Annotated in this window: 453 protein-coding genes, 10 tRNA genes, 1 other RNA gene and 4 pseudogenes (1 of these 468 only partly in view); 249 read left to right on the forward strand and 219 right to left on the reverse strand. The window is 42.8% G+C overall.

The annotated features are described in order from the left end of the window. Positions 1-5 precede the first annotated feature (5 nt). Positions 6-644 carry a histidinol phosphate phosphatase domain-containing protein gene (locus LI82_RS08880; protein WP_048195117.1) on the forward strand — a complete coding sequence of 213 codons (639 nt, stop codon included), beginning with the start codon at positions 6-8 and terminating at the stop codon, positions 642-644. A 163-nt stretch (positions 645-807) separates the two neighbouring features. Here LI82_RS08880 and LI82_RS08885 read toward each other — a convergent pair whose 3' ends face one another. Genes LI82_RS08885 through LI82_RS08900 form a run of 4 tightly spaced genes read right to left on the reverse strand, consistent with a single transcriptional unit; the run spans position 808 to position 3,562 of the window. Continuing rightward, positions 808-1,395 carry a hypothetical protein gene (locus LI82_RS08885; protein ID WP_236622720.1) on the reverse strand — a complete coding sequence of 196 codons (588 nt, stop codon included), beginning with the start codon at positions 1,393-1,395 and terminating at the stop codon, positions 808-810. 46 nt (positions 1,396-1,441) lie between these two features. Next, complete coding sequence (locus tag LI82_RS08890; protein ID WP_048195118.1) at positions 1,442-1,987, reverse strand: XTP/dITP diphosphatase; 546 nt, start codon at positions 1,985-1,987, stop codon at positions 1,442-1,444. Next, complete coding sequence (locus tag LI82_RS08895) at positions 1,980-2,552, reverse strand: Kae1-associated kinase Bud32 (RefSeq protein WP_048195120.1); 573 nt, start codon at positions 2,550-2,552, stop codon at positions 1,980-1,982. The genes LI82_RS08890 and LI82_RS08895 overlap by 8 nt, the downstream gene beginning before the upstream one ends. Further along, positions 2,552-3,562: a bifunctional N(6)-L-threonylcarbamoyladenine synthase/serine/threonine protein kinase gene (locus tag LI82_RS08900; protein WP_048195122.1), complete on the reverse strand. Its 1,011-nt coding sequence runs from the start codon at positions 3,560-3,562 to the stop codon at positions 2,552-2,554. Before LI82_RS08900 ends, LI82_RS08895 begins: the two co-directional genes overlap by 1 nt. Positions 3,563-3,676: 114 nt before the next feature. Between LI82_RS08900 and LI82_RS08905 the strand changes: the two genes are divergently transcribed. The 5 genes and pseudogenes from LI82_RS08905 to LI82_RS12950 all read left to right on the forward strand — a co-directional run. Further along, entirely contained in the window at positions 3,677-3,952 is a 276-nt protein-coding gene (locus LI82_RS08905; protein ID WP_048195124.1) for a hypothetical protein, read from the forward strand. Between the two features lie 492 nt (positions 3,953-4,444). Further along, a complete protein-coding gene (locus tag LI82_RS08910) occupies positions 4,445-4,849 on the forward strand; it encodes a hypothetical protein (RefSeq protein WP_236622721.1) in 405 nt (134 codons plus the stop codon). Between the two features lie 740 nt (positions 4,850-5,589). Further along, positions 5,590-6,180, forward strand: coding sequence for a helix-turn-helix transcriptional regulator (locus tag LI82_RS08915; RefSeq protein ID WP_048195126.1), 591 nt, complete (start codon positions 5,590-5,592; stop codon positions 6,178-6,180). Further along, on the forward strand, positions 6,177-7,163 hold the full coding sequence (locus LI82_RS08920) for a hypothetical protein (protein WP_048195128.1): 987 nt from the start codon (positions 6,177-6,179) through the stop codon (positions 7,161-7,163). Before LI82_RS08915 ends, LI82_RS08920 begins: the two co-directional genes overlap by 4 nt. An 85-nt stretch (positions 7,164-7,248) precedes the next feature. Then, positions 7,249-7,365: pseudogene (locus LI82_RS12950) on the forward strand (IS5/IS1182 family transposase); the annotation flags it as partial. A gap of 153 nt (positions 7,366-7,518) precedes the next feature. On the opposite strand, the gene LI82_RS08925 reads toward LI82_RS12950, so the two are convergent. The 7 genes from LI82_RS08925 to LI82_RS08955 all read right to left on the reverse strand — a co-directional run bounded on the left by LI82_RS08925 (position 7,519) and on the right by LI82_RS08955 (position 14,665). Beyond that, positions 7,519-8,640: a DNA topoisomerase IV subunit A gene (locus tag LI82_RS08925; protein ID WP_048195130.1), complete on the reverse strand. Its 1,122-nt coding sequence runs from the start codon at positions 8,638-8,640 to the stop codon at positions 7,519-7,521. A 1-nt stretch (position 8,641) separates the two neighbouring features. Further along, positions 8,642-10,510, reverse strand: coding sequence for a DNA topoisomerase VI subunit B (locus LI82_RS08930; protein ID WP_048195132.1), 1,869 nt, complete (start codon positions 10,508-10,510; stop codon positions 8,642-8,644). Between the two features lie 253 nt (positions 10,511-10,763). Continuing rightward, on the reverse strand, positions 10,764-11,195 hold the full coding sequence (locus tag LI82_RS08935; protein WP_048195134.1) for a nucleoside deaminase: 432 nt from the start codon (positions 11,193-11,195) through the stop codon (positions 10,764-10,766). A gap of 79 nt (positions 11,196-11,274) precedes the next feature. Next, positions 11,275-12,495 carry a U32 family peptidase gene (locus tag LI82_RS08940; RefSeq protein WP_048195137.1) on the reverse strand — a complete coding sequence of 407 codons (1,221 nt, stop codon included), beginning with the start codon at positions 12,493-12,495 and terminating at the stop codon, positions 11,275-11,277. Positions 12,496-12,784: 289 nt separating this feature from the next. After that, on the reverse strand, positions 12,785-13,609 hold the full coding sequence (locus tag LI82_RS08945; protein WP_048195139.1) for an HNH endonuclease: 825 nt from the start codon (positions 13,607-13,609) through the stop codon (positions 12,785-12,787). Between the two features lie 172 nt (positions 13,610-13,781). Further along, complete coding sequence (locus LI82_RS08950) at positions 13,782-14,252, reverse strand: GyrI-like domain-containing protein (RefSeq protein ID WP_048195141.1); 471 nt, start codon at positions 14,250-14,252, stop codon at positions 13,782-13,784. Positions 14,253-14,326: 74 nt separating this feature from the next. Further along, complete coding sequence (locus tag LI82_RS08955) at positions 14,327-14,665, reverse strand: hypothetical protein (RefSeq protein WP_048195143.1); 339 nt, start codon at positions 14,663-14,665, stop codon at positions 14,327-14,329. A gap of 209 nt (positions 14,666-14,874) precedes the next feature. Here LI82_RS08955 and LI82_RS08960 point away from each other — a divergent pair, with 209 nt between their 5' ends. Then, entirely contained in the window at positions 14,875-15,237 is a 363-nt protein-coding gene (locus LI82_RS08960; RefSeq protein WP_135607207.1) for a hypothetical protein, read from the forward strand. Between the two features lie 36 nt (positions 15,238-15,273). On the opposite strand, the gene LI82_RS08965 is transcribed toward LI82_RS08960, so the two are convergent. The 9 genes from LI82_RS08965 to ahbA form a co-directional block, all read right to left on the reverse strand. Then, positions 15,274-16,053: a dihydroorotate dehydrogenase electron transfer subunit gene (locus LI82_RS08965; protein ID WP_048195147.1), complete on the reverse strand. Its 780-nt coding sequence runs from the start codon at positions 16,051-16,053 to the stop codon at positions 15,274-15,276. Next, the gene (locus LI82_RS08970) at positions 16,053-16,955 is read right to left on the reverse strand and encodes a dihydroorotate dehydrogenase (RefSeq protein WP_048195149.1); all 903 of its coding nucleotides are present in this window, start codon (positions 16,953-16,955) and stop codon (positions 16,053-16,055) included. The genes LI82_RS08965 and LI82_RS08970 overlap by 1 nt, the downstream gene beginning before the upstream one ends. Positions 16,956-16,977: 22 nt before the next feature. Next, positions 16,978-17,907 (reverse strand): hydroxymethylbilane synthase, encoded by a 930-nt coding sequence (hemC, locus tag LI82_RS08975; protein ID WP_048195151.1) that lies wholly within the window; start codon positions 17,905-17,907, stop codon positions 16,978-16,980. A gap of 25 nt (positions 17,908-17,932) precedes the next feature. After that, complete coding sequence (hemL, locus tag LI82_RS08980) at positions 17,933-19,201, reverse strand: glutamate-1-semialdehyde 2,1-aminomutase (RefSeq protein ID WP_048195153.1); 1,269 nt, start codon at positions 19,199-19,201, stop codon at positions 17,933-17,935. 132 nt (positions 19,202-19,333) lie between these two features. Then, positions 19,334-20,308, reverse strand: coding sequence for a porphobilinogen synthase (hemB, locus tag LI82_RS08985; RefSeq protein ID WP_048195155.1), 975 nt, complete (start codon positions 20,306-20,308; stop codon positions 19,334-19,336). An 11-nt stretch (positions 20,309-20,319) separates the two neighbouring features. Continuing rightward, a complete protein-coding gene (gene hemA, locus LI82_RS08990) occupies positions 20,320-21,588 on the reverse strand; it encodes a glutamyl-tRNA reductase (RefSeq protein ID WP_048195157.1) in 1,269 nt (422 codons plus the stop codon). 92 nt (positions 21,589-21,680) lie between these two features. After that, a complete protein-coding gene (locus LI82_RS08995; protein ID WP_048195159.1) occupies positions 21,681-22,361 on the reverse strand; it encodes a precorrin-2 dehydrogenase/sirohydrochlorin ferrochelatase family protein in 681 nt (226 codons plus the stop codon). After that, positions 22,362-22,841 (reverse strand): siroheme decarboxylase subunit beta, encoded by a 480-nt coding sequence (ahbB, locus tag LI82_RS09000; RefSeq protein WP_236622722.1) that lies wholly within the window; start codon positions 22,839-22,841, stop codon positions 22,362-22,364. Beyond that, a complete protein-coding gene (ahbA, locus tag LI82_RS09005) occupies positions 22,831-23,286 on the reverse strand; it encodes a siroheme decarboxylase subunit alpha (protein ID WP_048195161.1) in 456 nt (151 codons plus the stop codon). Before ahbA ends, ahbB begins: the two co-directional genes overlap by 11 nt. Before the next feature lie 269 nt (positions 23,287-23,555). Between ahbA and LI82_RS09010 the strand changes: the two genes are divergently transcribed. From LI82_RS09010 to LI82_RS13220, 10 genes are all read left to right on the forward strand, one after another. Continuing rightward, positions 23,556-24,116, forward strand: coding sequence for an archaellin/type IV pilin N-terminal domain-containing protein (locus LI82_RS09010; RefSeq protein ID WP_048195163.1), 561 nt, complete (start codon positions 23,556-23,558; stop codon positions 24,114-24,116). 14 nt (positions 24,117-24,130) lie between these two features. Continuing rightward, positions 24,131-24,691 carry an archaellin/type IV pilin N-terminal domain-containing protein gene (locus LI82_RS09015; RefSeq protein WP_048195165.1) on the forward strand — a complete coding sequence of 187 codons (561 nt, stop codon included), beginning with the start codon at positions 24,131-24,133 and terminating at the stop codon, positions 24,689-24,691. 137 nt (positions 24,692-24,828) lie between these two features. Further along, complete coding sequence (locus tag LI82_RS09020; protein WP_048195166.1) at positions 24,829-25,527, forward strand: hypothetical protein; 699 nt, start codon at positions 24,829-24,831, stop codon at positions 25,525-25,527. After that, positions 25,512-25,985 carry a hypothetical protein gene (locus LI82_RS09025; RefSeq protein WP_048195167.1) on the forward strand — a complete coding sequence of 158 codons (474 nt, stop codon included), beginning with the start codon at positions 25,512-25,514 and terminating at the stop codon, positions 25,983-25,985. Before LI82_RS09020 ends, LI82_RS09025 begins: the two co-directional genes overlap by 16 nt. 4 nt (positions 25,986-25,989) lie before the next feature. After that, the gene (locus tag LI82_RS09030; RefSeq protein ID WP_048195168.1) at positions 25,990-26,463 is read left to right on the forward strand and encodes a flagellar protein FlaF; all 474 of its coding nucleotides are present in this window, start codon (positions 25,990-25,992) and stop codon (positions 26,461-26,463) included. A 1-nt stretch (position 26,464) separates the two neighbouring features. Continuing rightward, positions 26,465-27,181 carry an ATPase domain-containing protein gene (locus tag LI82_RS09035; protein WP_048195169.1) on the forward strand — a complete coding sequence of 239 codons (717 nt, stop codon included), beginning with the start codon at positions 26,465-26,467 and terminating at the stop codon, positions 27,179-27,181. A 33-nt stretch (positions 27,182-27,214) separates the two neighbouring features. Continuing rightward, positions 27,215-29,047, forward strand: coding sequence for a type II/IV secretion system ATPase subunit (locus LI82_RS09040; RefSeq protein WP_081955802.1), 1,833 nt, complete (start codon positions 27,215-27,217; stop codon positions 29,045-29,047). A 13-nt stretch (positions 29,048-29,060) separates the two neighbouring features. Beyond that, positions 29,061-30,680 (forward strand): archaellar assembly protein FlaJ, encoded by a 1,620-nt coding sequence (flaJ, locus tag LI82_RS09045; RefSeq protein ID WP_048195171.1) that lies wholly within the window; start codon positions 29,061-29,063, stop codon positions 30,678-30,680. A 1-nt stretch (position 30,681) separates the two neighbouring features. Then, on the forward strand, positions 30,682-31,581 hold the full coding sequence (locus tag LI82_RS09050) for a hypothetical protein (RefSeq protein ID WP_048195173.1): 900 nt from the start codon (positions 30,682-30,684) through the stop codon (positions 31,579-31,581). Positions 31,582-31,830: 249 nt separating this feature from the next. Beyond that, on the forward strand, positions 31,831-31,992 hold the full coding sequence (locus tag LI82_RS13220; protein WP_167879768.1) for a hypothetical protein: 162 nt from the start codon (positions 31,831-31,833) through the stop codon (positions 31,990-31,992). 312 nt (positions 31,993-32,304) lie between these two features. Here LI82_RS13220 and LI82_RS09055 read toward each other — a convergent pair whose 3' ends face one another. From LI82_RS09055 to ahbD, 10 genes are all read right to left on the reverse strand, one after another. After that, positions 32,305-33,117 carry a CheR family methyltransferase gene (locus tag LI82_RS09055; RefSeq protein WP_048195175.1) on the reverse strand — a complete coding sequence of 271 codons (813 nt, stop codon included), beginning with the start codon at positions 33,115-33,117 and terminating at the stop codon, positions 32,305-32,307. Beyond that, positions 33,108-33,770, reverse strand: a complete 663-nt coding sequence (locus LI82_RS09060) for a chemotaxis protein CheD (protein WP_048195177.1) — start codon at positions 33,768-33,770, stop codon at positions 33,108-33,110. The genes LI82_RS09055 and LI82_RS09060 overlap by 10 nt, the downstream gene beginning before the upstream one ends. Further along, the gene (locus LI82_RS09065; RefSeq protein WP_048195179.1) at positions 33,767-34,369 is read right to left on the reverse strand and encodes a chemotaxis protein CheC; all 603 of its coding nucleotides are present in this window, start codon (positions 34,367-34,369) and stop codon (positions 33,767-33,769) included. Before LI82_RS09065 ends, LI82_RS09060 begins: the two co-directional genes overlap by 4 nt. Further along, positions 34,362-37,766, reverse strand: coding sequence for a chemotaxis protein CheW (locus tag LI82_RS12540; RefSeq protein ID WP_052402859.1), 3,405 nt, complete (start codon positions 37,764-37,766; stop codon positions 34,362-34,364). The genes LI82_RS09065 and LI82_RS12540 overlap by 8 nt, the downstream gene beginning before the upstream one ends. After that, the gene (locus LI82_RS09075; RefSeq protein ID WP_048195181.1) at positions 37,756-38,814 is read right to left on the reverse strand and encodes a protein-glutamate methylesterase/protein-glutamine glutaminase; all 1,059 of its coding nucleotides are present in this window, start codon (positions 38,812-38,814) and stop codon (positions 37,756-37,758) included. Before LI82_RS09075 ends, LI82_RS12540 begins: the two co-directional genes overlap by 11 nt. Positions 38,815-38,828: 14 nt before the next feature. Next, the gene (locus LI82_RS09080; protein ID WP_048195182.1) at positions 38,829-39,191 is read right to left on the reverse strand and encodes a response regulator; all 363 of its coding nucleotides are present in this window, start codon (positions 39,189-39,191) and stop codon (positions 38,829-38,831) included. 17 nt (positions 39,192-39,208) lie between these two features. Continuing rightward, positions 39,209-40,009, reverse strand: coding sequence for a CheF family chemotaxis protein (locus tag LI82_RS09085; protein ID WP_048195183.1), 801 nt, complete (start codon positions 40,007-40,009; stop codon positions 39,209-39,211). Continuing rightward, positions 40,006-40,485 carry a chemotaxis protein CheW gene (locus LI82_RS09090; protein WP_048195184.1) on the reverse strand — a complete coding sequence of 160 codons (480 nt, stop codon included), beginning with the start codon at positions 40,483-40,485 and terminating at the stop codon, positions 40,006-40,008. The genes LI82_RS09085 and LI82_RS09090 overlap by 4 nt, the downstream gene beginning before the upstream one ends. 43 nt (positions 40,486-40,528) lie before the next feature. Further along, positions 40,529-42,484, reverse strand: a complete 1,956-nt coding sequence (locus LI82_RS09095; RefSeq protein WP_048195185.1) for a methyl-accepting chemotaxis protein — start codon at positions 42,482-42,484, stop codon at positions 40,529-40,531. A gap of 767 nt (positions 42,485-43,251) precedes the next feature. Next, entirely contained in the window at positions 43,252-44,292 is a 1,041-nt protein-coding gene (gene ahbD, locus LI82_RS09100; RefSeq protein WP_048195186.1) for a heme b synthase, read from the reverse strand. Positions 44,293-44,477: 185 nt separating this feature from the next. On the opposite strand from ahbD, the gene LI82_RS13705 reads away from it, so the two are divergent. From LI82_RS13705 to LI82_RS09200, 21 genes are all read left to right on the forward strand, one after another. Then, positions 44,478-44,603, forward strand: a complete 126-nt coding sequence (locus tag LI82_RS13705; protein WP_081955803.1) for a CcmD family protein — start codon at positions 44,478-44,480, stop codon at positions 44,601-44,603. Positions 44,604-44,618: 15 nt separating this feature from the next. Next, positions 44,619-44,999 (forward strand): cytochrome c maturation protein CcmE domain-containing protein, encoded by a 381-nt coding sequence (locus LI82_RS09105; protein WP_048195187.1) that lies wholly within the window; start codon positions 44,619-44,621, stop codon positions 44,997-44,999. 49 nt (positions 45,000-45,048) lie between these two features. Next, positions 45,049-45,906 (forward strand): polyprenyl synthetase family protein, encoded by an 858-nt coding sequence (locus LI82_RS09110; protein WP_048195189.1) that lies wholly within the window; start codon positions 45,049-45,051, stop codon positions 45,904-45,906. Positions 45,907-45,934: 28 nt separating this feature from the next. After that, on the forward strand, positions 45,935-47,128 hold the full coding sequence (locus LI82_RS09115; RefSeq protein WP_048195191.1) for a radical SAM protein: 1,194 nt from the start codon (positions 45,935-45,937) through the stop codon (positions 47,126-47,128). A 229-nt stretch (positions 47,129-47,357) separates the two neighbouring features. Beyond that, positions 47,358-47,684: an ATP synthase archaeal subunit H gene (ahaH, locus tag LI82_RS09120; RefSeq protein ID WP_048195192.1), complete on the forward strand. Its 327-nt coding sequence runs from the start codon at positions 47,358-47,360 to the stop codon at positions 47,682-47,684. After that, complete coding sequence (locus tag LI82_RS09125) at positions 47,677-49,617, forward strand: V-type ATP synthase subunit I (protein ID WP_048195193.1); 1,941 nt, start codon at positions 47,677-47,679, stop codon at positions 49,615-49,617. The genes ahaH and LI82_RS09125 overlap by 8 nt, the downstream gene beginning before the upstream one ends. 4 nt (positions 49,618-49,621) lie before the next feature. Further along, positions 49,622-49,861 (forward strand): ATP synthase, encoded by a 240-nt coding sequence (locus tag LI82_RS09130; protein ID WP_048195194.1) that lies wholly within the window; start codon positions 49,622-49,624, stop codon positions 49,859-49,861. Positions 49,862-49,913: 52 nt separating this feature from the next. Next, a complete protein-coding gene (locus LI82_RS09135; RefSeq protein ID WP_048195195.1) occupies positions 49,914-50,465 on the forward strand; it encodes a V-type ATP synthase subunit E in 552 nt (183 codons plus the stop codon). A gap of 7 nt (positions 50,466-50,472) precedes the next feature. Continuing rightward, the gene (locus LI82_RS09140; RefSeq protein WP_048195197.1) at positions 50,473-51,546 is read left to right on the forward strand and encodes a V-type ATP synthase subunit C; all 1,074 of its coding nucleotides are present in this window, start codon (positions 50,473-50,475) and stop codon (positions 51,544-51,546) included. Next, a complete protein-coding gene (locus LI82_RS09145) occupies positions 51,546-51,845 on the forward strand; it encodes a V-type ATP synthase subunit F (RefSeq protein ID WP_048195199.1) in 300 nt (99 codons plus the stop codon). The genes LI82_RS09140 and LI82_RS09145 overlap by 1 nt, the downstream gene beginning before the upstream one ends. Further along, a complete protein-coding gene (locus LI82_RS09150) occupies positions 51,836-53,572 on the forward strand; it encodes an ATP synthase subunit A (protein ID WP_048195201.1) in 1,737 nt (578 codons plus the stop codon). Before LI82_RS09145 ends, LI82_RS09150 begins: the two co-directional genes overlap by 10 nt. Before the next feature lie 2 nt (positions 53,573-53,574). Further along, complete coding sequence (locus LI82_RS09155; protein WP_048195203.1) at positions 53,575-54,960, forward strand: ATP synthase subunit B; 1,386 nt, start codon at positions 53,575-53,577, stop codon at positions 54,958-54,960. A gap of 21 nt (positions 54,961-54,981) precedes the next feature. Next, entirely contained in the window at positions 54,982-55,599 is a 618-nt protein-coding gene (locus LI82_RS09160) for a V-type ATP synthase subunit D (protein ID WP_048195206.1), read from the forward strand. A 395-nt stretch (positions 55,600-55,994) separates the two neighbouring features. Beyond that, positions 55,995-58,094, forward strand: a complete 2,100-nt coding sequence (locus tag LI82_RS09165) for a FlaD/FlaE family flagellar protein (protein ID WP_048195208.1) — start codon at positions 55,995-55,997, stop codon at positions 58,092-58,094. A 35-nt stretch (positions 58,095-58,129) separates the two neighbouring features. Continuing rightward, on the forward strand, positions 58,130-58,660 hold the full coding sequence (locus LI82_RS09170; protein WP_236622723.1) for a DUF7287 family protein: 531 nt from the start codon (positions 58,130-58,132) through the stop codon (positions 58,658-58,660). Between the two features lies 1 nt (position 58,661). Next, positions 58,662-59,297: a DUF7288 family protein gene (locus tag LI82_RS09175; RefSeq protein ID WP_048195210.1), complete on the forward strand. Its 636-nt coding sequence runs from the start codon at positions 58,662-58,664 to the stop codon at positions 59,295-59,297. A gap of 20 nt (positions 59,298-59,317) precedes the next feature. Then, positions 59,318-60,142 (forward strand): hypothetical protein, encoded by an 825-nt coding sequence (locus LI82_RS09180; protein ID WP_048195211.1) that lies wholly within the window; start codon positions 59,318-59,320, stop codon positions 60,140-60,142. A 9-nt stretch (positions 60,143-60,151) separates the two neighbouring features. After that, positions 60,152-60,634 (forward strand): DUF7266 family protein, encoded by a 483-nt coding sequence (locus LI82_RS09185; protein WP_048195213.1) that lies wholly within the window; start codon positions 60,152-60,154, stop codon positions 60,632-60,634. Positions 60,635-60,647: 13 nt separating this feature from the next. After that, positions 60,648-61,454, forward strand: coding sequence for a DUF7289 family protein (locus tag LI82_RS09190; protein ID WP_236622724.1), 807 nt, complete (start codon positions 60,648-60,650; stop codon positions 61,452-61,454). 14 nt (positions 61,455-61,468) lie between these two features. Continuing rightward, positions 61,469-62,983 (forward strand): DUF7289 family protein, encoded by a 1,515-nt coding sequence (locus LI82_RS09195; RefSeq protein ID WP_048195214.1) that lies wholly within the window; start codon positions 61,469-61,471, stop codon positions 62,981-62,983. Positions 62,984-63,365: 382 nt separating this feature from the next. Continuing rightward, entirely contained in the window at positions 63,366-64,847 is a 1,482-nt protein-coding gene (locus tag LI82_RS09200) for a DUF7289 family protein (RefSeq protein WP_048195215.1), read from the forward strand. An 81-nt stretch (positions 64,848-64,928) separates the two neighbouring features. Here the strand turns inward: LI82_RS09200 and LI82_RS09205 are convergent, their stop codons facing one another. The 4 genes from LI82_RS09205 to LI82_RS09220 form a co-directional block, all read right to left on the reverse strand. Further along, positions 64,929-65,504, reverse strand: a complete 576-nt coding sequence (locus LI82_RS09205) for a glycerophosphodiester phosphodiesterase (protein ID WP_048195216.1) — start codon at positions 65,502-65,504, stop codon at positions 64,929-64,931. 101 nt (positions 65,505-65,605) lie between these two features. Further along, on the reverse strand, positions 65,606-66,691 hold the full coding sequence (locus tag LI82_RS09210) for a mechanosensitive ion channel family protein (RefSeq protein ID WP_081955804.1): 1,086 nt from the start codon (positions 66,689-66,691) through the stop codon (positions 65,606-65,608). A gap of 29 nt (positions 66,692-66,720) precedes the next feature. Beyond that, on the reverse strand, positions 66,721-69,723 hold the full coding sequence (locus tag LI82_RS12545) for a response regulator (RefSeq protein ID WP_052402861.1): 3,003 nt from the start codon (positions 69,721-69,723) through the stop codon (positions 66,721-66,723). 301 nt (positions 69,724-70,024) lie between these two features. Beyond that, positions 70,025-70,378, reverse strand: a complete 354-nt coding sequence (locus LI82_RS09220; protein ID WP_048195219.1) for a hypothetical protein — start codon at positions 70,376-70,378, stop codon at positions 70,025-70,027. A 248-nt stretch (positions 70,379-70,626) separates the two neighbouring features. Here LI82_RS09220 and LI82_RS09225 point away from each other — a divergent pair, with 248 nt between their 5' ends. From LI82_RS09225 to pspAB, 3 genes are all read left to right on the forward strand, one after another. Next, positions 70,627-71,109: a hypothetical protein gene (locus LI82_RS09225; protein ID WP_135607205.1), complete on the forward strand. Its 483-nt coding sequence runs from the start codon at positions 70,627-70,629 to the stop codon at positions 71,107-71,109. A 282-nt stretch (positions 71,110-71,391) separates the two neighbouring features. Beyond that, positions 71,392-72,276, forward strand: coding sequence for a zinc metalloprotease HtpX (gene htpX, locus LI82_RS09230; protein ID WP_081955805.1), 885 nt, complete (start codon positions 71,392-71,394; stop codon positions 72,274-72,276). After that, positions 72,276-72,848, forward strand: coding sequence for a PspA-associated protein PspAB (gene pspAB / locus LI82_RS09235; RefSeq protein WP_048195221.1), 573 nt, complete (start codon positions 72,276-72,278; stop codon positions 72,846-72,848). The genes htpX and pspAB overlap by 1 nt, the downstream gene beginning before the upstream one ends. 39 nt (positions 72,849-72,887) lie before the next feature. On the opposite strand, the gene pspAA is transcribed toward pspAB, so the two are convergent. Then, positions 72,888-73,166 (reverse strand): PspA-associated protein PspAA, encoded by a 279-nt coding sequence (pspAA, locus tag LI82_RS09240; protein ID WP_048195223.1) that lies wholly within the window; start codon positions 73,164-73,166, stop codon positions 72,888-72,890. Next, on the reverse strand, positions 73,163-73,861 hold the full coding sequence (locus LI82_RS09245; RefSeq protein ID WP_048195225.1) for a PspA/IM30 family protein: 699 nt from the start codon (positions 73,859-73,861) through the stop codon (positions 73,163-73,165). The genes pspAA and LI82_RS09245 overlap by 4 nt, the downstream gene beginning before the upstream one ends. A gap of 178 nt (positions 73,862-74,039) precedes the next feature. Between LI82_RS09245 and LI82_RS09250 the strand changes: the two genes are divergently transcribed. The 4 genes from LI82_RS09250 (at position 74,040) to LI82_RS09265 (ending at position 76,695) form a co-directional block, all read left to right on the forward strand. Next, positions 74,040-74,543, forward strand: coding sequence for a hypothetical protein (locus LI82_RS09250; RefSeq protein WP_048195227.1), 504 nt, complete (start codon positions 74,040-74,042; stop codon positions 74,541-74,543). A gap of 190 nt (positions 74,544-74,733) precedes the next feature. Then, complete coding sequence (locus LI82_RS09255; protein WP_048195229.1) at positions 74,734-75,057, forward strand: hypothetical protein; 324 nt, start codon at positions 74,734-74,736, stop codon at positions 75,055-75,057. A 252-nt stretch (positions 75,058-75,309) separates the two neighbouring features. Continuing rightward, on the forward strand, positions 75,310-75,882 hold the full coding sequence (locus LI82_RS09260) for a hypothetical protein (protein ID WP_135607203.1): 573 nt from the start codon (positions 75,310-75,312) through the stop codon (positions 75,880-75,882). Positions 75,883-76,416: 534 nt separating this feature from the next. After that, positions 76,417-76,695: a hypothetical protein gene (locus LI82_RS09265; RefSeq protein ID WP_048195233.1), complete on the forward strand. Its 279-nt coding sequence runs from the start codon at positions 76,417-76,419 to the stop codon at positions 76,693-76,695. A gap of 94 nt (positions 76,696-76,789) precedes the next feature. On the opposite strand, the gene LI82_RS09270 is transcribed toward LI82_RS09265, so the two are convergent. From LI82_RS09270 to LI82_RS09290, 5 genes are all read right to left on the reverse strand, one after another. Continuing rightward, positions 76,790-77,737 (reverse strand): ribonuclease HIII, encoded by a 948-nt coding sequence (locus LI82_RS09270; RefSeq protein ID WP_052402864.1) that lies wholly within the window; start codon positions 77,735-77,737, stop codon positions 76,790-76,792. 237 nt (positions 77,738-77,974) lie between these two features. Beyond that, a tRNA-Thr gene (locus LI82_RS09275) sits at positions 77,975-78,049 on the reverse strand. 72 nt (positions 78,050-78,121) lie between these two features. Continuing rightward, entirely contained in the window at positions 78,122-78,643 is a 522-nt protein-coding gene (locus tag LI82_RS09280; protein WP_081955806.1) for a chorismate--pyruvate lyase family protein, read from the reverse strand. A 32-nt stretch (positions 78,644-78,675) separates the two neighbouring features. Further along, entirely contained in the window at positions 78,676-79,017 is a 342-nt protein-coding gene (locus tag LI82_RS09285; protein ID WP_330217378.1) for a DUF5611 family protein, read from the reverse strand. Positions 79,018-79,081: 64 nt separating this feature from the next. Then, complete coding sequence (locus tag LI82_RS09290) at positions 79,082-79,780, reverse strand: radical SAM protein (protein ID WP_048195234.1); 699 nt, start codon at positions 79,778-79,780, stop codon at positions 79,082-79,084. A 196-nt stretch (positions 79,781-79,976) separates the two neighbouring features. Here LI82_RS09290 and LI82_RS09295 point away from each other — a divergent pair, with 196 nt between their 5' ends. Next, positions 79,977-80,273, forward strand: a complete 297-nt coding sequence (locus LI82_RS09295) for a hypothetical protein (protein ID WP_048195236.1) — start codon at positions 79,977-79,979, stop codon at positions 80,271-80,273. A gap of 74 nt (positions 80,274-80,347) precedes the next feature. On the opposite strand, the gene LI82_RS09300 is transcribed toward LI82_RS09295, so the two are convergent. The 9 genes from LI82_RS09300 to ala all read right to left on the reverse strand — a co-directional run bounded on the left by LI82_RS09300 (position 80,348) and on the right by ala (position 88,402). Beyond that, positions 80,348-81,340 (reverse strand): methanogenesis marker 2 protein, encoded by a 993-nt coding sequence (locus LI82_RS09300; RefSeq protein WP_048196210.1) that lies wholly within the window; start codon positions 81,338-81,340, stop codon positions 80,348-80,350. 43 nt (positions 81,341-81,383) lie between these two features. After that, a complete protein-coding gene (gene nifB, locus LI82_RS09305; RefSeq protein ID WP_135607216.1) occupies positions 81,384-82,259 on the reverse strand; it encodes a nitrogenase cofactor biosynthesis protein NifB in 876 nt (291 codons plus the stop codon). A gap of 138 nt (positions 82,260-82,397) precedes the next feature. Next, positions 82,398-82,748: a 6-carboxytetrahydropterin synthase QueD gene (gene queD, locus LI82_RS09310; protein ID WP_048195240.1), complete on the reverse strand. Its 351-nt coding sequence runs from the start codon at positions 82,746-82,748 to the stop codon at positions 82,398-82,400. After that, positions 82,748-83,467 carry a 7-carboxy-7-deazaguanine synthase QueE gene (locus tag LI82_RS09315; protein WP_394297412.1) on the reverse strand — a complete coding sequence of 240 codons (720 nt, stop codon included), beginning with the start codon at positions 83,465-83,467 and terminating at the stop codon, positions 82,748-82,750. Before LI82_RS09315 ends, queD begins: the two co-directional genes overlap by 1 nt. Beyond that, entirely contained in the window at positions 83,464-84,021 is a 558-nt protein-coding gene (locus tag LI82_RS09320; RefSeq protein WP_048195242.1) for a DUF366 family protein, read from the reverse strand. Before LI82_RS09320 ends, LI82_RS09315 begins: the two co-directional genes overlap by 4 nt. A 20-nt stretch (positions 84,022-84,041) precedes the next feature. Next, positions 84,042-84,740: a 7-cyano-7-deazaguanine synthase QueC gene (gene queC, locus LI82_RS09325; RefSeq protein ID WP_048195245.1), complete on the reverse strand. Its 699-nt coding sequence runs from the start codon at positions 84,738-84,740 to the stop codon at positions 84,042-84,044. A 145-nt stretch (positions 84,741-84,885) separates the two neighbouring features. Beyond that, complete coding sequence (locus tag LI82_RS13225; protein WP_167879767.1) at positions 84,886-85,038, reverse strand: hypothetical protein; 153 nt, start codon at positions 85,036-85,038, stop codon at positions 84,886-84,888. 353 nt (positions 85,039-85,391) lie between these two features. Then, a complete protein-coding gene (locus tag LI82_RS09335; protein ID WP_152567536.1) occupies positions 85,392-87,101 on the reverse strand; it encodes a DUF7507 domain-containing protein in 1,710 nt (569 codons plus the stop codon). A 320-nt stretch (positions 87,102-87,421) separates the two neighbouring features. After that, complete coding sequence (gene ala, locus LI82_RS09340) at positions 87,422-88,402, reverse strand: alanine dehydrogenase (RefSeq protein WP_048195251.1); 981 nt, start codon at positions 88,400-88,402, stop codon at positions 87,422-87,424. Between the two features lie 115 nt (positions 88,403-88,517). On the opposite strand from ala, the gene mptN reads away from it, so the two are divergent. The 4 genes from mptN to truD are packed head-to-tail and all read left to right on the forward strand — an operon-like array spanning position 88,518 to position 92,347. Next, the gene (gene mptN, locus LI82_RS09345; protein ID WP_048195253.1) at positions 88,518-89,447 is read left to right on the forward strand and encodes a tetrahydromethanopterin:alpha-L-glutamate ligase; all 930 of its coding nucleotides are present in this window, start codon (positions 88,518-88,520) and stop codon (positions 89,445-89,447) included. A 33-nt stretch (positions 89,448-89,480) separates the two neighbouring features. Then, positions 89,481-89,828, forward strand: coding sequence for a peptidyl-tRNA hydrolase Pth2 (gene pth2, locus LI82_RS09350; protein WP_048195255.1), 348 nt, complete (start codon positions 89,481-89,483; stop codon positions 89,826-89,828). A gap of 18 nt (positions 89,829-89,846) precedes the next feature. Further along, positions 89,847-91,016, forward strand: a complete 1,170-nt coding sequence (locus tag LI82_RS09355) for a transglutaminase-like domain-containing protein (RefSeq protein ID WP_052402865.1) — start codon at positions 89,847-89,849, stop codon at positions 91,014-91,016. 11 nt (positions 91,017-91,027) lie between these two features. After that, the gene (gene truD, locus LI82_RS09360; RefSeq protein ID WP_048195257.1) at positions 91,028-92,347 is read left to right on the forward strand and encodes a tRNA pseudouridine(13) synthase TruD; all 1,320 of its coding nucleotides are present in this window, start codon (positions 91,028-91,030) and stop codon (positions 92,345-92,347) included. Positions 92,348-92,478: 131 nt separating this feature from the next. Here the strand turns inward: truD and pyrG are convergent, their stop codons facing one another. The 3 genes from pyrG to LI82_RS09375 are packed head-to-tail and all read right to left on the reverse strand — an operon-like array spanning position 92,479 to position 94,994. After that, positions 92,479-94,080, reverse strand: a complete 1,602-nt coding sequence (gene pyrG / locus LI82_RS09365) for a glutamine hydrolyzing CTP synthase (protein ID WP_048195258.1) — start codon at positions 94,078-94,080, stop codon at positions 92,479-92,481. Between the two features lie 15 nt (positions 94,081-94,095). After that, a complete protein-coding gene (locus LI82_RS12550) occupies positions 94,096-94,773 on the reverse strand; it encodes a DUF7524 family protein (protein ID WP_052402867.1) in 678 nt (225 codons plus the stop codon). A gap of 38 nt (positions 94,774-94,811) precedes the next feature. Continuing rightward, positions 94,812-94,994 (reverse strand): methytransferase partner Trm112, encoded by a 183-nt coding sequence (locus tag LI82_RS09375; RefSeq protein ID WP_048195261.1) that lies wholly within the window; start codon positions 94,992-94,994, stop codon positions 94,812-94,814. A 114-nt stretch (positions 94,995-95,108) separates the two neighbouring features. Here LI82_RS09375 and LI82_RS09380 point away from each other — a divergent pair, with 114 nt between their 5' ends. Continuing rightward, on the forward strand, positions 95,109-96,050 hold the full coding sequence (locus LI82_RS09380; RefSeq protein WP_048195263.1) for a nucleoside recognition domain-containing protein: 942 nt from the start codon (positions 95,109-95,111) through the stop codon (positions 96,048-96,050). Positions 96,051-96,161: 111 nt separating this feature from the next. On the opposite strand, the gene LI82_RS09385 is transcribed toward LI82_RS09380, so the two are convergent. From LI82_RS09385 to LI82_RS09455, 15 genes are all read right to left on the reverse strand, one after another. Beyond that, complete coding sequence (locus LI82_RS09385; RefSeq protein WP_048195264.1) at positions 96,162-96,512, reverse strand: F420H2 dehydrogenase subunit FpoO; 351 nt, start codon at positions 96,510-96,512, stop codon at positions 96,162-96,164. Position 96,513: 1 nt separating this feature from the next. Continuing rightward, positions 96,514-97,968: a F(420)H(2) dehydrogenase subunit N gene (fpoN, locus tag LI82_RS09390; protein WP_048195266.1), complete on the reverse strand. Its 1,455-nt coding sequence runs from the start codon at positions 97,966-97,968 to the stop codon at positions 96,514-96,516. A 4-nt stretch (positions 97,969-97,972) separates the two neighbouring features. Next, the gene (gene fpoM, locus LI82_RS09395) at positions 97,973-99,460 is read right to left on the reverse strand and encodes a F(420)H(2) dehydrogenase subunit M (RefSeq protein ID WP_048195268.1); all 1,488 of its coding nucleotides are present in this window, start codon (positions 99,458-99,460) and stop codon (positions 97,973-97,975) included. Then, entirely contained in the window at positions 99,460-101,457 is a 1,998-nt protein-coding gene (gene fpoL / locus LI82_RS09400; protein ID WP_201770317.1) for a F420H2 dehydrogenase subunit FpoL, read from the reverse strand. The genes fpoM and fpoL overlap by 1 nt, the downstream gene beginning before the upstream one ends. A 2-nt stretch (positions 101,458-101,459) precedes the next feature. Then, positions 101,460-101,762 carry a F420H2 dehydrogenase subunit FpoK gene (gene fpoK / locus LI82_RS09405; protein WP_048195271.1) on the reverse strand — a complete coding sequence of 101 codons (303 nt, stop codon included), beginning with the start codon at positions 101,760-101,762 and terminating at the stop codon, positions 101,460-101,462. Next, complete coding sequence (gene fpoJ / locus LI82_RS13590; protein WP_259370104.1) at positions 101,762-102,112, reverse strand: F420H2 dehydrogenase subunit FpoJ; 351 nt, start codon at positions 102,110-102,112, stop codon at positions 101,762-101,764. The genes fpoK and fpoJ overlap by 1 nt, the downstream gene beginning before the upstream one ends. After that, positions 102,105-102,374, reverse strand: coding sequence for an NADH-quinone oxidoreductase subunit J (locus LI82_RS13595; protein ID WP_135607201.1), 270 nt, complete (start codon positions 102,372-102,374; stop codon positions 102,105-102,107). Before LI82_RS13595 ends, fpoJ begins: the two co-directional genes overlap by 8 nt. A 1-nt stretch (position 102,375) precedes the next feature. After that, positions 102,376-102,783 (reverse strand): F420H2 dehydrogenase subunit FpoI, encoded by a 408-nt coding sequence (gene fpoI / locus LI82_RS09420; RefSeq protein ID WP_048195275.1) that lies wholly within the window; start codon positions 102,781-102,783, stop codon positions 102,376-102,378. A gap of 4 nt (positions 102,784-102,787) precedes the next feature. Then, positions 102,788-103,822, reverse strand: coding sequence for a F420H2 dehydrogenase subunit FpoH (gene fpoH / locus LI82_RS09425; RefSeq protein ID WP_048195277.1), 1,035 nt, complete (start codon positions 103,820-103,822; stop codon positions 102,788-102,790). A gap of 5 nt (positions 103,823-103,827) precedes the next feature. After that, complete coding sequence (fpoD, locus tag LI82_RS09430; RefSeq protein WP_048195279.1) at positions 103,828-104,952, reverse strand: F420H2 dehydrogenase subunit FpoD; 1,125 nt, start codon at positions 104,950-104,952, stop codon at positions 103,828-103,830. 9 nt (positions 104,953-104,961) lie between these two features. Beyond that, entirely contained in the window at positions 104,962-105,438 is a 477-nt protein-coding gene (gene fpoC / locus LI82_RS13455; RefSeq protein WP_048195282.1) for a F420H2 dehydrogenase subunit FpoC, read from the reverse strand. Positions 105,439-105,447: 9 nt separating this feature from the next. Then, positions 105,448-106,002 (reverse strand): F(420)H(2) dehydrogenase subunit B, encoded by a 555-nt coding sequence (fpoB, locus tag LI82_RS09440; RefSeq protein WP_048195283.1) that lies wholly within the window; start codon positions 106,000-106,002, stop codon positions 105,448-105,450. Beyond that, complete coding sequence (fpoA, locus tag LI82_RS09445; protein ID WP_048195285.1) at positions 105,990-106,385, reverse strand: F420H2 dehydrogenase subunit FpoA; 396 nt, start codon at positions 106,383-106,385, stop codon at positions 105,990-105,992. Before fpoA ends, fpoB begins: the two co-directional genes overlap by 13 nt. A gap of 282 nt (positions 106,386-106,667) precedes the next feature. Continuing rightward, positions 106,668-107,174, reverse strand: coding sequence for a hypothetical protein (locus LI82_RS09450; protein WP_048195287.1), 507 nt, complete (start codon positions 107,172-107,174; stop codon positions 106,668-106,670). 24 nt (positions 107,175-107,198) lie between these two features. Continuing rightward, a complete protein-coding gene (locus LI82_RS09455) occupies positions 107,199-107,618 on the reverse strand; it encodes a DUF22 domain-containing protein (RefSeq protein WP_048195289.1) in 420 nt (139 codons plus the stop codon). A gap of 289 nt (positions 107,619-107,907) precedes the next feature. Between LI82_RS09455 and LI82_RS09460 the strand changes: the two genes are divergently transcribed. The 6 genes from LI82_RS09460 to cofC all read left to right on the forward strand — a co-directional run bounded on the left by LI82_RS09460 (position 107,908) and on the right by cofC (position 113,359). After that, complete coding sequence (locus LI82_RS09460; RefSeq protein ID WP_048195291.1) at positions 107,908-108,069, forward strand: 4Fe-4S binding protein; 162 nt, start codon at positions 107,908-107,910, stop codon at positions 108,067-108,069. Beyond that, positions 108,066-109,337 (forward strand): phytoene desaturase family protein, encoded by a 1,272-nt coding sequence (locus tag LI82_RS09465; protein WP_048195292.1) that lies wholly within the window; start codon positions 108,066-108,068, stop codon positions 109,335-109,337. The genes LI82_RS09460 and LI82_RS09465 overlap by 4 nt, the downstream gene beginning before the upstream one ends. A gap of 243 nt (positions 109,338-109,580) precedes the next feature. Continuing rightward, positions 109,581-110,570, forward strand: coding sequence for a 7,8-didemethyl-8-hydroxy-5-deazariboflavin synthase subunit CofG (gene cofG, locus LI82_RS09470; RefSeq protein ID WP_048195294.1), 990 nt, complete (start codon positions 109,581-109,583; stop codon positions 110,568-110,570). Beyond that, a complete protein-coding gene (cofH, locus tag LI82_RS09475) occupies positions 110,570-111,640 on the forward strand; it encodes a 5-amino-6-(D-ribitylamino)uracil--L-tyrosine 4-hydroxyphenyl transferase CofH (protein ID WP_048195296.1) in 1,071 nt (356 codons plus the stop codon). The genes cofG and cofH (LI82_RS09475) overlap by 1 nt, the downstream gene beginning before the upstream one ends. Continuing rightward, positions 111,640-112,710 carry a 5-amino-6-(D-ribitylamino)uracil--L-tyrosine 4-hydroxyphenyl transferase CofH gene (gene cofH / locus LI82_RS09480; RefSeq protein WP_048195297.1) on the forward strand — a complete coding sequence of 357 codons (1,071 nt, stop codon included), beginning with the start codon at positions 111,640-111,642 and terminating at the stop codon, positions 112,708-112,710. The genes cofH (LI82_RS09475) and cofH (LI82_RS09480) overlap by 1 nt, the downstream gene beginning before the upstream one ends. A gap of 1 nt (position 112,711) precedes the next feature. Then, positions 112,712-113,359 (forward strand): 2-phospho-L-lactate guanylyltransferase, encoded by a 648-nt coding sequence (cofC, locus tag LI82_RS09485; RefSeq protein WP_048195299.1) that lies wholly within the window; start codon positions 112,712-112,714, stop codon positions 113,357-113,359. Here the strand turns inward: cofC and cutA are convergent. Continuing rightward, a complete protein-coding gene (gene cutA / locus LI82_RS09490) occupies positions 113,336-113,650 on the reverse strand; it encodes a divalent-cation tolerance protein CutA (RefSeq protein ID WP_048195301.1) in 315 nt (104 codons plus the stop codon). The two genes, cofC and cutA, sit on opposite strands and share 24 nt — an antisense overlap. 304 nt (positions 113,651-113,954) lie before the next feature. Here cutA and LI82_RS09495 point away from each other — a divergent pair, with 304 nt between their 5' ends. Beyond that, positions 113,955-114,128 (forward strand): 4Fe-4S binding protein, encoded by a 174-nt coding sequence (locus LI82_RS09495; RefSeq protein WP_048195303.1) that lies wholly within the window; start codon positions 113,955-113,957, stop codon positions 114,126-114,128. After that, entirely contained in the window at positions 114,125-115,345 is a 1,221-nt protein-coding gene (locus LI82_RS09500; protein WP_048195304.1) for an NAD(P)/FAD-dependent oxidoreductase, read from the forward strand. The genes LI82_RS09495 and LI82_RS09500 overlap by 4 nt, the downstream gene beginning before the upstream one ends. 100 nt (positions 115,346-115,445) lie before the next feature. Here the strand turns inward: LI82_RS09500 and LI82_RS09505 are convergent, their stop codons facing one another. The 6 genes from LI82_RS09505 to LI82_RS09530 form a co-directional block, all read right to left on the reverse strand. Beyond that, on the reverse strand, positions 115,446-116,885 hold the full coding sequence (locus tag LI82_RS09505; RefSeq protein ID WP_048195305.1) for a TrkH family potassium uptake protein: 1,440 nt from the start codon (positions 116,883-116,885) through the stop codon (positions 115,446-115,448). A gap of 19 nt (positions 116,886-116,904) precedes the next feature. After that, entirely contained in the window at positions 116,905-118,239 is a 1,335-nt protein-coding gene (gene trkA / locus LI82_RS09510) for a Trk system potassium transporter TrkA (protein ID WP_048195306.1), read from the reverse strand. 128 nt (positions 118,240-118,367) lie between these two features. Beyond that, a complete protein-coding gene (gene dnaJ / locus LI82_RS09515; protein WP_048195307.1) occupies positions 118,368-119,567 on the reverse strand; it encodes a molecular chaperone DnaJ in 1,200 nt (399 codons plus the stop codon). Positions 119,568-119,633: 66 nt separating this feature from the next. Next, on the reverse strand, positions 119,634-121,493 hold the full coding sequence (gene dnaK, locus LI82_RS09520) for a molecular chaperone DnaK (RefSeq protein WP_048195309.1): 1,860 nt from the start codon (positions 121,491-121,493) through the stop codon (positions 119,634-119,636). A 95-nt stretch (positions 121,494-121,588) separates the two neighbouring features. Beyond that, positions 121,589-122,167: a nucleotide exchange factor GrpE gene (grpE, locus tag LI82_RS09525; protein WP_048195310.1), complete on the reverse strand. Its 579-nt coding sequence runs from the start codon at positions 122,165-122,167 to the stop codon at positions 121,589-121,591. A gap of 153 nt (positions 122,168-122,320) precedes the next feature. Continuing rightward, a complete protein-coding gene (locus tag LI82_RS09530) occupies positions 122,321-122,734 on the reverse strand; it encodes a hypothetical protein (protein WP_048195311.1) in 414 nt (137 codons plus the stop codon). Between the two features lie 136 nt (positions 122,735-122,870). On the opposite strand from LI82_RS09530, the gene LI82_RS09535 reads away from it, so the two are divergent. The 6 genes from LI82_RS09535 (at position 122,871) to LI82_RS09555 (ending at position 126,126) form a co-directional block, all read left to right on the forward strand. Continuing rightward, positions 122,871-123,794, forward strand: a complete 924-nt coding sequence (locus LI82_RS09535) for an ATP-grasp domain-containing protein (RefSeq protein WP_048195312.1) — start codon at positions 122,871-122,873, stop codon at positions 123,792-123,794. Next, entirely contained in the window at positions 123,791-124,774 is a 984-nt protein-coding gene (locus LI82_RS09540; protein WP_048195314.1) for a hydantoinase/oxoprolinase family protein, read from the forward strand. Before LI82_RS09535 ends, LI82_RS09540 begins: the two co-directional genes overlap by 4 nt. A 22-nt stretch (positions 124,775-124,796) precedes the next feature. Further along, positions 124,797-125,429, forward strand: coding sequence for an amino acid kinase family protein (locus tag LI82_RS09545; RefSeq protein ID WP_048196219.1), 633 nt, complete (start codon positions 124,797-124,799; stop codon positions 125,427-125,429). 101 nt (positions 125,430-125,530) lie between these two features. Beyond that, entirely contained in the window at positions 125,531-125,695 is a 165-nt protein-coding gene (locus LI82_RS12810; RefSeq protein WP_081955807.1) for an HVO_2753 family zinc finger protein, read from the forward strand. 9 nt (positions 125,696-125,704) lie between these two features. Then, a complete protein-coding gene (locus LI82_RS09550) occupies positions 125,705-125,974 on the forward strand; it encodes an elongation factor 1-beta (RefSeq protein ID WP_048195316.1) in 270 nt (89 codons plus the stop codon). 80 nt (positions 125,975-126,054) lie between these two features. Beyond that, positions 126,055-126,126: transfer RNA gene (locus tag LI82_RS09555), tRNA-Ala, on the forward strand. A 139-nt stretch (positions 126,127-126,265) separates the two neighbouring features. Here the strand turns inward: LI82_RS09555 and LI82_RS09560 are convergent. Beyond that, positions 126,266-126,607, reverse strand: coding sequence for a HepT-like ribonuclease domain-containing protein (locus LI82_RS09560; RefSeq protein WP_048195318.1), 342 nt, complete (start codon positions 126,605-126,607; stop codon positions 126,266-126,268). Beyond that, entirely contained in the window at positions 126,604-126,915 is a 312-nt protein-coding gene (locus LI82_RS09565) for a nucleotidyltransferase family protein (protein WP_048195319.1), read from the reverse strand. Before LI82_RS09565 ends, LI82_RS09560 begins: the two co-directional genes overlap by 4 nt. A 93-nt stretch (positions 126,916-127,008) precedes the next feature. Between LI82_RS09565 and LI82_RS12955 the strand changes: the two genes are divergently transcribed. The 18 genes from LI82_RS12955 to LI82_RS09645 all read left to right on the forward strand — a co-directional run bounded on the left by LI82_RS12955 (position 127,009) and on the right by LI82_RS09645 (position 145,324). Beyond that, the gene (locus tag LI82_RS12955) at positions 127,009-127,215 is read left to right on the forward strand and encodes a hypothetical protein (protein ID WP_135607200.1); all 207 of its coding nucleotides are present in this window, start codon (positions 127,009-127,011) and stop codon (positions 127,213-127,215) included. A gap of 287 nt (positions 127,216-127,502) precedes the next feature. Next, positions 127,503-128,888 carry an ATP-binding protein gene (locus LI82_RS09575; protein ID WP_048195321.1) on the forward strand — a complete coding sequence of 462 codons (1,386 nt, stop codon included), beginning with the start codon at positions 127,503-127,505 and terminating at the stop codon, positions 128,886-128,888. Between the two features lie 191 nt (positions 128,889-129,079). After that, positions 129,080-129,436, forward strand: coding sequence for a nucleotidyl transferase family protein (locus LI82_RS09580; protein ID WP_052402869.1), 357 nt, complete (start codon positions 129,080-129,082; stop codon positions 129,434-129,436). A 214-nt stretch (positions 129,437-129,650) separates the two neighbouring features. Then, complete coding sequence (locus tag LI82_RS13140) at positions 129,651-129,806, forward strand: hypothetical protein (RefSeq protein ID WP_160174973.1); 156 nt, start codon at positions 129,651-129,653, stop codon at positions 129,804-129,806. A 115-nt stretch (positions 129,807-129,921) separates the two neighbouring features. Beyond that, the gene (locus tag LI82_RS12815) at positions 129,922-130,098 is read left to right on the forward strand and encodes a hypothetical protein (protein WP_330217379.1); all 177 of its coding nucleotides are present in this window, start codon (positions 129,922-129,924) and stop codon (positions 130,096-130,098) included. A 188-nt stretch (positions 130,099-130,286) separates the two neighbouring features. After that, complete coding sequence (locus LI82_RS09585) at positions 130,287-131,270, forward strand: polysaccharide biosynthesis protein (RefSeq protein ID WP_048195322.1); 984 nt, start codon at positions 130,287-130,289, stop codon at positions 131,268-131,270. 13 nt (positions 131,271-131,283) lie between these two features. Continuing rightward, complete coding sequence (locus tag LI82_RS09590; RefSeq protein ID WP_048195323.1) at positions 131,284-131,943, forward strand: NAD-dependent epimerase/dehydratase family protein; 660 nt, start codon at positions 131,284-131,286, stop codon at positions 131,941-131,943. Continuing rightward, a complete protein-coding gene (locus LI82_RS09595) occupies positions 131,943-132,323 on the forward strand; it encodes a polysaccharide biosynthesis C-terminal domain-containing protein (protein WP_048195325.1) in 381 nt (126 codons plus the stop codon). Before LI82_RS09590 ends, LI82_RS09595 begins: the two co-directional genes overlap by 1 nt. Beyond that, positions 132,320-133,453 carry a non-hydrolyzing UDP-N-acetylglucosamine 2-epimerase gene (wecB, locus tag LI82_RS09600; protein WP_048195327.1) on the forward strand — a complete coding sequence of 378 codons (1,134 nt, stop codon included), beginning with the start codon at positions 132,320-132,322 and terminating at the stop codon, positions 133,451-133,453. Before LI82_RS09595 ends, wecB begins: the two co-directional genes overlap by 4 nt. A gap of 49 nt (positions 133,454-133,502) precedes the next feature. Then, positions 133,503-134,735 (forward strand): glycosyltransferase family 4 protein, encoded by a 1,233-nt coding sequence (locus LI82_RS09605; RefSeq protein ID WP_048195329.1) that lies wholly within the window; start codon positions 133,503-133,505, stop codon positions 134,733-134,735. Positions 134,736-134,764: 29 nt separating this feature from the next. Next, a complete protein-coding gene (locus LI82_RS09610) occupies positions 134,765-135,847 on the forward strand; it encodes a glycosyltransferase (protein WP_048195332.1) in 1,083 nt (360 codons plus the stop codon). Between the two features lie 21 nt (positions 135,848-135,868). After that, on the forward strand, positions 135,869-137,233 hold the full coding sequence (locus LI82_RS09615; protein ID WP_048195334.1) for a P-loop NTPase family protein: 1,365 nt from the start codon (positions 135,869-135,871) through the stop codon (positions 137,231-137,233). Between the two features lie 2 nt (positions 137,234-137,235). Further along, entirely contained in the window at positions 137,236-138,336 is a 1,101-nt protein-coding gene (locus tag LI82_RS09620; RefSeq protein WP_048195336.1) for a glycosyltransferase family 4 protein, read from the forward strand. 135 nt (positions 138,337-138,471) lie between these two features. Further along, positions 138,472-139,647, forward strand: a complete 1,176-nt coding sequence (locus tag LI82_RS09625) for a glycosyltransferase (protein ID WP_048195338.1) — start codon at positions 138,472-138,474, stop codon at positions 139,645-139,647. 6 nt (positions 139,648-139,653) lie between these two features. Then, a complete protein-coding gene (locus LI82_RS09630; protein WP_048195339.1) occupies positions 139,654-140,823 on the forward strand; it encodes a glycosyltransferase family 4 protein in 1,170 nt (389 codons plus the stop codon). Continuing rightward, the gene (locus LI82_RS09635) at positions 140,824-142,056 is read left to right on the forward strand and encodes a glycosyltransferase (RefSeq protein WP_048195340.1); all 1,233 of its coding nucleotides are present in this window, start codon (positions 140,824-140,826) and stop codon (positions 142,054-142,056) included. Further along, positions 142,043-144,262 (forward strand): DUF2206 domain-containing protein, encoded by a 2,220-nt coding sequence (locus LI82_RS09640; protein WP_048195341.1) that lies wholly within the window; start codon positions 142,043-142,045, stop codon positions 144,260-144,262. Before LI82_RS09635 ends, LI82_RS09640 begins: the two co-directional genes overlap by 14 nt. A gap of 123 nt (positions 144,263-144,385) precedes the next feature. Next, positions 144,386-145,324: an IS5-like element ISMeme1 family transposase gene (locus tag LI82_RS09645; protein WP_048195342.1), complete on the forward strand. Its 939-nt coding sequence runs from the start codon at positions 144,386-144,388 to the stop codon at positions 145,322-145,324. Between the two features lie 439 nt (positions 145,325-145,763). On the opposite strand, the gene LI82_RS09650 is transcribed toward LI82_RS09645, so the two are convergent. From LI82_RS09650 to LI82_RS09660, 3 genes are all read right to left on the reverse strand, one after another. After that, positions 145,764-147,287: a flippase gene (locus LI82_RS09650; RefSeq protein WP_048195343.1), complete on the reverse strand. Its 1,524-nt coding sequence runs from the start codon at positions 147,285-147,287 to the stop codon at positions 145,764-145,766. Between the two features lie 246 nt (positions 147,288-147,533). Continuing rightward, positions 147,534-148,901, reverse strand: coding sequence for a mannose-1-phosphate guanylyltransferase/mannose-6-phosphate isomerase (locus LI82_RS09655; RefSeq protein ID WP_048195346.1), 1,368 nt, complete (start codon positions 148,899-148,901; stop codon positions 147,534-147,536). 85 nt (positions 148,902-148,986) lie between these two features. Then, a complete protein-coding gene (locus tag LI82_RS09660; protein ID WP_081955809.1) occupies positions 148,987-150,018 on the reverse strand; it encodes a glycosyltransferase family 2 protein in 1,032 nt (343 codons plus the stop codon). 823 nt (positions 150,019-150,841) lie between these two features. On the opposite strand from LI82_RS09660, the gene LI82_RS12555 reads away from it, so the two are divergent. Both LI82_RS12555 and LI82_RS09670 read left to right on the forward strand, forming a co-directional pair. Next, the gene (locus LI82_RS12555; protein ID WP_052402871.1) at positions 150,842-156,052 is read left to right on the forward strand and encodes a TIGR04279 domain-containing protein; all 5,211 of its coding nucleotides are present in this window, start codon (positions 150,842-150,844) and stop codon (positions 156,050-156,052) included. Positions 156,053-156,242: 190 nt separating this feature from the next. Next, positions 156,243-156,518, forward strand: coding sequence for a hypothetical protein (locus LI82_RS09670; RefSeq protein ID WP_048195347.1), 276 nt, complete (start codon positions 156,243-156,245; stop codon positions 156,516-156,518). Between the two features lie 66 nt (positions 156,519-156,584). On the opposite strand, the gene LI82_RS09675 is transcribed toward LI82_RS09670, so the two are convergent. Further along, a complete protein-coding gene (locus tag LI82_RS09675; RefSeq protein ID WP_052402872.1) occupies positions 156,585-157,421 on the reverse strand; it encodes a CPBP family intramembrane glutamic endopeptidase in 837 nt (278 codons plus the stop codon). Position 157,422: 1 nt separating this feature from the next. Beyond that, entirely contained in the window at positions 157,423-158,307 is an 885-nt protein-coding gene (locus LI82_RS09680; RefSeq protein ID WP_048195349.1) for a DUF1616 domain-containing protein, read from the reverse strand. A gap of 302 nt (positions 158,308-158,609) precedes the next feature. Between LI82_RS09680 and LI82_RS09685 the strand changes: the two genes are divergently transcribed. Then, a complete protein-coding gene (locus LI82_RS09685) occupies positions 158,610-159,908 on the forward strand; it encodes a PGF-pre-PGF domain-containing protein (RefSeq protein WP_048195351.1) in 1,299 nt (432 codons plus the stop codon). Positions 159,909-160,019: 111 nt separating this feature from the next. Here the strand turns inward: LI82_RS09685 and LI82_RS13145 are convergent, their stop codons facing one another. After that, positions 160,020-160,163 (reverse strand): hypothetical protein, encoded by a 144-nt coding sequence (locus tag LI82_RS13145; RefSeq protein WP_160174974.1) that lies wholly within the window; start codon positions 160,161-160,163, stop codon positions 160,020-160,022. A gap of 212 nt (positions 160,164-160,375) precedes the next feature. Beyond that, positions 160,376-161,554, reverse strand: coding sequence for a tRNA uracil 4-sulfurtransferase ThiI (gene thiI / locus LI82_RS09690; protein WP_048195353.1), 1,179 nt, complete (start codon positions 161,552-161,554; stop codon positions 160,376-160,378). Between the two features lie 267 nt (positions 161,555-161,821). Between thiI and LI82_RS13230 the strand changes: the two genes are divergently transcribed. The 3 genes from LI82_RS13230 (at position 161,822) to LI82_RS13235 (ending at position 162,589) form a co-directional block, all read left to right on the forward strand. Further along, complete coding sequence (locus tag LI82_RS13230) at positions 161,822-161,959, forward strand: hypothetical protein (RefSeq protein WP_167879764.1); 138 nt, start codon at positions 161,822-161,824, stop codon at positions 161,957-161,959. A gap of 9 nt (positions 161,960-161,968) precedes the next feature. Further along, positions 161,969-162,121: a hypothetical protein gene (locus LI82_RS13150; protein WP_160174975.1), complete on the forward strand. Its 153-nt coding sequence runs from the start codon at positions 161,969-161,971 to the stop codon at positions 162,119-162,121. A 330-nt stretch (positions 162,122-162,451) separates the two neighbouring features. Continuing rightward, the gene (locus LI82_RS13235) at positions 162,452-162,589 is read left to right on the forward strand and encodes a hypothetical protein (RefSeq protein ID WP_167879472.1); all 138 of its coding nucleotides are present in this window, start codon (positions 162,452-162,454) and stop codon (positions 162,587-162,589) included. A 149-nt stretch (positions 162,590-162,738) separates the two neighbouring features. On the opposite strand, the gene LI82_RS09695 is transcribed toward LI82_RS13235, so the two are convergent. Next, on the reverse strand, positions 162,739-163,215 hold the full coding sequence (locus LI82_RS09695) for a toprim domain-containing protein (RefSeq protein ID WP_236622725.1): 477 nt from the start codon (positions 163,213-163,215) through the stop codon (positions 162,739-162,741). Between the two features lie 151 nt (positions 163,216-163,366). On the opposite strand from LI82_RS09695, the gene LI82_RS09700 reads away from it, so the two are divergent. Further along, on the forward strand, positions 163,367-163,573 hold the full coding sequence (locus tag LI82_RS09700) for a hypothetical protein (protein WP_048195355.1): 207 nt from the start codon (positions 163,367-163,369) through the stop codon (positions 163,571-163,573). An 82-nt stretch (positions 163,574-163,655) separates the two neighbouring features. On the opposite strand, the gene LI82_RS09705 is transcribed toward LI82_RS09700, so the two are convergent. The 9 genes from LI82_RS09705 to LI82_RS09745 all read right to left on the reverse strand — a co-directional run bounded on the left by LI82_RS09705 (position 163,656) and on the right by LI82_RS09745 (position 173,520). Continuing rightward, positions 163,656-163,946: an acylphosphatase gene (locus LI82_RS09705; protein WP_048195357.1), complete on the reverse strand. Its 291-nt coding sequence runs from the start codon at positions 163,944-163,946 to the stop codon at positions 163,656-163,658. Between the two features lie 21 nt (positions 163,947-163,967). After that, positions 163,968-165,875 (reverse strand): threonine--tRNA ligase, encoded by a 1,908-nt coding sequence (locus LI82_RS09710; protein ID WP_048195359.1) that lies wholly within the window; start codon positions 165,873-165,875, stop codon positions 163,968-163,970. 111 nt (positions 165,876-165,986) lie between these two features. Continuing rightward, entirely contained in the window at positions 165,987-167,075 is a 1,089-nt protein-coding gene (locus LI82_RS09715) for an AI-2E family transporter (RefSeq protein ID WP_048195361.1), read from the reverse strand. A gap of 76 nt (positions 167,076-167,151) precedes the next feature. After that, positions 167,152-169,200 carry a phosphoadenosine phosphosulfate reductase domain-containing protein gene (locus LI82_RS09720; RefSeq protein WP_052402874.1) on the reverse strand — a complete coding sequence of 683 codons (2,049 nt, stop codon included), beginning with the start codon at positions 169,198-169,200 and terminating at the stop codon, positions 167,152-167,154. Positions 169,201-169,350: 150 nt separating this feature from the next. Then, positions 169,351-170,721, reverse strand: a complete 1,371-nt coding sequence (gene gltA / locus LI82_RS09725) for an NADPH-dependent glutamate synthase (protein WP_048195363.1) — start codon at positions 170,719-170,721, stop codon at positions 169,351-169,353. After that, positions 170,712-171,563: a sulfide/dihydroorotate dehydrogenase-like FAD/NAD-binding protein gene (locus tag LI82_RS09730; protein ID WP_048195365.1), complete on the reverse strand. Its 852-nt coding sequence runs from the start codon at positions 171,561-171,563 to the stop codon at positions 170,712-170,714. The genes gltA and LI82_RS09730 overlap by 10 nt, the downstream gene beginning before the upstream one ends. 237 nt (positions 171,564-171,800) lie before the next feature. Beyond that, positions 171,801-171,873, reverse strand: a tRNA-Asp gene (locus LI82_RS09735). Positions 171,874-171,952: 79 nt separating this feature from the next. Continuing rightward, a tRNA-Tyr gene (locus tag LI82_RS09740) sits at positions 171,953-172,061 on the reverse strand. 253 nt (positions 172,062-172,314) lie between these two features. Further along, a complete protein-coding gene (locus tag LI82_RS09745; protein ID WP_048195367.1) occupies positions 172,315-173,520 on the reverse strand; it encodes a methionine adenosyltransferase in 1,206 nt (401 codons plus the stop codon). A gap of 321 nt (positions 173,521-173,841) precedes the next feature. Between LI82_RS09745 and hisG the strand changes: the two genes are divergently transcribed. From hisG to hisB, 3 genes are read left to right on the forward strand one after another with little or no spacing between them, the layout of a single operon-like run. Continuing rightward, on the forward strand, positions 173,842-174,696 hold the full coding sequence (gene hisG, locus LI82_RS09750; protein WP_048195369.1) for an ATP phosphoribosyltransferase: 855 nt from the start codon (positions 173,842-173,844) through the stop codon (positions 174,694-174,696). Positions 174,697-174,708: 12 nt separating this feature from the next. Beyond that, positions 174,709-175,449 carry a 1-(5-phosphoribosyl)-5-[(5-phosphoribosylamino)methylideneamino]imidazole-4-carboxamide isomerase gene (hisA, locus tag LI82_RS09755; RefSeq protein ID WP_048195371.1) on the forward strand — a complete coding sequence of 247 codons (741 nt, stop codon included), beginning with the start codon at positions 174,709-174,711 and terminating at the stop codon, positions 175,447-175,449. Between the two features lie 24 nt (positions 175,450-175,473). Continuing rightward, complete coding sequence (gene hisB / locus LI82_RS09760) at positions 175,474-176,049, forward strand: imidazoleglycerol-phosphate dehydratase HisB (protein WP_048195373.1); 576 nt, start codon at positions 175,474-175,476, stop codon at positions 176,047-176,049. A 49-nt stretch (positions 176,050-176,098) separates the two neighbouring features. On the opposite strand, the gene LI82_RS09765 is transcribed toward hisB, so the two are convergent. From LI82_RS09765 to LI82_RS12565, 11 genes are all read right to left on the reverse strand, one after another. Next, a complete protein-coding gene (locus LI82_RS09765; RefSeq protein WP_048195375.1) occupies positions 176,099-178,201 on the reverse strand; it encodes a MutS2 family protein in 2,103 nt (700 codons plus the stop codon). A gap of 23 nt (positions 178,202-178,224) precedes the next feature. Further along, positions 178,225-179,058, reverse strand: coding sequence for a hypothetical protein (locus tag LI82_RS09770; RefSeq protein WP_048195376.1), 834 nt, complete (start codon positions 179,056-179,058; stop codon positions 178,225-178,227). Continuing rightward, on the reverse strand, positions 179,055-180,146 hold the full coding sequence (locus tag LI82_RS09775; RefSeq protein WP_236622726.1) for a helix-hairpin-helix domain-containing protein: 1,092 nt from the start codon (positions 180,144-180,146) through the stop codon (positions 179,055-179,057). The genes LI82_RS09770 and LI82_RS09775 overlap by 4 nt, the downstream gene beginning before the upstream one ends. 126 nt (positions 180,147-180,272) lie before the next feature. Continuing rightward, complete coding sequence (locus tag LI82_RS09780) at positions 180,273-180,788, reverse strand: ArsR family transcriptional regulator (protein ID WP_048195380.1); 516 nt, start codon at positions 180,786-180,788, stop codon at positions 180,273-180,275. An 87-nt stretch (positions 180,789-180,875) separates the two neighbouring features. After that, the gene (locus tag LI82_RS09785; RefSeq protein WP_048195382.1) at positions 180,876-181,601 is read right to left on the reverse strand and encodes a sugar phosphate isomerase/epimerase family protein; all 726 of its coding nucleotides are present in this window, start codon (positions 181,599-181,601) and stop codon (positions 180,876-180,878) included. A gap of 199 nt (positions 181,602-181,800) precedes the next feature. Beyond that, complete coding sequence (locus tag LI82_RS09790; protein WP_048195385.1) at positions 181,801-182,967, reverse strand: DUF7289 family protein; 1,167 nt, start codon at positions 182,965-182,967, stop codon at positions 181,801-181,803. Continuing rightward, complete coding sequence (locus LI82_RS09795; RefSeq protein ID WP_048195387.1) at positions 182,961-183,389, reverse strand: type IV pilin; 429 nt, start codon at positions 183,387-183,389, stop codon at positions 182,961-182,963. The genes LI82_RS09790 and LI82_RS09795 overlap by 7 nt, the downstream gene beginning before the upstream one ends. 13 nt (positions 183,390-183,402) lie before the next feature. Continuing rightward, on the reverse strand, positions 183,403-185,214 hold the full coding sequence (locus LI82_RS09800; protein ID WP_048195389.1) for a type II secretion system F family protein: 1,812 nt from the start codon (positions 185,212-185,214) through the stop codon (positions 183,403-183,405). After that, positions 185,211-186,848: a type II/IV secretion system ATPase subunit gene (locus LI82_RS09805; RefSeq protein WP_160174976.1), complete on the reverse strand. Its 1,638-nt coding sequence runs from the start codon at positions 186,846-186,848 to the stop codon at positions 185,211-185,213. Before LI82_RS09805 ends, LI82_RS09800 begins: the two co-directional genes overlap by 4 nt. A gap of 166 nt (positions 186,849-187,014) precedes the next feature. After that, positions 187,015-187,518, reverse strand: coding sequence for a type IV pilin (locus tag LI82_RS12560; protein WP_052402878.1), 504 nt, complete (start codon positions 187,516-187,518; stop codon positions 187,015-187,017). A gap of 1 nt (position 187,519) precedes the next feature. After that, the gene (locus LI82_RS12565; protein WP_052402879.1) at positions 187,520-188,206 is read right to left on the reverse strand and encodes a type IV pilin N-terminal domain-containing protein; all 687 of its coding nucleotides are present in this window, start codon (positions 188,204-188,206) and stop codon (positions 187,520-187,522) included. A gap of 284 nt (positions 188,207-188,490) precedes the next feature. Here LI82_RS12565 and LI82_RS12570 point away from each other — a divergent pair, with 284 nt between their 5' ends. The 4 genes from LI82_RS12570 to LI82_RS09835 all read left to right on the forward strand — a co-directional run bounded on the left by LI82_RS12570 (position 188,491) and on the right by LI82_RS09835 (position 194,456). Then, on the forward strand, positions 188,491-191,346 hold the full coding sequence (locus tag LI82_RS12570; RefSeq protein ID WP_052402881.1) for an outer membrane protein assembly factor BamB family protein: 2,856 nt from the start codon (positions 188,491-188,493) through the stop codon (positions 191,344-191,346). A gap of 368 nt (positions 191,347-191,714) precedes the next feature. Further along, on the forward strand, positions 191,715-192,629 hold the full coding sequence (locus tag LI82_RS09825; protein ID WP_160174977.1) for an ABC transporter substrate-binding protein: 915 nt from the start codon (positions 191,715-191,717) through the stop codon (positions 192,627-192,629). A gap of 29 nt (positions 192,630-192,658) precedes the next feature. Further along, on the forward strand, positions 192,659-193,684 hold the full coding sequence (locus tag LI82_RS09830) for a FecCD family ABC transporter permease (RefSeq protein ID WP_048195391.1): 1,026 nt from the start codon (positions 192,659-192,661) through the stop codon (positions 193,682-193,684). Beyond that, positions 193,677-194,456 carry a heme ABC transporter ATP-binding protein gene (locus tag LI82_RS09835; protein WP_048195393.1) on the forward strand — a complete coding sequence of 260 codons (780 nt, stop codon included), beginning with the start codon at positions 193,677-193,679 and terminating at the stop codon, positions 194,454-194,456. Before LI82_RS09830 ends, LI82_RS09835 begins: the two co-directional genes overlap by 8 nt. 57 nt (positions 194,457-194,513) lie before the next feature. On the opposite strand, the gene LI82_RS09840 is transcribed toward LI82_RS09835, so the two are convergent. After that, entirely contained in the window at positions 194,514-195,290 is a 777-nt protein-coding gene (locus tag LI82_RS09840) for a PGF-CTERM sorting domain-containing protein (RefSeq protein WP_048195394.1), read from the reverse strand. Positions 195,291-195,629: 339 nt separating this feature from the next. After that, positions 195,630-197,639 (reverse strand): PKD domain-containing protein, encoded by a 2,010-nt coding sequence (locus LI82_RS09845; RefSeq protein ID WP_048195396.1) that lies wholly within the window; start codon positions 197,637-197,639, stop codon positions 195,630-195,632. A gap of 449 nt (positions 197,640-198,088) precedes the next feature. Between LI82_RS09845 and LI82_RS09850 the strand changes: the two genes are divergently transcribed. The 6 genes from LI82_RS09850 to LI82_RS12585 all read left to right on the forward strand — a co-directional run bounded on the left by LI82_RS09850 (position 198,089) and on the right by LI82_RS12585 (position 212,485). Beyond that, entirely contained in the window at positions 198,089-199,609 is a 1,521-nt protein-coding gene (locus tag LI82_RS09850) for an outer membrane protein assembly factor BamB family protein (RefSeq protein WP_048195398.1), read from the forward strand. A gap of 316 nt (positions 199,610-199,925) precedes the next feature. Then, the gene (locus LI82_RS09855; RefSeq protein ID WP_048195400.1) at positions 199,926-201,881 is read left to right on the forward strand and encodes an outer membrane protein assembly factor BamB family protein; all 1,956 of its coding nucleotides are present in this window, start codon (positions 199,926-199,928) and stop codon (positions 201,879-201,881) included. A gap of 82 nt (positions 201,882-201,963) precedes the next feature. Continuing rightward, positions 201,964-203,697 carry an outer membrane protein assembly factor BamB family protein gene (locus LI82_RS09860; protein WP_048195402.1) on the forward strand — a complete coding sequence of 578 codons (1,734 nt, stop codon included), beginning with the start codon at positions 201,964-201,966 and terminating at the stop codon, positions 203,695-203,697. Between the two features lie 917 nt (positions 203,698-204,614). Then, positions 204,615-208,874, forward strand: coding sequence for an outer membrane protein assembly factor BamB family protein (locus LI82_RS12575; protein ID WP_160174978.1), 4,260 nt, complete (start codon positions 204,615-204,617; stop codon positions 208,872-208,874). A gap of 186 nt (positions 208,875-209,060) precedes the next feature. Then, positions 209,061-209,870, forward strand: coding sequence for a hypothetical protein (locus LI82_RS12580; RefSeq protein ID WP_081955814.1), 810 nt, complete (start codon positions 209,061-209,063; stop codon positions 209,868-209,870). Between the two features lie 14 nt (positions 209,871-209,884). Further along, positions 209,885-212,485, forward strand: a complete 2,601-nt coding sequence (locus LI82_RS12585; protein ID WP_052402888.1) for an outer membrane protein assembly factor BamB family protein — start codon at positions 209,885-209,887, stop codon at positions 212,483-212,485. 109 nt (positions 212,486-212,594) lie between these two features. On the opposite strand, the gene LI82_RS09880 is transcribed toward LI82_RS12585, so the two are convergent. From LI82_RS09880 to argC, 5 genes are read right to left on the reverse strand one after another with little or no spacing between them, the layout of a single operon-like run. Continuing rightward, the gene (locus LI82_RS09880; RefSeq protein WP_048195404.1) at positions 212,595-213,938 is read right to left on the reverse strand and encodes an ADP-dependent glucokinase/phosphofructokinase; all 1,344 of its coding nucleotides are present in this window, start codon (positions 213,936-213,938) and stop codon (positions 212,595-212,597) included. Between the two features lie 9 nt (positions 213,939-213,947). Then, positions 213,948-215,408, reverse strand: coding sequence for an ADP-specific phosphofructokinase (gene pfkC / locus LI82_RS09885; RefSeq protein WP_048195406.1), 1,461 nt, complete (start codon positions 215,406-215,408; stop codon positions 213,948-213,950). Between the two features lie 38 nt (positions 215,409-215,446). Further along, a complete protein-coding gene (gene argJ, locus LI82_RS09890) occupies positions 215,447-216,631 on the reverse strand; it encodes a bifunctional ornithine acetyltransferase/N-acetylglutamate synthase (protein WP_048195407.1) in 1,185 nt (394 codons plus the stop codon). 10 nt (positions 216,632-216,641) lie between these two features. Continuing rightward, positions 216,642-217,106: a CBS domain-containing protein gene (locus tag LI82_RS09895; RefSeq protein ID WP_048195409.1), complete on the reverse strand. Its 465-nt coding sequence runs from the start codon at positions 217,104-217,106 to the stop codon at positions 216,642-216,644. Between the two features lie 22 nt (positions 217,107-217,128). Continuing rightward, positions 217,129-218,142: an N-acetyl-gamma-glutamyl-phosphate reductase gene (argC, locus tag LI82_RS09900; protein WP_048196247.1), complete on the reverse strand. Its 1,014-nt coding sequence runs from the start codon at positions 218,140-218,142 to the stop codon at positions 217,129-217,131. 406 nt (positions 218,143-218,548) lie between these two features. Here argC and LI82_RS09905 point away from each other — a divergent pair, with 406 nt between their 5' ends. Both LI82_RS09905 and LI82_RS09910 read left to right on the forward strand, forming a co-directional pair. Further along, positions 218,549-219,433, forward strand: a complete 885-nt coding sequence (locus LI82_RS09905; RefSeq protein ID WP_048195410.1) for a DUF1616 domain-containing protein — start codon at positions 218,549-218,551, stop codon at positions 219,431-219,433. A 1-nt stretch (position 219,434) separates the two neighbouring features. Beyond that, entirely contained in the window at positions 219,435-220,271 is an 837-nt protein-coding gene (locus LI82_RS09910) for a CPBP family intramembrane glutamic endopeptidase (RefSeq protein ID WP_236622727.1), read from the forward strand. 221 nt (positions 220,272-220,492) lie between these two features. Here the strand turns inward: LI82_RS09910 and LI82_RS13155 are convergent, their stop codons facing one another. Beyond that, a complete protein-coding gene (locus LI82_RS13155; protein ID WP_160174979.1) occupies positions 220,493-220,744 on the reverse strand; it encodes a hypothetical protein in 252 nt (83 codons plus the stop codon). A 351-nt stretch (positions 220,745-221,095) separates the two neighbouring features. On the opposite strand from LI82_RS13155, the gene LI82_RS09920 reads away from it, so the two are divergent. Continuing rightward, a complete protein-coding gene (locus tag LI82_RS09920; RefSeq protein WP_048195414.1) occupies positions 221,096-221,524 on the forward strand; it encodes a nucleoside 2-deoxyribosyltransferase in 429 nt (142 codons plus the stop codon). A gap of 18 nt (positions 221,525-221,542) precedes the next feature. Here the strand turns inward: LI82_RS09920 and LI82_RS09925 are convergent, their stop codons facing one another. From LI82_RS09925 to acs, 4 genes are all read right to left on the reverse strand, one after another. Continuing rightward, on the reverse strand, positions 221,543-222,145 hold the full coding sequence (locus tag LI82_RS09925) for a TIGR00296 family protein (protein WP_048196251.1): 603 nt from the start codon (positions 222,143-222,145) through the stop codon (positions 221,543-221,545). Positions 222,146-222,165: 20 nt separating this feature from the next. After that, positions 222,166-223,410 (reverse strand): phosphoglycerate kinase, encoded by a 1,245-nt coding sequence (locus LI82_RS09930; protein ID WP_048195416.1) that lies wholly within the window; start codon positions 223,408-223,410, stop codon positions 222,166-222,168. A 115-nt stretch (positions 223,411-223,525) separates the two neighbouring features. After that, positions 223,526-224,593 (reverse strand): phosphotransacetylase family protein, encoded by a 1,068-nt coding sequence (locus tag LI82_RS09935; RefSeq protein WP_048195418.1) that lies wholly within the window; start codon positions 224,591-224,593, stop codon positions 223,526-223,528. Positions 224,594-224,642: 49 nt separating this feature from the next. Beyond that, positions 224,643-226,733 carry an acetate--CoA ligase alpha subunit gene (gene acs, locus LI82_RS09940; protein ID WP_048195420.1) on the reverse strand — a complete coding sequence of 697 codons (2,091 nt, stop codon included), beginning with the start codon at positions 226,731-226,733 and terminating at the stop codon, positions 224,643-224,645. 225 nt (positions 226,734-226,958) lie between these two features. Between acs and LI82_RS09945 the strand changes: the two genes are divergently transcribed. Further along, positions 226,959-227,522 (forward strand): flavodoxin family protein, encoded by a 564-nt coding sequence (locus LI82_RS09945; RefSeq protein WP_048196253.1) that lies wholly within the window; start codon positions 226,959-226,961, stop codon positions 227,520-227,522. A gap of 113 nt (positions 227,523-227,635) precedes the next feature. After that, on the forward strand, positions 227,636-229,375 hold the full coding sequence (locus LI82_RS09950) for a chloride channel protein (RefSeq protein WP_052402890.1): 1,740 nt from the start codon (positions 227,636-227,638) through the stop codon (positions 229,373-229,375). A 102-nt stretch (positions 229,376-229,477) separates the two neighbouring features. Here LI82_RS09950 and LI82_RS09955 read toward each other — a convergent pair whose 3' ends face one another. The 3 genes from LI82_RS09955 to cgi121 all read right to left on the reverse strand — a co-directional run bounded on the left by LI82_RS09955 (position 229,478) and on the right by cgi121 (position 232,469). Next, positions 229,478-230,770 carry a tRNA (N(6)-L-threonylcarbamoyladenosine(37)-C(2))-methylthiotransferase gene (locus tag LI82_RS09955; protein ID WP_048195422.1) on the reverse strand — a complete coding sequence of 431 codons (1,293 nt, stop codon included), beginning with the start codon at positions 230,768-230,770 and terminating at the stop codon, positions 229,478-229,480. Between the two features lie 11 nt (positions 230,771-230,781). Continuing rightward, positions 230,782-231,870, reverse strand: a complete 1,089-nt coding sequence (glpX, locus tag LI82_RS09960; protein ID WP_048195424.1) for a class II fructose-bisphosphatase — start codon at positions 231,868-231,870, stop codon at positions 230,782-230,784. An 89-nt stretch (positions 231,871-231,959) separates the two neighbouring features. Further along, positions 231,960-232,469 (reverse strand): KEOPS complex subunit Cgi121, encoded by a 510-nt coding sequence (gene cgi121 / locus LI82_RS09965; RefSeq protein WP_048195426.1) that lies wholly within the window; start codon positions 232,467-232,469, stop codon positions 231,960-231,962. Between the two features lie 181 nt (positions 232,470-232,650). Here cgi121 and thrC point away from each other — a divergent pair, with 181 nt between their 5' ends. Next, on the forward strand, positions 232,651-233,859 hold the full coding sequence (gene thrC / locus LI82_RS09970; protein ID WP_048195428.1) for a threonine synthase: 1,209 nt from the start codon (positions 232,651-232,653) through the stop codon (positions 233,857-233,859). Between the two features lie 42 nt (positions 233,860-233,901). Then, a complete protein-coding gene (leuS, locus tag LI82_RS09975; protein WP_048195430.1) occupies positions 233,902-236,784 on the forward strand; it encodes a leucine--tRNA ligase in 2,883 nt (960 codons plus the stop codon). Between the two features lie 168 nt (positions 236,785-236,952). Here the strand turns inward: leuS and LI82_RS09980 are convergent, their stop codons facing one another. Beyond that, positions 236,953-237,561 carry a hypothetical protein gene (locus LI82_RS09980; protein WP_048195432.1) on the reverse strand — a complete coding sequence of 203 codons (609 nt, stop codon included), beginning with the start codon at positions 237,559-237,561 and terminating at the stop codon, positions 236,953-236,955. Between the two features lie 239 nt (positions 237,562-237,800). Here LI82_RS09980 and LI82_RS09985 point away from each other — a divergent pair, with 239 nt between their 5' ends. Genes LI82_RS09985 through LI82_RS09995 form a run of 3 tightly spaced genes read left to right on the forward strand, consistent with a single transcriptional unit; the run spans position 237,801 to position 239,664 of the window. Next, positions 237,801-238,310 carry an ArsR family transcriptional regulator gene (locus LI82_RS09985; RefSeq protein ID WP_048195433.1) on the forward strand — a complete coding sequence of 170 codons (510 nt, stop codon included), beginning with the start codon at positions 237,801-237,803 and terminating at the stop codon, positions 238,308-238,310. After that, positions 238,307-239,095, forward strand: coding sequence for a DUF7839 domain-containing protein (locus tag LI82_RS09990; RefSeq protein ID WP_048195435.1), 789 nt, complete (start codon positions 238,307-238,309; stop codon positions 239,093-239,095). The genes LI82_RS09985 and LI82_RS09990 overlap by 4 nt, the downstream gene beginning before the upstream one ends. Before the next feature lie 38 nt (positions 239,096-239,133). Then, on the forward strand, positions 239,134-239,664 hold the full coding sequence (locus LI82_RS09995; protein ID WP_048195437.1) for a metallophosphoesterase family protein: 531 nt from the start codon (positions 239,134-239,136) through the stop codon (positions 239,662-239,664). 23 nt (positions 239,665-239,687) lie between these two features. Here LI82_RS09995 and LI82_RS10000 read toward each other — a convergent pair whose 3' ends face one another. The 13 genes and pseudogenes from LI82_RS10000 to LI82_RS10065 all read right to left on the reverse strand — a co-directional run bounded on the left by LI82_RS10000 (position 239,688) and on the right by LI82_RS10065 (position 253,309). Continuing rightward, entirely contained in the window at positions 239,688-239,924 is a 237-nt protein-coding gene (locus tag LI82_RS10000; protein WP_048195439.1) for a hypothetical protein, read from the reverse strand. 104 nt (positions 239,925-240,028) lie between these two features. Further along, a complete protein-coding gene (locus LI82_RS10005) occupies positions 240,029-240,595 on the reverse strand; it encodes an RPA family protein (protein ID WP_048195441.1) in 567 nt (188 codons plus the stop codon). Continuing rightward, on the reverse strand, positions 240,596-241,858 hold the full coding sequence (locus LI82_RS10010) for a replication protein A (protein WP_048195443.1): 1,263 nt from the start codon (positions 241,856-241,858) through the stop codon (positions 240,596-240,598). Between the two features lie 106 nt (positions 241,859-241,964). Beyond that, positions 241,965-243,803, reverse strand: a complete 1,839-nt coding sequence (locus LI82_RS10015; protein ID WP_236622749.1) for a cation:proton antiporter domain-containing protein — start codon at positions 243,801-243,803, stop codon at positions 241,965-241,967. 195 nt (positions 243,804-243,998) lie between these two features. Beyond that, positions 243,999-245,402 (reverse strand): annotated as a pseudogene (mtbB, locus tag LI82_RS10025) ([dimethylamine--corrinoid protein] Co-methyltransferase). 26 nt (positions 245,403-245,428) lie between these two features. Further along, a complete protein-coding gene (gene mtbC, locus LI82_RS10030) occupies positions 245,429-246,097 on the reverse strand; it encodes a dimethylamine corrinoid protein MtbC (RefSeq protein WP_048195446.1) in 669 nt (222 codons plus the stop codon). 123 nt (positions 246,098-246,220) lie between these two features. Next, entirely contained in the window at positions 246,221-246,379 is a 159-nt protein-coding gene (locus tag LI82_RS13160) for a hypothetical protein (protein ID WP_160174980.1), read from the reverse strand. Positions 246,380-246,391: 12 nt separating this feature from the next. Next, positions 246,392-246,688, reverse strand: a complete 297-nt coding sequence (locus tag LI82_RS10035; protein ID WP_048195448.1) for a hypothetical protein — start codon at positions 246,686-246,688, stop codon at positions 246,392-246,394. A gap of 1 nt (position 246,689) precedes the next feature. After that, on the reverse strand, positions 246,690-247,736 hold the full coding sequence (locus LI82_RS10040; protein ID WP_048195450.1) for a DMT family transporter: 1,047 nt from the start codon (positions 247,734-247,736) through the stop codon (positions 246,690-246,692). 130 nt (positions 247,737-247,866) lie between these two features. Next, complete coding sequence (locus LI82_RS10045) at positions 247,867-248,517, reverse strand: corrinoid protein (RefSeq protein ID WP_048195452.1); 651 nt, start codon at positions 248,515-248,517, stop codon at positions 247,867-247,869. A 41-nt stretch (positions 248,518-248,558) separates the two neighbouring features. Then, positions 248,559-250,049, reverse strand: a pseudogene (gene mttB / locus LI82_RS10055) ([trimethylamine--corrinoid protein] Co-methyltransferase). An 809-nt stretch (positions 250,050-250,858) separates the two neighbouring features. Then, a complete protein-coding gene (locus LI82_RS10060) occupies positions 250,859-252,481 on the reverse strand; it encodes a methylamine methyltransferase corrinoid protein reductive activase (protein WP_048195458.1) in 1,623 nt (540 codons plus the stop codon). 222 nt (positions 252,482-252,703) lie between these two features. After that, complete coding sequence (locus LI82_RS10065; RefSeq protein ID WP_048195460.1) at positions 252,704-253,309, reverse strand: hypothetical protein; 606 nt, start codon at positions 253,307-253,309, stop codon at positions 252,704-252,706. 334 nt (positions 253,310-253,643) lie between these two features. Here LI82_RS10065 and LI82_RS10070 point away from each other — a divergent pair, with 334 nt between their 5' ends. Continuing rightward, positions 253,644-253,958 carry a DUF6951 family protein gene (locus tag LI82_RS10070; RefSeq protein ID WP_048195462.1) on the forward strand — a complete coding sequence of 105 codons (315 nt, stop codon included), beginning with the start codon at positions 253,644-253,646 and terminating at the stop codon, positions 253,956-253,958. Positions 253,959-254,012: 54 nt separating this feature from the next. On the opposite strand, the gene LI82_RS10075 is transcribed toward LI82_RS10070, so the two are convergent. Together LI82_RS10075 and LI82_RS10080 are read right to left on the reverse strand one after the other, a co-directional pair. Next, complete coding sequence (locus LI82_RS10075) at positions 254,013-254,876, reverse strand: RPA family protein (protein ID WP_048195464.1); 864 nt, start codon at positions 254,874-254,876, stop codon at positions 254,013-254,015. 5 nt (positions 254,877-254,881) lie between these two features. Beyond that, complete coding sequence (locus tag LI82_RS10080; RefSeq protein ID WP_048195466.1) at positions 254,882-256,183, reverse strand: Single-stranded DNA binding protein; 1,302 nt, start codon at positions 256,181-256,183, stop codon at positions 254,882-254,884. Positions 256,184-256,403: 220 nt separating this feature from the next. Between LI82_RS10080 and LI82_RS10085 the strand changes: the two genes are divergently transcribed. Beyond that, positions 256,404-256,625 carry a histone family protein gene (locus LI82_RS10085; protein ID WP_048195467.1) on the forward strand — a complete coding sequence of 74 codons (222 nt, stop codon included), beginning with the start codon at positions 256,404-256,406 and terminating at the stop codon, positions 256,623-256,625. A 16-nt stretch (positions 256,626-256,641) separates the two neighbouring features. Here LI82_RS10085 and LI82_RS10090 read toward each other — a convergent pair whose 3' ends face one another. The 11 genes from LI82_RS10090 to LI82_RS10140 all read right to left on the reverse strand — a co-directional run bounded on the left by LI82_RS10090 (position 256,642) and on the right by LI82_RS10140 (position 265,391). Next, positions 256,642-257,148 (reverse strand): COG2426 family protein, encoded by a 507-nt coding sequence (locus LI82_RS10090; RefSeq protein WP_048195468.1) that lies wholly within the window; start codon positions 257,146-257,148, stop codon positions 256,642-256,644. A gap of 7 nt (positions 257,149-257,155) precedes the next feature. Further along, positions 257,156-258,127 carry a replication factor C small subunit gene (locus LI82_RS10095; RefSeq protein WP_048195469.1) on the reverse strand — a complete coding sequence of 324 codons (972 nt, stop codon included), beginning with the start codon at positions 258,125-258,127 and terminating at the stop codon, positions 257,156-257,158. Between the two features lie 149 nt (positions 258,128-258,276). Continuing rightward, positions 258,277-258,609 (reverse strand): DUF4870 domain-containing protein, encoded by a 333-nt coding sequence (locus LI82_RS10100; RefSeq protein WP_048195470.1) that lies wholly within the window; start codon positions 258,607-258,609, stop codon positions 258,277-258,279. A gap of 16 nt (positions 258,610-258,625) precedes the next feature. Further along, entirely contained in the window at positions 258,626-259,423 is a 798-nt protein-coding gene (gene rnfB, locus LI82_RS10105) for an Rnf electron transport complex subunit RnfB (protein WP_048195472.1), read from the reverse strand. After that, on the reverse strand, positions 259,420-260,010 hold the full coding sequence (gene rnfA, locus LI82_RS10110; protein ID WP_048195474.1) for an Rnf electron transport complex subunit RnfA: 591 nt from the start codon (positions 260,008-260,010) through the stop codon (positions 259,420-259,422). The genes rnfB and rnfA overlap by 4 nt, the downstream gene beginning before the upstream one ends. Position 260,011: 1 nt before the next feature. Next, positions 260,012-260,623 carry an Rnf electron transport complex subunit RnfE gene (rnfE, locus tag LI82_RS10115; protein ID WP_048195476.1) on the reverse strand — a complete coding sequence of 204 codons (612 nt, stop codon included), beginning with the start codon at positions 260,621-260,623 and terminating at the stop codon, positions 260,012-260,014. An 11-nt stretch (positions 260,624-260,634) separates the two neighbouring features. After that, positions 260,635-261,207 (reverse strand): Rnf electron transport complex subunit RnfG, encoded by a 573-nt coding sequence (gene rnfG, locus LI82_RS10120; protein ID WP_048195478.1) that lies wholly within the window; start codon positions 261,205-261,207, stop codon positions 260,635-260,637. Further along, positions 261,200-262,129: an Rnf electron transport complex subunit RnfD gene (gene rnfD, locus LI82_RS10125; RefSeq protein WP_048195480.1), complete on the reverse strand. Its 930-nt coding sequence runs from the start codon at positions 262,127-262,129 to the stop codon at positions 261,200-261,202. Before rnfD ends, rnfG begins: the two co-directional genes overlap by 8 nt. A gap of 1 nt (position 262,130) precedes the next feature. Further along, positions 262,131-263,489 (reverse strand): Rnf electron transport complex subunit RnfC, encoded by a 1,359-nt coding sequence (gene rnfC, locus LI82_RS10130; RefSeq protein ID WP_081955817.1) that lies wholly within the window; start codon positions 263,487-263,489, stop codon positions 262,131-262,133. Between the two features lie 13 nt (positions 263,490-263,502). Continuing rightward, the gene (gene mmcA, locus LI82_RS10135) at positions 263,503-264,978 is read right to left on the reverse strand and encodes a methanogenesis multiheme c-type cytochrome (protein ID WP_048195482.1); all 1,476 of its coding nucleotides are present in this window, start codon (positions 264,976-264,978) and stop codon (positions 263,503-263,505) included. Positions 264,979-264,989: 11 nt separating this feature from the next. Then, entirely contained in the window at positions 264,990-265,391 is a 402-nt protein-coding gene (locus LI82_RS10140) for a hypothetical protein (protein WP_048195484.1), read from the reverse strand. Between the two features lie 125 nt (positions 265,392-265,516). On the opposite strand from LI82_RS10140, the gene LI82_RS10145 reads away from it, so the two are divergent. Further along, a complete protein-coding gene (locus tag LI82_RS10145) occupies positions 265,517-266,545 on the forward strand; it encodes an FAD:protein FMN transferase (protein ID WP_048195486.1) in 1,029 nt (342 codons plus the stop codon). 171 nt (positions 266,546-266,716) lie between these two features. On the opposite strand, the gene thpR is transcribed toward LI82_RS10145, so the two are convergent. After that, positions 266,717-267,262, reverse strand: a complete 546-nt coding sequence (gene thpR, locus LI82_RS10150; RefSeq protein WP_048195488.1) for an RNA 2',3'-cyclic phosphodiesterase — start codon at positions 267,260-267,262, stop codon at positions 266,717-266,719. A 123-nt stretch (positions 267,263-267,385) separates the two neighbouring features. Here thpR and LI82_RS10155 point away from each other — a divergent pair, with 123 nt between their 5' ends. Further along, positions 267,386-268,279 carry a DNA integrity scanning protein DisA nucleotide-binding domain protein gene (locus tag LI82_RS10155; protein WP_048195490.1) on the forward strand — a complete coding sequence of 298 codons (894 nt, stop codon included), beginning with the start codon at positions 267,386-267,388 and terminating at the stop codon, positions 268,277-268,279. Between the two features lie 20 nt (positions 268,280-268,299). Here LI82_RS10155 and LI82_RS10160 read toward each other — a convergent pair whose 3' ends face one another. Further along, positions 268,300-269,343, reverse strand: a complete 1,044-nt coding sequence (locus tag LI82_RS10160) for an mRNA surveillance protein pelota (protein ID WP_048195492.1) — start codon at positions 269,341-269,343, stop codon at positions 268,300-268,302. A 49-nt stretch (positions 269,344-269,392) separates the two neighbouring features. Continuing rightward, on the reverse strand, positions 269,393-271,390 hold the full coding sequence (gene rqcH / locus LI82_RS10165) for a ribosome rescue protein RqcH (RefSeq protein WP_048195494.1): 1,998 nt from the start codon (positions 271,388-271,390) through the stop codon (positions 269,393-269,395). Between the two features lie 142 nt (positions 271,391-271,532). Between rqcH and priS the strand changes: the two genes are divergently transcribed. The 9 genes from priS (at position 271,533) to LI82_RS12965 (ending at position 277,054) form a co-directional block, all read left to right on the forward strand. Beyond that, complete coding sequence (gene priS / locus LI82_RS10170) at positions 271,533-272,705, forward strand: DNA primase catalytic subunit PriS (RefSeq protein WP_048195496.1); 1,173 nt, start codon at positions 271,533-271,535, stop codon at positions 272,703-272,705. Beyond that, positions 272,695-273,405 carry a hypothetical protein gene (locus tag LI82_RS10175; protein ID WP_048195498.1) on the forward strand — a complete coding sequence of 237 codons (711 nt, stop codon included), beginning with the start codon at positions 272,695-272,697 and terminating at the stop codon, positions 273,403-273,405. The genes priS and LI82_RS10175 overlap by 11 nt, the downstream gene beginning before the upstream one ends. Positions 273,406-273,434: 29 nt before the next feature. After that, a complete protein-coding gene (locus tag LI82_RS10180; RefSeq protein ID WP_048195501.1) occupies positions 273,435-273,713 on the forward strand; it encodes a 50S ribosomal protein L44e in 279 nt (92 codons plus the stop codon). Beyond that, positions 273,710-273,895 carry a 30S ribosomal protein S27e gene (locus LI82_RS10185; protein WP_048195503.1) on the forward strand — a complete coding sequence of 62 codons (186 nt, stop codon included), beginning with the start codon at positions 273,710-273,712 and terminating at the stop codon, positions 273,893-273,895. The genes LI82_RS10180 and LI82_RS10185 overlap by 4 nt, the downstream gene beginning before the upstream one ends. Positions 273,896-273,906: 11 nt before the next feature. Further along, the gene (locus tag LI82_RS10190) at positions 273,907-274,707 is read left to right on the forward strand and encodes a translation initiation factor IF-2 subunit alpha (protein ID WP_048195505.1); all 801 of its coding nucleotides are present in this window, start codon (positions 273,907-273,909) and stop codon (positions 274,705-274,707) included. 7 nt (positions 274,708-274,714) lie between these two features. After that, entirely contained in the window at positions 274,715-274,885 is a 171-nt protein-coding gene (locus LI82_RS12825) for an RNA-protein complex protein Nop10 (RefSeq protein ID WP_081955818.1), read from the forward strand. Then, a complete protein-coding gene (locus LI82_RS10195) occupies positions 274,878-275,651 on the forward strand; it encodes a proteasome assembly chaperone family protein (RefSeq protein ID WP_048195507.1) in 774 nt (257 codons plus the stop codon). Before LI82_RS12825 ends, LI82_RS10195 begins: the two co-directional genes overlap by 8 nt. Positions 275,652-275,660: 9 nt before the next feature. Further along, a complete protein-coding gene (locus tag LI82_RS10200) occupies positions 275,661-276,884 on the forward strand; it encodes a TIGR00375 family protein (RefSeq protein ID WP_048195509.1) in 1,224 nt (407 codons plus the stop codon). 51 nt (positions 276,885-276,935) lie between these two features. Further along, positions 276,936-277,054 (forward strand) — tRNA-Ser (locus tag LI82_RS12965). 47 nt (positions 277,055-277,101) lie between these two features. Here LI82_RS12965 and LI82_RS12830 read toward each other — a convergent pair. Next, positions 277,102-277,443 carry a hypothetical protein gene (locus LI82_RS12830; RefSeq protein WP_081955819.1) on the reverse strand — a complete coding sequence of 114 codons (342 nt, stop codon included), beginning with the start codon at positions 277,441-277,443 and terminating at the stop codon, positions 277,102-277,104. Between the two features lie 170 nt (positions 277,444-277,613). Between LI82_RS12830 and LI82_RS10210 the strand changes: the two genes are divergently transcribed. Continuing rightward, positions 277,614-278,498 (forward strand): ATP-grasp domain-containing protein, encoded by an 885-nt coding sequence (locus LI82_RS10210; protein ID WP_236622728.1) that lies wholly within the window; start codon positions 277,614-277,616, stop codon positions 278,496-278,498. 55 nt (positions 278,499-278,553) lie between these two features. On the opposite strand, the gene LI82_RS12590 is transcribed toward LI82_RS10210, so the two are convergent. After that, positions 278,554-279,399, reverse strand: coding sequence for a protease inhibitor I42 family protein (locus tag LI82_RS12590; protein ID WP_052402892.1), 846 nt, complete (start codon positions 279,397-279,399; stop codon positions 278,554-278,556). Between the two features lie 120 nt (positions 279,400-279,519). After that, positions 279,520-280,212 carry a DNA alkylation repair protein gene (locus LI82_RS10225; protein ID WP_236622729.1) on the reverse strand — a complete coding sequence of 231 codons (693 nt, stop codon included), beginning with the start codon at positions 280,210-280,212 and terminating at the stop codon, positions 279,520-279,522. A gap of 102 nt (positions 280,213-280,314) precedes the next feature. On the opposite strand from LI82_RS10225, the gene LI82_RS10230 reads away from it, so the two are divergent. Together LI82_RS10230 and LI82_RS10235 are read left to right on the forward strand one after the other, a co-directional pair. Then, positions 280,315-281,424 carry a hypothetical protein gene (locus tag LI82_RS10230; protein WP_052402894.1) on the forward strand — a complete coding sequence of 370 codons (1,110 nt, stop codon included), beginning with the start codon at positions 280,315-280,317 and terminating at the stop codon, positions 281,422-281,424. Positions 281,425-281,439: 15 nt separating this feature from the next. Beyond that, positions 281,440-282,597 carry an ABC transporter permease gene (locus tag LI82_RS10235; RefSeq protein ID WP_048195515.1) on the forward strand — a complete coding sequence of 386 codons (1,158 nt, stop codon included), beginning with the start codon at positions 281,440-281,442 and terminating at the stop codon, positions 282,595-282,597. Between the two features lie 480 nt (positions 282,598-283,077). Here the strand turns inward: LI82_RS10235 and cofD are convergent, their stop codons facing one another. Beyond that, entirely contained in the window at positions 283,078-283,998 is a 921-nt protein-coding gene (gene cofD / locus LI82_RS10240) for a 2-phospho-L-lactate transferase (RefSeq protein WP_048195517.1), read from the reverse strand. A gap of 64 nt (positions 283,999-284,062) precedes the next feature. On the opposite strand from cofD, the gene LI82_RS10245 reads away from it, so the two are divergent. From LI82_RS10245 to LI82_RS10280, 8 genes are all read left to right on the forward strand, one after another. After that, positions 284,063-285,259, forward strand: coding sequence for an HD domain-containing protein (locus LI82_RS10245; RefSeq protein WP_048195518.1), 1,197 nt, complete (start codon positions 284,063-284,065; stop codon positions 285,257-285,259). A gap of 18 nt (positions 285,260-285,277) precedes the next feature. Beyond that, positions 285,278-285,628 carry a prenylated flavin chaperone LpdD gene (lpdD, locus tag LI82_RS10250; protein ID WP_048196265.1) on the forward strand — a complete coding sequence of 117 codons (351 nt, stop codon included), beginning with the start codon at positions 285,278-285,280 and terminating at the stop codon, positions 285,626-285,628. Next, complete coding sequence (locus LI82_RS10255) at positions 285,628-286,203, forward strand: UbiX family flavin prenyltransferase (RefSeq protein WP_048195519.1); 576 nt, start codon at positions 285,628-285,630, stop codon at positions 286,201-286,203. The genes lpdD and LI82_RS10255 overlap by 1 nt, the downstream gene beginning before the upstream one ends. Positions 286,204-286,421: 218 nt before the next feature. Beyond that, positions 286,422-286,499, forward strand: a tRNA-Pro gene (locus LI82_RS10260). A gap of 132 nt (positions 286,500-286,631) precedes the next feature. Then, positions 286,632-286,910 carry a ubiquitin-like small modifier protein 1 gene (locus LI82_RS10265; protein ID WP_330217380.1) on the forward strand — a complete coding sequence of 93 codons (279 nt, stop codon included), beginning with the start codon at positions 286,632-286,634 and terminating at the stop codon, positions 286,908-286,910. Between the two features lie 41 nt (positions 286,911-286,951). Further along, on the forward strand, positions 286,952-287,344 hold the full coding sequence (gene crcB, locus LI82_RS10270) for a fluoride efflux transporter CrcB (RefSeq protein ID WP_048195522.1): 393 nt from the start codon (positions 286,952-286,954) through the stop codon (positions 287,342-287,344). Further along, entirely contained in the window at positions 287,334-287,693 is a 360-nt protein-coding gene (crcB, locus tag LI82_RS10275; RefSeq protein WP_048195523.1) for a fluoride efflux transporter CrcB, read from the forward strand. The genes crcB (LI82_RS10270) and crcB (LI82_RS10275) overlap by 11 nt, the downstream gene beginning before the upstream one ends. Before the next feature lie 22 nt (positions 287,694-287,715). Continuing rightward, positions 287,716-288,036, forward strand: a complete 321-nt coding sequence (locus LI82_RS10280; RefSeq protein WP_048195524.1) for a DUF190 domain-containing protein — start codon at positions 287,716-287,718, stop codon at positions 288,034-288,036. A 14-nt stretch (positions 288,037-288,050) separates the two neighbouring features. On the opposite strand, the gene LI82_RS10285 is transcribed toward LI82_RS10280, so the two are convergent. The 3 genes from LI82_RS10285 to LI82_RS10295 all read right to left on the reverse strand — a co-directional run bounded on the left by LI82_RS10285 (position 288,051) and on the right by LI82_RS10295 (position 289,871). Further along, a complete protein-coding gene (locus LI82_RS10285) occupies positions 288,051-288,317 on the reverse strand; it encodes a YhbY family RNA-binding protein (RefSeq protein ID WP_048195526.1) in 267 nt (88 codons plus the stop codon). An 89-nt stretch (positions 288,318-288,406) separates the two neighbouring features. Beyond that, complete coding sequence (locus LI82_RS10290) at positions 288,407-289,108, reverse strand: RAD55 family ATPase (protein ID WP_048195528.1); 702 nt, start codon at positions 289,106-289,108, stop codon at positions 288,407-288,409. 229 nt (positions 289,109-289,337) lie between these two features. Continuing rightward, entirely contained in the window at positions 289,338-289,871 is a 534-nt protein-coding gene (locus tag LI82_RS10295) for a MogA/MoaB family molybdenum cofactor biosynthesis protein (RefSeq protein WP_048195530.1), read from the reverse strand. A gap of 321 nt (positions 289,872-290,192) precedes the next feature. Here LI82_RS10295 and LI82_RS10300 point away from each other — a divergent pair, with 321 nt between their 5' ends. From LI82_RS10300 to pheS, 6 genes are all read left to right on the forward strand, one after another. Next, positions 290,193-290,711, forward strand: coding sequence for a 50S ribosomal protein L16 (locus LI82_RS10300; RefSeq protein WP_048195532.1), 519 nt, complete (start codon positions 290,193-290,195; stop codon positions 290,709-290,711). 32 nt (positions 290,712-290,743) lie between these two features. Next, positions 290,744-291,355 (forward strand): translation initiation factor IF-2 subunit beta, encoded by a 612-nt coding sequence (locus tag LI82_RS10305; RefSeq protein WP_048195533.1) that lies wholly within the window; start codon positions 290,744-290,746, stop codon positions 291,353-291,355. A gap of 113 nt (positions 291,356-291,468) precedes the next feature. Then, positions 291,469-291,675 (forward strand): DEAD/DEAH box helicase family protein, encoded by a 207-nt coding sequence (locus tag LI82_RS10310; RefSeq protein WP_048195534.1) that lies wholly within the window; start codon positions 291,469-291,471, stop codon positions 291,673-291,675. A gap of 71 nt (positions 291,676-291,746) precedes the next feature. Next, positions 291,747-292,958, forward strand: a complete 1,212-nt coding sequence (locus LI82_RS10315) for a radical SAM/SPASM domain-containing protein (RefSeq protein WP_048195535.1) — start codon at positions 291,747-291,749, stop codon at positions 292,956-292,958. Positions 292,959-293,026: 68 nt separating this feature from the next. Further along, positions 293,027-294,325 carry a tryptophan--tRNA ligase gene (locus tag LI82_RS10320; RefSeq protein WP_048195536.1) on the forward strand — a complete coding sequence of 433 codons (1,299 nt, stop codon included), beginning with the start codon at positions 293,027-293,029 and terminating at the stop codon, positions 294,323-294,325. A gap of 23 nt (positions 294,326-294,348) precedes the next feature. After that, positions 294,349-295,830, forward strand: a complete 1,482-nt coding sequence (gene pheS / locus LI82_RS10325) for a phenylalanine--tRNA ligase subunit alpha (RefSeq protein ID WP_048195539.1) — start codon at positions 294,349-294,351, stop codon at positions 295,828-295,830. Between the two features lie 97 nt (positions 295,831-295,927). On the opposite strand, the gene LI82_RS10330 is transcribed toward pheS, so the two are convergent. From LI82_RS10330 to larE, 4 genes are read right to left on the reverse strand one after another with little or no spacing between them, the layout of a single operon-like run. After that, positions 295,928-297,070, reverse strand: coding sequence for a DUF362 domain-containing protein (locus LI82_RS10330; protein ID WP_048195541.1), 1,143 nt, complete (start codon positions 297,068-297,070; stop codon positions 295,928-295,930). Positions 297,071-297,075: 5 nt separating this feature from the next. Beyond that, on the reverse strand, positions 297,076-297,636 hold the full coding sequence (locus tag LI82_RS10335) for a DUF531 domain-containing protein (RefSeq protein WP_048195543.1): 561 nt from the start codon (positions 297,634-297,636) through the stop codon (positions 297,076-297,078). A gap of 3 nt (positions 297,637-297,639) precedes the next feature. Continuing rightward, positions 297,640-298,074 (reverse strand): GNAT family N-acetyltransferase, encoded by a 435-nt coding sequence (locus LI82_RS10340; protein WP_048195544.1) that lies wholly within the window; start codon positions 298,072-298,074, stop codon positions 297,640-297,642. A 2-nt stretch (positions 298,075-298,076) separates the two neighbouring features. Continuing rightward, positions 298,077-298,898 carry an ATP-dependent sacrificial sulfur transferase LarE gene (gene larE / locus LI82_RS10345; protein ID WP_048195545.1) on the reverse strand — a complete coding sequence of 274 codons (822 nt, stop codon included), beginning with the start codon at positions 298,896-298,898 and terminating at the stop codon, positions 298,077-298,079. 132 nt (positions 298,899-299,030) lie between these two features. Here larE and LI82_RS10350 point away from each other — a divergent pair, with 132 nt between their 5' ends. The 10 genes from LI82_RS10350 (at position 299,031) to LI82_RS10395 (ending at position 307,158) form a co-directional block, all read left to right on the forward strand. Further along, complete coding sequence (locus tag LI82_RS10350) at positions 299,031-299,474, forward strand: hypothetical protein (protein WP_236622730.1); 444 nt, start codon at positions 299,031-299,033, stop codon at positions 299,472-299,474. Between the two features lie 40 nt (positions 299,475-299,514). Beyond that, positions 299,515-300,639: an ATP-binding protein gene (locus LI82_RS10355; RefSeq protein ID WP_236622731.1), complete on the forward strand. Its 1,125-nt coding sequence runs from the start codon at positions 299,515-299,517 to the stop codon at positions 300,637-300,639. 13 nt (positions 300,640-300,652) lie between these two features. Then, positions 300,653-302,248 carry a VWA domain-containing protein gene (locus tag LI82_RS10360; protein ID WP_048195546.1) on the forward strand — a complete coding sequence of 532 codons (1,596 nt, stop codon included), beginning with the start codon at positions 300,653-300,655 and terminating at the stop codon, positions 302,246-302,248. A 56-nt stretch (positions 302,249-302,304) separates the two neighbouring features. Beyond that, positions 302,305-302,877 carry a hypoxanthine/guanine phosphoribosyltransferase gene (hpt, locus tag LI82_RS10365; RefSeq protein WP_048195548.1) on the forward strand — a complete coding sequence of 191 codons (573 nt, stop codon included), beginning with the start codon at positions 302,305-302,307 and terminating at the stop codon, positions 302,875-302,877. Beyond that, a complete protein-coding gene (dph2, locus tag LI82_RS10370) occupies positions 302,864-303,859 on the forward strand; it encodes a diphthamide biosynthesis enzyme Dph2 (RefSeq protein ID WP_236622732.1) in 996 nt (331 codons plus the stop codon). The genes hpt and dph2 overlap by 14 nt, the downstream gene beginning before the upstream one ends. 7 nt (positions 303,860-303,866) lie before the next feature. Then, positions 303,867-304,472 carry an METTL5 family protein gene (locus LI82_RS10375; RefSeq protein ID WP_048195550.1) on the forward strand — a complete coding sequence of 202 codons (606 nt, stop codon included), beginning with the start codon at positions 303,867-303,869 and terminating at the stop codon, positions 304,470-304,472. Between the two features lie 149 nt (positions 304,473-304,621). Beyond that, positions 304,622-305,413 (forward strand): exosome complex RNA-binding protein Csl4, encoded by a 792-nt coding sequence (locus LI82_RS10380; protein ID WP_236622733.1) that lies wholly within the window; start codon positions 304,622-304,624, stop codon positions 305,411-305,413. A 33-nt stretch (positions 305,414-305,446) separates the two neighbouring features. Beyond that, entirely contained in the window at positions 305,447-305,722 is a 276-nt protein-coding gene (locus LI82_RS10385; RefSeq protein ID WP_048195551.1) for a DNA-directed RNA polymerase subunit L, read from the forward strand. 86 nt (positions 305,723-305,808) lie between these two features. Beyond that, on the forward strand, positions 305,809-306,963 hold the full coding sequence (gene pscS / locus LI82_RS10390) for an O-phospho-L-seryl-tRNA:Cys-tRNA synthase (protein ID WP_048195552.1): 1,155 nt from the start codon (positions 305,809-305,811) through the stop codon (positions 306,961-306,963). Positions 306,964-307,086: 123 nt separating this feature from the next. Continuing rightward, a tRNA-Gly gene (locus tag LI82_RS10395) sits at positions 307,087-307,158 on the forward strand. Positions 307,159-307,197: 39 nt separating this feature from the next. Here LI82_RS10395 and LI82_RS10400 read toward each other — a convergent pair. Further along, positions 307,198-307,377 (reverse strand): hypothetical protein, encoded by a 180-nt coding sequence (locus LI82_RS10400; RefSeq protein WP_135607199.1) that lies wholly within the window; start codon positions 307,375-307,377, stop codon positions 307,198-307,200. Between the two features lie 136 nt (positions 307,378-307,513). On the opposite strand from LI82_RS10400, the gene LI82_RS10405 reads away from it, so the two are divergent. The 11 genes from LI82_RS10405 (at position 307,514) to LI82_RS10455 (ending at position 317,855) form a co-directional block, all read left to right on the forward strand. Continuing rightward, on the forward strand, positions 307,514-308,089 hold the full coding sequence (locus LI82_RS10405; RefSeq protein WP_048195555.1) for a 7-cyano-7-deazaguanine synthase: 576 nt from the start codon (positions 307,514-307,516) through the stop codon (positions 308,087-308,089). Continuing rightward, positions 308,064-309,044: a hypothetical protein gene (locus LI82_RS10410; RefSeq protein WP_048195556.1), complete on the forward strand. Its 981-nt coding sequence runs from the start codon at positions 308,064-308,066 to the stop codon at positions 309,042-309,044. The genes LI82_RS10405 and LI82_RS10410 overlap by 26 nt, the downstream gene beginning before the upstream one ends. Next, positions 309,044-309,982 carry a CBASS oligonucleotide cyclase gene (locus tag LI82_RS10415; protein ID WP_048195558.1) on the forward strand — a complete coding sequence of 313 codons (939 nt, stop codon included), beginning with the start codon at positions 309,044-309,046 and terminating at the stop codon, positions 309,980-309,982. Before LI82_RS10410 ends, LI82_RS10415 begins: the two co-directional genes overlap by 1 nt. Continuing rightward, positions 309,982-310,644, forward strand: coding sequence for a hypothetical protein (locus LI82_RS10420; protein ID WP_048195559.1), 663 nt, complete (start codon positions 309,982-309,984; stop codon positions 310,642-310,644). The genes LI82_RS10415 and LI82_RS10420 overlap by 1 nt, the downstream gene beginning before the upstream one ends. A gap of 52 nt (positions 310,645-310,696) precedes the next feature. Next, positions 310,697-311,314 (forward strand): SLATT domain-containing protein, encoded by a 618-nt coding sequence (locus LI82_RS10425; RefSeq protein WP_048195561.1) that lies wholly within the window; start codon positions 310,697-310,699, stop codon positions 311,312-311,314. 181 nt (positions 311,315-311,495) lie between these two features. Further along, positions 311,496-312,758, forward strand: a complete 1,263-nt coding sequence (locus LI82_RS10430; RefSeq protein WP_048195563.1) for a rhodanese-like domain-containing protein — start codon at positions 311,496-311,498, stop codon at positions 312,756-312,758. After that, positions 312,755-313,717, forward strand: a complete 963-nt coding sequence (gene egtD / locus LI82_RS10435; RefSeq protein WP_048195565.1) for an L-histidine N(alpha)-methyltransferase — start codon at positions 312,755-312,757, stop codon at positions 313,715-313,717. Before LI82_RS10430 ends, egtD begins: the two co-directional genes overlap by 4 nt. Then, positions 313,714-314,895, forward strand: coding sequence for an aminotransferase class V-fold PLP-dependent enzyme (locus LI82_RS10440; protein WP_048195567.1), 1,182 nt, complete (start codon positions 313,714-313,716; stop codon positions 314,893-314,895). The genes egtD and LI82_RS10440 overlap by 4 nt, the downstream gene beginning before the upstream one ends. Continuing rightward, positions 314,892-315,308 (forward strand): SufE family protein, encoded by a 417-nt coding sequence (locus tag LI82_RS10445; protein ID WP_048195569.1) that lies wholly within the window; start codon positions 314,892-314,894, stop codon positions 315,306-315,308. The genes LI82_RS10440 and LI82_RS10445 overlap by 4 nt, the downstream gene beginning before the upstream one ends. Before the next feature lie 622 nt (positions 315,309-315,930). Then, positions 315,931-316,515: a metal-dependent hydrolase gene (locus tag LI82_RS10450; protein WP_048195571.1), complete on the forward strand. Its 585-nt coding sequence runs from the start codon at positions 315,931-315,933 to the stop codon at positions 316,513-316,515. 77 nt (positions 316,516-316,592) lie between these two features. Then, positions 316,593-317,855, forward strand: coding sequence for a serpin family protein (locus tag LI82_RS10455; RefSeq protein WP_048195574.1), 1,263 nt, complete (start codon positions 316,593-316,595; stop codon positions 317,853-317,855). A 52-nt stretch (positions 317,856-317,907) separates the two neighbouring features. Here LI82_RS10455 and LI82_RS10460 read toward each other — a convergent pair whose 3' ends face one another. The 3 genes from LI82_RS10460 to LI82_RS10470 all read right to left on the reverse strand — a co-directional run bounded on the left by LI82_RS10460 (position 317,908) and on the right by LI82_RS10470 (position 319,734). Continuing rightward, a complete protein-coding gene (locus tag LI82_RS10460; protein WP_052402934.1) occupies positions 317,908-318,375 on the reverse strand; it encodes a phosphate-starvation-inducible PsiE family protein in 468 nt (155 codons plus the stop codon). 179 nt (positions 318,376-318,554) lie between these two features. Then, positions 318,555-319,070, reverse strand: coding sequence for a GNAT family N-acetyltransferase (locus LI82_RS10465; RefSeq protein ID WP_048196274.1), 516 nt, complete (start codon positions 319,068-319,070; stop codon positions 318,555-318,557). A 61-nt stretch (positions 319,071-319,131) separates the two neighbouring features. Next, positions 319,132-319,734 carry an IMPACT family protein gene (locus LI82_RS10470; protein ID WP_048195576.1) on the reverse strand — a complete coding sequence of 201 codons (603 nt, stop codon included), beginning with the start codon at positions 319,732-319,734 and terminating at the stop codon, positions 319,132-319,134. Between the two features lie 128 nt (positions 319,735-319,862). On the opposite strand from LI82_RS10470, the gene LI82_RS10475 reads away from it, so the two are divergent. From LI82_RS10475 to comE, 10 genes are all read left to right on the forward strand, one after another. Next, the gene (locus LI82_RS10475) at positions 319,863-320,996 is read left to right on the forward strand and encodes an aldo/keto reductase (RefSeq protein WP_048195577.1); all 1,134 of its coding nucleotides are present in this window, start codon (positions 319,863-319,865) and stop codon (positions 320,994-320,996) included. Between the two features lie 87 nt (positions 320,997-321,083). Beyond that, entirely contained in the window at positions 321,084-323,081 is a 1,998-nt protein-coding gene (locus tag LI82_RS12595; RefSeq protein WP_052402896.1) for a PAS domain-containing sensor histidine kinase, read from the forward strand. A 271-nt stretch (positions 323,082-323,352) separates the two neighbouring features. Beyond that, entirely contained in the window at positions 323,353-326,073 is a 2,721-nt protein-coding gene (locus LI82_RS12600) for a sensor histidine kinase (RefSeq protein ID WP_269078537.1), read from the forward strand. Between the two features lie 46 nt (positions 326,074-326,119). Continuing rightward, on the forward strand, positions 326,120-326,353 hold the full coding sequence (locus LI82_RS10490) for a cytochrome b5 domain-containing protein (RefSeq protein WP_048195578.1): 234 nt from the start codon (positions 326,120-326,122) through the stop codon (positions 326,351-326,353). 183 nt (positions 326,354-326,536) lie between these two features. Further along, positions 326,537-327,781 (forward strand): cysteate synthase, encoded by a 1,245-nt coding sequence (locus LI82_RS10495; protein ID WP_048195579.1) that lies wholly within the window; start codon positions 326,537-326,539, stop codon positions 327,779-327,781. Between the two features lie 11 nt (positions 327,782-327,792). Next, positions 327,793-328,557: an ATP-binding cassette domain-containing protein gene (locus LI82_RS10500; RefSeq protein ID WP_048195580.1), complete on the forward strand. Its 765-nt coding sequence runs from the start codon at positions 327,793-327,795 to the stop codon at positions 328,555-328,557. Further along, the gene (locus LI82_RS10505) at positions 328,554-329,252 is read left to right on the forward strand and encodes a GTP-binding protein (RefSeq protein WP_048195581.1); all 699 of its coding nucleotides are present in this window, start codon (positions 328,554-328,556) and stop codon (positions 329,250-329,252) included. The genes LI82_RS10500 and LI82_RS10505 overlap by 4 nt, the downstream gene beginning before the upstream one ends. A gap of 3 nt (positions 329,253-329,255) precedes the next feature. After that, positions 329,256-329,882 carry a (Fe-S)-binding protein gene (locus tag LI82_RS10510; protein ID WP_048195583.1) on the forward strand — a complete coding sequence of 209 codons (627 nt, stop codon included), beginning with the start codon at positions 329,256-329,258 and terminating at the stop codon, positions 329,880-329,882. A gap of 5 nt (positions 329,883-329,887) precedes the next feature. Beyond that, on the forward strand, positions 329,888-330,385 hold the full coding sequence (comD, locus tag LI82_RS10515; RefSeq protein ID WP_048195585.1) for a sulfopyruvate decarboxylase subunit alpha: 498 nt from the start codon (positions 329,888-329,890) through the stop codon (positions 330,383-330,385). Continuing rightward, complete coding sequence (comE, locus tag LI82_RS10520) at positions 330,382-330,945, forward strand: sulfopyruvate decarboxylase subunit beta (RefSeq protein WP_048195586.1); 564 nt, start codon at positions 330,382-330,384, stop codon at positions 330,943-330,945. Before comD ends, comE begins: the two co-directional genes overlap by 4 nt. Here the strand turns inward: comE and LI82_RS10525 are convergent. The 6 genes from LI82_RS10525 to LI82_RS10550 all read right to left on the reverse strand — a co-directional run bounded on the left by LI82_RS10525 (position 330,914) and on the right by LI82_RS10550 (position 337,667). After that, positions 330,914-332,191 (reverse strand): methanogenesis marker 16 metalloprotein, encoded by a 1,278-nt coding sequence (locus LI82_RS10525; RefSeq protein WP_048195587.1) that lies wholly within the window; start codon positions 332,189-332,191, stop codon positions 330,914-330,916. The two genes, comE and LI82_RS10525, sit on opposite strands and share 32 nt — an antisense overlap. A 17-nt stretch (positions 332,192-332,208) precedes the next feature. Further along, complete coding sequence (locus LI82_RS10530) at positions 332,209-334,209, reverse strand: cation:proton antiporter (protein ID WP_048195588.1); 2,001 nt, start codon at positions 334,207-334,209, stop codon at positions 332,209-332,211. Between the two features lie 136 nt (positions 334,210-334,345). After that, on the reverse strand, positions 334,346-335,482 hold the full coding sequence (locus LI82_RS10535; RefSeq protein WP_048195589.1) for a hypothetical protein: 1,137 nt from the start codon (positions 335,480-335,482) through the stop codon (positions 334,346-334,348). Between the two features lie 99 nt (positions 335,483-335,581). Further along, entirely contained in the window at positions 335,582-336,535 is a 954-nt protein-coding gene (locus tag LI82_RS10540) for a tyrosine--tRNA ligase (RefSeq protein ID WP_048195591.1), read from the reverse strand. A gap of 119 nt (positions 336,536-336,654) precedes the next feature. Further along, on the reverse strand, positions 336,655-337,386 hold the full coding sequence (locus LI82_RS10545; protein ID WP_048195593.1) for a tRNA(His) guanylyltransferase Thg1 family protein: 732 nt from the start codon (positions 337,384-337,386) through the stop codon (positions 336,655-336,657). A gap of 8 nt (positions 337,387-337,394) precedes the next feature. Further along, on the reverse strand, positions 337,395-337,667 hold the full coding sequence (locus tag LI82_RS10550; RefSeq protein WP_048195595.1) for a PRC-barrel domain-containing protein: 273 nt from the start codon (positions 337,665-337,667) through the stop codon (positions 337,395-337,397). A 253-nt stretch (positions 337,668-337,920) separates the two neighbouring features. On the opposite strand from LI82_RS10550, the gene LI82_RS10555 reads away from it, so the two are divergent. From LI82_RS10555 to LI82_RS10570, 4 genes are all read left to right on the forward strand, one after another. Further along, on the forward strand, positions 337,921-338,346 hold the full coding sequence (locus tag LI82_RS10555) for a hypothetical protein (protein WP_048195596.1): 426 nt from the start codon (positions 337,921-337,923) through the stop codon (positions 338,344-338,346). A 199-nt stretch (positions 338,347-338,545) separates the two neighbouring features. Further along, on the forward strand, positions 338,546-339,307 hold the full coding sequence (locus tag LI82_RS10560) for a ribonuclease H-like domain-containing protein (protein WP_048195597.1): 762 nt from the start codon (positions 338,546-338,548) through the stop codon (positions 339,305-339,307). A gap of 49 nt (positions 339,308-339,356) precedes the next feature. After that, positions 339,357-341,162 carry an excinuclease ABC subunit UvrC gene (gene uvrC / locus LI82_RS10565; RefSeq protein ID WP_048195598.1) on the forward strand — a complete coding sequence of 602 codons (1,806 nt, stop codon included), beginning with the start codon at positions 339,357-339,359 and terminating at the stop codon, positions 341,160-341,162. A 194-nt stretch (positions 341,163-341,356) separates the two neighbouring features. Continuing rightward, positions 341,357-342,058, forward strand: a complete 702-nt coding sequence (locus LI82_RS10570) for a YkgJ family cysteine cluster protein (RefSeq protein WP_048195599.1) — start codon at positions 341,357-341,359, stop codon at positions 342,056-342,058. A gap of 6 nt (positions 342,059-342,064) precedes the next feature. On the opposite strand, the gene LI82_RS10575 is transcribed toward LI82_RS10570, so the two are convergent. The 6 genes from LI82_RS10575 to LI82_RS10600 form a co-directional block, all read right to left on the reverse strand. Continuing rightward, positions 342,065-343,171: a TIGR04013 family B12-binding domain/radical SAM domain-containing protein gene (locus LI82_RS10575; RefSeq protein WP_048195601.1), complete on the reverse strand. Its 1,107-nt coding sequence runs from the start codon at positions 343,169-343,171 to the stop codon at positions 342,065-342,067. Positions 343,172-343,181: 10 nt separating this feature from the next. Further along, entirely contained in the window at positions 343,182-344,300 is a 1,119-nt protein-coding gene (locus tag LI82_RS10580; protein WP_048195603.1) for a site-2 protease family protein, read from the reverse strand. A gap of 18 nt (positions 344,301-344,318) precedes the next feature. After that, complete coding sequence (locus tag LI82_RS10585; RefSeq protein ID WP_048195605.1) at positions 344,319-344,732, reverse strand: DUF126 domain-containing protein; 414 nt, start codon at positions 344,730-344,732, stop codon at positions 344,319-344,321. Beyond that, positions 344,719-345,906, reverse strand: a complete 1,188-nt coding sequence (locus LI82_RS10590) for an aconitase X (RefSeq protein ID WP_048195606.1) — start codon at positions 345,904-345,906, stop codon at positions 344,719-344,721. Before LI82_RS10590 ends, LI82_RS10585 begins: the two co-directional genes overlap by 14 nt. A gap of 24 nt (positions 345,907-345,930) precedes the next feature. After that, a complete protein-coding gene (locus tag LI82_RS10595; RefSeq protein ID WP_048195608.1) occupies positions 345,931-347,196 on the reverse strand; it encodes a UbiD family decarboxylase in 1,266 nt (421 codons plus the stop codon). 539 nt (positions 347,197-347,735) lie between these two features. Next, a complete protein-coding gene (locus tag LI82_RS10600) occupies positions 347,736-348,200 on the reverse strand; it encodes a DUF5806 family protein (protein ID WP_048195610.1) in 465 nt (154 codons plus the stop codon). 256 nt (positions 348,201-348,456) lie between these two features. On the opposite strand from LI82_RS10600, the gene LI82_RS10605 reads away from it, so the two are divergent. The 4 genes from LI82_RS10605 to LI82_RS10620 all read left to right on the forward strand — a co-directional run bounded on the left by LI82_RS10605 (position 348,457) and on the right by LI82_RS10620 (position 351,329). Beyond that, a complete protein-coding gene (locus LI82_RS10605; protein ID WP_048195612.1) occupies positions 348,457-349,626 on the forward strand; it encodes an ABC transporter permease in 1,170 nt (389 codons plus the stop codon). Further along, a complete protein-coding gene (locus LI82_RS10610; RefSeq protein WP_048195613.1) occupies positions 349,619-350,281 on the forward strand; it encodes an ABC transporter ATP-binding protein in 663 nt (220 codons plus the stop codon). The genes LI82_RS10605 and LI82_RS10610 overlap by 8 nt, the downstream gene beginning before the upstream one ends. Positions 350,282-350,286: 5 nt before the next feature. After that, positions 350,287-350,778, forward strand: coding sequence for a Fe-S-containing protein (locus LI82_RS10615; RefSeq protein ID WP_048195615.1), 492 nt, complete (start codon positions 350,287-350,289; stop codon positions 350,776-350,778). A 140-nt stretch (positions 350,779-350,918) separates the two neighbouring features. Then, positions 350,919-351,329 (forward strand): universal stress protein, encoded by a 411-nt coding sequence (locus LI82_RS10620; RefSeq protein ID WP_048195617.1) that lies wholly within the window; start codon positions 350,919-350,921, stop codon positions 351,327-351,329. Positions 351,330-351,418: 89 nt separating this feature from the next. On the opposite strand, the gene LI82_RS10625 is transcribed toward LI82_RS10620, so the two are convergent. Beyond that, positions 351,419-352,228, reverse strand: a complete 810-nt coding sequence (locus tag LI82_RS10625; RefSeq protein ID WP_048195619.1) for a sugar phosphate isomerase/epimerase family protein — start codon at positions 352,226-352,228, stop codon at positions 351,419-351,421. A gap of 94 nt (positions 352,229-352,322) precedes the next feature. Between LI82_RS10625 and LI82_RS10630 the strand changes: the two genes are divergently transcribed. From LI82_RS10630 to LI82_RS10680, 11 genes are all read left to right on the forward strand, one after another. Further along, complete coding sequence (locus LI82_RS10630) at positions 352,323-353,357, forward strand: peptidase U32 family protein (protein ID WP_048195621.1); 1,035 nt, start codon at positions 352,323-352,325, stop codon at positions 353,355-353,357. Then, complete coding sequence (locus LI82_RS10635; protein WP_048195623.1) at positions 353,354-353,740, forward strand: DUF5402 family protein; 387 nt, start codon at positions 353,354-353,356, stop codon at positions 353,738-353,740. Before LI82_RS10630 ends, LI82_RS10635 begins: the two co-directional genes overlap by 4 nt. 187 nt (positions 353,741-353,927) lie before the next feature. After that, positions 353,928-354,833: a tetrahydromethanopterin S-methyltransferase subunit E gene (mtrE, locus tag LI82_RS10640; protein ID WP_048195625.1), complete on the forward strand. Its 906-nt coding sequence runs from the start codon at positions 353,928-353,930 to the stop codon at positions 354,831-354,833. Continuing rightward, on the forward strand, positions 354,830-355,549 hold the full coding sequence (mtrD, locus tag LI82_RS10645) for a tetrahydromethanopterin S-methyltransferase subunit D (protein ID WP_048195627.1): 720 nt from the start codon (positions 354,830-354,832) through the stop codon (positions 355,547-355,549). Before mtrE ends, mtrD begins: the two co-directional genes overlap by 4 nt. 1 nt (position 355,550) lies before the next feature. Continuing rightward, the gene (gene mtrC / locus LI82_RS10650; protein WP_048195629.1) at positions 355,551-356,363 is read left to right on the forward strand and encodes a tetrahydromethanopterin S-methyltransferase subunit MtrC; all 813 of its coding nucleotides are present in this window, start codon (positions 355,551-355,553) and stop codon (positions 356,361-356,363) included. Next, the gene (locus tag LI82_RS10655) at positions 356,360-356,683 is read left to right on the forward strand and encodes a tetrahydromethanopterin S-methyltransferase subunit B (RefSeq protein WP_048195631.1); all 324 of its coding nucleotides are present in this window, start codon (positions 356,360-356,362) and stop codon (positions 356,681-356,683) included. The genes mtrC and LI82_RS10655 overlap by 4 nt, the downstream gene beginning before the upstream one ends. Before the next feature lies 1 nt (position 356,684). Beyond that, positions 356,685-357,410, forward strand: coding sequence for a tetrahydromethanopterin S-methyltransferase subunit A (mtrA, locus tag LI82_RS10660; RefSeq protein ID WP_048195633.1), 726 nt, complete (start codon positions 356,685-356,687; stop codon positions 357,408-357,410). A 5-nt stretch (positions 357,411-357,415) separates the two neighbouring features. Beyond that, positions 357,416-357,652, forward strand: coding sequence for a tetrahydromethanopterin S-methyltransferase subunit F (locus LI82_RS10665; protein ID WP_048195635.1), 237 nt, complete (start codon positions 357,416-357,418; stop codon positions 357,650-357,652). Next, positions 357,649-357,876: a tetrahydromethanopterin S-methyltransferase subunit MtrG gene (gene mtrG / locus LI82_RS10670; RefSeq protein ID WP_048195637.1), complete on the forward strand. Its 228-nt coding sequence runs from the start codon at positions 357,649-357,651 to the stop codon at positions 357,874-357,876. The genes LI82_RS10665 and mtrG overlap by 4 nt, the downstream gene beginning before the upstream one ends. 14 nt (positions 357,877-357,890) lie before the next feature. Next, entirely contained in the window at positions 357,891-358,847 is a 957-nt protein-coding gene (gene mtrH / locus LI82_RS10675) for a tetrahydromethanopterin S-methyltransferase subunit H (protein ID WP_048195639.1), read from the forward strand. A 457-nt stretch (positions 358,848-359,304) separates the two neighbouring features. Next, positions 359,305-360,756, forward strand: a complete 1,452-nt coding sequence (locus tag LI82_RS10680; protein ID WP_052402899.1) for a DUF4139 domain-containing protein — start codon at positions 359,305-359,307, stop codon at positions 360,754-360,756. A gap of 68 nt (positions 360,757-360,824) precedes the next feature. Here the strand turns inward: LI82_RS10680 and hdrB are convergent, their stop codons facing one another. After that, a complete protein-coding gene (hdrB, locus tag LI82_RS10685) occupies positions 360,825-361,715 on the reverse strand; it encodes a CoB--CoM heterodisulfide reductase subunit B (RefSeq protein ID WP_048195641.1) in 891 nt (296 codons plus the stop codon). A gap of 27 nt (positions 361,716-361,742) precedes the next feature. Further along, positions 361,743-362,237, reverse strand: coding sequence for a CoB--CoM heterodisulfide reductase subunit C (gene hdrC, locus LI82_RS10690; RefSeq protein ID WP_048195643.1), 495 nt, complete (start codon positions 362,235-362,237; stop codon positions 361,743-361,745). A gap of 340 nt (positions 362,238-362,577) precedes the next feature. On the opposite strand from hdrC, the gene glnA reads away from it, so the two are divergent. The 8 genes from glnA (at position 362,578) to LI82_RS10730 (ending at position 371,480) form a co-directional block, all read left to right on the forward strand. Next, positions 362,578-363,927 (forward strand): type I glutamate--ammonia ligase, encoded by a 1,350-nt coding sequence (glnA, locus tag LI82_RS10695; RefSeq protein WP_048195645.1) that lies wholly within the window; start codon positions 362,578-362,580, stop codon positions 363,925-363,927. Positions 363,928-363,997: 70 nt separating this feature from the next. Further along, positions 363,998-365,050 (forward strand): class II glutamine amidotransferase, encoded by a 1,053-nt coding sequence (locus LI82_RS10700; protein ID WP_048195646.1) that lies wholly within the window; start codon positions 363,998-364,000, stop codon positions 365,048-365,050. Continuing rightward, a complete protein-coding gene (locus LI82_RS10705; RefSeq protein ID WP_048195648.1) occupies positions 365,047-366,558 on the forward strand; it encodes a glutamate synthase-related protein in 1,512 nt (503 codons plus the stop codon). The genes LI82_RS10700 and LI82_RS10705 overlap by 4 nt, the downstream gene beginning before the upstream one ends. A gap of 4 nt (positions 366,559-366,562) precedes the next feature. Further along, positions 366,563-367,306: a GltB/FmdC/FwdC-like GXGXG domain-containing protein gene (locus tag LI82_RS10710; protein ID WP_048195649.1), complete on the forward strand. Its 744-nt coding sequence runs from the start codon at positions 366,563-366,565 to the stop codon at positions 367,304-367,306. A 4-nt stretch (positions 367,307-367,310) separates the two neighbouring features. Next, on the forward strand, positions 367,311-368,327 hold the full coding sequence (locus LI82_RS10715) for a Coenzyme F420 hydrogenase/dehydrogenase, beta subunit C-terminal domain (RefSeq protein ID WP_048195651.1): 1,017 nt from the start codon (positions 367,311-367,313) through the stop codon (positions 368,325-368,327). A 139-nt stretch (positions 368,328-368,466) separates the two neighbouring features. Further along, positions 368,467-369,690 (forward strand): exodeoxyribonuclease VII large subunit, encoded by a 1,224-nt coding sequence (gene xseA, locus LI82_RS10720; protein WP_048195652.1) that lies wholly within the window; start codon positions 368,467-368,469, stop codon positions 369,688-369,690. Positions 369,691-369,694: 4 nt separating this feature from the next. Next, positions 369,695-369,976, forward strand: a complete 282-nt coding sequence (xseB, locus tag LI82_RS10725) for an exodeoxyribonuclease VII small subunit (protein ID WP_048195653.1) — start codon at positions 369,695-369,697, stop codon at positions 369,974-369,976. A 121-nt stretch (positions 369,977-370,097) separates the two neighbouring features. Next, positions 370,098-371,480: an ATPase domain-containing protein gene (locus LI82_RS10730; RefSeq protein WP_048195655.1), complete on the forward strand. Its 1,383-nt coding sequence runs from the start codon at positions 370,098-370,100 to the stop codon at positions 371,478-371,480. Between the two features lie 69 nt (positions 371,481-371,549). On the opposite strand, the gene LI82_RS10735 is transcribed toward LI82_RS10730, so the two are convergent. Further along, entirely contained in the window at positions 371,550-371,789 is a 240-nt protein-coding gene (locus LI82_RS10735) for a MarR family transcriptional regulator (protein WP_048195656.1), read from the reverse strand. A 109-nt stretch (positions 371,790-371,898) separates the two neighbouring features. Between LI82_RS10735 and ffs the strand changes: the two genes are divergently transcribed. The 3 genes from ffs to LI82_RS10750 all read left to right on the forward strand — a co-directional run bounded on the left by ffs (position 371,899) and on the right by LI82_RS10750 (position 372,691). Continuing rightward, an RNA gene (gene ffs, locus LI82_RS10740) (signal recognition particle sRNA) lies at positions 371,899-372,213 on the forward strand. 79 nt (positions 372,214-372,292) lie between these two features. Then, positions 372,293-372,377, forward strand: a tRNA-Ser gene (locus LI82_RS10745). Between the two features lie 68 nt (positions 372,378-372,445). Further along, the gene (locus LI82_RS10750) at positions 372,446-372,691 is read left to right on the forward strand and encodes a hypothetical protein (RefSeq protein WP_048195660.1); all 246 of its coding nucleotides are present in this window, start codon (positions 372,446-372,448) and stop codon (positions 372,689-372,691) included. Here LI82_RS10750 and LI82_RS10755 read toward each other — a convergent pair. Beyond that, the gene (locus tag LI82_RS10755; RefSeq protein WP_048195662.1) at positions 372,688-373,020 is read right to left on the reverse strand and encodes a ribonuclease P protein component 4; all 333 of its coding nucleotides are present in this window, start codon (positions 373,018-373,020) and stop codon (positions 372,688-372,690) included. The two genes, LI82_RS10750 and LI82_RS10755, sit on opposite strands and share 4 nt — an antisense overlap. Before the next feature lie 59 nt (positions 373,021-373,079). Next, on the reverse strand, positions 373,080-373,745 hold the full coding sequence (locus tag LI82_RS10760; RefSeq protein WP_048195663.1) for an MBL fold metallo-hydrolase: 666 nt from the start codon (positions 373,743-373,745) through the stop codon (positions 373,080-373,082). A gap of 261 nt (positions 373,746-374,006) precedes the next feature. Between LI82_RS10760 and LI82_RS10765 the strand changes: the two genes are divergently transcribed. Continuing rightward, positions 374,007-374,402: a DUF1699 family protein gene (locus tag LI82_RS10765; RefSeq protein WP_048195665.1), complete on the forward strand. Its 396-nt coding sequence runs from the start codon at positions 374,007-374,009 to the stop codon at positions 374,400-374,402. A gap of 87 nt (positions 374,403-374,489) precedes the next feature. On the opposite strand, the gene LI82_RS10770 is transcribed toward LI82_RS10765, so the two are convergent. Together LI82_RS10770 and LI82_RS10775 are read right to left on the reverse strand one after the other, a co-directional pair. Next, positions 374,490-374,909: a secondary thiamine-phosphate synthase enzyme YjbQ gene (locus tag LI82_RS10770; protein WP_048195667.1), complete on the reverse strand. Its 420-nt coding sequence runs from the start codon at positions 374,907-374,909 to the stop codon at positions 374,490-374,492. 13 nt (positions 374,910-374,922) lie between these two features. Continuing rightward, positions 374,923-375,102, reverse strand: a complete 180-nt coding sequence (locus tag LI82_RS10775) for a hypothetical protein (RefSeq protein WP_048195670.1) — start codon at positions 375,100-375,102, stop codon at positions 374,923-374,925. 109 nt (positions 375,103-375,211) lie between these two features. On the opposite strand from LI82_RS10775, the gene LI82_RS10780 reads away from it, so the two are divergent. After that, positions 375,212-375,712, forward strand: coding sequence for a hypothetical protein (locus tag LI82_RS10780; protein ID WP_048195672.1), 501 nt, complete (start codon positions 375,212-375,214; stop codon positions 375,710-375,712). Positions 375,713-375,734: 22 nt separating this feature from the next. Next, positions 375,735-377,123, forward strand: a complete 1,389-nt coding sequence (locus LI82_RS10785; protein ID WP_048195675.1) for a DHHA1 domain-containing protein — start codon at positions 375,735-375,737, stop codon at positions 377,121-377,123. On the opposite strand, the gene LI82_RS10790 is transcribed toward LI82_RS10785, so the two are convergent. Then, positions 377,124-377,882, reverse strand: a complete 759-nt coding sequence (locus LI82_RS10790) for a DUF128 domain-containing protein (RefSeq protein ID WP_048195677.1) — start codon at positions 377,880-377,882, stop codon at positions 377,124-377,126. It abuts the gene before it with no gap. A 91-nt stretch (positions 377,883-377,973) separates the two neighbouring features. Beyond that, entirely contained in the window at positions 377,974-378,705 is a 732-nt protein-coding gene (locus tag LI82_RS10795) for a glucose-6-phosphate isomerase family protein (RefSeq protein WP_048195680.1), read from the reverse strand. Between the two features lie 201 nt (positions 378,706-378,906). On the opposite strand from LI82_RS10795, the gene LI82_RS10800 reads away from it, so the two are divergent. From LI82_RS10800 to thiC, 9 genes are all read left to right on the forward strand, one after another. Further along, positions 378,907-380,376, forward strand: coding sequence for a metallophosphoesterase family protein (locus tag LI82_RS10800; protein WP_048195682.1), 1,470 nt, complete (start codon positions 378,907-378,909; stop codon positions 380,374-380,376). Next, positions 380,373-383,039 carry an AAA family ATPase gene (locus tag LI82_RS10805; protein ID WP_048195684.1) on the forward strand — a complete coding sequence of 889 codons (2,667 nt, stop codon included), beginning with the start codon at positions 380,373-380,375 and terminating at the stop codon, positions 383,037-383,039. Before LI82_RS10800 ends, LI82_RS10805 begins: the two co-directional genes overlap by 4 nt. Positions 383,040-383,149: 110 nt before the next feature. Further along, positions 383,150-383,920, forward strand: a complete 771-nt coding sequence (locus LI82_RS10810; protein WP_048195685.1) for a hypothetical protein — start codon at positions 383,150-383,152, stop codon at positions 383,918-383,920. 26 nt (positions 383,921-383,946) lie between these two features. After that, on the forward strand, positions 383,947-387,471 hold the full coding sequence (gene smc / locus LI82_RS10815) for a chromosome segregation protein SMC (protein ID WP_048195686.1): 3,525 nt from the start codon (positions 383,947-383,949) through the stop codon (positions 387,469-387,471). Continuing rightward, the gene (locus tag LI82_RS10820) at positions 387,468-388,289 is read left to right on the forward strand and encodes a segregation and condensation protein A (RefSeq protein WP_236622734.1); all 822 of its coding nucleotides are present in this window, start codon (positions 387,468-387,470) and stop codon (positions 388,287-388,289) included. The genes smc and LI82_RS10820 overlap by 4 nt, the downstream gene beginning before the upstream one ends. 16 nt (positions 388,290-388,305) lie before the next feature. Then, positions 388,306-389,409, forward strand: a complete 1,104-nt coding sequence (gene scpB / locus LI82_RS10825; protein WP_048196282.1) for an SMC-Scp complex subunit ScpB — start codon at positions 388,306-388,308, stop codon at positions 389,407-389,409. A gap of 113 nt (positions 389,410-389,522) precedes the next feature. Continuing rightward, complete coding sequence (locus LI82_RS10830; protein WP_048195687.1) at positions 389,523-390,074, forward strand: TATA-box-binding protein; 552 nt, start codon at positions 389,523-389,525, stop codon at positions 390,072-390,074. Next, entirely contained in the window at positions 390,075-391,004 is a 930-nt protein-coding gene (gene aglJ, locus LI82_RS10835) for an S-layer glycoprotein N-glycosyltransferase AglJ (RefSeq protein WP_048195688.1), read from the forward strand. A gap of 369 nt (positions 391,005-391,373) precedes the next feature. After that, positions 391,374-392,657: a phosphomethylpyrimidine synthase ThiC gene (gene thiC, locus LI82_RS10840; protein WP_048195690.1), complete on the forward strand. Its 1,284-nt coding sequence runs from the start codon at positions 391,374-391,376 to the stop codon at positions 392,655-392,657. A gap of 252 nt (positions 392,658-392,909) precedes the next feature. On the opposite strand, the gene LI82_RS10845 is transcribed toward thiC, so the two are convergent. After that, the gene (locus LI82_RS10845; protein ID WP_048195692.1) at positions 392,910-393,185 is read right to left on the reverse strand and encodes a hypothetical protein; all 276 of its coding nucleotides are present in this window, start codon (positions 393,183-393,185) and stop codon (positions 392,910-392,912) included. Between the two features lie 317 nt (positions 393,186-393,502). Here LI82_RS10845 and LI82_RS10850 point away from each other — a divergent pair, with 317 nt between their 5' ends. The 3 genes from LI82_RS10850 (at position 393,503) to LI82_RS10860 (ending at position 395,107) form a co-directional block, all read left to right on the forward strand. After that, positions 393,503-393,928, forward strand: coding sequence for a peptidylprolyl isomerase (locus tag LI82_RS10850; protein WP_048195694.1), 426 nt, complete (start codon positions 393,503-393,505; stop codon positions 393,926-393,928). Between the two features lie 157 nt (positions 393,929-394,085). Further along, entirely contained in the window at positions 394,086-394,829 is a 744-nt protein-coding gene (locus LI82_RS10855) for a hypothetical protein (protein WP_048195696.1), read from the forward strand. 65 nt (positions 394,830-394,894) lie between these two features. After that, positions 394,895-395,107 carry a DUF1059 domain-containing protein gene (locus LI82_RS10860; RefSeq protein WP_048195698.1) on the forward strand — a complete coding sequence of 71 codons (213 nt, stop codon included), beginning with the start codon at positions 394,895-394,897 and terminating at the stop codon, positions 395,105-395,107. A 49-nt stretch (positions 395,108-395,156) separates the two neighbouring features. On the opposite strand, the gene LI82_RS10865 is transcribed toward LI82_RS10860, so the two are convergent. After that, the gene (locus LI82_RS10865) at positions 395,157-395,513 is read right to left on the reverse strand and encodes a winged helix-turn-helix transcriptional regulator (protein ID WP_048195700.1); all 357 of its coding nucleotides are present in this window, start codon (positions 395,511-395,513) and stop codon (positions 395,157-395,159) included. 90 nt (positions 395,514-395,603) lie between these two features. Here LI82_RS10865 and LI82_RS10870 point away from each other — a divergent pair, with 90 nt between their 5' ends. The 9 genes from LI82_RS10870 to LI82_RS10910 all read left to right on the forward strand — a co-directional run bounded on the left by LI82_RS10870 (position 395,604) and on the right by LI82_RS10910 (position 402,669). Beyond that, on the forward strand, positions 395,604-396,263 hold the full coding sequence (locus tag LI82_RS10870; protein WP_048195702.1) for a nitrite/sulfite reductase domain-containing protein: 660 nt from the start codon (positions 395,604-395,606) through the stop codon (positions 396,261-396,263). Positions 396,264-396,396: 133 nt separating this feature from the next. Beyond that, on the forward strand, positions 396,397-397,185 hold the full coding sequence (locus tag LI82_RS10875) for a DUF166 domain-containing protein (protein ID WP_048195704.1): 789 nt from the start codon (positions 396,397-396,399) through the stop codon (positions 397,183-397,185). A gap of 27 nt (positions 397,186-397,212) precedes the next feature. Continuing rightward, entirely contained in the window at positions 397,213-397,533 is a 321-nt protein-coding gene (locus LI82_RS10880) for a CGGC domain-containing protein (protein WP_394297413.1), read from the forward strand. Between the two features lie 30 nt (positions 397,534-397,563). Further along, positions 397,564-397,932 carry an ATP-binding protein gene (locus tag LI82_RS10885; protein WP_048195709.1) on the forward strand — a complete coding sequence of 123 codons (369 nt, stop codon included), beginning with the start codon at positions 397,564-397,566 and terminating at the stop codon, positions 397,930-397,932. Between the two features lie 6 nt (positions 397,933-397,938). Further along, positions 397,939-398,913, forward strand: coding sequence for a formylmethanofuran dehydrogenase (locus LI82_RS10890; protein WP_048195710.1), 975 nt, complete (start codon positions 397,939-397,941; stop codon positions 398,911-398,913). Positions 398,914-399,030: 117 nt separating this feature from the next. Next, positions 399,031-399,522 (forward strand): metal-dependent transcriptional regulator, encoded by a 492-nt coding sequence (locus LI82_RS10895; RefSeq protein ID WP_048195712.1) that lies wholly within the window; start codon positions 399,031-399,033, stop codon positions 399,520-399,522. A 299-nt stretch (positions 399,523-399,821) separates the two neighbouring features. Continuing rightward, the gene (feoB, locus tag LI82_RS10905) at positions 399,822-401,858 is read left to right on the forward strand and encodes a ferrous iron transport protein B (protein WP_048195716.1); all 2,037 of its coding nucleotides are present in this window, start codon (positions 399,822-399,824) and stop codon (positions 401,856-401,858) included. Beyond that, entirely contained in the window at positions 401,855-402,019 is a 165-nt protein-coding gene (locus tag LI82_RS13240) for a hypothetical protein (RefSeq protein WP_167879762.1), read from the forward strand. Before feoB ends, LI82_RS13240 begins: the two co-directional genes overlap by 4 nt. Next, a complete protein-coding gene (locus LI82_RS10910; RefSeq protein WP_048195717.1) occupies positions 402,016-402,669 on the forward strand; it encodes a metal-dependent transcriptional regulator in 654 nt (217 codons plus the stop codon). Before LI82_RS13240 ends, LI82_RS10910 begins: the two co-directional genes overlap by 4 nt. 13 nt (positions 402,670-402,682) lie before the next feature. Here the strand turns inward: LI82_RS10910 and LI82_RS10915 are convergent, their stop codons facing one another. From LI82_RS10915 to LI82_RS10925, 3 genes are all read right to left on the reverse strand, one after another. Continuing rightward, entirely contained in the window at positions 402,683-403,054 is a 372-nt protein-coding gene (locus LI82_RS10915; RefSeq protein ID WP_201770318.1) for a cupin domain-containing protein, read from the reverse strand. Positions 403,055-403,167: 113 nt separating this feature from the next. Next, positions 403,168-403,362, reverse strand: a complete 195-nt coding sequence (locus tag LI82_RS10920; protein ID WP_048195720.1) for a helix-turn-helix transcriptional regulator — start codon at positions 403,360-403,362, stop codon at positions 403,168-403,170. An 18-nt stretch (positions 403,363-403,380) separates the two neighbouring features. Then, on the reverse strand, positions 403,381-403,773 hold the full coding sequence (locus LI82_RS10925) for a DUF2178 domain-containing protein (protein ID WP_048196284.1): 393 nt from the start codon (positions 403,771-403,773) through the stop codon (positions 403,381-403,383). Positions 403,774-404,021: 248 nt separating this feature from the next. Here LI82_RS10925 and LI82_RS10930 point away from each other — a divergent pair, with 248 nt between their 5' ends. The 4 genes from LI82_RS10930 to LI82_RS10945 all read left to right on the forward strand — a co-directional run bounded on the left by LI82_RS10930 (position 404,022) and on the right by LI82_RS10945 (position 410,633). Continuing rightward, positions 404,022-405,248 (forward strand): nucleotidyl transferase family protein, encoded by a 1,227-nt coding sequence (locus LI82_RS10930; RefSeq protein WP_048195722.1) that lies wholly within the window; start codon positions 404,022-404,024, stop codon positions 405,246-405,248. A gap of 147 nt (positions 405,249-405,395) precedes the next feature. Then, positions 405,396-409,529, forward strand: coding sequence for a DUF7286 family protein (locus LI82_RS10935; RefSeq protein ID WP_236622735.1), 4,134 nt, complete (start codon positions 405,396-405,398; stop codon positions 409,527-409,529). After that, positions 409,526-410,125 (forward strand): sarcinarray family MAST domain-containing protein, encoded by a 600-nt coding sequence (locus LI82_RS10940; protein ID WP_048195724.1) that lies wholly within the window; start codon positions 409,526-409,528, stop codon positions 410,123-410,125. Before LI82_RS10935 ends, LI82_RS10940 begins: the two co-directional genes overlap by 4 nt. 97 nt (positions 410,126-410,222) lie before the next feature. After that, on the forward strand, positions 410,223-410,633 hold the full coding sequence (locus LI82_RS10945) for an HIT family protein (RefSeq protein ID WP_048195726.1): 411 nt from the start codon (positions 410,223-410,225) through the stop codon (positions 410,631-410,633). 454 nt (positions 410,634-411,087) lie between these two features. On the opposite strand, the gene LI82_RS10950 is transcribed toward LI82_RS10945, so the two are convergent. From LI82_RS10950 to LI82_RS10980, 7 genes are read right to left on the reverse strand one after another with little or no spacing between them, the layout of a single operon-like run. Then, positions 411,088-412,119 (reverse strand): class I SAM-dependent methyltransferase, encoded by a 1,032-nt coding sequence (locus LI82_RS10950; RefSeq protein ID WP_048195728.1) that lies wholly within the window; start codon positions 412,117-412,119, stop codon positions 411,088-411,090. Between the two features lie 50 nt (positions 412,120-412,169). Next, positions 412,170-412,868: an ATP-binding cassette domain-containing protein gene (locus LI82_RS10955; RefSeq protein ID WP_048195730.1), complete on the reverse strand. Its 699-nt coding sequence runs from the start codon at positions 412,866-412,868 to the stop codon at positions 412,170-412,172. An 8-nt stretch (positions 412,869-412,876) separates the two neighbouring features. Then, on the reverse strand, positions 412,877-413,818 hold the full coding sequence (locus LI82_RS10960) for an ABC transporter ATP-binding protein (RefSeq protein WP_048195732.1): 942 nt from the start codon (positions 413,816-413,818) through the stop codon (positions 412,877-412,879). Further along, entirely contained in the window at positions 413,815-414,681 is an 867-nt protein-coding gene (nikC, locus tag LI82_RS10965; protein ID WP_236622736.1) for a nickel ABC transporter permease subunit NikC, read from the reverse strand. The genes LI82_RS10960 and nikC overlap by 4 nt, the downstream gene beginning before the upstream one ends. Continuing rightward, positions 414,668-415,660 carry a nickel ABC transporter permease gene (gene nikB / locus LI82_RS10970; RefSeq protein ID WP_330217381.1) on the reverse strand — a complete coding sequence of 331 codons (993 nt, stop codon included), beginning with the start codon at positions 415,658-415,660 and terminating at the stop codon, positions 414,668-414,670. The genes nikC and nikB overlap by 14 nt, the downstream gene beginning before the upstream one ends. Positions 415,661-415,710: 50 nt before the next feature. After that, positions 415,711-417,273: an ABC transporter substrate-binding protein gene (locus LI82_RS10975; protein ID WP_236622737.1), complete on the reverse strand. Its 1,563-nt coding sequence runs from the start codon at positions 417,271-417,273 to the stop codon at positions 415,711-415,713. Then, on the reverse strand, positions 417,266-418,126 hold the full coding sequence (locus LI82_RS10980) for a class I SAM-dependent methyltransferase (RefSeq protein WP_330217382.1): 861 nt from the start codon (positions 418,124-418,126) through the stop codon (positions 417,266-417,268). The genes LI82_RS10975 and LI82_RS10980 overlap by 8 nt, the downstream gene beginning before the upstream one ends. A gap of 321 nt (positions 418,127-418,447) precedes the next feature. Here LI82_RS10980 and LI82_RS13460 point away from each other — a divergent pair, with 321 nt between their 5' ends. Further along, positions 418,448-418,597: an HIT family protein gene (locus LI82_RS13460; protein WP_236622751.1), complete on the forward strand. Its 150-nt coding sequence runs from the start codon at positions 418,448-418,450 to the stop codon at positions 418,595-418,597. A 435-nt stretch (positions 418,598-419,032) separates the two neighbouring features. Then, positions 419,033-419,167 (forward strand): hypothetical protein, encoded by a 135-nt coding sequence (locus LI82_RS13600; RefSeq protein ID WP_269078527.1) that lies wholly within the window; start codon positions 419,033-419,035, stop codon positions 419,165-419,167. A gap of 92 nt (positions 419,168-419,259) precedes the next feature. On the opposite strand, the gene LI82_RS10990 is transcribed toward LI82_RS13600, so the two are convergent. From LI82_RS10990 to LI82_RS11000, 3 genes are all read right to left on the reverse strand, one after another. Next, positions 419,260-422,184 carry a DUF3427 domain-containing protein gene (locus LI82_RS10990; protein ID WP_048195744.1) on the reverse strand — a complete coding sequence of 975 codons (2,925 nt, stop codon included), beginning with the start codon at positions 422,182-422,184 and terminating at the stop codon, positions 419,260-419,262. A 172-nt stretch (positions 422,185-422,356) separates the two neighbouring features. Next, complete coding sequence (locus LI82_RS13465; protein WP_236622738.1) at positions 422,357-422,581, reverse strand: NUDIX domain-containing protein; 225 nt, start codon at positions 422,579-422,581, stop codon at positions 422,357-422,359. Positions 422,582-423,393: 812 nt separating this feature from the next. Continuing rightward, entirely contained in the window at positions 423,394-423,900 is a 507-nt protein-coding gene (locus tag LI82_RS11000; protein WP_048195746.1) for a hypothetical protein, read from the reverse strand. A gap of 93 nt (positions 423,901-423,993) precedes the next feature. On the opposite strand from LI82_RS11000, the gene LI82_RS11005 reads away from it, so the two are divergent. After that, complete coding sequence (locus tag LI82_RS11005) at positions 423,994-424,164, forward strand: ATP-binding protein (protein WP_280176628.1); 171 nt, start codon at positions 423,994-423,996, stop codon at positions 424,162-424,164. A 246-nt stretch (positions 424,165-424,410) separates the two neighbouring features. After that, positions 424,411-425,451 carry an arsenite methyltransferase gene (arsM, locus tag LI82_RS11010; RefSeq protein ID WP_280176627.1) on the forward strand — a complete coding sequence of 347 codons (1,041 nt, stop codon included), beginning with the start codon at positions 424,411-424,413 and terminating at the stop codon, positions 425,449-425,451. Between the two features lie 105 nt (positions 425,452-425,556). Here arsM and LI82_RS11015 read toward each other — a convergent pair whose 3' ends face one another. Next, on the reverse strand, positions 425,557-426,240 hold the full coding sequence (locus LI82_RS11015; protein ID WP_048195750.1) for a HEAT repeat domain-containing protein: 684 nt from the start codon (positions 426,238-426,240) through the stop codon (positions 425,557-425,559). Positions 426,241-426,819: 579 nt separating this feature from the next. On the opposite strand from LI82_RS11015, the pseudogene LI82_RS13710 reads away from it, so the two are divergent. From LI82_RS13710 to LI82_RS11060, 9 genes and pseudogenes are all read left to right on the forward strand, one after another. Further along, positions 426,820-427,206, forward strand: a pseudogene (locus LI82_RS13710) (PAS domain-containing protein); the annotation flags it as partial. Positions 427,207-427,245: 39 nt separating this feature from the next. Continuing rightward, on the forward strand, positions 427,246-428,853 hold the full coding sequence (locus tag LI82_RS13715; RefSeq protein WP_394297416.1) for a GAF domain-containing protein: 1,608 nt from the start codon (positions 427,246-427,248) through the stop codon (positions 428,851-428,853). Positions 428,854-428,958: 105 nt separating this feature from the next. Beyond that, positions 428,959-429,750, forward strand: a complete 792-nt coding sequence (locus LI82_RS11030) for a helix-turn-helix transcriptional regulator (protein ID WP_048195754.1) — start codon at positions 428,959-428,961, stop codon at positions 429,748-429,750. 434 nt (positions 429,751-430,184) lie between these two features. Beyond that, positions 430,185-432,089 (forward strand): uroporphyrinogen decarboxylase family protein, encoded by a 1,905-nt coding sequence (locus LI82_RS11035; RefSeq protein WP_048195756.1) that lies wholly within the window; start codon positions 430,185-430,187, stop codon positions 432,087-432,089. A 194-nt stretch (positions 432,090-432,283) separates the two neighbouring features. Beyond that, complete coding sequence (locus LI82_RS11040; RefSeq protein WP_330217383.1) at positions 432,284-434,242, forward strand: hydantoinase/oxoprolinase family protein; 1,959 nt, start codon at positions 432,284-432,286, stop codon at positions 434,240-434,242. Between the two features lie 5 nt (positions 434,243-434,247). Beyond that, positions 434,248-435,858 (forward strand): TCP-1/cpn60 chaperonin family protein, encoded by a 1,611-nt coding sequence (locus LI82_RS11045; protein ID WP_048196290.1) that lies wholly within the window; start codon positions 434,248-434,250, stop codon positions 435,856-435,858. Positions 435,859-435,879: 21 nt separating this feature from the next. Further along, positions 435,880-436,917 carry a methylcobamide:CoM methyltransferase MtaA gene (gene mtaA / locus LI82_RS11050; RefSeq protein ID WP_048195757.1) on the forward strand — a complete coding sequence of 346 codons (1,038 nt, stop codon included), beginning with the start codon at positions 435,880-435,882 and terminating at the stop codon, positions 436,915-436,917. Positions 436,918-436,948: 31 nt separating this feature from the next. Continuing rightward, positions 436,949-437,263, forward strand: a complete 315-nt coding sequence (locus tag LI82_RS11055; protein ID WP_048195759.1) for a DUF6951 family protein — start codon at positions 436,949-436,951, stop codon at positions 437,261-437,263. 61 nt (positions 437,264-437,324) lie between these two features. Beyond that, the gene (locus LI82_RS11060) at positions 437,325-438,422 is read left to right on the forward strand and encodes a methylcobamide--CoM methyltransferase (RefSeq protein ID WP_048195761.1); all 1,098 of its coding nucleotides are present in this window, start codon (positions 437,325-437,327) and stop codon (positions 438,420-438,422) included. Between the two features lie 376 nt (positions 438,423-438,798). Here the strand turns inward: LI82_RS11060 and LI82_RS11065 are convergent, their stop codons facing one another. From LI82_RS11065 to LI82_RS11090, 6 genes are all read right to left on the reverse strand, one after another. Beyond that, entirely contained in the window at positions 438,799-443,886 is a 5,088-nt protein-coding gene (locus LI82_RS11065) for a cobaltochelatase subunit CobN (RefSeq protein ID WP_048195763.1), read from the reverse strand. 586 nt (positions 443,887-444,472) lie between these two features. Further along, positions 444,473-444,545: transfer RNA gene (locus LI82_RS11070), tRNA-Gln, on the reverse strand. Between the two features lie 53 nt (positions 444,546-444,598). Further along, positions 444,599-445,690, reverse strand: coding sequence for an OBG GTPase family GTP-binding protein (locus LI82_RS11075; protein ID WP_048195764.1), 1,092 nt, complete (start codon positions 445,688-445,690; stop codon positions 444,599-444,601). 55 nt (positions 445,691-445,745) lie between these two features. Continuing rightward, positions 445,746-446,963 (reverse strand): molybdopterin molybdotransferase MoeA, encoded by a 1,218-nt coding sequence (locus LI82_RS11080; protein WP_048196292.1) that lies wholly within the window; start codon positions 446,961-446,963, stop codon positions 445,746-445,748. A 44-nt stretch (positions 446,964-447,007) separates the two neighbouring features. Next, positions 447,008-447,886: a branched-chain-amino-acid transaminase gene (gene ilvE / locus LI82_RS11085; protein ID WP_048195766.1), complete on the reverse strand. Its 879-nt coding sequence runs from the start codon at positions 447,884-447,886 to the stop codon at positions 447,008-447,010. 168 nt (positions 447,887-448,054) lie between these two features. Continuing rightward, positions 448,055-448,570: a hypothetical protein gene (locus tag LI82_RS11090; RefSeq protein WP_135607265.1), complete on the reverse strand. Its 516-nt coding sequence runs from the start codon at positions 448,568-448,570 to the stop codon at positions 448,055-448,057. A 254-nt stretch (positions 448,571-448,824) separates the two neighbouring features. Here LI82_RS11090 and LI82_RS11095 point away from each other — a divergent pair. Continuing rightward, positions 448,825-448,899: transfer RNA gene (locus LI82_RS11095), tRNA-Arg, on the forward strand. A 394-nt stretch (positions 448,900-449,293) separates the two neighbouring features. After that, positions 449,294-450,916, forward strand: a complete 1,623-nt coding sequence (locus tag LI82_RS11100) for a glycosyltransferase family 4 protein (RefSeq protein ID WP_330217384.1) — start codon at positions 449,294-449,296, stop codon at positions 450,914-450,916. Between the two features lie 233 nt (positions 450,917-451,149). Here the strand turns inward: LI82_RS11100 and LI82_RS11105 are convergent, their stop codons facing one another. The 6 genes from LI82_RS11105 to LI82_RS11130 all read right to left on the reverse strand — a co-directional run bounded on the left by LI82_RS11105 (position 451,150) and on the right by LI82_RS11130 (position 456,987). After that, positions 451,150-452,739, reverse strand: a complete 1,590-nt coding sequence (locus tag LI82_RS11105) for a Mur ligase family protein (protein ID WP_135607264.1) — start codon at positions 452,737-452,739, stop codon at positions 451,150-451,152. Further along, positions 452,736-453,899, reverse strand: a complete 1,164-nt coding sequence (locus LI82_RS11110; RefSeq protein ID WP_048195770.1) for a poly-gamma-glutamate biosynthesis protein PgsC/CapC — start codon at positions 453,897-453,899, stop codon at positions 452,736-452,738. Before LI82_RS11110 ends, LI82_RS11105 begins: the two co-directional genes overlap by 4 nt. 95 nt (positions 453,900-453,994) lie before the next feature. After that, a complete protein-coding gene (locus tag LI82_RS11115) occupies positions 453,995-454,480 on the reverse strand; it encodes a hypothetical protein (RefSeq protein WP_135607263.1) in 486 nt (161 codons plus the stop codon). A 17-nt stretch (positions 454,481-454,497) separates the two neighbouring features. Beyond that, entirely contained in the window at positions 454,498-455,310 is an 813-nt protein-coding gene (locus LI82_RS11120; RefSeq protein ID WP_048195772.1) for a hypothetical protein, read from the reverse strand. 29 nt (positions 455,311-455,339) lie between these two features. Next, positions 455,340-455,813, reverse strand: coding sequence for a hypothetical protein (locus LI82_RS11125; protein WP_048195774.1), 474 nt, complete (start codon positions 455,811-455,813; stop codon positions 455,340-455,342). A 73-nt stretch (positions 455,814-455,886) separates the two neighbouring features. Next, on the reverse strand, positions 455,887-456,987 hold the full coding sequence (locus LI82_RS11130) for an outer membrane lipoprotein-sorting protein (protein ID WP_048195777.1): 1,101 nt from the start codon (positions 456,985-456,987) through the stop codon (positions 455,887-455,889). A gap of 145 nt (positions 456,988-457,132) precedes the next feature. Between LI82_RS11130 and LI82_RS11135 the strand changes: the two genes are divergently transcribed. After that, positions 457,133-457,501 (forward strand): hypothetical protein, encoded by a 369-nt coding sequence (locus LI82_RS11135; protein ID WP_135607262.1) that lies wholly within the window; start codon positions 457,133-457,135, stop codon positions 457,499-457,501. A 23-nt stretch (positions 457,502-457,524) separates the two neighbouring features. On the opposite strand, the gene LI82_RS11140 is transcribed toward LI82_RS11135, so the two are convergent. Then, a complete protein-coding gene (locus LI82_RS11140; RefSeq protein ID WP_048195781.1) occupies positions 457,525-457,947 on the reverse strand; it encodes a Rossmann-fold NAD(P)-binding domain-containing protein in 423 nt (140 codons plus the stop codon). 369 nt (positions 457,948-458,316) lie between these two features. Here LI82_RS11140 and LI82_RS11145 point away from each other — a divergent pair, with 369 nt between their 5' ends. Further along, a complete protein-coding gene (locus LI82_RS11145; RefSeq protein WP_135607261.1) occupies positions 458,317-458,730 on the forward strand; it encodes a PaaI family thioesterase in 414 nt (137 codons plus the stop codon). Here the strand turns inward: LI82_RS11145 and LI82_RS11150 are convergent. From LI82_RS11150 to LI82_RS12605, 3 genes are all read right to left on the reverse strand, one after another. After that, positions 458,710-459,396 (reverse strand): HAD family hydrolase, encoded by a 687-nt coding sequence (locus tag LI82_RS11150; protein ID WP_048195786.1) that lies wholly within the window; start codon positions 459,394-459,396, stop codon positions 458,710-458,712. The two genes, LI82_RS11145 and LI82_RS11150, sit on opposite strands and share 21 nt — an antisense overlap. A gap of 181 nt (positions 459,397-459,577) precedes the next feature. Continuing rightward, a complete protein-coding gene (locus tag LI82_RS11155) occupies positions 459,578-459,970 on the reverse strand; it encodes a response regulator (RefSeq protein WP_048196299.1) in 393 nt (130 codons plus the stop codon). Positions 459,971-459,980: 10 nt separating this feature from the next. Continuing rightward, positions 459,981-461,373, reverse strand: partial view of a sensor histidine kinase gene (locus tag LI82_RS12605; protein WP_052402912.1) — the 3' portion only. The gene runs 83 nt beyond the window's last position; only the last 1,393 of its 1,476 coding nucleotides appear in the window; the start codon falls outside the window, past its right edge; the stop codon is at positions 459,981-459,983.

Raw genomic sequence — 461,373 nt, forward strand, 5'->3', positions numbered from 1 at the left:
AAAAAATGATAGACCTACACACACACACCGTTTTCAGTGACGGAGAACTCATCCCAAGCGAACTTGTCCGCCGGGCGGTAACCTTCGGATACCGTGGCATCGGAATAACCGACCACGTTGATTACACTAACATAGAACATGTACTCTCATGTGTAAAGAAAGCAAAATACATGGAAGAGGTCATGGACATCAGAGTAATCACCGGAGTTGAGCTCACACACGTCCACCCTGCAAAGATAGCACCCCTTGCAAGAATGGCAAAGGAACTGGGAGCAGAGATAGTGGTAGTTCACGGAGAATCACCGGTCGAGCCTGTTGCGCCTGGAACCAATGCCGCATCTGTGATATGTGAAGATGTTGACATCCTCGCACACCCGGGATTCCTCACCACCGAGGAAGCACAGCTGGCAATTGACAACGATGTCTGCATTGAGATCACCGCAAGGAGCGGTCACAATAGAACAAACGGCCACGTTGCAAGGATATGTACTGAGATCGGCGCCACCATGGTGGTCGATACCGACACCCACAGTCCCGATAATCTCATCACAAAAGAGACAGCTCTGAAAGTGGCCATGGGAGCCGGACTCACAGAAAGTCAGGCAAAGCAGGTGCTTGAGAACTCTGTACGATTCATCGAATGATGGCGGAACTCTTTAATTTACACCCTTAAGAACAACATTCACCCATGCCGGGCATTCCGGCATATAATCTTTTTTTATCTATATTTGGTCCTTAAATATAGCCTCTGCAAATATGCAAATTCAAAAAGCAGAAGTATTCAATACTTTTTAAAAGTAGTTAATATCAGAAATGGCTTAGAGTTTGCTTTTTACCATCAAAAACCAGTTCGAAGGTAAAATCCCCAGTTATCGGACCCTCTATCACTACGCCCTCACTAATGTTACCATACGAATAGCCATCCTCATCGAATACCCACTTGCCGTCATCAAAAATACCTTTCCTGAAATTTACAGGTTCACCGCTGATAAGAACACGTGTTTTAACTCCGCTGGCATAGCTGCAGAGAATGGTGTAATCTTCCACAGACCATGCCGTGTTCGTAAGGTTCCCATCAGCATCAGGGTCCGGATCAACTCCGAAAGCGACATAATTCACATGTTCCGGCATGGAAAGTTCCACAGTGCACATCGAACCATCCGTACCCTTTGAAGTAATCTCTCTTGCATAACCATGCTGTATAGAGGAGATCTTCAGGGCAGCATCTTCCAGCTGCCTGTCAACATCAGCATCATCCATTACCGGAGAAATATTGTTCCATGAAACTGCTGCGAGCACGACCACAAGAGCAGTGATCGCAAGATAGACCACCATCTTCAACGGGATGGTATCCACACCACGCGTGTCTTCGAGAAAACGTTGAAGGCCGCTCACAATCAATCACCTGAAAGATCTAATATGCCCAATGGAACTAGCAGCATCAGTCCAGCCACTCGAAGAACTTGTCAAGCGCCCTGCGCCTGTGGGAAAATGTGTTCTTGATCTCGGTACCAAGCTCACCGAAGGTCTTTCCCTCGTACTCGAATATCGGATCATATCCGAAGCCACCGGTACCGCGCTCCTCAAAGGCGATCTTTCCTTCCACAGTGCCTGTGAAAACGGAAGGTTCTCCGCCAGGTTCACAATAACCGATAACTGACTTGAAAACAGCAGTCCTGTCTTCCTCATCTTCCATGAGCTTGAGGACCTTCTGGTTCCCAAGGTTGTCTTCCACAAATGCGGAATAAGGACCCGGAAAACCGTTCAGCGCATTGATGAACAGACCGGAGTCATCCACCATAACAGGATGTTTCAGCTTTTCAGCAGCCCATTTTGCACCGTATGCAGCAATAGGCTCAAGATCATCTTCCTGGAGTTCGGGATAGCCATCCGCATTCTGCATCAGCTCAATATCCTTTGCAGCCAGTATCTCCTTTGCTTCTCCGAACTTTCCCTTATTTCCAGTAACGAATACCATTTTACGCATAACGACCCCTCTTTTCGATCTCTTTTATCCGAAGCAGAACCTCATCTGCTTTGTCAAGTTTCCTTCTGTAACCACGACAGAATGCTTCTATCAGCTCTTCATAATTTGCATGTGTACTTTCAAATGTCTGGAACAGTACATGGATATCCACACCTCTGGACTCCACTGAACCGTCAACAAATGCCAGGCCAAAATCTATCAGGTAGATACGATCATCCTTTACGATCATATTGGAAGTTGTAAGATCACCATGGATGATCCCGCCGCTGTGAAGCCGGCCAATCACCTCGCCTACAAGCTCACATAGGTCAGCGTCCACCAGATACTTCAATGGCTTTCCATCGATGAACTCCATCTCAATTGTATAATCATAGATATCATGAATGATCGGAGTCGCAACACCACACCGCCTTGCTTCCGACATAAGGCGTGCTTCCGCTCGCGTCCTTTCCTTACGGATCCGCTCATCCAGTTCCTGAACCCTGTATCGTTTAGGTATGCGTTCCTTGACCACGAAACCATCTTCAAGGCTTACATTAGCCTCAGCACCACTTCTCAGATACATCAAAACACCTCCTGATGCTTATCCGCGATCCAGGTAACATCCACGGTATCCGGCCTGAAGCTCGGGTCAACATGTGAGTTTTCAATAGGAGTGGTGGTTCCTGATTTGAACATAAGTAGGCCGGTATATGCGATCATTGCACCGTTGTCACCCATGAACTTCCTTTCCGGAACATAGAAGCGTGCTCCGCGGTCATCACACATAACATCCAGCATTTCCCTGAGCCTCATGTTCGCACCTACACCGCCTGCAAGAAGCACCTCGCTCTTGCCAGTATGTGCAAGTGCACGCTCTGTAACTTCCACAAGCATTGCAAAGGCATTCTCCTGGAAAGAATAGCACACATCCTCAATGGATGAGGATTTTAGTGCGTCTTTAGCAGCTGTCGAAAGCCCGGAAAAGGAGAAGTCCATGCCTTTGACGACATAAGGCATTTTGACATATCCCGTAGCATTCTTTGCATATTCCTCGACCTTCGGTCCACCGGGATGGCTTAAGCCTGCACTCCTTGCAAACTTATCCAGTGCGTTACCGATTCCGATATCAAGGGTCTCACCGAATATTCGATACTTGCCAGCCCTGTGTGCAAGGACCTGGGAATTACCCCCGCTTACATACAGTACGACAGGATCTTTTGCCGGTGTCTTCCACCTGCCGATCTCAATGTGACCAATACAGTGATTTACTCCCACCAGGGGAATATCAAGGGACATTGCAAGTGCTCTTGCAGATGTGGCAACCGTCCTGAGACATGCACCAAGGCCCGGACCCTGTGAGAATGCAATTGCATCAATGTCCTTTGGATGGTGGCATTTTCCCCTGAATTCCTTCAGGAGCCTTTCGATAACAGTAGATGCATACATCGCATGATGCTGGGCAGCTTCCCTGGGATGGATTCCACCGGTAGCCGGACGATAGGTCTCGGTGACCTCTGCGATAACATCGTCTTCGTCAACAATAGCTGCACTCAGGTTCCATGCTGTGCCTTCTATACCAAGAACTGTGGTCAATAAATAAGTCTCCTTGAAAAGTAATGTCGTTTTTTGTGTGTATTAACCTTGCTTCCTTACATATAACTTACCAGTTGAGAAACGTTTTAGTAGTTAGCAAACCAATCCATCACCATGGAAGAGAAGAGCAAAACAACCACAAAAACAAACAGCAAACCAGAGATCACTACCGAGGAACTCCTGCGGAACATCGGTCAGCCACATCTTGGGACACACATACCACCATCACTAAGTAATGAACTTCCTGCCCTTGATGGAATTGAGTTCATGCCACACAAGACAGCCGGATTACAGTCAGCTGCAGATATGTGGATCGACAAAGCAAGGATCAGCGATAACCTTCACAAAAAAGCTATTGTGGAAAAGATCCTGAAGGGTAAAACACTCTGAGTCAGACACTTTAGGGTAAGATGGTCTGAACAAGAGATCATTTTTAATCTGGGTTTTGACGTTTCATAAATTGAAGAGAACTACTATTCTTCCTGAATTCAAGTGAGGGTTTGGCATTAAAACAAGCTCTCCCATTTTATTATAAAAGTGACACATCGAGATTTTTACCTCTGAATAGCAGGAGCAGGAAAAATTAAATGGATCTTATTTGTCCATTCAGATCAAAAACCGAGAATAACTATCAAAGGTTGATTTAAAGAGAACATATTCTCTCAAAATATCGAGCTTGCCCATAAAGTCCCTTACCTTAGAATCAAAAACATGACTTTGTAGTCAAATGCCATACATTGTGATTAAAATCGATGATTCAGTTCAAGAAAAAGGACACCTACAAGACCCTTTTGTTAAATTTTTTCCAGTGGCTATTTTTTTATAAATGTAATTGATATAATGATACACCAAATCATTATGGCGGATTGGGGGAAAGAACGGATGAATAGAAAAGACGGATTGCTAGTGTTATGTATTGGTATGGTATTGTGTCTATGTCTGATACCGCCAGCAATGGCTTCGACTGAAGAAGAAAACAACACCCCAGCCAAAGATGCTGCTCAATTAAAGATGGAAGAGTTGGAGGCTGAGCTAGGTGAAGAAGGAATGCAAGAAGTCCAGGAATATTTGGAACTACAGGCATCTTTGCCACATGTGGTAAAGGCGTCTCCTTATTCATATATTGCCTTTGCTGCAACTGATGAGGAAAGTCAGATTGCATATATGACTGGAATAGATGAGTCTGATTTAACTGAAGAAGAAAAAGAAAAGCTAAAAGCAGAATTGCAAGATGTCTGGGATCGATATCCTGATGATTTCAGAATTGAAGACAATGTGCCCTTATAGGTAATTGATGGGATAATGACAGAAAGGTTCATTGAAGCTCAAGAATTTACAGAGGATGATTTAGATAAAACGGAATTAATCGAACTGCAAAGTAATCAGTTTCAATTCACCGCTCCTTTGCTCGGCATGCTTGTGATAAGCCTGCTTATAGTAACGATGTGGTTCAGGCGATCTTAAATGGAGTTTGGATTAAAGGAGGTACCTTGGGAGAATTGTACATCTAGGAAATTATGTCAAAGAATAGCTGAGTTATAGTAATTTGAATAAGGATGCTGTGTTCCTTATTGAAGAACATCTACATTTTTCACGATTTTCAAACAATTGAAGGCTTTGTAGGTTACTAATTTATTTGAGTTTGTAGTCAAAAAAGGACTTTATAGACAGATACCCAACTTTGTAGGCAAGAGGACTTTGTAGGCAAGAGGACTTTATAGGCAAGTCCCAAAATATCAGACATTTTTAATCCGGATATTAAGCCAAAACCCGATTATTTTGAACTTTTCTTTACGTTCAAACCATTTCTGATTTTGCCATACCATCAATTTATTGATAAAAAACCATACAAAAAAAGCACTATCTTAAAATAACATTGTGAAGTAATCTATTGTAATAAATTTGATTTTCAACATCAAGAAGCAGTGGTCTTACAAATATGAGACGTCCCGGCTTCCTGTCAGAGTCAAATTATATCATTCGTTTCACACTTACATGATTTTGTAGAAAGTGAGATGGTGTAATTGATGAAGTCCGGAATCAGAACAACAGTAACAGCGGGGATCTTCATAATATCAAGTATAGTTGTGATCAACGTACTTCTGGTAAACAACCCCGTTGTCATACAAATAGAAGGCGATGCTTTCAAGATAGTAGATATTCCCTATAAATATACTGTGAATGAGGCATATGTTTTGCTGATTTCAGCATTTGTTTGTGGGTTTAGTCTTGCATTGATACTCCTTGATAATGGTATATTTCAAAGCGATCTGCAGGAGCAGGAATCCATGGAAGAAAGATCATTGTTGGATACATCATTGCAGAATGGATCTTTTAAGGATATATCATTGGAAAATTTTCAAGAACCTGAGAAAAGCGATTTTTCAGGCATTATATTGAAAGCCCTTACCGGGGATGAAAGAAAGACCGTTGAAATTATCCTGAATAATGGAGGCCGTATCCTTCAAAATGAACTTGTGAACTCACTCGATTTTTCAAAGGCCAAAGTGTCAAGGATCCTCATCAATCTTGAAAAGCGTGGAATTGTCAGGAAAAATAAGTATGGACTTACCAATTGCATCTCACTGGCTGACGACATAAGGGGTGAAATTAAATGAGAAAAGATTTTTTATTAGCAACAGGAATGTCCTTCCTTCTTCTAGCTGCAGGAGTTTACTGGTATTTCTGGACATTAGATGATGTTTCCATTGTTGGCGCCGATGCTCCTGATTACATTGGCATTAAAACCACTGGGCAGCTACAAGTAGTACTTATGAATAATGAATCATATCCGGTTGATGTGTCTATTGATATTGAAAATGCTTTTGTAGATCCCGATGGGATTAGCCGTTCATATTTTGATGGTATGCTGATCATATCAAATCCTGAAAACCCTGACTACCTTCAGTATAAGAGTTTTGATCCGAGTGGTGGTAAAATAACCCTACAACCAGGTGAAAATGTTATCGAGATGACTATTGGATACTACATACCAGATGGTTATGATCTGAATGTAAAAGTATATCAGAACCACTGGCTTTTAGATGAAGCTACAACTCATATAGAGGTTTTGGAAACTGTACTTCCTAATCTTTCAATTGAATTGGATTCGGAAATGATTGCAATTGATGAAGTCGAAATATACAGAGTAGATGCTTATATTTCAAATGACAATACAATACGTGGTAATACTCCAGTAGTTGCTACCAATATTAGTATTATCGATAACGCTACAGGAACCATTCTTTTAAGCTATGAGGATTCAATTAGGGCAGATGCAAACTCTACAAAGCATATTATTAACTGGAACACTTCCTCATGGAATATTTCTGATTGGGATGCCAGTCCTACAGTAATTATTGAATTATCTCCAAATGCTTCTTCACCGTATTTGTATAGACCTCTGGAAACTGTTGTTAGAGGGAAAATGGATGAGAGTTACAGGGTAAACTTTACAGCAGTATGGGAGAATCAAGTTATGACCAGAGAATTGGTCATCCCTCCTTCTTTAAATTCCGACAAAATTAATAGCAACATTGAAAATGACTCTGAAGGCGATTTTACTGTTGCACCCACCCCTCCTGAAATTATGCTCCAATGATACATGCCACCTGATATAGTAGAGAATTCCGATAAACCTTTTCAACTGAACCAAAATTAATAGCCAATTAAAATAATTTTACATTATGTCCTTAACGAACTTTGCTTTTAAAGAAGAGTACAAGTATCTTGCTAATCTCGGTGACAAACTCTCTGAAATCGAATATCTCATCGATTGGAAACCATTTCGTCCAATTATAGCAGGAAGCCATTGCGAATATAGGAAGTGTTCCGTAAGCAACTACTGTAAATTAAAGAAAACAGGAAAGTTCTTAGTTGTGCTTGAATCTGCCAAAATTCAAAAACAACTAAGGACAAGATTTTTTTAAACGAAATGACAAAAGGAAGAGGACGGATCAGATAATATCCATCTCACTCAGCCTGTTTGGAAGATAAGTATCCGTCACGAAATCAAGACCTTTTCCTGCAAAAGCTTGTTGTTCGGCCTTTTTCTTAATGCTAAGTTGCAGGCTTATCTGTTCTTTCCAGTAGTCGTTTGCAAACCTCGGATCGGTCAGCTCACTTCTCAATGCATCGATATCCTTGTCGGTCAGCTTGTCAGTGGAAAGTTCGTATTCCACGATATCGGATGGCTGTACACCTATGAACTTGGCTGCAGGTGTTGCCATGAACTCCGAAAGGTGAGCACTTTTGATAGCGCCGTATGCAACCGATGCGAAGATCCTGTAGGACCAGGGGTCACCATCAGTAAAGACCACAACAGGGATACCCAACTCTTCGTTCATCCTCTTAATAAGGCGACGCGTTGACCTTGCAGGCTGTCCCTTAAGGTGCACAAGGATAGCATTGTACTTCTCATCAAAGCCGTTCTCAATAAGCCTGGCATACATACCACCAGTCTCGATGGCAATGATGAACTTGGCATCGTGGTCAAGGAACTCGATGTTCTCAACGTTGAACGGGATCTGATAGCCGCTCTCACCGATATCTTCCTGGCAGTGTATGACACGTGCACCACGCTTTGTTTCTTCCCTTATCCTGATAGGACCGAACATGGTAGCACCATCCTCCTCAGGACGCATGTGGAAATATTCCCTCTGGAGAGCTGTGATAATCTCAAGGTCCTCGATCAGCCTGTTACTCTCAGCCTGCTCGCGGAACTTGGCAATATCCCAGTTCTCTGAGATGTAATACAACTCCCTTAAGGTCGAACCACGGTCCTGTGCCAGGTGGTTCTTTACAAGGAAATCTATCGAATGCACAGTCTTGAGAAGCTGGAAAGCACCTTTGACGGTCTTAGCGGTCCTCTGTGTCTCACGATTACCATAGACCCAGACATCGCTTTCCTCACTATACTCGATGTTGTTCTTGGTACGACTTGAAATACTGACGTTCGGGACGACCTCGTCCACGAACTGGTCGTACAGATTCTCAGTCAACCCGAGAAGGCGGTTCTTTGCCAGAAGATCATGCTGTTTTTTCTGTTGTGAATATTTTGATTCTACATCATCTGCCATATCAGATCACCCCTTTGATAGCCTTTGCACCGGTGACAAGTTCTTCCTCGAGACCCTCCACGATCAATTGCGGAAGCCTTGAAACTTCAGCTTCGGTAATGGTTTCCAGATCGTAGGTCACTGCCTTGGAAGCTTCAGGAGAAAGCTTCAGGGTCCACACATAATCAAAATCACTACCCATTGAGATGATCTTTGGTTCGGGCACAACACCCTTGATCTCGTACGGGAGCATGTCATGAAGCTTGAACTCAGCAAGCTTACTACCATAGTTCTTCACTGTTACGGACACATTCGCACTGCCATCACCATTCAGGTTAACCTTCCGCATCACAAGGAGATTACCCATTACCTTTGCGACCACAGGATTAATGTCAGGAATTTCCCGATCAAGGGTCTCGGCAAGTTTCTGTGCCATCTTTGGAAGCACTTTGGTGATAATGACCTCTTTTTCCCGCCTCTTCTTCAAGGCACCCTGGCGGTTCAGGTAGCGGTTCAGCTTCCTTGACACTTCTTTGATAGCAAGCTCCACCTCATCCCTTATCTCAGGGATCTCCGCAATGGCATCCTTGGACTCGGAAGTGAAAGGAACATTGGTAGATGCAACGTGAACAAGAAGCACCACAGGTCCGGTTGGCATACCGCCACCTGGCTGGTTAAGTCCATACTGTTTCCACTTGATGCCTTCTACTGCATGAGTTGTTACGCAACCACCCTGCTGGTAGAGAAGGGGAACACGGTTAGCAAACCTCATTATATCGATACGGTCATCCTTCTGAAGATCCCCGCCATATGCAATACCCACTTCCACAACGAACGGGTTTCCTGAGAAAACTGAAGCTGATCGTGTGGTTGTTGCGATAAAGTCGACATTGAACTCCTTCTCAAGACCTTTGTAGATCAGATCCTCACCTATCGGGGACAGGCAATCGGTCGGTGGTGACATGATCTTGACTTTCTTGAATGCATCCAGCAGTTTCTTAGACATATCCCTTGATATTTCCGAAGGAGGAAGCTCGGGATCAAGTCCGGCTGCTTTGCAGATCTCTTCAGCAGTGAGCAAACCGATCTTGGAAAAAGAATATCGCAAAAATGGCGCAAGCTTCTGGCGCTCGGTATAGCGAAGCATCTTCATAAGCGTACCAAGTTCGATACCATGAGGATGTGGCAGGATCTCCTTTGCAGGTACAGGAAGCTTGTCTGTAGCCCTTTCGAACATGACCTCATTGCCGTCAGGTTCTATCAATGTGAGCCGGGCATGAGGATTTACAATGGCAGTAGCCTTCAGGTATTCATAGATAGACTGCCTGCGCCCTTTGACATAGGATGCTTCCATTTCCAGTTCCACACGAGTACCATGAGGACGGTCCCAGTCAATGACCTCATCACGAAGGATCTCCGGATCATTGGTACTGGTATTGATCATAAGTTCATAGTAGTGAGCAGGGGAACCACTGCCGATCTTGGAGATGATCTTGGTAGGATGGCCTGCTGTCAGCTGGGCATAAAGGACAGAAGCGGATATTCCGATACCCTGCTGTCCACGGCTCTGCTTCAATGCATGGAAACGTGATCCATACAGCAGTTTTGCAAATACCTTTGGGATCTGCTCTTTAACGATACCCGGACCATTGTCCTCTATTATAATGGAAACGTTATCCTTTCCCACCCGTTCGATATGAAGCAGGATATCCGGGAGGATCTCCGCTTCCTCACATGCATCAAGGGAGTTATCTACTGCTTCTTTTACGGTTGTGATCAGACTGCGGGGAGCTGAATCAAAACCAAGGATCTGCCTGTTCTTCTCAAAAAATTCCGCAACACTTATCGCTTGTTGCTTCTTTGCAAGTTCTTCTGCAATTGGGGCTGCCATAAAATATTCATCCTGCTCTGGTAAAAACTGATAGGAATAACAACGGTACATATCCTGAGAAAATTCAGGACCTATTGACTGTGATCAGTAAAAAAAGGAATACAAGATATTTATTAGTTTGCAGCCATCACGAATTTTGGTATTAGTACTACAAACCGATTTAGTCAAAATATTTCCACGAAAAGATTAGATCGATGAAGACTGCATCGATCACCACATTAAGCAGAATAGATCAGATCATGCCATATCAGGATCATTCACCAATATCTTCGTTCCAGAGTTCCGGATTCTTATTAATGAAATCGTCCATCATGGCAACACATTCATCGAGATCAAGGTCGACCACTTCAACTCCATGAGATTCCATAAATTCCTTTGCACCCGGGAAGGTCCTAGATTCACCAACGATGACCTTTTTTATCCCAAATTGTACAACAGCACCGGCACAAAGATAGCAAGGCATCAAAGTTGAATACAGAATTGAACCCCTATAATGCCCGATCCTGCCTGCATTCCTCAGGCATGAAATTTCAGCATGTGCCATCGGATCCCCCTGCTGAACACGTAAATTGTGACCTTGACCAATAATACTACCATTCCTGACAAGAACTGAACCAATAGGAATTCCGCCATCATTAAGTCCCGATCTTGCTTCATCTATTGCTACTTGCATAAATTTATCCATAACATCACACCCTGGCAATCAAATTAAAACATATTAACACTTAAAATAAATAATACTAGAAATAAATTACTGCTTAAAATTAAGCCGGCACTTCCAGCTTATAAACCCGGTCATTCTCACGTACCTTGCCCTCAATAGCGAGACCTACCACATCCCCTGGTTTCGCATTCTGGACAGGACCATCGTCATTCCTTATCTCTTTGACCTTCTGCTCAAGATAGGTATTCTTACCTTCAATGAGGATATCATCACCTACTTCAAGACTGGTCTCCAAAAGCTTCACTTCTGCAGCACCCTGTTTCCGGTAGTAGTTGGTTACAACTCCTACAGCCTGTCTTTTAATAACAGAGATGTTCATATCCCGCTCGATAGCCATACCATCTGGACCGGGAACACCGAAATAGAAGCCTGTGGAAAAGCCCCGGTTAAACACCGATGCCATCTCTTCTTTCCAGCTAGCGGCTTTTTCCTGAGTGTAAGTACCTTCCCTGTACGCATCAAGTGCTTCACGGTAACACCGGGAAACCGTTGAAGTATATCTTGTATCCCTCAACCGGCCTTCAACCTTGAAAGCATCAACACCTGCATCGATGAGTTCAGGAATATGTTCTATCATGCAAAGATCCCTTGCACTCAGCAGGTACTTACCTTCAATATCAACTTCACTTCCATCCTCACCGACCAGCTTCCAGCCCCAGCGACACGGCTGAGAACATTCTCCGCAATTGCCGGACTTGCCAAGAATATAGGCTGAAAGATAGCACCTGCCCGATATTGCCTGACACATGGCGCCATGTATGAAAACCTCCAGTTCAGTATCGGTGTTCTGCCGGATATCCTTTATCTGCTCAAGACTGAGCTCCCTTGCAAGCACCACACGGGAAGCCCCAAGGGATGCATAGAAATTGACAGTCTGCCAGTTGGACACGTTTGCCTGTGTGGAAATATGAACCCTCAGACCCGCATCCACCGCTTTTGTTATCACAGCAGGGTCCCAGGCAATAACAGCATCAACATCAGATGATGCCACTGCATCGATCACTTCATCAAGCTCGGGAAGGTCATCGGGATAAATCACAGTGTTCAATGTAAGATAAGCATTCATGTCCTGCTCTTTAACATCGGTAACAAATGAGTTCAGGTCATCAAGAGTAATATCACAGGCCCTTGCCCTGAGACTGAACCTGTCAACGGAAAAATAAACGCCATCGGCATAATCCTTACATGCAGAAAGGGATGCACGGTTCTTTACACCCATCATAAGTTCCGGGATCTTGCCGGATTTTGCAGGCTGGTTCATGGCTTAGCATCGTAAGTGATGGTTTAAATTAGTTATCGTTAGAGTTCTGCATTCGTGCAGACGCTGACAAAATACAAAAAAAGGAGAGTGATTCAGATCAAAATACTTCTTCATAATAAAAGCATGATGATTTCAAGAACACTGAAAAATAGGGATGCAGTAACAAAAATACATTCCCTTCTAATCCCTACTTTAGTCTTATGATTAAGAACACACTTTTTCAGTTTTTTAAAATTCCCTCGGACTTACAAACTGTTAAAAAAGTAGTAATAATCGATTTTCGTTTTTATTATAGATACTCATGACTAGTGATCTCAGAATGATAGTTGCCTTTAGGGTTTTTTCTCGAGTATAAGGGGCTTGTATCATTATGATTTTTCAACCATTTAATGTAGCCTTCTATTTCTGGACCGGAGTAATTGATCGAAAATTCCAACCCAAATATGCAAATAACAAAATAATATTCTCCATCCTCAGTTTTGAATATATCAAATTCATGAACTACTTGTATGTTTTTACCTGTTTTGTTTCTCCACCCCTTGTTTGCATCATAAATTCTCCGAGAATGGTATGGCCATTCAATATTTTGCCCATAGCGTGCATGGTTGCGGATAGGATCAAGTTGCTTTTCATCAACTATATATTCTAATCCTTTAGGATGGTCAACCAATTTCAATGCCATAGCTTCAATAGCAACCTTTGACAAAAATCTTGAAACTATTGGACTTTCTGGTAGAGGAGCTTCAGTTGGAAGAATTACACTCATTTTATTTGAGTTACGCAAACTTTCAAATACTTCATCGGGCACCTCTACTGAAATAGTAGAGGCTTTTAAATGGTTTTGGAGTACAACCGGACACTTAGAAGGCATAAGAAAGCCTGAAACTGGAGGAGTACTACCACGTTTATTTGGTACCATTTGATTAAATCGTAGAATAGTCATAGCTGGCAGTTCAAGAAATGGCTTTTCGACTTTTCTAGCAAAATAATTATTGCAATTGTCACAAACTACGCCTTTTGGCAGAATATGCGACAGATTCCCGAGTGACTCTGGAATGATATGTTCAACGCTCTTAGATGTTGTAGATTCTTTTTTGCAAAACAAGCAGCGCATTGTCACTAACGTCCTATTTGTTGACATAAAATATTTTAATTGGTAAATATTACACTTTGTAATAATTATAAAGAGTGATTGGAAATAAAAAGTTTTCCATCAAGATAATTTTCATGGATCAAAAATTGGTTTCTCCATTAAATATTAAAGAAAAAAATAAAGTCCGATAGAATCAATCCACCGGTGCGTATATCTCGGTAAGGATCTCCTCAGGAGGAACTTCCATAGGATCGTTCAGGTAGATCTCCCTTGTGGGTCCTGTGATGGTCAGTCCTTTTTCCTCGATCCATGCGAAGAATTCCCTGTAGGTATCTGTGCTATCTTCATAAGGACCCTTGTGGATGGTCTTTGCCATCTTCCCACCGGGAAGTTGATAGAATTTGATATTATCAGTTTCTTCAGCCTTTTTTGCTACCGGTATAGCAACCTCTACATCAGCATTTCCTTCACGCTCGGCCTTCATTGCTTCTTCTTCACCGGCTTCATGACAGATGAAAGTTGGACCTCCTGTGATCTCAATACCCTTATCAAATGTGTACTGGAAAAGTTCAGGGAGCATTACTGCGATCAGTTCATACATTCCGGTCTTTCGCATACCTACGACCAGCTGTGGCCCTACTTCAACGATATCTATATCAGACATTTTAATAACCCCACAAAAGAATTGCGTTGAGATTATTTATAGTCACTCACATGGCTTTTCAAGCCATTATCAGATCAGGATTCAATGAACGGAAGGGATACCCTGATGATGATCACTGATACCAGACCCCAGGCAAATGGAAGCCAGAGTGGGATGTTCAGGAACAGAGGAGCTGAGTAGGTCCAGACACCAAGATGAGTTCCAATGAACTCGGCGGTGCACCCAAGGATGATACCTGAGATATAGATGATGTTGTCACCTTTTGCAGACCACTGGTACTGTCTTGCACCATAAACAAGGATCATAAGGAAGGTCAGTAGAATATTATTCTTCCAGAACATTACTGCAAGCAATAGTGCAATAGCAAAGATCACTAATTCTCTTAATATATCTTTATTTACGAACTTGTTCATGTTCTGCCCTAAGGTCTATCTTTATATAAGTAATATGCGAAAACGCAATCTAACAACAAAATAAACATATTAGATTACTGAAGGAAATATTTTCATGTGGAAAAGGATTTATCTCCGATCAAAGTAATATATAAATATTGAAATACTGCCAATCAGGATTTCAAATTTCAAAATACGTATATCCATATATGTTCGGAATGGTGGGGAACATGACCTATATTGAGGATATCGAAATTAGTGACAGTCCAAAGACCCATGCAGAAATTTACCTGCAGAATGTCGAAATTACTGAAAAGTACAGAACACAACTTTTCCAGTGGGTGGAAACCTATCTCGATGAGAATACACTGGAAAATATTATCGCCTACAAAAAGTCCGCAGACTGGGACCATCCTTTTGAATCTATTAGGTCAGAAGCTGAAAAGGACCTGGAACTGACCACACTCTATGCTTCCAGAGGAGAACAGTACAACATCGACCTGATGGTCTTTGAAGGAAATCTTCTGGTGTTTTTTAATGAAGTGCTCTCAAAGGCAAAAGAGCATCTTAATGAGAAGATAGTAGCGCATTAAAAATGATAAAAGGGTTTTGTGGTCAGACGATACAGATCAGACCTTAACCCTCTGACTGCTGGAACTCCTTTTGTAGTTTCCAAACTCTGAATCAAGCAATAGGGAGCCGTTCAGTACAGGCCCATCCTTGCAGACCCTCAGACCTTCATGGTCCATACAGCAGGCACCACATACCCCGATTGCACATTTGAAATACCTGTGGAGACTGAACTCTGCACGTTCATGTGCACCCTTTTCCTCTAACATCTTGAGGACATTGAACATCATGATCTCAGGTCCGCAGACACATATGCGATCATAGACAGACACATCCACATCTGCCAGAACAGTTGTGACAAAGCCGCACGTTCCGGCAGAACCATCGTCTGTTGTCAGATGTACTTCTCCTGCCTCAGAGAACCTTTTCTCGAAAACAAGCTCTGATGCAGTCCTTGCACCGAGTATCGTTGTGATCTTCGCACCTAGAGAAATAGCTTCATCGGCAAGCGGTCCAAGTGGAGCAACGCCAACTCCGCCAGCAATTATCAGTATGTTCTCATCCTTTGCGGGCAATGTGAAGCCCTTTCCGAAAGGACCACGAAGACCGACGGAATCGCCTTCTTTCATCTCAAACAGGCGGGATGTGGCATCGCCTACTTTCTGTACAGTGATACCGTTCTTGAAGGAGCATCCCATGGGAACCTCGTCCACACCGCGTACCCATACCATTACAAACTGGCCTGGCTGGGCATCATCAAGAGATGTGTCGAACCGGAATGTCCTGATAGAAGGAGTTTCCTCTACGATCTTTGTTATCTTTGAATTAATTGGACGCATCAGATCACCTCGTGGGCAAGGCCTGTAATATCTTCGACACCGGGATAACCGTTGTCCTGCAGGAACTGCTCTATGCCAGTTGCGATGTCTGCAAAGACCTCTACACCTTCATGGACAGCAGAACCGACCTGGACAGCACTTGCACCTGCCATTATCATCTCCACTGCATCTTCCCATGAGGATACACCGCCAACCCCTATCACAGGAATGTCCAGTGCCTCATAAAGGTCATAGACACATTTAATAGCTACAGGCTTGACCGCAGTACCGGAAAGCCCTCCGAACCTGTTGCCGAGTATAGGATAACCGGAATTGATATCAATTGCCATCCCACGCAGGGTATTGATAGCGACAACCGCAGCAGCACCACCATTCTCGGCAGCTTTGCCTATGGACTTTATATCAGTGACATTTGGAGTCAGCTTTACCCAAACCGGTGCATCAACTGCATCACATACCGCAGCAGTTATCGCTTCCACCATGCATGAATCGGTTCCTATTGTAGCACCGTAACCTTCCGCATGGGGACAGCTGACATTAAGTTCAAAAGCATCAGGTTTTGAATCTGCCAAACCTTCTGCAACCCTTACAAATTCCTCGGCATTACCACCGAAGATGCTTGCGATCACAGGAACATCAGCACCTTCTTTTGCGATCTTGATCTCATTATCGAAATCTGCATAGGAAGGATTTGGAAGACCCATGGCATTCAAAAAGCCACAGTCCAGCTTGACCATGCTGGGATTCGGGTGCCCGATCTTCGGCTCAGGTCCGATCGATTTAGTCACGACCGCACCTGCACCGGAATTAGCCATACGTACAAGGGAAGCTCCTGTGGTTCCCATGATACCTGACGCAAGTATTGTGGGATTCCTGAATTCAATGCCTGTGATCTTTACCATAACATTTCACATCCGATCCGAATCACTCATCGTCACAGCCGGACAGCTGACACACAGCATCACGGACAAGTTCCTTACCGCCCATTTCCACCAGCAATCTTCCAATGCTGGCAGCATGTTCACGGTAGTTCTTCATAGGGATCATCTCATCGATACGAACTTCATTTGTGCCATCGAGTGATAGTACTTCCACAAGAACATGGATCTCATCACCATCTTCGCTCACACGTGCGAACGAACCGATAGGAACAACGCAACCGCCTTCGACATCAGTTATTACTATACGTTCAACTTCGGTCTCGATCCTTGATATCTCATGATTCAGAACAGAACATGCATTTTCAGCTTCTCCACCGGTCCTTGTGACAACAACGATAGTACCCTGGTTTGCAGAAGGACAGAACATCTCAGGAGGAAGGCGATGGACATCCATTTCCCAGCCCATGCGCTGCAAGCCTGCCTCGGCAAGCAATATTCCGTCATACAAACCATCTTCAAGTTTCTTTATTCGTGTGTTAATGTTACCGCGAAGGTCCTGTACATTGAGATCAGGACGGAAACGCAGAAGCTGTGCACGCCTGCGCATTGAGCTCGTACCGATCACTGCACCATCCGGAAGGTCATCCAGTGTCGAACCGTCTATTGTAAGAAGTACATCATGAGGAGAATCGCGCTTCAGAACTGCCGCAAGAGCAAGCTCAGGAGGTCTTACTGTCGGAAGGTCTTTCATTGAGTGGACTGCGATGTCCACTTCGCCCTCAATCATCCTGTCGTCAAGTTCACGGACAAAAGCACCCACACCAGCAACCTCATGGAGCGGGCGATCTGTGAAAACATCCCCTGATGTCTTAATGATCTCTCTTTCCAGTTCATGCCCACGTTCTTCAAGCATTTTGGTCACAAGGTCTGCCTGGGCAATGGCAAGAGCACTTCCACGGGTTCCTAGTATCATAATTATTGCTCCTCTATTATTGGAATTATTTCAGGTTAGCTGCATATGCATCGAGGGTCTTCTCAATATCTTCCTCTGTGTGTGCCATTGAAAGGAAGTTCGTCTCAAACTGGGATGGGGGCAGGAACACTCCGCTGTCAAGCATGTCGTGGAAGAACTGCACGTAACCTTCCTTATCGCATTTGAGAACATCCTGGTAGTTCAGAGGCATATTACCGAAGAACACCTTGAACATTGAACCAATGCCACCAACATTATAATCAAGTCCCTTGTCAGCAATGATATCTGAAAGGTTAGAACGCATCATATTTCCGGTTGCTTCAAGCTTTTCATGGACCTTTTCCTTTTCCAGTACATCAAGGGCTGCAATACCAGCTGCAACTGATGCAGGACTGCCACTGAAAGTACCTGCCTGGTAAACCGGACCTGAGGGGGATATCATATCAATTATTTCGCGCTTACCACCGAAAACACCGATAGGAAGTCCGCCACCAACGATCTTTCCAAGGGTTGTCATGTCAGGTGTGACACCAAAGTACTCCTGTGCACCACCCATTGCAAGCCTGAAACCTGTGATGACCTCATCAAAGATAAGGACAACATCGTTCTCTTCTGTGACCTTTCGGACCTCTTTCAGGTAATCGCCCTGCGGAAGTATGGGACCGATATTACCAAGCACAGGCTCCATAATTACAGCAGCCATATCATCCTGGTTGGATTCGATGACCTCGGTCATTGCCTCAATATCATTGTAAGCTACCTGAAGAGTGTTCTTTGTAAAATCTGCAGGGATTCCAAGGGAATCCGGCTCACCATGCGTGGTAGCTCCGGATCCTGCTTTTACAAGCACAGCATCGTGTGCACCGTGGAACCCACCCTCTATCTTGATAAACTTGTTCTTTCTCGTAAATCCACGGGCAGCCCTAAGGGCACTCATTGTAGCTTCAGTGCCTGTTGAGATGAATCTCAGCATATCGATGCTTGGGTAGAGGGATGCGATCTTCTCTGCAAGGGTCACCTCAAGCTGAGTTGGAGTTCCGTAAAGCCAGCCTTTATCAAGCTGGTCGATAATCGCCTGCCTGATAACAGGATTTGCATGTCCCAGAATCTTGGGTCCGTATGCAAGACAGTAATCGATGTACTCATTACCATCGACATCAGTGATACGGGAACCGTTAGCTGATTCTGTATAGAACGGGTAAGGCTTGATAGCACGTACCGGACTGCTCACACCACCTGGAAGAAGCGTTTTTGCCTTGTCGAATAGATCCTTGGATTTGTCTAAAGTAACCATGATAACACCATTTGAAATTTGATCTGTAGATTATATTAAAATGAATTTGTTAAGATTAAATTATTAAGATGGATTGATCAGGAGCATTAAATTCCTGACCGATCGATCCATTAATTGAAACTTTTCTATATATTATTTCAACATCCTTGCAAGGTCCTTTGCAAAATATGTCAGGATCATGTCAGCACCTGCACGCTTGATGGAAAGCAATGATTCATGCATAACTTGCTTCTCGTCCAGCCAGCCTTTTTCCGCTGCTGCCTTGAGCATTGAATACTCACCACTGACATTGTATGCAGCTGTAGGCATCTTGAACTCGTGCTTGATACGATAGATAATATCAAGATAAGGCAATGCCGGCTTGACCATCACCATGTCAGCACCTTCGAGTATATCCAGTTCGACCTCGCGAATAGCCTCGTCGGAATTTGCAGGGTCCATCTGGTAGGCTGAACGATCCCCGAACTGGAATCCGGAATCTGCTGCATCCCTGAAAGGACCATAGAATGCTGAAGAATATTTGGCTGCATAGGACATTATAGGAGTGTTCTTGAAATTCCCATCATCCAGAGCCGTACGAATAGCACCGATCATACCGTCCATCATACCTGAAGGTGCCACAATGTCAGCACCTGCATTTGCATGACTTACAGCGATCCTGCCCAGTATGTCAAGGGTCGGGTCATTGAGAACCTCTTCGGTCTCAAAGTCCACAACACCACAATGACCATGGCTTGTGTATTCACACATGCAGACATCAGTGATGACCACCATGTCCTTTCCAAGGTCTTCCTTGATAGCACGGACAGCCTGCTGGACAATGTCCTCATCGCCATAGGAACAGGTGCCAGTCTCATCCTTGTGCTCCGGGATACCGAAAAGTACCACTGCAGGAATTCCAAGATCTGCTGCATCCTTTGCATCATCAACAACCTTATCCAGAGGCAAACGCTGGACACCGGGCATAGATGACACATCCACAGTAGAATCAATGGTTTCATCCACGAACATAGGATATATCAAGTCGTTAGCGCTAAGTTCGGTCTCCCGAACCAGATCACGTATCTTACCACTTCTTAACCTTCGCATTCTAACATGTGGGAACATAGTATCAACTCTTAATTTGTAGCATCATTGCTCTTCTTAATCGGACTGATATCAAATAAACGGGATACAGAATCTAAAAACTCTTCATCATCGTATTCAGCGGCATTGCGTAATTTTTTGGTCGGCTCTGCCAGGATCTTGTTTGTAATAGCACGGGTAAGGTCCACAAGCACCTTGCGTTCAAAGTCACCTATCGTATGATAGGAACTCAACTTATTAATGGCGTGCTCCATCTCGGTTTCTCTCAAACCATAGGAATTGCTGTAAAGCTTCGAAATAATAACATCTGCTTTCTGACGCTTATACTGGGACCGAAGAAGTTCAAGTTCCTGTTCAACTATGACCTCTGCCTTCTTGGCCTCAACCATCCTCATCTGAAGATTTTTCTCATTTATGACACGCAGACCGTCAATATTGCGAAGAATTACATGAGGGATGTCTTCTACCAAAGGATCAATGTCTCTCGGGCTTGCAATATCAATAAGCAGAAGCTCGTTCGTACGTCCATCCATGATTTTCTCGACAATGTCCTTCTTCAGGACATAATGTGGAGCAGAAGTAGCACTTATCACCACATCAGCTGCGGAAACATATTTCTCAAGCTGGTCAAACATGACAGCTTCGCCACCAAGCTCTACTGCAAGATCCTTTGCTTTCTCGTAGGTACGATTTGCAATATAGATCACATTCATGTCCCTGTGTGCAAGAGCCCTTGTAACCAGAGTACCCATCTCCCCGGTACCAACTACAAGGATATTCTTGTCATTGAGACCATCCAGGATATCATCGGCAAGATCAACAGCTGCAGAAGCAATGGAAACCGCTCCCCTGTTGATGAAGGTCTCGGTACGTACCCTCTTGCCAACCTGTATAGCCTTGCTGAAAGCAGTATCCAGGACCTTTCCTACAGTACCGGCTTTTTTTGCGACAAGGAACAGGTCTTTCATCTGTCCCAGTATCTGAGCCTCTCCAATTATCATGGACTCAAGACCGGAAGCAAGCCTCAGGAGGTGCCTTAAAGATTCATCATGGTCATAGAACTCCACGATATTTGCTGACACGCCCATCTCCTTGGCATAATGGAACAGAACACTGCTACCCTTTGAGGAAACAACATATATTTCCACACGATTGCATGTCTTAAGAACCGCACACTCATAGACAAGTTCATTTGAGTATAGCTGATTCAGAACGAGATCAAGGTCCCCATGCCAGGAATCTTCCATTTCCTCAACAGTAGCCTTGGCATGTGTAATGACCATACTTGATATCTCTGTCACAGTGAACCTCCACAATGAACGTGCATTAGATGTAGCATACCTTCATGAACACGAACATCGGACTTAAATTTAATGTAATGTTCCATATAATATCAACCTTTCTTGCTTATGTGCTCCTGAACTATACTATATGCTATATTATACCCTTTTTCATATGAAACATCAAGAGCTTCCCATACTGACCGATCTTCAAGAATCTCCCAGAGAATAGCCTTTCTTGTCTTTTGCTCTGCAACTTTACCCTTTAGAAGAGTTCGAATCTGATCCTGCAGTTTGATCATATCCCCATACTGAGGAGTGATAAAAGTTTCTATTTTCCTGCGAGTGTATTTGGATACTGCAGGACTGGAACCAAGTGTGGAAACACCAATTGTCAGACCGCCTCTCTTAATTACAGAAGGAATGACCACATCATCTGCCATATCAACACGATTTACCAATGCACCTGACCTTCGGGCACATTCCTTTATCCTATCGTTCAAATCAACCATATTAGTTGCGGGAATAACGAGGAAAGCACCCATGACAAGCTCTTCAAGCTTTTCGTCTGATACGAATAAAAGGTCCATGGAAATCAGTTCCACAGAAGATGAGGATGCAAGGTCCCAAAGCTCAGGAACGAAGTCAGCACTTACAACTATAGTATGTGCATACTCCGAAAACAGTGATGCTTTTCGAAGACCCACAGAACCTCCACCAAAGATGATCACTTTCCTGTCACTCAGATCAATAAAAAGTGGCAGATAGGTACGACTATCGGTATGCTCTACCATTCACAACCTCACACCGGTCTTTTTAAACTCGCGGACACTGTACAAGAGATTATAATCAGTGATGCCCGTGGCCCTTGATATCTCCTGCGCAACGTATTCACAATCTTCCTTTGTATAGGAATGTACCATGGTGAAAAGGTTGTAAGGCCAATCAGGATAACGTGGTCTTTCATAACAGTGAGTGACCTCAGTAAAGCCTGCCATAACAGCACCCACTTCTTCAACACGCTCATCAGGAACATTCCAGGTACACATTGCATTTGCAGTGATCCCGATCGCACGATGACCGATGGATGCACCAAATCTGCGAATAAAGCCATTTTTCTGAAGTTGTTCTATCCTTTGGACAACCTCATCCTCAGTTATCCCAAGTTCTTCTGAGATTATAGCAAATGGCGAATGGACAAATGGTATGCCATCCTGAGTTAGCTTGAGAAGACGAGTATCGACCTCATCCATGACAACATTATCATTTGACATCGAATTTCACCCCGATCTTAAAAAGTCGTTTTGTAGGCAGATTTATCAACGGACAGCCGGTCTCTTCCTGAAGGTCATTTATGATCTGCTCCAGACGTTCCTTGTTAGCAGCAGACACTGTGAACCATATATTATAATCTGCCTGGCGCAAATAGTTATGGGAAACTTCCTGATGTTGATTGATAAGCTCTGCGATCTCATCTATCTTTGATTCAGGAGCTTTTAATGCAACAAGAGTACTGGTCCCACCCACTCTTTTTGTGTTGATAACAGGACCAATTCGACGCACTGCACCTTCTTCCTTTAAACGGCCCATACGCTCCAGCAGTTCCTCTTCAGAGATGCCCAGTTGAAAGCTCATTTTTTCAAATGGATGAACATCAAGTGGAAAATCCAGCTGGATCAGATTAAGGATATTCTTATCAATATCATCAAGTTGTATCATATAAATGAACACCAAATGTTTTATTTTGTTATGCAGCGAGCTTATTCCATATTGAATGGTATAAGATATACATCAATGTAGATGAATGAAAAATACACTAACGAACTCAGACCGTTGTAACCTTTCCCCCTTCTTGATGTATGTGTTTATATTTGTTTCCTTCTATGTGTGAGAAGCAAATGAAAATATATCATCATAATTATACTAATTATTAGAAACATATATATTCTAGAAAAAACAATTGAATTTCGCCTATGAGGTGACTAAACATGTGGAAAAATTTTTCAAAAGATGATAAAGCATTTACAGGACTTGAAGCAGCGATAGTCCTGATTGCTTTCGTAGTCGTGGCAGCTGTTTTCAGCTATGTCATGTTGGGAGCGGGTTTCTATACAACCCAGAAGAGCCAGGAAGTAGTGCACACAGGTGTACAGCAAGCAAGTAGCAGTGTAGCAGTAGCCGGAGATGTTGTAATTAGAGGCCATACAACAGCCGGAAGTGCAACCAATGTTACATTCTATGTAACAAATACTGCAGGCGGATCCCCTGTAGATCTCAGCAAATCAATGCTGACTTACACGGATTCGAATGATTTTGTTGCCAACTGTACTTGGGAGACGGAATGTACGCTTGGAGATGACGACAACCTGGTTGAGAAAGGTGAAAAATATCAAATCACAGCCACATTGGGTTCTACATCAGGAGTATCCCTTCCTACAGTAAATGAACAAATAAAACTTGAACTTAAACCACCAGATGGAGCTGTACTGGTACTACAGAGAACAATGCCGCCAGAATTGGGTGCTAATGAATACCAGACAGTCTATTGATGAGGTGTTTCAAAATGTTTAAAAGATTCTTTAATAATGATAAAGCGTTTACTGGTTTGGAAGCAGCAATCGTCCTGGTCGCATTCGTGGTCGTGGCAGCAGTTTTCAGTTATGTCATGCTCGGAGCAGGTTTTTATACAACCCAGAAGAGCCAGGAAGTGGTACACACAGGTGTAGCACAAGCAAGTAGCAGTATTGAGATAAGTGGAGACGTTATTGCAGCAGGATACACTGGCAACGATACACTTGCAAATATGACCATATTCCTGCAACTTACTGCAGGAGGTTCAGCAGTTGACATCAACAAAACCATAGTCACATACACAGACAGTACCAACCACGCATCTTACACATTAAGTGATTCAGAAATGAATGTAACCGCAAAACACGGTGGTGCAGATGGTGACGAGCTCCTCGAAAAATTCGAGAAGTTTGAAGTGCTTGTTGATATTAGCGGATATGATGTGGGTCCAAACGAAGAGTTCCAGATTGAGATAAAGCCACCTGAAGGAGCTTCCTACACTCTGCAGAGGACAGCACCCCCACAAATCGATGCAATAATGACACTCTATTAAAGAGTGTCTCATCTTTTTTTATTTTTGAGATGAAACAAAAAGAAAATATATTAATTAATAGATGTAACTATCCTTCCTTAATTAGTATTATTATTATAATTATTATTAAAATTTTTATATGTCCAGGTGAGTAAAAAATGGGTGATGCAGAAGGTTTCGACCAGTCAATGATTGATGATCTGATGACGAGTGCTGAAGGAGACACCGTAGAGTCCAAAGTTGCTGACTTGGAAGCCGAGGTAGCTGAAATAAAAGGTTCTGTTAAAAAGCTCCTCTTGGATATAAGGGAAACAATGAGCGTTCTTGAGAATCCTTTTCAGAACATTCAGGCAATATCCAATCTTACTGCCCAAACACCTAATCCGGCCCATGTGCCCCCTACACCGCCAATAGATGAAATTCCTGATGCTGTCGAGGTTGAACCAGTTCCCCAGAATATTTCCAATATTCACGATCAAAATATGGAAAATAATGCCATGGGGAACAATGATTATGCCCAACAGGCAAGTAATCTTCCTGATTTTAAGCTTGTAGACCCCCTCTCATTCCATAAGACGATAATATGGGGACGAGAGATGGTGGAAAAATATGATTCTGAAACTATGCAGGAACTAGTCGAAATATTCTCACTCCTGGGCTATATCCCTGATAACATAAAAGAGATTATACTCAAAATCACAAATATACTTTATGAAAATAATAATCTAGACGAATCGGTCATGGACCTATACAAGCTTTACCATATACTCAATCCGGAAGATCCAAGCCTTGACTCCAAGGTACTGGATTTAGTTCTGAATGAAAACGATGCGGAGAGTCCATGTCAAATGAAGTGATAACTACATCGATACTTGTAATAGCAAGTGTTGTAGCAGTTGTAGCTTTAGTTAGTGCTGTTGTTCCTTCGGTGAATGAGTTGTCACGTTCTTACACTTCTGTTGCAGATGAAATGGGAACTGAGGTCAGAACTGATGTCGATATAATATTTATTTCCGCTCAGGGAAACAACGTTTCCGTTTGGATCAAAAATGTTGGTTCCTCCAGGATTCCTTTATCCTATTTTGGAATGAGTGACATATTTATCACGTCCTCTTCTAATTACTGGCATCCTGATTTTGAAAGCACATCCAATCCCGCCTGGAATTATACACTTGAAAATGGTGATGGAAATACGTGGGACTCAGGTGAAACAATAAAAACAATTATCGAGTTAGATAATCTACCCAGTGATACCTATAAGTTGAATTTCATTCTTTATAATGGAGTCTCCGGGTCAGATATATTCTCCAAGTGATAATATGGGCTTTGATACAGTAATTGTTGCATTTTTTGTAATCACAACCATGATAGTTGTAGCAAACACCTTTATGATCGGGATGAATGACTTTGTAGATTCAGCTTATGATGGCTATAGTGCAATACATACAACTACAATGGATAAAATGCAAACGGATATTGAGATACAGACAATCTGGTTCAATTCAACAGAAAATCACCTTCATTTCATCGTGGAAAATACCGGTGAAACCAAATTGAACAATTTTAATCTATGGGACATTATTGTTATTAAAAACGGTACTGCCGATTATATGGATGACAATAAATGGACAATGGATGTGTATGATGGCCAGCTCAACCCCAATATTCTGGATCCACTCGAAGAAATGGAAGTTGAGCTACATGAAGAATACGGGGTAGGAGATGAAATTATTTTAAAAATTGTCACTCCAAACGGCATTATTTCCTCCAAAGGGCACACAATTGGTGGTTGAAATGGAAGACGAAGACAATAATAAAAACATTGTTTCAAGCGGTAATAATGAAATTGATAAAAAACTCGGAGAAGGCATACCTCTGGGATCCCTTGTACTTATAGAAGGTGAAAACGATACCGGAAAAAGTGTTTTGTGCCAACAGCTAGTATTTGGCGGATTGAATCAATTGCATAGGATGGCATATTATTCAACTGAAAACACAATCAAAAGTCTACTTATGCAAATGGAAAGTCTAAGTCTGGATGTATCCGATTTTTACAGTTGGGGATATCTAAGAATATTCCCTGTTCACCTTTCTGGCGTTGAATGGACCTCTGAACAGATGAAAGGCACTCTTAATCTGATGGCAGAGCACATCAAGAGCATAAGGGAGAAGGTGATAATAGTAGATTCCCTCACAATGTTTACGACATATTCCGATGAAGATAATATTCTTGGTTTCCTTACAAGCCTTAAAAATTTTTGTGATCGAGGCCTTACTATTTTCATCACCCTACACCAGCATGCTTTCAAGGAAGATACACTTGTAAGGATCAGATCTGCATGTGATTGCCATCTATTTCTCAGGAAAGAGCAGCTTTCAGATCGATATATCAGTGTTATGGAAGTTTCAAAGCTAAGGGGCGCAAAGAAAACTACAGGTAATATTGTGAGTTTTGAAGTTCAACCTGGATATGGACTGAAAATTATTCCTATATCTCATGCCAAAACATGAAAATGATGATTTTTTTAGTTTTTGGAGGTTTATATGGTTGAATCTGAAGATATACTTATGAAGGAAGGTTTTGAAAAGGGCTTGGAAGCCTGCTTTCCTTTTAAACCAAAAAAATATGAAGGGCATGATCATTCTGACGTAACAAAATCGAGTATATATAAGATACTTCCTCCTGGAATGAAAAAAGAAGTCGAAAGGAATCACCATCTTCTGGAATACTTACACATATTGCCGATTGATACGATGGGAATTCCAAAATATGTATCCAAACTTGAATCAAAACATGGTGACCTTGAGCATCCCAATTTAATATACAAAGCAAGTGACAGTAGCTACGTACATATTTATCCAAACAAGAACGGTGTAAGGGATTATTATATTCCGATAGAACCAAACCTACTTACCGGTGTTGGCAACATCCTAAAAGAATTAGAACATAGGATGCTGGATTACCTCACGGGCCTTGACTTCGATCCGGAAAATATTGAAGAAAAAACGCAGATATTGATCGAAGCTATGGATGATATTTGTGTGATTGGAGAAAAGGAAGAAAATCAAGATTCTTTTGCAAATTTGAAAAAGGTCCTTGGTTCAAAGCTCTTTCCGAATAAAGGGAAAAAGGAAGACAATCACATCTATTTATCTGAAGATCAATATAAGGCCTTAAAATATTCTCTTCTCAGAGATAAAATTGGTCTGGGTTTTCTTGATCCGTATATATGTGACAGCAATATAGAAGATATTACCTGCAACGGATTAGGGTCGATATATTTAGAGCACAAAGTATTTGATGGGCTAAGAAGTGTCCTGGAGTTCACTGACCATGACATTCTCAACCACTTTATAATCAAGCTTGCAGAAAGGATAGGTAAGCCCATTACGTTTAAAGATCCTATTGTGGATGCCTCACTTCCGGATGGTTCGAGGATTAACATCGTTTATGGTACCGATGTAAGTAAAAATGGAAGTAACTTCACAATAAGGAAATTTAATGAAATTCCATTTAGTATCCTTCAGGTAATCGATAAAGGAACGATGGACTACAGAGTTGCAGGTTATCTTTGGATCCTTCTTTCTGAAGGTATGAGTGGCTTTATCTGTGGTGAAACTGCAAGTGGTAAAACGACTTCATTAAATGCCCTTACAACTTTCATTAGCCCTGATGCAAAACTGGTATCTATAGAAGATACTCCTGAATTGCAGATTCCTCACAAAAACTGGACACGTGAGATGACCAGAGGTAGCACAAGAGGCGGAGGGGTTGGCGAAGGAAGTGGTTCGGATGTTACAATGTTCGACCTTCTGAAAGCTGGCTTAAGGCAGAGACCAAATTATATTCTTGTGGGTGAGATCAGAGGAGTAGAGGGAAATGTTGCGTTCCAGGCTATGCAGACCGGGCACCCAGTCATGTCAACCTTCCACGCTGCAAGCGTTGAAAAACTAATACAGAGGATTACTGCAGACCCCATAAACATACCTAAAACATATGTTGATAATCTGAATTTTGTTATCATCCAGTCTGCTGTCAGAAGACCTGATGGAAAAATGGTAAGAAGAGTAATCAGTGTGAACGAAGTTCTGGGATATGATCCTCAAAAGGGTGTTTCTTTCGTTGAGGCCTTTTCATGGGACCCGGTTACTGATTCTTATGTTTTCAGTGCTCATGGTAGTTCTTATCTTCTGGAACAGAAAATTGCAACAAGACTAGGTATTCCTTCGAAGAGAAAACATGTTGTTTATGATGAGATCGAGAAAAGAGCAAAAATATTAGAAAGATTTCAAAAGGAAGGGATCACTAATTTCTATGATTTCTTTGATACCACCTCTAAAATTACAAAACATGGGATGCTGAGGATTAAATTCTAAATGAGGCGTTGATATGGATATCTCCGATATAAAAAATATTTTTAAGAGCAAAAATGAAGGTGATACATCTAAATCTTTGTCAGGAATAATATCCCGCAGGGTAGATCGCTTTAAAAAAGAGCTCTACATTAGCAACGATATGCTTTTCTCCCTAACTTACATGGCATCCATATCTACTGCAAATGTGAGCAGGGACAAGATATTCGAGAACATATCGAAGAAAACAGAATATTGCCCATATATTTATTTTGAAAAGGTCAAAGATCTATCCCAAGACTGGCATTATGATTACGCTAATGCATGTGAGCTTGTATCCACTAAGGTAAAGCATATTAGACTGCAAGAACTTTTTAATAGGTTCTCCAATGCGATTGCATCAGGTGAGCCAGACATTGATTTTCTCAAGAAAGAGTGGACATTGTTTAAAACAATAAGGAAAGACGAATTCGAGAGAAATCTTGAAACCACAAAAGAATGGTCAAACGCTTACACTGCGCTGCTTGTCTCAACTTCCCTTGTATCCATTATAATATTACTTTCTGTAATTCTGTATAATCTAGGAGATCCTGAGAAGACACTTTACGGTACAGCTTTTATCGTGTCAGGTATGGCTTTTGGGGGTGTAGGATTATTATGCAAAGGAGTTCCCAGAGATTCGATGGTCCATAGTTTGGATAAGAAATCAAAGGAACAGACCTTCATTTACAAATGGATGCCAGTTACAATAATTCTAGCTATCCTCTCAGTTATAACACTGACATTGATACCTTCATTTTTGCATCCCATTGATTTCTATGTAGATATCAAAGGTCTCGGAATGATTCTAGCAGGATTGATCATGCTCCCGGTTGGAATCACAGCTCACAGAGATATTGTCAAAGTTAACAAAAGAGATGAAAGTTATACGACATTTATCAGGAGTCTTGGGTCAATCGTTAGTGGATCGGGATTGACAATTCCAAAGGCCCTAATGAAAATAGATCCAAAAAATCTTGGTGAATTGAAGGGTGTGACTCTTGAACTCTATAAGAAGCTTACAATTGGCATGGATTCAAAGTTGAGCTGGGATCAATTTGTAGAGGAATCAGGTAGCTATTTGATTCACAAATTTACAAGTGTTTTTGTTGATTCCATTAATTTGGGAGGAGATGCCGAAGAGGTTGGAGAGCTAGTAAGTTCATCAAACCTTGAACTTGTCCTTTTGAGAATGAAAAGGGATCGTATTTCTACTTCATTCACATACCTTGTCGTACCCCTTCATTTGGCAATGGTGGCACTTCTTCTTTTCATTGGGCAGATACTTACGATATTCACAAACATCATTTCAGATCTATTTGTACAATATGACATATCAGAATCTGCGATCGCAGGTGGTGCAGGTGGTGTTGGAATGAATTTGGGAATCTTTGGAGGAGTTCCGGTTGAGCTTTTAGGTCAATACGTCGTAGTGGTAATTATAGTATTAACTCTGGCCAATATTCTTGTAGTAAATGTTGTGAAAGGAGGCCCTTTATATCTGATAGTATTTTACGCTTCAATATTTTTTATTCTTTCGGGAATCATGATGATCAGTGTTCCTCCCGTAGTGGACATGTTCTTTTCGTTTGACTCATTTATTGAAGGAGGTATATGAAATGGATTTATCAATTTTAACAGAAATAGATTCTTCAATTATCCTGGGGATTGTTGTTAGTATAATAGTGATGAGTGTCGCAGTCTTCTATGATAAATATAGGGGAGATAAGATTCCTGATCCTAATACCTCCACATCAAAATCATATGAAATGCTAGGCCAATTTATTGATTTTTCCAAATTTAAAGTATCGAATCCTTTTGTAGGAACTGGTCAAAAAATCAAGAAGCTAATTAACAGTGAATCTGATTCAAAAGAAAATGAAACATCAGAATTAGCAGTTGATAAGGAGTCAAATTATTCTGGCATTAAAGGTATTTTTACCAATTTCAGATCAAAGATATCATCTATTAAGTTAAGTTTGCCTGGAAAAGGTGACCGGGAAAACGAGGCCATATTTACAGACATGGCTAGTTCTAAAAATGCTACTTCCACAGAAAATGAATCAAATATAGATTTTGATGTCGATAAAATCGTAGGAAATAAAAAGAATGAATTGGATTTTGATGATAATCTGATCAATGAGATGGCTACTGCAGGTAGTTTAGGCACTCAAATTGAAGTTGACGAACCGGATTCGGATTTATCACTTAATGGTGATTTGTCTATTGATATGGATGAATTTGACTTCGGTTTTGGAGAGGTAGGAGACGAACAAGATGATAGCCAGGATGATGAATTTTCTTTCGAAATGTCTGAAGATGACCCTTACAATGATGATTTCTCCTTTGAAGATGACGACGATAGTTTCATAGAGTCATTGAAGAATGACATAATTATTGAGGAGAAAAAGAAAGCCGATTTCATGTCAGAAATGAAAGGAGAAAATTTAGACATCGAAGAAATTAAAACCGAGCTTGAAGGGGTTTTAGAAAATCTAAAAAGGTACAACACCCCCTAAAATAGGAGCTCAGTGGAAACATCAAAATCTCCATCATTAGAGTTAAATAATAAATTATTTCCAATATTATATAGTGCTCAAAAAAATAATATTTAGAATGAAATCTCTAGTAGAATTCCAAGCATTTGGACTCAGATCGAATTTGATAGTATTTATTCAAATTATAGCATAAAAATAATTAATTGATTCATTAATTGATTTTAGTTTTATATTGATAGATAATTTAAAACAGGAAAAAGTGATTTAAATATGTTAGACGCAAAATACATAGGCCTTATAGTCTTAGCATTGTTTTCAGGTTCAATGCTTGTTTATCAATGGCTTTCACTCTACAACAGACTTGACTATAGTGTTGTTTTCTATGCTGCACTTTTGATATTTTCGTTTTCTTTAATGCTTTTGAAGAGATGAATTATCTGAAAGTGTAGAATAAAATGACCTGATACACACATTTAATTTTTTTAGTTACATGAGAATATTTTTGATTGAATATGGATCGAAGCAGGGCTGCTTAGATATTAATTTATAATCAAAAAAGTAGTGTTTGGTAGATATAAGTGGAAATTTAAATAATCAGAAAAGTATCAAAAACCATATTTCGCAGATAGACCTATCTGAGGGAATATTTCAATATTTCAATAATCCATAATAACATTAATAAACCGACATGAATTCTAAAAAAGATGAGGAGACGGTTTTAAAAGAGCAGAACTGAATATTCCTTTAAATTTTCATGTAGATTTTGTCTTTTATACTCACAGGTTCAAATAAACTTCTCATTTCAGGAGGTAATGTTTCGGATTTACCTATTATGAGATAGCCACCTTTTGTGAGTGAATCGTAGAAGTTGCTTATCATTTTTACTTTTTGAGTTTCATTGAAATATATCATCACATTCCTGCAGAAAACAGTGTCAAAATGCTTTGAAACTGGAGTATCGTTTGTTAGATCATATCTTTTGAATCTATATGATAGATTTTGAATCTTTTTTACTTTAAAAGTATCCTCAGATTTTTCAAAATACTTGTGCCTGAGCATATAGTCAAGGTTTTTAATTTTATCCTTGAAGTACACCCCTTCTGAAGCATTTTTTAAGCACTTTTCATCTATATCAGTAGCATATATCGATATGTTCCAATCTTCAGGAAATACTTCTTTTGCACAGATCCCAATAGAATAAGGTTCTTCTCCGTTAGAACACCCAGCACTCCAAAATCTAACCAGTTTGCTTTGTGATTTTTGCTTTCTTTCTATTATATCTGCAATCAAGTTATCCTTGAAAAATATGAACGGTGTTTTGTCTCGCATAAATTCAGTCACATTAATAGTAAGAGTATCTATGAGTGCAGCTAATTCACCTTCATTCGTTTCAAGAAATCGCATATAATCCTTATAATCAGTGATTCCTACAACCCTCATTCTCAGATCAATTCTTCTCCGAAGGTATTTATCCCTATAACCATCGAGAACGATACCCGATAATTTAGATACCTTGTTTGTAAGAAGATCAAAGTAATCTGTATCACTTACATCCATAATACCTTCCCATTGCTATATTTAACAATTAGACTTCCGTCAACTGCATTGAAAATAACATTTCTCCCCATACTTCCCCCTACATCTGTGGCTAATATTTCGATTTTCTCTTTTTTGAGAGTTTCTTCAACAGATTTAATATTCCGATCACCGATCTTAAGTATGTCCAGATTCATGTGCTTAAATATCTGGGCACCACCTGCAACCTTTGCAGAAATATGTTTTCGCCTTGCTCCATTGCAAACCATTTCTTCAAGCATTGTTGTTATGGCAGTTTCAGCATGTTTGGTTTTTCCATCGTTTGACGCTCCGGGGAGCAATACATGTGCAATACCAGCCATACGACTTTTGTGATCGTAAAGTACCACACCTACACAGGAACCAAGTCCCATTGCTTTCAGTAGGATATTTTTTCCCACTTTGTATTCTCCAATGCCAGCAATCAACTCTCCTTCTAATAATTGTACATTGGAGTCCGGGGAGCTACCTTTTAAGTGGTTCTTTGCGCCTATTATCAGTTCACAATCTGGATGGCAAGAACCAGATGCACACCTACCATCCATAGAACAGTATGAACCCACTACTGTATTATTTCTGCTCAAAACAATCGCTTTTGCGTTTGCTGTTGAGACGTATGCAATATCGTTACTCATAATCCTTCCAATATATTCATAATGTTACTGAATAAATCATCTTCAGGTAACAATGCCAAATTTATTTCGATGTTTGACTCCGAATTTAGCTTGGTTTCAAATATAATTAGGTTATCACTTTTTTGTGCCATCTGGGAAACTACCCCATCCATAACTGCAGTAGCCATATCAACTGCATAATTTGGAGGAGAAGGTAACAGGATTATGTCCAGGAAGTCAGCTGAGGCATCACAAAATGATGATGCAAGTATGTTTCCAGCTTCCATTACTGCAGAAGCATACATCTCATCGTCAACATCTTCTGTCCCATACATTTCCACTACAAGTTTGTCTGCAGATTTCATAGGTACCATGACGTATAGGTAACCAGAGTTGTTCCCCTCAAGATCCTGTAATGCTATAAGGACACCTGCTACAACTTCTTCATACAATTCGCCACGCAAATCTGCTATACTTACGATTTTTACTTCTGGAACAGTAATTTCAATATATTTGTCTAACAATTTTGAAAGTGAAGTGGCTGCATGTCCAGTACCAATATTACCAAGTTCTTTTAAAACCTCTACTTCCATTTCACTAAGACATTCTAATTCAAGCATCTATATCTCCTCCTACTAGTGCTGATACATCCAGGATCGGTATGACCCTTCCATCCCCCAGAATTGTAACTCCAATAAATCCTTTAACTTTTGACAAAACACTGCCCAGTGGTTTTATCACTATTTCTTGTTGATCAATTATTGAATCAACAAGTAACGCAACTTCTTCACTTTCCCTCTCTACAATAATACCAACTTCTTTTTCCAATTGTTTGCCATACTCCCCAATATCAAAAAATTCTTTTAATCTTATTGCAGGCAGCAGCTTTTCTCTTACATAAAGCAGTGGCTGATCACGTATAAGTTTGAAATTATCTTTGTTAACATCGAGTGCTTCAACAACATTGGAAATTGGAATTGCATAAGTCTCATTCCCGGATTCAACAACAAGTGACTTTATAATTGCAACTGTGGGAGGGAGGTTGATCCTCATCTTGGTACCTTTCCCGTTCTGGGAGTATATTTTTATTTTACCACCCAGTTTCTCGACAGTTGTCTTCACGGCATCCATTCCGACCCCTCGTCCTGAGATCTCGGTCGCACTGTCTTTTGTAGATAGTCCTGAAGTAAAAATAAGCATCCTAATTTCATCTTCACTAAGTTTATCCAAATCAGTCGATGAAATGATCCCCTTTTCTAAAGCCTTATTCTTGATCTTTTTCAAATCCAGACCTTTCCCGTCATCTTCAATTTCAATTATGACGTTGCTCTTCTCCCTTTTTGCTGAAAGTTTTATATGTCCTGTTTGACTTTTACCGGCTTTTGCTCTTTCTTCCGGAGTTTCGATTCCATGATCGACACAATTCCTTACAAGATGAACCAAAGGATCACTAATTTCGTCAAGAATAGTCCTATCGAGTTCAGTTTCCTGACCCTCGATTTCAAAACCTATGTCTTTTTCAAACTTTCTACTTAGGTCCCTCACCATTCTTGGGAATTTTTTGAATACCTTTTCGATTTTGACCATTCTCATCATCATAACTTCATCTTGTAAACTTGTGATGGATTTGTCCAAAATTGCAGTAGCCTCTTCCAGTTCGGGTATCCTATGCTCCTGGGAAATTTGAAGAAGGCAACCTTTGTTAATTACAAGTTCTCCAACAAGGTTCATTATGCTATCAATATTGGAAACTCGAACACGTATTGTATCCTGCCTTTTGTTCCCCACTGATCCTTTTTTAGTAGTATCCTGCTTGGCAGTGCAATTATCTTGATTTGATCCAATATTTCTGATGTTAACTACTTCTTTCTGGATATCTTCTTCCACCATTAACGGAGATTCATCTTCCTGAATACTTTCTTCAGACATTAACGAAACTTCATCTTTCTGAATACTTTCTTCAGACACTAACGAAACTTCATCTTTCTGAATACTTTCTTCAGACATTAACGAAACTTCATCTTTCTGAATACTTTCTTCAGACACTAACGAAACTTCATCTTTCTGAATACTTTCTTCAGAAATTAACGAAACTTCATCTTTCTGAATACTTTCTTCAGAAATTAACGAAACTTCATCTTCCAGAATAATTTCTTCAGACATTAACGGAGATTCATCTTCCTGAATAATTTCTTCAGATATTAACGAGGATTCATCTTCCAGAATACTTTCTTCAAACATTAACGAAGCTTCTTCATCCTGAATGATTTCCTTTGCCGATATTGCACCGGAATAGTTATTCCCGAAAAGTGTGTTTATCAATTTCCTTAACTTTTCCTGAAGAGAACAATTTTCATTACTGAGAATTTCCTTAAATGTAAACATCATACTTTCATTTGTTTGAATAGTAGATTCGATTATTTCTTGCTCCCCTTTACTTCCTTCATTATTGGGAATATCCTCCTGAGCAATATTTTCCATTTCATCCTGATTTGGGAGTTGAATTTCCTCAGTGACTTCTTCTTGTTCACAGGAGATAATTTCAAAATTATCAATTTCAGAAATTTTGTTCATTACATCTTCCACTTTACCCGCATCCCCCTTGATGAAGGCTTTAAGTGAACCCTTAAAAGTGCTATCGATCTCTTCTTCCGTAGGTTCTGTTCTTATAACATACCCCGCTTCTTTCAAAGATTCAATAACAAGTATCGCTTTCAATTCCTTTATATCAGAATCAGGAGCTAGTTTTACATTGAGTATGAGATTATGCCCCCCATCCCCCTTTTCACAATTCAGATCTTCTGTTTCCAAAGACCCTGATGTTTCGGAGACAGCTTCTTCCAGAGGACAAGAATCCACATTTTCCTCATTTTCTTCTTGATCACAGGAGATGACTTCAAAATTATCAATTTCAGAAATTTTGTTCATTACATCTTCCACTTTACCCGCATCCCCCTTGATGAAGGCTATAAGTGAACCCTTAAAAGTGCTATCGATCTCTTCTTCTGTAGGTTCTGTTCTTATAACATGCCCTGCTTCTTTCAGAGATTCAATAACCAATATTGCTTTCAATTCCTTTATATCAGAATCAGGAGCTAGTTTTACATTGAGTATGAGATTATGTTCTGCGCCCTCATTTTTAGATTTCATATCTTCTGTTTCCAGAGATCTTACCACAGAAGAGACATCTTTTTTCAAAGAAGAATCCACAGATTCGTTATGTTCTTCTTGATCACAGGAGATAACTTCAAAATTATCAATTTCAGAAATTTTGTTCATTACATCTTCCACTTTGCCCGCATCCCCCTTGATGAAGGCTTTAAGTGAACCCTTAAAAGTGCTATCGATCTCTTCTTCTGTAGGTTCTGTTCTTATAACATGTCCTGCTTCTTTCAGAGATTCAATAACCAATATAGCTTTCAATTCCTTTATATCAGAATCAGGAGCTATTTTTACATTGAGTATGAGATTAGGTTCTCCGTCCTCATTTTCAGAATTTAGATCTTCTGTTTCCAGAGATCCTGTTACGGCAGAGACATCTTCTTCCCGATGAGTAAATTCCACATCTTCGGCTTCCTGCGTATCTATTATTGCAGAGGTGCTTTCTTCAGGGATGCGATCTTCAACTTCTTCATCTTTTTGAGATTTATACATGTCGAAAGCATTTAGAAGGTTGTCGATTTTAATCTCATCGTTGCCTTCGCTTTCTATTTTCTCCACCATTTCATTTATTCGATCTACAGTTGAAAGCATTATGTCTATAAGGTCGCTATCAATTACGATATCGCCACATTTTATGCCACTTAAAACTTCTTCCATGCTGTGACAGAGTTTTTCAAGTGATGCATATCCAAGGAATCCTGCCATTCCTTTAATTGTGTGTGCTACTCTGAATATTTCATCCAAAGCGTCATTATCACCATTTTCCAGATCTACAAAAGACTGATTGAATATCTCAAGATACTCATTTACTTCCTGAAGGAAATCATCCTTGTAAGCGTCCATATCAGTTTGCATTGCATTTCACCTCTAACATCCTAATAATTTCTTCAGGTATCTCAAAAATAGGTTTTACAACGTCAATTGCTCCGGCTTCGATTGCAGCTTTTGGCATCCCAAAAATAACACAGGTATCTTCACTGCATGCTATGGTAGATCCATTTGATTCTTTTATTTTTTTGAATCCGGATGCTCCATCGACCCCCATTCCCGTAAGTATTGTGGCGATTGAATTTTTCCCATATACATTTACAAAGCTTTCAACAGTCACATCGACAGAAGGCATTACAGCGTGCATCGGTTCACCTTTTATGATCTTTATCCTGGTTACATTCAAGGCTTTTCGAATTTGCATATGATAGCCACCAGGGGCGATGTAAGCAACTCCATTTTTTACTTTCTCATTATTTTCAGCTTCTTTTACTTCAAGTTCTGATAAGGTATTCAATCTCGCAGCTAACTGGCTACAAAAATTGCCTTCTGGCATATGCTGGACTACAAAAACCGATGCTGGCAGGTTGCCTGGCAATCTTGGAATTATTTGCTCAAGAGAAGAAGGGCCACCTGTTGATGAACCAATAAGTACTCCCATATTTTGCATCTCCGGACAATTCCAGTTTCCATTTATTACCTCACCTTTGAACTTTTTCAGGTTGAGTAGTCTTATAATGTTTGGATTTGAATTGTGGATGCTACGAACTTTCGTTATTAGCTCGCTTTCGCTCTTAGCTATTTCTTGTAAGCCACTGGGTTTTGTTATAAAATCGATCGCACCAAGTCTCAAAGCTTCCAGAGCTTCTCTAGAACCCTTTTTGGTGAGAGAGCTAAACATTATAATAGGTATCGGAGTTGTATCCATTATAGCTTCAACGGCTGCCAGCCCATCCATGACAGGCATATTAACATCCATTACTATAACTTCCGGCTTTAGCTTATTCGCTTTTTCTACAGCTTCTTTGCCATTTTTTGCAATCCCGATGACTTCTATATCGCCAGCACTCTCAAGCATGTCTCTTGCTGCCCTTCTCATTAAGGCAGAATCATCAACAACAAGGGTTTTGATCATATTTTACCCGGCCTTTATGCGCCAGTAACTTTTTTAATTTCTTCAAGGACCTTTGGTGCCTGGAAGGGCTTTATGATATATCCTTTTGCACCAAGCTTGATGGCTGTCTTTACTATTTTTTCCTGACCAATAGCGGTACACATTACAACTTTTGCACCTTTGTCAAAGCTTTTTATCTGTTTTAAAGCATCAATTCCATTCATATCCGGCATAACTATATCCATTGTTACTACATCCGGATTTAATTCCTTGTACATTTCTACAGCCTGGTTCCCATTTTCAGCTTCCCCGGCTATATCGAATCCTGCTCCAAAGAGTATGTTCTTCAAAAGCTTTCTCATAAATGCTGTGTCATCGACAATTAATACTTTTGGCATGTAATCTCACCTTTTAATTATAAATTCGGTATGTCCCCAACCATGGTCACCCCACGAGGGGTTAATTCAACTTCTTTTCTTATTTTCACAACTTTTGCCAAACCGGAATCAACTAACCTATCATAGTACTCATTAAGTTCGTCTGTAGAAATTCCGATCATATTCTCTATTGAAACAAAATCTAATCCAGAATATACAAGTGTTAAAATCTGTTTTTCCATATCTGTAAATTCTATCCCGGGTTTATGTGTTTCAATAAGGCGGTTAAGATAATTTTCAAGCATCTCCAATGTAGTTTCAGGGCACATTAGTAAGCTTGTAGCGACCTGACCATTCTCAACTTTGGACAGGACAAGAACTTTTCTCTGTTTACCCCCAACATTTCTCACATCTTTCACCACAGTGCCCAGACTATCAAACAGCATCTTCTGCTGCTTTTTTGGTGAGATGAACCAGAATCCCTCATCAGTCACACTAAAATAACCTTTCTCCCACTGAGTTCCAGATGAAACTACACCTCCAACTGTTGCTGAATCAAGGTAATAGACCGCAAATCTATCGGCTTTCAAATTAAATGCAAGAAACCGGAAAACCTGTTGCATGAGATTCTCCGGGGGCTTGATGATAATCTCTCCATCATTCTTGATCCTAATTGCCTCTACGCCCTCAACTTCAACATTACCAATGTCTTCAATTTCGTTTACCTGAATTTTGGTATTCCCAATGCATAGGATTTGCTCGGTAACGATGAGTTCCGCATCAACCCATTTGCCATCATACAATTTTGCAGGAGTCTGGAGGTGAACTTTGCCATTCATCTTTGCATACCTTCGATTTCCTCTTCACTAAACACTTTATCCAGATCCATTAATGTCAAAAGACCATCATCGAGTTTCCCCACACCAGTCAGGAATTTTGAATCGTTTCTTGACGTTATAATGCTTGGTAACTCATCTATATTCTTTGACGACAGGTACTTGACTTCATTCACTGTATCCACAATCATCCCTATGACTGCGTTTTCGTATTCAACTACAATAATCCTAGTTTCACTGTCCGTTTCTTTTGTCTCCTTGCCAAATCGAGTTCTTAAATTTATTATAGTCGTAATCTGACCCCTGAGATTTACAACCCCCTCTATGAACTCGGGTGCATTCGGAATTCTTGTAATCTTGGTTGGCCTGATTATTTCCTTTACCTGAGAAATATCAACACCATATCGTTCTTCTCCAAGAGCGAATACAATAACCTGTACGGTCTGGTCAACATCCATCATTTGATTATGAGGATTCATTTAGATCACCTACAAAAAGATATTAAAAGGAGGTCAAACCTCCTTAATTTTCAGAAAATTTGAAGTTTTTCAAGAGCATATCCGTTGTCTTCTGAGCTAGATCAGTAACATTCTTTATGGAACCACTAACCTGTTCTGATGCTGCAGTCTGTTCTTCGATTGCTGCTGAAGTTTCCTCGCTGTTTGCAGCATTTTCTTCTGCAGTTGAAGCAACTTCCCCTATGTTCTCATTGATACTCTCGATCTTCTCCATGCCCTCTTCTGCTTTCTGATTCAGTTCACCAAGCATCGAATTGATCTTGTCGACCATCTCTGTGATTTCGCCAGACTTACCCAGAGCCCCTCCAATATCTCTGTTACCACTAATTACTTGTTCTTTGGCTCTTTCAATGGCTTCAGTGACCTTTTTTGTCTCTTTCTGGACATTGACCACAATTCCATTGATCTCGGCTGTGCTGCTTCTTGACTCTTCAGCAAGTTTCCTTACCTCATCTGCTACAACAGCAAAACCTCTCCCGTGTTCCCCTGCTCTTGCCGCTTCTATTGCTGCATTCAGGGCCAGGAGATTTGTCTGGTCTGCAATGGATTTGATTTTGTCAGTAACCTTATCGATATTATCAACAGCACCATCAAGAGATGTAACGATGCCAGCAAGTTGCTCGATCTCATTCATGATTACTTCGAGGTCTTCCAGTGCACTGTTTGCGAGTTTTTGACTTCCGTCACTCATTTCTACTGCTTTAGCAGAGAAACTTGCAGATTTTGTAGCTGCTTCACTCAGTTCCTTGAATATCTGTTCGGAAGCTTTTGCATCCAATGATGCAGTATTAGCATGTCTTGAAAGGTTTTCAGATCCTGTTGCAATCTGTTCTGCAGCAGTTGATATTTGCTCCATACCCGTATTCATCTGGTTGACAGCTTCACGGGACTGATTCACCTCATCCAGCGTAGCATTCATATCGCCCACCGTAGACTGAACAATTCCTCTTAGGTTCCCTACAAAGTTATTGAATTCGTCGAAGGTCTTGCCGAAATCATCATCTTTGACCTTCTCAAGCTTGGTATCAAGATCACCCTCGCCAACCATTTTAATTCCAGTTCCAAGGTCTCCAAGACATTTATTGGTGTAATCAAGCAATTCTTCGACTTCTTTTTCTTTCTGCTTGATATCGGTCAGGTCTGTAAGCACTTCCAGTATTCCTTCAAAATTACCTTCCTCGTCATATATAGGTGAAACAGAACTTATTGTGTAGAGCTCACGGTCCAGCCCATTTAACCTTACGATTGTTTCTATTGAATCCACACTTTTGCGAGTATCCAGTGCAATTTCAATAATCGACTGGTTGGTTCCAAATTTAGTTTCTGCATCCTCTCCAACCAGTGTTGTTTTTGCAACAATATCAGAATGAGGCCTTCCTATGATTTCTTCATCAGATTGGAATTGGCTCAGTTTGACAAAATGATCATTTATGTGCTTGACCTTGCCTTCGGGATCTACGAAAAGTGCAAGTGCAGGTTCTGGTATGCTTTTTACAATTGTTTTCTGGGACTCTGCTTTTGCCAGGACATTTTCTGTAATGTTCAGGAATACACCATCCAGATAAGCTGCATTTCCCTCGTCATCGTTTACCAGATTACCTTCTTCACGGATGTAAACAGATTCTCCTCTTGTATTTTTTATTCTGTAGTTAACTTTGTATGATTTGTTATTTTTCATTGCTATGTCGATAGCTTCATCAATTTTTGGCACATCTTCGGGAAAAACAATGTCCGACCATGTCAACTTTTTATCAAGATAATCTGTCTTTGGGTAACCTGTGAGCTCATATACATTTTTGCTGATGTAGTATATGTCCCATGATGCTTTTATGTCACATCTGAAAATAGTAACAGGAAGATTGTCAATCAGCCAGCTAATCTCTTCTTCCTTTTGTTTTGCGTCTTTATTGTCTGGCCCTACAATTGTGATGTTTTCTGTAATTGGCTCTTTATTTCCCATAAATACTCCTCCTGACATGATGGATTATTATTATTATCATTATTATGAGTTGAAGGCGGAGTATATGTATAGCATAGGAAATATATAAAATTAGAGGTCAAAGATTGATAGAGCTGCTCCATTGATTCATGACAGAAAAACTCGCCACATGAAGTCAAGGTTGTCTGCCAATATGAACATGAACTGTGAACTCCACCCACATATTCATTGATACCTCGACCAAAGAAGTGGATGGCAATTTTAACGATGAGCAAAAAAAATGCACAAATGTTAAACGGTTTCTAAACTATTGTATAATGTAACTGATCATATATCGAATACATCCAAGATCAACCCCCGAAAATTGAAATGGACAAAGATAAATTCATCCTGCAAACTGCGGGGAAGGACATACAAAAATTGACAAGTGATATCCATGAAGAGAAAATGAGGCGAATGCCACACAAGTGAAAGATGGATTCGCGAATATTAATATTGCCCATCAATATATGATTCAGAAATATCAGCTAATTTTTGTGAAAGATAACCGAATGTCCAGTATGCAAGACCAAGGCCAGAAGTGAACTCGAAAAAAGATATCCAGAGTAATGTAACTGTTAACCCCTGAAAATATACCCTTTGATTTATTTTAGTAAACTTTAAATAAAAATGCTGATCAGAAAATCGTAACCTGAAGATTGACGATCAGACAATTAACTTATATCCCTTTGATTTTAGGTATTTGTTGCCCGAATCCACAATTACAATTATTTTGTAAACGTAAACTTTTACCGAGGCACATATATACAGTACGGCTCTTCGGCCATGTAGTCACCAGTAGCAGCATAAGCACGAGCACGACAGCCGCCACAAACACCTTTATAGCCACATTTTCCACACTTTCCACCCAGACTATCAAAGTCCCTGAGATCGGTGAACAGTTTGGAATCTTCCCAGATCTCCCTGAAGCTCTGCTCCTTTATGTTCCCGGCAACCACAGGCAAGTAACCGCATGGTTGAACGTCACCGGTGCTTGAAACAAAACAGAAGCTTGTGCCTCCAAGACATCCACGAGTCATGGCCTCATACCCATGCGTCTTAACACTGACCTCTATGCCTTCCCTTTTAGCACGCTGACGCATTATCCTGAAATAATGAGGGGCACAGGTTGCCTTAAGCTGGATACTGACATGTTTCTGCTGGTCATAGAACCAGTTTAGAACACGCTCATATTCAACCGGAGGAATCTCTTCATTCTCAAGGTTCTTGCCCCTGCCTGTTGGAACAAGAAGGAATATATGAAGAGCCTCTGCTCCGATCTCTGTTGCAAGATCAAGTATATCAGGGATCTCGTCAAGGTTCCTTTTTGTGACCGTGGTGTTTATCTGGAAGCCAAGACCACCTTTTTTGAGATATTCGATCCCACGCATGGCACCTTCGAATGCACCGGGTACTCCACGGAACTCATCGTGTGTCTTTGCTGTCGAGCCATCAATGCTGATGCTTACTCGCTGGACACCGGCATCTTTGAGCTTTCTCACAACGTCCTCATCAAGAAGAGTACCGTTTGTGGCAAGAGCAACACGCAGACCTTTGTCAGTGGCATATCTGGCAACCTCGAAAACGTCCTTTCGGGTAAGTGGTTCCCCACCAGTAATAATGAGGATAGGATCACCAATTTCTGCGACCTCGTCAACGAAGTGCTTTGCTTCATATGTAGAGAGCTCACCTTCAGGTATCTCTGAGGTTGATGCACCCCTGCAATGGACACAAGAAAGATTGCAACCCCATGTCAGTTCCCATGCGATAAGTCGTGGAGGTTTTACCATATCAGACAGTTCTCCTTTATGTGATATATATAATGTAAGAGTACAATAGAACATTCGTTCAATTTACTTAAATAGTATGGCAATATACTACACAGAACCCATATTAAACCATGTCGTCAAGGCATGGATAACACATAGGAAACCATATATTTCCAACGACAAAAATCGATGCAAGGTGAACGCGCATGGCACTGGGAATACAGGCATTGCAGACAGCTTTTGTAATTACATGGATAGTGCTGATATCATACATTATTTATCTCATATACAACCGTTCACAATTGGTTTCCAAAATTCGGAAGCTTAAATGATAAAGGTGTTTACAGATGGATAAAAAACGAAAGACGATCTTCACCATAATTGCCATTGTAGCAGTGATGACGATTGGACTCTGGGGCGTAGATGTTGAGCAAGGGTATTATATGGTATCTGATATCACAGCAGACCCACAGGAACATTTAGACCAGAAGGTCAACACCATGGGAATTGTGAAAAATGGAACCCTTAGCATTTCACCTGAAATGACCACATTCACATTGACAGATGCAGAAGATGAGAACTATGAAATAAATGTAGAATACTCTGCAGATCTTCCTGCAAACCTGGCAGAAGGAAAAAGTATCAGCCTGACAGGAACCATGGTATCTGAAACAATGATAGATGCAGAACAGATAGTCATGGGCTGTCCGTCAAAGTACTCCGAATAAGAGATAAATTCCATAAAAAGAACAAAATATCCAGATATGAGGACATGCAATGAACATCGAAGAATGGGAAGAATACCGACATATCAATGATTCAATGAACGATATGATCAACAGTATGGACGATTCATCCCAAATGAAATCGGTGGTCGGCCATATTTGCAGATCAGGCGGCAAGAGGGTCAGACCAATTATGCTGATGCTCTGCTCCCAAATATGCGGAAGTGATTCGGAAGAAGGAATTAATGCTGCCCTTGCGATAGAACTTATCCACTCGGCATCCCTTATCCACGATGACATCCTTGATGAGGGAGTGATAAGGAGAGGTGTTGAATCCGCACACAAGAAATTCGGACCCGCAGCTGCAATGCTTGCAGGCGACTATATGATCTCAAAGTCCATCGAGCTTATAGCATCATATGGTGCCCCGGTAGTCAGGGCATTCGGAAGGGCAGGGATGGCAATGGCCGAAGGAGAGACCATTGACATAAAAAGCACAACCGTAACCTTCGAAGACGATAACTATTTTGACTGCATTGATAAGAAAACCGCATCCCTTTTCGCTGCAAGTGCAACCATGGGAGCTTATATTGCAGGAGCGGATGAAGCTACAGCAGAACTCTTGAAAGACTACGGAGAGAAGCTGGGAATAGCATACCAAATAGTAGATGACATTCTGGAATATACAGAGAGTGCAGATGATAAAAGATCAGATCACGAATCCATTTCCCTGCTACAAATATATCAGAAGGACATGAGCCGGAAGCAGGCTGTCCAAAAAGCAACCGAAATTGCAATGGAATATGTGAAAATGGCAAAAGAGATACTTTCTAATTTTGAACCATCGGATTCAAGGAACAAACTTCTTGAGATCACAGACTACATAACCATTGATATGCTTCCAAAATAAAATTAGTCATAACGACCCAGGTGAGGATATGCGGGTATATGAAAAATCAGTAATCAAAGTAAACGCAAGTACAGAGAACGGAAAGGTCGTTCTGGACATAGAAGGACCCCTTTCAGCAGTCGCAAGCCCGGTTATCAAAAGGATCAATAAGATATTCCAGGAAGAAAAACCCATCAGAGCAGATGAGGAGAACATCATTTTTTCCACATGGTCCCCTCCAATACCAAGCACTGCCTTCAACAGGCTTATAAGTGCACAGATCGGAGCTATCATGAAAAAGAGAATCCCCGACCAGTTCTCGATCGGGATCACTGATAAATGTCCATACAATTGCATTCACTGTGGTGCTGCAGGAATCGTTGCAGACCCTGAACTTAGTATCGAGGAGATCAACAGGGCAGTAGGAGAGGCCATTGAACTTGGCACCTATTCGGTACAATTCGATGGTGGCGAAACAATGCTCAGAAGTGACATTGCAGAAATGGTTGCCAGTGTAGATAAGACAAGGGCCATTGCAACATGTTTCACATCCGGTTTCAGGCTGACACCTGAAAGAGCACAGGACCTTAAGAATGCCGGTCTTTTTGCAACACATATTAGCATTGATAGCCCATTTGAAAGCGAGCATGATCGCGTTCGTGGAAGAGAGGGAGCATACCAGAATGCAATGGACGGAATTCAGAATAGTCTTGATGCAGGCATCCTGACAGATATGTTCGTCGTGGTCTCCCCGGACAATATTGACGACCTCGAAGATTTCTATGGCCTGGCAGAGAGCCTTGGGATGCATGAGATGTCCATTTACGAGATCATCGCTGTTGGCAGATGGCTTGAGCGCGAAGATGAGACGATCAGCCAGAAGGATGTTTCAAGGCTGGAGAAGTTCCAGAAAGGAAAGAATATGGCAGCAGATGGACCAAGAGTTACAGCATTCCCTTATTTCATGGGACCTGACCAGTTTGGCTGCTTTGCCGGCAGAAGATGGATCCACGTGACATCCGGTGGTGACGTCATGCCTTGCGCTTACACTCCGCTTGCATTTGGCAATATAAGAGAGGATTCTCTTGCAGATATATGGAAGCGTATGGGCAAACACAGTGCATACAAAGGTTCTGCAGAGTATTGCATGATGCGAAACCCGGAATTCAGGAAGGAATATATCCATACGATCCCCAAGGATGCAAATATACCTTTAAGGATCGACCTCCAGGAAAAGAACTGAATATAATTTCACACCCATATCAAGAGACAGGCGTCTCAATAAAAGTTCTGACAAGTTGAGCATCAGGCTTACAGATAGTCAGAACTTAAGTCTTTTTTGCAAATATCCATTATAAATTATTAACATTTCCGCAATCAGAAAGACGGAACCGAATAACTTATATGCATGCTTGCTATAGGGGTGAGTAAATCGCGCTAAGTAAACAGTATATAATATATTGAGGATTTATATGGCCAAAGACAAAATATTATCCGAAATAAAAAAAGCAGAACAAAGTGCGGCCAAAATGGTGGAGGAAGGGCTCAAAAACAAGAGCGAGCATATAATGAATGCTCGTGCTGAAGCCAGAGAGATCATCAAAGAGGCAGAAACTGATGCGACAAAGTCCGCACAGAGTGCACTAAGATCTGCTGAAGAAACAATCAAACAGGAAACTGAAGAGATTATCACTAACGGTAACGCTGCAGCTGGAGACATTAGTCAAAAGGCTGAAGCTAACGTTCAAAAAGCCGTTGAGAATTTAACAACAGAATTCGAGAGGGCAATTCATGCTTAAGCCAAAACAGATGAGTCGTGCCGTCATTGTAGGCCACAAGGACATCATGGAAGAAACCATTGAAGCTCTTCATAGCAGCAATCTTTTCCACCTTGAGGATTACAATGAGGACGGTTCCGGACTCAAACTTGGCAGACCTTTCGAAAACGCAGGTGATGTTTCTAAGAAGCTTATTCAGTTAAGATCGATCTCATCCTTCCTTGGTGTAAAAAAATCAGATGCACCTAAGCAGAAGGTTAACTCTGTTTTAAACGACCTTGAATCCAAACTTGATAAACTGGATGAAGAGGTTAGTGAAAAAACAGAAAAACGGTCTGAACTGCAATCACGATTAAAGGAACTTGAAACACTGGCGAAAGACCTTGCGCCATTCTCAGCAATTCCAATAGAGATGGAATTGTACCGCAATTATGAGAGCATCGCAGTCTTTGCAGGTACTGTCAAGGAAAATGTCGGTCCTGCCATCTCAAAGGTTACATCGACCTACGAGATGGAATATGACCAGAATTCCGGAACTGTAGTATTGTTTGTCAAGAAAGAGGATGAAGCAACCGTTTCAGAAATACTTTCAAACTTTGAGTTCAGAGAACTTAGGATCCCTGAATCAAATGGCACTCCACAAACATTACTTGCAGGCATTACAAAGGAAGAAGTAGACATCCAGAAACAGATCGAAGCACTGGAAACAGATGTATCATCGATCAAAGAGAAATATTCTGAGTTTATACTTGCCAGTGAAGAACTGCTTACTATCGAATCCGAAAAAGCAGAAGCTCCCGTCAAAGTTGCGACATCTGAGCACACATTCATGATAGATGGATGGGTACCGGAAGATGGCGTTGCAGGACTTGAGAACATCGTAAACACTGCAACAAACGGACGAGCTTTTGTATCAGTACAAAAAATCACAACGGCAGATACGGACATCATACCAATCGAGTATGACAATCCAAAGGTCACAAGACCATTCCAGGAAATAATGGATCTTTATGCCCGTCCAAAGTACAAGGAGATCGACCCAACTGCACTGATATTCATATCATTCCCACTTTTCTATGGAATGATCCTTGGTGATATCGGATACGCATTGATCCTTCTGACACTTGCTCTGGGAATAAAGAAGATGGTCAAGTCAGATGCTGTGAAGCCTTTGATGAACGTGCTTATCTACTGTCAGATATCAACATTTTTATTTGGTATTCTTTACGGTGAGTTCCTTGGATTCCCACTTGCAAGTCTTCACACCGATCACGGCACTATTCCCGGATTAATAGCAGGATTTGAAACAGTAACACTTTTCACATCCCCTATAGCTGGAGAATTGGTCACATATCCGATCCACAGAACACACATGATCATGACAATGATCGCTGCAACAGCACTTGTCGGTGTGCTCCACATCAACTTCGGATATTTGGTTGGATTCGTAAACGAAAACCGAAAACACGGTTTCGCTGCAGCAATGTTTGAAAAGGGTAGCTGGATCGTAGTAGAACTTGGAATAATCTTAGCAGTACTCGGTTACACTGGTACCGCACCCACACAAATAATAGGTATAATAGTGTTCCTTATAGGATTCGTCATGCTCGTTAAAGGAGAAGGTGTAAAAGGACCTATTGAATTACCCGCACTTTTAAGTAATGCACTTTCCTACACTCGTTTAATAGCAGTAGGATTGTCATCAATTTATATTGCATCTACTGTCAATCTCATAGCTTTTGATATGATCTTGCCACAAGGCGGCATCATAGCAGCAGTAGGTGCAATATTAGTATTCATATTCGGACATGCGTTAAACACAGTCCTGAGTATAATAGCCCCTGGATTACATGCACTCAGGTTGCAGTATGTAGAGTTTTTCGGTAAATTCTACGAAGGTGGCGGAAGAAAATACAACCCATTCGGTTATATAAGAAAATACACGGAGGAATGAATAAATGGTAGACCCAGTAGCAACAACAACAATGATGGACCCAGCAGGATTAAAAGCAATCGGAGCAGGACTCGCAGTAGGACTCACAGGTATTGCATCCGGTCTTGCAGAGAGAGACATTGGATCAGCAGCAATCGGTGCAATGGCAGAGAACGAGAGCCTTTTCGGTAAGGGATTGATCCTTACTGTAATTCCAGAGACAATCGTCATTTTCGGTCTTGTCGTCGCACTGCTTATCAGCTAAGTTAATTTAAGAGCAAATTTATTGCTCTTAAATTCTTTGAAGGTGTCAGAGCATGGGACTCGAAACAGTTATTAAAGATATCATGGATGCCGCACAGGCAGAAGTAACCATGATCAATGCAGGTGCTGATTCAGAAGTATCACAGATACTTGATGAAGCAAGGCAGACTGCAAAGAATATCATGGGCGACCGCTTGGCAAAAGCAGAAGATGATATCAAAAGATTACGTCAGCAAGAGACATCCAGTGCAAACCTTGAAGTCAAGCGTGCAATGCTTAATGCCCGCAAAGAAGTCCTTGATAAAGTATACAACAATGCAGTAGAGTCAATTGTATCTCTCCCTGCTGAAAAACAGGAAGAGTTGTTGAAAGCCATCATTGAAGAAAATGAAGGTAACGGCAGCAAAATATATTCTAACAAAGACTCTGAGGAACTTGTCCGAAAACTCTCTTCATTGGAATATGCCGGCAATGTCGATTGTATTGGTGGCGTAGTCATTGAGAACAATGATGGAACAGTTCGTCTGGATTATACATATGACATAATCTTGAAGAATGTTAATGAGCAATCATTGAAACAAACATCTGATATTTTGTTCGGGTGATATCCAAATGCGGCTTTTGCAAAAATTTAAAAAGAAAAGTAGTCCGAATCATAGCGGAAGTGGCTCCAATTATGCTTATGTGACAGCACGTGTTCGGGCGATGAAGAGCAATCTTCTTCCAAAGGAGACATATCCACGACTTATGAACATGGGCATTGATGAGATCACACGTTTCATCGAAGAATCACAATATAAGCAGGATGTCGACGAACTGGCAAGAGTATATGACGGCGTGGATCTGTTTGAGCATGCATTGAACAGAAACCTGGGCGTCACTTTTAGAAAGATTATCAACATTTCAGAAGGCGAGTTGAACTATCTTATCTCAGAATATTTAAGAAAATATGACATATGGAGCATCAAAACGATCCTACGTGGAAAGTATTGTAATGCATCATTAGAAGAGATAAATGATAGTCTCGTATCAGCCGGACAACTGTCTTATACATTTTTGTCAAGCCTTGCAGAAAAAGAATCCTATGAAAGTGTCATTGATGCTCTCAGTGGAACCGATTATTACCCGATATTAAAAGGATATGATGGGACAAACCTCTCTGCTATTGAAAATCAGCTTGACAAGGAGTACTATAACGGACTGTTCAATGCGATCGGCAATCCAGGTTCCAATGACCGTAAGCTGTTCTCAAAGTTCATCCGCACAGAGATCGACATAAAGAATCTCAGTACACTCTTTAGATTAAAGAAAGCAGATGTCAGCGAAGACGAAATTGCAGACCTCATTCTTGATGGTGGTCTTCATTTGAGTATGAGAGAGATCGAAAAGCTATTGCCTCTTCCTTTCAGTGAATTTATCAATTCACTTGAAAAATATCCATATTGGGAAGATATCTCTGGCATAGTGAGCCCGGAAATGGATTCACTGGTAGATCTGGAAACTCAACTTACAAGACACAGCATCAAATCCGCTGCAAGCTTTTCACATGTGTATCCACTATCCATTGTTCCGATCATGGACTATGTCCTGAACAAGAAGAATGAAGTGAACAACCTACGCATCATACTGCGTGGAAAAGCAGCGAATCTTGATGAGGAAATAATCAGGAACCAGTTGGTGATCTAATGGAATTAGCAGTAGTAGGTAGCAGCGAGTTTGTTACAGGATTCAGGCTGGCTGGTGTCAAAAAAATATATGAAGCCAAAGATGATGAACTGGAATCCATGGTCAAAAAGGTCCTCGAAGATTCCGAGGTTGGAATTTTTGTCATGCATGGCGATGATGTTAATAAGCTACCGGAAATTTTGAGAGACACTCTAAGTGAGTCTGTTGAGCCAACAGTCGTTACTCTCGGAGGAACTGGTGAAAGCTCAAACTTAAGGGAAAAAATAAAACAATCGGTAGGTGTAGATCTGTGGAAGTAAATGGTGAAATTTATCGTGTGGCAGGACCGGTCGTCACAGTTACAGGAATTAAACCGAGAATGTACGATGTGGTCAAGATAGGCCATGAAGGACTGATGGGTGAAGTTATCAGGATCCAAGGCGAAAAAGCTACTGTTCAGGTATATGAGGATACATCCGGTATCAAACCCGGAGAACCTGTAGTGAACACTGGTTTGCCTTTAGCCGTGGAACTTGGACCCGGATTATTAGAAAGTATTTATGATGGTATTCAGAGACCTCTCCCTGTGCTACAGGAAAAGATGGGCAACTTCATTGAGAGAGGAGTAACTGCAAACGGACTTGACCGTGAAAGGACATGGGAGTTCAAGCCAACAGTAAGCAAAGGTGATGTTGTAGAGGGTGGAAGTGTTATTGGTGTTGTTCAGGAAACTGAAAACATCGAGCACAAGATCATGCTCCCACCAACAGTATCCGGTACAGTAGAAGAGATCAAGAGCGGAAGCTTCAAGGTAGACGAAACTGTATGTGTACTTGCTGATGGAACCGAGCTTCCAATGATGCAGAAGTGGCCTGTACGAGGTCCACGTCCTGTAGCTAAGAAACTCATGCCAAGCAAGCCTTTGATCACAGGTCAGAGGATCCTTGACGGAATGTTCCCTGTTGCAAAAGGCGGTACCGCTGCAATCCCAGGTCCATTCGGATCAGGAAAGACAGTTACACAGCAGCAGCTCGCAAAATGGAGTGACACAGATATTGTGGTTTACATTGGTTGCGGAGAGCGCGGCAACGAGATGGCTGATGTATTGAACGAGTTCCCTGAACTCGAAGATCCAAAGACTGGCCGCCCACTTATGGAAAGGACAGTTCTTATCGCAAATACATCCAACATGCCAGTAGCTGCTCGTGAAGCATCTGTTTACACTGGAATCACAATTGCAGAATATTACAGAGACATGGGATACGACGTATCACTCATGGCAGACTCAAGCTCAAGATGGGCAGAAGCAATGAGAGAGATCTCATCCAGACTTGAAGAGATGCCTGGTGAAGAAGGTTATCCAGCATATCTTTCAGCAAGGCTCTCAGAGTTCTATGAGCGTGCTGGTTCCGTGAACTCACTTGCAGGACTTGATGGTTCAATTACAGTTATTGGTGCAGTATCACCACCTGGTGGTGACTTCTCCGAGCCTGTCACACAGAACACACTTCGTATCGTTAAAGTGTTCTGGGCTCTTGACGCAAAGCTCTCACAGAAAAGACACTTCCCATCCATTAACTGGCTGACAAGTTACAGTCTGTACACCCAGGGTCTTGCAGACTGGTTCTCCGAGAACGTCGCACCTGACTGGACCGAACTCAGAGACAATGCAATGGATCTCTTACAGCAGGAATCCGAATTGCAGGAGATCGTACAGCTCGTCGGTTCAGATGCACTTCCGGAAGACCAGCAGTTGACACTTGAGATCGCACGTATGGTAAGGGAATACTTCCTCCAGCAGAATGCGTTCCACCCTGTCGACACATACTGTCCATTTGACAAGCAGTACAAGCTTCTCAAATCCATCACAAAGTATGGAGAGATGGCAACCGCTGCGCTTGAAGCAGGAGTTCCAATGAACAAGATAATCACTATCGAGTCCAAGGATGAACTGGCAAAAGTCAAGTTCGAAGAGGACTTTGAGGGTGCACTGGACACAGTCATGACAAAGATGGACAAAGAATTTGCTCAGCTCGGAGGCAACTGAACATGACCAAAGAATACAAAACGATCGTAGAGGTTTCCGGACCTCTGATTTTCCTTGAGAAGACAGAACCTGTAGGGTATGGTGAACTTGTTCAGATCAACCTGCCGGATGGAACCACCAAGAGAGGGCAGGTTCTTGATACATCTGCAGATATGGTAGTCGTCCAGGTTTTCGAAGGTACAGGCGGACTCAACGAAGAATCCGGTGTAATCTTTAGTGGTGAGACCATAAAGCTGCCAGTATCAAAGGATATGCTCGGAAGGATTCTTTCCGGAGCAGGAGAACCACTCGATGGTGGACCACGCATCGTTCCTGACGAGAAAGTGGACATCAACGGTGCATCAATGAACCCGTTTTCCAGGATGCCACCAGAGGACTTTATCCAGACAGGTATCTCCACAATCGATGGTACTAACACACTTGTGAGAGGACAGAAACTTCCTATCTTCTCCGGATCAGGTCTTCCACACAACGAGATCGCACTTCAGATCGCAAGGCAGGCAAAAGTTCCAGGAAGCGATGAAAGTTTCGCAGTAGTTTTCGGTGCAATGGGTATCACCAGTGAAGAAGCACAGTACTTCATGAAGGACTTCGAGAACACAGGTGCTCTTGAAAGAGCTGTTGTTTTCCTTAACCTTGCAGATGACCCTGCTGTCGAGCGTATCATCACTCCAAGGATGGCACTTACAGCTGCAGAATACCTTGCATACGAGCATGACATGCACGTACTCGTTATCCTGACAGATATCACAAACTATTGTGAAGCACTGCGTCAGATGGGTGCAGCAAGAGAAGAAGTTCCAGGAAGACGTGGTTACCCAGGTTACATGTACACTGATCTTGCATCACTGTATGAAAGAGCAGGTGTTATCAAGGGCTTAAAGGGATCTGTTACCCAGTTCTCCATCCTTACAATGCCTGGTGACGATATCACCCACCCGATCCCTGACCTTTCCGGTTACATTACCGAAGGACAGATCGTGGTTTCCCGTGAACTTCACATGAAGAACATCTACCCACCGATCAATGTATTGCCATCACTCTCTCGTCTTATGAACTCCGGTATCGGAGAGGGAAAGACAAGAGACGATCACAAGGCAGTATCTGACCAGATGTATGCAGCATACGCAGAAGGTCGTGACCTTCGTGGATTGGTTGCTATCGTCGGTAAAGAAGCATTGTCCGAAAGAGACAGGAAGATCCTTGAGTTCGCAGATCTGTTCGAAGACAGATTTGTTCGCCAGAGCAGGGATGAGGACCGTTCCATCGATGACACATTGAGAGTCGCATGGGAGATCCTTTCTGAGCTGCCTGAAGCACAACTCTCCAGGATCGATAACAAGTACATCGAAAAGTACCACCCTGCTCACCAGAAGACCAGCGAGTGATACTGTAGCGAGGGATCTATAATGGGCGCAAAAGACGTTAAACCAACTCGATCAGAACTCATTGAGCTGAAGAAGAAGATCAAGCTCTCAGAAGGTGGCCACAAGCTGCTGAAAATGAAGAGAGATGGACTTATCCTTGAGTTCTTTGATATCTTAAGCAAGGCAAAGGATGTACGCTCAGAGTTGGATGCTGCCTATGAAAAGGCCAATGAGAAGATCGGTATCGCAGAATCTGTGGAAGGCAGGATAACTGTCAAATCCACAGCATTTGCAATGAAAGATGCACCACAGATCGAGCTCGAAAGCCACAACATCATGGGCGTAGTAGTGCCAAAGATCGAATCCTCAAGTGTGCGTAAACCCATAAACAAGCGTGGATACGGAATTCTCGGAACAAGCTCTTACATTGATGAAGCCGTCGATTCATATGAAATCCTGGTTGAAAAGATTATTCTGGCAGCAGAGATCGAAACAACCATGAAAAAACTTCTTGATGATATCGAAAAAACAAAGAGGCGTGTCAATGCACTTGAGTTCAAGGTCATACCTGACCTGCAGGAATCAATGAGTTTCATAAGACTCCGTCTTGAAGAGATGGAAAGAGAAAACACGTTCCGCTTGAAGAGGATCAAAGCATAAGGCTTTCTCATGCAGAACAAACCTTCTGATCGGCCAAACCTGGCCGACAGACTTTTTTTTATTTTAACACAGCCCGAAAATTTAGCTCGAATATTGAGATGGGCATGGATAGTTTCACTCGGGATGCTTGTTCTTGGATATATTTTGATTTATTTTAACCTTAAGTCTTACATAAACCTGTGAGTAGTGAGTAGTGAAAGTTTAAGTTAATGTAAATAACATAGACACATCACCATTATTATAATCAGTAAGCCTTAAATAAAAATCAAACATATAATAACCAGAGCTATGCAAATGTAACAAAATCGTTGTATCTTCTGAGAACCATAAAGAGCTTATTTACAAGCTCAAAGAATCCGGAGAGCAACTACATTAAACTCAAAAGTTGGTCTGTAATGAGTGAACTAGCGTGGGGAAATAAAAAGGAAAAGGAAGATACATCTCCCTTTGATACCGAAGACACTGGTTTTCTGTTAAATAAAGCCATTATCCCGATAGCCGATCCTAAAAGTAATGATCATGCTACTATTACGGATAGTAATATCCATATCAATCCAGTAGACCTCCAAAATTCCAGACCAGAAGTTTTAACCATCGATGGAATAGAGAATCGAAAATTGGAATCTGTTGATACTGACACATCGTTTCTTTTTAAGATTGAAAAAGACCCAGATGATCTGGAAAAAACGAACAGTGCTCAAAAGAATATCAATGAAGGTCTTCTTAATGGGATCACTGCTACAGCAAATGAAGAAACTGTTCCTGAGAAGATCACCAGCTCAAAGAAAAGATCTTTGCCATTGTTTGAACCGGACCTTCCAACAGAAGATACCATCAACAGCTCATTTTTACCTTATGGGGATCAAGCACCTCTTAATAAAGATTCAAATAACCCGCTTCAGAGCCTTGAAGAAAAATTATTCGAAAACATACCGGAAAATACAATATCCAATCCCTTCGAGCCGTCTGAAACCATAAAAGGGCCTCACCTAAATAAAGAAAGAGACCAGGGATCAGAAACACCATTATTCCCGCCAGCAGCCCCTAACATAGTACCCAATCTGGAAAACGAAATGCCAGAGACAAACAATAAAGTTAGCAAAAATGGAAATGGGATCATAGGATTGATCACAAAAACATTCAAACGGTTCACTCACAAGAAAAAACTTCTTGACAGGATGGAAGAATGGCAACCTCCGGTAGCAGAAGTTCAGACCCAGAAAGAGATTCCTGAACCGGTCAAAAAACATGTGGACCTCAATTCTGGTAAAAAGGAAACAATACCTCATAAAAATATAGATTCTCCAACATTAGAGGAGATCAGAACGGTAATTCCTATTGATCCGCAAAACATTCATAATGCTCCTGAATTGGAAGCTTCTTCCATTCAATTTGAAAACTTCCCATTAGAAGTGACAGCAGAAATGGAACAAACAGAACATACAACCACTCCAGTTGGCTCGGATAATGATATAAATATTGGAAACTCTTCCAAAGAGATCCAAAAAATAAAAGATGAACTTATCCTTTCAAAGCAGAGTAATGAAGACCTCACCAAGGATATAAAGAACATATCTGGCACGATAAATACACTGGAAGGATCTATCAATTCCATGAAAAAGGATAAGGATAAGTCCAATTCCATTATCAATATGAGAGTCGGGGAATCCGCAGAAAAGATAGAGTTCCTGGAAAAACGTCTCAATGGGTTTGAAATTACACTGGAAAGCATTCAAACCGATAATGTTGAGCTTAAGACCGGACTTAACACCATTGAGCAGAACATTATGGAACTAACAGGTTCTTACAGAATTATGCTAAACCAGATGCAGAAATTAACAGATTTCGGCAATTCAAGATCTGCAGAGATATTTGAAACAAATAAACGCATCGATGAGCTGGATCAGACACTTGCTTCAATGAACATCATGCAAGCTGAATCCCAGAAAAACATGCTTGAAATCCATTCAGTCACTTCTGACCTGATAAAGAGTGTGGAAAAAACACATAACGCAAATAAGGAACTCAGATCTGACACCGAGGAACAAACTCAATCAATTAAGGATGAAATTTTGTCACTAACCGATTTTGTTGAGAAGGAGTTTAAGAACCTTGGGGCAAGAAGCTATCGTGCAAATGGTGAAAATGTCCAGCTGAACAACATAATCAAAAATTCTACCAATATGAAGCTCTGTATGGAATGGCTTGAATTCCTTATGGAACTTGTCGGACAAAATCACCTCCCAGACATTCTTTCCTACTATGAGGAGCTTGGCTGGATCAGCGAAGATGTTCGCCTTGAACTTATGCGATACGCAGAAGGTATCGACTATTACATCGAGAAATCCGACTGGAAGCTCGCACCCGATGACCATGTAAAATCCATCTGGTTCATCGAACAGCTTGCAGGACTCAAAGTCGATAAGAATCGATTGTCAATCGTCGAGAAAAATATCAAAAAAGTTAAGAATGGTACAGAGATATATGGTATATAAGATCCATTTATCCAAAGACATCCCACAAAGGAACGATGAAGAATATGACAAGACCTAATTTGTTAAACAGAAAACTTCGAAGAAATGACGAAGGCCAGGTAACAATCGATTACCTTATGGGAATTACCATATTCATTGTTGCATTATTTTTCATATTCCAGTATTCAGCAGGTTTATTTACACCATTCCAGTCCAATTCTGATGAAGTAACACTTGTTGCTGACCGTGTTGCTACATCCATCACTGAGAAGGAGATCAGTGCGGGAAACATCAATACACCAAATTTGATCGATGGAAACAAGACAAACGATTATTTTAAAAATCAACTTAACCTATTAACTAGCGGTTATGATACTGAGGTCACAAATTTGGGATTGCAGGGACGGTATCACCAATATAATCTTAATGTGACGTTAGAGAACCTAGACAACAGTTCAGCAAACATAGCTGCTGGAAAACCACTTCCAACTTCAGGTAACATCGGTCAGACAAAGAGAATTGTCCTGATAGAAGATACAAAAACAGGAATTACTGAAAAGGGTATACTTTCAGTGAGGGTGTGGTAAAATGAGATATCAAAAAATATTTGATATCAGAAACGACCAGAATGCACAGATGCATACCCTTGAAGCCATAATGGCTGCAACATTAATGGTAGTTATACTCATATTTGCTGTCCAGGCAACTGCACTTACCCCACTTACCTCATCTACTGCAAATGCCCATATTGAATCCCAGATGTATACCATGGGCCAGGATATGCTGATGGCACTTGACCATACACCGCATGGGCAGAACTCTTCTGATCTGAAAGAAGCAATTCTTATCTGGAATGGTGAGACGTACACATGGAATAATACCATCTATAAATCCAATGATGATGAAAATAGCCCGCTAGAAGGACCAGTTGTGGATCTGCTGGATCACATTTTAGTGAAGAAGGGAATTGCACATAACGTTGAGTTTTCCTACAGTACAGTTTCAGGCTCCGATAACTACTTTGGATACAACGAGGGACCTAAAAATTATTACATATTCAATGGACAACCTTCTGATAATGCCGTCATTGTCTCAAGAAAAGTATTACTTTCAGATTCGGATGTTGGAGCATTATATGAAGATACCACTGGCATACCGGATATTGATGATACAACTGCATTATACAATATCGTAGATGTAAGACTTACTTTATGGCGTATGTAAAATAAATAAGAGATGTTAATATGAGAAAATTTGACGATTCCGCACAATTGCTTTTACTTGCTGCATTTGCCATAGGGTTCACTCTGGTCATAACAACCATAATGTTGAACAATGTCATCTATGCAAGCAACATGGCATCGGAATCAACCACTGATATTAGCAGTTACGACATCTCAAATGTTGCCCAGATGACAGACGAAGCTACAAAAGCTGCATACAACAATAACAGTAAAGCTGAATTTACCGAATATATGAACAGCTATGCAAATGAAGTTACAGCCATGTATGCTTTCCGTGGACTTTCCTTATCTTTTGATAATAGCTCTCTTGTTGACCCATATTTTACGAAAAGTGGGCTATATGGGGGGGAATCTGACTGGATCGTCGTCAAAAATGTAAACCGTACAGATGAATTCACTATTGAACTTAATGATACCTCCAAACTCGGAAATGCATCGAATGCATATGAGGTTCAAGTCATTAATCAATCCGGAACAACATGGCTCATGAAAGTCTACAATGATAGTGTTAATATTAATATAACTGTCAATAATAATACACATCAAGAACCACTTTATGCATATATGCGTTTGAACATTACTGGAAAAGAGATCGATGGCGACACATACGATTTTAAGTTCGACACATCTACAACAACTGACCCATACAAAATCAAATTTGTGAACTCAAGCAATGCTATGGGGTATTATACTATCTCCGGAGTACTTGATGATGATGAACAAACTTCATTTGTCGAAAAAAGATCATGGGTCACCAATGCAACAATAAGCCTCTCATCCAATAATAACAAAATTAACTTATCAATTCCAGTCACAGTACCATGAGGATCGAACATGAAGCAAATATTCCATGACAATCGCGCAGTAGCTACCTCTGTTGGATTCATACTTACATTTTCGATAACAGTAATTACTTTTTTGCTTGTAATGAATGCATCCTACAATATGATGGAGCAATCCGAGCAAACTGTCATGAGAGAAGAGTTTGAGATACATGGAAGCAATATTGCACTCCAGCTTACAGAAATGGAATCTCTCGTGAACATTACTACCAATGCAGGCGGAGAGGTTGGGGAAATAAGATATGAGATCCTGTTGCCCCTAAAAGTAGCTAATGAATATTATTATGTTGAATTTGTTGAATTTTCGGATAATGACAAAGAAATGATATTTGAGTCTCATGGACGTGATGAAACAAGAGTGAAAATACCTTTTGAGTTAAGAAATGTCAATATTAAGAACACTACAATAAACAGTGCTTCAGGTGAACACTTTATGCTCTATAACAATACTGCAAAGATTATAGAGATACACTGATTAACATGGGGATATGGTAGATATGGCAAGAATAAACATACTTGATTCTGAAAATGCAGTATCTGAAGTCGTTGACGTAGTGCTCATACTCGGAATAATGCTAATTGCTATAACAGTGATCAGTGTTGCTGGTTTTCCTGCACTTGAAAACATGCAGGAAAGCGGACATACAGAGAACATAAGGCAAAGTTTCATCGTTTTAGGGGAGAACGTCAACAAAGTAGTTTTCAACGATGCCCCATCCCAGTCAGTAGAACTTAAGATGTATGGGGGTGGCATCTGGATAACTAGTAGTGAAAGCGACATTAATGTTACCATGCAGACATGGAATAGTACTACGTCTACACCAGAAACTCGAAATTTTCCACTTCAGTCCATAGGTGAAATAAGAAATGAATTTGAAGGCAGAAGTATTTCTTATCAAAATACTGGTGTCTGGGCAAAGTATGAAACAGGTGAATCAATAGCTGTAAAAGATCCACAGTTCGTTAATTCTGACAAATTGCTCGTAATACCTGTAGTCAAAATAGGAATCACACCGGGAGGAAATGATGGACTTGCAGGAGAAGGATTGATCCGGGTAGTAGCCGAACAAGTTGAACAAGGAACGACTATCTACAAATATCAAAACGTTTCAGCTGTTGACATTAATGTAACGAGTCCATATTATGATGGATGGGGAAACTATCTGGACGAAACATTGGGGATGAAAGTAGATTTCAACCATACCATTTCCACGGCATATGCCCAAAAGAACTACACTGATGAGAACATAGATGTATATATTGTAGTATCTCAGTTAGGAGCAAGTCTGGAATAAACAGGGGAATCTCTATGACAAATAATCAAAGATTATTCGAATCCTGCAAAGCAGTTTCTTCTGTTGTAGGATTGTTGCTCATGTATTCACTTGCCATAGTTGCCATTGGTGTAATTTTAGTCTATAATGTTCCTGTATTATCTGACATGCAGGACAATGCACAGGCACAAAAGATAGAACAGGGATTCACAATTATGGACTCGCGTATAAGTAAAGTAGCCCTTGGAGAGTCCCCGCTTCAGACAACCTCTGTTTCCCTTATGGGTGGCACTATAGATGTAAACAGTGATGATTCCGATGAAAGTAAGATAACCGTCATAATCATCAATAATTCAACGGTAGTAGAAAACTTCAGCTCCTCACTGGGAACCGTAGAATACAAAAATGGTGACCGAACGATAGCATATGAAGGTGGCGGAATATGGTCAGATTATGGTTCAGAAGGTGGAACAGTTATGGTATCCCCTCCTGAATTCCACTACAATGGTGTAACACTTACCTTACCAATCATGAACATAACAGGACAATCATCAGCAGGCGGTGAAGGAAATGTTGCTATTACAGTAGCTTCAGACAACGAACCAAGAATACTATATCCAATCTCAAATACTCTGAGAGAAAATCCTGTCGATCATGACAAAGTTGACGTCTACATCAAAAGTCAGTATTATAAAGCATGGGCTGATTATGCAAATTCTCTGACCTATGCGAGTGCAACAGTGAATGATAGTACCAAAACAGCCACAATTCACTTCAGTACAGAACCTCCACAAGGAGAGTTCACCCCTATGCCTTATGAATTCAGAATGGGCATGGTGGATCCGTTAGAGGATGAACCAATCGAAGATTTCGTTTTTGACCTTGAAGCGATAAAAAAAGAAAATAAGACTGGAAATGGCTATCGTTTTAACCCTACTGACCAGGAAATTATTGCAACATCGGGAGACAGAACACTTTCATACATATTTAAGGCACAAGGTGGCATGGATGTCTGGGTCACATATGTAGATGAGGAACTAGGTTACGCGGAAAAATGGGAGTGTGTTAATTCAATTCCAATAGAAGAGAAGGACATAGACATAGAAGTTATAAAAAATGAAGGGAAAAAGAATGAGAAAATTGAAGTGATTCCAATAAAATCAGAATATGTGCAACTTAATATGACAGATTCAACTTTCAAAATGAGATATGTTGATCAACATACAGGCAGTTATTATAATGACTATAATACAAAGGAACCGGACTTTTCCTGGAATCTTACCGGACCTACAACTGAATTACCAAACTATGAAATCAAGTATTATAATGAATCATTATCAATAAATGACCTGACCCAACATTACTTCAAACTATTGACAAAGGATGGATCAATTATAGTCCGTACAAATGAACGCCCAAAGAATGGCGGAGATTTGAAGGAGACCGTGGACTATGATACATCTACCCTCACTCTAAATTATAAGGGACTTGGTAATTACCTTACCTACCTGCACGTCACAGAAAATAAGCTGGATGTTACTTTAGAATAATCATTAAAAGACAAAACAAGTATCAAACGGGGAATCTTTATTATAAGAAATCCCTGGATTGTTACTTCTGATGACTTGCTAGTAGTACCTGCAGTCACAATATCAACTACTTATAGATTTGTAGGACAAGATCTGATCCCTGTAATAGCTAGCAAAAGAAGTAAGCAGGGGACTATATATCAATTTTTTATTTAATACAATTCTAAAGAGTACATATTATAACAGATGTGAAGATTGTCTAAACGAAGCATTGGAAATTGGATCTTTAGATCATACTAATTCCACACTATATTCGTAAAAAAGATAAACACACTGGAGACATAGATGTATATATTATAAATACAGATTAATAATGTGTCTTGAATAAAAGGGGATATAGCTTATGAGAGATAAACAAAGTTTATTCGAATCCTGCGAAGCAGTTTCAGCTGTTGTCGGATTTATGCTCGCGTTTTCACTCGCCATAGTTGCCATTAGTGCGATGCTGGTATATAGTGTACCTGTAATTTTCGATATGCAGGACTATGCACAGGTACAAAGAGTAGAACAAGGCTTCACAATTCTGGACTCACGAATAAGTAAAGTAGCCCTTGGAGAATCCCCGCTTCAGACAACTTCTGTTTCCCTTATGGGTGGGACTGTCGATGTGAACAGTGATGATTCCGACGAAAGTAAGATAACCATTATTATCACCAATAATTCGATGGTCATAGATGAATTCAACTGCTCACTGGGAACCATAGAATACAAAAATAATGATCGAACGGTAGCATATGAAGGTGGCGGAGTATGGTCAGATTATGGATCCGAAGGTGGAACAGTTATGATATCCCCTCCCGAATTCCACTATAATGGTGTTACACTTACCTTACCAATAATTGATCTCAATGGACAGTCATCATCAAGTGGTGATGGAGATATTGATATTACAGTTACTTCAGACAATGAGCCAACAATACTATATCCAATCCCAAATAGTCCAAGAGAAAATCCTGTCACTTATGAACAAATTGATGTTTACATTAAAAGCCAGTATTATAAGGCCTGGGCTGATTATGCAGATTCTCTTACCTATGCAAGTGCAACAGGGATTGATAGTAACAAAACAGCCATTATTCACTTTTGTACAGAACCTCCACAGGGAACATTCGATATGCCTTATGAGTTCAGAGTGGGAATGGTTAACGCATCAGAGGAAAAACCAATCTATGACCTCCATTTTTATCTTGAAGCAGCAGGATCTAACCATCAATTTAGTCCAGCTGATCAAGAAATAGTTGCAACAGCCGGCTCCAGGACACTTTCATATATATTCAAAAAGGAAAACGGCATTCATGTATGGGTCACATATGTTGATACGGAAGTCGGTTACGCAGAAAAGTGGTACTGTGTAAACCCAATCCCGATATTAGAGAAAGAAATAGAAGTGGTAGAGCTGGATAAGGATGGAAATGTTAAAAAAGTGAAAACGGTAGATAAACAATATGCTAATCTCAACCTAACAGATGATTCATTCTATATGAAATATAAGGACGATCAAGGCACTTATTATGATGAATATGATTCAGTTAGCCCGGACTTTTCCTGGAATCTTACCGGACCTACAACTGAATTACCAAACTATGAAATCGAATATAATAGTAATAACACATTAACAATAAATGACCTTACCCAACATTACATTAAACTAATGACAAAAGATGGATCAATTAAATTCCGCACAAATGTTAACCCAAAAGATGGAACAATGCAGGATACCGTGGACTATGATACATCTAAGCTTATTTTAAATTATGATCCGTTGGGTAATTACATTACCTACCTACACGTTACAGAAAATGAACTGGATGTTACTATAGATTAAACCTTAAAAGAATAAACAAAAAATTCAAACCGGGTCATAGAACACTCAACCTATGACCCAAAATACTATTTTTAAATTCCCTCACTCAACGTCCGAGACTTCCGTATACTCGGCAGTATAGCTCTCTCCTGCACCGATCTGTGCTTCAAGAGCTGCTACCAGCGCAAGGAAGTAGAATGGTGTTGTCAGTAAAGAACCAACATAGACCATGCCGCCTATTGCGGTGATCACCCACAGGATGATAGCCAGAACAAGGGTGTCGACAAAGTTGTTCTTGGAGATCTCAATACTTTCTTTTATGGAATCCATTACGCCGTATCCCCTTATGATAAGGAGAGGGAGTGCATAGATCATAAGTATTGAAAGCACGATTCCCGGAAGTACCAGGAACATAAATCCTATTCCCACTATAATAGCGAATATGATAAAGAACACCCAGCTCTTTATGAAATTGTTGAAACCTTCGAACAGGTCATTGATCTCAACCTTTTCACCACCCATTCCTTTTACGGCCATGTAAGCAAGACCGTAGAATAGCGGTGCAATAGTCACAATGAATATGGAGCCTATAAATGCTATCAATGTAGCTACTACATAAGCTGCAATGTTCTCTTTGAAAACATCCCATGCTCGCTTGAATATTTCTTCATAATCCATAATATCACCTCTAAAATAAAATAGATTTCTAGGCATAAATACTTTTGTACCGGACTATTTATAGAAAGACTCGCTGATAAATAAAGCATTCTTTTCTACATTCATTGATCCTTAAGTATTGTATACGTAGGGAATGGTATGTCTATTCCCTCCTTCCCAAACTCGGAATCTATCAGCGTGTTAACCTCGTTTATGACGCTGAACTTCTCAGAGGGATACTTTACCCATAGAATCAAGGCAAAATCAAGGCTGAAATCCCCATGGTTATCAAAACGAACAGATGGTTCTGGGTAATCCAGAACAAGGTCAATTCCCTTTGCGATGTCCAGAAGGACCCTTTTTACCTTTGCAACATCGGAACCGTAGGCAACACCGATGGTTATTTTCACCATCATTTTAGGCTGGGGTGATGTGTAGTTGATGACCTTGTTGTTTGCTATTATGCTGTTAGGGATAATGATCATATTATTGTAGAAATCAAGTATCCTGGTACTTCTTATACCAACTTCTTCCACGATCCCGAGCTGGCCATCGGCTATCTCGATGCGATCACCGTTCTTGAAAGGCTTGTCATAATAGATAGAAAGACCACCGAAGAACTGTGAGATAGCATCCTTGGCAGCAAATGCTATTGCAATACCCACGATACCTGCAGATGCGAACAAAGGAACAACGTTCAATCCCCAGACACTTTCGAGTATCAGACCGATTCCGACCAGACCGATCACAATATCAGAGAGACCTTTCAGAAGTGGGAGCATTTCGTCATCGATCTTTGTCTCTGTCTTCTTTACTAACGAGGGAAAGACATTGTCAAACAGTATCTTGTTAAGGCTGATCAAGGTAAATATCCAGACCAGTGCCAGAATGGTCAGCAATATGTCATTGAAGATCCACAGATAACTTTCTGCACCACCAACTATGGAAAGTGCAAGGAATGCACCCATGAGTATAACTGTGTAGTATATAGGCCTCTTTACAGCGTGTATTACAAGATCATCGATCTCAAATCTTGTCTTAGAGGTGAAATGCAGAAGAACTTTCTTGAAAACGAGATCTACCAGATAAGCAACTATCACAGATAATACCATTATCGAGGCTGCCAGTGCTAATTTGTATTCAATTGTACCAAAAAGCGACCCTAATATTTGCTGGGCATACATGGATACTGTTTCATTGAATGACATAGATATAGAATTGGTAAGAAAATATATATTTATTTGGACACGACATCTGAAATTACACGATGAATAGTATCAAGCAGATCCTTTTTGCTGAAAACTCCTTTTTGAATAATCGAATTTACTTTCCTGTCCATGAGTACACGGTCCCTGGCTGTAATATCACTCCCGGTGCATGCTACGATAGGAATATTACTGGTTTCAGGGTTTGATCTTAATACGGAGATCACATCTAATCCGGAGACATGTGGCATCATGAGGTCAAGTAATACAATATCTGGCTGTTGTTCCGTGCATATATCAATTGCATCCGTACCGGAATATGCACGCAATACGGTGAATCCTTCCGGTTCCAGCATAGATGACAAAAGCTCAACAGCATAAGGCTCATCATCAATTATCAGGATCACTGGGTTTTTTCGTTCAAGTTTCTCTTTGTACCTGTCCATCAGTTTCAAAAGATAATCACGATCGAATGGTTTGGTCAGGTGATCCACTGCACCAAGTTCCAGAGCAGTTTCTTTCTGATCCATCATAGAGATCATTACTACAGGGATATCAGAGGTAGAAACGTCCTCTTTCAAATGGCGAAGTACACTCCACCCATCCATCTCCGGTAACATTACACCAAGGATAATAGCAAAAGGTTTCAATTTTCTGGCAATTGCCACAGCTTCTATACCATTTTCAGCAGAAACAACACGATAACCACCATCAATAAACGTTAGCATCAAAAGCTCACGTGACCTTTCATCATCCTCAACAACGAGTATCAGAGGATCGTTGTCCGTGCATTTGTCAGGAACTATGATCTCAGGAGCTACCTTTTCAGCCAGTTCATCAATAGCATCACTATCAATATGACCGGAATTGTCCTGAACTGTTTGCTGAGCGATCTCCGGAATAGGGCGCTGAGTTATAGACTTCGATTTACAAGGCGATGCGCCTGAAATAGGTATATCAAAGAAGAAGATACTTCCCAAGTTGGGTTTGCTTTTGACCCAGACGTTTCCACCATGCATCTCCACAAAGTGCATGACAATTGCAAGGCCAAGACCGGTACCACCGTAACCCCGACGGTGGGAAGCATCCGCCTGACTAAAGGGCTTGAAAAGGGACTGACGGTCCTCTTCAGAAATACCAATACCAGTATCTTTTACCTGAACCACTAAACGCTCTTCAACAAATCTTGCACTGACATCAACAGAACCGCCTGCAGGAGTAAATTTTATTGCATTGCTCACCAGATTTTGCAGGATCTGTTCGAACTTCTGCTTATCAGCCTTAATAACGATACCCCGTGGATCTAATTCATAATGCAGATCAACATCTTTCTTCTCAGCCATTGGAGCAAGCAGAGAGCAAACCACATCAAACGATTCCAAAACAAGGAAATGCTCGTAGTTCAATTCCACATCCCCGGATTCCACCCTTGAAATATCCAGAATATCATTGATAATTCCCAGTAGCTTCTTACCACTATCCGAGATATTATGCAGGTATTTCTCCTGTTTTCCATTAATATCTCCCGATCCAAGCATAACATCGGAAAAACCAATTATAGCATTCAAGGGAGTTCTGAGCTCATGCGTCATATTGGAAAGGAATTCACTTTTCGCAATAATGCCAGTTTCGGCGTTAGCCTTTGCAGCTAACAGGTTTTCCTCTTTGTTCCTGCGTTCAATGACATCATTCGAAATGAGCAGAATCGCATTTTTACCCCTGTATTCTATAAGACTGGCATTCATTTCCACAGGTAAGCTCATCCCATCCTTTTTCAGAAGGACCGTCTCAAAGATCGAATGCCCATTATCGAGCACTTCACCCATATGAACTTTAAATTCCTCTACACAGTCTGAGAGGATAACTGAACCTGAATTCAGAGAAAGAAGTTCTTCATACGTGTAACCTAAAAATTCAAGTCCGGCCTTATTGGCCTTAAGGAAAGTCCCATTAAGATCCTGGACATAAACACCATAACTAAATCTATCAAACAGTACCCTGTAATCTGCTTCTGCTTCCTTCAATTCAGCCTCAGCAATTTTCTTATCAGTGATATCCAGGATAATACCATGATAGCGGTCAGTAATACCATCTTCCACAATTTCCAGCTGAGAATGTTCAGATATCCAATGGACATTTCCATTTCGATCCAGAATACGGTACTCTTTGGAGAAATCTCTTTTATTTTGTTTTAAGCATTCAAGAAGATCAGAATAATAGCCTTCAACATCATCCGGATGAATAATATCAGCATAGACGATCTCATCAGACATCAAGGTCGCTGCATCATACCCAAATTGGCTCACATTATCCGACACGAACTCAACCGGGAATCCTTTTTCGGCCTTCCACAGGAAGGCAATGGCAGGACTGCTGTGATAGATGCAACTGAGCTCTTCATCTTTTCTTGTTGGTTTAGGAGACACTGGTATTTCCAGCTTAATAGCCGATGTTTCCTCCACAAGTGAAAGGTTCTTTTCATCCACGTTCATGATGATGTTGCCATTCCTGTGCATCAGATCGATGACCTCAGAGCGGGAGAAAACATCGATCGGAAAAGTACACAACGATCTCATCCCAAGCTCCCTGACAGTATCTTTTACAATATCGGCATAAGATGTAAGATATTCCAGTCCGGAACCTTCAACATCCTGCAGATCCACGTTAAATCGAAGACCATCGAAACCATCCAGTATAACCTGGTCCTGCATGAGTTTCCAGTGATCAAGCAGAAGAGAAGGCAATAATTTCAGGTCATTTCCGGGCAATTCCGGCAGAGGAACGAACTCAAGCTGGGATGTGCGAAGATAAGGATCGATATAAATGCCCCTTTCTTTGAGCATATCTTTTGCCTTTGTAGCACTTTCCACATCAGGGGTCATCCATACACATAGTTCGTTGCCATCGAGACCTGACATTATGTAATTCTGCAGAAATTCGGCCAGCTGTGCCTTATCCTTATATACAAAGCAAAAATGACAGCCATTAGAAATGACAGACACGTCTTTGTCCGTTTTTCTTACTTGATCATCCATTGTTTCTTTCCAGGATCTCAGATACTGATGTTATAGCAGTAATAATTGAAATAATGTAGTTCAACTTCCAGAAGTGTAGAACTGCATCGAATAATGCAACTTTGTTACATCACAGAGAGATTGTTTTTGCTATTATATATATTATAACCCATAGAAAAGAGATAGATGCTACTTATTGTGATTTTGATGAAATATCAGTAAAGTATAAGATGCATTCACAATAGATCACAGAAAATATAAGGATAAATGAAATGAGAAAATACCATGGAAATTGATCAAAGAAAAGTAAATAAGTGGAAGATTATTCTCCACCTATAATATTATCCAATACAGAATCAATATTATACAGCTTTTCTTTTACGATCTGATATAATTCCAGAAAATTATCTCCACTCTTATCGGACCTGTAATCCTTTGAGCTGTATGAGATATATGGCCCAGGATCATTTGGCATGTACTTGATAGCATCAATGACATTTTTTACTTCATTGTGCTTTACATAGTAAATAAGATAATAGTCACCTAATTCCTTTTGTATTGACCACACATACTTTTGGTTATACATAAAGAACAAAGACTCTTGCAATGCTTTTACATCAGTGATCAATTCTTCAGAATTGACCATGGCATCTACAGCTTTCAGTATTTTACTCATTTCACACACCACGCACAAAAACAAAATATTTAACCAACAAACTTGTTCCTACTAATTAATTAAGTATTCTTTGGTCTACTTTAAGTTTTAATTAAAGAAATTATTACAACTGAGAAATAAATTAAAGGATTTGTTTGAAATAGTAGATCTCGAAGCATTATAGCTATCATCCAATGACTTTACCCCATAGGATTATATATAAGATAAAAAAAGATATTCACGAAATAAGCTATTTTGGAGAGATCCGGTTGGAAAACATCAAACAAAAAGAAATTCTAGTCCTGCAGCTTCAAAGAATGTACTGGATTGAAACTGAAATGGAGCAGCTTGCAGCATGGGAAGCAAGGATCGAACTTGAAGGACAACATCTGGAAGCAATGGAAACCCTGTCCCATGATTCAGACAAGCACGCCCTGATCCTTGAAAAATGGCTCAAAATGGCAAATACTGAACTCCCAGAAAGTGCACCCCGAGGAATTCCCCACAGGGTGTTTGATTTTAACCGGACAAATGTCTACGAGATGTTCAGTGAGATAAGAAAATATGAAGTACTCGCAAGGGACACGTATCACGGCATAACTAAGGCGGACACTAATGTTCTGGAAGAGGTTTTCCCTGATGAAGAGAACCGGACAGAATTCATAAAAGATATGAAGCACCTTGTCGCAGAAGAAGAAAGACACAAGAAAATATGCGATGATAAGATCGGCGGATTTACCAGAGTGCTCTGAATAATATCGTTTTGCTGAGAAATGTTGTGGGTCTCTCAAGACCCCCGGATCCTTTTTTACAATTTTACTGACAAGATCTCACGACATGCTTTGTGAAGATCAAAACAGAAGATACCATACTTGCGTATTCTTAAGTTTGTACTCCCCGGCACCTTTTACTACCATAGTGATCAGATACATTGCACATATTTATAATGTGTAAGCTCAGTATAGGTTTACGTTAAGATACATTTATGAATACGATGTCGAATATATTTTATGTGAAGATAAGAGGTTATCAATTTGAAATGGAAACATGACAGGGGACTTGAGGGCAGGATGCTGTTGACACTATTCCTTCTGGCGGCAGTTTACCTATTATTTCTTGCATTCCTGTTCTATTCGGGTGCTCCCCAGATGTTTATGCTGTTGTTCATAGGCGTATTCATGGGAGCACAATATTACTACTCGGACCGTCTGGTCCTCTGGACCATGCATGCAACCATCGTTTCTGAATATGAGGAGCCTGAACTCCACCAGACCATTACCAGGTTATGTGCCATAGCGGACCTGCCAATCCCCAGGATCGCAGTGGTGAACACATCGATCCCGAATGCCTTTGCAACCGGCAGAGGTCCCAAGAATGCAGTGGTTGCTATAACCACGGGACTGATGGACCAGTTAAATCAGGGAGAGCTGGAAGCCGTGCTTGCACATGAACTGAGCCATGTAAAGAACAGGGATATGGCAATACTGACCATAGCCAGTTTCATATCGACCCTGGCATTCTACATCGTCAGGTACAGTTTCTACTTTGGCGGTATGGGAGGCATGGGAAGCAGAAGAAAGGAATCCGGCGGAATTATTGCGATCTGGATCGTCTCGTTGCTTGTATGGGTCATCAGTTTCCTGCTGATACGCGCCCTTTCAAGGTACAGGGAATTTGCGGCGGACAGGGGTTCAGCGGTCATCACAGGCCAGCCCTCCAACCTGGCATCAGCACTTACGAAGATAAGCGGAATCATGCCCCGCATCCCCCAGGATGACCTGAGATCAGTGGAGGGCATGAATGCATTTTTCATAATCCCGGCGGTCTCAGGTTCTTTCATGAGCCTGCTCTCGACCCACCCATCCACGGAGAAAAGACTCGCAGCACTTGAAAAATTACAACAGGAGCTTGAGTTCTGATGGGACTAAAAGGCATGTTCGATTCCCTGCTCGGAAGGAGCAAGTTACCGCCATCAAATACGGAGCGGCTGTTCGCGATCTCAACTGCAGTGGTCACCATGGAGGTGAGCCTGAACCTGCACCCGTCCGGTCAGGCAGGCATCTGCTTTAAGTCCATGTCCCTTTCCCAGTATGAGAATACCAGAAAGGAGATAGAGGAGCTGTTAAGCTACAGCACACAGGAGACAGGGACTAATTTCCACATCGAGAAGGACAAGTACAACTTTCTCTGGGTGATCCTGGATGATACCGATTTCGAGGACCTTGTCACGAACATACATATGGTCTGCCAGACCCTGATCGAGCAGGGTTTCTCAGAACAGATCCTGTGCGCAGTGTACCGCTTTGAGAGCGAAGGCCCTGTCTACTGGATCTATAATTTCAAGCAGGGCAGCTACTATCCTTTCGTACCCCGGGGTAAGCAGGAAAGGGACAATTCCACGGAGCTCAGGCTCAAAGCCCTTATAGAGAACGAGCTGCCGGTGGAGAAAAATGTGGAAAAATGGTATCCCCTATGGGGAATGCCATTCTAAAGATTAAAGATCAACAATCAAAGATTAAAGATGTCGGATTCAGTCTTCGAGAAGACCGCTTCCGGTAAAGATCTCCTTTGCTTCCTGTAAGCTCAAGTCTTCAGGCGGGACAATGATGTTGGATTCCACAATGCTTGCATCATCAAGTTGCTTCCCGTTAGATTTGATCACATTGATGAGCCTTGAAAGCTCAGTCCTGTAATCTGCTTCATTTTCCTTGGCTACAAGCTCCACGATCCTGTTGTCAATGATGTTGAGCTCGTCGAACAGACTTCCGGGGACCTCGAACTGCCCTTCACCCATTATTCTGATTATCATTTACCTTCCTCCTGCCTGAGTTTTGCCAGCTCCGTCTCGACATTCGATTCTGCACTGATCTTTGCAAGCTCCCTGTCAATATCATCACCACTGCTTGTGACGTCATCAAGAGTGCCTGTCTCGATGAGCTCATCAAGGGCAGAGGCGCGTGCCTTCATATCTTCGGTCTTGTTCTCTGCTCTCTCAACAGCAAGACCAACATCCGCCATCTCTTCACTGATGCCTGAAATTGATTCATTGATCTTTACCTGGGATTCAGCAGCAGTATACTGTGCCTTGATGGTCTCTTTCTTCGTCCTGAAGACCTCTACCTTGGTTGAAAGACGCTTCTCAGCAGCCACCAGCTTGTCCTGCTCTTTTTCAAGATCAGCTATCTGCTGGTCAAGCCCCTGAACCTGGATCTCCAGCGCACCCTTGCGCTCAAGTGCAAGTCTTGCAAGGTCTTCCCTGTCACTCTTGATGGCATCCCTTGCCTGCCCGGAAAGCTTGTCAATGCTCTGCATCAGCTTCGAGCGCTGCAACTGCAACCTCTTCTTAGACGTCGCTACCTCAGCCACCCCTCTTTTTACACCCTGCAACATTTCCAGCTGCTTCTCATAGGAATAGTCAAGTGTCTCCCGAGGGTCTTCCATACGATTGACGATCTTATTCATCTTCGCCTTGAGGACGGTTTCCATTCTGTTAAATAGACTCATTTACTCCCTTCCGTTATTATGTGCATGTTAGTCATTGGGACTAACTATCATATGTTATTTAGCCGATTTACTATTTCTAATTTTAGTTCCAGTGGGGGGTTGAGACAATTAAACATATGCACAAAAAATTTTAATAATAATCACGTTTACTATTAGAATATTATTAGAAGGTACTCAAATGAATAATCAAATTGTCCTTGAAAATTTAAAATTTATGCATGAAATTTTATTTGAACAATATAAGTCACAACAAGAAATATCTCTAAATATGGAAAGTAAAGGGACAAATATTGTTATTTTCTCAGGAGTTTTAATAGGGTTGTTAATTAGCAGTTTTGCTTCATTAAAAGGAGATGTAGAATTTGGAAATAATTTGTACTTATTAATTTCCTTTTCAGTTATCTCATTCGTTTCTTCAATACTTTTCTCTTTACTTGTGTATATAAGCCGTTTTGTGTCGTATGAAATTGATTCAGATTATTTCATAAATGAATGTATTAAGCAAGAATCAATAGATAAAATAAGAGCTACACTTTCATTTGATATTGGGGAAAAAATAGATGAAAATTATAAAATTAATGTTAAAAAGAGAAATTATTTAAGCATTGCTTATCTTTGTTTTTTTGCTGGCACTATTTTTGCAATGTTTTTTATACTGATGATATTTGGAAAATCAATATGATTATGATTGTCAAATTTTAAGCATAATTAATGCACATTTTCTACTGCAACAATAAACAAGCGCTTTAAGGCGCCACCCGCTTTAGTGGTGCTCTGACAACAATTGAGAAATTCATCGGGGCTATGAAGTACATTAAAAATAACTTATTATATTATGATATAATCTATAATCCATCGGAGGACGGAAAATAATGCACACAGTATATATAAAAGCAGTTAAAGATGAAAATATCTTCACCCCTTGCAATGTCAATGTTGATGCCATTAAATACATACATTGCATAGAGAACAAAGTGTTCCTATCTTTAAATCCTGAGGATGTGGGAGCCATGATATGCATATATGCTGGAAAAGCCATCAATGGAGAAGAGCAAGTCGATAACATCGTATCTCTTATTGCATCAGCAAAAGTGAATTCTGAAAAACACGGCATGCCTATTTTACTTGATTTTTCAGAACAGATCGATCGGCCAAAAGCTACAATGATGCGAGGTCCTGTTGTTATTGTAAATTGAAATACTAATTTTTGGTTGTGCCAGTGGCACAACTATTCATTATCAATTTAGCTATCGATCTTATCAAACAATAGATTTTATTAGAATACTTCCTTAACATTATAGATAAACAAAATTTTATATAATGATGTTAGATTTCTATGTGAGGTTGGGAGTACTAAAATAAAGTACGTTTGACTTAAACAGCTGCAAGTGGGGGCTTCCAGCTGAAATTGTATAAAATAGAATTAAGGGGAGTAAAACATGATTCGCATGCCTAAAGCTGCAGAAGCTATTTTTGCATCAGCAATACTTGCTAGTATAATTTTTATCTATATAGCAGCATTTAAGCCAAGATCTTTCTTGATAAATGAATCTATTAATGACTATCCACTTATACCTCTTTATGTAATTGTTTTTAGTGTAATTGGTGGATTAATGTATTTTTTTGCTTCTACTGCAGGCGAATGGAAAGTAAAAAAAGAAAAAATAAAAGATGATCAGAACAAATTAGATGAATTCAATGATACGCCTTTTCTTGATAAATTAAAGGATTTTGATATTGAAAGAAAGGGTTTAAGGGTAGTAGCTGCTCCTCTAATGGCAATTGGAATATATCTGTTATTTGATTTGATATTTTTTGATTTTAATATTACAACTGAACAGCCAAACATCAGCTTAACTAATTCAACCTTACAAGATGTGATTAACGCAATCGAAACTACTAATGATACTGAAAAGATGATTCAAATAAAAGCAGGCATATCTTTTCTGGTTGGAGCTTTTGTAAAACAATTTCTTGATTTAATTCAAGCATTAGCTGAGGGAATAGGAATGAAAAAATGAACGTTCATTTTGCTCCGTAAGGAAAACGGCGGAGGAAGTCAGTACCTCGATACAATATAGTTAATTGTATCAGGACTGAACTTTTCTTATTTATTTCAGTCTATTTATGTAACTAAAACCGTGGAAGGGTTTTCATCCAGCAAAGCAAATCCACAGATTGATTGGAATTGTTAATTTCCATTTTTGAATTGCCATTTACTGCATCATTAATTCTCTATAATACACTCAGCATGATCATTCAAGGTAAATGATTTGTTAATCATTATTGTGACATAATTCAACATATTCAAATCAAATTGGATATATATTGCTCCAGTAACCAACAGATCAATTTTGTTAAAGGCCGAAATTTGAATCATATCCCTCGTATCATTTTTCGGGGATATATACAACGTACAAAAAGTGTACGCTATCAAAAAGCAGTTAGATTATTTATCGCCTATTACTTCAAAGATTCCAAAGTCCCACAATAGAGGAAGTGTTCTTAGTTAAAGAGGATGTGAATTAAATATTTGCAAATCGTTCAGTATCAATATGGCAAAAGGAAAGAAAGATACGAGTGAATACGAATTACCCGATATTCAAAAAAACGCCCTGGATAATTGGATAACGTTAAACATACTCCCACAACAAATATCAAATAAAAATTACACCAGTTATGCGCTTAAACTTCTTTTTGAACAAGCACCAGATGGTTTCTTCATCACAAATAAGCAGTTTAAAGAAGCGATGATCAGATGTGATTTCTCACCTGTAAATAAAAATAAATTAAATTGGGATTTTCGAGTTTCTATAAGATCTCCAGAGAAATGATCTAAATGAGGTTATAAACCTGACATATTCTGTCCTACCATTTCAATCATCACCAATTTGATCTTATTTGCCGTTTGGGATGTTCTTTTTTGACTTAGCGTCCCCATATCTCGGATGCTGTCTTGAAGTGCATTTTTGCAACTTCGTGTAACCTATCCCTGCCATACTTTTCAATGAACTTTGCACCAACCTTCTTAACCTTATCCGATGCACCCTTTGGGAATATTCCGATATACCTCTCGTTCATTTCCTGTATAGCTTCAAGGAAAGCTGCACGTGCAAGGATCGATGCTGCAGCCACTGCAATTGACTGGTCTTCTGCTCTGGGTATCTGAACAGGCTTCACATCGATGTTCCATTGGCGAAGTTCATCCTCGACCATGCTGTCGTGGTATGCGAACTTGTCAATTATGATGCTATCGCCCTGCTGGTACAGGTCTCTGATCGCACTTACATGGTTTACGGTAAGCATAATGTTCAGGTTCTGAACATTTTCATAATATTTATTGTATGCAACTGGTTCAAGGATCTTCACGGAGAACATATCAGCTGAAATTGAGCCCTTTATCTGCTTTGCAATAGAAATGTTCTGACAATCGCTCAACTGTTTGCAATCCCTGACACCGATCCCCTCAAGAATTGATTCAATTTTCGGAGTGGTCTTTACTGCAGCTACCACAAGAGGACCAAAGAAATCACCCTTACCTGATTCATCAGAGCCAATTACACCATGTCCATTTGTAACAGACAAGTCTATAGATGATGTTAACTTTTCTTCGGGAATTGAAATGTTCTTATTATTAGGCGAAGGTACTACACCTTCTCTTAGTGTAATACGTATTTCTTCTGCTTCAGGTGATGTGCCTAACTGGGACAGATCAACTTTAATTCCCTTCTTTCCATCGTATATTCTTATTACGCGGGAAAACTGTTTCTTTGATACGCTGAACTGAATACCGAAATTGATCTCCTTTGGCGTACCCACGTCAAACCCTGGGATCAGGATTGATCTTATCTCATTGTACTTGTCAGTTATTTTCATCTGATTCCCCTTATCCCATTATCATTATTTCGGTTCTGTAGAAAACCTATCAAAATCACCATCAACAGGTGAACATAGGAAATAAGCCTCAATATCTGCCATACATTTTGAATTATTGTTAATTTAAATTCTCGTCCAAATTTTGAGGATTTCTACAAAACCAAAATTAGACCCGATCTTAATTAACTACATTATGGTAAAAATAGAACCAATGACTGGATAGTTTTGTAATAAGAATGGAGCCTCGGGTGGGATTTGAACCCACGACCTCGTCCTTACCAAGGACGCACTATACCCCTAAGCCACCGAGGCACCTTCAAAAATGGGGGGGTTGTGATGTGGCTTCCAGATACACAGAATCAATTATGAACCTTTCGGTCGGGTTTATAAATTCCAGCGCTCATCCACCGGAAACTTCTCATTTATCCACATGAGAGTGTTGTTGTCGTGTACTATGCGATATGACCTTGAAAGTGCTTTACTGCTGTCGAAAATCGGCTCATCTTCGGTTATTTCGATGTTGTCGAAGTCACGGCGGGTCTCGATGCCGCTGTTTCGGAGTATCTTGCCGATGGGGATATCCGCGCGCATGAGGTCCTGCCGGATGTCATCGGGCATACGCTCGATTGGGGACAGGGATAGTGCCCTGACGAAGGGCTGGTCGCCTGCAAAAAGCGTCACAAGGCGGTAGTTTACGTCAGACCCTACAGCAATATCGAGGAGGGATGCGGTTTCCTCGTCTGCTTGTACGAGATGCTGTGCTTCAGTGACCACAGAGACGTCCTTACGAGTCATAATCTCGAGGAGGAATGTTACAGACCCATCGGTACCTGCACATACCCTCAGGCACGTCGGTATGTCGAAGGACTTCAGTGCCTTAAGGAATTCCTTATTAACGAATGTCACAGATGATCAATATCCCCTGGGATCAAAAGGTCTTACTTGGATACTGCCTTCTTTGCCTGCTTAAGGCGTTCCTTAGCGGTGTAGCCGGTTGCCAGCTGAAGGAAATCCCTGAAGCGCTTGTTAGTGTCAAGGATCATCTCGTCGTCGCCGAGAGAAGCGTCAGTAACAGTATCTACCACCAGCTTCTTGCCGTCCATCCAGACTGACAGTTCTGTCATCACTCCATAAGAAACTAAAAGCTTGTCACCCTCGCGTTTGATCTCGCTTGGGAAGCATTTTCCAATTTCTTCATACATTCTTTCGATGTCCGGGGAAAAACCACGTTTTAATTTGTATTCCTGCATTGCTATCGTATTACAGATAGCTATTAACACGAATAAATATTCCGGTATGGCAAGTCATTTGAGAAGCTTTTGGTTTTGGGATATATTGATAAGATCAATCCTTCTCAAGAACCAGTTTTCCACCGACTCCCACAAGCCTGACCTTTTGCACCTTTTCAAGTAACATCTCACCAAGCTTTCTGACCTCATCCCATTGCGGAGTTGGCGTATCGTGACCCTTGAAAGGCAGGTCAAAATCAGGATTGCTCATGAACTGGTACAGCATGACCTCCGATGCATCCCCTATATCCGGCAGGATACGAGCCACAGTATCGGTATTGACGAACTCCGGAATCACCCTTATCCAGACCCTCAGCCACTTCTGCTTTGCAATGTCCAGGGATTCACGCAGCAAAGAGATGTATTTAACAGTGCGCTCCTCCGACATGCCGGTCAGTTCCATGATCGCAGGAACATCATCAAGAGGTGCCTTTATCTCGATCACAAATCCTTTGACAAAAGGAAGTGCCTTCTCAAGGACATCCGGCTTCATTCCATTGGATTTAAGCAGTATGCTCTTTCCGGCAGCATGGAGCTCTTCGATCAGGGGAAGCAGGTCCTTCTGCAGGGTTGGCTCCGCACCGCCCAGATAGACGTCCTTGCTCTCAGATCCCTTTGCAAGGTCCACAACATCCTCAATAGAATACTCTTCCTTTGGCTGCCGGATATGCACACAATATGGGCATTTCATATTGCAGCCAGCAAATTCCACACGTATCTGCCCCGTATTATCAGATAGGTTTATCAGTCTCATAATGATTCATCCTGAATTATTCTATAAAGAAATCATCATCCGGACATATAATACTTTTCTGCAATACAGAACAGGAAAGACATATTGTAACTTTTCACCCACACGTCCCCCAATTTCAAAAAAACGGCTGATAGGAAGCAGCGATTACTATATATGTAGAACGTACCATCAGTTCTGTCATACAAAGGTGATCACAATGCCAAAAATGCTGACAATTGAAGACCTCGAAAAAAGGAAAGAGAATAAAGAGCTCGAAGAGGAATTTGGAGAAGATATCGAGGAGCTTTTCGACCTTGTAATGCCTCCAGGAACACCATCATACATCATCTATGATATTGTAGAAGAATTTGGCCTTCAGCCAGTTGAAAGACATATCACCGTTAATGTTGTAGAATCTGACAAAAGAGAAGTTATTGCTCTTAGAGGCAAGCTTGATGTCGTTAAAGAGGCAGAACAGTACTTTTTCAAGGAAATGGAAGCATTCGTTGAATAATGCTGATATTTTAAAAAAAAAGAACCTGTTGAATTGATAACAGGTTCATTTCACATTTTCTGACCATATTCTGATCAAATATCTTCTGTTTCCATATCGATACCTGTAATGGTATCAGTGTTAAGATCAAAGACAACTGCCTTCTGGCCATCTGAATAAATATCTATTTCTTTGGAATCGTTGATCTCACCGATCACAGCCGCAGTAATTCCAACATCCTCAAATATCCGGATGCACTCATCACAGTTCTCCGGCTTTGCAGTTAAAATATAACCGGTTGCAGGATATATCTTAAGCCACTGCTCCAGCTCAAGGCCCTCCGGCATGGGTATCTTTGTAACATCCACAGATGCACCGACCTTGCTGGTCTCACACAGCATTCCAAGCGTTCCCACAGTTCCCGGATTACTGATATCCTTCCCTGCTGTAAGCAGCTTCTTCTCAGCGAGGGTCTGCATCACAAGGAAACGGTCGCGAACGGTCTGGTTATCCTTAAAAGATGTAGTATCCCAGCTGTAAGGGGAATTCTTGCCTACACGACCGTCCATATCATAGGCAGCTATTATAGCATCTCCCGGCCTTGCCATATCGCTTCTGACAATGCAGTCCTTCTTTGCAACACCAATGATAGCAACACCAAGTGAATTGTATGGAGTGTCAGGATGAACATGCCCCCCAACCATGGGGACACCGAACTTCTTTACTCCATCCTTGATACCACGCATCATCTCTTTGCATGCTTCTGTATCACAGGAAGACATGACATTGACCATTGCAACAGGCCTTCCACCCATTGCCGATATGTCATTGACATTCACAACTACGGATGTGTATCCTGTCCACCAGGGGCTCTCAAGCGCTATCCTTCCCCATATCGCGTCAGCAGCGAACAGTATGACCTCATCCCCGCCAGTATCGAGTACCGCGGCATCATCTCCGAAATCCACGATGGTCTCGCCATATTCGCTGCGCACTTCATCAAACATATTGACAATGTCAGCTATTGGTTTCTTGCGGGTCACACCTTCAAAGTTTCGAAGGTTTGTAGCCAGTTGTTCAATATCCAAGTATATCATCCCCCTTGTGTAGTTCAGGCAGAACAGAAGAAGATCATTCTTCATGTTCCTTCTTTTTGATAGACTCCATCTTGATAACGTTCCTGCGCTCCTCGCTCATCTGAGAGAGGTCCTTGCCCAGAAGACCATATGCATCAGACCTGCACTGGCGACAGTGGCGCATTTGCTGCACATAAGGCTCACAGATAGCCTGCACATCCTTACGCTGTTTCTCAGAAGGTGCTTCCATGTCCGCAAACTTTGCCTGACAGATAAGAGGCATGATGTTCATGATAAAGACACCAAGCTCACGCACTTTCTTTGCAACCTCTAAAATGTGGTCCTTATTGATCTCAGCTATAAGCACCGTATTGATCTTAACAACAAGTCCGGCCTCAACTGCCATCTTGATGCCTTCAAGTTGATTATGTATCAGGATCTCTGCAGCTTCCACGCCTGTGTAGGACTTTCCTTTATAAGCTATATGGTCCACGATCTTTGCCTGGATCTCAGGATCGATCGCATTAAGGGTAACAGTCAGTGTGCTGACACCAACCCTTAGAAGATCATCGATCTTATCAGGAAGTGCCAGTCCGTTTGTACTAAGGCAAAGGGTCACATCAGGGAACTCTTTCTTAATGAGTTCAAGGGTCTCAAAGGTCTCATCGTTAGCAAGAGGATCGCCAGGACCTGCTACTGCAACTACCTTAATGAAAGGATAATCCTTGAGAACATTCCTTGTCTTTTCTAATGCTTCCTGGGGAGTCAATACTTCACTTGTTACACCTGGGCGACTCTCATTGACACAATCGAACTTGCGGTCACAATAATTGCACTGTATATTGCACTTCGGAGCTACAGCCAGGTGGATACGACCATATTTGTGCTGTGCTTCTTTATTATAACAAGGATGTTCTGAGATCTTCCTCATAACATCAAGATCAACGCCATTCTCATCGTGACATTCCTCAGGGATTTTATCAGTATCAGGCAAAGTTTCTCCTCCAGAATAAATAATATGAAGTCTGCAATTCAATTAGAACCGTTATAGATATAGGTTGTGGAGAGATCACTCCAAACCATTCAGTTCACACCACTTACCATGCCCTTCCCATACCTTCACAGAAAGCGGATAACCAAGATTTTCTGAAAGGTCTGCATGAATGTGCTCACACATGTTCTCTGCACTCGGGAATTGGAGAATATCATTTAGGAGTTTGTGGTCATACTTCTTAAGGATCTCACGTACGGTCTTCTTGATCTCATAGAAATCCATGACCATTCCGTTTTCCTTTTTCTCACCCTCAAGAACGATCTCTATCTTATAGGTGTGACCATGGACGATACCACAGGTCTCATGTTCAGGCAAATAGTGTGCACTATCTATGTATTCTATTATTCCAAGTCTCATTTTTGTCATTATAAACAACCCCACATCTTATGTGTTTGAGGAATTATCAACGTATCTATTGAATCAAGCAGATCGTTCTGTAGTTTGAGCATAAAATTAATTTCAGGAGCAAAATGCTTCTGAGTAACCGGCTGAAGTACCACGCAGGACACATATCCTGAAATTGAATCAACAATATTCAATATGTCATCGACAGCTGTGTTCTTTGTAATGACCAGTTTACAGAAACACTCCCGATCCTTTGTGTTCCGTAGAGTTCGGAAGCACTCGAATGTCCTTTCGAGATGGGATTCAAAATCCTCACCTTCGAACTCATCAATAAGCTTTACGTCCCCTGAAACATAGGAAACTTTGTCACTGATCTTCTTTGCCATATCCGGAAGGGTCATATTGGACTCCAGGTAAAGTGGCCTTGAAACATCCATCTCTGCAATGAAATCTGCCTCGAGGAGAGGTTCTCCGCCTGTAAGTGATATCGAATGGACGTTCTCATAACTGTTCAGCAGCTCACTGACAGTTTCCACATCAAGAGGATTTGGCAATTCCTGGAATTCGTTCGTCCCGGGGACCTTTTCAAAGTTACAGAAAGCCGGCCTCTCAACATTCGTGTCACAATAAGAACAGTTGAGATTGCATCCGACGAACCTTACGAAAGCCTGCCTCACGCCCACATGGGGACCTTCACCCTGAACAGAGCAGAATATCTCACTGATCGGTACCTGCATCATACCACATCCAGTGGCCGGGACTTGCGAAGGTCCTTTTCGATATCTTCGAACTCGGCCACATATCTGTTCGCTATATCCCCGAGAAGTCCGACTGCCTTTGCCTCATCGAGCCCGTTATCTGTAAGATTTCCATAAAAATCATGAAAAACATTGATCCCGAAGTGGATCTTCTGAGATACCGCAGAAGTGCTTGCAATGGAGATTGTCAGCTTTTTTCCATTCACAAAAAGATCGTCTCCCTGCCTTGTTGTCGTGATACCACCATCCAGAAGTGCCTCTGCAACGATCGCAGTGAACAACCTCTGCCTTGCATAGACGAGCTTAAGATCAGTAGAGTCAAAGTGTTCTATGAGGAAATGAAGCATATCAGTAGAGTAAATGGAATCACCCATCCTCTTATCCTCAAGGTCGATCATATGCTCGAGCTTCACATCACAGCCACCTCTGAAAGCAACGATGGAGTCCTGCTGGATACCTTTCAGGTTGTATGCCCACAAAGAAGAGATCTGGCTTCCGTCATAATCCGTTTTTTCATCAAGAATAATACTTTCCATAATAAGCACCTTTATTATCTTTAAACATCCAGCCCCAGCCTTACCATAAGGGGATCCTTCAGACCAGCTTCATGGAAAGCACGTGCACGCCTTACGCAGCTTTCACATACACCGCATGGCTTATCTTCACCGTGGTAACAGCTCCAGCTCCACCCCAGTGGCGCCTCTGCCTCAATTGCTTCAAATACAATGGATTTCTTGTCCATATCGATAAGAGGTGCAAGGACCTCCACACCATTTGCAGTAGAATAGGAAAAACACCTGTCAGAAGCATCAACGAACTCTTTGGAGTTATCAGGGAATGTTTTTGCTTCCTCCCCGTTGAATCCTGCAATAACATTATCGCAATCATAGCTTTCAGCAAAGCTTGCTGCAATATTCAGGAAAACACCGTTCCTGTTAGGAACCCATACACTCTTTGCGGAATCTTCAGTAACACTCTCATTTTTCCCGGAAATATCATCGACCGATAGCTCAGGAACATCCACTTCCTCATTCACAAGGGATGTGTTCGTAATATCCTTTAACCAGTCCAGAGGGATGATCCTGTGCTCTATACCATAATGATCACAAATTGCTTTTGAATAATCGATCTCCCTCCTGACAGAGCGTTGCCCATAATCGAACGTTAGGGCAAGGACCACATCGGAGGACTTTTTTGCAATTGCAAGAGCAGATACAGAATCAAGACCACTGCTCATTAATGTTACAGATCTCATGAGGAAACTCCAAAGAAATAATAGGATATTACCCTAGTAATACCACAGTATTATTTAAAGATGGCGAAAAAGAAAAAGCAGATAAATAGATAAAACTAAAAACAAACAATTGCAAAAAATAAATTTTAAAAAATATAGAAGATCCTCAGGCCGATGCACTTTGGTTACTGCCACCTGAAGAACCTCCACCCGCGGATTCAAGACAGTGTATAGTACAGTACATGTGCTTTTTCACATGAGTGTCATATACAATGATCTCACTTCCACAATGTTCACAATATACTTTTACAAGCTCCATTTGTACCACCACGGTTTATTTTTTTCTTTGTAAAAGGAACAGAGCATTAGTCCCGAAAAACTAATACTGGAATGCAATTGTCGGGAATTCAAAGATCTCCAACATCCCATTTGATACGGTCAGAAATACAGTATAAATTCCTGTTCTTTGTTGAACATACCTAAACTCGGAAATGCTTGAGTCCTCGTTACCACCACCATTTGTACCCAATTAAGATATTGGCGATATTTGTATATAAATATATCTATAGAGAACTGTATGCTCATCATAATGATGACTTTTGAATTATAAATAAAAAAAGAAGAGAGACAGGTCATTATATCAAACCTGCCCGTCCGACACATCGTTAAAGATCAAGAATGGTCGATGTACAATTCTCCTTCATTATACATCTCCAACCAATTCTTGAGTTGGTTTCCAGAAATTTGACTACTGGTGTTGTGGTCCCATGCATCCCCTACTACAGAATTATTCGTACCTAGTGGATAAAGAACCATCCATTCATCTGCTTCTTCGATGAAATATACTGGCGTACCGTTGTCGTCATAAGGATAATATGGCACACCAATCAGGACATTCAATTTAGCTGTCACCAAGTGTCGGAACATGGTATAAGTGTGCGGCTCATTATTATCCCCATTACCACTCATATTAACAATTGCAGCAGATTTACTATAAGTTACATCACCTACAGTTACTTCTTCAATTGACCAATTATCCCAATTTGTTTCCTTTTTCCAATAACCAAGACCTTCAACCATAACATCATATTCTGAATGATCGATACCGAAGTAATAGCTTAGGTCCTCATCCATCGCTATGAACTCTCCGTAAGATGCAGTTACATTTCCAATATTGCAATACTGGCCCAGGATAACCTCTCCACTGGCATTATAAACCCAAACTTCACCTGGTTCAAATATGCCATTGTCATCCACATTAATCGGATATTCACTAACAGACGTTCTGTTGTCTGAAACGTCCTGAATAGTAAGATTTACATTTCCTGTGTTTGTCACATTATAGGTCCATTCAACCGGATAACCAAACAATAGATATGGACCTATTGGTCCATCAACGTCATGACCATCAGTGAACTTCTCGATATCAATTGATGCATTCACACCGAAGTAGTGACTCAGATCCTCATCGTGGACTAATTCATTATTATATGAAGCAGTGACGTTAGCAAAGTTCACATACTGACCTTCAGTAGCAAAACCGGATGCATTATAGACCCACACCTCACCAGGTTCAAAGACGCCATCACCATCATCACCAGAGATTGGATCTGCGCTGATAGAGGTTCTGTTATCGAACAGATCAGGAACACTAAGATTCACATTACCAGTGTTGTTAACATAATAGGTCCACTCGACAGGAGAACCTGCAAGGATAGAAAGACCAGGGGCAGTATCGCTATCATGACCATTGGTATGCTTCTCAAGGTCAATATCGGGTGAAGCTTCGAAGACAGGTTCGGTAAAACCGAAGTAGTGGCTGTAATCTTCAGCATATAACATAGTATTTCCATGGTAAGCTGTGACATTACCAATGTTAGAGTACTGACCTTCCTTGGTTATACCCGTAGCATTGTAAAGCCAGAACTCACCCGAATCAAGAACACCATTACCGTTAGCATCTCCACTTAAGTAAATTGGATCAACGGTGCTATCATTGTCTGAAACAACAACATTCTGAAGAGGCAGGTCACCGTTGTTGGCTACCTCATAAGTCCATTCGACCGTAGTTCCAGTCAGAAGCTCTAGACCGGGAGCAGTATCGCTGTCAGAACCATTCGTGGATTTCTCAATAGTGATAGACACTTTATCGTCCTCAGTATCAGTTTCTCCGCCACCAACGAAACCACTGGACCTTGCCATACTAATTCCCCCATCCTTTGAGACGACAAAAGCACCCTCCCATTCAGAGTATTTACTCTCATGTCGATCATCTGTTGGATCGGGAGCAAGTCCCGGTGAATTAGTTGAAATACTTGTGAGACCACTCATTAGCAAAGTGATCATTAGTAGGATACCTAATGGTTTAATTATTGGATGCATACCGAACCGCCACCTTTTGTATTATAGTATATAATCAGAGGTATAAAATATATCTATATATAAATATATCTATGCATCGATGTATAATAATTATCATTATGATGATTTTTGTGAATTTTAAATAATAATCAGAATAAAGCAAACCACATGCATAAAGACTGAAATCTAATTAGGAAAAAATAAAGGAATACTAATTCACAAGATCAAGATTTGAACAAATATTAAAAAACTAAAAAAGATAGAAGAATCAACACGTAAATTCCTTATGTTTTGAACTCTGAAAGGCTTTATCAAATGAGATGCGGCACGTTCTCCTGCCATTAGAACATAGACAACTTTTTGCCTACAAATCTCTCCTTTGCTGCATTGTAGACAAGAAGTGCAGTTGCAACATCTTGTATCGCAAGACCTGTAGAATCAAATAACGTTATATCTGAATCACCCAGCCTTCCGGGTTTTATCCCTGCGATAACTTCACCAAGCTCACAGCAGATATTTTCAACCTCAATAACTCCACTAGATAAAGGAACATTGACCTCCCCGGAATGCGATGCCTGAGCAATATCATCCACAAATACCCGAGATTGTACTAATATAGAAGCCTCAAGTTCTTCCTTACCTGCAGCATCAGCACCAATTGCATTAATATGAGTGCCTGGTTTGATCCACTCTCGCTTCACTATGGGTTCCCTTACAGGAGTTACAGTGACAAGGATGTCACAATCGCACACATCCTCTATTGATGAGCAGGCAGTAATAACACAGCCTGCTTTACACTCCATCTCCTGCTTAAATTGTTCAGCACGATCTCTGTGTTTACTATAGACCTTGACCTCTTCAAGATCGAAAACATTAGCTATAGCAAGTAATTGCGTTCTTGCCTGATTACCGGATCCCACAATTCCTACTACACGGGATTCCGGACGTGCAAGATGTTTTGCTGCAATGCCACCTGCTGCACCGGTTCTGATGTCTGTCAAATAAGTAGCATCCATAACAGCAAGTGGGGCACCTGTTTCAGTAGAGTTCAGGATGAAAAGTGCCATGACCGTAGGCAACCCTTTCTGACGATTATCCGGATGGACATTCACGATCTTCACACCTGCCACGTCCTGCTCTTCAAGATATGCAGGCATCGTACGCAGATCACCATTGTGACGTTCAAAATACAAATAGGATTTAGGAGGCATCTGAACTTTCTTCCTACCATGCTGTTCAAATGCTTTCTCAACAGCATCCATTGCATCAGGAATATTAAGTAAAGACCTGACATCGTTCTGGTCCAGCCATAGAACATCCAAGATTTATCACCCATTAATAGATGGATAATTGCCCGTATAAACTTTCTGGATTAGTTTAGTGCATCCAACTATATTTTGCGACATCTTGATGTACTTTTAATATTAGTTATTTATAATGAAAAAGATAGGGATCATTGTAACAGATCCTGAAGATCCGACAGCTATTGCCTTTGGAAAAGCTTGCCAAAAGAACAAGATCGGGCATCAGATCATGGACCTTCAGAAAGCAGAAGTATCAACCGGAGGTCGAACTGAGTGGCATATCGGAAAGACAGATCCGCTGCAATTCGATGCCATCGTTGTGAGAGATGTCGGTGCAGGAGCATTCGAGGGAGTGTCTTTCCGCTTCGACATACTCAGACAGCTCGAGGAAGAAGGAGTACTTGTTGTAAATTCACCCTCTGCGATCCAAAATGCTGCTAACAAATATTATGCATCCTGTCTGCTGTCCAACAGAGGACTTCCCATCCCAAGAACAAAGGTTGTCCAGGATACTGAAAGTGCAATGGAAGTACTCGAAGAAATGAAGGATGCCGTTGTAAAGCCTGTTTTTGGATATAAGGGCATGGGAATCCACAGGATAAAGAACGGTATGGACATTCCCACCAATGGAACAAAGCAGAAAAAACTTGTTCCGGAACAGATCGATCAGCTTCTGGAACAGAGAGGAATGTTATACATACAGGAATTTATCGAGAATCCGGGCAGGGATATCCGGGCATTTGTTGTTAATGGAAAACTCATCGGTGCGATATACAGGACTGCACCGGAAGGATCATGGATCAACAATATAAGCCAGGGCGGATCTGTATCACAATGCAAATTATCCACGGAACAGGAAGAGATCTGCATAAAGGCTGCCGGAGCTATCGGGGCTTTCTTTGCAGGAGTTGACCTTGTAGAAAAGAGAGATACAAGTGATAATAAAGTAGACAAGAGCCTCATATTAGAAGTCAATGGCACACCCTCGGTGGCAGGGATATATAAGGCATGGGGAATTAATGCTGCTGATGATATCATAAAGGATGTTATCAAAGAGATATAACATAATAATTCATATTTATCGGGGAACTTTCAAATGGCAGAATATAAACAGTGTATCGTGATCAGGGATGACCTTAAGCTCTCAAAAGGGAAACTTGCAGTACAGGTAGCCCACGCTGCTGTATCAGCTGCAGAATGGGCAGGACGTTCCGACCTTGAAAAATGGAAAGAGGGAGGACAAAAGAAAGTAGTATTAAGAGCAGAGAAACTTCAGGACCTCTTTGAACTTAAGGAAAAAGCAAGACGTGAAGGATTGGCTACAGCATTGATCACAGATGCAGGCCTTACCGAGATAGCACCTGGAACGGTAACTGTCCTTGGGATCGGACCGGCAAAAGCAGAAGCTATTGACAAGATCACAGGTTCCTTGAAATTGTTATAACCTTTATGAGGCAAAGCAATGGTATGTCGTCACTGCCTGTTAATAACCATAGCATATTTCCTGATAGTGATTTCAATAGGTGCATTTGCTATATCCAACATCCCAATTGATTCCCAGGACATACAAGAGCTGCCCATATACAACTATTTTACAGGCGACATGAGCAAAATTGTTGTCGATGCCGAAGAACTGACCGTTCCAAAGGTAGTTTATGAGAAAGCTGACCATGTCGAGGACAAACCTCATGCCACCTCGACCAGTTCTCCTGCATTGGAGATCGCTACTTCATACTACTACACTAATTTCTATGAGAACAGTCCCGCAACAATAGAGGTCTTTGTTGAGAACAGGGAAGACACACCTATTTTCGTTTATAGCTATGGTATCGAATTAGCTGATAAAAAATATAAGGGACAGGAAACAGGACATACTATAGAGCCTGGCGAAAAAGAAAAGATCGGGTTCATCTGCATTGATATTCCGGAGAATGCCGAATCCATAGACATGAAACTTGGATTTGGGATCCTTGCCGGAACGAGCTCTGGCCAATGGTATGATTATGGATTACAATTTTTGGAAGAGATCAGTCTTGAAGTAATGCCCATAGTTAATGAAACTACTATAGAGTACATGTCTAACGAAGAACCGTTATTCACCATCACAAATAACAAGGTGGACCCAAGAAGTGAAGAAGTCCGTGCACTTGCCTCCTCTGGTGCAATGGCATATCCGGGAGAGTACAACATATACCAGGTATGTTCACTTTTCGACCATGTGAAGAGCGAGATCAAATACATGAGCGACCCCAGAGGAGAGGATTATTGGGCTACGCCTGATGAAACACTGAAAGTCCGTGCCGGTGACTGTGACGATTCGGCCATCCTGCTTTCTTCCCTTATAGAAGCCATTGGCGGAAGTACCCGAATGTACTTTACCGACAATCATGCTTTTACAACCGTATATATAGGAAAAGATGATGAAGCAAGGAATAACATTGATGCAGTGAAAAAATACTATGAATGTGTTCCCGTTTATTATACAACCGACGAATATGGATCATGGCTGATACTGGATACAACATCCGGCCTTTATGCAGGAGACCTCCCGGCCGGAGGAATGCCAACAGATGATGCCTGGATCTTTACGAATACAGAAACAGTTAATATAATAGATATTATTCCCGACTGAAGGAGAAAAACATGTACAAAGTCCCACCTGTAGAAGAACAGATAGGAATTGAACTTTACACCAGCAATACGCCCGGCATAGGAGGAGCACTTCGAAGACAGATAGAGGATTTCGGAGTCATTGAGATCACAAATCGGGAAGAGGGAGATGAAGGAAAATACCTCATTGTTGAGCTTACCAAACATAATTGGGAAACACACCATCTGATAAGGGATATCTCAAGAATACTGGGGATCAGCCAGAAACGAATTGGTTTTGCAGGTACCAAGGATAAGAGAGCTGTTACAACGCAAAAGATAAGCATTTACGATGTCCCTGAGGAAAAGGTCGAAAAGATAAATCTCAAGGATGTTGAACTAAAAGTCCTGGGAAGATCTAACAGGAGTGTGGAGCTTGGGGACCTTACAGGAAACGAGTTCGTGATCACTGTAAGGGAGATAGATCTTGAGAAGGATGAGCTGGAAAGCAGAATGCAACAGACCACGGAATCCATAAAGGAGCAGGGGGGAGTCCCTAACTTCTTTGGGATACAGCGTTTCGGTGCATTCCGTCCCATCACCCATGTTGTCGGCGAATCCATCGTAAGAGGAGATATCGAAAAAGCAGCTATCGACTATATAGCAGCTGCCTATCCCGATGAGCCGGAAGAAACAAGAGAAGTACGGGAAATGGTCTATAAAGAACGGAATTATGTTGAAGGATTGAAAGGCTACCCTTTACAACTGAGGTATGAGCGTGCTATGATGCACCATCTGGTCACCAAACCGGAGGATTTCGCCGGAGCTATTGAGACCTTACCGATGAACATCAGGAAAATGTTCGTCCACGCATACCAGTCATACATCTACAATACCATTATTTGCCAGCGCATAAAGAAAGGTCTGCCACTTAACAAAGCTGTGGTGGGAGATATTGTCTGCTTCAAGAATAAGGCAGGACTGCCTGACAATTCCCGTATTGAAAGAGTCACCGAGGATAACATCGACGGCATGAACAATCTTGTCAAAAGGAAAAGGGCATTTGTAACAGCTCCACTTATCGGTTATGACACGAAGATCGCATCCGGGGTTCCAGGAGAGATCGAAAGAGATGTGCTGGAAAAGCTGGATGTGCCTTTTGAAGGATTTAAAGTGCCCTCCATGGAGAAGATGGGATCTAAAGGCCTTCGACGCGAGATCTTACTTGGAGTGGATCCGCAATATAGTATCAGTGAAGATGAACTGAACGCTGGAAAATACAGCGTTAAACTTGATTTTAGTCTTCCAAAGGGAAGCTACGCTACAACTGTTCTGAGAGAATACATGAAAGTGGAACCTTCAAGAATGAGCTGAGCGGATAAAGATACAAAAATAAGATCGAAGACCAAACTTAAATAAAATAAGAGATCCGATCTGAAATCAGTATAAGTAGAAATATAAGAATAGAAGTAAAAATGAAAATGAGAAAAGGAATGATCTTTTGATCAGTCCTTTCTTTCCTTGCTCTTTTTAAGCATTGCATCCATAAATGCCTTGAACGGCGGGGATGGCCTTCCAGGTCTGGACCTGAATTCCGGATGGAACTGGGATGCAAAATAGAAATCATTTGCAGGCACTTCTGCAATCTCCATCCTGTTCTTGTTCTTTCCGGAGAAGATCATACCAGATTCCTCAATACGATCAACATAGTTTGGATTGACCTCATACCTATGCCTGTGACGCTCGATAATTATGTTTTCACCATATATTTTCTCTGCAAGTGAACCTTCCCTGAGAGTGGCTTCATAGTCACCAAGGCGCATTGTTGCACCCATATCTACTATATTTTCCTGTTCAGGTAGCAAGTCTATAACAGGGTAAGGGGTAGCCTCTTCGAACTCGCTGCTGTTTGCACCTTCCAGTCCGACTACATTCCTTGCAAACTCGATCACTGCAAGCTGCATACCAAGACAGAGTCCAAGGTAAGGTATGTTGTTCTCCCTTGCAAATTTGATAGAGAGTATCTTGCCTTCAGTACCACGTTCTCCGAATCCGCCAGGGACAAGGATTCCATCAAAACCAGCCAGATCCTCAACACCTTTTGGGACATCATCAAAGGCTTCTGCGTCAAACCAGGTTATATCGAACTTGCAACCACATTCAATAGCACCGTGTTTAAGAGATTCCACAATGCTTATGTAGGAATCTTCAAGGTGAGTGTATTTTCCAACAATTGCAACCTTAACATTACCTGTCGGGTTGTTCATCCTCTGAACCATCTCTTCCCACTTTGTATCTTCCAGAGTGGACTTCAGATCAAGTTTCTTTAAAAGGAAATCACTGAGACCTTCTTTCTCCAGCTGGAGTGGGACCTCATAGATGTCCGCAGAATCGTGGGCACTGATGACCGCTTCGACCGGAACATCACAGAAAAGGGCGATCTTGGAACGGGTGCTTTCCATAAGAGCACTTTTGCACCTTGCAACTATCACATGTGGAGTGAGACCCAATTCCCTTAGCTCCTTAACAGAATGCTGTGTGGGTTTTGTTTTCTGGTCGCCCTGTGAATCCATGGGAACCAGGGTCACATGAAGGAACGCAATGTTCTCAGGAGATTCTTCCCGATACATCTGCCTCAATGCTTCAAGGAATGGCATGCTTTCGATATCACCAACAGTACCTCCTACCTCAATTAAACAGACATCTGCACCGCTCTTTGCTGCTATCCTGCGTATGCGCTCCTTGATCTCATTGGTTATGTGAGGAATGATCTGTACGGTCTTGCCAAGATATTCCCCTCTGCGCTCTTTGTTTATGACTGCCTCATAGATCTTACCGGTGGTCAGGTTGTGATCCCTTGTAAGTTCAGTATCAAGGAAACGTTCATAATTTCCAAGATCAAGATCAACTTCACCACCGTCCTTCAGGACATAGACCTCACCATGCTGATAAGGACTCATGGTACCTGCATCAATATTGATGTAAGGGTCGATCTTTATGGCGGTAACATTGTAACCTTTATTTTTTAGATTTCTGCCGACAGATGCTGTGGTGATCCCTTTCCCCAGACCACTCATAACTCCACCGGTGACGATGATATATTTCATGTGAATTCAACTACCTCATTTATTTTTAAATATTGGAAGCCGCGTTAACAGGTAAGCGATTAAAGATGTGAATACTATGGTAAAAGCTAATGCTGTATAAAAGCCGACCTCAAATCCAATTTCCATATTATTGCCTGATACCAGGCGTACAGCTATGTAGATCAGAGCTAAAATAATAATTAAAGCTGAGAACAGTACAAGATTCCGTGTGTCAAACATATGAATAAAAGACTCGGAGATGCCTGTAAATATATCTGATAAATGACTTCCGGAATTTGTCTTTTTATTTGTGGTCATAACCGGAGCAGGGGACGACAACCTTTCATCTATATCGATCAGAGCAGGAACATTGTTAGTATCCGACATTCCGATATTTATAGTGAAACTTTCTGTTTTTGAACCATACCCCACAGTTACAAAGATCATACCTTTGTTCAAAAGGCGACCGTCAAAAGGAATGCGTGCAATGACAGGTATATATTCCTCATGTGAAACATAGGGATTATCCTCCAGGAATGTAAGGTTATCCTGAAGTTCATCGCTGGCAGATAAATGTACATGGGTCGGTGAACCGTAATTTATGATCACGATCTCAAAACTGTGTTCTCCACCGGGAGATAAGGGTATATCCACTATATTGGATTCAAACTCAATGGAATTAACACCAAGACGGTTTATATGTACCTGTTGCAAGTGTGCTCAGCCTCGTTTATAGATCATTCCTTTTTATATCATTCCCTCAGCTCAGGAGGGAGCATGTTAGGGATGCCATCCTCAATAGGGAAATACTCGTTACATTTTGAGCAATAGAGTGTTCCAGAGATAATTTCCTTTTCATCTTCTTTTGAAATATTCAGGACAAGATCACCTTTACAGATAGGACATGCCAGAATATCCATGAGATCTTTCTTCATTTACGATCACCAGACAAAAAAGCATTACAATTCATATCAAGGTTTTGGTTTTCATAAAAATATAATAACTTCAATCAAATAGATTAATCTATCAGTTATTCTCATTATAAGATTATGTTTGACCTGCTTTTAAGGGTGCTTGATTTTGCATTCCCCATAATAATCACCATATTTATAGGACTTTTTGGAACAGGCTTCCTTATTGAGATGGGACTCATGCAAAAGTTCTCAAGGTTCACAGAACCTCTTTTCAAGCATACTCACCTCCCACAATCCTGTGCATCTGCGTTCCTTGTATCACTTGGATCAACCGTCGCAGCGAACAGCATGGTTGTGAAAATTAAGGACGAAGGATGTCTTGATGATCGTGAAACAATGCTTTGTGCGATCCTGAACAGCACACCTGCATACATAAGAGAGATATTGACCTACCAGATACCTATCGTACTTCCTGCACTGGGACCTGTTGTAGGTGGATTCTATGTGATGGTCTTCATACTCAGTGCCTTTGTGAAGGTATCTGTTGTCATCATCCTGAGCAGGATCTGGTTTAAGGAACACACGTGTTCAGTACCTAAGCCTGAAAAAGCAGAACGTCCACATGTAAAAGATGCTATTGGAAAAGCATTCCGAAGGCAGAAGCGTCTTTTCACAAAGATAGCGATTATTTACCTGACAATGACAACTTTGGTCTTTGCTTTAAGGGACAGAGGAGTCTTTGAAATGTTCAACGTCCTCCCACTTGCAGACATTTTTGGCATACCACCTGAGAGTATAATCCCCCTTACAACATATGTCGCAAGTCCTATCCTTGGAGTATCACTGCTTGGACCTATGATCAGTGATGGAGGAATATCACACCTGCAGGCAATGATAGTACTGATGCTTGGAAGCATGTTCATGCTACCCATCTTCAGTGTCAGGGCGATAATTCCACGTTACGTCTCTATTTTTGGACCAAAGATCGGATTGAGGATCGTAGCATTTTCGACTGGAATGAGCATGCTTGTTAGATTCATACTTTTGATCGTATTGTTATCCATAGCAAGGATCTAAGCTATAGGGTAGAAAGTTGAACCAGAAAGGTCGATCAAAAGAGACAACGAACACAAAAATAATCAAAATAATATCAAAAAAGAAGAAAAGAAAGGTCAGTCAGACTGACCTTTAGTGATGTTCACCTAACAGTTCGTCCTTATTTTCATAGGCTTCACTGCTCTGCTCAAGGCATTTCATGCAGATCTTTTTCCTCTCGATCTCATAACCTTTTGAGAAGGAGGGGATGTTTATCTCAACATCCTGCAACTGTGCTTTTGTTCCGCAAAGATCACATTTACCAAATGTACCTGCAGCTTTGCTTTCGGTAGCCTCGTCATGAGCCTTTTTAGCTTTCTCAAGACAACCGCCACAGAGACCTTTCCATACGCCTTCAGGATAGGAGATATCGAACTTTGGCGAGAACACCTTTACCGGGCATACTGTGGGAATTGCTACTCCGCAAAGATCACAATCTGCCATTTTAAATTCCTCCTGGGATTAAAACTTTTGCAGCTTCCATTGCCATGTTCACAAATGGTTCCGGCCAGAAGCCAATTGCAAGTACACCTACAACAGCAAGGAGAAGTGCAACGACATATGGCGCTGGTTCTGATACCCTCTCACCCTCTGCTGGCATAGCATACATGTACCTGACAACTCTTGCGTAGTAATACAGTGAAAGTGCGCTGTTAAGGATAGCGATCACTGCAAGCCAGACAAGTCCTGATTCAATTGTTGATGAGAACAGGACAAATTTGCTCATGAAACCTGCTGTTGGTGGGATACCTGCCAATGCCATTACAAAGATGGTCAGACAGAGTGCGGTTATAGGCATTCTCTTACCAAGACCTTTGAAGCTGTCAAGATGATCAGCTTTCAGTATATCCTTGTTCTCTGATGTTGCCATGTAGACCACAGCAGCTGTTGCAATGAAAGCTCCTGCCTTCATAAAGCCGTGTGAGAGTGCATAGAGTATACCACCAGTCAATGCCATTGGAGTCATGACCACAAATGCAATTGAAATGTATCCTGCCTGAGCAAGGGATGAGTATGCAAGCATGCGCTTTACACTGGTCTGGGACAGAGCCACGATGTTACCGTATGTCATTGTGATAACTGCGAGGATAGCAAATGCCATCTGCCAGTCTGCCTGAAGGGCAATAAGACCTGTGATAAAGACCTTGAAAGCTGCAACAAAACCCATCTTCTTGGAACCGGCTGCCAGAAGTGCAGATACCACGGAAGGTGCACCCTGATATGTGTCAGGTGCCCACATGTGGAATGGAACAAGAGCGATCTTGAAACCAAATCCTGCAATGAGCAGTACGAGGGAAAGAATTCCCATTGGACTACTTGCCAGCAGACCGATGTTCTGGGCAACTTCAGGAATGTTAGTTGTTCCTGTTGCACCGTAAACATATCCGATGCCGAGCAGCAGCAGAGCAGCTGAAAGGGATCCGATCATGAAGTACTTCATTGCAGCTTCTGTGGATGCAGGGTTCTTCTTCTCGAAACCTGCAAGACCGTATGTTGCAAGACTTGCGAGTTCGAATGCAACGAAGAGTACCATGAGATCATTTGCTGATGCTACCATCATCATACCGATGGTTGCGAAAAGCATGAGTACATAGTACTCATCAGCGTGGTCGTTGCCATCAGTGTATTTGATGGATGCTATGGACACAAGGGTCGCAACTGTGAGGAACACGAGCTTGAAGAACTGTGATAATGCATCAATGCTCAGTGAGTTCGAGAACATGACCGCAGTGGTGCCAAAGCTGTTAATTGTCAGCGCAAAGGCAACGAGACAGCCAAGTGTTGCTATGTATCCGAGTATTTTCTTAGAGTGAGCTGAAAGGAATAATCCTAACAGCAATACAGTAAGTCCTGTTACCAGGAGCGTTATTTCAGGTGCGAGTAACATTAGATCTGTCATAATCTCACACCCCCATTACAGCCATAAGGCTGACGATCTTTTCTGAATTCGTTATCATCATATCCAGCACCGGACTTGGGTTCAGTCCAAAGTACAGTACAAGCAGGGCGATTATTCCCATGGACAGTGTCTGGTAGGACGAGATGTCCACGATCTCACCAAGCTTCTCATTGAAAGTACCGAACATTGCCCTTTGCAATGCCCACAGGTGATATGCAGCTGTAATCACGATAGCCAGCAGTGCAATGATCACATAAATTGGCACATTAATGAAACTGAATGTCAGCACAAGGAACTCTGCAATGAAACCGGTAAGGCCAGGCAGACCAAGTGATGCCATGAAACCAAGTACCATTATCACTGTGAGCTTTGGCATCTTCTGTGCCAGACCACCAAGTTCGTTGATGATCCTTGTTCCTGTTGAAGTCTGGATCACTCCGCATGACATGAACAGAATGCTCATGATCAAACCGTGTGAGAACTGCTGGAACATTGCACCGGATACTGAGAGGCTCACAAGACCAGCGCAACCAAGGGTAACGTATCCCATGTGACTGATACTGGAGTATGCGATCATTCTCTTCAGGTCCTTCTGTGCAAGTGCAAGGAATGCACCGTAAAGGATGCTCACTGCACCAAGAGCTCCCATGATAGTGATCATAAGGCTTGGAGTTGCTGTGAATGGTAACATTGGAAGCATTACCCTGAACAGTCCGTATCCACCGATCTTGAGCAGTATGAAAAGCACACTGCCTGCGGTTGGTGCCTCGGAATATGCGTCCGGCAACCAGGAGTGAAATGGAACTACAGGAAGTTTCACAATGAATCCAAAGAGCAATGCAAGGAATATTGCATCTCTGAGAATTCCGGATTCAAAGAACTGGAACTGGGTGATCAGGTGATCGATGCCCATGTTCGGAGAACCTGTAAGTGACCATGCGTTGAAGTACAGTCCAAAGATACCCAAAAGCATCACAAGGGATGCAACGTGAGTGTAGATGAAGAACTTGATAGCTGCATGCTTCTTGTTGGAGCCACCCCAGATATTGACCATGAAGAACAATGGTACAAGGGTAAGTTCCCAGAAGATGTAGAATATGAAGAAGTCAAGTGATACGAAAACACCAATGACTGCTCCCTGCATTGCAAGTATCAAACCATAGAATCTGTTAGGAGCTGATCTGACATCATCCCATGTATATACGATCAACAGTGGGATCACGATAGCATTGAGCAGTATGAGAGGCATTGAAACGCCATCAACACCAAGGTGATAGCTGATACCCAGGGATGGGATCCAGTTTGCCATTTCCTCGAACTGCATAGCTGCTGTCGTGCTGTCGAATGAGAAATACATGTAGAGGGTCAGGACCAGTGTAATGAGAGTACCCACTAAAGCGGATATCCTTGCCTGTTCCTTTGTTTTTGTTAAGAATGTTACTGCTGAAAATAAAATTGGTATCAGCACGATCAAAGATAATATTGGTAACATTAGAAGACCTCCATGACCAACTTGATCAGAACGACCAGTAGTCCTACACCTGCAACAACTGCTGCTGCATAGTGCTGTATGACACCTGTCTGGAATTTCCTCAGGGAGTCACCTGCCTCAATAAGCACATAACTGGTACCGTTGACAAGCCAGTCAAGCATCTTGTCTGAATAGAAACCTGCGAGTGCAAAGCCCTCATAGATAATCTTTATAGAGAAGATCTCAACGAATATCTGATGCTGGTAGTACCTGTTGTAGAGCAACTTGTAAACAGGGTTGTTCCTTGAAACGATCCTGCTCATGTCAACAATTCTCCTGTTATAGATCAGGTAAGCAATGACAAGACCTGCAACTGCCACGATCAAAGGCATCCAGAGGACAAGAAGTGGTTCATGTCCATGGTGTGCGAGATGGTATCCACCAAGCTCAGCAAGCGCCTCAACGTCCATGTGTGCAAAGCTCTCTTCGATGAAGTGATAGAAGGATGTCCTTGTCAGTGCACCAAATACCACTGCGAGAACTGCAAGGATCGCCAGAGGTACTGTCATGGATGAAGGGGACTCATGCCCGCCATAATCTGTCCTTGGTTTTCCTGTAAAGGTCATGAAAATTAACCTGAAGATATACAGGGATGTAAGGAATGCTGCTGTAATAGCAAAGAGGTATGGCATCCAGCTACCGGTTTCTGTTGCATACAGATATGCAGACTCGATTATTGGGTCCTTACTGAGGAAACCACTGAATCCAAGCCCTGTGCCCGGAATACCGAAACCTGCAAGCGCAAGTGCTGCAGCGGTCATTGTAGCGAATGTGATCGGCATGACCTTGCCTACGCCACCAAGCTGTCTCATATCATGTGTACCAACAGCATGGATAACGCTTCCTGCACAGAGGAAAAGCAATGCCTTGAAGAATGCATGGTTGATGAGGTGGAACATTGAAATTCCAACAGCTTCTGCACCAACTACTGCACCAAGACCAAGACCAAGAACCATATATCCAAGCTGACTGACAGTTGAATAAGCAAGCACTCTCTTAAGATCGTTCATTACGATACCCATTGTTGCTGCGAAAAGTGCAGTGAAAGCACCAACGATAGCAACGATGATCAATGAATGAGGTGCTGCAAGGAACATTGGGAAGGTACGTGCTACAAGATAGACACCAGCTGTAACCATTGTTGCTGCGTGGATAAGAGCTGAAACGGTTGTTGGACCTTCCATTGCATCAGGCAGCCACACATGAAGCGGGAACTGACCTGACTTACCAACTGCACCACCGAAGAACAACAATGTCACAAGTGTCAGGTGACTTACTTCCATACCCAGTATCGTTGAATTAATAGCAACAAGATCCGGGATCAAATGAAACATTTCACTGAACTGAAGGACGTATACGCCTTCCGGAAGTATTCCATTGTATACTGTAAATATGTCTGAGAATAGCAGGACAATACCTGCAAGGAACATAACATCTCCAATCCTGGTTGTCAGGAATGCTTTCTTTGCAGCAGATGCTGCTCCAGGTTTATGGAACCAGAATCCGATAAGCAGGTATGAGCTAAGACCCACAAGCTCCCAGCAAATAAACAGCTGAAGGATGTTGTCTGAAAGGATCAGACCAAGCATAGCTGCTGTAAAGAGAGCGGTCTCTGCAAAGTACCTTGGCTTAGCAGGGTCGTGTGACATGTAACCCACAGCATAGATGTGGATAAGCAGGCTCACAAAGGTGACCATTGAAAGCATTACCGCTGCAAGCGGGTCGATCAATATTCCGAGATTGAGTATTGCGAACCAGGGAACTGACTGAGTAACAACGTGCTCAGGGTTCTGCAACAGACCCACGGTGATAGCCAGTGATATCACACATGAAATGGCGATTGCCACGATCGGAATAATTGCACCGCCAGATGGCAATTTCTTCCCAAGGAAGAATGTAAGCACAAAGGCAAGTGCGGGAAGTAGTGGTATTAAAAATGCAAGGTTTTCCATTGCCATTTTTACCACCTCAGTATGTTAAGTTTATCAACATTGATCATATCTCGCATCCTGTAAATTGACATGAGTATTGCAAATCCGACAGCTGCTTCTGCTGCAGCCAGTGCAATAGAGAACAGTGCAAATACCTGCCCTGTCATGTCATCGTTGTAACTTGAGAAGGCAACCAGGTTCATGTTTGCGGAGTTTAACATAAGTTCCACACACATAAGCATCCTGATTCCGTTCTTCTGTGACATAAATCCATAGAGACCTATGGAGAACACGATAGCTGAAAGACCAAGATACCAATTTAACGGGATCATCAGTTATCATCTCCTTTTGCCAGATAGATGGCACCTATCAGTGAGGAAAGTAACACTACTGAAAGGATCTCGAATGGTATCACAAAGTCTGTAAAGATAAGGACACCCAATCCTTTGATGTTACTTGGATCAGCGATATTCTGGGGAAGCTGTTCAACAGTTGTCCATCCTGTACCATAAAGTGAAACCAGTACCACTGCAAGGAACAAGCCTGCAATGATCATCCTTGTAAATGACTTAAGGATGGTCTCGACTGAAGGAACCTCCATATCCAACAACCTCAAGATCTGCCTCTTTGGGTTGAATTGATGGACAATTGAATCCATAATAGTTGGACGTTCGTTAGTCATTGTTCTCACTTCCCATATTCTTCTTAGTCAACATAACTGCGAAGAGTATCAGAACTCCGATTGCTCCTACATACACAAGAATCTGGACAACACCCAGGAACTGTGCATTGAGCATAATGTATATGATAGCCACTGTGAACATCGAGAGAACGAGAGCAAGTGCTGCACGTACTATGTCCCTTGAAACTATTGTCAGGATCGCTAACGAGATTAGCGTAAGAGCGACAATAGCAAAGATGGCACCTTCAATTATACCTGTCATTTCACTCACCATTCTCCCCTACCGGAACCTCACGTGCCAGCATGTCCGGGGTATACAGTAATTCCTCATGTGTCCACCTGATCACACCTGTGGTGTAGACCTTTGTGCTTGAAAGAGCATCCTGTGGACATTGATCAATACAGAGACCGCAGAACAGACAGTGACCGATATCAATGGCAGGGAACCATCTTGTCTTTTCACTGTCCGGACTAACCCTTGCCCTTACGATCTTTATCGCACTGTTAGGGCAGGTATTAGCACAAATTCCACAACCTATACATTTACTTTTATCAAGTTTTTGAAGCCCTCTGAACCTGTCAGGCAACTCAGTTGGAACCTCAGGATACCTTCTGGTAATAGGGGGCTTGTAGATGTTTTTAACAGCTCTAGCAATATTTTTCAATACCATGGTATCACACTCCCAGGTAAATACCCAAAATTATTGCCCATCCAAGGTTCAATAATGATAATGGGAGAAGTCTTTTCCAGCTAAGGTCAACAACCTGATCGATCCTGAACCTTGGTACTGCCCATCTCAGCATGATTATTCCGAGAATGACAAGAGCAACCTTCAACAAGAAATATAATGTTGGAAGGAAAATTCCAAGGATAGTGATGTCGGTCAGGAATGCAGGTAAATTCCATCCGCCGAGGAACAATAGTACAACAAGCATTGAACCAAGGATCAGGTGGATATATTCCGCAAAGAAACCAAGACCGAATCTCATACCACTGTATTCAGTGATCCAACCTGCCACCAGTTCTTCTTCAGACTCGTTCTGGTCGAATGGAAGACGTCCCATATCGGCCATCAAAGCAACGAAGAAGACAAGGAAACCAAGAGGTTGAAGGAATACGAACCAGATCGGGCTCTGTGCCTGTGCGATCTCAACAATGTTCAGTGAACCTACCATGATAGCTATACTTACCATAGTGATACCGAGTGGAACCTCGTATCCGATCATCCTTGCAAAGTTCCTGAAAGCACCCAGAAGTGAGTACTTGTTGTTTGAACTGTATGCATACATGAACGCACCGATAATAGAGATAGAAGATACCGCTTCAATGTAAAGAAGACTTATATCCATCTCAGTTGCCACGATCGGGTACTCTACGCCATTAACGACAATAGCACCAAATGGTATCGCAACAAGCATCATGAATACAGATCCCATAAGAGCGATTGGTGCAGAAACGAAAAGCAACTTATCAGCTTTTGAAGGAATCAGATCTTCTTTGGTCATCAGTTTGATAGCATCAGCAACAAGCTGGAAAATACCAAAAGGACCTACATATTTAGGACCAAGCCTGAACTGGATATCACCTGATAGTTTACGCTCGAACCATACAACTAACATTGCGCCGCCGAAAACCGCGCCAATCAAACAGAGGCCAAGTAAAGTACGGAGCCAGGGGTTGAATATAATATCAATACTTTCTGCTGACATTGTAATCACCTGTCCGCCTCACTGGTACAACCGTCCATACTACCTGCAATAGCTGCCACATCAGCAACAGTGGTTCCTGTTATGAGTGGAGGCAATGCCTGCATGGTCGGATAGACCGGTCCCCTTATCTTTACACGATGAGGTTTATCTGAGCCATCTGAAACTACATAGAAGCCCATCTCTCCACGTGGGTCTTCTACCCTGTGGAAAACATCGCCTTCAGGAACCCTCATTGTAGGGGTCCTAACACCATACAGGGAATCCTCATAGAAGAGTGGTCCACTTGGCATCTGATCCAGGCACTGTTCTATAATGTACATAGCCTCTAACATCTCATCGAGCCTTACTTCGATACGAGCTGCAATGTCACCATCTGTAGCTGTGCACACCTTGAAATCAAGGTCCTTGTAAACAAGATATGGTTCATCTTTCCTTATATCAAAAGCAACACCTGTTGCACGAAGAGCTGGTCCGGAAACACCCAGATCCCTTGCGGTCTTTGCCTCAAGGATACCGACCCCGAAACAACGCTGCTTGTAGATCTCATCGCCATTGAACAGTCTCCTGTATTCAGCGATCTGTTCCTTAAGACCAGCGAATATGACAGCAGATTTTTCCCTGAATCCTTCAGGAAGATCGCCACGTACACCGCCGTACTTTAGGAACGTGTGTGTAACACGTGCTCCTGTTACCATGTCCATCAAAGACAGAATATCTTCCCTTTCCTTGATGGTGTACATGAACATTGATACAAAACCAATGAACTCACCGAACTCACCCATACCAAGCAGGTGGCTCTGAAGTCTTGAGAGCTCCTCGAGGATGACCCTGATATATTGGGACCTTTCCGGAACTTCGATGTCTGCAAGTTTCTCTACAGCACCAACGTACGCTTCTTCGTTGGTCATTGCTGTCAGGTAGCAGATCCTATCAACGATAGGAATACCCTGAAGATATGTCTTGCTCTCTAAAATCTTTTCAATACCCTTGTGAATGAAGCCTAACTCGACCTCAGCATCAACTACAGTTTCTCCCCTAAGCCTCAGGTTCAACCTGAAAGGTCCGGGCTGCATTGGGTGCTGTGGTCCGAGGTGGACTATCATTTCTGATGGGCCTACATTTTCATCCATATTTAAGCCTCACACCAAATTTCTGGCAGTCGTGTTCGGGAAGCCTTCATAATCTTTTCTCAAAGGCCAATCCCCTAACAGCTCCTCTGGAAGAACAAGCTGTCTGAGGTCAGGGTGGTTGTTGAACTTAACACCGAACAGTTCGTAAGTTTCTCTTTCGTACCAGTTAGCATTCCAATAGACAGGAACAATGGACTCGATCTCAGGAGCATCCCTTGGAAGCTTCACCTTAATGGTAAGCAATACAGGATGGTCGTATGAAGCTATGTGATAAACAACCACGATCTCGTCCTTTTTAGGATAGTCTATTGCAGTTTCGCTTGAAAGATGGCCAAATGCAAGTTCATCTTTCAGGTACTGGCAAACGTCTTTGATCTTTTCAGGTTCCAGATAAGCAGAGATCCTTATGTCAGAATCTACCTTTGCGTCCGTAAGGGAATCCTGGAACTTGTTGACCAATGAATCAATAATGCTTTTTGCATCCATGATATAACCTCAATAATCCGTTCCATGGTCCTTTTTGGCCATGATCTTCTTCTGAAGCTCAAGGAATCCCTGGAGCAGGGCTTCCGGCCTTGGTGGACATCCTGGAATAAAAACGTCTATAGGGAACAATTTGTCAATGTTCTGCACTGTGCTGTAGGATTCATAGAAAGGACCACCACTAATAGAGCAGTCACCCATGCATATTACCCACTTTGGTGCAGCCATCTGTTCCCAGAGTTTCTGAAGTGCAGGAAGGTACTTCCTTGTCACATATCCACTGATGATCATGACATCTGCATGCCTTGGGGAATTACGTGGAATGATACCGAACCTGTCAGTATCATAGTGAGCACAACCTGTAGCGATCATTTCCACACCACAGCAACCCATTGGCTGAGTCATGAACCATAGGGAGTTCTTCCTACCCCAGTTTATTGCATCCTGTGCTTTTGTCTTTTTCAAGAAATCAGTGATAGCCATGGAAGTGGTGGTAATGACACCTGGAATCTCTTCCACGTACTCTTCCTGATCCTCAACTGGTACATTATCGTTTAATTCATCCATTTAAGAGCACCCTTCTTCCATAAGTAGGCATATCCAAACAACAAAACGAAAATGAAGATCAACATCTCAACGATCGCTGTTACCATATCGACACCATTGCCTATGTATACCATAGCCCATGGGTAAAGGAAAAGAACTTCGATATCGAACAGAACGAATGCGATCGCATAAAGATAATACTCAACATTGAACTGTATTCGCGCATCTCCTAACGGATCGGAACCACATTCATAGGTCGCATATTTATTAGGTGATTTGCTTCTGGGGCTCAACAACTTGACCATAGCCATTGTTGCAGGTGGCATCAGAAGCGAAACAACAAGAAACACAGCAACCGGAATGTAACTATTGATAATATTGCTACTATCGATTATTACTGACATGATGAATCACCTGATGATTACTAATCGTAGATATTACAATCGTAGATATAGTATTCTCTATATAACTATTTCCAAATACTAGTCATTCATGATAAAACATGACGATATATAGAATAGGCAGTATACATAATTAAAGAATAAAATAGATAATATATATTTCTATTTTAAGTTATAATAAACGAAATTTGCAATAAATAATAGAAATGATAAAAAAGCTGATCAAAAAAATAGTCATTAAAATAAGAATGCTGAGAAGCAGGTGATGCCCTGCTCCTCCAACCATCAGACCAGTTTAGGTGAGAAGTATTTCTTGATCATGGCACCACAGTTTGAACAGGAAATAACAAGCCATTCACCAACTTCTTCCGATTCATACTTGTCAAAGATGGATGAGCCGCAACTGGGGCACATATAGTGCTCCTTAAAGTAGTAATGATAGAACTGAGGAGTCTGCTCAAGCCAGTCAAGAACTTCATGCATGCGCTCAAAATAACGCTGTTTAGAAGGGTTCTTGCTTTCCTGAATAGCATCTTCAGCACGCTCAGTCACACCTTTTGCATATTTATGCGATTTAGAGGTTATCTTCTTATAATCGCTTACATAGCGGGTAGTATTGTCCAGATAGTGCAGATAGCCCTCATGTGCTTTTGGCTTTGAAGCATCCTGCACAGTCTTCATGAAATACTCGCCCATTACATCTTCCATGATATCTGCACATGCAGTACAGATATTATAGCCCTCATATTGCTTATAGTCCTGATCTTCTCCGCAGATCACACATTTTTCCATATAGGACACCCCCTGCAGTTATTCTTATTTGATCAGTACAGGCTTCATAGCTTCCCTTGTGAACATGATCGGGAAGATGTTAAGCACACCAAGCAGATCTCCTGCCCGAACCTTTCCTGTTTCCTGCCCGAAAACATAGACATATTTGATCGTTCTTGGCTTCTCAACGAGGCAGTTACCTTCCTTGGAAGCTACCTTCAGGACAGAAGCTACCGCATGGTAAGTAAAAGCACACGGAATTGCGAGAGTATCCGCATCCAATGTGACCTCCTGAATAGCGATCTTCTTGTATTCGCCGGCACGGAGTTCTACATCCTCCTCGGAGATCATCATCCCCCACTTCGCACGGGTGGCGATAGTGAATTCATAGGGTGCGGCCTTGAACTTCTTTGAAATCAATTCACCGTCTTTACGAGCTACTACTTGTATCGTTTCCGTGGACATAAAATCACCATACTAGATGTTAGCATGTTTAGTATAAATAGATTGTCATTATTGTTAATGAACAATTTAAAGTTGACACTAGCAGAAGTTAAGAAAAGAAGAGAATCAAACCAGATACCCAAAATAATAACTATAAGATAATATGGCATTTCAATATTAATAATTACTTAAAGAATACTACAAAAGAGCAGGACAAAATATGAAGCTTCAATTAATTACTGACATATGAATTGAACAAAATCCTTTTGAGCATTGAAGGAATTAAAAGAACAAAACTCGAGGGAAATTAATGAAAGTCAATGAAAACTGTGTTGGATGTGGCCAGTGCACTGCATTTTGTAAGAAAGATGCGATCATTGTTAAAAGTAAGGCATATATCACAGACAAATGCGTAGAATGTGGGATATGTGCAGCGTACTGCCCCATGAAAGCTATAGAGGTAGCTGAATGAAGGTCATAGTAATAGGCGCGGGACTTGGCGGTTTGCTAAGCGCAGCAAAATTGTCAGGAGCAGGGTATGAAGTAGAGGTATTTGAGCGCTTGCCCATGACAGGAGGCAGGTTCACCAATATTGATATCAAAGGGTACCAACTGACCACAGGCGCACTACACATGTTACCACATGGACCTACCGGACCATTGGCACAGCTCCTCGAGGAAGTGGGCGCAGATGTTACCATCAAGCGCGATGAAGGAAAGGCTTTCATGCGCATTTTCGAAGACATTGACAACAACATTTATGAAGACTTACCCTTTGGAAAGTTCGGAAAGGTATTCTCAATCTGGAACAGGATAAAACTTGCATATTTCATGATGAACACCAGGAGAAATCCCCCCAGGGACTGCTCCTTTGCAGAATGGCTTTCAAAGCACCTCGATGAACCTCTTGCACATCAAATGGCAGACTCATTCTGCGGCTGGGCCCTTAGCCTGAAAGCAGCCGATGTTCCTGTGGAAGAAGCATTTGAGATATTTGAGAACCTGTACCGCCACGGTGGTCCCGGAGTACCAATTGGAGGATGTAAAGCTGTTACTGATGCGCTGGCGGATGTCGTCAGGAACAATGGTGGAACCATACACACGGACAAAGAAGTCTCAGAGATCATCATCGAAGATGGAAAAGCTTCAGGCGTCATTATAGACGGTCTAAAATATCCTGCAGACCTTGTGCTCAGCAATATCGGACATCATTACACAAACGACCTTTGCAAAGATGTACAGTCCGATGAAGAATACAAAAAGTACCAGAACAAGATAAAAATTGTCAAACCATCTGCAGGAGTTAAGATCTGCCTTGCAGCAAACGAACCTTTGATCGGACATGGAGGCGTTCTGTTCACACCCTCAGCCAGACGTGTGAATGGCATTAACGAGGTCACCAACATTGATCCGAACCTGGCACCACAAGGAAAACACCTTGTAATGGCTCACCAGACAACCCAGTGGGACAGGATCCCTTACCTCGAGGACGAGATAGACCTGGGCATCAAGGATCTTGAAGAGATCTTTGCAGGCAAGGACTACGAAGTACTTCTTACACAATCCTATTACAACGGCTGGCCTGTCAACAGATCATCATCAGGTTCAGACATTGGCAATACAACACCCATAGAAGGGCTGTACGTAGTTGGTGATGGCGCAAAAGGCAAAGGTGGAATTGAAGTTGAAGGCGTAGCCCTTGGTGTTAAGAACACCATGAACCTCATTCTGGGCAATTAAAACCTGACAAAACTTATTTTGATGACGGATCACTGACCCTCATCAATATTTGATCACAGATATTCAGCAGGGACCCACTAATCCCCTACACTTTTATTTTTACCTTGACCTATGAAAAAACGTTGTTAATTTTTTAAACAAGTTGACAGTTATGACCAAACCTTACCCTCACAGATCCCATCTGACACACAAATGTACCTTCGATTAAACTTATGTACTAATTCCTTCATTCATTGACCAATTATGCCCGAATTTGTTACATTCTCACGCAATGTTTTCATTCCTGTTACGAATATTTGCAGGAACCGTTGCGGATACTGCACATTCAGACGCGATCCGGAGCATCCGGAAGCCCGCCTCATGAGTGTGGAGGAGATAATACCGATCCTGAAAAACGGAAAAGAAGCAGGATGTACTGAAGCACTTTTTGTTTTTGGAGAATATGCCGAAGAGGTTCCCGAATACAGAAAGGAACTCGAAAAGATGGGGTATTCCAGCACCATCGAGTATGTCACTAAGCTTTGTGAACTTGCCATAGAAATAGGAATATTGCCGCATACCAATGCAGGCATTCTTGACCGGCATGAACTGGAGATGCTAAAGCCACTTAACGTCAGCATGGGCCTTATGCTGGAAACCACTGCAGAACTGAAAGCCCACAGCGAATCTCCAGGGAAAGCCCCTTCAAAGCGGATCGAGATGATACGCACTGCCGGAGAACTGCAGATACCATTCACAACGGGCATACTGGTAGGAATCGGAGAAAGCATCGAGGACAGGAAGCATTCCCTGGAAACCATCGCAGCGATCCATGAGGAGTTCGGACATATCCAGGAAGTCATCATCCAGAACTTCATGCCAAAACCAGACACTCCAATGGCGGATCAGATCCCACCTACAAAGGAAGAGATGATACAGACAGTATCCCTCGCAAGAGAACTACTGCCGGAGGATGTTTCTGTTCAGGTCGCACCAAACCTTATCGAACCCCATATACTGATACAAAATGGAGCCACCGACCTTGGAGGAATTTCTCCCACCACCATCGACTGGATCAATCCCGAGGCTGAATGGCCAAGTGTGGTCGACCTTCAGAAGATGACAGGAAAAATACCCCTGAAAGAAAGATTACCGATCTATCCACATCATATTAAGAAAGGATGGTACAGCAGTAACCTTTCCGACCTTATACAAACACTTACCGACAAAAACGGATTCAAGAGGAAACAGTAATGATCCCCGAAGATATCATAGAAAGAGCATACATGGGCACCACTACCAAAGAAGATGCTCTTAAACTACTGGAAGTGAGACCCTTTGAACTATATGCACTGGCAGACCAGCTAAGATATGAGGCAGTTGGAGATAACGTCACATACGTTGTTAACCGTAACATCAATTTCACAGACAAATGTGTTGGAACGTGTGGATTTTGTGCATTCAAGGATAAAAAGGGATACCTGCTCTCACCTGAACAGATCAGGGAAAAAATTGATGAAGCAGTTGCATCAGGTGCCACCGAGCTGTGCATCCAGGGAGGATTGATGGAGGATGTAAAACTCGACCTCTACCTGGATATCCTCAGGGCAGTAAAAGAAGACCACAACCACATTCATACTCACTGTTTCTCACCAATGGAAGTTTACCATGCTGCCACATCAAGTGGACTTACCATTGACGAAACTCTTACTGAACTTAAGAAGAACGGATTGAACACCATGCCCGGGACCGCTGCAGAGATACTGGCAGACCGGGTACGTGAGATCATCTGCCCGAGAAAGATCACAAGACAGCAGTGGATAGACATAGTAACAGCCGCACACCAGGCAGGGATCCGTACAACTGCCACCATGATGTACGGACATGTGGAAACGTGGGAAGAACGGATTGATCATATACTCACCATCCGCGATATCCAGAAAAACACCGGTGGTTTCACAGAATTCGTGCCACTTCCATTCATGCCTTACAATAACCGTATCGGGGAAGAGATACTTAAAAACGGCCAGTTCATGACAACAGGAGTTGAAGACCTGAAAGTCTACTCCCTGGCACGTATTTTACTCAACACTCACATCGAGAATATTCAGGTAAGCTGGGTAAAACTTGGAAAGAAGCTTGCACAGGTTGCCCTGCTATGCGGTGGCAATGATCTTGGAGGCACACTAATGGAAGAAAGTATCTCAAGATCAGCAGGAGCATCTAATGGGGAGGTCATTACTGTGGAAGAGCTCGAATGGCTCATCAGGGCTGCAGAAAGGACACCTGTCCAGAGAGACACACTTTACAGGAGCATATTATAATGACCATTCCCGAAGAGATTATTGAACGGGCATACGAAGGAACCGCAACAAAAGAAGATGCACTTGCACTTCTGAATGTCAATCCCTTCGAGCTTTACGCATTCGCAGATGACCTGCGCAAAGAGGCAGTTGGCGATACAGTGACCTATGTAACCAACCGGAACATCTACATCACCAATATGTGCAAAGGAAACTGCGGATTCTGTGCTTTCCGGGAAGGAGACGGATACATACTTACCATTGAAGAGATACTCGAGCAGGTCGGTCAGGCAGAAAAGGCCGGTGCTGTTGAGATCTGCATCCAGGGAGGCTACCTTCCACAGCTTGATCTTGAATTTTACAATGAGATCGTAAAGAGCATACACACCACCTATCCAAATATGACCATACATGGATTTTCACCCATGGAGATCCACTATGCATCATCCCTTTCAAAAACACCCCTGGAAGATGCTTTTGCCGAACTCAAGAAGAACGGACTGGGCACGCTTACAGGAACATCTGCAGAGATACTTTCGGACCGTGTACGAAAGATCATCTGCGAGGATAAGATAACAACAGACCAGTGGATAGAGACCATCAAAGCTTCCCACAGGGTCGGCCTGCGTACCAATGCCACCATAATGTACGGGCATGTGGAGACATGGGAAGAACGTTTCGACCACATACTTACAGTGCGAAATATCCAGCAAGAGACGGGAGCGTTCACCGAACTGATAACAATGCCTTTCATGCCTTACAACAACCGTGTTGGCGAAGAAATGCTGAGTTCAGGAAAGTTCATGACCACCGGCATGGATGACCTCAAACTAATAGCAATTGCAAGAATACTGCTAAACAAGCATGTCGATAACCTTCAGGCATGCTGGGTCAAGCTCGGCAAGAAGCTTGCACAGGTAGCTTTATCCTGCGGGGCAAATGACATGGGAGGCACTCTTATGGAAGATCAGATCACCCTGGCATCCGGAGGAGCGAACGGGGAATACCTATCACCGGAAGAACTTGAATGGATCATCACAAGTGAAGGCCGCAAACCAATGAGAAGGAATGCATTATACGAGGAAATATAATATGCGGGCAGTGATCCCATATAAGAAAGAGAATGCCAAATCAAGGCTATCTCCGGTACTTTCACAGAACGAACGCGAGGAGTTCGTGGAGCTCATGTTAAGGGATGTAGTCAGCTCATTGAACTCTGCGGGGATCACAGAAATAGATATACTGACCACATCCAGCGAAGGAGTGCCCGAGGATCTGGATGTGAACCTTATCGTAGCCGATCCCGGACTTAATACATCCATAAACTCATACCTACAAAATGTTGATGAACCAACCATGATCATCATGGCAGATCTGCCCCTTGTGAGAAGCAGTCACATCAAAAAGATAGTATCGTATCCAGAAGATATTGTCATCGTTCCCGGAAAAGGCGGCGGTACGAATATATTGTTCATACGGCAACCAAAAGATTTTACTGTTAAATATCATGGATGCAGCTTTATAAGCCATTATGAGATCACAGAAGACCTTGGGAAGAGCAGAAGGGTCTTTGACTCATTCCTTGCAAGTATCGATATCGATGAACCTCATGATATTGTAGAGTTACTCCTATACGGAAATGGCCTTTCAAAAGAATATGCTGAAAAAAGGTTTTGTGCCGAGACCGGGAAAGGGCGCGTGAAGATATCACCCCTTTCAAAGCTGTCCGGTTTCATCTGAGATCCACTGGAGATACTTATTTTCACCAGTGATCCCCCATGAGATTATACATGGGAGATCATAGCTGTGAAGCGATACAATGGTTTCTTTTAGTTCATCGAACATTTCAGAGGTCGTTTTCAATATAACTACAACCTCATTGTCCTCCACCATTTCACCATTCCACCTATAAATGGAATTTATAGGATGGATATTTGCACAGGCAGCAAGCCTCCTTGACACAAGCTCTTTTCCAAGCATGCGCGCTTCTTCCATACTTCCGGTTGTAATGTAAACTATAATATGTTGCATAACACAAAATATTAGCAGAGAACATATTTAGATATCGTCTGCTCATCTGCAGATCCCATATGGCACCGGGCACGAGAATATATAATAGCTAAATTTTAATAAAAATATGATTTAAGTTGAATTCATTAGCCTCAAAGGTCACAACTGTTCACAACAGTGTCCAAAAATGACGTGTTTTTTACTACTATTGGCTTCCCAGAAATAATCACATATAAGAATTTCTATAAGCCAGTGAGCAGCTCACGAAACATATATTATTATCGAAGTAATAATGGTAATCACATCTGACTATCGGTGATAATGAATGAGCATCATTGTAAATAAATATAAATGTGGGTACTGCGGTGCATGTGTGGGCGTCTGCCCAACTGGAGCATTAGAGCTCATCGAAACATGGATAGAAGTAGACAATAAATGCACAAGCTGTGGTATCTGCCAGAAGATATGCCCGCTTGGAGCCATCGAGGTGGACAGATGAAAAAGGAGTACGATCTTATTGTGGTCGGCGCAGGTCCCGGAGGATCCATTGCTGCCAAAACCGCTGCAAAGGAAGGACTTGACGTACTTTTAATAGAGAAGAGACAAGAGATCGGAGATCCGATCAGATGTGCTGAAGGTGTGGGCAAATACAATCTGAAGCAACATATTGAACCCGACCCCAGATGGATATGTGCTGACCTGAAAGGTTCACGCATCTTTTCACCAGATGGAACTGAGATCGAAATGGCAGAGGAGATCGCCGGCGGAGAGGTTGGATATGTACTTGAAAGAAAGATATTCGACCGGGCACTTGCTAATGAAAGTGCTATTGCCGGAGCAGAAGTTATGGTCAAGACCAGAGCTACCGACCTCATAATTGAGAATGATACAGTCTGTGGTATCAAGCTCATGCACATGGGTGAAGAATATGAAGTGCGCTCAAAGATAGTCATCGGTGCAGATGGAATGGAATCAAAGGTAGGGCGCTGGGCAGGTATCGACACATCGGTAAAACCTGCAGACATGGAAACATGTGCGCAATATCTGGTGTCCAATGCAAATATTGACCAGGAATTCTGTTATTTCTACCTTGGAAATGAGATCGCTCCTGCAGGATATATCTGGTTGTTCCCAAAAGGTGGCAACAAAGCCAATGTTGGAATTGGAATACTTGGCAGTAAATCCAGAAAAAAAATGCCCATTGATCTTTTGAATGAGTTCATGGAAAAGAACATGCCCGACGCAAAGATCATTGAAATGGTCGTAGGAGGAGTACCAGTATCAGGTTCCATTGAGAGGACCATTGCCAATGGCCTTATGCTCGTCGGCGATGCTGCCAGGCAGTCCGACCCTATCACCGGCGGAGGCATCATTAACGCCATGGATGCCGGAAAGATAGCCGGTGAGATTGCTGTAAAAGCAATAAGGAAAGAAGATTGTTCTACAGCGACATTGCAGGAATATGAAGACCTCTGGAGAGAGACAATTGGCAAAGAGATCGATAACAGTCTGTTAGTCAAGGAGACATTTGTCAATTTCACAGACGATGACCTGAACTCACTTGCTAACTCACTCAAGAACGTTAACTTCACAAGCATGAGCCTTCTGGACCTCTTACTTGCTCTTTTCAAGGCAAATAAGAAACTACTCTGGAATCTCAGAGGACTCTTCAAGGACATTGTTAAGAACGATATTGACTTTAAATACAGGTCCTGATCCGACATTTTATTGTTCCGTCCAAAAATGGATGGAGCAAACTTCATTTTATTTTATTTTGTATTGTTTTATATTGTTCTGTATTGTATTGTTTTTATATTCACCTTCTCCAGAACTCCGGAGTGAGCATAACTATAACAGTGAATACTTCAAGCCTGCCTATCCACATATTAGCGATGAGCACAAGCTTTCCAATTGCAGGAACAGTACTGAAATTTGCCATTGGTCCGACCACATTGAAACCGGGCCCTATATTACCAAGAGTTGCGATGGATGCTGTGACAGAACTGGTAAGATCCATTCCAAATATGGAAAGGATAGCCGAACTTATCAAAAAGATAAGGAAATAGATCACAACAAAAGAGATGATCGCATGCATAATATCCCCAGGCACACTTTTCCCATTAAATTTGATAGGCCTCACAGCTTTAGGGTGAACCGCTTTGAAAAGTTCACTTCGTGCATATTTTAACAAAAGAAGAAGACGTACGACTTTTATGCCACCTGCAGTAGAACCAGCACATCCACCAATGAACATCATCGCCAGTAAGACGACCTTCCCTGAATCCGTCCACAGGTTGAAGTCAGTGGTCGCATACCCTGTTGTCGTCAGTATCGAGACAACCTGGAAAACAGCATATCTGAAAGAGGTAGGAATAGAATCAGGCGTGTCCCTCCAGAGGAGCAATGTCAGAAGGACAGTCGCAAGTCCTACGATCACAAAATAGAACTTGAACTCGTTATCCTTTAGAAGACTTTTTTTATCAGAATATAAGGTCTTGTAATGCAGAGCAAAATTCGCACCTGCAATGAACATAAAGAGCGTAATGATACCCTCGATCAGAGGACTATTAAAAGCTGCAACACTGTCTGCATAAGGTGAAAAGCCCCCACATGCCATGGTAGTAAAAGTATGTGTACAGGCATCATAGAAGGACATTCCTGCAATAAGCAGAAGAAGAAGCTCTAATACGGAAATAGATACGTAGACTGCCCAGAGTATCTTTGCAGTTTCCCTTATCCTTGGCTTGAGCTGGTCCTCTTTGGGGCCCGGAGCCTCTGCACGGAACATCTGACGACCCGCAACTCCAAGCTTTGGGAGAATGGCAATGAACAACATGATAATTCCCATGCCACCGATCCATTGGGTCATACTTCGCCAGAACAGGAGACTTCTTGAATGGGTCTCAATATTTATGAAGACCGTTGCACCGGTCGTTGTAAACCCTGACATTGACTCGAACAGGGCATTAAGAGGAGTTACTCCATCAAACATGTAAGGAATAGAACCAAAGAGTGCTGCTGCAAACCATCCAAAAGCAACTATAGCAAAACCTTCACGCTTCTCCCAGTCCCCTTCATCTGCTGAGGAATACTGGAATGAAAGCATAGCCCCAACGATCGTGGTCAATGAAAAAGCGACTGCGAAAGGATATGGAGATTCACCATAATAGAGAGCAACTCCAAGCGGGATCAGCATCATAGGACCAAGAAGACGTAGAAGTAATCCCAGTACACTAAGTATAATCCTGAAGTTCATCAAATCACGTCTTTTTGAATTACTTGAACAATCTTTCGACGGCCTGATGTGCAGAAGGTAATGAGAAAATTAGTACACGATCGCCTTCTTTTATGATGTAGTTCCCACGGGGTACGAATGTATCGCCTTTATGGACCACCATACTGACAAGTGCACCTTCAGGGAACTTAACGTTCTTCAGCGGTTTACCCACTATCTTTGAATTGCCAGATGCAGTATATTCAATGATCTCAGCCTTTTCACCCTCGATCATGGTCAGGGCTTCAATACCAGTCCCCATGGTCAGTTTCAGTACTTCGTTAATGGTAGCTTCCCTTGGACTTACTGCACGATCCACACCTACAAGTTCGAATAGTGGAACATAATCAAGATGATCAGCACGTACAACAACCTTTTTGGCGCCAAGCTGCTTTGCAAGCAGAGCACATAAAAGGTTCTTTTCATCACTGTCCGTCACAGAGATAACAACATCCATATCCTGAACACCCTCTTCTCTGAGAAGGTTGATGTCCGTCCCATTACCTTTCAGAACAAGTACTTTTGGAAGTGCCTCAGCAATGAACTCGCACCGTTCCCGTTTCTTTTCGATTATCTTTATAGTGGCATGGCTTTTTTCAATAAGCTTTGCAAGATAGAAACCAACAGTACCTCCACCGATGATCATTACCCTGCTAACGTTTTCCTCGTGCCCTGCAAAGAGGCTTCCAACATTTGCCATGGCATCAGATTTTCCAATGACAACAACATGATCAGCACCATGTATCACATCATCCCCATGAGGAATGATAATGTCCGACTGCCTGTAAATAGCACTAACTATACAGCAATCAGAGAGATCCAGGTCCTTCATATTTTTGTCAACAAGGTCGCTCTCCGGAGATACAACAAATTCCATCATCTTTATCTTGCCATCTGCAAAGATCTCAGCATCAATCGCCGATGGTATGGAAAGGATCTCGGCAACCTCAGAAGCAAGTGAGAGTTCCGGGCAGATCATGACATCAATGCCTATCTGTGTGCGAGTTGCAACCGGCCTGTCAATATAATCAGGATTTGTGACCCTTGACATTGTTTTGAATGGTCTGTAAGAAGGAGCCAGCAGCTTGGCTGCTGTACATGCAACAATGTTCACTTCATCTGAACCGGTCACAGCAACAAGGAGATCAGCATCATTGATCACCTGACCCAATATGGAGATATTAGCACCATTTCCATGAATGACCTGTACATCGAGCTCATCTGCCCTTGCACATGCATCTTCATCATTATCAATGACAATAACATCATTGTTGAGATAAAGGGATTTTGCTATATGATACCCTACCTCACCGGCTCCGACGATTATGATTTTCATAATGATCACACAAACCTATGAAAATAAATTGGAAGTATAAGATATGGTTAATAACAGGTATCTGTGTTAAAGGTTACTCCACAGAAATGGAGACGTACAAAAAAAATAAGAAATTTCCCGCCCTGTTATCAGGAGTCAACAGGACCGGAAACAGTATTAGAAATAGCAGTTTCAAAAGCATCTTTAACCTTGTCAAAGAAGCCTTTACCACCTTTTGATCCGTTGGATCGAGTACCGCTGAGCTTATCAAGTTCTTCCAGCAGACCCTTCTGTTTTTCCGTGAGATCCGTAGGAGTCTCAACAACAACCTTCACAAGCTGGTCACCCTGACCGTGGCCATGAAGATGTGGCATACCTTTGCCTTTCAGACGCAGTATTGAATGTGTCTGGGTTCCTGCTTTGATCTTCATCTTGACCTTGCCATGAAGTGTCGGGACCATTACTTCAGAGCCAAGAGCTGCCTGAGAGAATGTTATCGGGACCTCATAGACAATATCATCACCTATGCGATCGAACTTCTCATGAGGTTTTATATGGATCACAACATAAAGGTCACCTGATGGTGCACCCGGACTTCCTGCTTCACCCTCCCCGCTGACCTTCAGACGCAAACCGGTATCAGAACCTTTTGGAACCCTTACTTCGATCTTGCGTACTTTCTTCTGCTTGCCTGAACCTTTACAGACAGGACACGGAGATTCGATGATCTGACCCCTACCGTGACAATTGTCACATGTAGTAGTGGTCATGAAGTTACCAAGAGGTGTCCTTCGTGAATGTGTCATCTGACCGCTGCCACGACATTTCGGACAGGTGGTCGGACTTGTGCCCTCCTTTGCACCTGTGCCCCCACAGGTTTCACAGTTCTCTGCCCTTGGAATATTGATCTTCACCTGTTCACCAAAAGCAGCCTGCTCCAGAGTTACAGCCAGATCATACCTCAGATCAGAACCCCTTGTAGGACCCTGCCTGCGATGACCTCCGCCGCCAAAACCTCCGAAACCGCCAAAGCCGCCTCCGAAGATACTGCCAAAGATATCACCAAGGTCTTCGAAACCGCCAAAATCAGCATTCCTGAAAATATCTTCTGTGCTATATCGACCGTCTATACCTGCATGGCCAAACCGATCATACTGTGATCTTTTCTCATCATCGGACAGCACAGCATAAGCTTCGGATATTTCCTTGAACTTCTCTTCAGCACCATCATCCTTATTCTTATCAGGATGGAATTTCATCGCAAGTTTGCGATATGCTTTCTTGATCTCGGTCTCAGAGGCATCCTTGGCTACACCAAGTATTTCGTAATAATCACGTGTGGTCGACATTAAATCTCCTTCATGGATAAATTAAAGTGCAGATGGAAAGCATCTGCACCTATACCTTCAAGATATTTATTTGTCTTCGTCGACAACCTCATAGTCCGCATCGACAACAGTTTCATCGGATCCGGAATCTGAAGTGGATGCACCTGCATCTTCGGAAGCTTCAGCACCTGCAGCTGCTTCCTGCTGTGCCTTCTCATACATTGCAGCGGAGACCTTATAAACAGCTTCCTGCAATGCTTCGGTCTTAGCTTTGATAGCTTCGAGATCTTCGCCTTCAAGAGCCTCTTTCAGATCTGCCATAGCCTTTTCGATGGTGGTCTTCTGCTCATCGGTTGCGACATCCCCAGCCTCTTTCAGGGTCTTCTCAGAAGCATTGATAAGGGATTCTGCGTTGTTCCTGACATCAACCTCTTCCTTACGTGCCTTGTCCTCTTCTGCATGAGCTTCAGCATCCTTCACCATCTGGTCGATCTCCTCATCGGATAATCCACCAGGTTTCTGGATAGAGATAGACTGTTCCTTACCGGTACCAAGATCCTTTGCATTCACATGAAGGATACCATTGGAATCAATGTCAAAGGTCACTTCGATCTGTGGCATTCCCCTTGGTGCAGGTGGTATACCATCCAGTACAAAACGGCCAAGTGTCTTGTTAGCAGAAGCAATTCCTCGCTCACCCTGCAGGATATGGATCTCCACAGATGGCTGGCTGTCTGCAGCAGTTGAGAATATCTGGCTCTTCTTTGTAGGGATGGTAGTGTTCCTCTCGATAAGCGGTGTTGCAACGCCTCCAAGGGTCTCAATACCAAGTGTCAGAGGTGTGACATCGAGCAGCAGAACATCATGGACCTCACCGCCAAGCACACCTGCCTGAATAGCTGCACCGACTGCAACTGCCTCATCAGGATTGATGTTCTTATATGGGTCCTTTCCGATGAAGTTCTTCACAAGATCATATACTGCAGGGATCCTGGTAGAACCACCGATAAGAAGTACCCTGTCAATGTCCTTTGAAGTGACCTTTGCATCACTTAGAGCCTGTTTCATGGAAACAAGTGTCTTCTCTACAAGATCTTCGGTCATCTTCTCGAACTGTGCCCTTGTAACATCAATATCAATGTGTTTTGGCTGGCCGTTAGAATCTGCTGTAATGAAAGGCAGGTTCACGTTAGTTGAAGTAACGCCTGAAAGCTCGATCTTTGCCTTCTCAGCAGCATCACTGAGACGCTGGAGTGCAGCCTTATCGTTTGAAAGGTCGATACCTTCTGCCTTTTTGAACTCCTCAACAAGGAATTCTGTGATCCTGTGATCAAAGTCATCGCCACCAAGATGTGTATCTCCACTTGTGGAAAGTACTTCAAAGATACCGTCCCCAAGCTCAAGAACGGACACATCAAAAGTACCGCCTCCGAGATCATAGACCAGGATCTTGTGGTCGCCTTCCTCTTTGTCAAGACCGTATGCAAGGGATGCAGCAGTAGGCTCGTTGATAATCCTCATTACCTCAAGTCCGGCGATCGTACCGGCATCTTTGGTAGCCTGCCTCTGAGAATCATTGAAGTAAGCAGGTACAGTGATAACAGCCTGAGTAATGGGCTCACCAAGATATGCTTCAGCGTCATCCTTGAGCTTGCGAAGGATCATTGCAGAAACTTCCTGAGGAGTGTAATCCTTATCGTTCATATTTACTTTATAGTCACCCTCACCAATGTGACGCTTAATGGAGCTTACACTGTTATCAGGATTAGCGATCATCTGTCTTTTTGCGACCTGACCTACAAGTTTTTCTCCCTTCTTGGAAAAACCAACAACTGAAGGAGTTGTTCTTGCACCCTCTGCGTTAGGGACAACAGTAGGTTTTCCACCTTCGATAACAGCCATACAGGAATTAGTAGTTCCAAGATCAATACCTAATATCTTTCCCATGATAATACCTCACTTGTCTTTGATTATTAAATAGTTAATAGTAATTTGGTTCTCTTTATGATATTAATAAAGCGATAAACTCATAATATCAAATGTTAGTTCTCATCCGGATTATCTGCAATTGTTACCATTGCGTGGCGTATGACCTTCGAGTTGAGCTCATAACCAGGCTTGCAGACATCAACAACATGACCTTCAGGGTGTTCCGAGGTCTGCACATGCATCATTGCCTCATGAAGGTGCGGATCGAATTCCTGGCCTGTGCAATCGATCTTTTTCAGGCCTTCTTTCTCAAGGATAGAGACAAATTGCCTGAATACCATCTCGACGCCCTCGATAACTGAGTTCACGTCGTCGGTCTTCTTTGCAGATTCAAGAGCACGCTCAAAGTTATCATACACTTCCAGCATTTCGACCATCATATTCTCCAGAGCGAACTTGCGGAACTCTTCCTTTTCACGCACACTTCGCTTTCTGAAGTTCTCGAACTCAGCCCTCTGACGGATCAATTGTTCTTTGAGTTCTGTTATATCAGAATCCGCGGAGGCGATATCTTCATTTTGGTCATCGCCCCCATTACCGGCCAGTTTTTCCGACAGATCGTCGTTTTTGCAGCCAGTACATGAATCCTTCTCTTCTTTAACTTTAGATTTCTTTCCAAATTTACCTGCCATTGATCACGACTCCGCCATAATTTATCAGCGGTATAATTAACATCTGATGATTGTTTGAAGTTCTATAAATACGTTACGCATTTGTTTGCATGCTACACTAAAAAAAGAATAGACCAAAAACAAGCCCCAACAAGCGCCTTTGGTCAACATGGTTCAGGCATATTCTGCCTGCATCTTATAGGAAAGTAATTTGACAAGCAACATGCTTGCTATCATACAGATGGCAAGTGCTGACACCAACCGATCCCATCCTAATACACTGAGACCGTCCTTGAGGACAAAATCAACGCCTCCAAAGAACGAAAAGATGGAGATGGTAGCTGCAAGCGACACGACACATCCGCCTATAAGTGCACCTATCTGGTCGGCACCCCTCTTCTCAAAGAATACTGAACCCACTATGAACACCACAGCAAATATCAGCAATATGACAGAAGAAGGCATTGGACTGATGCCGCTGGAAACAATGTTCATAACTCCAAGAGCCATACCTATCATAAAAATGGACATGGTACTTGAAACAGCAAGCGCCTGTAAAAAAGGATTATCTGAAATTTCTGCATTCATCCTTTGTATCCCTCGCGTTGTAATTTGTATTGCTGATATATATAGTAATTGTCGAGGACACACAATGTATAGATAATACAGTCAGTACACCATGATCACAGTAAATAACAAATAATATGATAGAATCTCACCTTACATGAAAATACTTCTTTCGGAATATGCCGTCAGCACCGGCATGGGTGGAACCTATCTTTTGGAAGGTAAAGCAATGCTTCACACCCTTGCATCAAGTTTTTCACGCCTTGGACACGAAGTGGTATACACATCGTCCGGACCAACGATAGAATATGGAACTTCGATTGCCTCCAGCGAAGAAAATATCAATGAGATCCTGAAGGAACAGGCAAAGGATTGTGATGCAGCCCTTGTGATCGCACCTGAAGAGCTTCTACCCGACATCACAGCCATAATCGATGATAATACACTGAACCTCGGCTGCCCCTTTGAGTCAGTAGCCATTTGCTCGGATAAGCTGGAATGCACCAGAAAGATGGAAGCTGCATCAATTGCGATCCCGGAGACCTATTCTGCTGACCAGGAAATACCTAAGGACAAGCGATGGATAGTAAAACCAAGATACGGGTGTGCATCAGAAGATACATTCGTATCCCACGATCCGAAACTGAAAGAAGAACAGATCGCAACTGAGTATATCGAAGGAGAACACCTAAGTGTCAGCCTTATCTGTGGAAAGAAGACACTCCCATTAACAGTGAATAAGCAGATGATGAAAATCAATCCCGGAAAGGATGGATCTTCTGTTGATTACTGCGGCTGTACGACACCATACCCTACCGGAAGGAAGCAGGAACTTTACGAAACTGCAATCGAGGCAACACGTATCCTGAACTGCAATGGTTACACCGGAGTGGACATAATACTTGGGGACAGGCCATACATAATAGATATTAATCCAAGACCTACAACATCACTTGTGGGCATTACTAAGATAATGGACAGGGAGATAGCAGAGCTTCTGATAGCTAATGCTCTTGGACAGACACTCCCGGAGATAAATATTACAGGAAATTACTCGTTCACCAAAGAGGAATTGATATGAGATATATTGGAATAGATATTGGCGGAGCCAATACAAAGGTTGCCTCCTCTGATGGGGAAATTAAAGAACTCCTCTACATCCCGTTATGGAAAGATACAACACTTCCATCAGCCCTGAAGGAACTCGGAGAAAGGCTCAACCCCGATGGGCTGGCTGTTGTTATGACAGGAGAACTTGCAGACTGTTTTGTTGACAAGGACGAGGGGATCAGCTTCATCATGAACGCTGTGAACAACGCTTTTGACTGCAAGATCGAATATGTGAACAACAGCGGACACTTCCAGGACAGCACCCGGAACGCAAGGGACCTTGCTGCTGCCAATTGGGCTGCATCTGCCCGCCTGATAGGAAAAGAGGTCGGAGATTGCATCTTTGTGGATGTAGGCAGCACCACCAGTGACATAATTCCTATTAAAAGCGGTAAACATGTGGCAGGACATACAGATTTTTCCAGGCTGCTTCGCAGTGAGCTGGTATATGCAGGAACCCTGCGCACGAACCTTGCAGCCCTGCTTAAGACCGTGGAACTAAAGGAAGGTACATGCCGCGTCTCCTCCGAGCTTTTTGCAACCACTGCTGATGCATACATGCTTCTTGGCGATATCGACAAAGAGCTGTTCACATGCGAGACCTCGGATGGTGCCGGCAGGGACAGAATTGATTGCATGAGAAGACTTGCTCGTGTAGTATGTGCTGACCTTGCAGAGATATCCGAGGAAGATCTGCTTATGATAGCAAAGGATGTGAAAGAAACACAAATATCCCTGCTTTGTGAAGCCATCTCAACAGTGGCCGAGAAGGACGGCCTTGACACTATTGTCTCAGCCGGACTGGGAGAATTCATGATAGAAGAAGCTGCAAAGCGTCTTGGTCTTGATTGCTTCTCAACTTCCGACAAGTGGGGACCGGAAATATCCAAGGTATTCCCTGCTTACGCTGCTGCAAAGCTGCTTGAAGAAGAGGAAGAAGAAAATAAATAAGAACCAAGTCCTTCGAGAAGAAATGAAAGTTGTCCTTAAGATCGGCGGAAGCCTTATAGAGCAAGCCGATGAGCTGTTAAAAACAGTCGTTGAACACATTTCCAGCACCAAGAGCAAAGTAAAGATAGTGGTGGTGCCAGGAGGAGGTCCTTTTGCCAATGGCATTAGAGAAGCAAGCAGCACACATTCGATCGGAGATGAGGCTGCCCACTGGATGGCTGTGGCAGCAATGGAACAATATGCATACCTTCTTATGGACAAGAGTGGCGTGCCTTTGATAGATGATACGGATGATCTGACCGAAGGAGTCTCCATCCTGTTGCCATACCAGTTACTAAGAACCACTGATGAGCTCGAACATTCATGGGACGTCACTTCCGACACCATAGCTGCATGGGTTGCACATAGGATCGATGCAATCCTTGTTAAAGCCACAGATGTTGATGGCGTGCTGAATGAAGACGGACTTATCGAAGAGATCACTGCTAAAGAGCTTAAGAGCATGGGAGAGACATGCACTGACCGGATACTACCATCCATATTAGATAAATATGGCATGGACTGTGTCATCGTTGACGGAACCTATCCGGAAAGAGTGGTTGCTGCTATCGAAGGGAAAGTGGTAAGGAGTACATACATCAAGGGGAATATTTAAATTATATACCACGCATGTACAGAAACCGTTATAGCTTATCGCGACACGAACAGTTTCGTTCAAGCATTATACATATTTACAGAATCAAAAGGAGTATTACAATGGCAAAAGTTGAACAATGCACATCATGTGGAGTTCGCCTTGCTGAGAAGGGATACACAAGATTCCCATGCCCAGCATGTGACACCGAGCTTGGAAGATGTACCAAGTGCAGACAACAGAGCAACCCTTACACATGCCCTAAATGCGGCTTTGTAGGACCCTGAGGAATCCATATGGGAGAAGTAGCAGCAACAATAAAGATCATGCCAGAAGGTGTCGACACCGACCTGGATGACCTTAAGAACAAACTCGAAGCAGTATTGCCAGAAGGCTCATCAATGTTTGGTTCAGAGATCGAACCTGTTGCTTTTGGTCTGAAAGCACTCAAGGTAGTAATCCTTGTAGGCGACCTTGAAGGCGGCACCGAATCCGTTGAAGAGGCTTTTGCAACAGTTCCTGGCGTAGAAAGCGTACAGGTTACTGAATTAGGCAGACCTGTATAATCACAGCAAACCTATTCTTTTTTCTTTTTTCTTTTCTTTTAATCAGTCATAATACCTAGTAATTACTCTAATATCATCGCGGGCTCGTAGATCAGGGGGAGATCGTTACGTTCGCAACGTAAAGGCCGCGGGTTCAAATCCCGCCGAGTCCAGTAAGAAAGTTTAGATAGACCTAAGAAAATAGCGATATTTTATAAAATTTCGGCACTAATCCTCTGATTTTTTTGTACTGAGCATCAATGGCATTCTTTTTACTGACACATACTGAATTATTCCAAAAATAGCAAAGGGTCAGTCCAGATCATCAAGGATCGAGCTGATGGATGTGCCCAGAGATAGAAGGTCCTGTTGTATCGTGTCCCATACAATTCGTGTATCGACACCAAAATAAGCATGGATGAGCCTGTCACGCATTGATGCCATCTCCCTCCATGGAACGGAAGGATACTGTGACCTTACATCGGAAGATACGTTCTTGGAAGCTTCACCAATCACTTCCAGAGCTCTTATAACAGCATACTGGGTCTTTTTGTCATCTTCAAAATGTTCATAGGTATATCCCTCCACAAAGGTCAGGATATCATCAATAGCACTCCGAATATCCTCAAGGTGATCAACACTACTGCGGATCATGCTTCTACCACCTCTGCAAGAATATGCCGGCCGATGCGTGGTTTTAAAGCATTTTTGGATACGAGGTCCACATGCACGCCAAAAGCCTGTGAGAGCTCTTCTTCCAGACGTGCATAGCCAAGCAATGTAATGGTCCCATTGAACTCTACAAGGATATCAAGATCACTCGAAGAGGTCTGCTCACCCCGTACAACAGATCCAAAGATTCCCATATAACTGATGGGATACCTTTGCTTAAGGTCCGGGAGCATCTCATGCAATTTGTGCAGATATGTTCCAATTTCCTCATTCTTTTTCGGATCAAACATATTGATCAAATCTATGCTGATACTGATATATAAAACATATCAAAAGTCCATAACCGGAAAAATGATCAGAGAAGGATCGACAGAAACCTGCTGATGATAGATCTGCAATTGGTTATGGCTAAGAGCATATCAACAGATGCCCATTCTATTTTCGAAATGTGCCGCCTGCGGCGGGATAGTTACATCGGTTCTAAAAGAATGGCCATCTCGATCTTATCCCGGACCTGTTATTTGATGATCCACCCGATACACACGACATCTCCGACCACCTCACCCGGGAGAAGGATCTCACTGACCTGATCAGAGAGCCAGATATCTCAGGATCGTCAGGACAGACCATGACATGGTCGATGATGACATCCCGGCTCCTTCCACAGGGATGGTACACTGAGAGAGATGTATACCTTATGTTAGAGATATCGACCTCAGGTGGCTTTTCCGGGGTCTTCATATAATGCACTCCGTATTCTAATTACTAATTTTAACAAAATTAGTGATCATTGGTGATTGGAAATTAATTATAAGCCATCCCGCAGATCGCACTAAAAGCACAACTGATATATACTTACTTTCCAGTAAGTTACTGTATGGTAAGATTCTTTGGCCGTGAGAATGAACTGGATATGCTCAAGGATATATACGACGCCCCGGGATCGTCAATGGTGGTCCTTTACGGGAGGAGGCGAGTTGGTAAGACAGAGCTTAGCAGGGAATTCCTCAAAGACAGGAAGGGATTGTATTTTTTCATCGAGACGAAAAGCGAGGAGCTCCTGTTAAATGATCTTGAGGCAGGTATAGAGACCATTACAGGCATGCGACCGCGCCTTGAGAGCTTTGATGACCTGTTCCCGGTACTGTTCGGCATAGAGGAGAAGCTTGTGATCGTGTTCGATGAGTTCCAGAACCTTGCAAAGGTCAATCCGGACCTGTTCTCAAAGTTCCAGAAACACTGGGATTCGTATCACAGGGAGAACGATCACATGTTCATAATGATCGGCTCGTATATCGGAATGATGAAAAAGATATTCGAGGAGAGCAAGGAACCTTTGTTCGGCAGGGCAACTTCGATACTGAACATAAGGCCGTTCACGTTCGCAGAAAGCTATTCGTTCCTCAGTGGCATGAACCCGATGGACTTTGAGGAGGCCATGAAGACATACTTCATTCTTGGAGGAGTGCCGAAATACCTGTTGCTTTCAGGACAGTTCCACCAGCCAGATGCTATGCAGATGTTCAGGAAGCTCTTTGTGGAGATGAAGATCCTCCTGGAGGAGGCTAAGAACATTCTCATACTGGAATTCGGCTCAGAGCATAAGGGATATTTCTCGATACTTGAGGGGATCGCATCAGGCAAGAGCACACCGAAAGAGATCTCTGATTATACAGCGATCCCGCCGGCCACGGTATCCAAGTACCTTCATGAGCTGGTCCACAGGTATGAGATCGTAAGAAAGGAAGAGCCTGTGACCGGCGGTGGAAAAAGGAACGGACGCTATTTCCTGGACGATAATTTCTTTACCTTCTGGTTCAGGTTCATTCACAAATACTACGGAGTGTTTGAGATCGATCCCGAAAGAGCAGAACAGCTTGTCCTGAAGGACATAAACACCTATTTCGGATATGCCTTTGAGGATGTTGCAAAGGAGATACTGATATCCTGCAACAAACAGGGACTTCTCCCTCTGAGGTTCACCGACATCGGCAGATGGTGGAGCAAGGACACCGAGATAGACCTGATCGCCTTTGACAGGATAGAGCATGAAGCGCTCTTCTGTGAGGTTAAATGGAAGCATCTGACAGAAACGGACGCCCGGAAGATCGTCACCAGCCTGAAGAAGAAATCGGAGAAGGTCAGCGGTAAATGGAACAGCCACTACTGCTTGATAGGAAAAAGCATCGAAAACAAAGAGGAGCTGCCATTCCTGACCCTCGACCTGGCTGACCTGGAAGAGCATCTTAAAGCCAGGATATAAAAGATGAATTAATATCTGCAAGCAGTGGGATCGAAAAGCGATGAGAAGGACTTACATCACCCTGCTTATGACAATTCTGCAAGTGACTATGGCTAAGAGCATATCAACAAGTTATTACTATTTTTTTAAAGAATGTGCCGCCTGCACCGGGATGGTTGCACCTTTTTTTAAAAACTGCACTTCTCGCTCTTATGCCGGACCTGTTATCTGATGATCCACCCCACATTCCCGACTACTCCACCCGCGAAAAGAACTTCCCCGATTTTCTAAAAGAGCTCGGCATCCCAAAATCCCGCTACCAGATCCAGATGTTCACCACCCCCCACGAAACCATCCTGGAAGACGACTACGATGCGATGTTGGTCTCCCCCGAGACCTATCCCGTGGCCCTGAAGATCAACGAGCTGAGAAAGGCCAACGGCAGGCCCGAGATCAAGATAATCAGGATAGAGTACGTCATGGCCGCTGATGATATTCCTATTTCATCCACAAGGGTCGTACACGGAGAGATCGATGTACACGGACATTTGAAGGAATCACAGAGTTAACCTAGACGATGATGTTTGGAGGGCAGGACAAAATGCTGCCCTAAATACAGAAAAGCAGGTCATTCTCAGATTTTTCCTACAAAACAGTTACAGGGTAATGTACATACACATTAAAAAAACCAGACCAATCGACTTAAATATTTTTGAGACATTTGAAGTCTCGAATCTAAAACAAGTCAGCTTTATCATAGTTTCAATGAGTACAAAATAAAGGGTGTTAGTATTGAGTTATGTTGAAAAAACCTGTTCTGTGTGTGGGAATAAGTTCATAGTTAGTGGAAAGATAGCAGACAGGGAGTTGTTCTGCACGCTTGGATGTTTTTCAAGGGCTATGAAGGATGAGCCGCAGAGTACTGTTCTGGAAGCTTGAATTGATAACCTGCCATTTTACTAAAAAACGTCACAAATTCTATTTTTAATTCATTCAGGATGAGAGTTGTCATTTGTTTTAGCAGAAACGGATTGGAGAGATCATCGTTGAAGAGATGGGACTGAAAGATGTTAAGTTCAGTTATACCAGTGGAAGCAGAGGTTGGAAAGGAGATGTTCCTAAGATGATGCTTTCGATCAACAAGTTGAAAGTTCTTGGATGGGACCTAAATACAGGATCAGAGGACTTTGTGAGGGAAACTGTGAACTCATTGCTGAATGGCAATTATTGAAAGAGGTAGAGCAGTATGATACAACTAATAAAAAAGGTATTTATCATCTTTTTTTCTTAAACCAAAATTATTGAGATCCAAAAGAGGTTATTTTTTGAATTATATGAATTATTTGCATTCAATTACTGTGTTAATCAAGAGAATGATATTAATTAATTAATTAATTAATTTGCAAGGGGATTTTTAAGATGGAACAAATAAAAGGGAAAAAAATTTTAATCACTGGCGGTACAGGCTCTTTTGGCAATGCATTCATTGATTTTTCTAAAGATTGTGACATAAAATTTATTGTTTTTAGTCGAGATGAGAAGAAACAACATGATATGTTTGTTGAAAGAAATGATAGCAATATCGAATATGTTGTTGGCGACATAAGAGATAAAAGCAAAATATTGGATTACTGTCAGGACGTTGACTACGTATTACATGCCGCTGCTCTAAAACATGTTCCAACCGGGGAAAACTTCCCAGAGGAAGTTATCAATACAAATGTACTGGGTACAAAAAATGTAATTGAAGCTGCAGAAAAATGTGGTGTGGAAAAGATTGTAAATTTAAGCACAGACAAAGCAGTCTACCCAGTTAATGCCTATGGGATGAGTAAAGCTCTTGCTGAAAAATTGATGAGTGCACATAGAGGAGATACAGTCTGCGTAAATTTAAGATACGGAAATGTGATCGGTTCCAGAGGATCCGTCATACCCTTGTTCATCAATAAAATAAAAGAGGGACTTCCACTTACAATAACAAATGCTAATATGACACGATTTTTGCTGCCTCTAAGTCATGCAGTTGCTTTGTCTAAAAAATGTATTGAAGTCGGAGAACGAGGTGATCTTTTCGTTATGAGACCTCCAGCAGCAACAATCAGCACAGTAATCGAAGCACTTGAGTTACATTTTGAAGATTCTTTTGAAAAGCAAATTATTGGAATCCGTCCAGGCGAAAAAATGGATGAAGCTCTCCTCACACCTGAAGAAATACACAGAGCATTCAGATTTACAGATGATGGAATTGATTATATGAAAATTCCACATTTGGATGCAAATATTGGAGACTTCTTCTACCATGGTGAAGAGTCTAAAGTCCCTGATGCTTTTACTTCAGGAAATACGACCCAACTAAATGCTGAAGAAACATTGAACCTAATCAAGGAAGCAGGAATTTTGTAAACGGTGTACTCTTATGAAAGTTGGGATCACTGGAGGAAATGGATTTATTGGCAGGCATTTAGCAGATGCTCTGGAAGATCCAATCATTTTTCATGGAAATCTTAATGAAATAGATAATGTAAGAGAATTTGTTTTAGATTGTGATCGAATCTATCATCTAGCAGGGAAAAATAGAGCAGATACAGGAGACATATTGAAGAATAATATTGTTTCAACAGCAAATCTTATTCTTTCAATGAAATTAGAAAATAAGTATCCAGAGCTAATTTTTGCCTCATCTCAGCAAACTGTTTGGAATGCAGATTCTGAATATGGCTTCACAAAGACATTAGAGGAAGAAATAATCAAAAAAGCAGATAGATGGTGTATCTATAGAATCCCTAATGTTTATGGACCCGATTGTAAGCCTTTCTATAATTCTGTTGTAGCAACATTCTGTTACCAGGTATCAAAAGGAGAAAAAGTAACAATCAATAATCCAGATGTACAAAGGGAATTCATCTATATTGAGAATCTAATTCAAGATCTGCTAAGTCCAGAATTTAGTACATACAAGTCTCCAAATGGGGAAGTATTGACTATTGGCGAGATTTATTCATTCCTAACAGACAGGGCAGGAGAACACAAAAAATTGAAAATGTGTTTAGACCACTACAAAAGAGAGGAAGATTAATGTATCCAATTCATGAAAATGAAACTGGAAGTTTTCAGGAACTTGCAAGATTTGATGACGTTAAATTCGGACAATTGAGCTATTTAACTATTGTACCAGATTGTTCACGAGGTAATCACTATCATAAAAGGAAAGAAGAATGGTTCTGTTGTCTTCATGGAAAATGTGAAATGGAGTTGACAGATGTCAGATCAAACTCATCAAGATCCATTATAATGGATAGCTCGAGAAGAGAGTTTGTTAAAGTAAATCCATTTGAAAGCCATATGGTCACTAATTTGGACTCCAAAATAACCTGCGAGCTATTGATAATAATAAGTGAAGAATATGATGAAAGCGACCCAGATACATTCAAACCAGAGGAGCCTGTGAATTTATGACTAACTTAAAAGTGATGACCATTCTGGGAACACGTCCCGAAATAATCCGTCTGTCCGAAGTAATAAAGAAGTTAGATAAATATGTTGACCATATTCTTGTGCACACCAATCAGAATTACGACTATGAGTTGAATCAGATCTTTTTTGAAGAGCTTAACTTAAGGAATCCCGATTATGTACTTAATGTTAAAAGTTCTTCAATAGGGGGACAGATCGGGAACATCCTGTCTCAAACTGAGGAAGTAGTCTTAAAGGAAAAACCGGATGCGATTTTGATATTAGGTGACACAAACAGTGCCCTTTCCTGTATTGTTGCAAAACGATTGAAAATCCCTATTTTTCATATGGAAGCGGGGAACAGATGTTTTGATGACAGGGTTCCTGAAGAGATAAACAGAAGGATCGTTGACCATACCGCGGATATCAACCTACCTTACACAGAGCACGCAAGAAGAAATTTGCTGAGAGAAGGTTTGAGTCCAGATAGCATTTATGTCAGTGGATCTCCAATGGCTGAAGTTCTTGAAACAAATATGGAAAAGATAGAAAATTCGTCGATATTGGATAAACTGGCACTTGAAAAAGAGAAGTATTTCCTTGTAAGTATTCACAGGGAAGAAAATGTGGACAATACAGATAATTTGAAAAATATCTTTAATGCTCTAGAATCTATAGCGGACAAATATGACTATCCGATCATAATATCCACACATCCAAGGACAAGGAAGCGCATTGATGATCTAAAAATAAAGATACATGATCAGTTCATTCTCCATAAGCCCTTTGGAATGTTCGATTTTGTAAAATTGCAAAAAAAATCGTTTTGTGTGTTATCAGATAGTGGAACCATCCACGAAGATGCTGGAATTATGGGCATCCCTTCACTGGTCGTAAGGGAAAGTTCCGAAAGACCAGAGGCTTACGATACAGGGAATGTTATTTTGACAGGCACTGATCCCAAAACGATACTCATGTCTGTTGATATTGTAAGGAGACAATCTGAAGAAAATATCAAATTCTCAAACCCTTATGACTATCAAGAATTAAATGTATCTGATAAAGTAGTCAGATTAATTGTAGGCATGAGCAAAATAGTTCCTAAAAAGAAATATTATTTGCCTTTGGAATGACAAAGGAAATCCTATCACCAATTTCTAGATAAGTGGAAGGAATAAAAATATGAATATTATAATTATTGTACCTAATTTTGTTCCAGAAATTGGGAGTACATCACATATTTACTTTGATTTAGCGAAAGCTTTCGTTCAAAAAGGACATGAGGTTGATGTAATTACATCTTACCCAAGAAAATATAACTTGGATAAAATTAATTCAAATAGCACTTTTTTAGTTGAAGAAACACTGCAAGGTGTTAGAATACATCGATGTAAACATACAACAATTAGAGATAATATTGTTATTCGAGGTCTAGAACATTTTTTATTGCCAATTTATTATTTTAACACATATCGAAAATTGAAGAAGAAATTTGATGTTTGCATTGTATCCATCCCACCACTTCCCCTACATTACTTAGCAAAAAAGATTAAGAATTATGATGGAACTCCGACAATTTTAAACTTTCAGGATTTCCATCCACAAGAGCTAACTGATGTAGGAGTTCTGAAAAACCCCCTAATAATCAAAATGATGGAACATATAGAAAAGAAATCTTACAGGAATGCAGATATTATAACCGTCTTATCTCAGGGAGGAATAAATTATGTTACCAAAAGAGGGGGTGACATAAATAAAATCTACCATATTTATAATGGAGTTTCACTTTCCGATTTTGACAACTATGCAACTAAAAACGATTTTAAAGAAAAGGAAGGAATCAAAAATAAATTCTTAATAACCTATGCGGGCATACTATCTCCTTTTCAAAAAATAGAGAGTATATTAGACGTGGCAAAAATATTGGACAGTCACGAAGATATAATATTCTACATCGTTGGCGATGGAATGGTAAAAGACAACATAGAAAGAAGAATTAAAGACGAAATGATTTCCAATGTAAGATTGTTGCCTTTACAACCACGTGAAGAATATTTAAACATCATTAATTCATCTGATCTTTCTTTAATTTTACTTGATGAGCGGATGAAAGCGCCATGTATACCTGGGAAAACTATCAGCCTAATGGCCAGCAAACAACCAATAATTGCAATTGTTGCTAAGGATAGTGAAACTGCATATGTAGTAAATAAAGCACAATGTGGTTGCATAGTAGAACCTGACAACATCGAAAAATTTAAAAACACCATATTGGAATTGAAAAATAGTGAGAATAAAAGAAAAAATTATGGATGTAATGGAAGACGATTTCTCGAGGAGAATATGAACTTAAACAATATTATTGACGATTATGAAAAAGTGTTTAGTATTTTGCATGAAGAAGGGGAAAATTAATATAAGCATCTTAATGTGGTTGTGATAAAATGAAGTTAGCTTTCTTTGGTCGTCATGGTTCTTTTAACTATACTCATATAGGTGGAACCAATTCACTTGTTCGTCGCCTTTCAACTGAACTAATAAACCGCTGGAATTTTCAAATTGATTATATTATATATGGAAACAGTTGTGATAATGAGGTTACACACTTTCCAGGTCTTCGCTCAAAGTACTATCAAAGATTGGATAGAGCACTAGAATCACTCAAAGATTATGACCATATAGTTGCAATTTATTTCCCACCAAACGATCTTCCAGCTTATTTGTATTATCGAACTAAACAATTAAGAAAAAACCATTTCAGCAAACTCCATCAGACTTGGCCCGATTCAACTGTCATACGCAAATTAATGTTCACCATAAATAGAGTCATTTCTATAAATAGCAACTCATTTGCAGTATCTCCAAGACTTGTACAAAGTATAAAAAAATGGAGCCATAGGGCAGAATTGTTATGGCCACCAGTTCCATCAAATTACTTTGTAAATCCATCTCAAAAAAGTGTTTCAAACAAAACACGTGTTACCTTTATAGGAAGAATTGATGTGGGAAAAGGTGTTTTGGAAACAATTGATATATTCAACGCTCTTGCAGATCGTCCAGAAATTGAGCTTGCATTCTATGGTATGTACTGGGAAAGTGACCCTAAAGCAGTGCAACTTCACCAGCAACTTTTAGAACAGACAAATTTTAATTATGTGCCCATCAATTTTGCAGAATACTCAAGCCACATTGAAAAAATGGTCCAATCAGTTCTCCGTGATACAGATATTTTTATTCAGCCTTATCGCAAATTGAGCAGTACAATTGATACACCACTTCTTATATTAGAAGCAATGGCATCGCTTTGCGCTGTGATTACCAAACCATATGGAAATATTCCCTATGTTTATGGAAAAAGTCCATGTTTAATAGATGATCCACATTTGTGTGAAAAAGCCACAGAACTTATCCTTTCAGCAAATGAGTGGCTTCCTTCCGAGCGTAAACGTATCGAACTTCAAAATGATAAATTAAAATTTGATGTTTCATCTGTTGCTGAACAATTTGTCAAATCAATTAATTTTTAAAAATAAAATGGGGGTAAATCTATGAATAATCAAACATGTGCATCTGAAAGTCATTTTATAGTCAACGTATTTAATGAACTTGAAAAACAAAAACTGCCATATATCGTCTTGCGAAATTATGAAAACCTCCCTCAAGATGCAGGTCATGATATAGACGTTCTTGTAGGAGAAGAAGATTTAGACAGATATAGCACTTTATTATGTGAAACTGCAAAAAAAGAAGGATGGTGTCTAGTACAATATGCCAAACGCTATGGATTTCATTCTTTCACCTTTGTATCGACCCTTGGCACAAAAGAAATGATTAGTTTAAAATGGGATGTTTGGGCTCCAATTAGTTGGAAAGGATTCACTTGGATAGATACAGGAGTAGCATTAAAAACTCGTAAAGCCCATCAAAATGGATTCTATACACCAGCACCTGGCGTTGAAGCTGCAACACTTCTTTTAAAAGAAGTATTGCAACTTGGAAAAATTAAAGACAAATACCTAAACCTAATAAAAAGATATGCACAAAATGATTCAGACAACTTTGTAAATGTTTTAGAAAAACCTTTTGGCAAAAATACAGCAAATCGATTACTGGATTATGCACAAAATGGTAATTGGAAACAGGTTGAGAAAGCCCATAAAGAATTGCGTCTGATTTTAGTCAAAAATGCAATTAAAAAAAGCCCCATCTCTCCTTTAATTGGATTGTACAAATTTATAAAAGGACATTTAACTGAGCGAATTAAAGGAAGACCACACATATTTTTATGCCTGATTGGCCCAGACGGATCTGGTAAATCAACTTTATCTTCAGAAATTATTAAATCATTAGAAGATATTTTTGAAGAAAAGTGTTATTACCATGGTCATTTTGCCATATTACCTGAGTTAAAAAAGTTTGTCCCATGGATGAAAACTAAAGAAAATGAAATTGATGTCCATGGTATAGTAACAAAATCTCAAAAACCCAGCCGTTTAATAACCTCTATCTTAATGACATACTATGCTATTGATTATATAATTGGTTATGCATGTATTTTTCAAAATAGAGGCAAAGGAAATTTAATCCTATTTGATCGATACTTTTATGATTATATCATACAGCCAAGTAAATTTGGAACAAATAACATTCTTTTCCGCATATTATCTCAAATAGTTCCTTCTCCCGATTTAATTATCTACCCACATGCTCCTTCAGAACTAATTTACAATAGAAAGCCAGAACTTACAATTCATGAAATTAATCGCCAAGAGAACATTTGCAATCAATTAATCAAAGTTTTACCTGCTGCTCATCGTGTAGACAATTCCTTGCCTCTAGAAAATGTAGTATTCCAAATTCGTGAAATCATTTTAGAGAAAATGGAAACCTATTCAACTACCAATCGGAGATAAATATGGATGAAAAAATAATTGTTGGTAGTTTGCAATACAGCCCAATTTATAAATCTCATTGCTGTGCACTTGGAAAACAATGTGAAAAACAGGGCTATTCTGTAGTTTATCTATTTAGCCATGAGTATAAGTGGATGTTATCAGAAGAAATTAAGGAAAAAACCATATTCGTTGGTAAATCAAAAAGTATAAAGTCTGCTATAATTGATGGATTTGATATTAGAAACATTCTTAAATTAAAAAATATCCTTTTAGGAACAAATCCCGACTATATATATATGTACAATTATCATCCTTTTTTAAACTATTACATAGCAAAGTTAGCAAAAAAATATGGTTGTAATTTTATACAGCATGTCCAAGAGCCTTATGTAGAAAACAAATCTATCTATCAAGGATTTAAACAATACTGGCTTTGTATTTTTGAATTAATGCAAGAAAAATTAATAATGAATGCAGATACTGCCATAGTGTCTTCAGAAATATCTTCAAATTTATTCTCTAAAAGATATAAAAAATATATAGGGAAAAAAAGTATAATTCCATTAATGTATGAAGATTTAGGAGATGTAAATAAAAATATCAAATTTAGAAAATATATTACTTTTATTGGACCACCAGTTCCAGCAAAGGGACCTGAAACATTCTTAAAAATAGTTCAATATTCTGAAGAACATAACTTAGATTATAAATTTTTATTAATTTCACGTTCAAAAATAAATGATCCTATCTACCACAAATGGAAAAATTTAAAGATTCATTATAAAGACAAAATAAGCGATGAGGAGATAGGAGAATTTATGAAACAAAGTCTTATGACGATTACGCCATATAAAATTGCAACTCAAAGCTCAGTAGTATTAACTTCTTATATGCACGGAACACCAGCCATATCTACCAATGTAGGAGGATTGCCTGAAGTTGTCCACCACCTCAAAAGTGGGTATCTCGTAGACAAAAAGTCTAGTGTTGAAGAGTGGGTAAAAGGAATTAATTATATCGCAAATAATCATTCAAAGATATCTAAATATTGTAGGGATTATTTTGTCAAAAATTATTCGGAACAAAACTGGCCAAAATATTTCGATGATGTTTTAAAGTAAATTATTGAAAAGATGGAATACATCGAGTTTCACCAAAATAATTAATTTATTTAATAATAATTGCTTAATTAAATAAATTGTGCAATCAGAGTAAAATTAAGCACTGCTAAATAATAAAAAATGATGAGGTTTAATATGAAAATCGCACAAGTCATTTCTACGCCACCATTTGCATGGGCAACAGGAGGTTGTGCCAGAATTGCTCACGAATTATCTAAAGAATTGGCTAATAAAGGACATGAAGTTACGATAATAACAACCGATTTATATAAACCAGACCAACGTTATATAAATACTAAAAATCCTGAATATATTGATGGAATACGCTTTTTTAGATTTAGATGTGCCAGTAATTGGTTAGCTTGGAAGCACAAATTATACATATCCCCAAAATTGTTAAGATATTTAAAGATAAATTTGCAAGAGTACGAAGTGGTTCATTTACAAGATTTAATATCTATTCAAGCAATAATAACTTCCAAATACTGCAAAAAATACAAAATCCCATATATCCTTACAGCGCACGGATCAATTCCTTGGCTATATAAAAAAAGCATATTAAGTTGGGTTTTCAACAGGCTGTGGGGACATAATATTCTAACGAATGCTGACAAGATCACTGTCTTTACCGAAGAAGAAGCTGAACAATGCAGATATATGAAAGTTAGCGAAGACAAAATAAAGCTAATCCCAAATGGGATTGATTTGAATAAATACAAGAATCTTCCAGAAAAAATGGAATTTAGAAATAAATATACAATCAATAAAAATAAAAAAATTATATTATATATAGGTCGAATCGAACAAAGCAAAGGAATTGACTTACTGATAGAATCATTTTCGTTATTAGCCCCGGAAATGGATGATGTACTTCTTTTGATCACAGGTCCAGATGATGGATACCTAAATACCCTAAATAAATTAGTTTTAGCTTCAGGCATTGAAGATAAAGTCATATTCACTGGATTTCTAGAAGAAAAAGATAAAATCAGAGCATATGTCGATGCCGATGTACACGTGTCCCCTCGTCAATGGGAACCTTTCGGCTTAACTTTATTAGAATCATGTGCTTGTGGAACTCCTGTTATATGTAGCAAAGGATGTGGCATAGCCAACGTAATAGATAATCAAGTGGGAATCGCTGTTCCTTACAATAAATATGATATGAAAACTGCACTTATGCGCGTGCTAAAAGATGATGAAACTAAAAGAAAGTTTGGCGAAAACGGAAAATTGATTGTTCAAGAGCAGTTCAGCTTCGAAAAAATAGTAGAAGAAGTAGAAAAAACCTATAAGGAATTCAAGAGGTAATATCACTTGAAAATAGTATTTATATGCCAAAGTGCATCTCATTCAAAAACTCGCCCATTTGGGCGTGGCGGTACTGACAGTCAAATATATGGACTTTCATCTAAAATGGCAATGCAAGGACATGATATCTATGTACTAGGCAAATTCAATGGTGATGATTGGAAAGACGATGGAATTCTAACTGATCACATCAAATTTATCAATATCAAATCCCCTTACCTCAAAGATGCAATTATAGGTGAAACATTTTCTGCACTATTACTTTCATATCAAATGAGAAAAGCAATTAAAAAAAATAAACCAGATGTTCTGGTTTTAAGTAGTCGGTTTACAGCATATTTCCCATCAAAGTTAAAAATTCCTAAAATATTTGTAACGCATAATCCCGATGCAATGGAGTTTTTTAAAAATTTTTCAGTAGAAAGCCATTGGTTTAATAACATATATTATTATTTCAAGAAATATATCGAAGAGAGGGTCATGCATAATTCAAATATGATAGTTGCATTAAACAAAGACATACAGAATTATTTAAATGAAAATGGACATTCTAATGTCTGCATAATCCCAAATGCCATAGACGTGAATAAATATAAAAATGAAACTGACAAAAATTTCATATTGTATGCAGGAGGGTTTCGTAAAGTTAAAGGATTGGAATGTTTATTAGAAGCATTTTTAAACTTATGGCAAAATTATAATACAGATTTAGTGCTTATTGGATCGGGACCTGAAGAAGAGAAACTAAAAAATATAGTTCATTCAAAAGGTATTGAAGATCGCGTACATTTTCTACCCCTTGTAAGTAATAGTAAACTCCGAGAATATTTATCGAAGTGCTCGATTTTTGTTTTGCCATCGTTTTTTGAGACATTTGGGATAGTAACTATTGAAGCAATGGCATCAAGTAAACCAATAATTGCAACCAATATCCCAGGTCCACAAGATATTATAACACATGGTTTTGATGGATTCTTATTTGAAAAAGGAAATGTTGATGACTTAACAAAATATATGGATTTGTGCATTTCAAATAAAAATATAAGAGAAGAAATAGGGGTAAATGCGAAGTATACTGTTGAAACTTCATATACATTTGACATAATTTCTACAAAATATATTGAAATGTGTAAATTGCTTATTATGAATATGGAAAAGTATAGGGGGAACTCATAAATGAAAATATTAATGCTGTGCCATAGCCTCCCCAATCCAAGAAGAGGAGATACACTTCGACCTTTCAATTTAATTAAAATTTATTCAGAGATATATCAGCACGAAATCACTTTAGTTTGCTTTAAAGAAAACGAACTAAATCAAACATTTAATAGTGATTTAGCTAATTTAAACCAATATTGCCACAAAATCCATACGGTAAACCTAGAGTCTGGTAATTTAATATCAAAATTTAAATCGTCGTTCAAAAATACAATTTCTATACGAAATATACTATCTGGTAATTTTAGTTTTTTAAATTATTATTATGCTCCAAAAATGCAGCATTTAATAAACAAACTTCTTGAAAGTAAAGAATTTGATGCAATATATACAGATGGAGGAATGGCTCACAACGTCTACAATACAAATTTGCCCAAAATAGTAGAGCCTTTAGATGCAGTATCAAAAAGTTGTAAAGAGTTATACTCAAAAGAAAATAAAATAATTAAAAAGGCATTATATTTAATGCAATATATAAAAACAAAGAGAAGAGAAACAAAAGGTTATAAAATGTTTGATTACTGCATAGTAGTCACAGAAGAAGATAAAAGAATATTAGAATTTGATGCGAAGCTTCAAAATGTAAAAGTAATTCCAAACGGAATCGACCTTTCATATTTTAAACCTATGGATCTCAAAGAAGATTTTCCTTCTTTAATATTTGTGGGAGTAATGAATAGCATAAAAAATGTAAATACTGTGCTCCATTTTTACAAAAATATCTATCCAATGGTGTTGAAAGAATATCCAAATATCAAATTTTATATTGTAGGTTCAAACCCTCCAAATGAAATAAAGCAATTAGCTGTCGACAAATCTATAATTGTAACAGGATTTGTTGATGATATAAGACCTTATTTAGCAAAAGCCACTGTTGCAATCATTCCAATGAAAGAAGGAACTGGTATCAAAAATAAAGTATTGGAAGCCATGTCTATGGAAAAGCCAGTTGTTACAACATCAATTGGTTCAATGGGAATAAAAGTGAAAACAGGAGAAAATATATTTATTTCTGATGAGCCGAATGAATTTGCTATTAATATATTGAAACTTCTAAATGATGCACATTTAAGAGATAAAATCGCAGCAAATGGGAAAAAGCTTGTCGAAAATAAATATTCTTGGGAAATGACCGCTATCAAAATAAATAGACTATATGAAAACTTAGTTGAAAAACATGAAAGTAAATAACTTTTTCCAAATTAATTGGAATATTAAGAAGTACCTTGTATTTGTGGTAGCAATTCAACTCGCAATGTTGGGAGTTATAGGATTAGACTTTATCGGATTGGAAATTCCACTATTAAGAGAGCTTGTTGCTTTTATTTACATTACATTTTTACCAGGATCAATAATTCTAAAAATATTAAAATTACACAAACTTAATAAAATTGATGCACTATTATATACAGTAGGATTAAGTATTTCAACTTCGATGTTAGTTGGATTTTTCATCAATTTATCATATCCACATTTAGGCATATATAAACCAATATCAACAATTAGTCTATTAATTTCAATGGGTATATTAATAGCTTTGTCATGCCCCATATGTTACTTAAGAAATAGAGAGGATACTAATCTAATTTATATAGATTTCAATAAAAACATATCTCCAGTTGCTTTAATTTTACTGCTAATTCCCTTTTTTTCTATTTATGGGACATATTTGATGAATAACTATCAGAATAATGTTCTTTTGTTGGCCTTGATAGTTACAATTATTTTATTAATATTAATCGTAAGCTTCACCAAATTAATTCCTGGAAGCATCTATCCTTTAGTTGTTTTCATCATTTCAATTTCATTGTTATATCACCACTCGTTGATCTCAATGAATTTGACTGGTTGGGACATTCAAACTGAATATTTTTTGAGCAAGTCGGTAATTACGAATGGTATATGGAACTCAAACATACCCTCAACAATTAATGCTATGCTAAGCATAGTATTTCTCGCTCCGATTTATTCAATATTATGTGATATGAACACAATATGGGTTTTCAAAATAATCTATCCGTTTGTATTTTCATTAGTACCAGTTGGATTATATAGAATCTATAAAAAACAGACAAACGATATGATTGGATTTTTAGCATCCATTTTTTTCATCTCACTTTATACATTTTATACAGAAATGTTAGGGTTAGCAAGACAACAAATCGCGGAACTATTCTTAGTATTATTAATTCTTCTGATGATTGATCACAAGATACACAAAACACAGAAGGCATTATTATCAATTGTATTTGGTTTATCTCTTGTGGTATCACACTACGTCCTATCATATATTTACATATACACAATTATCGTAACGTGGTTAATTTTAATTTTACTTGAAAATTCTAAGATACAGATATTTGGAAATAACATAAAATCAAGAATTCAAAAATATAGAAAAGAAAAAAAAGTATATATTGATAATCAAAATTTAGATAATTCATACGATAAGAGTATAAGTTTCACATTTTTGATATTAATATCAGTGTTTACTATGGCATGGTACATGTACGCTTCAAATCTCATTTTCGAGTCGTTTGTGTATATCAATAATGACATAATGAACAGTGTATACAGTGATTTTTTGAATCCAGAAGAAGTACAAGCACTTTCTATGCTAATGGTAGATAAAAAATCAACATTTCAACATGTACATGAATACCTAAATATAATTCCTTTGATTTTAATTGTATTTGGAATTATAGAGATAATTTTAAATGGAAAATTCATGAAGCTTAAAAAACAATATATCGCTTTATCTTACGTTAATTTATCCTTATGTTTAGCAGCAGTTACAGTTCCACATCTATCTGAAAAATTGAACACTATCAGGCTATATCAAATTACACTCATTATATTAGCTCCTTTTTTTGTTATCGGAGCAATATCATTATTCAAATATCTAAGATTTTTAGCTACAAGATCTTACAGTAATCATATAGCTGGAACACCTTTGAAAGTTATAACTATTTTTATAGTAACATACCTACTGTTTAATACAGGAATTATATATGAAACCACAGGAGATTCAAAATCAATTTCATTAAATGATACAATAGATTATCCCCGTTTTAACGAATACGAAATAAAAAGTGTTACATGGATAACAGACAATTCAAATGAAGCACAAATATATGCTGATTATTATGGGAGTTTGCTATTAAATGGATATAAATTCGGACAAACAAAAACGTTTTGGGGATATGATGGAAAAGAAAACATAACCGAAAGTGATTATATTTATTTCAGGTCTCTGAACACAAAGGCAGAATTAATTATAGAACATGAAAACTTACCGTATAACTATATAGGTCTACAAGAATCAACATTATACAAAGAGGTAATTGTAAATAAAAACAAGATTTACGATAATGAACAATCTGAGGTATATATATAAAAGAAACCTCAATTCCGGCTCTGTAGAAATCCTATTTCTAATCCTACTGAGTCAGTACACTTTTTATAAGAATAAGTCCCCTGTGATTGTTTGCAACCAAAAACACAAGGGGATGATTGTGTTTTGTCTAACAAGTACTTAAATTTTATTGATATAGCATTGCAAGTAACACGGTATTCACACCTGCCACTCTACAGTTGCAAATATTCCAAACAAACATACACACAATACCAGCTATTGACGTTGGTTTTGTTTAAGGAATATTTAGGAGAAGATTATAGGGATTTTGTTGATCTTGTTGAATTGATGAGTTCTATCCAGACTAAACTTGGATTAACCAAAGTGCCTCATTTTACTACACTTCAAAAATTTGTTACTCGGATCTATTCAGCAATACTCGATCGTATTTTCAAGAAGACTTTAGACTTATTTTACAAGAATGGAGAGTCAGTTGAAGTTACTGGTATCGATTTAACTGGTTTTACAAGTGGGTATTGTAGCAACTACTATTCCTGGAGAATCAAAAAGTGGAGACGAAGCTATGTTAAAACCAGTATTTCAGTTGATGTTCACAAATTTGTGATCACGGGATACAAGATTTCTGGAAAACCTGTTCATGATGCAAAGCATGCAAAGACATTGCTATCGCAATGTCATCGTAACAGGAAATCAAGATATTATGTAATGGATAAAGCGTATGATTCTGAAGGCAACCATAAATTGACTAGAGAAAAACTCAGATCAATAGCAATTGTTCCACTGAGACAGCGTGAAAGAAAGAGGATAAAAGGACATTATAGGAAGAAAATGTTACGAGAATTTGATGATGAAATTTACTCGCTGCGAAATTTGAGTGAAACAATGTTCTCTCTATTGAAAAGAAAATATGGAGAAAATCTGAGAGCTAGGAAATATAGAAACCAAGTAAAAGAAGTAAAATTCAAGGTGTTAATACACAATCTTGACAGATATGTCAAGATTGTATGTTTAGTCTGGTTGAGGATTTCTACAAAGCCTCAATTCCAAAAGTTCATTTCAAAACTCAAAATGTTACCTTTATAAATCATAGTATGTTAATAGAATGAATTGCACGACCGAATCATATTGGATATTTTTATCACCAAAACCAATATACAGTCGGAAGGGAGCTGATTATTTATAATAATCAATGCAATTCTGTTTATTATAAATACAAAGTAATAGATCGTGAGATATGTTTACTTGTTATGGATTTTGCTAAATGAATAATGAGAAAATAGAAAACTGGGATTTGGATTTAAATCATGGATAGCTTCAAGGACTTTAATTCTAACGAAAGTCCGTTCTCACTTAAGTTCATTAGCATTTGCAACCAATCTGTGAAAATGCCAGGAAGTATCTGCCTATAGTAGAACAATAATCATGCTATTGTGATGTGCGATGCATTTCCTTTGAAATTGACTTTTCTTCCAAAAATGAGCACTATAGTAAAAAGTTCATAGAGGATATTTATATAGGTTTCTCATCGGAAAAAGTTAAAACCTAATTTTTTTTTAATCAATGATGTAATTATTACGTCTTCATCATCCAATATATGTGCAAATAATAATGATAAAACGAATGTCAGCATAAATGTAAAACTAATTACTAGAAAAGTCCAAAAAGATGCTACAGTATGATCATTTATAGTGCTAAAAATCGAGATTAGAATAATCGATAAAATTGTCAACTTTAAGTATGTAGTAGTAAAAGGATGAATTTTGAGAATTGTATATAGTTTAATACTCATTAATATTTCGATAAATACAAAAGACAGAGTTGATGCGATTGCAGCACCTGCAACACCCCATATAGGAATTAAAATTATATTTAACAATATGTTCATCACAGCACCAACCAAAGAACAATTCATTAAAAATTTAGATTTGCCAACTGTCATTAATGTATAATAATTAAGGCCAAAATAAGAGTTAATAATAAATTCTAATGACAGTATTTGCAAAACAATGCTTGCACTTATGTAACGAGGCCCAAAGAATAAATTCAAAATAAAATCAGGAAATACGAATAAAATGAAAAAAAGAGGAAGAGTCCCAATAAAGCACCATTTTGTTGAGACTACATAGCTTCTTCCCAACTCTCTGATTTGGTTTTTACCATATAATTGCGACATAACCGGCACATAAACGAAGCTCAAAGAACCTATTATTATCGTAAGAAGATTAGCTAAAGGTACCGCAGAGTTATAAATCCCCACATCTTTTGCTGTTTTGAAGTAACCAAGCATTAGTGTATCTGTCCATGACATTAAAGTTAAAATAATGCTAACTGCCAAGAGAGGAATTGAAAAAGTTAGTAATTCTTTAATCATTGATTTGTCAATAAATTGAAAATCCTCTACACCAAATAACTTATGCTTTTTTAGGAAATATATTGAAATAATTATAGAAGGTATTATTATTGACATTAAGTAAGCAGAAGCCATCCCAGATAAAGATCGAGCAAAAAAGACCACTATCCCTAAAAATATAATATGAATAATTGGTTTCATAATGTCATTAAAATATACTTTTATAGTAAATTGATCAAAACTTCTGAAAATTGAAATGATGATACCTGAAAATGCTGTAAATGGAATTGTAATTAAAAAAATATTAATTATATTCGATAATTCTGATGAATGAAATATATTTGTTGCAATAAAATCTGAGAAAAAAAAAGCAATTATAAATATTAAAGCACTTGACGATAAGGTTATTACAATAGATGAAATAATAGCATTCGGTATCAGTTTATTTTTACTTTTCCCTTTTAAGTAAGCAATATATCTCGTAGACCCTTCACCTAATCCCATCGTAGATATCGTTGTGAGTATACTAACAAGCGTTAGTGCTAAACAATAAATACCAAAATCATATTGAGTTGTAAATCTAATCAATATCAATCTTCCAATAAATCCCAAAAGCAAGCTAACCATTGTCCCAATAAGAATAATTGTTGAACCTTTTGCTATTTTTTCAAGAGAATTGTTGACTGTTTCTGACATGAACCCTCAAAAATTTAGACATATATTATATTCAAATCCTGATATATATGCATTATAAATCAAATGATATGTTAAATAAAGATGAATTCTATTTCGAGTAAATAACCATAAACAAATAATTTTTTATTTTTTAGTTAAATTGCTCTAAGTCTAGAGTTCATCATATTTTCAATATTTAATATATTCCCCATATCGCCACATAAATAATTGCAATATCGAGAAAGAGTTTAAGCATAAATTGTCAAATTATTTTCTACCATACACATCATCAAACCTGACAATATCATCCTCATCAACATGTTCTCCTAACTGAACCTCGATTATCTCAAGAGGAATCTGACTTGGATTGGAAAGTCTGTGCTTCTCACCTGCCTTTATGAAGGTACTCTCACCAGGCCTTACAAAAAATTGATCATTCTTTACCTGAACGGAAGCCATTCCCTTTACAACAACCCAATGTTCGCTTCTATGATAATGCATCTGCAGGCTTAACTTCCTACTAGGAAGCACTGTTATGTTCTTGATAACATGGTTCTGGGATTTTTCAAGTACCGTGTATGAACCCCATGGTCTGTAGACCGTCTGGCCAATCTCTACCCTCTGATCATCCTTATCCTTGAGCTCAGAAACAATATCCTTTACCTTCTGACTGCTTCCTTTTGGACAGACTAAGAGAGCATCAGGAGTGTCAACAACAACCATGGCATTGACATCAATTAGTGAAACTGCCTTGCCAGTTTTTGAGTGAACAAAGTTATTACGTGAATTCAAGGATACATGATCACAAGCGTAGACTACATTGCCTTTTGAATCCTTTTCGAGCTCATCATAGATAGCAGAAAAGTTACCGAGATCACTCCAATTATAATTTAGTTTGACAACAGCTACATTGTTAGACTTTTCCATAATGCCGTAGTCAACTGATATACTAGTAACAGCATTGTATATACTTGAGATCTCATCTGAGCCCTCAAAAGCATTGAAAATGTCGGGAGAATGCATCTTCAACTCCTTGAAAAAAACTCCCGTATCAAAAAGGAACATTCCACTATTCCAAAGACAACCTTCCTCAATGTATTTTTTGGCAGATTCAATGTCAGGTTTTTCTCTAAACTCAGAAACCCTGTGTCCTATATCTAAAGATTCTGCAGGCTTTATATACCCATATCCTATATGAGGGAACGTGGGAGCTATCCCAAACGTCACAAGATGACTAGATGACAATGCCTTTACATCTGCTATTGTCTTCATTGCAGATTTATCCAAAACATGGTCGGAAGAAAATATTCCAACAGTTGATCTTCCAAACCTACTATCTATCTCCTTCATTCCAAAACAGATGGCTGGAAGTGTGTTCCTCCCTTCTGGTTCGATCAACACATTCTCTTTGGGGATATCGTACCCAAGTTCCTGTATCTGTCCACTCACGAAAAACTTCTGGGATTCATTTGTTACCACGAAGATTTCAGAGATATCCGAAACATCAAGACAGCGAAGCACGGTTCCCTGGAAAAGGGAGTTTTCACCTAATTTGAGGAATTGTTTTGGGTATTGCTCACGGCTTAGAGGCCAGAGTCGAGTGCCAGATCCACCTGCAAGGATTATAAATCTCATGATGTGTTCCTTGAATATTATGCTTAATTTAATTTTTAAATCATCACGATTGCTAAAAGATAAAATTCCAGATTAAATGAAAGTATTATTCACTTTGTTTAATTTCGGGACTTTTTTTATCCACCCTTCCAATTCCCTTGTGAATAAACTCATCTTCAATGAGATTATCAGACTCCACAACAACCGGACTTGCATTCACATGATTAGGATAGGGTTGAGTAACTGAAAAGTTTGGAACAAGTAAATGGATAGCCCTTGAGATAGAGTGCAGTATTATACCTGTAAAAGACATGAAGATCCCAACTATAGTAAGCATCATCATTAATAGAGTTGGACCAAAAGCCAAATTACCACCTAGATAGAAATCTTGTAAAAAGCTTAACCCCATAAACATTCCTGTTGCAGAAAAGACCATTCCAGGGAAAGTAAAATAATAAAGAGGCCTCCTATACTCCATGTCTTTTAGTATTCTATACAGAACCTTTGTCCCATGTGCCACAGGATTATGAGTAGAAGCACCTTCCACATCATACCTACAGTGAATTTGAACCTCATCAAATGTTAGGTTATGATCCTTAATCTGAAGCAGGATCTCGGAACCTGCCGACATGCAGTTATTGTTTATCCTGATCTTCTGGATGGCATTCTTGCTGTAGGATCTGAAACCGCTCTGGGAATCAGTTACATTGATCCCACCGACAAAATTTGTTGCGGTATCAAGGACCTTCATGCCGACCTTCCTGTATGAAGGAATGTGTTCGCTCTTGTTTTCCAGGAATCTTGAGCCAATAACCATATCCACTCCTTTTTCAAGAGGTTCTAGGAGTCTTGGTATATCAGCAGGGTTGTGCTGACCATCGGAATCTATAATCACCATGCGCCTTACATTGAGGTAGCGTGCAGTCTCAAAGCAACTCCTTATTGCTCCACCGTAGCCTAGATTTTGTGGATGCTTGACCACATAGGCCCCGGCAGATTCCGCAACTTCGGCAGTATTGTCACTGCTCCCATCATCTATGACAATGACAGAATCCGCGTGCTTTTTGCATTCCAATACTATATTGTGGATAGATTTTGCTTCATTATAAGCAGGCATAGCAACTACTGTGGGACACATTCAAACTACACCTCTTACGGACTCACTATTTTCACTCATACTATCCACCCTGAGAATACCAAACACACAATTATAGTACCCTATGCGAAGTGTAGCATATGAGAACATATTATATATATATTAGTATTTCCAATAATACTTTCTTAAAAAACAACAATAAGTTGATGTTAACTGACATTGATTTTTGCCCCCTCCACTTTTAATTATGTATTTCATAAATACGTATTATCACGTGTTCCAAAAAAGCAGACCATTCGGGAAAATAAAAAACTGACATCTGTCGATGTCTTAAAAACAGCCTTAATTAACGACCCATCGGAGATTCGTTAAAGCTGATACCCCCATATACAGATAAGCTGCCCGAGGTTATTAAGAAAGGATGCTACGGTCCTATTGGCAGGGATGGTCTTTTCCGGATTCTGCTTCTGCCACAAGCGGCACCTGGGAATGATCTTGATGCTATTGACTTCCCTGACCACACATGCCTGAAAGGGGGGTCTTCCGGCATATTTTCCAGCTTCTTGTTGAATTCCTGTTCAACTACAGAGAAAAGTGGCGCTGCAAGATATATTTTCTTACTTGCCCATTTTATCTCCTTTGTCTTAATTCTACCCTCTACTAATGTAAGTTAAGATCCGTAAATCATTCCAGAGATGTATCATTTTTGATATTGTGTAAATATTTCACAATTTCGCTTTTAATAGCAACTATTAATTACAAAGAAAACATCTAATGAACAAAAATATAAAAGATTGTATAGTTCCCTGAGTTTTCCAGTAATTCAAATAAAATTAATCAATAAATCAATCAATATGGTGATGTAATGTTCAAATCAATGGTCAGATGTATCTTGTTTCTATCTGTGATACTTACTTTGATGTGCTTCCTAACAGCTTCTGCAGGTACTATGAACGATGAGTTCATAATGCAGGTCAGCATCGGAGAAACCAATGTAAGTTTTGCAGATCATACAAATTCCCTTACAGAAGGTAATTGGATAGGTTTAAGCGGCGGTTCATCATTCTCTTTACCGTATCCGCTGACATTTACGTATAATGGTATTAATTCTAAAGAGATAACCACAAGCAGTAGAGATATTAGTGTATATTTGAACGTTGACAACTTTACTGACCATGTTATTACTTATCCATATGATACTCACCAGATGTACACCAATGTTTCCGGCATGAACGATGTTACATTTGATTTCAAGGGTTCCTCGTATTTTGCTGGCGATACTGTGGATGTATATCTTCTGGAAAGCAGCATCTCGGAACTTGAAATGAATGTGGATGTTCTGTACGATAAATTCTCCGATCCAACAGTCTCCTTTTCTGAGGAACTTGATGCAAATGGGGACCTATCATACAATTTTGGTCCGCTGGATGCAGGTACCTATTGTATCGTACTTATGATAGCTGACGATATTACCGAAGAGAACGTTCTGCTTTCATTTACTGCATTTGAGGTTCTTGATCACGATCTTGATGTAAGCATCTTAAAAGATGGTTCCACGCTTACTGTTAATAACCATCTGCTAGGTGCTCCTTCAGGCAGTTACACATATAACACAATACTCATAAAGGAAAGCGAATATGAGGCAGATGTCAGGGTAAACTTCAACGGTACAACAACAGGTCTTAACAGTTCCATTAACGGATATCCTGTTCTCGGTGCAACCGAAATAATGGACCTTGGTCTACCGACAATCGATACATCTTATGTCAATGAGAATTTTGAAGGAATATTCAGCAGTGATGATTCTTCATTAATTTCAACCCCTTCAACTTCGAACACTTCATCCACTGCTTTTGATACATTCCAGTTGTCCTCCGGAAATTACATCGTTTTAACATATGCAATGTCCGACGGAAACATTATGGGATTTGATGAGAAGATGGTAACCCTCTTCAATGAACATGTGGAACTTACATCAGACAAGCTTTCAGAAACTGCAGAGAAGAATACAACAGTAGACTATACGATCACTGTTTGGAACAAGAAGGACAACGCAAGGGATATTTCTCTAAGCCTGGTAGCTCCGGATGACCTGATAACTGATCTTGGAACGAATTCCGTATCATTGGGTCCGAGCAGTTCAACAACGGTCCCACTCTCTGTCAGAAGTGAGGGTGTAGGTTCCCAGATCCCTGTCATGATTACAGCTTCCAGCGGGGATGATCAGGACTCAATCACTTTGAAGACATCTTTCATTGACCCACTCGCTGCAAGCGTTGATTCCACAAAGAAAGCGGTTCATACTAACAACGATGCAACATACACATTCAATGTAGAGAATGTTGGTGTTGCTACTCATACTTTCGTTATTAGTGCTACAAGTAGTGCTGATGATAGTTTGAGTGTTCCATCAGTGACGTTACTTCCTGGGACTTCCACTTCATTCACATATAATGTCAGCAGTGCTTCTCCAGGCAAATATCCTTCCGAAGTTCTTATTGAAGACCAGGATGATGCGTCCATATCAAGGACCTTCAATGTTGTAACTGACATATCACAGGAGCCTGTGTATGATGTATCTGTTTCCAGTGACATCAGCAGTTCATCTATAGGAGATGGTGAAGATGCTGTCTACAATATAACGATCACTAATACAGGTAATGTTCAGGACACCTATGATATCATATTGGTCAATCCGATGGCTGATAGTGCAATTCTTGATGATGATTCTGATGTGTCACTGCAAGCCGGTGAGAAAGCTGTCAGGAAACTGACCGTATCCTCATCACCTGGTACCTATGATGTAACCTTCATTGCAATGTCACAGAACTCTTCTGCAGTATCGGTCAAGACCACTACAAAAGTTCTGGAACGAGGGGTAATACTAACTTCTGACCTTTACGATAGTGTATCTATTCCATATGGTGCCTTGACATGTACCCTTACGGTGAAGAACATTGGAAATTCTGCAGACGACTTCACCATCAGTGCGATATCAAATGGAACCATTGATATTGCAACATCAACAATAGTTGATCTTGAAAGCGGAGCCAGTGAGGATGTTGAAGTGACACTCGAAGGTGCAGATGTAGGTCTCTACAATTCCACCATTACTGTGGTGTCTGACAATGATGCAAGTGCTGAAAGTTCTGTAACACTCAACCTTCGCATAATTGAAGAGCCGGTTTATGCTTTCGACTTGTCAATGGATTCATTATCAAAGACGATGGAGAGGACGGATGATGCGTACTTTGTCCTTTCCATAAAGAATAAGGGTAACAGAGCTGATGATTACAACGTTTCTTCCGTATCTCCTTATGTAAGTCTCGATAAAGATTCTCTCTTCCTGGAAGCAGGAGAGTCCGGAGACATTATTATGGATGTTTCTGGTCTTCCTGACTATGATACTTATCCTCTAAGGGTGGATGTAACTTCACAGCAGTCTTCAGAAACTATAGGTAAGGCACCTTCCATAACAGTGGTTCCTGCCCTGTCGATAAGTGCAAACCCTGCTTCACAAGCCGTTGGACTTGGTAATTCCTCTCTTTATAGGATAACTGTGACAAACACAGGTACCAATGTGCACGATTATGATATCAGCATTGCACAGAGTTCATCAGACACAACTGCAGAACTTGTAACGTCAACTATAAACGATCTGGATGTTGGCGGATCGTCTACGGTAGATATGATCTTTAACAGTACTATCTCTCAGGAGAGAAGTATCGAAGCACTGGTCAAAGCAGAAGTTTCTGACAGCCCGCTGAAGAACAGGTCTGTTTCAGTAACAACCCTTTATCTTGAAGATGATGTGTTCGGTGTTTCAGCTAAAGCAGATGCTTTATTGCAAAGTATTTCCCCTGGCAAGGATGCTATCCACTTGATGAGCGTCAAGAACCTTGGAAATACGCAGGATAATTTCTCAGTGACCATATTAGGTGATAATGCGATATCAGATGTTTCATACCTTCTCCTCGAACCCAGTGGTTCAACCGGTGATTCAGGAACAGTGGTCCTGACGCATACTCCACCATCCTCTGCAGGAGACTATTCGTTTGAGGTTAAGGTGGGATCCGCAAATGCAAGGGATTCTGTTAAATATACTACCAGGGTGGTCGAGGTTCAGGAAGATAACATAATCAAGAGTTATGTAGATTCCACTTCCAGTATCGTTGGTTCTGAAGTCCACAATTCATCGATCTATAATTCTTTCATAAACGGATCTGTATTGAGCGATTCTGAGATAAAGGATTCCAGTATAGGTAACAGTACCATCGAGAGTTCTGTTATTCGGGATATGGTTCTAATAGACGCCAGTATCGTTGAAAACAAGATATATTATGGAACCATTACTCTTGATGATAGGGATTATGATATTGATCCTGCAAAATATCCTGATGGAATATATACTGATGAGCTTTTGATCGCTTCCAGTGCAACTGCTAACGATCTTGCTGGGGTTGCCAATGATTCCATAGATGTCGGTCTTGAAGATTCTGAAATGTCTGTAAGCCTTGGTGTTAACAGCAGCTTTGTTGGAGGGGAATTGAAGGTCCAAAAGACATTTGTTCCGCCAAGTGATGTCGAAACATCATCATTCTCTGATGTTGGTGTCTATGTTACTTTCGAGGAAAGTGAGAACATCAAAGATGTACTTTCTCACGCGAACATAAGCATAGATTATGATGAGGATGCTCTTGGTGATATCAATGAGACTGATCTCTTCATATACTGGTACGATGAAGATTCATCTGAATGGGTTCCTCTGGTAGGGGCTGGTGAACCATCTTTCTGTCTTGATGCAGGAAGGGATACTGTGAACAATATTCTCTGGGCAAATGTAACACACTTTTCGACATATGCTATTGGTGAAGCTGAAGAAGAAGAGGTGCCGCCTGAAGACGATAGCAAGAAGTCCTCCGGATCAAGTGGTGGCGGTGGAAGCGGAGCAAGCGGTGAAGCTTTCGAAAACATCGCATTTAAGGATGTGAAAACAGAAAACATTGTAGGTGGACTTACAATTAGTTATTTCTTCGATGATGGACAGAATGCAATTCAATACATCAATTTCTCTGCACTCAGGAATAGCGGAAGAGTTTCAACAACCATCGAAGTGCTTAAGAACAGATCATCGATGGTCGATGAAAGTGCTCCGGGACTTGTTTACCAGAACATGAACATATGGGTTGGAAAAGCAGGATTTGCTACAGAAGATAACATTGCTGATCCTGTAATAGGCTTCCGTGTAGCAAAAGATTGGTTGACAGAGAATGGAATTGATGAAAATTCAATAGCAATCTATCACCACAGTGAAGGAAAATGGAATGCTCTCAATACAGAGAAGGTTGGAGAAGATGGATCATACATCTACTTCGAAGCGGAAACTCCGGGATTCTCACCATTTGCTATTGCAGCTGATGTTGCTGATAGTGTGGTAACAGACAATACTGGCTCAATAGAAGAAGATTCCAGCACTCTTATTATCACTGAACCATCAGGAGAATATATGAATGCAACCGTGTCTGACGGAAAATCCGGTTTAGGACTAAAAGAGCTGTTCTTTGTACTAGGAGTGCTCATGTTTTTTGGGCTTATATACGCCACGTATGCAACAGCTAAAAAGAATGAAGAGAATGCAGATATCAGAACTGATGATCTCCCGGAGGATATGCAAAATGCAGAGGGTGATGTTTCTGAAACTGCTTCAGATAGCACAAATGCTGAGGAAACATCAGGTCAGCCTGCTGAAACAATACCTTCTGTTGATGAAGTATCAGATCAGCCCGCTGAAACAATACCTACTGCTGAGGAAATATTAGGTCACCCTGCCAAAACAATATCTCCTGCTGAGGAAAATGAAGTCCGGCCAGTTGATACTGAACAGAATATCAAAAAGATGAAAAAGTCCAGAAATTTCTCAGATGACGGATGGTCAACCTCTACTACTAAGAAAATATCAGGGGAATCTGCTGAGACAACATCTACTGGTGAGGAATATGAAGTCCAGTTAGATGATACTGAACAAGAAGACGAGGAGACGAAAGACTTCAGAAATTTGCCAGATAGTAAATGGTGATGATAGCATTCAGGGGGTTACTAAACTAAGTAAGAATAAATGAGTCAAAGGAAACCATTTCCTTTGACCTGTTTTAGATATAGGTTGAACTTAAATTACTGGTTTGACTTCTAAAAGCAAATGTTAAATTCATAAAGTTTTTATAATATACTACAATTACATATAATAATCAAAGGAGAATGTGTGTAAAATGCTGACTAGCATAATTTCAACTACTAGCGCGGTATCATCTGCGGCTTCAAGCGCTGCATCATCCGCTGCAATATCAATGACAACCGGTATAGGATTGCCGGAATATGGCGTACTTGCAGTTATCGCGCTTATATTCCTATTGTCTGCAAAAGAGATTCTGTCTGCTTCAAAATACTGGAAAAAATCAGTATGTGCTTCTCTTAATATAGGCATATTCCCGTTACTTCTAGCCTTTGCAGGAATTGTGATCTTCAAGGTTGCAGAAATAATTTAAATTACTGTCAAATTAACGGTAAAGCCCTTTCCTTTACCTACTTTCTATTTTTATTATTTTCCCACTTCAATGTTGCACCATATGAGGCAATATTCCAAAGAGCAGGATGTTCACAAATCCGTGTACCATCGTCACGAGTAACAGATCCCTTCTTATTATGTATATTCCACCCATTATAAATCCTGCAAAAGCAGTGAATGCTATCTCATGGAAGGTACCATATCCGGAGTGCATAAAGCCGAAAAGGATACTTGCAAGTATAAGTCCCTGGTACTTGCCAATCATTTCTTCAAGTTTTGTCTGAAGGATTGACCTGAATACGAGTTCTTCAACCAGACCGACGAAAAAGATCATTATTATGGATAACTTGAGCAAGTTAAATACTGAAAGGTCCGGAATCAGGTAACCGGGTTTGATGATTAAGAATTCTCCTACTGCGATCACAACACTTGCGATCAATGCAACAGGCAGTTCATAGTACCTTATATTTCTGGTAATTCCAATATCTGAATATGAGAGTTCCTGGTCCTTTACAACAACATATGTCGAAATTATCAGTGGTGCATAGATAAATGCATAGGAATAAAGTGTCATTTCAAAGAACACGGGCATTGACAGATTCAGTATCCTTAGCAGTGAAAGGAGAATAAATGCACGCAATATATGTTTCCTGTTCCTGTCATCAAATACCATTGTAGACAAAGTTAAAAATATCAGCAGGATCAAATGCATCCACATCGCAAGCTTTGTCCTGCCAGCAAACAATGACATCTCTGCAATTATTATCATTAATGAAGGAATGGCTATAGCAAGGAGGTCAATTCGGGATTGGTCAATTCCCCTTATTTTGCTAAAAAAATCGTTTTCCACGACAATATCTCCAACTTCAGTTCCTGCCTCCATTTCAGGACTCCCCTACATCGATCCATAAATGAAGATCTCGATATGGCTCAGTCATGTTATTGTCTTTGTAGAGAAGGAATTGCAGTTTCATATCATCTCCAACAGACTCAGGCGTAAAAGTTACCTCTTTTTCCCAGGTTTGATTGTGTTGAAGGGTTATATGTTGCAATTCCTGCCCCATGGGAATTGAATTATTCCCCAGGACCAGCTCTATGGAATATTCCGTATCTGCATATTCATGGTTTACGATGCCAATTATTACGTTACCACTCTGACCATTCCGGAGTTCCGTAGGATAGCCATCTGCCATTCCCTCAGGTCCGAGGACGTAGAATTCAGTGAACTTTTCGCCTTCTTTTGGTGTGACAACTACGTATGCAAGGGTTACTACTGAAGCTAATATTGAGATTACCAGAAGAATTGTCAGGATCCTGTCAAGTTTGTTCTCCGGTTTCCCCGAGACCTCTTCTTTTATTGAAGCATATGCCGAGGAAAAAGGTACACTAAACTTATCATCCACAGGAAGGGATCCCCTCCTGAGCACTGCTACTGCACACATAAGGATCGTAAAGGCTGAAAGTGATATCAATATGGGTAAAAGTCTGATCCCCCATGGCGTATAGTTGAGCGCAAGGCCAATGAGTGGAACTACTGCAATACTCAGACCAAAACTAAGAGCCAGTCTCTCGATCCCGTCCAGGTCATCCCTGGATGGAAAAAGTGCTGCTATCAATGCATAACCCGGTAAGAACAACACCATTGGAAGCCCGAGAACCGTTCGTATTGGTGTGTGGCTCAAATCGGGGACAGTTATGAATATACAGGTAAGCAGGACAAGTGCGATGACGACCTGAATATCGGAGGGGATTTTATTCCTGTTGGGCATTATTATTTCTCATTTGTTTATGTTTTGGTGCGTTCCTAAAGAGGTGACATGATTTATAAATATGCTTGAAATGAGTTATGCAACATCCAGCCTTTGATGGCATTTAGATATTACCATTTTATTTATATCAGACGACTTATTCTATTTTTGAGCTCCTTTTGGATAGCCCCATATAGGTTTGTAACCGACACAAAAACTGTAGGCATTATTTGTGCATATACCAGAAACATTTATGTATAGTACAATATCTGTTACAATGAACGAACTTACATAAATATTCAGATGTCGGTACGGTGGTATATTTGACAAAAAAGATATTTCAGTCAGGCCTTTTATTCTTTGCAGTTTTACTTATCTGTTTGCTAGTTCCTATTGCAGGTGCTTTTGAAGTTTCCCCTTCAAGCCCGTCAGTTGGCGACAAGATCACTGTAAGTGGATATACGGATAAGGCAGGATCAGTCCCTGCTAAAGTTGTTTTTACTTCGGTTGTACCGGTAAACGATGGAACTTATCTTTATGATGCCGGGAAGGTAGAAATTCCGGAGGGTCCGAACAGTTTCCATGTGAAGGCAGTTGGCGTTGATGATCTTGAGGTTAAAGTTAAGTTCGTCTTATGGGTAACTGCAGCTCATCCACAGGCTACAGATGGAGTTGCTTCCTATTCAATGTCAGGTGTACCCGAGGGCACGTATCCTATAAAACTAAGAGGGCAGGCACAATCGGGGGAAAAATCTGTCGATATCACTATTACTGCATCAAGCAGTATTGATGTTGAAGATGGTTACTATGAATATTCTTACTCCACCAGTTCGATACCGGCAGGTGATTTCACGTTGACCATCGATGGTGAAAGCAAGACAATAAATCTTGCTGGCGCTTCCACTTCTTCCGGAAGCAGTGGGGGAAGTTCCGGTGGTGGTAGTATTGGAATAAGTCCTGATGTGGCTGCAAATAACGTTGTAGCTTCGGAACATGCCAATTCCAGAGCTGTCAGTGGCATGCCTGTAGAATTCAATTTCAAAGAACCTCAGAACCCGATAACATATATTGATTTTACATCTGGCATTACTTCTAGTGATGTGCCGGTAACTATCGAAATATTAGAACATACATCTGCATCGGCATCGAAACCCCCTGAAGGCATCGTATACAAGAATATTAATATCTGGATGGGTTATACTGGTTTTTCAAGACCTGAAAATATAATAGATGCATCTTTGAAGTTCAAGGTTGCTTCCTCCTGGATCGAAGATAATAATCTTGATCCGGAAAAACTGGCCTTTATGCATTATGATGAAACCAGCAATGTATGGGAACCGGTGTCTACTGAATTGATAGAAATTCTTGATGGATACGCATATTATCAGTCAAGCCCTGAATGCTTCTCACCTTTTGCCATTGTTGGGACTGAGGAACTAAAACCGCAAGTTGTAGAAGGGTTACCATCTGAAGATGATGTAAATGAAAATCATACGTCAGTTGATGATGTACCTAATTCAGTAATCAATGAACCGAAAAATCCAAATTTCGGAAAAAGTCTTCTTTTCATAGTGGTAGCATCAATGTTAGGCATGTTCCTATTCTTTAAACTACGAAAATAATTTGTACTCAAAATCTCTAAAATTACATCCGAACTCGAAATAGCTATAGTATATCTCTAAAAGATAGGTAGATAACGATAAGCGTTAAGGATTTTACTAAAAGAGTTAAGCTTAATGATGCCTGGAATGAGAGAGCTTGATGATCTCAACGATACTAATGTCCCCACATGCCGCCTCGAGCAGTTTCAGTCTTGCCTTGATATCCTCAAGTTCAGCATATTTCAAGACCGCATTATGAGTTTGTATAGCAGTCACAAGAACTCGGAGGTACTTTAAAGATGAAGTTGAAAAAATAATAACGAACTATTGAAAAAGAAGACTCACAGGAGTATTTTGCACATCTATTAGAATACATCGAAGAAAACATCATATGCACATATACAGCCACCATCAAGATACTGTAAAGCTACCAAAGATCCACTGTAAAGCCACTGTCAAAAAAGAAGGAGTGATGAAATAAAAAAACATCACTCATTACCTACGAAAAATGATCTTGCGTTAGTGACCGAGTCCTCCACCATTTCTTCAATGTTCAGCTTTTCCTCTTCTCTGACCATCAGATCGAATGCAGCATTGATCTCCGGCCTGTCAGGAACTGCACCACATCCGGATGTCGGCATAATGGAAATATCATAGGTACCTATACGCCTTGCAAGGTCAATGATCTCAGTCTTATCAAGTCCGATCAAAGGATGATAAAGGGGTATACCAAGTCCATATATCTCAGCATGCATGTTAGCAGCTGTCTGTGAAGCGACCTGCCCAATGGAAGAGCCAGTAACAATACCATCAGCACCTTCTTTTTTCATGATTTTATATGCCATGCGATACATAGTACGTTTGCACAGAAGACAGGTATTCTTCTCATTGCAGTTGTTAATGAATGTGTCAAGATTCTTGCCATGCGGAACTTCATACATCTTGAGGTCATCTGCAGGCGACCACCTCTTTAATACTTCCACACATTTGATTGCCCTTTCAAGGGCACTATCTTCAGCAAATGGATTATTGTTGGCATAAACCGGTATTATTTTTACACCACGCCTCATCATAAGCCAGGCTGCTACCGGAGAATCGATTCCACCAGACATTAGAACGATCATTTTGCCCTGAGTACCAAGAGGTAATCCACCCACACCTTTCACGATGTCAGTAAATACATATGCCTTGTTCTGCCTCATTTCAACGAAGATCTCACGATCAGGGTTGGAAAGATCCACTTTCGGAGTCCTTCCAAGAGATTCCAGACGAGCCCAGACCGCATCTCCGCAAAGGCGTCCAATATCAGTGGATGAAAGACCCTCTTTACCCGAGCGGCGTGCACGGATGCCGAATGATTCACCATCTTTGATCAGATCAGCACCAATGTCGGCACACAACTTTGCAGCAGCATCAATATCAGCTTCGACCTTTACAGCAGAAGATGTTGATACTACTCCGAAAACATCCGCAGCTGCCTTTGCAGCACCGGGATCATCTGATTCGATAAAAATACGGCCCCATTCCCTGTAAACCCTGGAGAAAGATACATCCTCCTGCTTCAGCATGGCTTCAAGGTTGCGAACCAGGACCCTTTCATACAGATTCCTGACGCCCGGACTCTTGAGAGCCAATTCGCCATATCTTACAATAACCACGTCGTACATGATGCTTACTTATTCATACATGTTTTTTAAGCTATTTGGTAAAGGCAAAAGTGACCAAAACATCAATTTGCCAAAAATTATAAATATTGATGAGATGATTATATAGGTTTACTGTCCGACCAGAAATGTGGGGCACGATATAAATTTCAGCATCAGAAGGAATAAGGACGTGTTAGGGGAGTGGGAAACTCAACACAACACTTAGAGTAATCTTTGTAAATTACATCCTGCGATGTGAAATTAATTGAAATTAGGGGAAAACGTAAAATGAGAACATTACACAAATGTCCAAAATGTAGTTCAAGATTGGAATTGAAAGGGGAAAACATACAGGTTTGCAATGTCTGTAAATACTGGACAGAAGCAGGAACTGTAAGACTCGACTCAATTACAATTCTTGAGTGAGGAGAAGACTTGAAAATTGCTTTAAAATGCCATATGTGTGATGTGGACCCGAAGATCATGAGGATTGGGGACAAAGCAATGTACTATTGTCCGAAATGTGGAAGAACGACACCAATTGACTCTGCATGCAGTGTTTCCGATCAAATTGCTTATACCGCTTGATGTGAATTGCCTGTGACAGTCATCAATTCACAAAATGTGAAAAAAGTTATCCATGTCATATATGAAGCATACCTACATATCATCTTTTTTAAGCTATTTTGCAAAGGCAAAAGTGGCCAAAACATCAATTTGCCGAAAATTATAAATACTGATGAGATGATTATATAGGTTTACTGCCCCACCAGAAAGTTGGGGTATAAAGTCAATTTCGACATCATAAGAGGTATGAGCGTGTTTGGGGAGTGGGAAACTCAACACAAAATTTAGAGAAATCTTTGTAGATCATATCCTGCGATGTGAAATATATTAGAAATTAGGGGAAGACGTAGCATGAAAACATTACACAAATGTCCAAAATGTAGTTCAAGATTGGAATTGAAAGGGGAAAACATACAGGTTTGCAATGTCTGTAAATACTGGACAGAAGCAGGAACTGCAAGACTCGACTCAATTACAATTCTTGAATGAGGTGAGATCTTGGAAATTACCTTAAAATGTCACTTGTGTGATATTGATCTGAAGATAATGAGAATTGGCGATAACGCCATGTACTATTGTCAGAAATGCGGAAGAACAACCTCCATTGATTCTGCCTGCACAATTTCCGATCAAACTGCTTACACAGCCTGATGTGAACTGCCTGCGATCTTCCTCAATTTTGCAACATAGGAATAAAGGCTTTCCACATCTTTAATCTCTTTTTTTACCATTGAACTCAAGCGTTCACGCATGTTCATATCTACATCAATACCAAAATACCGGAGGTCTTCCGATATCTTTGATGCTAGCAAGTCACCACGACGGTCCCAGTCAGTCAGGACCATAACCTTTTTACCAGTATCAACGATCCTGGCAGAAACTTCCGTCAGAGGCCGGTGAGTTGCAAGTTCAATATCCCCCTGAAAACCCAGTTTTCTCAAAGAGATAACATCTCTTTTTCCTTCAACAACAATAAGATCACCATTATTTGAATGATCCAGCATTTCTTCAAGAAGTTCCTCGATCAGTTCAAGTTTTCGTTGATATACAAAAAGAGGAGCTTTCAGATGGGGCCTGCCCACTGGCATATTTGCATTCTGTTCATGATCTGACATTAATATAGAATATTAGAACTCAAACATTTAATAATCATGCCATTAAAATGAGAACTCATCATTCCACACACATCGGATAATATTATATAGAAATGATAATTAAACTTTATACAGATGGAGATATCGACCAATCCATCAAGGAGTGGTATATATGAGTTGTATCTTTTGTGGAAAAGCTTGTACAGAAGCAGGAGTCGAAGGAGAATATGGGAAAGAGGTCGCAGAAGGCCGAATTGTCGGACACACCCACATTTGCCTGGATTGTCTGGCAGAGTTAAAAGAGATCCTCGATATTGAAGAAATTGAAAAGAAGCTCGCTGAGACAGAATACGAAATTTTTGAAGAGACAAAACACTGAAGTGGATTAATTGCCTGGCATAAATTAATAAAAAGAAGACATGCCAGACAGTACCAACTGTCTAGAACTAGCAAGAAGCAGATTATCTTTTAATAACGAATTCGGAGAGTTCATCATAAGTATCGATCCACATAACTTCGATGCCTTCAACATTGGAAAGTTCAGGACCGATGCGCAGATTATCCAATAGCTCTAATATAAGAGATCTTTTACCCTGAGCAATAACCCTTACACGACCATCTGGCAAATTCTGGGCATAGCCGACCAGACCTAATCCGGTAGCTACTTTCTGAGTGAAGCTCCTGAAGTATACACCCTGAACCCTGCCGGAGACATACATCTCCGCACAGGCATTCTCATTATTTTCTGACATGAACTCACTTCAATTACTATCTTAGAGGAACTTTGGCCTCATGGAAAGCAACTTTGCAAGAGGTAAACTGCGGTATGGCATATCGCCTATCTCGGACAGAACCCTTCCATTAAGCTCATCAGCAGTCATTTCGACTTTCTTTGGCTTCTTTGGTTCAGACTCAGCACGAATGGTCACATTGACCTTGCCGCTTTCCACTTCAGAATCACCAATAACCGCCACATATGGAATCCATTCACGGCCTGCATCGCGTATCTTCTTACCCACGGTTTCCTCGCGGTCATCAATATCCACACGACACTGAAGAGCATCGGCAACCTGATTGGCAAATTCCATATGCCTTTCAGCAATAGGGATGACACGGACCTGTGTCGGAGACACCCACACAGGTAAATTTGGAACTTTGCCAGCTTCTGCATCCATTGCGGCTTTTTCAAGGAGGGCATATATACACCTCTCAATTGCTCCGCTTGGAGAACAGTGAAGAACAACAGGACGTTGCGTCTCACCATTGGAATCAATGTAATTTATATCATAGCGCTCTGCGTTCTCCACATCGATCTGTACAGTAGACAATGCACTTGCCTTTTCGATGGCATCCACGAAATTGAACTCGAACTTAAGGACGAAATAGAAGAACCTTGTATCCCACATTTCCACAAGTACAGGCTTGTCAACCTTTCTTGCAAGTTCTGTGATAAAGTCCCTATTGCCTTCGTAAAAGTCACGTGTAAAGCGAATAGCAACTTCAAAGTCACTTACATCGATACCGATCCTGTTCAATGTATCAATACACATACTGTACTGCTCACCGAACTGGGACACGGCACCTTCCATGTCCGGACACAATGTGTGCATATCCGGCATTGTGAAAGCACGCAGCCTTCGAAGACCCACAAGCTCACCACGCTGTTCCTTCCTGAAACTGTATCTGGTAAGCTCCATCATCTTAAGAGGAAGATGGCGGTAAGAAATGGTCATATCATGGTTCATCAGGAACTGACCGAAACAGGCAGCAAACCTGAGGAACATGTGACGTTTGTCAGACTCAATGGAATACTGACGTGCAGGGAACCTGTCAAGATACTTCTTCAAAGTCGGATGGTTCATGTCATACATCAATGGGGTTTCTACCTCCATTGCACCGATCTTTGCAGACTCATCGAGAACAAAATTCTCAATAAGTGACTTCATCAGCCTTCCCTTAGGATAATAGCGCATATTACCGGAATCTGAACCAGGCTCATAATCTGCGATCTCAAGCCTGCGCATCAGCTCCACATGTGGTGGTGCCTTGTCAATGTTCCGGTTCTTGGTGATCTCATAATCCACGAACTTCCTGAGATTGTCGTAGCCGGTAAAATCAAACCCTTCTGCTTCATGAAGCTCACCATCAGGAGTGAGGATGCGCCAGTAGGACTTTGCAGTGCTTTCTGCTTTCAGTGCTTCAGAAACTACCTCATCCTTCTTCTCTTCAACTACAACTGCTTCACCACAGGTTGCAGACTCTTCCGGCCTGATAGTACGGGAAAGTTCGGAGAGCGGATGACCCTTACAGCTGATACTGAATGCTTTATACCAGCCAAATGGAGCTCTCATGACATTGTACTTGCCAGAAAGTTCTTTTTCGATGCTCTTGAGAACAGAGACCGCCACCTTCGGAGAGGAAAGGTCGGAGCTCAAGTGTGCATAAGGATAGAGCATCACATTTTCAGCTTTTACCTGCCCTGCAACCTTCTCTATTTCAGCAACAGCACGTTCAACTACCTGCTGCTGATCAGCCTCATCGAAGCTCTCAACGGCCATGAATGCCGTAAGTGCTTCCTCAAGACGTCCCTGCTTGAAGGACTCCTCGATCTTTTCAGCTACAGGAGTGCTCTTTTTTACCTCATATTCAATATAATCTGAATGGATAAGTAATAACTGCATGATCTCACCGGTTGAATAATCCTGTGCTTTAATTAAGCCAATCCTTATTAACCTTTTTCAAGTAAGTATCCCGGAAACAAAAATGGTACACAGATAAAAAGAGATTCACTTTTACTCTGCTTGCTCAACTTCAGCATTCCCTGCGTCTACCTGCTCAGCTTCAGCCTTATCCTGACACTCCACATAAACGCGGTAGGCTGCCACCAGGGACCCCAGAAGTATCGGGGCTGCAAAGAAACCGGCAATTCCCCCGACAAATGCACCGCCGAGGAATGTCAACATAATAAGGAACGGATGAATGTGCGATTTTATACCTGCAAGATATGGACGCAGGAACAACTCAGGTGGCACATAGATGACAATAGAACATATAACAAAGAATATCAGAGCACTCTCAAGTCCAAGGCTGAAGTAGCGTATGATAGAAAGAACGACCAGTACCATGTAACCGGCAAACATAGGTATCGCAGATGCAACGAAGATGAGGGTTGCCAGCGCAAGAACATGTGACAGACCAAATGCATAGAACACAATAACAGAAAGCGTACTTACTGAAAGTGCAGCATAGGCATTGCCAATAAACACGCCACTAAGGATCACATCCATGTGATGGACATATCTTTTGACAACATTCTGATCTCCATCCGGAACGATCCTGAGCATTGAGCGGTAGAGCGCATCGCCATCTGCAAGAAGGAAAAAGCACATGAAAATCGCGATCATAAGATTGATCATGAACATAGCGATCCCGCGTGCATAGGAAACGAATACAAGATTACCAAGAAGAGGAAGGACAGAGAGAGATGAATCCCATATAGTCTGCTGGATCTGTTCATAGTAGGCATGGGGGATGTTGAGATCGCGTATAAAATCGAACAGAGAACCAAGTACAACAGTTTGGTTCTCAGATATCCAGACGATCTGGTTAGCGATCTCGACAATACCCATGCCAAGTATCAGCGTAATTGGTGCCACAATGAACATCGTGGCAATGAAAGCACCTAAATGACGTTTCCTCTTCAATGGCATATAGATAGGACGTGCTATATATGCGAAAACAAGTCCCAGCATTATACCATCAGCAAGAGGCAGCAAGATATAAACAAAAATGGAAAATAGTATAACTAAAGCTATTATTACAAAGATCTTCCATCTGGAACCGATCTGCCGGGACAGCTCATTAGATATGTTTGCGACCATCAAGAACACGCATTTAATTTTAACGAATAATAATATTATTTAGCACACAATATAACTGTAACACACTATTAATACTTCACTCAAAGGAAGTTCTTCTCGCGGACCTACCATCCATATTCAGTATGTCAGAGAGAAGCCTGTCCGAATATTTCAGGACAACACAGGCATCCGTACACCTTCCACAACGTATGCAGTCATCACTTATGAACAGCTTTCCCTTTTCAGATCCAAGAGTAATGGCATTAACAGGACAGACCTTCAGGCATATGCCACATTCCGTGCACTTGTTTATCCGCATCAGTTGTTCTGCAGTCCTTTTGAGATACTCCCTTGCATCATCCTCGGTCCTTGCGGTAACCTTGAGACTGCCGGAAGAGAAGAACTTTATCGAATCACTGCCCGTCCTGACAAGCAACATGCCAAGATCTTCTGAGAGAACTGTGGTCCCCAGAATATTCAGCACTGCAGCAGCCTCGCTTAAAAGCACTCCACTAACAGCTGCTTCAACGGTGTAACCACCTTCCCTGCAAGGAGAAAACCCTGAAGTTAGAATGATAGCAAAATCCTCATCCTTCCGGACCTGTTCGGTCTCAATTCCGAGATCCTTAGCAAGATTTACCATCTTAGGCGGCAACTCCTTCCAGCGCCACAACCCATGCCTCACATATTCATCTGAAAGCCCTCTGGAACGTGCCCACTTCAGGAGATAGTCATTCCACCTGCCATATAGCGATGGATGGATCTCATGCAACCTTTCATATTCTGCAGACAATTCTGCAGGGCACAGGTAGCAGCCCACCCGCTCAAAACCCCTATCATAGAGAGGATTGTACTCCAGCCCGCGCCAGTGTATGTAAAGCCATACCTCAATAGCACGCCAGTCCCTTATCGGGAAGATGTTCAACTGGTCGGGAACAAAGGGATTCTTTTCACTGGCAGCAATATTTGCCCTGGAAAATGACTCATGCTTTCGCTTTCCATCGATGGTCAGGCACACACCACCACCTTCAGTACAACGGTCGATCACACGCCCTGCAGGAGCAAGCTTACATACCTTGCAGCACCAGCGGAAATCCTTTGCAGGAGGACCGAAGCTCTCAAGGTTATCCCAGAAAGCATTTTCTGCTTTTTCTTCGATAAGTTCAATACCCCGTTTTTCACAGTGGTCGTGCACAAAATCCACAGTCTCCGGAAACTCGATCCCGGTGTTCAGGAAGAAAGCACTTACATCCCTGCTCTTAAGAGCACTCAATGTCAGGTCCAGGACCACAAGACTGTCCTTTCCCCCACTGAAAGATACATGCACAGGCAATTTCCGGTAATCTTTCTGGTTTGCAATGCCCTTGATGGTGTTCATTGCATTCTTCCCTAATTGCCTCAGGTGAGGGAGATTGGCCTTTATTGCATCATCCATTACGGAGATCTTTGGGCTTAACATCATAGTATTGGCCAGAATTTTTCTTACCCGAATAACCGGGCCTTCTGCCTGACCCATGTCCTCACTGTTGCACAAAGCAATACCCGAACCAACGAGATTACCAGACACCACGATCACAGGATCTCCTTTTTTGATGTCATTACTAAAGTGATCCAGCAGCTCTGCCTGCACTTTCTTGCCATTGAGATGGGACCTTGTCTTCTTCAGGACAACCGTTCTGCTGTCGGTCACCGAGTGGAGTAACTGCGCACCAGTTGCAGATAGCTCGAAACGATATGCCATCACATGCATGTCATAGAACAACACACCGACCTTCAGCCCGTCGACGATCACCTCATCGGTCTTATCATCGCCGGGAATTTTGTTAAGAAGGACCAGATGCTCACCAATAGGATCGCAGCCATATTCGGACAAAAGCAGATCCCCAAGTACCCCACGTTCATAAGGCGAACAGAAACGTATGTCACCTGACCCTGAGAGTTTCACTTCAAGGATCTCGCCATCACAGGAACCACATTCTGGTTTGAGAAGAGGTACATTGCATTCCTTGCACCAGAATATACGAGGATTCTCCTGTCCGGCAGGTTTCCTGAAACCTTTTTTCTTTTCACGAGAACCTTTGTTGCTTTTATTGCCTTTTTTAGAAGGAGATTTATGCATCTGTGAGTCGGCCTTTTTTAAGTGCATTGACATAAAAATGGGAGTTGTGGTTCATAAATACTTCCATAACACATCATTAATACCTGCATCCAATCGAAACTTACAGTTAATTACTGATCGAAAAATAAATATAAAAAAATGCAGATCGCTATGACCTGCTTCAAGTATTCCTCAGACTTATTTTGAAAGGTAATCGTTGATGGTCTCTGCAGCCTGTTTGCCTGCACCCATCGCACTGATAACTGTAGCCGCACCGGTCACAGCATCCCCGCCTGCGCAGACCCCTTCAAGGGAGGTTACACCAGCCTCGTTCACAACAATGGTTCCCCATGGAGTGACCTCAAGACCTTTTGAACCATCAAAGATTATTGGATTCGGAGAAGTACCGATCGCAATTATCACAATATCTGCATCGATCACGTGCTCGGAGCCATCCACTGCCACAGGTCGCCTGCGTCCAGATTCATCCGGTTCGCCAAGCTCCATCTTGATGCATTCCACACCATTGACGGACATGTTCTCACCTTCAAGGATGCGAACAGGGTTGTTCAGAAGACGGAAGATGATACCCTCCTCCTTTGCGTGCTCGATCTCCTCGCGCCTTGCAGGAAGTTCATCATCACTGCGTCTGTACACAATGCTGACCTCATCAGCACCAAGCCTTCGAGCACTGCGTGCTGCATCCATTGCAACATTGCCGCCACCAACCACGATGACATGGCTTCCTCGTTTGATAGGAGTATCAGATTCAGGGAAACGGTATGCTTTCATCAGGTTAACGCGGGTCAGGAACTCATTTGCAGAGTAAACACCATTCAGGTTCTCCCCCTCGATACCCATGAACTTTGGAAGACCTGCACCGGTTCCAAGGAAAACTGCATCAAACTCATCTTCGAGCTGGTCAAGGGTCTTTATGCGACCGATCACATAGTCGACCTTAAGTTCCGCTCCGAGCTTCATGATGTATTCGACCTCTTCCTTTACAATTGCCTTTGGAAGCCTGAATTCAGGGATACCATAGATCAATACGCCACCGGCCTCATGCAGAGCTTCGAACATGGTCACAGAATGACCCGCCTTTGCAAGATCCGATGCTGCAGTAAGCCCGGCAGGACCGGTACCTACGATAGCAACTTTCTTGCCGGTTGGCTCGGCAACCACTGGATCCTTTACACCAGCCTCGCGCTCACGGTCCGCACAGAATCTTTCAAGACGTCCAATAGAAATAGGTTCACTCTTCTTGCCAAGGATACAGAGCTTCTCACACTGCTCTTCCTGCGGACACACACGGCCGCAAACTGCAGGAAGGGTGTTCGTTTTCTTGATAACACCGATAGCTTCCTCGAAATTGCCTTCTTTCATCTTAGAGACAAAGCCAGGAATGTCGATGTTCACAGGGCAGCCTTCCACACACTTTGGTTTTTTGCATTCGAGGCAACGTTCTGCTTCAAGCATAGCCTGATCTTCAGTGTAACCTAATGCAACCTCCTCAAAGTTATGAATACGTTCATCAGCAGGTTGTTCAGGCATTTCCTGTGTTATTGACATTTACAATCATCCCCGCAGCCTTTTTTATAAGTCTCAAGAGATTCCATTTCCTCTTTTCGATATAATGATAAGCGACTCATGAGAAGGTTGAAGTCAACGTCCTTTGCATTGAACTCAGGACCATCAACACATGCGAACTTGGTCTCGCCACCAATGTTCACACGGCATCCGCCGCACATACCGGTACCATCTACCATGATCGGGTTAAGGCTTACAATGGTCTCCACATCATAAGGATCAGTGACACCTGCAACTGCACGCATCATTATAGGAGGACCAATGGCTACGATCCTATCTATCTTCTCGTCACCATCAAGAAGTTCCTTGACAAGGTCTGTGACAAAACCGTGGTGACCTTTAGAACCATCGTCCGTTGCCACAAGAAGCTCGTCACTTACAGCATTCATCTCATCTTCAAGGATAAGCAGGCTTTCATTGCGAGCCCCAATTATGGAGATCACCTTGTTGCCGATCTCGCGGTATGCCCTTGCCTGAGGATAAACAGGAGCAATTCCAACCCCTCCACCCACAAGCACTACAGTGCCGATCTTCTCGATCTCGGATGCTTTGCCCAGAGGACCTACGAAGTCCTGAAGCTCATCCCCTGCAGCCATTTTAGCGAGTTGTTTTGTTGTCTTGCCCATTTCCTGGAAGATGATAGTAACAAAACCCTCGTCTACATCATAATCTGCAATTGTCAGAGGGATCCTTTCACCCTCTTCATCAATACGAAGAATAATGAACTGACCGGGCTTTGCAGCCGCAGCCACATCAGGAGCCTCGATGTTCATCAGGTGCACATCCGGCACCAACTGACGTTTCTCTACTATTTTGTATGCCATTAGATCACTTTCATAATGCAATAGGAAGTACGCGTACTTTTCACCAATATATTAATGTTACCCAAGAAATATTCATCTTATTTTAAGTTTTCTGTATAACTCAGAAAACAGTACCCTAAGACTCTTTCAGAGAATAATTAAAGGATGAACTGGAGGTTAATGGTAATAGTTTAAAGTTGATAAGTATTTGTAAAAATTAGAAAATATTTACCGACAAAATTTGCCGGTAAAATTGTACGCCCGAACCGGGATTCGAACCCGGGTCGGAGCCTCGACAGGGCTCCATGATAGGCCTCTACACTATTCGGACATTGCGTTTGATTGCTGTTGTGAGCACACCCTAATACGCTGCCAGATATATATACCTTTCGCGTTTTTAGGATGTTTAGTCCCGCCTCCCAGACTCGAACCGGGGACATCGCGGTGCCTGCGCGGTATGTGCGACAAGTCGCATGAACCATACTACAGCCGCGCACTCTACCACTGAGTTAAGGCGGGCCTCGCTGAACTTAGCATCCATTACACCCCACCACTGTGAGATGCAACCCCTCCATATCCATAATCATACTTATTCTTTTCGCCGACTGAGCGAAAACAAGCCAAATAATGGAATAAATGACAATGAAATCTGGCAAAAAGGAGTATTAAATACAAAAGAAAAGGACCACAAATACAAAAAACAAAAAGAAATGGCAGTTACAAGGCCTTTTACCAGTAACTGCCCACATTTTAAAGAATTATTCCGATTTTCTCAGAAGGTCATGACATCGCCGTTGACGACCATATCAGTGATCTTTGTGATGTTCTCAAGCCAGTCGTCAATGACAACTTCTGCCTCAGATCTTATGTTAGCGAAGTTTGCACCTTCTTCAGGAATAATACGGGCATTTGCCACCAATGGCTGGTCAATAGGCTGTCCTATCTGAGAGAGCAACTTCACATGAACATCGCTGACCTCATCCACTGCACTTACGACATCCCTTGCCATCTGTGTGGACAGGATATTGTAGATCTTACCAATGTGATTGATCGGATTCTTACCACTTGTTGCTTCCATGCTCATTGGCCTGTTTGGAGTGATAAGACCGTTAGAACGGTTTCCACGTCCGACTGAACCATCGTCACCCATCTCTGCAGAGGTTCCTGTAACGGTAAGGAAAACACAGTCGCATCCACCTTCAACATCATCCGCAGTATTGATGTGGGCGAATACATTCCTTTCAGTATACTTGGTAGCAAGGTCAAGGACGTACTCGGTCATCTCTTCCTTTGCATTGATATAGTGGTCCATATCATCAATGTGCTTTCCCACCATACCACAGCAGATGGTAAGGGAAATGTCATCTTTGTCCCTCAGGCCCATTACTTTGATATCCTCTCCAATTCCAGGGATCTTCTTCTTTTTAAGATCGGTAAGAAGCTGCCTCTCGGTATTGTAAACGATCTGCTCAAGTTCTGAGAAAGGAGCATGACCCACACCAAATGATGTGTCGTTTGCCATAGGCACGTGGTCCCTGTGGAAAACATCCCTGAGATCAGAAGACCCGGTTCCAAGCTTACAGTCGATGATCATGTCGCGCTCCATGTCCATATCAACAATCGTGTTTCGGACATAGTCACGTGCAGCTTCAAGAGCAACTGCCTCAACAGGGATCTCCATGCCATCGAATGTCTTGGTTGCCCTTCCTACAAGGAGAGTGTAGATTGGCTTGGTGACCTCTCCGCCACCAAACTGAGGATTAGACCTCCCTGCAACGATCTGAGTCTCATCGGTGTTGTGGTGAAGTACTGTACCGCACTTGTTGATGTATTCCTTACAAAGGGCACGGCTTACAGCCTCTGCCAGACCGTCACTGATACTGTCCGGATGACCTATACCTTTTCTTTCTACAAGTTCGATTTCCTGCTTCTCGATTGGGGTCTCGTGAAGGTGTTCAACTTTGATATTTCGTATCATATTTAGCCTCTCATAGTAAGTTTAAGACGAACAAGATTGAGATTTATATAAATTGAATGGTCTATGGAATTAGCCTATAAGATGAATAAATTATATAAAATCATTACTACTCGAGTTTTATTTAATTACTATTGGTTATAATGCCACATATATACAAGAAATATAGCAAATGAAAGAAACGGGAAAGAGGAAAGTAACTCAGAACTATCCATGCAATACTTATAAAGGATAAATGTGTTTCAGAACATAATTCCCAAAAAAATTAGACTAATCGATCATTATCAAAAATACAGATCGTTCCGATCTTCAGAAGGACTTCAAATGATACGTATTGCAATACCCAACAAAGGGAGATTACACGACCCCACAGTAGAACTGTTCAAAGAAGCAGGACTTCCGGTACTCGGAGGATCTAACAGAAAACTGTTCGCAAAGACCACAGACCCGGAAATAACATTCCTTTTCGCAAGGGCTGCAGACATTCCTGAATATGTACAGGATGGTGCCGCAGATGTAGGTATCACCGGACTTGATCTTATATCTGAGACCGAATCAGACGTAGAGATCCTGCTTGACCTGAAATATGGAGGAGCAGACCTTGTACTCGCTGTTCCGGAAGATTCGGAGATATCATCTTCAAAGGACCTTGAAGGTATGAGAGTAGCAACTGAATTCCCGGGGATCACAGCCAGATACTTTGAGAACATGGGAGTGGATATCGACGTTGTAAAGGTTAGCGGCGCCTGTGAAATGACACCACATGTCGGCATTGCTGACGCAATTGTGGACATTTCAAGCTCCGGAACCACGCTCACCATGAATCATCTGAAGATGATCGAAAAAGTATTTACTTCATCCATCTACCTCATAGCCAACCATAAAACACTGGAAACAGAGGAGAAGATCCAGCACATCAAGACAGCCCTTGAAAGTGTTCTCCATGCCAAGCAAAAGAGATACCTGATGATGAATGTGCCCTCAGACAAGCTTGAGAAAGTAAAAGAAGAGCTTCCCGGACTTGCCGGCCCTACAATAATGAAAGTGGAATCCAAGAAGGATATTATGGCAGTCCATGCTGTAGTCGATGCAGACATCATATTTGCCACCATCAACAAGCTCAAAGCTGCAGGCGCATTTGACATACTGGTCGTACCTATTGAGAGAATGATCCCCTGATGAGGCTACAAAATGAGCTTTGAAGTTATCCCTGCAGTTGATATGAAAGGTGGGAAATGTGTCCAGCTTGTCCAGGGCGTCCCAGGAAGCGAAATGGTTTCACTTGATGATCCCGTACAAGTTGCCCTTGATTGGGTGTCACAGGGAGCAAAGACATTGCACCTTATCGACCTTGACGGTGCGATCGAGGGAACTCGCACAAATGCACCAATCATCAGGAACATCGTCGAAAAATGCAAGCCACAGGGGATATACATACAGGTTGGAGGAGGCATACGTTCCTTTGAGGACGCTGCTACACTACTTGAGATCGGTGTTGACAGAGTCATCCTCAGTACCGCTGCATTAAAGGATCCCGAACTTATCAGCAGGCTTTCCACTGAGTTTGGAAGTGACAGCGTCAATGTTGCCCTGGATTCGAAGAATGGGAAGATATCCATCGAAGGCTGGACAAAAGAATCCGAGCACACAGCAGTGGAGATGGGGTCCCTGTTCGAAGAGAAAGGAGCTGGCACTATACTGTTCACCAATATAGACACAGAGGGGCTTTTGAGCGGAGTTGACCCAAAACCAACTGAAGAGCTTGTAAAAGCCGTTACCATACCAGTGATCGCATCTGGCGGGGTCACAACACTTGAGGACATAATAACCCTAAAGAACACAGGAGCCAGCGGGGTTGTTGTGGGAAGTGCCCTCTACAAGAAAAATTTCACATTGACGGAAGCAATAAATACGATCACTAATGAAATTTAAATACAGATCGGCAAGAGGAACACTATGAGAAATGCAAAGATCGAACGAAAGACGAAAGAGACGGACATTCGCATGGAACTTGACCTGGACGGCACAGGTTCATCAGAGATCAATACAGGGATCGGGTTCTTTGACCATATGCTCACGTCCTTTGCAAGGCATGGAAGTTTTGATCTGAAGATCGACGCAACCGGCGACCTGATCGTTGATGAACACCACCTCATAGAAGATACTGCTATTGTCCTTGGCCAGGCGATCGCAAAAGCAGTCGGCGATAAGAACGGGATCGCAAGATTCGGAGAGGCACGCATACCCATGGATGAAGCCCTGGCAGATGTGGTCCTTGATCTGGGCGGTCGAACTTACCTTGTGATTAATGCCGAATTCGAATCACCACGCGTGGGCGAGATGAATACACAGCTGGTAAGGCATTTCTTTGAGTCTTTAACAGAGAATGCAAAAATGAACCTGCATGCAACTGTTACAGGCTACAATGACCACCACAAGATAGAGGCACTTTTCAAAGCCTTTGCCTATGCACTACGCCGTGCAGTAAAAGTAGAAGGTGACGGTATTAAAAGCACAAAAGGCGTGCTTTAAAGTTAATTATCAAAATGTACTTTCCAGATAAGCCCTGAGTAACAGAGGCTTACTGGAACTTTTCTTTTAATTTCCTATAGAACTCTTGTTCAATGCCATCAGACCTTCTTGAGAGTCTTTCAACTATGAGCTCAGGCGTGCTCTTTGCCACATAATTGTATCTTGGAGTCCTCTCCACGATCAAATTAAGGTCCTTGTCAAGACCACTTGCTTCAATTCCATCAACACGCACAGGGCATTCTGTATTCTCAAGAATAAGCTCCGAAAGATGTGATACGAATATAGACATACTATTGCTGTTCTCTGAAAGGACCTCAAGAATACCACCTATGATCTTTGCAGAAGCACCCGGCTCAGTAATGGATTCAAGTTCATCCGCAAGCACGATCTTGGGAGAGTTGTTAGCAACTACCGAAAAATCAACAAGTGTAGTTTCAAATGCACCTGCATCCAATGTTCCCTTGGATTTTCCAAAATAATAGAAGCCTTCTGTAAGACCGATCTCAAGATACTTTGCAGGAGTCGGGAAACCCATGTGAGCCAGAATTATACATTGTGCCACCAACTCGAGCATAGAGGTCTTACCACCGGAATTCACACCACTCAATAATACAACGCCGCTTTTGCTCCCATCGGGATCGCGTGTAGTCCCTCCAACTGAATAATCAATAGGTACCACTGAACCATGCCGTGTTTTTATGAAAAGGTTCGTAGCATCTTCAAATGCAATACCGCAACTTTCGATCAGGTCCGGCATCTGGAGATCGAACTCCCTGGCAAAACAACCTATGGAAAAACCAACATCGAAATCCAGGGCTTCACGCACCATTTTTTGTGCAATATCGTGATACCTGGAAAGTGCCTTTGCAATATTGCGTTTGTGCTGGACCTTCTTCCTCTTTATCTGGTTGGCGATCTGCTGCTTGAAAGCATAAAGGTGTTCCTGCTGCACTTCCAGTGGATGTGAGATCTCTTCGGGGAAAAAGGATTCCAGAAGCAATAACTCACCTTTCTCAAGACAAAGTTCATTTACAAGCCTAGCCTTTGCATCCTTTACAACAGAATTATAGGAATGGTAAAGCTCCTTTTCAAGCAGGTCCTTTATCTCTATTTTACCATTCATGACCTTCAGCATATCCTGTCCGCTGAGAGTAAGTTTACTTTGTTCAAGACATGAATCAAGGGTTGTGTTTGCACCGGATATTACTTCCGAAACACATTCATCTACCTTATCAGAGATAAGAACAAGGCGATCGATAGCAATATCTGACCCGGCTTTCACATCCCCGCTACCATCAATAAGAGAAAGTGTGCTTTTGAGATCCTCAAGGTCATTGTCCCCGATCTCCCCCACAAAGCCGATCCCTGATGCACGCAACATCTGTGCCATTTGGATAGTACTTTCAAGAGAAACGAGATTCTTTGCGAAGAATGCGACCTCAAGTTCAGGGACCATATACCACATATCAACTTTCTGAACATCCATTAGAAATTCAGGATCAATGTCTTCAGGAAGATCGAAAGCCATGCATTTATCATCTGCTGCCACAACATGTGAATAACCTCTTGCGACATCCACAAATTCCCCGCCCCCCTTGACAAGCTGGACGTCCATCAGTTCACCATAGATCTGCTTTGCGACCTGATACTGTTTGCTGTCGGTCGTCAATATGGCACGATCACGTATCTTCGGGACCGGACATTTACATTCAAGTGTCTTGATACATGACAGCAGGGACAACAGGTCCTCATTGTCACCCATTATGCGAGCTGTTTCCATGTAGCCTGCTGTAGCCGTGCGTACTTCCTCGATCTTATCTCTTTTACTTTCCGGATAGGGTATATAGACATGCAGCTTGTCCTTTGCATACTTTGTATGACTGAACTGCTTAATGATATCAAGAAGACGTTCATAGATATCAACACCCTCTTTTGTCTTTAGAAAATCGTTCATAGTAACCCCTTCGAACTGCGCCCGAACCTCATGCACCAGGGAGATAGCATAACGCTGACCGACACCTTCAACTTCGGATATACCTGCAATATCCCCACCCAGAATAGCTTCAAGAGCAGCATCTTCACTGCCAAAATGCTCTTCAAACCTCTTCGCCATCTTCTCCCCTATACGCGGAATATCCTGTAGACCTTTCATAATATCACCTTATAGTCAATCGATCATGCAAAACTGTCCAGCCTGCAACTGGATATACCTCTCTCGACCTTGTACCGATCCCTCTTCGCCATCTTGCTCATGGAAGCTGAGAGCTTTGGCTGCACCTTCTTTGCGAGACCTATATTTCGACGTGATTCTATCATCTGCGAATCATAATAGACATCCCACAGATCATCAACATCATCTGATCCTGATGTTGACTGGAGACTTTCAATAAAAGCTGACTTTATCTTTGCAAAGCGATCAAGTCCTATGAGATCACCATTGCCTACCCATGCCACGGAATTAACCATAACAGCAACAGGAACATCAGGGTTCTTCCTTGCCAGCCAACCGCAGAAAAGTTCGCCTATATCGTGTGGTGAATCGACCACAACAGATAATATCCCACCTTTGAACTCCGGTCGTGAGAACATGCACAGTCTTTCATATGCTCTTGACACATCACGCATGTAATTGTAGTACCTTTTTGCAAGTCTTCCCTTGCCGGAATAAAGCTGATCGGTATCCCCATTACATGAAACGATCAATTGTACCAGCTCAACCGGGTCACAGTCCTTGTGCCTGAGAAGAAGATCCACATAACGTGTCGGATTCGGATCAAAGCGTGCCATTCGTGCCTTTCGTTTGCCAAATATCTCTATTGAAAGTGATTCGGCCTTTCCGCAAGGAGTAAAACCTAATCTCCGGACTTGCGCATTAGAACCTGAAAAACTAAGTTTGCGATCAAGCTCCCCTACGTCCTTTGCAAAGATCAGTTCAGCATCTAGATCATCCCTAAAACATAAACATGCAAGAAGGATGCCATCCACAGTAGGATTAAATGCTATTATCATGAACATGCCCCCATGAAAGATGCCAGATTTGACTGGCCTGAACCATTTATCGATATATAGGGCCTTGCATGAGTAACAACAACACCCATACGTGCGAGTTCCTGTTCAGAAGCTATGGGCCGTGTACGTATTATCCTGTTCGCACTTATCGGACCGATACCGGGTACCAGAAGCAGATCGGACATGTCCGCAGAATTGATGTCCACCGGGAATCGATCAGGTTGCGATTGTGCGAGCATTACTTTAGGATCAGAATTTCCAAGAAAACCATATTCATCATAGATATCATCAAAATCATTTGCATTTAACCCATAATCTTTCAGCAGGAAAGACATTTGATACAATCTCTGTTCACGCCATTTCGGTGAGGGGGTACCGTCCTCAAGCGGAGTATCAGGAACAGGGTCAAAGCTCATAAAATATGGTCTTCGAAGCTCATATTTGTCCATGAACTTATCAACGGTTCTCACAATATCCTTATCAGATTCCGACACCGCACCAACCACGAACTGGGTATCGTTAGCCCCGACCAACCTGCCCATCCCGGAATATTCTTTCCTCTTCTTTTGTATGAGGTCCTTTGTCCATTTGAGTCTCTGGAGAACATCGTTCTTGTAATCAAAATTCGGGCAGATCTCCGAATAGTTAATTGAATTTGTGGTCTCTGCATTTACACCGAACTTATTTGCATGTTCAGCTATCTGCTCAAGTAAGTATTTGGGAGTACCTGGCATCACCCGTATGTTGATGTAACCCTTGAAACCCTGCCCCCTCAAAAGTTCAACAACTTCCAGTTGCTTCTGCGAAGTCTGCTCGGCATCGCCCATTATACCAGAAGAAAGGAACAATCCCTCGATAGCGTTCCTTCTGTAAAAAGACCAGGTGATCTTTGCGATCTCCTCAGGAGAAATTGTTGCCCTCATAGTATCCCGTTCACAGCGATTAGGGCAATAAGCACACTCGCCTGAACAGGAATTTGATAATAACGTCTTATAAAGTTGTATGCATCTTCCATCGGGACCGAACGCATGGCAGACTGCACTCTGGTTGCAACTGTCATATTTAGTTCCTGAGGAGAGTAATTTCATTCTCTCCGATAATGTCAGGTGTTGTTCGTTCCTTCCCTCAGCAATCATCAATTGATAGATTGCAGCGTAGCTATATAACCGACAGCCAAGCGGAGTGAAAGTATTATTACCAAAAAAAAGAGAAGGTTATTCCTTCACATGTATGTCAAGTTTGATCTTTGTGACAGGTTCCAGCTTCTTCCATTCTATTGTCGTGTCTTCATCAAGAACACAGTTCTGAACAGATTTTTCTGAGAACTCACCGTTTATCTCATAGACATAAAGACCTTCTTCGCCATCTGTCGAAACGATAACTTCACGGTCACCTTTCTTCTGGACTTTGATGGCCGCAACCCCTCGAAGAGCGTCAAGTAACGTTGTACCTTTTTCTACCTCTATTGATTTTGTAGGTGCGAACACATTCATAGCAAGGTAGATATTCTCCCTGTTTGGCTTCAGAACATGTGTTTTACCGAAGATCTTTCGCTCAACAAGGTCAGCCTCTTCCAGTATCTTAACATGTTTTGCAGCCACAGGCACGGAAATACCTAACATTCTGGCAAGTTCAGAGATGTGCTTCTCCCCTTCATCAAGCAATTCAAGCATCCTGACACGTGTATCGCTTCCCAGGGCATGGAATACTTTATTATCTAACTGACTCATAAGTTTAAAGGGAGTTTTATCATATATAAACTTGTTGTCACAGCGTGAACTCTATGCTTGTTTTTCTAATGTCCGTTGAGCAGAGTTTCATTTAATACCCATTAGATGAAGTGCTTCCAAACTTTTGAGAACATCCTCTTCACACTTATTTTCTATGACCTTAATCGCTTTATTTTTGTTAAGCAAATCTGAAAATGATGGAAAATCAATATTCCCCCCACCAATAAAGAGATGCTCATCAATTGCCCCATTGTTGTCGTGTAAGTGAAAATGTGAAATAGAGTCCCCCATTTCAAGGAAATCATTCAGGTTTCCCAGTGTATTCGCATGCCCGATATCCAAAGTGAAACCATTACCTCCCAGATCAAGATCCGGATTCCTGAGCAAAAAGCAATCCCATTTTGGCATGTTCTCAATACACATCATGACACCCGTATCCCTTGATATATCCTCAAGATCAACAATTGACCTCTCAAATGCCCTCTGTGCATGCACCATATCCACAGGATAAGAAAAATATCCGGGATGAACAACCAGAACATCAGAATCCAGCTCATTGCATATGTCAGCCATCCCTTTGGCCAGACCAATGGCTGCAAGGCGTATAGGTTCTCTCAGGCTGGACAGGTTCATATCAGTACTTGGGGCATGAACAGTGTATTTCAAGTCATAGGAATATGCCAGTTCTTCCTCACGGAAAAGATCATGTGCCCCTTCAGAAAAGATCTCGGCACAATCTGCAATTGGTTCTATTTTTTCCAGTGCCTCCGAAAGTGGGAGCTCGTGAAAAGCAAAGGATGATACGCCTATCATGTTAAAAGTTACTCCTTATAGACCTCAAAACTGTGAACCTATTTATGTCTACTTAAAAAAACAAGGAGAATTAGGATATTACAATAATCATTCCGACCAAATGGTGTACTCTTATTGAACAACACAGAGTTCCTTGTTAATGATACCATCCCCGAGGGATTATCTCGAACTAGTAGCAACAGATGGAATAATGACAACATCAAGGAAGTATTACCTCGACCTGTCTTGTTGTTATCCATACCGTCCTATTGTGGAAAGATGAATAAACCGTATCATCCTCGATCCTCGTATCATTAGCCATTGATATAAAGAATTTGTTCCACGCATCGGCCTGTTCTGAACTTATTTCCATGCTTGTGTTGCTGACATTGGAATAAAAATAATCCACAGCCCCAACAACTCGAAGATTTACGATCGAATTCCCATTTCCACTAATACTGGATTTTTTACCGGTAATATTAAAGACAGACATATGGAGTAAAGAACCATTGTTCTCAAACGATATGAAAGGATAGGATCTTATCTCCGAATTACGACCTTGTTTCAGTATTACTGCACCATTCTCAAAGATCAGCTCCTGATCGATCCAATAATTGTTAGATGCCCGGTATTTGAAATATCCTGTACTTATGTTCAACGTTTCGTTTACCGGTGTGTAAGTTACCTGAAAGGATCCGTTGAAAGTTAAAGAGAAAGGAGAAGGACCAGTGTGGTTGTTGTAAGTGTTGTTCAGTATCACAGGAAATTCAGATTGGTTCATATTCAAAAGATCCATACCAAACGTATTTCCGAGTATCAGGGAGTTAGACGAACCTCCGTACCTTAAGTTAATCGGAAGAAGGGTTGAATTATTAGCAAATGTTTCAGTTCTCAGGCCACCGTCCGGATCCACAAATATTGAAGTCCTGTTCTCAGTATTATTATTGATAAAGACCGTATACTCACCCGGTTCCAGATTATCGGTCCACATCCTTAAGGACGAGACATTGGTGATATTGTGGATAGTAGTGACACCATCAACATCCTTACTGACCTCAGAGATATTTTCCAGGGATATATTGATGCTACTACCACCTGGGTCCAGAGTCATCATACCGCTTGAAGAAAGTGATGAATAGAAAGGCAAACCGCCATCTCCAAGGGGCATATGGACAACACCGCTTGAAGTATCCGAACATGCTTTGGCAGCGAATTCAGTAAAGCTCTTGTGGACCTCCTGCATGTGATCGATCTCGTGCTCTGCAGCAAGAGCAGGAATATAATAAGCGCGTATGGCCGTAACAAAGGTTGTGAGAACCACCAGAATAAGAAGTACTGATACCACTGCTGTTACTGCCTGACGGTCACGGAACAAAGCAATTACCATACAGGCCTCACCTCTGCTGTTGCAAGAACTGCTCTGGGGTGTACTACAGAAATCTCTGTAATGTTCGTAAGACTGGTATTCAAGTGAAGCGTATCGCCGAACTTCCAGTATTCCATATAGGTATCATTTTCCCATGATCCCGAAGTCCGGTTCATCTTCCATATGGACTTTCTATCATTCAGTTTTATTTCAGGGTATGTCCCACTGGAATTAGATACAAGAATTGTTATATATGTGGAATGTACCGGATCACCACCAACATGCGTAATATCGGCCGAAGATGACGTTACGTTAGTTATTTCAATCTCAACATAAGGCACCCTTTCATCAGGCATGTTTCCATATACTGCTATTGAGAGCAATGATACCAGCGCTACTGCTATCGCAAGCTTCAACATTTCCCCAATTATCTCTGACACCATTTATTATCACCACTTAATAACCCATTAGCATAGTAAACGATGCATATGTCAACAACAAACAAAGAATGGAATGTTTTAATCCATGCAGGACACTACCTTCAGCCATTTCACCAAGTATAAGACCTGAAAAAAAGCCAAGTATGCCACATGTATTGAACATCGTTGTCTTTATGTGCTCCACATCAAGCAAATTCTGTCCCCCAAGACTGGTAACAGAAGGTAGGAACTGGGTAGAGAAAGAATAGCAGACATAAAGGAATGTTCCAAATGCGAGATATACAGTTGCTATGTAAATAATACTGGTTTCAAGCCTTTGTTTTCTCAAAGACAACATGTTCTCAGCATCTTCTGCAGCGATGAGGAGGACATCCCTTGTATCCTCACTTACAAGACTGGCATTTACAATAAGAGTTACCGCACGCCTTAGCGAAGGAGTGCCTATTCGGTTCTCAAAACGTACCAGCGCATCTTTCATCTCACCTCCCCACTCCATATCAAGCCATACCCTGTTTATTTCTCCTGAAAGGCGACCAATATCCGATTTTAATAGCATGCCTATTGCATTGTTCAATGTCAGACCCATTTCGTTGATCTCTGCAAGACGACGAAGGAAATCAGGAACCGCTTTATCTAGCTTTGCAAGTGTCCTCATCTTGTATTCATAAGCTGCTGCCACTGGAAAAAGTGCAAGAATTGCCGAGATCAGAATCTGCTTGTTGATGCCCAGATCAAGATAGATAAATGGTATCAGCATCAAAGGAATACTTATGACAGAAGCCTTGAGAGGTTCTCTGAGAATCGGCTCCAGTGGATTCTTCAGTTGTTTTAATATTTTCTTATAGAGCTTTTTCTTGTTATAGAATTTTAATTTTGTTGCATATTCATTTTCATTTATATCTTCTTCATCTATAGACATTGATTTTCGCAATACTACTTTCTCAACATACCTCATACCAAGATCTTCTTTGGGAGAGATGGAATCCAGCAATATTATCAATGCAATAGAGCCTACTGGCAATCCTATGTAAAGTGCCTGGAAAAGGTAAGGTGCCTGTTCCAGATTTAGCAAACCGATCGTCACAAGAGTTATTAAAAGGAATATGGGAACTGCCACAAAAGCTACAACATAGACCTCCGAGATCAGCTCAAGGGTCTTAAGGAACATCTCCTGAGTTTTTCTTGCATGCTCAAAATACTGATTGGTCTTTATTTCAAAATAATGATGGATGTTACTACCACCTTCCATCATAGGGATCAAATTTTCCAGAAAGTCTTTGAATACAGGAGAAGGACTTACATTTGCAGTATTCTTTAGTGCAGTGACAAGGTCTTTACCCATCATATCCACATCCCTGACAACATATGATGCCTCTGTTGCGATCTCACCATAAATGTGAGGGTTCTTCATAAGTTCCTTGAATATCTCATATATGGATGAACCTCCTTTGCTCATTCCAAAGCAGAATGATGCGGCATAGGGAAGAACCATGTCAATCTTTGTTTTGCGTGATTTTGCCGTAAAGGAGGGATACATTAGATAGAGGCGGAAAATCGAAACCCCGACCACAAGGGGAACAACTGCCAAAACCAGATCAGAAGTAATGATCGAACTGTATGGCTCCAAAATTAAAAAATAAGGTGTTAAGAACATATAAGGAGTCAAAAAGAAAAAAATGAACATCAGAATATATGTCTGAACTCCATAGGATACAGCCTTCTCATAAAAAGTGGAATAGTGCATGTCCATCCTTGCAGACCTGATGGACATTTGGAGATCAGTATATTTGCCAGGATACCTTCTCACATAACGACTGATAAAACTCATTCTATCCCCTGTGAGACCAGCATTTCGTTTTCGCATTCATCGATATCCAGAAGGCAATTCCCTGAAAGTATGGAATGCATTGGATCGGAACCATCCCCATCTAAAAGAGATAGCGTATCAACAGGATTTTTACAATATGCATTGATCCAGCGAACGACACTATCATAGTCCCGAATACCACGTTCAATTAGCTTTAGCAGGAACTTTGAACGCATTTGCAGGATATCTTCAATTTCTTCGGCACTCCAACCCCTGCGCCTCCCGATATCTTCGAGTACGCCAGAACCTGCAAAATTGAGACCATCTGCCACAACATCCCAGTGGAAGATATCTTTTGTATGAACATCTCTCCCTACTCCAGTAACCTCTGCAACCACTGATACTTTTCTTTTTTCAGCTCCATTTTCATAGGAATTACTCAACATGCAAATCACATCAAGAGCAGTGAACATTGCAGCAGGCACGCTGATCGGTGGGTTCGTGAACCTGTTGATGACCTCTTTGGGCGTTCCGGCATGGAAGGTCGAACAGGTTGCATGGCCTGCATTCATTGCCTGGAACAATATCTCGGCCTCCCTGCCCCTTACTTCCCCGACAAGGAGATACTCAGGCCTTTGCCTGAGGGATGCACGGAGCAGGTCTTCCAGGTCGATGGTTGCAGCATCGATGCTGGAAACACCATCCCTGGTCACAGTCGGGATCCAGTTCTCGTGAGGAAGCTGGATCTCACGCGTATCCTCCAGAGTCACAATACGTATGGTCAGGGGAATGAACATACAGATAGCATTAAGAGCAGATGTTTTGCCCGTTGCAGTTCCACCACACATCAATATGTTCTTGCGGTTCTCCATACAGAGCCAGAAATATGCCATCATTTCAGCTGAAAATGATTTCCATGCAATCAGGTCCAGGGGTGTAAGAGGAACCTTTTTCTGCCTGCGTATACTGAAAGAACTACCCAGAGGACTTATGTCATGCCCATAGGTTATATTGATACGAGACCCATCTTTCATGACCGTATCAAGAATAGGGTTGGACTTGGACAGATGTCTGCGAGCCTGTTGTGCAATGCGCATGACAAAAGAATCAAGCTCATCGTCCGTACTGAATACGATGCTCGTTGGAAGATCTCCATAACCGGAATGGTAAACATAGATCGGAATACCAACTCCATTGCACCATACATCTTCCACACTATGATCACGCATTATAGCACTGATCTTACCAAACTCTACAAAGTCACGTTTTACATAGTAGAATATCTTTTCAAAAGATCTGGTATCAAGTTTAGAATACTCCGAAAGGATGCCAGATGTTTTTTCTCTCAAAAGTTCAGATCTGTCGACACTCTCAAGCTCATCTATATTGTCAACACCCTTTAAGCTCAGAACATCCTCAAGCATCATCATGACCTCTTCAAGGAGAGTCTTCTCGAACCTGTTGAGCTTTGGCTCGACCACGACATATTTTGTGTCGCTGCGGATTGTGTCATACAGGATCGATACAAATGAATAGGGTTCATCCACCCAGTACCTTTCAAGCTCATCGAAACCTTCCGGTATATTGAAAGATAAAAGGCCCTCAGCTATCGGACAATCCTTTTCATCGGATATATTCGATTTAGTAATAGGCAAACGAAAGCTGAGATTTTTCAATGAGCCGGTTAATTTGGATGAAATACTCCCTTTTTTATTGGAATTTGGACAGTATTTTTTGACACAATCGATAATTTGATTCATAGTTAATCATGCATTCATAAATGGACAGATTGGATTTTTTAAATATCTCAAAAAAGAGGTATTAGGGTTGCATTACGATCTGTGTTGAATATATTGCCTGATCGGTTTCACGATCAACTATTGAAACCTGGAAGGGAGTGCCAATATATATCCACTGACGCGCAATATCAGCATGTTTGTCTGTGTCCTCTGTTTCAAAACTGATCTTTGCAACATTACCAGGACCCAATACTGAAGGTGCGAAGGCCGAAGATGATGAAGAATAGAAAGTTACATTCTCCCTCTCCACATAATTGGACATTTTAGGCCTCCCAGAAGTTATTTCGAACTTCACGAAATCTTCGATTATTGGGTCCCCGCCCAGATGTTCAATTGTAATGCTCTGTTCAGAATACGAAGCAGAAATCCTGAAAGTTGCCTGGGGTATTGTATCTTTTTGAGATATACTTCCTGAGAAAGAACTTACTGCTGCTGCCAGAATGACAGTAACAACTATCATAAGCATGACACCGATAACGGGACTTACACCCTTATCTTCACGGCTAAATGATCTAGATCCATCCATATCAGATCACCCTTACATCTGAGTCAAAGATCACTTTCTGACTTGGATTGTGAACGATTTTAACATTGACGTAGTCACCACTTTCAAGACTATACCAATCTGCAAACATGGCCTGCATACCTGTTATGCGATCATTTTCAGGATTTATTTCATCAGCATCCGCGTTCTCATACTTCCCCTCATCTGGAACCCATTTTGCATCGGGATTATAATTAGAATATTCATCAGCAAGCATGCTACTACCAGGTTCTAGTGTATAGTCACCAAAGAATATACCTTCTGAGTCATCATTGATGAGATCTCCCCGATTCCACATGGGCATTGCACCAGTATAAAATGGAGTGTGTGTATTATTTACATTGGGAAGAATTTCCATCATCTTTGTGTCACCACGCGCTTGGGGATTAATGGTAACTATTTTTATGTCTGCAGTATCAATCGAATCACCTGAAATGTGCCTTATGGACATATAGGACATATTGCCAGAACTACCCATGTTGCTGTTTATATTTTTAACGATCTCAACGCTAAATACAGCAGAAGGAGCCTGTTCTACTCCGTCAAGAATTCCCTGTGAAGAAGAACTTACTGCAGCAGCCAGAACTACAGTAACAACTACCATAAGCATGACACCAATAACTGGCGAAACTGCTCTGGAATCACTTATAATATTCATTTTTCTGATCATTACTAGACCGCCTCAATAATAGGTCATATCCAAATATACTAATAAGATTTACCATACAGAAGGAAGTGTGTAATCATCAAAATATATAAAGCTTAGTGTTTTTATAACATAAAAAACCTTTAAAGAATAATTTTAAATCAATAAACATTAAATATAAGTTTAAATTAAGCTATTTGCGTTAGTAATTAAAGTTATAAAAGTATATTAAACCGAATAAATATGGTTATTTTAATCGAAGCAATTTGAACCATAAGAAGGTATTTTAAAAATAATCGGTGGCTGATATGAATACTAAAACATTAAAAAACATCATAAAACTAGCAATTGTGTTGACATGCATAGTAACAATGTCATCTAATGTAATAGCTACAGACTGGACAAAGTTCCATGCAGACCCATATAATACAGGAGTTACACCCGACAAAGCACCCATTGATAAAGATCTACTGACCTTATGGGATGTTTCGACGGCATCTTCAGCAATGGCAGGCATTGATGCCGAACCTGTAATAGTAGGAGATACTATCTACGTGATAGGTGATAAGGGAACTTTACTAGCAATTGACAAGAACGATGGGACGGTTTTGTGGACAAGTAAAACAAACCATGGAAGCGATTCATGGTCACTTGGAGCCCCATGTTATGGAAATGGAAAAATTTTTGTTACAACTAATAATGGAATGATATATACATTTGATGCAGAAACAGGAGTAGAACTCTGGAATGATACTGCTATTAGCGACAATCCGAATTTCACTCAGATGAATACGCCTGTTACCTATGAGAACGGAAGGATATACTTTGGAGGATGGCTTCCTTTTGGAGGTGCCAGCCAGTATTATTGCTACGATGAGGATGGTACACGAATATGGAATAGAGAATCCACCAGTGGCGGATACTACCGTGCAGGATGCGTAATATTAGGAGATCATCTTATTTTCGGCGATGAAAACGCAAATTTGACATCAGTCTATAAATCAAATGGCACAACTGTTGATGAACTTGATGTATCTGCAGAGTTCAACATCGATGCACTAAGAATCAGATCTGCAGTTACATATGATGAAGATTCGGAGAGGATATATGCAGCTACAGAAGGTGGTTATTGTGTAGCTCTGGGAATGAACGAAGATGGAACATTCAACAGGTCAGACAAACTTCTTAGTGCACAGGTAGCTAATAAGTTCACTACAACTCCTGCAATATACAACGGAAGATTATATGTTGGCACAGGAGATAGTTATACAGATGGAACCTTTTACTGTCTTGATGCATCAGACCTGACCGAAATATGGTCATTCTATATACCTGAAGGAGGAGTTCAGGGATCAGCAGCTATCTCAACATATTATGATGACGGAGATGGTGAGGTATATGTTTATTTTACAGTGAATGATTATAACTGTAAACTTTATTGTCTTAAAGACTGGCCAAGTAATATGGAAATGCTTTCTGAAGAATGGTATTTCCAGCCAGAAGAAGAAAAACTACAATTCTCACTCCCAGGTCCGATAATCTCAGAAGGATCAGTATATTTTGCAAATGATGCAGGATATCTATTTGGAATATCTGAAAAGGAAGGAAACCCTTCAATTGAACCTGTCATGGAAGATGAATGGCACCAGTTCCAAAAGGATGCACAACACACAGGATTTACAAATTCTGATGCACCAGATACCAATACACTACTATGGGAAAGCATTGATATCGATGCAACAACTGCGTCTTCACCAGTAGTCGCCGATGGAAAGCTATATATCAATTGTGCGGACTGGGTGAAGATTCTTGATATGTATACCGGAGAATATTTAGGAGCTACACAAGTTCCAGGAAATAATCTTTTGGATTCATGGACACCTGTATCATACAATGAAGGAAGGGTATGGTGCGGTCATTCTCGAGGCATAAATGGTGGTACATTGATAGCTAATGGAAAATATTACCATGGAGACTATGAGGGCAATAAATATTATTGCTATGATGAAAGCAATGATGTAGAGCTATGGAGTTTTACAGTCGAAGGAATGGCACAGAGTACGCCGGCATATAGTGATGGAAATATCTACCTGACAGGCTGCGTATATGAAAACGGCGGAAACGTCTATTGTGTAGATGCTGAAACCGGAAATCAAGTATGGAGCATTGAAGTCGCCAATGATCCCTGCGGAAGTTTTAGTGTACAAGGAGACATAGCATACTTTACTACATATAACTGGTACACTAGTGGCGATATTTATGCATTGGATAAGAACACCGGGGAAATTCTCTGGACAAAAGTGATACAGAGAACAGATGCTGTCCCAACCATTGCATATGGTAACGTTTACGTATCATCAGGTTGCTATTCAGTTTCCGAATTGCAAACGTATTGTTTCAATGCGACTACCGGTGAAGAGATATGGAATGTTACTGGTGTTGGAGATTGGAAATGTTCAGCTGTGGTCGCTGATGGAAAGGTCTTCGTAGGAAAACCTGATTCATTCTATACATACGCATCCATGTACGCTCTAAATGCATTTGATGGAACAGAAATGTGGCATTATGGAAGAGGAGGATCAGCAGCTGCCATATCAGATGGCATTGTGTTTACGGTCGGGAGATCTGGAAAAGTCTATGCCTATGCTGAAACAGCACCGGATCTCGAAACGTCAGCCATTGTACAATCACAGGTATCTGCCGGACAATCAAATGATATAACTGTGCAGATCGCAAACCATGGTAACGTGGATGCAGGTTCTTTTGAAGTCACCATGCTAGTCGATGGTGTCACATTGGATACAAGAACAGTAACATCCCTTTCAAAGGCTTCAAACACAGAAGTCACTTTTGAATGGACGCCTGAAGCCGAAGGAGAGTATGAACTGCAGGTAGCTATGGACACACAGAATAGCATCGATGAAAGGGATGAAGCCAATAATTACTTCATCTCAACTGCTACGACTGCTATCGAAGACTGGAACCCGTGGAACGATCCTGATTCTGAAGGGTTACCTGATGGAACATACATTACTTTAACAGAAGTAATCGATGCGTACAACTGTTTCAGAAATGGAGAGCCTGCACCAGAAACTGGAGCTAGTATCGACCTCACGAGAGTGATAGATCTCTACAATGCATTCAGATACACAACAGCTATGTGATAACGAAAGCAAAGTTTGGAAATAAGGCATGGTTACAAAGCCATCCTTATTTCTCTTTTTTATTTCTAAGAAATGTCATCAGGAAATTTAGTATCAGTTCTTATTTTTTAGTTATAATTAAGAGATAGATCAATTTAATCAAAATGGCATCCAGTAATATGATGTTACCATGTAAGATAATAGATAATATCTTAAAAGCAACCTTTTTATAGGGATGTGTCGATTGATTGTAAGTTTAAGAAAATAGAGGGAAAATAATGTTCAAAGGTTGTTATGTCTTATTTTTGATCCTTATACTAATATCGACTTCATGCGCAAGTGCAGTAGAAGCCAGTATGACAGAATATCCACTTACGATAGTGGATAATATGAATAATACTATTACAATAGAAACCAAACCTGAAAGGATATTGTCCACGATGCCAAGCAACACAGAGATCCTTTTTGCTGTCGGTGCCGGGGACAATGTTGTTGGAGGCACGATCCATGATGAGTATCCACCTGAAGCTGTAAATATCTCGAAGGTAGGAGGATATACCAATCTTGACTTTGAGGCAATCGTCAACCTTGAACCTGATGTCGTGTTTGCTTCTGAAGCAAACGGTGAAGATGCTACCAATATGCTGAAGGACCTGGGATTCACTGTGATAATCCTGGAACCAAAAACTATCGATGACATCATGAGCAACATAGAACTTATAGGAGAAGTGACTGGAAATAAAGAAACAGCACTCTCTGTCACCGATGACATGAAAGCACAAATGGATGCCATCACGAGCAAAACAGAAGATGTGCCTACTGAGGAACGTCCTCGTGTACTTTATCTGATATGGCACGATCCAATGTACTCTGCCGGACTTGATTCATATCCTGATGACCTCATAGCAATGGCTGGAGGAAACAATATACAGAAAGCTGAAGGATGGCCTGTTATCAATCTTGAAGATGTCATCGCCAGCAATCCACAGATCATAATCTGTTCCGGAATGGGAGGTGGATCGTACACAATAATGGAATCGATCAAGAATAACGATGCTCTGGTTCAGACAGATGCCATAAAGAATAACAAAGTTTACCCTATCGAGGACCCCAGCATCATCGAGATCCCTGGCCCGAGGATCGTGGAAGGACTAAAAGAATTGCACGGATACATTGGACCTGAAATCAAGGTCAATGAAGAGGAAACGGGTGAGGAAGCACCAGTGAACAACACGCCCGGATTTGGTGTTCTGGCCGCATCCTGTATGTTGGTGGCAGGCTACCTTAGGGCAAAGCGTTCCTGAATATAAATACGGAATAGGAAAAGGTAAAGATGGCAAGAGATGGAAGAACTGTAATGGTCCTGCTGTCAGTGTTGCTGGTAGCCATGATCGCCAGCAATACTGCAATAGGTAGCAGCGACATTTCCCCTATTGACACCGTAAAGATAATTGTTAATGCCATTGCTGAAAAATTAACGCTCGAAGATATCCTGTCTTTCGAGAAAGTATGGACCGATAGCCAGGGAACCATCATAATGAACATCCGACTACCAAGGGTCCTCCTTGGAGCATTAGTGGGTGCAGCACTGGCAACTGCCGGATGTGCCATGCAGGGTTTGCTTAAGAATCCCATGGCAGACCCTTATATAATAGGAATGTCATCCGGCGCCGGTCTTGGCGCAGCTCTTGCTTTTGCACTGATGTTACCCTTGCAGCTCCTTGCTTTTGTGACAGCAGCTGGATCCATATTCATAGTATACAATATATCGAGGATCGGAGAAAGAGTGCCTACAGAAACACTTTTGCTTGCAGGAATTGCTGTCGGATTCTTTCTTTCATCAGTGACATCGTTCATCATTTTTCTGTCCCAGTCACCCCACCAGATAATATACTGGTTGATGGGAGGACTATGGACTGCCAGCTGGAATAAAGTGAAGATCACATTCCTGATGATACTGGTGGGAATTTTCATGCTCTACAGGCAATCATGGAACCTGAATGTCATGCTCCTTGGTGAGGAACAGGCACAGTGCATGGGAGTGGATATAGAGAAAGTAAAACGTAGCGTACTTGTATTCTCATCACTTGTTACCGCAGCTGCTGTATCTGTTAGTGGGATCATCGGTTTTGTGGGACTTATCATACCACATATTATGAGGATCATCGTAGGACCTGATCATCGGATACTCATTCCCACATCAACCCTCATGGGCGCAATCTTCCTCGTATTTTCAGACACTATTGCAAGAACGATACTCGAATCTACCGACCTGCCTGTAGGAGTAGTGACCGCATTTTTCGGAGCTCCTTTCTTCATTTACCTATTAAGGAAGAGGAGGAAGACGATCTATGCTTGAGATCAAAGATCTTAATGTGAGCTATGGCAGCCGAAAGATACTGGAAGACATAAATATCTCTGCTGAAAAAGGCGAGTTCCTGGGCATACTTGGGCCAAACGGGTCCGGCAAGACAACGTTGGTCAAAGCCATAACCAAAGTTATCAAACCCGATTCAGGAGACATAACATTTAACGGAAGATCTATTCAACATATGAATGGCACAGAAATTGCCAGACATATAGCAGTGGTCTCACAGGTGATCTCTATCAATTTCGAGTTCGCTGTAAAGGATATCGTTATGATGGGACGCACACCCTACATACATGGTAATGAATCACCCGAAGACTTTGACATCGTTGAAGAATCCATGGAGAAAACTAAAACCGATTTCCTGAAGGATAGGCTTGTCACACAGCTGAGTGGCGGTGAACTGCAACGTGTCATCATAGCAAGGGCTCTTGCACAGCAAACAGATATCCTGCTTCTCGATGAACCTACATCACATCTTGATATCACGAACCAGATCGATATACTGAACCTTGTCAAAGATGAATCAAGAAAGGGAAAGCTTGTAGTTGCAGTGGTACATGACCTGAACCTTGCAGCATATTACTGTGATAAGATAGCCCTCATAAGGGATGGGAAACTTGTATCGCTGGGCACACCAGCAGAAGTGCTCACCCCGGAAACTATTGGAAAAGTATACAATTTGCCTGTAGAGGTTGTCACCAATGAGATCACAAATTCCCTGTATGTGATACCAAAGCTTGAGCCTTTGCCACATCCTTGAACTCTCATATTTAACAATAAAAACAGGGGCTAGCACCCCTTTCCAAAATTTTTATTTTTAAGTTTTTTGTTGTCTTTTTGCCATATAAACAGACATCAGCACTCCGCTGACTGCTAATATCATTTCAAAACCAGGGACCTTTGGTTCAGACTCTTGGTTTTCAGAATCCTGAGATTCAGTATCATCTACAGGCTGTACCACCGAATTATCCTCAGCGATCACATTTTCTATAACAATTTTACTTTCATTCCCTTCAGAAATTACCCCCGTTTCCTGCTCCACATCAGATACTTGTGGATTTATTGAAGAAGAACTGCCAGAGAATGTATTGTCCGGGATACCAGTCGTTTTAGTAAGTGAAGAGGAAGCAGCAATAACAGTAAGTTGCGTATCACCAACACCATTGTAACCAGCACTATTACTGCTATCCAAGTATCGACCTGCAAGATCATATACACCGACAACAGTGCCTGCACCTACATTGAGATCATATTTTACAGTATAATCGCTTGCAGGAAGTGCTCCACTCATGAAATTGCGTGAAAAGTAGTGAATACCATTAGAATTTTGATGAGTATCCAGTTCTGGAGGACATTCTACATTAGATACTGTCCAATCAGCCATTTCTGTTGCACTGTAATCTTCTACAAGTGCGTTTAAGCTTTCTTCATTCACATAATTTGTCAACTCAAGTGTTACATGAACAGTTTCACCCGGACTCACCATTGTATCGCTCAAAGTTCTTGTCATTATAGGATCTGCAGCGGCAGGAGATAAAATTGTGACCAGCAGCATAAGTATACATATTACAAATTTGAATGTGTTTTTATTCATAGTTTACTCCGTTGTTATTTTGTTTGTTATTATTTTGTACAAGATAGGAAAGAAACAGAACCAAACGCGCACCTTTAATTACAACATATAGAAGATGTGTAGAAAATATCTGACTTATACACATTTCCAGACCGGGAAAAATAACAAACTCCTTCCTATCAGGAATGGTTTTTCAGACATACAAATAAAAGGCAAATGAAATATATCGATAATAGCCCATGCCAAAATGATATTATCTAAATTAAAAAAGAAAGGGATAAACATCCCTTTCAGAACGTTTCATGGAAATTAGTCCATTTGCACATAAACAGACAGCAGTTCCTCTGATTTTTAAGTCTTTTAATGTCTCTTAGCCAGATATACGGACATCAACAATCCGATCACAGCAAAGATCATTTCAAAACCAGGAGTATTCGGATCAGATTCCTGCTGTGCAGGTTCCTGATATTCGCCATCACCCTGTGAATCGGAATCATCTGCATCCGGTTCTGAAGAGTCGCCATCATTGCCATTGTCTTCAACAATTACATCTGGGTCTTGCTCCTCCACAGGAGGTAATGGTGTCTCAGTGGAAGATATAATTCGAGCAGATCCTGTGCCACTACCTCCACCACCACGGGTTGACGTCTTTTCAACTACTTCAATCGTTACAACATACCTTTGGTCAAGCATGTTTGGTTCCCACATTTCACCGGTGTAAGAGGAATAGACGTATTCCAGAACATCGCTTTCATTAAGGGAATTGCTTCCAAATGAACCAGCCAATTCACCGTTGAGCCAGATAGACCAACCAGAGCTTGTTTCAGGTTCATTAGAGAAATCATTTGCAATATCGTCTATTGAATTAAGGAAATTGCCAGTTGCATTGTAATCAAGACCAGTTGCATTGAGTGCATCCATGTCATTCATATCTGAGATCAGGTAGATCTGATCATTGAATAATTCAACAGGAGGTGCAACATTAGCAGTGATTGTTACAACATACCTCTGGTCAAGCATGTTTGGTTCCCACAGATCCCCGGTATAAGAGGAATAGACGAATTCTACAACATCACTTTCATTAAGGGAATTGCTTCCAAATGAACCAGCCAGTTCACCGTTGAGCCAGATAGACCAACCTACACTCTCTTCAGGGGTAGTGCCATAAGATGCTACAATACCATCGATAGTGTCAATGAAACCACCCGGTGCATTGTAATCAAGACCAGTTGCATTGAGTGCATTCATGTCATTCATGTCTGAATAGGAAAGGTAGACTGAATCATTGAATAATTCAACAGCAGGTATAATATTGACATTGATCGTTACAACATACTGCTGATCTATCATGTTTGGTCCCATCATATCATCCATACCAATAAGGATGAATTCTACGGTATCGCCATCAGCAAGTGCTTGTGATCCAAAACCAAACAGATCATTAACCTGCACTCCGTTGATAAACGTATACCAGTTAGATCCGGTACCAGGGCCTGCAAAATTCTCGTACAGATGTCCATCAACACTAGTAAGCTGACTACCAGACACAATGTAGTCAAGTCCTGTTGCGTTGAGTGCAGCTCCATCGTTCATATCTGCATAGTAAAGGGATACTTCACCATCGTAAAGAACGATTGGAACGTTTGTAACAGTGATCAAATCTGTTTTTGTAACACTGTCTTCACCAAAATCATTGCTGATGTTCAAAGAAACAGTGTAGATCCCCTGAGTACTAAATATATGTTCCGGACTTTGTTCAGTTGAATCAACCAAACCATCGTTGTCAAAGTCCCATTCCCATGCCTCAGCATTAATTGAGTTGTCTGTGAATTGAACAGTCAGAGGTATTGAACCCGATATTACGTCTGATTCAAAGTCAGCTACAGGAAGAGGAATGTTAACAGTAAGCTGGGTGTCACCAACAGCAGGCCCGTATCCAGCAGAGTTGCCGCTGTCCTTATATGTGCCGATTAGGTCATATGTGCCAGTTTCAGTGTCTGCATCTACAGTGAGGTCATATTCTACAGTGTAATCCCCAACTGGCATCGCTCCACTCATCAAATCACGTGAGAAGTAGTGAACACCACTAGTGTTTATGTAGGCATCCAGTTCTGGAGGACATTCTACATTAGATAATGTCCAGCCAGCCATTTCTGTTGCACTGTAGTCTTCCATAAGTGCATTTAGACCTTCTTCATTTACATAACCGGTCAATTCAAGTGTCACATGAACAGTATCCCCTGGAACTACTGTTGTATCACTCAATGTTCTTGTCATTACAGGGTCTGCAGCTGCAGGAGATGCTATAAGTGCAACTGAGATCAGCAACAGAAGTGCTAGAATTCCAGATTTGAATATATTTTTATTCATCGTTTACTCCGTTGTTATTTTTAATTAGTGTGTAACCGAATTACCGCATGCGAGAACAGCTCTTTGAAAGAAGCAATTGATTATTATGATTCCAGAAATCATGGCCAAGTATAAATGACACATATTTGATTTTCCTGAAAATTTTAAAAGCCATCTTACCAAACAAACTACTAATTCTTGCATTAAAGTATCATTACATAAACTTATAATTATACAATTATAGCAAAAAACTAAGTTTAAATAAGTAAAAAAGCTTTTTACCATATTGTAAATACCATACAATTGTAATCTAATATAAACGTATCTTTTGAAGTAGCAGATATTATCTTAAAAGATAAAGGTAATAGAACATTCGCGTACAGATTACATATTCAGGGTAGATAAAAGAAAAATACAACACAAAAGAGTTGGCAGCACATCCATTATGATTGAAAAGATGAGATGAAAAGATGAAAAAATATAATAAAATAATATCCATAGGCATATTTGTGTTCATAACAATTATTGCATCCTGTACACCAGTAATTGCATCTGACTGGATGACTTTCCTTAAAGACAACTCCAACACCGGCGTCACAGCAGACGAAGCACCAATCACCACCCCGGAAAATTCGGTGAGCTGGGCTAAAAAAGTAGGTTATGCCAATACTGCTCCAATGGTAGTCGGCAACAATATCTATGTTGCAAGCAAGCAAAATGTCTTAGCAATTGATAAGATCACAGGAGATACCATCTGGCAATCTGACATGCATAATCTGGATATCATTGGAAACCCGGCATATGGTAACAACAAAATATTCATACCCACATCAAGTGGCTATATTTATACATTTGATGCTACAACCGGAGAAGAACTATGGAACATATCTGTAGGGAAGTCTAGATATCTCCTTTCACCTATAAAATATGAAGATAACAAAATATATTTTGCAGATAGTACAGACTGGAGTGGATCTGATGGTACATATTATTGCTATGATGAGACTGGAAACCAGATTTGGGCATACAGTTCCACAGCTTCTGGCAGCACTGGATATTACTTTGCAGGTGCAGCCTTAATAAATGACTATATAGTATTTGGCAATTCAAATGGGAATCTGACTTCCCTTTACAAGATCAACGGCACCACGGTTGATGAAGCAGATATTAGAACAATATGGGGTGATTCTGATGCATGTTTCATACGTTCATCCATGACATATAGTGAAAATAACAAAAGGCTGTACTTTACTTCCACAGAATCAGGCATGGAACCCGAAAAAGGTTATTGCTCTGCAATTGGATTTAATCCTAGCACAGGGACTTTCGACACTTCTGATACAGTAAGAGCTTATATTGGGCCCACAACTTCAACGCCTGTAATTTTCAATAACAGGGTTTACGTTGGAAATGCAACTACATGGGGCTCAGCAACGGGAACCGTGTTCTGCCTTGATGGAACAGATCTTTCGAAAATATGGACATTTACTCCGGAAGGAGATGCTAAATTCCAATCATCAGCTGCCATATCAACAAGATATGTCGATACTGACGGAAGCGTTTACATATACTTTACAAGCAATACCGCGGATGGAAGCCTCTACTGCCTGAAAGATTACGAAGGGAACACAAATCCGATCCATAGATATACATATCTGCCTTCTTCCACAATGCAACAATTTACACTCGGAAGCCCGGTTATATCCGATGGAAGAGTATATTATACTAATAATGAAGTGGTAGGAAATGGTGGATACCTGTTCTCACTCGCAACAGCAGAATCTTTGGATCCGGACACTGTGGACTGGAACCCATGGAATGATCCTGATTCTGAAGGTATGCCAGATGGAACATACATCACTTTAACAGAGGTAATCGATGCATACAACTGTTTCAGAAATGGAAAGCCTGCACCGATAACAGGAGCCAGTATCGACCTCACAAAAGTGATCGATATGTACAACAATTTCAGGTATTCCACATCGATGTGAGATAGGCAATGAAAGCATAAGGTCAGAAACTGCTGACCTTACTATTTTGTAACCCATTATAGAAACGATTAAAGCTAGTTTGGCAAAGCAAAAATCAGTAACATCATCTTTTTTACTAATATATATTATGTTACCATAAATTATTAATAAAATAATTCCTTGTTTTCATTATCTTTTTAACAAATATGAGTAAGCTAAAGCGCAAATTCTCAATAAATTACAGGCAGCAAAAATAAAGTATTGCAGATAAAAAGTTCTAAAACTGGAACCTCAATTCTGAACAGTATCTTTCTGCCACCTGAGAAACGGTGAGAAAATGATCGAAACATTTAAAAAATCTAGCAAACTATTTTGTTTTGGAATAGCCATAGCTATTCTGATAATGACTGCAAGCACAGCAGTAGCAGAAACTCCGGAAATGTATTTAGTAATAGAAGACGGTGCTGGAGATGGTAGCGGAGATTCATACTCCGAAGTGGTTAATGTCTACATGGCTAACACGGCAGAAGATCTTTATATTGATATTGAAATGGAAAATGGACCTTATACTAATGCGTATATGAGCCTTCGCCCTGAATTCGACCTTGATATGAATTCTTCTACAGGTGATCAGGATTGGTCTTATACGTTTGGTGCTGACTATTCAGGTTCATTTGCTTTTATGCATGGTTATATGCGTCTGATCAATGAATCAAACGGTGAATACATAAGTATCCCTTATACAACTGAAGGATCCACATACAAGATAATAATACCATTTTCTGAATTGGAAAACAAGAAATATTTTGGTTTTAAAGTTCACTGTAGCGCCCCAACTGGTGGAGATGAGACCCAGATTATTACATATCGTGACCAAACTTCATGGAACCAGTTCCTGAATAGTGCACAACATACCGGATCACCACTTCGCAGCGCTCCGGATACGAACAACATGCTATGGTCAGCCAAACCGCTCAATGCAGATCAGTCATTGGTATCTGGCTCATCAGTAGCCATTGCTGAGGGAAAGGTCTTTGCAAATTGTGTTGGAGAAATTGATATGTACGGGAACCCACTAGGCGAAATTGGAGCTCTTGTTGCTTTTGATAAAGATACAGGAAAAGAGATATGGAATGCAACCATTGATGTTGCTGAATGGGGATCCTGGTCAGCACCAGCTTACAACGATGGAAAAGTATTCACCTCAACCGGACAGGATACAAACTGTATCGATGCTGCTACCGGTAATATTCTGTGGACATTCACAAACCCTACCGGAGAAGCATCATGTAATGGAGGACCTGCAATAGCAGATGGTAAAGTAATATGCAGTGATTGGCAGGGAAATCACTATTATTGTCTTGATGAGAATACAGGTAACGAACTTTGGAATCATACCGTTAGCGGCAATGCTCAATCCACACCAGCGATCTTTGATGGAAAGATAGTTCTGACAGGCTGGAATGAGGTATACTGTCTGGACATGGATGGAAACCTTTTGTGGACAGTACCAAATCCTTCAAAATCAGGCAATCTTTGTGGAAGTCCTTCAATTTCTGATAGTAGTCACCCGACTACACAGCTAACCGATTATATCAAGGGAGATTATGATTCCTATGGATATTCTATGGTCTACCTGACCACATATGATTTCTATGGAGATTCAAACCCTGCATTATTCGCATTGAATTTAACTGATGGTAGCCAGATATGGAATGCAACCATACAGAGGACAGACAATACGCCCACAATTGCTTATGGTAACCTCTATGTCAGCGGCGGATGTTCTGGATTTTCTGAAAGCCAAACATTTTGCTTTAACGCTACTAGTGGAGAACTTATCTGGAGTACAGCCAAAGAGATGAATGGAATTGGGGACTGGACATGTTCACCCACCGTAGCTGATGGAAAAGTATTCATTGGAAAGCCATCCGGGGCTTACGTGGGACAGAATGGACTCGTGGCACTGAATGCATTTACAGGAGAGATTATATGGGAATCTCCTAATGGAGGGGGAACTTCAGCTATTGCCGATGGTGTTGTCTACTCCATCGGAGGATCAGCAACAGACGTTACACTGTATGCTTTTGGTGAAGAAACAGGAGATTGGAACCCATGGAACGATCCTGATTCAGAAGGATTGCCTGACGGGACATACATAACTTTGACAGAGGTAATTGATGCATACAACTGTTTCAGAAATGGAACACCTGCACCAGGAACCGAAGCTAGCATAGATCTCACAAAAGTGATCGACATGTACAATGCATTCAGATACGAATCCCCTATGTAACATAGATAAAAAATACAGAATGGAATAAAGGATAGTAAGGCAACTATCCTTGTTTTTTATTTTTAAAATGTGGTGGTAAATAATGATCACTAAATTGAAAATACCTTATCTAAAGACTTTTATTTTCTGTGCCATACTCCTTCTTTCAACATTGCCAATGGCATCAGCAAACATTTCAGATGAAGATCCGGATGTTTTCTGGACACAGTTCCAGCATAATGCATTGAAAACAGGTACTACATACTCTTCCGCACCATATTCGGACCCGGCAGTACTATGGAGAGGAACTACGAACCCGTCACAATCTGCTGTCAGTGTCACGCCGGTGATAACAGATGAAATGGCATACATACTCATATCAGGAGGAAATGTATGTGCTTACAATAAGACCAGCGGGGATCTTGTCTGGAGCTCAGGAACAAAGGACGGATCACTTCAAACATCGATCCCGGCCTATGGAAACGGAAAAGTGATTGTTGCTGTGAACGATCATTATAACAGCGGTTACCTTTTCGCTTTTAATGCAACTAATGGTGACGAACTCTGGAACGTTTCAGTAACAGAAGGGAATTTTGCATGTCCTGTGACATATTTCGACCATCGCATATATGTTGCAGATGGGCTTAAAGGTGGAATTTCCACAAAATATTATTACTGTTATGATGACAACGGAAACCTACTCTGGAAACATGCAAACAATGATACTGCGGGCTTCCTCTGGTGTGGTGCTTCAATTGTTGAAGATTACATTATCTATCCAACCCATGAAGGAAAGCTTGTCAGCCTTTACAGGACCAACGGGACATTTGTCGATGAAGTAGATATTACAACAGACCTTTCATTCTCCAAACCGGATCTGGGAAGGATAAGAGCATCGGTTTCTTACAGTGACGGATATATATACACGACTTCAGAAGATACATTCACAGAAGGTTATATCTGGAAAGTTGGATTTGACCCTGTAAATGGAGTTTTCATCGATGATGGGTGGGGTATCAGGCGAGGATTCAGCACATCAACCCCGGTAGTACACGATGGAAAAGTCTATGTGGGTCAGGGAGAGCATGGATATACAGGCGATCTTACATGTCTTAACGATTCAGATGGCAGCCTGTTATGGTCATATCCTACAGATGCAGGAGTAAAATGTTCACCTGTGATATCAATACAGAAAAATTCCGCATACGTGTACTTTACAGGTGCAAAGACTAACAGTAGTCTCTATTGCGTGGATCAGGACGGACAGCTTGCATGGCAGTATAATCCACTTGATGATTATGGATATATCCTGCAGGGAGCTGCCATATCTGACGAAAAGGTCTTTTTCGGAACAGATGGAGGATATCTTTATTGTCTTGAAGAAGCCCCACACGAACCACCTATACCGGATTTTACTGCAGATCCCACATCAGGATATGACAAGCTTTCTGTTGATTTCACCGACCATTCAACGAATTATCCAACCTCATGGAACTGGGATATGGATAATGACGGTATCATTGATCATACTGATCAAAACCCGACACATTACTATGATACTTCTGGCGTTTATACCGTGACCCTCAACGTTAGTAATGTCTATGGTAACAATATTCTCTCAAAAACTGACTACATTGTTGTGGAAGCGGACTGGAACCCCTGGAACGATCCAGATTCTGAAGGATTGCCTGACGGGACATACATCACTTTAACAGAGGTTATCGATGCGTACAACTGTTTCAGAAATGGAACACCTGCACCAGGAACCGGATCTATTATAGACCTTACAAAAGTGATCGATATGTACAATGCATTCAGATATGAAAATCCGATATAAGGAGTAGAAACAATTGAATTTGGGAATGGTCAGGTTATCATTCCCTTCTTTTTGGTTTTGTAGAACTTCTTTTTTCCAAATCCATTCAATTATCTAAGTTTACAGATGAAAGTTTACCCGCATATGTTTGCATCACAAACATAAGGGATTGGTTGTGATTTTTAACCATTTATACTTAATTCTTGCAGATATTGCAATTCAAGCAACAGGATAATCAGATTTCTTACTTTATTATTTTTAAATACTCAAAATAAACATACACAACATAAGTTATTGACACTTATTTGTTTATAAAATATGGTTCTCTTTAAGGTCGTGTGGGTAAACTGAGTTTACCTGCCATCAAGAATATCATTGAATTCCTATTATTCTCAGTTTTTAACCTACATGCCAATTGAATTGAGAAGACAAATATTAAATAAACAGCTCAATGTTGAGGAGATCTATTTTTATTATTTATTAGCATTGTTATTGAATTGAATAATTTATGTATTCTATATAGGTAACTATATATAGCATTGTGTTGGAGTGCCTATGACTGTGTAATTTATTGGGATGGAGATTTGTTAATGTATACAGGAGTATAAATTAATTATTCGTATCCATTTAGATAACATAGATCAGAGCCATTAGTCCATATCTCTGGAAATACTCCGAAAAATCCGGAGATGAAAAGCTACTATGAAATGGTCAACACTGAATTAATGGTCAGGTGGAAACGTTAGTTCTCATTAATGGCATAGCGTAAGCTGTCTAAAAATGAGAGGCAGACAAAGGACACAAACATTTAAAGCTGAGTCCATGCCCTTAAAATGCGTTTCACCTTCGACTGAAAAAATAGATCGAGAAGTGAGAATTTAATGAATCAATTAAAAAAACCCAACACGGTAAAAATTTTTGTTGGGATGTTGCTTGTAATGTTATTAATACCAGCAGCATCTGCAACGGATTGGAGTTCTTTTCAAGAGGACAACTACAATAAAGGATTGACATCAGACAAAGCTCCTATAACCGATCCATATGGAAACGGCATCTCATGGGAGAGCTCGTATACACTCGGAAGCTCATGGTCAGGTTTCGATAATGCACCTCTGGTAATAGGTAACATTGTATACGTGGCCGGTGACGATAACAGGTTACGGGCACTGTACAAGACCAACGGCACTGAAAAATGGGTGACCGCCACAAGCGGTGGCCGCGTGCTCGGAAACATGGCTGCAGGCAACGGCAGTATATTTGTTCCGACCAGCGATGGAAAGGTGTACGCTATCGATATGAACACAGGTGTTGAGCAGTGGCGGGCAATTGAATCAGGTCAACTGATCACTCCTGTGGTCTATGAAGACAATAAGATATACTTCGGTAGCTGGGAAAGCAAGAAATATTATTGCTACCACGACAACGGAACAATGTGTTGGAACCGCACTTCTACCAGTGGGGACGGTTACTACTGGGCAGGTGCTGCGATAGTAGGCGATTACCTGATCTATGGAGACGATGCTGGCGTCCTAACTTCCGTGTATAAAGTTGATGGCACCACTAAGGACACGCTGGACGTATCCACTGAATTTGGCGTCACGGCAAATCAGATCAGGTCATCCATCAATTATGTTGAGGATCTGGAACGCATATACTTCACATCCAAAGGCGGCTATATATACGCTCTCGGTATGAATCCGGACGGAACCTTCAATACCGCTGACAAGGCTAATGCAAACATCGGTTACAGCACATCCACACCTGCTGTCTATAACGGCAAGGTGTATGTCGGTAGCAGCAGCTACTTTACCTGCCTTTTCGCAAACGATCTTACGATGGACTGGTGTTTTTCAGTAGATGGACAGATCCAGTCATCCCCTGTGATCAGTACGGCATACGATGACGGTGATGGCGAGATCTATATCTACTTCACCGAGAACTGGGGAGGAGTAGGCGTACACTGCCTCAACGAAAATGGAGTTGAGCAGTGGTCCTGGGGTCCGACTGCAAAGACGGAGTTTACCCTGGCCGGTGTGGCAATATCGGACGGCTGGATCTTCTTCGGCACCGATGCCGATTATGTGTTCGGATTTGCAACAGATGAGTCACTGCGTGAACCCATAATGCTCAACCCGGGAGATTCCCTGCAGGAAGCGATCTATGGTGCAAACAACGGTGACACCATCATGATGGCACCGGGTACCTACAGTGTCTCGTACATAAACAAGAGTGACCTGACCTTCATGGCTGACGGCGGTGAAGTTATCATAACAGGTGGCTCCAGCATTGCTTTTGGCCTGGCAGACGCAGATGATACTATAGGTTGCGATGCTTCAGGAATAACTTTCAACGGAATTACTTTTAGTGGTTTCAACATGTTAGTCAAAGACCTTGACTACCCGAAGCCCAATCAGATTGTTAACAATCTGACATATGATGGATGTACATTCTCTGGCAATGATTATTTGTATCTGTATGATGACTCAGCTGTACTGGGTTGTACAGTCGATGATCTTGGTCTCAGGGTGTATGGAGACAATGTAAGATTTGAGGACAACATAGGTAGCGCTGGAAGCATAGGTGACGGGAAAACATGCTCTGGTTTAATCGTAAGGAACAACTCGATCAGTTCATTTGGTATATCCGTAACTTATTCAGAAATGTTAATGGAAGACAATGTTTTTGAGGCGATTTCGAGTCTTTCCTCCAATGAGGCGGCTATTATTCATGATAATGTGTTCGCCAACAGCAGTGAGTATTTAGATATGGGTGGGCAGGTTTACGAGAATACATTTTTGAGTTGTACTATGCTTTCAGGTTCTTACTATACGTCTGGATCTTACTACCTCAATAACTTCATAGACTGCGGCACTATATATATGTGTGATTGCGATACGAGTGCTGAAGATATTGGAATTTATAACACGTCCACACCAGTAACCTACACCTATGGCGGTGCAAGTTACACCGGCTATCTCGGCAACTACTACTCCGAGTATGCAGGCAGTGATGCCGATGGCGATGGCGTTGGTGATAATCCAGTCTCATCCACAAGTACTTTTAGTGAGACTAGCGGTGTTGATTCCTATCCACTCATGGGTGCATGGGACGTCGCAACTGACACGATTGAAGAACCGGAAATAGTTCCACAGCCACCTGAAGCCCCCACAGCTTTAGAATGTTCAGGGGTTGACAGATGCGTATGTCTTAGCTGGGATACACCTGCAAGCGATGAAGCAATAACTTCATTCAATGTTTACAGGGCTACCATTTCAGGAGCAGAAACACTGTACGAAACAGTTTCTGCAGACACAACTGTATTCGCAGATCATGACGTTACCAACGATCAGACATACTACTATCAGGTAAGTGCTGTCAGCAGCATTGGAGAAGGAGATATTTCAACAGAGATCACCGGTACGCCTGTTGCAGAGGTTATCAGTGACAGCTGGGAACACTTCATGGGAGATCTGCAGCACACAGGATACTCTACTACACCCGGACCTAAGACCAACAATACTATCTGGGAATCAGCAGACATCGATGCAGAAGATGGTGCATCAATCACTATTGCTGATGATCTTGGGCTTATGTTCGTGATCAGTGATGCAAAGGAAAGTTCATGGTCCACTGACGGCTATAACAACCTTTCAGCCATCAACCTTGAAGATGGTTCAGTGGTATGGGATGTCACATTCGGAAATGGTGACAATTACAATTCCATGGATTCATGGTCCACTCCTGCCTACCACAACGGTATTGTATTCACAGCCGGTGATGGTGCAAGATATGCCAACAACGGTACCCTCAAATGGGGATCACTTCCAATGAACACTAACGGAGGTCCTCTTGTTGCTGAAGGCAAGGTCATTGTGGGCAACTGGGACGGAAAACAGTACTTCTGCTTCGACGAGGAAACAGGAGCTGAGCTCTGGAATATCTCTGTGAATGGAAATGCACAGGGCACCCCTGTTTACAACGACGGCCACATGATCCTTACCTCATACGAAGAGGTTAACTGCGTTGACATGGACGGTAATGTGCTATGGACCCAGGCAATTGCTCAAAGTGTCTGTGGTTCAGCAAGCATACAATATGATAATGTCTACATTACGATCTACGATATGAACTACGGTGCTCAGTACGTATATGCACTGGACGAGTCCACAGGTAATATCGTATGGCAGGCAACCATGTCCAATCAGATGATGATGGGTACAGACTGCACACCAGCAGTTGCATATGGATATGTATATGTCACTGCCGGTATGGCTATGATCGACCAGAACACCTACTGCTTCGATGCTTTCACAGGAGATAGCGTCTGGGCATCCAGTGAAACTGGATCCTGGTTCACATCACCTGTAGTCTCTGACGGTGTTGTATATGCAGGCGCAGAGGATTATTTCTCCGGTGCCGGTGGCATGGGATCCTTCACACGCACAGTTGCACTGGATGCATTTGATGGAAGCCTGATCTGGGAATCTGATGTTGGTGGTTCAACACCGGCACTCTATGATGGAGTACTCTATACAGTAGGCTTCCAGAAAGTGTATGCATTTGGACCAGGTCTTTCCCTGGTACCCGAAGATGCTTCCGTGATCAAGGGGCAGCAAACCCAGATCAGGATCATGGCAAGCGAATTCCCTGATGGTCTTTCCGGTTACAATCTGACCATCGATATTGCCGATCCGGCTGTTGCCGAGATCGTAGATATTGATATTCCTGAATGGGCTACGCTCAATGATTCTTCTTCCATGCCCGGAGCTTCCGTTTTCCTGAGGGCTGTTGACAGTGGAAAAGGTGTTCAGGCAGGAGCACAGGATGTTGTACTTGCAACCCTTACGGTCTCAGGAAACAGCGTTGGTTCCACGGATCTTGTTCTTGGCGTTGAAAGGCTGGACGATGACAATGGTGATCATATCGATATGGTTCTTTCAGCAGGAACTCTTGAAGTTATTATGACACCGATACCGGGTGAGACCATGTCACCACAGGATCTTGACGGTGACGGATGCTATGAAGACCTGACCGGAAACGGCGATTGCAGTTTCGCGGATGTCGTGCTCTTCTTCCATGAGATGGAGTGGATCGAGGCAAATATGCCTATGGGATACACTGATTTCAACGGAAACGGCAGGATCGACTTTGACGATGTCATAAAGCTGTTTGACATGGTGGGCCCTGTGGGACAATAAGATAAAAAAATGTAGAATAAGCAGTTGAAGAATAAAAAAAGAAGAGAAGTGAAAGAAGAGATAAGGGAATGAAAATGAATATTATTAAATTCCCTTTATTCCCTTCTTTCCATCTTCTTTTGTATTTTTTACAACTGTCACAGAAAGCATTTGATGATAAAATATAACGTATTTTAAGGTGATACATTGAAAAATAGATATGGAATTATCGCATCGATTTTTTTAGTTTTTACCCTCATTTTTTCAACCGGTATCTGCATGGGGCTTGCAGGAGCATCTTCCTCCCTTGTTATCGAACCTTCAGACCAGATATCCCTTGAAGCAGGGGAAACCATGGAACTGTCCCTGAGTGTGGACGAGTTACCCGACGGGCTTATGGGCTATTTTCTGACAGTGGAACTGGATGATCCTGACGTTGCCCGGATCGAGAACGTTGACTTCCCTGCATGGGCAAGCCCGAATGACATGTCAGAACTTCCCGATTCCTCCGTGTGGCTGAAGGCAGCAGACCTTCAATTTGCCGTAGGAGAAGGAGCTAAAGACACTGAACTTGCAACCCTCACATTAAAGGGAATGGAGGGCGGCTCTACAGGGATTACGGTAACGATATCCAGGCTGGATGACGAGTCTGAAAACGCGATCATACTCGAAAAAGCGGAATATCCGGAAGAAGAGGAGGAAGAGGAAACCGGAGATGAAAATCCACCTGCTGATGAGAGTTTCGAATCTTCAAGATCCACAGATCAAAGGAGTAGTTCTAAGGTCGAAATATCGGAAGATGCAGAATCCGAAAATCCAGAAGAAAGTCAGGATGAAAACTCAGAAAATCAGGTGACGTCCCAAAACCCGGAAACAGAGTCAATTGAAAACGCAAATGTTGAAGTGGAAGATACCGGTGGAAATACACTCCCAGGGTTCGGATCTGCCCTTTCAGCATCAATTTTCGTGATCATGGGGATTGTCAGTAGAAGATCGACTAAACTCAGGAGAAAATAAGTGGAGATAAATTCATGGTAAAATTACAGAGAAAACAAACAGGAAAAAAGTTGACACCCGGCAGGTGGTCAGTAAAGGCTAGCATCACAATCCTCTTGCTCCTGTTCTGTCTTGGAACCGGTATGGCTGCGGCTCAGGAGATCTACTTTGAACCCGGAGACACGACCCTTGCCGGGGTGGGCCAAACAGAAGCACTGAACTTCTACCTTGACCAGTTACCTGCCGGGCTTTCCGGTTATAATCTCACCCTTGGCATAAGCGATCCTTCAGTTGCCAGAATAACAGGAGTCGAATTCCCTGACTGGTCAGGCACACTACATACGAACTCACAACTTCCAGCAAATTCAATTTGCATCAAAGCTATCGACCTGAACAAAAATGTGAATGCCGGAGATGCAAATATCCTACTGGGCACGGTGACCGTAGAATCCCTTGCTATTGGGGAAGGGAACATCACGGTATCGATCAACCGTCTGGAAGATGATAACGGAAATACATTCCCCGTAGATATCAGGGAAGCAAAAATGTCAGTAATGGACACAGTCGTTGAGCCTAATGGAATACGAAGCATTGAGCCTAATTCTATTGAGCCGGAAAATGCCTTTACGGTGACTGTTGTACTCTCCGCAGGTGATACGGATGTCGAATCCATATTGCTGGAAGAAAAACTTCCGGATGGATGGACAGTAACACCTGTCCGGAATGACGGTATGAGTTACTCAATAACAGGTGATCTGCATACCTGGCATGAAACTTCGAATATACTTGAATCTGGAAGCAGTAAAACAATAGTCTATGATGTTACCGTACCGGCTGAAACAAGTGGTGGGATCTATAATATTGATGGCTGGTTTTCCGCATATGAAGCGAATAAATTCCCATTGGTGTATCATCACAACGAAGTCAGCGGTGAAAACACAGTAGAGGTTATCGGCGAGCAGATATTCACTTCCACAGACTGGCCCCTGATCGGCAAAGGCCTGTACAACAACGCAGTCACAAGCGACAGGGCACCGATACAGGAACCAAATGATTCAGGATCCTGGTCCACCATGACCCAAGGGGCAGGATTTTCCGGAATAGATGTACACCCCCTTGTAGTTGGAGATCTGGTTTATGTGACAACACCGAGTTCCGTATTTGCAGTTGACAGGAACACAGGAGAGATCGAATGGCAAAATGATATTATCGAAGGTGCCACCGCTCCTCTGGGAACCCCGGCTTATGGTAATGGGAAATTGTTTGTTACTGCTTTTAGTAAATTATATGCCTATGACGCCATATCAGGTAATGAGCTATTGAACGTTACTATTGATAGTGAAAACCAGGAATTTACACAGATGAATACTCCTGTTATGTATGAAGATGGCAGGATCTTCTTTGGTGAATGGATCCCCTATGGCGAGTATAACCGCAAATACTATTGCTATAATGAAGACGGCACTCTGGAATGGACCTATGTTACTCCTACCGGCAAGGGCTATTACTGGGCAGGTTCTGCGGTTGTAGGAAGGTATCTGGTCTTTGGGGACGATGCTCTCCACCTAACATCACTGGACAAATATGACGGAGAAGTTGTTGATGAAATAAATGTTTCTGAATTATTGGAAATTGGATACAACGGTGAAAGGGAAGAGATCAGGAATTCCATAACATATAGTCCTGATACGGGACGTATATATTCTGCCTCCGAAGCTGGGTATTGCTTCTCCATTGGTTTTAATGTAGATGGTACATTCAATACAGCAGATGCTCAGAAATCCTATATAGGAAAAAGCACATGCACCCCAACTATTTACAATGGCAGAGTATATGTCGGCACAGGCACTCACACAGGAACCGGTGATGTATATTGCCTGAACGAAGAGGATCTCTCGGAAATCTGGAAGTACACTCCAAACGGTGGTGTACAGGGCTCTCCGGTAATATCAACTGCTTATGATGACGGAGATGGGGAAGTATACATCTACTTCACCACAAATGTCTTGGATGCAAGGGTCTATTGTCTAAAAGATTATACAGGCAATACTGTGCCTGAACTTCAATGGTATTACGAGGCCCCACCTGAAAAGAATGAATACACACTACATGGTGTCACTATAAAGGACGGACGTATATTCTACGGCAATGATCGGGGTTATTTATTCGGGCTTTCCGATGTTGGAAACAATATAGTAACTCCGCCAGAAGCCAACTTCAGCTCTGATCTGGTTTCCGGATATGCACCGCAGACCGTCCAGTTCACCGACCTGTCCACAGATGCTGCAGGCTGGTCCTGGGATTTTGACAACGACGGGATCGAGGATTCCATCGAGCAGAACCCACAGTTCACTTATACAGCTCCTGGAACATACACAGTGAGCCTCACCGTGAACAACGCAGCAGGTAGTGACACCGAGACCAAGATAGACTACATCGCTGTCAATGACTGGAACCCATGGAATGATCCTGATTCTGAAGGACTTCCAGATGGAACATACATCACTTTAACAGAGGTGATTGATGCATACAACTGTTTCAGATATGAAACACCTGTACCGGAATCTGGAACGAATATCGATTTTACAACTGTGATCGATATGTATAATGCATTCAGATATGGAAATCCGATGTGAAGTGGACCAGTGATCATTGGAGGGTATCCCCTCCAAATTTCTTTTTTACAAAACAGAATGAATTTACTACATTAGTTTCAAATTCGGAACTTAAAGTAGATCAAACGAATCACAACTCATTCTTACCAAGTTCCAGCCACCTCAAGAAAGTAGCTGAAGACACAGTATCCCCAAGCCCCACAGTGGACACCGGCTTTTCACAGATAATGGTCGGAAGGACACACACAGAAAACTCCCTGTATTCCCCACATATGCCACCCTCGAACTCATCACCATGGATGAGGTCCTGCATTTTACCTGCCTGTATCATTCCTTCTTCACTTCTGGCAAGACCACTAACAGAATCTTCAAGTTGTGACCGCTCAGGCAGTTCCCCTGATGCTGCAAAAGCTGCCGCACACATAACGCCGAACTGCATGCTCTCCACCTCACGAACCGGGCTGGAAGCCCCTTCTGCAAAAATACTCATCATGAAGTTACGGGTATGAAGGACGATCTTCTTCAAGCCCGTTGATGAAGCACACCTCACACAGGCATCGAGGATCGCACAGGCATCCATTTTCCGTACCATGTCCGATGGAACACCATGCAGTTCAGAAAGCATGACCAGTTCATCCTCGTTCATTCCAATGCTATCCACCGTACCGGCAAGTTCGTTGAAGATGGACACCCCCATTTCCATGCTCATGAAATGACCCAGTTCAACATGGATGGGGAGATCAGGATTGAGTGCTTTCCAATCCTTTAATTGCGAATGTGCCTTTTCAAAGCGTTCGGAATAACCGGAACCGTCAGGATAGCTTTTCTGCAACTGGTTGAAACCGGAAATGATAGCCCCATCCATCCCACATACATGGTCACGGCTGTACTCTTCGAACTCATGAGTGATAGTCAGCTCAGTATTGATATCATCATACGTGGCAATGAAACGGTTTTCTCTGGGCACTATTACCTCTGTGCCAAAAAGATCGAAACGAGTTCCACTACTAAAATCAAAAACAAAGTGGATTATCTCATTCCCATCCTTGGAAATTGAAGCATCCTGTACAGACTCACCTGAAAAAACAATGTTCCCGCCTGACATCAATGGCCTTATTGCACCGATATCACCAACTGCATTCATGACGACCTGCTCTGCACCCATATGGGACATGACGTTTGCCATTATCCCCATATTACCCCCCAGGCGGACCTCGCTTTTATCGTAATAACGGCCTTTCAGGAAACGGAAAAAATCATCCGAATGAATGAACCACTCCCCGCCTGTGCCCTGATGCATGTGCAGCACAAGTCCTGCCACAAGATCGGAAAGGGATCTGATCTCTACCGGAGTATCAAAGATCTTTTCCACCAGCTCCTTCTTATCCACCAGATCCACCAGGTCAGAGATCTCTTCGGCGGTCATTCGGTACACGGCATCGATGTTAACATTATATCCGCAAAGGACCTTCATGCAAATCCCTCACTTAAGCTTAGAAAGAAATCCCACAAATGAAGCCGCAGAGATAGCATCTCCAATACCCACGGTTGCAACAGGTTCACTTACCACCTTTGTCGGGACAATGATCGCATCATACCATGGAGTGCAGATACATCCGTTTTCGAAATCCTCCATGCTGGACATACCGCTTCTTACAAGGTGTTTCTCAAGCTTTTCAAGCTCCCCATGCCCTTCGTCGGATACAGGAACCTTAAGACCTGACTCCGTACTTTCCAGGGAAAGGATCTCACCCAGGGATGCCTTTGCAGCTGCAACCGTTGATCCGAACAACAGGGCATTGCGATGGTCCTCAACGGATACCGGGCATTCCTTCGATACAAGACAGATATAAAACCCAAGGGAATGGATGTGCACCCTTTCAAGTTTAAGGTCTCTCAGGAGCTTCACCGCACCCTCGTAAAGGGAAATGATAGCATTCTCACCCTTATTGATGACAGAATAGGCCAGCTCCTCAAAACCGAGAACATTAAGTGCATTGGCAACCTCAACGGTATCAAGTCCAAGGGAATGCACATGCTTCCGGACGATATGGTTGAGTATTGCCGTCCTGATCACCTTGTTCTGTATCGAGGTGAATTCCACATGTATACGGATGTCAGGATTGCCCTCCTTGAGCTCTTCGATGACACTTACGGCCTTCTCGACATAGTCCATATAGGTGGAACCGTCTTCATATTCTTCCCTTATCATCTGATAACCTGCAAGTATGGCACCGTCAATGTTCGCTTTCAACTGAGGTATCTTTTCGTAAAGCTCAGGATCCATCTCGATACGTATCCAATTTGGGCGGGAAGAGATGATAAGACGATTATCCCTTGGAATGACAAAATGCTCTCCCGCGAACTTCACCTCCATTCCCTTTGAGAATTCCAGTATCCAGTTGACCTTTGGACTGTTATCGGGATCAAATGCCTCTTTTGGATGCTTTAGAACAAGCTCCCCGTTTTCCACCACAGGAAACAGCAGGTTCTCAGAATCAACAAAGTACTCTGCCTGCTCCTCAGAAAGCCATGGTACATAGGTAATGACCTTTTCAACTCCCATGGATGCAAGAAGATTGGAGATAATTCCTGCCTGCCCACCCATTCGTGCAGAATCAAAGACCAGATGGTCAGTAAGCCAGTCATGGATGTCGGTCGTATTAGTTGGCACCTCTGCAGCCTTTCCATCACGCATAGCGATGATAAGTCTTGCAACAAGATCAGAAGGAGAATCTATCTGGCGCGGATACTCGAAAACCTTCTCCCGCACCTCTGAGATATCCACATTCATCAGCAGATGCTCAATATCCTCCGCGCCGATGTGCTTGACGGCATCGATATTGCTGTTATATGCAACAAATATTCCCCTGACATTTCCAATAGACGAAAGAATGTCCTCATAGGACTTATGATAAACAGAATCCCACTCCCTTATTTCCATAAGATCACCTTCAAATTTAAAAAGCCGGATCGGCCATTTTACGTAGTATATTCGGCATTGATCCTCACATAATCGTACGTCAGATCACAGCCCCATGCTGTCGCACAGGAGTCACCCATGTGGATATCTACCTTAATAATTACTTCCGGGCTACCCATGATAGAGCCCAGCTTTTCTAGCAGCTCATTGTCCTCTGATACGATCTTACCATTGTCAACCAGAACTGCAGAATCAGAACCGTTGGAAAATGCAAGCGATATCTTATCCTGATCAACATCCGCACCGGAATAACCTGCTGCTGCCACAACTCTTCCCCAGTTAGGATCCTTCCCGAAAACTGCAGATTTGACAAGTGGAGACCTGACAATAGCCTTTGCAACAAGTTTGGCATCTCCTTCTGAAACTGCACCTCTTACCTGTGCTTCGATCAGCCTTGTAGCGCCTTCTCCATCTTTTGCGATCTGTTTTGCAAGATCTGTCAGGACATGCTCAAGCCCCTGCTGGAACTCGTTCATATCAGGTTTGATCCCGGAAGCACCTGTGGCTGTAAGCAACACCATGTCGTTGGTACTGGTATCCCCGTCCACCACAACCATATTGAAGCTCTTGTCCACAGCTTTTTTCAGGCAACTATCAAGAACATCGGTAGCAACTTCAGCGTCCGTGTAGACAAAACCGAGCATAGTACCCATGTTCGGTTCGATCATTCCTGAACCTTTGCCAATACCACCAATACAAATACCAGTATTAAGTTCAACAGCAGCCATCTTCGGAACAGTGTCCGTCGTCATAATAGCGCGTGCAGCCTGGCTGTTTCCCTGAGGAGATGATGTCAGTGAATCCACAACTTCATCGATATTGTCCTTTATCCAGCCAACATCAAGTTTCCTTCCGATCACACCTGTGGATGCCACGCCAATAAGCTCACTGTCAACCCCAAGTTTCGTCGAAAGGACAGATGCCATCTCCCTGGCATCGGCCAGACCTTCCTCACCTGTAAAAGCATTTGCATTGCCACTGTTAGCAATTATAGCAGCCAGCTTGCCGTTCTTCTGAAGTGCTTCGCGGGTCACGATCAGAGGAGCAGCTATAACTTTATTTCTGGTAAAAACGCCTGCTGCATTCCCTTCACCTACGATAACCGCAAGCCCCATCTTTCCCGGCTTGATGCCGTAAGAACGTACACCTTTTACTGAACAGATCCCGCCATCTATAATTTTCATTTAAACCACATTAAATACCTGCAAGACCGCGAATTATATCCCCACGTGTGATTATACCCACAAGCTTATCGCCATCGAGAACCGGAAGCCTGTTCACTTTATGCTTTGTCATAGATCTGGAAGCATCTTCAACTGAACTTTCAAGGCTCACAGTGATAATCTCTTTCTCCATGATATCACTGACCGGTTTTGAACCGACATCTGAAAGCATCTTCTTGGTATCCTCCCAGCTGATAAGTTCACGTATGGGTATCTCTATGACCTCAAATGGACTGGGAAGCCACAGACCGCCATGTTCAGGGATCTCCAGAAGTTTTAGAAGGTCACCTTCTGAGACAATACCCATGACATTACTGCCAGAAACAACAGGAACGCCACTTATGTCCTCTTTCTTCAGCAACTGTGCGACACTACTGATGGAATCTTCAGGACTGCATACAATAACACTGCTGCTCATAATATCCTTTACTTTCATGATCATATCTCCTTTTCGTTATTTATGGTGAAGTTGCCGGAGTCCAGATACCTGTGATCTCATCGAGTCCACACATCACGTTCATATTCTGGATCGCCTGCCCTGAAGCACCTTTTACAAGATTGTCTATCGCTGAGATCACAACAATGCGACCATTATTAGCATCCACTTCAAATCCGATGTCACAGAAATTCGAACCCCTTACAGCACCAAGGGATGGTATGTCATCCAGCACCCTGACAAAGGGTTTGTCCTTGTAGAAATCTGTATAAATATCCCTGACATCCTCAACTGACAAGCTGTCATTTACGAACAGGTGGGCTGTTGTCAGAATTCCACGAATTGATGGAATAACATGTGGAGTAAAACTAACGTCAGTAAGTTTACTGTCCAGACGATTCAGTTCCTGGAAGATCTCCGCCCTGTGCCTGTGGGTAGTCAGCTTGTATGCCTGCACATTCTCTGCCATGTTAGGATAATGGGATGCTGGTGTTGGATTGATACCAGCACCTGTAATTCCTGATTTGGAATCGAATATAGCCATTTTGAGAAGACCGGCAGCAGCAAGTGGAGCTGCAGATAGAGTTGCCCCTGTGGGATAGCATCCCGGATTTGCAATGAATGACTGATCCTTTATCTCAGGATGAAGCTCGACAAGCCCAAATACCGCATCCCTGGGATCTGCATGTTCTATTCCATAGACCTCTTCGAAAATGTCCGTCTTCAAACGATAATCTGCACTCAGGTCGATTACCTTCACATCGCTGTCGATAAGCTCAGGGACTATGTTCATTGCGGTTCCATGGGGAACGGCCACAAAAACAACATCACATCGCTCTTTGATCTCTTCCGGACCAAGATCTTCGAACTTAAGGTCAGAAAAACCACGCAGGTGTTTGTGAGTATCACTTACAGCCTCCCCTGATAATCTGCGGGACGTTGCTGCTTCAATGTTAACTTTAGGATGGTTCAAAAGCAGGCGCATCAGTTCGCCACCTGTGTAACCGGAGGCACCGACTATTCCTGCATTGATCATATCGGTCATGCATTTATGTATAGTTCCAATATTAATTAAGGTTGTTATTTTCACAGTACTTTTATCCGGTTGTACTTAATCTCTAATCTTGAAATTTTTGTCACACATACAACCATGACAGCAACTGAAAACGTTTGTGACTTGCTTCTTTGAAGCATAATCAAACCACGTTTCTTTACTTCAACCTACACACGAATATTTTATCTGCTTTTGAGCTTATTGTAATTATATAATAATTATACAGAATTTAGTCAAAGTGTTTATAAAGTCAGTATGTATTTGTATTAGTAGTTTTTTGCATTTGAACTGCAAACGTTGAATGCTGCATAGAACTTTTTAGCTAAATTTATAAAGCATGGCATATAAATTAGGTATGTAGCAAAACATAACCCATTGAGAAGTAACAATGAAATATCGAAATAATATACCCTCTGATATTCAGGTTGTCATAGCACTTGTTCTACTTACCTGCATATTCATAATGGTTCCCACTTTGAGCAACACGACCATACGAACTGTCCTTGGGCTTCCAATGGTACTCTTCTTACCAGGTTATGCATTGATAGCAGCACTTTTCCCAGCCAGGGATGACCTGGATGGGATCGAGAGATTCGCACTTAGTTTTGGCTTGAATATTGCAGTAGTTCCCCTTATTGGTCTTGCACTCAACTATACACCATGGGGAATCAGGCTTTATCCAATACTAATATCACTTTCTGCCTTCACCATCATAATGTGTATAGTAGCAGTGTTCAGGAGAAAATCCTTCCCCGAGGAAAACCAGTTCAACGTATCTTTTTCCTCAACATATATTTCATTGAAAGATGAGATCTCAAAAAAGCCAGAGAACAAACTTGACCAGATCCTGACAATCCTTCTGGTGTTATCAATAGTAGCCTCAATCGTAACTCTTGCATACGTGGTTGTCACACCAAAGGAAGGAGAAAAATTTACTGAATTCTATATCCTTGGACCTGACAGAATGGCTGATGGATATCCCACAGACCTACAGCTTGGTCAAAATGGTACCGTGATCGTTGGAGTTGTAAACCATGAATATGCAGATACTGAATATTCCATAAAGCTAATGCTTGATAATAGTTCACAACCAATTGATCAGGAACTACTCCACATAACCCTTCCACACAACGAAACGTGGGAGAAAGAAGTAACTTTTATACCAGCATCTGCAGGTGAAGATATGAAACTGCAATTCCTGCTCTACAAAGATAAGAACATGGCAGAGTCATATAGAGACCTCCATTTATGGCTCAATGTAAACGAGGTTTGAAATGGAAACTGAAACTGAAGTTAAAGCTATTGTTGTAGAGGACAAACTCCTTAACAAAATAAGGAGAATGGACCAATTACAGATTGATCTTCTTGTTATAGCCATCCCTTCATTAATGATAATAATCGCGGAAATGTCATTATTTTCTGGCATGACAAAATTCACGATATGGACACATTTGATCCTGCTGACAATGTTAACGTTGTCTACAATGATATTTAACGATAAGAACAGACAACATATAGCATATGCATTTATTCTTCTGTCCTTACTGAGGATACTCAATCTATCAATGCCAGTGTTCTTTGAGATGACACTTCATTCCTATGTATTCATCTATGCAACTCTAGCAATACCGATATATATTCTTGTAAAGGATCAGAACATCTCACTTTCACACCTTGGGATTAACAAGAATATAAGGTACTATGACCTCCCTCTTGTCCTGATAGCAAGTATTGTGATCGCAGCAGGAGAGTTCTTTATCATCAAGCCCGGTTACCTTATACCGGATATATCATTATTGAACTTACTTAAGATATCCATCATCATGATATTTTTTGTAGGTCTGATCGAAGAGCTTGTATTCAGATCAATACTGCAAACGAAACTTGAAGAAATGATAGGGAAGTACCAGGGACTTGTTCTTGCAACTATACTTTTCGCAGTTATGCATTCCGGATATGGTACGCCATATGAAATAGCATTTTCCGGGTTTGCAGGTTTTGTGCTTGGAACCATGTATTTAATAAGAAGAAATCTATTCCTTGTGACGATGACACAGGGATTTGTGAACATACTACTCTTTGGACTGCTCCCTCACATAATAACTCCCTAATTGAATACTCCAGAGTTAGCTACAGAAAATACCAAGTTGATAGTTGGGCTAAAATTCTTGATCTTATCAATTGCTTCAATCGGATTTATGAATTAAGAAGAAATAATCAGTCAAATGAAAACATTCTTTTGACATATATCATAGATCTATTTTAATTAATAATAAGACATATAACAAATATAATTTCATAAAATCCTTATAGTATATTACTAATGATTTAATTAGGAGATAATGTAGCAAATGCTAACTAGCATAATTTCAACTACTACTGCAGTATCATCTACTGTAGTATCAATGATGACAGATATAGGATTAACTGAATATGATATACCAACATTCATTGTTTTTATATTTCTAGTGTCCGCAAAAGAGATCTTATCTGTTTCAAAGTACTCCAAAAAAGCGTTAGCTACATCTCTTAATATGAGCATATTTACACTTCTCGTAGTCATTACAAGCATTGTGATCTTCAAGATCACAGAAATAATTTAAAATTCGTATCAAGTTAGCAGGAAAGTTATCGCCCCAACTTTTTGACTTTCTTTGCTATTTCTTGCACATGAGCATCTTGAGAAATAGCCTCTACAAGTACATCTTCAAAGAAATTTTTTAAAATGAATTCAACCCTATTTTCAACTGTATTTAAAAAATTTGAACGCCCTCCTTGCAAAAGGGATCCAGATCAATAACATCAGTAACCAACTAAAACTAGCAATCGGAAATTGAGTTTATCAACAAAAGTTCAGCTACATTTAAAGTCTCCAGAATGATTATGAATCTTAACTTACATTATTAGAAGGCAAAATTAAGACAAAGGAGATAAAATGAGCATAACTAAAAAAATATACCTTGCAGCACCCCTGTTCTCCGAAGCTGAACAAGAATTCAACAAAAAGCTGGAAACTGCACTGAAAGAGATTGGATTCACGGTCTTTGTACCCCAAGAGGATTCGAATGATACAGAAGCAGCAAGAGAGGATATGGATTCCAGTAATATCTTCCAGTTAAATGTTGAAGCCATCGATGCCTGTGACATAGTGGTCGCTGTTCTTGATGGTGGCACTGATGTCGATTCCGGGACAGCATGGGAGATCGGATATGCCTATGCAAAGAACAAGACGGTAATAGGTATTAAAACCGATTTCAGGACACTGGGACCCGAAGGTCTTGTAAACCTCATGATAGGAGAATCTGCCAATGAGCTTGAGACCAGTGTCAAAGCCCTTCTGAAAAAGATGGAAAAATACAGTTAAGAGGAATCTACACCCTCTTCACTTACAACATGAATTGAACTTTTCTTCTTCAACGTCGCCCCGCGGGCTTATTTCTTTGAATATCTGTCCTTCGAACCAGTACATCTGTGCACCTGTAAGCCAGGCATCGTGCGCCAGACCGGCCTTTAAGCAGGTATGGGTCAAAAAGTCAATAGCATCAAAATCGTTCTCAGGTGCCACCTGTGGAAGCAGCAACCCCTGGTATGGACCGTCCTTAGCAATAAGACCGTGTCGACCTATCTCGATAATTTCCGGTAGCTTTTGCGGAGGCACATCGATAAGTTCGGGTTGTGTCAGTATAGTTACCTCCACAACAATGTCACCCATCTCTGAGATATCCACTGCAGGGAAACGGGGATCCCTTGTTGCTGCTGAGATAGCAGAATCAATGATAGCATCACTCAAAGGAGAATCCGGATACGGATGACCGATACAGCCTCTCAGATCACCTTCGATGGTCAAGGTCACAAAGACTCCGCGCAGTTCATTGAAAACTTCCGGCAAATCGGATACCTGCATTTTTTTTCCATTCTCAAGGAACAGTTCAATAGTATCCCTTGCAAGACTTACAGCCTTTCTACCTTCGGAATCACTGAGCATACTCAACCCCCATGCCACATTCATTCAGTTTCAAGATATCTCTTTGCAGCCACCTTTAAGGCCTCTATACCGGGTAGTGTATCCCCGGCAAGGAAATCGATACATGCACCGCCACCGGTACTTATGTGAGAGAACTTGTCCTCATAGCCGATATTGCGCACCTCAGCAGTAATATGGCCACCGCCAGCGATCGAATATTCAGCGTTCGCTGCAGCCTTTATTATCTCAAAGGTCCCGATCTCAAAACCATCGATCTCCGAAACACCTGCAGGACCATTCAGAACAACGGTCTTTGCGTTCTCGATCTCACCGGAATATGCAACAATCGTCTCAAGACCAATATCGTTTATCGGAAGGTTCGCTGAAGCGACCTCTTCAATACTGACATCGATCCGCTTGCCACCGTCATTCAATGCAGCATCGCGAGGCAGACCGATCTTCCCTTCGAACCTGTCAAGGACTTGTTTTGCTTTATCGATCTGTTCCAGGTAACCCTGGGATTCAATGAACTTCATATTGGGTTCACCAATATCAACACCCGATGCAGCAAGCATGACGTTTGCCACAACACCTGTGACAAGAACCCTGTCAGCACCACCACTGGAGAGAACGTTCTCTGCAACTTTGATAGAATCATCCGCTTTTGCGCCACCAAGTACGAATATGCATGGGTATTCGTTCCCTTTCAGACTCTTTTCAAGAGCTGTGATCTCACGCTCCATCAAACGCCCGGCACCACATGGAAGCAATCCGGTAAAGCCAACGATGGACAATTGTGACCTGTGAGATACTGCAAAAGCATCATTGAGGAAAATATCAAATAGTGGAGCCAATTGTCTTACCATGTGAGTGCCCTGCTGTTCGCTTACAGGTCTTTTCAGGGATTCTTCCGAATAGAAACGCACATTCTCAAGAAGTATAACATCCCCATTCTCCATTGTAGATATACTTGTCCTTGCATAAGTGCCAAAGATATCATCAATATAGGTCACCTTGCGACCAAGGAGTCTGGACATTATCCGTGCATGTGCCTCCATAGTAGAGAAATCGTTCTTCCCGGGCCGGCTCTGGTGGGCAAGAAGTACGACCTTTGCGTTCTCAAGAGCCCTCAGAGTGGGAATATGGCTATTGATCCTCATGTCATCAAGAATGCCACCCTCCGGATCCATTGGGGAGTTCAGGTCAACCCTCACAAGAATTGTTCTATCCTCAATGTCAAAATCGTCGATCGTGAGAAAATCTTTAGCAGTCAAGGTATTCATCACCAGTATCAATATTTGGATTAGTAAGATAATTTTGTTTTTAATCGAAATGAATGCGATGCACGACACTATATACCAATTTTATATTTATCTATATCCATCTGAAATGTAGCAGAGATCATAGACCTATAATTGATAACAAGCTATTAATGTCCACATTGTTCTCGATAAGCTCGACAATACGATCAAGTTTATGCTCTTTCCTGAACCTTGAGTGTCCGATCAGGCCTTCCATTCTGCCTATAGTTGACATGGTGTCACCACGAACAAGCACCACAGGAATTCCTGCTTCATCCGCACTTCCCAGCACCGCACCACTCGGCTGGAGATTGCCGGTAAGTACAAGGCATTTCACACGCGCTTCAATGGCAGCCATCTGAATATCTGCCCTGTCACCTCCGGTGATGACAACTGAGCCAGGGTTGCGTCGGAAATACTTGATAGCCGAGTTAACCTCCATTGCACCTACAAGATAATGCTCCACAAGCTCTTCAAGATGCTCTGAACCAGCAAGGACCTCAGCATGCAGATCCTCCACGATCTCGGAGATAGGAACTGAACGAAGTGTTGAGTCCTTTGGTAAAACACCAACGACCTTGATACCCTTACTCTCCAGGAAAGGAACCACCAGTTCGCAAACATACGTCATCTGGCCCTCATCTACCTCGTTTAGTATAATGCCTGCAAGCATATCAGGATCATTTATCAATTTGATGTCACAGAGAATGCGATCCACAGCATAGACAGAATCATAACGCGTCACCAGAAGCATCTTTGTTCCAAGTATAGAACTGACCTGAGGATCAGAAAGACCATACATCGCGCCTCCCCCAATGCCACCCGTACCTTCAATGAGAACGACATCCTTGTCTTTCGAAACTTCAGCGAATGCATTGCTAAGGGTCCTGTCAAAATGTTTCTCAACACCTGCAAGAGCATCTTCTGCAAGGTTGTCAGTCAGCAATATAGGAGTGATACGATTGATATCGTCCTTCAGGTCGAAGACCTTTCGCATCTGTTCTGCATCCTCATCAGAGAGGACACCGTTAACATCCACCAGCATGTTACCTATCGGTTTCATGTAACCAACAGAATAACCCTTGTTCCGGAGGATGATACCAATTCCCGTACAAAGGGAGCTTTTACCCGAGTATTTTTCAGAGGAACTTATCAATATAGATGCCACAATAACCACCTTTGTCGTTCAATTATCTCAAATGTCAATGCCAGCATGTTCATTCACTCCCGAGGGTCAGCCTGATGTCCATTGCAACACAGCCCTGGCCTTCAGGTAACACCATCAGCGGGTTGATCTCAAATTCAAGGATCTCCGGGAAATCCATTACAAGCTGTGATACCTTGCAAAGAGTATCAACTATTGAATTAATATCAGAAGAACTTTCACCACGCACACCCGTCAGGATCGGATAGGTCTTGATCGAAGAGACCATCTTTCGGGAGATATCCTTTCCAATAGGAGCAACACTAAAGGATACGTCCTTAAGAACTTCCACATAGGTACCTCCAAGACCGAACATTAGCAGAGGACCAAACTGTACATCCCTGTTCATGCCAATGATCACTTCTTTTCCACCTGTGACCATCTTCTGAATCTGCACACCCGATATAACGGCGTTTGGCATATATCGCCTCACATCCGACATCATGGTATGGTATGCTCTTTCAACATCATCCCGATTCTCCAGGCCAATGCGAACACCTCCGACATCGGTCTTGTGGGATATATCAGCAGAAAGTACTTTCATTACCACAGGATATCCCATCTCCTCACAGGCATCGATCGCCTCCTGCAAGGTCTTCACGTTGGAAGTTCCCACAATGGGAATACCATATGCTTTCAGGATATCAAACGATTCCAGTCCAAGTGTATGCCTGTTCTCAGAAAGTGCTTTTTTCAATATGGAAGATACAGCTTCCTTATCTGCATCGATCTTTTCAGATTCCAGATGAACGCGTTTTTTTATCACACCATAGTTACACAGCGCTGCCATGCTTGAAACTGCCCTTTCCGGGAAAGCAAAATTCGGGATGTGATTCTGATCAAGTATGTCCTCGCCTTCCTCGATCCTGGTGCCACCGACAAAGCTGCATAGGATGGGCTTTTTAGAAGCAACGGCCTTCTCTGCAACCACTTCAGCGATGTTCTTAACATCCGTCATTGCCTGTGGTGATGTCAGTACGATTATGCCATCAACATTTGGGTCATCAAGGATCGTTTCAAGTGCATACCCATAGATATCCGAAGGTGCATCACCAAGCACATCCACCGGATTGTAGAGATTCGCCGCAGGAGATAGTTTCTCCCGAAGGCGATCTATCGTAGATTCATCAAAGGAAGAAAGTGAAAGACCTGCATAATGACAGGCATCGGCTGTCAGTATGCCCAGACCGCCAGCATTGGTAACTATGGCAATGTTCTTACCATCCGGCACTGGCTGACTGGAAAATGCACGTATGTAGTCGAGCATCTGCTCAACGGAATCCGCCCGCATCACACCGCTCTGCGCAAATGCTGCATTATAGGCCTCATCTGAACCCGCCAGCGTACCGGTGTGAGAGGATACTGCTCTTGATCCCACAGCAGTCCTACCGGATTTTACCACAATTATAGGCTTCTTGTGTGATACCTCGCGGGCGATCTCCATGAACTTTGGCCCGTCCTTCACACCTTCAAGATAAGCTGCTATTACCGATGTGTTATCATCATCAGCCATCTCCAGCAGGAAATCGTTCTCAGAAAGGTCTGCCTTGTTCCCAAGACTGATGAATTTTGAAAAGCCGACACCTCTGGAATCAGCCCAGTCAAGCGTGGAAGTGCATATCGCACCGGACTGGGACATCATTGCAATATTGCCTTTCTTTGCCATGGATGCAGCAAAGGAAGCATTCAGACCGGAACCTGTGTCAATGATACCAAGACAGTTGGGACCGACCATTCGCATGCCATGTTCCCTGACAATATCAGCACATCTTCGTTCCAGTTTCGCTCCTTCGATACCCGACTCCTTGAAGCCTGCGGAGATCACGACAACATTACTTACACCTGCAAGACCACATTTTTCCAGTGCATCAGGAACCATTGCTGCAGGCAAAACAACTACTGCAAGCTCTGCTGCATAGGGGGCATCCAGAATTGTCGGATAGCAGCGCAGGCCAAGGATCTCATCAGCCTTCGGATTTATAGGAATTATCTCGCCGTTATAGCTCTCGATAAGATTATCAAGTACCGCCCGCCCCACTTTGCCCTTAGTACGGGAGGCACCAATTACCGCCACAGAAGTTGGTTCAAATAATTTTTCAAGCATTGTTATACCTGTAATTTTCTAACTAATATTGACGATAAAGGTAGATAATGGTTTTTATTAGATCTTGCTTAAAATATTATGGACGGATGATAAGACATTCAGCAAAGAAGAAGAAGAAGAAGAACTTCTATAAAAACTGTTAATCAAAAGGTTTAAGGAGTTACAGCCCGGAAACGATACCAAAATGCTAGTAATAAAGCACTAAATATGCATATCGGTGATTATATGAAGATACTAGGAATATCCGGAAGCCCTACAAAAGAAGGCAACAATGAGAAGATCATAAACGTGGTTCTTGAGATCGCAGGAACAAAAGGTTTTGAAACAGAAAGCATACTGCTCTCCGAAAATAAGGTCAACCCATGTATCGCATGCGGGACCTGTGCACGCGGAGAGAAATGTCCTATCAATGATGACATGCAGAACATATACGCCAAGCTCGCAGAAGCAGATGCTATCGTGTTCTCATCCCCGGTCTACTTTGGTGGAATGACAGCACAACTCAAAGCACTGTTCGACAGGAGTGTCCTTCTCAGAAGACAGGGATTCCAGCTCAAAGGCAAGTTCGGTGCAGTCATGGCAGTAGGAGGATCACGTAATGGCGGACAGGAAAAGACTATACAGGGCATCCATGACTGCATGCTTGTCCACGGCATGATGCCTGTGGGAGACGGTGCACACTTTGGAGGCATTGCGCAGAAACCAGTAGACGATGATGAGATCGGAATGAAAACGGTCATTGATACCATCGAGAACCTTTGCGAGACACTGGGAAGACTGGAAGCCTGAACAGGCGTTGTCCACATATATTAATTGTACAAAAGAGCAGGGATTCCTGTTCTTTTTAATTCATTCTTGATGGCTCTTCCAAAGAACCATTTAGTGTTTCTAAGAGGCGCTTCTTGAACAACAGGTTCTCAAAATCGAACATAAGGGATGCACTATTCAAAAGACTGCATTCTGAACCAGGAATATCAAATAATCTGGCAGTACTGATAGGTATCTTCACAGGCCTTACTATCGTTGCATATGATCTTTGCCTGAAATATGTAGAAGGGGTGTTCTGGAATGGAGGAATTTCAGGCCAATATTATGTGATATTTATCCCTGCAATCGGAGGATTGTTCGTAGGGCTTGTTACCCACCTATACAAAGATCTGAAACGATGCAATGTAGCTGAAGTTATCGAAGGTACTGCATTACACGGAGGAAGGATCCGGATACGTGAAGCTTTCCGGGAAGTCCTTTTGTCCATTGTATCGATCGCAACAGGCGGTTCCGTAGGAAAGGAAGCACCAGGGATCCTTGCCGGAGCAGGTATTGGAACCATTTTTGCAAAAGCGATCAATGCACCTGACAACCGTTACAGGATATTTCTTGGCTGTGGTGCTTCCGGAGGCATAGCTGCGGCATTCAACGCCCCTCTTGCAGGAGTTGTCTTTGTAGTAGAAGTTATATTTGGAGAACTTGAAACAAGGACGTTCATACCCATCGTACTTTCCTCGGTATTTGCGACACTTGTTGCAAACCTCATTTTCGAAGTACACCCAATCGAAGTTTCCTATTACGGGCTTGTAGACCCCATCAGGGAATCCGGCCTGTATCTTGTACTGGGAATCCTTTGTGGCATCACATCTGTAATACTGATACGAACCCTCTACATAACCCATGATACCTTCCGGAAAATCCCGGTACACCCTGCATTCAAACCTGCTATTGGCGGACTTTTTGTGGGCATCATTGGATATTCCTACCCGCAGGTTAGAGGCATAGGATATGATGTGATCACAGAAGTTCTGGCTAACAACTTCACCCTTCAGTTGCTGTTGATACTTCTTGTCCTTAAGATCCTTGCATTTTCGTTCACCATAGGATCAGGAAATGCAGGAGGTTCCATAGTCCCTTCAATGTTCGTAGGTGCCATGCTGGGTGGTGCATACGGAACCATCGTGCATGAACTATTTCCCGCAAGTACAGCCGTATCCGGAGCCTATGCACTGGTCGGAATGGCAGCAACCCTTGCCGGTACCGCCAGAGCTCCCCTTACATCCATGCTTATCCTCTTTGAGCTCACAAAGGACTATAATCTGATTCTTCCGCTGATGTTTGCCTGCGTTGTTAGTAATACGATCGCAAACGGACTTCATGAGGAATCCATATTCACAGAAGTACTCAAAAGACGTGGGTTCACAATCCGCCGGGGAAAGGAGATCAACGTAATGGAATCCATGCTTGTAAGAGGCAACATGAGAAACGATGTCCATACGATCTCAATGAACGATACTGCAAAGGACCTTCTTGACCTTATGCAGTCAAGCCGTCATGCAGGATTCCCGGTTCTTGATGATGATAAAAAGCTACGCGGCATTGTGACCCTGGAAGATATGCGTGAAAAAGTGAATTACGGAGAACTTGACACGAAGATCAGTGACATTGCAACCCTTGATCCTGTGGTAGCATATCCTGACGAATCCCTGGATATTGTACTCAAAAGACTTGCAATGAAGGACATTGGAAGACTGCCGGTGGTTTCCAGAACTGATGAAACTGAACTGCTTGGAATAATCACAAGAAGTGATGTTGTCAAATCCTATAACAAGGAAATAGTCAAGAACGTTCACGAGAAAGATGTTATAAAATAAAGGAACATCGACCAATTGGTCGAAAAATAATTCAACGACGAATAAACGAATCAATCAATCAATCAATCAATCAATCAATCAATCAATCAATCAATCAATCAATCAATCAATCAGCCTTGCAAGGAAATACCCTGATGTTGTATCGTAGATCTCAACATTGCATGAACTTCCAGGTTGAACTGATCCTTCGGGAATTACCACAGGCTTATAGGAAGCTGTGCGTGCCATCACTCCTTTTACCTTTGCATCCATGGATACGAAGACCTCACCTTTCCACCCGACCATTTTTTGTTTAGATCCTAACTTGACCTCATCGCACAGAAGGTGAAGTTTGTTAGATCTGTTCACAACGATCCGGCTGTCGATATTACGATATTCAAGTGCCTTTGTCAGAGGGCGTGGGGTGTAGCGGGAGATGTTCACCTTATCCGGCCTGATCTCTTTCACCCATTCAAGTGTCCTGTCAAAGTCCTCATCAGTCTCTCCGGGAAAACCGACGATAATATCGGTAAATATTGTAAGCTCCGGGAAGACTTCCTTGAAGCGTGCAATGATAACGTTGGTTTCCTCGATACTATGGAAACGGTTCATTCTTTTCAGGACATCATCCGATGCAGACTGTATTGGAAGGTGAAGTATCTTGTAGATCTTATCAGACCTGAATACCTCGATAAGGTCATCGATTATAGGCGTCACTGAAAAAGGATTCATCATGCCTACACGCACCTTAAAATTGCCTGGTATCGCCACGATACGCCTCAAAAGTTCTGGCAGCAGTACATCCCTGTCAGTACCATACTGACCGTTATCCTGCGAGGTCAGCCAGATCTCACGGCATCCTTCCGAAACTGCCATGCGAACATCCTCTACTATTGAATCCGCATCAAAGGATCTGAGCTTGCCTCTTGCAATCGTCACAATGCAGTAAGCACAGCTGTAATCGCAACCCTGCGAGATCTGGCAGATATGAATATTTGGATTAAACCTTGAATGAGCAGTCTTAAGGAACCCTTCCGGTTCGGTACTTAATAACTGCACCCTTTCACGTGAACCGCCATTACGGGAATCATCAATGACATTCAGGACCTTGCCGATCTTTGCAATGGAATTAACGCCAAGGATATGTGCATCAGGGTTCTTCTCAAGTATTGCTTCCAGTTGCACCTGTGGCATGCATCCGGTAACCACCACATCTACACCTTTGTGTCCAAGATCCTCGATCTTGAAGAGGATCTTCTGTTCGGTGGCATACTTAACAGTACATGTGTTGATCACAACCACATCGGCATCCTTTTCATCAACAAGCTCATGCCCAAGACCTCTGACCGAAGCGATCATGATCTCGGACGATGCCTGGTTTGCCGAGCATCCGTATGTTAGGACATGTACTTTCATTTTTAAAAAAATTACAGACGCAACGGAGTATCCTCTTTGTCCCCGATATAGATAGAATCGGTGAACTTTACAACACCGGAACTTCCCATGGAAATACTGTTCACTCTTGCATCACCGCCACCAAAGAGGTTGACCTGATGCAGGAACTGACCTGGAGTGATACCTGATGCTGCAAAGATAACATCCTTGCCAGGCACAAGTTTGTCTGTGTCAAGTATATCATTTATGTTCTCTTCGGTAATACCCATGGTCTTGAGCCTTGGCATTTTCTCTGCCTTTTCCTTTTCGATCTCTTCATCAGACATTCCATTAGCAACTGATGGAAGGACAAGCCTTGCAAGGACCTTGCCGCCGAGTATCTTTATAGCAGAGGCCGTAAGGACTGCCTCACCTGAACCGCCTGAACCCATGACAACATGCACACCTGAACCCCTGATAGCCGTTGAAACACCAGGCATCAGGTCACCGTCAGTAACAAGGCTCACACGTGCACCGGTTGCACGGATCTCCTTGATCTTGCTCTCGTGGCGTTCCCTGTCAAGGATGACTACGACCAATTCCTCGATGTCCCTGTTAAGTGCCTTTGCAACGATCTCTAGATTCTGCTTAACAGGAGCATCAAGATCGATCTTCTCATCAGGGTGTTCCTTCTCGTACTTTACGACCTGAGAACCTACCACGATCTTGTCCATATAGACATCCGGACCGTGGAACAATCCACCTGGTTCTGCCATTGTCATGACCGAGATAGAACCGGGAGTTCCGTCAGCAGTAAGGTTCGTTCCCTCAAGAGGGTCCACTGCAATATCCACTGCAATGTCACCTTCACCGGTACCGACTTCCTCACCTATGTACAGCATAGGAGCCTCATCGCGCTCACCCTCACCGATCTTGATAACACCTTTGAAATCAAGACAGTTCAGCATCCTGCGCATGGCTTCCACAGAAACGTGATCGGCATAGTTCTTGTTTCCTCTTCCCATTTGATAGGAAGCGGCAATCGCTGCAGCCTCTGTAACGTGAACGAGGCTGGGTAACAAGGCAGTCTCAATAGGACCTGCACTTTTCATCATGTTCTCTGCTGTCTTTGGGTGAGGCAAAATATCATCTCCAATAAATGTATGTAGCTGACTAATGTTCCAAAACTATTAATATTTTCCACCGGTTCCACTTTTCTGCCGGAGTACACTTATTTCAGGACATCCACAAGAGCAACGCGCTCCAGCACAAGCTCAGGGATCTTTTCATCCCCCACTGCATCAAGTTCATCCCCAGTAATGCAGAACTGTGAAACGATAGCATCCTTTTTGGAATCGGAATAATCCAGTACCGATGCGGGTTCTATTGATCCGGAGAGACCTTCAACAGCACTTTCTGCTGAAACAGTATCCCCGATGACGATGAATAACACATTCATCCGACCTTCCGTAAGACCAATTGAAAAGGCTTCACCGATCTGTCGCTTTCCGGAAGCATAGCGCATAATCTCAACACCAATGTCCTTGGCGACATTTGTACCGTTGTCCATAGAACGCATGGCTTTTTTGATGGCACTATCCACATGTTCCTTGCCTGCGATCCTGTCTGCATTGATCCCCTGTATGACAACATCATGTTCTGATGCCATTGCGGAGAGTCTTCCCAGATATGAACGCAGATCATCAATGAAAAGTGAACCTTCTACAAGCCGGATATCCATAGATTTACAGGATGATATTTTCATTCAATAAGTATAACGGTCGGGACCACGAAATGAAAAGAGCAGATATTAAAGCAAAACGTTTATTCCGCTTCTTTTATTTAGGTTGTCATTTATTAAGCACATTATAATTAGACACTATAATGAGACCATTGATGCTCTTATTTTGAGGAGACCTTTGATGTACCATCTGGAATGCATAGAATGCGGTCAAAAGTATACAAAATCAGAAATCATCTATACCTGCAAATGTGGCGGGTTGCTCGATGTTATCTATGACTATTCTGCTATTAAGATCGATATGCAAAAGCTCCGGACTGAATCACCATCTGTATGGAAATACAGGGCATTATTGCCGATCGAGACAAAACCTGTAAGCATCCAGGAAGGTGGCACACCACTCTACCGTTGTGATCGGCTTGCTGAAAAGATCGGGATCAAAGAGCTGTACGTCAAACATGAAGGGTTGAATCCAAGCGGTTCTTTCAAGGACAGGGGAATGACTGTCGGAGTCTCAAAGGGAATAGAGCTTGGGATGAAGACGCTGGCATGTGCATCCACAGGGAACACATCTGCATCCCTTTCCACCTACGGTGCTAAAGCAGGACTGCCTGTTATCGTATTGCTTCCGGAAGGGAAGGTAGCCCTTGGAAAAGTAGCACAGGCATTGATACACGGCGCGAAGGTCTTGAGCATCAGGGGAAATTTCGACGAGGCAGTTGTCCTTGTGCGTCAGCTTTGTGATGAAGAGAAGATCTACCTGCTCAATTCCATCAATCCATACAGACTTGAAGGCCAGAAAACCATTGGTCATGAGATCGTTGACCAGCTTGGTTTCAATGTTCCTGACAGGGTCGTTGTTCCGGTAGGTAATGCAGGAAATGTTGCTGCTATCTACAAAGGCTTCAAAGAGTTCATGACACTTGGGATCACAGACCGTGTCCCGAAAATGACGGGCATCCAGACCGAAGGGGCCTGCCCAGTCACAAAAGCATTCAAAAAAGGTACTGAAGATATTGTTCCTGAAAAGAACCCCGAGACCATTGCAACGGCAATACGCATAGGCAACCCGGTCAATGCAAAAAAGGCATTAAGGGCGATCTATGAGTCAGGTGGAAATTCAGAAGCAGTGTCAGACGAAGAGCTTGTAGAGGCACAAAAAGACCTTGCGCAACTTGAAGGGATCGGTGTCGAACCTGCAAGTGCAACTTCCGTGGCAGGACTTAAAAAACTTGTAGATGCAGGCGTCATTGGTCATGATGAAACGGTCGTATGTGTTACAACGGGTCACCTGCTAAAGGACCCTGAAGAAGTCATTAATATATCTGCAGAACCAATTACAGTAGATGCTAATATTGAAGCTGTCCGCAAGGCGGTTTTCTCCAAATAACAAAATCTCCGGATTACAAAAATTGTTGGAACGGTGTTATTCATGCAACAAGATTATATTTCACGTGATATCGAACAGAAATGGCAGCAAAAATGGAATGAAAGCGGCGTATTTGAAGCTGAACCTGATGAACGCGAAAAGTTCTTCATTACAATTCCATACCCCTATCTGAACGGGAACCTGCATGCCGGACACACAAGGACATTCACCATTGGTGATGTTGTTGCAAGGCACAAGAGGATGCATGGATATAATGTCCTGTACCCAATGGGATTCCACGTAACAGGAACACCTATAGTCGGACTTGCCGAACTTATCCAGAACAAGGATCCTGAGACCATGAAGGTCTATTCCCAGTTCCACGGCATACCAATGGAAACATTGACGGGACTTGACACACCTGAGAAGATCGTGGAATACTTCAGTGTGGAAGCTGAGAGGTCCATGCGTTCCATAGGTTATTCTGTTGACTGGAGACGCAAGTTCACGACAACCGATCCAACTTACAAGAAGTTCATTGAATGGCAATTCAACCTCTTATATGAAAAAGACCTCATTGTAAAGGGTTCCCACCCTGTAAAATGGTGTCCTAATGACAACAACCCTGTGGAAGACCATGACATTCTCCACGGTGAAGAGGCAACTATTGTCGATTATACCCTTATAAAGTTCAAGTTCGATGATATTGTACTGCCCTGTGCCACCCTCAGGCCTGAAACTACCTTCGGTGTAACGAACCTCTGGATAAATCCGGACCTGGAACACGTTAAGATCAAGGTCACATTCGAAGGCAGGGAAGAGTTCTGGGTCGTCAGCAAGGAAGCATACCACAAGCTCACTTTTACTGACAGGGAAGTAGAGTTCATCGAAGACGTGGATGCAAAGTCACTTATCGGTATCAAAGTGAAGAACCCGCTTACAGGAGCAGAGGTCATCACCCTTCCGGCATCCTTTGTAAAAGGCGAGAACGGAAGCGGTATCGTCATGAGCGTACCATCACATGCACCTTATGATTATCTCGCTGTACGTGACCTTTACGACAAGGACCTCAGCGAATATGGTATTACAGAAGACCTTCGAGACATTAAGTTCATCTCCCTCATCAAGGTCCCGGAGTTCGGGGAGCTTCCGGCTATAGAAGCTGTGGAACAGTTCAACGTTAAGGATCAGAAAGACCCTAAGGCAGAGGAAGCAACAAAGATGGTCTATCGCCGTGAGTTCCACGGCGGTGTGCTTAAAGAGAACACCGGAAAGTATGCAGGAATGCCAGTCTCCAAGATCAAGGATGTGCTAACTAGAGACCTCATCGAGCAGGGGCTTGGAGAAGTTTTCTATGAGTTCAGTGAACCTGTTGTCTGCCGCTGCGGAACTCCATGTGTTGTCAATATGGTCAAGGGACAGTGGTTCCTGAACTACTCCAGCCCGGAGTGGAAGGATAAGGTCTACCGTTGCATCGAGAATATGGACATCATACCTGAGGAACTAAGGGTCGAGTTCAATAATAAGGTAGACTGGCTCAAGGACAAAGCATGCGCCAGGAAGAAAGGGCTTGGTACACTTTTGCCATTTGACAAGGACTGGCTTATCGAATCCCTCGGAGATTCCACCATCTATATGTCCTACTATATCGTTGCCAAGTTCATAGCACAAGGCATTGGAACGGAACAGTTGGTTCCTGAACTATTCGACTATGTCCTTCTTGGAAAAGGAACTATTGAGGATGCCGAGGCAAAGAGTGGGGTCAGTTCAGATATTCTTGAGCAGATCCGCAGTGATTTCGAATACTGGTATCCTGTTGACCTGAGATCATCAGGCAAGGACCTGATACCAAACCACCTTCTCTTCTTCCTGTTCCACCATGTTGCGATCTTCGAGGAGGAAAAATGGCCTCGTGCGATAGCCATCAACGGCTTTGTATCGCTGGAAGGAAAGAAGATGAGCAAGTCCAAGGGACCATTGCTTACCCTCAATGACGCGATTGCCAATTATGGTGCGGACATATCCAGGATGTACATTCTGTCCAGTGCTGAACAGATGCAGGATGCGGACTGGAAGAACAGCGGCATCGAATCTGCAAGAAAGCAGATAGACAGGTATTACAAGCTTGCAAAGGACATCATAGAATCCGGTGCCGCATCAGGCATTGGTAGTGATATGAAAGGTATCGACAGGTGGATGCAGAGCAGACTGCAACAGCGTATCCATGAGACGAATGAAGCCCTGGATACCATAAAGACAAGAAATGCGTTGCAGAATTCTTTCTTCCTGCTGCTCAATGATCTGAAGTGGTATCAGAAGCGTGGCGGAAGCATACTTCTCTACGATGTACTTGAGACATGGGTACGCCTTATGGCACCGTTCACCCCTCACGTCTGTGAAGAGATATGGGAAGCAATGGGCAAAGAATCCATGGTTTCTCTTGAAGCATATCCAGTATACGATGAAACACTTGTAGACAACCGTGCTGAGTTTGCAGAAGAGCTGATCAGCAGCACACTATCAGATGTTGATGAGATCATAAGGGTTACAAAGCTCACACCTCAGAGAGCGATCCTTTACACAGCACCAGAATGGAAAACAACAGCCTTCAAGACAGCACTCTCAATGCAGAAAGAAGGCTCCCTTAACCCCGGCGTACTGATAAAGGGATTAATGAGCGATCCGGAGATGAGACGCTATGGAAAAGAAGTGTCCAAGTTTGCACAGAAACTTGTCACAGACATCACATCCATGAGCGAGGATACGTTCAACACACTGGCAAACTTTGATCTTGATGAGAAGGTCGCCCTTGAAGAGAACATAGAGTTCTTTGAAAAGGAGATAGGATGCCCGGTAGACGTATATTCAGCTGACAATGCAGAATATGATCCCGAGAACAAAGCAAGATTTGCTTTCCCATTAAGGCCGGCGATCTATCTGGAATAAGGTGAAAGGGGCATCCCTTCACCACTATTTATTTTTGCAGAACGTATTCTTACAGAAGGTATTTTTACCGGATAAACTACAGAGAAGATCGACTTGCCAATTCGATCGACTTAGAGAAGTTATTTTGGCAAGCCCTATTTAGATAATAGTTGCTTAAATAAAAAATATTTAAATGAGAGTTACCTGTTTGGTCTTAGGTATGAGACCACTCAGATCGGACATGTCCTTTGTCAGTGCAATGAGAACAGAACCTTTCAGCGCAATGAACTCTTCTTTGGCTGAATATTTGTCCGCTTCATATGCAGGATCATGATCAGGGACCGTCATCCGTGTAATAGACCTTCGAAGATCGCGAATGTCCTTCCCGGTTGTTTCTTTGACAGTTAACAGAGAACGGCGATAATTCCTTATATGCGAATCATTGATCCCCATCATCTTTAGCTCTTCCTTGAAGACAGGTCTCTCAAATATGGAAGATAAGATGCAAACGGCTGCCGGAAAACGAACATCCGGCTCAAGTGTATGAAGATGTTTAGTCATCAGGGAATAAATATCATTATTCAACGATTCAGAACCTTCTACACACACATAGATCTTTGATGGAGGTATTTCCACCTCATTGAGCTTGTGCATATCCCTCAGTGCACGAAGATAACCTGTCAGGATAAGGCGATGCTCATCAAACCCCTCTGCTTTCAGCTCCCTGCTGATCCCACTGATGGACAATTGCTTCTTTTCAAGTATCCTGCATATCTTCGTGTAGAGGTCTTCAGACATAATATCTAACCAATATTGGTAACAAAATTGGATAAATGTATCGGTCAATTAAAATGATGTAGAATTTCTAACAAAACCACTCCACAACAACAAAAGATCCGGCCTGTAAACACCCTTGCCACAACACATTTATTTAGTTAGAGTTGCATATGTACCAAAGCTAAGTTAACAATCGAACTGGATTCATATCTATCATATTGTATTATCCCCCCTAAGTACCCTAATAAGAGGTATTAATGATGCCCAAAAGGACTCGAATTATAAATGATCCCTCAGAACTAGTTCCCCTTCTCCAAACCTTTCAGTCAGGACAACATAAACAGGTCTTCAATCTTCTTTTGGTTGAATGGATGACAAAAGGAGACCTGGAAGAAAAAATGGGTTGTGATGTTTCTGAAAGTATCACAATATTGAAAGAATGTGGCTTGCTCGAAAGCCAGTGGCATATGCCAGAACCAGGTAAAAAACCTGAAAAAGAGTACCATTCATCCTATTCTAAAGTGCAAACAAATTTCCAGTGTTCTTTTGAAGATCTAAGTGAAATTATTATGCTCACATTCCACCCTTATGAAGAAATAAAAGACATGATCGAAGAACTGGAAGAACTTGTGGAAAAGGGCAATCACTCAATGAGCAGCTTGACACGTGCAATGAACAAGAGTCCAATATATGTTCGTTCTCTGGCAAGAAGGTCACCCAAACTCACTGTTATGGGACAAAGACTCAAGATCAATGAGGAAACTGAATGATAGATATTCTCCAAAGCAAAAGCGGCATAACTAAATTTCAAATCCTGACAGAAGTTGCTGCTCATCAGCCTAACGTTCGTCAAAAAGAAATTGCTGAAAAGATCGGTGTGACACCACAAGCAGTATCCGAATACATCAAGGAACTTACAGCAGAAGGTTTCATTTATTCAGATGGAAGGGTGAGATATCGGATCACGAAAAAGGGCGTGGAATGGGTACTGGAAAATGCTGCTGATATGAAACGCTATGCTAATTTTGTCATGAGTGACATCATCAGCCATGTTTCTACGTGGACGGCTATCGCAGATGAAGATATTGAAAAGGGGGAAAATGTATATCTTCAGATGAGAAACGGATTGCTTTATGTGAGCAAAAGTATTGAGACCGGTGCAACTGGAATGACCATATCTGCTGCTGAGAAAGGCGATGATGTAGGTGTTACCAACCTTTTAGGCATGATAGATCTTGAAAATGCCAGTATTACTGTCTGCAAGGTACCACGCAGTGAACGTGGTGGATCACGCAATGTCGACCTGGAGAGGTTACAAAAACTTGCCAGTTCAAAATCTTATATAGCAGCCATAGGTGTCGAATCCCTCGTTGCGTTGAAGAAGATCGACATTACCCCGGATGTCATGTACGGAGCAAAAGAATCCGTTGTAGAAGCAGCTTTCCACGGATTATCTTCCCTTGTGCTTGCTATTGATGAAGAAGTGCCCCAGATCATGAGCAGATTGGAAATGGAAAATCTGGATTACGAACTAGTTGACCTTAACCTGCAATGAAATAGCAACAGCATGTTATGAATAGATAAGGGATCGATATGAAGATAATTGCTCTTTCTGATACCCACCTTACAAGAGGGGGCATCCCCCCTGCATTCAAACACCTTCTTGATGACTGTGATATAATCGCCCACGCCGGCGATTTTACAACCATGGAATGTTATCAGGCCTTTGCCGATACTGGCAAGCTCAAAGCGGTCCATGGGAATTCTGATGATAGTGAGCTAAAAGAACTATTGCCCGAAAGATTGATCTTTAATGCCGATGGTGTCAAAATAGGTCTCGTACATGAAGGAGCCTTATCGATTATGGATACCACCGCATTACGCTATCTTGCACTTGAGATGGGAGTGGATGTTTTGATCTTTGGTCATATCCACAGACCACTGGTGGAAACTAGCGATGTGATACTTATCTGCCCGGGATCCCCTACAAGCCCCCGTATGTCAGACCCTTCCATAGTAAAGATAAATATTGATAATGGAAAGGTCTCTGCAGAGATAGTAGAAATCGAAGGACATGCGTGCGGTTTTATTGATTTTTCCCGTAAGCTCGAAAGCACGAACTAAAAAGAAGAAGGCATATTTTATTTTTATTCATTCGCCCCGTTGATAGTCTCGATCTTGAACATTGTGCCGGTATCATGAAGACTTAAGTGAACCTTGTCACCAAACCTCAAGATCTCATCAAGATCGACATTGTTACCCCAATCATAGACATAATCATATGCCCCCTGAATTGGTTTGAAACCCATTGACATCAAGCTTCTATTGACATCTGAAGGACTGGCACCATTGCTGCTGAACCATATCAATAGGTATGTCTTCATGTTACCACCCAATTAATAACAAAGAGAGACCACCTTATTATTTTTGTGGTTAAAAAAAGATAGCTACTGCACATAATGTGCAGTATTAAATATCAGAACACAGATCAAATATCTTCTTTTAATGACTTTAGTGCTTCCTTTACCATTGAAGCATATTGAGTGTTGTCAGCGCCATAGTGTTCTTTTGCCTTGATGACATTTGGATCCATATTATCAAGATCTTTAATGCGTTCGAGTGTTCTTTTTGCAGTGTCTGCAACCCATAGATCACGTGTAGCACCATCCACCAGAGAAATGGATTCCGGCCTGACAGATGTCAGGACAGTGCCTTCTGCTGTCGTGTAGGTACTTGGTTTCCCTACAATGGCTACAAAGGCAGGTGTTTCACATTCTGCAAGGAACTGTGCTGCTTCGGGTTGATACTGTCCGGCATATATCATGAAGGAACCGGTAGGATCAGACACCCGCCCTCTCCAATATTCGGAATCTGTGCCAATATCTTCCTTTTCAATAAGTGTTCCCACAATAAAGAGACGATTTACTTTTGCACCTGTAGGCGTTAACAGGTACTGTGGAGAATATTGGTCATCCCCGTCCTTAAATGTCAAATTGGATTCCCTGAACTCCTGTGCAAAAATACGGCGTGAAACTTCTCTTACATATCCGGCCATTTACAACACCTCCGCCTCTGAAATAAGTTCATCAATTGTTTCCGGGCTCAACTCCGCCTGCGGTTCAATAGAATCAACCAGGATATAACGATCCATCTTGGAACCTGTTACTGCGAAATATTTTCCGAGAAGTTTGAGTTTCATTTGATCAAGAACAACACCCTGATCAAGAGCATCTGCTGCCATGGAAATCGCATCATCAAGGGTCATATCAGAGATCTGCTCCGCAAGCTCTCTTTTTAGAAGGGCTTCCTGCGCAATATTTCCGTCATCAAGAACGGCTTTGATACGAAGGTCATAAACACCATCTACTTTTCCATGTTCCATACATGCCCCTTTGGTCAATGCCCTGTTGCATGTAGGACAGCGTTTTATCAAACCTGATCCGGACTGAACATCCACCATTACACCACTAAAAGTAACAGAAGATGTGCCGATATCCACTTCCTCATCAAGCTCTTCTATTGTACTGTTCTTGTTAAGAGTAACTTCAAATCGGTCATTCCATTCCTGAGCAACCACATTGTTGAAAAGATAGCTTTTCTCTTCTTCGATATCCGGAAGACCGGCACTTGTCCACTTTATGAATTTGATGGTTCCTGTTCCGTCTCCTATCAGACCGACCTGAGATATGGATTCATGAGTATTGTCCCAGAGCTGTGATACCCTTACTTTAAGAGAGATCCACTTACCATCCTCGGTAATATCAGCAACACTTACCATAGGTGCAGGCTGACCATCTGTCGGAGAAGATAGTGCAGTGGATACTACATCGATATCCTCAGAGATCTCTTCGATAATAGTGTTCTTGTTAAGTGTTATCTCGAACCTTCCGTTCCACTCATTGATGACAACATTGTTGAACTGGTAGCTTTTACCTTCCTGGACATCAGGGATATCATCGCGTGCCCACTTAATGAATTTGGTCGTTCCAGTATCATCCCCTAAAAGACCTACCTGAGACACGGATTCATGAGTGCTGTCCCAGAGTTGCACGACCTTTCCCCTGATGTTTACCCATTTACCACCCTCGTTGACCTCATTGATCTTTACAAGAGGAGTTGATCCCTGACCTGTGAAAAAATCATTCCTGTCAATATTGTATTCTTTCAGGAAATATGCTATAACACTCCTGCGGGCTTCATCCAGGGGAACCTTGAACTTTGTGACAAGTTTGTCAAGTCTTTCGGCAATGTTCTCAATGGGTATATCCACACCAAGTTCTAAAAATCTGTTCTTGATATTCTCTGCTGTCTTATCCATATTAATTCCTCAAGCCTCTTGTTTGTATCTGATTTGAGAGGCAAATCAAGTTATACATCATAACTATATAAAAGTAAAGTTAGCAAGGTGAAAGTATTCACCTTACTTATCTGCCTAAAAGGTCCGCAACGATCTTTGCAGCATCCCCTTCGCCTATGACCGTTACCATATCATCGAACTCAAGCACAAGGTTTCCATTTGCAATGAACGACTCATCGCCCCTTCTTACCATCAGCAACAGGCTATCCTCAGGAAGTGATAGCTCTTTGATGGCCTTGCCGGAAACCTTTGGGTTTGTGACCTTGACCTCAAGGATGTCACCGCCTTCGCCTACCTCGCACATAGAGAACATATGAGGCCTTCCCACCATATTGTCAAGGAAAAGTGCAGTACTCATGGCCGGACTCATGGCACGGATCTCAAGATCCCAGAACGCATGAAGGTTCTCCATGTTGTTTACCCTTGCAATTATCTGGTCTTCCTTGAAGCCGAACTTGGTCTTGGCTATCTGGCAGACCAGCAAGTTGGTATTATCCTGATCGGTACTTGCAATGAAATACTTTGCATTTTCGATGCCTGCTTTCTTAAGCACATTGACATCTTCGGCATCACCATGAACAACGCGTATTCCGGATTTCATCAAACGCTGGCAGTTCTCTTCAGAGGATTCAATAACAACAACATTTTCACCCCTTTTTTCAAACCTTTCAGAGAGGATCCTTCCGACTTCCCCTCCGCCTACTATAAGAATTTCCATAGGTATCACTCCTAAAAATCTAGCTACAGGTTTTGACAGGAAACCTGTCATGAACACAGTAATAATTACAGTTAAGAATACCAGACCAACAAGCTCCTGACCACCGGTTATATTCAGGCCATTGAGCTTAATTGCGAAATATGTTGCAATTGATGCAGGAACAACACCACGTGGGCCTACAAATGAGATGAACAACTTTTCTTTTGTCCTGAAAGTTGTCCTTGCAGTGCTGGCGAACACGGAAAGCGGTCTGACAAAGAATATCAGCAGCAATACAACAATGATACCGACAGCTCCGATCCTGAATATATCCTCGAACTTTAGCATTGCCGCCAGTAGAATGAAGATCAATGATAGCATCATGACCACAAGGTCTGATTTGAATTCCTTCAGCGCGGCTTTGTAAGGAACATTAGAAGTTCCTACAATAATACCGAAAAGCGCTACTGCAAGAATTCCTGATTCTGCACCCAATGACTCAGATATGACAAAAGTTGCTATCACGGAGGTAAATGTCACAAAACGAACTACCTGCTCAGAATGGACTGAGCGTGACAAAAATCGAGTTAGCAAAAAACCACTCGCTAAACCCATAACAAGACCGATCATCGCTCTGTAGAGCAAAAATCCCACAACTTCAAATCCGGAAAGTTCGGAAATAATTACCTCGAACACAAGTGCAGCCAGGATAACACTCACGGCATCATTGAGCACTCCTTCAAGTTCAAGCGCTTTGCTTACCCTGTGATTTACGCGCACCTGCCTTACAACAGGAGTGATCACCGTTGGTCCTGTTGCAGTAACCAATGCTCCGAATACGGCAGAGATATCAAGCGGAAGACCAACTATGTAGTAAGTGAAAAATGTTGCACAGATGAATGTGATCATCACACCCACCGTAACAAGACTGAGCACACCCTGCTGGATAGACCTAATAGACTTTACATCAATGTGAAGACCACCATCAAATACGATCACTGCCACAGATAATGAAACGATCGCCGTCAGGCCTTCCCCAAGAAGTGTCGGGTCCAGTATACCAAGAACTTCAGGTCCTATGATGATACCTTCAACCAGGAGGAAGATAAGAACAGGCATCTTGAACAATTTGCTCAGACTTTGAGCCAGCAGACTCATTATTAGAACAGCAAGTGCGATCTGCAACAAATATATTGATTCCACGATCATTCTCCAGAGTGTATGTAATTTAAGGATTACCAAATAACATCATGAAGATAACGCAATTAAAATATAAATTGTTTTTGAAAAACTGACCCTGATTGAGGTCATATTATAAAATTGACAGACCTTTGAAATAGTCTTAATAGACTTATAAAAAAAGAAAAGGTACAGACCGGGTAAACCCGGGTCTGTTTATTGAAATTATGCGATGGTTTCCCTGAACTTGTCACAGCAGTTGATGTTGATACCGAGGAGTTTCTCGATGTTCATCTTAGCTGCAATACCCTTTGCACAGCCAGGAACTGATGTGATTACGCCAATGTCGAGCTCTTCTCTGATCTCCCTCATGACGTACTCGTCGGAAAGGTCTGCGTTCTCGACACCGAGTTTCTTTGATACGAAGTCCTTTGCTTCGTTGATCCTCATGTTCTTTGTGAACTGCATCCTTGCAACAAGGTCACCAGCTGCTCTCATTCCGGTCATACCTGATGCCATGATGTGTGCAATTGGCATACCGAGTGGGTCGCCCACACCGATCTATATACCGTCGACGCCTGCGATCTCGACCATTGCCTTGCTTGCCCTGGTTACTGCATCTATTGGTGGTGTCTCAAGCATTGGGATACCGCCGACACCCATACCCATATCTACGTGACATGGTATTGGAGATGCCTCAACAGCTGCCTTCATGAAGGTAACTGAGCGACCAAGGTTCCATGCGGAGGTCTTGCTGGTGTTGGTGTTACATACAGGACCGAAGGTGTTTGCTCCTGCCTTTGCTGCAAGTAAAACCTGCTCGTGTGGCCAGAGACCTGCAAGTACTGTACCATCGTACTCAAGCTCTCCGTGCATACCGAGAACGAGTTCTCCTGCCATACCTGCATTGATGTACATGTTAGGGAATTCTTTCCTGAGTGCTTCAATAGCATTGAAGGATGCATATGCATCACCATCACCAGCTGCACCGATGGTATCGAAGTTGACACCGTCGCAACCGACGTGCTGAAGTCTCTGCATGATCCAGACCATGTCACGGATTCCGTGGTCACCAGCTTTCTGGATGGATTCCTGAGCTTCAGAGATCTTGAATGCTTTCATGAGGTCACCAGGGTTCTCGAATGGACCATCAGGAGTGTAGTACAGACCCATGTTTGGCATTGCACCGTAGAGCATAGGGATGACCATGTTCTGCTGGCAAACTTCCATTGTCTGCTGTTCCTGGGAGATAACTGGCTTGACAGGCTTGTAACTGTAGTCGATGTGACCGAGTTCCATTGTGTCTGCACCGAATGCGCGCTCGTGGATCATGGAACCGACGAGTCTGCTTGCAGGAATACCTACACCACTGTTACCCTGGTCACCATCGATCCTGATTGCACCGATGTCGTGTGTTACCGGAACTTCCATTCCTGGCTCTACACCGACAATTCTGCCAGGTGATGTGATGATATCGAGCATTTTCTCCATTTCATCTTCTGAGAGGGATGGGATGGTACCGAGGTCTGCTGCGTCAGCACAACCTGCTTCGATGTCAGCCATGATGTCTTCCTTGCTCATGAAGATCTTTGCGCCGTCACCCATTCTTAAGAAATATTCTGTTGCCATGTATTACACCTTAGTATTAGATGAACTTATAAGAGGAGTTCTTTTGCTTTTACTACAGCTTCACTTGCGTTTTCTGCATAGCAGTCTGCGCCGATCTTCTTTGCCCATGCGTCTGTTGCTGGAGCGCCGCCGACCATTACCTTGATACCATCTCTCATGCCGTTCTCCTTGAGAAGCTCAATGACTTCTTTCTGGCCCTGGAGGGTGGTTGTCATAAGTGCGGAGAGACCGACCATGTCAGCGTTGGTTTCCTTGATCTTGTCGATGAAGTTCTGGAGTGGAACGTCCCTGCCAATATCGTGGACTTCAAAGCCTGCTGCCTGGAGCATGGTTGATACGATTGCCTTACCGATGTCGTGAACGTCACCCTCGACGGTACCGTTTACAATTACACCGAGCTTGCTGCCTGCGCCTTCACCGGATGCAAGTTCGTCCTGAAGTAACTCTACACCAGCGGACATTGCATCTGCTGCCATCATAACGTGTGGAAGGAAGAGTTTTCCTCTCTCGAAGAGTACACCGACTTCGTTCATACCTGCTGCGAGACCGTTGTCGATAAGTTCTACTGCTGGTGCCTGGCCCTTTGCCTTGCCTACTGCAGCGATTACATCATCTTTCTTGCAACTTACTACCGCATCGGATAGTTCTTTGAATAATTCTTCTGTTGTCGTTTTAAAACCTCCTTTGAAAACAATTCTATGACGATCCCACAGGGATCTTATAGAAAATGTAAATGTAGTTGGCGGATATGCCCGGGGATATTACCCGGTGCTTACCCAAAAGCCCAACTACATATATATATTTTGTGTTTCGCGTCCTTAGAATTGGGACACAAATGTCCTTGCCTGCCACAATGCGATCAAACCGATCACAATGACTGCAATCATCCAGGTGTATTCTGCTGCTGGCATAGGGGCGGTGGTCATATCAAAACCAGGGCCATAGTAAGCAACTGTTAAATCGTTCATTACTCCCATAATCAAACCTCCTTATACATACTCCAGACATGCATCTGATGAACGAACCTTTCCGAAGTCAGTGATCACATACTTGTGCAAGAGGAAGCCTTTCTTGTATACGCCATCCTCATCTACCTTTGACTCCACAGATTTAAGCATACCACCTGAAGCGAGCTCGAGGATATCGAAGTTGATTGAATCCCTGCCGAAATTGCTGTTCATGTTGTATTCTTTCTGCATCTGTGTGACGATCTCGTTGTTCCAGTGTTCCTTCTCATCAGTGAAAAGCTCAAGCAACCTAAATTTTATCGGGCGTAATCCTGCCATTTTACTCACCTCTCAGAGATTCTGCATCACCTGTTTCTTCGGAAATCATTACAAAGCTACCGAGGACACAAAGTGCACCACCGACAAGTACAGTCCATGCTGGCACCTGTGCCATGAACAGGTACATGAAAATTACAGCACAAAGACCGTAAAGGTTTCCGATACCCTGACCTCTTCCAACACCGATGAGTGGGAATGACTTATACCAGGAAACGTAGCAGTAACCGAATGTGATACCTGCGAATCCAAGGACTATGATTGAAAGTGGGTTGAATGCAGCGAGTGCATACTCGAACATTGGATAGCCAACGAGTGCGAAAATTGGTATTAGAATGATCCAGTAGATAGAAGCCTCTCCGATGAACCTGATAGTGATACCAACATCAGGCTCTGCGATGTCAAGACCTTTACCAGCGATTGCACCTTCAATACCCCATCCGAGTGCTGCCATCAGACCACCAATGTATCCAATGTAATTGATACTACCGGATGTGATCTCAGTGATTGCTCCACCAACGAAGATAGTAAGACCACCAACAATGATGACAAGGATACCCATCCATGCTCTCTTGGAGATCTGTTCACCATACCATTGCCTTGCAAGAACGGAACCGATCACAGGGTACAACAAAGCTGCGACTGCTGCGAATCCTGCTCCAATGAATCCAATTGCGATGAATGAACCAAGTATAGCAATAGGTCCACCAAAGATAGATGCAAGGAAGAACCATTTACTGCATGGGTGGAACTCTTTCAGTGTCCTCTTCATCTCACCGAATTTACCAAGATATCCATTCCATATCAACAATGCAGCTATAACAGTTAATGCATTGAATGCAGATATCAAAAGAGCTACAGCAATGGTTGCCATTGAACCACCGTGTGTTGCATCAATAGCTACCCACATTGAATCAAATGGAGGTACTGCCCAGATAATAGTACCTGGAATATACCATATACCCCATAAGATTGCACAGAATAGGGCCCACATATAACCCTTGTTCATTTTCCTTTTATTTTCTAACTTCTTCAATTCTCTTATATCCAAAAGGACTCCTCCTCCAACTCTTTTTATAATGATAATAATTGATACAAGTTATAATATATACAGATAAATCAGCTTAAAGAATTACAGTGAAGAGTTCTTACGAACACTCCACTGCTCTTCCAAAGCAGATTTACTCAGCTGCTGCGTTACATTTAACGACTGCGTCTGTTGCGTTCTCTGCGTAGATGTCTGAGCCGATCTTGTCTGCCCAGTCCTGTGTGACAGGTGCGCCACCGACCATGGTCTTGACTGTGTCACGGATTCCAGCTTCCTTGAGCTGCTCTTCGATCTGCATCTGAAGGACCATTGTTGTGGTCATGAGTGCGGAAGAACCGATTACAAGTGGCTTGTGTTCCTTGACTGCATCGACGTATGTAGCGATTGCGACATCTCTACCGAGGTCAACTACCTTGAATCCAGCGATCTTGAGCATTGTTGCGACAATGTCCTTACCGATGGAGTGGATGTCACCCTCGATTGTACCGATGACGATTGTTCCCTTAGATGCTGCTGCGCCACCCTGTGCCTCAAGGACAGGTGTGAGGACTGCTACACCAGCGCTCATTGCTTCGGATGCTGCAATGACGTGTGGAAGGAAAAGGGTACCCTGTTCGAACTGGTCTCCTATTTCGTTCATACCTGCGGTAAGACCATCCTCAATAAGGGATACTATATCGACTTTTGCTTCGATTGCTTCTTCACATATCTCTTCAACAAGCTCGTCATCGAATTCCATGACTGCAGCTTTTGCTTTTGCGTTAATTTCATCCTGTGATACCATTTTTAAAACTCCTTTATTTATTTAGATAATTATGGGCCAATTTACATGCTGGCTCTGAAGGCAGTATCTGCCTTGTCCACTACAGCCTGCATGTCTGCAAAGAGGTCAGCGTCGATAGCCTTTACCTCGTGGTTCTTCATGATGTCAACAACCTTCTCGTGTGCGACGGTTGCAATATCCTTGGAACCTGCTGCTTCCCAGTCTCCGAACATGTCCCTGTCAAAGAGCTCTGGAGCAGATACGAGATTGAGGTTGTTCCTGGTTTCCTTGTGTGCAAGGAAGTTGTTACCGATTCCTACCTTCTGGATGGATGGTACAGCGAGTGTCTCGTCTGATACTGGGATACCGCGCATTGCAGACCTTGTCATCTTAATGATGTCAGCATCGATTACAAACTGCTCAAGGGAGAATGTCATACCGAGCTCGAGCATACCTCCACCGTAAATGGTGTTACATCCGGCGAATGCTGGGAGCAGGGTGGTCATTGTCTTCTCGTGGCCTGACTGTGTGTCTGGGACCTTGGCATCTGCCTAGGTACCTGCAACATAGGATGGGAGGCCATAGTACTGACCCATCTTACCGACTGCAGCGCTGATAAGACCGAGTTCTGGTGCACCGACTGGAGCTGTTCCTTTCCTCAGGTCGAAGGTTGTGGTTGAGCTACCGTAGAATACTGATGCACCTGGCTGGACGAGCTGTGCAAGTACGATACCTGCGAGGATCTCTGCGTTGTGTGTAACGAGTGTACCTGCTCTGAATACAGGAGAAGATCCACCGGACATTGCCATACTCAGTACATTCACTGGCATACCGAAGCGTGCACCTTTGATGATGACCTGACATGCGTTGACACTGAGCTCGAGTGGGCTGGTTGGGCAGAGAAGCATGGACATGATTGGCTTCTTGCGAGCTTCCTCAGAGTCGCCACCATAGTATGCGTCGACAATTCCCTTGTAGTACTCGACATTCTCACCGACAGGGTCGATGTGGTGGAAGTGTTTGCTAGTGCCTGCGAGAGGTGTGAGGGTCTCGTGGACATCCTGTGCTCCCTTTCCTGCCCAGTCCCTTGCGGAAACGGTAAGAGACATGTAGCTGAACTCATCGAGGTAGTCACAGACCTTTGCGGTATCTGCAATGTCCTGATCAACAGAGTCGACTGTCTCGTACTTGCCTGGTGAGATGTAATTGCACATCTTGACACCGGTACCGAAAGGTATGTAGTGGACCTTACCTTTGTGCTCCATATCGACGGTCTTCTTCTTGTCACGACCATAAAGCAGGAACCTGGATGGTGCGTCCATAAGTGACCTGTTTACAAGGAACTCTGGGATCTTTACTACCTGGGTCTTCTCATCGACTTCACAACCAGCTTCCTTGAAGATTGCCCTTGCTTCTGGGTCAGATACCTGGATACCAGGGTTAAGGAATACTTCCATTGAAGCGTAGTGGATAGCTCTCATGTCATCATCGGAAAACAACTCTAACTGGATACCATCAAGAGGGAATCTTGCTGGGTACATACCTTCTACCATTTTCTTTACAACTCCTTTATTTATTTTTTTAGTAAGGCCAGGTCACATCCTGATCGAATGTTACTGACCATAATACTGACAGATCGCATCCAAAAGCGATGAATGCAGTCGTGCCAACATTAAATGTTTCGAAATGAAACCCTGCAAAATGTTTCATGCATGCAGTGCATAAATGCCAATCCCGAAGGAACACATGCAGATCCATAATACAGCATTTCATATGTGCATTGCAACATCCAATGGAAACACAATATTTCAACCCAGGCAAACATCTACAGGAGATCAATGCCAAAGGGATCTAATTGAGTCGCTCCATCATCCGTTGTCAGACACACTTTCGATTTAACTGATACTACCCTGTTTTCAACACGAATATATATATTTGCTGGTTAAGTTATCGAAAAATATATGATATAAAATGTCCTCATGCGGACATATTTTAGGGTTTTGGACCTGATCTTTTTTTTACAATAATGACAAATCAAGAAGAGTTGCTCATCAAATATATAACATACAAATAACCCGATCGAATCAAAAAACAAGGTCAGTCGAACCATATGGAGAATATATGATGAATATAAGCAAAATAACACAAGAAAAGTTGCTCCTATATATCGAATATACACATGTGCCAATTGACAGTTATGTTTTATTTATAAAGAGAGAGTGAGTGAAACATCATACTTTCAAAAGACATATAATAAGCAAAAATGAAACACAATTTTGCAAAAGGCTTAAATAGCAAAAAGAAACGTCGCCCTGACTCAGGGCGACAGAAAACAATGCCATAACATATGGCAAAATGCCGATCATTCCTTAATAGAAATGGTCTTATAATGAATCGCAGACACCGGACAGATCGAAACACACCGCCTGCAGCTGGTACCAAGGCACCTTTCACTGTTATAATTTGCAAACAATTCTCCATCACGTTCGATCATGGTGATAGCATCTTCAGGGCATTCTTCCTCACACTTATGGCAAAGGATACACTCCGGAGCTTCCTCTTCAATGATGATCCCAAGATCACTGACGATCTTCAACCCTTCCTTTCCGACCTCGTCAATGTCCTTTGCAACCCTCTTCTCAATACCCGGATTCTCGAATGTCTCTGGAAGGGGTGGAAGCTTGTACATACCGAGCATCTGATTGTACATATCTATAGGCATACCCTGGGTCCAGTAGGAAAGCTCACACACATAAATGTTAGAGAATGTGTCGCTTGTTGCCATCATCAGGTGATCTGCCTTGATCTTCTTTGCGACCTCAATAACTTCATCCAGTTTGGACTCATCCATTACAAGGTCCCTTGCAAGAGCAACTGAGGTATTACCAAATTGTACAATATTGTGTGCGAAGTTAGGACATGAACCCAGTTTTCTTGCCTTGTCTGCATTCACATACGCACCGGTAGCACCAGCCATATACATATTCTCAAGGTCCTTGTACTCAACACCGGATGCCAACAGAAGGGTCATCTGTGCAGCCCTGATAGCACCAATTGCTTTTCCTGCCTCTTCAATATCCTTCTCGGTAATTTCAATCCTATCCCCAAGTACAAGTTTACCATTTGGGATCTCCGGGATCTTTGTAATAATACCAGTCTCAATAGCCAAAGAAAGTGCAGCGATAGCACCTGTACCGGTCACACCTTTTGCAACGATTTCTGAAGGCTCCTTGATCACACCGGTAACCGGATCTATCAAGTGCCCTTTACGTTCGGTCATAAGCCCATCGAGGATCGTGACCCTCCAGTAGTCACCTTCTACATTCACATCAGAGATAGCACCGGGGCTTGCCAGCATACCACAACTCATACCCTGACCTTCTATTGCAGGCCCTGCTGCAGCACTTCCGGTTATGATCTTGTCACCTACTTTAATGGCCATTTCTGCATTTGTACCATAATCAGTTACCATCGAAGGGACTTTCATGTCCATGAAATCAGTCTTGATCATCATAGCCAGCGCATCTGCACCGATCTCGTGTTTGATAGCAGGAGGAACGATCAATGTACAATTGGGAAGGTCCACGATACCCTCGAACAATTCGCTTGCAGGAAATACCCTTGCATCACGAGAAACATTCTCAACACCAAGTTTCTTTTGTTTGTTCTCACCAGCATAGGCAAGGTCCCTGATCTCTATATTCTGGAATAAGGATAACTGTATAGGATTACCACACACAGCGAGCCTCTTGATAAGAGTAGTATCAACATCCAGTTCTTCAAATATCCTGCTAACAGTGTCCAGTATGATCTCGTGTGCAAGATCAGCACCCACCTGAATAGCAAAGTCCAGATGATCCATTACATTCCCACCAGGAAGCGGGTGCCTCATGGTAATAGCAGTCTTTAAGACTTCCTTAGCTTCCAGATCGATCAATTGAGCACGAAAACCACTTGTTCCCAGATCCAATGCAATACCATACATTTTGATTACCTCTGACTTGTAATATTTAATTTCAGTAATAGATAGACATATGCATTAAAAAAAACAAGTTAATGATATATAAGGGCTTTGTATAAACCATACAAAACCCCTTGGAATGCGTTAACATGTGTTAACATTCGATAGCAAGAGAGAAAGAATATTGCACTAAATAAAATAAAAAAGTTAAAAGTCAGAAAACTTTTAAAAATCCGAGAAATTCAATCACTCACAATTACAGTTACAATTGCAACCACACTCAAAGTCAAAGCCCAGAAGGAAACTTCCGGTACCATGTTCACTTTCAAGACCCATCCTTTCCTTCAGATACTCATCTGTTGGCGGAGAAGGTGATGCAAGGGTCGCATTACAAATATGAGGCAGTTCCTCGATCTCATCACAGGGCTTTGGCGGCAATACCACAACAAGAGGCTCGGATTTACAGTTCAGAGATGTCAGTACAGATTTATCATATATTACAATGTTACCGATCACAAGGGAATCACTACTTTGTTCAAGTGATTTTATTTTGTCCTCATCAGCAATGTCCTCACCAACAACCTTGTCATCATGCATAAGGATAACATTCGGACCACATGGCCACTTATACTCCATTGTTGTCTGGAAAGGTATAATGACATCACGCTGAAGAACGGCCTTTACACCTTTATTGTCACCCCTGCCAAGTCCCATCAAGGTCATTTGGTCTGCTTTTTCCTCAAGTTGAGCTATGGTCTTACGGTCCTCCTCATTAAGTACCAGTGTTTTACCAACACCGACCATACATTCTAATCCTTCCCGTACCGTTTTGATAATCTCATCTTTTTCCATGACAATCCCTATACCTGCTTGTAGGTTCAAATTAACATGATCACAGAGGCAATTTGAAGAGATACAATAGCGAATTACCTATTCCACTTTGCTTATATAAGCATATCGAATATACTTCAAAAAATCAAAGTAATTGATTAGTAACGATCAAGTGGAAAAAAGAAACAAAGAACAGGCCTTAAATATACTTCAAATTGATCAGGATGTGACGGTTTTGCATCTGATTCACAAAACCCTTATATACAAAGTTTACTATAATAAATAGTACAGGATTATCAGAATAACGATAAGTATTGCTTCTAATTGACTTTCATTACCCATATAGAGGATCAACATGACAGACATCACAGTGAATTCAAGAATTTGCGGTTTTACACACAAGATACACGGAACCAAGGACGGAAAGAACGTTAAGATAAAGATCGAAACCCAATGTCCAAAGGTCAAGAATATTTCCGAGCTTGAAGTGCCAATGATGCAGCTCTTTGGGATCAAAGAGAATATTGTCACCGCTAAAGCACAAGAAGGAAACTGTTGCGCAACATGCCTGGTACCATGCGGAGTCCTTCATGCATGCAATCTTGAACTGGGACTTATCTCCCAAAAACTTGCAAAGGATGTAGGCGACCTTAGTATCGAGTTCGAGTGAACCGGAACAGATAGAAATAACATTATCTGATTACATGATCAGATCAAAAATGATTTATGAGATCGGCCTAATGATGCCGATCTTTGGTTCATAACATTGCCCCTTTGCAAGCAAAGACCTGACTGCTGAATCCACTGCCTTTTCATTTATGTTGCGGGAATTCGCAACTGAAAGAAGATCCATATACCCCACACCTTTCCCATCATCAAGCTCTTCCAGCAATTCCATTACGACAACATCTATGTCTTTATCGCCATCTGCAGAAGATACAAGATCAATAGAAATAATACACCTTTTAACTACGGACCTCAGTTCATTCAGATAATCAGCGCCAGTACCATAATTATCAATGGCCAGACAGATGCCCTCTGATAAATTCGAGGGAATTACCATATTTTCCGGGCAATTGCACGAATCAGGATCATTTTCGCATAAGGACAACATTTTTGAAAAAGCATCGATCCTGTCAAGAGTCAGTTCTGCAGTATCAATTACCCAGCAATTGCGCATAGCTTCATCGGCCAGATGGATCTCTTCAGGCCTCAGGGATATTATCGGGCTTCCAGCATCCGGCTTATATACACGCACCTTCCCAACTACGGAAACGAATGCAGGGGTTTCAACGGATGACAGGAATATAGCTGCTTGTGGTTGATACTGACCGGCATATACTGTAAAGGCACCTGAAGGATCAACCACACGGGCTTTCCATGTGTCCGTTTCAGTGCCTACATTATCAACCTCCGTGATAACACCAACAATGAAAACACGATTTACCATTGTTCCCACCGGAGTAAGAAGGTAATTTGGAGTATGACCCTCTGAATTTATCGCTTCTTCGATAGTAGAATGTATTGTAGAGCTTGAATCGTTCAACTCTTTTGCAAATATCCTGTGTGCAATTTCACGCTCAACCATAAAGATCACTCCACCCCTTCAAGTCGCTCCAGAAGAACTGATACCCGCATATCAAGGTCTTCAGATGGAACCCATACTGATTTTGCTACGAATGTAACACCATACTCGACCTTAGAAGTATTCCCTCGCACACCGAGATAATGCCCTGTAAGAATACTTTTCATATCATCATAAACAACATTTGCAGACATTTCCTTACCCATAAGAGACTCAGACTCCTGAAGTGTCTTACCATAAACGATCTCGGAAAGTTCCCGATTCAGCATAACAAGAAGAGAGCCTGTTCCATCATCGAGGATTAGCTTGATACGCATATCCCGGATCCCCTCCACCACACCATGTGAGCGGCACGTGTTCTTCATAATAACACGATTACATTCAGGACAGCGGGCGATCACGCCGGAACCCGGACGTACGGAAACAATGTTCCCTTCCACTGACACATCGAACATACCCTCATTTTGTAAAACATCGCCTAAAGGCAATGGTTTTGGCGGCAGGTTCACTGATGCGAAAGTGAAAGACAGGTGTTCTTCAGGCCCGACAATATGAACCGAGGTTGATTCATTCAGGTGTATGGAAGGAACACCCCGATACATGCTAACCGATGCATCCTCAAAGCGCACTATGGTACCGATGTCCACACCATCAAGAAGAGACCATGAAACAAAAGGCAATCTACTGGTCTCATCAGCCATAACACCTTCTATAATTGTAAGGTCCTTTCCTTTTACATTAACATCCCTGTGATATAGCTCAATGACTGCTGCCACTGAACTTATGAACATGTCCGAATAGCCAACCTCACCCAGCTTTTTAACAGGAGTTACTGAAAGTTCTGAGATATCAGGAAGATATGTTTCCTCAAGAAGTTCTACTTCCGATCGATCCCCTATACTAACTTCTGCCCTGTTATGCCAGGCCCTTACGCTGGCATTCCGGACCCTTACAGCATCCCCGGGATTTAGTGAGAGGGCCTTCCACGATGTGAAAGAGCACAATCCGGACTCATCAGCAAGTGCCCCGGAAAAGATAGTTACACTATTACCGCGTAAATTGACATTCTTTTCATTGATATTGAGAATACGAACCTCAAGCGCTATTCCTTTGTCACCGATGGCAAGATCGTTTACCTTTTTTAGTACAGGAGAATCATTTTGGAATTTCTTAAGAATTGATCTCTTTGCTTCATCTATAGGTACACGGTACTTTAACAACAGCTCCAGTTCATCTTCTATAGTTGATCTGCTTATATTTCCTAGCGCCTTTGTTAGCTCTTCAATATGAGGCGCAAATTTCTTGTCCATACTGTCTTCCCTCACGTGTGAGATGTTTACATAATCTAAGCCATACACACATAAATAAGGCATACCTAAATTATTAAAAGGAAAATAAAGGACTAAATTCCAAAATACATATTTATATGGCATTTTAAGATAATCGAAACATATTTATAGATTTTTAACTAAATTAAGGATACAAATCTAGTCAATTAGAAATAATATATATAAAACGAGGTTATAAAAAATGCCCATACTACCATTGGCTTCTGTAGAACGTTTAATTCGCAGTGCAGACTCAGAAAGGGTCAGTGAATCTGCAGCATCTGCCCTTTTAGACATACTGGAAGATTACGGTGTGAAAATATCAAAGGAAGCCATAATCTATGCAAACCATGCCGGAAGAAAAACTGTAAAAGCTGAAGATATAAAGCTGGCATATGACATGCTCACAAAGCCTCGTGATTAATGCCCTATTCCTTTTTTTAATTTAACAGATCGATAGCACCCATTCCTGCAAGGGTCACCAATGTTACTACAATACCTGAGATCATAACACCTGCTGCTATCGCCATCATTGCATGCCTGAACTTAATGCCAAACACAAAAGCAGCTGCACAGCCAGTCCATGCACCTGTAACTGGCAATGGAACTGCCACGAACAGAGTAAGTGCGAGTGTGCCATAACGTTCCATATTCCGAGAATGTTTTTGACGGGTCCTTGTAAAAAGCCAGTTGAAGAAAGAGTCACCTATCCGGAACTTTCTGAGAAAAGAAGACACGGGATCCAAAAAAAGCAAAAGAGGGATCACAGGTAGCATATTTCCCACAATTGCAAGCAAATAGGCATCTATTGGATCAATTCCATAGACCCCGATAGCAATAGGGATCGCACCACGAAGCTCTGAGATCGGCAATGCACTGAGAACTACCGTTGCCAGCCACGAGGGAACACTTGCGAGTGCATCCAGCAATTGCTCTTCGAAAGGCATTACCTTATTACTCCTTTGTCAAAGCAAAATGTGCCAGCAAAGCATCAAGCTGTATTCTTTCGTTGGCACCTTCAGTAAGCCTGAAATCAACTTCTCCGATCATATCCATAAGATCAACCATACGCTGACCGGATACTTCCATATCAAAGATAGCGCGATATATCTGCCCGACGACATCTTCTCCTGAAAGACCTTTTTCCAGCATCAAAACATCAAGTTTTTTGCGTGCCAGTACAAAATTACCGGATAGTGCAGTCTTGAGCAGTTCCATGATCTCTTCCGGATGAGCTGTTGCAGTTATCCTGTATATAGCATCCTTGTGGATCGTCTTATCAAAAAGAGCTGCTGCCTGAAGAGCATTTATTGCTTTTCTCATGTCACCCTGAGCAACATACTTCAATGCATCCATACCATCTTCAGCAATTGAGAGACCTTCCTTTTCTGCAATATGCCTGCACCTTTCAGCTACAGAATCTTCAGTAAGGTGACGGAATCGGTAAACAGCACATCTTGACTGGATAGGTTCGATTATCTTTGAAGAATAATTGCAGGACAGGATAAAACGACAGTTACTGGTATAGCGCTCCATCGTACGACGCAGTGCAGACTGTGCATCAGATGTTAAAGCATCTGCTTCATCAAGGAAAATGATCTTGAAGTCGGCACCACCAATCGGAGAGGTCTTCGCGAAGTTCTTTATCTTCGTCCTTACGACATCGATACCGCGCTCATCTGAAGCATTGAGTTCCGTGAAGTTCTCACGCCAGCCATCTCCGAACAGTTCCCTTGCAATGGACACAGCCGTTGCGGTCTTTCCAACCCCGGGAGGACCTGAGAACAACAGGTGAGGAAGATTACCGCTCTTTACATATGATATCAGCCTTTCCGTAGTTTCCTTTTGACCCACAATGTCTTCAAGCTTAAAAGGCCTGTATTTCTCGATCCATATCTCTTCTTTTATTTCGAACCCTCCAGTCATAACTGATAATCTATGATATCGATGCAGGAAGAATAAGGTTGATGTTACTTTTTAATCTTTCGTGACGTGACAGGAAAAAGAAAATAGAATATAAGGACCATGCTTCCCGAATACATGACCCTTAACGATGAGAACGGAATGAACCGTACTCACTTATATACATAGTTGTAAGCGATCTTGCCGATAACCGGAACCTTGACCTTTGAACCTCTCCAGGCAATGAACATGAGAGAAAGCCAGACGAAGAGGGAAAAGAATCCTCCGAAATCAGCAAGCAGCCAACCGACGTATGGGATCCATGCGACCAGGAAGACGGTTGCTGTCAGGATCATAAAGACCATTGCTGACTGGATCGCGTGGAAACGGACAAACTTGTTCTCCTTCTCAATGAAGAGGAAAAGCACACCAGTCATCCAGAATCCCAGATAGCACAGTATACCTACAATGTTCTCATTAAGTCCGATGGAAGTCTTGTATGTCATATAATCACTCCACTCCTTATCTCATTTCAATACATTTTTGCGGGCATTTCTCAACACAGATGCCGCAGGCTGTACATTTGTCCTGATCGATCTCTGCAAGGAACTTCGTTACTGTAATAGCATCTTCCGGACAGTTCTTTTCGCAGATCTTACAGCCGATACATCCAACTTCACAGACTGCCTTTACAGTCTTACCTTTGTCATGTGAATTACACTCCACGTGGACCTTCTCGGAATCCTTTGCAAACATGAGCACATCGTTAGGGCATGCCTCGATACAAAGACCACAGCTCTTACAGAGGTTCTTGTTCACAATAGGAAGACGGTCCTCGCCGATCGTAATAGCATCGAATGGGCATGAACGCACACATGTTCCGCGACCCATACATCCGTAATTACAGCCCTTCTCACCGTCAGAAAGCATGATCACAGCAGTACAATCCTGGATACCTACGTAATCGAACCTGTCAACGCATTTGCTACCACCATTACACCTGAGGAATGGGTACTCCTTCTCTGCTTCTGAAACATCCTGACCGAGAATTCCACCGATCTCCCTTGCAGTCTCAAAACCACCCACAGGACAGCCATCAAGAGGAGCATTCTCCTCCACGACACGCTCTGCAAAGTCTGCACATCCTGCAAACCCGCAGGCACCACAATTAGCACCTGGAAGGACCTCTACGACCTCTTCAACAAGAGGATTGGTTTCTACCTTGAACAGCCTTGAAGCTGCGATCAGCATGATACCGATCACAAGACCAAGACCACCGAGGGTTGCCATTGCCTGGATAAGTAAAGTAGTGAGGCTCATATTGGGATCACTCCGAAATAGTTAACAAATGCCATTGAGAGCATTGTTGCGATGAAGAAAGCCTGAGGGAGACCGCGAATAGAAGACGGAACACTAACAAGAGTGCTACGTTCCCTGATACCGGACATCATCAACATGACAATAGTGTAACCAAGACCTGCTGCAACCCCGAACACAACACTCTGTATGAAAGAGTATTCGTTCAATACATTGAGCAACACAACACCAAGAACCGCACAGTTAGTTGTGATAAGCGGGAGGTAGATACCAAGTGAACGATATAGTGAAGGAATGTTCTTCCTTACAACGAACTCCACAAGCTGTACAAGAGCTGCGATCACCACAATGAAACTGATCAAACTAAGGAACTCAAGCTTTAACGGTATCAATACGTAAGAGAATATAAGATACGACACCGTTGCCGCCATTGCCATTACAAAAATAACAGCACCTGACATTCCTGCAGCACTCTTTGTATCCTTGGTAACACCCACGAATGAACACAGGCCAAGGAACTGGATAACCAGGAAGTTCTTTATGAACACACCATCCATGAATATCTGGAAAAGACTTGCGTCAGCTGCCATTTTAGCCACCTCTTGCGAGCTTTTTTGCTCTTCTATAATTGACTATTGCCATCAAAACACCTATTGTAAGGAAAGCTCCTGGTGAAAGGATCATGTAAGTGATAGGGTTAATTGGGATCTGGATGACTTCCAGACCAAAGATCACTATCTGACCGGTTCCGAGAAGTTCCCTGATACCTCCGATGAGCACAAGGACAAGAAGGAAACCAGTTGATATTCCCAGTGCATCAATGAACGAATAGAACATGTTGTTCTTATTAGCATATGCCTCCGCACGCCCGATGATGATACAGTTGACAACAATAAGGGGAATAAAAACACCCAGTGCCGCATACATCGGTGGGAAATAAGCCTTCATTACCATCTCTACGATCGAAACGAACGTTGCTATTATCAAAATAAATATTGGTAACCTCACAGAAGCAGGGATCTGCTTCCTCAGGCCGGAGACCAGCAGGTTGGAACAGATCAGTACGAAAGCCGTTCCGGCTGACATACCAATTGCATTTTCAATAGACGTGGTAACCGCCAATGTAGGACAAAGACCCAATACCAAAGCAAATATAGGGTTATCTTTTGTAATTCCACGAATAAATTCACTTAAAGCATTCATCATATCACCTATTAAGCCTCTGCTCCCTGTATAACTTCAACCTGGGCATTCAGGGCATCTACTACTGCCTGAGATGATATCGTGGCACCGGTAATTGAATCAATTGCACCACCAGACTTTGACAAACTCAGGTCTGCTACTTTTACGTTTTTGAACTGATCCTTAAAAGCGGGTTCAGTTATCTTTGAACCTAATCCAGGAGTTTCTGTGTGGGACATGACACTCATACCACTCATCTCATTGAATGAAGCATCAACACCACCGGCAATTTCCAATAGACCTTGTGCACCGGGATGTTGTCTGAAGAAAGCATACCCGATAAGATTTCCGGAACCGTCTTTAGCACGATAGTAAAGTATTTCCCGGTCGCCCTCATCATTAATGATCTCATCACCGTATACTGCCTCAAATTCTGCTGCCTGGGGCATTAGCTCAGCAAGTGTTGCAGTCCTTGCTTCTTCATAGTTCTTCTTTAATTGTTCACTTGTAGGCACATATGTTACAGCCAGAAGTGCTGAAGCGATCACAGAGATCAGAACCAGCTTACCTATGATAACTACTACATCCTTGTTTGAATCAGTCATCTAATAACACCTCCAGACGGTCCTTGAAAGGAACCTTTGAAAGAATACTCTTGTACTTGCGCTGCAAGAAAGTCTCAGAACCATAAGATCCCGGAAGTGTGTTGTTATCGATCAATGCTGAAACACAATTTGCAAGGAACAGACCATAGAAGGTCGCATCGACATAATTTGCAAAGTGACCATATATTACTACCAGAACACCACAAACGACCCCATAGATCACACGCCCGTTCTTTGTAACAGGTGAACTTGAAGTGTCCGTTGCCAGGAACAATACCCCAAACAGAACAACACCAAGAACAACGTATGACAAACTGTCACCCAGAAGAACTGCGAGCAATACAGTGGTCACGAAGAAAGAAACTGGAATCCTCCATTCAACATAACGAAGTAATATTAGTATGCCACCTGCAAGCAACAATGCAAGCGGAGATACACCTGCCATTACACCTGCACCATGCTCAAGTACAAGATCTGATAAAGCCGTTGTCTGCGGATAAGATGCAGGGTTCATTAGTGACCACCATGCAAGGCTCAGGAATACCCATGCAGCGAGTACAGGGTTGAACACATATGATCCGATACCACCAAACGCATGCTTGCCTATTCCGACCGCAAAGACAGAACCTATCATCGGGATCCACAATGGAACTTCCGGCGGTACCACCATGGCGATCATTAGACCAATAAGAATGGCATGCCCATCTGCAATCGTTATCTTCTGGCCAAATGCTTTCTGTATTGCAACCTCTGTCACAACTGCTGCCAGAATACCTGCAATGACCAATCCTATTGCAGGAAGGCCAAATAGATATACAGATAGCAGGACAACAGGTACAAGAGCAATTATCTTGGCCCACATTATCTTATTAAAAGTAATATCCTCTTTTTTATGAGGAGGAGCTGAAATCGTAAATGTCATCTTATTCGCCTCCACCGCAGCCACATCCTAACTTAAGGTTAGTAGATGATTCTTTTGGAGCAAAGTCTTCATACGCCTTTTCGATAGAATTCTTTGCATATTTTATAAGCTGAAGAACATGTATCTTTGAAGGGCATACGGCTGCACATCTGCCACATTCAACACAATTCATAATATGCATCTGACGACATTCATCAAAACGTCCCTGGTCAGATAGTGCTGCGATCCTGCTAGGTACGAGGTTTACAGGACATACATCAACACATCTTGCGCAGTGAGTACAATCGACGAATTCACCCCTCACAACATCATCTGCTGACTGGACGAATATGGATGTCGTTGTCTTGCTAACAGGCACTTCATCAGTATACTGTGCTACACCTGTGATCGAACCATTTGCGATCAGTTTACCAGGTTCACCGACATAGCCACCACATGCATCAATTACATCTTTGAAAGTAGTTCCGATCCTTACAAGGATCTTCTGTGGATTCTTCACCTTTCCGGAAACTGAAACCACGGTTTCGATATATGGTTTTCCGGTATTCACTGCATCATAAAGTGCTTTTGCAGATTTCACACTGCATATAGCAATACCGACATCAGTAGGATCACAGCCAAAAGAAACTTTTCTACCCGTTACATTATAAGTAAAAAGATCAAGGATCTTCTTTCCATATATGTGGTCCTGTGATGCGACCACAATATCCGAAGACATCTCTTTAAAGTAATATTTGATCTTCCTCTTGCCGATCAGCGGAGCAACAGTAATGTTCTTTCCATCGAAGTTCAATCCGTTAAAAGCACTGATGGATTCAAGATCATCATTCCTGAGGACGATAGCACCTTTTGAAGCTCCTGCAGCCTTCATCAGCAATTTCAATGCATCAAGCATCTGTGATGAATACTGAGAAGGAGTATCGTAGTGCCCGCCGATCCATTCTGAAGACGTAGCATTTACCAGGACGAGATCTATCTTCTTACCTTCAGGTTTCAGGACCATATGTGTCGGGCATCCATAATGCTCAACAATACCAGCATCCTTTATCAGATCTGCAAGTTCAGAAGCCTGAACATCCTTTGACTTAAGATCAGCACACTCTGCTTCTTCAGATGGCTGGATCACAACACTGTTCACCTTGTTACCGTTGGGGTGGGGAGCTTCCTCGATGGAAATAACTTCCCCGGATACACTTGAATGAACAGATGCGGAATTATATGCTCCGCATTCACCTATCTTCTGCCCTTCACACACCATATCCCCTTTCTTCACAAGTGGTTCACATGCTGTACCATCATGCTGCTTTAAAGGAATAATGACCTTCTCAGGCATATTTTTCATAATATTGACCTTTGTCACAAACACCAACTCCTTAGAACGCAGGCTCCCTTTCAACTTCAGGAGGTTTTGCCCCTGGTATGGTCGCATCGATCGTCTTTAATGTGAAATCTGTTGGAGGATCCGTCTGTGCAGGATCGGAATCATAGCCAATCAGCTCCCAGTCAATTGCTGTAGCAGTTGAACCATGGCAATCAGCACATTCTAATGGATCTGCCATTCCTACCTCTGAGCCTGCGATGTTGTGGCTCAACCTGTAATGAAGATCAACGGTCCTGAGCACAGCATACGGATAATCAGCTTCACCATCAGCATCACCGTCATAGCCCCTCATCTCATCGACTGTCACCATACCATCCCGGTCTGCATCAGCAGCTTCCACATATGCTACAGCTATCGGGTCACCAATCTCCTTGCTTGTGTCAGGTGACTCTGCAACCTCAGGGTTCACACCCTCATCCCACCAGATACCGGTTACGATATTGAAAGGTGCAAGTTTCACATCAGCATCATCCTTCCCATCAGGAATGTTCAGTTCATCCTCACCGAAGCCATTGGACCATGCAAGCACAGGAATTATTGTTTCCGTCTTGAAGGAATCAACACGTTCACCGTTCGACCAGTCAAATGACTCAAGTGTCGTTCCACCTGGAAGTTCTCCTCCCGGAAGTGCAGGAATATGACAGGACTCGCACTCTACGGTCTCAAGGTGAGCATCAGCGATAGGTCCGTGTGAGATGCCTGCATGACAATCTGCATCATCACAGCTGCGAGTCTCAGCTTCCAATTCATGAATATTTTCAACATCCGCCTTTACCAGAAGACTTGAATGTGAGATCTCATGACATTCAGCACATTCTACCTCAGCATGTACATCAAATTCCTCATAATCAGGTGCAGACCACATTACTGCTGTAGTAGGGATATTTGCCTCATGGCAATTCTCCGCACATGATTCTTTTGCAGGAGCACCATTGACAGTGTCGTGGAACAACAATAACAGTGGAAGTGGAGTAACAGCATTTGAGAAATAGGTGAACTTTCTGATATTATCTTTCTGCACTGCGGCATTTGCATCCACCATAGCTGCTGCATTTGCATTTTCAAAGTCTCCTTCAGCAAACTTCATAGCACGTGCATCAAAATCATACATACCATACTGCTCATGGCAGACCATGCAGTCCACATCTACGCCATACTCTTCCAATGCCCCACCGCCAGGATGATAAGCACCATAGCGTTCGACCCATTCGTCTTCGCCCTCTACCTCAATATCAAAGTTTGTCAGTGGATCCCATTCATCGATATCTCTTTGAATATGGGTGTTGGTCTCCACATGATCCGATACCGTGAAGTGACAACCTCCACAACTTGAGTCCGACCATTCTCCTTCAGTCATATAGTGATGAGCGATCGCTTCATTGCCACTATAACCCATGCTTGCGAAAACGCCTGCAAATGCGAAGATGAAAATGGCGGCTGCCAATAGTATTACCTCTAATTTTGCCATATGATCCCCTCTTAATCCTCTGCCACGTCCTCCAATTCCTTGAGGACAACACCGATAATCGTAGTCAGATGCTGCTCTTCCAGAACAGTCATATCATCAGAAACGTATTTGTGCAGCTCAAAGCTCTTGGGGATCTCTCTTACATTAAAATCAAAGACCTTATCCAAAATGCCTTTCTTTGGCGTTATGCCTAAAAAGTTTACATCAAGACGATTTCCAACCTTGTGTGCCTTCACTTCTACCTTGTCCAATGGAGAACCGGACTTCACGTAGATCATGTGATGATCGCCACCAAAGTGTTTTTCGATCCCCTTCCAACCATATTCTTCTATGATCTGATGAATTGCAACAGCGAGATACTTGTCTTTACCAGTATTCCCACCCGATGCAACTCCTGCACTAGAATTACTCATACAAACACATCCTATCATGAATAATAATTAACATCTGTCGATTAATATAATTGCCAGAATCATTGATTGCGAATATTTATAGGTTTCGAAATAAGCTTAATATTAAGCATATCTATCCCTACAGCATGGACAAAAAAACAGTTCTATTGCTAGTATTAATCGTTATAGTTTCCATTTCATTCACAGTATTATATGAGGAGCAGGAGAACAGTTTACCCATTGAAAGTAAAATGTTTTATACTGATTCCCGCAGTATAATGGACACAACCGTTACAATCGCCATCTACGATCTTAATGAAGAACATGCGGTACAGACTATTGACAAAGCTTTTGTAAGAGTTGGCGATGTCGATGACGTAATGAGCAGTTACAAAAACGATAGCCAGGCAAGTATCCTGAATGAAAGATCAAGACTTGAAGGCGCCTCATCAGACCTAATTTACGTTATTGAACGGTCCATGTATTATTCTACCATAAGCAACGGTGCATTTGACATCACAATAATGCCAGTACTTGACCTCTGGGCAAGCAAGTTCAGTCCCGGTGGAACATACCAGCCACCTACCCAGGAAGAAATTAATACCACTCTCGAACTTGTTGATTACAGAATGATAACCATCGAGGATGGAAATATCTCCATGGAACCAGGTATGAAGATCGCCCTTGGAGGAATAGCAAAAGGATATGCTGTTGACCAGGCCATAGAAACGTTGACATCACAAGGCATAACAAGCTGTTTTGTTGATGCAGGTGGAGACGGACGATACATTGGCACAAAGCCCGATGGAACCATGTGGACAGTAGGACTCCAGAACCCCGACAAACAGGGAGATTTCATCACAGTAATGCAGCTTGAAGATCTGGCTGTTGCAACAAGTGGTAACTACGAGCGTTACTTCAGTGATGCTGCAAAGGTATCCCATATATCCGATCCAAGAACCGGATACTCAGTTAACGAATTGATCAGCGCAACCGTCATTACAGAAACAGCCATGGATGCTGATGCCCTGGCAACCACTGTGTTCGTACTTGGAAAAGATGAAGGAATGGAGCTCATCGAAACCCTTGAAGGAGTCGAATGCCTGATAATCACGTCAGATAAAAGGATACTTCGATCGACTGGCTTTGCAGAATATGAAACAACACTGGAATAATTGAAAAATCAGGAAGTAACAGGAACAATGGCCAAGCGCCACATTCCTGTTATCATTATAATATCAGATCACATTCGATCAAATTAAGCATATTTTGTCATAGCTATATTATTACTATAGCTATATTATTACTATAGCCATATTATTACTATAGCCATATTATTACTAGTATTACCCTAACATGACCTCATGAAGTGTCTCATATATAGGACCCTGTGGCGTCAGAGTACTTTTCTTTAGACATATCCTGTCAACTACCATCTTGCCAACTTCGACACCATCAAGCTCATCAAGTAATCCCAGAAACTCATCCATCTGCCCTGCAGGCATAAATTTCACCCTTGCAAGAGTGGCATGTGTGGTGAACTTCTTCTTATCCTTCTTGAACCTGAACTTTGAAAGCTTTGATTCCACCTCATCATGGAGAAGCTCAAAGTTCCCCTCTGCACCCAACCAAACAACCCTTGGAGCTTTAGGCTTTGGGAAAACCCCAATACCACCGACAAGGGCATCAAAAGGTTTGCATTCAATGGACTCCAGAGCTTCTGCAACCTCCGGGATCATTGATTCCTTTACCTCACCAATGAACTTCATGGTAATATGTACAAGATCAGGGTCGACCAATTTCAACTTAAGCCCGGAAAAACGTGTTTGTATGACCCGGACCTCATCACGGAACTCCTCTGGCAGATCAACTGCAACAAATATTCTGGCCATATAAATAAAATAGACGATATGCCTGTTAAATAGTGCCGTTGAACACAGGTGGAAATGTTTTATAGATAATATATATAATCGATAATTGCCATAATTAATAATACAGAATATCTGAGGGAATGGATGGATACTATCAACACACCAAACATACTGGCAGGACATGCAGTTCAGATCGCTAAAGAACTGGGAGCTCCAGCCATAATAGTATCCGGAGATATTGATCTTGAGAATATTGAAACAGACATCCCCATTTATTATGTTACCCGACGCCAGAAAAGCATAATTGATAACCTGATCTCGGACACCACTGATGAAAGCGAAAAACTGAAAAAGATCATTGAACCCATTAACAGGGAAACTTCCGGAAATGTCCGTTATATCGAAGAGGCGGCGGCTATCGAACATATAATCGGCGAACTAAAGGAAGGTACTATCGTCGGAGTTATCCAGACAAAGGAATCCAGCGCAATAGTCATCCACGAGATATCACAAAGCCCCCTTATCAGAACACTTCAGGAATGTGAAGAAAGAATAGAACCCGAGGTCATGCGTGCAGCACTCACCATAGCATTTGATATTGCTGCAAGCGGAAGAGAAGGACACAAAATAGGAACCGCTTTTATCCTGGGCGATACTGAAGAGGTCATGCAGCGTTCCCATCAAATGATACTAAACCCTTATGCAGGCCATAAGGACGAACATCGGAACATACTGGACAGGATGAACTGGGAATCGGTCAAGGAATTTGCCCTTCTTGACGGCATTTTTGTGATATCAGAGGAAGGTATAGTCAATGCTGCAGGCAGATATCTCGATGTTGATGCAAAGGACATCGGTATTGAAAAGGGCCTTGGAGGAAGACATGTATCAGCAGCCGCTATCACAAGGGACACTTTTGCAATAGCTGTGACAATATCCGAATCCGGAGGAACTGTCAGGGTATATATGGATGGAAAGGAGCTGCTTTGCCTTGATTACATCGAAAGACCTGCATTACGCGACAAATCACAGTATTGAGGACCTACCTTGATCGCATCTTAAATCTTAAATCTCAACAAGGCTGCTATACCACCGAGAGAGTGTAATTTCTGCCCGGGCTCGAACTCTGTACTGAATACAACCATAGAACCCTGCGCATGCTCTACTTCCTGTATCATAGCATCAATATTACCCTCTTCCCGCTCCAGGCGAAGCAATTCATCGGCCACCAGAAGTTTTTCGACAGCACCATAATCTATTGCTGTTTTCACCTCATCCATACCATATGCGACCTTGCCACCAAGAGCCATTTCCTTCAGGAACTCATCCATAAGTGAAGATTCCCTGGCGATCCTGGACTCTTCCATGATCCTGTCAACAGCACCTCTTCTGAGCACTTCCTGAAAACCGGACATGCCTATGGAAGATGTATCCTCAACAAGGATACCTGCTGCCAGCTCGGAATTGTTTGAAGAGATGTACTTCATAAGATCATCCTTGGTAAACCCCGGGCCTGCAACAACAACCGACTCGGTTCCGCACATGGCATGATTTAACTGCTCCAGGATGGTGCTGAAGAAAACCTCACGAAGCGTTCCTTCGCCTTTCCCGGATGACTGCCTGATATGGGAATAAACCTCGATGCCATAGTGACGCACAAAACCAATATCTGCATCCCCTTCTTCAATGGTGACGATAATGACCTTGGGTCTTTTGGATGTAGCTTCCGCTTCGTTCACACGCTCGACCTGATCTTTTTTCCAGTGCTTAATAATAGAGAGGGCAGTTCCCTCCTCAAGATTGAGAGTATGGTGATAACCGGCATCCATCCCATGCTCAATAAGACCGTGGACCCTGAGACGATTGGAGAACTTATGGAACTCAAGGTCATCTACCCGAATACCAAGCCTCACGTTCTTTTTCTCGACCTTCTCCGGCCTGAGCTTATCACTGGAAGCCTCAGCTTTCCTTTTAGTAAGAGCAAATACAAGGTCGCCTTTCTCGATGATGTATTTCAAATGCCACAGATCATCCAGCGTCTCCGGAGTAAGGGCTATCTCACCTTCCTTATTTCCCCTCAGGTCTCTTTTTGTTACTCTCATGATAATACCCAGCAATTTAGACAGTCATATACCCATACTCATCAAAAGTTCACTTTTTGATATCAGATTCCCCTGGCGGAAGCATCCTTGCAATGCTATCAGGAGACGCCACCTGTTTGACAAAGGAAGGGTCCTTTAGTTCATCCACATAAATGCGATAGACCTTCTTTGCAATATCGTTCTGGTTGAACTTACCTGGAAGTAGCTCGACCACATATTTACCGGAGCGTGCGATAGCCGACACCGGTCCTCCTATGACACGGGTTTCCGCACCAAGTTCCAAACCAACAGCAACACCCACAGGAACATCCTTGTAGTAATTGCGTTCACCACGGATAACGAAGGAACCTTTCTTCAGGTATTCACCGGATTCCGGGGTCTTGGAGACCTGTTCAGGTTTTATCCAGTAACAATCACCGCTGAACTGGCCTGCTTTCCAGATACTGGAATAGGAAACCACGAACCTTGCAGCTTCCTCAAGGGTCGTTTCCGGAACATCCTTACCCTCGGTCTTGATAATTGTGATAGGAGCGCCGGGCACCTGTGTATGGAACACGATGTCTCGCTTTTCCATATATTTTTTCACAAGCTCCTCATTGGTATCGGCATCCCTTCCACCAACAACAAGGAAACCATCGGATGAGAAGAACCACCTGAACCGGTCGTACCAGTGCTTCTTGAAGAAAGCCTTCCTTCTTTTGGATACTTTCTTCTCCCTTTTCTGCATCGCGACCTTTGTATCCTCGATCGCACGCAAAGCACCATCACGTTTTTTGCTTAACTTTTTAGCTTTATCATAATAGATCTGAGCATTTTGTGGAACGGTCTTACGAATGTTGATACTCGCATTGACACCGTCAAGATCAACCACGACAAATCCTTCCGCTGAATCGATACTTACGATAGAACGTGCTGCAGGCAGGTCATCTTTTGCCTTTTTGAGTATGGAACGGATCTCTGCCCATGAATAACCTTTATCTCTTGCATTCTCCAGAACCGCAAGCACCTGCTCGATGTTCTGATAGTGCTCATAGATCTTTTCTGCAATGGTGGTGTATTTTTCGGAGTCCTTCTCGAACTTTTTGATAGCTTCCTGCTGTTTGCGAAGCCTTCTTTCAAATACATCGACCTTTTCCTTCTTTTTAGCAACTACTTCCTCGATAACTTCCTCAGATGCTTTTTTGCCGAAGAATTCATCAAGGGCCTGATTGAAGGAGGGGAAATACTCCTTCTCCGCTTCAGAATACTGATCAAGCTCCAGAGGGACGACATCAATTGCCCCTAGTTCGCCTTTAATTTCCTTTTTGACTATACATGGTTTCAGCTTATGTTCCACAATTGGTGAGAACACGGCCTTTACAGATTCACAAAGTGCCTTTATATCATCTAGTGTGGCATCCTTTGCTGCTGTTTTCTTATCAACGCCTGCTCTCAGACAGACCTCTTCTGCAAGAACACCGCCGAGATTGTAACTGGTTGCTATGGTCCTGACAACATCCGCAGTTGAAGCTGCAAACAGATCTGCCATCCCGGCCTCTTCAACATCAAGCGGACTTAGCTGTGCTTCAGGATATTCATATATCTCACCACTGCGAACCCTGCGCCCCCTGAAGGTCACGGGATTCATTGGTAGAATGATCTTACGATCACTGTCAAGAAGAACTATATTACCTCTTGAGAACAGTTCACATACAAGTATTGTCTCAATACCACCACGGATCACACCGATCTCAATGATCCTGTCAAAGTCATACTGATTAACAGAAGTTATCCTGCCACCTGTTATATGCTTCCTCAATAACATCGGGAATGCATGGGGTAGTTTTGGGCTTGGACGCAAATACTTGCTCATGTGCGCTCTCTTGCCTGCCTGTATCACCAGATTGTCACGTCCTTTTCCGAATATGAAAAGATTAATCCTGATCTCACCCGGAACTGGCTGGTACACCTTGGCGATCTTTGCATCGATGAGAGAGCCTTCAACATCGACGTTACCAAGTTCGGATACAAGAGCAGCAACATCTGCACTCGTCATCTCCTGCTTCATAGATGCTTATAGAGTTCGACCGGACTTAAGGTTTATCCATATTGACAGCACCTGACAACAACAGGTTGAAGTAATAAAGAAATAGGATTAACACATCAATTGGTTGGAGTCTTAAGCAGACAATATTATCAGGAAACAAGCAATGAACTTTAAGACAAAGTATTTCCTCAAGTCGAAATTCCAGGAATACTACAAGACAGCGCAGATACATATCCCATCCAGACTGGAAGCTCGCGAATGGGGATTCATCTCTTTTGACGAGATGCCGGAAACCGTGATGAGAAGACATAAGTCATTTGGATCACGCGGAGAGGTTGAGGAATACCTTGCAGGCATGGCACCTGCACATGCATACCATTCTGTTGCATACTATACGTACCCCAGTGCACCTACCATGAAAGAGAAGCAATGGCAGGAAGCAGACCTCATCTTTGACCTTGATGCGGACCACATACCCGGTGCACCCAACTCATATTCAGAAATGCTTGATCACGTCAAAAAGGAGACATTAAAGCTATATGACCTTCTGATAAATGATTTCGGATTCAATGAAGATGATATCAGGGCGGTATTTTCGGGCGGAAGAGGTTACCATTTCCACATAAGTGACCCGCGTGTTCGCTCCCTTGGAAGCGCAGAAAGAAGGGAGATCGTGGATTATATCAGTGGAAGGGGACTCAATATTGAGAAGATATTCTACAAGAAAGCGGTCAGCGGTGATGCAGGCAGTGAAAATGCCAGGATGAACATGCTTTCCCCGGAAAGCGAGGGAGGCTGGGGAGGAAGGATCAACAGATATCTTGTATCCTACCTCACCGATCTTGCGAGTAAGGAAGATGCAGAAGAGCTCTTCAGCGGTTTCAAGGGTATCGGCAAAAAGACCGCACAAAAGATGATAGATATATTAAGGGATGAAGCACAGGTCGAGTTGCTACGCAGAGGGAACATGGAAGCCCTTTCAAAAGTCAATAAGGATATTATACAGACCCTCGCATTGCAAGCAGTGAATGACATGTCTGCAAGTGTGGATGAACCTGTGACCGGTGACATAAAAAGATTGATACGCCTGGGCGGTTCCCTTCATGGAAAATCAGGAATGCGTGTTACGACACTGTCTATATCAGAGCTTGAGAAGTTCGAACCATTGACCGATGCTGTCGTGTTCTCGGACAAGCCGGTAAAATTAAAAGTGATAAGACCTTTTGCAGTACAAATGAAGGGTAATGACCTCTACATAGAGGAAGGTACACAGGAATTACCTGAATACGCAGCCGTGTATCTTATGTGCAGAGGTGCAGCAGAATATGGATCGTAATGAGCTCAAAAGCATACTCCGGGAAGAGAACAGTTCGGCTTTAAGGTCGTTGCCGAACGGGTTCTACCGTCTTGTGGATGATTATATCCATGAGCTTGAGGAAGAGATCCGAAAGATCAACAATCCACGCTCTGCTGAATCGAAGATACTGGAGGATGAGCTCCAGAGTGCCATCAATGATGTGGAGACCATATTCATCCGCAGGGTTCGAAAGGTCACTTCAAGGGCCACTTCCAATGCGTTCTCAAGCAGCTCACCAAGACAGGACCTTGACAAGCTTCTTCCTGCAGAACAGGCAGTCTATGAAGCAACGCTTTCGGCAATACAGGTAGCAAGGAACGGATTGCTCGAACCGATACTTGATCCTTCCTCTTCAATGCCCCCTGCAGAGGAGCGGGAAGCTACAGAACAGGAAGTATCCTCACAAGAAGTCACAGGTGAACCAGCTGCCATGGGAACAGCACAAGAAGCATCAGCATCAGCAATTGACACCGGTAACGATGTCAGGGACAAGACAGAGATAGCCAAAAGGAATATAAATGAAGAATACTTTGTTGTCCGAATATTGAAAGACCTACCGACATTCAATGCCGTAGATAAGCGAAATTATACTACTCATGCAGAAGATGTCGTTGTTTTACCCGCAATGAACGCAAATGTTCTGGTAAAACGAGGTGCTGCTCATCTTATCACAAAATAAAACATTCAACTTGATAAAAGGTGTAAATAATGAAAATTCCAAAGAGGTTCAGAACATATTGCCCATCCTGCAAAAAACATACTGAACACATTGCAGAGAGAGTAAAGAAAGGCAAGGCATCAGCTATGACACACATTGCCAGACAAAAGAAGAGGCAATCAGGCATCGGAAACAGTGGTAAATTCTCAAAGGTTCCTGGAGGAGACAAACCAACCAAGAGAGTACAGCTCAAATACCGCTGCGCCGAGTGCAACAAGTCACACCAGAGGCCATGCTTCAGAGCAAAGAAATTCGAGTTTAAGGAATGATAACAATGACACAACCAAAAAGCAGATTCTTACGCGTAAAATGCAACGACTGCTCCAACGAGCAGGTTATCTTCGGCAGTGCAAGCCGCAAGGTCACATGCCTCGTATGCGGAAGAACACTCGCAGAATCCACCGGCGGAAAGTCAACAATTACAACACATATCCTGGAAGTCCTTGAATAAAGTGGTGTAGAATGGATAATAATAACTGGCCAGAAAGCGGCGACTTTGTAGTTTGTACTGTAAAGAACGTAGTCGACTTTGGGGCCTATACCACCCTTGAGGAATACGGGGGTAAAGAAGGGTTTATCCATATCTCCGAGATCAAGGCCGGATGGGTCAAGTATGTCCGTGATTACGTAAGGGAAGGTCAGAAGATCGTCTGCAAAGTGCTGGACGTAGACCCTAACCGACGTCATATCGACCTTTCCTTAAAGGATGTCAACGAACACCAGAAACGTGCGAAGATCCAGGACTGGAAGAACGAACAGAAAGCCGAGAAGTGGCTCCAGTTCGTTGCTGAGGACACCAAGACAAGCGCGGAAAAGATGGGCGAAATAAGGTCCATTTTCATGGAAGAGTTCGGAAGCTGCTACACTGGCTTTGAAGAAGCTGCCATCAACGGCAAAGAAGCTTTTGAAGGCATGGCCATCAGCAAGAAGCTGGCCGCAAAGATAGCAGACATCGCTCAGGAAAATATTAAACTTCCATTCGTAGACATCGCAGGATACGTGGACCTTACCTCCTATAGCCCTGACGGGATCGATATTATCAAGAAATCCCTCAAATCAGCTACCAAGATCAAGAAAGATGATGATGTCAGGATAGACGTCACATATACAGGCGCACCAAGATACCGAATAAAGGTTATCGCACCTGATTACAAGACCGCGGAAGCTGTTTTGAAGAAAGCTGCTGAGAAAGCTATTGACTATATCGAAAAGAAGGAAGGAAAAGGAATTTTCCACCGACATATCGAATCAACAAAGGCGTGATGTTCCATTGGGAAACAAGATCCGAAGATGTACTCAATGCAATGTTTACACATTGAAAGAGAACTGTCCGGAGTGTGGAGAACCTTCCGGGAATCCACTCCCGGCACGATTTTCCCCGCTTGATCCCTATGGCAAATACCGCCGAATCTCCAAAAGGAGGGAAACGGAACATGCGTGAAACAACTGTGATCCGCCTTAAAGATGAGATCCAGCTAAACGACCCCATACTACTTGTTGGCCTTCCGGGAGTCGGGCATGTTGGAAAGCTTGTTGTCGATCACCTGATCGAGAAACTGGAAGCAGAAAAAATAGTTGAGATTTATTCCCCTCATTTTCCACCACAGGTAATGGTAAGCGAGGAAAGTACAGTCAAACTTGTCAATAACGAAGTGTACATTTGTAAGACTGACGAAAGGGACCTCGTACTTCTGGGTGGAGACCATCAAAGCACAACTACAGATGGTCATTATGAACTTGGAGGCATCTATATCGACCTTGCCGCCGAACTTGGCGTATCCAAGATATTCACTCTTGGAGGATACCCAACAGGCAAGCTGGAGCACACCGACGAGGTAATGGGTGCTGCCAATGATCTAGAGCTTATCGAGGAACTGAAGGAATTAGGCGTTACTTTCAAACCTAACGAACCCGGAGGAGGTATCGTAGGTGCATCAGGTCTTTTACTTGGACTCAGTAAGTTCAAGGACATGAAAGCTGCATGTTTGATGGGATTGACATCAGGATACCTGGTTGACCCGAAAAGTGCACAATCACTCCTGGCTATCTTAAGCAAGCTCCTGAACATAGAGGTCGAGGTAGATGAACTCGAAGAGCGTGCAAAGGACATGGAGAAGATCGTTGCTAACCTCATGGAAGCAAAGCAACAGCAACAGGGCGTATTGAGAGATACGGCTATTGAAGAAGACCTAAGATACATCGGCTAAGGTGGGAACATGCAGATCAATGCTGATCTCCACCTCCATTCTAAATATTCCATGGCTTGCTCCAATAAGATGGAGCTGCCAACCATTGCCGTAGAGGCTAAGAAAAAAGGCATCGACCTTGTGGCAACAGGCGACTGTATCCACCCGAAATGGCTCGATGACATTAAAACAGCAGCTATGGATGATGAGACAATTCTCATCAATGGTACTTATTTTATTCCAACTACAGAGATCGAGGACAAGAACCGCGTCCACCATCTCCTTATCCTGCCATCCATCTCAAAAGCCGAAGAGCTGGCAGAGACCATGTCAAAATATGCCGACCTTGCAGTCGATGGCAGACCCACGGTAAAACTCGACGGCAGTGAGATAGCACAGATTGCAAAGGACATCGGTGCAATGATCGGACCCTGCCACGCATTCACCCCATGGACAGCCCTGTATGCATACCACGATTCCCTCGAAAGCTGCTACGGTGACCTCACAGACTACATATCCTTTGTGGAGCTGGGCTTAAGCGCTGATACCGATTACGCAGACCGCATCAGCGAGCTCCACAGGCTGACCTTCCTGAGCAACTCGGATGCACATTCCCCCTGGTCCAACAAGCTCGCACGCGAGTTCACCAGATTCGAGGTACCATCCATCGATTTTGAAGGACTGGAAAAGGCAATCCTCCGCAAGGAAGGCTACAAGGCCACCCTGAACGTAGGATTCTTCCCGGAAGAGGGAAAGTACAACGAATCCGCATGCATCAAGTGCTTCACCCACTACAACCTTGAGGAAGCTATTCAGAATAACTGGCGATGCCCCCAGTGCAGGGGACAGGTCAAGAAAGGCGTATCTGACAGGATCAACGAACTTGCGGATCTGGAAAAACCGGTACACCCGGACCATCGCCCTGACTACCTCCACCTGGCACCCCTTGCAGAGGTCATCATGATGGCACTGGGACATGCCAGCATCACCACCAAAGGTGTAAGAACAGCATGGGAATCACTCGTGGAAAAGTTCGACAACGAAGTTACAGTCCTCCTCGATACCGACCCCGACCAGCTCGAGATCGTGGACCGGAGGATAGTGGATGCCATACTTGCATTCCGCAACGGCGAGGTAATCATCCACCCCGGAGGTGGAGGTCAGTACGGATGGATAGAGCTACCGGACTCAGAACACAAGCCAAAGGAAACGCCCAAAAGTAGCAAGAACCAGAGTTCCCTTTTCGACTTCTGATACACTTTTTCGACACATATATAACCCATAAACGCTTTCAGAAACAACAATGCCGGGGTGGCAGAGCGGACTAATCCAACGGTGAATTAACAGCCGCGGAGTCTATACGCGGCAGGCTCGAGACCTGTTTCTCCTAACGGAGTGCTTGGGTTCAAATCCCAACCCCGGCGTCTTATTTTAATGTACTTTTTTTGAGAGGACAAACTTCCACTGAGATTCAATCAAGCTTCCCATAATGGTTCTTCCACTTGTCAGCCCTTTTGAGGAACTCCTCATAGCCCTCTTTCCGGATGAACTCGATGGATTGCCTGCATTTCCCGCGGGAATAGCCCTTCGTGTACCATTCCTGAACGATCTCACAGGACTCCCATTCCGAGCAATCGGCACATGTCTCATACTTCTTATCCCTGAAACAGCACAGCTTGATCTTGCACTTCGCCCTGTTGATGTCACGTCCCCCATCTTCATAGCCCAGCTTACATCCGTGGCAGTTCTTGTTCTTTAATTCGCGACAGGTCCTGCAATAAGCTCCACAGCAACCGATCTCAATTTTAGACATTGACCTTAACTTCCCAGATCCCGAATTAATATCACAAATCATTAAGAAACACGATTATTAATAGATAACCAACCACGATCCAGCCAAATTCCTTATATCCACAAAAGCTATTCCCGCATGAAAACGAGGGAAAAAGCGTGAAAGGATGGATCTTATACAAACATTCCGAATTGGAATTAAAACCTGAAACATACGAGATCAATCGTCTTCTTGAAGTTGCTGAAAAGAACAATATTGAAATGAAGGTGTTAACACCGGAACAGTTCGAACTCATTGTCACAAGAGATGATCGCAAAGGCGTTCTTTTAGACGGGGAAACGGTCTCATTGCCTGATTTCATTCTTCCCCGAATGGGAGCAGAAACATCATATTTTGCACTGGCTATCATAAGACATCTGGAAAGACTTGGAGTACATACCTTCAATTCATCCAACAGTATTGAAACAGTAAAGGACAAGCTATACTCCCAGCAGATACTTGCAGAGGCGGATATCGCATTCCCAAAGACCATGCTTGCAAAGCATCCCATTGATGTGAACCTTGTTGAAGAACAATTTGGATTCCCGTTAATTGTAAAAACACTTTCAGGGTCAATGGGAAGTGGCGTATTCCTTTCCGAGAACAAGTCCAACTTCATAGACCTGATGGAGCTCATACGTTCAACAAGGAGCAACGTTAATTTCATCATTCAGGAATTTGTCAAATCCAGTATGGGACGTGATCTTCGTGTGATCATCATTGGAGGACGTGCCGTTGCCTGTATGGAAAGAGTCGCCCAGAAAGGAGATTTCAAAGCTAACTTCTCAAGAGGAGGAATGGTCAGATCCTTTGAGATGACACCGGAAATTGAATGGTTAGCTACCGAAACTGCAAAGGTCTTTGGTCTTGAGATCTCAGGGATAGACCTTCTCTTTGACGGAGAACACTTCAAGGTCTGTGAAGCGAACTCATCACCAGGCTTCGAAGGAGTGGAAAGCTGCTGTGATAAGGACATAGCACAGGAAATGTACGACTTTATCAGGGTAAGGCTCGGAATGTTCCCGGAAGAAGAATAAGAACTCAAAAGAAAGAAGAAGAGGCTCTGAAAAAGAATGAGGTTTCCTTAAAACCTCACCCCATCACGTTGTCCATAGTGAACTCAAAGGTATCCGTCACACCGTTCACATCCACCGTATAGACACCTGCTTCAAGACCATACACGTCCAGAGGGATGTTCACCTCAAAGGGTACAAGTGCCTGTGTGCACATGGCATCTGCCGGCCTCTTGGTCTTCAGGGCCACATTAAAGGTGTTCCCATCCCTTGTGACCTCGATGTTTTCTTCATCGATTACAGTGCATCCGTCAGGAAGGTATCCTGTTGCACCCACACTAACCTGCAGCGGGAATGACTCCATCATGAAGATCTCGATGTCATCGACCATTGCATCACGAATGATGTATTCGGTGTCATCAACGTCGGTGATTGGATCATCCCCATCAGCGTCATCCTCGCTGTCATGTTCACCTGAAGCAAGGACAGTTACGATCATGCTGAATGTATCCTCATCGCCGGTTGTATTTTCCCAGGGCCTCTTGTAGATCGCAGAGATCTCGTAGGTTCCTTCGGTTTCTGCCTGAAGCTTCCATTCATGGATGCCACCTGCTCCCACCAGACCTTCATCTTCCGGAGCAATAAAATCGTCTCCGATCAGTTTCAGACCTTCAGGGACCGTGAGGTTCCAGGAATAACCTGTTGTCGGGTTTTCTTTAAGTTTCAGCACAATGAGATCATTTTGTTCCATTGTGACCTCACTTGCATTTGCATCCTCAGTTAACACTGTCCCCGATTCAACGACCTCTACATCATCAGTAAGATCAATATTTCCATTTTCTGTGCAGCCCATTGAAAAAGCAGCCATTGTAACTGCCACGATGGTTATCAGGACCAGAATGCCCATACCTATATATTTTGACATGATAATTTATCTCCTGTATCTATGCAAATGAATAACTCGTAGCTATATATCCATTACTTAAGCTACGAATTGACCCGAAGTCATCCAATAACGATTATACAGTAAGGAGAATACAAAACCTCATTTATGGAGGCGCTTCTGGACAGCTTCACTGGTAAGCTCTTTTAGTGCATCAGTCCCTATCCATCTGGCACTGGCAAGATTCGAACCGGTAAGTCTTTGTGACACTTCAATAGCTTTTTTGTTCAGCTCGATATTACGTTTGCCGATCTGCCTTAAAGCCCAGTTAACTGCCTTCTTCACAAAGTTCCGGGCATCCTTAGATTCCCTTTCAATTATCGGTAAGAAATCCTCGAAAACGGAATCATTCGCCTTTTTGTCCGCCACAGCCATCCTTGCCATGAGGACAAAACCCGAGCGTTTCACGAACTCCTCTTTCCGGGAGCTCCACTCGATGGCTTTCCTGTAAGAGTGAGGGGTTTTCTGGAAGAGGTTCATACAGCACTGGTCGCATAGCTCCCAGTAGTCAAAGTCACTGACCCAACCCTCCATCTGTTTTTCCGTAACCTGCTTAGGATCATCCACCATGGAAGCGAGGATCATGGTCTCCCTGTACCCCTTATCCCATAGCATGAGAGCCAGTTTGTGATCCTTACCGGTCTCTTTTGCAAGATGTCTGAGCTCCGGAATTGATACACCATAGCACTTTTCAGGCGTGATCCAGAAATGTGCCATGCCCCCTATGGCCTCGGGATCGCTCATACCTTCCAGTTTGGATATGATATCATCAAAGATCTCTTCTGTTGTACCCACACGAACATTCCCCATGTTTTCAAATATTCATATAGTACATTGCAGGTATGCTTCTTAAATATTATTAGAGGATACTTTTTTATTAAGTAAAAAGGGGAAAATATGAAAGGCGAAATAAGTAAACTGGTTACATTCATCCTGATAATACTGTTCGCAACAACAGCCCTTGCATCAGAGAACGCCGGGAATGATGCGAATACGATCGTCAACATAGATGAGATATACAGCACCATTGATTCCTGTGACATCACACTTTCATCTTCTTCAACAGTAGAAGACCTCACCCTTGAAGTACAGCTTATGCGTGAAGGCAGTATCATCGACAGTGCCACCATCTCCATAGATAGTATCAACATGAATTCCAGGGTCATAAAGATCATCCAGTGGGATACAAAGACAGCAGAGGATGGTGCCTATGATATACATGCGCAGGTCCTTAACGATGAGAAGGAGCTCATTTCCACAGAATATGAGTTCGTTCACGGCAGGCAGGTGATTCCCGAGGTGGTGATCGAAGGCACCATTGCCAATTCTGAAGGCGTGACAGCGGTCATCAGGCCTGTTGACGCAACTCTTGTAGATATAGAGTACATGCTCGTGGACGGTTTTGATGTCATCTACCTTGCAAAGGACGAAAAAGTATCCGTACATACGACCCCCCTTACGGTCCATAAGAGATGGAACACCCTTCTTTTGAACAATAAGGAATACACCGGACTTGTAAAGGTCAGGCCATCCAGTGAAAAGACCGCCATTGTGGTAACAGACATTTTCACTTCAATGGATGATGCAAAGATCACCGATGTGTACAAGGATGAGATCGGTGCAAGTGCTACCATTGAAGGAAGTTCACAGGTGCCCTTTGACGGGTATGTGCAATTCACAGCCTATGATGAGAACGGGGAGAATGTTGTCGAATCCGCCATCATGCGATCACCCATACTCCTCACAGAAGATGACGAGACCGTAGAAGCCATCTGGGATAGCAGGCTCACGGAAGGCAAATACAAACTTGTTATCGAGATCATAGGCAATGACGGGAACGGGCTCGACATCCGGGAAACCATTATCGATGTGGAAGAAAGTGCAACAATATCGAACAATGTTCCTGAAGAAGCAGAAGATGACAGCAGCATACCATCATTCCTGATCACACAGGCTGCATTTGTTCTTGCCACTGTGGTATTTGTGCTCCGCAGAAGAAACGCATGATGGAAAGTGATCCCAATGCCATATGAGCTGTTCATTGCCCTCAGACATCTCAAAAGCAGGCGTCGTCAGTCACTCATATCCATAAGTGCCATTGGGATCGCGGTCACAATACTCGTGATCTCGAACGCTTTTATGGCAGGATTCACAGAAGAGATCTATGATGTGACCGTCGAGAACCTCCCACATGTGGTAGTTACCCCTGCTGAGGAAGAGGAATACATCCATTTTTACAATAGCATCATCCCCCGTATAGAAGGGATCGAGGGGGTGGTGGGAACCTCGCCCGCCCTGGATGGGGAAGCTACCCTTCAATACAAGGAGCAGACACTCAACGTCTTAATGAGAGGAATAGAACCCGAAAAGGAAGATTCTGTATCCCACATCTCAGAGGACATGATAGAAGGGGACCTCTACAAGCTTATCCACTCCAAGAATACAATTGTGATCGGTGACAGCCTTGCAGAGGAACTTGATGTGAAGATAGGCGATAAACTGTCCGTAAACTTCCCCACAGCAAACCCGGCATCCTATGAGATAGTAGGAATCTTTGACACAGGAACACCTGCAGACGATATCCTTACATACACATCCCTGAAGACCGCACAGGCATTCTATGATAGCGGCGATGCCATCAATGTTATCAACATCCGCCTTGCAGACTACAACGAAGACAAGAAGGTCGCAAAAGAGATCGAAGCTCTCGGTTACGAAGCATCTGGCTGGACAGAGACAAATCCGGAGATCCTCCAGACCATCACCATTGAAACAACATCCAACAACATAATACTCGCACTCATACTCCTGATAGCATCGTTCGGAGTGGTCAGCACACTGAACATGGTGGTAATGGAAAAGGTAAAAGAGATAGGCGTTCTGATGGCCATGGGAGCACCTGCTTCCGTCATACGCAGGATCTTCATTTTGGAAAGCGGAATCCTGGGGTTGATCGGTGCTGTCACAGGCTGCCTGCTTGGAACTGCCATTGCCCTGGCGATAGGAAGTTATCCGGTCCCTGCTGAATTTTATGGTATTGAGAAGATACCGGTGATCATCAACATTTCAGACATAATTATAACTGTTGTAGTCGTTTTTTTCCTCAACCTGATCGCAGGCGTTTACCCTGCCCAGCGCGCAGCCGGGCTGGATCCATTAGAGGCAATTTCAACACATTGAAAATAAATAGATTTGTTTCAGTGGTAACGCCGTTACGCCATTATAATATAGTAGATGTGATAGTTTAAATCGATCCAAAGAAGCTTTCCTGCCGTTAAGTGTATATACAATTAGGAAATAGTCCAAATTGTGTAATGAGCGGGACCCTAATTTCTTTTCAAGTACCCCCACTCCCCAACCCGCTCATGTCACTTTACATCAGTATTTTGCTTAATGAACTGTTTTTTGTAGATGTTGACGAAGAGATTGTAATACATTATTGTATATTAGACAAAGGTATAATTTGCCGTAAAGTGTATATACAATTACGAGGTAGTATTCGTTGTGTAATGAGCGGGGCCCTAATTTCTTTTCAAGTACCCCCACTCCCCAACCCGCTCATGCCACATTTCATCAGCATCTCATTTAATGAACTGTTTTTTAGACATGTCAATGACAATACAGTAATGCTGTATTGTATATTGCACAATCGTATAATTATTAGATATTATTAAAAATATCAATCATGTGTTTTGCAAGATCTTTGCTTATATCCACAGAGCTCATCAGAGTATCCGTAAAGAAGACATCAATCCCCATGTCCATCACAGGATCTCCTGCAGACCCATCCCTTACATCAAGGATCATTGCATCAAGGAGTCCATTGTAGCACTCTGCAACCCCAACTGAAGAAACATCGAAGCCACAGGCACTCATCAATTTTCCTGCAGGCCCGCTTATTGGCTCCCTTCCTATGATAGGACTTACTGCAACCACTTTCTTCCCTTTGAGGATGTCACGCATACCAGGCAAGTTAATGATCGGACCAATACTTGTGATGGGATTGCTGGGACCTATCAGGACATTATCCTCCTTTTCAAGAGCTTCAATTACACCCGGAGATATGGATGCATCATCGATGCCATCCTGTGAAACCTCTAAGACCTCAGGCCCACCATGTTGTTTTACCCAGAAATCCTGAAAATGTATCCTTCCGGATGGCGTTGTTATCATTGTGGACACAGGATCATCCGACATTGGCAATATATGAGATCTGATCCCGAATAAAGAAGCCATTTTCTGCATAGCTTCTGTAAGAGAAAGGCCCTGCCTTAACATTTCAGACCGCATTATGTGCGTGGCCCTGTCAAGATCGCCTATCATCATCCCCTCGTCATGACCGGCAAGCTTCATTGCATCATGAGTACTGAACGTATCATCCCTGACACCCCACCATTTCCCCTTGTCGATCCTATCAGAGAGTAAATAGAGCACAGTATCAATATCAGGAGTTATCAGATTTCCGGAGACCCACAGGTCTTCAGCTGTGTTCACGACCACAGTGATATCCTCCTCAGGAAGGACATTTCTTAAACCATCGATCAATTTGGGAGTTCCCGTTCCGCCGGACAATACGATCATAAAACAACCTCTGTTTCCATCAAATAACGGAACATCATTATACCATGAAGACTATTTAAACCATATGAAAGTCATTCGGGATCCGGTACATGGGTACATAGAACTGGACCAACTTGTATTGTCATTGATAGATACACCCCAAATGCAGCGTTTAAGAAGAATTCAGCAGTTGGGCCTGTCAAATCTTGTATATCCCGGAGCAAACCATACTCGTTTTGAACATTCCCTTGGAGTAATGCACCTTGCAACTACCCTGACATCACAGCTAAACTCTATCGAGAAAGATGAAAAGGATGAGATCCGTGCAGCTGCACTTCTCCATGACGTCGGCCACGGACCGCTCTCACATGTTACAGAGAGTATCATAAAACAGTATACACGCCAGAGACATGAAGATGTGAAACCTATCCTCAAAAAAGGCGAGATCGCAGAGATACTGAACGAACACGGACTTGATCCTGTGACCATTGCAGATCACATAAAGGGCGAAACATCACTGGGAAAGATAGTTAATAGCGAGATCGATGTGGACCGTATGGACTATCTGGTGAGAGATGCACATTATACAGGTGTTGCGTTCGGACTTGTGGACCATGCACGCCTGATACATGAGATGCAGTTCTACGAGGATAATCTGGTTGTCGGCCTGGGAGGTCTGAAAGCCGCAGAATCACTTCTTGTTTCACGTTTCCTTATGCACCCCTCGGTCTATTACCACCACGTATCCAGGATAGCCGAAACGATGTTTACAAGGGCGGTCCAGGACCTTATCAACAAGAAGACGCTCGACCCGTTCAAACTGCGCCAGATGGAAGATGCAAGGTTGTTCGAGATGATCAGGGCAGACGATGGGTATGCAGGCGAGCTTGGAAAACGACTCGATGAAAGAAGGCTTTACAAACGTGCCCTTCATGTTGGCATTGAGGTTGTTGGTGAGAACGTCCTGCGTTACAGGGGAAAGGTAGACCGGGTAGAAAATGAGATCGCAGATATGGTTGGCATCGACAGCAGCGAGATCCTGATCGACATCCCAAAGCGACCGGAGATCGCTGAAATGAAGGCATTGATCAAGGTCGACGGGAAGATGCTGAGGCTTGATGAAGCCTCCAATATCGTGGCCACCATAGAGAATGCCCACCAAGATAACTGGAGAATGGGCGTGTACACTATTAAGGAACACAGAGAATCTGTCAGGAAGGCTGCACAGGAATTCTTTGACACAAAGAAAGGAACAAAGCAGTTCAGACTTACAGACCTATGAGGTGATACTTTGCAGGAAATGAGAACACAGACAAGCAGAGGAGAACTTTTACTTGAACACCGACTCATCGGCGAAGACCTTGTGATAACACTTACAGGTGGCAGAGGACACATTGGAGCTGTAGCCGTGGGCTACTATGACAGAATACCCGGACATGCATCCTCATCGGTAATAACCCTGCCATCCCACAGGGATGACGCCATAGCTCTTGATGCTGCAAGGCGTATAAGTTCGGCCACACATAGCACAACAGTTGTTACCGTAGGAATAAATTTTGAGAATATTACACTTGAAGAGATCGAAGAAGTGCTGTCCGCTTCGAACGAACTGATCAATGAATTCATAGGATCAATGAAGGAGAAACAATAATGGAGAGGGAGACGGAGAGGAAGAAGGAGATAGTTATCGGGATAAGCGGAGCCTCCGGTGCACAGTATGGCGTCCGGTTGCTTGAGATCCTGGCAGATATGAATATAGATACCCACCTGATACTCACAAAGGCTGCAGAGAAGATCATCGAAGTAGAGACCGACCTGACAGTGGAAGGCATAAAAGAATTGGCAACATCGGTCCATGATGAGAATGACTTCACCGCACCTATAGCAAGCGGATCCCACCCCTTTGTAGGTATGATAGTGGCACCCTGCAGCATGAAAACACTCGCATCAGTGGCAAACGGGACCTCCGATAACCTCATTGCACGTACAGCTGATGTGTGCCTTAAGGAAAGGAGAAAGCTCATTCTGATGGCCAGGGAAACCCCACTCAGCGGCATCCATATTGAGAATATGCTAAAAGCACATAATGCCGGAGCGATCCTGCTTCCCGCCTGCCCTGCATATTACAACCGGCCGGAATCAATCGATGACCTTATCAATTTCATGGCAGGAAGAGCACTCGACCTTATAGGTGTCGACAATAATGCCTACAAGCGCTGGCAGTGAAATGCCAGAGATACCGCCGCATCAGGAATATTGAGCGAACATTATGGCCATTAAACTGGCAAAATGAAGATCATTCATGCAAAATTACCGCAAATTAAGCAATAATTCATCAAAAAAGCATTCCCGAATGGTTAAATATATATACTACGACTTCTATTTAGAGGAACGTGCCTCCAAAGGCACTGCATGCGAGGTCTTTTGCATGCAATGAACACGATGGGATAGTAGGGTAGCCTGGTCGATCCTCGAGCGTTTGGGACGCTTGGACTGCGGTTCAAATCCGCGCTATCCCACCAAAATTCAACTTTTTTAATTAACTTATCATTGACAACTTGCTATTGACATTTACAATATACTACTGAAAAGTAATTTTCGACGTATTTGGATTAGTTTTATTTAATATGCAGTAGTCAGAAATTCTCATGGTTATGGCAAAAATAAAGTTATTTGCAAATCTCAGGGAATCAGCAGGAGAGTCTGAAATGAAGATGCAAGGAGAGAACATACAGGAGATCCTTGACGGTCTGCTCACAAGATACCCACAGCTTCAGGAACTGATATTCAATGATGTCGAAGGGAAAAGAGAACTTCGAAGTTACATCAACATACTCATAAATGGGAACAATATCCTGCACCTTGAAGGACTGGATACCATTGTCAATGATGACGACGAGATCGCAATATTCCCACCTGTATCGGGTGGCTGATCTTCTTAAGACGCATCCCGCATTGAACTTCAATTTCATAAATGACATTCCCGGAAAGAACACAGGACCTGGCAAGTATAGCATTCGGAGGATTTTTAGGTGCTATATCCAGATATGCAGTTTCATCCAGCACCATTTCACCCAATGGAACACTGATTGTGAATGTGGTTGGAAGCCTTCTTCTGGGAATGATGATGTATGATTATGATTACCTTTGCCACATCAGTCAGAGGACACGACTGACATTTGGAACAGGGTTTATGGGAGCCTTTACGACCTTTTCTACTTTCGCCGTTGAAACCTACGATCTTGGAGGAAACTCTGCGATATTTAATATCGGAATCAATCTCGCACTGACCCTTTTGGCAGTTTTCCTCGGAAGAGGCATTATTATCTACCTGTTCAGGAGGAAAGGAAGTGCCCATGGGAATTGAAGCAGTACTGCTGGTGGGTCTTGGAGGTTCCATAGGAGCCTGCCTAAGGTATCTTGTTTCGGGGACAGTACCGGTTATGAAAGGACTTCCCACAGGAACCCTCCTTGTAAATGTTATCGGAAGCACCATACTATCCACGCTGACATTTCTCTCAGTACCATACGCCAGCTTTCACCTTATCAACATAGGCATCCTCGGCTCCTTCACGACGTTCTCAACCTTTGCATATGAAAGCTTCAAGCTGTTAGAAGAGGGTCGCACAGAGCTATTTGTATCCAATATAACACTTAACCTGTTGCTTTGTCTTTCAGGCGTTTACATCGGGCAGCACATAGCAAGTTTAATCTAATTTGAAAAATAGAGATTAACATATGACATCAGCTATTCTCAGGATATACCTTAATGAGAACGATTACTGCGATGGAAAACCTGCACATGAGAAGATACTTGAGTTTATGAGAGATTCAAATATCTCCGGTGCAACCGTTCTTCATGGCATCGAAGGATATGGAGTTCATAGCAAGATACATACAACAAGCATTCTGAGACTCGGCACAGACCTGCCAATTGTTGTAGAAGCAGTCGATTCCGAAGAAAAGATAAGAAAGATTCTCCCTGAACTTTGCAGGATGATCCCAAAAGAACTTATCACCTTGCAAAAAGTTGAGATCATTTCAGGAGAGAATGTCTGAAGAAACTCTGAACTTTAACGGTAAAGTACTACTGAATGCCCCCTTACATCAATGATCGTTGATCTTGTAGCATCTGCAAGCTTTTCAGCAATGCCATCGATCCCATCCTCTTCTTCGTAAGAAGCACTCTTTAAGACCTTAACTTTGACAAGATGCCGATCTTTAATGACCTTTTTCAGTTCAGTTATCAGCTGGTCAGAAACCCCGCCTTTGCCCACATTTAGAATAGGCTTTATGTGGGTTGCTTCAGACCTTAGTTTGTACAGCTTTTCTTTATCCATATGAACCTACACAAAATTTATGCCAATTATACCTTACGGCAGTATTTGCATATGATAATGCAAAATAACCATTTAATTGAAGAAAAGAATTATTCAGGCTTCTCAATAGATACATTACTGCCGTCAATCTCAAACTCATACCAGGGAGTAGGTTTTGGAGTAATACCCAATATCCTGATAGAATAACCGGAATCATTTTCCTTTATTTCTATCATACCATCAAAAAGCTGCTTCAGGGTAGCCACGGTCTGTGCATCATGCATTTCATCTTCCACTATGAAGATACCAAAGGAATTTGATGCTTTAATGCGACCTGTGAAAACATGTAAGAACCTGAACAATGTCTGAAGATTGGAATACATCAGGATAGTAGAAAGGGAATTGATACAGAATCTCAAGCCAGGGGCCTTTTTCTGAACAAGGAACTCCTCGAAATACTGACCGATCCTTACCCCGATACCTGTGAGATCCACAGGACTGGCTGCCCTTTTTATATGCTCTTTATCCAATGCAGGGATACCAAGTGTTTTTGTGACACAATCCACAATACCGAGATTCTCATTGTCAGTATCCAGACCGTTATTTGAGAACCAGTCCAGTACACGCTCCCCGGTCTCACGGGTAGAGACAATTATGGAAGAATCACCCTGTTTAAGCCCATTGCAGATAATAGTATTAACGAGATCATCCTTTCCACTCATAGGAGGGCCGATAAGCATCAGGTTGGTGCCCTCTTTAACACCACCGATCAGATCGTCAAGTTCTTTGATACCAAACAAATATTCAGCCATGTAAACATTCCTACAACGGACTTGTCAATGCGAATGCATGAGATCACCGGATTTGACCTGACGTTGCATTACTTCAGAGTAAATTAAGTGGGATTTGATCCACATTCAAATCGTACCTGTTATATTATATCCCTTATGGATACGTCATAAGGGATAATCATATTAATAATATATCTTTGCAGGGACTATATAAATATAGATATTAGGTGAACTCGCATACTCAAAATATTCACCTTATGTGTTTTACAACATGACCTGCTTCCGGAATGATGATCTCTGAGAGTGCAAGTTCAACTGCACCAGGTGATCCGGGAAGACAGAAGATCGCTTTATCCCTTATGATCCCGGCAGCAGCGCGGGTCAGTATAACTGCAGAACCTATCTGTTCAATGCTCTTGTATCTGAAAAGTTCCCCGAATCCGGGCATCTGCTTCTCGAACATCGGCACCAGGGACTCGACGGTAACATCAGTGGGAGTCAGACCGGTGCCACCAGTAGTGACAATAATGTCGGCTTCTTTTTGCAGGGCATCCAGAACAGCTTTCTTTATATCCGAGCTTTCATCGGAAACAAGCTCATAACCCAGTACATGATGACCATTCTTTTTCACAAGTTCCACCATCAATTCGCCGGATATATCCTCAGCATCTTCGGGAGACCGTGCTGATCCATATTTGGCAAACCTTGAGGTAGATATTGAGATCAAATAAAAACCAAGACTTTTTCGGGCATCTTTCCTGTGCTCATGAGTAACAGAGTCCATATGACAAATTATAGGCATGCAATATATATTGATTTCCAGAAGATACCTTTTTCAATATAAATACTAAAGATACTCCAAAACCTGGATATATAAGATGTAATTTAGTATAGCACGGGAAAAAAGGAAAATACATTTTCTATTGATAAGACTTATAAACCCCTAAGTAGTAGGGGGATGCATCATTGACACATTTACAACTTAAAGATTTTCAAGACGCGTTGCCAACATATCCAGAACAACGATCTGGCGACCAGATCAAAAAAGCAGGAAACCCAATGCGTTCTTAAGATCACACTGATCATATTAAGGAGGTTCAATCTCATGGTAAGAAAACCAGCAAGTATGTACAGAAACGTAAAATCACGCTCAAACACAAGACGAAAATATATGGGCGGTGTTCCAGGCAGTCACGTAATCCACTACGATGATGGAAACAAGACAGCAGAGTTCCCTGTGAAGATCACACTGATCTCAGAAGAAAGATGCCAGATCCAGCACAAAGCTCTCGAAGCTGCACGTATCACTGCAAACAGAACAATGACAACAGCAGCAGGTCGTAGCGCATACCACATGAAGCTCAGGGTATACCCTCACGAAGTTCTCAGAGAGAACAAGCAGGCTACCGGAGCAGGAGCGGACCGTGTATCCAGTGGAATGAGAGCAGCATGGGGAAAGAATGTAGGAACAGCAGCAAGAGTTGCTGCAGGACAGAAAGTATTCACAATATCTGTTAACAAAGAGCATTTCCCAATGGCAAAAGATGCTCTCCGAAAAGCTGGCCAGAAACTGCCAACCCCTGTAAGGATCGTTGTCGATCAGGGTATGGAACTGGTACAGTAAACAGAACACTTATCAAAAAAGAGGGTATCAAAATGGATGATTACGAAGCGCTATTGGAAAGGGCAATAGAAAACCTGCCAGATGTGGAAACTACGGATGTTCGTTTCGTAATTCCCGAACCCAGGATATTTGTGGAAGGTAAGACCACCGTCCTTGAGAACTTTGGGAACATTGCAGACGTACTGAACAGAGATCCGGACCATATTATGAAATACCTCACAAGGGAAATGGGAACTGCCGGAAAGCTTGATGGAAACCGTGCAATATTCCAGGGAAAATTCCCAAGAGAGAATATCAAATCAAATATCGACGCCTACGTTGAAGAGTATGTTATATGCTCCGAATGTAATCGCCCGGATACCCAGCTTGTCAAATCTGACAGGATAATGATATTGAAATGCTCAGCTTGTGGTGCACACCGTCCTGTTAAAAAGAGGAGGACCACAATTGCAACACCCCGCGATGCAGTCGAAGAAGGCGAGGAGTATGAGGTCAGGATCGATGCCGTTGGTTCAAAAGGAGACGGAATCGCTAAACTTGCCAAATTCACCATATTCGTCCCAGGCGCTGCAAAAGGCGATGTCGTAAAGATCAAGATCAAGAGGATCAGCGGGAACCTTGCATTTGCAGAACGCGCTTCTTAAGCAGCGTTCTTTGATCATAAACACTATTGATCTAGCCCTTTCCGAATTGTCTGCCCGGGACAAAACTGTCCAGGGGCAGATAATAAAGGAAACAGGATATAAAGAGGGTTTAGATGGACCGGAAACCAATTTCAATACCAGAGTTCGATGGACTTGTTGAAAGCGGTTTTCCAAACAATGATGTTGTATTCTTTACAGAACAGAACGAAACTGGCAAAACCGGTTTCGGAGTTCATTTTTTTGCAAATAACAAATACCAACAATGCCTAACCGGTGGTCTATACAAATATAAAAGAAATCCCTTAGAGACCATTAATTAATACATATCCAAAAGGCATCCATAGATCATGATGCAAAAGGTTGTAAGACCTGACATAGAGAGGATTTTGAAATGGCTAACACTGAAAGAAAAACAGACATGGACCAAAGTGAAGAAGACATTACAGTACTTTCACTCCCGGGCCTTACCATTGACCTGAAGCATCAGAACGGATTCCTACAACTGGAAGCAAAAGGCCATTTGCGTGGTGTTTGTTCCCCTTTCCTGAAAAAATTCAATTCTACCCTTGAAGCGGAAAAACCAGCCCTTGTTGAAAAAGACAGGGTTATAGCATCAACATGGTTACCACCAATACCGGGCAAGGTCTTCAATAGGCTCCTCTATGCCGAAACACAGATAGCGCTTGGAAAGTATATTCCAGAAACGGTGTCCTTTGAAATAACAAGACAGTGCAGATGTAAATGTGACCATTGTGTGATCAGCGGCGGTGAAGGCGACCTTGATGTCGATACTGTAAAACGGACAATCGATGAAGCCCTTGACATGGGAGCCGTTGTCATCACCTTTACCGAAGGAGACCCTCTTCTTCGAGAAGATATATTCGAACTTATTGATTACGTCGACAAGGACCGTGCCATTGTCAACATGTATACACCTGGCACAGATATGACACAGGAAGTTGCTGAGAGACTAAAGGAGGTCGGACTTCACAACCTTCTGGTAAGCATATATTCCACTGTTCCCGAAGAACATGATGATGTGCGAAAGCTGGAAGGCGCTTTTGAAAAAGCGACCAATGCCATCAGATATGGACTTGACGCAGGGCTTCTTGTTACAATGTGCACCCATGTTTCCCCGAAGAACATTGAAAAACTGACATCCATGTACCAGTTCGCAAAAGAACTCGGAGTGCATGAGTTCTCATTATGGGAATCCGTACCAAAGAAACCTGAAGACCCCATCATAACAGACGAGGACCGGGAAGTCATAATGGAAATGTACCGCAGGATAAATGCTACCGAGGACGGACCCAGAATATTCGCAAACACATACTTTGAAGGCGAGATGTTGGGATGTATGGCCGGCCAGCGCTGGTTACATGTGTGCGTTGAAGGATCAGTAAAACCCTGCCCCTACATACCATTCAGTTTCGGGAATATCAAAACAGATAACCTCAGGACGATCTGGAGCAGGATACGCAAGGTCAGTGACTTTAAAGGAGAGCGACACTCCTGCCTGATGCAGGAGAAGGACTACCTGAAACTTGTATCGAAGATACCTGAAGATGCCGGAACACCATACGACTTCGATCTTATCAGGTAACCGATATATACGTTCAGCTATTCAAGGATAATAACAAAATCTTAAGCGGAATTTGACAGAGGCAGCACATGAATATGAAACTTGATCCATGGGGTTCAGTCAATATTGACGATTACTCAAAATTGTTCGATGAATTCGGAATCCTTCCATTTGAGGACATTTGCTCTGAACTCCCTGACCCACACAGGTACATGCGCAGGAAGATAATCTTCGGCCACAGGAGCTATGACCTGATAACAGATGCAATGAAGAACAAGGACCCTTTTTCGGTCATGAGCGGTTTCATGCCCACCGGAGGCGGCCATCTCGGACACAAAATGGTCATGGAAGAGATCATCTGGCACCAGAAAATGGGAGGTGATGCTTTTGTAGGCATCGCAGACAGGGAAGCCTATTCAGTAAGAGGTGTTTCATGGGAAAAATGCCGTCAGATCGGAATTGAAGATTACATCGTAAGCCTGATAGCCCTTGGTTTTGAGCCAAACGGTCACATTTACTTCCAGTCAGAATCCGAAAATGTCAAGGAACTTACCTTCGAACTCGGTTCAAAAACGAACTTCTCCGAGCTAAGTGCCATCTATGGATTTAGCGGAGAGACAAGCGTGTCGCACATGACAAGCACCCTTTCCCAGAGTGCGGATATACTCCAGCCACAACTTTCAGAGTATGGCGGGCCAAAACCTACGGTAATCCCAGTAGGTGCTGACCAGGACCCACACATGCGCCTGACGCGTGGTATCGCACACAAGATGAACATGTTCAGGATCGAAGGACGCGAAGATAAGAACAATAACAAGTACTTCAGTGTTCGTAGCAAGGCTGCCCCTGAAGGCGCACTTGCGGATGTCGCGGAAAGACTGCCATGGGATACAAAGCTTTTCGAAGGACATGTTGATGTCTTCGGAGCTGATGATTATAACAAACTCCTGAACACCGTAAGGGAAGTTGAGATCGAGTACGGAGGTTATGCTTTTGTACCGCCATCTTCCACCTACCACAGATTCATGTCAGGACTGCAGGGAGGTAAAATGTCCAGCAGTGTACCTGAGAGTATCATTTCACTAAAGGAAGATCCAAAGGCTGCTGCAAAGAAAGTAAAACGTGCCAAGACCGGCGGCAGGATGACACTTGAGGAACAGAAAAAGCTTGGTGGGGATCCAAATAACTGTTCTGCCTTTGAACTCCTTATGTTCCACCTCGTAGAAGACGATAAAGAACTTGAAGAGATCTACGATGAATGTGTTTGCGGAAAACGTATGTGTGGCACCTGCAAATCCCTTGCCGCAGAACTGATGACCGAATTCCTGACAGAACACCAGGAAAAGCGTGAGCTGGCAAAGGACCGGCTGGATGATTACGGACTATAAACCCAAAAAGGACCCTGACCGACATGAGCAACTATAAACTTACTACAAATGAAAAAAATGTGCTGCTCGCACTGGATGAACTTGCATCCACAACCCCGGAAGATCTTGCAGAAAAAGCATCCATGAAAGTGGAAACTGCAATGCAATCCGCCTTTTTGCTCTCAGAGAACGGACTGGCAGAAGTGAATGATACAGTTACCGAACTGTACTCACTGACAGACGAAGGTCGCACCTATGCAAAAGAGGGACTCCCTGAGAGACAGCTTATCAGTGCCCTGTCCGAGCCAACACCCATCGATGACCTAAAGGAAAAGCTTTCACCAAAGATGGTGGGAATTGCGACCGGATGGCTACGTAAGAAAGGCTGGGCCAGCATTGAGAACGGAATGATGGTCCCATCGGGCGATGCAGAGGAAACTGAGGACGAGAAGATACTTGCCAGTTTCACAGAAAAAGCAAGCACTCTTGAAGAACTTGGAACAGATGGTAAGACCATAAAGGACCTGATCAAACGCAAGCTTGTTTCAAAGACCGAGGAAAAGGACCGTACCATCTCCATAACAGATGCAGGAGTCGAACTTGTAAAAGCAGGCATCACTATTGAAGAGGAGATAAACCAGATCACATCCCAATTATTGAAGAGCGGGGAATGGAAGAACAAGAACTTCAGGCCTTACAACATCCAGACCCCTCCAAGACCGGTTTATGGTGCAAAAGTACACCCATACCAGCGTCTTATCGACCAGATGCGTCAGATCTTCCTTGAGATGGGATTCACCGAGATCAAAGGAGATGTCGTACAAAGCTCATTCTGGAACTTCGATGCACTATTCCAGCCACAGGACCACCCTGCCAGAGAGATGCAGGACACGTTCCACCTTTCAAGCCGTTCAGAGCTTCCTGAAGACTACACTGAAGGCATAAAGGACATGCACGAGCATGGCGGTGACCTCCAGTCCACCGGATGGGGAGGAAAGTGGAGCGAGGATATTGCAAAACGCGATGTATTGAGAACCCACACCACTGCTGTTACCATCAAGTACCTTGCAGACAACCCGAACCCGCCGTTAAAGGCATTTTGTATTGACAGGGCATACCGCCGTGAAACCATCGATCCAACACACACGCCAGAGTTCGAACAGCTTGAAGGCGTAATCATGGACGAGAACATGTCATTTGCGAACCTTCTTGGATGCCTTGAAGAGTTCTATCACAGGATGGGATTCGAGGATGTAAGGTTCAGACCCGGATACTTCCCATACACAGAACCAAGTGTGGAACCTGAGGTATACATTGACGGACTCGGTTGGGTAGAGCTCGGCGGAGCCGGAGTGTTCCGTAAGGAAGTAACCGAACCCCTCGGGATCAAAACTCCCGTACTTGCATGGGGTCTTGGTGTTAGCCGTGTGGCAATGCTTAAGCTCGGACTCAAGGACCTGCGTGAACTTTACCAGTCAGACATCGAATGGTTACGCAAGAGCCAGGTGTGCCAGCTAAAAGATTGAAGAAAAGAATAAATGTAACATAAGCGGCTTTGTGCCGCTTAGATCTATTTTTATATTTATTTTAAACCGTATTAAAAGATCCTTGTCAGGATACCGGTCATCGACCCCGATTCCTTACCTTGAGCAATACCCTGGCAAAAAATGAACGTTTCATTTTCACAGCATTTGAAGGGCAGAGCTCACGGCAACAATAGCATAGGATACATTTACTGTTGTTTATCTTCAGGCGACCGTCTTTCTGTTCAATAGCATGTGCCGAACAGTTCATAACACAGGCACCACACAGGGTGCATTGTGAAGTATTGATAAAAGGTTTGATGGTGAAATACTTCCCAAGTTTTCTGACAAGGAACAGCGGTGCACTTCCCACAAGGGTTGTGCCTGAAAGCCTGAACTTCATACTTACATCATCAATAGGAACTCCCAATACTTCCGGATCCGTAGCACCATAACCACGCTCAATTGCGGCTTTGTTGGTTGGCACATCCATGGGATCAAGACCTATAACCTTTGATGATACAACATCAAGGGATACGCAGTCATAACTTGCCATCACTATGCCCACATCCACAGGCGTGCCTCTTGCAGGACCATTGCCTTCCATCCCCACAACACCATCCATTAACGCAAGATGAGGGACCCTTGCAGAATATATGTCTACTACTGCCTCTGAGAAAAGGTCCTTTTTAGCAAGCATATGGGCTTCTTTCCTGAGCTTTAAAGGAATACTACCGAACATGTTCTTGACAGAACCTGTAAAAAGGGTCAGTTCATGAGTCTTAAGTTTTGGAAGTGATATCACCACATCCGCATCCATTACAGGTTTTGCAATGTAGAGCTGAGAGAAATGTAACGGATCAGGAACATCAACGACAACATAGCCAGAGGTCTCAAAGCTCAGAACTTCTGCACCTGCCTTCTGGGCGGCGTCCCTTATGCCGGACATATCCAGGGCTTCCTCAGTAACTCCCGGATGAGTAATACCTGCACCATCGCCTACTATGGGAATGCCTCCTGCCTCCACAACAAGCTCACACATTGCAGACACAATAGAAGGATGTGTGGTGACCGCTTTCTCAGGAAGTGCTGCAGCAAGCAGGTTCGGCTTTAGAAGTACCCGCGCGCCCGGGAAGATAATGGCTCCAAGACCGCCAACAAGGTCAATTGCCTCCCTGACAGCTTCTTTGGCGTACGAGTAATCTTCACAGCGCACTATGGATACCTGAGTTCCCGGATTCATATCTTTTAGTAACCCCTTTCCCTGCAAGTATCTTTCAGCTTCTTCCTTGTATTGACTATCCCCATGATGTAGGAAGGGATCGTTCCGATAGCAGTACATGTCTCAAGAGAGATCCCCCCACATGTAATGTCAAGATGGTGATCCGAAAAGGAGAACAGTTTTTTGGGCAGACCTTTCCTGCCAAGTCCTACAAGAAGAAGATAGGACTGATTGTGCTCCACCCCATCTGCGATCTCTTCAGGAGTTACAGCGTATTTTTCCTCAGGCTTTGAACTGGTTATCACAGCAGTTCCGAACTGGGACTGGAAGCCCTTCTTTGGAAGGTCGAAGACAAAAAGGCGGTTGCTTTCATGAAGCAATTTCAGATATTTACCTGACTCACCGATGGTCGTCTTATCCATTACATATTCCACAAGTTCTTCCGGGGTCATCTTGAAAGGAAAATCAAAAAGACAAAGGGTAAAACCATAGGCGTAACAAATTGGTGCAGCCCTTGCAATTGCACGGTAATGGGCATCCAGCACCTTAATTTTATCATAAGTATTCACAATACCAAGCGTTAACACAATTCAGACCTCATCCGTTTGAATGCACATAACGTGCTGTTTACATCTATCAAATCTATCGCATTCCCTACAATCATCCCATAAATTAACTTTTTCAGACATCGGAAGTTCGATAAAACCTAATTTCCTGAAAAAGATAGGGGAAGTGGTCCTGACGTAGATCCTTTCTTTATTTACACTTTCAAAAATGGAGGAAACCATCTTTGAACCGATCCCGTTTCCACGATAATTGGGATGAACTGCTATAGAATGGATCTCACAGCAGCTCCGGTCCGCTAAGGCAGCAACACCCACGATCTTGCCATTGGCCTCTGCAACAATGAAATCATCGATAGGGACTTCATCCATATCAAGGAAATATGTTGAAAGAAGACACTCCACCGACTCACCGTCCTTTTCGCCGGCCCCCCTGATAGCTACATCAATATATTCAGACATTCTTATAGTACCTCGTCCATGCTTCCACTTCTGAAACCTTCCATGTCAAGCGTGACATAGGAATAGCCCAGTTCTTTGAAACGAGATAACAATTCGTCCCTTTTTTCATGAACAACAGGGAAATCATCAGGTAATATCTCAATACGTGCAATGCCATCATGTTCGCGGACCCTGACATGCGTGATCCCAAGGGACAGAAGGAAGTCTTCTGCACTTTCAATTCTCCTGAGAGATGCATTTGTTACTTCTGCACCATAAGGCAGTCTTGACAGCAGGCATGCATTAGATACCTTATCAGCAACTTCAAGTCCCAGATGGCGTGCTATCTGACGCACTTCTTTTTTAGTAACATCAAACTCCGTATAAGGAGTTAAGACCAGGCCTTCTGCTTCATTTATTGCAGCCCAGCCCGGTCTGCGACCGGTGATCTCGGAGGCATTGGTCCCTTCGACCAGCACATTCAGACCTTCCCGGCCCATTACATCTTTCAATGTTTTCATGACGAGCTTCTTACAATAATAACATCGATCCTGATCGTTCTGCCTGATCATTTCATCGGACAGCATGTCGTGTTCCAGTACAATATGACGGATACCGATCTGTTTGGCAGTCCTTTTTGCATCCTCCAGCTCACTTTGGGGTATCGCACAGGAATCAAGGGTCACTGCAAGAACATTGTCCCCCAGAACTTCAAAAGCAAGGGCCGCCAGAGTTGTACTGTCCACACCTCCGGAGAATGCGACCAGTACTTTTTCTTTTTCAGCTATCGCCCCTTTGATCCTTTCGATCTTTTCGGAAAGGGATGATCTTTCAGGTATGCTCATGATAATTCCAAAGGTCCATATGGATAAATAAGTAGTGCAAGCTGCAAAATAGGGCAGTATACAGATAAAGTTTTATTAATCCAACCATATAAATGAAGTGACTTACTTATTATTATAATGAGGGCTCTGGGGATGAGAGCTCATTTACAAACAAGAGAGAAAGGTGAAAAAGTGGAAAATGAATGGCAGATCGACTTGAAATTACCGGATATCGGAGCCATGGCCACACTTATGGCAACCTCCATATGCTCTGCAATACTGGGTGCTGCAGAGATCGCATACACTATGATGTGGATAACCTCCGCCTATGAGCGCCACGGAAAGAGCTTCTTCATAGACCTGATAAACGCAAATGACCTTACATGGACCGCCGAATTCATAGTCGTAGCAGGATCATTAATGCTACTTTCATCAATGGTCTTCCTGACAACCATGTTCTATTCCCTGATAGAACTAAATGCAGTGACCAAACCGGAAAAGACGGTCAGAATGAAGATCGTATTCATATTGTTCATCATTGGCATAGTACTGCTGTTCCTGGCACTTACTTCTGCCATGATCCTGAGATACATGTGATCAGAAGAACAAACATGCAAAAATACAGGATGGAAATATCATGAACTTTACCAATATCACAGGCAGCATAAAGGAAGTCCCAAAACCTAAAGAAGAGAAGAGGACAAGGTTTGAGGACATACAGAAAACAGCGACCAAAACAAAGAGGGTGATGTATCCGATCTCTGCCATTGTCGGGCAGGAGATGATGCTTCGGGCACTCATTCTGAACGCCATTAACCCTTCAATTGGCGGAGTGCTGATAAGAGGACAGAAGGGAACCGCAAAATCGACCGCTGTAAGAGGATTGGCGGAGATCCTTCCGGAAATCGAGGTCATTGAAGGATGTAAGTACAACTGCGACCCCCTCGACCCTGAAAAGTTCTGCTGGGAATGCAACGATAAGCAGAAGAAAGGAATGATCAAGATCGAAAAATCACCCATGAAAGTGGTGGATCTGCCGGTAGGTGCCACAGAGGACAGGGTAGTAGGCAGTCTTGATATCGAAAAGGCGGTCAAGGAAGGGGTGCAGGCCTTTGAACCAGGCATCCTGGCAAATGCCAACAGGAACCTCCTGTACGTGGATGAGATCAACCTGCTGGATGACTTCGTGGTTGATGCTTTACTGGATGCAGCTGCAATGGGCGTGAACACCGTTGAGAGAGAAGGTGTAAGTGTCAGCCATCCTGCCAACTTCATCATCGTTGGAAGCATGAACCCTGAAGAAGGAGAACTTCGGCCACAGCTTCTGGACAGGATAGCCCTGCAGGTGGAAGTTGAAGGTATTGCTGATATCGAGCAGCGTATAGAGATCATTGAAAGAAGGAACCAGTTCAACAAAGACCAACATCAGTTCAGAAGGGATTTTGAGAACGAACAGGAAAAGCTGCGTACAAAAATAATCAAGGCAAAGCAGTTGCTCGGAAGGATCACTACCACACGTGAGAATCTCAGGACGATCGCACAGATATGCGTGGCATTCAATGTTGATGGTCACAGGGCCGACATTATGATCGAGCGTACTGCACGCACAAATGCTGCTTACGAGAACCGTGAAAGAATCACAAATGAGGATATTATCGAAGCCGCTGAGATGGTTCTCCCCCACAGGATGCGAAAGAAACCTTTCGAAGAAGAGGAGTTCAGTGCAGAACAACTTCGTGCTGTGGTAAATGGAACTATCTGATAAGGGATAACGGATGAAGGACAAATCTGCTGCTACCCGTATGCGAAGAGAACTTGACCGGGATTATGACATAAAGGTCTTCAATCCCGGAAGGCCTGTTCTCAGCATAAGGTTGCCACTGGAGGAGCTCTCACAGATCAGCGGAGAGAATACATTAGCAGTGCATGATGAATTGCTTATCAGGACTGAAACACTTCATCCGGAAGATGTAGAAGACGTTTTTATTATTTCGGACAACGACCATGTTGTTGTAGACCCTATCTCTTTTTTCAGTTCAATTAATGAAGAGATCAGCGCTTCGAAAGCTCCTGCTGAAGAACTAAAAGACGAAACTGATCCTCTACCCATTGCTGACCCGATCGAAATTATGAACATCGAGGTCACCGAAGAGATCGAAGAATGCAGTAATGAAGAAATCCAGGTTCATCTTGTTCCAACAGAATACGAACCATGTGTTGAGAGTGGACCGCGAAGGATAAGGAAAAAGGCTCCGGCACTTGTCAAAAAGACAAACAATAGTAGCAGCAGTAACGATGAAATAAAGACCGTGACCAGGCCTCGTGAGACCGCATTACAAACCGTTTCGAAAGACACTATGCTGACCGAGTACCAGCAGCCGGAAGAGAAACAAGAGGATGAGAAAGTACAGTCTGATCCGGATGCAGGCAGGTCAGAAGCAAAAATCCCTTCATTAAAAGAAAAAACTGCAAACGACGAGAAGAAAGATCCTTTAGAGGATGAGAAGGTCGTTAGCAAGATACTCACCGATTTTGCCAGGAACAAGCAAAAGAAGAAGGTCGTTTCAGGAAGGCTAAAGTCCGGCAGGCGTGCGGAAGTGCTCACCAAAAGCAAGCGTGGCAGATATGTAAGATACCGGATGCCGGGTGACAAGATCACGGACATTGCTATTGCTCCCACCATCCGTGCAGCAGCACATCATGCTGTGGACGGGAAGATCGTCGTTAAAAAGAGCGACATACGGGAGAAAATAAGGCGGCGAAGGATTTCCACGCTCATTAACATCGTCTTTGATACGTCCGGCTCCATGGATGAGAGTGAGAAGATAAAGATCACAACAGATGTTGTCCTTGCATTGCTGAAAGATGCATACCAGAGAAGGGACCGTGTTTCACTTGTCACATACAGCGGAAGGTCAGCAGAACTTGTGCTGCCGTTCACATCATCGGTGGAAGCTGCAAAGAGGTATCTGGAAATGGTCCCGTTCGGAGGCACGACCCCAATGGCATCAGGAATGCTTACCGGGCTTGAGACACTGCTTCAGGAGGTTAAGCGTGAACCTGCTGCAGTCCCTATTATGATACTTGTCACAGATGGTACGGCAAACGTTTCGATGCACCTTGGAGGCAACATCAAACGGGAACTTATGCAGGTGTGCAGGAGGGTCGCAGACCACAAGGTCAACATGCTGGTAGTTGATATCAGCAATAGTGGCAGTGTACTTGCCGAAGGTCTGGCGGAGGTTGCCGGTGGCAGGTATTACCATCCAGTACTTTTAAGTAAGGAAACACTTTATTCTGCAATAAAAGAGGAACGTGACGATCTGACAGATATTGCATCTTCTGCTTCGCCTGAAGTGACGAGAACATGATCGTAACGGACCAGGGCTGTTAATTGGCCTGACCTAAATGTAAAGGGCACGATAATATGTTAGAAGTTCTTCAGGAATCACTCCGGAAAGCACCTATTGTGAACAGAGGCGAATACCCTTATTTTATTCACCCGATATCAGACGGCGTACCATCACTAGAGCCCGAACTGCTCGATGAGATCGCTGAACACATGATCAGCATCGCAGGTACCGATTACGACAGGATAGTCTCTATCGAGGCAATGGGGATTCCCCTTGCAACTACCCTGTCCCTGAAGACAGGCATCCCATTCTCTATTGTAAGGAAGAGGCAATACGGCCTCGAAGGAGAGGTTATCCTTTCCCAGAGCACCGGCTACTCAAAGGGAGAGCTTTACATCAATGGCGTGAACAAGGGCGAAAAGGTGCTTGTGGTCGATGATGTGATCAGTACCGGAGGTACATTAAAAGCACTTCTGCCGGCCCTTGAGAAGATGGGAGCACAGATCACAAACGTGATCGTTGTTATCAGCAGGGGCGATGGTGCCATTAAAATGCGTGATATGGGCTATGAGATCAACACCCTGGTCAAGATAGATGTCGACCAGAACGGAGTCTCTATTCTGGAGGTGGCTGGTGAGCAGCAGTGAGCCTTTCGACTTCCAGATCGAACATATTATTGAGATTATAAGGGATGTACAGCCTGCAATTATCGGATTGCAGTTCCCGGAAGGTTTTAAAAGGCGTGCACCTGCCATTGCATCACAGATAAGTGAAGCTACAGGTGTTGACATACTGATATCTGCAAACCCCTGTTATGGGGCATGCGATCTTGATGTTGCTATCCTTGACAATGTTGACCTTTTGTTCCATTTCGGCCATGCTCAGCTTGATGATAACAAATACAGCGAGAAGGTCATTTTTATCGAAACACGCTCTGATACAGACGTGACGGAAGTCGTCAGGAAAGCTGTTCCTGAGCTAACCGGAAAGCGTGTAGGAGTGCTTACCACAGTGCAGCATATACAGAAGCTTCCGGATGTTTGCGACATCCTTGAATCCGAAGGAAAGGAATGCCTGATAGGAAGAGGAGATAGTAAGATAGCCTATGCAGGGCAGGTCCTCGGATGTAATTTCTCAGTTGCTGACGGCCTTGACTGTGACGAGTTCCTTTACATCGGCACAGGACAGTTCCACCCCCTTGGCGTTTCACTCGCCACCGGCAGAAGGGTATTGATCGCGGACCCGTTCTCAAATGAGGTGCGTGAGGTAGATCCAAGAAAAATACTGAAGCAGCGCAGTGCAGTCATTGCCAATTCACTGGATGCGGAAACCTTCGGAATACTTGTATCAACAAAACCCGGGCAGGACAGAATGCCACTTGCCAGGGAATTGAAAGAGCTTGCTGAGAAGAAAGGCAAGACAGCTTACATACTTACAATGGACCTGATAACACCTGACCAGATGCTGCAGTTCAAGGTGGATGCTTTTGTGAGCACCGCCTGTCCAAGACTTGCAGTTGACGAGGTTGGCAGGTTCTCTGCGCCTATGCTCACCCCGCAGGAGTTCGAGATCGTGATCGGAGAGCGCGAGTGGGAAAATATGACCTTTGATGAGATAAGGGGAGAGTAAGGAAGTGATGAAACAACGCAAGCTGGAGATACTTCTTGAGAAGGTAAGAAGTTTTGACTCCCCGGATGTCACACTTGAACAATATTCAACTCCATCCGTACTTGCTGCGGAACTGCTCCATTTCGCATTCATGAAAGGCGACCTTGATGACACTGTCTACGACCTGGGCTGCGGCACAGGGATGCTGGCAATTGGTGCTAAGCTCCTGGGAGCCGAGAGGGTCGTCGGCTTTGATTCCGATCCTGCTGCCCTTGATATTGCGAGGGAGAACGCCGAAAAGCTCGGAGTCGAGGTGGAATTTGAATGTCTTGATGTAAGACAGGTAAGGGGACATGCACATACCGTTGTGATGAACCCGCCATTCGGAGCACAGGTTAAGGGAAGCGACAGGCCGTTCCTTTCAACTGCCATGAAGGTTGGGGATGTTACGTATTCCATACATAATAGTGGAAGCCTGGCCTTTGTCAAAAAATTTATAGAACCTGCTATAATAACAGAATGGTATAATACAGGGTTTCCAATAAAACGAACCTTTAAATTCCATAAAAAAGATGTAGAAAGAATTGAGGTAGAAATATACAGGATAACAAAGGTAAGTGACCAGGACAGTTGAGCAAAATAACCTGGCATATCTAATCTACAAGAGGGATTCCTATTAGAATAAGAAACCGTAAGAAAACGACCAGAAGGAACATCAAATCTTCAAACGAAGAGACAAAGGTCGAAGAAGAAACAGTAAAAGCTGCCAGCGAAAAGGTAGAAGTGGCAGAGAAAAAGACCGGGGAGAGGGAACAGAGCAGGGCTCCTAAGAGAGAAAGCGCGCCCCGTAAAGACAGCAGAGATTCCAGAAGGGATAACAGAGATTCCAAAAGGGAAAGCAGAGGACCCAGGAAGGATAACAGAGACTCCAGGAAAGACAACAGGGGCAGATCCAGACCTAAACAGGAACCAGAGCCTGAACCTGAAGTTGAGGAGCTTGAACACATATCTGCTGAAGAGAAGACCTTTGTACTGCCAGGAGACCTTATCGGCACTACAGAAGAGTTCGAAGGCGGAGACAACACATTTACGGTCAGGGGAGATATCCACTCACTCGCTACCGGACATGTAATGGTCAACAAGAAGCGCAGGAAGATCTCAGTCAAACCAACCACAAGCGTACCTCCTACCATTGAAAGAGGAGATGTTGTCGTTGGAACGATCATGAACGTGCGCGATTCCATGGCACTTGTGCAGATCGGCGCTATCAAAGGAAACGATGACCGCGAGTTCATCAATCCGGGCATCGCTGCTATCCATGTGTCCAATGTGAAGGAATCATACGTCAAGGAAATGTCACAGGAGTTCGCGGTTTCAGACGTTGTCAAGGCAAAGATCATCAACACTGACAACATGAGGATGACAACTGCCGGTGATGAACTTGGAGTTATGACCGCAACATGTTCAAATTGTGGAACCACACTTAAGCTCGATGGCGATAAACTGAAGTGCCCTGAGTGCGGACATGTTGAATCACGCAAACTGTCATCAGGCTATGGCACAGGTATAATTTGAGCATATCACATAATCATTGCAGGAGATCAATTAATGGAACTTAAGATCTTAGAGAAGTCAGAAGATGAAATGAAACTTGAGATAGCAGGAGAGAGTCACACCCTCCTGAACATGCTCAAGATCATTCTTCTTGAGGACGAACGCGTCCATACGGCATCATATGACATGAAACACGTTACGATCAGTGACCCGGTCCTATTCGTCAAGACCGAGAACGCTGATCCTATAGATGTTGTCAAGGATGCTGTTGCAACACTTATCACAGAGTGCGACGAGTTCATCTCAGTCTTTAACAAGGCTGTTGCATGAACCTTTTTTCTTTTTGCAACTTAAAGCAATAGTTGGAACTTTACAAAAAACACGGCTGCATTATAGCCTGACCCTGATGTGAATATATGACACTTGATGATGCATCATTACAGAAATTTGGATTTATCGAACGCCCAGCCAAGGGTTTGATCAATATCGACCCCCTGCAGACCGGAGGAATACTTACAGAGGACGCCAGACGCGCACTTGTCGAATGGGGAGATGGTTATTCCATCTGCGACAACTGTGGCGGTGTCCTTGACCTTATCAAGAAACCACCGGTGCAGGAATTCGTGCACAACGCCCTCCCGGAGTTCCTGGGAGTGGACGAAGCACGAGTCACCCACGGCGCTCGTGAGTCAAAGTTCGCTGTGATGCACGCAGTGGCACAGGAAGGCGACACCGTAGTCCTGGACGGCCTTGCACACTACTCCTCAGTGGTCGCTGCACAACGTGCCCGCCTGGAGATCAGAAAGGTGCCACACACCGAGCGCCCGGACTACTACCTCGACCCTGAAGGCTACGGTACTGCAATCGAGGAAACCATCGCTGAGACCGGTAAGGCTCCAGCACTGGCACTCCTGACATATCCTGACGGCAATTACGGAAACCTTGCAGATGCCAAAAAGATCGCATCCGTCTGCCACGAGTACGACGTCCCCCTGCTCCTCAACTGCGCATACTCCGTGGGAAGGATGCCTGTAAACGCCAAAGAACTGGGCGTGGACTTCATCGCAGGAAGCGGACACAAGTCCATGGCAAGCTGCGGACCCATCGGAGTCCTGGGTGTCAACGGCGACTATGCCGAAGAAGTGTTCAGGAAATCCCCAACCAACAAGAACAAGGAAATAGAGCTTCTGGGCTGCACAGCCCGCAGTGCCACCCTGATGACCATGATAGGATCATTCCCCGAGGTCGTCAAACGAACCCGCAACTGGGACAACGAGGTAGCAGATGCCCGCTGGTTCTCCGAAAAGCTCGAGAACCTAGGCCTCATCCAGATGGGACAAAGACCCCACAACCACGACCTCATGTTCTTCGAGGCCCCCAACCTCTACGAGATCTCCACAAAGGTCAAAAAAGGAAGATACTTCCTCTACAAAGAGCTAAAGGCCCGCAACATCCACGGCATCAAGGCCGGCCTGACCAAATTCTTCAAGCTCAGCACCTTCGGCGTCGGCAGGGAAAATCTCTCCTTCATCGCAGACTCCTTCGACGAGATCATCCAGAAATACGAGTGAGGATGACCTCACTTTCTCTTTTTGTATTTTCACTTAACAGATAGTTGCAACACTGCCTGAACCGCTAACAGAAGACCAAAACAGCTATAATCTAAAAAGAATAATGGAAGAGAGTACAAGTGTGCGGCTGTGGTTTAGAGGCTATGACCTGAGCTTCCCAAGCTTGGAACCCGGGTTCGATTCCCGGCAGTCGCATGGGTTTCTGATGGTGATTTTTGCAGGGAATTGAGCTATTCATTTATCACATTCCAACTTATTCAATACTTCATTCAAACCAATTTGTTCATAAAAACCATTTACTTCTTCTGCATTCAGTTCATCTATATCAAAGTTACATGCCACTTTAGTTTCAAAAGAAGAAATTAAACCCAACCTATTTTTAAAAAGCTGTAATGAAATGTATGCATCCTTCATATTTTGATAAAAATCGTACTGAATTTTCAAATAAATTATATATATAGTATAAATGCAGTCAAACAAAATAGAAACTTATTAATATAGTGATTATTCTAAGTAATCTAAAAAATAATTTTAAACAGAAGCTGACCTAATGAGTTTAAAAAAGAATGTAATGGTTCTCGCAAGTGGTGGGATTGATTCTACAGCGTGTATTCATTATTATCTATCTCTTGGCTTTAATGTTAAATCTTTTTTTGTAAATTTTGGTCAGAAATCTTTTAAAAAGGAATATGAAAGTGTCCAAAAGGTTTCATCTTACTATGAAATCGAATTATCATCTATAAAATGCAATTTTTCAAATAATTTTTCAAATGGAGAAATCACTGGAAGAAATGGATTTTTGGTTCTTTCAGCAATTATGGCAAACCCTCATTTTAAAGGATTACTTTCTTTGGGAATACACTCTGGAGTGCCATATTATGATTGCACTCCTGCTTTTGTGCATGATATGAATAGAATTGTTGAATCCTATACAGACGGTCAAGTAAATCTGGATGCGCCTTTTCTGAATTGGGATAAGCTTATGGTATATGATTACTGCAAAAATGAAGATGTGCCTGTTAATTTAACTTATAGTTGTGAAAATGGTAGATTTAAACCGTGTGGTCAATGTCTTTCATGTTTGGATCGGAGAATCTTAGATGCTAGCCAGAAAATTAGAAATTAAATACAACGATATTGGTATAATAACTACTCCAATACTATTACCATCTTTATCAAGTAGACTCAATCTTGATATATCCAATACAATTAGACTACTGAGTGAAGTTGTAACAGGACCATTTCTAATAAGTTCTTATGACACCCATTATTGTAAAAATTTCCCAAAGATTGAGTTTCCAAATCTGATATTCCTTGATAGTGGTGGATACGAATGCACAGTCGATAATGATGTTTCTGAAATGGGCCTATATAAGCCAGAAGCTTGTTCTTGGGATGAACAAACTCATCTTGAATCAATAACAAATTGGGAGTCGGAGATCCCTACCGTAATCATTAGTTATGATCATCCATCGAAACGGGAAAATTTGGAAAGTCAAATTGAAAATGCAAAGAAATTATTTCAACTGAAAGACCATTTTTTAAAAGAGCTATTAATTAAACCTGAATCTTCAAATGAAAATACCGTAAATATCAATAATGTAATCGAGAAATTGGATTTGTTAAATGAATTTGACATTATTGGTTTTACCGAAAAAGAACTCGGAACATCTGTGCTCAAAAGAATGGAGAATATTGCAAATTTAAGAAAAAAAATGGATGAGAAAGATATTCAAATACCCATTCATATTTTTGGCAGTTTAGATCCTATTACTACTCCACTTTACTATTTTTCAGGTGCAGATATTTTTGATGGGCTTTCATGGTTGAGATTTACATATGAAGAACAATCTGGTAATGCAGTATATAGAAATTGTATTGGACCAAAGAAAAATGGAATTCATGCAAACATGAACTTCATTTGGTTAAGTTCAATATATAGTAATTATAATTATCTCGGAAGACTTGAAATTAACTTAAAAAAATTCAACGATTCCCATGACTTCAGTATTTTTGGAGAAAATAAAGAATTTTTTAAGAAGTCGTGTGATGACCTTTCTGAAGCAATTGGAGGGTTTTAATGGGAGGATCAGGAGGAGGATATTACTATCCTTCGTCAAATAGGTATAAAGAAGACCTTGATAAAATTAGACAAGAAAGTTATGATGAGTCTTTTGAAACTTCTGTAAATGAACTTATTGCAGAAAAATTAGGGGAAGCAAATTCAAGGGATTCTGTGAAAACAAGGGAGTATTTGGATCAGATTAAGGAAATTATTGAATCTGATATTGAAGGAACAGTAAATCTTCAATTTGGTGGTTCAGTCAGTAAATTCACTTATGTTGAAGGACTTAGTGATGTTGATGCATTGTTAAAAATAAATAATTCAGAATTATCCGATAAAAGTCCGAATGAAGTATTAGAATATATCAGATCGAGGTTTGAATCTGAAATAACCAATGCTAACGAAATTAAAGTTGGGAAACTAGCAGTTACTATAAAATATAACGACGGAACTGAAATACAAATACTTCCAGCTATTAAAAGAAGAGATGGCTTTAAAATTCCAGCTCGCAATGGAAAAGAATGGTCTAATATTATTCGACCTGATAAATTCGCATCTCGATTAACTGAGGTGAACCAAAATTGTGGCGGAAAAGTTGTTCCAGTTATCAAAATGGTAAAACACATTAATTCAAATCTTCCTCCTGAACAGCAATTATCAGGATATCATATTGAGTCATTGGCTATTGAAATCTTCAAATCATATCCAAAAGAATTGAATCGAACTAATAAAACAATGACAAAATATTTTTATCAAGAAGCGAGTGAGAAAATAAAAAGTCCAATTAAAGATAGAACAAATCAGTCACTTCACGTTGATGATTATCTATACAGTGAAAATTCGCCTCAGAGAGTGCGTATGAGTTATATATTGAGTAATACCTACAAAAGAATGAAGGCTGCTGATGATATGAAGTCAGTAGAAGCATGGAAGTATATTCTTGGTGACGATTAATGAATTATGAGTTATTACAAAAGTACAATTTTGCAAAAACGATTGTCATTGATCAAGGATTCCATGATGAAATTAGCTGGCAAGCTAAAATATCTTTTGAAGATTTGGATGAGAGAACGTTCTTACGTGAATTTTCATGGGTAGTTCTTTCTTCTGGAATGAAAAATACAGTTATTGAAAAGAAATTCGATCCAATCTCGAACTGCTTTTATGAATGGGAATCTGCATCATTGATTGCTAAAAATTGTACACAATGTTTAAAATCTGCAATCAAGATATTTAACAATAAAGCAAAGATGAGTGCAATCATTGATGCTGCAAGTAGGATTAATAAAGAAGGATTTTCCAAAATAAAGAAACTAATAGAAAAAGATCCTATTAAGTTCCTACAGGAATTCAAATTCATTGGACCTATTACAGTTTATCATTTAGCAAAGAATATTGGACTGGACTTTGCAAAACCTGATCGCCACCTTCAGAGAATTGCATCTATGCACAACTATTCAGATGTTCAATCATTTTGTAGAGATATTTCAAAACATATTGGGGATAGTGTTCCCGTTGTAGATATTGTGTATTGGAGATTTGCTACAATTGAACCTGATTATCTCAATGTACTGTCCTCTCTAAATATAGATACTAACACATTATTGAAACATTAAATCAAATATTTTTTATAGTTGTGTTATTTAATAAATATCAGAGGCTATTCTATTGATCGAATTTGATATCTATAAAAAGGAAATAAAACAACTTGAACATAAAGCAAATATGATGAGGGATATGCATTCATATCAATTTCAAAAATACGAATGGCTTTCAAAATTTTTCTCTTTAATGATAATTGCATTGTCGGCAATAGTATCTGTATTAGCCATAGTAGATCCTAGTATATTTTCTATCGATAGAAATTATATTGATTCTTTTCGTAATTTAATTGCGATTTTAGCATTTATTATCTTCTTGATATCGCTTATTGATAAAATATATGGAATTAATGAAAATGCAAGAAAACATGAACAAGCTGTTAAAGTTATGACTGATTTTATAGTGGAATGTAACAATTTCAGGAAATTAGAAACTAACTCATGTGGTAAAGAAGAGATCAAGTTGAAAGTCGATTCGTTAGAAGCCCAATATTCACTAATTAATCAAATGAACCCTTTTCCAGTTATTTCAGATGAAGATTTCATAAAAGCCAAAAAAAAACATTTGCTCAAGGTCGAAATTAGTAAAAAACTGAGCAAGAATCCTCATGAAGAAATAGACGATTACGTTAATAAAAGATGGTTGATTAATGCACTTAAATGGATGAGAGGTCTATTGTTTTAACCTACCTTAAGCATTCCAATTCCCAACATACCACGCAATAAACCAAAAGCGAACACATCTCCATCCACTCATCAATCTCCTCACCCCCTCTTCGCACTGGGAAGTGTCGTGCTAAAATTCAAAAATCTCCACAATGCCACCCCCCAAAGAATAATATAACAATTCAGATAAATTATAGTGCATGGGGGAAATCACAACTAGCGAATTAGCTGAAAACTTGCATAATTATAAGGTAATCGACATCCGACCTATCGATGCCTATAATGGCTGGAAGGAAGGCGGAGAGGCAAGAGGCGGGCACATTAAGGGTGCGAAGACGCTGCCTTACAAGTGGTTACACTATATTGACTGGATTGAGATCGTAATGAATAAAGGGATCCTGCCGGAAGATTCCCTGGTCATTTATGGGTATGACACACAGAAAACAGAAGAGGTTGCAAGGCAATTTGAAAAGGCCGGCTATCCTGATGTAACTGTTTACAACTCATTTCTTGAATGGGCGGAAAAGGATCTGCCCATGGAGCATCTTGCAAGATATAGACAGCTGGTCTCGGCGGACTGGCTCGATCAATTGATCACTACGGATGAAGCGCCGGAATATGACAATGATAAGTTCGTGTTATGTCATTCTCACTACAGGAACCCTTCCGATTATGATGAAGGGCACATTCCAGGAGCAATATCCATTGACACCAACTCTCTTGAATCAGAGGTGACATGGAATCGGCGTTCTCCGGAAGAGATAAAGGAAACCCTGGAAAACGCGGGGATCACTCATGATACAACGGTTATTCTCTATGGAAGGTTCTCTGCGCCAAGTTATGATGATCCGTTGCCGGGAAGCAGTGCAGGCCATCTGGGTGCAATGAGATGTGCATTCATCATGCTTTATGCCGGTGTGAAGGATGTTCGCATACTTAACGGTGGACTGCAGTCATGGGTTGATTCAGGTTATGAGATCACTAAGGAGCCTGCTAAAAATGAGAGGGTGTCTTTTGGAATTGAAATTCCTCACAAACAGGAGATTATGGTTGATCTTGAAGAAGCAAAAGAGATCCTTGCATCCCCGGACAAAAACCTGGTGTGCGTTAGAAGCTGGAGAGAATACATCGGGGAAGTGAGTGGGTACCATTACATTGAAAAGAAAGGCAGAATTCCGGGAGCAGTATTCGGGGATTGCGGAACAGATGCTTACCACATGGAAAACTACAGGAACCTTGATCACACCATGCGCGAAGCTCAGGAAGTTGCAGAGATCTGGGAGAAGATCGGGATAACTCCTGAAAAACGCAATGCATTCTACTGCGGAACTGGCTGGAGGGGCAGTGAAGCCTTCTTTAACGCGTGGCTCATGGGCTGGGATAAAGCAGCGGTCTATGATGGTGGATGGTTCGAGTGGAGCAATAACGATCTTCCTTTTGAAACAGGGGTACCGGAAGAATGATCATCGAAGATTTCATGCCACAGGTAGGGGATAGTGTAATTAGGGAAAAACTGGCAGCCTGCCTGAGGTCCGATCCCAAAACACTTCCTTCCATGTACTTCTACGACCATCGTGGATCAGAATTGTATGAGGAGATCACTAAGTTAGAAGAATACTATCCTCCAAAGATCGAGATCCCATTGCTCAGGTCAACTGCCCGGAAATTGAAGCAGGAGCTGAAAGACTGTGATCTTGTAGAGCTTGGAAGCGGGGACTGTTCGAAAATTTCCGTATTTCTCGATGAAATCCCGGAAGAGATTCGCCAGACCATCGTGTATTACCCTGTTGACGTCTGCAAAGATTCCATCGAGAAATCTGCCTGTAACCTTCAGAATAAATATCCCGAAATGGGAATCCATGGGATCACCGCTGACTTCCTTGAGCATATTGAAAAGATCCCGGGAAAAAGAAAACGGTTCTTCTGCTTCTTCGGAAGCACGATCGGCAATTTTACCGAGGCAAGAGCAATGGAATTCATGGCAGATCTCGGAAAGGCCATGAATGAGAACGACAGGCTTCTCCTTGGAGTGGATATGGTAAAAGATATTGACATCATCGAGAAAGCCTACAACGATCGCCAGGGGATAACCGCAGAATTCAATAAGAACATACTGAAAGTTACAAATGATCATCTTGGGACCGATTTCGATCCGGAGGAATTTGAGCACGTTGCATTCTTCAACAGGGAACATTCCAGGATCGAGATGCACCTGAAAGCAAAGGATGATCTGGAAGTGGCAAGCCCAATTCTGGATGAGAAGATAATCTTCAAAAAAGGTGAGACGATCCACACCGAGAACTCTCACAAATACACTGTAGAGGGTATCAAAAGAATGGCAGGCGCTGCCGGGCTTTCCGTAGAGAACATCTTTAGCGATGATAAAAAATGGTTCTCCCTTGTAGAGATGGTGAAAAGATGACAGATTTTGCAAAGGATTTCCCGATACTTTCACAAAAGGTGTACGGGAAAAGACTGGTCTATCTTGATAACGCGGCAACGACCCAGAAACCGGACTCTGTGATCGACACGATGTCCGACTTCTACAGGACAGAATACAGTAACATCCACAGGGGTGTGCATTACCTGAGCGAGGTCTCAAGTGAGAAGTATGAGGAAGCACGCAAAAAGGTCAGTGACTTCATAGGTGCTCGCAACCCGAGTGAAGTGACATTTACTTCCGGAACAACCGGTTCCATTAATCAGGTCGCACGCTCACTTGAACCTTCCTTAAGGGGAAATGAAGTCCTTGTGACCGGTGTGGAACACCACTCGAATATCGTACCATGGCAGCTTGCAGGTGCAAAGGTAAAGGCAATTCCCATGGATGAGGATTGCAAATCGCTGGTTGACTCAATGGAGATCACAAGTCGAACAAAATTGATAGCAATCGCGCATGTCTCAAATGTTCTTGGTTCTGTAAATGAGATCAGGGAGATCACTGAGATTGCAAAGGATCACGACATCCCGGTACTGGTGGATGCAGCCCAGTCAATACAGCATCTGCCTATTGATGTGAAAGAGATCGGTTGCGACTTCCTGGCATTCTCAGGCCATAAGATGTATGCATCCACCGGAGTTGGAGTGCTTTATACAAGCGATCGCTTCAGCGATATCATGCCGGCAATAGGCGGAGGGGGCATGATCGATAAGGTAACCTTTGAAGAAACAACATACCTGGAACCTCCCCTGAGGTTCGAAGCCGGCACACCGGACATCGCGGGAGCAATAAGTATCGGTGCAGCAATCGATCACATGCAGAAAATAGGCATGGACAAGATACAAAGCCATGAGCATGAGGTCTATTCCTACGCAAGGGACAAACTGCTGGAAATGGATAATGTGACAGTTTATGGAAATACCAAACAGATGTGCGGAGCTGTCTCATTCAATCTGGACAATATTCACCATTATGACACAGGATTGATACTGGACAAAATGGGGGTTGCCGTCAGAACCGGGCATCATTGCGCTCAGCCATTGATGAGATCACTAGGTATCGAAGGCACGGTCAGAGCAAGTTTTGCATTGTACAACACAAAAGAAGATGTTGACATGCTGATCGAAGGGATAAACAAAGTAGAGATGATGTACAAGTGAACGATGCTATCCAGGATGAGATCATCAAGCAATTTGAAGGCCTTGAATGGTTTGACAAATATGGTCTCCTTATCTCTTTTGCCAAAGAGCTCGAACCCATGAGCGATGAGTTCAAAACCGAAGACAATGCGATCAGCGGATGCCAGTCCAAGGTCTGGATCAGAAGCCATACTGAAGATGGAAAATTGATCTTTGATCTCGATAGCGATGCGATGATAACGAAAGGGATCATTTCCCTTGTAGCTAAGGTGGTGAACAATCGCCCCCCTCAGGAGATATTGAATGCTGACCTGTATTTCATTGATAAGATCGGATTAAAATCAAACCTCTCACCTGCGAGATCAAATGGGCTGAAGTCGATCATCACCAGAATAAAAGAGGTAGCTAAAGAAGAGGCTGATTCGAACAGCTAAAAAAGAGTGGAATGATGCCAGAACATATGGATCTGTAGATATCCTTATTTTCCCAAAAATAACAAACCAATTTGGTGAGATCTTCACAGCGAGGTTTTACCCGAAACCGCTGTATTTGAGCTCAATTCAATCCCTCATTTTCTTAATTGTTACTGAAAATGTACTTTTTAAAAGACGCTATTGCTGATTGATTATCGCATACCAACCCGACCCTGATGTTCGCACTTTAAGAGTTTAATAAAAGAAATGAACGGAAATAAAGTTCTCAAAAACAGAGGTATGGGGGAAGACATTTACAGCCCTCCCGATTAGTTTTGAGGGGATGGAGAGAGACTAAAAGTGCCTTCCTTGATATAATAATAGAGCTACCACCACCACCACGACTTTTGTTCTAAAATTGTACCCCCGTACCCCAAAGTCATGAATTGCAAATAGCTCTTAATATATAATACTAAATTAATAGCATATGAACTTTGTGAATGATTTTCGTATGTGCTTATACTCATTATAATGACACTGTGAACGTTATTCGGACTTTTTTGAAATGTGCCCCTAATAATTATTTTTAGGACAAACAGGCATCTCAGATAAATTTATACTCTCAGAAATTCTACCTATTATTATGCCATATCCAGTTGCGCATGTTATGTTCTTCGTATTCTGCATCTGTGCAATAGCGGTCTATACTACCTCTGTGGCACTCCTTCGCAGAGATATCTCATACCGGGAGATCGGTCATATATTGTTACTGCTACTGACCGGAGGATTCTTTGCACTGTACCCGGACATAATGGCTGTATACAATCTCATTGTAAATGGTACTCTGGCACACTGCTATATTGGGGCGATACCAACTCACTCCCTACTGTTCAGCTCGTCTGCAATCCTTATTGGAGCAATTATTGGATATGTGCTATATCGGGAACCGGGCAAGGCATTGTATACGGGACTTTTTGCCTTTTCTGCATCCCTATCACACCTGTTGCTGGATGATCTTGAAGGAACTGGCATACATTATTTGTATCCAATATCCAGTCGGGAGATCAATCTATTCTCATATATTGGAGCAGGATTCACAAGGGACGATCTCGTTCATTCCCTGCTTGCAGCCCATACACCGATCATTTTTCTCGTTGTTGTCATGATGCTGGCATTGTTTGCCTTAAGTCATCTTGGCTTTGAGTTCGGCTATCGGTCTGAGAAGTGACCTTGTGCTGACTCCTGGAACCCACTTTTTTATCAAACGATGACAAAATATTTCAATGATTGACACATTGTAAATTTATGACATCCAAACAAACTATTCTGGCAATCCTGCTTCTAACACTCTCACTAACCTGCATCGGTTGTGTCGAGAATACACAGGCAGATCCCGACACCACCATAAACGCACAATCTGTTGAGGAATATGACCTTGCTGCTGCGAACAATGACTTTGCCTTTGACCTGTACTCAGAATTACAGGACGGAGGCGATGAGAACCTGCTCATATCCCCTTACAGCATCTTCACTGCAATGGCGATCTGTTATGACGGATCGGCAGGGAACACGCAGGAAGAGATGGCGAATGTCTTCTACTATCCAATGGACAGGTCAGTTTTGCGATTGAGCGCTAAAGACTACATCCACACGATAAACAATGACCCGGATGAATATGAATTAACAACTGCCAACGCACTGTGGCTGAGGAAAGGAGTTCAGCTTAAGCCGGAGTACGAAAGTGCTGTTGAGAATTACTATTCTGGAAAGATAGAGGAACTTGATTTTGCCAATGACCCAAAAGGTTCCATTGACACCATCAACAAATGGATCGAGGAGAAGACCAACAACAAAATAAAAGACGTGTTGAATAGCGATGCTATTGACGGCAGCAAAGCAATGGTAATCACAAATGCCATCTATTTCAACGGGAAATGGATAAATGAATTCCCGGAAGAAAACACAAAGAAAGAATACTTTCACCCTTCCGAAGGACAACAAAGCAGTGTCGACATGATGAGCACTTCCGGATTTTACAACTATGGGGAGAGCTCCAAAGCACATATCATCGAACTGCCATACAAAGGCGATGATCTTTCCATGTACGTCGTCCTCCCGGAAAATGCGGACATTGGCAGCTTTGAGAGTTCATTCACACTGAATGAATATAACAGCCTTAAAATGAACATGAACACAGACCACGAAGTGAATCTCTGGTTGCCAAAATTCAAGTTTGAGAGCACAACACAGCTATCGGACACCCTTGCCGGGATGGGGATGACGGATGCATTCTCAAATGCTAATTTCTCAGGGATCAATGAAGAAGCCGACCTGACGATATCAAGAGTTATCCACAAAGCAGTGATTGACGTACAGGAAAAAGGAACAGAAGCCGCTACAGCCACAGCGGTTGTAGCTGAAGACGGCCTTTCGTACAACCAGCCGGTCATAAAAGAGTTCAGGGCAGACCACCCGTTCATGTTCTTTATCGAAGACAAAAGGACCGGATGCATCCTCTTCATGGGAAAGGTCGAACATCCTGAGTACGATGAGGTCACACCAGAATGAGATCCAAGTGATCTTTAAAAGCAAGTGGAAGGATGAACAGTCCACATGACTGTTATCCCACTTCACTTTCCGGTTCTTTTTTCTTACCATTCATAAATTCCGGCACAATATCATGCATCTCCTCAGGAGAATACTTGATGGCAAGCACACGCACGATTCCCAGCACCAGCATCAGAGCCGCAAGGGCAAAGATGAATCCGGCTTCGAACTCCTTTGCATACATGCCCACTGCGATCTCGCGCATCACGATCAGGATGGTGGCATCAGTAACGTATGTAAGCTTGATGCGCTCATGCTCGTGGTAATCCACGAAAATGTTGAACAGATCGATCAGTATGAAGATCGTGAGCACGCTGGAGACCATGTGATTGAAACCAACATCCAGGGATGTGAAGACGGTGAATCTCAGGTCCAGAAGTGTTTTAGCCATCCCCACGACCAGTGTCAGGAGAAGGAGGTACAGGACTATCGTCGTTATTGAATCGATGATTTTTCTGAATATTTTTGTATTGTCGATCATAATATTGCCTGAAGGAGGGGGAGTCATTGGACATGACCCTCAGGCGTTGAATAGACAGAAGTATATATAGAATTTTTCTGGATAGAATATATATCGGAACGTAAAATAAATAGAATAAATAGAAATAAGGAGGAAACAATTGATGATCGAATTTCGAAAAGCTCCCGGGTAAAACAGTTTCAGACCTCACTGAACTCCTCAGGATATTCCACAATACCTCTGACATTATCCAGTGCACCATCAACAAGCTCCATTGCCATGAATGCCTCATCCGGCACGTCCTCAAAAGGAACCCTGATATCCCACTGTGATGCGGGTCTGAAACCAAAGCGTGGGTAATATTCAGCATGGCCCAGAACGATCACGGACTCATATCCAAGGTTCTCCGCCACGGTAAGCCCTTCCTTTACAAGAGCACTGCCAATACCCTGCTTCTGGAACTTCGGGAGAACAGACATTGGTGCCAGTGAAAGGGAGTCAAATTCCTTGCCATCGTCAACGACCTTGATCGGGAAGAACAGGATATGTCCTACAACCTTGCCATCTACCTCGGCAACCAGTGAAAGCTCAGGAACAAAATCGGAGTGCATCCTTAAATTCACAACAAGCTGCCCCTCGTTCTCCTGGCCAAAAGCGTGATCATTCACCTCTGTGATCGCGATGTAATCGGTATCTTCTTCTTTTCTTATCTGCATACAGGATCCCCAAAAAAAAGATGGATCACCTGAAATAAATAGTTTACTTGTAAGAGGGAGATCAACCATTAATATATGCCACAGTAGCCCTGTTCCTGGTCAGGTCTGTGACCTTTGAGATAAGATCATCCTCAGTGCCTTTTCTAACTTCAACAGACAGTTCCACGATGTCGGTGTAATTCTCATCCAGCAGGTGGCCATATTCTTCGACCAGCTTCTTCACCGGCTGGATGTCGGAATAGGTGACATTCAATTTCAGGGCCGTCATTTCATGCACTTCAATTATCCCGGCTTCCTCGATAGCTGCAACCGCTGCTTCCCTGTAGGCCCTGGAAAGACCTCCAAATCCCAGTTTTACACCACCGAAATAACGGGTTACCACCACTGCAACATTGCTCAGCTCCTTAAGCTCCAGCACCTTGAAGACAGGCTTCCCGGAACTTCCTGCTGGCTCACCGTCATCATCATACTTTGCCACAAGGGTGCTACAGTTCTTGATAAGATAAGCAGAGACATTGTGATTGGCATCACTGTATCGCTCCTTAACGCCAAGCACAAAGGCTTTCGCATCTGCTTCGTTTTTTATGGGAGCAGCATGGCCTATGAAGACCGAATTCTTGAACTCCTTCTGGGCAACACCATCAGACCTGACCGTTCGATACAAAGGATCACCAGCACAACGATTGAATATTAATAACGGTAAACATCTATCATTAGATCTGTAGAAGAAAATCGATGCAATACCGTGCAAGCTCAAGAGATAACTGATGATACATAAAATAGAGGGATGAGATGTTATACCGTAAATTTGGAAGAACAGGAGAGAACGTTTCAGTACTTGGTTTCGGGTGCATGAGATTCCCTGTGATCGATGGAAAAGATGACCAGATCGATGAAGAGCAGGCAACCCGGATGATCGAATACGCCATCGATCAGGGTGTGAACTATTTTGACACAGCTTATCCATACCACGAAGGAAAAAGCGAACCATTTGTGGGAAAAGTGCTGAGCAAGGGCTATCGTGAAAAGGTCTATCTTGCAACAAAATTGCCCTTATGGCTGGTGGAAACAAGAGATGATATGGACCGCTACCTTGATGATCAGCTCCGCAGGCTTCAGACAGAATACATCGATTTCTACCTCATGCACGGCTTCACAAAAGGTCACTGGGAAAAGATGAAAGAACTGGGAATGTTCGATTTTATTGAAAGTGCAATATCAGCCGGCAAGATCAAATATATAGGATTCTCCTTCCATGATGACCTTGGGGTATTCAAAGAGATCGTGGATGGCTATGACTGGGATTTCTGTATGATACAGTACAACTTCATGGATGAGAACTACCAGGCAGGAAAGGAAGGTCTGCACTACGCTGCTGATAAAGGTCTTGGTGTTGCCATCATGGAGCCACTGCGCGGCGGAAGCCTTGTACAGATACCGGATGAAGCGCAGCAGATATGGGACAGTGCCGATGTTAAACGCACACCTGCCAACTGGTGTCTGCAATATCTCTGGGACCAGCCGCAGATCAGTATAGTCCTGAGCGGCATGAGTAATTTCGATCAATTGGAAGAAAATATCACCTATGCAGAAGAAGGAGTTGCAGGATCACTTTCTGAGAATGAGCATGAGCTCATCGGGAAAGTTAAGGACGTATATCTTGAAAAGATCGAAGTGAATTGCACCGACTGCAAATACTGCCTGCCGTGTCCCTCCGGAGTTAACATACCTGCTGCATTTACCTACCTAAACAGTGCTTCCATGTACGGGAATCTTGAAAAGGCACGTCTTCACTACGACCTGTTCGTGCCAGCTGAGGAAAGGGCATCCAGATGTGTTGAATGTGGACTTTGTGAACAGAAATGCCCACAGCATATTTCAATCCAAAAAATGTTAAAGTGTGTGTCAAATGTCTTGGAGTATTGAGGAAATACATATATACATAAAATGATCATATAAATTAAAGTACTCATCGTTATGAGTATAATGTATTCCATTGGGAGGCACTCCCTAATGACAGCTCATATAGAAAGCGGCATAATGCATAATGCATTGAATGTAGAAGAGAACAGATGCAGCCTCCTCATCGAGAACATAACTGACATATTCTACATATTAGATCCTGAAGGAATTATAGACTATATCAGCCCTCAGATAAGGAAATTTGGACTGGACTCTCATAAGATGCATAGCACTTCTTTTTTGAAATACATCAATTCATCAGACCGTGAAGATCTGGAATTCGGATTCCGGAAGATGCTGACTGACAGTACTCCTTTTGACACCTTGCTCAGGGTTCTCGACCAGGATGGCAAAGAGCACTGGCTTGAGAACCATGCCGAATTCCAAAGAGGAAGAAATGGGGAGCCATCCAGGATCATCGGCATCATGAAAGATGTCACAAAACACATCGCAATGCAAAAAGAGCTGCAGAGATATCGCGATAAATTTGATGAAAACCTGCAAATTCAAAATACTGAACTGGCAAGTTCCAATGAAGAACTTAAACAGGAAATAAAGGACCTGAAAGAAACAGAAGAAAGGATCAGCAGCCTGAGCCTGTTCCAGCAAACCGTTATTGAGAACGCAGACATCTGGCTTGATGTGCTTAACAGGGACGTTGAAGTCGTAATATGGAACAATGCTGCAGAAAGGATAAGCGGTTATACAAGGGATGAAGTTGTCGGCAGCACGAAGATATGGGACCAACTATACCCGGAAAAAGAGTATCGCGATGAGATATTCTCAACAATTACCAGGATCATAGAAGAAGGGACGAAAGTATCAGATCTGGAAACCATCATCACAAGAAAGGATGGGGAAAAACGTGTCATTTTATGGAACTACAAGAAACTCCTTAACTCAAAAGGAGAGAACATCGGAACGATAGGCATCGGTAATGATATTACCAAAAGAAAAGAAGCAGAAGAAATACAGATAAAGCATGTTCATTTCATGCAGGAACTTATTGATGCCATACCTGCGCCTATATGTTACAAAGATAAAGAAGGAGTATATCTTGGATGCAACAAGGCATTTGAAGACTTTTCCGGTATCAAAAAAGAAGAGATAATTAGAAAAAATATCTCTGAACTACAGATTGATATCCAGATCGCTGAATCATATTGCACGGACACGGAACTGATCAAGACAGGAGGATCAAGGACCTATGAAAAAGAAGTTATCTACGCCAGCGATCAGAAAAAACACAATATTATGATCAATAAGTCTGTTTTTACTGACATAACAGGGGATGTCCTCGGAGTGATAGGTGTAATTATTGATATCACGGACCGTGTCAGGTCTGAGATGATCCTGAAAGAGTATGCCGAACAACTTGAGCGTTCCAATGAACTTAAAGATATCTTCACAGACATCATGCGCCATGATCTTCTCAATCATGCAAATGTGGTCAATGGATTTGCATACATGCTCCTGCAAATGGAAAAGGATGAGAAAAAGATAAAGAACCTTGAGAATATCGAGGTCAGTAACCGTAAGCTTATGGAGCTTATCGAATCAGCGGCATCTTTTGCAAAGTTCGAAACTATCGATGACATCAATTTCGAGACAATAGAACTTGCAGGAATGTTAAAAGATATCATAAAACAGTTCCAATATCATTCCAAACAAAAGAACGTCGTCATCGAACTTCCGGTACACCAGGAATACAATGCGTTGGCCAATCCTATGATAGAAGAAGTATTTGCAAATCTGATATCAAATGCTATCAAGTATGGCCCTGATAACTCAAAGGTTATTGTAAATATCATCGATAAAGATACAGATTGGAAGGTCACAGTCACCGATTTCGGAGATGGAATTCCGGATAATGAAAAGTCACTGATATTCGATCGTTTCAAACGTGTTGACAAGAAAGGAGTGAAAGGTACCGGGTTAGGGCTTGCTATTGTTAAAAGAATAGTTGATCTCCATGGTGGAGACCTAAGTGTGGAAGACAATCCTGAAAGTAGTGGAACCGTTTTTGGAGTAACTTTTACGAAGGTATGAAATATCTTTAATGATCAAATTGATCAAAAATAGCTGTACGGTTACAGATCAGACACTAATAATTTTACAGTTTTGATCCTCAACTTTGCAGTTCACAGATTATACATTAGCAGAAACACTTTGCAAACATTATTGTGCCGATGAACATCGCTTTTTTAGACCAGACAAGTATATTTATATACTCCATCAGAACATAATAATATTCTGTTTTGTTTTTTCATTACTCGGGAGGGGGTAGAGTATAAAGACAGATACCATCGACTATGTTTCCATAAAGGATCTATTAAACAAAGGGGAGGTAAAATATCGATACCTGATCGAGAATACTAAGGATATAATCTACATCACAAATGAGAGAGGTATCATTCTTTACATAAGTCCCCAGATCAAAACATATGGATTTGATCCTGAAAGTATGGAAAACACCTCTTTTGAAGATTACATTCATCCGGAAGACTGTGAAAAACTAGTCGCAGGTTTCCGAAAAGCAATGATGGAAAAAAATGCACCCAAAAGTGAGTTCAGATTATTAGACAGTGAAGGAAATATTCACTGGATCGAGAACTACCCTCACTTCCAGAGCGATCAAGATGGTAACTCCCGAGGATTGATCGGTGTGCTTCGGGATGTAACCGAGCACAAGGATGTAGAAGATGAACTCAAAAAGTATCGTAACCATCTCGAAGAACTCGTAGAGATAAGAACATCTGAACTTAAAAGGGCCAATGAACAGCTCAAAGAGGAAATACTCGAGAGAAAGCGTGCTGAAGAGACACTAAGGCAAAAAGAACAGCAGATCAACGCCCTTTTTGATGTTGCCCCCATAGGGATAGGACTTACACGTGACAGGAAAATTATAGAGGCGAATGAAAAAGCTTACAAATTGCTCGGGTACTCAAAGGAAAAGATCGTGGGAAAGACCACCCGTCTGTTCTACCCATCTGATGAACATTACAGCCTCATCGGGGATGAGGTAGAGAAGGTCATAAATGAAAAATGTACGAGAACTACAGAAACTCAATTCGTGCACAAAGATGGAAGGATCATTGATATTTCCATGAAACTTGCACTTCTGGATCCTGAAGATCCTTCCAGAGGGATCATATACACATTGCAGGACATTACAGGGATAAAAGATTACGAGAGAGCTATCAGGGAAAAGGAAGCAAAGATCAGAAGTGTATTCCGTGCAACACCGATAGGAATCGGAGTGGTCTGGGAAAGGGAGTTTAGAGATGTTAATGATAATATGTGCGAGCTGGTAGGATATTCAAGAGCGGAAATTGTGGGAGCTAATACAAGATTCCTTTATCCGGATGAAGAAGAGTACTACAGGATCGGAAATATATTGAAAGGTTTTGAAGAGGAAAAAGGTCCGATCCAGGCACAGGCTAAATGGATACGCAAGGATGGAAAGGAAATTGACATTGCCTTCACTTTTGCCCTTATAGATCCAAATACCCCACCATCAGGAATTACTTTTACAGTAGAGGACATAACTGAAAAATTACTGGCTGATGAAAAGATATGCAACCTGACACAGTTCCAGCAGACGGTTATTGAAAATGCAGATATATGGCTTAACGTTCTCAACAAAGATGCAGAGGTTATTATATGGAACAATGCTGCAGAAAAAATAAGTGGATATGCCCGAGAGGAGATCATAGGCAGTACTAAGGTGTGGGATCTGCTATATCCGGATGAAAAATATCGTAATGAGGTATTTGCAGAAGCTAAAGCCATTTTAGAACAAGGGAAGCGAGTAGCCGGATTTGAGACCACCATCACAAGAAAAGATGGTGAAGAGCGTATAATATCATGGAACTCTAGAAACCTTGTCAATGAAAATAGAGAAGTCATCGGGTCGATAGCTATTGGAAATGATATTACGCAACTCAAAGAGGTAGAAAAGGTCCAGAGAACATATTTCCATTTCCTGCAAGAACTCATAGATGCTATCCCATTACCTGTGTTCTACAAAAATAAAGATGGAATATATCTTGGATGCAACAAGGCATTTGAGGATTTTATAGGAATAAAAAGAGAAGAACTGGTTGGAAGAACTGTTTTTGAGATCTCTCCTGAGGACCTTGCAATAAGTTATTATGAAAAAGATAACGAACTTTTCGAAAAAGGTGGAATACAGGCATATGAATCACAATGCGAATCATTAGATGGTTCAAGACGGAAAGTTGTATTCAATAAATCATTGTTCACAGACCTGAACGGAGATAAAGCCGGACTTGTCGGAGCAATTTTTGATGTGACCGAGATAAAGGAAACTGAGGAAATGCTCAGGAAATACGCAAAGCAACTTGAGAACTCAAATGAACTAAAAGGTATTTTTACAGATGTTCTTAGTCATGATCTCCTCAACCATGCAACTGTAATAGATGGATATACTCATCTTTTGCTTATCGAAGAAGATGATGAAAATAAGTTAAAGAAACTTGACAAAATTGATAACACAAATCAAAAGCTCATCGAAATTATCGAATCTGTGGCAGCTTTTGCCAAATTGGAATCGACGGAGGAGATCGATTTTGAACCTATGGACATTACAAAGATCCTGAATTACTGCATATCTCATTTTGAATACCAGGCAGCTCAGAAGGAGATAAAGATCATGCTTGAAACAAAAAGTAGGCACGATGCACTTGTAAACCCAATGATCGAGGAAGTATTTGCAAATCTGATCTCAAATGCTGTAAAATACGGTCCTGAAAATGAAAATGTCAAAATTGATGTTAAAGAACAGGATGAATACTGGAAGATCACAGTAACTGATTCAGGAAAAGGTATTGCAGATAAGGACAAAGAACTGATATTCGATCGTTTCAAACGAGCAACGGGAAATTGCAAAATAAAAGGAAGTGGGATCGGCCTTGCAATTGTCAAGAGGATCGTTGAACTCCATGGAGGAAAAGTTGGAGTAGAAAATAATCCGGATGGACCAGGCAGCGAATTCTGGGTAACTTTAAAGAAAGCGTAAATCATTATTAACACAAGGATAATGTATTGATACGGAGGTTATTAAAGTGGAAGAATTTACAAAAGAAGAACTTTCAAAGTACACTGGTAAGGACGGTTCTAAATGCTACATAGCATATAAGGGAAAGGTCTACGACGTAACTGACAGCATGCTATGGGATGATGGAGATCATCAGGGAATGCATGAAGGCGGCATGGACCTTACTGAAGAGATGGATGACTCCCCCCATGATGATGACGTCATGGAAGAGCTTCCTGTTATTGGAACATTGATAAATTGAAAGATCTTTTTGGGATAAATTATCCAATTTTGGGGCATTGCTGAAAATGCCCATAAATATTTATTTTACACTTTTTGCAGAGAGATTTCCCCAAAGTCCACACTACATACCATAAAAACCCAAATAGGCAATTTTTGCCTTTTTAATGGAAAAATATATAAGTAGATTCTCCGACTTGACCCCATGAACAAGTATGTCGTGAAATGTCCGGAGTGCGGACAAGTCAGTGATCCATATGCGTTACATTGCCCTAATGATGATGCATTGCTGCGTACAGAGTATTCTAAGAAACAGATAGAACCGACAGACATGTCGGGCATCTGGAGATATTACGACTGGCTCCCGGTAAACGGTATCATAGAGGAAGGTTCCGGCAGACCTGTGACATACAAAAGTGAGGAGTTTGCAAAAGAGCTCGGACTTAACGACCTGAATATCACTTTCAATGGCTATTGGCCTGAAAAAGAAGCTTTCATAAGAACATGCAGTTTCAAGGACCTTGAGTCATTCCCCACAATGCAGCGACTGATAGAGAATAATGAAGAGCGTATAATGGTGGTCGCATCTGCCGGCAATACTGCCAGGGCCTTTGCACACGTGGCATCCATAACAGGACAGAAATTGCTGCTTATCGTACCAAAGAACAGCGCCCATCGGCTCTGGACAGCAGATGAGAACTCCTCCTCCATCTGCACGGTGACCGTGGACGGGGACTACTACCAGGCCATTGCACTGGCAGAAAAGATAGCATCAAGGGATAATTTTGTAAGCGAGGGTGGTGCCCGCAACGTTGCCAGAAGGGATGGCATGGGAACCGTAATGCTGGATGCTGTACTTACCACCAAAAGCCTACCACAACATTATTTCCAGGCAGTTGGCAGTGGAACGGGTGGAATTTCAGCATGGGAAGCATCCATGAGGCTTCTTGAGGACGGTCGTTTCGGCAACAACATGCCACGACTTCATCTTGCACAGAACCTGCCATGCGCACCCCTCTACTCATTATGGACAGGCATTGAGCTCACAGGCCGCTGTCCTGAAGAAATGCACGATGATGTACTCTACAACAGGAAGCCGCCATACTCAGCGATAGGCGGTGTGAAAGATGCACTGGATGATACGAACGGGGCCATCTACGGGATCACTAACAAGGAAGCTGAATCTGCACAGAAGCTCTTCGAAGATAGCGAAGGCATCGACATATTGCCAGCCCCTGCTGTTGCCTGTGCTGCACTGATAAAGGCAGTGGATGCAGGCGAGGTCAAACCTGATGAGCAGATCGTCCTGAACATAACCGGCGGAGGACAAAAACGATTGGAAGAAGCATTTTCGACACAACTACTGGAGATCGGACTTGCCGTATCCCCAACAGACCCGGATGCGGAGAAAAAGATACTGGAAAAGGTATCCGAGCTTTTCGGGAAATGAGGTTGTTTAAAATGAGCAATGCTATCAAGCTGACGATCATCGGAGGCGTTAACAAGGATGGTACAAAGGAACTGGTGGATAGGGTTGAGATAAATCCGGGAGATATCCTCGGAATAGTCGGCCCCACAGGTTCCGGAAAAAGTACACTCATTGATGATATCGAGCAACTGGCGCAGGGAGACACGCCAACCGGACGCAGGATACTTATCAACGACGAGGAACCTGACACAAAAATGAGAGTTGATCCCCGCCTGAAACTTATAGCACAGCTTTCACAGAACATGCATTTCCTTGCTGACATGAGCGTTTCCGAATTCCTTCAGATGCATGCCAGAAGCCGTGGAAAGGATCCGCAGCTTATGCACAAGGTCATCGAGCTGGCAAACATCCTAACAGGAGAACCTATCCATGAAGATGACCACCTTACCGTGCTGAGTGGTGGACAATCACGCTCCCTTATGACCGCAGATATCGCAGTTATCAGTGATTCACCCATCGTACTTATCGATGAGATAGAGAATGCAGGTATCAAAAAACAGGAAGCTTTGAACCTTCTTGCAGGTGAAGGGAAGATCGTTGTGGTAGTCACACACGACCCTGTACTGGCACTTATGGCATCCCGCAGGATAGTCATAAAGAACGGTGGCATGAACGATATTATCACAACAAGCACTGAAGAAAAGAATGTCGGGGATCGTGTCTCAGAAGTTGATAACTGGATGATGGACCTTCGCGAGATCATTCGCAGAGGAGAGATCGTGGAAGGTGTCGTATGAAACTGGTAGTTGTTGCTGGAACCCCTGGGTCCGGAAAAACGTCCGTATTACTGCATACCATACAGGCTTTGAAAAGGCGTGACAACAAACCCGCAGTAGTCAAGGTCGACTGTCTCTGGACAGATGATGACAAGAGGTTTGGAAGGCTTGACGTCCCGATTCGTGTCGGTCTTGCAAGGGATATGTGCCCTGACCATTTTACAATCTATAATACAGAACCCATGCTGCAATGGGCAGAAGAGGAAGGCGCCAACGTCCTGCTCAATGAGACCGCAGGACTGTGCTTAAGATGTGCACCATACCCGGATTCATGTTTAGCGGTCTGTGTCATCGATGTTACCACCGGTCCGAACACACCTTTGAAAGTAGGCCCACTGCTCACAACGGCAGATATCGTGGTCATGACAAAAGGGGACATCGTCTCACAGGCAGAACGTGAGGTATTCAGGGAAAGAGTACTGGAAGTCAATCCTGACTGCATGGTGGTAGAGGCTAACGGCCTTAGCGGAAAAGGTGCCATCGAACTTGCAGAGTTGATAGAGGATTCAGTTGAAGCAGGAAAAGATATGGAGCTCAGGTACAATCCGCCACTTGCGATCTGCACCCTTTGCAGCGGTGAGAAGCGCGTTGAACGCAAGTACCACATGGGAGTTCTCCGCCACCTTGACGGATTCATGGAATATAAGGGGGAATAAACAGTGGAAGGTATACTCGAGCTGCTCCCCGGATATAATTGCGGCAAATGCGGATACAAGCAATGCCGTGACCTTGCAGAGAATATGAGAAAAGCAGAGGACATAGGTCTCTGCCCTTTCATGGGAAAACAACAGTTCTCTGAGAAAAGGAAGAAGCTGAAAGAGCTGTTAAAGGACAGATCTGACAACACGAATATCATCGGCATTATCGATGGGCTTGAAGCAGACTTCACTCTTGCACCACTGGCAGGGGAGCCATCATGCAGAGAGGACATCCATCCCATCGACGGCACCGAGCTTGAGACAGGCGACCTCGTAAGGTACAGACCACTTGGCTGCCCGATAACTCATTTCGCAAAGGTCATTGAAGCGTCCCGTGGAATGAACACCATCCACATGGTGGGTCCGCTTCAGCGCCTTGGAAACGAGGATGTTCAATTCATCGATGCGGGAATATGCCTGATATTCGCTTTTGACGGAAAAGTCGAAAAAGGACGGATCCCGCGAGTGGGAGAGACCGTGAAGTTCATACCCACGCATTGCATGATGCAGAAAGTGCATTCAGGTATCGTAGTGGGAGTAGAGGAAAGGAACGTCAGGATCGAAGCTATCGACCTGAAAGTGTGGTGAGAAAAATGGACCCAAGCACATCAGTGTTCAATGGCATGAGAATGACAGGCATCGACCTTGTTGTCAGTGTACCCTGTATCAACCTGAAGGACATACTTCCGATGATAGATGATGACCCTTCCATGATCCATGTGCCTGTAACCCGTGAAGAAGAAGGCGTGGGCATCTGTGCCGGTGCTTACATGGGAGGAAAGATACCTGCAATGCTCATGCAGAATTCAGGACTCGGAAATTCCATCAACGCACTTGCATCCCTTAACAAGCTGTTCCACATCCCCCTGCTACTGATCATGAGCCACAGGGGTGTGGAAGGTGAAACTATCTGTGCCCAGGTACCCATGGGTCAGCTTACAACATCTTTGCTTGATACACTTGACATACCATATGTCGTGCCTACCAGAGACAATGTAGAAGAAACGATACTTCATGCATGGGCGATCGCATCGGAGAAAGGGCGACCTGTTGCAGTCCTTCTTGAGATCGGTTTCTGGGAGGCAGAATGAAACGCATAGATGCGATCACAATGATAGCCAGAAAGGCAGAAGAGAAGAACTCCCTCATCGTGTGCAACATTGGATTGCCCTCAAAGGAACTGCATCACGTAAAGGACAGAAACGGGAACTTTTACATGCTTGGATCCATGGGACTTTCATCTTCCATTGGCCTGGGGCTTTCCCTCTCCGTTCCAAAACGGCATGTTATCGCAATTGACGGCGATGGTTCTGTTCTCATGAACATGGGCAGTCTGGCAACTATTGCACATCAGAGACCCGAGAACTACCTTCTTGTTGTGATAGACAACGGCACATACGGATCAACCGGGGACCAGCCTACAGCAACGTCCCTTGGAACTGACCTTGGTGCTGTTGCAAAAGGAGCAGGGATACAGGACGTTTACACGACAAATAATGAAAAGGAACTTGAGCAGACACTTAAAAATGTTGACAGGGGAGTTGTGATCGCACGCGTGGGTGCAGGAAATGCATCCGTACCTATCATTGGCCTGTCCCCTGAAGAGATAATCGAACGGTTCATGACTGAATGTGCTCGACCATCTGAGTAAGTTTGAAAGAACCTTCGAGGATCTTCTCTTTTAATTTTTCTGAAAGCTCCAGAGCTCTTTTCTTGTCAGACTGTCGCAGGACGATCGGAACGTTCGCCGAATGGTCACCGAGCTCGAAATTGATGGAACCCATGTTTCCGGTGAACACATCCCCCACACACAGAGTTGTGCACAGGCCACAGTTAAAGCATGCATACCTGTCAAGTTTCACTTTGTCCCCATCAAAGCTTATAGCAGCCATGGGACAGTTCTCCTGAGGCTCGCATAAGGCACAATTGATACAATCTTCCGGATCGAACGTTACTTCCAGGTCCACGTCTTCCCATACGTCACCATAAGTGGAATAGCCCACACAAGCCCTTTTATCCACAGCCATTACTGACATCTTGATCTGCCTGTCACGCTCTGCTATCGCATCCACTACCGAAGGGTCGGTCACAGCTATGGGCACTGCCCATGAAACGATACATTCCGGACCTGCTGATGTGAAAAAGCCACCCATGTATTCAGGGTCCATACCGTGCATATCTGCAAAGGCCGTAAGGTTTGGTTTTTCCTTGGCGCTACGGGTACCGGAACCAAGTATGAAACCTTCTGAGCCGTTCATGAGGATGCGTGTTCCAATACCGATGGACTTCAGCAAAGGGTCGTTCTTTACAGGATTGATCTGACCGCACCCGGAGATCGTGGCCTCTGTTAGCCTTGGTCCGAAGTCGATGGCATGGAATATGGAAGATACGGTGTCATCAGAGGTGTTAACAAAAGCTGAATAGTTCTTGAAAGCGTGACGTGTACCATACATCATGGCATACGGCATATCGTCAAGTGTAACTTGTGTCGTGAAGGTAACATCATTATCAGTTACCACCCTGACATCCACCGGGTTCCCTGCTGCAAGGTCACGGAAGAGATGACCGGCACCATAGTGGTGGTCATCAAGGCTGTGATCTGTGCCAAAAAGCATCAGATCAAGGATACCCAACCTTTCGTTGGGACAGGGACCCACATGAGCAGGAACCCCGTTCATGTAGACTTCCTTAGCACGCAGGAAACTGCAGGGTGCGTCCACAGGGAAAGAGAGGATCGCATAGGTCCCGCTCATGATAGCACGTGTTGCTGCTGTCACGACATCCACTTTTTCGACATCTTCACCACGGTCTGCAAGTTCACAGACCTCCTGTGCAGTAAGCACAACAGCTTCTCCTTTACCAATGCTTTCGTTTATACTTTCAATGCTACGTTCCATATAACCCCTCCATTTCCTTAATCGATATTCCCGCCTGCAAATAGCGGATCTACTTTTGAGATCATTTCCGGCGTGCCCATCAGTACGACCACGTCACCCGAGATCAGCGAGAGATCAGCATCCGGACTTGCAAGAATTTCAGAGTCCCTGCGAATCGCAAGTATTGTGACACCATATTTTTTCCTCAGGCCAAGCTGAGTAAGTGTTTTCCCAACTACATAGGAAGATGACCTAACCCTTACATTCGTAATGTTCATTTCCGGAATATCAACTTCCATGTCATAGATGTTCATTGTACCGGACAACGTTCTGAACATCTCATAACCATCCGAACGTATCTCTGAGACCAATTTATCGATCTCATCCTTTGGAATAAGATATCTCTTCATCAGCCTTACGAATATCTCGATGGATGTCTCGAACTCCTCAGGAATTACCTCATTTGCACCCAGTGCATACAGAGGTTCCATTTCCTGGAGATATTGTGTACGTGTAATAATGTGTAGATTCGGATTTAATTTACGTGAAAGTGAAACAGTTCTACGCGTTCCCGCCGGATCAGATATGCAGACCACCAGCACCCTTGCGTCCTTGATGTCCGCATGTTCGAGCACGCCTTTCTGGGAAGAATCGCCATAATAGACCAGTTCGCCTTTTAACTGTTCTTTCCTAACGGTTTCCGGGTTGGTATCGAGTATGAGATAGGGAATTCCTGCCACCGTTGCTGCCTTTGCAACGGTATGACCATTGAAACCGAAACCTGCGATGACAAGATGGTCCTTAAGATGTGTCTTTTTGTCAAGAATATCCTCCATAGCCCCTGGATGAAAACCACATTTGAACTTTGATGGCAGAGGCAGGTTCACGACCCGGTCCGCGACCCTGGGTGAAATTGACATTACAGATGAAGTTACTGCCATTGTAATGATGGAGACCACAAGGAACAGCTGGTACACGTTCTGATCAAGGATACCAAATTCCAGCCCGAACCTGGAAAGAACGAATGAGAACTCACCAACCTGTGCAAGTGCAAGTCCCCCCAGGATCACCGTACGCAGGGGGAAGCCAAGCAGGAATGAGGCCAAGCCGGCTAGTACTGATTTTAACAGAAGTACCCCGGCAGCCACAAGTATGAACAGCACAGGGTTCTCAAAGAAGTGTCCGATATCAAGCAGCATCCCTATGGAAATAAAGAAGAAACTCATGAAAATATCACGGAAAGGAATGAGGTTACTAAGTGCCTGATGGCTGTATTCGGATTCCGAGATGATCAGACCTGCGAGAAAAGCACCCAATGCAAGAGATAGTCCCATGCTGGATGTAAGCCAGGCGACCGAAAGGCAGACAACAATGATGCTCAGGAAGAAGAGCTCGGAATCCCGGGTCTTCGTTATCTGATAGAGAACGTTCGGGACGATCCACTTAGCACTGGCCATGACCAGAACGATAAGGCCGATGCCTTTTGCAATTATGGGAAGCAGTGCTGCATCTCCGGTGGAACCCACACCTGCCAAAAATGGTGTCACCAGTATCATGGGAACTACAATGACATCCTGGTAAAGTAGAATTGCAAGGGACAGACGTCCATGCGGAGCATGCAGTTCACCCCTCTTCTGCAAAAGCTTGAGCACGATAGCCGTACTACTCAGAGAGAATAAAAAACCAATAAAAACGGATTCTGCAAAACCGTATCCGACCCAGGAAGATATGAAATAGACAACTGCTATTGTAAACAGTACCTGTATGGAACCGCCAATAAGGACAGCCCGTTTCATGCTCCAGAGATCCTTTAAAGATAACTCAACACCGATCGTGAAAAGCAGCAGAACGATGCCTATCTCAGCAAGCACTTCTACTTCTTCAATGGCATCTATCAGACCATAACCATGAGGTCCCAATAACATACCCGTAAAAAGAAATCCGACAATTATGGGTATATGAAGACGGTGGCAGAAATAAAGAATGGCGATGGACAAACCGAAAATTATGGTAAGATTATTTATTATGAAAGATTCCATCAAGCCTTCCCCCGAATAAATACCAGAAATATACTAATGTTAATCTCTGTTTCAGGTAATATATAAGATAATAAGATAATGCGATCGATAAAAAGATAGGCCATATTAAAAATATGACCATCCGGGTATTAAAAGATCAGGAGTTCTCCACACCAAGAAGACTTGCGAGTTCCAGGCCTTCACTACCAAACTCAGAAAGCTGGTCGAACAATTCGGCCTTGCTGACATATTTCTCGGTACGTGTTCCATCAGTCTGCTCGATCTTTATAGTGATCTCGCCATCAGAATAACCTCTGTCAATGCATTCGTTGATAATATCCGTGAACTGCTCAGCGATCAGTTTCAGGCAATCGAATGTCTGGTTGTTACGAATAGCATCTTCACCATCGAGCATAAGCTTGACAAGGGTCTTCCTCTTAACATGGGAACGGATATAGTCCCTAAGGGCATCAAGCATTGATCTTACATTCTCTTCTTTGACAGAGTTCATGAGTGCAGGATCTGCTGTGGTCTCATTGCCATCATAATATATCACAAGGGAATCTCCACTCATATCGACCTTTAAGCGCTTGGTAGCTTTCTTGTTAACGAACATTGCACTAATTTGATGATCATCAAAATCCAGGGTTGAAAGACGGAAATCGGACACATCTTCCAGTTTAACTTTATCTTCCTTGTATATGATACCGGACCTTGTCCAGGTCGGTAAAAAGAGAGTGCCGAAGAATCCCCTTATTGTTGTAGAACTATCGGTAAAGGTAAGTTCGGATTCATATTCCATTCCGGAAACCGTTGAAGTAAGCTTACCCCGCAGAACATTCCGGTCCATGGAAGCAAAATACTTTTCTGTTGTGCCATAAACACCACCTTCAAAGAAGGGATCGAGTATTGAAAGGATCTGCCTTTCCACATCATCCAGGCTTTTGTCTATATTCTTGTTAATGCTCTCGATCTCAGAAAACATGGCATCTGAACTCTTGTTGAAAGAAGACTCGCATGCGTCAAGAATAGAATTTCTGTAATCAAGGAGATCTTTTAATTCAAACTCCCCAGTAATGTTGTCAATGAAATTCAGGATCTTACTATTACTGGACTCCAGTTCATCAGACCCATTTTCCAGAGATGTTCGCCTGCCTATCAGATCATCATTATTCTCAATGGAAGCATTCTCAATAGGAAGAACTTTGCTCGAAATGTAAACAAAATCCTGAAGATCCTGTATAACATCCCTCTGAATAGATAATTCATTAGAATCTTGAAATGTATATTTCATGCGGTTCCCCAATTCGACTAATTCTTATTGAGTTAATTCTTATAGTGCAAACGTTAAATAGATTACGTAGGCAGCAGGGATTCTGCTGCCTCTATCAGATTATCCAAGAACTGACCTTACAGGGTCAAGTATCTCATTGATGTACTTGCCGGCACCGTTCTTCAGGTCCATTGGATGAAGACTTCCGTCTGCAAATACTGTCTCAAGTTCTGCATAGCTCTTGCATACAAGGTCGCCGCCAAACTTCTCCGGCCTTTCGAAGACGATCTCATCGTAGCGAGGCATTATGTGATACTTGAATAGCTCAAGCATCGGATTATCTTCAATAACACCTGCAGGACAGAATGCTTTCTTAAGCTTTTTATTAATGGATGCTGCATCATCGTCCACTGAAATATAGTTCTCGTTGGATGATGACATCTTGGTACCGTCCAGTCCGAGAAGTATAGGAGTGTGGATGCAGAGCGGAGCTTTGAAGCCAAGGCCTGGAAGCCCTTCCCTTGCAAGCATGTGGATCTTCCTCTGGTCGATACCACCTACCGCGACATCCACTCCGAGAAGTGCGATATCGATAGCCTGCATGATAGGGTAGACCATCTGGGAAACCTTAGGATCTTCCATCTTTCTTCCAACCTCGTCCATGCTTCTCTTTGCCCGGTTCAGTGAAGTTGACTGGGTGAGCTTGAGCACATTAAGCATGTATTCAGGAGAGAGCTGGAAATCAGAGCCATATACAAAATTAGTCTTTTCCGGATCAAGTCCGAGTGCAAGGAAACATTCCTTGTTGTAGTCCGCGGTCTTGCGTACTTCTTCCATCGTACCTTTCTGGTTCAGGTATGCATGGACATCCGCAAGAAGGACAGTGATCTCAAATCCTGCTTTCTGAAGGTCCATTAACTTGTTCACAGTAAGAACGTGGCCCATGTGGATCTTCCCACTAGGTTCGTAGCCGGTATATGCTGAAGGGTTTTCCTTGGTCTCCAGCAATGTTGTAAGCTCCGCTTCTGTGACAATCTCCTGCACGTTTCTTTTTATAAGATCGATCTTTTCCATGAATTCACCTTCAATATCATAGTAGAATTAAACTGATCACTATGAATGATGGGACTTTAAAGTCAAGTCATCACCATATAGATTACGGTACATTAGTAACCAATATAGAGTACTGTACATCAGTTACCCATAATATATTTTTTCAAAAAATCGGTCCCATCATCGGATGAGAACATGGGAATATCCCAATCCTGGACCACTTTAGACCTTTTGCTCCGGGTCCTTTCATTTTTCACGGGGTCAAAGCCGGTCTTATGATACTCGGTCTTGTGTATTACAACACCCCTTTTTTGCCATGATGGAACCTTATCAAGGTTTATTCCACGCTGGAACAACATCTCATGTATATCCTGAGCCTTCTTACCCTTGATAGCAGCTGCAGCTTCCTTTTCGCTCAGGCCCTCCGAACGCAGCGTGTAATATCCATATGAACTTACACAGTTCCTCCAGGCCTCGTTCTGGCGCCAGACCAGATACTCAGGGACCTGACCTTTCTCGATGGGAACGATTCGGGAATCAAATGACACAGGCTCATCGAGACCCATCTTAATAGTAAAAGCACTGCTAAGGTAGCTGGCGACCACAGAATCAAGTTTCTCGACCCGGCCATCAAAGGGCAGGTCAAAGAAAAGAATGCTCGCCTCGTCAGAAAAAGTATATGCTAACGCTGCACTCATTCCGCTTTTTTTGAAGAAAAGTTCCAGAGAATCCGCCATGGCAGATGCAAACCTTTCATCATACGGCTTTTCGCAACCAAGCCGTGAAAGCGTATGTTTGAACGTCCTGCCATCAACGCGTATGATCACAGGAGCAATGCAGCGCAGATCTGAATAGATCTCCCGCTGTTTCATGAGAAGGATCAGTCTTCTTTTTCTTCCTCTTTTGCAGGTTTCTTGAACCTTTTAACGATATCGCGTATGAGGACAATGTCCCCGGTAGTTACAACCCACCTGTATGGAAGGATGACCCCCCTGGTCGCAACATCAAAGATATCACGGTTGATGTCTGAAAGAGCAAGGCCTGAAACAACCCTCTCATCCACATCAAAAACGAGATCGTTCACTTTTCCCACATACGTACCCTGATTCGTATACACATTTAATCCAAACAGTGATGTTATATCTGCGCGCATGATAGCCCCTGTTGTCTTGATCTATTAAAATTATAAATATGATTTACATGTTGATAATATATATAAAATGCGTATTGATGTGCCTTAAAGGCTTCTGAACATAATCAATAAATTGTCCCATAGCGCAGCGTACTAATGAATAACAAAATTGGAATGCTTTCAGTGAATCTAGTTTAATATAAATTAAATTGAATACTGAAAATATATAATAATTTCCGCTATTTATATATACAGTTGGAGTCTGTTCCAATATATGGTTAATGGGCTTGCAGATATTTGGATTTCCATAATCAAAAATAATTTCCAGATGCTTGGATTGAATGACTCAAAACCCAGAGGAATAATAATTCTTGGAATCTTTGTTGGTTTGAGCGCAGTACTCCAGTTATTTTGTGGCTTTGCCGGATATCCGTTATACATTCAGGGATATGCCTTGCAGTCGGGATTTGTATTCTATGTTTATTTCCTATATGCATTGATTTCTGTGAGTCTGGCATATGGTTTCCTTAAATTGAAAAAAGTCGTATTTTATCCTGCAATCTTTTGGTTTTTATGGGGTACAGCCAACGGAATATCCAATTACCTGGCCCTTGCAGATATTGAAATTATTGTAGATAGCGCCCTCAGCTTTGCATTTTTATCTTATGTTTATTCAAAAAAGAAGTATTTCGTGAATTAATTTTCAAAATTTATTTTCTATAACCATATAATTCAAAAAAGAAGAAATTACTATTCACAAGATATCGTCAATTGTTGCATTTACCCACAACTATTGATACCTTAACACCAAACACTTATGGGAAAACGAAAGTTCTACTCTTGGAAATGCACCATCATTAAATAGAAGTATAGCTGAAAAGTCCAGAGGGCAAAAGAACATGCTTACAAGCACCTACATACATATTCCCGGCATAGGGAAAACAATTGAAAAACGGATATGGGAGAGCGGGCACTGCCAGTGGGACGAATACCTGGAACACCAGGACTGCATTTCAATACCTGCAACGAGGAAAGAAAGGATCGAAAAAGGGATCATCGAATCCAAAGATCACCTTGCAATGAGAGATTTCGAATACTTCGCCAACTGCCTCCCGGGTGCAGAACACTGGAGAGCTTTTGAGCATTTCTCGGATTCTGTCGCTTATGTCGATATTGAGACCACAGGCCTCTCTGCTAATAGTTCCTGCATTACTGTTGTAGGGATCTACGACGGGAAAGATGCAAAAACGTATGTCAAAGGAATTGACCTTGATGACATCGTAGAAGAGCTGGAAAAATACGAGCTTCTGGTATCCTTCAACGGGGCACGCTTCGACCTGCCGTTCATCAAGCACGAATTCCCGGAAATTAATTTCAACCAGCTCCATGTGGACCTTATGTACCCTCTGCGTCGCATTGGGCTCACGGGAGGGCTTAAGGCCATCGAGAAAAAGCTGGGGATACAGCGAACTGATGATACGGTCGACATTACCGGGTTCGATGCAGTCCGGCTCTGGCACGAGTACGAGCGCGGAAATGAAGAATCGCTGGACCTTCTTCTTGAATACAACCGGGAAGATATCGTCAACCTGGAAACGATCATCAATAAAACATACACGCAGTTCAGCGAAAGGACATTCGAGAAGACCCTCGGAAAATGAGACAAAGCGTCGTTCTTTTCCTTCAATATACAGAGGATGACAGAATATAATGAAGCCGGATATATCCAATATCCCTGACCTGCCGGGCGTCTACCTGATGAAGGATAGCTCCGACAACATTATTTACATAGGAAAGGCAAAATCCCTGAAGAAGAGGGTCAGCCAATACTTCCAGTCCGGAAAGAACCATTCTTCAAAGACCAGGGCAATGGTCAGGAAGATCGAGGATATCGACTACATCGTAACGGATTCTGAGGTCGGGGCACTGATACTTGAGGCAAATCTTGTAAAGAAGAACAGGCCCCATTACAACATAGACCTGAAGGATGACAAACGATATCCTTACGTTAAGGTCACGGTCAACAAGAAGTTCCCGAGGATATTCATAACACGCAAGAGGCTCATGGACGGAGCCCTTTATTTCGGACCCTATACCAACGTCAAGCCTGTACGCCGTACACTTGACATGATATCGCAGGTATTCAGGATCAAAAGTTGCAACCGGAAGGTCGACGGGAAGAGAACACGGCCATGCCTTAACTATCACATTGATCGCTGCTATGCGCCATGCAACGGTTCCATTTCCGAAGAGGAATATCGTAAGAACGTCATGGAAGCTGTGAAGTTCTTCAAAGGTGACACCGCAGGAATCCTAAGTTCACTTAATGAAAAGATGCAGGAGCATGCAAAAGAACAGGAATTCGAAGCTGCTGCTGTGATACGTGACCAGATAGCAGCACTCAAAAGCCTGTCCGAACAGCAGACCGCCACAGCAGGGAACAATGACAGTGACCTCATAGCCACGGCAGCCGATGAGGAAACAATTTTCGTGCAGATCTTCTATATCCGTGACGGGAACATGGTAGGAAAGGCTGATTTTTCACTTTCATGGGGAGATGCAGCAGGAGATATCACCAAAATTGTCGCGGAGTTCATCAAGCAATATTACCAGGATGCACCGGTTCCTCCGGAGATCCTTGTGCAGCACCAGATACCTGAAAAAGAACTTATCACAAAATGGCTGTCTGAAAAAGCATCCAGAAGTGTCAGCATACAGGTGCCTGCAAGAGGAGATAAGAAAAAGTTGCTTGACATGGCTGCAAGGAATGCAATCATGACAATGGAACAATCGCATATAAAGAAAAGTGATAAGGAGACTGCACTACAGGCACTGGTACAGCTTCGTGATGAACTCTCACTCCCTACCCTGCCGGTACAAATAGAAGGCTTTGACATCTCCAACATATCAGGGACTGATGCCGTAGGATCACTCGTGGTTTTCAACAACGGAATGCCTGCAAAGGACAAGTACAGGCATTTCAATATCAAGACCGTAAAAGGCATCGATGACTTTGCCATGATGGCAGAAGTGGTCAAGCGCCGGTACAAAAAACAGAAAACTGAGGATAACAAAATGCCTGACCTGATACTCATCGACGGTGGCCCGGGACAGGTCGGCGCTGCAATGGGATCACTTAAGGAACTGGGACTTGACATTCCCCTGGTCGGTCTGGCAAAACGGTTCGAGCATATAATCGTCCCGAAGGAAGGACAGGACGAGGTTGTCATACTTCCACATACATCCGATGCGCTCAGGATGCTCATGCAGGTGAGGGATGAATCACATCGTTTTGCAGTCTCTTCACATCGAAGAAGACGTACTGCAAGGTTGTCCCATTCTGAACTGGATTCAATACCAGGAATTGGCTCATCCAGGAAGAAAGCCCTGCTGAACCATTTCGGGTCAATCGATAAGATAAGGCGCGCTTCTATAGAGGACCTTGCGGAAGTGGAAGGTATCAGCAAAGGGCTTGCTGGGAAGATCGCAGATCATTTCAAGAGCAATCAGGATTGAACATGGCCAGTCACCAAACCCGGGACCAATATAGCCTCAGACTGATTCCCGGATAGATAAAAAGAAGGACGGATGAAAAAGAGATAAACTGAAGTCAGGCTTTGAAGTTGAGATAGTATTTTATTGGCAAAGTATCTTAATATCGGGTATCTTAATGTTGAAACAGGATATCGCATAAAGAACGACAAAAGGTGATGGAAGTTAATTCTATAGACGAACAGATCGAGGATACAAAGAAGGAACTTGAGGAAATGCTTGCATATCCTGATGAGAAGCTGATCGACATCATCAAGGAAGTGGGATTTGAATGCGACATGTGTGCCAGGTGCTGTACCAAAGAGTTCAACGACCATGTGTTCCTGCTCGACAAGGATACAGAGTTCATTAAAAGCATTGATCCAAACCTTATCAAACCTGCACCTTATTATGAGTTCTGCGACCAGAACGGGCGATTCTATGTTTCAGGTTATGCACTAAGAACAAAGGAGGATGGAAGTTGTGTCATGCTTGAGAACAAAAGATGTACCATGTATGACAGAAGGCTCACCATCTGTCGGCTTTACCCTTACATGCTCCACAGGGAAACGGATGATGAAGGAAAGCTTGACTGGAGACAGATATCCGGACTTAACGAGCATGGGTGCTACCACTCAGAAATATCGGGCAGTGAAGCTGAAAAAATAGCTGCAGACACAAAGGCTTATGAGGAAGCATACCTTCGCCAGCAGATAAGGTTCCTCGGGAAGGTCAGGGATCACTTCAAAAAGAACGGGCTTCGCCACGTAAAATCGATCTATGACAGAAAGATGCGTTCTTTTGGCAAAGGCGAAGAGATCGAAGTTTACGTATATTACAAGGACGAACTCGAACTTTCACGAGTATCCGTTGATGACTGAATAATTTCATTTATCCCAGTTGCCATTGAGCTTGCCGTCCCTTGCCATTCTTCCCAGTACCTTATGAACCGGGTCACTGATAGGCGACGGAACTATGTTCTCATAAGGAGTGGATGGCAGCGGGGTCAGGTAATGTGCCCTTACTTTTCCACCTTTGCGGCATATCCATTTGATCTGTTCAAGTGTTCTTTGCTGGTCCTCTTCACACTCATCCGGAAAACCAAAGATGAAATCCACGATCGGGGTTATTTCATGCTCAAAGCACCGTTCAATTGCAATCGTAACATCATCGGAAGTATGACCGCGGAGCATTTCTTTCAATATCCTGTCACTACCGGATTGTGCACCCATGCTGATCGTTCTGTTGGTGCAGTACCGGTCAATAAGGTCCAGACCTTCGTGAGTTGTGAATTCCGGTCGGATCTCTGAGGGAAAGGTACCGAAATATATATTTTTGTCTTCCATTGAATGTAGCTGCGACAAAAGTTTCTCAACCTTATCAAAACGTGGATGTACCCCATCGCCCCCATAAGCAAAAGCATTCGATGAAGTAAAACGCAGGTCACTGTAGTGTTTAGCGAACTTCAATATGGAATCAATGCTCCTGTGCCTCATCCGGTTGCCAAATAAACGGGGCGTCTGGCAGTATTTACATTTCCAGGGGCATCCCCTGCTGATCTCGAGAGGAGCACGTATGCCTTCCGGATCAAAGCATGGGTAGGCATCAAGATCCACAGGTCCACGTTTTTCAGTATACACCACATTACCGTTCTTTCGATATGCAATCCCCTTTACATCAGAAGGATTGTTTCCGCTGAGAAGTGCATTTACAAGTTCCGGAAGAGCTTCCTCCCCTTCCCCGACAACGACATAGTCGAAATGTTCAAGAGTATCCTCCACAGAACCGGATGGATGAGGACCTCCTGCAATGTAAATGGAATCGGTGGAAGAATCGTCGACCTCTGTGAAGATATCTTCTTTCTGTTTTGTGGCAAAGCTGTATATCATGATGCCATCATGAGGTTGTTTCACAACCATGTTCCCGGGAACAAGAGGCATAAGTGAAGCAAGGCTGTAAGTGTTCTTCTGCATCCACCTAAAACAAATATCCATACATCTCACCTCAATTCATGACCAGAGTTAACGGTACCAATGTGAAACACAGGATCCCCAGTATAAAAGTGAGAATTCCAAGTGCCAACCTTTTGTTGTCAAGTATTATTTCATCATTTAAGGGTTTTGGATGACCGGCCAGAGCAAAGAGTAAAAGGAAGAATGACCAGAACAACCAGATACCTCCATTTTGCTCAAGAACAAAGATCACATACAATGCAAGAGCGCCCAATAACATCGGCATCATGAGGGATACTTTCCGGGCACGCTCACCCAACATGGCTCGCATGATATGACCACCATCAAGCTGGCCGGATGGCAGGAGGTTAAGAACGGTCACCAGCATGCCCACCCATCCCGCAAATGCAACCGGATGCATCATTTCGGAAGTACTGCCCATGATCCGGGTGATGCCATCGAACAGCAGCGGTGTCTGGATATCGATCATGATGGCCCCGGGATCAGCAGGAAGCTCCACCGGTGGCAGTGAAAGGCCTATGAAGGTCACGATCACAGATGCTACAATGCCTACAAGCGGACCTGCAACTGCTACATCGAACAATGCCCTGCGATTAGGGATGATACCTCTGTGCTTTATAACGGCACCCATGGTTCCGATAAAAGTGGGAAAAGGAATAAAATAAGGAAGTGAGGTCCGCATACCATGCATCTTTGCAGCCATGTAGTGCCCCATCTCATGGGATCCCAATACGAACATTATTGCGAGGGTAAAAGGCAGGCCTTTTATGAAACCTGAAGGCTCATTGAATATATCCACACCGAACATCGCTGCACCGGCAAACATGGTTGTGAATACAGTAGCTATTGCCAGCACCACATTGATCCAGATGCGTTCGGGAACTTCATGAATAGGAGATGCGATCAGCACATCCTCACCAAGCTCGGACACCAGAGCAAAGCGATATCCTTTTGCTCCAAACTTGCCCCATAAGCTATTGGTAATGGTTTGCTTATCCGTGGTTGGAACGCCATAGAAGTATATGTCCCCATCAACATATCCAACTTCATATACCTTAAAAAAAGGATGGACATCACCATAGAGGTTCATGACCAAAGCTTCTATTTGCTGATCGTCCAGATGTCCGGAATTAGAGTCGTTCTTTGCCATTATGTCACACTAATGATCTCATTTTTCAGGGATCTCGATATATCCGTTGCTGCTGTCGACCTTTACATGATCCCCATCAGAAAGAACCTCGTAAGGGTCCTCTTCAAGTCTGTCAACCAGAGGGATGTCCGAAATAATGGCACCAACTGCCACTATGGGCTCGGAATCGATGTTGATCATGCCTGCCGGAGCAACATTGTTCTTTTTCAGCTGGTAGATAACATAGGAACCGACAGTAGAACCTTTTCCATGAGGGAACACCAGGATCTTATCCTTGATGCACTGCCCGTAAATGGCATGAGAAGGGTCAACAACCACGCCGTTCTTTGGATCCACATTGCCTAAAAATGAGAGTGCATCGGTTGATAGGAGGACTTCACCTTCTGCAACACCCCTTGCGATAGTACGACATTTGATCTTAATTGTCACCACCTACCTTTTTGATACATTCTTCAAGACTGCCGATCTTTGCGGCAACCTTGCACATTCCAGGAACATATGCAAGCGCTTTTCCTGAGTTTACCATCATACAGTTATGACCTTCCGTAGCAGGAGACACGACCATACATGTGTCACAGAGCACTTTTGCCCCACTCTGCTCGATCTGCTTAACAAGTTCAGCGTTCTTCTCGGCAACTTCCCTTGAAGTACATACCCACAGTTCCTTTTCAATTCCTTTTCCTTCCAGAAGCCGGGCAATATTCTCCAGCTCATCTGCTGAACAATGCGGACAGCCAACTGCCGCAATATCGCACTCCAGATCATCAGTACCTCCGATGACTTCTTCGTAGACCTCATCTATCTGGCTGCGTTCGATAACGATCCTATCTTCGGGGTTTGCAAAACTTACCTTTTGTGCTTCAGGAGTTATGTCCTCAACGTGATACAATGCGACTGCTCCGGATGCTGCCATTGCTGCACCCAGTGCTTTGAGGTTGTCAGATGACGGAGTAGAGGCCATGTAGAAAATAGGGACCCTGTTACCTACATCCTTTCCTGCAAGATAGCCCAGTGCACCGTAATCAGATCCCAATAGTTCACATTCCACGGTCACGGAAACTGTAGGAACACGATTCTCATCAAGATGATAGCCATAGTTCGCAGTCTTGCCCACAAGTGCCGCTGAAAGTGCGGAAGGACCGCCTTCACGGTTTGTGCGTGCTCCTATCACTGAATTTGCATAGGAAACAGCAGATGATTCACTCCATGCCAGATGATCACCATAAGTAGCTGAAAAACCCTCAAGATAATATGGGGTGCATGTGCACATAGAACGGATACCAAGGCTCTCGTATGCCTTGATGACCTCTACCTGCTTCTCGGCAAAATCCGGTTCAATGCCCATATCCTTCCAGCGCTGCATGTCCATGCCCGCCGGATTCAGGATGGAAGGAACTTTCACTTTGCCATTTAGGTCAGAGATCCATTCAAGTCCTGCATCCCCTATGGTCTTATAGGAAACTCCTGCTATCTGTGCGCTCTTGACAGGGATCAAACTGTCCGCACCATAGATATCACCAAGTGCGACGAGGATCTCCATTGCTTTCTGCAGGGTTTCCCCATCCTCACCGTTAAGGGTTCTCTCTTCTTCTTTTGTAAGATGCATGTTATTTTCCGCTTAGTTTAAGATTTATTCCGGCATCTTGGCACGTTCAAAGTTCTCTTTTTCTGCAAGCACTTTAGTGGCATCGATACCGACCTTGGTGGTCGTACCGTCAGGTGCACCTCTCGGATCAAGTGAACTGCCGCGAACGTTCGGGATGATCATCATATCAGTATCCCCTTTCACGCGTGTCGCAATGGCAAATTCCACATCCTGCATATCGAAGATGTCAATGTCCTCGTCCACAATTACAACATGCTTGAGACTTGTGTGCGCTGCAAATGCCGCCATAATAGCATTTTTGGCATCACCTTCGGTCTGCTTCTCGATCTGCACAACAGCATGCAGGTAACAGCAGCCACCTTCGGTGAGCACGACGTTCTTTACAGTAGTTACTTCTGAAACAGCATTGTAGATCTTTGGCTCGTAAGGCACGCCCATCATGAGAAGGTGTTCCGGGCCTGCAGGCAGGATGCCGTGATAGATAGGGTCACGCCTGTGCATGATCTTTGTTATGTGGATCACCGGTTCCTTGCGCACAAGGTCGTATGTTCCTGTAATGTCCACGAAAGGACCTTCATCCACCCTTTCCACAGGGTCGACGTAGCCTTCGAGTATTATCTCTGCATGTGGCACTTTAACGCCGTTCTCACATTCGAACAGTTCCACAGGAGCACCGCGAAGAGCTGCTGCATATTCGAATTCCTTTCCGGCAGGCACACGGGTGGTGGATGCAAAAGTGATGACAGGATCTGCACCAAGTACTATTGCCACTGGCAGCGGTTCGTTGTTCTCGCATGCCTTCTTATGCAGGACAAAGCTATGACGCGGTGGAACAAGGCGTGCAGCCAGTTTGTCCTTTCCGACGACCATAAGCCTGTGGATAGATGCATTCATCATCCCGTCGTACTCAGAAACAACAACACCTGCAGTGATGTAAGGTCCGCCGTCCTTTTCAAAATGTGTCATAAGAGGCAGTTTTGTAAGGTCAACCTCATCAGTTATGACCTCCTGCGTCGGGGATGAGTCGACGATCTTAACTTCCCCATCCGGACGAACTTCAGAAAGCCTCTGGATGATACCATCCTTTGGCACACCGAACATGTCAGCAAGCTCGTCCCTTGAACCAAGAAGGTTCATGATCGATTTCTGCCCGTCAATGTCATGAAAAAGTATCGGCCCATTGCTCTTCTTTGCAAGTCTTGGTGCTTCGAAGACCTTCGAAACAGGATCTGTGACCTCAACAAGCCTGTCGCTTGCCCTTAGATGATCGATAAAATCTCTGAAACTCATTGTATCGATATAGTAAAAAGGGTCTCTCGATAAATACATTGTCGTCTTTTTACGCCCAGGTCTTTATAAGTGCATAAAAAAGGAAATTGCCTTCAAAAAAGGAGTTGCTCCCATCGGTGATGAAAATGGTTTTGGAAATCAGAACTAAAGGAAGTCTGATGGGAGCAGTTGGAAGACAACACATAGAACTACACATAGAAATGCATTATAGTATAAATAGTAATGTTTTTGACTAACTTATGTTAGTTAAATAGATAATTTATTATTCGTAGAGTTATAGACCTTCGAACAGAATCACCATTTTCAACCTATTAATTAGTGACAGATATTTTTTGATTTGAAAAATATGTAAAACTTATAATTTGAAAAGGAAGTGCTCCCATCGATGAGGAATTGATCAGAAATCAATGAAACTAAGTCTGATGGGAGCGGTTGTAACGAAGAACATAGAGAGATTCATAGCATAAATACTAATGGGTTTAAATAAGAGCTATTATTTAAAGGGATAAACCAATCTGCAAAGAATAAAGGACATTCCATCAATCCAGGTCAAGAGATTCATTGATCCTATGTAACGCTTCTGCCACCAGCATTTGCACATCGGTCATATGCTCGTCGGACACTTCCCCATTCTCGGTCTCGATCAGTTTTTGGAGATCTGCCACGATCTTATGGATGGTCAGGATCATTTCCTCTTTGCTGATAAGTCCGGCATAATAGGCATAGAAGAAAGTTGTTCCACTACGCTGGACCTTATGCTTGAAAGCAGCATGGGCATTAGAGACTTCCTGTCTAGTGTACGGTTCATCTACGAACGGAACCAGATCCGGCAGGTTCTGACCGATCCAGGTCATTTCGGAACGGTTTGAGAGATTCTTGAAGTCTGCGCATAAACGGGCAATAATCCATTCACGTGCAGTAAGATGAGTTGTCTGTTTCAGGAAGCGTGTCACGTCCGAGTAACTCTTGTTTTCCAGTTTTGTGAATTTCTCATATTTGTTCATTTCATTCCCTCAAGGACCAATGACATAAATGTATTGCAACCAGATAAATACTTTCTTATGGTGGTTTATCTTTACCACAAAATAGAGGATAAATGACTGCTTATAGAATCATTTGCAAATATTTGCAGTGATCTATTTGAATACAATTACTTAAGACCGAATACCAGTACTCTTAAAAAAGCAAGCCTGCTTTTTGCTAGAGGCCATATTTGCCCGATAAAATGCATTGATGTAGCTTTTGTTCACTTACGCCTTTATGCGCTTATATTCTGTAGTCCTGAAAGATATTTTCAGACGGAAGAACAAACTTGCAATAGCCATACTGGGTGTAATCGTTGCCACATCTGCTATTGTAGCTGTTGTTACGACATTTTCCGCCGCAACTGACAGCCTTTATGAGGAATCAGCCAACTTTGGTGCAAATATCATAGTAAGACCTCAAACCGAATCAATCCCCCTGATAGCCGGATCAACATCCATGGGATCGATATCAACTGGTGAGAACTATATTGAACAATCCGAGATTTCCAGAATATACGATATCGAGAACAATGCCAATCTTGCCGTGGTGGCACCGCGACTTTATGGCGTTGCGGAATCAGGAGAAGGAAACATCATTGTGATGGGAGTGGATCTGGAGCAAGAGAAGATACTCAAATCATGGTGGAACATAAACGGAGAATGGCTTTCTGACCCCGAAGGTATGCAAGTTCTACTGGGAAAGGATATCGCAACTCCGCTTGGACTTACTACCGGATCGACACTCGCGCTTGAAAAAAATGGCATTGTCATGGACCTTGAAGTAAAAGGCATTATTGAGAGCACAGGCGGGGAAGAAGATGGCTACATTGTGATGCCATTTTTGCTTTCGCAAAAACTTTTTGACAAGGAGGGCAAAGTCAGCAGTATCGAGATCCGTGCCCTATGCAATGATTGTCCTGTTTCGGAAATGAGCCGGCAGATAGAAGAAATAATGCCGGGAGTGGAGGCAAGGGCGATGAGCCAGATCGTACAAAGCGAGATGGCTATGATCGAACATACCCGGACTTCCGCAATGGCTGTTTCATTTATAACGCTGCTTGTAAGCACACTTACTGTCGCTTCGACCATGCTTGCATCCGTAAACGAGAAGATCAGGGAGATAGGGATCATGCGTGCCATTGGGGCAAGTGACCGCCAGGTCATAACAATGCTTTTCATTGAAGGAGCAGTGATCGGGATGATCGGGGGCGGTATTGGTTTTATTTCCGGAACTCTGCTATCCTACTCAATTGCCCCGTTATTGAGTTTTGCGGAACCATCCCCTATGTGGGAGCTGCTTCCCCTGGTTACAGGAATATCTGTAGCTGTAGGACTTGTTGCATCCATCCTACCTGCAAAACGTGCACTGAAAATAGATCCTGCAGAGGTGTTGAGAAGTGTCTGACGGAAGTATTCAGGTAAAGGGGCTCAAAAAGAGCTATAGGATCGGTTCCAGTGATGTCGAAGTATTGCACAATATTGACATGGAAATCAAGAGTGGAGAATTTGTGTCTGTAATGGGACAATCCGGATCAGGAAAAACCACACTTATGAACCTTATAGGCATGCTTGACAGGCCTACCGGTGGCAGCATACTGATCGATGGAGTGGATGTTACCGGCAAATCTCAGAAAGAACTGGTAGATCACAGACGAAAGACGGTTGGTTTTGTTTTTCAGCAATTCCACCTGATCCAGTCCCTTACAGCATACGAGAACGTTGCATTGCCCCTTGTTTTTGCAGGAGAGAAGGAACAAAGCAGGATCAAAGAAGCTCTTGAGAGAGTGAACCTTTCTCACAGGCATGACCATAAGCCATCCGAGCTTAGCGGCGGAGAACAACAAAGAGTTGCAATAGCCAGGGCACTGGTAATGGGACCGAAGATACTCCTTGCTGACGAACCTACGGGGGCACTGGATAAAGAAACAGGAGAGATGATCATTTCGCTTCTAAGATCCCTGAGAAGTGAAATGACAGTCGTTATGATAACACATAATCATGATCTTGCTGCAATGTCAGGCAGGATCATCAACTTACAGGACGGAAAAATAAAGGAGTGATGTGAATGAATTCTAAATTAGCAGGATTTATAATATTAGTTACAGTTGCATTTGTATTTGGCGCCGGGTGTCTTGATAATGATGCACAGACAACAGCATCGGCCATTCCCGTTACTGCGACATGGATAGAACCACAGGTGATCGATAATACGGTTACGATCCCTGTTCAGACCATCGACGAGAACATAAATACGCACTTCAAAGTGACAACAACAGCCGGAGAGATAGCGGTAATGACATACATGCTTGGAGACGACATCATTGTCCGATCTAATGTTTGCCCTCCCTGCGGATCAATTGGTTTTAGCCTTGACAGGGACATTCTTGTTTGTTATGCCTGCCGGACGACCTTTGATGCGGAAACAGGGCAAGGGATACAGGGAGCTTGTGTTGATTATCCAAAAGAGAGCATACCTTACACAGTTTCAGATGGAAATGTCGTTATGGAAATGGACGATATTGTAATCGCTCACACAAATACGGTACAGAGAGGATGAAACATTCATTCTCTTTACACTTTTTTGATTGATTATGATGCGGATCCCGATAGAATTGCCCTTTAACGGAACCCCGGGAACAAAATAGCATGGAACAAAATCCAATAACTTAAATACGTTTAATGCTAACCCAAAATTGTATGAAACTATTACTACCCACGGACGGTTCCACATACTCAAGGAACGCAGCAAAAGTTGCGGGCAGGATCGCAACGAAACATAATGCAGAGATAGTAATAGTCCATGTGGTAGAAGATAAAGGGCTTGGAAGGAAGACCTGGCGTGAAACCGGTGCAGAACAAGTGATCAGTTCCATAAAAGAGGAGCTGGTCTCGATGGGATGTGAAGCATCAAAGCTCCATGCAGAGATCGTGGATGGGAATGCACCGGAAAAGATAGTGAAAACTGCACGTCTGCATAGCGTTGACAGGATAATCATCGGGACACGGGGGCAGACCGGCATCAAGAAGATAATGGGATCTGTCACACAGAAAGTCCTTCAGATGTCCGATATCCTTGTTCTTGTAGTACCACCTGATTACAAGATGTAAAGTTCTAAAACAGGAGTAATTGTGAAATAACCCTAATTTAAAACAATTATTTAAAGCAGTTCTTTAAAGATCAGAACTTTAACTGATTTTCATGGCATCACGTACTTACCTATCACTTTTTTACCGGCAAGAACATCATCCAGAGAGAATACTTCCAGATTGAATATTCCATTATAATTTTTGAGCCCTTCGAGGACAGAATAATCAATATTTCCACATCCAGGTGCCATGTGCTCATCGCCATCGTAATTGGAAGTCCAGAAGCCGTAGTTGTCATGCAGGTGAACATGCACCACGTGTTCCGAGATGGTCCTCACAAAATCAGCCAGTTTTTCAGGATCACCGCCGCAGGTCAGATTTGCGTGCCCTACGTCAAATGTCACACCAAGGTTTGGAGAATCCACAGCATCTACCACCTTTAACAGTTCTTCTGCCTCACAGCAAAGATTTCCAGGATCGGTCGCTTCCTTGTTCTCAAGTCCGAGCATTACGTTGTTCTCTGATGCAAATGCGGCAAGCTGCCTGAGATTGGAGATCATCCTGCCCAGTGATCTATCCCTGTCATCACCGACCCTTCCGGGATGAAGTACCACAGCTTTTGTGCCAAGCCTTCCTGCAAGTCCTATACATTCCTCCATCAAAGAGAAGTGTGCTTTTTCCATTGAAGCAGTATCCACAACGAGTTCCTTAGGATAAGTGGGGACATCCGCAAAGTAGTGCGCATGCATGGATGTCTGCAGGTCGCATGTTGAAAGCTCATCCAGGACCTTGTCCAGTCTGTCCTTTTGGAGTGCAGAGCCTTCATAGACACCAAGTTTTGGCATATAAAGCTCAACTGACTGCACATGATCATCCAGTTCCCTTAGCTCACCTGCAAAAGAAGACGCACCTATCATCATATTAACTAGGACTAAAATAGATTTTAATAACCATTTTGGTCCGGGACGAACAAACCAAAATCCTTATCTAAAGTCACCCGATAAGAAAGTTCCAATGAAGCTGTATGTACCACACATCGGTCATTTTGAAGGACTTGAGGAGCTTTTAGCGGGTTCTGATAACATATACGCAGTATACATGGCGGGATCCCCCGAATATGTCGGGACCGGCAGGACGAACCTTAGTACCCCAAAACTCGACGAGATAGCACAGCAGACCGAGTACGCACATTCAAAAGGCGTCAAAATGGAGATAGTGCTGAACAGTTCCTGTATGGGCGGACAGCACCTTACCCCTGAAGGTTACCGCGCCATAGACTGGTATTTCGACAAACTGAACAGCATCGGGATAGATTCCATAACAGTTGCCGACCCATACCTTGTGGAAATGCTGGCAAAGGATTATGACATGGATGTAGTGGTCTCAGTACTTTCATTCGTGGACACGCCACAAAAGGCAGAGTTCTATGAGCAGTTAGGAGCCACGACCATTGTAGTGGACCCTGCGGTGAACAGGCATTTCGACAAGCTGGAAGCTATAAAGGATACAGTCTCATGCAAGCTTAAGCTGCTCGTCAACGAAGCATGCCTTTACCAGTGCCCTTTCAGGTACGCTCACTTCAATTTCTTTTCACATGCCAACGGACCGGGGCCTAAGCCGAACGTCCTTGACGATTATTATTACTACAAGTGCCTTTCCCTGAGGATAAAGGACCCACAGCAGATCATCAAGTCACCATGGATCAGGCCTGAGGACCTGAAAGAATACAAACATATCACTGATACCTTCAAGATCGGAGGGCGCACTCATTTCGTTAACTGGATCCTCAATAATGTGGAAGCCTACGCAAATGAAAGATATGATGGTAACCTAATGGACCTGCTGGACAGCATAAAGGATCTCAAAGACACATTTTATATACCAAACAGGGAACTGGATGGTGCCATCGAGCAATGGAAAAAATGTGATAAGGTATGCCACAAATGCGGCTATTGCAAGCGACTTGCTGAAAAGGTCATACACACATATTCCGGAAGTGGAGAAGATATCCGGAAAATTCCACTGGGATCAATAGGAGATAGAATATGAGCATGACACAAGAATTGCTGAAAGCGCGCACATCTCTGGAAAACAACCTGCGGGAACTTTTAGGGGTTCCGGTGTTCCTGATAGAGATGGATGCTTTCGCACTCCCCTGCGGATGCGGAGGGGTCACGATCAACACAAGGGGACTTCAACTGGATGACCTGGAAGTTTTCGAGGAGCACATACTTAAGTACCTTACGGATACGGCAACCTCACTCGATATTGAACCGTCTTTTCTTTTTGCACGCCTGATACCAGGTACAGCAGAGATCGCTTCGATCAATGCACGTGTACTTTGCAACAGCTGCTACATGGACTTTGGAAGAGGAAGTGGGAAGCAGCCAAGACCAGATATTTACATAATGAGATTTGACAGAAGGAAATAAGACAATCCTTCCTGTCAGCAACGCCTTTTTTCAGGAAAGTTCCGAAAGGTTTATGAAGGATTTCAGATAATCCCCACCATCTTACGTTAGTCTATGCCATAATTATAGACATGGCTGAATTATCGAAGGACGTGCAGTATTTCGCACTTATACATATCGATTTAGAACTAGGAAGGAGGATAAATAAATGGAACCACTCATGGGCATGGGTGTTTTAGCACTTATGGGTGCTGCCGCAACTATTGCTGGCACAACTGAGGATCTTGAATCTGATGTCGGATCTCAGAGTAACCCAAACTCACAAGTGCAATTAGCACCCCAGATGATGTACCCACACAGGATCTATAATAAGGCAATTTCCGGTGAACCACCATCGAATGCATTGATCTGCGCTATTGGCGGAACCGTGGCATCTGTATTGATGACCGCTGGTCTGTCCGTGGTCTTTGCTATCGCTGTTGGTGCGCTTATTGCCACAGCAGTACATGGAACATATTCTATTACGTCTTACATGGGACGTACTGCAAGTCAGAAGCGTTTCAGACAACCAATATATCTTGATATTATCCGATCACACACGCCGGTGATCATGGGATATGCATTCATTACAACATTCTGTATCCTTGTTGTATCATACATTATGGTAGCTGTTCTCGGACACCCATTCCCACTTGCACTCATTGCATTCATTTGGGGAATCACCGTCGGAGCTATCGGATCATCAACTGGTGATGTTCACTATGGTGCAGAACGTGAATTCCAGAACGTCGAGTTCGGATCAGGTCTTAATGCTGCAAACTCCGGTAACATTGTAAGGAAAGGAGAAGCAGGACTTCGTAACGGTATCGACAATTCATGGTTCTGTGCAAAGTTCGGAGGACCAGTCACTGGTCTCGCATTCGGTATGACCGTTTTCTTAAGCGGTTGGATCACAGTTGTTTTTGACCCTGCAATGAGCCTCACAATGGGATGGCTTTCAGTTGTAGCAGGAGCAGTTCTTGTATTACTTATGATCATCTGGAACAGAAGGATCGAAGTAGCAGCACGTGAGGCATACGGACCTTACAAGGAAGACGAGGAGGTCGCTGCATGATAGATATAGCAGGAATTCTCGCAGAGAATATAGCATACATAGTAATGGTCACCCTTGGTGGCATGTTAATTTCATGGAGTGTTCACTTCGTACCTGTAGGTGGAGCACCTGCAGCTATGGCACAGGCAACTGGTATTGGTACCGGTACTGTCCAGCTGGCAGCAGGAGCAGGTCTTACCGGACTTGTCACCGCAGGAGCAGTTATGAACGTCAGTGACAGTGTTGCACTGGTAGTCGCATCAGGAGCAGTCGGTGCAATGATCATGATCGCTGTAACAATGATCGTCGGTACATGGGTATACGTTTATGGAGTTGGTGTACCACCAGCATCCGCAAAGGTAGACTACGACCCGATCACAAAGGACAGGCAGGACCTCTATGTATCCCAGGGTACAGAGGGACACGGACTTCCAACCGTTTCATACGTAAGTGGTGTTATCGGTGGAGCTCTTGGTGGTATTGGCGGAGCTATGATCTACTACGCACTTATGAGCACAAGCACAACCCTGAGCCAGAGTGACCTTGTAGCACTCGCAAGTATATTCGCAGTGGGTATCTTCTTCGTTAATGCGGTTATCCCTTCATACAACATTGGAGGAACCATCGAAGGATTCCACGACCCTAAGTTCAAGAAATGGCCAAAGGCAGTAGTCGCATCCTTTGTAGCAACATTGATGTGCGCATTTGTCGGTGTAATGGCAATCGGAGGTCTCTAAGATGTCAGCAGGAGGAGCTGGTGGAGAAGCCACCGGAGGCATTCCACAGAACACATTGATCGCTGTTGGAGCACTTGGCGGACTCATTGCCGCATACGCAGGACACTTCCTTGTACAGGCTGCAGGGCCAGCATTCGCATTTATTGGCGCTCTTGGAGCGATCTGTGCGATCGTTTGGGGCGGTGCAGCAGTAAGACGTGTAGCAAGCTATGGTCTTGGTACCGGTGTACCATCCATTGGTATGATGGCACTTGGTATGGGAGTTGTCGCATCTATGTTCGGACTTGCCGTTGGTGGCATTGCCGGACCTATCGTCGCATTCATAACAGCATCCATTATTGGACTCGTTATTGGTGCACTCGCTAACAGAGTACTTGGAATGGGCATTCCTATTATGGAACAGTCCATGACAGAGATCGCTGGAGCAGGCGCACTTACCATCATTGGACTCAGTGTCGCAATGACAGGTACTTTCATGTTCGATGCTGTACTGGAAACCGTTGTAGCAACAGGATACATCGCTGTGATCTTCATCGCAGGCGGTATGGCGATTCTTCACCCATTCAATGCAAACCTTGGTCCTGATGAACAGCAGGACAGGACACTCACAACAGGTGTTGAGAAAGGTGCAATCGCAATGATCGTTGCAGGTATCGTCGCAACTGTATCAACCGATGCATCAGCTATACCAACTATCGTGATCGGTATTGCTCTGTGGTATGTTGCATTCAGGAAATACGTTGAACTCGTTAACAGGGACGCATACAAGGTACTTGGAACAGGTCTCCTGCCATCCGAGGAGGAATTAGAATGAGCATGGTACACATAGCACCAGAAGCACATCTTGTATTGGACCCACTTACATCAGTCCTTGCAGAAGAGCGTGAAGACATCATCTGTTACTCAATGGACCCAGTCATGGAACAGATCGATGAACTTGACAAGATCGCTGATGATCTGATCAATTCACTCTCACCTGACAGGAAGCTATTGAACTCATACCCAGGAAGGGAACAGACAGCACTCAAAGCCGGTTTCTACGGTAACACTTTCTATGGTGTTGTTGTCGGTCTGATCTTCTCAGGTATGGTCGCATTGGCTATTTACATACTAAGTCTGATCGGAGGATTCTAATATGGCAGATAAAAGAGAACCAGCAGATGGCTGGCCAACCCTTAAAGGTGAATATGAGATAGGGGACGTTAAGAACTGCGTCGCAGTCATCACCTGTGGATCACACCTGCCAGGTGCACCTCAATTAGAAGCAGGAGCTGCTATCACAGGTCCATGTAAAACAGAGAACCTTGGTCTGGAAAAAGTCGTTGCACAGATCATCTCAAACCCTAACATCAGATTCCTCATTGTAACAGGTTCTGAAGTAAAGGGACACATTACTGGTGAAGCATTCATGATGATCCACAAGAACGGTGTCAGTGACAACCGTATTGTTGGAGCAACAGGTGCAATTCCTTACGTTGAAAACCTGAGCGATGAAGCGGTCGAAAGGTTCCAGCAACAGGTAGAGCCTATCGAAATGATCGGTACCGAAGATATGGGACAGATCGTTGCAAAGATCAAGGAATGTGTAGCAAAAGACCCTGGTGCCTTTGATGCTGAACCTATGCTCATCGAAGTCGGCGAAGCTGGCGGCGAAGAGGAAGAAGAAGCTGGCGGACTTAAGCCAATGGCAGCTGAGATCGCAACCATCAGGAACAGGATCCTTGACATTGACAGGGAAATGGTCATTGCCGGTAACTGGAACAAGTACCACGCAGGTGTACACGCGGGTAAGGTCGAAGGTATCATGATCGGTCTTGCAATTACGCTGTCACTACTTGGCCTATTGTTATTCGGGAGGTAATTGACATGGCAGAAGAAATAGAAGGACAAGGAGTCCCAATGGTCATCAGCCCACAGATGGGCGCCATTGAAAGCGTTGTCGAAAGAATTCGATACAGGGCTCAGCTTATCGCAAGGAACCAGAAGCTCGACTCCGGAGTTAATGCTACAGCTGCAACCGGTTTCATTGTCGGATTCGCATTTGCAGTGCTGATGGTACTGATACTCCCATTAATCATCTGGCAAGTAGGTGGTGTAATATGAGCGATGGAAAAAGCGCAACAGCAAGTGTCGTAACAGACCCTGCAGATTTCAACGAGGTTCTTGAGAAGCTCAATGAGATCGATGAAAAGATCGAATTCGTAAACAGTGAGATCGCACAGAGGATCGGAAAGAAAGTAGGAAGAGATATAGGAATTATATACGGAGCAGTCGCTGGTATATTGATGTTCCTCATCTACATTTCAATATCCCCGATACTCATCTGATAAGAGGTAATAACATGTTTAAATTTGACAAGAAACAGGAAGTATTCGAGGTTGGAGGCGTCAAGTTCGGCGGTCAGCCTGGCCAGTACCCAACAGTTCTGATCGGTTCAATGTTCTACAACAGACACAACATCGTGACCGACGAAGATGAGGGAGTTTTCAACAAGGAAGCAGCAGACAATCTCTGGAACCACATGCTTGAGATGACCGACGTAACAGGTAACCCATGCGTTAACCAGATCGTCGGTGAAACACCACAGGCAATCAAGAAGTACATCGACTGGTTCGTTGCAGAGGATGACAAGACACCATTCCTTATCGACTCTTCAGCAGGTGAAGTACGTGCAGCAGCAGCTGAGTACGTAACAGAGATCGGTGTAGCTGACAGGGCTATCTACAACTCCATCAACGGTAGTATCCACGACGATGAGATCGAGGCTATCAGAAAGAGTGACATCGATGCTTCAATCGTCCTTGCATTCAACGCAACAGACCCAACCGTCAAAGGAAAACTCGAAGTCCTTGAGTCCGGTGGTCCAGGCCAGAGCATGGGTATGCTCGACATCGCAAAAGACTGTGGAATCACAAAGCCACTCGTCGATGTAGCTGCAACTCCTCTCGGAGCAGGTGCAGGTGCATCCATGAGAGCAGTCGTCGCTGTAAAGGGACACTTCGGTCTCCCTGTCGGTGGTGGATACCACAACCTTGCATCCGCATGGGACTGGATGAAAGACTACAAGAAGCAGTTCGAGACAAAGGAACAGCGCAAGGCAGTTTACATGCCATCAGATATCGGAACAAACCTTGTCCCACAGACACTTGGTTCAAACTTCCAACTGTTTGGTCCTATCGAGAACACTGACACAGTCTACCCAGCAACCGCAATGGTAGACATCATCCTTGCTGAGACCGCAAAAGAGCTCGGTCTTGAGATCATGGATGAGAACCACCCAATCAACAAACTGGTTTAAACAAACCAGTTTCTTTTTTTCTCTTTTTTTATTAACTGATATTTCAACTCCCCAATCTCGATCTTGCGATCATTACCAGGATCATAAGAGTCGTGAAACTCCAAGGAATATCCAGACAATAAAAGACTCCTTTGTAAAAATAACATTGGATATGAATATTTATTTACACTGTCGCAATTAGTTACACAGCATGAATTCAAATAATTTCCTAAGTCGAATTATAGTCCTCATAATCGTTCTTGCAATTATAATGTTGCTACTTGGCCTATTGTTATTTGGGAGATAACTGACATGGCAAAAGAATAGAATCCAAATAGGAACTCAATGGCCAACACCCCTCTGCATCCTGATATAATTAAAGCTCCAAAAGCGATTTATAAAAAAATAAGATGTGCCATTCACAAAAATAATTACACATCGCGATATTTACTTATACAGTTGAACTTAATTACAACTTATGAATCGAAATAAATTACTAATTATCATCTTTGCCACCATATTCATTGCAGGCATGATAGCACTGGCACCAAATGCCATCAAAAATGAGGATACACAGACCATATCTCACACATCGGTCGTAGCAAAGACCCATCCATCTGAACTTTTGTTCGAACTTGCATCAGCAAACCCGATGACCGGCAGTACAGAGGTCACAGTCTATAACCAGGACCTTGCACTTGTCAAGGAAAAGAGGGACATCTCTCTCAAGAACGGATACAACCATGTGCAATACAGCGATGTAGCATCCAGGATCGATCCAACCTCAGTGATATTTGAAGCTCCGGATGAACCGGGAATATTCGTGGTAGAGCAGAACTATGAGTATGACCTTGTCAGCAACAGTAAACTCCTTGACAAATATATCGACCGGGAGATATCAGTCACCGACCCCGAGGGAAATGAATACCAGGGAACTTTACTAAGCCACGGGGACGGCATGATACTCAAAACCAGAAATGGAGTTGTTACCCTGTCAGAGGTCGCAAAGATAGAGTATCCCGACATTGCAGGACTGCTGACCAAACCCACACTGGTATGGCAGGTATATTCCCCTGTTTCCGGAAATCGTGACATATTGACATCCTACCTGACCGATGGAATAAGCTGGAAAGCGAACTATATCATAAAAAGCAATCCGGATGACAGTATGGTTGACATTGACGGCTGGGTAACCATCGACAATCAAGCAGGGACAAACTTCAATGATGCAAAGCTCAAGCTTATTGCAGGAGATATTAACAGGGAATCAAATGATGTTCCAGCGTTCAGCGGATTTTATTACGATGTAGCAGCAATGGAAGTCCCAATAGATCAGTTCGAAGAGGAGTCCTTTTTCGAGTACCATATGTATACTCTGGACCGTCCCACTAATCTGAACGACAACGAAATAAAACAGATATCACTGCTTTCTGCAAACAATGTTCCGGTCACCAAAGAATACCTGTATGACGGCTTGCAGGAAGATAAGGTAAAAGTCACCCTTGTAATGAACAATTCTGAAGCCAGTGGTCTTGGAATACCACTGCCAAAGGGTGTTGCCAGGGTTTACAAAGCAGATTCAGAGAACCAACTCCAGTTCCTTGGGGAAGATTCCATCGACCACACACCTGCTGATGAAAAAGTCAGTGTCTCGGTAGGATATGCCTTTGACATCATCGGCGAAAGGAAAAGAAGCGAGTACAAGAAGATATCAGACCGCATGTACCGTGTAAGCAACATCATAGAGTTGCGCAACCACAAAGCAGAATCTGCTACCATCACAGTGGTAGAACATCTGAGTGGAGACTGGGAAATGATATCCAATTCACATCCTTACACAAAGATAGATTCGAACACCATTGAATTCCAGTTGACAGTACCGGCGGACAGCAGTGCGACCATCACATACACAGAAGAGTATAGTTACTGAAAAATGTTGAAAAGAAAGGGCGGCCTTTTTGAGCCATCCATTTTCTTTTCTTTTCTTTTCCTTAAAGATCAGGAATCTGACAGTATCTTTTCAAGAAATTCAAGGTCCACTACTGCATTAAGGTCGATCCCCAGGTCCTCTAAAGAATAACCAAGAGCTAATCCCAGAAGCTGTGTGTAGTGGAGCACAGGAATATTGTGCGAGGTACCATTTTTCTCATTAAGGTCCACCTGCCCGGCATCCAGCTGCATATGGCAGAAAGGACATGCATTCACGATGCAATCAACGCCCGCAGATTCGATCATGGATAATTTATGACCTGTAAGTGCCAACGCTTCGTCCGGCAATGCAGAGCGCACACCTCCACCGGCCCCGCAACACTCCGTCTTATCAGGATATTCAATACTTTCCGCACCTGTAGCTTCCACAAGTTCATCAAAGAACGATGGCCTCTCCACACTTGAGCCGACGCGTCCTTTAGAAGGTTTCAAAAGATGGCAGCCATAATGCACAGCAACTCTCAGCTCCAGTGGATGAGTAATGATATCACGGATCTTCTCCGAACCAACTTCCTTGTACAGAAATTCAGTGATGTGACGGACATCATGGCTACCCTTGATGCTCCTGCCAATTTTTCCAAGATGGGAATTTACGTCATTTTTAAGCTGCTCATCTGCCTTGATCTCATGATTTGCATCAGCAAGTGAGCCATAGCAACCATTGCAGATCGTCAACAGATCGCGATCCAGCTCTTCAGATAATGCAATGTTCCTGCCGGCCAGGGCAAGCCAGGTGGCTTTGTCAAAGGAACGGAGCACACCCGGAGCAGGACAGCACGATGCGCCTTCCAGGTCAATACAGTCTACCCCAAGCTTATCGAGACAGAGCTTGGTACTCTTTTCAATACCAGGATATCGGTTAGGAATCACACAACCCAGAAAAAGTGATACATTTGTCATATCTTTTCCTCACAGAACTTAAAGACATCATTTTTCGGACATCAATTCATCGAACTTACATGATACCAGCAATTTCTTAACCTCTTCCAGCCCTTCAGGGAAACTGTGAACTGTGGGTGGCAGCGGATCAAGCCCCAAAGCTTCTCTTTTTGCCCTGTTCTCTTCGTTAATGGGGACAGCATGCCCATGTTCCAGCAGCAATTCACCCACCATCCGGTGCTCAGGATAAATGATACCTTCGTGAACAGCAAGTGTGCGTATCTCGAATATAGCATCAACAATGTCTATCCCACGGGGGCACCTTTCCTGACAATTGTAACAGGTAGTACACATCCACAAGGAATCATCAGAAAGAACTGCCGTATCACTGCGTGCCTTCTTCAGGAGCTTTCTGACATTCAGGATTGTATGCCTTCCCGAGGGACAGCTACCGCTGCAGACACCACAATGCATACATTTTAAAATATCAGAGCCGGTCTTTTCCATTCGGGAAAGTACATTCGGTTCATTTCTGATAGACATCAAAATGAGTTATAATTTCATACATTATAAAAGATGCCATTGTACACTTTAGTGAAAACCGTGAAGAGCAATAGTTATATTTGAGTACATTTATAAGATTTATATACTCTGAATGTGACCGGTAACAGATCATTCACGCAAGCAGAGAAAACTAATAGGCATCGTTTAAATTTATGGTAACTGGGGGGCTTTGACAGATCCAGACGTGTGCTTTTATTGGCAATAGTAGTAGCGATCAGAATAAAAATCAGATGTTTCGGCTAAAGGTATATAAATAAACAAAATATTTAAATATTATGAGACGGAAGAGAGATTCTGTATTCCCAAAGGAAGTGCAGATATGACAAACTCTGACAAAAAGATACAGACCAAGGAAGAAGTTCTGGAAGCAATTACCGAATGTGATGTGAAGTTCATCAGAACACAGTTCACCGACACATTGGGAATGATCAAAAGCTGGGCGATCCCTTCAGAGAATCTGGAAGATGCCTTCAATGACGGTGTCATGTTCGATGGCTCATCTATCGAAGGTTTCACAAGGATCGAAGAATCGGATATGATGCTCATGCCCGACCCGACCACCTTCAACATACTCCCATGGAGACCATCTGAAGGTGCAGTTGCACGCATCATTGGTGATGTCAAACTGCCTGATGGGACAGCTTTCCAGGGAGATCCAAGATACATCCTCAAGAGAAGTATACAGAAAGCAAAGGACATGGGGTTCACCATGAACGTCGGACCGGAACTCGAGTTCTTCCTTTTCAAGCTGGACGAGCATGGCAATCCAACTACTGAACTGACCGACTATGGCGGATATTTCGACTTTGCACCACTGGACAGGGCTCAGGACGTTCGCAGGGAGATCGACTATACCCTCGAACACATGGGATTCAAGCTTGAAGCTTCCCACCATGAGGTCGCACCCTCACAACACGAGATCGACTTTAGGTTTGGAGATGTACTGACCACAGCAGACAGTGTTGTGACATTCAAATACGTGGTCAAGTCCATTGCATACCACAAAGGATATTATGCAACATTCATGCCAAAACCACTATTCGGAGTGAACGGCTCAGGAATGCACGCAAACCAGTCCCTGATGACAAATGACGGGAAGAATGCATTCTACGATCCTGATGCAGAGAACGGTCTCTCGGAGAACGCCAGATACTACATCGGCGGTCTGCTTGACCACATCAGTGAATTTACAGCCATCACAAATCCGGTGGTAAACTCTTACAAACGCCTCGTGCCGGGCTATGAGGCACCGATATACATCACATGGTCCGACAGCAACAGAAGCTCACTCATCCGCATCCCTGCTGCAAGGGGCAAGGGCACCCGTGTGGAACTCAGGAACCCAGACCCGTCATGTAACCCATACCTGGCATTTGCAGTTATGCTGGAAGCAGGACTTGATGGTATCAGGAACAAGATCGAGCCCGGAGAATCACTCAGGATGAACATATTTGAGCTTAGTGAAAAAGAAAGAGAGGATATGGGGATCGAGTCACTGCCCGGCAACCTGAAGGCAGCTATCGACAAAATGAATAAGAGCAAATTCGTGAGAAACGCTCTTGGAGACCATGTATTCGAAAATTATCTCGCTGCAAAGACTGCGGAGTGGGATGCTTACAAGGCACGTGTGCATCAATGGGAACTTGACACGTACCTCAGTATATTGTAAGGGCATTCACCCTTACACCCTCCGCCCTGGCAGCAATATGCTGATCATATAGATTTAAAAAGGTGATAAAATGTGTGGAATAATAGGTGTGATCGACAGGAAAAGGGCACTAATGGATGGATCCAGTATTCGCGATGCACTGAGCCTAATGAATGAAAGAGGAAGTGGAGAAGGTGCAGGTTATGCAGCATACGGAATATATCCTGATTACCAGGACTGCTATGCGATCCATGTCTTCTTTGACAACCTTGTGGAACCAAAGTCCCGGGTCGAGGAAATGCTCCATAAGTGGGGCCGCATCGTACACCAGGAAGCCATACCAACATACGAGCAGGACGGACTTAAAAAAAGCCACATCCCATGGAGATACTTCTTCAAACCTTACAGTGACCTGATGGCAGGAAGTACAACTCCCGAAGATGATGTCATGAAGTACATCGTCATGGAAACAAATTCCAACATACAGGGAGCACTGATATTCTCATCCGGAAAGAACATGGGAGTTTTCAAAGCTTCCGGCTGGCCTGAGGATGTTGCCAACTTCTATCGCATTGAGGACTACAAAGGATACATCTGGCTTGCACACAACCGTTATCCAACCAACACCCCGGGATGGTGGGGGGGAGCACATCCGTTCAACCTTCTTGACTGGGCAGTGGTGCACAACGGAGAGATCACCTCATACGGCACGAACAGACGTTATGTTGAAAGCAATGGATACACCTGCAGTATGTTCACAGATACCGAAGTAGTGGCATACCTTTTCGATCTTCTCGGCAGAAGACACGGGCTTCCGGAAGACATTGTGGTAAAAGCACTTGCACCACCTTTCTGGGACGAGATCGACAACATGCCCGAAAAGGAGCAGGAACTCAACCACGCGATCCGCCTTACCTACGGACCTGCCCTCATGAACGGACCGTTCGCAATCGTTGTGGCCACACATGAAGGAATAGTAGGATTTACAGACAGGATCAAGCTCAGGCCACTGGTAATCGGAGAGAATGGAAACCGGCTTTACATCTCAAGCGAGGAAGCTGCCATCCGCGTGATGGACCCTGAAGTACAGAACATTCACATGCCAAGAGCAGGAGAACCTGTCATCGGGAGGTTGAACATATGAGCCTTGGAAGCGTACCCCTGAAATACAAGGTTACCATCGACCGCGAGCAGTGCATGCACTGTATGAGGTGTATCGATAACTGTTCGTACGGAGTTTACCACAAGGAAGATGACAGGATAATCATCGATTCACGCAAGTGTACCGCATGCCATCACTGTATCTCCATGTGCCCAAGGGATGCCATATCCCTGAAGGAGAGGCCCGTGGATTACCGCAGCCATCCCCTCTGGACAGCCGAGGCACGTGAGGACATCATCAACCAGGCACGTACAGGGAAGATCATCCTTGCAGGAATGGGAAATGCAAAGCCATATCCGGTGATCTTCGACAGGCTTGTACTAGATGCCTGCCAGGTAACAAACCCGAGTATCGACCCGCTGCGTGAGCCCATGGAGCTTCGGACATACCTTGGAAAGAAGCCATCAAGACTTGAGATTGATAAGAAGGACAACGGCGATATCGAGCTGAAGACCAAACTTACCCCAAACCTCAAGCTTGAAACTCCCATAATGATCGGGCACATGAGCTATGGTGCCATCAGCCTGAACGCACAGCTAAGCCTTGCAAAAGCTGTGGAAAAGACAGGAACTTTCATGGGAACCGGGGAAGGAGGACTTCATGAGGCCATCTACCCGTACCAGAAGAACATGATAGTCCAGGTGGCATCCGGACGCTTTGGTGTGGACATCAACTACCTCGAAAGGGGAGCAGCCATAGAGATCAAGATCGGACAGGGTGCAAAGCCCGGTATCGGCGGACACCTTCCGGGAGAAAAGGTATGTCAGGATGTTTCCTGCACCCGTATGATACCCCTTGGAAGTGACGCTATCAGCCCTGCACCCCATCATGACATATACAGCATAGAGGACCTCGCACAACTTGTGAGAAGCCTTAAGGAAGCTACCGAGTGGAAGAAACCTGTGTTCGTGAAAATAGCAGCTGTGCACAATGCTGCAGCAATTTCAGCAGGTATTGCACGTTCCTCGGCAGATGCTGTGGTGATAGACGGCTTCCGCGGAGGTAGCGGAGCAACACCAAAGGTCTTCAGGGACAATGTAGGCATCCCGATCGAGGCAGCCGTTGCAAGTGTTGACCAGAAGCTCAAGGACCAGGGGATCAGGAACAAGATCTCGGTCATTGCAAGTGGCGGCATCCGCAACAGTGCGGATATTGCAAAATCCATCGCCCTTGGAGCAGACGCCGTTTACATCGGAACTGGAGCACTTATAGCAATGGGCTGTCGTGTTTGTGGCCAGTGTTACAGAGGCATGTGCCCCTGGGGCATTGCAACCCAGAGGCCGGACCTTGTAGAACGCCTTGACCCTGAGGTAGAATCCGAGCATGTGGCAAACCTCATCCGCTCATGGACACTCGAGCTTAGCGAACTGATGGGAGCTGCAGGCATCAACAGTATTGAAAGCCTGAGAAGCAACAGAAGCCGCCTGCGAGGATATATGCTGGACGAAGGGACACTGGATGTCCTGCAGGTCAAACCGGTAGGGGCCTGATAACATGGAAAAAGTAGAGATCGATGCAAAAGGCATGCACTATACCCCCCTCAATGAGATGATAAGAGAAGCAGTCAGGAATGGTGCAAAAGAGATAATTCTGGACAATGTGATAGGCCAGCGGTTCATCGCGGATGGATTGAAAGCTGATGTCACAATCCGGATCAATGGAGTTGCCGGAGGAGACCTTGGGATGTTCATGAACGGACCCACCTGCATAGTAAACGGAAATTGCGACCATGCACCCGGCAATACCATGGACGGAGGAACAATTGTGATCCACGGAAGTGCAGGAGATGCAGCAGCGCATAGTATGCGTGGTGGAAAGCTTTTCGTAAAAAATAACATCGGATACCGCGGAGGCATCCATATGAAGCAGTACGAGGAAGAACGGAAACCTGTGCTGGTCGTGGGAGGGTCTTCACACGCATTCCTTGGAGAATATATGGCAGGAGGCCTGATCCTTGTACTGGGCATCGGACAGGAAGATCCTGCAAAGGACCGTGGGATCGGAAGTGGCATCCACGGAGGAATGATAGTTATCCGTGGTGAAGTAAAGGATGAACTTCTGGGCGTGGGTGCCAGAAAGGCAGAATTCGGAGAAAAGGAACTGGAAATGATCACACCCTATGTAGAAGAGTTCTGCAAATATTTCGATACTGAACCCTCCGGATTGCTTGATATGAACTATACCTGTATAGTACCTGCAAGCACCAGACCGTTCGCAGGCAAGTACACATGGGAGTGATAACATGTATGAGAAAAATTACAATGATCTTGAAGACACCGTATGGCATACTGGAAAATGTGCATGTTGCGGCGCATGTGTTGCAGTTTGCCCGGCAAACTCACTTTTCTTTGAAACCGGAGAGAATTCCACACACCCGATGAATGACGGATACTGCAAATCAGCTGTTGACGGAGTAGCCTGCGGCGCATGCTATGAGGTCTGCCCAAGGACAGATGAGAGGAAGATCGAAACCATCGGGAATTCCATCGACATAGTTGCTGCTTCAGCAAACTTCGATGTTGAGAAGAAGCAAAGCGGTGGTGCGGTCACTGCAATTCTTATGAACGCACTGGAACAGGATCTTGTGGATGCTGTCATTAATGTTGCCGAAGACCCATGGAGCCTCAAGCCCAGGTCAACGATCATAACTTCCAGTGAGATGATAACCAAACAGGCCGGAAGCCGGTACAACTGGTGGGTACCTCTCCTATCCGCATTAAAGGAAGCCGTCATCACCAAAAAGTATCGTAATATAGCGATAGTAGGTGTACCTTGTGTGGTCCAGGCGATCAGTGAGATGCGCAAAAGTGAGCATGACCTGATAAGACCATTCCGGGATTCTATCCGGCTGATGATCGGCCTTTTCTGCACAGAGACATTCGACTATGAGAAAATGGTAGAGGGAAAGTTCAAGAAAGAGCTTGGTATCGACCCATGGCAGATCAGGCGCCTTGATATTCCCGGAAAATTGGAGATCACCACCGACAACGGAGAAATTCACACGATCCCCCTTTCCGAACTTGATGACTGCATACGCCCTGGTTGTGCCATATGTGCAGATCTGACATCACTTGATGCGGATATTTCTGCCGGGTCCATCGGAAGTCCGCAGGGGCAGACCACACTGATCATACGCACACCTGTGGGAAACAAGTTCTTCATGAGCGCTGTTGATGACGGAAAACTTGTAGTATCGGACAATGTGGATCTGAAGCCTATAGAAGCGCTTGCGAACAAGAAGGCAAAAAGGAGAGAATGAAACTGTATTTATGAATCAGGCACCAGTGCCTGATGCTTTTTTTATCAATAACATCCCCAACCCATTACTTTCAATATGCTCACAGCAGGTACAAATAATAAGTACAATATAACGTTATGCGAAGTTGGAGAAAGTGTCAATGCCTGCCTATACCGTTACGGAACTGAACAATTTTATCAAAAATATCCTGACAAATGACCCGAACCTTAACCAGATCTGGGTACAGGGAGAGATATCAAATCTCACAAAGCACGGCTCAGGACATTATTATTTTACCATTAAGGATGAAAAGAGCCAGATAAGCTGTGTTAGCTTCAGGTCTGTGAACAGGGCACTTAGATTCGAGCCTGAAAAGAACATGAAAGTGCTTGTTTTTGGATCCGTGGACGTGTATACCATCCGCGGACAGTACCAGCTGCGTGTGATGGACATGCGGCCTGATGGGATCGGAGAATTATACAAAGCTTATGAGCAGCTTAAGGAAAGACTTCAAAAGGAAGGACTTTTCAGCGATATCCACAAGCAGACCATACCTAAATTCCCGAAAAGGGTCGGTGTTGCCACTTCTGCCACCGGTGCTGCAATACATGATATATTGAATATAATAGGGCGCAGATACCCTGTTGACATACTGCTCTCACCTACCATCGTACAGGGAGAAAAGTCTGCAGAAAGTATAGTACATTCCATAGAAATGCTGAACAGGACCGATGTGGACGTAATAATAGTGGGCCGTGGCGGTGGTTCCCTTGAAGACCTATGGTCCTTTAATGAGGAAGCGGTCGCGAGAGCTATTTTCAACTCAGAAAAACCCATTGTTTCAGCAGTAGGCCATGAAACTGATTTTACAATATCTGACTTTACGGCCGACCTTCGGGCACCAACACCTTCTGCAGCTGCAGAGCTTGTAGTACCGGACCAGAAGGAATTGAAAAGACATATGATGAACCTCTCAATGAGGATGGAGAGCGAAATGCGGCACCTCATGTCCGAGAGAAAGAAGCATCTGGAACATCTTCGGGAAAAGATAGAACCTGAACATTTCAGGGACATGTTAAGACAGGATTACCAGCACCTTGATGAACTCACATCAAAACTGACAACATCCATTGGAAGAATTGTAGATAACAAGGCATCTGAGCTCAGACTTCATGCTTCCAGACTCAATTCGGTCAGCCCTTTAAACACCATTGGAAGAGGTTACAGCATTGCAGTATCCCCGGATAGCAGGAGGATCATCACAAACGTTGCCGATGTAAAGAAAAAAGATGCGGTTGATGTAATTGTCAGCGATGGCATTCTGGAATGTAATGTTAAGAGCATAAGTGATGATAGGAAAAAATACCTGCTATTTGAGAGGTGAACATATGGGAAAGACGGATACTACCAACGATATTGATGAAGATAATATTAATGAAGAGACCATTGACGAACTTACATTTGAAGAAGCGCTTGAAGAGCTGGAAACCATTGTTGAGCATCTTGAGAGAGGGCAACTTACCCTGGATGACAGTATCGGGACTTTCGAGAAAGGCATGAAGCTGGCACTCCTCTGTAACCGGAAAATCGAGAGCTCTGAAAAGAAGATTGAGCTTCTGATAGAAAAGAACGGCAAACTTTCTACAGAACCATTTAGTGAAACGGATTGATCAGGAAGGACGCTAAAAAGGAAGAAACAATAATATAATATGATACAATATATTTTTAATAAGTATATCTATCTGGAATCAAGAAATTATAAGTAACCCTTTATCCATATGGAAAATTACAATGTCAGAACTTCAAAATATGTCATGCTGTATCGACGGCCTTGATGAGATCCTTGGGGGATTCGGGAAACCATCGACAATACTAGTTGCGGGTACGGCAGGGGTTGGCAAGACCACAATGATACTGCAGATGTTATCAAATGCTGCCAAAAAGGGAGAAAAAACACTATACATACCTCTTACAACGGAAACTGCCGGGAAAACTGAGAGACTGCATTCCATATACCCGTTCCTGAATGAGAATGTCAAAGTATACCCGGTAAGTCGTCCTGCAGCTGAAAAGGACCCGCTGAGCACATTGATAGATGTAGGAAATGTAATAGCATCGGAAAATCCCGACCGTCTGGCCATTGACCCGATCACACCTATAGGATTTGGTTTTGTTGAGCAGGAGAGAAGGCGTTTCTTCTACACGCTGGACTCCATGCTTAAAGAATCAGAAGCCCTTGTGATGCTCACAGGGGAGCTTCTTGAAGATCAGATACACGAGTATGTTGCCAGCCACCTTACAGATGGCATAATCTACCTTTCAAAAGAGAACTCAGGCTATCATACTGCCCACAAACTGAAGGTCCTGAAGATGCTTGCCATCGAACCAAACAACAAGGCAAGATGCACTGCCCGCGAGTACAGTTACGACGTTAGCTCAGAAGGATTTACAGCATACCCCCGCCTGATCGTTGAAGACGTAGATGAGCTTGCTGAGACCAGGATAAAATCCGGAGTGGAGAACTTCGACCTTATGCTTCACGGCGGCATAATTGCTGGCAATAGCACCCTTATTGCAGGTGAGCCCGGAACAGGAAAGAGCATATTTGGATGGCAGTTCCTCATGGAAGGACTGAAGAACGGAGAGAAGGGGATAATAGTCACATACAACGACCTCCCACAGCAGATCATTCAGGGAGCAGCAAAGTTGGGATATGACATGCAGCAATACGTTGATTCCGGAATGCTGAAGTTCATCCATTCTAATCCGGAGGAGATCCATCCCGATGAGCATGCCACAAGGATAAAAGAACTTGTGGAAAGCATGGAAGCTACAAGGCTTGTAGTAGATGGATTGATAAATCTGGAGATCACGTTCCCCGACATCATAAAGCTTCGAGGGTATCTTCAGCGCCTTACAGCCTATCTGAAGACCAGAGGAGTCTCATCGGTCATTACCACAGAACTGAGCGCCCAGGAAAATGACAGGATCATGAGCAAAGATGCCTCTTTTATCGTTGATACCGTAGTAACGGTCAGGCAGGTCGTATTCTCAAATGACGTCAAGCGTTACATCAGAATACTCAAATCAAAGGGTACGAAACATGCACTGAACATGCGTGAGTATGTGATATCAGAAACAGGAATAAAGATCAACTGCGATGTTATTCTTTAAAATGAGCTTTCAATAAACTAAAAATGAAAAAGTAAGAGAGCCAGGTGGCTCTTAAATATCTCTTTTTTATCAGATAGCGTGGATCGACCTCTCAACACTTGTTCCGAGCTCCGTGAGGCCGTAAACGCCACCTTCTTCGCTCAATAGTTCTTTTACGACAAGCTCGGCCAGTATCCTATCAACAGATGGCTTTACCACATGCATGTTCTTTGCGATGCGTGCTGCGTCCATCTCCCCTTTAGATCCAAGCAGAGCCAGTAATTTCTGCCTGTTCTTGTTACCTGTTACAAATCCCATTAGTTCATCCATGATATCACCATAACAAAGTGTACTAATGCATCATATAATTATTTACTCACAATTGCCTTTCAACCGATTAAGAGGAATACTTTTATTACCTGTAATGCATATGTATGCGTGGCGGGCTAGTCTGGGTAGGCCGGCGTTACCTGTAACCCGAAATCGCCGATATGCGGGAGACGAAGCCAAAAGAAGTTGTTTTGATCATTTCCAAACCTGTGATCTCAACTGAGAAGCCCCGTCCTGCTTGGATGGTGTTGGTAGAAGAACTAATTGGAGAATTGGTCCTCTTATCTTCACCGTGGGAACCAGTCGAGGCCCGGAAGGGAGCAGACCTACCATGGACACTTGTCGCTTGTAGGGCTGCGGGGTGGAGAAGAGATCACAGATCATTTGGTTATGTGATGGACAGCAACTCACGGCGTGCCCGTCACTTTGAACTTCAAACGAAAAGCATTAAATAAGGCTATTGCCATTAAGGAGAACGCGTGGCAATAACATGCTAACCCAATGACGAGATAGCCAAGCCCGGTATGGCGCAGGATTGCTAATCCTGTGGTGCTTTGCGCCTCGGGGGTTCGAATCCCCCTCTCGTCGCTTTTTTATACACCATTGAACCCATAATGGATATACAATCGTTTCATTAATCGTTGCAGGCGAAGATCATGCCAAGAACAAAACCGATAATTTCAGTGCTTAACGAAATGCCAGCAGAGAACAACGTAGCTGAAAAAGCACCCAGCGGGTGCGGAGGCTGTTCAGGCGGTACTTGTGGAGCTTTTGGTATCAGGGCAGGATCTGAAAAGGACGTAGTGATCAGGAACCTGCTCCTCTTTGCAATTATGGGGATCGGAATGCTCCTTGCAGCGTACCTTATTGTAAAGCTCCTGAACATTGTAACAGGAATTTAAGAATTAACTTTTTTGTCTGCCCTATAAGGATAACGCATCTCTTTTCCACATTTAAGGCAGGTTATTGTCATATATCTGCCATGAAGCCTTATCCTTGAGCTGTTGCCAGGAACCAGAAAAGAATTGCAACCTTTGCACACCCTCCGCTTTAAGTAAGCAGGAAGCCTTACCCGATACCTCATCCCGATCCGCCTTGCCAGAGCTACGTATCGGTCACTCCTATCGGGATGGGAACTATAATTCTGCCCTGCAAGTTTGAAAAGATATTCGATCCTTTCAGTTGCTATATCCTTTATCAGGTTCTTTTGCTTCTTTTTAATTCGTGCCATAGAAAAATACCTTTGTGCATCTTACATACATTTACTTACTTGCGCACTTCGCTAATTGCTTACTGGTCCTGCAGAATTATCACTTCTATGCCGGGAGCCCTTTCGTTCACAAGCTCCTTAAACCTTTGTGGGTCGGACTCCGTGCCTTCCACATGACCATAATGCATGGGTATAGCGACCTTCGGACCTATAAGTGCAGCAGCTTCTGCAGCTTCCTCTTCACCCATAGTATAAATTGTACTGATAGGAAGAAGGACAACATCTGCATTCACGTCCTTCATTTCAGGAATGAGATCCGTATCACCTGCATGGTATATCCTCACGCCATCAAGTTCGACAATATAACCCACACCATTCCCACGAGGGTGATTGGGCTTGTCCAGGTTATATGCAGGTACCACTTCGATGTTGACACCTTTTATTGCAAGATCACCGGTCAGAAGATCGCCTTCAATGATCCGTCTTGCATCACCCTTGAACTGTAAACTCATTTTTTCAGGAATGATAGTTGTAGTCGTGCTTCCACGCACCCTCCTTATGGATTCCGGATCACAATGGTCAAAATGTTCATGTGTCAACAATATAATATCTGCATCGCCTTCATATCCAGGGCCATCAGGCAACATATACGGATCGATGTATACGATCCTACCCTGACCTTTCAATACAAATCCGGCATGACCGAGCCATTCTATAACGACATTATCAACCTGCGTACTTCTCATCCTATATACTCCTTAGATAATCGCATCATTACAATTTCATCTTATACCAGAATGTGAGAACAACACGATCCATCTTAAAACTGCCGAATTCTTTTATAGTACTCGTATATCAGATAATAATACCGTGTAATTTTTTCAACTACCATTCGATAATCTTTATATAGAAGTGGGTGTTGTATATACAATAAGAGCAATGTGAAAATATATTTGAAAGTGTGTTTGAAAAATATAGGCATGCTCTAAAAAAAGGAAGTGACAAAAATGAAGATCAGAGTTGTAAGTTCAAAAGAAGAGATCCAGTCCTTGAGTGAAAACGAAGAGATTGTACACCTTGCATTCAGACCATCAAACACAGACATATTCTCATTAGTTGTAAAATGCCCTAGTGTAAAAGCACTTCACATACCAAGCTCATACAAGAAAACAATATCCAAATCCGCCAAGATGTATCTTGAGATGCAGGGCATCAACCTTCTTGAAGGTGACGTATGGGGCCACAGAAAAGACATCAATGAGTACTCTGAAGTATCACAGAGCGTCTACGACCGCATAAAAGATTACAGGGCAGAAGGTCTTTCCGAAGAAGAGATCAATGAGAAAATGGTCAGGGAAACAAGACTCAGCCCGGATTTCATAGAGTTCCTGATGAAGCAGTAATACTGCAACTTAAAAAACGGAAAAAGCTAAAAAACGACAGAGGACTGTCCAACAACGGACGGTCTTTTCTACTATTTTTAAATCGATTCACTCACCAACGATCTGAACGACCAATTTGCGTGACCGTGCCTTGTTATCCAGATCTATGAATATTATCTGTTGCCAGGTCCCAAGAAGTAACCTGCCATCTATTAACGGGAAAGATTCACTTTGCCCCAGAAAAGATGCACGCACATGTGAATGACCGTTGCCATCATGCCATCGCTCGTTGTGCTTATATTCGATATTCTGCGGTGCTATACGTTCAAGTGCCTGCTGCAGGTCATGAATAAGGCCGGGTTCATACTCGAGAGTCGTAACTGCCACAGTAGAACCTGCCGCAAAAACAGTAACTGTCCCATTACCAATTCCAGATCCACCCACTGACCTGATGACATCGTCAGTTATGTCGATTATCTCGGAATTACCTTTTGTACTATATTCCAGATACCTTGTAAGAACCGGCATAATATTGATCTGCTTAGTCAATACGTGTTATTTTGATACCAGCAAAAGAAACAGCCAGTACGAACAACATTAAAGCTGCTGTAAAACCATATCCTTGAGGCTCTATTCCAGCAAGATGCACGAATATAAGCATTACAATAAACATGAGCACTGAGCCTATGCCCAGAACGATCTCCATTGTTTTCTTGTTCATCACACCCTACATTACATCATTAATACATCAATGTAACGCCGCCTTAAGCGAACAACATTTTAAAAGATGCCAATATTATCTAAACAAAAAGACAGGATAAGGTTATGATATGACAGAATTCGAAAGGGAACTTGTGCAGTCGTTCAATGCTTTTTTTGAAAAGAATAACGTAAGGGGAATAGCGCATCGTCTCAAACAGCACCGATTCACACCGCAGTTCCTGGATGTCCTGGTAGACTCCCTGAACCCGGACTATTATATGGGCATAGAATGCAAGAGCATATCGGTAGAAAAAGGTGCCAATGCACTTTATTTTACCCAACATTTTACAGTAGACAAGAAAGGTTCACACCAGATAGACCGCATATCCGACTTCCTGAGAAGATCCGGACGTAACGGATTTCTGGCGGTCGAACTGAGAATGGGAGCCGGATGTGCAAGGAAAGCACATATTATCCCATGGGATGACCTTTACAGCAGGTTCCATGATGAGTCATCGCTCAAATACACGGTTGAAGAGATACAAACATACCCACCGATCGAGCGCAAGAGCGGGCATTATCTTATAGAACCAGTAAAATGGAGAGCAGGAAAAAGGATCATTGAGTAATAGATCGTACTGGAGCATATAAATGATTGAAAAAATTCAACAGATCAGGTCAAAAGCTTTGAAGTGTTCAGCTGAAATACAGAGGTATGATTCTGTATATGTAGTATCACATATAGATGCTGACGGCCTTACATCAGCAGGGATCATTGGCAAAGCTCTTGAAAGGGCAGGCATTGATCATTCCATCCATTTTGTCAAGCAACTGGACGAAGTTGAAATTGAGGCCATAGCCAACCAGAATCCGGAACTTGCGATCTTCACGGACCTTGGCAGCGGTATGATAGAGTCGCTCAACTCACACGGCATCAATTCGGTAATATCAGACCATCACCAGCCACGGGGAGAACTGGAACATCACCTAAACCCCCACCTTTTCGGGTTCAACGGATCATATGAGCTCAGCGGCTCCGGAATGACCTACATGCTTGCAAATGCCCTTGGGGACAACAGGGACCTTGCCGACCTTGCCATAGTCGGAGCCATAGGGGACCTACAGCATTTGAAACGAGGACATCTTACAGGAATTAACCGCTACATCCTTGAAGAAGGCGCAAAGGAAGGCAGCCTGAGTTACGAGAAGGACATAATGCTCTTTGGAAAACAGACACGCCCTGTCTTCAAACTACTCCAGTTCGCATCCGACCCATACCTTCCAGGACTTACCGGAAATGAAGATGCATGCATTGGATTTTTGCATGACCTTGGAATACGCTTCAGCGGGGATGAACGCTGGAGAAGATGGATCGACCTTGAGCAAAATGACAAGCAGAAAGTGGTATCCGCCCTTGTGCAATACTGCCTTCGTTCAGGCTTGCCACCATACAAGATCGAGAGGCTCATAGGAGAGGTCTACCTGCTCATGAAAGAAAAGGAAGGCACAGAAATGAGAGATGCATCAGAATATTCCACTTTGCTCAACGCCACAGCACGCTACGGACATGCGGACATTGGCCTGGCGGTCTGCATGGGCGACCGCGGCAAAGCTTATGAATCCGCCCGCCAGCTGCTGAGCGAGCACCGGCAGAACCTTGTGAACGGACTGATGTTCGTCAAGGAGAACGGCATCACAGAACTCAACAACCTCCAGTATTTCGATGCAGGATCCAATATCATGGAGACCATAGTTGGCATCATTGCAGGCATGAGCACATCCATCGCAGGAAACCGCTCCCTCCCCATAATAGCCTTTGCAGATTCGAAGGACGGTGTAAAGGTCTCAGCCCGCGGAACGCAGGACCTGATAAGGAAAGGACTCAACCTCTCTGAAGCCATGGCGGTGACAACAGCAGAGATCGGAGGCGCAGGAGGAGGTCACGATATCGCAGCAGGCGCCACCATACCATTCAATGTAAAAGAAGAATTCCTGCAAAAGCTCGATTCCGTCATTGGTGAGCAATTGCGCAAAAAGTGATCAGACAAAATCATCGACGTGTTTCATCTCATCTATGTCTATCAAAGTTGACATCGCGTTTGTGCGAACCTCAAAGCCCTGCTCCTTTGCCATTGCCATGGGGTTGGTCCCGCCAATGACAACAACGCCGAGATGATCCCGCTCCACCGGCACATCAAGCACCCGGGAGTTTGGCTCCCCAACTTCCATTATTCCGCTGATACCTGCATCCAGCAGATCAGAGAGAATATGATCGATATCGTCCCTTGCTACCAGTGGCGCTTCACGAAGATTAGCGAGGATCTTGCCAGAGCCTGTTCTTAACATCTGGGATACGGAAGTGACATCCTGCGACATCAGGACCTCAAGAGGATCGATGGTTGTGCTCACATAGGTCACAACATCGGTGAACCTCACCGGATGCCCGTTCTTGATCTGCACGACCCCTCCAAGTTTAGGGTTGATCATAACACCACCTTTCAAGAGCACACCATCAATGGTGATACTGCAAACTGTGGCAATGCCCACATCACCCTCGGATATCCGGAAATCACCAATACTTTCCCCAGCTTTGATTATCTTGAGGAAAGGACTGACCGACAATCCGCTCCTGATAGCCAGCGCGTAAACATCGAGAATAGATTCAAGATCTTCTTCCTTAATGAGAGACAGATTGATAATAACATCACCTGCCATTGCAACCGGGTCGAATGTGGTCCTGAACATAAGGTCTTCAATACGAGATGAAGTGAACTGGACACTATGTGGTTTGTTGATCATAGAGACACCTTGTCATTTCCATAAAGTAAGGAAATTACCTTATTATAGTTTTGTGTGCCCACATACATATAAGAGATATAGAAAGAGAACCTCAAATTGTGAGGATGCTCTCAAATACCCCCACAAAATCCTGCGGCTGTTTCAGGAAACGTAATTTATCAGTGTCGTTTATAAGTTCATACATATCCCTGCCACATGTAAGACCAAATTCCGGAATGTCTACAGGAGTAATATATCTTAGCTCAGGAAGGTCCTCATAGCGAGGATTCTTGACAAAACCTTTATCCAGCAAATAATATGCCCCACCTTCCATATCCCTAAATGGTACATAACTGGAAGCAAAGTCACAACATACCCAGTTAGCCATCTTCAGAGGTTCATCGGATGCATTGATGGTCACGTGACCATACTCCGGAGGAATGAGTGCAATATCCCCTGCTTTTGCCTTTATTACCACAACATCGATAATATCATCGACCTCATGCTTCTGCAAAAGGTAGGTTGCCTCACCCTCAAGCACCTGGTACACCTCAGGATAGGATATATCCTCACCCGGAACGTTCGGATGATAGTGACCTGCGGTCTTTACAAATTCACGCCCCATCATTCCCGGAGGAATTACCGTGATGTCATAACGCAGGTGTTGCTTGTTGATAGTTTTAAGTTCTGCCTCGGACTTGGAAAGATGCCTGAACATATAATAGAGTTCGAAGTCATCAACTGAATCGAACCATTCTCTGTCGCAGACGACCTCTTTCATATCATGAAGCATTCTGATATCAGGATGCCTTTCAACTCCCCCAAATTCAATATTATAAACCATATTTAGTACCCTCCTCTAAAACAGACCGGACCCCTCCGGTCAATCGATCATGATAATAATCGAAATGCCTGCTTAAAATGAGCTTACTCCCTATTAAATTTAACTCATCTAATTAATAAAAAGTGGACATTATTGGCATTACCCCCTCGATATAGGAAAAACAACAAGCTTAAAAGTACATGAGAGACTATACAATGGCACATGGAGAGGGATATCAGAATACTGCATACTGCTGACACACATATCGGATACCGGCAGTACCATAGTGAAGTACGCAGGCAGGATTTTATTGATGCTTTTTCCAGGGCCATTGATGATGCCATTGAGATGAAGATGGATGCTGTTGTCCATGCAGGCGACCTTTTTGATTCAAGGAACCCTACACTTGAGGATATCCTTGACACGATCAATATACTCTCAAAACTAAAACCATACAATATCCCGTTCCTATCCATAGTGGGAAACCACGAAAGCAAGCAGCATACCCAATGGCTGGACCTGTTCGAAAGCATGGAGATCGCTATTCGACTTGGGACCGAACCATACAGGATAGAGAATATTGCCATCTATGGAATCGACAATGTCCCGAGATCGAAGATACCGCTTTTTGATTATTCGAAGTTCACAGATGAGAACTGTGGAGAATTCAACATTGTAGTAATGCACCAGCTGATGTCCCCATTTCCCTTTGGAGAGTGGGATTGCGAGGAGGTCATCAACGGCCTTCCTTTTGACGTACATGCCATCCTGCTGGGAGATTATCACAAGAATGAAAAGACCAAGGTCGATCAGACGTGGGTGACCTATTGTGGCAGCACAGAACGTAACAGTGCTTCCGAAAGCGATGCCCGCACGTATAACATTATTACGATAAATGATAACGGCATCGAGATCGGTAGACGTAACATCCTCACCCGCGAGTTCCTGTTCATTCCGGTTGAGCTGCGGGACAGGGATAGTGCCTATGAGCTGATCATCAATACCGTCAAAGAATATGATGTTGCTGAAAAGGTTGTCTTTGTAGACATTTCAGGAAACCCGGAAGTAGCTATATCCTACAATGAGATAGAGGAATTCCTTGCGAACCAGAATGTCCTTGTAACCCGTATAAGAGACCTGAGGCGAGGAGAAGAGATCCAGGAAGATAAAACAGTAGAGGTTTCCTTTTCAGATCCTGATGAAGCAGTCAAAAAAGAGATCAGGAAAATGACACTTACCAGCGGTGGCATCATGATAGACGAAATAGTAAGGGATCCGGGCGTTCCGAAGACAAAGGTCGACCTTGAAGCTGAAACACGAATAGGCAACCTCCTTTCAAGTATTGATTTTATGCAGCCGGGAACCTACATGATCCCAAAGGATACAAAAAGCGACGAGGGTACGGAAATCGTAACAGTTGCTGATGAGACTGACATACAGGAAGCAACGGATATTCAGAAGGTTGCAGAAACTCCCGGAGAATATAGCGTCCACAATGTGGCCGAAAAAGATGCTGCCCCAGGGGAGATCGTGGATAAGGCTGAAACTGAGCCACCAGAAACAGATGATGAAACACCCAAACGACCTGACATAACCTCTGATATGACCGAAACATCTGAGACCAATGGTTCAAAGGAAAAGGAAGTTGAAGCCCCGAAACCAAAGCAATACAATCTGGGGGACTACCTGTGAAACTAAAAAGGGTACGTGTTGAGAACATTAGAAGCTACAAAGACCTTGACATAAGCTTTGAGGATGGCGTTACCGTAGTATCCGGTGTGAACGGGAGCGGTAAATCAAGCCTGCTGGAAGCATGTTTTACAGGACTTTTCGGTAGCCGCACCCTTTCAAAGGAATTCGTGCTTTCCGACCTTATCCGCAAGGGTGCAACAAAGGCATCAATTCTTGTTGATTTCGATAATAAAGGGCATGAGTACAACATTGAGCAGGGGTACAAGGTAAATCCTAAAACCGGAAGTGCATCCAACAACAGGTCGATATTCAAGATCGACGGGGGTATCATGGTCGACCAGGCCAGCCAGACCTATGAAGCTGTAAAAGCACTTCTGAAAATGGATGAAGAAGCCTACAAGAACTGCGTGTACATCCGCCAGGGAGAGATCGATGTCCTGATAAACGCAAAGACAAAGGACCGGCAGCGGATGATCGATGACCTGCTCCAGATAGGGAAACTGGAAGAATATAGGGAGCGTGCAGGTAGTGCGAGGAAAGGTGTGGGGAGGCACCAAAGAGAAACAGACGCTCGCATCAAGGACAACGTTGCAGATATTGAAAATCTTGAAAGCTCCAACCCATACCAGGTGCTCAATACAGTTAAAACTGAGATGAATGAGACCGGAGCGAAAATTACTGATCTTGAGGCTAAGAAAGAGCGTGCCAGGGGAATTGTGGAATCTATTGAGGAGAAGATAAGCAAATACACAGAAACCCAGGAGCAAAAGAAAGCGATCGATCTTGAGATAAAAGGCTTCAAATCAAAGATAACGACAACATACAGTGAAATTGAGAGATCCAGGAACCTTGTTGGTTCCGGCAGGCAGGAAGTCCAACACCTTAAAAGTGCAACTGCCGACCTTTCCAAACAGATAAATGTTCCAGAAGATGCTGATATTGAAAATTATAGCGCATCCATAGAGAAAGAGGAAGTCAGTGCCCGGGATGCTGTCAGCAGCATTGTCAAAAAGAAGGAACTGGCACAAAGCAGTGAGCGATCGCAGAATGAATTCCTGCTTAACCTGAATGAACAGGTAAAGACGACTTCCATTGCCATACAGAATAAGGAAGACAAGATCAAAACCATCCAGGAAGATATTGAAAGGCTTTCTGCAGAAAGCAGGAAACTGGATGATGAGAACACTAAAAGATCAAAGGAAGCCTCTGAACTTGGATTCTCTGCTGATAAACTTGAAAATATAGAGGATATTGCTGAACTTCTTAGCATGAAGCAAAAACAGCTTCACGGAAAGGAAAGGGAAAGGTCTGCCACCCTTGCAGAGCTTGAGAAAAGGGTGAAGAAAGCCAAGGAGCTACTGGATAAGGGGCTGTGTCCCACCTGTGGACAGGACCTTAAAGGCTCAAAGATATGCGAAGAAACAGCAGTGGATGAAGAACAAAAGGCCGGGATGTTGGCCAAGCTCCAGAGCATACGTTCCGAACAGGCAGATGTGGAAACAAAAGTGGAACGTGTCAGGAAAGCAAAGGAAATTGCAAAAAGCATCGCAGAGAACGATCACCTGACCCAGATAAAGAAGAAAGACATCGCTGCCAATGAGAAGCTGATCGAAGAGAACCACAGGACCATCAGGGAAGAGAGGAAGAAGGAAAGTGGTCTTAAAGAACAGATCACGGAGGTCACGATATCGATCAGGAAGATCAGGGAAGAGATTATTTCCCTGGGAAAAGATGAAGCTGCTGCGAGGGATTCTCACAAAGTTGTAAAAGAGAAGCTCGATGTTGCAAGAAAGATACGAACTAACCAGCTTGAGATCGGGAAAGTCCAGACCAGTATGCAGCGATTGCAGGATGGGATCAATAACGGACTGGAAAAGGTAGGACTGTTCGAAGATCAGATAAAGGATAGGAAGCAGCGTCTTGGCCAGCTGGAAAAGGTACTTGGCGATGTCAATATAGATAAGCTCCAGACCGAAAAGATGCAGTACGATAGTGCATACAAGGGTATAGTTTCCGAACTGGAAAGATCAAACCTGAGGATAAAGGAGCTTCACAAGGAAGTAGGACGCGTCGAAGGAGAGATCAAAAGGCTTAATGAACTTCAGCAAAAGCACAAGTTGCTTACGAACAAGAAGGAGTTCCTGGCGGCCGTTTACAATGACGCGGAAGAACTTGAGACCATGTACATACGCCTGCGTGCTGAAATGCGTGCAAAGAATATTGATGCGCTTGACAGGTTACTCAATGAGATATTCTCTTTCATGTACACCAATAATGCATATTCGCACATCAAGCTTGACCAGGAGTATAATCTAACCATCTATGAAAAAGATGGCACTGCTCTTGAACCTAAATTGTTGAGCGGAGGCGAGAGAGCGATATTCAACCTTGTGCTAAGGTGTGCCATCTATCGTTTATTGTCACATTCGCCCGGAACTACAGGCAGTTCAGAGCTCCCACCGCTGATACTGGACGAGCCCACTGTGTTCCTTGACCGCGGGCACGTCCACCAGTTGATAAAGCTCATTGACATGATGCGGGACATCGGTGTTGGACAGATCCTGATAGTATCACACGATGAATCACTGATCGATTCTGCAGATCATGTGTTCGTAGTTGAGAAAGACCCCATCACAAATAGTTCTTCCATTTCCGCAAAATGAACATCTGAAGGGAAATTGTGACCATAAGATATATTATAGTTTTTACCATTATTACTGGACAGGATAATGGTTTGGTATTAAAAGGGATCAAAAGGTTTGTGAGGTATTGAATGAGCTCCGAAAACAGGGACTTTGTTATAGAAAGGCTTGAGCGAAAACTGACTGAAAAGGAAGAAGAGATAGAGACGATCAGCACCAAACTTCGTGATTCTATCATGAAAGAACTTCGCGAGAACCTGAAGAATGACCTCGATATAAACAACCGTCTTGTCATGATCGAGCAGAAGGTTCAGGAGCTTTCAAGCAATTTAAGTGGTGTTATGGATGAGTTGCTCGACCAGAAATCACAGATCAGGTCAATGAGCACAACCACTCGAAAAGAAAACACTGAACCATTTAAAGTGACAGCAACACAAAATCCTTTCAACCCCCCTGCACCAAAACCTGTTGAGGTTTCGGGGAAAAAAGGTCAGCTTGCAGATTCCCTGTTCGGTCAGAAAAAAACCACACCAACCACAATTCCCGAAAGGAACATAACTGAACCACCAGTACCAAAGATGACAGCCCCTGAATCAAAAACATCTTCAGGATCACAGTGGAGCAAACTGGTAAACCCGAACGAGGTCAACATGGAGATCAGGGAAATAAGGACCGAGGAACCTGTACAGGAGCAAATAAGGGATATACCATCCGAATATATTGTAGCGGATGGGATCGATGCGCCCCGGGACAGGAATTATTCAAGACCTCCGAAAGATGAATGTGAATATATCGTTGCGGAGGAAGGCAAACCTTCCCGAACTCGCTCAGAAACAGAGTATGAGACCGTAGAAGACCGTGATGATGAAGATACTGTCGTCACAACGACCCGCAAGAAATAATTTTAACTCGACGACAGAGGAATCACGTGTACATCAAAGAAATTGAATTTACAAACTTCAAATCTTTTGGGAAAAAAATAAAAATACCATTCTTTGATGATTTTACCACCATATCCGGACCAAACGGAAGTGGAAAATCCAATATCATCGACGGGATACTTTTTGTGCTCGGGCTTTCCAGCTCACGTACCCTGAGGGCTGAAAAACTGACAGACCTTATTTACAATGGTGATAAGGCAAAAAAGCCTGATTTCGCACAGGTCACGATAAAGTTCGATAATGCCGATCGCGAGATGCCTGTGGACGAGGAAGAGATCACCATCAGCAGGAAGATCAGGGAAACAGAGAACGGATATTATAGTTATTTCTATTTCAACGGGAAGGCGGTCAGCCTTACAGACATCCACAACCACCTTGCAAAAGCACGTGTGACCCCTGAAGGATATAATGTGGTCATGCAGGGTGATGTTACCCGTATCATCACCATGACAGCAGGTGAGCGCCGCAAGATCATAGATGAGATCGCAGGCGTTGCGGAATTCGACAACAAAAGAGACAGGGCTCTGAACGAACTGGAGATCGTAAGGGAGCGTGTCGAAAGGGCTGACATATTAATAGAAGAGGTTGAGAAGCAGCTGGAGAAGCTCAAGGTCGAGCGTGACCAGGCTGTGAAGTACCAGAGCCTCAAACAGGAAAAAATGAAGTTCGAAGGCTTCGTACTTCTTGCAAAGCTCAAGGATGCAAGGGTGGAACTTGAGAACGTGAACCTGGACATAGATGCAAAAAAGGAAGTCCAGGAAAAATTGCAGCAAGCCCTTGAACAGAAGCAGGAGAAACTGGAAGAGCTTGAGAAAGAACTTCAGGAGCTTACCTCCGAGATCCAGAGGATGGGAGAGGACGAGCAGATCCAGGTCAAGAAGGACATCGAGGAGATAAAAGGAGAGGTCTCAAGATGTGTCAACAGCATAGAACTTGCAGATAATGAGATCGAAGACATTGATTCCAGGCGTAAGAAAGCGTTCCTTGATATCGAGCAAACGAAGAACAGGGTCAATGAGATAGATTCAAAGCTGTCTGAGGAAACACTCCGTAAGGACAGTATCTTTTCAGAGATATCCGAAAGAAAGACCGAGAGGATGATCCTGCAAAGCAGGATAGCGGATGTGGATGAGAAGTTCGCCCAGACCAGGGATGAACTTACAACATTCAAGAATGAACTGGAAAATTTCAGGAACGACAAGAGCGAGCTGATGCGACAGGAAGATCGCCTGCTTGACTCCCTGAGAAGAAGGTCAGCAGAAGTAAGGGATATCGAAAACGAGATCGAAGATGCAAAGGTTAAAGCACAATCTTCAGACAGCGATACAAAATCTGCGCAATATGAGATAGAGAAAAATACCGAGCAGATAAATTCCCTGACAAAGGACCTTGATGACCTTGAAAGCAATCGTTTCCAGATAAAGACCGTAGTAACAGACCTTGAAGCTACGCTCAGAAAACAGCAGCAAGATTACGCAATGCTGGAAGCACGTGTCCGTGCAGCAGAGGATACAAGCAATTATTCCAAAGCTGTGGACATGATAATCGCCGAGAAGAAACACCACGGACTTCCCGGAATCTACGGTACCATCGCCGAACTTGGAAGCGTGGACCAGAAATATTCCACAGCCCTTGGTGTTGCAGCAGGTGGACGTATGCAGGCGATCGTTGTGGAAACTGACCAGGACGCATCACGTGGCATACAGTTTTTGAAACAGCAGCGCGGAGGACGTGCAACCTTCCTGCCACTTAACAAGATGGAGGCAAGGCGGCCTTACAAGGACCTTTCCGACCGCCAGGGCGTCATCGGCTATGCCATTGACCTGATCGACTTTGACCCAAGGTTCGAGGCTGCATACTGGTACGTATTCAGGGACACACTTATTGTCGACACACTTGAAAATGCACGCCGTCTCATCGGCGGTCTTCGCATGGTCACACTCGAAGGAGAGGTCATTGAAAAGAGCGGTGCAATGACCGGCGGGTCCATGCAAAGGAAGTCAGGACTCTCATTTGCAGCATCTGAAAAGGACAAGCTCATAAAGATCGCTGAAAAACTTACCGAATTTGAGTCAAGACGCAATACTGCGATCAAGAAGCTGGACAGCGTTGAGAGCCATATTGCAGATATTAACCGTGAGATCCATGAGCTGGAGAAGGAGATCTCAAAGAAGGAAATGATCTTTGAGGAGATCGGCAGCAGGGCAGAGCGTCTCAGCCAGCTGATCGAAGCCAAGAACAGCGAACTTTCAGAGATAGAAGAACAGCGATCAAAGCTCCGCGAGGAAATGGAACTGGTCGTTGCCCAAAAGAATGAGAAGGATGAAAGATCCGGGGAACTGGAAGAGAAGATCGCTGTTATTGAGGAAAAGCTTTCCGAATCAGAGATACCTGAACTTAACAAACAGGCTGAACGCATCGATGAAGAGATGCGCAGGCTGGACGGGCGTATCCGTGACATTGAAGCTGACATCAATGCACTGAACCTTGACCGCGAGTATGCATCATCCAGGATAGAAGACAGTCGCCAGCTTGTCAAGGAAATGGATGAAAAGAGATCCACACACCGTGAACGTGTGGACGGCTATAAAGCGAAGATAACCGAGCTGGAAGCCACCCTTAAGAGCAAGCAGCAGCGTGAACAGGAACTTACGGAAGAACTTAAGGAGATGCAACAGAAGCGCGCCATTAAGCAAACCGAGTATAACGCTGCCGAAAAGGACCTTCTTGCCACCAGATCAAGACTGGACGATGCTGACAAGGCCATGATGGCACTGGAAGCCACACTGAGCGCCCTTGTTGACCAGACAAAGGACCTGAAGGAAGAACTGGACAGGCGCGGCATCGAAGAGGTCGAAGATGTACCAAATTACGAGACCGTCAGCACAAGGATAGCATCCATAGAAAAGGCTATGGAAAGGCTTGAACCTGTGAACATGAGGGCAATTGATGAGTATGACGAGGTTGATGCAAGGGTTGTGGACCTTAAGACCAGAAGAGCCATCCTCTTCAATGAAAGGGAACAGATCCTCGACCGTATCGACCAGTACGAGACCCTGAAGAAAGATGCGTTCATGGAAACATACAACGGCATCAATGAACCTTTCAAAGAGATATTCAACGAGCTTTCCGATGGTAGCGGAGAACTCGTACTTGATGATTACGAAGATCCTTTCAATGGAGGACTGACACTTCGGGCACAGCCAAAAGAGAAAACGCTCCAGCGACTGGAAGCGATGTCAGGTGGAGAGAAAAGTCTTACGGCCCTGGCTTTCGTGTTCGCTATCCAGCAATACCGCCCGGCTCCTTTCTATGCATTTGACGAGATCGACATGTTCCTTGACGGTGCAAATGCGGACAGGGTCGCCCAGCGTGTGAAGAAGGCCGGAACAAAAGCACAGTTCATTGTAGTATCCCTGCGTAAACCGATGATCGAAGCGGCTGAACGTACCATCGGAGTCACCATGCAGGAGAACAATATCACAAGCATTACGGGTGTGAAATTACGTTGAACGATCTTTCTGAAAATATCCAGGAAAGCGAAGGCAATATCCAGAAAATAACTGGCACCTCCGACAGCTCTGTTGACCCGGAATTTTTGGAAAAACTACGAAGCCTCGGTGTTGATGAATCCCTTATAGAGTTTTCAGATGATGTACTCTGCGAACCCGTGGAGATCTTCGTAAATCTTGCCAAGAACGGTGACATCAACCCCTGGGATATCGATATCGTCCAGGCTACAGACAAGTTCCTTGCATACATTGAAGATATGAAGCTCATGGACCTGAGGATATCGGGCAGAACACTTTTGTATGCAGCCATACTCCTCAGGATGAAATCAACAGGTATCGTTCAGGAAGAAGAGGAGGAAGAGGAAGATTTCCTGGACGACGACATGGATTTCTATGAAATTGAAGAATACCCGGTCCCAAAACTACCCATCCGCCGTACTGCGACACGCCCTGTAACCCTTCAGGAGCTTATTACGGAACTTAAAAAAGCAGAGAAGGTCGAGACCAGAAGAAAGGACAGAAGAATACGCCATCGTATCGAGGTAATGGACAGGGCGACCACAGATGATGTCCTTGGTATCGCGCATGAGGAAGATATCAGGGGCAGGGTGGACACGCTTTATGAGTATCTCGAAGAGCTGTTCAGGGATCGAGAAGAAGTTCTTTTCTCGGACCTTATCGATAATTCCAACAGCCGCTCCGAAAAGATGATGACATACATTTCACTTCTGTTCCTTGCAGCTGAAAAGAGGGTATGGTTATCACAGGAAGAACTTTTTGGCGAGCTATATGTCCATCAGGGTTGCGCCATCGAATGATTTTGAAGAGGAAAATATGAACGACAAGGAGATCATAGAAGCCGTACTTTTTGCGGCAGGGGGAGCTGTTGACACCCAGACGCTCGCGAAGGTCGTTAATAAGTCAGCAAAGAACATCACACCCGTTATCCAGACCCTTATGGAAGAGTATTCAGCAAGGGACTCCGGCATGGAGATCGTCGACCTTGGAGGACGTTATGTGATGCAGGTCAAACCGAAGTATACCGACCTTGTAAGCCCGGTAGCTCCAAAAGAATTGAGAGCCCCGATCCTTCGTACACTTTCCATGATAGCTTACCACCAGCCTGTGGTCCAATCAGAACTTGTGGACATGAGAGGCAATTCAACATACGACCACATACGTGAGCTTAAAGAAAGAGGATTTATCGAAGCAGTGCCTCACGGAAGGACAAAACTGCTCCAGACAACACCGCTTTTCGCAGATTACTTCGGACTTAGTTCCAACGATCCGGAATCCATAAAGAAAAGGATCGTTGACCTTTCCCGGCAGCAGAGCGGGAAAGAAGGGCTTGACAGGTGGCTTGGAAGGAAGTTCGTGGGCATCACCCCCATGTACAGGTCACTTGCGGATCTTTGCGGGATCAAGGATTACAGGATCATCAATGCCTATAACCCCACAGAAGAAGAGCTTGAGAGCCTTGCCGACGTGTTTAAGCTGGTAGTCTCCAGAGGCTATGAGGAAAAGGTCAGTAAATTTTACGACGGAGAGATAATCGAGGTCAGGTCCACTACCTTTGGCGACATAATCGATTCCATAAACGCACTTGAGAGCGTTGCAGATCCTGAAAAATCAAAGGAGAACATCGAACTGATAACAGATCTGCGTGACAGGTATGTGTCAAAGGCGCTGGTCATCAGCAAGAAGGTGAAACCTGCAACAGACATGATCGCACGTATCGTCAGCGACCTGAGGCTTGGAGTTTCTGCCGAAGGTTGTGTCATAGCGCCCGATTATGGTACCTCCAGTGAGGGAGTGAACATCTCCGAGGGAGCCGATATCCTTGTTCCGACACACTCAAAGGTGGAAGGGGACATTGTGGACAGGGTCTGCAGGAAATATGATGCCATCATAGATGGCCTGAAAGATCTTGAAAAATAACAAAATTAACACCTTTTTAAAGGTCTTTTAAATAGATATATAAATAAAAGGGTATAAGCTTATATACTGTATTGGCAAATATACCCACCCTTAAATACTGAGGATCAAAGAATATGACGGAATATAATATCAAGATAGAGAACGTGGTTGCGTCAACCAAACTTGCTGAAGAATTCGACCTTGTAAAGATAGAAGCAGAATTCGAAGGCGCAGAATACAACAAACAGAAGTTCCCGGGACTTGTGTATCGCGTTACCGATCCAAAAGCCGCATTCCTTGTATTCACATCCGGAAAAGTAGTATGTACAGGTGCAAAGAACGTTGCGGATGTACACACCGTTATTGGAAACATGGCAAAGAAACTCAATGGTATCGGAATCGAGACCCTTGCTGACCCGGAAATAACCGTACAGAACATCGTTGCTTCAGCTGACCTTAAAGCAGTGCTCAACCTTAATGCAATTGCTATCGGACTCGGTCTTGAGAACATCGAATACGAGCCGGAACAGTTCCCGGGTCTTGTTTACAGGATCGATGAACCAAAGGTTGTCGTACTGATCTTCAGTTCCGGAAAACTTGTGGTCACAGGTGGAAAATCCCCTGAGAACTGCGAGGAAGGAGTCGAGGTCGTAAGACAGCAGCTTGACAATATGGGACTTTTGTAAATGGATATTCAGATCCCTCTGGACAAGAACGATGTGTGCATCCTCATTCCCGCGCTGAATGAGGAAGCAACTATAAAGCAGCTCATCGAGGATTTCCAGGCAGAAGGATTTGAGAATATCCTTGTCATCGATGGACACAGCCATGATCGCACCCGCGAACTTGCTGAAGAGAGCGGTGCAAGGGTAGTGGTCCAGGAAGGAAAAGGCAAGGGCCAGGCAGTTCAGGAAGCTTTCCAGCTTATCGAGGACCCCTACACCGTCATGATAGACGGTGATGGAACCTACCTTGCAAGTGACATATATACAGTATTGGGACCGCTTCTTGAAGGAAAGGCTGACCAGACTATCGGCAACAGGTTTGCAAATTATGAGCCGGAAGCATTTACAAAATTGAACCTGACAGGCAATAAAGTGCTTAACAAGCTTTTTGGCCTGGCATATGGTGTCTGGCTGGAAGACATCCTTACAGGATACCGCGGTTTCACACGGAAAGTGATCAAGGGTCTTAGCCTCAACGAGATGGGATTCGAGATCGAGACAGAGATCACGGTCGAGAGTGTTAAGAACGAGATGAAGGTAGAGGTCGTGCCTATCACATACGTATCGAGACATTCAGCAGCAGCCACCAAACTCAACCCATTCAGGGACGGGATCAAGATCGGAAAGACCATCATCAGGATGGCAAGATTGCACAACCCGATGTTCTATTTTGGGATCTTCGGCACGATACTGACGCTGGCTGGTGTCGGCACGGGACTTTATGTGGTAAATGAGTGGTTAAGCGGAGTTACCCGCATACCAATGACAATACTGACCGCCCTATTGATACTTACAGGTATACAGATGTTCGTTTTTGGAATGCTGAGCGACCTCATAGTGTCACTACACAGGGAAAATATGCGAATGTTGCGTAAGAACAACGAGCGTTGATCCTTTTCCCGAACCATCTTTTTTTATGACCTTGTTGCTCAGTGCCGAGCATCTTTTATTGGGACATTACATCGAAAATATACAACACAAGTAAACTTTACTTGATTATATCTAAAACTAGATGGATTTGTTTCGCAAAGTGCTAACTAAGATACACCCACCAATTGACATCATGCAACAAGATAAAACATCAGCAGATGTTGATTGTTAAATAGATTAACTTCAAATTTATGTCGTATACATATTAATAAGTAGAAATTGCCTGAGGACACATGCAATTTTACTTTACATACTCTAAAGTTGATTTTTCGAAAATACTTATATAAAATACCTCCTTTTTTATACCAACTGAATAACGAGGTTATAATCATGACAATAGTAGAAGATGCCCAAGCTGGCCAAATTACAGAGCCAATGAAAGTTGTCGCTGAATTCGAAGGTTTAGAGCCTGAGTTCATCAGACGTGGAATCGCTGCAGGTAGGATCGTAATCCCAACCTCACCATATAGGGATGTCAAGTACTGTGGTATCGGTGAAGGCCTTACAACAAAGGTCAATGCATCAATCGGTGCATCCTCAGATATCGTCGACCTTGACATGGAAGTTGAAAAAGCAAAGGCTGCAGAAGCTGCTGGTGCAGACACACTTATGGAGCTTGGAACCGGCGGAGACTTCCTTGGAATCAGGAAAGCTGTCTGTGACGCAACATCACTTTCCGTTGGATCAGTTCCTTTATACCAGGCATTTATCACAGCTGCAAAGAGAGACGGTTCTATCATTCACATGACAGAAGATGACCTCTGGCATGCAACTGAAGAACAGGCAAAGCTTGGTACAAACTTCATGGCTATCCACACAGGTATCAACAACATTGTTCTCGACAGGCTCAAAGCACACGGTCGTTACGGTGGTATCTGCTCCCGTGGCGGTGCTTTCATGACCACATGGATGCTCCACAACGAGAAGGAAAACCCACTTTACGCTGACTTCGACTACCTTTGTGAGATCCTCAAGGAGCACGAAGTTGTCCTCTCCACAGGTAACGGAATGCGCGCAGGTGCTATCCACGATGCTACCGACAGGGCACAGATCCAGGAGCTTATCATCAACTCTGAGTGCGCACAGAAAGCACACGACAAATATGGTCTTCAGGTAATTGTAGAAGGTCCAGGTCACGTACCACTCGATGAAGTAGAGATGAATGTCAAACTCATGAAGTCAATGAGCGGACACAAGCCATTCTACATGCTCGGTCCACTTGTAACAGATGTCTCCCCAGGAAGAGACCACATCGTAACTGCAATCGGTGCAGCAACATCCGCATCACACGGCTGTGACTTCCTCTGCTACGTAACCCCTGCAGAGCACCTTGCACTTCCAAACAAAGAGGATGTTATCGAAGGTGTAAAGACATCAAAGATCGCAGCTCACGTCGGTGACATGGTCAAACTCGGAAAGAGGGATCAGGACCTTGCAATGGGCAGGGCACGCAGAGACCTTGACTGGAATAAGATGTTCGATCTTGCACTCGACCCAGAACTCGCAAGAAAGATCAGAACCGAGAGAGCTTCAGCAGATGAAGATGCATGCACAATGTGCGGTGACTTCTGTGCTGTGAAGATCGTCAACCAGAACTACAATCTTGCAAAGTAATGCCATTGGCATTACTTTTATCTTCTTTTTAAAAGACCACCATGGTGGTCATTATATTTTCTTTACAGCCTAACTATTTTTGTATCATATTATATTAAAGCAAAAAGCCATAGCTATGCTTGAGAACTGTAATTTAAATAGCAGATGAAGACTGTAATTTAAATAGCAGGATAAAATAAGCGAATCACCATTCCATGTCAGAATGGTGCTAAACATCGAACTAGCAGAACTTCCCCCCAAAGAAAAATAATATCAGTAAGGGGTTTTAGTTACGTATGAAAGGTCGATCTTTGAAACGTTGGCTTTCTGAACAAGGAGAATAGACTTCCCATAGTCAGGGTTCTCATAATCGAAGATCAACCATGTGATCTCGTCTTCTAATACTTCACGGCAATCCGTGATGTTATCATACCATATGATAGATGATGATGCACCGTCAAGCAAGTAGAGATAACCTGACAGCTCGTGTCCCTCAGGCACATTTTTTATCATTTCAAGAATGGAATTAATCATCTTAGTAACACCCATTTAAACAACCCCTGAACGTATAAAATGATTTTGGTGAAAACAACGATGAATACGACATCAGCCTTAACTTTTTATAAAAATTACCCAGATAACGATATAATATAAAAATTTCTTCGGACAGAAACACCGAACACTCCGACCGTGTGGCTTATGATATAAATTTATCGATAGAACTGTAGAAAAGAACAAAATGCCAACCGACAGCAAAAAAACCATAAAATGAGAAGTTGAACCATTATTTTCATATTTCGCTATTTCTTACCTAACAGAAACCCTTAAATCCAGATTTGCCATAAATCCCGGTGGGAGACACATTAATGAAAAAAGCAATTATTGATACAAACAAAGGTCAGATCGTTTTGGAACTATTCGAAAAGGATGCACCAAAGACAGTTGCAAACTTTGAGAAACTCATCAAGCAGGGATTTTACAATGGCCTTACCTTCCACAGGGTAATACCAAACTTTGTCATTCAGGGAGGATGTCCAAAAGGAAACGGTTCAGGTGGACCTGGATACACCATTAAATGCGAGATAAATCCAAAGAAGCATACAAAGGGTGCCCTTTCCATGGCACATGCCGGAAAGAATACCGGCGGAAGCCAGTTCTTCATCACACATTCCCCACAGCCACACCTTGATGGAGTGCACACTGTTTTCGGAAAGGTCATTGAAGGTATGGATGTGGTCAACAAGATCAAAGAAGACGATGTAATGACAAAATTAAGAGTGGAAGAGGAGTAAACTCCTGTTCTATTCCCATCTTTAAAAGAACAGAGAGGAAATGAAAGCAATAAGAGGGCGGTCCAACCCATGCAGGACATACCCGGCCATGAGGAAACCAGCTCTCTTGTTGATCATTACCCTCGTATTACTATTATAATTATATCTGCGGTGTAACATGGATAAAAACACGTTCAATCGGGTCAGAGTAGCAGGACTTGTCATCAATGAGATCGAGGACCTTGCACCAAAAATGTACCCATATGTCGAATTTGTAAAGAACGAAGATGAAAGTGAAGGCAAATATAGTATAACCCCACTCTCAGGAGAAGGGGCGGAAATGCACGAAATGATGCTGGACAAATACCGGAAATGGTATGCTTGCGTCCTGGAATTGCTAGAGCAGTATTATCCTGAAAAAGCAGATGATTTCACAAAAGCATATGAAAGCGCCATCCCTTACGTCACTTTTGAATGCAAACCAAAAGTTCCAAACAGCTTTAAAATGCAATTCGAGTTCATCAAGCACCTGACAGCCCAGAAAACAATACTATCCCACCTGTTCTCAAAGATGTCCACCATGGAGATCACTGAAAGCGAACCAGACACCATCGAGAGTGACGAAGTTTGTGAAACAGAAGAAAAGATCCCACGGGAAATGACGGCTTTACTTTTCAAACAGGCTATCAAACCGGTCCTTGATGAAGAGATCAAGAAATTCACGGACAAGCTGTCCCAGGAGAAGGCCGCACTCGATAAAGTTGGAGAACTTTCCGAAGACATAATCACCTCTGATGCTGCAGACATCGAGCAGATAAAAACCAAATGTACCAATCTTCAGCAGACCTGCCAGAAAGATGACCTTTGTAAAGAGAATATAAAGCAACTGGCACCAATATTCGACATAATAAGCAGACTGTGAGTTCTGCTTATTATACTTCTTTTTATGATATTTTAGTATAGCATCTCAAAGGATGGAGAAAGCAGATGAAAATTATAAAATGCAGAGACCTTGGATTTAATTGCAACTTCATGGCAACCGGCAAGGCATCTGAAATTGATGATGTGAAACAAAAGATGCTGGATCACATAACTGAGAAGCATCTCTCAGAGAAAAATATGTCAAAAGAAGACCTTGAAGAGCTTACCTCACGTATCGACATTATGCTGAGCAGAGGTTGCGGCTGCGGAGCTCTTTAAGCAAGCACCGCATACCCCACATAATGATAGTAAGATATAGAAAGTGATGTTATAACTTGCAGTTTTTGCAATTGGAAAGACCGCAGATCTTGTTCTCAAATTTCCATTCAAGTCCCCATTTCTTAATGGACTGAATGATCTCTATGAACTCTTCTCCGCTTCTTGTCAGGGAATAAGTGTATATCACAGGGTCCTTTGAATCATCAAGTGTCTTCTTCACAAGACCTTCCTGCTCCAGTTCCTTGAGCCTTATTGAAAGGGTCTTCGGAGTAATGGTCTGTAACTTCTTCTTAAGTTCGTTGAACCTTTTTTCCTCGTTGTTGCCCTTGTAAAGCTCCAACAATATGCACAAAGTCCATCTCTTGCCAATTATATCGATCGTTTTGTAGATGGTACAATCTTTCATAGTATCAGGAAAGAAACTGGCATTATATATAGAAGTATCCCAAATATACTTAGTGACGAAAAACAACAAATTTTAAAAGGAGAATACTAAATGACAAAAGATCTACTTGAAAAGGGAGCAATCGTTCAGAGAGACAAGGAAACATTCGCTATCGCACCACATATTCCAGGAGGTATTGCATCACCAGACCTGCTCAGGAAGATAGCTGATGTATCCGAGAAATACGGGGCAGCTGCAATTAAGGTCACATCCTCCCAGAGAATGGCCATTGTAGGCCTCAAGGAAGATGACATTGACAATGCATGGGAAGATCTTGGAATGAAGCCAGGCGCTGCAATCGGCCTCTGTGTCAGGAGCGTTAAGATATGTCCGGGAACCACATTCTGTAAACGTGGTCAGCAGGACTCTGTCGGACTTGGCCTCAAACTTGATGGGATATACCATGGAATGGAACTTCCATCAAAACTCAAGATCGCAGTATCAGGCTGTATGAACTCCTGTGCTGAGAACGCCATCAAGGATATCGGCATCATGGGTACGCCAAAGGGATTCACCGTCATGGTAGGCGGCAGTGCAGGACTCAAGCCACGTCTTGCAGATACCATTGCAGAAGAACTCGATGAGGAAGAGGTCCTTGCACTTGTTGACAAGATCATCACATACTACAAGACACACACAAAGAAACAAAGGCTCGGAAAGGTTATTGACGAGATCGGTCTTGAAAACTTCAAGACAGAAGTCGGCCTCTGAGCAGACAATTACTACGACTGTAGGGGTTCTTTACAAGGACCCCTAAAATCCCCACGAACCGCTTACGAACACGATCTACAGGGTAGTTCGGACAAAAACCCTGCTTATTTTCCTGATTGATGTAGAGGAGACCATGCAGATCAGCATTTATTATACCGGAGAGTTCGGAAGGAAGGTTATCGGCAATATAGTGAATTCCAGCACATTCTGCACATCCTGTGGAGAACTCTGTGACCACTGCAGAGAGAAAAAGAGATCGTATGCTGACCAGATCGTTGATATTTATGAATTCCCTGCCGACCTGCCACAGTTCATCGAAGAACCTGAAGAATACCTGCCTGAGAACATGGACAAATGTGACCTGCTGATCGCCATGGACCTTCATCCGGACATTCTTTCCGTCCTGCCGAGGATGGCAGAGATGTCAGGTGCAAAAGCTGTGATCGCGCCCATAGAGGTTCCAAAGCTTGCCCCCGCCGGACTTGTCCAGCAAGTAAAGGAGACACTTGAATCAAAGGGAATAGACTGCGAATTCCCAAAACCGTTCTGCTCACTTGTAAAAACAGGAAAAACCCTGATCGATGAATTTGTAGACATGGGATTTGGCAGACCGCTGCTTGTCATAGAGGTCGATAAAGAAAGGAACATATTCACACATGCAAGGGTCCTGAGGGACGCCCCATGTGGTTCCACATGGTATGTCGCCAAAAAACTTGGATGGTCTGATATTGAAATCTACAAGGAAACCGTATCCGGAGCACACCACGCATACCCATGTACTGCAAGCATGGACAAGGACCCGCAACTCAAAGATACGATCCTGCATGAAGCCGGATACATAATCAGAAAAAGCGTTGAGGAAGCAGCCAGGATCAAAAATGATAATGAAGACGAAAACGTGTATTCTGAAGATGAAAAATGAGGTGAGAACATTACCGAAGATACACCTGTGAAGATAGCGGTCCTAAGATGCGATACAGTGTCCGAGGCATGCCCGGGAACAGGATGTTTTAAGGCTTTCAATGAACGGAGAGTAAAGTTCGTCGACTATGATAATAATACACAGATGGTTGCTTTCTTCACATGCGGAGGCTGCTCAGGCAGACGCGTATTCCGCCTGGTGCGCTCCCTGCAGAAGAACGGAGTGGATGTGATACACCTGAGCTCATGCATGCAGATGAAGAACTACCCCGAGTGCCCGCATATTGATACTATCAAGAAGACCATAGAAAATGCAGGCATCAGGATCGTTGAGGGAACCCATCACTGATAACTAATAATTGAGAATGGAGAGGATACAATGGTTAAACGAATGATAGTTAAGATCGATGAGGACAAGTGTACAGGCTGTGGACAATGTGTGTCCCCCTGTGCTGAAGGAGCCATACAGATAATCGACGGCAAGGCAAAGGTCGTTTCCGAAGACCTCTGTGATGGCATGGGATTCTGTATCGGCGTTTGTCCTGAGGGTGCTATCACCATCGAAGAGAGACAGACCGTGGAGTTCAATGCTGAAAAAGCAGAAGCACAGCCAAAGAGCACTGATGTATCCATCAGGTGCTTCAGCTGCGGTGCCGGAGAAGATGAGAGGTACCTCCTGCCCATGAGGCATAAGATGGAGAGCCTCTGGGTCTGCACACGCTGTCTGCCCCAGCTTATCCATGGGTGAATCAAATTGATAGAGCTTGAACTTGCCTCAAAAGTGGATCACCTGTGCGATTACACGTTCAATTTTTACTGGCACGAAAAGGAACTTGAACCCGACACAGTGATCCCTTCCCAGAAAAATACTGAGTATACGTACAGGCAGCTAGTTGACGAGCTCAAGAAAGGCGAGGATGTTCACATAAAGGGAAGTGTTGGCACAAGGTTTGCATATAGCCTCGGAGTTGACCTTGCACATTTTGGCGGAACTGGCAAGACCGAGCCTGCCGGACGTATCTTTGTAGACGGAGATATAGGACCGGAATCAGGGATGTCCATGTCAGCAGGTGCACTTTACCTGACGGGAGATATTGAAGAGCCACTTGGAAATATCATCGAGGTCAGTTCCGATGAGGAAGGATACAGGAAGTTCATTTCCATCACAGAGTTACTCTGTAACAACAGCTCCGAAGTCCCCATTGAGAACAGTTTCGATGCAGGAAGCAAGAAACTTGTACTGACAGACAACATCCCTCGTGGGACCCTTGCTTCAAGATGTAACTGCAATGCAGAGATCATTGTCGAAGGGAATGTTTACAATGGTACAGGACTCCTGATGGAGAGTGGAACCATCACGGTCAAAGGTGATTCAGGGCTCAATACAGGTGCGCACCTGAACGGTGGCAATGTCGTGATCGAAGGAACGGTTGGTGAATTTGCAGGTGCTTACATGAGAGCCGGCGTCCTGCTGTTCAATGACGCGAAAGGATATGCTGGTGCAGGAATGCTTGGCGGCACCATTTATTCCAGGAAGAAGATCCCACCAGCGCCCCCTGCTGAGAAAATGAGGATGGGAGGCAAAGACAGCTCGACCGTGCGAAAACTTACAGGTGTGGGGCGCGTGGAGTCCATGCTTTACAACAAATACGAGGTCGGTGAGGAGAAAGCGCAGTATATCAAAGTGCAGATGAGGGACGGTTCCATCGTTTTGCGTAAGGCGGACTGAAAGGCAGTACTGATACCAGTACTACTAACACCACCAACTGTTTTCCTGACATAACATATATAAGACGTAACATTGTATCCTGATAGTATTAGATATACCGAAAAAGGTTGGATGCACTTGACCACTGAGAGAACTGAAGATTACCTGAAGGCCATTGACACCATAATTGAGAAGAAAGGATACTCGCAGGTGAAGGATATTGCAAGGTTCCTGAATGTCAGCCCGTCCAGTGTTACCGGAATGTTCAAAAAGCTCACCAAAGAGGGGTACATCAATTACGAGAAATACGGAGGAGTTACACTCACTCCGGAAGGAAAGAAAGTTGCCAGGAGCACCAAGGAAAAGTACAGTGTCCTGCATGAGTTCCTTATCCTGCTGGGAGTTGATGAGATCACAGCCGATGACGATGCATGCAAGATGGAGCATGCAGTGACGCCCCAGACACTTGAAAAGCTGACAAAGTTCAGTGAATTTGTAAATTCTAAAGATGAAATGCCAAAGTTCTTCCGCCATTTCATGGAGTTCTGTGAAAAAGGTGAGATCTCCGACTGTAAGAAAATAACTGGAAAGGCATCTTTAAGCAAAAATACCAGAAAAGAATGTGAATAACTGCCTTAATGTAATATAGTAAAATAAAAGATAATCATCTTTTCCAGTTGCTGATTTTAGTTTTAGATAGGCAGTTTTGACTGAATGTAATTTATTTTTAGATCCTGTTTTTTGTTGAGACAGCCCCAGATGCAGTTTCAAATTTTGCCCTAACCTATCGTTTTTTAACATTGATCAATCTCCAAATCCCTTTATTTTTTAATCAGGCATATATTATTAGGTATGCCAAAACTTATATATGGCTGCTAACAATAGTCCAATAAATTAGGATAGCCTAAATATTGGAGGCTTATGAACAAATGTTTACCAAATTAAAAAAGAAAAGGTGTTGCGATCTCGAAGACAATGCTGAAAGCGGTCTTGAAAAGATAATTCTTGTAGGAAACCCAAACGTAGGCAAGAGTGTTATCTTCAACCATTTCTCAGACAGCTATGCAATTGTTTCAAATTATCCGGGAACTACAGTAGCAATAAGCAAAGGGAAGGGGAAAATAGCAGGCAAGGAATACGAGATAATCGATACTCCCGGTATGTACTCATTATTGCCGATAACAGAAGAGGAGCGCGTCTCACAGAGTTACCTCTTTGACAGCAAGCCATTTGTTTACCTGCATGTTGTGGATGCCAAAAATTTGCAGCGCATGCTTCCCCTGACACTCCAGCTAATAGAAGCAGAGGTACCCCTCATACTTGTCCTGAACATGATGGATGAAGCTGCCGAGAGAGGAGTTGAGATTAATGAAGCAAAGCTCCAAAATGAGCTGGGAATTCCCGTAATCCGTACGACCTCAATAAAGGGAGAAGGACTTGACAGGCTTGAAAACGCAATCGCCGATTATGACATTCAAAATGTCGATAACAAAGTAAAGTATAGCAGGGGAATAGAGTCTGCAATTGAAGAGATATCATCTTTGCTAAGATCTGAATACGGGATCTCAAAAAGGACACTTGCACAGTTGCTCCTCCAGAATGACAGGGTTGCTTTTGAGAAGATCGTCCAGAACAATGAAGATGTCAGTTCGATCAAGAGTGTAATAGAGGAAACGGAAAAAAGCTACACTGATCCACTTAATTATGTCCTTACGATAGAAAGGCAGACCTTTGTCAACGATATTGTCGACCCTGTAATGAGTACGACTAAAAAGACAGATACGCTTACAAAAAATACTGAAGATACATCACGAACAACACGAGCATCACTTCGGGAACGTATTGACAGTATCCTTATACACCCCGTCACGGGAATTCCGATATTGTTCCTGATACTCTACTTTGGGCTGTACAAATTCGTCGGAGGATTTGCAGCAGGGACTGTTGTGGACTACCTTGAAGGAACCCTGTTCGGGGAACAGATCAACCCATGGGTGATCGAGAGCTTCAATTCCATTGTCCCATACCCGGTCATCCAGGACCTCTTCGTGGGTGAATACGGTATACTGACACAGGCTGTGACATATGCAATTGCACTGATCATGCCGCTTGTGGGTGCATTCTTTATTGTGTTCTCCATCATAGAGGATACCGGTTACCTTCCACGCCTTGCAATGCTGATTGACCGTGCATTCAAGAAGATGGGGATGAGCGGCAGGGCTGTCATTCCGATGGTGCTTGGATTTGGATGTGCCACAATGGCAACCATGGTCACACGTACCCTTGAGACAAAAAGGGAGAAGATAATCACAAGCATGCTGCTATCACTGGCGATCCCATGTTCCGCACAGCTTGGTGTCATACTGGGTATACTCTCGTTCAGCTCAAAAGCACTGTTCATATGGGCTTTTGTCATAGGTGTAGAGCTTGTGTTCATAGGATTCCTTTCATCAAAGGTGTTGCCCGGGAAAAGCCCCAGTTTCTTCATGGAGATGCCACCACTGAGGCTTCCGAAGGCTTCGAACGTGCTTATCAAGACCTATTCAAGGATGCAGTGGTATTTCCTGGAGGTACTGCCCCTGTTCGTGATTGCGAGTGTACTGATCTGGATAGGAAGGCTTACCGGACTGTTCGAGCTGGCTGTCAGACTATTCTCATACCCTTCACAGTGGATAGGACTTCCAGCTGAGGGCGGAGTTATGTTCCTGTACGGGTTCTTCAGGAGAGATTTCGGTGCTGCCGGATTGTTCGATATGTACAATGCAGGGATGTTGACCGAGATCAACCTGGTCGTAGCTGCTATCACACTGACATTGTTCATGCCATGTATAGCACAGTTCATGGTAACCGTGAAAGAAAGAGGACTTAAGATAGCCCTCGGAATGGCTGCGTTCATCTTCCCGAGCGCTTTTGCTGTGGGATATGTTGTGAACTATGTCCTGACAACATTGGGAGTGGTACTATGAAGTGCCCCCTTTGCAGCCATGAGTTCGACCAGCCTGACAAATCAAAGTGCACAGGCTGTGGGAACTTCAGTTCATGCAATATGCAGCGCTGCCCGAAGTGCGGATACGAGATCCCGCGGGAAACAAAACTGGAAAAGATCATCAGAGGGATATTCAAATGAAAATAAGTGAGAATGCAGAAGAGATCCTGGAAAGAATGTGGGTATGCATAAACGAGCAGGGCACAGATCCTGTGAGCCTGGGATCTCTCGGACTGGAAGAGGGATCTCCTGAGATACAGGAACTGCTTGAGATAGAGAACATCACGCTTTCCGGCTCAGATGTCAGTCTTACAGAGGAAGGTGCTGCAAACGGCAGGACCGTTGTCAGGAGGCATCGCCTTGCAGAGCGACTCCTTGCAGATGTCCTGAACACCAAGGAAAAGTATGTGCACAGCTCCGCATGTGAGTTCGAGCATATACTTTACCATGGCATCGATGAGAATGTATGTATCCTGCTGGGACACCCGCGCACATGCCCTCATGGAAAACCGATCCCTGAAGGGGAATGCTGCAGGAAGGCAAAGGAAGAGATCGAGCATGTTGTGGCCTCTCTTTCAGCTTTGAAGAAAGGCCAGACCGGGAAGATCGCTTACTTCAATATGAGAGAGGAGGAGAAGATGCAGAAGATGCTGGCAATGGGAGTGCTACCCGGCATCCCGATAAGCCTTGTCCAGTCATACCCTTCCTATGTCTTCGACCTTAACCATACGAGATATGCAGTTGACAGGGAAATTGCCGACAGCATATATGTAAGGATAAAAAGGGACTGAGAACAAATTTAGATCAATAGTGTACAGCTAGCCAGAGGGTTTCTGTCGTGTCACTGGTCCAGATGACCCTGTGTTTGCAGTGGGCGGGAATATTAATATGGTCGCCGGGATTGAGGTGCACCACCTCCGAATCTTCGAACAGCAACTTCGCCTCCCCCTGCAACACCATGACCCATTCACTGCGGTCCTGATCGTACCATTGACCCTCCGGAGTCACATGTTTCTTTGAAATAATGCGCTCGACCAATACTCCATCCTGATCCACCAAAGGCTCGAACACTTCATGGGTTAGATCGGCTGGTATCTGGTTAAAAATATTATGTTTTTCCATGGTACACCTCATGGACCCTATCAATAAAAAGGGCGCCTTACGGCAACCCTGCATTGACAGGATCATCGGGATTGGCTATAAATTAAGGGTTTTGTAATCAACCCCTATCTTGATCGGGAATCAGATAATTTTTTTGATGGCACATATACCGAAAATCGAGATAAAACTCATTCTTCGTCAAAAAAAATGTCTTCAATTAAGCATTCGAAGAATCTTGCCATTTTGAAAGCCAATTTTATACTTGGATCATATTTACCACGTTCTATAGCATTGATGGTTTGTCTTGTCACTTCCATTTCCCTGGCTAGATGTTCCTGAGTAATATCTTTCTTTGCTCTCCAGACTTTTAGATTGTTCTTCATTCAACATCCATCCTGGAATTACATTTGTCTTTTGTACCAAAAGTAAAATCCCACATATAATATCGCTGTTATAGCAAACAACAAAGACACAATAGGATAAGCTTGAACATCATATCCTGTAACACCAAGAAGTGCCACTAATATACCTTCAAGAATGATAAGGATCATCAGGCTTTTATGGCTAGATTTCTCAGCGATTCGAAATATTCTTTCATCTTCTACTATTGTCCCCTTATCCCTAAGTCGGATTTCACGAAGAGTAATTATAATCAGTGAGACACCCCCACCTATGAATGCACCACCTACTCCACTCGGATTTATTATCCAGGTAAATTCAAAAGCGTAAAATCCCATGCCTATCAAGGATAATGTGAATCCAACAACTAACATATATATTTCTTTGATTTGCATTTTAATCACTATGTAAAACATACTTTACATTATGTATATAAAACTTTGCAAAAAGAAGAGTATACATTACATCTGATTGGAAATCAACTGCATATGTCGTTATCTGTGGGAAAAACAAAAGGCAGGCTTGACCACAAAATATTCTATTAGACCATAAAGAAAGGAATTTGCCCTCAATGTAGGGGACTTTATGAACAAGCTCTCAATCATCAAAAACTTTATTTGGTTTTCGACACAGACTCCTGCTGATGGAGAAAAGAGAAGAACATCCTTCAAGTCAAGGTGAGGAAGAGCTTTTGCATGAGATGGTCATGCATATCCACGAACAGCCCTGCCGGATCGTTCTTGCAATTACAGGAGGGGGAGTCGGGGCTATTGAACAACTCCTGAAATACGGAGGAGGTTCCGCAACCCTTCTTGAAGCTACTATACCATACAGTTCCAAAGCGCTTGATGATCTTATCAGCAGGAAACCCGAGAAATATGCTTCACCAATGACCGTAAGGACCATGGCCATGGCAGCATACCGCCGTGCATTATCCCTTACAGAAGATGATGAACTGGTCAGGAACAAAGATCTGATGGGCGTGGCAGCTTCCTGTAAGCTTTCAGCTGGAAGTGATGAACGTGAAGGTCGCGAACATGAGATATATGTTGGCATCCAGTCCTTTGACAGAACAGTGGTAATGAGCCTAAGGCTCGGACAGGGTCGTTCAAGGCAGGAAGAGGAGTACATCGCAACCTGCATGATAATCGATTCCATCACTAGGGAATGCGGCTGGGATGGGCAAATGCTTCTTAACAGGCTATTGGACAGTGATGAATTCATCGAAGAGAGAGAAGCAAGCGCTTCCGAAGAGGTCGCTAAGATGCTTTCCCGCCCGGATAGCATCATGAAACGCCCGGACCTCAAGCCCGATGTTGTCAGGTTGAACCTTAAGGATAAGGAAATTACCGATAAACCGGAGATCATCTTTTCAGGCTCTTTTAATCCATGCCACCGCAACCACATTCTAATGGCTGAGCAGGCATTCCGGAAACTTGGTAAAAACGTCCACTTTGAGATATCCGTCACAAATGTGGACAAGCCTCCAATAGACTTTATATCGCTCCAGGAAAGGCTGAATTCGCTTAAAGCCTATAAAGACAGGGATTTCCCCGGAAATATTTACCTCACTGTTGCCCCCCTTTTCATCCAGAAAGCGCAGATATTTGAGAATGCCACATTCATCATCGGAGCGGATACCGCCAACCGGCTGTTCAAGGTCAGATATTACCGCAACGAAGATGACATGAAGAACATGCTGGCGGAATTTCGGGAAAAGAACATCCATTTTCTGGTGTTCAGGAGAAAGGATGTGGAACTGAGGATCGAGCCGGAGATCAGCGACCTTTGTGAGGTCGTGCCGCTGGAAGATTATGAGGATAATGGCATTTCATCCACTGCGATCAGGAAGGAAATGAACATTGAATGAGACCTCTTCCTGCTTCCTTTTGTAATTTTTAACTTCTAAAATAATAGGGTTGCTGCTATTAAATATTTATATAAATCATTAACCTGAAGACTTGCCAGAACAGCCTGTCCCCCTAAGATAAAATGAGGACAGATGGCAGGTGGAGCCATGAAAAACGAAGCTTTGCGACACCCACGAACTGCACAGGAAAGAAAAACGAAGCGACCCGCATACAAGTGTTGGAGATCACTGAAAAAAGTGAGCTTACTTGCCCGTAATACCGATGCGTACATTCCATTCTCTGTCATCGGCATCTTTGTTATACTCGGAGCTGTGCTCACCTCAGCATACTTCCTGCAGACGGATTACGACATTGCACAGACGATCTACACCACTGAGAAGACAGATCCTGAAAAGGTAGCTGTCGGATTTGCTTCTGCGGACCTGTCCCGATGCCTCAATTATGCAGGGATGGAAGCCCTGAAATGGAAAGGTGAGCACCCGATCATCCAGCCTGTGAACTCGTCCGGAGGTACGACCACGGAGGATGATTTCATGGTCAACGCCCGCACCCATGACCTTGAGGCCGGGCATACATTAAGTGTCCAGGTCGACCTGCCTTCGGATGTGTGGTACAGCATATCCTCGCTCTGGAGGGACCAGAACATCATACTGAGGATAAAGGACAGCAATGGCCAGACCATAGATTCCGTGGACTACGGTGAAGCTGTCAGTATCTGGAAAACGGTATCCTTTGAGGAGAACTTCCTGCTGCCACAGAGCATCGGTCCCGGCTACGGCACCATTGAGCTTGAGTGCGGAGGCAACCTGAAGGCCACCGACTGGTTCAGCGTTGCCATGAACCCTGTGAAGGACATCTCTGCAAAGCATTTCAACGAGCTGATCACAGGGAACTACCAGTACGAACAGTATGTCTATGACAAATATGCCATCAACGTGGAGCCGGACATCCACCCACAACAGATACTCATCGAGGAGATCAACGGGACACTTGAAAGGCAGATAAATGATGACAACAGGACCTATTCCATCTATTACACATTCTCCATCCTGGACCTGAACTATACCCTTGTTGACCTTGAGACCGGAGAGACCTTCAACCGCAGCATTGATATCTCGACACTTGTGACCTCAAGGGAACCGCTGCTTGAAGAGCTTACTACGGAATATGAGCGCTCACTGAACAGTGCTGAGACAGCAAACATCGTCCTCGGTGCCATGAACATACGCTCGTTCACTTATGGGCCCTGGCAGCACTATGCCAACGGACCGTTGAACATCATCACCAATCCGGCACTGGCATCAGCGGTCAATGCCGGAACAGCCTATTCCCAGAAGCGGACGTTCGATTCGGTGGACCCCTGGGCACTGATGTACACCACATACTACAATGGCAAGGTATTCTACGAGGATGTGCACGGAACTGCTGACGAGTATGACATTAACGGCTCTAACAACTCCGTCAACCTGACATCCACCTACGAAAAACTGGCAGAGAACAACTCGTTCAGCGTGGACATCGAGGAAGGCATTGGCGAGTCGATGACAGAGACCGGCATGACCTTCGAGCAGGTGGATGAACAGTCGACGATCCGGGTGGCAGCATCGGATTATATCCCGAGCCTGGTGGACGGCTGGGTTTTCAATGACCATATCTGGACCGATGAGCAGGACCTTGTGCACGATGTTGCCCGGGAGGTATACTTTGCCGGGGTGCAGGCACAGGTCGTAAGGGATGGTTTTAATGATACTGTTCCGGTGTTCACTGATACCAGAGGAGAGAGGGATTCGTCCTCCTACGACTGGGACACGGTGTCCTGGAAAGCCTCGTATGATATCGAAGGAAACCATACCGGAGCCATCGAACCGTCGTATTCGTGGAATGAAACATGGAGTCGCTCATATGAAAAAACAATGTCTCCGAAGATCGATCCGCCCCAGGGAAGGCTAACAGGCTGGAAGCTCACAGGTGCCACCGTGTCCCTTGATTCAGTGGAAACCGAGGTCACAATAACACCGGTGTTCCGCCACAGGGAGAACGATAATGTCACCGACATGGTGCGTACCGATGGATATCTTGAACGTGAAGACCATGTTTTCGACTGGAATGTGACATACAACATCGACTACCGTGTCACTTCGAAATGGAAGATATACTACAGGTATTCCTACAACTACAAATGGAAGGAGATCACCGGCTACCATTCCAATGAGTTCGGTGCCAGAATACCGGAATACAGCCACCATTCATCAAGCAGCACAGGATCAAAGACAGAATATATCACGACCACGGACACACGCTCGACGTCTCACCTTGAGACTGAGACGGAAAACTTAAGCATACTGTACCACAAGCGTCCTCCCACAGGAACCTACGAGGGAATGGCATCCTACACCGACCCGGTGACCCGGGAATACCGCATTACAAACATAGAGATCAACGGTATCGAGCGCCAGGACCCTGCCTGCAGTGATGCCGCTGACAAGTACAAGGAGCAGTACATAGACATCCACCAGATCGAGACCCGCTACATGCTGTTCCCCAATGACTTCTACATCCCGGAGCAGAAGGTGGAGTGCGATATCCCGGACTGGCTCCACAAGATGATGGCAGACGAACTACTGGAAATGGTCGGCTCCATTGAAGCAGCGGACCCGACGGTGAACGTCTCCCTGATGGACGATCCCGGTGCAGACCCTACCTTGCTCAGATACGAGGCCGCAAAGAAGCTGACAGCCGACCTCAAGGATGACACCGAGAGCTACGTGAACAGGCAGCAGTACCTGACAGGTAGTGAAATGTACACCAGCAGCGATACAGCGCGCTTTATTGTAAAAAATGAGGCTTACCTGAAGCTGATGGATGAGATCGAATCCCAGAACCGGAAGTTGAACAGCGATCTCAATGATTACCTGCTGGAGAAGCTAACCGAAGCGAACGTTAACATCCCCGGCCTTGACACCGGAGCACTGGACAGCGTGACCTCCGGCTCACTCTCACTTTTCAACAACCCTGCCGTGAGCATGGCAGGCACCGCACTGGGAACCGAGATGGGGATCATCGACACCATGACCATCACAGGCATGCCCGAGAGCAAGTACAACTGGACCGAAGGCATGACGCTTGTGGTGGACCAGTACCCGGATTACCTGTACCATGATCCCAAGTTCGACCTTAATGGACAATACGAACTCAAGGACCCAAAGGGAATGACCATCTACCCCCTGGGCGTGAAGAACACCTGCGTATTCTCCACCGGCATTGCAGATGACATCGCAGGCCTTCTGGACGAGACCAGCAGCCCGGTAAAGGAAGCGACCGCACAGATGGTCAGCAGCAGCATCGAGGACCTCAGTACAGAGGTCAAATCACTGGAGCAGAACCTGAGCGAGCAGGCCATCCCCCTTGACACCACCGCACTGGACCAGCGGGTCAACGGCCTGACCACCACCTACAGCAGTCAGATGAGAGAGGACGTCCCGGAAATGATCGCAAAGGAAGTGAGAGCCGACCCTGTGGTATCCCTCTGGATAACAGAAGCTGAGGTCTCAACGATTACTCAGAACCACCTCAACAGCCTGTCAAAAAGTCAGATCATCAACCAGTCTGCCGACGGAACCCTCCCCACCGGCATCTCTGAAAAACTGAGAGCCGAGGTCATAAAGAACAATCCAACCCTCACCGGCGATGAGATGGATGCGGTCCTGAACCGCCTGGACACCGATGTCCGCGTGGGGATTGCCGAAGGCATCAGCGTCGTGATAATAGATAACAGCGCAATGATCGACGCCTCCTTTGATGCAGTCAACAACGAATTACAGAAACTGACAGACGATGCCACCACCCAGCTGAGCGAGGATGTCGCGGATAAGGTTAACAAACGTCTGGAAAAGACCATGAAGCACGTCCCCATGGGACTGCCTGTGCTTCCCCCGCACTGGATGTTCACGGTCAATGTCTGGACGTATGATGTGATCGGCAAGTATGAGTATTTCAGGGTGACCGATAACGACAATGAGGTGATTCTGAACACTTATATCGGGCATGAGGGGCAGGTGTATGTGAGGGAAGATGCGCAAGTTTATCATCCATTTAAAACCGATGAGTATGGATATTTAGTAGATTTAGGAAAAAATAAACGGATGATGTTCCAGTTCGGAGGATATGCAACAACAATTGTCGGACCAAGCCCAAAAGGTGTTGGAGACAAAAGTGGAGAACGTACTGAGGAATCAATTGGTTATACTGATCTTTCAGATGAATTCAAGGTGATAAGATGAAATATAGATGCATATTGATTTTTTTAATGATTTTATCATTAGCAACTGTGGCATCAGCATATGAAAATCCTTATGGAAAATATTACAGCTATGAAGTTTATTATAACGGAGATGAATTAGAATCAGATGCTGCAAAACCGGTTCTCAAAATCGGAGAACCATTTACAGTATCTATTGAAATGACAGTGTATCAAGAGTGCAAAGTGTACATGCAAATTGAAGATCTAGGAACAGGACTGGATATGGATAATTTCATAGTAGTTGAAGGTCCAAGCCAACTTGGAGAATCAATAAGCAGAATATATGCAGAAAATGAATCACATACTTACGAGTGGACTCTGAAACCAACTGAAGAATGGGCAGGCGGAACAATACCAATAGATATCCATTATGAAATAATTGAAAAAGGACAATCCGAGCCTCTCGTGAACGCTGGATTCACAGCAGTCCTCCCATACATCTCCACCGAATACTACGATGCCCCAGAAACCACTCCAGCAGAACCCCCGGAGACCGATACCAACCAGACCCCAGCATTCACTCTCCCGGCTGCCCTGCTGGCAATAGCACTTGTTGCCCTGCGCAAAAAGTGCTAACCATTCTTTTTTCGCGTAATCAAACATATTAAATACTTTGACAGTAGTGGAATCCTATATATAAGTGAAGACTGCATTATTTATGAGGAGTCGAAATATGGATTGTCTGTTCTGCAATATAATAAAGGGAGATATCCCATCCTACAAGGTCTACGAAGATGAAACGGCCTATGCTTTTCTTGACATAAACCCTTGTTCCAGAGGACACACAGTAGTTGTCCCGAAAACACACTACGAAAACTTCACCGACATGCCTGCCGAAAAAGCCGGCGAACTTTTCGCAACCGTAAGGATGATCGCAAGGCTGGTAGAAGATGCTGTATCCGCAGACGGCTCGAACATCGGCCTGAACAACAAGGCCGCCGCCGGCCAGCTTGTCCCGCATGTCCACGTCCACATCATCCCCAGATTCGAAGAGGATGGCGGCGGTTCCATGCATTCAATTGTATCCGTAAAGGGCGCGGCGGATGATCTGGAGGAGATGGCGGAACTTTTGGTGATGGAGTAAAGGGAATACTGCAGATACTCAAAGCCTATCTTCAAAAAATCGATGTGAATAATATTTGGCATTTAATATCTCTATTTATCCCAGGTTTGATAATAAAAATATGGGAAGAAATACTGGAAAGGGGAGTATATCCCTGATAGTATGTTAATAAATTCAAAGCAGGATTCCTTAAAAGGCATAGATAATCCTGATGAATAGTATTTCCCTCTTGCTTTACGCTGGTAAGCGAACAGTTGTTTATGTTGTTTGCCCCTTTGCTTATTTGTTTCACTTCTGAGGCCACGTTGGTATTTTAAAATACCTGAAGCTACACCAACAGTTCAGTGGCTTAGCATGTTCTGTTAATGAGCTTACAAACTGTGTTTACTTAGTTTTTTATGATGAGATCTATATGACCATTATTGCCTTATTCGGTTTCAAATGTATAACACCATAGATCATGTCAAGCATCATATCAAGTTTTTTTTGAAAAAACAATCATAGAACCATCTTTCAAACGTATTTCCTTGAATACATCAAGACCATTTGCCTTCAGAACATCGATGTAGTCATTAAAAGATATACTGTTCTCAAAACTATACCTTGAATTTGCTTTCTTTATATCTTTAAATGTCCACAAATTCCAATCAAGAGTGAGCAGAGGGTCAGATATTGAGTCCTCATCCGGGACCTGCCTGTTCACAAAAACTCCCCCTTTATTTAGCGCAGAGGTGATCTTTGGAATCAGTCCAGGAACTCTCCCTCCCGGGTTGAGCGATGAGAATATGATATCGTAACCATCGCCAATGTCATCAGTAAAAAAGTTACCCGGTATCACATCCACTCGATTCGCCCCGTATTTTTGAGTGTAGATCTTTGTTTGTTCAACCACCGGAGGCAGATCAAAAACAAATGAATTCAAGTCTTTGTTCAAACTCGCAAAACCTATGGCATACAGTCCATGACCTCCACCAAGGTCAAGCATTTTACTTGCATTGTTAAAATCGATGTTTTCAATGACAGTCTGGATAACTTCCTGAAGCATTCCACATTTTGCATTCTCTGCCATAGAATGTATTACCCTATCACCAAAGAACTCTTCCTTTTCAACAATGGCAGGACCGTTTTTTATAATATCGTGCAAATTTTCCCACAATTTTACGTTACTGTCCATATCTGATAGATAATTTAGTTGTGAATACGGAGAATCACTTAGAATGTAGGTGTTAGATATGCCTGTATTTGCATAACTATCCCCTTCTTTATAGAGAAGTTCAAATCCACACAGAACATCACAAAGCAATGCTATCATTTTCTGGTTGCAACCTATTTTGTTTGCAAGTTCTTGCGGTGTTATTGGAACTTTCGTATGTTCGAAAACATTAAGTTCCACAGCCGTAGCTAAGACCTTATAATTTCTAAAACCCTTCATAGAGTCTTCTACGATTCTCATAAATTTTTCAGGAGCCACTTCCGGCCTCTTCATTAATTCGATCCCTAAACTCATACTTTACACCCTTTTTAATATACCAAAGAATTAAAATAATACAAAAATACTTATTTCCAGTCCACGATCTTTCCTTTGTCCATTATGGCAATCTCATCACACATCCATTCCACCACATCCATATCATGAGAAATAAATAGGTAGCTTATCCCGAATTTTATCTGCAGGTCTTTCAGTAAGTTAAGGATCTGAGCTTGAACCAGAGGATCCAACATAGAAGTGGCTTCATCTGCAACAATAAACTTTGGATTCAAACTTAAGATCCGCGCGATCACAACCCTCTGTAGCTGGCCACCACTCAATTCATGCGGGTATCTGAACAAAAGTTCCTCATTCAAATTAACAATTTCAATCAATTTGAGAATTTTTTCATTTTCCTCATCTGCACTACATAATTTATGGATCCTTAAAGGTTCTAAAATAGCATCATATATCCTCATCCTCGGATTGAGTGAGGATTCAGGATTTTGGAATATTATTTGCATCTCGCACCCCAGGCTTTTCAGTCCCCGGCCCCTTAGCTTTGTAATATCCTTTTTTTCAAAGACTATACGACCTTCTGTAGGTTCTATCAGGCGCAAAATTGTCCTGGCAACGGTCGTTTTACCACATCCGCTACTTCCTACCAGCCCCAGTGTTCTACCTTTATTTATTTCAAAATCCACTCCGTCAACTGCTCTTATTTCTTTCTTGTTGAACACCCCGCTATAGTAGTATTTCTTCAGGTTCTCAACTGATAGCAAAGTCATTTTTAACCTCAATTTCCTTCATATAGGAAACATCTAACATTCGTCCCTTTTTCAGTCTCTACCAGCACCGGATGCTTTTTTGTGCATTCATCCATAACGCATTTACATCTTGGATGAAAACTGCATCCTGATGGAGGTGAACTAAGGCTTGGGCTTTCCCCAACTGTTGGATTCAACCCTCTTTTGGGAAGTGAGTTCAACAGGTCCTGTGTGTAAGGATGTTTGGGATGAGATAGAATATTCCCAATTGTTGCTATCTCAATAATTTCCCCTGCATACATCACCGCAATCCGATCACACATTTTTTCAGCCACGCCAAGGTCATGAGTGATGAGAAGCAGACTCGTATTTCTTTTTTTTACCAGTTCACAGATCAAGTATACTATTTTATCTTTCGTTGCAGGATCAAGGCCTTTGGTTGGCTCATCTGCGATCAACAGTCCCGGATTCAAGGCCAGCCCCATAGCTATCATAACCCTCTGTTTCATCCCCCCACTAAATTGATGAGGATATTCATACATTCTTTTTGGGTCAATTCCAACCATTTCAAGCATTTTAGCTGCTCTAATCCCCGCTTCCTGTTTCTTCATATCCCCATGATATCGATAGATCTCTGATATCTGGTCACCAACAGATAAAACCGGATTTAATGCAGCCGAGGGGTTTTGGAGTATGATTCCAATATCTTTACCTCTTATCTTTCTCAATCGGTCTTCGGGAAGGCACAATAAATCTTCACCTTTGTAAATGATTTTTCCGGCAAACTCGACATTATCAGAAAGCAGTCTTATTATTGCCCTTCCAAGTATTGTTTTTCCACAACCGGTCTCTCCTATCAGGCCCATGACCTCATTTTCTCTGACCTCCAGATCAATACCATTGTTAGCTTTCACAATTTTGCCTCTGGCATTGAAATGTACCTTTAGGTTCTGTATTTTCAATAAGCTCATTCATTCACCAGCGTCATTTCGTTTCCTTTCGGGTCGAGCATATCCCTCAAACCGTCACCTAAGAAATTAAAAGCCATTACAGTCACCATTATGGCGGTACCTGGGAAAAAGGTAAGATGAGGAGAGGTTCGAAGATAAGGGATCCCGGCTTTAAGCATCGAACCCCATTCAGGTGTCGGAGGCTGGATCCCAAGGCCGAGAAAACTCAGGGCGGTCGCAAAGATGATCGCATGTGCGATATCAAGTGTTGCAAGTACAATAATAGGATTGATGCAATTTGGAAGTATATGGCGACGCATAATATAGATATTTGAAGCTCTCAGCGCTTTTGCAGCCTCGATAAATTCCTTTTCTCTGAGAGAAAGTGTAATCCCTCTCACAAGTCTTGTATATGCAGGCCAGTGGGTCGCAGAAAGTGCAATTACTACGTTTGAAAAGCTGGGGCCTAACATCCCTGCAATCACAAGTGCAAGGATTATACTTGGAAAAGCCAGAACCACGTCTACAACTCTCATTATGGTCTCGTCAATTATTCCACGGCTATAACCAGCAATGATGCCCAAAGCCGTACCGACCAAAGCGGTTATCCCAACAACCGTAACACCAATTGCCAGAGAATAGCTTGTTCCGAAGATCAGTCTTGAGAGAATGCATCTTCCAAGATCATCTGTGCCAAAGGGATATTCAAAGCATGGCTGAAGAAGCCTGTTTTCCAGTCTTTGTTCCAGAGGGTCATGCGGACAAAGGAAGGAAGCCAGAATTGCAATTAAGATCAACAGGATAACTATAGCTCCCCCGATTGCAGCCATCCTGTTGTTTCCGGCTTCTTTTAGAACGATCATCTTATCATTAACTTTTTTCATACCTGATCCTCGGATCCAAAAACGCATACATGATATCCACCGCCAGGTTGGTGAGCGCAAATATGACAGCAATAAACAACACACAACCCTGCACCATAGCAAAATCCCTGGCATATATGGAATCTACCAGCAACTTCCCGATGCCGGGCCATGCAAATATCGTTTCAACTATCACACTCCCCCCAAGCAAAAAACCCAACTGCAGCCCTGCAAAGGTAATGATAGGCAACATTGCATTTTTTAACGCATGTTTAAAGATTATTGTTTTTTCATCCAGTCCCTTTGCTCTTGCTGTTACTATGTATTCCTGGCTCAGTACATCCAGCATGCTGGAACGAGTGAGGCGGGTGGTAATGGCAGCCATGGATGTGCCAAGAGTTACTGAAGGAAGGACAAGATGTTCAATTCCACCATACCCATAACTAGGAAGTATGTGAAGGGTCAGCGCACATAACCAGATCAACAGCAATCCAAGCCAGAAGTTGGGAATCGATACCCCAAGCAACGCACCGGCCATACATAGATGGTCAATTACTGTATTTTTCCTTACCGCACTAATTATTCCGACAGGAATGGAGATACACAGGGATATTAATAGACTCGCTGCCGCCAGTTTGATAGTTGCAGGGAGCCTGGTAGTAATTTCTTCCAGGATATCATGAGATGTTACCACTGATCTGCCAAGGTCAAGGTGTAAGACGTGCTCAAGCCATTTCAGATACTGGATGTATACCGGGGAATCAAATCCTTCTGTTACCCTGACCCAGTCGATCTGTTCCTGGGTCAGGTCCTCACCGTACCTAGCCACAGCAATGACCTCAGCAGGGTCACCGGGTGCAAAATGCATTGTAGAAAAGGTTACAAGGGTCACTCCAATAACCACGAAAAATACGAAAAACATACGTTTTAGGATATATTTCAGCATTCCTTTCCTTTCCTTATGATCAATTTTTCTTAATCCGGCACAGTTAAAGACCATTTATCCAAATACAATAAAAAAGAAGGAAGGAGGAGCAATGATCCTGAGATTCATTGCTCTTCTTCGAGGTACACTCCTTCAAGGTTAAGCCACGGATCCTCAGCAGTGATCTGGTATCCTTTTACGTAGCTATTGGCTGCGATGATCTTTTCTTCATGCACCAGATAGAATGCAGGCAGTTCTTCAAGTACCATGTCCTGCAGGTCATAGTACAGCTGTTTCTGCTTTTCAGGATCAACTGTCGAATCTGCTGCATTTGCCAGCTTATCATACTCCGGGTTATTGTAATGTGAATATGGACAATAGGACTGATGGACAAAGAAATGGCGTGGGTAGGGTCCCCATACAAAATATCCTGTCCTGAAGATCACATCAAACTGACCTTCATTTTCAAGCTTATTAATAGCTCCACTTTCCAGTACCTGTATATCCGCATCCATTCCTACCTTTTGCAACGTGCCCTGAATGGCTTCAGCCATTGGAACATGACGGGATGCCCAGACGCCTTTTCCAACAACGATCGTTGCCTTAAGAGGTTCTCCGTTCTTCTCAAGAACTCCATCATTATCAGAGTCCTGCCAACCGGCTTCGTATAATATATCCCTGGCTTTTTCCACGTTATATTCGTATAGGTCAAGTTCGGGGTTTGAATACATCATCACAGGAGAGAAAGCCCTGCCCTTGGCCGGAGATCCAATGCCTTCCAAAACCGTATTTACCATCTGCTCAGTATTAATGGAGTATGCCACAGCTTTTCTTACTTCCTTATCCTTGAACACTCCGCTATTGCAGTTGAATTGTAAAAAGTCCGTGAAGGTCGTTAATTTCCTGTATACATCAACATCAGGTTCTTCTTCCAGTCTCGAAACGTCATACTCAGGCAGTTTTATGGCCATGTCGACTTCTTTTGTTTCAAGTGCCATCACACGGGTGGTGGCTTCAGGTATGACTTTGAAAGTGACAGTTTCAAGAGCTGGTTTGTCACCCCAATATTTGTCGTTCCTGACAAGCACGATCTCTTGGTCAGTGACCTGTTTCTCAAATTTAAAAGGACCTGTTCCAATAGGTTCTGCAAAATTCCCATTCTCATGAACACAGCTGGGACTCATGATGGGCCAGGCCACATGTGTAAGATAAAATGGCAATGGCATTGGTTTGTTCATGACGAATTTCACTGTGTTCTCATCGATGATCTCAATATGATCCAGAGCTCTTAAAGCCCCCATCTTTTTGACATAAGATTCATTGCTGTAGGAAAATACAACCGAGTTCGCATCAAATGGTGTGCCATCATGGAAATATACGTCATCCCTCAGGTGGAATATCCATGTTTTCCCATCATCCGGTGTTTCCCATGATTCTGCCAATCCCGGCACTATGTTGAGATCTGTGTCCAGTCTTACAAGAGTTTCATATACCTGTGACCACACAAATCTGCCATCCCCATCGGGGAATTTGTCGAGATACCAGTTGTTTACATCGGTACTTATGCCAACTACAAGTTCGTTTGTAGCATCATCTTCTTGCGGGGCTGTGCAACCAGCTGTTAATAAGACAGTCGCAATAAGCCCGCCCATAATTAGAAAGGTCAGGAAATTACTCTTTTTATTCACCGCTATCACATCCTTTTTCCCACCACATCTTCACACGCGTGGTCAATCCTCTCAGGATAACGGCGCCATCATCATCTTCTTCAAGGTGGTCTTTAAGGTAGTCTCTTAGGATTGCATCCTGATGTTGTTCAGTGATGTTAAAATAAGACTTAAAATGGTCAACAGACTCTTCCTCGGAGGAAAAACGGTGGACATGCTCAAATGGAATGACATTTATGTGCGGATAAATACCCATCCGGTAAAGCACATTATAAAGAATGTCGCATTTCGGTGCAGGATAATAATTGGTCCCATGAAGGGAAGGCCACAATGCTTTAAAGTTAGCGTCCCATGAGGTTTCTCCTGCAAACCAGTAAATGTAAACATATCTTGAGGAGGCTGCCTCCATTTTCCGAACAGCTTCTTTTATGTCGGGCATTCCCAGAGAGTAGGAGGCTATTACCACATCGTAGGATCCTTCAAGATCAGATCCAATTTCGACATCCTCCCAGCGTTTATGAACACACTTGATGTTACCAATATCATTTTCTGTGATCTGGTCTTGCAACACACCAATCATGCCAGGAGAAGGTTCAACCGCAGTGACATGAGATACCATTTCAGAAAGTGGGATTGCAAGTGTACCCGGTCCTGCTCCAATATCAAGAACTCTGGATTCCGGTGTTAAAGGAAGATCTTTGAGGGTATTTTCGATCAGTTTCTCCCCCTTTCCCTGAAACATTTTCAAAAATAGTTGTGCATTTTCTTTTTTGTCCCAGATAGCAGCACAATCTACAGCATGTTGTGATTGGTTCTGCATTAACATCTGTTCTTTCCAGACCTCATTCCAGTCGATCATATCTCTGTTCATCATTATTCCTAGCTCTTTGTATTTTGAATATAATGTTGAATCGACTTATTGCATATAAAAATGCCTATTTGTAACAACTAATGTTACAGTGTTAACTGTTCGTATGACATGCCCTATGGGATATAAAAGATAAAGAGGAACTTTCTCATCTGAATATTAACAAATGCCGAGACTGGAACAATTAAAGAGTGTTTGACCCCAGCTTTGACCGGAGGAGTATTTTTCTGCATGAGGAAAGATCACCCACCTGCAAAGTAGGCCCACAGGAGATACCACGAGTCAGATAAAAAGCAAATCACTTTAAGGATAAATGAACTTTCAAAACTGGTAGAAGATGCTGTATCCGCAGACGGGTCGAACATCGGCATGAACAACAAGGCCGCCGCCGGTCAGCTTGTCCCGCATGCCCACGTCCACATCATTCCCAGTTCGAAGAAGACGGCGGCGGATCCATGCATTCCATTGTGTCTGTAAAAGGCGCAGCGGATGATCTGGAGGAGATGGCGGAGCTTTTGGTGATGGAGTGAGGAGTTAATCCTCATTTTTTTGCATTCCTCACATCACGTGATCATTAAGGCTCATTTGCCCAGCACTCATTGGAGATATCCTACTTTTTGACGGCAGGTAGCCTGTTCAAGAGATTATTTTCTCATTTTAATTCTTGTTCTTCTATTACCAATCAGAAGACAGACACCTTTTTAATCACAATATTAAGAGTGTTATACAAATCATTGGTTTACCCATATTGATAAATCATGTAATCAAAAAAGATAGTGTTAAATATTTCCACATTTTAACATATTTTCAGGTTCCCAGGCAGACTTTGCTCTTACTCCATCCACGCAAGCAAGGAGATTCCAGAAAAGCTGCCCGGAACCACATTAACAGACAACCAAACGAGATGAGGAAATGAGAGAAGAATCCGAACAGCCAATGGAAACATGCAAACAGAACAGCGACCGGAACCTGTGCGTTTTCATACGCACCACAAAGACATATCATAAGCTCGCAAAGGAGCAGGACTACTACAGAGGACCAAAATAATTGAAGTGAAATGAGGGTGTTGGGGAGAGAAAGGGGATAGTAGCGGAGCTTTGTATACGGATTTGGAAAAACGAAAATCAAGTCCAAATCCATTAACTACTTGGTGCTGTAATGTACTCGTAAATCGAATCTTCAACAGGATGATTCATTTTATATCTTACTTTTACAACTGAAACACTTTTATTGTTGTCATCAATCAAAGTAGCTTCTTTGAAGCTTTCATCTATAGGAGTCACATCGCCCATATAGTAGAAATCATTGCTTTCACCATTGCTTTTTTTGATGAATAAAGGTAATCTAAGTCCATCTCTGTAATTTTTGATGGTAGAAACATCTTTGCTATCCAATTTTCGTCTGGATTTAGACATCCATTCAAATTCAGAATTATTGACAAAACCTTCTTCATATTTCGTAGTACTCGAAATATGCTCTTCTTTGTGATAGTTTACGAATATTGGACAATTTGTTTTTTGAGGACTAATTAGATAGCCACCAACATTTTGTGCTAAAGGATTCTGATCCCAGTTCAGAATTCTAAAAACATCTTTCCTAGAATATTTCTGATACAATACGAAGCCATCAACATACTTATTTTTGTCAAAATTTCTATTATAAGTTGTTTCGGAATAATCCAGCATGTCATTAAGAAAGCACAAGAAAGCCTCATTTTTGAGTAAATCTATAAATTCATCACTAAATGAAATTAGTCCGTTTGCATAAGAAACGATGCTTAAATCATATATCTCACTTACACTCACTAACTTTTTATTATGATTTTCAGTTACAAATTCAAAATTGATATTTTTGACACACGATTCTATTGTTTCATCAGGAATAGAAATTCCATATTTATCAAAAATAATTGCTTTAAATTCTTCCTTTAACAGAATATTTCCAGAAATCAGTTTTTTAAGAATAATGACTTCTTCGACCCTCTTAGTGTTTGCAATTTCATTGGAAAATAACTCGAGGAGCTTGATTTCCTTTTCAGATAGTTTATTTTCTAAGGATTCTTCTTGACCCAATACAAAGTTAAAATAGGATTTTGAATAGCTTACATACAAATGTGGATCTCGGGAACCATGTTCCAAAAAGTCCATCATCATAGGAATTCTACCAACCTTGAACTTTAAAAGCTCGTAATCTTTTACAAGGTCTTTTTTGAGATGTAAATTTGCTTTGTCAATTGCTGCAAAAATCCTTTCATGTGTAATTTTATCAAAATTAATAGTTGAAGCACCCGGAATTAAACTGCTTCCACTTAGCATCAGTTTACGCAATGTATCCTTGTTGTAAGTAGTGTCTCCGTATAACGCAATTGGAACTAAGTAGCTATTATTGTAATTACCTATGAAATCAATCACAGTTAGGTATTCTTTGTCGTTAGCTTTACGCAATCCTCTTCCTAATTGCTGTACAAAGATTATGGCTGATGCAGTGGGTCTCAACATAATGATTTGATTTACTTTTGGAATATCAACTCCTTCATTGAAGATATCAACAGTAAAGATGTAATCTAATTTTTCAGATGAATCATAACTTTCCAATCTGTTTATTGCATCAATCCTCTCTTCCTCACTATTTTTTCCAGATAGTGAAACCGTTTTGTATCCCCTTGTATTAAATACATCAGACAATCCCTGACTTTCAGCTACACTGCTACAAAAAATGAGTCCTCTAACACAGCCATTATCACAGCCATAAAATTCAGCTTTTTCAATGATCCTATCTACACGCTCTTTTGCTGTTAACAAAGAAAAAGCTGCATCTTCCTCTAAAACTTGACCACCTACACTAACATCCATTACACCAAAATAGTGAAAAGTCGATAACATTTTTTCTTCTAAAGCTCTGTGCAAACGGATTTCGTATGCAATATTGTGTTCAAATTGAGAAAAGATATCGAATCCATCTGTCCTTTCAGGAGTAGCAGTCATACCCAACAAAAATCCTGGTTTAAAATGATTGAGGATTTTTTGATAAGTTTCTGCCCCTGCTCTATGAGTTTCGTCTATAACGATATAGTCAAAATGACTTTCATCGAATTGACTTAAATGTGCATCTCTTGAAATTGTTTGGATCGTAGAAAATATAAAATCAGCATCAAGTTCTTTTTTATTTCCTGAGTAAATACCCATGCTTCGAGTATTTCCAAAAATCTTTTTGAAGCTTTTCATAGCATTTTCTGCAATGTTTCTTCGATGTACTACAAATAAAAACTTTTTTGGATTATATGCCTTCACATCAAATGCAGACAGATATGTTTTCCCTGTACCAGTTGCAGAAATTAATAAAGCCTTATCTTTATTATTTGACCTTAAATCTTTCAAGTTTGCCAATGCTTCCTTTTGCATTGCATTGGCAGTTATTGAATCATTGTGGCGATCTTCAATGCTGTTTCTTGAATTTGAAATGAATTTCTTTTTCAAATTATAATCTAATGCATAAGAATTAATGAATTCATCATCCACCGATACAGCATTTTCAAACTCATTTCTAAATTCATTAATTGAATCAGCTATCAATTTTGAGTCACACATAGCTGAAATTTTTAAGTTCCACTCTCTATTTGAGCATAATGCATTGGCTGTAAGATTACTACTTCCAATAATCAAATTATATCGATTGCTTTTTTTGAATAGGTATCCTTTTGCATGGAAATCACAATTTACTGCTATCTTTAAGTCAATATTTTTGAACTTTGACAAAGACCTCAATGCTTCTGGCTGAGTGAAATATTGATATTGAGATACCAATACTTTTCCATTAATTCCAGCTTTTTCAAGTTCTTGGAATGAATTAATTAGACTAGTTACACCACTTTTTGTTGCAAAAGCTACTGAAAACCAAAACTCGTCACAATTTTTTAATTCCCTAGAGATAGTCTGTAGTACTTTTTTCCCATTTTCAGAATCATTTACTAGTAACTCTGGGAGGTACTCTTTTTTTGAAGTTAAAGACTGGTCAATAAAGCCAGTTTTCAAGCTATCTAATAAAGATACAGGAAAGTTATCCATTTTAACATTCCTTCATTAATTTTGAAACAATTGGAAGATCCGCTTCAGCCCAATCCAAAATTAATAAATTTTCTGGATTTAACCACTTGAACTCAATGTGTTCTTTCAGATTAAATGTTGAATTTAAAGCACTGCAAATGAAACTGTGCATAGTAACACTAAAATCAGGATACTAATGATTTACAGTTAGAAACTCCCTCTCAATTTCTATATTTAGATCGAGTTCCTCTAATAATTCACGTTCTAATGCTTGTTCTTTAGTTTCATCAGGTTCTATTTTTCCACCTGGAAATTCATATTTTAAAGAAATATAATCGTATTTTCCATGATCCCTTTGAACACATAGAACTCTGTCATCATCCATGATTATTGCTGCAACTACTTCATAGTGCTTCATTTGTTTTGTACATCCCGGAAAATATGATAACTGAGATAATTTATAAACCTTTTTAAAATTAACAAGGACCTATATTTTTTCAAAAACACAACGATCAGAATAAGACTAAATAAACTACTAAAATGAGCTTTTTTAGAAAGTACAAATATTCCCACTCGGATTTCCCCAGTTTGAGATCAAGAATAGATAACTTTCCAGGCTGTTTGGATTAAGAGATGGAGAAATGTGAAGTCTGCCACGATGAACATATTGATGAATTGATATCACCATTTCAGCATTGCAATGAGATAAAGTGCCCACTAATGCTGTTTTTACAAGAACTTCGTGCAGGAATACAGAGGAAAAGATTTAAATAAAACATATAAGATGCTATACCCAAATCCAATGCAAACTTGTATTGAATTTTATAAAGTGGTGGTAATCATTCAAGATAAAAAAGTTAAAATATTAATCGTTTCGTTAGTTGCAATTTCTTTGTTGCTGATATACAATTTAAGCTCTCTTTTAGGAAGGAACATAAGTTCACATAAAGCAATACCCTTGCTTTTTATCACAATCGGATTTTCGATCATCGGGATGGTCTACCTGCTGGAAACCAGGAGAGTTTAAGCGGGAAACAAACAATGTTACAGGAAGCGAGATCTTCCTGCATTGGCAGATGTGAGAGAGGAAATTCTCGTCGTGTGCTGTGTTGGAGTGACAAATGCATGGCAAACGTCATGAATGAGTGTGGAAAGGAGTAAAGAGCTGATATTTTTTATATAAAATAAAAAAGGTGTGGTCAACACTTGAACCAGATCACCAAATAGCTCTTAAGTCTCCTCATCCGTTAAATATGCGCAACCCTGCTGCCTAAGTTTTGCAATACACTTATCAGCGAGTTCTCGTCCAATATGTAAATTTGAGGCTTTCCGGTAAACATCTTCAAGTAACACTTTATCGGAAGGGGAAGATGATCGAAGCTGGGCGATTATCTCACGTATGACCTCTATATCTCCACTTGAAACTGTCACCTCTTTATTATCGGCAGACAGTTTATTTTCTTTAATTTTTTCAATAGAGTTAGCTTCTAAAACAAAATCGCCGGTAGTAGATGTTGATCTGAAGTCTGCTTTCAGCACTCCGGTTGCAATGATCTTATCTTTAACATTTACAGTATCCACCAGGTCCCCTACCAGATGAACGATCAATGACCCTGGCTCATAGATATTATCGAATTCCTTGATCTCAATCTGCCAAGAAGCGTTCATGGTTGAAACTTCACCTTCAACAGATATTGTATTTGAAAGATCCTTGCTCCTAATATCCCTTATTTTCAAATTTCCACTCCTGCTAATATGAATAACACACTCAACTATTATTAATGTTGTAGCAATACCTCGAATTGATCAGGAACACAGATTTTGGTGATATTGTCAACGCTGTCCACATCACAAATATGGGCCACCGGGCTTGGCCTTGCAATTGTCAAGAAATTTGTGGAAATGCATGGTGGCGACATTTGGGTTGAAAGTAAACTCGGAAAAGGAAGTACCTTCGGATTTAGCATACCTATAGACAAAAAAACTTCAATAAGATCCTAATTCAGGGGTATTAGTGATATTATCACTGAGTTCACCCCATACGATACTAAAGAGAAACAAACAAATGATATAATTTTGTTGTCTCAACCTGATCAACTGCCAGACACATGATCCTGAAATGTAATCAGGAGCAGGTATTTGGTTTACATGAAGGATTCTACAGAACCAGAATATTAAGCGTCAAAATGAGAGAGCTGAGGGTATTAGCAACAACAATATATGTATAAATGCACATATATGCAATTCATGCAAAACGAGAAAGCTAAATTCTTCAAAGCTCTTGGCGATAAAACACGCCTTACAATTGTGGGATGCCTACTAAAGCAGGACCACTGCGCATGTGATTTTGCGACAATCGCAGGAAAGGACCAGACAACTATATCCAGGCATCTGAAAATACTTTATGAAGCAGGCATCCTAAGATATGAGAAGAATGGCAGGTATGTAATTTACAGCATAATGGATGATAAAATGAAAGAAAAACTTGAGAGGTGCGGGCTTGAAAGTGTAGACTCGTGCTGCCCGGATAGTGCAATGGATGCAGATACGAAGAAGGATGTTGTGAAGAAAAAATACAGCAACATCGCGTTAGGTGTTGTACAGGGATGCGGATGCTGTGGAAGCCTCACAAATGAACAGCTGGCAGCATCCATAGGATATTCACCTGAAGAAAACCGATCATTCTCAGAAGCTAACCTGGGACTTGGATGTGGAAACCCTACAGCACTTGGAGAGATAAAAGAAGAAGACACTGTCCTCGATCTGGGTTCAGGTGCGGGATTCGACAGTTTCCTGGCTGCAAGAAAAGTTGGTAAGATCGGTAAAGTGATCGGCGTGGATATGACGGAAGATATGATTACAAAGGCCAGAGAGAACGCTGAAAAGTATGGGTTCAACAATGTCGAGTTCCGACATGGCGATATCGAGGATCTGCCTGTTGAAACCGGATCTATCGATGTCATCATGAGCAACTGTGTCATCAACCTCGCACCTGACAAGTACAGAGTATTCAAAGAGGCATATCGTGTGCTAAAAGATAATGGCAGGATGTACATTTCCGATATTGTCCTCCTGAAAGACCTGACTCCGGAGGAAAAGAACAATGATGAACTCATCTGTTCATGTGTAGGAGGTGCATTACTGAAAGACGATTACTTAAAGATAATAAAAGATGCCGGCTTCCATTCTAGTATCATAGAAGAGGACAAGGATATCAGCGAAAGGCAGTATTCCGGATATCCGGTTGAAAGTCTTAAGCTCAAATTAGTTAAAATGAGGATGAATTAATGAGATAATCAATGAATTTACCCACAAGAGATTAAAAAACCAGAGTTAAGGGATTTACAATTAACTACTATTCCTTTCAAAGCAGATCCGTCATTTAAACAATACTTATGCAAATGAAAAAGTGCCATGGACAAACCTCACAGGCACCTGATAGACACCTCTTTTCTCCGCCTCAGTACTGATAATCCGATACATCTCATCCATTGAAGAAGTCCCGGGATCCACATCGCTCATTATCTGTATATAACCGGTCTTTGCAACGTGTCCGACACCCCTGGAAGAATTATCATCTATCGCCGGGAATTCACTGTAATTTACACCGAAAACGATCTCACCGACGTTGTTCCGGTAAGACCTCTGCTCCTCGGTCAGCGGGTATGGAAGCTCTCCATAGGTACCATATACCTCATAGGTATCATTCAATGGCGCGAGAACGTATGCAGCATGATACAGGATAAGGCCATCATCACCATAGTTCAATTCCCTGAGAGACTCGAGTGCTTCTTCATCTCCGATATCTCCAAGAGCAAGGATTGAAGCCATTCTGAGGTACTTATTTTCGGATTCGTTCATTGAAATATCCAGAAGCAGGTCCGTTGTGCTGTTATCACCGATCTTGCCAAGAGTGGTGATTGCATTTTTTCTCATTTCGATAGAATTATCTTCGTTTTGTACGACCTGCACAAGTGACCCAATTGTCTTTTCATCACCCATCCCCACAAGCTCATCCATTGCATTGGACCTGATACTTTCATTCTCATTGTCAAGGTCCTCAATGAGAGAATCCACATTCGTATCCCCTGTGCATCCCGAGAATATAATTAGTAAAGCAAAAAAGATCATTACAACAAATAGGGAGATTTTCATATCGGATCAAACCTTCAATTTTTAAGTAAACAATAATTTTCGAGCCTTAACGTATAATTGGCAAATTATTGATCAATATACATAAAATCACTAACTTTGAGAATCTATTAATAGTTTTGCTTAATTTTTTGAGGGATGTCCGATAAATAATCGGCATAAGTTTGATTTGATAAGACTAAAATGTGTTGTAAAAACAGGAAAGTTAAAAATAAGCAGATGGTCCCGCAAGGATTATGCTCGGTTACTCTAATAAGACGCTCATCAAAAAAAGTGAAGCATAACCCACATGCATGTCTAGTATTATGCCTTTGTATGAGTTTAAACTAAAATTCGTGAGCTACTGTAATTAAATAATGAATATTTCAAGAGTAATAACTAAATACAATGTAATATCAACTTTTAGAAGGACATTTGATCAATCAGTTTAAGCTCGTAATTTAAAAATATTATTTGAAAAAGGTTCAACTTCTCGACTACAAAAGGCACAGGAAAAGAAGTACGATGGCAAAATTAGATGTAAAAACAGAACTAGAGTCAGTCATTAACAACAGTCCTGCTGTAGTATTTCTATGTAAAACCGAACAAGGTTGGCCTGTGGAATTTGTATCAGAGAATGTTGTAAAGTTAGGTTACAGTGTAGAGGATTTTGAATCAGGATGCATTAAATATGCTGACATTATTCACCCTCGCGATCTTGGATATGTTAATTCAGAGGTAGTAAAGAACTCTGAAGAAGGAAACACAGAGTACACATAGGAATATAGGATAGTCACAAAGTCCGGAGATGTTCGGTGGGTTGATGACAGGACTTTTATTCGACGTGATGAAGATGGTACCATAACTCATTATCAAGGGATTATTCTTGACATCACTGACCGCAAAAAGGCAGAAGAAGCTTTAGATGAAGCCTTAAAGAAAACAAAAGAATTGGAACTTGTTATAAATAGCAGTCCTGTGGTCGTATTCTTATGGAAAAATGAACCCAACTGGCCAGTAGAGGTTGTTTCAGATAACATCCTTCAATTTGGTTATACTGCAAATGAGTTGATATCAGGTGAGGTTCTCTATTCTGATATTATCTATCCTGATGATCTTGAATATGTTCGCTCTACTTTTGAAAGGAAATCTGGAGAGACTAGCAAGGGTTTAACTGCAGATTATAGGATAATCACAAAATCCGGAGATGTTCGATGGGTTCGTGAGAGAACTTTGATCAGGCGAGATGAAGATGGTCAAATATCCCATTATCAGGGTATCATTCTTGACATCACAGAACGCAAAAAAGCAGAGGATGCTCTTCGTCTTGACGAGTTCCGTCTTGAGGCACTTTTGAAACTTAACAAAATGACTGCTGCTCCTTTGCAGGAGATCACGGATTTTGCCCGTGAGGAAGCTGTAAAGCTAACCAAGAGCAAACAGGGCTATCTTGCATTCATGAGCCCGGATGAAGGTGCTCTTATTATGCATTCATGGTCAAAGGATGCAATGAAAGAATGTGCCATAGAAGATCGGAAATTCATATACCCCATCGAGACCACCGGGCTCTGGGGAGAAGCTGTAAAGCAGAGAAAACCAATAATTACCAATGATTACCAGGCCCCAAGTTCCCTTAAGAAAGGATATCCTCAAGGTCATGTGGAACTGACACGCCATATGAATGTCCCGATATTTGATGGTAATCGTATCGTTGCTGTTGCCGGGGTTGGAAATAAAGAAGAAGATTACGATGAATCTGATCTTCGGCAATTGATCCTACTTATGCAGGGTATGTGGAGACTTATTCAGCGCAAACAAATGGAAGAAGCTCTTCAGAAATATTCACAAGAACTGTCTAAAGCAGAGATCGAGCTCAAGTCCCTTGATAGGATGGAAGTCGAATTTATTTCAAGCAAAAAGGATCTTTCCCAGGTCACTGAATATGGTGAACTGATGGACGGTGAAACACTTGATATCATCGATGATCTGAAGAAAAAGGCAATTGACAATGTGCTGCATTACTCTCAAAGATTAAGACGTTTAGTAGATTCTTTCGTTTATACAAGCATGGAAGAAGCTGGTAAGATCGAGTATAATTTCGAGCCAATTGATATTTCCGGTTCTCTGGAAAATTCCCTTCTGGACACAATCTTCATGGTAGAAGAGAAAGATATTCTGGTAGAAAAGATCATACCAGAACCACTTCCTTTGGTCAATGGGGATGAAGAGAAACTGACGGACATGTTCACGATTCTTATGGATGATGCTATCAGGTTCACTCCTCCAAAAGGAAAATTGATCCTAAAGATCGATGCAGAAGAAAATTATCTGCATATCATGGTGAAAGATAGTGGTCCGGGAATTCCGGAAAAATTGATTCCTCACATGTTCCAGAAGTTCTATGAGATCGGAGCCCTGATTAAACACAGTTATGAAGGACTTGAATCTGGCCTTTACATCTGCAAGAAAATAGTTGATGCTCATGAAGGCAGAATTAAAATCGAGAGCAAAATTGGTGCTGGAACCGAGGTTCATGTTTGGCTTCCTAAAGTAAAATGATGTTTAAAAAGCAGAAATATTCAAAAGCAATGCAATGCCCTTATATGTATAGTCTAAAATCAAAATCGACTGATAGATCTGATCAAATTACATGAGTGGGAATAAATGAAATCTGAGTTATTAGGTACGCTCTTCCTTTCGGAAAAAAGAAAAGATCTTCTTCTTTTGCTAATAGAAGGTCCCAGGGATATTGATGAGATCAAAGACATACTTGATGTAACTTCAAGTGCAATAATGACTCAGATAAAGATCCTTATGAGCCAGGGCCTAATAGTTCATGAAAGTGGTCTCTACAGATTATCCGACATGTGTAAAGTAATTGTAAAAAAAATGCAGCCCTTATTGGATACTTTGTCGGTCTATGCAGACAACAAGGATTATTGGGAAAATCATAATCTCAATGCCATTCCTTCTTATCTTCTGGACAGGATCGAAGAGCTTTCCAATTGTGAAGTGGTCGAACCAGACCTTAACCGCATGTATGAACTTCCAAAGAAACTGGAAGATTCTCTTAAGCAGTCGAGTTATGTGAAAGAAGTTTCTTCATATTTTAGCCCGGCATATCCCGGAGTCTATATCGATCTTGCAAAAAAAGGTATTGAAGTTTCTGTTATCGTAACAGAGCCGGTTTTTGACAGGCTTCAAAATGAATATAAAGAAGGAACAAAAGAGTTCGTGAATTTGGAACATGGAAACCTATTTGTTTGCGAGGAGAAAGTAGAGCTTGCATCAAGTACTGTGACGGACAAATTCATGTCTATATCACTTTTTTATAAAACAGGAATATACCACAACCATGCAGTCATGAGCTTTGAAGAAAGTGCTTTGAATTGGGGAGAAGACCTATTCATGCATTATCTGAACATCTCAAAACAGATCACAGATTCAGATATATAATGAAAATCTTGTCTAATCAGAACTCCACAATTTTAAACTTTTTTATAAGATATTATTTTTGAATTCAGGATCTATCTAACGTTTCTTTATTTTCTACTAACCTCATTTTTCTATAAATTCTTAAAAAACGTTAATTCGTTCGAAGCCTTTGACTTTCACATAACCCTGTTGAGAAGTTTAGAGATAATGCGATTAACATGATTAACACCGTTAACGAAATTAACAGCGTTAACATGATGGAATCCATCCTTACTATTAATATAAATGATATTGTTAATGACCTCTACTAATATCAACGTAGTTAATATATTACCGCGAGTTATGTTATATATTCTTAGTCCTTATCATTAGATGTAGTGAATTGAGATATGGACAACATTTGTCCAGCTAATATCTCGATAAAAAACAGCAAAAAATGCTGGAGGCAATATCCTATGACAGAAGAACTCTTTAACAAACTAGCGGAAGCTGTGGTTTCTGGAAACAAAGATGAGGCAGTCGAGCTGTCTAACAAGGCATTAGAGCAAGGTGTTGATGCATATGAGGCTATCATTAACGGATTGGCCAAAGGAATGGAAATAGTCAGTGACAACTATGAGAAAGGAACAGCTTTTGTTCCACATCTGCTGATCGCTTCAAATGCAATGTATGGTGGCATGGAAGTTCTCACTCCTCATATGAAGACCGAAGGCGTAGCTAAACCCTCAAATATTGTCATTGGTACTGTAGAGGGCGATGTCCATGATATCGGTAAGAACCTTGTCAAGACAATGATGACTGCAGGAGGATTCAACCTTATCGATCTTGGACATGATGTTCCTCTTGAAAAATTTATTGAGACTGCAAAAGAGAACCAGGCAGATGTCATCTCAATGAGCGCACTTATGACCACCACAATGGTTGGAATGGAGAAGGTCATCGAGATGCTTCAGGAAGATGGTTTAAGGGACTCCCTGATCGTGATGGTTGGAGGAGCACCTATCTCTGAAGAGTTTGCTGAGGAGATCGGAGCAGATAAAACTGCACCTGATGCGTTGCATGCTTCACACTGGGTAAAGGATGCTGTAAGGGACCTTCCTCCTTCTGAGGAGAGATGGAGTGATGAAAAGATCAACCTTTCCAAGGTAAAATACAGGGAGATCCTTTCAAAGAAGAAGGTCAAGAGCAAGACAGATATTGGCCTTGAGACTGCCAGACAGATCATTGATGAGTTCGAAAGTGTTGGTGTCAAGACAAAGGAAGAAATGAGCCACGCTGACAGAAGTCTTGCAGCTATGGCTGACAAGAAAGTTGATCGTCTTCCAGTATATCCACTTGCCTGTGGTGTTCTCAGAAAATTCGCAGATGCAAGTTACAAGGACTATGCACTGGATCCTGCCAAGTTCGCTGAGAGCGCATTCCTTGGTGCAAAATATTTGGACCTTGACATGTTCGTTGGTCTGATCGACCTTTCAGCAACTTCAGCTGACTTTGGATGTAAGATAAAGTACCCTGAAGATGACACACCATCATCAGAAGGTCACCTTGATGACTATGAAAAACTCGAGGTTCCGGATGTTAAGGAAGGTACCCGTTCATATGAACTTATCAAGGCATCAAAGCTTGCCAAGGATAAGCTGAACAAGGAACTTGGTACTCCATTCGTTGGTTTCCACGAAGGTCCACTTCTTACACTTACCCAGCTTATGGGTGCAGATCGTGTCCTTATGGACATGAAGACCAACCCTGATGTTGTCCTTGAGGCAGTCCAGAAATGTACGGACTACATCTGTCAGGTGTCAGAGGCCTTCTTCGAAGAAGATGCCTGTGATGCTCTTTGTATTGATAACCTCTGGTCAAACAATGTGATAATGGGTGAAGAAGATTACTGGAAGTTTGATGGTAAGTTTGTCTATGACCAGCACCTTCCGATCTTCAAGAAGTATGACCAGCCTTACATTATCCATAACTGTGCTGACGCGGTCCATTTCGACACACAGATCAAGAAATTTGGAACTGCTTTGTACAGCTACGCCTACTATGAGAAATCAAAGGACAAGGGCTCACAGAACTATGCAGACCTTATTCCAAAATACGGAGATACCTGCTGTATGATGGGAGAAGTAAACCCGATCGAGTTCATGGACAACTCTCCGGAAGGCATACAGAAGATCGAAAATGATACCGAGGAGCTGCTTCAGGGTGTCCTTGAAACCCTGAAGGAGAATGGCATGCAGTCCAAGTACGTCATGTCCACCGGATGTGAGGTACCACCAGGAGGTCCATTGACAGGTGTCAAGGCAATGGTCGACAAGGTCAAGGAACTTGGTCCACAGCTACAAAAAGAGATAATAGGGTGATATCTAAACCCTATTATTTTTCCATATAGACTAACGTAGGCTTGAAATTAGCTGATTTCCCATTGGTCTTGCTTTGTGGAAGTTATCCAGACTAAAATCACCAATTAGTTTCCGTCTATGTGTCCAGGTGGATTTCTGCAAAGCAAGCTCAAACAATTGTGTAATATTTAAAAATTAAATGTATTCGAAAAATCTTGAATGATAATATAATGGAGATGATTGATATGTATCTTGGTCTTGGTATTGATACGGGGGGAACCTATACTGATTCGATTATTATGGACATTTCAGCCGGAACAGTAATGGATTCCAATAAGTCGTTGACAACACACTCCAATCTTATAAAAGGGATCAAGAATTCCATTGAAGGCCTGGATAACAGTTATTTGAAAGATATAGAATTTGTTTCAGTTTCAACTACTCTTGCAACCAATACGACACTTGAAGGAAAAGGGCATCCTGCAGGCCTTATACTTATCGGGCATTCGATCACTGGAGCTCTTTCAACTGACAATGTTCTTTCCATTAAAGGTGGTCATGATGCAGATGGTAACGTTATAGAGGATCTTGATGATCTTGGATTGGTTGAAGATTTTGTTATGGAGAACAAAGACAAAGTCTCCTCTTTTGCAGTTTCATCTTATTTCGGGGTCAGGAATCCTGAACATGAAATAATAGTTAAAGACCTTATTGGGGAACTGACCGATAAACCCGTTGTATGCGGACATGAACTTTCAAGTAGCCTCGGTGCTTATGAAAGAGCTGTAACAGCATTGCTGAATGCACAACTTATTCCTGTAACTGATCAATTCATACGCTCTATCCTTTCTGTAATGGAAGAAAAAGGAATTGATGCCGACCTGATGATGATGAAATGTGATGGCTCCCTTGTCAGGATAGAAGATGCGCTCAAAAAACCTGTCGAATCAATCTTTTCGGGTCCCGCAGCCAGTCTTGTAGGTGCTTCTCATCTTGCAGGTGTCAAAACATGCCTGACTATGGATGTAGGGGGTACAAGCACCGATGTATCAATGATATCCAATGGAATTCCTGAAACAAGTGATAGTGGAGCTAAGGTAGGCGGGTGGAGCACTATGGTAAAGGCCATAAAGATGTGTACATCTGCTCTTGGAGGTGATAGCCATGTGTGGGTTCAGACGGGTGTTTCCATTGGTCCTAACAGAGTCACACCTCTATGTCTTGCAGCAATTAATCATCCTGATCTAATAGACAAACTTGCTGAAATGGATAAGCCGAATGTACGTCATATGAATGATATCATACAACCAACTACTTTCTTTGTCAGAAGTGATTCCGAATTCCAGGGTATGAAAGATGCTGTATTAAGTTCTAATGAGAAAGAAGTTCTCGATGTACTTGGCGATGAACCCCTCTCCCTATCCGATATTTCGATGAAACTTGGTGAGCATACCCTGATGTTCTCCAGTATACTTGCATCACTGGTCAAGAGAAGATATGTTCAGCAAATCGGTTTTACACCTACAGATGCCCTGCATGTGCTGAGGGATTATATCAAGTGGGATTCAAAGGCATCTCGTCTGGGGGCTGAACTACTTGCTGAGTATTTGGACATGGGAATGGGTGGTTTTTGCTCATACATAAAAGAGCAAGTTGTAAAGAACATGTCTTTGAATATAATCTCCTTCTTTGAAGAAGATGTCAGGAGATCAGACATAGAAAAAATGATTGACTTTTCATCTCCTCTTACCTTCAAGGTGAATCATCCGGTGGTTCTTGTGGGAGGTCCTGTGAAGGCGTATTTGACAGATATCAACAACATGATAGATGCCAATATAATAGTCCCTGAACATCATGAGGTCGGAAACGCTGTTGGTGCACTTCTTGGGGATGTTGTTCACAGAACTGATGTTCTTGTAAGGGGGGCTGGTGCTGGTAGCAATCAATATGCTGTTTTCTCAGAGACCGGAAGGGAGGTCTTTGACGAATATACAGATGCTGTGGCACATGGCCTTGAACTCAGTAAAAAGCTGATAGCCGAACATATGACCGGATATGGGCTGGACATGAATATGATAGATTTTGATCTAGCCAGGCATGATGTAAGAAGTGGGTTCGGTACAAGTCTTGAGACCAAGCTGGTTGCAACCGGTATTGGAAGTCCAAGGAGGTAATGAAAATGAGTTCAATAATCAATAATGTGGGTCAACAACAGAACAATTTGGATGATATATATCAACTTGCACAGAGTGTGCGCCAAAAGATCGGACTGGAAGGAGATGTTGAGGATAAAGAACTGATCGATCATCTGGAAACTGCATGTTCTGAGATAAAGGAACTCCTGAGTTCTTCTTTTGGTCCCAGAGGTCTTAATAAGCTGATTACAAATCATGTTGATGACATCTATCTGACCAATGATGGAAAGACCATAATAGAACAAATTGATGTTTTGCATCCAATAGTGACTTCCTTGAAAGAACTTTCAAGATCGATGGATAAATCCTGTGGCGATGGTACAAAGACTGCAGTTATACTGGCATCCGGCCTGATAATAAATGCAGTTAAGCTGATCAAAATAGGTTTCCACCCTACTACTATTATAAAAGGCTACAAGCTTGCCCTTAATAAGGCATACGAACTTCTCGAGCTCAATAGTATAACTGCCAGAACATACGATGAGTCCTATGCTGCTATCCTGAGTGCAACTGTTAGTAAAGGCATAGAGTTCGATCAGGCAGAGGTGCTTTCAACTATAGTTGTCGATGTGATCGAACATTTGAGAACATTATCCGTTGATGGTTATCTTGATCTCGATGAAAATGTGAAGATCATGAAAAAGGTCGGTGGTCCTGAGATCGTTCACCTTAACGGTGTCATTCTTGATGAATCTCCTGCAAGATTTGACATGCCACGATCATTTATTGATTCTAAGATCCTTATCCTGAACTATGATGTCAAGCTCAAGAGTGAAATTGTAAACTCCAGGCATAACATCAGTATGGATAGTATTGAGACTGCTTATCTGTTTGAAGAAGAGCGTAAGAGGATACTTGGCAACTTTGCTGAGAAGATCATCAATACTGGTGTAAATGTTGTTTTTTGCGAGGGTGATGTGGACTCTTGCATCGAAGAAAAGCTTGTAAAGAACAATGTATTGATGTTCAAGAAACTTAAAATGAAAGACCTCGAGAACATTTCAATGGCAACAGGTGCAGAGATCATGTCCATAAGGGATGATCTGAATGAACAGCACCTTGGAAAAGCAGATAAGGTTGAAGTTAAAAAGAGATGTGGAGAGGATTTTGCTTTCATAGAAATTAAAGATCAGAAGTTTTCGACAATTCTGATATGGGAGCCTGTAAAATATGCACTTGAAAAGGTCGAAGAGGCTGCAGACGATGCATTGAACACAGCAGCATTCATCCTCAGGAACAAAATGGTAGTTACCGGAGGTGGTGGAATTGAGTTTGAACTTTCACAGATGTTGAGGAGCTATGCTTCTACAATAGAAGGAAAGGAGCAGTTCGCCGTTATCGAGTATGCCAATGCACTTGAAGACATACCACGGATATTGGCAAAGAACATGGGCATGAATGTTATCGATTCAATGACAAAAATGTCCTATCTCTATAACAAGGGTCTTGATGCAAGGGTAGATTATTCCAGAAAGATCACTGAGAACAATCCTCTTGTCTACGATTCTGCTACCATCAAGAAACTGGCGATAATCTCTGCCACCGAGACTGCAAACAGCGTTCTGAGAATTGACAAAATAGTAATGAAGAAATAATGTTGTAGGGGGTTTCCACACATGCATGATCTCAACTTAAAAGACAGGCTTCTGAAGTTATTTGAAGGAGAAGATGTCGATAAAGTTCCGGTAGGGTCCTTCACCACAAGCCCGGTTGTAGAACTTATGGACATGTGTGGCGCTGCAAGACCTGAAGCAGACAGTGATCCGAATAAAATGGCTACACTGACAATTTCACAGCAGGAGATTGCTGGTTTTGAAATGGTAAGGTTCCCTTTTGATTGCACCATCCTTGGAGAGGCCATGGGTTGTGAAATTTATAGTGGTACAAAGGAGAGAACGCCTTCGGTTATAAACGGACCTTTCAAAGACCCGCTCAATGGCTTTGAAGTTCCCAGTAACCTGTTGGACAGGGGAAGGATCCCATCAATTCTTGAAGCTGCTGACATCATCAGGGAGAGAATCGGAGATGAGCTTCCCATAGTTGCAGGTCTTGAAGGACCTACGGACCTTGCAGTAAGTCTTTCCAGCCTCAGGTCATTTCTTTTGTGGACCATAAAGGACCGGGAGAAGGTTGAACAATTGCTGGACATTTGCACTGAAGCATGTATAGAACTGGGAAATGCATATCTCGATCATGGTGTGGATGTGGTCTGCATTGCTGACGCTGTAGCTTCTCCTGAGTTAGTACAACCATCTGATTTCGAGGAACTTATAAAACCAAGATATTCCCGAATCACGAAAGGCATCAATGGTCTCAGTGTATTGCATGTCTGCGGGAAGGCAGATCCGATAATATCTCATATGACCGGGTGTGGGTTTGATGGTATCAGCATTGAAGAAAGCATTCAGGACCTGAATACTGCTGTAGAGGTGGCACACAGAAATAATACGATCGTAATTGGGAATGTTTCTACCTCAGTGACGATGTTCAGCGGAACCCCTGAGCAGGTAAAAGAAGAAGCTTTCAAATCCCTAGATGCTGGTGTTGATATACTTGCTCCGGGATGTGGCCTGGCTCCCCAGACACCTATTCGGAATCTCAAGGCACTGGTGGAAGCAAGAAACGAGTATTGTGATCAAAGTTATACGATCTAAAATATTCAATCGAAATAAGGAGGAAAATCCCATGACAGAAGTAACCGTAAAATCAAATGTTTGTGGTTTTACCCACAAGGTATGTGGAAATATGGAAGGTGACAGGATTGTCGTCGATATAGACACACCCTGTGAAAAGGTCAGGAAAATGTCCCATCTGGAAGTTCCGATGATGGACCTGTTTGACATAAAGGACAACCATGTAATGCAAAAAGCGCAGGAAGCAAAATGCAGCGTAACATGTCTCATTCCCTCTGCAGTACTTCATGTATGCTGTCTTGAAGCCGGTCTTATGTCAAAGTCCCTGGCAGGGAATGTAGGGGAGGTTGGTATAGAGTTCGAATGACATTGATTTGCTTAATGTCTGAAAGATTTCAGTAAACAAAAAGGTGGTTAGAGGTGGTCCATTGACAGAGGAAATGACTTCAAAAGAGAGATTCGTTAATGCTATTGAGATGAAGGATGTAGACAGGATGCCTTATGGGTACCTTTGGTTCGGTGCAGGTGATGCAGTCCTTGAACGTATGGGTGCCAGTATGAGCGATGCCTACTATTCTGCAAAGGGGATTGCCAGAGCACAGATACTTGCAAGGGAGATGTATCATCATGATAACGTGATGTCTCCCTGGGGATGTCTGCTTGTAGAGGCGGAAGCCCTTGGTACCAAACTGAACATCAAAGATAACAGGTATCCTACAATAGCTGAGCATCCTATAGGATCGGCAAAGGAATATGATAAAATAGATCCTCTGGATATTGAGAGGTCTGAAAGGGTGGATACGGTTGCAAGGTCCATTGCCATTCTCAAAAAAGAGCTCAATGACGAGGTTTTCATAACCGGAAGTATGCTTTCTCCCCTGATGCTTGCTGCCCAGATCCTTGAGGCGAGTAATCTTTGTATTGAGATGCTAACGGAGAAAGAAAGCGTACATGCTCTTCTTGAAAGGCTTACTCAAAGCTGCATTTTGTATGCGAATCGGATGCTCGAAGAAGGAGCTGATGGCATCTTAGTGGAGAACGGGGAGAACACAGCAGACCTTTTCAGTCCTGAGATGGCTGACGAATTCATGCTTAAGTATACAAAAGAACTCTATGAAAACATTCAGGCAAACGGTGGATATGTTATATCCCATAATTGTGCAGAACATGCCTTCCATGAAATGGAACTGTCCCTGAAACCGGATGTCCTTAACTTTGCTTTTGGGGATGTTAAAGCACTGGGGAAACAACATGGTGTTGAATGTGTGAAGATCCACAAAAAGACAGGCTGTAGCCCCAGATATTGTTTTAAGGACATTGGAAAACATGATGTATGTCTGATGGGCAACATCAATCCAAACGTATTTGGTGACGGTTCATTTGCTGATATTGAGAACGAAGTGAAAAACTGTATGGATGCAGCTCCTGAGAAAGGCTTCATCCTCTCTACAGGATGTGAGATTCCACTTAATACACCACTTGAAGAGATGGAAACACTCTGGCAGGCAATGAGTTCCCGCTTCTGAAAGCAAAATCACTGAAGTGATTAACTACCAAATGTTGGTTGATGAATTGTATCCATTGTAAAAGTTCTTATTTTTAAAAAAGAAAAAAGTCCCTATCAAAATCGGACTGTCTCAAGAAATTTAGCAGCCCCGCCCGATTATGCCAGGTAACTCTAATAATACGTATATTAGAATAACTGAAGCAGCCACTACATTCACATTATAGATTGTTAATTCAAACATTGGCTATAAGAAAGAGCTTCAAAAGCTCAAAATCCCCTTTATGCCTTTTAGGGTATGCATATAACCAGGTATTGAGAATCCATCACTTCGATAATCAAATTAAAAAAATAAAAAAGCACTTCGACAATATTATCGAAGTGCCACTTAGTTGATTTTAGAGCCTTCGTCTCCTGAAACCGATAGTAATGACAGCAACGGATAACACGACCAGCACGCTGCCTAAGATATCAGCACCGGAGAAGGATGTAGACGATGAGGCCGAATCACTTGTCACGGATTCTTTTGTCATTTCATATCCTTCAACGTAGTTGTCTGGTGTGCTTTGCTGTGAAGCATCTGCTGGCTGGTCAGTGGTAGTTCCATACCCCCCATTAACAGTGCTTGTGCTAGTGGTATTGACGATCGAAGCAGATGCAGTATTTCCGCTACTGCTGCTGCGGGTACTGGAAACTGATGATTGAGAATTACTCTGTGTGGCCTCTTCCATCAGTCTATTGTACTCGTCGATGGTCTCCTGGTCGACAACTCCAGGTACTGACATTATGCCCTGCACGTACTCATCAAGCAGAGCATTTCCACAGGTGTGGTGACAGCATGTTACACCATCATTGACCACCGATTCAACGTATTCCTTTACAAGGCTTTGTTTAACCTCTTCTGAAGCATCCCAGTAGTCCTTTCGAATGGTTTCGAGCATACGTGCAGTTATTGACTGATACTGATATGGATTTTCAGTCTTCAGGAATTCGTCCACTCCAATATCATACTTGTCCATAACATAGATATCGTATATCTCATCCCAATCAGAATCAGCGACCATATCCGGGTTCGTTACATCCCATCCCCACAGATATTCAATGGATTTCATCATCTGACGAGCACCTGCATAGTCACCTTCCATCATACCAGAGATCCATGTCGGGTTGAAGTTACGTGCACGCAATTCTGTCCTGAATGCCTCTTTCAGCGTCATCATCTGAAGGTCATCCGTATTTTCCTGATTGGCTATATACAATTCAGGCGTCTCACCTGTGAGTGACCTTATTGTAAGTCCGATCGATCCAAGATAACCGTAGTATCCATCACCGTCAAGTAGCCCGAACAGGTTTGTAGAGTCACTGTGTACAGCAGCATCAACATCCATCAGGTTCATTGTGAACACATCTTCATAACCTTCGCCCCACATATCCTGTCCATAGATGTAAGACGATGATGATATGAAGAGGTCGGCAAGTTTGGATTCATCTTCCCATGTATCACTTGCAGCAATCGCATCTTCCATTCCGTTGTCATAATTACCGGGTGCTTCACTGAATATCCTTGATCTTGACAGGTACTCTGCTGTTTCATTATCATAGCCCATATCAATGAGAGCAGCTTCCATTGCCAGTGAGTTACATCTTACATAGTTATCCTCACAGGACTCCCAATCGCGTTCTGCAACCGTTCGAATGGCCTCATCGATCAACTCCAGCTGATAGGGGAAAGTATCCCTGTACAGTCCTGAGGAGTGAATTACCACATCGATCCTTGGATGGTTCATATCCTCAATATCTATTACCGTAAAACCAGTAATACGCCCATCATCTCTTACGGGTTCTACTCCTAAAAGTGAATAGATCTGGGCTTCCATAAGTCCGTGATGGCGCAGTGTTTCCATAGCCCAGAGGACATACGACACCTTATTCGGGTAAGTTCCGTTATGATTGGTGTAGTAGTCCTCTACAAGCTGGTCTGCAAGGATGACACCCATTGCCTGGGTTTCCACATCAGGGAATTTCCTCTGGTCAAAGCCATAGAAGTTCCTGCCGGTTGGCAATGCATCCGGATTGCGTATCGGATCATTTCCTGGTGCCGGTTCAATGTATTCCGCATTCAGTGCATGCAATGTCTGGTTGATCTCACGCGTGGTCTGACCGAGCTTATCAGCATAATCCAACCCCAGAGTAAGATCGGCTGTAATGGTAGTATTATTAAGACCAAGGATATTGTCCTGAGCGGTCACAACATCCATACCATTGAGTACTGTGGCATTCAAAAGCTCAGTTGCATAAGTATCGGCTTCATCTTCCCAATCCTCTTCGTCTCCAGTATCCTTCGGGATCACATTATAGATATGGTTGACAAAATCACTGCGAAGCATTGATTTGACCATACAGACAAGTTTTTCTTCTTCCGGTGCCACTCCAAAAGTGTGGACACCGTAAGGCATCAGTGTTTCTTGTAATGTATGGAGATAATCATGGACTGCAGTACCTACAAATTCTCCAAATACCTCATCAGACATTGATCGGAGTTCATCCGGGGTGACTCCAAGATCATTTTCCATTGAGAGGTTTGTGTAAAGGTTGATTGTACTGTTGCGATAACTATCGGCCATAGTGCTGTTGGCTTTTATAGCGTCTTCGTAACTGTGTATCGTGTCATGCATGGTGGTAAGATCACCATAGATTCCTGCCGCCATTATCGGTGGGGTCAGGTGATCTATCATCACCGCATAACCACGGTGTTTAGCCTGACTGCCTTCACCCACATTATCCATTATGTAGGGATATATGATAGGTGTATCAGCCGCACATATTGAAGGGTAATCATACCTCCACAACCCGATCTCTTTTCCAGGTGACCATTCCATTGAACCGTGCGTACCAAAGTGGATGATGGCATCGGCATCATATACCTGGTTGATCCAGAAGTAAGCTGCCAGATACTGGTGAGTTAGCGGTATTGACTCATTGTGATATATGAGTGATTCATCAGAAAGCTTGGCTTTTGTTGGTTGTGGCATGAAGATGACATTTCCAAGCTGGACCGTTGGCATCACGAAGTATTCTCCGCTCTCGTTCTCATATACCATGATATCCCCAGGAGCCTCGCCCCATGTACCTTCAACTTCAGTCCTGACTGATTCAGGTAATGTATTATACCAGACAAGATATTCCTCGACCGGCCAAAGAGTTGCTTTGCCAGAGTTTACAACCTTCTCAAGTTCACCAGGAGCCCATGCTCCAACATTCCTGCTTTCGATGAAAAGGTCAATGAACTCACTGCCGTTTGGAATACTACCGTTGCCTATGTCGTAACCTTCTGCCCGCATTTGCTCAAGCAGCAATGTGAAACTTGATCCGATATCAAGGTAACTGGCACCAATATTTTCCTTACCACCGTCGTGGTTGTAATAGAGAATACTGACTTTCTTGTCCTCGTTGCTGGCCCCTCCAAGTTCTGCCCAACCGATCGCACGGTCACACAAGAATTCCACCTGCGACATGATAGGTTCGTAATATAACTGGTCAGGGTTTTCAGGATTCTGCACTCTTCCGCTTATCCATATGAAATCGGTGCACCCATCAACTTCAGGTTGTGTAACCATAGCAGGAAGACTCATCAGATCTGTTCCATGCAGGCTGTTGTTGAATTCCCCTGGTGTTGTGTATGGATCCTGTATTCCTTTAAGGATAGGAACATTGTATTTCTGAAGATATTCCACACCCTGTGTCTGATTCTCATAGTTAAGATAGAAAGCCTTCAAGTGGATAATAGCATCTACGAGTACTTCACCATCTTTGGTGAAATAATCAACATCATCATTGAATGCAACATCGGTGGTGTAGATAACATTGCATCCTTTCGATTCAAGATACCTGATTATTGCATCGTCGGTGGTGAAATAGATCTCTTCTTTTTGAATTTCATAGTTTACAATACCAATCGTGGATGCGGATTCATTATAACCATGATCAGCATACCACTCAAGATATTCTGTACTGTCTTGGAAAACCTTCGGATAATAGTCCGGATGATAGATCCCGTCATCAGGAATTACCGGAGGAGCTACAGGCGAGTATTCTATATAGACATCATCAATCTCTCCTCCCAAGTAACGAACCAGACTCTCCATGTTTGTGTTTCCGCCGATATCAAGATATTCCTTAATCACATCATGAGGAGGATTTTGCAGGTCGATCGTACCTATTCCATAGGCATCTCCCGTTCCAAAACCAATTTGCGCACCTTTATCCTTTGCATCAGATAATACTTCCGCCATCTTCAAGATATCAGTGGCACCGACCATATCAACTATTATAATGTCCTGATCTGAAGCATCAGTGAGGTTTGCAATTGCCTCGCTGCCGGTCATGACATTTATGTTGAAACGATCAGTGATCACGCCTCTCTGGGAAATAATAACGCTAAGAGATTGACGATTAGCGTCGACTCCGTTAATAAACGTTATATTCACTTTTTCCTGCAACAACCCAGGTTCAGCAATCTCCTCACCTTCCCAGAAACCGGAGAAATTCTGGCCCATGAATTTGAGCATGCTCTTCATGTTTGCGTCGCCACCCTGTATCCAGTATCGTTCAATGTCTGTGTATTCATCTGAATACAAGTCAACATTTGGAAGGGTGATGTTGGAGGAGAGGTTATAGCCTATGACCATTGCACCGCCTGTTTTAGCAGACTTTATGCTTGAGGTCCAATTATTTACTACAGCTTCATCCTCTGACTCGATGAAGATCATTCCATAATTCGAAAAATCGAATCCTTCTGGTACAGGATTATTCTTCGTGAAAATTTTGACATTTAACTCTGCAGATATATTCACATCCGAAGACGCATTATTTAGTGCCAGTTCATTGAACTCTGTACCCAGAACAAATACGAATTTACTACTATCTACATTTGTATTTCCAAGAATCGAAGTTCTCAGGAGTTCAGGACCATTTGTTGAAAGGTATATAAGCAGGTTCTCTGCGTTTTCCAGACCTTCTCCCCCAGTACCCATGTTCATGAAATAGTTACAGACAGGATCATTGGAAATACCGTCTGAAATGTAGTCCGGATAAGCAGGACAGGTTCCCATGGTCCTTAAGGCGTATATCTCTGCGCCATTAGCCTGTGCACTTATCAAGCTCTCACTGATTGAGGTAGCGTTTAAGATAGTGCTTCCAAGGTAATCACAGAAAATGACATCCTGAGTTTCCAAAAAACCGGATTCAGCAGCTTCACGAAGATCATCACTGATTCCATCATCAGCACTGGAATTATAGTAGTTGATATAATTGTACTCGATGAGATCGCTATAATCATTTGTCTCACTGGCCATCTCAAGAGCGTCATTTGGAACATAACTGATGTAAGTGACCTTTGTCACTTGTTCTTCTGCCGATACCACTGGCGAAAGCGCCAGCAAAACCAAAATACTTAAAATTAACAACTGATGTTTTATATTTCGCATATTATCCACCCGATGATGTGTAAGATATCCCGGCACTTTGCTTGGCGGCTGTTCTGGGATATCTCAAACTTTCATTATCCACACATTTTTATTTTATTTTCTTATTGCTCATTTCCACACACGTTTGGAATAATTGAATTATTAACCTGAATTATATTTCATTATAACATAGTTCTCAATCCCAGTAGTAATTAGAGCAATATATCGTAATACAAACACCACTGATTGTAATACGAAACTTTAGTAGCTAGAACAATATAGTATAAAAATATATGTAACCACATAACATACGTAAGTTCAAATACAAACAATTGTGTAATCAGCAATTCGTTAGATTTAATTGAAACTAATAGCAATCGACATCATGTCACACATATGAGTGGAAAACGTTCTCCTTTAGAAATGTATATACAATCAAAAAAGAGAACTTATTTAATTTGATTTTTTTATGCTTTAATTTTATTTATTTTTAAAGATGAATGAGCAAAAGCCAAATGTTGAATGATGATATGCATTCATAGCAAAAGTTCGATTTCAAAAAAGTAAAAAGTAGCCCTATCAAAATAGGAATATCTAAAGAAATTTATAGTCCCGCCCGGATTTGAACCGGGGTCCCAGGCTCCAAAGGCCTGAAGGATTGACCGCTACCCTACGGGACTTCACATCCTGCATATTGCACAATAATACTTATTTGTTGTGGAAAAATTTAAGATCATTTCTGGATGATAAGGGTCAGCACATCGCCATCTTCCAGATAGTGGTCAAGACCAGCTCGCTGGCCTGGGTGTTTGGCTGATGGACCCCATATCTGAGAATACCTGAACTTATCGCGGAAATCGCGGTGCAGGCGGTCACAAATATCACCTACTGTCACGCCGTTGGTCACGATCATTGGCTCATCCATGTCTGCGGGACCACCCTGTGGTTTCAGGTACACCCTAATGAAATCCAGGGTTTCGTAGATCAGGTCCTTGACGGCTTCAAGGTTCTTCTCCTCGTTGGCGGAAATGAATGTCGCATCAGGGAACTTTGCCTTGCAGAACTCAAGGATCTCCTCATCAGCCATGTCTACCTTATTGATGACGATCACAGCGGGGATGTACACCCTGTTGGCCATCACGCCATCGATAAGCTGATCCATGTTGATGTTGTCCCTGAGAAGCACATGGGCATTGTGTATCTTGTACTCGCCCAATATCGCCTTGATAAGGTCATCGGACATCTCAAGTTCCATGGTCGCACTGATGACCACGCCACCCCTGTCCATCCTCTTGATAGTAACATCAGGTTCTGACATATTGATCCTGATCCCGGCATCGTAAAGTTCCTGCATCAGCACCTTATGATGCTCGGTCTGGAACACATCCAGCAGGAAAAGCACAAGGTTTGAGTTCCTTACCACAGAGATTACCTCCTTACCACGGCCACGGCCGCTGGCTGCACCTCTGACCAGACCCGGCACATCCAGTATCTGGATCGTCGCGCCCTTATACTCCAGAACACCCGGGATCACGTCGAGGGTCGTGAACTCATACGCACCGACCTCGGAATTGGCACCGGTCAGCTTGTTCAGGAGGGTGGACTTACCCACAGAAGGGAATCCCACAAGTGCAACAGTAGCATCACCTGACTTCCTTACAGAATAACCCTCGCCGCCGGACTTGGCAGAAGCTCTCTTCTGCACATCTTCCCTCAGGCGTGCGAGTTTCGCCTTTAACTTACCGATGTGATGGGATGTTGCCTTATTATAGGGAGTCTTACGGATCTCGTCCTCGACTGCCTGGATATCTTCGTGTAAACTCATCTGCTCCCTACCATAACTTCAATATAAAAAAGATTTTCCTTAGGAGACCCGGAAATTACCTGTACACACCTTCAAAAAGGATAACTTCTACATCGCTTCCTTTCTTCAGCATCGGCACTTCCGCAGGAATCTCAATGAATCCATCCGCACCTGCAAGAGTGGTGATCGACGCGGAGGTCTTACTGACGGAGAAGACCTTGCCCCCTTCCACCCGGACAGCATGGAGCTCATGCCTGTTACCGGAATTGAGGTCCTCCTCTAAAACTCCGGCGATCTTCTGTTTCACCTGTTCCGAAGCTCCCAGGCATCTTCTTATAAGCGGCAGAAGAAACTCATAAAAAACCGTAAGCGAAGAAGTCGGATGACCCGGCAAAGCCACGATCGGAACCTCATCTATGATTCCCAGGATCACAGGTTTTCCCGGCTTGAAATTAAGCCCGTGTGCCAGCACCTCTCCTTTTTCCTCAATAATGCTATACATGAAATCATCAGGCCCGGCTGACGTACTGCCGGATGTGAGCACAAGGTCACATTCTGCAATTGCCCTGTCCACAACATCCCTGAACCCTTCCCTGTCGTCTTTCACAATACCATAGGAAACAGCATCCGCACCACAGTCCGTAACACTGGCATAAAGAGAATAGGAATTGCAGTCATAGATCTTGCCACTATCAAGAGGCTCTCCCGGAACAGTTAGCTCATTTCCGGTGGAAATTATACCAACCTTCATGGAACGGATATCCACATCCCTCTTTCCGATAGCTGCAAGCACACCTGCCTCACGTGCCCCTATACGTGTGCCTTTACGGAGCACACGCTCGTCCTTTGCAACATCAAGACCCGCATGTATCAGATATTGACCTGCCTTAGCAGCCACCTTTATGAGAACATTACCGTCCTGAAGTTCAGTGTCCTCCACCATCACCACTGCATCAGCACCTTCAGGTATAGGACCGCCAGTTGCGACCTCTACGGCCTCCATCTCATTCACACGATATTGCGAAAGCTGACCCACCGGGGAGAATCCGACCAGCCTTAAGGGAACCGGATCTTCCTTTGCTGAAAGCAAGTCCTCTGAACGCACAGCGTACCCGTCCCTTAAGGATTTATCGAAATCCGGGACAGCTATGGCTGAAATAACGTCCTCTGCAAGAACACGTCCTGTTGCAGTCTCAATCGGCATTGACCTTACATGAGTACGGACATCAATTCCTTCAAAAAGATTCCTGGCATCCTCAATGGAAAGCAGGTCCCGCAATATTTTCCGTGGCATTGTTAGTTCAAATTAAGAAAGAAAAAAGAATGATCGAAAAAGGATCATTCGAAGATCGGAGTACCTATGCTGCCGGTGACCTCTTCAAAAGCAGCGACTGCTACCTTGGTAATAGGACCAACAGAACCATCGCCGATAGGACGTCCGTCAAGCTTTGTGATAGGTGCAGCCTCTGCTGCGGTACCTGTGACGAAGATCTCATCTGCGGTGTACATGTCAAACAGGCCGAGGTTTCCGACAATGACCTCATAACCGCGCTCCTCGAGAAGCTCAATGGCAGTAGCCCTTGTGATACCCTTGAGGTTGTTGATGGTTGGCGGGGTGTAGACCTTGCCGTTCTTGATGACGAAGATGTTATCTCCGGAACCTTCAGAGACGAAACCGTTCTGGTCAAGGAAGATAGCCTCATCGCCACCCTTCGCGTTTGCCTCGATCTTTGCAAGGATGTTGTTCAGGTAGTTCAGTGACTTGATATTAGGGGACAATGCATCCGGTGCATTACGCCTGATCCCGACGGTAATTGCTTTGAGACCGACCTCATAGAGATCGCCATACATTGCACCCCATTCCTGTGAGACGATGTAGATGCTTGGCTTTGGGCACTTGCGCGGGTCAAGACCGAGGTCACCAATACCACGTGTAACGATAGGACGGATGTATGCATCGGTCAGATTGTTCTTCCTCAATGTCTCAAGGATAGCCTCGCTCATCTCTTCCTTTGAGATCGGGACCTCAAGAGCAATAGCCTTTGCAGAATCGTACAGCCTGTCAACATGCTCCTGAAGCTTGAAAACACGACCATTGTATGCCCTGATTCCCTCAAAGACACCGTCACCGTACAGGAAACCGTGGTCGTAGATAGAAACCGTTGCATTTTCCTTTGTGACAAACTCACCGTTGTAATAGATCAGTAATTCGCTCATATGAATCCTCTTTAATAATACCGGTTAAAGGTACGTTTTTCTAAATATTGTATTCCTGATGATATCTATGTTATATATGAATATTTGTACCAGTTGGAATACTGAGGAGAGTAAAAGTGCTACTTAAACAGTGAATTACAAAAAAGGAGAATAATTGGAAAGCCAGGGTCAGGGATGTTCCTGCTCAGTTGAACTTTTCATAGCCCGCTGTTCAGAATATTTCCTGAAGATCGATTCATACTCATACCATCCCATTACAAATATGACAATTGCAGCAGGAACCAGAACGAGCATATTCAGGGAGATATCAGAGAACAACGTCATCACTACAAAAATGAAGAGCATAAAACCGGTCTGGAATAAAGAACAGCCGATCGCTGCCTTTCTTGGTCCCTTGGTCAGTGCATAGACACCCCAGAACCTTAAATTCAGGATGTCCTTTAATGCAAGAGAAGAAGTGGTCTCTATGCCCTCCATTCCCTTCATGAATTGCTTCATCCTCATGTCTGAGATCGTTTTAGAATAAAACAGAGCCAGAAGCAAAATAATAATGAATCCAAAACTGCCGATCAGGGACTGCCCAAGAAGGATCAGCAGGGTTGAGGCGAACATTAGGAGACCAAAGATCGCCGGAAGGTAGCTGGTCTCCTCACTGGTTGCTTTTTTCAGATTGTAAAGTGTCATTAGTGCAAAGAAAATGAGCCCTGGAATGAGAATTGTTTGCATGATTATTTGGGCCTCTGTTGTTTATACCTGACATCAACAAGTACATTACACAAAAAAGTATTGAATGGATAAATTTGTTTTGCCATGTGTCCATATATTGAGACACAATCTTACATTTAACCATCAAATTAACCCGATAAAACTCTCCTGTACAAAAGGCTTTTATGTATAAACACCCATGTCGTATCTCATCCGCCCAGAATAACAATTTTGGGCCCGTGGCTTAGCCAGGATATAGCACCGGGCTTCTAACCCGGGGGTCGTGGGTTCAACTCCCACCGGGTCCGTTAGAATCAACAGATAGTCCTGATACGACTATCTTCTTTTTGTTTTTTTGAAATCAAACTTTTGAGATTCATCCATCCCAACATTCAATAGATATATTCTGACCATTAAAGATCAGTACACGAGCAAATTTATTTGCAAAATGAGGGATCATATTACATACCCTCGTTAATTTTTGAATCTGGAACTCACTTTTAATTAGAGCTCCAGCCGATTACAACTAAGACAACCTGTTTTATAAAAACCAAATTTTTTATTAATACGAGGTCTAATGCTTCGGTTTTAAAATATCATATAAGTAAGTATTTAGATAAATCCAAATGATAAATATAAATACGTGTAGAAATACTTAGTTAACCACACAAAAAATTGGGTTTGAAAGAAATGGGGAAATTTTTGAACATCGGGATGTTCTCCTGGGAGAGTTTACACTCGATAAAAGTAGGCGGTATAGCACCGCATGTTTCCGAACTTGCGGAAGCTCTTGCTGAGAAGGGAAATTCAGTCCACATATTTACCAGAAATTCAGGACTTGAAACATATGAGAAAGTGAATGGAGTTCACTACCATCGTGTGGACCATTCTCTTGACGGAGGCATTGTCCAGCAAATGGACAGTATGTGCGATTCAATGTACTCAAGATTCCTTGATGTTACCGGGGAATATGGTAAGTTCGATATGTTGCATGTCCATGACTGGCATCCTGTCAATGTGGTCTCAAGGATAAAACATGAATTTGGCATACCCTTTATGTTCACATACCACAGTACCGAATGGGGAAGAAACGGTAACGTACACGGGGACTGGTGGGAAGCCAGGGAAATATCCCACAGGGAATGGAAAGCCGGCTATGAATCTGTAAAGGTAATATCCACCTCACAACAACTTACAGATGAGATCAAGTTCCTGTACCAGATACCCGATGAGAAGATATCCATCATTCCAAACGGCATCTTCCATGGGAAGATCAAGAAGGACGTTGACCCCGGTGAAGTGAAACAAAGATTAGGGATACATCCTCTTGCACCAGTTGTACTGTTCATAGGACGAATGAGCTACCAGAAAGGACCCGACTTACTTGTTGAAGCGGTTCCAAAAGTGTTGGACCATCGCTGGGACACTCAGTTTGTCTTTATAGGCGAAGGTGAAATGCGCCCCCACTGTGAATATCTTGCAAATGCAGAAAATGTTTCAGATAGATGCCATTTCCTGGGATATACAGATGATGAAACAGCCAGGGACTGGTTCAATGCATGCGATATCCTCTGTGTCCCAAGCAGGAATGAACCTTTTGGAATAGTCGTTCTTGAGGGTTGGGATGCTGAAAGGAACATCGTTGCAACAGATGCTGTCCAGACAATAGACAATTTCGTTGACGGAGTACTTGTATACAAGAATCCAGAGTCTATTTCATGGGGATTAAATTACGTGCTTGATGACCTCTCCAATGACAGCCTTAGAGAAACAGGTAAAGAGCTCATCGAAACAAAATTCAACTGGCACACAATCGCAGAAAAGACAATTGAAGCGTACAATTTGGATGAACAAAATGATTGGGTACCTGAGAAGACACTTGGAAAAGCAAAACCATTTTGGTGGAAAATTGATAGTGACCTCAACCTTTTCATAAGCAGAGAATTTAGTTCACCAAATGGTAAGGTCAAAGTTGATAAACTCATCATGAAGGATGAATTGAGTAAATTAGATACTTATATGACAGATGACAATTGGAAAGATCTGTCAAATAACGTATCAAGATTAAGGAACGGGACCGAAAAAGAAGGAATTGGGAAATTCCTTTATCATGATCTTAATTGGACTCAGACAGAATCTCAGTTATCAAGTCACATCGGATCAATATTCCATCAGGCCGGTGTTTGGGAATACAATGGAAAAAAGAGAGGGATCCAATTTAGAAAAGTAGCAGGCGATTGGCACAAGCTGATGAAATGCTACTATGGAGAATGCATTAAAGAACTTGGTGAAACAGACCAATATAATAGCGTTGATCTTAAGTGATCAACGCTTAAGATCCCAACTCATCATTTTACATATTAATCAGATGCTTTGCCCATTTCATCCCTTCAACCATTCATTTTCATTAATGTTCTTTCCGATACATTTCATGCACCCGGATCTGCCAGATTTTAAAGACGGAAAAAGTTATTCCTAAGTCTTTTTTGAACTTTTATTTTGCTTTATGTTAGCGTCGCATTTTAATGAAAAGGAAAAGGAAAGGAAAAATATCAAATTTAGCTGATGTTTGCACTCATTTTCTCCAGGGTATCGACCTCAGGCGAATAGTGCTTATTATTGCCCATCTTAACCCTTCTTGAGATCTCAATTTCCATCTGTCTCATGAAATCATCCACGGTATTACCCATGAGAATTATGGGAAGTCCCTTCTTTTCCATCTCATCGAGGACCAGGGATACATCATCACTTGCACTGAACTGCCGCGTTGGTGCTTTGAGATTCCTTACGAACGGATCAGTTGTGCGCCCACCAACGAGAACCTCATCGATATAGCCTTTCTCAAAAAGATGGTTCAGGTAATTCACAAAGGAGAAGGACCTACCCCTGCGCTCATCCCTAAGGTATACAAACGGAAGTATCTTGTTCTTCCCGGCAAGCTGCTGGCGTATCATCTCGGTGCTTTCCACATCGTTGACCTCGGCGGCATTGAAGATAGTACAACCTTCAAGTTCCATCCACCGGGGCTGCATGGCTTTTAGATAGGAATCAAGCTCCTCGAACGGTATCGGCCCACTGCCAACCTCATCGAGAACGTAATTTAAAGAATGTACAGTTTCAGAACCCAGAAGACCCCTGTGCTCTTCGGGGACCTCCACATTCCTGACAGTAGCCCCGCGCTTTTCGATCTCTTTTTTCATGTAATCCTGCAAAACCTCATTCTGCTCACAATTGATAACAACAGTACCTTTAGGGATTGAACGGGCAAATGCTCTTGCGATCTCACTTTTATCCCTGCCAAGTGTGGAGAGGTGGTCCTGTCTCACATTGGTGACCACCACGATATGTGGTTTTACAAAGACATCGTTGACCATCCTTGTGGTATATTCGGTGATCGCCTGATTTTCAAAGATAGCAACATCCTTCCTTTCATCAGGAGTATAGGACTCAATGACAGGTATGAACTCCTGATACCCATGGATGTTCTCATAAAGCGTTACATTTGAACCCATTCTTTCGATAGGTATCGAAAATCCGTTGACGATAAGATGAGGACGGTTTCCTGTCACCTTTGCCAGTGTATTATATCCACGCCTTGTGAAGATCTCAGAAAGACGATGAACAGTGGAAGATTTACCCCGGATACCCACCACATCAATGCGCGTATCTGTCAGATCCAGAAGTTCACGGTGTTTGCGACCTCTTTTTAGGAAACAATTAAAGCAACCAAAGGGCCCGTGTTTCTCGATCTTGAGAGTCAGCAGATCATCGCTTTCATCCATTACGAATACCTTGACCGCCCCAACCATATCCCTAAGTAGTTCCTTGCGCATCTCTTTGGCATCTTCGTGGACATCGAAGTGCCTTGCACTGCATGCAACGGTATTGCCACTACAGAATGTCAGGTGCCAGTCTATAGCATCCGCATTTTCAATTTCCATTGAAGGAATTTCATCAAGAGGTATATCCTGGTATGCGTCTATTCCCGCAAGTCTTGCAGCCATTGCACGTACACGGTCGACCTCCCTCCAGGCCTCGGAGGAACTGGAGAACATCTTCCCGCTGTAAGCAAGCATCTCCTCCTTGTTCCGCAATCTCCAGGTCCATCCACCGGACTTATTGTATATCTCATAGATTGCACGTTTCATTCGTCTTCCTCCGAGAACAGTGAAGCATTCCAGACATGTTCGTCCAGCGGTTTGCGTATCCAGTTGTACTTTACAAATGCAATGGAAATAGCAGCACCCAGCACCACTACAAGCAACTGGACAAGCCCGAACTCATGGAACATACCCTGTGGCTGCCCTTCTCCAAGAGCTCTTGCAAGGACTATAAGCGGTGCCAGCAAAGATAACTGCAGAGGCACGAACAATTTCCGCTCTGCAGGAGGTGTAACATGAAGGTTATATGCATTTAATCCCGCGATCAATCCAAGAAAGAAGATCGACAGCCCACGCGACACCGGGAAGATGAACACTAATGGAATCGTCAACAGCAGGGAAATACAGGTCCCAAGCCCGATCAGGTTCCTTCCATAGATCAAAGTTGCCTTCTGAATCAGACTTATACCAATAAAGGAAGCAAAAAGATTGATAAAATAAAGTGCAAAGAACCACTTGTTTTCAATTGAGAATATCGCAAGGATAGCCATTGAGACCACACCCACGCGTATCCCGGAGACCTTCCTGACAAACTCTGAAAGTACCAGGGAGACCATGAAAAGGATAAATGCAGAAAAACGATCGATTATCGCAGGTGCGGGATAAGTACCCACAGCCGCATTCTTCAGAAGAGCCAGATCAGATGTCGGGCTGAAAAGGATCGCAGGTGTTAGCATGCCTATAGCATCGCTGATGGCAGGGGTCACAAGGACCCACGCAATTGCCAGAAGTCCGGCGAATATACCGACAGATGCCATTGCATCATGCAGCCTGTATTCCGGTTTGATCCTGGAATAATTATAAGCTGCAAGCCCCGGAAGGATGCTTCCAAAGAACACAACATCAGTAAGATCATAACCTACCCCTTTCATAAAAAAGAGAGCCACAACAGGCAATACAGAGCCAAGCAACAGTGTTGCAACAAGTTCATCCCTTCCATAAATCATGGTCTTCTTCTGCAAATAACGAAGTCCCACATATGCAATTATAGCACCTGCAAGGAACAAAGGCAGCATAAGGAAATTCTTGCACGTATAAACAGCAAGGACCGGTACAACTATAACTCCTCCAAGACGATACCCGTAAAATTGGGTGAAGATAATGACCGAGAGAACACCAATAACCCCAAGTAACACTGCGATAAGCATAATAAATAGATGATTTCGGATATATATATTAAGTCTGGTATGTAAGTTGCAAAAAGAAATTTGGTCAGATATATCCTCTTTTACAAATTAGCTTTTTAATGAGAACACAGATCTGAACTTTCATCAACCACCCTCTCAGCCCTGATAAAGCTTCCTTTGATACCGAGATTCTTCCCATCATACCATGTCCCAAATACACGTACAGTGTCATCCATTGAGACAAGACAGATCCCCGGATAGACCACAATAACTAAACCTTTCTGAGTCCTGATCGTGAAAACACTCTCATATTTGCTGAATATCTTTCCCAGTACGATGCCTATGGGAATTCCAACAAAGAAATTTGCTTTCTCGTAGATCCTCGAATCAGCCAGTACCTTCCCCTCAAATTCTTCCTGAGCAGGAGAGGTCTTTGACAACTTTGGCCCCCCCATATCCCGGACAGGGACCAATAAAATGATAATAACCAATAAAGCCAGGAGAACTCCTGAGAGCAACTGACCTATGTAGTAGCAATAAAGCAGTATCACCAGTCCTATTAATACCCCAGCGATAATTCGATCCCTATAATTAGTATCCATTGAATCACCTGAACCCATTATTCGTACACACCCTCACCGGTCACTACATGCCCTTTTACAGTTACCCAACCATCCTGTCCCCCGGTAAGTTCTGTAGAGATACGGTCATTGTAACCATTGTAGCTCCAGCCATACACCCACCACTGGTTCAGACCTTCCATTCTCACTGAGATCTGTACATTGGTATCAGAACCTGTTTCATAATCCGCATAGATACGACTCTCATATTCATACAACTGAGTATGCTCTCCACGGGATACGGGATGTGCAGGATCATCAATTGCTACCTCCAGACCATACTTTGGAGCTAATATCGCCTCGCTCCCAAAAGGATACCTGGTATTTATTTCCGGCTCCACCTCCAGATTCATCCCGAAGCCGAACAACTCCAGCACCGGACTTTCGTCCGAATATTCACCAGAGGTCATCCACTCATCTGCAACATCAGGATCATTCACAGGATCATCTTCAGGGACAGCAACCGGATACGAATGATAGGTCGGCACGATCTCATCTGCAGTAATACTGAGCATCGGACCGTACTCCGTATCTACAAGACTGAAATTCCACCCCTCTGGCATATTATGAAGATTCTCAGAGATTAAACTTTCAGCTACCTTCGACCTGTTCTCAAAGACAGGAACCGGCAGGTAAAATGTAACATTTTCCAGTGTAGAACTGGTAGCGATCACTACGCCATACTCATAGTCACTTCTGTAACTATCCTCATAGGATTTTTCACCGCTGTAAATTCCTATGGCACCAATTATGACCAGCACTAGAACGAAAAACAAAACAACTCCGATCCCCAATTTTCTAAACCAGTTCATAAGCGATCACCAGAAATATGATATTCTTTTTAATAATCAAATGCTAACGAAGGGTTCGATATGATAAGCCGTTTTACTTCTCCCACAGGCAACATATACCCATAGACCTCATCCAGCTTTGGGTTTGACACATCAACACCGTATATCTCAAGATATCGTTGCCTTGCATCCGCTTCGATCACGATCATTTCCTCTTCGCTAATGACCATTTCATAGTCTACCCCTTCCACCATACCTTCAGGAGACTCACCATCCTCAGTTACAAGTAACCTCACATCACTATTCAGCACAGTACCCTCCAGATAATGAGGTAGTTCCCCCTTTGCAAACTTTATGTCGTTCTCAGTTACGTTGAATTCAGAATAAAGCTCATCCAATTCCTCATCAGTATAACTTATATCCGCTGACATACCACCATTTTCACCATGATCTACCCCAACAGCCAGAATAACAATAGAGCACAATGAAACAACCACCAGAACTGCTGCCAATATTTTCCTCATATGACCCACACCTTAACGATCCATGTGTATGCTTGGGCAGCTGACCCAAAAAACGGCTGCCCGAATGTTAACATCAATTCATCGACCCTGCGACCTCCAACATCTCATCCTTGTCAAGGGAAGCGGTTATCACCAGCTCAATATCATCCACATCCCATCGAAGCATTTTATTTCCATAAACCTCAACAAAGTCCCCGGGAGAGCCATTGACATCAACACTCTCGGAACCAGGGAACTCCGTTGGTCCGGGGAAACCGGCTTCATAGAATATTTCAGTAATATGCAACTGGGAGTCACCATTAATGTAAACCAGAGTGACCCTTTGCAGGACCTGACTCCCGGATGCGAACTCGCTGTTATCGAACAGTGATGCATGATCGAACTCGTAGCCCTCAGGGACATATGATGGGAGGAGAATATCAAAATCTGCTTTTTCCTGTGCTTCCTCCAAGGTTATATCCTCAGGAAGAGCAAACTCGTTCATGTCAAGGGTGCTAACTTCTGCACCCTCGGGGATCTCGAACTCGAATACTTCATCTGAAATACCGGTATTCACCTGCAAATTGCGAACCTCTACTGAAATAATTACGTTTCCATCGGTATCATACATGTCGTACTTCAGCGGCATCCATGTCTCTTCATCGACCCAGACCTTGATATTCCCGGTAAATGGCCCTGCAGATGATACTTCCTCTTTTGGCTCAAGGTTCATTATGAAAGTGTTCCTGCCTTCGATATTTTCCATTCCGGAAAAAGAGACATCGCTTTCATTAAGGAACTGTGCAATGAGACCAGCATAACTTATTTCCTGATCCAGATCGAGATCCGGCATTTCCATTATAAAGACCGAGTTTTGCCCGGGATCATATGTCCACATGGTCTCTCCATTGGAAACGACAATTGTACCTGCCTGTTCTGCAGGCTGTTTAGTGACCGACCTCATCTTCTCTTTTTTCTGGATCATATCCTGCTCCATCACGGATTCCTGACCCATGAGTGACATTGTCAGATACAAAGTGAATGAGGAGTCTTCAATAAGGTCATTTTTCTGTTGCATTTTTTCTGCGATCTCTTCTGCTGAGACCTGATCATCCACGCACCCTGCAGATAAAAATGCAGAAAATATCAAAAGGAGAACAAACAAAACTTTGGTTCTTGCCATATTACGTATCATTTCAATTCACGACCACCATTCTCACGGAAGGTTTATGTTTGATATCCACAATGCAGATAAACATAATAAAAGTTTTGCATTTATGACAAAATTGTTTTATCAAAGCACCCCATTTCAAAAGACAGAAGCCCGGAGAAGAGAGATTATGCAGAGAAAAGAAGGAAAAGTATTAGGCATAACCGGAGGACTCCTAGCGATTATCGCAGGAGCATATATGTTCGCAGTTACAGTCGGTGGCCTCCAAATAGGAGGATGGGGAATTATATACGGAGTACCTTCAGTATTTGGGATTTCTGACCCCGAGCTTATCATGTCCGCATTTTGCTTAATGATAATGCTCTTCGGAGCAATGGGGATAGCAGGAGGGATATATGCCGAAAAAGATCAGCTGATTGCAGGCATATTGATGATCATACCGGCTATCTTCGGATTTGCATTGCTGAGCGTGATGTGGGCACCTGTCGCTGCCATGCTTATTCTGGGAGGGATAATGACAATACGTTCAGGCAAATGAATTCTTGCCTGATGGGAGGAGGGTCAATATTTTCCCGTCAGTTTGGCAATCGCCCTGTGTACGCCATGGATGCTCAGATCACTGCCTAAGTACATCATGGGACACCTGCCTGTAAAACATTGATGTTCAGCACATAGCTCCCTTACAGCAGGCGTGTCGGTCCTCCAGTGGATCCAGGTATTGACAACACCTTTGTCAAAGAGTTGCTTCATAGTATCGGCAGGTTCCATGGTGGTCAGACCTATCACCGCATTCTCAATACCATCAGGGACTTCCCCTACGGACTTGATGGCATCAAACTCCGGCCTATTGGAAAGATCAACATAATAGACGCTTTTACCACGTTTTTTCAGCTCATTGACTGCCCACTTGATCGCAGGTTTTGTTTTGTCGTCCACTACGACATACTCATCTGCATTCCAGAACTCCGAATAATCCAATCCCATATTAGCACTCCCTTGATATCGGAAAATAATTTTACTATAATAAAATGTAATTAACTACTTAAAATAATCTTATACTTCGTCCTTTAAAATACCTTCTATTTGCTCTTTAGTCAGATTCACACCCCGGAATTTGCCTAATATTATACAGATATATCCGAAAAGTGCAAAATATCTTGATCCGAACAATTTCCTCCAGTGGAAATAGGGGGGTTTATGCGGACATACATCCTTATTCTCATTAATGGATAGTGCTTTCCTAATTGAATAGTCGTTTTAGTAACATATGGTAGTTTTAAAGATAATGATGGAGTACAAATATAGCATATGCAAACAACTACCCCTCTATTAAAGCAAAAAAGAGGAAAGAATTTGAACCAGATAAAAGAGTTCTTCAAACGAGACAAATTTGCAGAATACATCAACGCCGAGCTTCTGGAAGTCTCAGAAGGATATGCAAAAGCAAAAATGGACATTCAGGAACACCACCTCAATGGCGTAGGCATCGTACAGGGCGGAGCAACATTTACCCTTGCAGACTTCACTTTTGCAGCTGCTGCCAACTCCCATGGGACAGTTGCAGTTGCAATAAATGCAACAATATCTTTCGTGACAGCTGCAACCTCAGGAACACTGATAGCCGAAGCACGAGAAACCTCAAAGAACCCGAAGATAGCAACCTATACCATCGAAGTTACCGATGACAACAGCAATACAATTGCCATCTTCCAGGGAATGGTATACAGGAAAAAACAGACATTAGAGTCATTTATTGATCAGGCGTAAGGATTCGACCTCACCTTTTTCCGGATGTTCGAGCCCAAGCAGGAATTCCTTCAGCATCCGGTGATCATCCACAATTTTGTCAGCATTGATGATGCTCTCTTTACTGACATAAGTAGGCACACCCACACAGAACATACCGGCCCTGTTCGCAGCCTCCACACCCATTGGTGCATTCTCCACCACAAGGCAATCACTCCGGTCAACATTCAACATCTCAGCAACTTTAAGGAAAGGGTCAGGTGCAGGTTTTCCATTTTCTACATCCTCGCCACTGAGAACAATGTCAAAAATACCATCAAACAATCTCCCAATAACATCATGCACGATATTCCTGTCGGCACCCGAGACCACTGAAAGCATGAAACGCTCCCTCAATATCGGAAGGCAATCATCAATTTCCCTGAACGACTTCAACACAAGTATCCTTGCAAACTCTGCCCTGTATCTTTTAATCAGGCCATCGACATCAAAATCAAGAGGATCGATACCTTCCTTCTCAAGCAGGAAACTGACGATCTCTACGGTCTTTGACCCTTCCTTGTCATAGATGTCCTGTTTGTCCATATTGATACCCAATTCATCAAAGATATGCTGCATAGCCTCGGTGTGATAGGACATAGAGTCCACCAGTACACCATCCATGTCAAATATCAAAACTTTTAGCACAAATTACACCCTTTAAAATGAATAGATTCCAAACGCTCAACATACTAAGATGAAGGGAGCTATAACACAGGTTATTGATATAGCTTATTAAAATAAGCTATTCTCATAACGTGACAACAAAAAACTTACACTAAAAATACGAATATACCTGCAACGTCTGCAGATACAATTTCCCATCCAGTTATTTTAACCTGATCTCTTTCTCATGCTTGTGGAGGGCCATCTCGATATTGGACTTGAGGTCCTGTTCCTTGAACGGCTTTGAGATGTAACCATAGGGCTCGGCGAGTTTCGCCCTCTCAAGGGTCTTATCATCAGTATATGCTGTAAGGAAGATCACCGGAATATCGAATTTTTCCCTGATCTTTTCAGCTGCCTCGATGCCATCCATCTCGCCTCTGAGCATTACGTCCATCAGCACAAGATCAGGATAGAACAGATCCGCTTTTATAATAGCATCCTCTCCTGAAGGAGCCGTGCCAACTACGGAATATCCCATCATTTCAAGCTTGTTCTTTATGCTTAAAGCAACGATATTCTCATCCTCGACGACTAAAATATTTGCCTGTTTCATCTTGTGACCTTCAGATCCTATTTTTTTCATTGAATATTATTGTGAAAGCTGTTCCGCAATTTCGATCCATATCAATAGTTCCCCCTATCTGATCGACCAGCGTTTTCAAAAGCTGTAAACCCAATGAAGTGCTTTTCTTATAATCAATTCCCTCAGGGAACCCTACACCATTATCACTCACGAATAGTATAAATTTATTTTCATCCCCATGCTTTAGATCAATACAGATCTTCCCCGACATTCCCTCAAAAGCATGTTTCAAAGAATTGGTCACTAATTCATTTATGATTATCCCAAGAGGGATTGCCGTATCCATGCTCAAAAAGATATCCTCGACACGAAGTTCCAGTTCAATATCCTTATCAAGAGAATATGAACTGATAAGCTCAGCTGAGAGCTTCTGGATATAATCAGCAAAATTAATGCTTTCCATATCTGTTGACTGGTAAAGTTCCTCATGGATCAACGACATCGACATAACGCGACTCCTGCTCTCCATAAAAGCCTGAACCACAGAAGAATCATCAAACTCCATAGAACAAAGATCGAGCAAACTGCAGATTATCTGAAGGTTGTTCTTGATACGATGATGTATCTCCTTTTTGCGCATCGCTTCGACCTCCATCAACGCCTTTTCTGCGTTCTTGCGCTCAGTGAGATCATGGATTGTGACAATTATGCGCTCCTTACCTCCGATCATAGCCGATCTTGCCATGACCTCGGTCCAGAACAGCTCACCATTCTTCCTCTTTCCCTGCCATTCAGCATTTGCAAACCCATTTTCAGATGCAGTATCGATAAGCCACATGATCTTTTCCAATGAATAGAGAGCCTTTCCCTGCTTAATATCCTCAGCAGTCCTTCCAAGCACTTCTTCCCTGGAATAGCCTGCCATCTCACAACCCCTGTCATTGATATCAAGCATCTTGTAATTCTCCTTTTCATGGATAGTTATACCATCAAGTGAACCATTGAAAACGACACGATAGGTTTCCTCAGAACTTTTCAGGGCTTCCTCTGTGTTCCTGAACTCGGTCACATCCTCACCAGAACATAACATGCCTGTGATAACACCTTCATCATCTTTCAGAACCACAGTATGCCATGCAATGATCCGTACATCCCCGGCGCCAGTGACAATGCTACTCTCAGAATATTCCATGACATTAGTGTCGCCAGCCATTATTTTAGGGAAAGCTTTGCGCCCCTGAAAACTGAACTCTTCTGAAAACCCCAGATCATACCATTTCTTCCCGAGGAGCTCGGACTCAGGAAGACCGAACATCCTGCACCCCTTCCTATTTATAGAGATCACCGTCTGATCCCGATCAACTGCAAAAATGATTACACCTGCTATATTCAGGTAATTCTGGAGCTTGTCCTTTTCCATTTTTAGCATAAGT

Origin of the sequence: Methanococcoides methylutens, assembly GCF_000765475.1 — an archaeon.
Classification (GTDB): domain Archaea; phylum Halobacteriota; class Methanosarcinia; order Methanosarcinales; family Methanosarcinaceae; genus Methanococcoides; species Methanococcoides methylutens.

Excerpts from the sequence above, each read along its gene's own strand:
- LI82_RS09385 (WP_048195264.1), bottom strand. The coding sequence starts at position 96,512 with ATGGCAGATTGTGATCTTTGCGGAGTAGCAATTCCCACAGTATGCCCG.
- LI82_RS09295 (WP_048195236.1), top strand. The coding sequence starts at position 79,977 with ATGCCAAAAATGCTGACAATTGAAGACCTCGAAAAAAGGAAAGAGAAT.
- feoB (WP_048195716.1), top strand. The coding sequence starts at position 399,822 with ATGTTTACCAAATTAAAAAAGAAAAGGTGTTGCGATCTCGAAGACAAT.
- LI82_RS10140 (WP_048195484.1), bottom strand. The coding sequence starts at position 265,391 with ATGAGTAATTCTAGTGCAGGAGTTGCATCGGGTGGGAATACTGGTAAA.
- LI82_RS09130 (WP_048195194.1), top strand. The coding sequence starts at position 49,622 with ATGGTAGACCCAGTAGCAACAACAACAATGATGGACCCAGCAGGATTA.
- LI82_RS10795 (WP_048195680.1), bottom strand. The coding sequence starts at position 378,705 with ATGGTTTATAATATTGAATTTGGGGGAGTTGAAAGGCATCCTGATATC.
- LI82_RS10655 (WP_048195631.1), top strand. The coding sequence starts at position 356,360 with ATGAGCATGGTACACATAGCACCAGAAGCACATCTTGTATTGGACCCA.
- fpoC (WP_048195282.1), bottom strand. The coding sequence starts at position 105,438 with ATGGATGCAAAAAGCATTATTGATTCATTGGTCAACAAGTTCCAGGAT.
- LI82_RS10310 (WP_048195534.1), top strand. The coding sequence starts at position 291,469 with ATGGACCGGAAACCAATTTCAATACCAGAGTTCGATGGACTTGTTGAA.
- fpoM (WP_048195268.1), bottom strand. The coding sequence starts at position 99,460 with ATGTTACCAATATTATCTTTGATCGTGCTGATACCAATTTTATTTTCA.
- LI82_RS09835 (WP_048195393.1), top strand. The coding sequence starts at position 193,677 with ATGCTTGAGATCAAAGATCTTAATGTGAGCTATGGCAGCCGAAAGATA.
- hisA (WP_048195371.1), top strand. The coding sequence starts at position 174,709 with ATGAGCTTTGAAGTTATCCCTGCAGTTGATATGAAAGGTGGGAAATGT.
- LI82_RS10860 (WP_048195698.1), top strand. The coding sequence starts at position 394,895 with ATGAAAATTATAAAATGCAGAGACCTTGGATTTAATTGCAACTTCATG.
- LI82_RS10710 (WP_048195649.1), top strand. The coding sequence starts at position 366,563 with ATGGAAAAAGTAGAGATCGATGCAAAAGGCATGCACTATACCCCCCTC.
- LI82_RS10410 (WP_048195556.1), top strand. The coding sequence starts at position 308,064 with ATGCTAGCCAGAAAATTAGAAATTAAATACAACGATATTGGTATAATA.
- LI82_RS09180 (WP_048195211.1), top strand. The coding sequence starts at position 59,318 with ATGAGAAAATTTGACGATTCCGCACAATTGCTTTTACTTGCTGCATTT.
- LI82_RS10560 (WP_048195597.1), top strand. The coding sequence starts at position 338,546 with ATGCTTACAAGCACCTACATACATATTCCCGGCATAGGGAAAACAATT.
- LI82_RS10850 (WP_048195694.1), top strand. The coding sequence starts at position 393,503 with ATGAAAAAAGCAATTATTGATACAAACAAAGGTCAGATCGTTTTGGAA.
- LI82_RS09245 (WP_048195225.1), bottom strand. The coding sequence starts at position 73,861 with ATGAGTCTATTTAACAGAATGGAAACCGTCCTCAAGGCGAAGATGAAT.
- LI82_RS09925 (WP_048196251.1), bottom strand. The coding sequence starts at position 222,145 with ATGCTCAGTGATTCCGAAGGTAGAAAGGCTGTAAGTCTTGCAAGGGAT.
- fpoH (WP_048195277.1), bottom strand. The coding sequence starts at position 103,822 with ATGTCAGCAGAAAGTATTGATATTATATTCAACCCCTGGCTCCGTACT.
- LI82_RS10920 (WP_048195720.1), bottom strand. The coding sequence starts at position 403,362 with ATGAAGAACAATCTAAAAGTCTGGAGAGCAAAGAAAGATATTACTCAG.
- LI82_RS09290 (WP_048195234.1), bottom strand. The coding sequence starts at position 79,780 with ATGAGACTGATAAACCTATCTGATAATACGGGGCAGATACGTGTGGAA.
- fpoK (WP_048195271.1), bottom strand. The coding sequence starts at position 101,762 with ATGATCCCGTTAAATTGGTATCTTGGTCTTTCAGCTATCGTGTTCTCC.
- arsM (WP_280176627.1), top strand. The coding sequence starts at position 424,411 with ATGCAAAACGAGAAAGCTAAATTCTTCAAAGCTCTTGGCGATAAAACA.
- rnfG (WP_048195478.1), bottom strand. The coding sequence starts at position 261,207 with ATGACTGATTCAAACAAGGATGTAGTAGTTATCATAGGTAAGCTGGTT.
- LI82_RS09075 (WP_048195181.1), bottom strand. The coding sequence starts at position 38,814 with ATGATCAAAACCCTTGTTGTTGATGATTCTGCCTTAATGAGAAGGGCA.
- LI82_RS12585 (WP_052402888.1), top strand. The coding sequence starts at position 209,885 with ATGGTAAAATTACAGAGAAAACAAACAGGAAAAAAGTTGACACCCGGC.
- LI82_RS10770 (WP_048195667.1), bottom strand. The coding sequence starts at position 374,909 with ATGCCGGTTCTTACAAGGTATCTGGAATATAGTACAAAAGGTAATTCC.
- LI82_RS10245 (WP_048195518.1), top strand. The coding sequence starts at position 284,063 with ATGAAAGTCATTCGGGATCCGGTACATGGGTACATAGAACTGGACCAA.
- LI82_RS10635 (WP_048195623.1), top strand. The coding sequence starts at position 353,354 with ATGAGCATGACACAAGAATTGCTGAAAGCGCGCACATCTCTGGAAAAC.
- LI82_RS10015 (WP_236622749.1), bottom strand. The coding sequence starts at position 243,803 with ATGATCGTGGAATCAATATATTTGTTGCAGATCGCACTTGCTGTTCTA.
- LI82_RS09060 (WP_048195177.1), bottom strand. The coding sequence starts at position 33,770 with ATGAGTAACGATATTGCATACGTCTCAACAGCAAACGCAAAAGCGATT.
- LI82_RS10080 (WP_048195466.1), bottom strand. The coding sequence starts at position 256,183 with ATGGACAAGAAATTTGCGCCTCATATTGAAGAGCTAACAAAGGCGCTA.
- LI82_RS09700 (WP_048195355.1), top strand. The coding sequence starts at position 163,367 with ATGAGTTGTATCTTTTGTGGAAAAGCTTGTACAGAAGCAGGAGTCGAA.
- thrC (WP_048195428.1), top strand. The coding sequence starts at position 232,651 with ATGTACCATCTGGAATGCATAGAATGCGGTCAAAAGTATACAAAATCA.
- LI82_RS13705 (WP_081955803.1), top strand. The coding sequence starts at position 44,478 with ATGGCACTGGGAATACAGGCATTGCAGACAGCTTTTGTAATTACATGG.
- LI82_RS09095 (WP_048195185.1), bottom strand. The coding sequence starts at position 42,484 with ATGGGAAATAAAGAGCCAATTACAGAAAACATCACAATTGTAGGGCCA.
- LI82_RS08965 (WP_048195147.1), bottom strand. The coding sequence starts at position 16,053 with ATGCGTCCAATTAATTCAAAGATAACAAAGATCGTAGAGGAAACTCCT.
- LI82_RS09465 (WP_048195292.1), top strand. The coding sequence starts at position 108,066 with ATGAAGGTCATAGTAATAGGCGCGGGACTTGGCGGTTTGCTAAGCGCA.
- LI82_RS09620 (WP_048195336.1), top strand. The coding sequence starts at position 137,236 with ATGGATGAAAAAATAATTGTTGGTAGTTTGCAATACAGCCCAATTTAT.
- LI82_RS08930 (WP_048195132.1), bottom strand. The coding sequence starts at position 10,510 with ATGGCAGCCCCAATTGCAGAAGAACTTGCAAAGAAGCAACAAGCGATA.
- LI82_RS10465 (WP_048196274.1), bottom strand. The coding sequence starts at position 319,070 with ATGCAGATAAGAAAAGAAGAAGATACCGATTACATCGCGATCACAGAG.
- LI82_RS09020 (WP_048195166.1), top strand. The coding sequence starts at position 24,829 with ATGGGTGATGCAGAAGGTTTCGACCAGTCAATGATTGATGATCTGATG.
- LI82_RS10505 (WP_048195581.1), top strand. The coding sequence starts at position 328,554 with ATGAAACTGGTAGTTGTTGCTGGAACCCCTGGGTCCGGAAAAACGTCC.
- mtrA (WP_048195633.1), top strand. The coding sequence starts at position 356,685 with ATGGCAGATAAAAGAGAACCAGCAGATGGCTGGCCAACCCTTAAAGGT.
- xseB (WP_048195653.1), top strand. The coding sequence starts at position 369,695 with ATGGGAAAGACGGATACTACCAACGATATTGATGAAGATAATATTAAT.
- LI82_RS10255 (WP_048195519.1), top strand. The coding sequence starts at position 285,628 with ATGGAGAGGGAGACGGAGAGGAAGAAGGAGATAGTTATCGGGATAAGC.
- LI82_RS12545 (WP_052402861.1), bottom strand. The coding sequence starts at position 69,723 with ATGGATGATCAAGTAAGAAAAACGGACAAAGACGTGTCTGTCATTTCT.
- LI82_RS09135 (WP_048195195.1), top strand. The coding sequence starts at position 49,914 with ATGGGACTCGAAACAGTTATTAAAGATATCATGGATGCCGCACAGGCA.
- LI82_RS10810 (WP_048195685.1), top strand. The coding sequence starts at position 383,150 with ATGAGCTCCGAAAACAGGGACTTTGTTATAGAAAGGCTTGAGCGAAAA.
- LI82_RS09795 (WP_048195387.1), bottom strand. The coding sequence starts at position 183,389 with ATGGTGTCAGAGATAATTGGGGAAATGTTGAAGCTTGCGATAGCAGTA.
- LI82_RS09050 (WP_048195173.1), top strand. The coding sequence starts at position 30,682 with ATGGATTTATCAATTTTAACAGAAATAGATTCTTCAATTATCCTGGGG.
- LI82_RS09085 (WP_048195183.1), bottom strand. The coding sequence starts at position 40,009 with ATGAATGGCAAAGTTCACCTCCAGACTCCTGCAAAATTGTATGATGGC.
- LI82_RS10180 (WP_048195501.1), top strand. The coding sequence starts at position 273,435 with ATGAAAATTCCAAAGAGGTTCAGAACATATTGCCCATCCTGCAAAAAA.
- LI82_RS08955 (WP_048195143.1), bottom strand. The coding sequence starts at position 14,665 with ATGAACAAGTTCGTAAATAAAGATATATTAAGAGAATTAGTGATCTTT.
- LI82_RS12560 (WP_052402878.1), bottom strand. The coding sequence starts at position 187,518 with ATGGATGGATCTAGATCATTTAGCCGTGAAGATAAGGGTGTAAGTCCC.
- pheS (WP_048195539.1), top strand. The coding sequence starts at position 294,349 with ATGAGCAACTATAAACTTACTACAAATGAAAAAAATGTGCTGCTCGCA.
- acs (WP_048195420.1), bottom strand. The coding sequence starts at position 226,733 with ATGCTTGAAAAATTATTTGAACCAACTTCTGTGGCGGTAATTGGTGCC.
- LI82_RS11055 (WP_048195759.1), top strand. The coding sequence starts at position 436,949 with ATGACAGAAGTAACCGTAAAATCAAATGTTTGTGGTTTTACCCACAAG.
- LI82_RS09080 (WP_048195182.1), bottom strand. The coding sequence starts at position 39,191 with ATGCCAAAAGTATTAATTGTCGATGACACAGCATTTATGAGAAAGCTT.
- LI82_RS09625 (WP_048195338.1), top strand. The coding sequence starts at position 138,472 with ATGAAAATCGCACAAGTCATTTCTACGCCACCATTTGCATGGGCAACA.
- comE (WP_048195586.1), top strand. The coding sequence starts at position 330,382 with ATGAAACGCATAGATGCGATCACAATGATAGCCAGAAAGGCAGAAGAG.
- LI82_RS12555 (WP_052402871.1), top strand. The coding sequence starts at position 150,842 with ATGTTCAAATCAATGGTCAGATGTATCTTGTTTCTATCTGTGATACTT.
- LI82_RS09165 (WP_048195208.1), top strand. The coding sequence starts at position 55,995 with ATGAGTGAACTAGCGTGGGGAAATAAAAAGGAAAAGGAAGATACATCT.
- LI82_RS10000 (WP_048195439.1), bottom strand. The coding sequence starts at position 239,924 with ATGAAGACATACCTATTGATATGGTTCAGCAGCAATGGTGCCAGTCCT.
- LI82_RS13235 (WP_167879472.1), top strand. The coding sequence starts at position 162,452 with ATGAAAACATTACACAAATGTCCAAAATGTAGTTCAAGATTGGAATTG.
- LI82_RS10525 (WP_048195587.1), bottom strand. The coding sequence starts at position 332,191 with ATGGAACGTAGCATTGAAAGTATAAACGAAAGCATTGGTAAAGGAGAA.
- LI82_RS09720 (WP_052402874.1), bottom strand. The coding sequence starts at position 169,200 with ATGCACTTAAAAAAGGCCGACTCACAGATGCATAAATCTCCTTCTAAA.
- LI82_RS10495 (WP_048195579.1), top strand. The coding sequence starts at position 326,537 with ATGAACAAGTATGTCGTGAAATGTCCGGAGTGCGGACAAGTCAGTGAT.
- LI82_RS08945 (WP_048195139.1), bottom strand. The coding sequence starts at position 13,609 with ATGCGCTGCTTGTTTTGCAAAAAAGAATCTACAACATCTAAGAGCGTT.
- LI82_RS09860 (WP_048195402.1), top strand. The coding sequence starts at position 201,964 with ATGATCACTAAATTGAAAATACCTTATCTAAAGACTTTTATTTTCTGT.
- mtrH (WP_048195639.1), top strand. The coding sequence starts at position 357,891 with ATGTTTAAATTTGACAAGAAACAGGAAGTATTCGAGGTTGGAGGCGTC.
- mtrD (WP_048195627.1), top strand. The coding sequence starts at position 354,830 with ATGATAGATATAGCAGGAATTCTCGCAGAGAATATAGCATACATAGTA.
- LI82_RS09880 (WP_048195404.1), bottom strand. The coding sequence starts at position 213,938 with ATGAAGGTCCTTTGCGGATATAATGTTAACATCGATGCCGTGTACCGA.
- ahaH (WP_048195192.1), top strand. The coding sequence starts at position 47,358 with ATGGCCAAAGACAAAATATTATCCGAAATAAAAAAAGCAGAACAAAGT.
- LI82_RS09680 (WP_048195349.1), bottom strand. The coding sequence starts at position 158,307 with ATGCCCAACAGGAATAAAATCCCCTCCGATATTCAGGTCGTCATCGCA.
- LI82_RS12570 (WP_052402881.1), top strand. The coding sequence starts at position 188,491 with ATGAATACTAAAACATTAAAAAACATCATAAAACTAGCAATTGTGTTG.
- LI82_RS10590 (WP_048195606.1), bottom strand. The coding sequence starts at position 345,906 with ATGCATCTTACAAAAGAAGAAGAGAGAACCCTTAACGGTGAGGATGGG.
- hisG (WP_048195369.1), top strand. The coding sequence starts at position 173,842 with ATGATACGTATTGCAATACCCAACAAAGGGAGATTACACGACCCCACA.
- LI82_RS09030 (WP_048195168.1), top strand. The coding sequence starts at position 25,990 with ATGGGCTTTGATACAGTAATTGTTGCATTTTTTGTAATCACAACCATG.
- LI82_RS10790 (WP_048195677.1), bottom strand. The coding sequence starts at position 377,882 with ATGATCAACAAACCACATAGTGTCCAGTTCACTTCATCTCGTATTGAA.
- queC (WP_048195245.1), bottom strand. The coding sequence starts at position 84,740 with ATGAGATCTGTAACATTAATGAGCAGTGGTCTTGATTCTGTATCTGCT.
- LI82_RS10595 (WP_048195608.1), bottom strand. The coding sequence starts at position 347,196 with ATGAGTTTCAGAGATTTTATCGATCATCTAAGGGCAAGCGACAGGCTT.
- LI82_RS10555 (WP_048195596.1), top strand. The coding sequence starts at position 337,921 with ATGGTTAATGGGCTTGCAGATATTTGGATTTCCATAATCAAAAATAAT.
- LI82_RS09025 (WP_048195167.1), top strand. The coding sequence starts at position 25,512 with ATGTCAAATGAAGTGATAACTACATCGATACTTGTAATAGCAAGTGTT.
- LI82_RS10330 (WP_048195541.1), bottom strand. The coding sequence starts at position 297,070 with ATGAATCCGGGAACTCAGGTATCCATAGTGCGCTGTGAAGATTACTCG.
- LI82_RS10200 (WP_048195509.1), top strand. The coding sequence starts at position 275,661 with ATGCAGATCAATGCTGATCTCCACCTCCATTCTAAATATTCCATGGCT.
- nifB (WP_135607216.1), bottom strand. The coding sequence starts at position 82,259 with ATGAGGAAGATCTCAGAACATCCTTGTTATAATAAAGAAGCACAGCAC.
- mptN (WP_048195253.1), top strand. The coding sequence starts at position 88,518 with ATGAAAAAGATAGGGATCATTGTAACAGATCCTGAAGATCCGACAGCT.
- queD (WP_048195240.1), bottom strand. The coding sequence starts at position 82,748 with ATGACAAAAATGAGACTTGGAATAATAGAATACATAGATAGTGCACAC.
- LI82_RS10575 (WP_048195601.1), bottom strand. The coding sequence starts at position 343,171 with ATGGATATTTGTTTTAGGTGGATGCAGAAGAACACTTACAGCCTTGCT.
- LI82_RS10910 (WP_048195717.1), top strand. The coding sequence starts at position 402,016 with ATGAAAATAAGTGAGAATGCAGAAGAGATCCTGGAAAGAATGTGGGTA.
- pspAA (WP_048195223.1), bottom strand. The coding sequence starts at position 73,166 with ATGATAATCAGAATAATGGGTGAAGGGCAGTTCGAGGTCCCCGGAAGT.
- LI82_RS10600 (WP_048195610.1), bottom strand. The coding sequence starts at position 348,200 with ATGAACAAATATGAGAAATTCACAAAACTGGAAAACAAGAGTTACTCG.
- LI82_RS10400 (WP_135607199.1), bottom strand. The coding sequence starts at position 307,377 with ATGAAGGATGCATACATTTCATTACAGCTTTTTAAAAATAGGTTGGGT.
- LI82_RS10780 (WP_048195672.1), top strand. The coding sequence starts at position 375,212 with ATGACAGAATTCGAAAGGGAACTTGTGCAGTCGTTCAATGCTTTTTTT.
- LI82_RS10005 (WP_048195441.1), bottom strand. The coding sequence starts at position 240,595 with ATGGCCGGATATGTAAGAGAAGTTTCACGCCGTATTTTTGCACAGGAG.
- LI82_RS09695 (WP_236622725.1), bottom strand. The coding sequence starts at position 163,215 with ATGTCAGATCATGAACAGAATGCAAATATGCCAGTGGGCAGGCCCCAT.
- LI82_RS09910 (WP_236622727.1), top strand. The coding sequence starts at position 219,435 with ATGGAAACTGAAACTGAAGTTAAAGCTATTGTTGTAGAGGACAAACTC.
- LI82_RS10175 (WP_048195498.1), top strand. The coding sequence starts at position 272,695 with ATGGATCGTAATGAGCTCAAAAGCATACTCCGGGAAGAGAACAGTTCG.
- LI82_RS09825 (WP_160174977.1), top strand. The coding sequence starts at position 191,715 with ATGAATAATACTATTACAATAGAAACCAAACCTGAAAGGATATTGTCC.
- LI82_RS09995 (WP_048195437.1), top strand. The coding sequence starts at position 239,134 with ATGAAGATAATTGCTCTTTCTGATACCCACCTTACAAGAGGGGGCATC.
- argC (WP_048196247.1), bottom strand. The coding sequence starts at position 218,142 with ATGATCAATGCAGGAATAGTCGGTGCCTCCGGTTACACAGGTGGCGAA.
- LI82_RS12565 (WP_052402879.1), bottom strand. The coding sequence starts at position 188,206 with ATGATCAGAAAAATGAATATTATAAGTGATTCCAGAGCAGTTTCGCCA.
- pscS (WP_048195552.1), top strand. The coding sequence starts at position 305,809 with ATGACACTTGATGATGCATCATTACAGAAATTTGGATTTATCGAACGC.
- LI82_RS10785 (WP_048195675.1), top strand. The coding sequence starts at position 375,735 with ATGATTGAAAAAATTCAACAGATCAGGTCAAAAGCTTTGAAGTGTTCA.
- LI82_RS10100 (WP_048195470.1), bottom strand. The coding sequence starts at position 258,609 with ATGACATACAAGACTTCCATCGGACTTAATGAGAACATTGTAGGTATA.
- LI82_RS10235 (WP_048195515.1), top strand. The coding sequence starts at position 281,440 with ATGCCATATGAGCTGTTCATTGCCCTCAGACATCTCAAAAGCAGGCGT.
- LI82_RS10620 (WP_048195617.1), top strand. The coding sequence starts at position 350,919 with ATGAAACTATTACTACCCACGGACGGTTCCACATACTCAAGGAACGCA.
- LI82_RS09110 (WP_048195189.1), top strand. The coding sequence starts at position 45,049 with ATGAACATCGAAGAATGGGAAGAATACCGACATATCAATGATTCAATG.
- LI82_RS09800 (WP_048195389.1), bottom strand. The coding sequence starts at position 185,214 with ATGAGTTTTATCAGTCGTTATGTGAGAAGGTATCCTGGCAAATATACT.
- LI82_RS09660 (WP_081955809.1), bottom strand. The coding sequence starts at position 150,018 with ATGTGTCCCACAGTAGTTGCTATGCCTGCTTATAATGAAGCAAAATCT.
- LI82_RS10085 (WP_048195467.1), top strand. The coding sequence starts at position 256,404 with ATGCCCATACTACCATTGGCTTCTGTAGAACGTTTAATTCGCAGTGCA.
- LI82_RS12595 (WP_052402896.1), top strand. The coding sequence starts at position 321,084 with ATGACAGCTCATATAGAAAGCGGCATAATGCATAATGCATTGAATGTA.
- LI82_RS08905 (WP_048195124.1), top strand. The coding sequence starts at position 3,677 with ATGGAAGAGAAGAGCAAAACAACCACAAAAACAAACAGCAAACCAGAG.
- LI82_RS09955 (WP_048195422.1), bottom strand. The coding sequence starts at position 230,770 with ATGAAAGTACATGTCCTAACATACGGATGCTCGGCAAACCAGGCATCG.
- LI82_RS10570 (WP_048195599.1), top strand. The coding sequence starts at position 341,357 with ATGGAAGTTAATTCTATAGACGAACAGATCGAGGATACAAAGAAGGAA.
- LI82_RS10095 (WP_048195469.1), bottom strand. The coding sequence starts at position 258,127 with ATGACTGGAGGGTTCGAAATAAAAGAAGAGATATGGATCGAGAAATAC.
- wecB (WP_048195327.1), top strand. The coding sequence starts at position 132,320 with ATGACTAACTTAAAAGTGATGACCATTCTGGGAACACGTCCCGAAATA.
- LI82_RS12815 (WP_330217379.1), top strand. The coding sequence starts at position 129,922 with ATGGGACTGAAAGATGTTAAGTTCAGTTATACCAGTGGAAGCAGAGGT.
- LI82_RS12830 (WP_081955819.1), bottom strand. The coding sequence starts at position 277,443 with ATGTCTAAAATTGAGATCGGTTGCTGTGGAGCTTATTGCAGGACCTGT.
- LI82_RS09375 (WP_048195261.1), bottom strand. The coding sequence starts at position 94,994 with ATGAAGAAAGATCTCATGGATATTCTGGCATGTCCTATCTGTAAAGGT.
- LI82_RS10955 (WP_048195730.1), bottom strand. The coding sequence starts at position 412,868 with ATGACTTTGCTATCAGTTGAGAACCTGAAGAAATACTACTATAGCGGG.
- LI82_RS10665 (WP_048195635.1), top strand. The coding sequence starts at position 357,416 with ATGGCAGAAGAAATAGAAGGACAAGGAGTCCCAATGGTCATCAGCCCA.
- LI82_RS09560 (WP_048195318.1), bottom strand. The coding sequence starts at position 126,607 with ATGATCCGCAGTAGTGTTGATCACCTTGAGGATATTCGGAGTGCTATT.
- LI82_RS12540 (WP_052402859.1), bottom strand. The coding sequence starts at position 37,766 with ATGCAAACTGATATGGACGCTTACAAGGATGATTTCCTTCAGGAAGTA.
- LI82_RS08960 (WP_135607207.1), top strand. The coding sequence starts at position 14,875 with ATGACCTATATTGAGGATATCGAAATTAGTGACAGTCCAAAGACCCAT.
- dnaK (WP_048195309.1), bottom strand. The coding sequence starts at position 121,493 with ATGGGAAAGATATTAGGTATTGATCTTGGAACTACTAATTCCTGTATG.
- LI82_RS10500 (WP_048195580.1), top strand. The coding sequence starts at position 327,793 with ATGAGCAATGCTATCAAGCTGACGATCATCGGAGGCGTTAACAAGGAT.
- LI82_RS10760 (WP_048195663.1), bottom strand. The coding sequence starts at position 373,745 with ATGAGAAGTACGCAGGTTGATAATGTCGTTATAGAATGGCTCGGTCAT.
- fpoB (WP_048195283.1), bottom strand. The coding sequence starts at position 106,002 with ATGGATGAATTAAACGATAATGTACCAGTTGAGGATCAGGAAGAGTAC.
- aglJ (WP_048195688.1), top strand. The coding sequence starts at position 390,075 with ATGGATATTCAGATCCCTCTGGACAAGAACGATGTGTGCATCCTCATT.
- LI82_RS10090 (WP_048195468.1), bottom strand. The coding sequence starts at position 257,148 with ATGCCTTTCGAAGAGCAATTGCTGGATGCACTCGCAAGTGTTCCCTCG.
- LI82_RS09185 (WP_048195213.1), top strand. The coding sequence starts at position 60,152 with ATGAAGCAAATATTCCATGACAATCGCGCAGTAGCTACCTCTGTTGGA.
- LI82_RS09850 (WP_048195398.1), top strand. The coding sequence starts at position 198,089 with ATGAAAAAATATAATAAAATAATATCCATAGGCATATTTGTGTTCATA.
- LI82_RS09125 (WP_048195193.1), top strand. The coding sequence starts at position 47,677 with ATGCTTAAGCCAAAACAGATGAGTCGTGCCGTCATTGTAGGCCACAAG.
- LI82_RS12590 (WP_052402892.1), bottom strand. The coding sequence starts at position 279,399 with ATGTCAAAATATATAGGTATGGGCATTCTGGTCCTGATAACCATCGTG.
- LI82_RS09190 (WP_236622724.1), top strand. The coding sequence starts at position 60,648 with ATGGTAGATATGGCAAGAATAAACATACTTGATTCTGAAAATGCAGTA.
- LI82_RS10360 (WP_048195546.1), top strand. The coding sequence starts at position 300,653 with ATGAAGGACAAATCTGCTGCTACCCGTATGCGAAGAGAACTTGACCGG.
- hisB (WP_048195373.1), top strand. The coding sequence starts at position 175,474 with ATGAGAAATGCAAAGATCGAACGAAAGACGAAAGAGACGGACATTCGC.
- mtrE (WP_048195625.1), top strand. The coding sequence starts at position 353,928 with ATGGAACCACTCATGGGCATGGGTGTTTTAGCACTTATGGGTGCTGCC.
- LI82_RS10405 (WP_048195555.1), top strand. The coding sequence starts at position 307,514 with ATGAGTTTAAAAAAGAATGTAATGGTTCTCGCAAGTGGTGGGATTGAT.
- priS (WP_048195496.1), top strand. The coding sequence starts at position 271,533 with ATGAACTTTAAGACAAAGTATTTCCTCAAGTCGAAATTCCAGGAATAC.
- LI82_RS09640 (WP_048195341.1), top strand. The coding sequence starts at position 142,043 with ATGAAAGTAAATAACTTTTTCCAAATTAATTGGAATATTAAGAAGTAC.
- LI82_RS10185 (WP_048195503.1), top strand. The coding sequence starts at position 273,710 with ATGATAACAATGACACAACCAAAAAGCAGATTCTTACGCGTAAAATGC.
- dnaJ (WP_048195307.1), bottom strand. The coding sequence starts at position 119,567 with ATGTCGACCACACGTGATTATTACGAAATACTTGGTGTAGCCAAGGAT.
- LI82_RS10155 (WP_048195490.1), top strand. The coding sequence starts at position 267,386 with ATGGATACTATCAACACACCAAACATACTGGCAGGACATGCAGTTCAG.
- thpR (WP_048195488.1), bottom strand. The coding sequence starts at position 267,262 with ATGGCCAGAATATTTGTTGCAGTTGATCTGCCAGAGGAGTTCCGTGAT.
- cgi121 (WP_048195426.1), bottom strand. The coding sequence starts at position 232,469 with ATGGATATCCGGCTTGTAGAAGGTTCACTTTTCATTGATGATCTGCGT.
- LI82_RS10680 (WP_052402899.1), top strand. The coding sequence starts at position 359,305 with ATGAATCGAAATAAATTACTAATTATCATCTTTGCCACCATATTCATT.
- LI82_RS10945 (WP_048195726.1), top strand. The coding sequence starts at position 410,223 with ATGGATTGTCTGTTCTGCAATATAATAAAGGGAGATATCCCATCCTAC.
- LI82_RS10865 (WP_048195700.1), bottom strand. The coding sequence starts at position 395,513 with ATGAAAGATTGTACCATCTACAAAACGATCGATATAATTGGCAAGAGA.
- LI82_RS08880 (WP_048195117.1), top strand. The coding sequence starts at position 6 with ATGATAGACCTACACACACACACCGTTTTCAGTGACGGAGAACTCATC.
- hpt (WP_048195548.1), top strand. The coding sequence starts at position 302,305 with ATGTTAGAAGTTCTTCAGGAATCACTCCGGAAAGCACCTATTGTGAAC.
- LI82_RS10730 (WP_048195655.1), top strand. The coding sequence starts at position 370,098 with ATGTCAGAACTTCAAAATATGTCATGCTGTATCGACGGCCTTGATGAG.
- LI82_RS10475 (WP_048195577.1), top strand. The coding sequence starts at position 319,863 with ATGTTATACCGTAAATTTGGAAGAACAGGAGAGAACGTTTCAGTACTT.
- LI82_RS10340 (WP_048195544.1), bottom strand. The coding sequence starts at position 298,074 with ATGTCTGAATATATTGATGTAGCTATCAGGGGGGCCGGCGAAAAGGAC.
- LI82_RS09595 (WP_048195325.1), top strand. The coding sequence starts at position 131,943 with ATGTATCCAATTCATGAAAATGAAACTGGAAGTTTTCAGGAACTTGCA.
- LI82_RS10300 (WP_048195532.1), top strand. The coding sequence starts at position 290,193 with ATGGTAAGAAAACCAGCAAGTATGTACAGAAACGTAAAATCACGCTCA.
- LI82_RS10460 (WP_052402934.1), bottom strand. The coding sequence starts at position 318,375 with ATGATCGACAATACAAAAATATTCAGAAAAATCATCGATTCAATAACG.
- LI82_RS11075 (WP_048195764.1), bottom strand. The coding sequence starts at position 445,690 with ATGAGTTTACACGAAGATATCCAGGCAGTCGAGGACGAGATCCGTAAG.
- LI82_RS10705 (WP_048195648.1), top strand. The coding sequence starts at position 365,047 with ATGAGCCTTGGAAGCGTACCCCTGAAATACAAGGTTACCATCGACCGC.
- LI82_RS09565 (WP_048195319.1), bottom strand. The coding sequence starts at position 126,915 with ATGTTTGATCCGAAAAAGAATGAGGAAATTGGAACATATCTGCACAAA.
- LI82_RS10885 (WP_048195709.1), top strand. The coding sequence starts at position 397,564 with ATGGTTAAACGAATGATAGTTAAGATCGATGAGGACAAGTGTACAGGC.
- rqcH (WP_048195494.1), bottom strand. The coding sequence starts at position 271,390 with ATGAAGCAGGAGATGACGAGTGCAGATGTTGCTGCTCTTGTATCCGAA.
- LI82_RS10735 (WP_048195656.1), bottom strand. The coding sequence starts at position 371,789 with ATGGATGAACTAATGGGATTTGTAACAGGTAACAAGAACAGGCAGAAA.
- LI82_RS10315 (WP_048195535.1), top strand. The coding sequence starts at position 291,747 with ATGGCTAACACTGAAAGAAAAACAGACATGGACCAAAGTGAAGAAGAC.
- pyrG (WP_048195258.1), bottom strand. The coding sequence starts at position 94,080 with ATGAAATATATCATCGTCACCGGTGGAGTTATGAGTGGTCTGGGGAAA.
- fpoJ (WP_259370104.1), bottom strand. The coding sequence starts at position 102,112 with ATGACTAACGAACGTCCAACTATTATGGATTCAATTGTCCATCAATTC.
- LI82_RS09920 (WP_048195414.1), top strand. The coding sequence starts at position 221,096 with ATGAGCATAACTAAAAAAATATACCTTGCAGCACCCCTGTTCTCCGAA.
- mtaA (WP_048195757.1), top strand. The coding sequence starts at position 435,880 with ATGCATGATCTCAACTTAAAAGACAGGCTTCTGAAGTTATTTGAAGGA.
- LI82_RS09010 (WP_048195163.1), top strand. The coding sequence starts at position 23,556 with ATGTGGAAAAATTTTTCAAAAGATGATAAAGCATTTACAGGACTTGAA.
- LI82_RS11125 (WP_048195774.1), bottom strand. The coding sequence starts at position 455,813 with ATGAGGAAAATATTGGCAGCAGTTCTGGTGGTTGTTTCATTGTGCTCT.
- LI82_RS10540 (WP_048195591.1), bottom strand. The coding sequence starts at position 336,535 with ATGGAAAAGATCGATCTTATAAAAAGAAACGTGCAGGAGATTGTCACA.
- cutA (WP_048195301.1), bottom strand. The coding sequence starts at position 113,650 with ATGCAACATATTATAGTTTACATTACAACCGGAAGTATGGAAGAAGCG.
- nikB (WP_330217381.1), bottom strand. The coding sequence starts at position 415,660 with ATGGTCTTTAACTGTGCCGGATTAAGAAAAATTGATCATAAGGAAAGG.
- mtrG (WP_048195637.1), top strand. The coding sequence starts at position 357,649 with ATGAGCGATGGAAAAAGCGCAACAGCAAGTGTCGTAACAGACCCTGCA.
- LI82_RS10035 (WP_048195448.1), bottom strand. The coding sequence starts at position 246,688 with ATGGCAGGATTACGCCCGATAAAATTTAGGTTGCTTGAGCTTTTCACT.
- LI82_RS11110 (WP_048195770.1), bottom strand. The coding sequence starts at position 453,899 with ATGCTTATCGCAGTGTTACTTGGGGTTATTGGTGTTCTCTCGGTCATT.
- LI82_RS11155 (WP_048196299.1), bottom strand. The coding sequence starts at position 459,970 with ATGAAACAGGCAAATATTTTAGTCGTCGAGGATGAGAATATCGTTGCT.
- LI82_RS10430 (WP_048195563.1), top strand. The coding sequence starts at position 311,496 with ATGGGGGAAATCACAACTAGCGAATTAGCTGAAAACTTGCATAATTAT.
- LI82_RS10195 (WP_048195507.1), top strand. The coding sequence starts at position 274,878 with ATGCGTGAAACAACTGTGATCCGCCTTAAAGATGAGATCCAGCTAAAC.
- LI82_RS10550 (WP_048195595.1), bottom strand. The coding sequence starts at position 337,667 with ATGCGCGCAGATATAACATCACTGTTTGGATTAAATGTGTATACGAAT.
- LI82_RS09580 (WP_052402869.1), top strand. The coding sequence starts at position 129,080 with ATGCCGGACCTGTTATCTGATGATCCACCCCACATTCCCGACTACTCC.
- LI82_RS10415 (WP_048195558.1), top strand. The coding sequence starts at position 309,044 with ATGGGAGGATCAGGAGGAGGATATTACTATCCTTCGTCAAATAGGTAT.
- grpE (WP_048195310.1), bottom strand. The coding sequence starts at position 122,167 with ATGGCAGGTAAATTTGGAAAGAAATCTAAAGTTAAAGAAGAGAAGGAT.
- LI82_RS13240 (WP_167879762.1), top strand. The coding sequence starts at position 401,855 with ATGAAGTGCCCCCTTTGCAGCCATGAGTTCGACCAGCCTGACAAATCA.
- LI82_RS11140 (WP_048195781.1), bottom strand. The coding sequence starts at position 457,947 with ATGGGATTGGATTATTCGGAGTTCTGGAATGCAGATGAGTATGTCGTA.
- LI82_RS11065 (WP_048195763.1), bottom strand. The coding sequence starts at position 443,886 with ATGCGAAATATAAAACATCAGTTGTTAATTTTAAGTATTTTGGTTTTG.
- LI82_RS10930 (WP_048195722.1), top strand. The coding sequence starts at position 404,022 with ATGGAGAAAAGAGAAGAACATCCTTCAAGTCAAGGTGAGGAAGAGCTT.
- ahbB (WP_236622722.1), bottom strand. The coding sequence starts at position 22,841 with ATGTCAAATGATAATGTTGTCATGGATGAGGTCGATACTCGTCTTCTC.
- LI82_RS09270 (WP_052402864.1), bottom strand. The coding sequence starts at position 77,737 with ATGAAAATAACTGACAAGTACAATGAGATAAGATCAATCCTGATCCCA.
- LI82_RS10855 (WP_048195696.1), top strand. The coding sequence starts at position 394,086 with ATGGATAAAAACACGTTCAATCGGGTCAGAGTAGCAGGACTTGTCATC.
- LI82_RS12575 (WP_160174978.1), top strand. The coding sequence starts at position 204,615 with ATGTTATTAATACCAGCAGCATCTGCAACGGATTGGAGTTCTTTTCAA.
- LI82_RS09210 (WP_081955804.1), bottom strand. The coding sequence starts at position 66,691 with ATGTCATTCAATGAAACAGTATCCATGTATGCCCAGCAAATATTAGGG.
- LI82_RS11030 (WP_048195754.1), top strand. The coding sequence starts at position 428,959 with ATGAAATCTGAGTTATTAGGTACGCTCTTCCTTTCGGAAAAAAGAAAA.
- LI82_RS11135 (WP_135607262.1), top strand. The coding sequence starts at position 457,133 with ATGCAGAGAAAAGAAGGAAAAGTATTAGGCATAACCGGAGGACTCCTA.
- ahbD (WP_048195186.1), bottom strand. The coding sequence starts at position 44,292 with ATGGTAAAACCTCCACGACTTATCGCATGGGAACTGACATGGGGTTGC.
- LI82_RS12810 (WP_081955807.1), top strand. The coding sequence starts at position 125,531 with ATGGCAAAAGTTGAACAATGCACATCATGTGGAGTTCGCCTTGCTGAG.
- LI82_RS10440 (WP_048195567.1), top strand. The coding sequence starts at position 313,714 with ATGACAGATTTTGCAAAGGATTTCCCGATACTTTCACAAAAGGTGTAC.
- LI82_RS09675 (WP_052402872.1), bottom strand. The coding sequence starts at position 157,421 with ATGGAGGCAGGAACTGAAGTTGGAGATATTGTCGTGGAAAACGATTTT.
- LI82_RS09990 (WP_048195435.1), top strand. The coding sequence starts at position 238,307 with ATGATAGATATTCTCCAAAGCAAAAGCGGCATAACTAAATTTCAAATC.
- LI82_RS09905 (WP_048195410.1), top strand. The coding sequence starts at position 218,549 with ATGAAATATCGAAATAATATACCCTCTGATATTCAGGTTGTCATAGCA.
- LI82_RS09855 (WP_048195400.1), top strand. The coding sequence starts at position 199,926 with ATGATCGAAACATTTAAAAAATCTAGCAAACTATTTTGTTTTGGAATA.
- LI82_RS09780 (WP_048195380.1), bottom strand. The coding sequence starts at position 180,788 with ATGAGTCAGTTAGATAATAAAGTATTCCATGCCCTGGGAAGCGATACA.
- LI82_RS12955 (WP_135607200.1), top strand. The coding sequence starts at position 127,009 with ATGATAGATCTGCAATTGGTTATGGCTAAGAGCATATCAACAGATGCC.
- LI82_RS09770 (WP_048195376.1), bottom strand. The coding sequence starts at position 179,058 with ATGATAATAGCATTTAATCCTACTGTGGATGGCATCCTTCTTGCATGT.
- LI82_RS09845 (WP_048195396.1), bottom strand. The coding sequence starts at position 197,639 with ATGAATAAAAATATATTCAAATCTGGAATTCTAGCACTTCTGTTGCTG.
- LI82_RS10715 (WP_048195651.1), top strand. The coding sequence starts at position 367,311 with ATGTATGAGAAAAATTACAATGATCTTGAAGACACCGTATGGCATACT.
- fpoA (WP_048195285.1), bottom strand. The coding sequence starts at position 106,385 with ATGTCAGTAATAATCGATAGTAGCAATATTATCAATAGTTACATTCCG.
- LI82_RS09115 (WP_048195191.1), top strand. The coding sequence starts at position 45,935 with ATGCGGGTATATGAAAAATCAGTAATCAAAGTAAACGCAAGTACAGAG.
- LI82_RS09785 (WP_048195382.1), bottom strand. The coding sequence starts at position 181,601 with ATGATAGGCGTATCATCCTTTGCTTTTCACGAGCTCCCACTTTCGGAG.
- LI82_RS10925 (WP_048196284.1), bottom strand. The coding sequence starts at position 403,773 with ATGCAAATCAAAGAAATATATATGTTAGTTGTTGGATTCACATTATCC.
- LI82_RS10010 (WP_048195443.1), bottom strand. The coding sequence starts at position 241,858 with ATGGATAAGACAGCAGAGAATATCAAGAACAGATTTTTAGAACTTGGT.
- cofH (WP_048195297.1), top strand. The coding sequence starts at position 111,640 with ATGACCATTCCCGAAGAGATTATTGAACGGGCATACGAAGGAACCGCA.
- LI82_RS09730 (WP_048195365.1), bottom strand. The coding sequence starts at position 171,563 with ATGGCATACAAAATAGTAGAGAAACGTCAGTTGGTGCCGGATGTGCAC.
- LI82_RS09220 (WP_048195219.1), bottom strand. The coding sequence starts at position 70,378 with ATGAGTAAAATACTGAAAGCTGTAGATGCCATGGTCAATTCTGAAGAA.
- LI82_RS09260 (WP_135607203.1), top strand. The coding sequence starts at position 75,310 with ATGCCTAAAGCTGCAGAAGCTATTTTTGCATCAGCAATACTTGCTAGT.
- LI82_RS11035 (WP_048195756.1), top strand. The coding sequence starts at position 430,185 with ATGACAGAAGAACTCTTTAACAAACTAGCGGAAGCTGTGGTTTCTGGA.
- LI82_RS10950 (WP_048195728.1), bottom strand. The coding sequence starts at position 412,119 with ATGAGTTTAGGGATCGAATTAATGAAGAGGCCGGAAGTGGCTCCTGAA.
- crcB (WP_048195522.1), top strand. The coding sequence starts at position 286,952 with ATGACATTCCCGGAAAGAACACAGGACCTGGCAAGTATAGCATTCGGA.
- LI82_RS09055 (WP_048195175.1), bottom strand. The coding sequence starts at position 33,117 with ATGGATGTAAGTGATACAGATTACTTTGATCTTCTTACAAACAAGGTA.
- LI82_RS11120 (WP_048195772.1), bottom strand. The coding sequence starts at position 455,310 with ATGAACTGGTTTAGAAAATTGGGGATCGGAGTTGTTTTGTTTTTCGTT.
- cofD (WP_048195517.1), bottom strand. The coding sequence starts at position 283,998 with ATGATCGTATTGTCCGGCGGAACGGGAACTCCCAAATTGATCGATGGT.
- larE (WP_048195545.1), bottom strand. The coding sequence starts at position 298,898 with ATGAGCATACCTGAAAGATCATCCCTTTCCGAAAAGATCGAAAGGATC.
- LI82_RS11090 (WP_135607265.1), bottom strand. The coding sequence starts at position 448,570 with ATGACACTTTACAATCTGAAAAAAGCAACCAGTGAGGAGACCAGCTAC.
- LI82_RS09140 (WP_048195197.1), top strand. The coding sequence starts at position 50,473 with ATGCGGCTTTTGCAAAAATTTAAAAAGAAAAGTAGTCCGAATCATAGC.
- LI82_RS08940 (WP_048195137.1), bottom strand. The coding sequence starts at position 12,495 with ATGAACCAGCCTGCAAAATCCGGCAAGATCCCGGAACTTATGATGGGT.
- LI82_RS09505 (WP_048195305.1), bottom strand. The coding sequence starts at position 116,885 with ATGAACTTCAGGATTATACTTAGTGTACTGGGATTACTTCTACGTCTT.
- LI82_RS09840 (WP_048195394.1), bottom strand. The coding sequence starts at position 195,290 with ATGAATAAAAACACATTCAAATTTGTAATATGTATACTTATGCTGCTG.
- LI82_RS10355 (WP_236622731.1), top strand. The coding sequence starts at position 299,515 with ATGAACTTTACCAATATCACAGGCAGCATAAAGGAAGTCCCAAAACCT.
- scpB (WP_048196282.1), top strand. The coding sequence starts at position 388,306 with ATGAACGACAAGGAGATCATAGAAGCCGTACTTTTTGCGGCAGGGGGA.
- LI82_RS09530 (WP_048195311.1), bottom strand. The coding sequence starts at position 122,734 with ATGAATGCAGAAATTTCAGATAATCCTTTTTTACAGGCGCTTGCTGTT.
- LI82_RS09605 (WP_048195329.1), top strand. The coding sequence starts at position 133,503 with ATGAATATTATAATTATTGTACCTAATTTTGTTCCAGAAATTGGGAGT.
- LI82_RS09460 (WP_048195291.1), top strand. The coding sequence starts at position 107,908 with ATGAAAGTCAATGAAAACTGTGTTGGATGTGGCCAGTGCACTGCATTT.
- LI82_RS10320 (WP_048195536.1), top strand. The coding sequence starts at position 293,027 with ATGAATATGAAACTTGATCCATGGGGTTCAGTCAATATTGACGATTAC.
- LI82_RS13225 (WP_167879767.1), bottom strand. The coding sequence starts at position 85,038 with ATGGAGCTTGTAAAAGTATATTGTGAACATTGTGGAAGTGAGATCATT.
- LI82_RS09015 (WP_048195165.1), top strand. The coding sequence starts at position 24,131 with ATGTTTAAAAGATTCTTTAATAATGATAAAGCGTTTACTGGTTTGGAA.
- LI82_RS10960 (WP_048195732.1), bottom strand. The coding sequence starts at position 413,818 with ATGAGCTTATTGAAAATACAGAACCTAAAGGTACATTTCAATGCCAGA.
- LI82_RS09155 (WP_048195203.1), top strand. The coding sequence starts at position 53,575 with ATGACCAAAGAATACAAAACGATCGTAGAGGTTTCCGGACCTCTGATT.
- LI82_RS10455 (WP_048195574.1), top strand. The coding sequence starts at position 316,593 with ATGACATCCAAACAAACTATTCTGGCAATCCTGCTTCTAACACTCTCA.
- LI82_RS09715 (WP_048195361.1), bottom strand. The coding sequence starts at position 167,075 with ATGGTCGCAAACATATCTAATGAGCTGTCCCGGCAGATCGGTTCCAGA.
- LI82_RS09265 (WP_048195233.1), top strand. The coding sequence starts at position 76,417 with ATGGCAAAAGGAAAGAAAGATACGAGTGAATACGAATTACCCGATATT.
- LI82_RS10375 (WP_048195550.1), top strand. The coding sequence starts at position 303,867 with ATGAAACAACGCAAGCTGGAGATACTTCTTGAGAAGGTAAGAAGTTTT.
- LI82_RS09200 (WP_048195215.1), top strand. The coding sequence starts at position 63,366 with ATGAGAGATAAACAAAGTTTATTCGAATCCTGCGAAGCAGTTTCAGCT.
- LI82_RS08895 (WP_048195120.1), bottom strand. The coding sequence starts at position 2,552 with ATGTATCTGAGAAGTGGTGCTGAGGCTAATGTAAGCCTTGAAGATGGT.
- LI82_RS09090 (WP_048195184.1), bottom strand. The coding sequence starts at position 40,485 with ATGAATCCTCATAATCAAATGATGGATGTTGACCAGACCGTACAGGTT.
- rnfB (WP_048195472.1), bottom strand. The coding sequence starts at position 259,423 with ATGAGCCTCACTACTTTACTTATCCAGGCAATGGCAACCCTCGGTGGT.
- crcB (WP_048195523.1), top strand. The coding sequence starts at position 287,334 with ATGGGAATTGAAGCAGTACTGCTGGTGGGTCTTGGAGGTTCCATAGGA.
- LI82_RS09335 (WP_152567536.1), bottom strand. The coding sequence starts at position 87,101 with ATGCATCCAATAATTAAACCATTAGGTATCCTACTAATGATCACTTTG.
- LI82_RS10870 (WP_048195702.1), top strand. The coding sequence starts at position 395,604 with ATGACAAAAGATCTACTTGAAAAGGGAGCAATCGTTCAGAGAGACAAG.
- fpoN (WP_048195266.1), bottom strand. The coding sequence starts at position 97,968 with ATGACAGATCTAATGTTACTCGCACCTGAAATAACGCTCCTGGTAACA.
- LI82_RS08995 (WP_048195159.1), bottom strand. The coding sequence starts at position 22,361 with ATGGTAGAGCATACCGATAGTCGTACCTATCTGCCACTTTTTATTGAT.
- LI82_RS09985 (WP_048195433.1), top strand. The coding sequence starts at position 237,801 with ATGCCCAAAAGGACTCGAATTATAAATGATCCCTCAGAACTAGTTCCC.
- LI82_RS11080 (WP_048196292.1), bottom strand. The coding sequence starts at position 446,963 with ATGCCACGGAAAATATTGCGGGACCTGCTTTCCATTGAGGATGCCAGG.
- LI82_RS10545 (WP_048195593.1), bottom strand. The coding sequence starts at position 337,386 with ATGAAACAGCGGGAGATCTATTCAGATCTGCGCTGCATTGCTCCTGTG.
- fpoL (WP_201770317.1), bottom strand. The coding sequence starts at position 101,457 with ATGGCAATGGAAAACCTTGCATTTTTAATACCACTACTTCCCGCACTT.
- LI82_RS09980 (WP_048195432.1), bottom strand. The coding sequence starts at position 237,561 with ATGTCTGAAGACCTCTACACGAAGATATGCAGGATACTTGAAAAGAAG.
- LI82_RS10290 (WP_048195528.1), bottom strand. The coding sequence starts at position 289,108 with ATGGCTGAATATTTGTTTGGTATCAAAGAACTTGACGATCTGATCGGT.
- LI82_RS10700 (WP_048195646.1), top strand. The coding sequence starts at position 363,998 with ATGTGTGGAATAATAGGTGTGATCGACAGGAAAAGGGCACTAATGGAT.
- LI82_RS09320 (WP_048195242.1), bottom strand. The coding sequence starts at position 84,021 with ATGGAAAGTATTATTCTTGATGAAAAAACGGATTATGACGGAAGCCAG.
- hemC (WP_048195151.1), bottom strand. The coding sequence starts at position 17,907 with ATGATACTAGGAACCCGTGGAAGTGCTCTTGCCATTGCCCAGGCAGAC.
- LI82_RS10145 (WP_048195486.1), top strand. The coding sequence starts at position 265,517 with ATGGACAAAAAAACAGTTCTATTGCTAGTATTAATCGTTATAGTTTCC.
- LI82_RS10750 (WP_048195660.1), top strand. The coding sequence starts at position 372,446 with ATGCCAAGAACAAAACCGATAATTTCAGTGCTTAACGAAATGCCAGCA.
- LI82_RS08970 (WP_048195149.1), bottom strand. The coding sequence starts at position 16,955 with ATGGTAAAGATCACAGGCATTGAATTCAGGAATCCCACAATACTTGCG.
- LI82_RS10530 (WP_048195588.1), bottom strand. The coding sequence starts at position 334,209 with ATGGAATCTTTCATAATAAATAATCTTACCATAATTTTCGGTTTGTCC.
- LI82_RS09670 (WP_048195347.1), top strand. The coding sequence starts at position 156,243 with ATGCTGACTAGCATAATTTCAACTACTAGCGCGGTATCATCTGCGGCT.
- LI82_RS11105 (WP_135607264.1), bottom strand. The coding sequence starts at position 452,739 with ATGAAACGTGCAATCTATGAGATATACAATAAGTCCGGTGGATGGACC.
- LI82_RS09550 (WP_048195316.1), top strand. The coding sequence starts at position 125,705 with ATGGGAGAAGTAGCAGCAACAATAAAGATCATGCCAGAAGGTGTCGAC.
- LI82_RS10230 (WP_052402894.1), top strand. The coding sequence starts at position 280,315 with ATGAAAGGCGAAATAAGTAAACTGGTTACATTCATCCTGATAATACTG.
- leuS (WP_048195430.1), top strand. The coding sequence starts at position 233,902 with ATGCAACAAGATTATATTTCACGTGATATCGAACAGAAATGGCAGCAA.
- mtrC (WP_048195629.1), top strand. The coding sequence starts at position 355,551 with ATGTCAGCAGGAGGAGCTGGTGGAGAAGCCACCGGAGGCATTCCACAG.
- gltA (WP_048195363.1), bottom strand. The coding sequence starts at position 170,721 with ATGTCAATAACACAGGAAATGCCTGAACAACCTGCTGATGAACGTATT.
- egtD (WP_048195565.1), top strand. The coding sequence starts at position 312,755 with ATGATCATCGAAGATTTCATGCCACAGGTAGGGGATAGTGTAATTAGG.
- LI82_RS09195 (WP_048195214.1), top strand. The coding sequence starts at position 61,469 with ATGACAAATAATCAAAGATTATTCGAATCCTGCAAAGCAGTTTCTTCT.
- LI82_RS10990 (WP_048195744.1), bottom strand. The coding sequence starts at position 422,184 with ATGGATAACTTTCCTGTATCTTTATTAGATAGCTTGAAAACTGGCTTT.
- LI82_RS13465 (WP_236622738.1), bottom strand. The coding sequence starts at position 422,581 with ATGAAGCACTATGAAGTAGTTGCAGCAATAATCATGGATGATGACAGA.
- LI82_RS09945 (WP_048196253.1), top strand. The coding sequence starts at position 226,959 with ATGAAGATACTAGGAATATCCGGAAGCCCTACAAAAGAAGGCAACAAT.
- LI82_RS10280 (WP_048195524.1), top strand. The coding sequence starts at position 287,716 with ATGACATCAGCTATTCTCAGGATATACCTTAATGAGAACGATTACTGC.
- pth2 (WP_048195255.1), top strand. The coding sequence starts at position 89,481 with ATGGCAGAATATAAACAGTGTATCGTGATCAGGGATGACCTTAAGCTC.
- LI82_RS09035 (WP_048195169.1), top strand. The coding sequence starts at position 26,465 with ATGGAAGACGAAGACAATAATAAAAACATTGTTTCAAGCGGTAATAAT.
- LI82_RS09500 (WP_048195304.1), top strand. The coding sequence starts at position 114,125 with ATGAAAAAGGAGTACGATCTTATTGTGGTCGGCGCAGGTCCCGGAGGA.
- LI82_RS09615 (WP_048195334.1), top strand. The coding sequence starts at position 135,869 with ATGAATAATCAAACATGTGCATCTGAAAGTCATTTTATAGTCAACGTA.
- LI82_RS09160 (WP_048195206.1), top strand. The coding sequence starts at position 54,982 with ATGGGCGCAAAAGACGTTAAACCAACTCGATCAGAACTCATTGAGCTG.
- LI82_RS09545 (WP_048196219.1), top strand. The coding sequence starts at position 124,797 with ATGAAAGTTGTCCTTAAGATCGGCGGAAGCCTTATAGAGCAAGCCGAT.
- lpdD (WP_048196265.1), top strand. The coding sequence starts at position 285,278 with ATGAGAACACAGACAAGCAGAGGAGAACTTTTACTTGAACACCGACTC.
- LI82_RS09355 (WP_052402865.1), top strand. The coding sequence starts at position 89,847 with ATGGTATGTCGTCACTGCCTGTTAATAACCATAGCATATTTCCTGATA.
- LI82_RS10160 (WP_048195492.1), bottom strand. The coding sequence starts at position 269,343 with ATGAGAGTAACAAAAAGAGACCTGAGGGGAAATAAGGAAGGTGAGATA.
- LI82_RS08915 (WP_048195126.1), top strand. The coding sequence starts at position 5,590 with ATGAAGTCCGGAATCAGAACAACAGTAACAGCGGGGATCTTCATAATA.
- LI82_RS10420 (WP_048195559.1), top strand. The coding sequence starts at position 309,982 with ATGAATTATGAGTTATTACAAAAGTACAATTTTGCAAAAACGATTGTC.
- LI82_RS09105 (WP_048195187.1), top strand. The coding sequence starts at position 44,619 with ATGGATAAAAAACGAAAGACGATCTTCACCATAATTGCCATTGTAGCA.
- pspAB (WP_048195221.1), top strand. The coding sequence starts at position 72,276 with ATGGGACTAAAAGGCATGTTCGATTCCCTGCTCGGAAGGAGCAAGTTA.
- cofG (WP_048195294.1), top strand. The coding sequence starts at position 109,581 with ATGCCCGAATTTGTTACATTCTCACGCAATGTTTTCATTCCTGTTACG.
- LI82_RS10535 (WP_048195589.1), bottom strand. The coding sequence starts at position 335,482 with ATGAAATATACATTTCAAGATTCTAATGAATTATCTATTCAGAGGGAT.
- LI82_RS09455 (WP_048195289.1), bottom strand. The coding sequence starts at position 107,618 with ATGTCCACGGAAACGATACAAGTAGTAGCTCGTAAAGACGGTGAATTG.
- LI82_RS11115 (WP_135607263.1), bottom strand. The coding sequence starts at position 454,480 with ATGGATACTAATTATAGGGATCGAATTATCGCTGGGGTATTAATAGGA.
- LI82_RS10285 (WP_048195526.1), bottom strand. The coding sequence starts at position 288,317 with ATGGATAAAGAAAAGCTGTACAAACTAAGGTCTGAAGCAACCCACATA.
- LI82_RS10940 (WP_048195724.1), top strand. The coding sequence starts at position 409,526 with ATGAAATATAGATGCATATTGATTTTTTTAATGATTTTATCATTAGCA.
- LI82_RS13230 (WP_167879764.1), top strand. The coding sequence starts at position 161,822 with ATGAGAACATTACACAAATGTCCAAAATGTAGTTCAAGATTGGAATTG.
- LI82_RS11045 (WP_048196290.1), top strand. The coding sequence starts at position 434,248 with ATGAGTTCAATAATCAATAATGTGGGTCAACAACAGAACAATTTGGAT.
- LI82_RS10935 (WP_236622735.1), top strand. The coding sequence starts at position 405,396 with ATGAAAAACGAAGCTTTGCGACACCCACGAACTGCACAGGAAAGAAAA.
- LI82_RS10305 (WP_048195533.1), top strand. The coding sequence starts at position 290,744 with ATGGATGATTACGAAGCGCTATTGGAAAGGGCAATAGAAAACCTGCCA.
- LI82_RS09145 (WP_048195199.1), top strand. The coding sequence starts at position 51,546 with ATGGAATTAGCAGTAGTAGGTAGCAGCGAGTTTGTTACAGGATTCAGG.
- LI82_RS09790 (WP_048195385.1), bottom strand. The coding sequence starts at position 182,967 with ATGGTAATTGCTTTGTTCCGTGACCGTCAGGCAGTAACAGCAGTGGTA.
- LI82_RS08925 (WP_048195130.1), bottom strand. The coding sequence starts at position 8,640 with ATGGCAGATGATGTAGAATCAAAATATTCACAACAGAAAAAACAGCAT.
- trkA (WP_048195306.1), bottom strand. The coding sequence starts at position 118,239 with ATGAAAATCATAATCGTCGGAGCCGGTGAGGTAGGGTATCATATAGCA.
- LI82_RS09535 (WP_048195312.1), top strand. The coding sequence starts at position 122,871 with ATGAAAATACTTCTTTCGGAATATGCCGTCAGCACCGGCATGGGTGGA.
- LI82_RS10625 (WP_048195619.1), bottom strand. The coding sequence starts at position 352,228 with ATGATGATAGGTGCGTCTTCTTTTGCAGGTGAGCTAAGGGAACTGGAT.
- LI82_RS10755 (WP_048195662.1), bottom strand. The coding sequence starts at position 373,020 with ATGGCACGAATTAAAAAGAAGCAAAAGAACCTGATAAAGGATATAGCA.
- LI82_RS09775 (WP_236622726.1), bottom strand. The coding sequence starts at position 180,146 with ATGAAATTACTCTCCTCAGGAACTAAATATGACAGTTGCAACCAGAGT.
- uvrC (WP_048195598.1), top strand. The coding sequence starts at position 339,357 with ATGAAGCCGGATATATCCAATATCCCTGACCTGCCGGGCGTCTACCTG.
- LI82_RS09065 (WP_048195179.1), bottom strand. The coding sequence starts at position 34,369 with ATGCTTGAATTAGAATGTCTTAGTGAAATGGAAGTAGAGGTTTTAAAA.
- hdrC (WP_048195643.1), bottom strand. The coding sequence starts at position 362,237 with ATGTCTATCAGAAATGAACCGAATGTACTTTCCCGAATGGAAAAGACC.
- LI82_RS13595 (WP_135607201.1), bottom strand. The coding sequence starts at position 102,374 with ATGACAGGTATAATTGAAGGTGCCATCTTTGCTATTGTCGCTCTTACG.
- ilvE (WP_048195766.1), bottom strand. The coding sequence starts at position 447,886 with ATGAGCGAATTACTGATCTATTACAACGGTGAGTTTGTCACAAAGGAA.
- rnfE (WP_048195476.1), bottom strand. The coding sequence starts at position 260,623 with ATGAATGCTTTAAGTGAATTTATTCGTGGAATTACAAAAGATAACCCT.
- LI82_RS09380 (WP_048195263.1), top strand. The coding sequence starts at position 95,109 with ATGTTTGACCTGCTTTTAAGGGTGCTTGATTTTGCATTCCCCATAATA.
- LI82_RS10070 (WP_048195462.1), top strand. The coding sequence starts at position 253,644 with ATGACAGACATCACAGTGAATTCAAGAATTTGCGGTTTTACACACAAG.
- LI82_RS09250 (WP_048195227.1), top strand. The coding sequence starts at position 74,040 with ATGAATAATCAAATTGTCCTTGAAAATTTAAAATTTATGCATGAAATT.
- LI82_RS09830 (WP_048195391.1), top strand. The coding sequence starts at position 192,659 with ATGGCAAGAGATGGAAGAACTGTAATGGTCCTGCTGTCAGTGTTGCTG.
- LI82_RS09765 (WP_048195375.1), bottom strand. The coding sequence starts at position 178,201 with ATGAAAGGTCTACAGGATATTCCGCGTATAGGGGAGAAGATGGCGAAG.
- LI82_RS09205 (WP_048195216.1), bottom strand. The coding sequence starts at position 65,504 with ATGGATTATGAAGAAATATTCAAGCGAGCATGGGATGTTTTCAAAGAG.
- LI82_RS09590 (WP_048195323.1), top strand. The coding sequence starts at position 131,284 with ATGAAAGTTGGGATCACTGGAGGAAATGGATTTATTGGCAGGCATTTA.
- LI82_RS10065 (WP_048195460.1), bottom strand. The coding sequence starts at position 253,309 with ATGGAAAAAGATGAGATTATCAAAACGGTACGGGAAGGATTAGAATGT.
- thiC (WP_048195690.1), top strand. The coding sequence starts at position 391,374 with ATGACAATAGTAGAAGATGCCCAAGCTGGCCAAATTACAGAGCCAATG.
- LI82_RS11130 (WP_048195777.1), bottom strand. The coding sequence starts at position 456,987 with ATGATACGTAATATGGCAAGAACCAAAGTTTTGTTTGTTCTCCTTTTG.
- LI82_RS10775 (WP_048195670.1), bottom strand. The coding sequence starts at position 375,102 with ATGAACAAGAAAACAATGGAGATCGTTCTGGGCATAGGCTCAGTGCTC.
- LI82_RS09495 (WP_048195303.1), top strand. The coding sequence starts at position 113,955 with ATGAGCATCATTGTAAATAAATATAAATGTGGGTACTGCGGTGCATGT.
- LI82_RS10190 (WP_048195505.1), top strand. The coding sequence starts at position 273,907 with ATGGATAATAATAACTGGCCAGAAAGCGGCGACTTTGTAGTTTGTACT.
- LI82_RS09575 (WP_048195321.1), top strand. The coding sequence starts at position 127,503 with ATGGTAAGATTCTTTGGCCGTGAGAATGAACTGGATATGCTCAAGGAT.
- LI82_RS09745 (WP_048195367.1), bottom strand. The coding sequence starts at position 173,520 with ATGATACGAAATATCAAAGTTGAACACCTTCACGAGACCCCAATCGAG.
- LI82_RS09040 (WP_081955802.1), top strand. The coding sequence starts at position 27,215 with ATGGTTGAATCTGAAGATATACTTATGAAGGAAGGTTTTGAAAAGGGC.
- LI82_RS10450 (WP_048195571.1), top strand. The coding sequence starts at position 315,931 with ATGCCATATCCAGTTGCGCATGTTATGTTCTTCGTATTCTGCATCTGT.
- LI82_RS10350 (WP_236622730.1), top strand. The coding sequence starts at position 299,031 with ATGAGAGCTCATTTACAAACAAGAGAGAAAGGTGAAAAAGTGGAAAAT.
- LI82_RS09255 (WP_048195229.1), top strand. The coding sequence starts at position 74,734 with ATGCACACAGTATATATAAAAGCAGTTAAAGATGAAAATATCTTCACC.
- LI82_RS09895 (WP_048195409.1), bottom strand. The coding sequence starts at position 217,106 with ATGAAAGTAAAGGATATTATGAGCAGCAGTGTTATTGTATGCAGTCCT.
- fpoD (WP_048195279.1), bottom strand. The coding sequence starts at position 104,952 with ATGGATGAAAATGTAGGCCCATCAGAAATGATAGTCCACCTCGGACCA.
- rnfD (WP_048195480.1), bottom strand. The coding sequence starts at position 262,129 with ATGACATTTACGATTTCAGCTCCTCCTCATAAAAAAGAGGATATTACT.
- LI82_RS10580 (WP_048195603.1), bottom strand. The coding sequence starts at position 344,300 with ATGGCAAAGAACGACTCTAATTCCGGACATCTGGACGATCAGCAAATA.
- LI82_RS10875 (WP_048195704.1), top strand. The coding sequence starts at position 396,397 with ATGCAGATCAGCATTTATTATACCGGAGAGTTCGGAAGGAAGGTTATC.
- LI82_RS08920 (WP_048195128.1), top strand. The coding sequence starts at position 6,177 with ATGAGAAAAGATTTTTTATTAGCAACAGGAATGTCCTTCCTTCTTCTA.
- LI82_RS09705 (WP_048195357.1), bottom strand. The coding sequence starts at position 163,946 with ATGTCAGAAAATAATGAGAATGCCTGTGCGGAGATGTATGTCTCCGGC.
- flaJ (WP_048195171.1), top strand. The coding sequence starts at position 29,061 with ATGGATATCTCCGATATAAAAAATATTTTTAAGAGCAAAAATGAAGGT.
- LI82_RS13220 (WP_167879768.1), top strand. The coding sequence starts at position 31,831 with ATGTTAGACGCAAAATACATAGGCCTTATAGTCTTAGCATTGTTTTCA.
- LI82_RS09585 (WP_048195322.1), top strand. The coding sequence starts at position 130,287 with ATGGAACAAATAAAAGGGAAAAAAATTTTAATCACTGGCGGTACAGGC.
- LI82_RS10295 (WP_048195530.1), bottom strand. The coding sequence starts at position 289,871 with ATGGACTCTGTTACTCATGAGCACAGGAAAGATGCCCGAAAAAGTCTT.
- hemB (WP_048195155.1), bottom strand. The coding sequence starts at position 20,308 with ATGTTCCCACATGTTAGAATGCGAAGGTTAAGAAGTGGTAAGATACGT.
- LI82_RS10615 (WP_048195615.1), top strand. The coding sequence starts at position 350,287 with ATGAATTCTAAATTAGCAGGATTTATAATATTAGTTACAGTTGCATTT.
- LI82_RS10800 (WP_048195682.1), top strand. The coding sequence starts at position 378,907 with ATGGAGAGGGATATCAGAATACTGCATACTGCTGACACACATATCGGA.
- LI82_RS09610 (WP_048195332.1), top strand. The coding sequence starts at position 134,765 with ATGAAGTTAGCTTTCTTTGGTCGTCATGGTTCTTTTAACTATACTCAT.
- LI82_RS09450 (WP_048195287.1), bottom strand. The coding sequence starts at position 107,174 with ATGGAAAAATGTGTGATCTGCGGAGAAGATCAGGACTATAAGCAATAT.
- LI82_RS09175 (WP_048195210.1), top strand. The coding sequence starts at position 58,662 with ATGAGATATCAAAAAATATTTGATATCAGAAACGACCAGAATGCACAG.
- LI82_RS10980 (WP_330217382.1), bottom strand. The coding sequence starts at position 418,126 with ATGATGAACAGAGATATGATCGACTGGAATGAGGTCTGGAAAGAACAG.
- LI82_RS10060 (WP_048195458.1), bottom strand. The coding sequence starts at position 252,481 with ATGTATGGTATTGCATTGGATCTGGGAACAAGTGGTTTTCGTGCTCAA.
- LI82_RS08910 (WP_236622721.1), top strand. The coding sequence starts at position 4,445 with ATGAATAGAAAAGACGGATTGCTAGTGTTATGTATTGGTATGGTATTG.
- LI82_RS10845 (WP_048195692.1), bottom strand. The coding sequence starts at position 393,185 with ATGGGTGTTACTAAGATGATTAATTCCATTCTTGAAATGATAAAAAAT.
- rnfA (WP_048195474.1), bottom strand. The coding sequence starts at position 260,010 with ATGGCAGCTGACGCAAGTCTTTTCCAGATATTCATGGATGGTGTGTTC.
- glnA (WP_048195645.1), top strand. The coding sequence starts at position 362,578 with ATGACAAACTCTGACAAAAAGATACAGACCAAGGAAGAAGTTCTGGAA.
- hemL (WP_048195153.1), bottom strand. The coding sequence starts at position 19,201 with ATGGTTACTTTAGACAAATCCAAGGATCTATTCGACAAGGCAAAAACG.
- ahbA (WP_048195161.1), bottom strand. The coding sequence starts at position 23,286 with ATGATACAACTTGATGATATTGATAAGAATATCCTTAATCTGATCCAG.
- cofH (WP_048195296.1), top strand. The coding sequence starts at position 110,570 with ATGATCCCCGAAGATATCATAGAAAGAGCATACATGGGCACCACTACC.
- LI82_RS09650 (WP_048195343.1), bottom strand. The coding sequence starts at position 147,287 with ATGTCAGAAACAGTCAACAATTCTCTTGAAAAAATAGCAAAAGGTTCA.
- mmcA (WP_048195482.1), bottom strand. The coding sequence starts at position 264,978 with ATGGCAAAATTAGAGGTAATACTATTGGCAGCCGCCATTTTCATCTTC.
- LI82_RS08890 (WP_048195118.1), bottom strand. The coding sequence starts at position 1,987 with ATGCGTAAAATGGTATTCGTTACTGGAAATAAGGGAAAGTTCGGAGAA.
- LI82_RS10915 (WP_201770318.1), bottom strand. The coding sequence starts at position 403,054 with ATGCAGGGTTGCCGTAAGGCGCCCTTTTTATTGATAGGGTCCATGAGG.
- LI82_RS10265 (WP_330217380.1), top strand. The coding sequence starts at position 286,632 with ATGGCAAAAATAAAGTTATTTGCAAATCTCAGGGAATCAGCAGGAGAG.
- LI82_RS13600 (WP_269078527.1), top strand. The coding sequence starts at position 419,033 with ATGAGAGAAGAATCCGAACAGCCAATGGAAACATGCAAACAGAACAGC.
- cofC (WP_048195299.1), top strand. The coding sequence starts at position 112,712 with ATGCGGGCAGTGATCCCATATAAGAAAGAGAATGCCAAATCAAGGCTA.
- LI82_RS09540 (WP_048195314.1), top strand. The coding sequence starts at position 123,791 with ATGAGATATATTGGAATAGATATTGGCGGAGCCAATACAAAGGTTGCC.
- LI82_RS10605 (WP_048195612.1), top strand. The coding sequence starts at position 348,457 with ATGCGCTTATATTCTGTAGTCCTGAAAGATATTTTCAGACGGAAGAAC.
- comD (WP_048195585.1), top strand. The coding sequence starts at position 329,888 with ATGGACCCAAGCACATCAGTGTTCAATGGCATGAGAATGACAGGCATC.
- LI82_RS10075 (WP_048195464.1), bottom strand. The coding sequence starts at position 254,876 with ATGGTTGAGCGTGAAATTGCACACAGGATATTTGCAAAAGAGTTGAAC.
- LI82_RS10830 (WP_048195687.1), top strand. The coding sequence starts at position 389,523 with ATGACGGAATATAATATCAAGATAGAGAACGTGGTTGCGTCAACCAAA.
- LI82_RS08935 (WP_048195134.1), bottom strand. The coding sequence starts at position 11,195 with ATGGATAAATTTATGCAAGTAGCAATAGATGAAGCAAGATCGGGACTT.
- thiI (WP_048195353.1), bottom strand. The coding sequence starts at position 161,554 with ATGTACGACGTGGTTATTGTAAGATATGGCGAATTGGCTCTCAAGAGT.
- LI82_RS09710 (WP_048195359.1), bottom strand. The coding sequence starts at position 165,875 with ATGCAGTTATTACTTATCCATTCAGATTATATTGAATATGAGGTAAAA.
- nikC (WP_236622736.1), bottom strand. The coding sequence starts at position 414,681 with ATGAAAAAAGTTAATGATAAGATGATCGTTCTAAAAGAAGCCGGAAAC.
- LI82_RS09635 (WP_048195340.1), top strand. The coding sequence starts at position 140,824 with ATGAAAATATTAATGCTGTGCCATAGCCTCCCCAATCCAAGAAGAGGA.
- LI82_RS13160 (WP_160174980.1), bottom strand. The coding sequence starts at position 246,379 with ATGGGAGTAATGAACGATTTAACAGTTGCTTACTATGGCCCTGGTTTT.
- LI82_RS09655 (WP_048195346.1), bottom strand. The coding sequence starts at position 148,901 with ATGAGATTTATAATCCTTGCAGGTGGATCTGGCACTCGACTCTGGCCT.
- LI82_RS08950 (WP_048195141.1), bottom strand. The coding sequence starts at position 14,252 with ATGTCTGATATAGATATCGTTGAAGTAGGGCCACAGCTGGTCGTAGGT.
- LI82_RS09315 (WP_394297412.1), bottom strand. The coding sequence starts at position 83,467 with ATGATGCAGGTACCGATCAGTGAGATATTCTGCTCTGTTCAGGGTGAA.
- LI82_RS10385 (WP_048195551.1), top strand. The coding sequence starts at position 305,447 with ATGGAACTTAAGATCTTAGAGAAGTCAGAAGATGAAATGAAACTTGAG.
- LI82_RS10630 (WP_048195621.1), top strand. The coding sequence starts at position 352,323 with ATGAAGCTGTATGTACCACACATCGGTCATTTTGAAGGACTTGAGGAG.
- LI82_RS09170 (WP_236622723.1), top strand. The coding sequence starts at position 58,130 with ATGAAGAATATGACAAGACCTAATTTGTTAAACAGAAAACTTCGAAGA.
- fpoI (WP_048195275.1), bottom strand. The coding sequence starts at position 102,783 with ATGGTATTGAAAAATATTGCTAGAGCTGTTAAAAACATCTACAAGCCC.
- LI82_RS10765 (WP_048195665.1), top strand. The coding sequence starts at position 374,007 with ATGAAGATCAGAGTTGTAAGTTCAAAAGAAGAGATCCAGTCCTTGAGT.
- truD (WP_048195257.1), top strand. The coding sequence starts at position 91,028 with ATGTACAAAGTCCCACCTGTAGAAGAACAGATAGGAATTGAACTTTAC.
- pfkC (WP_048195406.1), bottom strand. The coding sequence starts at position 215,408 with ATGGAAATAAGGGAGTGGGATTCTGTTTATCATAAGTCCTATGAGGAC.
- hdrB (WP_048195641.1), bottom strand. The coding sequence starts at position 361,715 with ATGACAAATGTATCACTTTTTCTGGGTTGTGTGATTCCTAACCGATAT.
- argJ (WP_048195407.1), bottom strand. The coding sequence starts at position 216,631 with ATGAAAATTATAGATGGCGGGATCTGTTCAGTAAAAGGTGTACGTTCT.
- xseA (WP_048195652.1), top strand. The coding sequence starts at position 368,467 with ATGCCTGCCTATACCGTTACGGAACTGAACAATTTTATCAAAAATATC.
- LI82_RS10045 (WP_048195452.1), bottom strand. The coding sequence starts at position 248,517 with ATGGTATCACAGGATGAAATTAACGCAAAAGCAAAAGCTGCAGTCATG.